The sequence below is a fragment of the Psychrobacter sp. NG27 genome (genome assembly GCF_016106655.1).
Lineage (GTDB): Bacteria > Pseudomonadota > Gammaproteobacteria > Pseudomonadales > Moraxellaceae > Psychrobacter.
Window position 1 is genome coordinate 57,672 of the sequence record NZ_JADGIN010000001.1, and the last position, 461,373, is coordinate 519,044.

At 43.4% G+C, this 461,373-nt stretch carries 362 protein-coding genes, 1 tRNA gene, 7 pseudogenes and 1 other annotated feature (2 of these 371 running past the window's edge); of the genes and pseudogenes, 164 read left to right on the top strand and 206 right to left on the bottom strand.

All coding sequences use genetic code 11. From position 1 onward, the window contains the following. Window positions 1–3,905, bottom strand: the 5' portion of a protein-coding gene (locus tag IP485_RS00225; protein ID WP_198325487.1) for an exodeoxyribonuclease V subunit gamma. 616 nt of this gene lie to the left of the window's left edge; only the first 3,905 of its 4,521 coding nucleotides appear in the window; the start codon lies at window positions 3,903–3,905; its stop codon lies off the left edge, out of view. A gap of 533 nt (window positions 3,906–4,438) precedes the next feature. On the opposite strand from IP485_RS00225, the gene IP485_RS00230 reads away from it, so the two are divergent. The 4 genes from IP485_RS00230 to IP485_RS00245 all read left to right on the top strand — a co-directional run bounded on the left by IP485_RS00230 (window position 4,439) and on the right by IP485_RS00245 (window position 7,187). Further along, entirely contained in the window at window positions 4,439–4,969 is a 531-nt protein-coding gene (locus tag IP485_RS00230) for a hypothetical protein (protein WP_198325488.1), read from the top strand. A 63-nt stretch (window positions 4,970–5,032) separates the two neighbouring features. Next, on the top strand, window positions 5,033–5,827 hold the full coding sequence (locus IP485_RS00235) for a hypothetical protein (protein ID WP_198325489.1): 795 nt from the start codon (window positions 5,033–5,035) through the stop codon (window positions 5,825–5,827). A gap of 73 nt (window positions 5,828–5,900) precedes the next feature. Continuing rightward, window positions 5,901–5,976 (top strand) — tRNA-Arg (locus IP485_RS00240). Window positions 5,977–6,203: 227 nt separating this feature from the next. After that, window positions 6,204–7,187, top strand: coding sequence for an MBL fold metallo-hydrolase (locus tag IP485_RS00245; protein WP_198325490.1), 984 nt, complete (start codon window positions 6,204–6,206; stop codon window positions 7,185–7,187). 187 nt (window positions 7,188–7,374) lie between these two features. On the opposite strand, the gene IP485_RS00250 is transcribed toward IP485_RS00245, so the two are convergent. Continuing rightward, window positions 7,375–8,301: a DMT family transporter gene (locus IP485_RS00250; protein WP_198325491.1), complete on the bottom strand. Its 927-nt coding sequence runs from the start codon at window positions 8,299–8,301 to the stop codon at window positions 7,375–7,377. Between the two features lie 83 nt (window positions 8,302–8,384). On the opposite strand from IP485_RS00250, the gene IP485_RS00255 reads away from it, so the two are divergent. Beyond that, the gene (locus tag IP485_RS00255) at window positions 8,385–9,275 is read left to right on the top strand and encodes a LysR family transcriptional regulator (RefSeq protein WP_198325492.1); all 891 of its coding nucleotides are present in this window, start codon (window positions 8,385–8,387) and stop codon (window positions 9,273–9,275) included. A gap of 401 nt (window positions 9,276–9,676) precedes the next feature. Here IP485_RS00255 and IP485_RS00260 read toward each other — a convergent pair whose 3' ends face one another. The 3 genes from IP485_RS00260 to IP485_RS00270 form a co-directional block, all read right to left on the bottom strand. Further along, complete coding sequence (locus IP485_RS00260) at window positions 9,677–11,272, bottom strand: BCCT family transporter (protein ID WP_198325493.1); 1,596 nt, start codon at window positions 11,270–11,272, stop codon at window positions 9,677–9,679. A 67-nt stretch (window positions 11,273–11,339) separates the two neighbouring features. Then, window positions 11,340–12,464 (bottom strand): mandelate racemase/muconate lactonizing enzyme family protein, encoded by a 1,125-nt coding sequence (locus tag IP485_RS00265; RefSeq protein WP_198325494.1) that lies wholly within the window; start codon window positions 12,462–12,464, stop codon window positions 11,340–11,342. A 30-nt stretch (window positions 12,465–12,494) separates the two neighbouring features. Further along, window positions 12,495–13,856 (bottom strand): FAD-dependent oxidoreductase, encoded by a 1,362-nt coding sequence (locus tag IP485_RS00270; protein ID WP_198325495.1) that lies wholly within the window; start codon window positions 13,854–13,856, stop codon window positions 12,495–12,497. 138 nt (window positions 13,857–13,994) lie between these two features. On the opposite strand from IP485_RS00270, the gene IP485_RS00275 reads away from it, so the two are divergent. After that, window positions 13,995–14,642, top strand: coding sequence for a GntR family transcriptional regulator (locus IP485_RS00275; protein ID WP_198325496.1), 648 nt, complete (start codon window positions 13,995–13,997; stop codon window positions 14,640–14,642). Between the two features lie 148 nt (window positions 14,643–14,790). On the opposite strand, the pseudogene IP485_RS00280 reads toward IP485_RS00275, so the two are convergent. Continuing rightward, window positions 14,791–15,215, bottom strand: a pseudogene (locus tag IP485_RS00280) (DDE-type integrase/transposase/recombinase); the annotation flags it as partial. 699 nt (window positions 15,216–15,914) lie between these two features. After that, window positions 15,915–17,096 (bottom strand): MFS transporter, encoded by a 1,182-nt coding sequence (locus IP485_RS00285; protein ID WP_198325498.1) that lies wholly within the window; start codon window positions 17,094–17,096, stop codon window positions 15,915–15,917. A 264-nt stretch (window positions 17,097–17,360) separates the two neighbouring features. Between IP485_RS00285 and IP485_RS00290 the strand changes: the two genes are divergently transcribed. Continuing rightward, entirely contained in the window at window positions 17,361–18,740 is a 1,380-nt protein-coding gene (locus IP485_RS00290; RefSeq protein WP_198325499.1) for a PLP-dependent aminotransferase family protein, read from the top strand. A 264-nt stretch (window positions 18,741–19,004) separates the two neighbouring features. Here the strand turns inward: IP485_RS00290 and IP485_RS00295 are convergent, their stop codons facing one another. The 6 genes from IP485_RS00295 to IP485_RS00320 form a co-directional block, all read right to left on the bottom strand. Next, window positions 19,005–19,562 carry an IS630 family transposase gene (locus IP485_RS00295; RefSeq protein ID WP_198325981.1) on the bottom strand — a complete coding sequence of 186 codons (558 nt, stop codon included), beginning with the start codon at window positions 19,560–19,562 and terminating at the stop codon, window positions 19,005–19,007. Then, a complete protein-coding gene (locus IP485_RS00300; protein WP_198325500.1) occupies window positions 19,492–19,845 on the bottom strand; it encodes an IS630 transposase-related protein in 354 nt (117 codons plus the stop codon). Before IP485_RS00300 ends, IP485_RS00295 begins: the two co-directional genes overlap by 71 nt. A gap of 358 nt (window positions 19,846–20,203) precedes the next feature. Then, window positions 20,204–20,641: a hypothetical protein gene (locus IP485_RS00305; RefSeq protein ID WP_198325501.1), complete on the bottom strand. Its 438-nt coding sequence runs from the start codon at window positions 20,639–20,641 to the stop codon at window positions 20,204–20,206. Between the two features lie 516 nt (window positions 20,642–21,157). Then, window positions 21,158–21,850 (bottom strand): hypothetical protein, encoded by a 693-nt coding sequence (locus IP485_RS00310; RefSeq protein WP_198325502.1) that lies wholly within the window; start codon window positions 21,848–21,850, stop codon window positions 21,158–21,160. A 12-nt stretch (window positions 21,851–21,862) separates the two neighbouring features. Continuing rightward, the gene (locus IP485_RS00315) at window positions 21,863–23,884 is read right to left on the bottom strand and encodes a hypothetical protein (RefSeq protein WP_227686348.1); all 2,022 of its coding nucleotides are present in this window, start codon (window positions 23,882–23,884) and stop codon (window positions 21,863–21,865) included. Between the two features lie 29 nt (window positions 23,885–23,913). Continuing rightward, a complete protein-coding gene (locus IP485_RS00320) occupies window positions 23,914–25,419 on the bottom strand; it encodes a hypothetical protein (protein ID WP_198325503.1) in 1,506 nt (501 codons plus the stop codon). Between the two features lie 1,136 nt (window positions 25,420–26,555). Here IP485_RS00320 and arcD point away from each other — a divergent pair. The 5 genes from arcD (at window position 26,556) to IP485_RS00345 (ending at window position 33,150) form a co-directional block, all read left to right on the top strand. Further along, on the top strand, window positions 26,556–27,992 hold the full coding sequence (arcD, locus tag IP485_RS00325) for an arginine-ornithine antiporter (protein ID WP_198325504.1): 1,437 nt from the start codon (window positions 26,556–26,558) through the stop codon (window positions 27,990–27,992). Between the two features lie 144 nt (window positions 27,993–28,136). Further along, entirely contained in the window at window positions 28,137–29,381 is a 1,245-nt protein-coding gene (arcA, locus tag IP485_RS00330; RefSeq protein ID WP_198325505.1) for an arginine deiminase, read from the top strand. Between the two features lie 89 nt (window positions 29,382–29,470). Beyond that, complete coding sequence (locus tag IP485_RS00335; protein ID WP_198325506.1) at window positions 29,471–30,481, top strand: ornithine carbamoyltransferase; 1,011 nt, start codon at window positions 29,471–29,473, stop codon at window positions 30,479–30,481. A 238-nt stretch (window positions 30,482–30,719) separates the two neighbouring features. Beyond that, window positions 30,720–31,673 (top strand): carbamate kinase, encoded by a 954-nt coding sequence (gene arcC, locus IP485_RS00340; protein WP_198325507.1) that lies wholly within the window; start codon window positions 30,720–30,722, stop codon window positions 31,671–31,673. A 655-nt stretch (window positions 31,674–32,328) separates the two neighbouring features. Continuing rightward, window positions 32,329–33,150 (top strand): alpha/beta fold hydrolase, encoded by an 822-nt coding sequence (locus IP485_RS00345; protein ID WP_198325508.1) that lies wholly within the window; start codon window positions 32,329–32,331, stop codon window positions 33,148–33,150. Between the two features lie 439 nt (window positions 33,151–33,589). Here IP485_RS00345 and IP485_RS00350 read toward each other — a convergent pair whose 3' ends face one another. Both IP485_RS00350 and IP485_RS00355 read right to left on the bottom strand, forming a co-directional pair. Then, window positions 33,590–35,206 (bottom strand): NAD(P)/FAD-dependent oxidoreductase, encoded by a 1,617-nt coding sequence (locus tag IP485_RS00350; RefSeq protein ID WP_198325509.1) that lies wholly within the window; start codon window positions 35,204–35,206, stop codon window positions 33,590–33,592. Window positions 35,207–35,370: 164 nt separating this feature from the next. Continuing rightward, the gene (locus tag IP485_RS00355; protein ID WP_227686349.1) at window positions 35,371–36,294 is read right to left on the bottom strand and encodes a LysR family transcriptional regulator; all 924 of its coding nucleotides are present in this window, start codon (window positions 36,292–36,294) and stop codon (window positions 35,371–35,373) included. Between the two features lie 114 nt (window positions 36,295–36,408). Here IP485_RS00355 and IP485_RS00360 point away from each other — a divergent pair, with 114 nt between their 5' ends. Then, entirely contained in the window at window positions 36,409–36,792 is a 384-nt protein-coding gene (locus tag IP485_RS00360) for a YybH family protein (RefSeq protein ID WP_198325511.1), read from the top strand. A gap of 237 nt (window positions 36,793–37,029) precedes the next feature. On the opposite strand, the gene IP485_RS00365 is transcribed toward IP485_RS00360, so the two are convergent. Continuing rightward, window positions 37,030–37,848: an SDR family oxidoreductase gene (locus tag IP485_RS00365; protein WP_198325512.1), complete on the bottom strand. Its 819-nt coding sequence runs from the start codon at window positions 37,846–37,848 to the stop codon at window positions 37,030–37,032. 41 nt (window positions 37,849–37,889) lie between these two features. Further along, window positions 37,890–38,279, bottom strand: a complete 390-nt coding sequence (locus IP485_RS00370; RefSeq protein ID WP_198325513.1) for an ester cyclase — start codon at window positions 38,277–38,279, stop codon at window positions 37,890–37,892. A 497-nt stretch (window positions 38,280–38,776) separates the two neighbouring features. Between IP485_RS00370 and IP485_RS00375 the strand changes: the two genes are divergently transcribed. Beyond that, complete coding sequence (locus IP485_RS00375; protein ID WP_198325514.1) at window positions 38,777–39,499, top strand: 3'-5' exonuclease; 723 nt, start codon at window positions 38,777–38,779, stop codon at window positions 39,497–39,499. 218 nt (window positions 39,500–39,717) lie between these two features. Then, window positions 39,718–40,614 carry a 3-hydroxyacyl-CoA dehydrogenase gene (locus IP485_RS00380; protein WP_198325515.1) on the top strand — a complete coding sequence of 299 codons (897 nt, stop codon included), beginning with the start codon at window positions 39,718–39,720 and terminating at the stop codon, window positions 40,612–40,614. 213 nt (window positions 40,615–40,827) lie between these two features. On the opposite strand, the gene IP485_RS00385 is transcribed toward IP485_RS00380, so the two are convergent. The 3 genes from IP485_RS00385 to IP485_RS00395 form a co-directional block, all read right to left on the bottom strand. Then, window positions 40,828–42,234, bottom strand: a complete 1,407-nt coding sequence (locus tag IP485_RS00385; protein WP_413787010.1) for an aspartate ammonia-lyase — start codon at window positions 42,232–42,234, stop codon at window positions 40,828–40,830. Window positions 42,235–42,802: 568 nt separating this feature from the next. Continuing rightward, the gene (locus tag IP485_RS00390; protein WP_197177027.1) at window positions 42,803–43,666 is read right to left on the bottom strand and encodes a LysR substrate-binding domain-containing protein; all 864 of its coding nucleotides are present in this window, start codon (window positions 43,664–43,666) and stop codon (window positions 42,803–42,805) included. A 200-nt stretch (window positions 43,667–43,866) separates the two neighbouring features. Beyond that, window positions 43,867–44,760 carry a LysR family transcriptional regulator gene (locus tag IP485_RS00395; RefSeq protein WP_198325517.1) on the bottom strand — a complete coding sequence of 298 codons (894 nt, stop codon included), beginning with the start codon at window positions 44,758–44,760 and terminating at the stop codon, window positions 43,867–43,869. Window positions 44,761–44,907: 147 nt separating this feature from the next. On the opposite strand from IP485_RS00395, the gene IP485_RS00400 reads away from it, so the two are divergent. Both IP485_RS00400 and IP485_RS00405 read left to right on the top strand, forming a co-directional pair. Beyond that, complete coding sequence (locus tag IP485_RS00400) at window positions 44,908–45,783, top strand: MBL fold metallo-hydrolase (RefSeq protein ID WP_198325518.1); 876 nt, start codon at window positions 44,908–44,910, stop codon at window positions 45,781–45,783. A 138-nt stretch (window positions 45,784–45,921) separates the two neighbouring features. Then, a complete protein-coding gene (locus tag IP485_RS00405; RefSeq protein ID WP_198325519.1) occupies window positions 45,922–46,536 on the top strand; it encodes a GNAT family N-acetyltransferase in 615 nt (204 codons plus the stop codon). A 54-nt stretch (window positions 46,537–46,590) separates the two neighbouring features. Here IP485_RS00405 and IP485_RS00410 read toward each other — a convergent pair whose 3' ends face one another. Continuing rightward, window positions 46,591–47,460 carry a DMT family transporter gene (locus tag IP485_RS00410; RefSeq protein WP_265090925.1) on the bottom strand — a complete coding sequence of 290 codons (870 nt, stop codon included), beginning with the start codon at window positions 47,458–47,460 and terminating at the stop codon, window positions 46,591–46,593. Between the two features lie 131 nt (window positions 47,461–47,591). Here IP485_RS00410 and IP485_RS00415 point away from each other — a divergent pair, with 131 nt between their 5' ends. The 8 genes from IP485_RS00415 (at window position 47,592) to IP485_RS00450 (ending at window position 53,881) form a co-directional block, all read left to right on the top strand. Further along, complete coding sequence (locus IP485_RS00415; protein WP_198325520.1) at window positions 47,592–48,503, top strand: LysR family transcriptional regulator; 912 nt, start codon at window positions 47,592–47,594, stop codon at window positions 48,501–48,503. Continuing rightward, the gene (locus tag IP485_RS00420) at window positions 48,500–49,246 is read left to right on the top strand and encodes a carbon-nitrogen hydrolase family protein (protein ID WP_198325521.1); all 747 of its coding nucleotides are present in this window, start codon (window positions 48,500–48,502) and stop codon (window positions 49,244–49,246) included. Before IP485_RS00415 ends, IP485_RS00420 begins: the two co-directional genes overlap by 4 nt. Window positions 49,247–49,514: 268 nt before the next feature. After that, window positions 49,515–49,589 carry a pyrroloquinoline quinone precursor peptide PqqA gene (gene pqqA / locus IP485_RS00425; protein WP_075107140.1) on the top strand — a complete coding sequence of 25 codons (75 nt, stop codon included), beginning with the start codon at window positions 49,515–49,517 and terminating at the stop codon, window positions 49,587–49,589. A gap of 71 nt (window positions 49,590–49,660) precedes the next feature. Further along, entirely contained in the window at window positions 49,661–50,572 is a 912-nt protein-coding gene (pqqB, locus tag IP485_RS00430) for a pyrroloquinoline quinone biosynthesis protein PqqB (protein WP_198325522.1), read from the top strand. A gap of 42 nt (window positions 50,573–50,614) precedes the next feature. Further along, on the top strand, window positions 50,615–51,373 hold the full coding sequence (gene pqqC / locus IP485_RS00435) for a pyrroloquinoline-quinone synthase PqqC (RefSeq protein ID WP_198325523.1): 759 nt from the start codon (window positions 50,615–50,617) through the stop codon (window positions 51,371–51,373). Then, the gene (gene pqqD, locus IP485_RS00440) at window positions 51,370–51,666 is read left to right on the top strand and encodes a pyrroloquinoline quinone biosynthesis peptide chaperone PqqD (protein WP_057760106.1); all 297 of its coding nucleotides are present in this window, start codon (window positions 51,370–51,372) and stop codon (window positions 51,664–51,666) included. Before pqqC ends, pqqD begins: the two co-directional genes overlap by 4 nt. Further along, window positions 51,663–52,835 (top strand): pyrroloquinoline quinone biosynthesis protein PqqE, encoded by a 1,173-nt coding sequence (gene pqqE / locus IP485_RS00445; protein ID WP_198325524.1) that lies wholly within the window; start codon window positions 51,663–51,665, stop codon window positions 52,833–52,835. Before pqqD ends, pqqE begins: the two co-directional genes overlap by 4 nt. Further along, complete coding sequence (locus tag IP485_RS00450; RefSeq protein WP_198325525.1) at window positions 52,832–53,881, top strand: dipeptidase; 1,050 nt, start codon at window positions 52,832–52,834, stop codon at window positions 53,879–53,881. Before pqqE ends, IP485_RS00450 begins: the two co-directional genes overlap by 4 nt. 131 nt (window positions 53,882–54,012) lie before the next feature. On the opposite strand, the gene IP485_RS00455 is transcribed toward IP485_RS00450, so the two are convergent. Next, entirely contained in the window at window positions 54,013–54,927 is a 915-nt protein-coding gene (locus IP485_RS00455; protein ID WP_198325526.1) for a LysR family transcriptional regulator, read from the bottom strand. A 175-nt stretch (window positions 54,928–55,102) separates the two neighbouring features. Here IP485_RS00455 and IP485_RS00460 point away from each other — a divergent pair, with 175 nt between their 5' ends. Both IP485_RS00460 and nfsB read left to right on the top strand, forming a co-directional pair. Beyond that, window positions 55,103–56,077: a hypothetical protein gene (locus tag IP485_RS00460; protein ID WP_198325527.1), complete on the top strand. Its 975-nt coding sequence runs from the start codon at window positions 55,103–55,105 to the stop codon at window positions 56,075–56,077. A gap of 268 nt (window positions 56,078–56,345) precedes the next feature. Continuing rightward, window positions 56,346–57,002, top strand: coding sequence for an oxygen-insensitive NAD(P)H nitroreductase (gene nfsB / locus IP485_RS00465; protein ID WP_198325528.1), 657 nt, complete (start codon window positions 56,346–56,348; stop codon window positions 57,000–57,002). Window positions 57,003–57,404: 402 nt separating this feature from the next. Here the strand turns inward: nfsB and IP485_RS00470 are convergent, their stop codons facing one another. Beyond that, on the bottom strand, window positions 57,405–58,175 hold the full coding sequence (locus tag IP485_RS00470; RefSeq protein WP_198325529.1) for an IclR family transcriptional regulator: 771 nt from the start codon (window positions 58,173–58,175) through the stop codon (window positions 57,405–57,407). 241 nt (window positions 58,176–58,416) lie between these two features. Here IP485_RS00470 and IP485_RS00475 point away from each other — a divergent pair, with 241 nt between their 5' ends. From IP485_RS00475 to IP485_RS00490, 4 genes are all read left to right on the top strand, one after another. Then, window positions 58,417–59,607: an iron-containing alcohol dehydrogenase gene (locus tag IP485_RS00475; protein WP_198325530.1), complete on the top strand. Its 1,191-nt coding sequence runs from the start codon at window positions 58,417–58,419 to the stop codon at window positions 59,605–59,607. 59 nt (window positions 59,608–59,666) lie between these two features. Beyond that, complete coding sequence (locus IP485_RS00480; RefSeq protein ID WP_197177067.1) at window positions 59,667–61,157, top strand: CoA-acylating methylmalonate-semialdehyde dehydrogenase; 1,491 nt, start codon at window positions 59,667–59,669, stop codon at window positions 61,155–61,157. Between the two features lie 234 nt (window positions 61,158–61,391). Then, complete coding sequence (locus tag IP485_RS00485) at window positions 61,392–63,899, top strand: CoA transferase (protein ID WP_198325531.1); 2,508 nt, start codon at window positions 61,392–61,394, stop codon at window positions 63,897–63,899. Between the two features lie 159 nt (window positions 63,900–64,058). Continuing rightward, window positions 64,059–65,705: a BCCT family transporter gene (locus IP485_RS00490; RefSeq protein ID WP_198325532.1), complete on the top strand. Its 1,647-nt coding sequence runs from the start codon at window positions 64,059–64,061 to the stop codon at window positions 65,703–65,705. 255 nt (window positions 65,706–65,960) lie between these two features. Here the strand turns inward: IP485_RS00490 and dld are convergent, their stop codons facing one another. Then, complete coding sequence (gene dld, locus IP485_RS00495) at window positions 65,961–67,712, bottom strand: D-lactate dehydrogenase (protein ID WP_198325533.1); 1,752 nt, start codon at window positions 67,710–67,712, stop codon at window positions 65,961–65,963. Between the two features lie 308 nt (window positions 67,713–68,020). On the opposite strand from dld, the gene IP485_RS00500 reads away from it, so the two are divergent. After that, complete coding sequence (locus IP485_RS00500; RefSeq protein ID WP_198325534.1) at window positions 68,021–68,926, top strand: LysR family transcriptional regulator; 906 nt, start codon at window positions 68,021–68,023, stop codon at window positions 68,924–68,926. A gap of 166 nt (window positions 68,927–69,092) precedes the next feature. On the opposite strand, the gene IP485_RS00505 is transcribed toward IP485_RS00500, so the two are convergent. Together IP485_RS00505 and IP485_RS00510 are read right to left on the bottom strand one after the other, a co-directional pair. Further along, window positions 69,093–69,911 (bottom strand): DODA-type extradiol aromatic ring-opening family dioxygenase, encoded by an 819-nt coding sequence (locus IP485_RS00505; RefSeq protein ID WP_198325535.1) that lies wholly within the window; start codon window positions 69,909–69,911, stop codon window positions 69,093–69,095. A gap of 26 nt (window positions 69,912–69,937) precedes the next feature. After that, the gene (locus IP485_RS00510) at window positions 69,938–70,390 is read right to left on the bottom strand and encodes a DoxX family protein (protein WP_198325536.1); all 453 of its coding nucleotides are present in this window, start codon (window positions 70,388–70,390) and stop codon (window positions 69,938–69,940) included. A gap of 196 nt (window positions 70,391–70,586) precedes the next feature. Between IP485_RS00510 and IP485_RS00515 the strand changes: the two genes are divergently transcribed. Then, window positions 70,587–71,507: a LysR family transcriptional regulator gene (locus IP485_RS00515; protein WP_198325537.1), complete on the top strand. Its 921-nt coding sequence runs from the start codon at window positions 70,587–70,589 to the stop codon at window positions 71,505–71,507. A gap of 90 nt (window positions 71,508–71,597) precedes the next feature. Here IP485_RS00515 and IP485_RS00520 read toward each other — a convergent pair whose 3' ends face one another. From IP485_RS00520 to IP485_RS00530, 3 genes are all read right to left on the bottom strand, one after another. Next, on the bottom strand, window positions 71,598–72,473 hold the full coding sequence (locus IP485_RS00520; RefSeq protein WP_198325538.1) for an NAD(P)H-binding protein: 876 nt from the start codon (window positions 72,471–72,473) through the stop codon (window positions 71,598–71,600). Window positions 72,474–72,627: 154 nt separating this feature from the next. Then, window positions 72,628–73,065, bottom strand: a complete 438-nt coding sequence (locus IP485_RS00525) for an antibiotic biosynthesis monooxygenase family protein (RefSeq protein ID WP_198325539.1) — start codon at window positions 73,063–73,065, stop codon at window positions 72,628–72,630. Window positions 73,066–73,175: 110 nt separating this feature from the next. After that, on the bottom strand, window positions 73,176–73,856 hold the full coding sequence (locus IP485_RS00530) for an outer membrane protein (protein WP_413787008.1): 681 nt from the start codon (window positions 73,854–73,856) through the stop codon (window positions 73,176–73,178). Between the two features lie 260 nt (window positions 73,857–74,116). On the opposite strand from IP485_RS00530, the gene IP485_RS00535 reads away from it, so the two are divergent. Next, entirely contained in the window at window positions 74,117–75,019 is a 903-nt protein-coding gene (locus tag IP485_RS00535; RefSeq protein WP_227686351.1) for a LysR family transcriptional regulator, read from the top strand. 301 nt (window positions 75,020–75,320) lie between these two features. Here IP485_RS00535 and IP485_RS00540 read toward each other — a convergent pair whose 3' ends face one another. Together IP485_RS00540 and cadR are read right to left on the bottom strand one after the other, a co-directional pair. Beyond that, complete coding sequence (locus IP485_RS00540; protein ID WP_198325542.1) at window positions 75,321–75,623, bottom strand: putative quinol monooxygenase; 303 nt, start codon at window positions 75,621–75,623, stop codon at window positions 75,321–75,323. 386 nt (window positions 75,624–76,009) lie between these two features. Beyond that, window positions 76,010–76,423, bottom strand: a complete 414-nt coding sequence (gene cadR / locus IP485_RS00545; protein ID WP_227686352.1) for a Cd(II)/Pb(II)-responsive transcriptional regulator — start codon at window positions 76,421–76,423, stop codon at window positions 76,010–76,012. 199 nt (window positions 76,424–76,622) lie between these two features. Here cadR and IP485_RS00550 point away from each other — a divergent pair, with 199 nt between their 5' ends. Then, entirely contained in the window at window positions 76,623–78,788 is a 2,166-nt protein-coding gene (locus IP485_RS00550; protein ID WP_198325543.1) for a heavy metal translocating P-type ATPase, read from the top strand. 432 nt (window positions 78,789–79,220) lie between these two features. Here IP485_RS00550 and IP485_RS00555 read toward each other — a convergent pair whose 3' ends face one another. After that, window positions 79,221–80,126 carry a LysR family transcriptional regulator gene (locus IP485_RS00555; protein ID WP_320159105.1) on the bottom strand — a complete coding sequence of 302 codons (906 nt, stop codon included), beginning with the start codon at window positions 80,124–80,126 and terminating at the stop codon, window positions 79,221–79,223. Between the two features lie 116 nt (window positions 80,127–80,242). Between IP485_RS00555 and IP485_RS00560 the strand changes: the two genes are divergently transcribed. From IP485_RS00560 to IP485_RS00570, 3 genes are read left to right on the top strand one after another with little or no spacing between them, the layout of a single operon-like run. Then, the gene (locus IP485_RS00560) at window positions 80,243–81,142 is read left to right on the top strand and encodes an SDR family NAD(P)-dependent oxidoreductase (RefSeq protein WP_198325545.1); all 900 of its coding nucleotides are present in this window, start codon (window positions 80,243–80,245) and stop codon (window positions 81,140–81,142) included. A gap of 44 nt (window positions 81,143–81,186) precedes the next feature. Continuing rightward, complete coding sequence (locus IP485_RS00565; protein WP_198325546.1) at window positions 81,187–82,239, top strand: zinc-binding alcohol dehydrogenase family protein; 1,053 nt, start codon at window positions 81,187–81,189, stop codon at window positions 82,237–82,239. Then, a complete protein-coding gene (locus IP485_RS00570) occupies window positions 82,214–82,414 on the top strand; it encodes a hypothetical protein (protein WP_198325547.1) in 201 nt (66 codons plus the stop codon). The genes IP485_RS00565 and IP485_RS00570 overlap by 26 nt, the downstream gene beginning before the upstream one ends. 237 nt (window positions 82,415–82,651) lie before the next feature. Here the strand turns inward: IP485_RS00570 and IP485_RS00575 are convergent, their stop codons facing one another. Then, window positions 82,652–83,788 carry a M14-type cytosolic carboxypeptidase gene (locus IP485_RS00575; RefSeq protein WP_198325548.1) on the bottom strand — a complete coding sequence of 379 codons (1,137 nt, stop codon included), beginning with the start codon at window positions 83,786–83,788 and terminating at the stop codon, window positions 82,652–82,654. Between the two features lie 195 nt (window positions 83,789–83,983). Next, a complete protein-coding gene (gene ampC / locus IP485_RS00580; protein WP_198325549.1) occupies window positions 83,984–85,204 on the bottom strand; it encodes a class C beta-lactamase in 1,221 nt (406 codons plus the stop codon). A 465-nt stretch (window positions 85,205–85,669) separates the two neighbouring features. Between ampC and IP485_RS00585 the strand changes: the two genes are divergently transcribed. Together IP485_RS00585 and IP485_RS00590 are read left to right on the top strand one after the other, a co-directional pair. Continuing rightward, window positions 85,670–86,665 carry a phosphatase PAP2 family protein gene (locus tag IP485_RS00585; protein ID WP_198325550.1) on the top strand — a complete coding sequence of 332 codons (996 nt, stop codon included), beginning with the start codon at window positions 85,670–85,672 and terminating at the stop codon, window positions 86,663–86,665. Window positions 86,666–87,323: 658 nt separating this feature from the next. Then, window positions 87,324–87,641, top strand: coding sequence for a hypothetical protein (locus IP485_RS00590; protein WP_198325551.1), 318 nt, complete (start codon window positions 87,324–87,326; stop codon window positions 87,639–87,641). 13 nt (window positions 87,642–87,654) lie between these two features. Here IP485_RS00590 and IP485_RS00595 read toward each other — a convergent pair whose 3' ends face one another. From IP485_RS00595 to IP485_RS00625, 7 genes are all read right to left on the bottom strand, one after another. Next, window positions 87,655–88,305, bottom strand: a complete 651-nt coding sequence (locus IP485_RS00595; RefSeq protein WP_198325552.1) for a glutathione S-transferase — start codon at window positions 88,303–88,305, stop codon at window positions 87,655–87,657. A 92-nt stretch (window positions 88,306–88,397) separates the two neighbouring features. Next, window positions 88,398–90,044 carry a phosphatase PAP2/dual specificity phosphatase family protein gene (locus IP485_RS00600; protein WP_320159106.1) on the bottom strand — a complete coding sequence of 549 codons (1,647 nt, stop codon included), beginning with the start codon at window positions 90,042–90,044 and terminating at the stop codon, window positions 88,398–88,400. A gap of 98 nt (window positions 90,045–90,142) precedes the next feature. Next, on the bottom strand, window positions 90,143–90,973 hold the full coding sequence (locus IP485_RS00605) for a hypothetical protein (protein WP_198325554.1): 831 nt from the start codon (window positions 90,971–90,973) through the stop codon (window positions 90,143–90,145). Next, window positions 90,960–91,976, bottom strand: a complete 1,017-nt coding sequence (locus IP485_RS00610; protein ID WP_198325555.1) for a YHYH protein — start codon at window positions 91,974–91,976, stop codon at window positions 90,960–90,962. Before IP485_RS00610 ends, IP485_RS00605 begins: the two co-directional genes overlap by 14 nt. Window positions 91,977–92,201: 225 nt before the next feature. After that, the gene (locus IP485_RS00615; RefSeq protein ID WP_198325556.1) at window positions 92,202–93,416 is read right to left on the bottom strand and encodes a YHYH protein; all 1,215 of its coding nucleotides are present in this window, start codon (window positions 93,414–93,416) and stop codon (window positions 92,202–92,204) included. Window positions 93,417–93,593: 177 nt separating this feature from the next. Further along, on the bottom strand, window positions 93,594–94,127 hold the full coding sequence (locus tag IP485_RS00620; protein ID WP_198325557.1) for a hypothetical protein: 534 nt from the start codon (window positions 94,125–94,127) through the stop codon (window positions 93,594–93,596). A 77-nt stretch (window positions 94,128–94,204) separates the two neighbouring features. After that, a complete protein-coding gene (locus IP485_RS00625; RefSeq protein ID WP_198325558.1) occupies window positions 94,205–94,675 on the bottom strand; it encodes a MarR family winged helix-turn-helix transcriptional regulator in 471 nt (156 codons plus the stop codon). A 367-nt stretch (window positions 94,676–95,042) separates the two neighbouring features. Between IP485_RS00625 and IP485_RS00630 the strand changes: the two genes are divergently transcribed. After that, entirely contained in the window at window positions 95,043–96,059 is a 1,017-nt protein-coding gene (locus IP485_RS00630) for a bile acid:sodium symporter family protein (protein ID WP_198325559.1), read from the top strand. Between the two features lie 176 nt (window positions 96,060–96,235). Here the strand turns inward: IP485_RS00630 and IP485_RS00635 are convergent, their stop codons facing one another. The 14 genes from IP485_RS00635 to IP485_RS00700 form a co-directional block, all read right to left on the bottom strand. Further along, the gene (locus IP485_RS00635; RefSeq protein ID WP_198325560.1) at window positions 96,236–96,661 is read right to left on the bottom strand and encodes an acetyl-CoA carboxylase biotin carboxyl carrier protein; all 426 of its coding nucleotides are present in this window, start codon (window positions 96,659–96,661) and stop codon (window positions 96,236–96,238) included. A gap of 23 nt (window positions 96,662–96,684) precedes the next feature. Beyond that, window positions 96,685–97,872 carry an NRAMP family divalent metal transporter gene (locus IP485_RS00640; RefSeq protein ID WP_198325561.1) on the bottom strand — a complete coding sequence of 396 codons (1,188 nt, stop codon included), beginning with the start codon at window positions 97,870–97,872 and terminating at the stop codon, window positions 96,685–96,687. 229 nt (window positions 97,873–98,101) lie between these two features. Continuing rightward, the gene (gene pxpA / locus IP485_RS00645; protein WP_198325562.1) at window positions 98,102–98,836 is read right to left on the bottom strand and encodes a 5-oxoprolinase subunit PxpA; all 735 of its coding nucleotides are present in this window, start codon (window positions 98,834–98,836) and stop codon (window positions 98,102–98,104) included. Further along, window positions 98,826–99,749, bottom strand: a complete 924-nt coding sequence (locus tag IP485_RS00650; protein ID WP_198325563.1) for a biotin-dependent carboxyltransferase family protein — start codon at window positions 99,747–99,749, stop codon at window positions 98,826–98,828. The genes pxpA and IP485_RS00650 overlap by 11 nt, the downstream gene beginning before the upstream one ends. 52 nt (window positions 99,750–99,801) lie before the next feature. Continuing rightward, window positions 99,802–100,455 carry a 5-oxoprolinase subunit PxpB gene (gene pxpB / locus IP485_RS00655; RefSeq protein ID WP_198325564.1) on the bottom strand — a complete coding sequence of 218 codons (654 nt, stop codon included), beginning with the start codon at window positions 100,453–100,455 and terminating at the stop codon, window positions 99,802–99,804. Window positions 100,456–100,536: 81 nt separating this feature from the next. Further along, complete coding sequence (gene accC, locus IP485_RS00660) at window positions 100,537–101,883, bottom strand: acetyl-CoA carboxylase biotin carboxylase subunit (protein ID WP_198325565.1); 1,347 nt, start codon at window positions 101,881–101,883, stop codon at window positions 100,537–100,539. Between the two features lie 79 nt (window positions 101,884–101,962). After that, complete coding sequence (locus IP485_RS00665; RefSeq protein WP_198325566.1) at window positions 101,963–102,493, bottom strand: acetyl-CoA carboxylase biotin carboxyl carrier protein; 531 nt, start codon at window positions 102,491–102,493, stop codon at window positions 101,963–101,965. 190 nt (window positions 102,494–102,683) lie between these two features. Continuing rightward, on the bottom strand, window positions 102,684–103,475 hold the full coding sequence (locus IP485_RS00670; RefSeq protein WP_198325567.1) for a putative hydro-lyase: 792 nt from the start codon (window positions 103,473–103,475) through the stop codon (window positions 102,684–102,686). Window positions 103,476–103,948: 473 nt separating this feature from the next. Then, the gene (locus tag IP485_RS00675) at window positions 103,949–104,674 is read right to left on the bottom strand and encodes a DUF3726 domain-containing protein (RefSeq protein ID WP_198325568.1); all 726 of its coding nucleotides are present in this window, start codon (window positions 104,672–104,674) and stop codon (window positions 103,949–103,951) included. Then, window positions 104,671–106,398: a hypothetical protein gene (locus IP485_RS00680; RefSeq protein ID WP_198325569.1), complete on the bottom strand. Its 1,728-nt coding sequence runs from the start codon at window positions 106,396–106,398 to the stop codon at window positions 104,671–104,673. The genes IP485_RS00675 and IP485_RS00680 overlap by 4 nt, the downstream gene beginning before the upstream one ends. A gap of 134 nt (window positions 106,399–106,532) precedes the next feature. Continuing rightward, a complete protein-coding gene (locus IP485_RS00685) occupies window positions 106,533–108,221 on the bottom strand; it encodes a BCCT family transporter (protein ID WP_198325570.1) in 1,689 nt (562 codons plus the stop codon). A gap of 198 nt (window positions 108,222–108,419) precedes the next feature. Continuing rightward, a complete protein-coding gene (locus IP485_RS00690; protein ID WP_198325571.1) occupies window positions 108,420–109,409 on the bottom strand; it encodes a membrane dipeptidase in 990 nt (329 codons plus the stop codon). 107 nt (window positions 109,410–109,516) lie between these two features. After that, window positions 109,517–110,992 carry an aldehyde dehydrogenase family protein gene (locus IP485_RS00695; protein ID WP_198325572.1) on the bottom strand — a complete coding sequence of 492 codons (1,476 nt, stop codon included), beginning with the start codon at window positions 110,990–110,992 and terminating at the stop codon, window positions 109,517–109,519. 59 nt (window positions 110,993–111,051) lie between these two features. Then, on the bottom strand, window positions 111,052–111,441 hold the full coding sequence (locus IP485_RS00700; RefSeq protein WP_198325573.1) for a RidA family protein: 390 nt from the start codon (window positions 111,439–111,441) through the stop codon (window positions 111,052–111,054). 189 nt (window positions 111,442–111,630) lie between these two features. Between IP485_RS00700 and IP485_RS00705 the strand changes: the two genes are divergently transcribed. Beyond that, window positions 111,631–112,521 carry a LysR family transcriptional regulator gene (locus tag IP485_RS00705; RefSeq protein WP_198325574.1) on the top strand — a complete coding sequence of 297 codons (891 nt, stop codon included), beginning with the start codon at window positions 111,631–111,633 and terminating at the stop codon, window positions 112,519–112,521. Between the two features lie 99 nt (window positions 112,522–112,620). Here the strand turns inward: IP485_RS00705 and IP485_RS00710 are convergent, their stop codons facing one another. The 6 genes from IP485_RS00710 to IP485_RS00735 form a co-directional block, all read right to left on the bottom strand. After that, a complete protein-coding gene (locus IP485_RS00710; protein WP_198325575.1) occupies window positions 112,621–113,652 on the bottom strand; it encodes a porin in 1,032 nt (343 codons plus the stop codon). 255 nt (window positions 113,653–113,907) lie between these two features. Then, window positions 113,908–114,384: an acyl-CoA thioesterase gene (locus tag IP485_RS00715; protein ID WP_198325576.1), complete on the bottom strand. Its 477-nt coding sequence runs from the start codon at window positions 114,382–114,384 to the stop codon at window positions 113,908–113,910. 108 nt (window positions 114,385–114,492) lie between these two features. Next, window positions 114,493–116,166, bottom strand: a complete 1,674-nt coding sequence (locus IP485_RS00720; protein ID WP_198325577.1) for a long-chain-fatty-acid--CoA ligase — start codon at window positions 116,164–116,166, stop codon at window positions 114,493–114,495. 169 nt (window positions 116,167–116,335) lie between these two features. Further along, window positions 116,336–117,538, bottom strand: a complete 1,203-nt coding sequence (locus IP485_RS00725) for a 3-oxoadipyl-CoA thiolase (protein ID WP_198325578.1) — start codon at window positions 117,536–117,538, stop codon at window positions 116,336–116,338. 81 nt (window positions 117,539–117,619) lie between these two features. Beyond that, window positions 117,620–119,233, bottom strand: a complete 1,614-nt coding sequence (locus tag IP485_RS00730; protein ID WP_198325985.1) for a 3-hydroxyacyl-CoA dehydrogenase — start codon at window positions 119,231–119,233, stop codon at window positions 117,620–117,622. Between the two features lie 81 nt (window positions 119,234–119,314). Next, window positions 119,315–120,091 carry an enoyl-CoA hydratase gene (locus tag IP485_RS00735; RefSeq protein WP_198325579.1) on the bottom strand — a complete coding sequence of 259 codons (777 nt, stop codon included), beginning with the start codon at window positions 120,089–120,091 and terminating at the stop codon, window positions 119,315–119,317. Window positions 120,092–120,507: 416 nt separating this feature from the next. Between IP485_RS00735 and IP485_RS00740 the strand changes: the two genes are divergently transcribed. The 3 genes from IP485_RS00740 (at window position 120,508) to IP485_RS00750 (ending at window position 124,157) form a co-directional block, all read left to right on the top strand. Further along, window positions 120,508–121,662, top strand: a complete 1,155-nt coding sequence (locus IP485_RS00740) for an acyl-CoA dehydrogenase family protein (protein WP_194365346.1) — start codon at window positions 120,508–120,510, stop codon at window positions 121,660–121,662. Window positions 121,663–121,770: 108 nt separating this feature from the next. Then, the gene (locus IP485_RS00745; RefSeq protein WP_198325580.1) at window positions 121,771–123,036 is read left to right on the top strand and encodes an MFS transporter; all 1,266 of its coding nucleotides are present in this window, start codon (window positions 121,771–121,773) and stop codon (window positions 123,034–123,036) included. Between the two features lie 275 nt (window positions 123,037–123,311). Continuing rightward, window positions 123,312–124,157, top strand: coding sequence for an IclR family transcriptional regulator (locus IP485_RS00750; protein ID WP_198325581.1), 846 nt, complete (start codon window positions 123,312–123,314; stop codon window positions 124,155–124,157). Between the two features lie 178 nt (window positions 124,158–124,335). Here the strand turns inward: IP485_RS00750 and IP485_RS00755 are convergent, their stop codons facing one another. The 4 genes from IP485_RS00755 to IP485_RS00770 all read right to left on the bottom strand — a co-directional run bounded on the left by IP485_RS00755 (window position 124,336) and on the right by IP485_RS00770 (window position 133,817). Further along, a complete protein-coding gene (locus IP485_RS00755; protein WP_198325582.1) occupies window positions 124,336–124,986 on the bottom strand; it encodes a glutathione S-transferase in 651 nt (216 codons plus the stop codon). A 359-nt stretch (window positions 124,987–125,345) separates the two neighbouring features. Further along, window positions 125,346–130,496 carry an Ig-like domain-containing protein gene (locus tag IP485_RS00760; protein ID WP_198325583.1) on the bottom strand — a complete coding sequence of 1,717 codons (5,151 nt, stop codon included), beginning with the start codon at window positions 130,494–130,496 and terminating at the stop codon, window positions 125,346–125,348. Between the two features lie 86 nt (window positions 130,497–130,582). Next, window positions 130,583–131,545, bottom strand: a complete 963-nt coding sequence (locus IP485_RS00765) for an OmpA family protein (RefSeq protein ID WP_198325584.1) — start codon at window positions 131,543–131,545, stop codon at window positions 130,583–130,585. Between the two features lie 784 nt (window positions 131,546–132,329). Next, complete coding sequence (locus IP485_RS00770; protein ID WP_198325585.1) at window positions 132,330–133,817, bottom strand: PepSY-associated TM helix domain-containing protein; 1,488 nt, start codon at window positions 133,815–133,817, stop codon at window positions 132,330–132,332. 433 nt (window positions 133,818–134,250) lie between these two features. Here IP485_RS00770 and IP485_RS00775 point away from each other — a divergent pair, with 433 nt between their 5' ends. After that, the gene (locus tag IP485_RS00775) at window positions 134,251–136,431 is read left to right on the top strand and encodes a TonB-dependent siderophore receptor (protein ID WP_198325586.1); all 2,181 of its coding nucleotides are present in this window, start codon (window positions 134,251–134,253) and stop codon (window positions 136,429–136,431) included. Window positions 136,432–136,497: 66 nt separating this feature from the next. Then, window positions 136,498–137,244, top strand: a complete 747-nt coding sequence (locus tag IP485_RS00780; RefSeq protein WP_198325587.1) for a siderophore-interacting protein — start codon at window positions 136,498–136,500, stop codon at window positions 137,242–137,244. A gap of 68 nt (window positions 137,245–137,312) precedes the next feature. Here IP485_RS00780 and nhaC read toward each other — a convergent pair whose 3' ends face one another. The 4 genes from nhaC to hppD form a co-directional block, all read right to left on the bottom strand. Beyond that, on the bottom strand, window positions 137,313–138,716 hold the full coding sequence (gene nhaC, locus IP485_RS00785; protein WP_198325588.1) for a Na+/H+ antiporter NhaC: 1,404 nt from the start codon (window positions 138,714–138,716) through the stop codon (window positions 137,313–137,315). Between the two features lie 197 nt (window positions 138,717–138,913). Beyond that, window positions 138,914–139,255 (bottom strand): 4a-hydroxytetrahydrobiopterin dehydratase, encoded by a 342-nt coding sequence (locus IP485_RS00790; protein WP_194363230.1) that lies wholly within the window; start codon window positions 139,253–139,255, stop codon window positions 138,914–138,916. Window positions 139,256–139,385: 130 nt separating this feature from the next. After that, complete coding sequence (gene phhA / locus IP485_RS00795) at window positions 139,386–140,288, bottom strand: phenylalanine 4-monooxygenase (RefSeq protein WP_198325589.1); 903 nt, start codon at window positions 140,286–140,288, stop codon at window positions 139,386–139,388. A gap of 131 nt (window positions 140,289–140,419) precedes the next feature. Further along, on the bottom strand, window positions 140,420–141,520 hold the full coding sequence (hppD, locus tag IP485_RS00800) for a 4-hydroxyphenylpyruvate dioxygenase (protein WP_198325590.1): 1,101 nt from the start codon (window positions 141,518–141,520) through the stop codon (window positions 140,420–140,422). A 161-nt stretch (window positions 141,521–141,681) separates the two neighbouring features. On the opposite strand from hppD, the gene IP485_RS00805 reads away from it, so the two are divergent. From IP485_RS00805 to IP485_RS00825, 5 genes are all read left to right on the top strand, one after another. After that, the gene (locus tag IP485_RS00805; RefSeq protein ID WP_198325591.1) at window positions 141,682–142,614 is read left to right on the top strand and encodes a LysR family transcriptional regulator; all 933 of its coding nucleotides are present in this window, start codon (window positions 141,682–141,684) and stop codon (window positions 142,612–142,614) included. A gap of 172 nt (window positions 142,615–142,786) precedes the next feature. Continuing rightward, complete coding sequence (locus IP485_RS00810) at window positions 142,787–143,983, top strand: aromatic amino acid transaminase (RefSeq protein WP_198325592.1); 1,197 nt, start codon at window positions 142,787–142,789, stop codon at window positions 143,981–143,983. 297 nt (window positions 143,984–144,280) lie between these two features. Next, window positions 144,281–145,582 (top strand): fumarylacetoacetase, encoded by a 1,302-nt coding sequence (fahA, locus tag IP485_RS00815; protein WP_198325593.1) that lies wholly within the window; start codon window positions 144,281–144,283, stop codon window positions 145,580–145,582. Between the two features lie 160 nt (window positions 145,583–145,742). Then, a complete protein-coding gene (locus IP485_RS00820) occupies window positions 145,743–146,318 on the top strand; it encodes a VOC family protein (protein ID WP_198325594.1) in 576 nt (191 codons plus the stop codon). Window positions 146,319–146,471: 153 nt separating this feature from the next. Continuing rightward, on the top strand, window positions 146,472–147,524 hold the full coding sequence (locus IP485_RS00825; RefSeq protein ID WP_198325595.1) for a TRAP transporter substrate-binding protein: 1,053 nt from the start codon (window positions 146,472–146,474) through the stop codon (window positions 147,522–147,524). A gap of 45 nt (window positions 147,525–147,569) precedes the next feature. Here IP485_RS00825 and IP485_RS00830 read toward each other — a convergent pair whose 3' ends face one another. Further along, entirely contained in the window at window positions 147,570–148,427 is an 858-nt protein-coding gene (locus IP485_RS00830; protein ID WP_198325596.1) for an IclR family transcriptional regulator, read from the bottom strand. Between the two features lie 162 nt (window positions 148,428–148,589). Here IP485_RS00830 and maiA point away from each other — a divergent pair, with 162 nt between their 5' ends. From maiA to IP485_RS00855, 5 genes are all read left to right on the top strand, one after another. Then, a complete protein-coding gene (maiA, locus tag IP485_RS00835; RefSeq protein ID WP_198325986.1) occupies window positions 148,590–149,237 on the top strand; it encodes a maleylacetoacetate isomerase in 648 nt (215 codons plus the stop codon). A 160-nt stretch (window positions 149,238–149,397) separates the two neighbouring features. Further along, entirely contained in the window at window positions 149,398–150,894 is a 1,497-nt protein-coding gene (locus IP485_RS00840; RefSeq protein ID WP_198325597.1) for a DUF4331 domain-containing protein, read from the top strand. Between the two features lie 27 nt (window positions 150,895–150,921). Then, on the top strand, window positions 150,922–151,191 hold the full coding sequence (locus tag IP485_RS00845; protein ID WP_198325598.1) for a hypothetical protein: 270 nt from the start codon (window positions 150,922–150,924) through the stop codon (window positions 151,189–151,191). Window positions 151,192–151,267: 76 nt separating this feature from the next. Continuing rightward, window positions 151,268–152,497: a tetratricopeptide repeat protein gene (locus IP485_RS00850; protein ID WP_198325599.1), complete on the top strand. Its 1,230-nt coding sequence runs from the start codon at window positions 151,268–151,270 to the stop codon at window positions 152,495–152,497. Continuing rightward, the gene (locus IP485_RS00855) at window positions 152,494–153,639 is read left to right on the top strand and encodes a HupE/UreJ family protein (RefSeq protein WP_198325600.1); all 1,146 of its coding nucleotides are present in this window, start codon (window positions 152,494–152,496) and stop codon (window positions 153,637–153,639) included. Before IP485_RS00850 ends, IP485_RS00855 begins: the two co-directional genes overlap by 4 nt. Before the next feature lie 71 nt (window positions 153,640–153,710). Here IP485_RS00855 and IP485_RS00860 read toward each other — a convergent pair whose 3' ends face one another. Continuing rightward, entirely contained in the window at window positions 153,711–154,841 is a 1,131-nt protein-coding gene (locus IP485_RS00860; RefSeq protein WP_198325601.1) for an energy transducer TonB, read from the bottom strand. 266 nt (window positions 154,842–155,107) lie between these two features. Here IP485_RS00860 and IP485_RS00865 point away from each other — a divergent pair, with 266 nt between their 5' ends. Together IP485_RS00865 and IP485_RS00870 are read left to right on the top strand one after the other, a co-directional pair. Beyond that, window positions 155,108–155,710 (top strand): acyl-CoA dehydrogenase family protein, encoded by a 603-nt coding sequence (locus tag IP485_RS00865; protein WP_198325602.1) that lies wholly within the window; start codon window positions 155,108–155,110, stop codon window positions 155,708–155,710. Further along, a complete protein-coding gene (locus IP485_RS00870; protein ID WP_198325603.1) occupies window positions 155,679–156,290 on the top strand; it encodes a hypothetical protein in 612 nt (203 codons plus the stop codon). Before IP485_RS00865 ends, IP485_RS00870 begins: the two co-directional genes overlap by 32 nt. Before the next feature lie 511 nt (window positions 156,291–156,801). Here the strand turns inward: IP485_RS00870 and IP485_RS13925 are convergent. The 6 genes and pseudogenes from IP485_RS13925 to IP485_RS00885 all read right to left on the bottom strand — a co-directional run bounded on the left by IP485_RS13925 (window position 156,802) and on the right by IP485_RS00885 (window position 165,066). After that, window positions 156,802–160,155, bottom strand: a complete 3,354-nt coding sequence (locus tag IP485_RS13925; protein ID WP_413787011.1) for a YadA-like family protein — start codon at window positions 160,153–160,155, stop codon at window positions 156,802–156,804. A gap of 309 nt (window positions 160,156–160,464) precedes the next feature. Next, window positions 160,465–160,518 (bottom strand): annotated as a pseudogene (locus tag IP485_RS13930) (hypothetical protein); the annotation flags it as partial. 399 nt (window positions 160,519–160,917) lie between these two features. Beyond that, window positions 160,918–161,607 (bottom strand): annotated as a pseudogene (locus tag IP485_RS13935) (hypothetical protein); the annotation flags it as partial. 54 nt (window positions 161,608–161,661) lie between these two features. Continuing rightward, window positions 161,662–162,300, bottom strand: a pseudogene (locus tag IP485_RS13940) (ESPR-type extended signal peptide-containing protein); the annotation flags it as partial. A 430-nt stretch (window positions 162,301–162,730) separates the two neighbouring features. Further along, the gene (locus tag IP485_RS00880; protein ID WP_198325605.1) at window positions 162,731–164,365 is read right to left on the bottom strand and encodes a sensor histidine kinase; all 1,635 of its coding nucleotides are present in this window, start codon (window positions 164,363–164,365) and stop codon (window positions 162,731–162,733) included. A gap of 14 nt (window positions 164,366–164,379) precedes the next feature. Beyond that, the gene (locus IP485_RS00885) at window positions 164,380–165,066 is read right to left on the bottom strand and encodes a response regulator transcription factor (RefSeq protein WP_194363212.1); all 687 of its coding nucleotides are present in this window, start codon (window positions 165,064–165,066) and stop codon (window positions 164,380–164,382) included. Between the two features lie 211 nt (window positions 165,067–165,277). On the opposite strand from IP485_RS00885, the gene IP485_RS00890 reads away from it, so the two are divergent. Next, window positions 165,278–165,811, top strand: coding sequence for a Spy/CpxP family protein refolding chaperone (locus tag IP485_RS00890; RefSeq protein ID WP_197175873.1), 534 nt, complete (start codon window positions 165,278–165,280; stop codon window positions 165,809–165,811). Window positions 165,812–165,960: 149 nt separating this feature from the next. Here the strand turns inward: IP485_RS00890 and IP485_RS00895 are convergent, their stop codons facing one another. Both IP485_RS00895 and IP485_RS00900 read right to left on the bottom strand, forming a co-directional pair. Beyond that, window positions 165,961–167,556 carry a hypothetical protein gene (locus tag IP485_RS00895; protein WP_198325606.1) on the bottom strand — a complete coding sequence of 532 codons (1,596 nt, stop codon included), beginning with the start codon at window positions 167,554–167,556 and terminating at the stop codon, window positions 165,961–165,963. A 54-nt stretch (window positions 167,557–167,610) separates the two neighbouring features. Next, complete coding sequence (locus tag IP485_RS00900) at window positions 167,611–169,653, bottom strand: hypothetical protein (RefSeq protein WP_198325607.1); 2,043 nt, start codon at window positions 169,651–169,653, stop codon at window positions 167,611–167,613. 317 nt (window positions 169,654–169,970) lie between these two features. Between IP485_RS00900 and ggt the strand changes: the two genes are divergently transcribed. Next, window positions 169,971–171,920, top strand: a complete 1,950-nt coding sequence (gene ggt / locus IP485_RS00905) for a gamma-glutamyltransferase (protein WP_198325608.1) — start codon at window positions 169,971–169,973, stop codon at window positions 171,918–171,920. 105 nt (window positions 171,921–172,025) lie between these two features. On the opposite strand, the gene IP485_RS00910 is transcribed toward ggt, so the two are convergent. Then, window positions 172,026–173,156 (bottom strand): restriction endonuclease, encoded by a 1,131-nt coding sequence (locus IP485_RS00910; RefSeq protein ID WP_198325609.1) that lies wholly within the window; start codon window positions 173,154–173,156, stop codon window positions 172,026–172,028. A gap of 337 nt (window positions 173,157–173,493) precedes the next feature. On the opposite strand from IP485_RS00910, the gene dnaE reads away from it, so the two are divergent. The 4 genes from dnaE to cysE all read left to right on the top strand — a co-directional run bounded on the left by dnaE (window position 173,494) and on the right by cysE (window position 179,567). After that, window positions 173,494–177,198, top strand: a complete 3,705-nt coding sequence (gene dnaE / locus IP485_RS00915) for a DNA polymerase III subunit alpha (RefSeq protein ID WP_198325610.1) — start codon at window positions 173,494–173,496, stop codon at window positions 177,196–177,198. A gap of 72 nt (window positions 177,199–177,270) precedes the next feature. Further along, the gene (locus tag IP485_RS00920; RefSeq protein ID WP_198325611.1) at window positions 177,271–177,645 is read left to right on the top strand and encodes an Hpt domain-containing protein; all 375 of its coding nucleotides are present in this window, start codon (window positions 177,271–177,273) and stop codon (window positions 177,643–177,645) included. Beyond that, window positions 177,645–178,526 carry an RNA methyltransferase gene (locus tag IP485_RS00925; RefSeq protein ID WP_198325612.1) on the top strand — a complete coding sequence of 294 codons (882 nt, stop codon included), beginning with the start codon at window positions 177,645–177,647 and terminating at the stop codon, window positions 178,524–178,526. Before IP485_RS00920 ends, IP485_RS00925 begins: the two co-directional genes overlap by 1 nt. A 132-nt stretch (window positions 178,527–178,658) precedes the next feature. Beyond that, on the top strand, window positions 178,659–179,567 hold the full coding sequence (gene cysE / locus IP485_RS00930) for a serine O-acetyltransferase (protein WP_198325613.1): 909 nt from the start codon (window positions 178,659–178,661) through the stop codon (window positions 179,565–179,567). Between the two features lie 153 nt (window positions 179,568–179,720). Here the strand turns inward: cysE and IP485_RS00935 are convergent, their stop codons facing one another. From IP485_RS00935 to pheA, 6 genes are all read right to left on the bottom strand, one after another. Continuing rightward, window positions 179,721–180,269: a 2-amino-4-hydroxy-6-hydroxymethyldihydropteridine diphosphokinase gene (locus tag IP485_RS00935; protein ID WP_227686356.1), complete on the bottom strand. Its 549-nt coding sequence runs from the start codon at window positions 180,267–180,269 to the stop codon at window positions 179,721–179,723. Continuing rightward, entirely contained in the window at window positions 180,259–180,696 is a 438-nt protein-coding gene (gene folB / locus IP485_RS00940; RefSeq protein ID WP_198325614.1) for a dihydroneopterin aldolase, read from the bottom strand. Before folB ends, IP485_RS00935 begins: the two co-directional genes overlap by 11 nt. Window positions 180,697–180,759: 63 nt before the next feature. Continuing rightward, window positions 180,760–181,722: an EamA family transporter RarD gene (gene rarD / locus IP485_RS00945; protein WP_198325615.1), complete on the bottom strand. Its 963-nt coding sequence runs from the start codon at window positions 181,720–181,722 to the stop codon at window positions 180,760–180,762. A gap of 266 nt (window positions 181,723–181,988) precedes the next feature. Continuing rightward, window positions 181,989–184,322, bottom strand: coding sequence for a bifunctional prephenate dehydrogenase/3-phosphoshikimate 1-carboxyvinyltransferase (locus IP485_RS00950; RefSeq protein ID WP_198325616.1), 2,334 nt, complete (start codon window positions 184,320–184,322; stop codon window positions 181,989–181,991). A gap of 109 nt (window positions 184,323–184,431) precedes the next feature. After that, the gene (gene hisC / locus IP485_RS00955; RefSeq protein ID WP_198325617.1) at window positions 184,432–185,574 is read right to left on the bottom strand and encodes a histidinol-phosphate transaminase; all 1,143 of its coding nucleotides are present in this window, start codon (window positions 185,572–185,574) and stop codon (window positions 184,432–184,434) included. 104 nt (window positions 185,575–185,678) lie between these two features. Beyond that, a complete protein-coding gene (pheA, locus tag IP485_RS00960) occupies window positions 185,679–186,860 on the bottom strand; it encodes a prephenate dehydratase (RefSeq protein WP_194363198.1) in 1,182 nt (393 codons plus the stop codon). Between the two features lie 423 nt (window positions 186,861–187,283). Here pheA and IP485_RS00965 point away from each other — a divergent pair, with 423 nt between their 5' ends. Further along, window positions 187,284–188,225: a transaldolase gene (locus IP485_RS00965; RefSeq protein ID WP_198325618.1), complete on the top strand. Its 942-nt coding sequence runs from the start codon at window positions 187,284–187,286 to the stop codon at window positions 188,223–188,225. A gap of 123 nt (window positions 188,226–188,348) precedes the next feature. After that, entirely contained in the window at window positions 188,349–188,858 is a 510-nt protein-coding gene (locus tag IP485_RS00970; protein WP_198325619.1) for a hypothetical protein, read from the top strand. A gap of 366 nt (window positions 188,859–189,224) precedes the next feature. Here IP485_RS00970 and IP485_RS00975 read toward each other — a convergent pair whose 3' ends face one another. Beyond that, complete coding sequence (locus IP485_RS00975; protein WP_198325620.1) at window positions 189,225–189,791, bottom strand: adenine phosphoribosyltransferase; 567 nt, start codon at window positions 189,789–189,791, stop codon at window positions 189,225–189,227. A 515-nt stretch (window positions 189,792–190,306) separates the two neighbouring features. Between IP485_RS00975 and IP485_RS00980 the strand changes: the two genes are divergently transcribed. Then, window positions 190,307–190,471 carry a rubredoxin gene (locus IP485_RS00980; RefSeq protein ID WP_011280463.1) on the top strand — a complete coding sequence of 55 codons (165 nt, stop codon included), beginning with the start codon at window positions 190,307–190,309 and terminating at the stop codon, window positions 190,469–190,471. 27 nt (window positions 190,472–190,498) lie between these two features. Next, complete coding sequence (locus IP485_RS00985) at window positions 190,499–191,533, top strand: alpha/beta fold hydrolase (protein WP_194363194.1); 1,035 nt, start codon at window positions 190,499–190,501, stop codon at window positions 191,531–191,533. A 135-nt stretch (window positions 191,534–191,668) separates the two neighbouring features. On the opposite strand, the gene IP485_RS00990 is transcribed toward IP485_RS00985, so the two are convergent. After that, complete coding sequence (locus IP485_RS00990) at window positions 191,669–192,703, bottom strand: WG repeat-containing protein (protein ID WP_198325621.1); 1,035 nt, start codon at window positions 192,701–192,703, stop codon at window positions 191,669–191,671. 437 nt (window positions 192,704–193,140) lie between these two features. Between IP485_RS00990 and IP485_RS00995 the strand changes: the two genes are divergently transcribed. Then, window positions 193,141–194,073: a DMT family transporter gene (locus IP485_RS00995; RefSeq protein ID WP_198325622.1), complete on the top strand. Its 933-nt coding sequence runs from the start codon at window positions 193,141–193,143 to the stop codon at window positions 194,071–194,073. A gap of 133 nt (window positions 194,074–194,206) precedes the next feature. Here IP485_RS00995 and IP485_RS01000 read toward each other — a convergent pair whose 3' ends face one another. Then, a complete protein-coding gene (locus IP485_RS01000; RefSeq protein ID WP_227686357.1) occupies window positions 194,207–195,655 on the bottom strand; it encodes a solute carrier family 23 protein in 1,449 nt (482 codons plus the stop codon). A 533-nt stretch (window positions 195,656–196,188) separates the two neighbouring features. On the opposite strand from IP485_RS01000, the gene IP485_RS01005 reads away from it, so the two are divergent. Then, complete coding sequence (locus tag IP485_RS01005) at window positions 196,189–197,625, top strand: L-serine ammonia-lyase (protein WP_198325989.1); 1,437 nt, start codon at window positions 196,189–196,191, stop codon at window positions 197,623–197,625. A 143-nt stretch (window positions 197,626–197,768) separates the two neighbouring features. Here IP485_RS01005 and IP485_RS01010 read toward each other — a convergent pair whose 3' ends face one another. From IP485_RS01010 to xthA, 3 genes are all read right to left on the bottom strand, one after another. Further along, entirely contained in the window at window positions 197,769–198,167 is a 399-nt protein-coding gene (locus IP485_RS01010; protein ID WP_194363190.1) for a DUF4377 domain-containing protein, read from the bottom strand. Window positions 198,168–198,493: 326 nt separating this feature from the next. Next, a complete protein-coding gene (argJ, locus tag IP485_RS01015; protein WP_198325623.1) occupies window positions 198,494–199,717 on the bottom strand; it encodes a bifunctional glutamate N-acetyltransferase/amino-acid acetyltransferase ArgJ in 1,224 nt (407 codons plus the stop codon). A gap of 83 nt (window positions 199,718–199,800) precedes the next feature. Further along, window positions 199,801–200,625, bottom strand: a complete 825-nt coding sequence (xthA, locus tag IP485_RS01020) for an exodeoxyribonuclease III (protein ID WP_197175836.1) — start codon at window positions 200,623–200,625, stop codon at window positions 199,801–199,803. Between the two features lie 231 nt (window positions 200,626–200,856). Here xthA and IP485_RS01025 point away from each other — a divergent pair, with 231 nt between their 5' ends. The 5 genes from IP485_RS01025 (at window position 200,857) to IP485_RS01045 (ending at window position 207,772) form a co-directional block, all read left to right on the top strand. Beyond that, complete coding sequence (locus IP485_RS01025; protein WP_198325624.1) at window positions 200,857–201,444, top strand: hotdog domain-containing protein; 588 nt, start codon at window positions 200,857–200,859, stop codon at window positions 201,442–201,444. Between the two features lie 5 nt (window positions 201,445–201,449). Then, complete coding sequence (locus tag IP485_RS01030; protein ID WP_198325625.1) at window positions 201,450–202,328, top strand: ATP-binding cassette domain-containing protein; 879 nt, start codon at window positions 201,450–201,452, stop codon at window positions 202,326–202,328. Window positions 202,329–202,416: 88 nt separating this feature from the next. Continuing rightward, a complete protein-coding gene (locus IP485_RS01035) occupies window positions 202,417–203,211 on the top strand; it encodes an ABC transporter permease (RefSeq protein WP_198325626.1) in 795 nt (264 codons plus the stop codon). Window positions 203,212–203,662: 451 nt separating this feature from the next. Then, the gene (locus tag IP485_RS01040) at window positions 203,663–205,360 is read left to right on the top strand and encodes an AMP-binding protein (RefSeq protein ID WP_194363184.1); all 1,698 of its coding nucleotides are present in this window, start codon (window positions 203,663–203,665) and stop codon (window positions 205,358–205,360) included. A 711-nt stretch (window positions 205,361–206,071) separates the two neighbouring features. Beyond that, window positions 206,072–207,772 (top strand): AMP-binding protein, encoded by a 1,701-nt coding sequence (locus IP485_RS01045; protein WP_198325627.1) that lies wholly within the window; start codon window positions 206,072–206,074, stop codon window positions 207,770–207,772. A 231-nt stretch (window positions 207,773–208,003) separates the two neighbouring features. Here IP485_RS01045 and IP485_RS01050 read toward each other — a convergent pair whose 3' ends face one another. The 5 genes from IP485_RS01050 to sohB form a co-directional block, all read right to left on the bottom strand. After that, the gene (locus tag IP485_RS01050; RefSeq protein WP_194363182.1) at window positions 208,004–208,873 is read right to left on the bottom strand and encodes an SDR family oxidoreductase; all 870 of its coding nucleotides are present in this window, start codon (window positions 208,871–208,873) and stop codon (window positions 208,004–208,006) included. A gap of 171 nt (window positions 208,874–209,044) precedes the next feature. Next, entirely contained in the window at window positions 209,045–209,800 is a 756-nt protein-coding gene (locus IP485_RS01055) for a histidine phosphatase family protein (protein WP_198325628.1), read from the bottom strand. Between the two features lie 47 nt (window positions 209,801–209,847). After that, window positions 209,848–211,155 carry a phosphotransferase family protein gene (locus tag IP485_RS01060; protein ID WP_198325629.1) on the bottom strand — a complete coding sequence of 436 codons (1,308 nt, stop codon included), beginning with the start codon at window positions 211,153–211,155 and terminating at the stop codon, window positions 209,848–209,850. Between the two features lie 361 nt (window positions 211,156–211,516). Further along, window positions 211,517–212,767 carry an acyl-CoA dehydrogenase family protein gene (locus tag IP485_RS01065; protein WP_227686392.1) on the bottom strand — a complete coding sequence of 417 codons (1,251 nt, stop codon included), beginning with the start codon at window positions 212,765–212,767 and terminating at the stop codon, window positions 211,517–211,519. A gap of 257 nt (window positions 212,768–213,024) precedes the next feature. Then, entirely contained in the window at window positions 213,025–214,005 is a 981-nt protein-coding gene (sohB, locus tag IP485_RS01070; protein WP_198325631.1) for a protease SohB, read from the bottom strand. Between the two features lie 372 nt (window positions 214,006–214,377). Here sohB and aspS point away from each other — a divergent pair, with 372 nt between their 5' ends. The 4 genes from aspS to IP485_RS01090 all read left to right on the top strand — a co-directional run bounded on the left by aspS (window position 214,378) and on the right by IP485_RS01090 (window position 218,960). Further along, window positions 214,378–216,204: an aspartate--tRNA ligase gene (aspS, locus tag IP485_RS01075; protein ID WP_198325990.1), complete on the top strand. Its 1,827-nt coding sequence runs from the start codon at window positions 214,378–214,380 to the stop codon at window positions 216,202–216,204. Window positions 216,205–216,271: 67 nt separating this feature from the next. Further along, window positions 216,272–217,186 carry a lysophospholipid acyltransferase family protein gene (locus tag IP485_RS01080; RefSeq protein ID WP_198325632.1) on the top strand — a complete coding sequence of 305 codons (915 nt, stop codon included), beginning with the start codon at window positions 216,272–216,274 and terminating at the stop codon, window positions 217,184–217,186. 29 nt (window positions 217,187–217,215) lie between these two features. Continuing rightward, window positions 217,216–217,992: a glycosyltransferase gene (locus tag IP485_RS01085; RefSeq protein WP_198325633.1), complete on the top strand. Its 777-nt coding sequence runs from the start codon at window positions 217,216–217,218 to the stop codon at window positions 217,990–217,992. Window positions 217,993–218,102: 110 nt separating this feature from the next. Further along, the gene (locus IP485_RS01090) at window positions 218,103–218,960 is read left to right on the top strand and encodes a hypothetical protein (protein ID WP_198325634.1); all 858 of its coding nucleotides are present in this window, start codon (window positions 218,103–218,105) and stop codon (window positions 218,958–218,960) included. Between the two features lie 2 nt (window positions 218,961–218,962). Here the strand turns inward: IP485_RS01090 and IP485_RS01095 are convergent, their stop codons facing one another. Beyond that, complete coding sequence (locus IP485_RS01095; RefSeq protein ID WP_198325635.1) at window positions 218,963–220,084, bottom strand: glycosyltransferase; 1,122 nt, start codon at window positions 220,082–220,084, stop codon at window positions 218,963–218,965. Between the two features lie 253 nt (window positions 220,085–220,337). Here IP485_RS01095 and IP485_RS01100 point away from each other — a divergent pair, with 253 nt between their 5' ends. The 4 genes from IP485_RS01100 (at window position 220,338) to IP485_RS01115 (ending at window position 224,479) form a co-directional block, all read left to right on the top strand. After that, a complete protein-coding gene (locus IP485_RS01100) occupies window positions 220,338–221,339 on the top strand; it encodes a Stealth CR1 domain-containing protein (protein WP_198325636.1) in 1,002 nt (333 codons plus the stop codon). A 99-nt stretch (window positions 221,340–221,438) separates the two neighbouring features. Further along, the gene (locus IP485_RS01105) at window positions 221,439–222,605 is read left to right on the top strand and encodes a nucleotide sugar dehydrogenase (RefSeq protein WP_198325637.1); all 1,167 of its coding nucleotides are present in this window, start codon (window positions 221,439–221,441) and stop codon (window positions 222,603–222,605) included. Next, on the top strand, window positions 222,605–223,618 hold the full coding sequence (locus IP485_RS01110; RefSeq protein WP_198325638.1) for an NAD-dependent epimerase/dehydratase family protein: 1,014 nt from the start codon (window positions 222,605–222,607) through the stop codon (window positions 223,616–223,618). Before IP485_RS01105 ends, IP485_RS01110 begins: the two co-directional genes overlap by 1 nt. Before the next feature lie 93 nt (window positions 223,619–223,711). Then, window positions 223,712–224,479 (top strand): hypothetical protein, encoded by a 768-nt coding sequence (locus tag IP485_RS01115; protein ID WP_198325639.1) that lies wholly within the window; start codon window positions 223,712–223,714, stop codon window positions 224,477–224,479. Here the strand turns inward: IP485_RS01115 and IP485_RS01120 are convergent. From IP485_RS01120 to glnE, 5 genes are all read right to left on the bottom strand, one after another. Continuing rightward, window positions 224,476–225,576, bottom strand: a complete 1,101-nt coding sequence (locus IP485_RS01120; RefSeq protein WP_198325640.1) for a glycosyltransferase — start codon at window positions 225,574–225,576, stop codon at window positions 224,476–224,478. The two genes, IP485_RS01115 and IP485_RS01120, sit on opposite strands and share 4 nt — an antisense overlap. A 64-nt stretch (window positions 225,577–225,640) precedes the next feature. After that, complete coding sequence (locus tag IP485_RS01125; RefSeq protein WP_198325641.1) at window positions 225,641–226,507, bottom strand: glycosyltransferase; 867 nt, start codon at window positions 226,505–226,507, stop codon at window positions 225,641–225,643. 124 nt (window positions 226,508–226,631) lie between these two features. Beyond that, a complete protein-coding gene (locus tag IP485_RS01130) occupies window positions 226,632–227,468 on the bottom strand; it encodes a hypothetical protein (RefSeq protein ID WP_010202049.1) in 837 nt (278 codons plus the stop codon). Between the two features lie 106 nt (window positions 227,469–227,574). Further along, window positions 227,575–228,504 (bottom strand): branched-chain amino acid transaminase, encoded by a 930-nt coding sequence (locus IP485_RS01135; protein ID WP_194363167.1) that lies wholly within the window; start codon window positions 228,502–228,504, stop codon window positions 227,575–227,577. Between the two features lie 294 nt (window positions 228,505–228,798). Further along, window positions 228,799–231,663: a bifunctional [glutamate--ammonia ligase]-adenylyl-L-tyrosine phosphorylase/[glutamate--ammonia-ligase] adenylyltransferase gene (glnE, locus tag IP485_RS01140; RefSeq protein WP_198325642.1), complete on the bottom strand. Its 2,865-nt coding sequence runs from the start codon at window positions 231,661–231,663 to the stop codon at window positions 228,799–228,801. Between the two features lie 499 nt (window positions 231,664–232,162). Between glnE and tusD the strand changes: the two genes are divergently transcribed. From tusD to IP485_RS01160, 4 genes are all read left to right on the top strand, one after another. Further along, window positions 232,163–232,576, top strand: a complete 414-nt coding sequence (gene tusD / locus IP485_RS01145) for a sulfurtransferase complex subunit TusD (protein WP_198325643.1) — start codon at window positions 232,163–232,165, stop codon at window positions 232,574–232,576. 69 nt (window positions 232,577–232,645) lie between these two features. Further along, entirely contained in the window at window positions 232,646–232,969 is a 324-nt protein-coding gene (locus IP485_RS01150) for a hypothetical protein (RefSeq protein WP_197175794.1), read from the top strand. An 82-nt stretch (window positions 232,970–233,051) separates the two neighbouring features. Further along, window positions 233,052–233,381: a hypothetical protein gene (locus tag IP485_RS01155; RefSeq protein ID WP_198325644.1), complete on the top strand. Its 330-nt coding sequence runs from the start codon at window positions 233,052–233,054 to the stop codon at window positions 233,379–233,381. A gap of 2 nt (window positions 233,382–233,383) precedes the next feature. Next, entirely contained in the window at window positions 233,384–233,725 is a 342-nt protein-coding gene (locus tag IP485_RS01160; RefSeq protein WP_198325991.1) for a TusE/DsrC/DsvC family sulfur relay protein, read from the top strand. A 243-nt stretch (window positions 233,726–233,968) separates the two neighbouring features. On the opposite strand, the gene IP485_RS01165 is transcribed toward IP485_RS01160, so the two are convergent. After that, window positions 233,969–234,550: a tRNA (cytidine(34)-2'-O)-methyltransferase gene (locus IP485_RS01165; protein WP_198325645.1), complete on the bottom strand. Its 582-nt coding sequence runs from the start codon at window positions 234,548–234,550 to the stop codon at window positions 233,969–233,971. A gap of 261 nt (window positions 234,551–234,811) precedes the next feature. Here IP485_RS01165 and IP485_RS01170 point away from each other — a divergent pair, with 261 nt between their 5' ends. Continuing rightward, a complete protein-coding gene (locus IP485_RS01170; protein ID WP_194363160.1) occupies window positions 234,812–234,952 on the top strand; it encodes an entericidin A/B family lipoprotein in 141 nt (46 codons plus the stop codon). A 105-nt stretch (window positions 234,953–235,057) separates the two neighbouring features. Here IP485_RS01170 and hemW read toward each other — a convergent pair whose 3' ends face one another. Then, entirely contained in the window at window positions 235,058–236,311 is a 1,254-nt protein-coding gene (gene hemW / locus IP485_RS01175; protein WP_227686393.1) for a radical SAM family heme chaperone HemW, read from the bottom strand. Window positions 236,312–236,658: 347 nt separating this feature from the next. Between hemW and IP485_RS01180 the strand changes: the two genes are divergently transcribed. The 5 genes from IP485_RS01180 to accC (IP485_RS01200) all read left to right on the top strand — a co-directional run bounded on the left by IP485_RS01180 (window position 236,659) and on the right by accC (IP485_RS01200) (window position 242,490). Continuing rightward, on the top strand, window positions 236,659–237,156 hold the full coding sequence (locus IP485_RS01180; protein WP_198325646.1) for an EVE domain-containing protein: 498 nt from the start codon (window positions 236,659–236,661) through the stop codon (window positions 237,154–237,156). A 164-nt stretch (window positions 237,157–237,320) separates the two neighbouring features. Continuing rightward, window positions 237,321–238,361: a hypothetical protein gene (locus IP485_RS01185; RefSeq protein WP_198325647.1), complete on the top strand. Its 1,041-nt coding sequence runs from the start codon at window positions 237,321–237,323 to the stop codon at window positions 238,359–238,361. 542 nt (window positions 238,362–238,903) lie between these two features. Beyond that, window positions 238,904–240,271, top strand: a complete 1,368-nt coding sequence (locus IP485_RS01190; protein WP_194363157.1) for an MATE family efflux transporter — start codon at window positions 238,904–238,906, stop codon at window positions 240,269–240,271. A gap of 303 nt (window positions 240,272–240,574) precedes the next feature. After that, a complete protein-coding gene (gene accB / locus IP485_RS01195) occupies window positions 240,575–241,003 on the top strand; it encodes an acetyl-CoA carboxylase biotin carboxyl carrier protein (protein WP_198325648.1) in 429 nt (142 codons plus the stop codon). A gap of 125 nt (window positions 241,004–241,128) precedes the next feature. After that, a complete protein-coding gene (gene accC, locus IP485_RS01200; RefSeq protein ID WP_194363155.1) occupies window positions 241,129–242,490 on the top strand; it encodes an acetyl-CoA carboxylase biotin carboxylase subunit in 1,362 nt (453 codons plus the stop codon). 127 nt (window positions 242,491–242,617) lie between these two features. On the opposite strand, the gene IP485_RS01205 is transcribed toward accC (IP485_RS01200), so the two are convergent. Both IP485_RS01205 and leuA read right to left on the bottom strand, forming a co-directional pair. Beyond that, window positions 242,618–243,253, bottom strand: coding sequence for a hypothetical protein (locus tag IP485_RS01205; RefSeq protein WP_198325649.1), 636 nt, complete (start codon window positions 243,251–243,253; stop codon window positions 242,618–242,620). Between the two features lie 219 nt (window positions 243,254–243,472). Continuing rightward, a complete protein-coding gene (leuA, locus tag IP485_RS01210; protein WP_198325650.1) occupies window positions 243,473–245,257 on the bottom strand; it encodes a 2-isopropylmalate synthase in 1,785 nt (594 codons plus the stop codon). A gap of 221 nt (window positions 245,258–245,478) precedes the next feature. On the opposite strand from leuA, the gene IP485_RS01215 reads away from it, so the two are divergent. Continuing rightward, the gene (locus tag IP485_RS01215) at window positions 245,479–245,967 is read left to right on the top strand and encodes an Lrp/AsnC family transcriptional regulator (RefSeq protein WP_198325651.1); all 489 of its coding nucleotides are present in this window, start codon (window positions 245,479–245,481) and stop codon (window positions 245,965–245,967) included. Between the two features lie 5 nt (window positions 245,968–245,972). Here the strand turns inward: IP485_RS01215 and IP485_RS01220 are convergent, their stop codons facing one another. The 5 genes from IP485_RS01220 to IP485_RS01240 form a co-directional block, all read right to left on the bottom strand. Further along, the gene (locus IP485_RS01220; RefSeq protein ID WP_198325652.1) at window positions 245,973–247,229 is read right to left on the bottom strand and encodes a YbfB/YjiJ family MFS transporter; all 1,257 of its coding nucleotides are present in this window, start codon (window positions 247,227–247,229) and stop codon (window positions 245,973–245,975) included. A 124-nt stretch (window positions 247,230–247,353) separates the two neighbouring features. Further along, window positions 247,354–248,697 carry an ABC1 kinase family protein gene (locus IP485_RS01225; RefSeq protein WP_198325653.1) on the bottom strand — a complete coding sequence of 448 codons (1,344 nt, stop codon included), beginning with the start codon at window positions 248,695–248,697 and terminating at the stop codon, window positions 247,354–247,356. A 170-nt stretch (window positions 248,698–248,867) separates the two neighbouring features. Then, window positions 248,868–249,671, bottom strand: coding sequence for a HesA/MoeB/ThiF family protein (locus IP485_RS01230; protein WP_413787012.1), 804 nt, complete (start codon window positions 249,669–249,671; stop codon window positions 248,868–248,870). 49 nt (window positions 249,672–249,720) lie between these two features. Beyond that, window positions 249,721–250,593 carry a peptide chain release factor N(5)-glutamine methyltransferase gene (prmC, locus tag IP485_RS01235; protein ID WP_198325655.1) on the bottom strand — a complete coding sequence of 291 codons (873 nt, stop codon included), beginning with the start codon at window positions 250,591–250,593 and terminating at the stop codon, window positions 249,721–249,723. Window positions 250,594–250,644: 51 nt separating this feature from the next. Then, the gene (locus IP485_RS01240; RefSeq protein ID WP_198325656.1) at window positions 250,645–252,591 is read right to left on the bottom strand and encodes an AmpG family muropeptide MFS transporter; all 1,947 of its coding nucleotides are present in this window, start codon (window positions 252,589–252,591) and stop codon (window positions 250,645–250,647) included. Window positions 252,592–253,367: 776 nt separating this feature from the next. On the opposite strand from IP485_RS01240, the gene katG reads away from it, so the two are divergent. The 5 genes from katG to IP485_RS01265 all read left to right on the top strand — a co-directional run bounded on the left by katG (window position 253,368) and on the right by IP485_RS01265 (window position 261,164). Beyond that, window positions 253,368–255,545, top strand: coding sequence for a catalase/peroxidase HPI (katG, locus tag IP485_RS01245; RefSeq protein WP_198325993.1), 2,178 nt, complete (start codon window positions 253,368–253,370; stop codon window positions 255,543–255,545). A 338-nt stretch (window positions 255,546–255,883) separates the two neighbouring features. Next, window positions 255,884–256,813 (top strand): LysR substrate-binding domain-containing protein, encoded by a 930-nt coding sequence (locus IP485_RS01250; protein WP_198325657.1) that lies wholly within the window; start codon window positions 255,884–255,886, stop codon window positions 256,811–256,813. 220 nt (window positions 256,814–257,033) lie between these two features. Next, window positions 257,034–259,592 carry a membrane-bound PQQ-dependent dehydrogenase, glucose/quinate/shikimate family gene (locus tag IP485_RS01255; protein WP_198325658.1) on the top strand — a complete coding sequence of 853 codons (2,559 nt, stop codon included), beginning with the start codon at window positions 257,034–257,036 and terminating at the stop codon, window positions 259,590–259,592. Between the two features lie 357 nt (window positions 259,593–259,949). Continuing rightward, a complete protein-coding gene (locus IP485_RS01260) occupies window positions 259,950–260,951 on the top strand; it encodes an LLM class flavin-dependent oxidoreductase (RefSeq protein ID WP_198325659.1) in 1,002 nt (333 codons plus the stop codon). 48 nt (window positions 260,952–260,999) lie between these two features. Beyond that, entirely contained in the window at window positions 261,000–261,164 is a 165-nt protein-coding gene (locus IP485_RS01265) for a hypothetical protein (RefSeq protein ID WP_197175774.1), read from the top strand. Window positions 261,165–261,262: 98 nt separating this feature from the next. On the opposite strand, the gene IP485_RS01270 is transcribed toward IP485_RS01265, so the two are convergent. The 6 genes from IP485_RS01270 to ispF form a co-directional block, all read right to left on the bottom strand. Further along, window positions 261,263–262,294, bottom strand: a complete 1,032-nt coding sequence (locus IP485_RS01270; protein ID WP_198325660.1) for an ornithine cyclodeaminase family protein — start codon at window positions 262,292–262,294, stop codon at window positions 261,263–261,265. A 67-nt stretch (window positions 262,295–262,361) separates the two neighbouring features. Further along, window positions 262,362–263,321 carry an AEC family transporter gene (locus tag IP485_RS01275; RefSeq protein WP_198325661.1) on the bottom strand — a complete coding sequence of 320 codons (960 nt, stop codon included), beginning with the start codon at window positions 263,319–263,321 and terminating at the stop codon, window positions 262,362–262,364. A 238-nt stretch (window positions 263,322–263,559) separates the two neighbouring features. Then, window positions 263,560–265,455 (bottom strand): tRNA uridine-5-carboxymethylaminomethyl(34) synthesis enzyme MnmG, encoded by a 1,896-nt coding sequence (mnmG, locus tag IP485_RS01280; RefSeq protein WP_198325662.1) that lies wholly within the window; start codon window positions 265,453–265,455, stop codon window positions 263,560–263,562. A 307-nt stretch (window positions 265,456–265,762) separates the two neighbouring features. Beyond that, entirely contained in the window at window positions 265,763–266,311 is a 549-nt protein-coding gene (locus IP485_RS01285; RefSeq protein ID WP_198325663.1) for a hypothetical protein, read from the bottom strand. A gap of 287 nt (window positions 266,312–266,598) precedes the next feature. After that, on the bottom strand, window positions 266,599–266,949 hold the full coding sequence (grxD, locus tag IP485_RS01290) for a Grx4 family monothiol glutaredoxin (protein ID WP_194363139.1): 351 nt from the start codon (window positions 266,947–266,949) through the stop codon (window positions 266,599–266,601). Between the two features lie 117 nt (window positions 266,950–267,066). Then, window positions 267,067–267,570: a 2-C-methyl-D-erythritol 2,4-cyclodiphosphate synthase gene (gene ispF / locus IP485_RS01295; protein WP_198325664.1), complete on the bottom strand. Its 504-nt coding sequence runs from the start codon at window positions 267,568–267,570 to the stop codon at window positions 267,067–267,069. Window positions 267,571–267,830: 260 nt separating this feature from the next. Here ispF and mnmA point away from each other — a divergent pair, with 260 nt between their 5' ends. Beyond that, entirely contained in the window at window positions 267,831–269,057 is a 1,227-nt protein-coding gene (mnmA, locus tag IP485_RS01300; RefSeq protein WP_198325665.1) for a tRNA 2-thiouridine(34) synthase MnmA, read from the top strand. 7 nt (window positions 269,058–269,064) lie between these two features. Here mnmA and IP485_RS01305 read toward each other — a convergent pair whose 3' ends face one another. Beyond that, a complete protein-coding gene (locus tag IP485_RS01305; RefSeq protein WP_198325666.1) occupies window positions 269,065–269,889 on the bottom strand; it encodes a hypothetical protein in 825 nt (274 codons plus the stop codon). Window positions 269,890–270,005: 116 nt separating this feature from the next. Then, window positions 270,006–270,350 (bottom strand): hypothetical protein, encoded by a 345-nt coding sequence (locus IP485_RS01310; protein WP_198325667.1) that lies wholly within the window; start codon window positions 270,348–270,350, stop codon window positions 270,006–270,008. 345 nt (window positions 270,351–270,695) lie between these two features. Between IP485_RS01310 and purB the strand changes: the two genes are divergently transcribed. After that, on the top strand, window positions 270,696–272,087 hold the full coding sequence (gene purB / locus IP485_RS01315) for an adenylosuccinate lyase (RefSeq protein WP_198325668.1): 1,392 nt from the start codon (window positions 270,696–270,698) through the stop codon (window positions 272,085–272,087). Between the two features lie 166 nt (window positions 272,088–272,253). Here the strand turns inward: purB and IP485_RS01320 are convergent, their stop codons facing one another. Further along, window positions 272,254–272,442: an NF038104 family lipoprotein gene (locus IP485_RS01320; protein ID WP_194363133.1), complete on the bottom strand. Its 189-nt coding sequence runs from the start codon at window positions 272,440–272,442 to the stop codon at window positions 272,254–272,256. Window positions 272,443–272,621: 179 nt separating this feature from the next. Here IP485_RS01320 and IP485_RS01325 point away from each other — a divergent pair, with 179 nt between their 5' ends. Beyond that, complete coding sequence (locus IP485_RS01325) at window positions 272,622–273,794, top strand: cupin domain-containing protein (RefSeq protein WP_198325669.1); 1,173 nt, start codon at window positions 272,622–272,624, stop codon at window positions 273,792–273,794. Between the two features lie 266 nt (window positions 273,795–274,060). On the opposite strand, the gene IP485_RS01330 is transcribed toward IP485_RS01325, so the two are convergent. From IP485_RS01330 to IP485_RS01340, 3 genes are all read right to left on the bottom strand, one after another. Continuing rightward, window positions 274,061–274,750, bottom strand: a complete 690-nt coding sequence (locus IP485_RS01330) for a 1-pyrroline-5-carboxylate dehydrogenase (RefSeq protein ID WP_194363131.1) — start codon at window positions 274,748–274,750, stop codon at window positions 274,061–274,063. Window positions 274,751–274,761: 11 nt separating this feature from the next. Further along, window positions 274,762–278,013, bottom strand: coding sequence for a bifunctional proline dehydrogenase/L-glutamate gamma-semialdehyde dehydrogenase PutA (gene putA, locus IP485_RS01335; RefSeq protein WP_198325670.1), 3,252 nt, complete (start codon window positions 278,011–278,013; stop codon window positions 274,762–274,764). Between the two features lie 889 nt (window positions 278,014–278,902). Next, the gene (locus tag IP485_RS01340) at window positions 278,903–280,198 is read right to left on the bottom strand and encodes an NCS2 family permease (RefSeq protein ID WP_194363129.1); all 1,296 of its coding nucleotides are present in this window, start codon (window positions 280,196–280,198) and stop codon (window positions 278,903–278,905) included. A 588-nt stretch (window positions 280,199–280,786) separates the two neighbouring features. Here IP485_RS01340 and tolQ point away from each other — a divergent pair. The 5 genes from tolQ (at window position 280,787) to IP485_RS01365 (ending at window position 286,428) form a co-directional block, all read left to right on the top strand. Beyond that, complete coding sequence (tolQ, locus tag IP485_RS01345; RefSeq protein ID WP_198325671.1) at window positions 280,787–281,503, top strand: protein TolQ; 717 nt, start codon at window positions 280,787–280,789, stop codon at window positions 281,501–281,503. Next, entirely contained in the window at window positions 281,500–281,961 is a 462-nt protein-coding gene (gene tolR, locus IP485_RS01350) for a protein TolR (protein WP_198325672.1), read from the top strand. Before tolQ ends, tolR begins: the two co-directional genes overlap by 4 nt. Window positions 281,962–282,050: 89 nt before the next feature. After that, window positions 282,051–283,067, top strand: a complete 1,017-nt coding sequence (locus IP485_RS01355) for a cell envelope integrity protein TolA (RefSeq protein WP_227686359.1) — start codon at window positions 282,051–282,053, stop codon at window positions 283,065–283,067. A gap of 150 nt (window positions 283,068–283,217) precedes the next feature. Further along, window positions 283,218–284,510, top strand: coding sequence for a PD40 domain-containing protein (locus tag IP485_RS01360; RefSeq protein ID WP_198325673.1), 1,293 nt, complete (start codon window positions 283,218–283,220; stop codon window positions 284,508–284,510). A 511-nt stretch (window positions 284,511–285,021) separates the two neighbouring features. Then, window positions 285,022–286,428: a nucleobase:cation symporter-2 family protein gene (locus IP485_RS01365; protein WP_198325674.1), complete on the top strand. Its 1,407-nt coding sequence runs from the start codon at window positions 285,022–285,024 to the stop codon at window positions 286,426–286,428. Between the two features lie 202 nt (window positions 286,429–286,630). Here IP485_RS01365 and IP485_RS01370 read toward each other — a convergent pair whose 3' ends face one another. Further along, window positions 286,631–287,296, bottom strand: a complete 666-nt coding sequence (locus IP485_RS01370; RefSeq protein ID WP_198325675.1) for a TetR/AcrR family transcriptional regulator — start codon at window positions 287,294–287,296, stop codon at window positions 286,631–286,633. 479 nt (window positions 287,297–287,775) lie between these two features. On the opposite strand from IP485_RS01370, the gene uraD reads away from it, so the two are divergent. The 7 genes from uraD (at window position 287,776) to IP485_RS01405 (ending at window position 294,446) form a co-directional block, all read left to right on the top strand. Further along, the gene (gene uraD, locus IP485_RS01375) at window positions 287,776–288,297 is read left to right on the top strand and encodes a 2-oxo-4-hydroxy-4-carboxy-5-ureidoimidazoline decarboxylase (RefSeq protein WP_198325676.1); all 522 of its coding nucleotides are present in this window, start codon (window positions 287,776–287,778) and stop codon (window positions 288,295–288,297) included. A 78-nt stretch (window positions 288,298–288,375) separates the two neighbouring features. Further along, entirely contained in the window at window positions 288,376–288,744 is a 369-nt protein-coding gene (uraH, locus tag IP485_RS01380; protein WP_198325677.1) for a hydroxyisourate hydrolase, read from the top strand. 196 nt (window positions 288,745–288,940) lie between these two features. After that, a complete protein-coding gene (locus IP485_RS01385) occupies window positions 288,941–290,287 on the top strand; it encodes a urate hydroxylase PuuD (protein WP_198325678.1) in 1,347 nt (448 codons plus the stop codon). A gap of 45 nt (window positions 290,288–290,332) precedes the next feature. Further along, on the top strand, window positions 290,333–291,328 hold the full coding sequence (gene puuE / locus IP485_RS01390) for an allantoinase PuuE (RefSeq protein WP_198325995.1): 996 nt from the start codon (window positions 290,333–290,335) through the stop codon (window positions 291,326–291,328). A gap of 118 nt (window positions 291,329–291,446) precedes the next feature. Beyond that, entirely contained in the window at window positions 291,447–292,577 is a 1,131-nt protein-coding gene (gene alc / locus IP485_RS01395) for an allantoicase (protein ID WP_198325679.1), read from the top strand. Continuing rightward, the gene (locus tag IP485_RS01400) at window positions 292,577–293,107 is read left to right on the top strand and encodes an ureidoglycolate lyase (RefSeq protein WP_198325680.1); all 531 of its coding nucleotides are present in this window, start codon (window positions 292,577–292,579) and stop codon (window positions 293,105–293,107) included. Before alc ends, IP485_RS01400 begins: the two co-directional genes overlap by 1 nt. Before the next feature lie 544 nt (window positions 293,108–293,651). Continuing rightward, window positions 293,652–294,446: a DUF5020 family protein gene (locus IP485_RS01405; RefSeq protein WP_227686360.1), complete on the top strand. Its 795-nt coding sequence runs from the start codon at window positions 293,652–293,654 to the stop codon at window positions 294,444–294,446. Between the two features lie 137 nt (window positions 294,447–294,583). Here IP485_RS01405 and guaD read toward each other — a convergent pair whose 3' ends face one another. From guaD to IP485_RS01425, 4 genes are all read right to left on the bottom strand, one after another. Beyond that, window positions 294,584–295,990 carry a guanine deaminase gene (gene guaD, locus IP485_RS01410; RefSeq protein ID WP_198325681.1) on the bottom strand — a complete coding sequence of 469 codons (1,407 nt, stop codon included), beginning with the start codon at window positions 295,988–295,990 and terminating at the stop codon, window positions 294,584–294,586. An 85-nt stretch (window positions 295,991–296,075) separates the two neighbouring features. Then, complete coding sequence (locus IP485_RS01415) at window positions 296,076–297,125, bottom strand: XdhC family protein (RefSeq protein ID WP_198325682.1); 1,050 nt, start codon at window positions 297,123–297,125, stop codon at window positions 296,076–296,078. After that, entirely contained in the window at window positions 297,118–299,691 is a 2,574-nt protein-coding gene (xdhB, locus tag IP485_RS01420; RefSeq protein ID WP_198325683.1) for a xanthine dehydrogenase molybdopterin binding subunit, read from the bottom strand. The genes IP485_RS01415 and xdhB overlap by 8 nt, the downstream gene beginning before the upstream one ends. Before the next feature lie 94 nt (window positions 299,692–299,785). Next, window positions 299,786–301,504, bottom strand: coding sequence for a xanthine dehydrogenase small subunit (locus IP485_RS01425; protein WP_198325684.1), 1,719 nt, complete (start codon window positions 301,502–301,504; stop codon window positions 299,786–299,788). A gap of 646 nt (window positions 301,505–302,150) precedes the next feature. Here IP485_RS01425 and IP485_RS13830 point away from each other — a divergent pair. Beyond that, window positions 302,151–302,276, top strand: a complete 126-nt coding sequence (locus IP485_RS13830; protein WP_265090927.1) for a hypothetical protein — start codon at window positions 302,151–302,153, stop codon at window positions 302,274–302,276. 74 nt (window positions 302,277–302,350) lie between these two features. On the opposite strand, the gene IP485_RS01430 is transcribed toward IP485_RS13830, so the two are convergent. Beyond that, window positions 302,351–302,968: a flavodoxin family protein gene (locus tag IP485_RS01430; protein WP_198325685.1), complete on the bottom strand. Its 618-nt coding sequence runs from the start codon at window positions 302,966–302,968 to the stop codon at window positions 302,351–302,353. A 556-nt stretch (window positions 302,969–303,524) separates the two neighbouring features. On the opposite strand from IP485_RS01430, the gene IP485_RS01435 reads away from it, so the two are divergent. After that, window positions 303,525–304,778, top strand: a complete 1,254-nt coding sequence (locus tag IP485_RS01435; RefSeq protein ID WP_198325686.1) for a YeeE/YedE family protein — start codon at window positions 303,525–303,527, stop codon at window positions 304,776–304,778. A 109-nt stretch (window positions 304,779–304,887) separates the two neighbouring features. Here IP485_RS01435 and IP485_RS01440 read toward each other — a convergent pair whose 3' ends face one another. Together IP485_RS01440 and IP485_RS01445 are read right to left on the bottom strand one after the other, a co-directional pair. Continuing rightward, the gene (locus IP485_RS01440) at window positions 304,888–305,769 is read right to left on the bottom strand and encodes a polyphenol oxidase family protein (protein WP_227686361.1); all 882 of its coding nucleotides are present in this window, start codon (window positions 305,767–305,769) and stop codon (window positions 304,888–304,890) included. 124 nt (window positions 305,770–305,893) lie between these two features. Continuing rightward, complete coding sequence (locus tag IP485_RS01445) at window positions 305,894–307,129, bottom strand: RluA family pseudouridine synthase (RefSeq protein WP_198325687.1); 1,236 nt, start codon at window positions 307,127–307,129, stop codon at window positions 305,894–305,896. A gap of 846 nt (window positions 307,130–307,975) precedes the next feature. Between IP485_RS01445 and IP485_RS01450 the strand changes: the two genes are divergently transcribed. From IP485_RS01450 to map, 5 genes are all read left to right on the top strand, one after another. Then, window positions 307,976–309,148: an outer membrane protein assembly factor BamD gene (locus IP485_RS01450; protein ID WP_198325688.1), complete on the top strand. Its 1,173-nt coding sequence runs from the start codon at window positions 307,976–307,978 to the stop codon at window positions 309,146–309,148. 139 nt (window positions 309,149–309,287) lie between these two features. After that, a complete protein-coding gene (locus IP485_RS01455) occupies window positions 309,288–311,501 on the top strand; it encodes a DNA primase (RefSeq protein WP_198325689.1) in 2,214 nt (737 codons plus the stop codon). A gap of 755 nt (window positions 311,502–312,256) precedes the next feature. Then, window positions 312,257–314,173, top strand: coding sequence for an RNA polymerase sigma factor RpoD (rpoD, locus tag IP485_RS01460; RefSeq protein WP_194363109.1), 1,917 nt, complete (start codon window positions 312,257–312,259; stop codon window positions 314,171–314,173). 175 nt (window positions 314,174–314,348) lie between these two features. After that, window positions 314,349–314,555: a ParD-like family protein gene (locus IP485_RS01465; RefSeq protein ID WP_194363108.1), complete on the top strand. Its 207-nt coding sequence runs from the start codon at window positions 314,349–314,351 to the stop codon at window positions 314,553–314,555. Continuing rightward, a complete protein-coding gene (map, locus tag IP485_RS01470; protein ID WP_198325690.1) occupies window positions 314,548–315,321 on the top strand; it encodes a type I methionyl aminopeptidase in 774 nt (257 codons plus the stop codon). Before IP485_RS01465 ends, map begins: the two co-directional genes overlap by 8 nt. A 37-nt stretch (window positions 315,322–315,358) precedes the next feature. Here the strand turns inward: map and IP485_RS01475 are convergent, their stop codons facing one another. Further along, window positions 315,359–315,589, bottom strand: a complete 231-nt coding sequence (locus tag IP485_RS01475) for a hypothetical protein (protein ID WP_198325691.1) — start codon at window positions 315,587–315,589, stop codon at window positions 315,359–315,361. Between the two features lie 166 nt (window positions 315,590–315,755). Here IP485_RS01475 and IP485_RS01480 point away from each other — a divergent pair, with 166 nt between their 5' ends. The 9 genes from IP485_RS01480 to yfaE all read left to right on the top strand — a co-directional run bounded on the left by IP485_RS01480 (window position 315,756) and on the right by yfaE (window position 324,628). Further along, the gene (locus IP485_RS01480; protein ID WP_198325692.1) at window positions 315,756–316,682 is read left to right on the top strand and encodes a bestrophin family protein; all 927 of its coding nucleotides are present in this window, start codon (window positions 315,756–315,758) and stop codon (window positions 316,680–316,682) included. A 426-nt stretch (window positions 316,683–317,108) separates the two neighbouring features. After that, entirely contained in the window at window positions 317,109–317,492 is a 384-nt protein-coding gene (locus IP485_RS01485) for a YbeD family protein (RefSeq protein WP_413787009.1), read from the top strand. 528 nt (window positions 317,493–318,020) lie between these two features. Further along, complete coding sequence (gene nrdA / locus IP485_RS01490) at window positions 318,021–320,297, top strand: class 1a ribonucleoside-diphosphate reductase subunit alpha (RefSeq protein WP_197175723.1); 2,277 nt, start codon at window positions 318,021–318,023, stop codon at window positions 320,295–320,297. A 663-nt stretch (window positions 320,298–320,960) separates the two neighbouring features. Next, a complete protein-coding gene (locus IP485_RS01495) occupies window positions 320,961–321,848 on the top strand; it encodes a hypothetical protein (protein WP_198325693.1) in 888 nt (295 codons plus the stop codon). Between the two features lie 171 nt (window positions 321,849–322,019). After that, window positions 322,020–322,271: a type II toxin-antitoxin system Phd/YefM family antitoxin gene (locus IP485_RS01500; RefSeq protein ID WP_020443322.1), complete on the top strand. Its 252-nt coding sequence runs from the start codon at window positions 322,020–322,022 to the stop codon at window positions 322,269–322,271. After that, complete coding sequence (locus IP485_RS01505; protein WP_010198775.1) at window positions 322,261–322,548, top strand: type II toxin-antitoxin system RelE family toxin; 288 nt, start codon at window positions 322,261–322,263, stop codon at window positions 322,546–322,548. Before IP485_RS01500 ends, IP485_RS01505 begins: the two co-directional genes overlap by 11 nt. Before the next feature lie 94 nt (window positions 322,549–322,642). Then, the gene (locus IP485_RS01510) at window positions 322,643–323,035 is read left to right on the top strand and encodes a hypothetical protein (RefSeq protein ID WP_198325694.1); all 393 of its coding nucleotides are present in this window, start codon (window positions 322,643–322,645) and stop codon (window positions 323,033–323,035) included. 88 nt (window positions 323,036–323,123) lie between these two features. Beyond that, a complete protein-coding gene (gene nrdB / locus IP485_RS01515) occupies window positions 323,124–324,257 on the top strand; it encodes a class Ia ribonucleoside-diphosphate reductase subunit beta (RefSeq protein WP_198325695.1) in 1,134 nt (377 codons plus the stop codon). A gap of 101 nt (window positions 324,258–324,358) precedes the next feature. Continuing rightward, window positions 324,359–324,628, top strand: coding sequence for a class I ribonucleotide reductase maintenance protein YfaE (yfaE, locus tag IP485_RS01520; RefSeq protein ID WP_198325696.1), 270 nt, complete (start codon window positions 324,359–324,361; stop codon window positions 324,626–324,628). Between the two features lie 164 nt (window positions 324,629–324,792). Here yfaE and IP485_RS01525 read toward each other — a convergent pair whose 3' ends face one another. Continuing rightward, window positions 324,793–326,133: a S1C family serine protease gene (locus IP485_RS01525; protein ID WP_198325697.1), complete on the bottom strand. Its 1,341-nt coding sequence runs from the start codon at window positions 326,131–326,133 to the stop codon at window positions 324,793–324,795. A 316-nt stretch (window positions 326,134–326,449) separates the two neighbouring features. Between IP485_RS01525 and IP485_RS01530 the strand changes: the two genes are divergently transcribed. Beyond that, the gene (locus tag IP485_RS01530; RefSeq protein ID WP_227686362.1) at window positions 326,450–327,259 is read left to right on the top strand and encodes a Nif3-like dinuclear metal center hexameric protein; all 810 of its coding nucleotides are present in this window, start codon (window positions 326,450–326,452) and stop codon (window positions 327,257–327,259) included. 1,074 nt (window positions 327,260–328,333) lie between these two features. Next, window positions 328,334–329,542 (top strand): transglycosylase SLT domain-containing protein, encoded by a 1,209-nt coding sequence (locus tag IP485_RS01535; protein WP_198325699.1) that lies wholly within the window; start codon window positions 328,334–328,336, stop codon window positions 329,540–329,542. Window positions 329,543–329,712: 170 nt separating this feature from the next. Here IP485_RS01535 and IP485_RS01540 read toward each other — a convergent pair whose 3' ends face one another. The 3 genes from IP485_RS01540 to IP485_RS01550 all read right to left on the bottom strand — a co-directional run bounded on the left by IP485_RS01540 (window position 329,713) and on the right by IP485_RS01550 (window position 334,953). Next, complete coding sequence (locus IP485_RS01540) at window positions 329,713–332,682, bottom strand: LysM peptidoglycan-binding domain-containing protein (protein WP_198325700.1); 2,970 nt, start codon at window positions 332,680–332,682, stop codon at window positions 329,713–329,715. 250 nt (window positions 332,683–332,932) lie between these two features. After that, window positions 332,933–333,427: a nuclear transport factor 2 family protein gene (locus tag IP485_RS01545; protein WP_198325701.1), complete on the bottom strand. Its 495-nt coding sequence runs from the start codon at window positions 333,425–333,427 to the stop codon at window positions 332,933–332,935. Between the two features lie 359 nt (window positions 333,428–333,786). Further along, window positions 333,787–334,953, bottom strand: coding sequence for a hemolysin family protein (locus IP485_RS01550; protein ID WP_413786441.1), 1,167 nt, complete (start codon window positions 334,951–334,953; stop codon window positions 333,787–333,789). Between the two features lie 700 nt (window positions 334,954–335,653). Here IP485_RS01550 and yajC point away from each other — a divergent pair. The 6 genes from yajC (at window position 335,654) to IP485_RS01580 (ending at window position 342,386) form a co-directional block, all read left to right on the top strand. Next, window positions 335,654–335,980, top strand: a complete 327-nt coding sequence (yajC, locus tag IP485_RS01555; RefSeq protein ID WP_194363092.1) for a preprotein translocase subunit YajC — start codon at window positions 335,654–335,656, stop codon at window positions 335,978–335,980. A gap of 354 nt (window positions 335,981–336,334) precedes the next feature. Next, on the top strand, window positions 336,335–338,212 hold the full coding sequence (gene secD / locus IP485_RS01560) for a protein translocase subunit SecD (RefSeq protein WP_194363091.1): 1,878 nt from the start codon (window positions 336,335–336,337) through the stop codon (window positions 338,210–338,212). Window positions 338,213–338,221: 9 nt separating this feature from the next. Continuing rightward, entirely contained in the window at window positions 338,222–339,493 is a 1,272-nt protein-coding gene (secF, locus tag IP485_RS01565; RefSeq protein ID WP_198325702.1) for a protein translocase subunit SecF, read from the top strand. Window positions 339,494–339,823: 330 nt separating this feature from the next. Then, on the top strand, window positions 339,824–341,218 hold the full coding sequence (locus tag IP485_RS01570; protein WP_198325703.1) for an MATE family efflux transporter: 1,395 nt from the start codon (window positions 339,824–339,826) through the stop codon (window positions 341,216–341,218). Between the two features lie 87 nt (window positions 341,219–341,305). Then, complete coding sequence (locus tag IP485_RS01575; protein ID WP_198325704.1) at window positions 341,306–342,034, top strand: AzlC family ABC transporter permease; 729 nt, start codon at window positions 341,306–341,308, stop codon at window positions 342,032–342,034. Then, a complete protein-coding gene (locus IP485_RS01580) occupies window positions 342,027–342,386 on the top strand; it encodes an AzlD domain-containing protein (RefSeq protein WP_198325705.1) in 360 nt (119 codons plus the stop codon). The genes IP485_RS01575 and IP485_RS01580 overlap by 8 nt, the downstream gene beginning before the upstream one ends. 121 nt (window positions 342,387–342,507) lie before the next feature. Here the strand turns inward: IP485_RS01580 and purF are convergent, their stop codons facing one another. The 11 genes from purF to IP485_RS01635 form a co-directional block, all read right to left on the bottom strand. Beyond that, the gene (gene purF / locus IP485_RS01585; protein WP_194363086.1) at window positions 342,508–344,043 is read right to left on the bottom strand and encodes an amidophosphoribosyltransferase; all 1,536 of its coding nucleotides are present in this window, start codon (window positions 344,041–344,043) and stop codon (window positions 342,508–342,510) included. A gap of 208 nt (window positions 344,044–344,251) precedes the next feature. Further along, window positions 344,252–344,749: a CvpA family protein gene (locus tag IP485_RS01590; RefSeq protein WP_194363085.1), complete on the bottom strand. Its 498-nt coding sequence runs from the start codon at window positions 344,747–344,749 to the stop codon at window positions 344,252–344,254. A gap of 30 nt (window positions 344,750–344,779) precedes the next feature. Continuing rightward, entirely contained in the window at window positions 344,780–345,814 is a 1,035-nt protein-coding gene (locus IP485_RS01595) for a quinone-dependent dihydroorotate dehydrogenase (RefSeq protein WP_198325706.1), read from the bottom strand. A gap of 148 nt (window positions 345,815–345,962) precedes the next feature. Continuing rightward, the gene (locus IP485_RS01600; protein WP_198325707.1) at window positions 345,963–346,376 is read right to left on the bottom strand and encodes a DUF4870 family protein; all 414 of its coding nucleotides are present in this window, start codon (window positions 346,374–346,376) and stop codon (window positions 345,963–345,965) included. Between the two features lie 427 nt (window positions 346,377–346,803). After that, window positions 346,804–347,373 (bottom strand): type II secretion system protein GspM, encoded by a 570-nt coding sequence (gene gspM / locus IP485_RS01605; protein WP_198325708.1) that lies wholly within the window; start codon window positions 347,371–347,373, stop codon window positions 346,804–346,806. A gap of 32 nt (window positions 347,374–347,405) precedes the next feature. Next, window positions 347,406–348,659, bottom strand: coding sequence for a type II secretion system protein GspL (gene gspL / locus IP485_RS01610; RefSeq protein ID WP_198325709.1), 1,254 nt, complete (start codon window positions 348,657–348,659; stop codon window positions 347,406–347,408). 174 nt (window positions 348,660–348,833) lie between these two features. Further along, window positions 348,834–349,292, bottom strand: a complete 459-nt coding sequence (locus tag IP485_RS01615; protein WP_198325710.1) for a SixA phosphatase family protein — start codon at window positions 349,290–349,292, stop codon at window positions 348,834–348,836. Window positions 349,293–349,351: 59 nt separating this feature from the next. Further along, window positions 349,352–350,644 (bottom strand): NAD(P)H-dependent glycerol-3-phosphate dehydrogenase, encoded by a 1,293-nt coding sequence (locus IP485_RS01620; RefSeq protein WP_198325711.1) that lies wholly within the window; start codon window positions 350,642–350,644, stop codon window positions 349,352–349,354. Between the two features lie 150 nt (window positions 350,645–350,794). Further along, window positions 350,795–351,454, bottom strand: coding sequence for a nitroreductase (locus tag IP485_RS01625; RefSeq protein WP_198325712.1), 660 nt, complete (start codon window positions 351,452–351,454; stop codon window positions 350,795–350,797). Window positions 351,455–351,516: 62 nt separating this feature from the next. Continuing rightward, a complete protein-coding gene (zapE, locus tag IP485_RS01630; protein WP_194363077.1) occupies window positions 351,517–352,617 on the bottom strand; it encodes a cell division protein ZapE in 1,101 nt (366 codons plus the stop codon). 133 nt (window positions 352,618–352,750) lie between these two features. Beyond that, window positions 352,751–353,410, bottom strand: a complete 660-nt coding sequence (locus tag IP485_RS01635; RefSeq protein ID WP_198325713.1) for an alpha/beta hydrolase — start codon at window positions 353,408–353,410, stop codon at window positions 352,751–352,753. Between the two features lie 341 nt (window positions 353,411–353,751). Between IP485_RS01635 and IP485_RS01640 the strand changes: the two genes are divergently transcribed. The 3 genes from IP485_RS01640 to xseB all read left to right on the top strand — a co-directional run bounded on the left by IP485_RS01640 (window position 353,752) and on the right by xseB (window position 356,225). Next, entirely contained in the window at window positions 353,752–354,120 is a 369-nt protein-coding gene (locus tag IP485_RS01640; protein ID WP_198325714.1) for a hypothetical protein, read from the top strand. A 256-nt stretch (window positions 354,121–354,376) separates the two neighbouring features. Next, on the top strand, window positions 354,377–355,921 hold the full coding sequence (xseA, locus tag IP485_RS01645) for an exodeoxyribonuclease VII large subunit (protein ID WP_198325715.1): 1,545 nt from the start codon (window positions 354,377–354,379) through the stop codon (window positions 355,919–355,921). 58 nt (window positions 355,922–355,979) lie between these two features. Next, window positions 355,980–356,225, top strand: coding sequence for an exodeoxyribonuclease VII small subunit (gene xseB, locus IP485_RS01650; protein WP_194363073.1), 246 nt, complete (start codon window positions 355,980–355,982; stop codon window positions 356,223–356,225). Window positions 356,226–356,291: 66 nt separating this feature from the next. Here xseB and pncB read toward each other — a convergent pair whose 3' ends face one another. The 4 genes from pncB to IP485_RS01670 form a co-directional block, all read right to left on the bottom strand. Beyond that, on the bottom strand, window positions 356,292–357,518 hold the full coding sequence (gene pncB, locus IP485_RS01655; RefSeq protein ID WP_198325716.1) for a nicotinate phosphoribosyltransferase: 1,227 nt from the start codon (window positions 357,516–357,518) through the stop codon (window positions 356,292–356,294). A 276-nt stretch (window positions 357,519–357,794) separates the two neighbouring features. Continuing rightward, the gene (locus IP485_RS01660; protein WP_198325717.1) at window positions 357,795–358,727 is read right to left on the bottom strand and encodes an ATP-binding cassette domain-containing protein; all 933 of its coding nucleotides are present in this window, start codon (window positions 358,725–358,727) and stop codon (window positions 357,795–357,797) included. A gap of 65 nt (window positions 358,728–358,792) precedes the next feature. After that, window positions 358,793–360,721 carry a glycine betaine ABC transporter substrate-binding protein gene (locus tag IP485_RS01665; protein WP_198325718.1) on the bottom strand — a complete coding sequence of 643 codons (1,929 nt, stop codon included), beginning with the start codon at window positions 360,719–360,721 and terminating at the stop codon, window positions 358,793–358,795. 414 nt (window positions 360,722–361,135) lie between these two features. Beyond that, complete coding sequence (locus tag IP485_RS01670; RefSeq protein ID WP_198325719.1) at window positions 361,136–362,614, bottom strand: coniferyl aldehyde dehydrogenase; 1,479 nt, start codon at window positions 362,612–362,614, stop codon at window positions 361,136–361,138. Window positions 362,615–363,023: 409 nt separating this feature from the next. Between IP485_RS01670 and lipB the strand changes: the two genes are divergently transcribed. The 5 genes and pseudogenes from lipB to IP485_RS13950 all read left to right on the top strand — a co-directional run. Beyond that, window positions 363,024–363,857, top strand: a complete 834-nt coding sequence (gene lipB, locus IP485_RS01675; protein WP_198325720.1) for a lipoyl(octanoyl) transferase LipB — start codon at window positions 363,024–363,026, stop codon at window positions 363,855–363,857. A gap of 193 nt (window positions 363,858–364,050) precedes the next feature. After that, window positions 364,051–364,581, top strand: coding sequence for an inorganic diphosphatase (locus IP485_RS01680; RefSeq protein ID WP_110923013.1), 531 nt, complete (start codon window positions 364,051–364,053; stop codon window positions 364,579–364,581). A 181-nt stretch (window positions 364,582–364,762) separates the two neighbouring features. Beyond that, a complete protein-coding gene (locus IP485_RS01685; protein WP_198325721.1) occupies window positions 364,763–365,227 on the top strand; it encodes a hypothetical protein in 465 nt (154 codons plus the stop codon). Between the two features lie 144 nt (window positions 365,228–365,371). Then, window positions 365,372–365,557: pseudogene (locus IP485_RS13945) on the top strand (transposase); the annotation flags it as partial. Between the two features lie 132 nt (window positions 365,558–365,689). Then, window positions 365,690–365,806: pseudogene (locus IP485_RS13950) on the top strand (IS3 family transposase); the annotation flags it as partial. Between the two features lie 171 nt (window positions 365,807–365,977). Here IP485_RS13950 and IP485_RS01695 read toward each other — a convergent pair. From IP485_RS01695 to IP485_RS01840, 30 genes are all read right to left on the bottom strand, one after another. Then, on the bottom strand, window positions 365,978–366,166 hold the full coding sequence (locus tag IP485_RS01695) for a transposase (protein ID WP_198326000.1): 189 nt from the start codon (window positions 366,164–366,166) through the stop codon (window positions 365,978–365,980). 428 nt (window positions 366,167–366,594) lie between these two features. Then, window positions 366,595–367,284: a sugar transferase gene (locus IP485_RS01700; RefSeq protein WP_198325722.1), complete on the bottom strand. Its 690-nt coding sequence runs from the start codon at window positions 367,282–367,284 to the stop codon at window positions 366,595–366,597. Between the two features lie 189 nt (window positions 367,285–367,473). Continuing rightward, a complete protein-coding gene (locus tag IP485_RS01705; protein ID WP_198325723.1) occupies window positions 367,474–368,628 on the bottom strand; it encodes a glycosyltransferase family 4 protein in 1,155 nt (384 codons plus the stop codon). Window positions 368,629–368,809: 181 nt separating this feature from the next. After that, complete coding sequence (locus tag IP485_RS01710) at window positions 368,810–369,793, bottom strand: hypothetical protein (protein WP_227686364.1); 984 nt, start codon at window positions 369,791–369,793, stop codon at window positions 368,810–368,812. Between the two features lie 412 nt (window positions 369,794–370,205). After that, the gene (gene asnB, locus IP485_RS01715) at window positions 370,206–372,164 is read right to left on the bottom strand and encodes an asparagine synthase (glutamine-hydrolyzing) (protein WP_198325725.1); all 1,959 of its coding nucleotides are present in this window, start codon (window positions 372,162–372,164) and stop codon (window positions 370,206–370,208) included. Window positions 372,165–372,166: 2 nt separating this feature from the next. Further along, window positions 372,167–373,297 carry a glycosyltransferase gene (locus IP485_RS01720; protein WP_198325726.1) on the bottom strand — a complete coding sequence of 377 codons (1,131 nt, stop codon included), beginning with the start codon at window positions 373,295–373,297 and terminating at the stop codon, window positions 372,167–372,169. 372 nt (window positions 373,298–373,669) lie between these two features. Beyond that, window positions 373,670–374,485, bottom strand: a complete 816-nt coding sequence (locus IP485_RS01725; protein WP_198325727.1) for a glycosyltransferase family 2 protein — start codon at window positions 374,483–374,485, stop codon at window positions 373,670–373,672. A gap of 155 nt (window positions 374,486–374,640) precedes the next feature. After that, window positions 374,641–375,696 carry a glycosyltransferase family 4 protein gene (locus tag IP485_RS01730; RefSeq protein WP_198325728.1) on the bottom strand — a complete coding sequence of 352 codons (1,056 nt, stop codon included), beginning with the start codon at window positions 375,694–375,696 and terminating at the stop codon, window positions 374,641–374,643. Between the two features lie 159 nt (window positions 375,697–375,855). After that, window positions 375,856–376,794, bottom strand: coding sequence for a glycosyltransferase family 52 (locus IP485_RS01735; RefSeq protein WP_198325729.1), 939 nt, complete (start codon window positions 376,792–376,794; stop codon window positions 375,856–375,858). Window positions 376,795–376,821: 27 nt separating this feature from the next. Continuing rightward, the gene (gene pseI, locus IP485_RS01740) at window positions 376,822–377,868 is read right to left on the bottom strand and encodes a pseudaminic acid synthase (protein ID WP_198325730.1); all 1,047 of its coding nucleotides are present in this window, start codon (window positions 377,866–377,868) and stop codon (window positions 376,822–376,824) included. After that, on the bottom strand, window positions 377,858–378,505 hold the full coding sequence (locus tag IP485_RS01745; RefSeq protein ID WP_198325731.1) for a UDP-glucuronic acid dehydrogenase: 648 nt from the start codon (window positions 378,503–378,505) through the stop codon (window positions 377,858–377,860). Before IP485_RS01745 ends, pseI begins: the two co-directional genes overlap by 11 nt. 16 nt (window positions 378,506–378,521) lie before the next feature. Then, on the bottom strand, window positions 378,522–379,625 hold the full coding sequence (pseG, locus tag IP485_RS01750) for a UDP-2,4-diacetamido-2,4,6-trideoxy-beta-L-altropyranose hydrolase (protein ID WP_198325732.1): 1,104 nt from the start codon (window positions 379,623–379,625) through the stop codon (window positions 378,522–378,524). Beyond that, entirely contained in the window at window positions 379,622–380,326 is a 705-nt protein-coding gene (locus tag IP485_RS01755; RefSeq protein WP_198325733.1) for a cytidylyltransferase domain-containing protein, read from the bottom strand. The genes pseG and IP485_RS01755 overlap by 4 nt, the downstream gene beginning before the upstream one ends. Then, complete coding sequence (locus IP485_RS01760) at window positions 380,320–381,075, bottom strand: SDR family oxidoreductase (RefSeq protein ID WP_198325734.1); 756 nt, start codon at window positions 381,073–381,075, stop codon at window positions 380,320–380,322. The genes IP485_RS01755 and IP485_RS01760 overlap by 7 nt, the downstream gene beginning before the upstream one ends. After that, window positions 381,072–381,971 (bottom strand): Gfo/Idh/MocA family oxidoreductase, encoded by a 900-nt coding sequence (locus tag IP485_RS01765; RefSeq protein WP_198325735.1) that lies wholly within the window; start codon window positions 381,969–381,971, stop codon window positions 381,072–381,074. The genes IP485_RS01760 and IP485_RS01765 overlap by 4 nt, the downstream gene beginning before the upstream one ends. After that, a complete protein-coding gene (locus tag IP485_RS01770) occupies window positions 381,968–382,852 on the bottom strand; it encodes an aldo/keto reductase (protein ID WP_198325736.1) in 885 nt (294 codons plus the stop codon). Before IP485_RS01770 ends, IP485_RS01765 begins: the two co-directional genes overlap by 4 nt. Further along, a complete protein-coding gene (gene pseC / locus IP485_RS01775) occupies window positions 382,849–384,015 on the bottom strand; it encodes a UDP-4-amino-4,6-dideoxy-N-acetyl-beta-L-altrosamine transaminase (protein WP_198325737.1) in 1,167 nt (388 codons plus the stop codon). The genes IP485_RS01770 and pseC overlap by 4 nt, the downstream gene beginning before the upstream one ends. Then, complete coding sequence (pseB, locus tag IP485_RS01780) at window positions 384,016–385,014, bottom strand: UDP-N-acetylglucosamine 4,6-dehydratase (inverting) (protein ID WP_198325738.1); 999 nt, start codon at window positions 385,012–385,014, stop codon at window positions 384,016–384,018. It lies immediately after the preceding gene. Window positions 385,015–385,371: 357 nt separating this feature from the next. Further along, window positions 385,372–386,709, bottom strand: a complete 1,338-nt coding sequence (locus IP485_RS01785) for a DUF4910 domain-containing protein (RefSeq protein WP_198325739.1) — start codon at window positions 386,707–386,709, stop codon at window positions 385,372–385,374. A 439-nt stretch (window positions 386,710–387,148) separates the two neighbouring features. Next, window positions 387,149–388,120, bottom strand: a complete 972-nt coding sequence (locus IP485_RS01790; protein ID WP_198325740.1) for a glycosyltransferase family 2 protein — start codon at window positions 388,118–388,120, stop codon at window positions 387,149–387,151. 16 nt (window positions 388,121–388,136) lie between these two features. Then, window positions 388,137–389,060, bottom strand: coding sequence for a glycosyltransferase family 52 (locus IP485_RS01795; protein ID WP_198325741.1), 924 nt, complete (start codon window positions 389,058–389,060; stop codon window positions 388,137–388,139). 53 nt (window positions 389,061–389,113) lie between these two features. Next, complete coding sequence (gene pseF / locus IP485_RS01800; RefSeq protein WP_198325742.1) at window positions 389,114–389,797, bottom strand: pseudaminic acid cytidylyltransferase; 684 nt, start codon at window positions 389,795–389,797, stop codon at window positions 389,114–389,116. Next, the gene (locus tag IP485_RS01805; RefSeq protein ID WP_198325743.1) at window positions 389,797–390,846 is read right to left on the bottom strand and encodes a nucleotidyltransferase family protein; all 1,050 of its coding nucleotides are present in this window, start codon (window positions 390,844–390,846) and stop codon (window positions 389,797–389,799) included. Before IP485_RS01805 ends, pseF begins: the two co-directional genes overlap by 1 nt. Before the next feature lie 12 nt (window positions 390,847–390,858). Continuing rightward, entirely contained in the window at window positions 390,859–391,497 is a 639-nt protein-coding gene (locus tag IP485_RS01810) for an acetyltransferase (protein WP_198325744.1), read from the bottom strand. Beyond that, window positions 391,490–392,563 (bottom strand): N-acetylneuraminate synthase, encoded by a 1,074-nt coding sequence (neuB, locus tag IP485_RS01815; protein ID WP_198325745.1) that lies wholly within the window; start codon window positions 392,561–392,563, stop codon window positions 391,490–391,492. Before neuB ends, IP485_RS01810 begins: the two co-directional genes overlap by 8 nt. Window positions 392,564–392,577: 14 nt before the next feature. Then, window positions 392,578–393,714 (bottom strand): UDP-N-acetylglucosamine 2-epimerase, encoded by a 1,137-nt coding sequence (gene neuC / locus IP485_RS01820; RefSeq protein ID WP_198325746.1) that lies wholly within the window; start codon window positions 393,712–393,714, stop codon window positions 392,578–392,580. Between the two features lie 118 nt (window positions 393,715–393,832). After that, on the bottom strand, window positions 393,833–395,023 hold the full coding sequence (locus IP485_RS01825; RefSeq protein ID WP_198325747.1) for a UDP-N-acetylglucosamine 4,6-dehydratase: 1,191 nt from the start codon (window positions 395,021–395,023) through the stop codon (window positions 393,833–393,835). Window positions 395,024–395,060: 37 nt separating this feature from the next. Beyond that, on the bottom strand, window positions 395,061–396,860 hold the full coding sequence (locus tag IP485_RS01830; RefSeq protein WP_198325748.1) for an ABC transporter ATP-binding protein: 1,800 nt from the start codon (window positions 396,858–396,860) through the stop codon (window positions 395,061–395,063). Between the two features lie 182 nt (window positions 396,861–397,042). After that, entirely contained in the window at window positions 397,043–399,301 is a 2,259-nt protein-coding gene (locus IP485_RS01835; RefSeq protein ID WP_198325749.1) for a polysaccharide biosynthesis tyrosine autokinase, read from the bottom strand. Between the two features lie 115 nt (window positions 399,302–399,416). After that, entirely contained in the window at window positions 399,417–400,490 is a 1,074-nt protein-coding gene (locus IP485_RS01840; RefSeq protein ID WP_198325750.1) for a polysaccharide biosynthesis/export family protein, read from the bottom strand. Between the two features lie 528 nt (window positions 400,491–401,018). Here IP485_RS01840 and IP485_RS01845 point away from each other — a divergent pair. Next, a pseudogene (locus tag IP485_RS01845) lies at window positions 401,019–402,217 on the top strand (IS3 family transposase). Next, window positions 401,273–401,389, top strand: a sequence feature (AL1L pseudoknot). Its footprint overlaps the pseudogene before it by 117 nt. 65 nt (window positions 402,218–402,282) lie before the next feature. Here IP485_RS01845 and IP485_RS01850 read toward each other — a convergent pair. Both IP485_RS01850 and IP485_RS01855 read right to left on the bottom strand, forming a co-directional pair. After that, on the bottom strand, window positions 402,283–402,648 hold the full coding sequence (locus tag IP485_RS01850) for a glutaredoxin family protein (protein ID WP_198325751.1): 366 nt from the start codon (window positions 402,646–402,648) through the stop codon (window positions 402,283–402,285). A 490-nt stretch (window positions 402,649–403,138) separates the two neighbouring features. Further along, entirely contained in the window at window positions 403,139–404,026 is an 888-nt protein-coding gene (locus IP485_RS01855) for an SDR family NAD(P)-dependent oxidoreductase (protein ID WP_198325752.1), read from the bottom strand. Between the two features lie 197 nt (window positions 404,027–404,223). Between IP485_RS01855 and IP485_RS01860 the strand changes: the two genes are divergently transcribed. Then, window positions 404,224–404,607, top strand: coding sequence for a DUF1622 domain-containing protein (locus tag IP485_RS01860; protein WP_198325753.1), 384 nt, complete (start codon window positions 404,224–404,226; stop codon window positions 404,605–404,607). A gap of 123 nt (window positions 404,608–404,730) precedes the next feature. Here the strand turns inward: IP485_RS01860 and dusB are convergent, their stop codons facing one another. The 3 genes from dusB to IP485_RS01875 all read right to left on the bottom strand — a co-directional run bounded on the left by dusB (window position 404,731) and on the right by IP485_RS01875 (window position 408,849). Beyond that, a complete protein-coding gene (gene dusB / locus IP485_RS01865) occupies window positions 404,731–405,762 on the bottom strand; it encodes a tRNA dihydrouridine synthase DusB (RefSeq protein WP_198325754.1) in 1,032 nt (343 codons plus the stop codon). Between the two features lie 122 nt (window positions 405,763–405,884). Then, window positions 405,885–407,930 (bottom strand): BCCT family transporter, encoded by a 2,046-nt coding sequence (locus IP485_RS01870; protein ID WP_198325755.1) that lies wholly within the window; start codon window positions 407,928–407,930, stop codon window positions 405,885–405,887. Window positions 407,931–408,405: 475 nt separating this feature from the next. Further along, entirely contained in the window at window positions 408,406–408,849 is a 444-nt protein-coding gene (locus IP485_RS01875) for an HIT family protein (RefSeq protein ID WP_198325756.1), read from the bottom strand. 351 nt (window positions 408,850–409,200) lie between these two features. On the opposite strand from IP485_RS01875, the gene IP485_RS01880 reads away from it, so the two are divergent. The 3 genes from IP485_RS01880 to IP485_RS01890 all read left to right on the top strand — a co-directional run bounded on the left by IP485_RS01880 (window position 409,201) and on the right by IP485_RS01890 (window position 413,491). After that, window positions 409,201–409,962 (top strand): hypothetical protein, encoded by a 762-nt coding sequence (locus IP485_RS01880; RefSeq protein ID WP_198325757.1) that lies wholly within the window; start codon window positions 409,201–409,203, stop codon window positions 409,960–409,962. A gap of 180 nt (window positions 409,963–410,142) precedes the next feature. Beyond that, window positions 410,143–412,029 (top strand): dihydroxy-acid dehydratase, encoded by a 1,887-nt coding sequence (ilvD, locus tag IP485_RS01885; RefSeq protein ID WP_198325758.1) that lies wholly within the window; start codon window positions 410,143–410,145, stop codon window positions 412,027–412,029. 214 nt (window positions 412,030–412,243) lie between these two features. Beyond that, a complete protein-coding gene (locus IP485_RS01890) occupies window positions 412,244–413,491 on the top strand; it encodes a cation:proton antiporter (RefSeq protein ID WP_198325759.1) in 1,248 nt (415 codons plus the stop codon). Between the two features lie 69 nt (window positions 413,492–413,560). Here IP485_RS01890 and IP485_RS01895 read toward each other — a convergent pair whose 3' ends face one another. The 4 genes from IP485_RS01895 to IP485_RS01910 form a co-directional block, all read right to left on the bottom strand. Then, window positions 413,561–415,045 (bottom strand): serine hydrolase, encoded by a 1,485-nt coding sequence (locus IP485_RS01895; RefSeq protein WP_198325760.1) that lies wholly within the window; start codon window positions 415,043–415,045, stop codon window positions 413,561–413,563. A 197-nt stretch (window positions 415,046–415,242) separates the two neighbouring features. Then, a complete protein-coding gene (locus tag IP485_RS01900; RefSeq protein WP_227686365.1) occupies window positions 415,243–415,854 on the bottom strand; it encodes a beta-lactamase hydrolase domain-containing protein in 612 nt (203 codons plus the stop codon). 49 nt (window positions 415,855–415,903) lie between these two features. Continuing rightward, the gene (locus tag IP485_RS01905; RefSeq protein WP_198325761.1) at window positions 415,904–416,821 is read right to left on the bottom strand and encodes a MaoC family dehydratase; all 918 of its coding nucleotides are present in this window, start codon (window positions 416,819–416,821) and stop codon (window positions 415,904–415,906) included. Window positions 416,822–417,100: 279 nt separating this feature from the next. Further along, entirely contained in the window at window positions 417,101–418,501 is a 1,401-nt protein-coding gene (locus IP485_RS01910; RefSeq protein WP_198325762.1) for a 3-oxoacyl-ACP reductase, read from the bottom strand. Between the two features lie 534 nt (window positions 418,502–419,035). On the opposite strand from IP485_RS01910, the gene IP485_RS01915 reads away from it, so the two are divergent. Together IP485_RS01915 and ppk2 are read left to right on the top strand one after the other, a co-directional pair. Next, window positions 419,036–420,532, top strand: a complete 1,497-nt coding sequence (locus IP485_RS01915; RefSeq protein ID WP_198325763.1) for an acetyl-CoA C-acetyltransferase — start codon at window positions 419,036–419,038, stop codon at window positions 420,530–420,532. Window positions 420,533–420,716: 184 nt separating this feature from the next. Then, window positions 420,717–421,796, top strand: a complete 1,080-nt coding sequence (gene ppk2 / locus IP485_RS01920) for a polyphosphate kinase 2 (RefSeq protein ID WP_265090928.1) — start codon at window positions 420,717–420,719, stop codon at window positions 421,794–421,796. Window positions 421,797–422,146: 350 nt separating this feature from the next. On the opposite strand, the gene IP485_RS01925 is transcribed toward ppk2, so the two are convergent. The 10 genes from IP485_RS01925 to rsmG all read right to left on the bottom strand — a co-directional run bounded on the left by IP485_RS01925 (window position 422,147) and on the right by rsmG (window position 432,206). Continuing rightward, window positions 422,147–422,494, bottom strand: coding sequence for a PilZ domain-containing protein (locus IP485_RS01925; protein ID WP_198325764.1), 348 nt, complete (start codon window positions 422,492–422,494; stop codon window positions 422,147–422,149). Between the two features lie 230 nt (window positions 422,495–422,724). After that, window positions 422,725–423,861 carry a DNA polymerase III subunit delta' gene (locus IP485_RS01930; RefSeq protein WP_198325765.1) on the bottom strand — a complete coding sequence of 379 codons (1,137 nt, stop codon included), beginning with the start codon at window positions 423,859–423,861 and terminating at the stop codon, window positions 422,725–422,727. 97 nt (window positions 423,862–423,958) lie between these two features. Next, the gene (gene kdsB / locus IP485_RS01935) at window positions 423,959–424,765 is read right to left on the bottom strand and encodes a 3-deoxy-manno-octulosonate cytidylyltransferase (protein ID WP_198325766.1); all 807 of its coding nucleotides are present in this window, start codon (window positions 424,763–424,765) and stop codon (window positions 423,959–423,961) included. 50 nt (window positions 424,766–424,815) lie between these two features. Beyond that, window positions 424,816–425,961: a tetraacyldisaccharide 4'-kinase gene (gene lpxK / locus IP485_RS01940; protein ID WP_198325767.1), complete on the bottom strand. Its 1,146-nt coding sequence runs from the start codon at window positions 425,959–425,961 to the stop codon at window positions 424,816–424,818. A gap of 75 nt (window positions 425,962–426,036) precedes the next feature. Continuing rightward, the gene (gene msbA / locus IP485_RS01945) at window positions 426,037–427,821 is read right to left on the bottom strand and encodes a lipid A export permease/ATP-binding protein MsbA (protein ID WP_198325768.1); all 1,785 of its coding nucleotides are present in this window, start codon (window positions 427,819–427,821) and stop codon (window positions 426,037–426,039) included. A gap of 116 nt (window positions 427,822–427,937) precedes the next feature. After that, window positions 427,938–428,369 (bottom strand): ExbD/TolR family protein, encoded by a 432-nt coding sequence (locus IP485_RS01950; RefSeq protein ID WP_198325769.1) that lies wholly within the window; start codon window positions 428,367–428,369, stop codon window positions 427,938–427,940. 75 nt (window positions 428,370–428,444) lie between these two features. After that, the gene (locus IP485_RS01955; protein ID WP_227686366.1) at window positions 428,445–429,170 is read right to left on the bottom strand and encodes a MotA/TolQ/ExbB proton channel family protein; all 726 of its coding nucleotides are present in this window, start codon (window positions 429,168–429,170) and stop codon (window positions 428,445–428,447) included. Between the two features lie 94 nt (window positions 429,171–429,264). Further along, window positions 429,265–430,425 (bottom strand): ParB/RepB/Spo0J family partition protein, encoded by a 1,161-nt coding sequence (locus IP485_RS01960; protein WP_198325770.1) that lies wholly within the window; start codon window positions 430,423–430,425, stop codon window positions 429,265–429,267. Between the two features lie 113 nt (window positions 430,426–430,538). Further along, window positions 430,539–431,318: a ParA family protein gene (locus IP485_RS01965; protein WP_198325771.1), complete on the bottom strand. Its 780-nt coding sequence runs from the start codon at window positions 431,316–431,318 to the stop codon at window positions 430,539–430,541. 174 nt (window positions 431,319–431,492) lie between these two features. Further along, on the bottom strand, window positions 431,493–432,206 hold the full coding sequence (gene rsmG, locus IP485_RS01970) for a 16S rRNA (guanine(527)-N(7))-methyltransferase RsmG (protein WP_198325772.1): 714 nt from the start codon (window positions 432,204–432,206) through the stop codon (window positions 431,493–431,495). Between the two features lie 359 nt (window positions 432,207–432,565). On the opposite strand from rsmG, the gene IP485_RS01975 reads away from it, so the two are divergent. From IP485_RS01975 to IP485_RS01985, 3 genes are all read left to right on the top strand, one after another. After that, window positions 432,566–435,427, top strand: coding sequence for an ATP-binding protein (locus IP485_RS01975; protein ID WP_198325773.1), 2,862 nt, complete (start codon window positions 432,566–432,568; stop codon window positions 435,425–435,427). Window positions 435,428–435,715: 288 nt separating this feature from the next. Beyond that, window positions 435,716–436,843 (top strand): helix-turn-helix transcriptional regulator, encoded by a 1,128-nt coding sequence (locus IP485_RS01980; RefSeq protein ID WP_198325774.1) that lies wholly within the window; start codon window positions 435,716–435,718, stop codon window positions 436,841–436,843. Between the two features lie 73 nt (window positions 436,844–436,916). Continuing rightward, window positions 436,917–437,564, top strand: a complete 648-nt coding sequence (locus IP485_RS01985) for a TerD family protein (RefSeq protein ID WP_198325775.1) — start codon at window positions 436,917–436,919, stop codon at window positions 437,562–437,564. Window positions 437,565–437,724: 160 nt separating this feature from the next. Here IP485_RS01985 and IP485_RS01990 read toward each other — a convergent pair whose 3' ends face one another. After that, window positions 437,725–438,708 (bottom strand): ion transporter, encoded by a 984-nt coding sequence (locus tag IP485_RS01990; protein ID WP_194363038.1) that lies wholly within the window; start codon window positions 438,706–438,708, stop codon window positions 437,725–437,727. Between the two features lie 656 nt (window positions 438,709–439,364). Between IP485_RS01990 and IP485_RS01995 the strand changes: the two genes are divergently transcribed. Continuing rightward, window positions 439,365–440,006, top strand: a complete 642-nt coding sequence (locus IP485_RS01995; RefSeq protein ID WP_198325776.1) for an OmpW/AlkL family protein — start codon at window positions 439,365–439,367, stop codon at window positions 440,004–440,006. Window positions 440,007–440,255: 249 nt separating this feature from the next. Here the strand turns inward: IP485_RS01995 and IP485_RS02000 are convergent, their stop codons facing one another. Both IP485_RS02000 and aceE read right to left on the bottom strand, forming a co-directional pair. Continuing rightward, window positions 440,256–441,965: a 2-oxo acid dehydrogenase subunit E2 gene (locus IP485_RS02000; RefSeq protein ID WP_198325777.1), complete on the bottom strand. Its 1,710-nt coding sequence runs from the start codon at window positions 441,963–441,965 to the stop codon at window positions 440,256–440,258. A 25-nt stretch (window positions 441,966–441,990) separates the two neighbouring features. Then, a complete protein-coding gene (gene aceE / locus IP485_RS02005) occupies window positions 441,991–444,804 on the bottom strand; it encodes a pyruvate dehydrogenase (acetyl-transferring), homodimeric type (RefSeq protein WP_198325778.1) in 2,814 nt (937 codons plus the stop codon). A gap of 571 nt (window positions 444,805–445,375) precedes the next feature. On the opposite strand from aceE, the gene IP485_RS02010 reads away from it, so the two are divergent. The 6 genes from IP485_RS02010 to IP485_RS02035 all read left to right on the top strand — a co-directional run bounded on the left by IP485_RS02010 (window position 445,376) and on the right by IP485_RS02035 (window position 459,422). Continuing rightward, a complete protein-coding gene (locus tag IP485_RS02010; protein WP_198325779.1) occupies window positions 445,376–447,343 on the top strand; it encodes a hypothetical protein in 1,968 nt (655 codons plus the stop codon). Between the two features lie 433 nt (window positions 447,344–447,776). Continuing rightward, a complete protein-coding gene (locus IP485_RS02015; RefSeq protein WP_198325780.1) occupies window positions 447,777–449,834 on the top strand; it encodes a hypothetical protein in 2,058 nt (685 codons plus the stop codon). Window positions 449,835–450,351: 517 nt separating this feature from the next. Further along, window positions 450,352–450,816, top strand: a complete 465-nt coding sequence (locus IP485_RS02020; RefSeq protein ID WP_198325781.1) for a hypothetical protein — start codon at window positions 450,352–450,354, stop codon at window positions 450,814–450,816. Between the two features lie 79 nt (window positions 450,817–450,895). Next, a complete protein-coding gene (locus IP485_RS02025) occupies window positions 450,896–453,046 on the top strand; it encodes a beta strand repeat-containing protein (protein WP_198325782.1) in 2,151 nt (716 codons plus the stop codon). 131 nt (window positions 453,047–453,177) lie between these two features. Further along, window positions 453,178–458,496: an SdrD B-like domain-containing protein gene (locus IP485_RS02030; protein ID WP_198325783.1), complete on the top strand. Its 5,319-nt coding sequence runs from the start codon at window positions 453,178–453,180 to the stop codon at window positions 458,494–458,496. A 143-nt stretch (window positions 458,497–458,639) separates the two neighbouring features. Next, complete coding sequence (locus IP485_RS02035) at window positions 458,640–459,422, top strand: hypothetical protein (RefSeq protein ID WP_198325784.1); 783 nt, start codon at window positions 458,640–458,642, stop codon at window positions 459,420–459,422. Window positions 459,423–459,551: 129 nt separating this feature from the next. Here the strand turns inward: IP485_RS02035 and IP485_RS02040 are convergent, their stop codons facing one another. Together IP485_RS02040 and IP485_RS02045 are read right to left on the bottom strand one after the other, a co-directional pair. Then, window positions 459,552–460,244: a TetR/AcrR family transcriptional regulator gene (locus IP485_RS02040; protein ID WP_198325785.1), complete on the bottom strand. Its 693-nt coding sequence runs from the start codon at window positions 460,242–460,244 to the stop codon at window positions 459,552–459,554. Window positions 460,245–460,458: 214 nt separating this feature from the next. After that, a protein-coding gene (locus IP485_RS02045; protein WP_198325786.1) for an endonuclease/exonuclease/phosphatase family protein crosses the window boundary here: on the bottom strand, window positions 460,459–461,373 show its 3' portion. The gene runs 108 nt beyond the window's last position; only the last 915 of its 1,023 coding nucleotides appear in the window; its start codon lies off the right edge, out of view; the stop codon is at window positions 460,459–460,461.

The window sequence follows — 461,373 nt, forward strand, 5'->3', positions numbered from 1 at the left end:
GGCATTGATGATGGTGCTGATATCGGTACTGGTATTGGCACTGAGCCTTTCATCTTAATCATGTTGGGCAGTAGCTTGTACAGCATCTCGTGATCAGCATCATTTAAGACTGCCGCCAGTTCTATCTGAACAGGATGCTCGGTGGTGGGCGTCAATAGCTGTAAACCAGTGGTATTCTGTTCTGCCTCATCAAAACCACTGGCTATTAACTGCTCTTTAAACGCCAAACATTGCTGTTGTAGTTTCTGTTGTTGGTTGGGAATCGTGGTTTGACGAGCAACACCTGCTGGTATGATCTTTTGATACATCAGAATTTGGCTGTCTTGCATGGCAGCACTGTTGATATCCGTCGCACTTTCTTCATCGATGCTATTATTAGTATTAGAGGCCAGGCCATTGATCAGATGCGCTTTAATTTGGTAGGTCGTTAAATTGTCTAAAAACAATGGCTCTTGATGCGCCATCGCCTCCTCGCCTTGCACCACATGTACTTTTTGAGTCCGCAGAAAAGCTTTGGCAGGATGGCGCACCTGATAAACCAATGCTCCTTCAATATCTATTTCATGTATATCAAATACAGATTGAGTGAGCATCTCAGTCAGATGCTTGATATCGCCAGTGTCATTTTTACTGACACTACCTGTGTCTAGCGATAGAAGCTCGACCAATACGGGCAGCGTTTGTGCATCTATTTGACCCAGCTTACCCAATCCTTGACCCAGTACCTGAGCGACTGCCTCGTATTGCGCTTTTGTAGGTAAACCAACCAGCTGCGCGTGCTCACTGGCAACTCGACCTTTTAAGGTATCAAACACAGCCTGCCAAAGCGGCGCGGGCGGGAACTGCTTTTTTTGTGCGAGTTTGGTTTTGCGCATGGCTGTATTTAGCATAGCGTCTAGCTCGTCAATCATATCAACAGGGCTTTCACCCTGAGCATTGACACCGACATTGGCACTGGCATCAACCTCAGTAGACGCTTGGTCAAACACATCAGCAGCTTCAATCTCTGTTTCAAACAGACTTTTATGAAAGGGTAACGCAGGATGCTCTGTCACGAGCCACTGTTTAATCAATTTAGGCAAATAGCGCTTCAGACTGTCGGTGGTTGAGTCAATATTATCAGGCAAGGTGTCGAGCGAGTTGACTTGCCACTGCACCTCACCCTGCAAAAACTGTAATAACTCACTGACAGGGTTGGCTGGCAAATGCTCATGCGTGTCCGTCAAGCTTTGGCCATTGTAGAATATCCAGCAAGCACTACGCGCGCACAGTAACGCATCCAAAAACGCCCCATTATCATCATCCTCACTCACTCTATCACCGCGACGAGCATTGGTAGCTTTCATCAAATCATATCGGTTGTCACGGTCGCGTGCAGGAAACTCAGACAGATTCATATTAAGCATCACCACCAAGTTAAAGGGTACGTTTCTCAGTGCACCAAACCGCCCAAAAGTAATCACACCCGTCGGCTCAGCACTGACCTGTTGACTCTCAAGCTCCGCCTCAATACTGTCTAGCATAAAGCTCAGTTTAAGCGGTAACTGCTCCACGCCTGCCAGCCTCTGCTCGACCTCGCTGTTGGCGATATCGCCACTAGAGTACTGTTTATAATGACGGTTGGCACGTAAGCTAGATTTAAAGCCGTTCATGGCATTATAGATAGCGCGCATGGTACGCGTTTGATCCACATCGCCAAAGTAACGATGGATGACTTGGGTCTCAATCTGATCGAGCCAGTCCTCAGCTTTCATCTTTTGGGTATGATCATCACGGCGGGCAGTCAAGCCAGTATAAATACGGCAAAGGGCTTCAACAATAATCGCATCATTTAGGCTCACTTGAGGCAGCGGTATGGTTTTCTCTGGCAGTGCAGTGCTTGGCCACTCATCTGGTGTTAAAGGATACAAACAATCGCTCAAACCAGCCTCTGGCATCACCAAACCCAAGGTCAATGTATCCAGTGCCTGTGCAAAGCTAAAACGATAGTCAAAGTCATTAGCGTCTAAGGTTTGTTTAAGATGTTGCTCATCAAAACCGCGGATAAAACCTGCCTCTATCAACAAATCACATCCACGGCTCATTTGCTCGCGGGTTAGACCAAAGCTTTCAAACAATGGCGGCAGCATCAGCCAATCTAAAACCTCTGCCGCCTCAAAACGGGCGCTGTGGCTGCCCAGCAGCTTATAAAATCCAATAATGGCTTCCCATAATTGACGAATATCCGCATCGACGACCCCAGTTACCTTGGCAGGCAATGTCAAACCATCTTGACCCTTACCATTGACAAAAATAGAGCTAATGAGTGCATGATGACGCTCTACGTCGGGTAGCAGCACAACAATGTCAGATATATGGCGCTTTTTTTCACCGCGTTTGATAGGTTCATTGAGCCAGCGCCCAATCATAATACGCAGCACTTCGAGCTGACGCTGCAGACTATGACACGAATGTATGCTTAGGCTATTGTCTTGTGAAGACATTGCCCAAAAACGGTCTATCTCAAAGCGCTTATTCTCTAACGCCTCATCTTCATACCAAGCAGCGGCTTGCGATTTTTCATCATCACTTGACTCTAGTTGCTGACTCACTGCTTGAGAGACCTTTGCTGCCGTTGCTTGCTGAGTGGCTGTCTCATCAAGCATCAGCACATCATTTTGCAAGCGCCTTAACAAACTTGGGCTATGTTGCATATTTTGAGTACTGTTAGTCTGATCAGCATCAGTAGGATCACTATTCAAGCCAACGCTCAGCGTATCATCAAAATCATCTTGCCATTCTACCAGCGCATCGTCGTATTGCTCATTACCCGACAAGTTAGCAAGCATGGCGAAAGCATCCCGCGATTGCTTGCCCAGACGCGATAGCAAGCTGTGCCCATAATCGCGCAAAAACACGCTTTCAGGATTGATAATCTGCTGGCGCTGCAACCAGGACTTATCGACAATATCTGCCCAAAACAGCTTTGATGGGTTGTAGTGCAGCAGTGTGATATTCATGTATTTTGATAGCTGCTGCAAGAAATCCAGCTCGGTCTGTGGCAATTGCTGAATGGTAAAAATGCGCAGGACAGTAGGCAGCTGCGCACGTTCATTTGCTTGGTTACTGTCTAAGGCTGACCAAAAGGTTTTTTCTAGCGCCACACGGTGCTGATGCACATCGGCAAACAACTGCAACCATAGAAACCGCTGAGCAATCTCGAGCTCCGCGTAATGCGCCACCAACCAATCAGGCGTGCCGCGCGCATACTTATCAAAGCGCAGTGACAAAGCATCTTTCTCGGCTATCATCTCATCCACATTGAGCGGCCTGTCATCCGACCACTTTGCCAACCAATCTTCACGGTGGGTTAAATAGCGGTTAAACACTCGTGCCAAATCACTTGCCAGCTGCCAAATGCGGGCATCTTGTTGTGCCTTATCCTGTCGCACATTGTCTTGCTGTAAATTATCTTGCTGTGCATTGCCTTGTTGCGCCTCTGCATCCGGCTCATCAATTAAAGAGGCCAGCAGTGGGTTTACTGGATGTTTTTCATCTGCAACAATGGCTGCTTGATAGTAGGTCAAATATCCAAATAACCGCCATTGCATCACCGTTGGTGACAACACAGCCACTTCTGGCACATTCAATGTAATCGCTGTTGGGTCTGTCTGTAGCAAATGCGCATTATGGCGACTTAGCACATCCTGCATCAGCGTCCATTGATACTGACCCCAAAACTTGGTGCGCACCAATGTACTGATGCCTGCACGACTGGCAATAGTCTTATCCAACCAATCCCCAAGTACCATTGAAGGCACAATCACAATAAAAGGTGCAAAGACCGACTGGTTCTTTGACTGATATTGTTCAAGCAATTTATCGACGAGGTTTTCGGTACGGTGCGACTGAATAATGGTAAACATAGACAATTATCTGATTAAAATAGGAATAAAATACTGTGGCTTATAAAGGTGGCGTAGATACGGTATCGTTGACACTTTTGAAGGCGCTAAAACTAGAAGCGCTAAAAAACCCGAGCAACCATTGATATAGTCAGTTCAATATAATTTCGATACAAGGAAACCGAGTGCAAGTTATACATTAGTATGCTTAGCGAGGATGACGATGTAGCGGACTTATATAGACTTGACTATACTCACCAATGCATACTTGGTTGTCGTTACGATGATGCATTTCTGCTAGCATGTTTGTCTTAAACCATACATAACCACTCAAAGATGGCCAAACAAAGCCGGCTATCAGTGTGCCATTGATGGTAATCGTTTACTAGTGTAGTTACGGGTATTGTAATACTTTACGACATTCAGTGTCGCTCTATAGTACTATTTATATGTGTGTCTATAGAAGAGAATCTCGCTTTCTGTCTCTTTAAGACAGATCAGCGCTGACGATTTATTTTAACCAACAAGTCTAATTAACGAGAGCATGTAATATTATGCCATTGCGCCCCATTGATGCCATCTTCGTTCACCCAAAGCAACGCCTATATGTTGTCTATTATCGCGGCGAGCTGTGGCGATTGCCACGTATGAAGATCGATGACAGATCGTGGCAAAACAGAAAACCCTACACAGATGACAATAGCTCACTCTACCTAAGTATTCATCAGTCTATTAGCGACCCCGTACTCGCGCAGAAATTACGAACATTAGACTTGCCTGCTGCCGTACGGGGTAGTACATTAGCGCGTTTTGAGGCATGGTGGGAAGCACAGGGTTTTAGCTGGCTAAAAGACAGGCTGAGCACTGGTGAATCGCCGTTAGCGGCGCACCACACAAACCCACTGTCAAAAATGTTTGACAGCCCACCTACCTTACCTTCAGACTCTCATCCTTCTCTACCCAGCGATGATAAAAATTTTAGTCACAGGGGTAGCGTACAAGCCTCAACACCTGCCATAGAAGAAGATGTGTTTGCAGATATGTTGGCTGCATTGACAGATGAAGTGCTCGATCAAAAGCTTTGATATCTCAATACAAAATATCGCGTAACTATTAAAATGAATCCATTAATAAAAGAGCAGTAATATATGAAAGACTACAAGCTGCTACTGGCTGGACTGATTTTGCTGTTATTGACCGCTTTTATTGCCATCTTTACTTGGTTATGGACCAACAACCGCAAAAATACAGACCCGTTACCTGTCATGGTAAGCACAAACGAATCTGCGACTGTAGAGGATGCTGGCGATGAAGCTTTGAATCAAACACTCTATATCCGAGCAGAAAAAAACCTACAAGCCCCTTTAGATGACATTATTGCTAGTTTTAAGTCTCGCTATCCTCGAATACAGGTCTCGGCAAGCTATGTACCTGCCAATGTACTTTTGGCTGTATCAAAAAACGAGGCGACGAAAGACAGTCAGCTCCATTCTGTCTTTGATACAGATATAATTATCGCTAATGAGGATCTATCTATAGAACGTATTGCACCACTACAAGCAAACATAGAATCGACTCTCCAAAAAGAAAATCAGCAGCAGACAACTGTCAATACAGCTGATGTCTCTGACGCTGAAAATAAAGACATAGATACTAGCGAAAACAATCGTAAAAAAATACAAACCATTAGTGCTTTTGACTATGCGATTGAAGATGAGAAAGCGCTGCAAGGGATTATTTTGACAGACAGTACGACTGCTATTAGCTTTCGAAACTTCCTACTTTCAAGTACGGGTCAAGAAATATTAGAAAAATATAATTATCATAATATTAATGGTTATGAAAACAGTGTGAATGACTTGTTCAAACCAACGTCACGTGCTAAAAAAGCAACAGGTGATAATCCCGTAGATGTGGCTGATGCCCTTAGCAATGGTGAGTAATGATAAATTGTCTCTATTTGTCTTTTGTTGATTGCTTTTACGACTGCTTTTTCCTACAATGTCACTCCATAATGCGCCTATAGCTCAACAGGATAGAGCAGTTGCCTCCTAAGCGATCGATCCGAGTTCGAGTCTTGGTGGGCGCACCAATTATTGTATTTTTAGTTTATTTTAGAACCCCATAGCCTTATGCTGAGGGGTTTTTTCTTGCTTAAACGTTTTTAGTCAGTTTTTTCTGTAGGTGTTATTCTATAGCTTCGTTAGTTTTAGAGAGTAAACAATGAGCTACATAAGAAATTTTATTAGTATAATTTTAATCTTAGTCACATTAGTTGCTTGTTCCTCAACCTCATCTAAATACTCGCGGGATATTTCATTGGATAATAAACCAGAACATCATACGATTAGCGGATATCAGAACCACCCCTTTGTGGAAACTGCTGCACCTAAAGGGATATCTTTCTATATGCGAAGAGCATGGGATTCGTTGTTTGTTCCTGATATCCCTGATAAGCATCAACTCACCGAGTTAGAGTCGATTCAACTGTTAAACTCAATTGACAGCGATCGTGTGACTTGGTTGGGTCATGCTAGTTTTTTGATTACAACCTCCGGAATAACAGTCTTGACAGACCCTTTTTTGTCAAAATTTGCTAGCCCTGTTTCGTGGGCGGGGCCAAAAAGATTTGTTGATTTACCCATACCGATAAATAAATTGCCTCCTATCAATATAGTGCTTGTTTCACATAACCATTATGATCATCTGGATGATAAAACGGTTAGACAATTAGAAAACAAAAATGACATTCATGTGGTAGTCCCTTTAGGGCTTAAGCCTTTTTTTACCGAGCGAGGATATAGCAAGGTTACGGAGTTAGATTGGGGGCAGTCAGTAACTATTGAAGGCGTTGAGATTACAGCGGAACCTTCAGTTCATGATTCTGCACGAAGTACATCTGATCGTAATAAAACACTATGGGCTTCTTGGGTTATTGAAAGCTTCGAAAATCGTATTCTTTTTATTGGCGATACTGCTTACTCAGACACTATCTTCAACCTTCTCGGTGATAAGTATGGCTCTTTTAACTTCGCTATTTTGCCTATTGGAGCATATGAACCTAGAGAGTTATTGTGGATGTCGCATACCACTCCCGAAGAAGCGGTCTCTATAGGCAAAGATGTTCGCGCAAAGACACTGATCGCCTCTCACTGGGGTACACTTAGCAGTTTGTCAGATGAGCCAATGTTTGAACCTCCGGTACGTTTTAAGAAAGCGGGGCATGATAGTGGATTTTCTGATAAAGATCTGTGGACAATGAAAGTTGGTGAAACCAGATCTATTGCACCAATAAAAAACTAACAGACAAGAGCGTGTTAAAAATCTTAGGCTCCCTGATACCAAGCCAAACATCCTATTCGGCTTTATTAAAATTAATTAACTGATTGGGAAAGCCCAAGGGTAGAAATAGTGGTAGCGGCATTGAATAAGGTATTATCGTTACTGGTTGATATGTATTATTTCAATATGCGGGTATCCACCACTTTTCTTAACGCCGATTTGTCAAAACCACTCCAGTGATCACCAGCGCGCCACCAAGTAACATCGAAGAGGATATATGCTCATTAAGTAGCAAAGCGCCGAGCAACACACCAAATAACGGAACAAAGTTAGTAAAAACTGACGTTTGTGCTGCGCCAATTGTTTTGATCCCTTGGTAATACCAAATAAAAGGAATAACGGTGCCAAATATCGCCAAATAGCCAATAGCTGCACCAATCTTCCAGTTTAACTCTGGTAGCACCTGTACGTTTGGATTAAAAAACCATACCATTAACAGCAGTAGCAGTCCCCAGATAGCAGCATAAGTCGTTGACACTAAAGGTGATAAACCAAGCAGCGCTTTCCGTCCCACGACGGTATAGATGGCCCAACTAATTACCGCGCAGAGCATTGAAAATTCACCATGGCCAAAAGCCTGACCACTGTCTTGGATCAAGGTAAGTAGGTGACCATTGCTGATCACGGTTAGTGCGCCCAATACCGCCACAGATATCCCAAGCAACATCTGCAATGAAATTTTTTCTCGGTATAAGAGGGAAACTAGTACCGCCGTCGCGATAGGATTAAACGCGACAAATAGAGCCGTTCGGGAGGCTGGCATTTCAGAGAGCGCAGTAAAAAAGAACAGATTGTAGGTAAATATCCCAGTAAGACCGAGAGCGAAGGTGATCGCAACCTGTCTGAGCGATAGCGTTGGTAGCCTACCTTCTAGTTTTATAGTGAGTAAAATGAGTATAAATACCGCCAGACCAAAACGGCCTATCGCTGACATTAACGGTGAAAGCGATTCGGCAAGTAAACGCCCTGCGATAAAAGTCCCTCCCCACAGTAAGGCGACTAGGACAAGTTTGAAATATATTGGCCAGATAGAGGGTAAAGCCAAGTCGTTAGATGTACTGGTAGTTGGTTGCATGATGTCGCTCAATATAAGAGTTAACCTGATATGTGCTATAGTATTTCACTAATGTTAAGTCATAGTAAAATGAGCAAAAGGTCATGACATTTAGCCAACTTGAAATATTTGTGGTCGTTGCAGAGCTGTGTGGATTTACCTTGGCAGCCCAACAGTTAGGTATTAGTCAGTCAGCTGTTTCGCACACACTGAAAAAACTCGAAGAAGATTTAGGAGTAAGCCTTATAGAGCGCAATAAGTCACAAGCTGAACTGACTGTTGCTGGCGTTCGACTGCTTCCCCGCGCTCGAGAAATACTGGGGTTGGCTGAGACCATACGCCAAGAAGCTGCTGATATTAAGGGATTGCAACTAGGTAGCCTGCGTATTGGTTCTTTCGGCCCTACTTCTTCTTTGCGCTTACTTCCTGAGATTCTAGAGAATTACCGTAAGCAATTTCCCAATATCGAGGTGCGTATTGATGAAGGAAATGATCAGCAGGTCGTACAGTGGTTACAAGAGCGGCGTGTTGATGTTGGCTTTGTGGTACTTCCTGATGAGCATTTTGATACCTTTGCATTGATTGAAGATCAAATGGTTGCTCTTATTCCTAAAACACATTCATTGGCGAATAAAGATGAAATTGTACTTCAAGATTTATGTCATGTTCCTTTTATTCTGACTGAAGCTGGTTCAGCACAACTCATTTCCAAGCTATTTGCATCCGAGGATCTGATCCCTGATATTCGCTACAGAACGACCCAATTGATGACGACAATTGCCTTGGTTGCAAAAGGAGAAGGTGTTGCACTTGTTGCTGAATTAGCACTCCCTCAAGCTTTGCCAACTGATGGCTATGTGGTTCGACAAGTAGCGCCGCAATACAAACGAACGATTGGTTTAGCACTGCACAGTACCCGGCAAGCTTCTCCTGCGGCACAGGCATTTATAAAAATGGCCGTACAATTATTAAAAAAGGGAAACTTGGCACGTTAAGACGAGAATACAGCGGCTATATGAAAATCGGAGTTTTAGTTGATTTTAATTTAATATTTTTCATTATTTAAATTATTATAGTCAATAAAATTCATGTTTTTGCATAACATGTTGGGAGCCAAAGCTTTTGATTTTCAAGCGCTTAGAACCTCAAAGCCCATTGAAAATACAAAGGCAATTCATCATTCTCAACACACAAAAAAGCCTTCCAAGCTTTATATTTAATAGCTTGAAAGGCTTTTTCGCTCGCATGTCTTTATCTAGGTAAGGGTTTTAAAATTGGAGTCTGAAAAGCAGCCGTTAAACAAACAATATAATATCTGTGAAAATCTGGTCGATTCAATATTCGATTATATTGAGGTCTTTTATAATCGAGCCAAACATTACACATATAAGAAAAATCAGCCCTGTACCTCATTAAGAGTAGATCGCTCAACAGACTCAGGTTCAACCTTATACATTTCTTTAATTTCAGTTGCGCTTAGATGTCCGTAATCTTCTCCCATATACTTAAATGTCTTAAATAACATATAGCTTATGAGAACAAGTATTGGCGCGGCAAAAATCAAAATAGCAGACTGCATTGAACCAATAGGTGCTTCTACAATAATAAATACTGTTGGAATAGCAATAATCACTAGGCACCAGAATATTTTTAACACTCTTGACGGATTTTTATCTTTATCTAGTACACGCTGAGTTTGACAAGCAACTGTGAATACAGAACCGTCTAGAGTCGTTACCAATAGCAGAAAAGTCGATATAATAAACACAACCAGCAGCAAAGAAGAGAATGGCAGTGTATTCAGCGCTTCTACGATAGACTGACTTGCTTGACCATCAGTGACCATCTGACCGATGTCTACCTTCTTGTCTAGCTGGGTTTTCATCATAAACGAACCAACTATCGAGAACAGAATAGTTGTGCCGGCAGTACCACCACCAACCATGCAAATAATGACTTCACGTAGTGTGCGACCTTTCGATACTTTAGTGATAAAGACACACATCAGAGGGATAAAAATCATCCAGTAGGCCCAGAAGTATGCGGTCCAGTTCTGCGGGAACTTAGCTTGATTGATAGCATCAGTATATAAGCTCATATGAATGAAGTTTGATGCCCATAAACCGATTGAAGTACTGGTATTCTCAAGAATAAATAGTGTAGGTCCAAACACTAGGATGTATAGAGCCAGGGCAATAAGGAAGTAAGTACCGGAGCTGGAAATATTTTTCATGCCTTTTTCGATACCAACAAACGAGCTGACGATAAGTAGTATCGCTACAATTGCTAACATACCAAGCTTCAATGCTAAATTATCTTCTAGACCGGTTAGCTGAGCAAAAGCGGCAGATACAATCGGAACACCCAAAGCGATTACGATGATCAGGCCAAATACCAGAGCAATAGGATAAGTGATGTCAATGATACGCCCAACAATTTTGCCTAGGATGTCATTTTTGATCATACTTTGCACTATTTCGCTGATCTTTAAAGAAGGATTTTTACGTACATAGTAGGAGTACATGATTGGTACCGCACTAACCGCATAAAGCGCCCAGGCTGTAACACCCCAATGATGTAGAGAGTAAGTAACCGCCCACTCATGTGCGGTCACCGAACCTGCTTCAATAGCAAAAGGTGGCGTCTTAATATAATAAGACCACTCAAGAAATGCCCAGTATACGGTACCAGAACCCACACCGGCTAACGCCATCATGGTGATATAGGCGAAGTTAGTGTATTCCGGCTTCCCTTCACCCATACGAATATTACCGTACTTACTGACAACCAGATAGCCAGAGATCACTACCATCGCAAAGCCAAACCATAAAATTGGTGTGCCAAGGTTATAAGCGATCATCGTAAATATATCACCAGCGATAGCGATAGCCCGCTCGGTATCAGTTAAAAAGAACGCAGATAACGCACTTATTAATATCAAAGATATTAATATCGTAGTGCGGTCAAAATTACCTCGATTACTATCTTCCATGACGTACTCCTTAATACTCCTGCCACATTAAAGGGCGTGAGTATCATATCCTTGTTGAGTAATTTAATTAGTCAAATACATAGTGTGCAATTGATTTTTCGCGTACGACTTCCCAGTCCATTTCCACACCAAGACCATTCCCTTCTGGCGCATGGACAAAGCCTTCTTTATCGGTACGGATTTGAGTCTTAGAGCCCAACTCGAAGCTTTCGTAGGGGTAGAATTGTTCGAAGAATTTACAATTGTGATGAGCCAATGCTACGTGTAAATTTGCAGCTTGAGTGATGGTGTAACCCATGCTCTGAATTTCCACATTTTTGGAGTGTCCTTCCGCAATAGCAAAGCATTTATTGAGTTGGGTTATACCTCCACATACAGTGGCATCCTGACGAACATCTGACCAGAAACCGTTGCCCAAAGCATAAGTCACTTCTTGCAATGTGAGCAGACAGTTACCATGACTTGAGATTTCTAAATCAGTCTTGTCAACGAGACGTTGGTAAGTTTTGTAATCATAGTCGGAGACTGGCGCTTCAAGCCATTCCCAATCATAGCTTTCCATTAGTTTGGCCATTTTCATCGCTTCTGCTGGCGTGTAAAAGGTTGCTGTATCCAACATAAATCGTATATCGGTATCTCCATATCGTTCTTGGATTGCTTCTACCAGAGCAATATCTTTTGCAAAAATGCAGTAACAATGCAGTTTTATCGCCGTAAAACCATGCTCAATACAGTTATCAACATACGGAAAATATTCTTCAACTGTGTCAAACATAGGAGAAGATGCATAAGAACGTATTTTGTGACGCGCCCCACCAAGAAGCATATAAAGTGGCATGTTTGCTTTCTTCGCTTTAATGTCCCAGGCAGCAATATCAATGGGTGATTTTGCTGGCAGACCACCCCAAGTACAACGAGCGCCTAACCACGTGTTTAACTCTTCAGTCATCAAAGGATTCTTACCAATTAATCCCGGCACAATGGTACGCATTGCTTCGATAATGCAACGGTCAAAATCATTTTCGGTATAACTGATCGTCGCCCCGACACCTTCTGTGCCATCATCACAAATAATTCGAACGATGTTATTGGTATATAGAAGAGGTTCTTGATTATCAGCCCAAGGAATGGGCGGTGCATCACGGTCAGCAACGGCATACAACTCGACTCTTTTAATCACTGGATTTTTCATATTTACTTCCTTGTTTTTATATCTATCTTCTTAAAGTGCACTGCCGTTGTTAATCATGGTAGTACGAATACTGGCGACGTCTAAGTCACGGATAGGTGTGTTTTCATCAATCGCCTTTACCACTGCGACTCCAGCAGCGTGCCCATATTCAAAACATTGCGCGGTAACCCTCGCAGAGGCGAGCGCTTCATGCTCAGCACTTAAACAGCGACCTGCAACAATAATATTTTCTCCCACAATGGGGACTAATGTGTTGTAAGGAACGTCATAATAATCATCAAGTAACCAATGAAGTTTTGGTTTATTACCTGAGTGAAGTTCGATAGGCCAAGGAGTACGACAAATACTGTCTGAACGTTTACGACAATTTAAGACATCTTCATTCGTTAATGTTTCGACACCAACAATAGAGCGCGTTTGACGAATGCCGACCTCGACCCCTGTATCAACGACATAAGCATTCTCACATCCAGGCACAAATTGAGTTAAAAACTTGGTGTAATCGCGTACCTGGCGACGACCAAATATCTCAGCTTCAGTAAAATCTTTTGGGTCAATAACGTTGAGCATGCGTCCGTCTTGGCCAGCAAGCCGAGTCGCATTAACCATTAACTCGTTAGGGCGCGTCGTTGGGAACATCCAAATTTTATGGCGTGGAAGATCGAATTCACCACTCGCATTTGCAGCTAAAATACTCTCAGTAACCTTTGCAGGGCAGATAGTGTCATTACCGTAGTAATCGAGGTATCGTTCCATATCGATCCCACCGACGCGAAAAAACATCGTTGGATTTTGAATACGCCCATTATCACCAAAGAAATAGCCCATACCCGCGCGAGCAATAAGTGCCGCATCACCGGAGGCATCAACAATCATCTTGGCTAAGATGATGCTTTGTCCGGCATTAGATTCAATAACGACACCTTTGAACGTGTCGTTATCCATAATGACGCCTGTTACGGCGGTGTGAAATAAAGTGGTCACATTTGCTTGTTCTAATATATCGTCGGCTACTTCTCGCCAAACTAATGGATCATGTGTCACCGTGAAGGTTTTGCCGTATATTTGTGGACCCGTGACCCCTCCTTTTGCAGCAAGTGCTTGGCGAAAACGTTCAGTAAAGCCAAATACAACCTGCTTAGGTTTTGCATTTTTATCATCGGTTGCTATAAATATGCCACAGATGGTGCCAGATAGGCCGGCAACCGCGGCGCCACCACAAAATCCATACTTTTCAACAAGCCAAGTATTTTTACCTGAACGCCCCGCCGTTTCTGCCGCAGCAACTCCAGCTGCACCGCCTCCAATGACCAATACATCAACACTGTCCAATACAGGTAGGTCCGGCTGTTCTTCGAAACGACATACCGTTTTCCACGATTTAACATCCATAATGAACTCCATTTCTTTGTTGTGATATATCAGTTGAATATCAATCATATTCAATAGGGATGGTCAGTGTCAAGTTGTTTTGGTATTATATGGTTTCATCTACTTGCCAAACATCACTGCTTGAGACAAACACCTCTTATGAAGAACAAAAGCGAACTTGCCCACGACAGCCTCGAACAAATGATTACATTCAGGGATTTAGCGCCAGGTAGCATGGTTTCAGAAAGCCATTTGATGGTATTAACAGAGTTAGGAAGGACGCCTATTAGGGAAGCGTTGCAAAAACTAGCTGCAGAAAAAATGGTAGAAATCCACCCTCGCAAAGGTATTTTGATTCCACTCATGTCAGTGGAAGTTCAACTAAAATTACTTGAGGTACGCCGTACACTAGAGGAACAAGCGGTTAGATTTGCAGCGCATCGTTCAACCGTGTCCCATAAAAACGAGATGCTACAATTAGCCGAACAATTACTGTCCTGCCAGGATTACAAAGAGCCAAGAAATTTTGGTGCAATCCTCAAACAAGTGCACCGCGTTATTGCCGATTCGACTCAAAACGAATATCTAACAATGGCTATACTCCCACTACAAGGACTATCACGCCGCTTCTGGTTTGCCCATGTTCAGTCTTTTGAAAAAGAGTTTTCGATAGCCGGACAGTTGCATGCCACTACGTTAAAAGCGATCTGTCATTCCGACGAAACTGCCGCCTCTGAAGCCTCGCTTGCCCTCAATGATTACCTGATAGAATTCGCATATCGTTCTATCCGACGCACCCCAAACTAAATGAAAAGCTCGTGAATATCTGAATAGATTGTCTACCTTAGAATAGGCCTGTGTTAAGTATTTAAGCTCTCATCAGTGGGGGAATTTGGAACCTGACCCCTGTCATCAAATCCGTAAAGTTAAACTTGGGATATTTTAGTTACGCAGCCTAACGATAAAAGTCAAACCACACCTTCCTTGGTGATCTATAGCCTAAACCCTTTTGAATTCTCGTTTCACTGCGAGCACAGCTCTTGTCTTGCGTCGTTGCAAAGCAATATAGCAGGTGATATCGTTAATGGCTGCAAACCTTGTTCTATAGTCTTGGTGATACACTAGCTCATTTTTTAATACGCCCCACAAGCTTTCTATTGGAGCGTTGTCGAAACAGTTGCATTTACCACTTATTGAGCCTGTAAACTGATGCTGCTTGATAATTTTGTGATAGGCATGACTACAGTACTGACTGCTTCTGTCAGAATGACAAATCAGCTTTTGGTTGGGTCGTCTATTTTTAATTGCCATATTGAGTGCACGACAGACTAAGTCTACTATCATATGCTTATTGATAGCGTAGCCAATCAGCTCTATAGTGTCGTTATTGTATGGGATATTAAAACTATCAAATGGATGGCATGGCTAGCAAGGTGGTTTTGAAATAATGAGCTTTTGCAGAATTACCTTATATATTTAAAAATTATTAGATATGACTACCTATAATATTACGGGTATATAAATAGTATTTATAGATATACTGATCACTAAAAAAATATGAATACACTATATTGACAATCTCTCCAAGCCTATCTATACAAGGCTTACACCCCAAATTACTACTAATAATATTTGTCAGGTGTCTTTGTAAAAATCGAGGTTTGAATTGAGCTATGCTTTCAATTTTTTAGTCATTAAGTTCATATTTAGCACTAGTAGTTCGATGCCTGTATAGCGCACCGAACACCATTTACTGTATATCATTACTAGATTTGAATAAAAAAAAGATAGAGTGAACCCAGTAGCTATAAATAGCCAAATCATGAATAAAAACAACCTTTTAGACTTAAACAGAAAATAGGCTATCAACATAGGTATGGCTAAAGCTGTAATGAGAGGAAGAATGACTATGATTAACAAAGTGCATCCTTATAAATGCATAATTAAGTCTGAATATACTAAACTTTTTAAGCTATTGCTAACAACACTAAAACCTCGATTATTCCGATAACGGACGTTATAGCAAATAACTTGGATAAAAGAAGTAAATCATCCTCCGATATAGTCGGGTAATTCACTTTAAGTAACACTACGCATATTATTGTTCGAACGACGTCTAATTCTCAACATAGGCTGGCTGGCAAATAAGACAATCACACCAACTAATGAAAACACACCAAAGGCGTAGAATGCAGTAGCAGCACCATACCGATCCACAATCAAACCAGTAAAGATGACAGGCACACTAAGCCCTATATATGCCATCAAAAAATAGCCTGCACTCGCACGTGCTTGCTCATTGCCAGCTGAGCGTGCGACTCCTAGCATACCTCCTAGATAGACAAAGCCATAACAACTACTGCTAGCTAAGAAAGCAGCCAAAAGAATCACTGGTAGGTTGGCGTTCAACGTCCCCCAAGCCAACAAAGTATATGCTGGTAGTAAGATTAAAAGACCTAGCTTACTTGAGACTTGAGGGTCAAGTTTTCGGGCGATTGGCTGAACGATCAATCCACAACTGATGGCTAACATAGAGGATATTCCTGCATACTTAGCGAGTCCATGCGTGGCCAGTACTGAGGGAATAACTGACAACACCAATCCGGTCGTCGCCCAACAAATCAAAATACCGCTGCCATACCAGATGACTTCACGGTTAAAATAAGGTAGCCGTAGCATAGATGTGGGCAAGTTAGTGCGTTTAGGTGCTGTCTCTGGTAATTGATATAACAAAAACATAGCGAACAGCCCACCCGCTAGTAGTAAGAAAAAACTGGCTGGCTGATCAGTTTCATAAAACATCAAAGAAACCGTCGTCAATACAGGACCAAGACCAAAACCTATCGTTGTACTGGCCGTCACCCACGCTGTCGCACGCATCGTATCTGATGAGCCAAGCAGCTCAATCATATAGGCAGTCGCCGTAGCAGCCATCAGAGCCGTTCCCACACCCAGTATGAATCGTGCTACTGCTAACGCTCGTGTGTAAGGATAAAATAGCATGAGAGCCGTCGCTGTTATTGATAACGCTAAAGCTATTAAAATTGTCTTGCGCCGTCCAATCCGATCAGACAATCCGCCAAAAGCCAACAATACAGGTATGACGCCTAATACATAAAAGGAAAACGCTATCGTAGTTGCTAGTACGCCATAGCCATCATTGTGTGCGTAAACGGCATAAAGCGGCCCTTGGATATTGACGCTTGTCGTTATCACGCATAAGGCAAAGGCCAGATATTTATTATATTTTTTAGTGGTCATATGTTGCTACTTTTTGAAGAATGATCATTGAATTGGCTAGGGTTAGTGCGATTCACAATAGAATCATACCTACCTCTACATCGTTTACGTTCAATGATTAAAACAAAAGCGCAGTAGGTTATCTATATACAATCCAGTACAATTAGACAGAACTGTTTGGTCTATAGAACCCATACAGTTCGAACATAAAATCAATATATTGTCCCACCTGCAATTTTGAGACAAGACATCCATAGAAGCTGACCTATTAAAAACAGTAAAAATATGAATAATAAATTCACACGCATCGAAATTGTCATGGCTGACATAAAAGAGAAAATAGCGACTGTCATCTACATGCCAGAGTCACGGTTACCATCCATCCGTGCCGCGGCCAAAGACTATGGGTTTTCACCTTCTACCGTGGTTGAAGCCTATGAGCGCCTGCAAACTGAGGGGGTTATCTACTCTCGGCCGGGTGCAGGATTCTATGTGGCAGAGACGACAGCGCCGCTATCATTGACAGATATAGCGCCAAAAATTGATCGAGTGGTAGATCCGTTGTGGGTATCAAGACAGTCACTGGAGCCACCCGATGGCGCGCTAAAGCCAGGCTGCGGCTGGTTACCAGCGGATTGGCTATTTGAAGCAGGTATACGCCGTGGTCTGCGAAATGTGGCCAAGGCTGACGCATCCATTATCAGTGAGTATGCAACGCCGTTAGGGCTGTTAGCATTGCGCAAATTACTCACACGGCGTATGGCAGGATTGAGTATCAATGCAGAACCGTCACAGGTCATATTGACGGATTCAGGCACTCAGGCGATAGATTTGATTTTTCGATTTTTGCTGACGCCAGGTGACACGGTCATCGTCGATGATCCTGGTTATTTTAACTTTCGAGCACAGCTGCTTGCCCATCGAGTCAAAGTGGTTGGCGTCCCTTATACGCCAAACGGGCCAGATGTAGATGCCTTTGCAGCGATTTTAGATGAGCATAAGCCGCGCCTATACATTACTAATGCTGCCATTCACAATCCTACTGGTGCAACGTTATCACCTGCCATGGCATACCGTGTACTACAATTGGCCCAAGCGGCTGGTTTGTACATTATCGAAGACGATATTTTTGCAGACTTTGAAGTTAAGCCTGCAGCGAGATTGGCGGCTTTAGATGGTTTATCACGAGTATTCTATATCGGCAGTTTTTCTAAAACGTTATCCGCATCCCTACGCTGTGGTTATATTGCAGCACCTATAGAATGGATCGAGAGTTTGGTAGATTTAAAGATAGCCACTGGCTTTGGTGGCAGTCAGTTAGCAGCAGCCGTTGTGTTCTCCGCATTGACCGATAGCGGCTACCGTAAGCATATGAATGATATCCATACTCGGCTGGCAAACGCACGTACTCATACGCTACCACGATTGGCTAAATTAGGCATCGTACCGTGGCTGCTCCCACAAGCAGGTATGTTCCTATGGTGCCGATTACCTGAGAATAATAATGCGACCGAATTGGCCAATCGCTGTTTATCACAGGGTGTGGTATTGGCGCCGGGCAATGTTTTTAGCCAATCGGACAATGCTAAGAACTTTATGCGGTTCAATGTGGCGCAAATGAGTCATTCAAAAGTTTTTGAGGTGTTGGCTCAATCGTTAGACTGACCAATCAGAGACTTGTAATGCTAATACTGTTTTATTATATGGCAACCTTTCGACTATAATTCTAAGCCTAAATATCAGCCAAGCATAAGCCAAACACAATCAAATCAAATCACTTCCGAAAATGAATAACAATACTCTGAGCTATGCTGAAGAAACCGTACAAGTACACTTGGAAGATTATCGTTTTAAAAAAGTCTAGGTCACTGTTTATTTTTATTAAGGTATAATTTTTTATACACCATGGGCACTTCTACAGGACTATAGTCAGTCTAGAATAAAAGAGATACATCCCATATCCTGAAACAGTTTAGGCAGATTATTCTCCATCCAGCCTTGGCGTAGAAACTTAGCTTGTGCCCATTTCTTTTCAATAGGATTTAAGTCAGGACTGTAGGGTGGTAGAAATAAAAGCCTGTGACCATGTCTATTTAATAGCCTCTTCACACGTTTGTGAAAACTGGCGTTATCCATAACGACCACGCATTTGGTCTTAAGATTTGGAATTAGCGTGTATTTGCACCAGTCATAGAATACATCGCCATTGATGTTTGTCTCAAAGTAATCAAGTGCAAATAGCATTTTTTTATACAGAGCACCGATGACATTGGTACGTTTTTTAGCTTGCCAATTGTAGCTATCGATACAGGGTTTACCTATCGGTGCATAGCCATAAGGACGAATAGTTTCAGCTTCAAAGCCACTCTCATCCATATAGACAATGGGATAGCCTTGTTGCTTAAAATGATCAAGCTTATTCTGATATATCGCTCTTTTTATTGGACTCGCTTTTGGATGTGCTGAGGTCTTTTTTTTGGCTAATATTTAATCTTTTTAAAGCATAGCCAATACCTGATTTACTACAGTTTAAACGACGAGCTCGCTCATACAAATAGTCATCTGGGTATTGATTAACGTCTTTTAGAAGGGCTTCATTAGGTATACTGGTTGGCGTTTTGACTCTAGTCGTTCGGATGCTTGGGTCTATAAGCCAGCGCTGTAGTGTACTCTTGCTGATATTGTAAAAAGTACAGGCCTGACGGATGCTCATGTCTTTTTGCTCAATGTTTTTGATAACTTGTGCTCGAAAATCTGCTGAGTAGGTCATCTTTTATATTTCACTTTGTTTGGTTTAAAAGTATTGCACCTTTTCTATTTTGGACTGACTATAGAAGCTATTCATATCGGTATTGCTGAAGAATAAATGGCAATAATCGCCGCTACTACGGTTTTTCGTGCATATGATGCTTATCACTGATGAAAAGCTATCTATTACAGATAATCAATTATAGATATTTTATTGATTTGAGGATTATGCTTAGTAGTTATATTTTAAAATACCTATAGCATTGGCTTTTTTTGGCTATAAATCTATTTACGATAACATCCGTTATGAGGATAAGGCTTTTTAGTGGTGTATTTGCAAGTATCAAACTTACTGACATAGGTTAGATTCTAATCACTATTCAAACAGACCAGTTAATATTAGAAAGGTAGAAAAGCTTAGAAAACATAAGTTTCTCATCCTTGATTCCTGACTGTATAGAACTTTCAATTAACTTTTCATCAATATTATCACCTTCGTGAACTCTACTAATTATAGTTCGAACTCTACTTTCAGTATCAAAATAGATAGCTAAGATATTTTGTTTGTTCTCAATAAAAATATCTGGAAATGTATTGGTTGATATCATATTTCTTATACTACCCATAATATCTATTAATTCAAAAGTATACTCCGGATATTGTATCCAGACCTCACAGCAGTCTTCTAGCATAGGATAGCCTTGCTCATAATTTATACCCTGGACATGCTTATAATCAAAATCAGACATATAACATTCGCCAAGCTCATGGAAGTTCTCGGTAGACAATAGAAATTTTATTAACTCTTCTTTAAACATAATTCAGTCTCTAAACCCATTTTCGAAGTGGTATATTTACTCAATGAGTTATCAGTATATGTTCGGTGCGCTATACAGGCATAAAACTGTTAATTTTAGATATGAACTTAATTACTATAAAACTCAAAGTACAGTACAAGATATGATTATCGAGCTGTATTATTAAAATTTCCCAAGTTAATTTCTACGGGATTGACGGCAGAAGTCACATATTTTAGTACTTGAAATTCCCTAAAATACTAAAGAAATAAGAGAGCCCTTTAGGGGGCTCTCTTATTTCTTTAAATGATTTAATTATCGTTTACAATTTTTACTGTATTTAAGGTTTAGGGCGTGCCCTCATTTTAAAAATAGTAATAAAAATGAGATAAATTGCCGTCAAACAAGGAAAATAGCGCAGATAATATCGAGATATTAGTCAGCTATTTGACGCCGTTCGGCAAGATCTGGCCATCTTTAACCCATTTAGATGATTATCGATTGAATTGAGGACACGCCCTAACCTAAATTAATATTTTAAATATCATTCAGTACTGTTGGTTTATCTGATGAACTTGTCGGCATTTTGAATTCAATACCAGCCTTTTTAAACAGTTTTGGATATTCCACCAAAGCCATCGTTGAATTTTTAGCAATACCAGTGATATCTCCGACCACACCTTTAGCCTCAACTAAAGACATTCCTGTATTGGTCAAGCTTCTTGGATTTGCTATTAAACTAGTCCCTACTTGTTTAGCGCCTACCGCCAATTCACGAGCAGTTAAACTTGCGATTACAAAGTTTCTTGCAGAGTCCAACAAATGCTGCTTCTGCTCCACATTCAATGCTGACAGCTTAGCGACTGTTCCTTCTTCATCTTTTTGAGAGGCTTCTAAAACAGTATTAGACAACGCTACAATTTGTTTTTGAATTGCTGCTTGTTCTTTTGGATCAGAGGTTGTGTTCAGACTTTTCTGTTTTGCTTTTAATTCATCTGAATCTTGTTTACTTGCGAGTAATGACGCTAAAGCAGTACGACTCTGAGTAAACATTGCATTGGTTGCTTTCGCCTGCGTGAAGAAACCATTGATATCCATATTTGAAGAAGATACGCCGGTAACAGATTCAGATAATGACGACGCCATACTACTCAGCGACCCAAAACCTGCATAGACGCTTGATGCTCCCATTGACGCAGCTACTGCTAAAACAATTGCAATTTTTTTCATACCTTGTTGTCCCTATTGTGAAGAATCGGCTTTTTGCACGATTTGATTTAAAATTTTTGGTAAAGCCTCAAGCATCTGAATTTTATACATCTCATTACGATGCTGATAATCTATACCCTTTAATTCGATTTCTTGTTGCAAACCAGAAGCCCCTATTTTTTCAGACTTTTGGTTAAATATGCGTACACCGCTGGCCATAACCAATGTGGCATCACAATTACTCTTGTCCGCATTACATTTAACGCTGTCTTGTTTCACTTCAATCTTGAGTACTGGCTGTAAACATTCATTTTTTGGAATATAAAAGTTAACTTTCATATCTTTTTTGAATCCAGCATTTTCAGTCATAGCAACGACTGAATCTTTCAGTAGAGTCTGTCCTTTAAAGCCTGAACCTGTCGCATAAAATGGTCGTTTCGACTGACTGGCAAAAGCGTGGTAAGTCAAAGGACCAAAACCATCAAATGGAATGTCACCGACTTGTTCGGTAGGTAAGCTTGGACATAAAACATGCGATTGCTTCGAGTCACCCACTGGAGCAGAACTATCAAGCAAAATACTGTCTCCAGAACGCACGGGTAAACGATCACTGCTGTTGACAGGGAAATCTAATTGCGCTGTCACTTTCGCACCTTGGCGTTCCAAAACAGTTGCCTCCCATGTTGGAATCAGAATATGACGTCCTGCTGCCTTATCTGAATGATAAACATGGACTTTCATGCCGGTACTTAAGCGTTCCCCCGCATCATCAATGGTAATGCGTTGACCACTTGAACTTGAGACTTTCAAATCAGAACGAGTAAATTGAATTCCTTTTTGAAATTGTTGACCTAATTTCAAAAGTGCGTTTTTCAATACAACTTCTTTACGTGCCTCTAGAGAAAAACCCATTCCTTCTGAAATCACGTCTTTAATGTCATCTGTTGCATGTGCTGAATAGATCACACGACCAGAACGATCTATCATTTCAGCAAAAACTTCACTATGCAAAATCTGTTGTTGAGTCATTTTCCCAATCTGCTGTTGATAAGCAACGACAGGAATGACATTAATTCGAATAAAAAATTCGGGTAACTCACGTTGGTTAATGTCTTCACTCTGCGCTAGTGCAGTCTGTTCACTAATACTTTGTGCCATCGCACTATAACGTCGATTGACTGGAGTCAACGTAAATGACGCTTGCTCACCGACTGCATCAGAAAAGATTTGCTCAATTAAATCTTCTGATTCGTCTTGATAAGTCAGTACATCAACCACTAATGCTTTAGGTTTATTCATAGCCTGACGTGTATTGGTCGATACTTTGCTAAAGCGCTTACTACTACCCTGCATCAATACTGGTACAGCCACGGCATAATCACTGTCCGCATGTACCACACGAATCAAATCGCCCTCTATTGAACTCAGCTCATCTTGTACAGCGATCCCTTGTTTAAAGCCTTTATCTAGCACCAAATAAGATTTCCATTTATCAACCACTTGGGTCTCAGTTTCAGAAATTTTAAGTTTGGATTTTAATTCTTCAGTCACTTGCTTAGTTAATGTCAACAAAGTACTTTGAAATTTCTGTTTAATGACTGTTTTTGTTGTAGCGGAATTAATTTCAGTAGTCAGCACCTGAATCGGTTGTGACAACGTCGCACTGTCACTATAAATGACCTCGCCCGACAACACGTTAGTGAGCTTTAGACTTAAGGTGACTGGCAGAAAAATTTCTGCTGTCGAATCTTTCTTTACAATGTATTCACTCGCGCGTAAAACTTCTAGAGAGGCTATATAAGTACGATTTTTAGTTTTTTGCGAAATAGTATCGACAACTTGTTCACCGAAACCTTGTTTTAAACCTTGTACAAATAGTTGCTCGGCTTGTTTACGAATAATGTCATTGTCAATCGCTTGACTGAAATCACACACAATAGAAGAACCATTTGCTTCATATTTGCTAGGATCGGTACGACAACCTTGCTCCAATCCAAAAATACCTTTCGATGGGTAGATTTGAACATTCGCATTTGCCCATGCTGAAACAAGCATAGGCATCGCCAAACATAACGCTTTAAATTTTATTTGCACTGAATACCACCCATGCAAAGTGTGATGGTATTTCCAGCTTGTAGACGCTCGGCGCTCGATAGCATTGGGCTTACTTTACGTAGCGCTTTGGCCAATTCTCCACTAATTGGCTTTTCACTCTTATAGGTCAGGGTCATCTCGACCAACTTGCCATTTTGAGTGCGAATATCGATATTTTCAGCGCCATCCATTTCATCTAGGGCAACATACAAATCATCCCCGAGACGTGAAGTTACAATGCCAGAAGCACTTTTTAAGAAAATGGTAATCTCTTTACCGTACATAGTGCGATTTTTTGCGTAACCTAAAATCTGTGGTCCAACTTGGCTAACGGCTAATTCACCCAGTTTCTTTGCTACATTGGTACGGCATGAATCTGTGGTCGCGCCTGTCGATGACTCTGTACGAGTTTCCCCGCCCATTAAAGTTGAATCATCTACTGAATAGATTTTAAAACTTACCGCACCATCACAGACAAATTGACCCGTGGCACTCGAACGACCACGATCATAAATATAAGAGCTACCAGCCATAAACCAGTCCGCTTTTTCTTCACGTGCCGCGATTACTAGCTTATTGAGCTCTGCATCACTCATGAGTTGTTGAATGGTCATACTGCGACCATTTAAGTACTGACTTCTAAAACGGTCAGAATCGAGCAACCGCAAATCATAACGAGAGGCAGAACTTGCAATTGAATTTAAGGTTTGATTGTTACGCTCAGCTTTAGTACTTGGTGTTTGATATTCCACATATTTCACAAAATTTTGAATATCATTTTGACGTTCAGATTGGCTATATTTTGCTGACTCACTGGCATTGTAGTTACTTGAGGATGCTGATTTACCTGAATTATTATGGCTTGATGAACGGGCAGCAACACCTACACCAGCCCCATAATAGTTATCATAGGCATAACCTGCGGCAGCAGCTGAACGTCCTTTTGAAGAGTACGAATCTGACGCACTGGCTTTAGCACTTTCACTAGCGTTGTAACTTGCATCTTCATCATAGCTATAGCTGCGATCTGAAAAATAAGAAGTAAACTCTTTAACTGGCTTAGAATTATCTTTTGGTACGCCGAAGTATTCATCCATCACAATCATAATCGGACTGGTTCGACTATTTTTCTGCGCCAATCCTAAATCATTAAGAATTGAACGAAATTCTTGGTCATCCATTTCCAGACTAACTTGAGTGACCAATTCATTGTTGCTGTTGGTACTACTGCCTCGGTTTAGCACATAACTACTGTCAACTTGTTTTACAATGTCATTTAGATACTGAGTCGCTTCATTCATCGCTTGGGGACCATTGATACGCTTAATGAGAGCAATGACAGCATCAGTTTTTGCATTGTTGTATGCTTGGTTACGTGTGCCATTCAGATCTTTTTTTATAATAGGTGTAGCACCCTCACCATTCACTTTAATAATTTCAGCATTACTAACTTGAACAGCCAACAAGCACAAAAGTGTCAATATAGCCTTCTTCATAACTTACCCTCTTAATTAGAATTTCTAGTTATCTTTATAATTTTTTATTAAATTTTAAACTCAGGGCTTACTTGATAAATATCTCTATCAACAATGAAGATTACCCTCTTTGAATTTTTCGCAAGTCATAAAATCAGAGCATTATATACAAAAAACAAACATTCAGCAAACAAATGTTAGTATTAGGCCTAAAAAATAACTTTACCCTTATTGCTTTCTAAGAAAATAATTGTTCGGGAAATCTGATTCAGCTTATTAACTGTATAAGGTTTAAGCCATAGTGAAGTAACCATGAACCTAAATTTGTTAAACTAAATATATTGACAAGAGTTTGTTCATGTATCTCGTTTTGACGCCATAGATTTGAACACATTACAAAACCTCTCTAAAGCTTGTAATTTTATTGTGAAGCTAGCTCATATTACGCCCTGAAGCCTCAGATTTTTTCAGCACGGTTCCTATATATTATTTATATGCGGAAATAAAACAGAAAATAACCAGCCCATACGTCTTTTAACCATATTAGGGCATGTCCTCAATTTGAAATTTTAATGATTTTTTAGTATAGGGCGTGTTGAATATAAGAAATCAGATCAAGCACATTTCGTGTTGATCACGATGACTGGCAATATTGGCGCTGTGTAAGCACAAGACAATTCCTACGCCAAGGCGGAATGGTGAGTGATTTATATAGGATGTTCGGCATACAGTTGATTCATCGGATATTGGGCCGATTAGGACACGACCTAGTAAGAAATAACAATAAATCCATAGTTATATTGTGGTTATGGTATTCGATACCACAACCACAATACACCATCAGAAACTGCATTTATTTTGAGCATCCTATGATTCATCCCATATAACCCTGCAAGTTTTTTGACCGACTCAACAGACTGATTGTACAAAAACGGCTGCCATAGCAAACATTTTTATCATGAGTTATCACCGTTATTTAACTGGTATAGATACATAAATATTTTTAATGATGGCCATTGAGCTAACAAAACTATGATATTCCATGTTAATATTGTGGAGTTTTAATATACTAAAAACTATTTTTAAATATTCTTCAAGACCAAATCTATTTTGTTGCCTTCATATATTTCTCTATCAGAGAATAAAAGGTCTTCAACATGTCTGAAACAACGCATAATCCATCCGAGAAAAATCTAAACTTTACCGCACTTATTGCCCTTGTCGTAGGCTCTATGATAGGCGGTGGTATCTTTTCATTGCCGCAAAACATCGCTGAAACCGCAAGCCCTGGTGCCTCATTGATTGGCTGGGTAATCACTGGCGTTGGCATGCTGATGCTTGCCTTCGTGTTCCAAAATTTAGCACATCGCAAACCTGAACTTGACAGTGGGGTCTATGCCTACGCACAGGCAGGTTTTGGTAACTATATGGGTTTCAACTCTGCATGGGGCTACTGGCTCTCTGCTTGGTTGGGTAACGTCAGTTACTATGTGCTGATATTTAGTACGCTGGGTTATTTTTTTAATGTGTTTGGAGATGGTAATACTCTGACTGCATTAGTGGGTGCCTCTGTATTATTGTGGGCATATAACTTCATGATTACTAAAGGTATCCAGACGGCTACCTCAGTCAATACGTTGATCACCATCGCCAAAGTGATACCGCTGTTCACCTTTATTGTCATTATTTTTACGGTCTTTAATATGGATATTTTTAATAGCGACTTTTGGGGCAGAGAGACGGATCTAGGGTCAGTCCCTGATCAAGTTAAAAACATGATGATGGTGACGGTATGGGTATTTATTGGTATTGAAGGGGCCAGTGTGTATTCTGCACGCGCCAAAAAACGCTCTGATATTGGTAAAGCCACCGTATTGGGGTTCATTTTTACGTTAGTGCTATTAATGCTGGTTAACTTTTTAGCGATGGGTGTTAGGTCACTCCCTGAGCTGGCAGCGATGAAAAATCCTTCGATGGCTTATTTACTGGAGTATGCCGTTGGCCCGTGGGGCGCGACCTTTATATCAGTCGGTTTGGTCGTCTCGCTGCTCGGTGGTTTATTGGCTTGGACGCTATTCTGCGCCGAAGTTTTATTCGTTGCCGCCAAGGACGAAACCATGCCGACGTTCTTTTATAAAACAAATGCTGTTGATGTGCCAGTAAATGCACTATTGGTGTCTTCTGCAGCAACACAGTTATTCTTAGTCATCACCTACTTTAGTAAAAGCACTTATAACAATATCTTTTATCTGTCCACTTCCATGATTTTGATTCCCTATTTCTTCTCTGCCGCTTATGGATTTTTGGTGGCCTATCGCAAAGAGGGTTACAAAGCATCCGAGAGCGCCAAAAAAGACATTGTTATTGGGGTAACCGCACTGTTTTATAGTATTTGGCTGTTGTATGCAGCCGGTATTCAGTACTTTTTACTATCCGCTTTATTGTACCTTCCTGGTGTGGTTCTCTATATAAAAGCACGCAGAGAGCACAGCTATCAGCTCTTCAATACAGCTGAAAAAGTGGTGCTGGTAGTCATTACTGTCAGTGCCATCTATGCAGCCTATGGCCTGTACAGCGGTACGTTAAGCTTGTAGTGACCCTATTCAATAAAATGCCTTACCGTTGTAATCACCAGAAAAATCCGTTCGTCGTAATTGTCACATCAGTTGCTTTTTTAGATTGTTCGTCCTATAAACAGTGCTGAGATACTTGCACCCAAACCGCATAAGGATACAAAAATGTCTGACAAATCTTTAGGTGTTCATTCAGAAGTCGGTAAATTACATAAAGTTATGGTGTGTTCTCCAGGTCTCGCCCATCAAAGACTGACACCGCAAAACTGTGATGACTTATTGTTTGATGATGTCATGTGGGTGAGCAAGGCCAAAAGTGATCATTATGATATGGTCACAAAAATGCGAGATCGCGATATTGAGGTGGTTGAGATGCATCAACTGCTCGCACAAACCCTTGATAATAATGATGCCATGCAGTGGATTATGGATCATAAAATCACTGATAATCACGTCGGTACTTTATTGGCTGGCGAAGTGAGAGATTGGTTGACCAAACTTGAGCACAAGAAACTGTCCTCATTTTTAATTGGCGGCGTCACCACTGAAGAGTTACCGAATGATATTGGGGCATCACTCAAAAAATTATCCGCACTTTCAGGTACGACTGAGTTTGTATTGCCACCACTGCCCAATACTCAGTTTCCTCGCGATTCTTCGAATTGGATATACGGCGGTGTGACGCTCAACCCGATGTACTGGCCCGCTCGCCAGCAAGAAACGCTCCTTATTTCTGCTATTTATAAATTTCATCCAGACTTTAAAGGTGCTGATTTCAAAATTTGGATGGATGACACTGAAGAAGATTTAAAGGGAAGTAGTTTAGAAGGTGGTGATGTTATGCCTATTGGCAACAAAACCGTGCTGATTGGTATGGGTGAAAGAACATCACAACAAGCGATTACCAGACTGGCCAAGACTTTATTCATCGATGGTTCGGTTGACCATATCATCATAGCGGCCTTACCTAAGCAACGTTCTGCAATGCATTTGGACACCGTGTTTACGTTTTGCGATATTGATTTGGTCAACGTATTTCCAGCAGTGACAGATCATATTACGACCTTTCATATTCGTCCTGATGAAAGCAAGCCACACGGTATAGATGTGCGCGAAGATGACAGACATTTTTTGAAAGTGGTAGAAGAAGCCGCAAGGGTCGATAAATTAAGAGTGGTCGAAACAGGCGGCAATAGCTACGAAGTTGAGCGTGAGCAATGGGATGATGGTAATAATGTCCTTGCCCTTGAGCCAGGCGTTGTCATCTCTTATGACCGCAATACTTATACCAACACGTTACTGCGCAAACAAGGCATTGAAGTGATTACGATTCCAAGCTCCGAGCTGGGCCGTGGACGTGGTGGTGGCCACTGCATGACTTGCCCTATCATTCGCGATCCAACAGATTAGGGCGTATTGAACCCTACCTGCTCATAGCGGCGCCAAATACAGTGATAGTCCAGCCAAAATAAACAAACACTAAAAATTAAGGAATTATCATGAGTTTCAATCTTCACAACCGTGATCTACTGAGCCTTATGCATCATAGTGAACGCGAGCTTACGTATCTTTTGGATATGGCTTGTGACTTAAAAAGAGCAAAATACTCGGGCACAGAACAAAAGCATCTTTTGGGCAAAAACATTGCGCTAATCTTTGAGAAGACCTCAACCCGCACTCGTTGTGCTTTTGAAGTAGCGGCATATGATCAGGGTGCCAATGTGACGTTTATTGGCCCGAACTCATCACAGATCGGCTACAAAGAGAGCATGAAAGACACCGCTCGTGTGTTGAGCCGTATGTATGATGCCATCGAGTATCGCGGATTCGGTCAAGAGATTGTCAATGAGTTAGCAGAATATGCGGATATTCCTGTCTTTAATGGCCTAACGAATGAATTTCATCCCACACAAATGCTTGCAGACGTAATGACCATGCGTGAGCATACCGACAAATCAACCCATCAGATTAAGTATGCTTATTTTGGTGACACGCGTAATAACATGGGCCGCTCATTGTATTTAATGGGCGCTAAGATGGGTATGGACGTACGCCTTTGTGCCCCTAAAGACTTATGGCCTGAAGCAGACTTTTTGGCCACCTGTGCAGACTTTGCCAAAGAATCAGGTGCGCGTCTTACCATCACCGAAGATGTAACAACGGCGGCAAAAGACGTTGATTTCATTCATACCGACGTATGGGTATCGATGGGTGAGCCTATTGAGAGCTGGGCGGAGCGAATCGATGCGCTAATGGCTTATCAAGTCAATATGGATCTGATAAAAGCCACTGGCAATCCAAAAGTGAAGTTTATGCATTGTTTACCCGCTTTTCATAATTCAGATACCGAGGTTGGTAAAAAAATCACTGAAAAATACCCACAGCTCGCAGATGGTATCGAAGTGACCGAAGAGGTATTTGAATCACCTTACAACATCGCATTTGAACAAGCCGAAAACCGTATGCATACGATTAAAGCCGTTCTGGTCTCGGCGCTTGGTAATATCTAATTTATAGCATTAACAGCGTGGGCTACCGGGGCGTGCCCTCAATTCAATCGATAGTCATCTAAATAGGTTAAAAGTGGCTAAATCTTGCCAAACGGCGTCAAATAGCTGACTAATATCTCGATATTATCTGCGCTATTTTTCTTGTTTGACTGCCATTTATCTCATTTTTATCACTATTTTTGAAATGAAGACACGCCCTGATATGACGTTAACTGAAGATAATGCGTAGGAAAATATCATGAGGTTACTAATTGCCTTAGGTGGTAATGCTTTATTAAAACGTGGAGAGCCGTTATCTGCTCAAAACCAACGCCAAAACATCAAGACTGCCGTTGAACAAATCAGCAAGGTTACGGAGGGTAACGAGTTAGTTATTGCTCACGGTAATGGCCCCCAAGTCGGTTTGCTTGCTTTGCAAGGCGCGGCTTACACTGAAGTCGATACTTACCCATTAGACGTTTTGGGCGCAGAAACGGAAGGTATGATTGGCTACATCATCGAGCAAGAGCTTGGGAATGTCCTGCCGAGAGACTCATCCATTGCTACCCTACTCACTCAAGTAGAAGTCGACCGTAAAGACCCTGCTTTTAACAATCCAACCAAGCCTATTGGCCCTGTATACTCAAAAAAGGAAGCAGAAAAGCTAAGTGCGCAAAAAGGCTGGGTTGTTAAAGCCGATGGTCAATATTTTAGGCGAGTGGTTGCAAGCCCTAAGCCCAAAAAAATATTTGAGCTAAAACCCATACAGTGGCTACTTGAAAAAGGTGCGATTGTTATCTGTGCAGGCGGAGGTGGTATCCCAACGGCATTTGATGAAGATGGCTGTTTGCAAGGGGTCGAGGCAGTAATCGATAAAGATTTGTGCGCATCCTTACTTGCCCGTAGCCTTGAATGTGAGTTATTGGTGATTGCCACGGATGTGGCGTATGTTTATACAGACTTTGGAACTGACAAACAACGAAGCATCTTGCAGGCACACCCAGACGCTTTAAGTGAGTTTGATCTTCCTGCGGGCTCTATGGGGCCAAAAGTTGCAGCAGCTTGCGAGTTTGCGCGTGCGACTGGAAACACCGCCATCATCGGCTCACTGACCAATATTGGTCAGACACTTGAGGGAGGTGGCGGTACTCGTGTTTCAATGGAGTACGAAGGCCTCACATATGCCGCTGTATCTCCGAAGAACACAGAGTAAACCCTCGATTGCATCTGTAGTTTTACGATATACAATATTTTTTGAGTCGTTCCAAAAATAACCGGCTCATCAGTCTGCTATTGGCTTGCTCAGATTTGACGGTATCTCTAATTTTCTCTTCTCAATATCAAGGTTTTTAATTTCGATATCTATTGCCGTTGCAGGGACTGGATATCGTTTTCTAAATCTAAGCTAGGCCATAACACTATATCTCTCTCACACCTTTCAACAAACTACCAACGGTTGAGGTACAAACCTATAACGGCTGAAGCCATAATACCTTTGCTATTAATGTATGATTAAATCACTTTCATCAGGTTGGTTTATCTCACTTCAGTACAACTTTCAGTACGACAGTCTTCGGCACAGTCGCGTTATTTCAATAAAGCCATTGCATTAGGCTTTTGACTAATCCAGAAGAAGAAATAGTGGGATGAGTCTAAGCTTCTTATAAATAAAGGTCCGTACACAGTTGGTGCTATTTTTGATAGCCGTGTTGCCGTTGATCACTGAGACTGCATACTTCCTGAAGAATTCCTTCACATTGCTATTGTAACGTTTGGGCAGTTATTGGCTTATCTTAGCCGACAAAAACTGTCTCTCTTTTCCATAGAATGATTTCACGATTATTAACATTCATCTTTAGGAGGATGCTATGAGCACTCAAATAACAGAAAACCATGCCTACATTGATGGGCATAAGATTGCATTTTTGGAACAAGGTTCAGGTAGTCCAATAATCCTGCTGCACGGGATTCCAACCAATAGCCTCATGTGGCGAAATATTATTCCACAACTTGCAAAAACACATCGGGTCATCGCCCCCGACCTTCTCAATTATGGGAAATCTGCAAAACCAAAAAGCGCAGATGTGTCCATTAATGCGCAAAGCAACATGATTGTAAAACTCATGGATGTCCTAGGTGCGCGTCAAGCAGATATTGTTGGGCATGATATTGGTGGAGGTGTTGCTCAGTTGATAGCTGTCAATTATCCAGAGAAAGTTCGAAAGCTTGTTTTGATAGATAGCATCTGCTTCGATTCATGGCCTATCCCAGACTTTGAGCCGTTACAGGAACCTGGTGCTGAGTCGGAGATGAGTCTAGAGGACTTTTTAAGCATGATGCGAGGTTTCCTGCCAAAAGGTGTATATGATAAGAGCGTCATGACTGATGAGCTTATTGAGATGTATCTCGAACCTTGGTCAACTGAAGATGGCAAGCATGCCTTTTTTCGCAACCTCAGACGGTTGAATAAAGAGTATACTCAGGCCATTACTGACGAACTTAGTAACCTTCCGCATCAGACATTCATCATGTGGGGTGATAAAGACCCTTTCCAGAAACCGGAATATGCACCAAAGCTAGCAGAAGCGATTCCAAATGCAGAGCTTGTCTGGATTAAAGATGTTGCTCATTGGTTGATTGATGAGAAGCCTGATGAAATTGGTGAGCATATCAACCAGTTTCTAAGCTAAAGTACGAGTGGTACGGAGACACATAACACGTCGCTGCATCGAACAGAAACGCTATATTACTGTTCGATGCAGCGTTTTTATTGTGCCGTTCGCCATTACAGAGAATTAACCGTAGACATGTATACGAAACGGACTTTCAACACTTCCGCAAAATATAGCTTGGTATTAAAGACCATTAAGCCCATCGCTTACTCTGAGTAAGCGCACCAGTTAAGATATGAATAGTAATCATTTAAACCCTTGTAAGCCTCTCACAAGGATTCTTTATTGCCTCTTAACAACTATAACCATTAATTAATTGCTTACCATCTTAATTGCCATATTGCCCAAAATCAAAAAAGCCTTTCAAGCTTTATACTTCATAGCTTAAAAGGCTTTTTCGCTTGCATGTTTTTATCTAGGTAAGAGGTTTGATATTGGGGAATGCCCAAATCTGCTCTTACTCTATGTTCAACATCGATTTTGCCACAGCTTCGGCCACTTTAATACCATCAATCCCTGCTGATAATATGCCACCTGCGTAGCCCGCGCCTTCGCCTGCAGGGAATAAGCCTTTGGTATTAATGCTCTGGAATTCTTTATTGCGTTTAATGCTAATTGGTGACGATGTTCTGGTTTCTACGCCAGTGAGTAAACCATCATCAGATGAAAATCCTTTGATTTTTCTATTAAACGCTGGAATAGCTTCACGTATCGCATCTACGGCAAAATCAGGTAACGCTTTGCTTAAATCAGTTAAGGTAATGCCTGGTGTATAAGAAGGTTTTACATCACCTAACTCTGAGTCTGGCTTACCTTTTAAGAAATCGCCAATGGTTTGCGCTGGTGCACTGTAATCTTTGCCGCCTAATTCAAACGCTAAGGTTTCTAGTTGTCTTTGTAGGTCGATACCGGCAAGAGGATGGTTTGGGTAATCTCGCTCTGGGTCTATGCCTACAACAATAGCACTGTTGGCGTTACGCTCGTTCCTTGAATATTGGCTCATGCCGTTAGTGACCACACGGCCTTCTTCTGATGCTGCAGCAACCACGGTTCCGCCTGGACACATACAGAAGCTATAAACAGAACGACCATTTTTACAATGATGAACCAGTTTGTAATCCGCAGCGCCCAGTATTTCGTTTCCAGCATTGTCACCAAAGCGCGCTTGGTCTATGGTTGACTGTTTATGTTCAATTCTAAAGCCAATTGAGAAAGGCTTTGCTTCAACATACACGCCTTTATCATGGATCATTTGGAAGGTATCACGGGCGCTATGACCAACAGCAAGAACAACATGGTTGGTTTTTAAGGTTTCGCCAGTATTAAGTGTCACTCCAGTTACTTTTGAGTCAGTGATGTGCAAGTCGTCTACGCGAGTCGCAAAACGGACTTCCCCACCAAGCGCTATGATCTCAGCACGCATTTTTTCTACCATAGTGACTAACTTATAAGTACCTATGTGCGGCTTACTGACAAATAAAATCTCATCTGGTGCGCCAGCTTTTACAAATTCTGTCATTACTTTACGGCCGTAATGATTGGGATCTTTCACTTGGCTATATAGTTTACCGTCAGAAAAAGTACCCGCTCCGCCTTCACCGAACTGTACATTTGATTCTGTGTTTAATTTGCGCTGACGCCAAAAACCAAAGGTGTCTTTGGTGCGTTGTCTGACTTCATTACCACGTTCAATGATAATAGGTTTAAAACCCATTTGAGCAAGGGTCAGTGCTGCTAATAAACCACAAGGTCCAAAACCAATAACAACAGGACGCTCAGTTAACTCTTTTGGCGCTGCGCCTACATATTTGTAGCTGGTGTCTGGTGTTGCTTTAACATGGTTGTCTGAATCAAATTGAACCAGTAAATCATGGGTTAAATCCGAGTCGGTCAGTGTGATGTCTAGCGTATAAATTAATTGGATATTTCTTTTATTACGAGCATCATAGCCACGTTTAAACATTACAAATGACGCCATTTGCTCAGCAGAAATTTTAAGTTTTGTCGTTATAGCCGTCGTTAGATCTTCAGGTGCATGATTTAATGGCAATTTAATTTCAGTTAAACGTATCATTGGTTACTCATAAACTCGTGTAGAAAACAGTCTCGCATTTTACTGGTACTGGTGCAAATAAGCGAATAAATATTTTACGTACGCAGGGTAATTTTACGGATTTGATGGCAGGGGTCAAACCTATAAAACAGTGGCCAGTTTCACTCAACCATAACAGGTGTATATTATGCTGTCGTGGTTATATTTAATTGGGTCATAATAGCTTGTAAACACACGTTAACACTCAGCGGTGTTTGATCACCAAAAGGATGTAATGCATAGATAGTGTTCAATGGTAATTGATACTCAGGGAAAACCTCAACAAGCTCTGATGATAAGCTTCTCAAATGAAAATCAGGAATAATACCTATCCCTGATGCTGATTTAATTAATGACAAGCAAGTATGAAAAGAATTAGTAATGCAATGCGCATTAGCTGCATAAATCAACTCACCAGTGGTTTGACCTGTTTGGTTATCTACTTGTTTTTTAGAAAGAGGCGCAGGCTTTACTTGAGTATGAAACTGGTGGCAGATCTCATGCCCTTGCCAAGTATTAGCAATATACGCTAAGCCTTGCCAAGAACTCGATGCGATATACTCTGGTTTTCCACAAAGTACATCTCTAAACTCACCAATGCGTTTTTGCTTTAAAGTACTCTCTTTTGATTGACCAACTCTTATCGCTAAATCAATATTTTCCGACATTAGGCTCAAGTGGTGGTCATGACTAATTAACTCCGGTTTTAGAAGAGGATATTGTGGTAATAATCGAGCAATTGCAGGAGCTACTAAGGTTTCCATTAATGCGTTAGGAGCTGTAATTCTAATTTTTCCTTGAGGAACTGCTTTAGATTGTTGAGCTTCGAGCCACGCGTCATTAGCCACTTGATTCAGTATTTTACATTGTTGATAAAACTGTTTTCCAGCAACGGTTAAAGTCTGCTTACGCGTAGTACGCTTCAATAACACAATACCTAATTCATTTTCTAAAGATTTGAGGTGCTGACTTACCACAGATTTTGATAACTCCAATAATTCTGAAGCGGCTGTAATTGAACCCGTTTCGACTATATGAGCAAAAACTGACATCTGGCGTAATCTAATCATAGTAATTGTTCGCTTTTATTAAACAGTTCTTTCTAATGTAGCTGTTTTTCTATCCTAATTACAGTGCTATTCTCTACTCCTATCACTAAATAACACTTTATAAAGGATGATTTCATGACGAATACAGCGACAGATAACGCTATCTTAAACGCATGCAAAAAAGGCATCTCAGATTGGCAAACCGCTTTTAATAAACAAGATGCAAAAGGGTGTGCTGCACAATATCAAGAGAATTGTGTTATGACAGCAAAGCCCTTTGGCGTATTTGAAGGACGCCAAGCAATCGAGGATTTCTGGCAAGGGATTATGAATCAAGGTTTTAAAGAGGTGGACTATACCCAAGTAAACTGGGAAGCTGAAGGAGAAGGTTATATTTTAACGTCACATTGGACTATGAATAAAGCCTTCGGTATTGTGCATAAAGAACTTTGGGTAGTAGAAGAAGACGGACATGCACGACTTGCTAGTGATGAATTTGAAGTACAAGGCGAACGTTAAGAAGACCATAAATAATAAGCCAATCCTCTATAAAAGACTGACAGCGTTAACCTCGTTTGAACTATCACATATATAGTCAAAGAAATCTAAAACAGCTACAAGGCAGCTGACCGCAGATTATACAACTAGTACCTCTAGGGAGGGTAACATCGTAGCGGTTTAGTAGTTCGCTGACTATACATCTACGAATAGTTGCCTTGTAGCGACTCTAAAATTCCTTGACTATATTAATCGCCATCAAAGATTAAAATGAGCCACAGACCATTCTATGTACTCTTCATCCGACATCTTAGACCGATTATCAGACATGGCTAATGCGTCCTCACCTGCCAGATAACGCAATCTATTGGTGCCATCCGTTGCTGCATGATAGATTATTTCAGCTATATCACTTGCTTCAGAGTAGTCATTACCCCGATCAGCAGAAGAAAAAACAGCCATTGCCCCTTGAATGGACTTGTCGTAAGCGTGAAGGTCAGGTTTTTGCATAAACTCGAGAGAACGCCCTACAAAATCAGTTCTAACACCGCCTGGTTCAACAATTTTTACACCAATACCTTGCGGTGCAAGCTCTTGTGCTAAGGATTCAGAAATCCCTTCAATCGCAAATTTTGTACCATGGTACAAAGAGTTGAATGGTAAGGTAAGCCGACCGCCAATCGATGACACATTAATTATCAAGCCAGCTGATTTCATACGAAAATGTGGAAGACAAGCCTGTATCATATAGATTGGACCATATACATTGGTCGCGAACTGGCGTTCGAGTTGTACTGGATCTACTGCTTCTAATGGACCTGCCAGTCCATATCCTGCGTTGTTAAGTAAGACGTCAATCTGTCCAAATTCTTTAATCACTTGTTCAACGGCTAAGTTGATACTATTTTGATCCGTTACATCTAATGGAAAGACAACAACGTTGTTGAGCGCTTGCAGTTCCGTTTCTTTTTCAGGATGACGCATCGTCGCCGCCACGTTCCAACCTGCACGTTGAAATCGCATAACAGCTGCTCGTCCAATTCCCGAAGACGTTCCAGTAATTAATATGGTTTTCATTTATTCTCTCCTATTAGGGTCTGTTGAACATTAAAAATGCTCTAATACATCTTATTGCTATTGGCTGATATTTTTGGTATGAGCTGAATAGAATCCCAATGCTCAACTATCTTACCTAGCTCGTCAAATCGAAAAAAATCCATTGTGACGTACTCATCCACCGTTTGATCTGCATTGTGCCAAACTTGATGGGTATGCAAGGCAACCAAGTCATCTTCTATAATACAGCGTTTAAATTCGATTGATTTATTCGGATATTCTGCTTGCATACGCTCAAAATACTCAATAAAACCCGACTTACCTCCTGCGACGATAGGATTATGCTGGATATACTCTTCTCCGACATAGTCCGCAACTGCTTGTCTGGGATTGCCTTCAAAAGCTGTCTTATAGTATGCAATTGCATTGTTTTTATTGGCAGATAAAATCATAAATGGCCTGCTTGGTTGTTTGATCAGTGATGCTTCGTCATAGCGCCTATTGTAATAAAAGCATGCTTAAGCAAACAGTAGCCATAACTGGAAACACTTTCAATATTATTTTGAAAACAGCTGACTGCCTAAGTGCTTATTTATTATATTTAAGAGGATAAAGACCGTCGGATATTAGGGCGTGTTTGAGATTCAAATGTGGTGCTGGCAGTACCTACGTTGCATGCATATGTTGACCCAATCACAAATTGCTGTAGAATCCGCTTGTGAAATTTGTTGTTAACAATAATAAAATCAAGCACAAGACCCTGATTAAAAAAGCGTTCACTAAGCTCATCTTAGATGTTTATCGATTGAATTGAAGACACGCCCTAGTATGACATAATACCAAATATAACCCCGAAAACTTTATGCTGCGGGGTTTTTTCATGTCTACTTATCACCTTACCCTATATCAATTATAATTATCAAAAACTCACTGTTGCACAAGGCCTATTATGACCACTTATATACTCGATACCGAAACCACAGGGCTTGTTGAGCCGCACATGACTGAAGCCGCCTACTCTATTATTGATATCATTGATGGCAAGGTAGAAGTACTACAGGAGCCGAGAGCCAAGCGTTTTAATCCCCTTAAAGAAATCAGTCTAGGCTCGATGGCAGTGTCACATATATGTGAAGAAGATATTGCGAATGAGCCGCCGCATACAGATTTTAGACTGCCTAACAGTGTGGCGTATTTGATTGGTCATAATATTGATTTTGATATGGCCGTTCTTAAAAATGCTGGTGTGACCCATACCCCTAAGCTGATATGCACCAATGCCATGTCCAATTATCTACTTCCTACGCTAGAGAGCCATAAGCTAGTCTCTCTGCTTTATCACTTTCATCGCGATGTCGCACGGGCACAAGCCAAACATGCACATGCTGCTGTTTATGATATTTACTTCACTCAGCTGGTGCTGGGTAGCCTAATTGATTTGGCGAATAGTCAAGGTCATGTCATCACTGATGTAGATAGCTTATATGAGTTTAGCCAAATGGCACGTATACCCACTCATTTCAGTTTCGGTAAGCATAAGGGTAAAGCTATTGCAGAGTTGGCGACTGATTCGGATGGGGCTGGATATCTAAAATGGATGCTCAAACAAGACAGTATTGATCCTTATTTGGCTGAGGCCTGTCAGCAGGCATTGGATACGGCTGGCTTATAGATTTAACGCCTATTTGCTATGTCAAAACTTTGACTTGAATATGCAATTAATGCTTAATAGTTTGGTCAATATTGGGATTTGATGACACGCCCTAATACATTTAACGTTTTTATAAAAATGAAGGTTGAATAATAGAGTAAAACAGTCTAATAATAGGGTTATAAGTTCTAAACATTTATCTAGCGACTTATAACCACTATTTTTAAGGGATTAATATTATGACGTACAAGAATGTAACTGTCGCAGGAAGCGGCGTTTTAGGCTATCAAATTGCCTTTCAAGCCGCCTTCCACGGTTTTAATGTCAGTGTTTACGATGTCAACGATGATGTATTAGAAAAAGCAAAGGCAAAATTTCAATTGATGTGCAAGGCTTTTCGAAAAGATTTGAGAGCAACGCAGGAGCAGCTAGATAAGGCCTTTGAAAACCTTAGCTATACCTCAGACTTAGCAGAATCAGTCAAAGATGCGGATCTCATGATTGAAGCCATTCCCGAAATTCCTGAACTTAAAATTGAATTTTATGCAAAACTTGCCAAACTGGCACCAGAGAAAACCATATTTGCGACCAATACCTCAACCCTGCTCCCTAGCCAGTTTGCGGAATCAACGGGACGCCCTGCTCAGTTTTTAGCCCTACATTTTGCCAATAAAATTTGGATGCATAATGTCGCTGAAATCATGGGGCACCCAGGCACAGATCCTAAAGTATTTGATGATGTCGTTGCTTTTGCTACCGCCATTGGTATGGTGGCAACGCCGCTTGATAAAGAGCAACCCGGCTACATCATGAATAGTTTGTTAGCGCCTTTTATAGATGCAGCTTTGCAATTAGTGGCAAAAGAGGTTGCCGATCCGCATACGATAGATAAGACATGGATGATAGTAACTGGCGCGCCGTCAGGCCCATTTGCCATATTGGATACCATCGGTATCAACACGGCCTACAACATCACTAGGCTTGCCGCTGAAACGACTAAAAACCCTGCAAGACTAAAGGCCGCTAAGTATCTGAAAGAGCAGATGATCGATAAAAATAAAATGGGAGCTGCGACTGGCGAAGGATTTTATACTTATCCAAACCCTGCCTTTATGAATCCTGATTTTTTGAAATGAAAAACCGCTATTTATTCATGAAAATTTGTTAGCATGACTCTTATGTTAAATGCTTAAAAAGCTAACATTACTGATAAAACTAAAAAGACCTTCAAGCGATTGAAGGTCTTTTTTAATGTACAGAATAGCGCATCTATCAATGTGCCAATATCAATGCATCAATGCGCTAATGGATGACACGCCCTAAGTCAGACTTTGAATATTGGGCTACCTCTATATGCTACTGACCATTCTATCGGGTGATAAAATCGCGGCCAGTTCTTCGTCACTCAGCAATTTTTCTTGTTTTACTAGCTCAGCGACGCCTGAACCGCTTAACAAAGCATGTCCTGCGATACGACTGGCGTTTTCGTAGCCTATATGAGGCACCAGTGCCGTCACAATACCGATGCTGTTTTCGACATGCTGTGCGCAGCGGGTCTCATTGGCTGTAATGCCTTGAATGCATCGCTCATCTAGCATACGAATCGCCTTTTCTAACATACGCGCATTGTTCAGTAGATTATAAACGATCAGCGGCTCCATCGCATTGAGTTGTAGTTGCCCTGCTTCTGCCGCCATAGTAATCGTCATATCCGTACCCATTACCTGAAATGCGGTTTGGTTCATGGCCTCAGGAATTACAGGATTGACTTTACCGGGCATAATGGATGAGCCGGGCTGCATAGCCGGTAGATTTATTTCACCCAGACCGGTACGTGGCCCGCTTGATAGTAAGCGTAAATCGTTGCTCAATTTAGACAGTTTAATTGACAAACGCTTGAGCGAACCAGAAAAGGTAATAAAAGCGCCCATATCAGCGCTGGCTGCTATCAGGTCTTTGGCAAGGGTCACTGGTAGACCACTGATGTCGGCTAACTCACGAATCGCCAAGCTGGCATACCCTTTGGGTGCATTGATAGCGGTACCAATCGCCGTACCGCCCAAATTCAATTCGCATAACTGTAGGCAGGCGTCTTCGATTCGAGCCGTTTCGCTGCCTATATCACTGGCGAAGGCATTAAATTCTTGACCCAACGTCATCGGTACCGCATCTTGTAACTGGGTGCGGCCCATTTTTAGAATATGGCTAAATTCTTGTCCTTTGGCGGCCAAGCTATTTTGCAACTTGATGATGGCCTCTTGAAGCGGTTTTGCCGCAAACACAATCGCTAAGCGTGCTGCACTAGGATAGACATCATTGGTAGACTGAGATCGGTTGACATCATTATTAGGATGTAGATGGCCATATTGACCATACTCAAATCCCATCTTTTTTAAGCCAATATTAGCAATCACTTCATTGGCATTCATGTTGGTCGACGTGCCTGCCCCGCCTTGGATGAGATCAACAATAAACTGATCATGATGCGCGCCTTGTATAAGATCAGCGCACGCTTCAGTAATAGCACTGAGCTTATCTTGACTGAGTAGGCCATGCTGATAATTGGCCTTAGCCGCGGCCGCTTTTACCATTGCCAGTGCTTTAATCAAATCGGGGAAGTGACTGATTGGCATACCGGTAATATTAAAATTCTGCGAGGCGCGTTGCGTTTGAATACCATATAAAGCGGCAGTAGGAACGGCTTGTTCGCCCAATAGATCTTTTTCGATACGAGTCAATGCTTGGTCATGGTTCAGATTATCTGTATGTTTCATATTTTTATGGCTTATTAGAGATAAGGTAAATTGAAGAAGTAAACAGACAATGCTTAGTTATTTAGAGTCATTGTCTTGGCGTTACTAAAAATTAGAGCCATCGTAACTGAGAATGTAGAGCAAGAAAAACGTAAATATTCTGCTCTCAGCCCCAAAAATTTTGGTGCTCAGCAAAAAATATTATAGATAAGGTTGGTCTATAGTCAGTCCAATATTAAAAAGATACAGCGGGACTCGGATGAATTTTTCACAGCCTCTGTCGGCATAGGCACAGCAAGCCAGAAAAATTTATACCAGTTTCGCGTTATTAAATGCTATATCCGTTTTATTGAGTATCGACTCTATCGAAAGAGGTTAATACTTTTAGGGCAGGTTTTTTGAAGGATGTTTATTCAATAGCAGAGATTTTTTATGAAAGGTTGCACTGATTGAAAAAGGTTAACGGGTTAAAGAGGCTAATTAATTGTCAAATTTGAGTAGCACAAGCAGACGCCTAGTCCGAGTGAGAACGCGAACTAGGCTGCTAGGCGTTGTAAGATTGCAGACTAACTTACAGTCCCAATACCTGCTTTAAGGCATTTATTTGCGGCTGCTGACGATCGGTATAACGATATGCCAATACGACCTCTCGAACCAAACTGTTATCACCTAAATGGTGAATTTGGACAGGCGGCGTACTTCTAATCCATAGTCCAGCATAAGGAATCAAAGCCACTCCCAAGCCCGACTCAACCATCCTAACGATGGCATCCAGATCATTAATCTCCATGATCGTATTCACCTTGATGTCTTGTTGTTTAAAGAATTTGCTTAACTTTGCACCAGCTGAGGACTGTAAGGTGTAATGAATGAAGGGGTGCTGCTCGAGCGTTTGTCTAAGACTATGAAAAGGCCATTTTTTGGGGCTTATGAGCACATAAGGCTCCGTCATAATAGACTGGGTAACGATGTCTTTCGGTAAGGCAAATGCTGGCTGGATAGTAATAGCCGCATCTATCTCCCCGACTTCCAGTTTCTCAAATAACTCTATAGCACGCCCAGGGACAATTTCCGTCTGCATTAATGGGGCGAGCAAAGTAATTGCCTTTAACGCCTCTGGTAAGATACCCACCTGCACTGAGTTTATCGAGCCAATCTTCAGCTGCCCGTAATAGCTAGCAATATCAGTATCTGAGGACAGTTGCATTGTCGAATAGAGCGCCAAAATTTCTTTGGCTATCGGTAAAACGCGTGTGCCTTGCGGATTTAGCGTAATGGCTCTGGCAGAGCGCGTAAATAATGACAATCCTAAATTGTCTTCTAAGGTTTTGATTTGCGCACTAACCGCAGATTGGGTCAGGTTTATATGCCGAGCGGCAGCGGCAAAACTGTCTAACTCGCAAACGGCGACGAACGTTTTAAGCTCTCTTATCATTTATCCCACCACATTTGTTATCAAGATAGCCATCGTTAGCCTGTTATAACCCATTTAGATAACCATCGATTGAATTGAGGACACGCCCTAATATGGCCACAGCAATCTAAATTTGGCAGCCCAATACGGTGAGTAATGGATAACAGTATCCATTCAAAAGCTGCCCAACAAAGAAAGAATGATCATAAACATAGCTAATGCTACCAGTAGTGTGAACGCTTTATTTCTTCAGCGAGAAAATCAATAAACTTTCTTTGTAGTGGTGTCACCTGCTTTCGATTGGCATAAACCACATAAACACCCAAAGTTTTAGGTTTCCATTCAGGCAATAACTCAATAAGTTGTCCAGATGCAATCAAAGATTTGACTGCGCCAGATGGCTGTAAACTAATCCCATGTCCACGTAACGTGGCAGAGAGCAAGACTTCAGAGATATTGGCGCTGATATTGCCAGAGATAGGAACAGACTCTGGACCATTTGGCCCATCAAACACCCATGCCGACCGTCCAAAATACGCAAACGATAGACAGTTGTGATGTACAAGCGACTGTACATCTGTAGGTCTGCCACGCCTTTGTAAATAATCAGGTGCAGCGCATACGATAGAGTGGCACTCACCGATACGTCTGGCAACGACATTTGGCTCTAAGTCATTGGTGATACGAATCGCCAAGTCAATACGGGCATCAACTAAATTGACCGAATCATCAGTGGTAAGAATATCAATTGCTGTTTGCGGCCAGTGAGAAACAAAGCGACCAACCACATCCATCAAAAGGCTATCAATCAGCGAAAAGCTGGCAGTGATTCGCAACTGACCTTTTAGCTCCAAAGTATTTTGATTGCGTATCTGATCCAACGAGTCGGTCAATCCAAGTAACTGATACGCCACCTCAAGGGTCTGCTCACCAGGTGCAGTGAGGCTTAGACTTCTGGTTGTGCGATGTAATAAGCGCATATCCATCCAGCTCTCAAGCTCTGTCAGATAGCGCGTTACCTTAGCTCTAGACATGTCTAAATTGTCCGCGGCACGGCTCAAGCTACCTTGTTCAACGATCGTGACAAACACCTGTAACGCGGTCAGTCTATCCATCTCTTCATCCTTATTTGCGCGAAAACTGAAACAGTAAATGCCGAATTATAGCGTATTTAAACGAAATACAATCGAATAGAATAGCCACTAACAACGAATACCGCCATTAACGCGGTCTATTTACTCAAATGAAAATACAGGTAGATTATGAAAAAATTAATGACAGCTTCTATGGCGGCAAGCGCCCTACTGCTTGCAACCCAAGTAAACGCAGCCGATCTACAACTACAAGCATATAAACCTGATCAAAATGCTATTTTCCCAGTGACTTCTGTGCTGGCAAGTGGCGAGAAAGATGCTATTTTGTTCGATGCACAGTTTAGTGTCAAAGATGGTGAAGCTTTGGTTGATATGATCAAAAAAAGCAATAAAGACCTAAAAATGATTTATATCACGGCAGGCGATCCAGATTACTATTTCGGTCTTCAGCCTTTAGTCAAAGCCTTCCCTGATGTAAAGGTTATGTCTAGCCCTTCTATTATTGAACACATTGAGGCGACTAAAGATGCAAAATTAAAGCATTGGGGTCCAATCCTTGGTAAACATGCGCCTACCAAGATCACAGTACCGCAAACACTTGATCAGTCTACACTGACCTTAGAAGGTCACAAAATTGAAATCAAGGAGATGGGAACCCATCAAGCATACATGTGGGTACCAGAATCAAAAACCGTTTTCGGCGGTGTGTCAGTAACATCAGGCATGCATGTATGGACTGCTGATACCCAAACTAAAGAAGCTCGTAGCGATTGGATGCAATCATTAGAACAAATGAAGCAATTAAAGCCAAACGTTGTTATTCCAGGCCACTATTCAGGCAATCTACTCAAAAAAGACTACGCTGTTGATTTCACACTCAATTATCTAAAAACTTTTGAGCAAGCACTGGGCGAGGCAAAAAAACAAGATTCTAAGCAATCAGAAAAAGTAATTTCAATCATGAAGTCAGCTTATCCAGCGTTGCCCGGAGGAAGTGATTTAGAGTTGAGCAGTCAAGTCAATACAGGTGAAATAGAGTGGTAAATATAGGACAACTATTAAGTAAAAAACACTAATACTTTACTAAACCCACTAACCAGATATTAGTGTCAAAGTGCTGGCGTATGAATGCTTGGTCAAGAAGCATATGCTAGCACTTTTAATGATAAAAGAGAGCAACTTATGACAATGCAATATCGTCGTGCTACGCCTGAAGACTTTGCAGCCATTGTTGACCTTTTTGTCGTCAATATGAATTTAAGTGTATTTACTACTGCTACAGATAAGCAGATTCTAAAGCAACTGGCTACCCTATTTCTAGCTAAAGACTGTCATCGTGCTACTTTTATACAAGTTGCAGAATATGATGACATTATTTGTGGTGTGGTGATAGGAGTCACTAAACAAGACCCACATAAAGCTTTGTCATTCGATGAAAAGCCCATTATTGATCAGATAGAAAACAAGCTGCGTTTATCTGATCAAGGTCGACAGGTATTAAGTGATTTACAGAAAAAAGAAACGACTGGTGCGAAACGAGAGACAGTCAATTTTGATAGCGAGCTACAGTTCTTCTGTGTAGATCCAAACTATCGTCGTCACCGTATTGGAGCGACGTTGATTCAAGCATTTGAGGCTTATCTCGTGGCACAGGGTGCAGACACGTATGCACTACATACAGACACCCTATGCACTTATCAGTACTACGATAATAATGGCTATCAGCGTGTTGATGAGTATCCCAACCATCTAAACCCGCACATAATGCACTATACCTATAGCAAAGTATTGTTTTGACAAGTTTGTAGAGACGACGATCAATTATGTCTAAAAAAATACAATCCAAAAGCTCTATAAGGCTGTTCTTTTGTATTTAATAGACTCTCGTGTGGCGAGCCAGATAAGAGGGATGATAATCAATGCTGACCCTATCAATAAGCTGATATCCGGTATCTCATGAAACCATACGATGCCGATAAACACGGCACCTAACAGCCCTGTATATTCTGCACTAGATATTTTATGGGCTTCCACTGCTCGGTAGACCAGTACGCAGATACCCGCATAGATCAAAATAAACAAATTTGAACCGGCTGCTATCCATAGCGCATACCAACTCAAAGGGGCATTTTCCCAAATGGCCAAACTAAGCCCAAATGGTATTCCGACTAAATTGGTCAAGAACAGTGTTTGTGCAACGGTGTGATTTGAAGGCAGTTTGCGAACCAATAGATTGTTCGTCGCCATGGTTAAGGCAACTATCAGCGCAAAGATAGCACCCATATTAATTTGGGTGGGCTTTACAATGATAAGAATGCCAACGAAACCTAGCATTGCCACAACGATGCTTGGCGCTGTAAGCCGATCTTTATAAAACAAAAACCCTAACGGTAACATGAGCAGAGGAGCGGTATAAAAAATAGCATTCACCGTTGCTAGCGGCAACGCCTGAATAGATAACACCATAAATACCGCACCAAATAACCAAATATGGCCTCTGACAAAGTGCCATTTTAGGTTGCTAATCAACTTGGTTTTTTTGTTCAAAAAGCAAAAGGGCAGTAGCATCAGAACAGCTGTCAGCTGACGCAATAGCACAAATTGATAGACCGCTGCGCCATCTGGCAACTCTTTTATCAACGCATCTGATAGGACGGCAATCATGTTTCCCACAACCAATAGAATCATGGCAAACCCAACACTCATCTTTGGCATTATCATTCTCACACCTATCTCAAAATACATGAAACTTTAAATTAAGCCATTTAGTCTAATGGTCAGGTAAGCAGTATATTCATATATTTGCATGACGTATAATGATATAAAGTCCTTTAGTATTAGCTGAGATAATAATGAAATTGCCACCATTACGCGCGATACAATGTTTTGAATCCGTTGCAAGACTGAATAGTTTTTCAAAAGCAGCAGAAAGCCTCAACGTGACGCAAAGCGCTGTGAGTCATCAAGTCCGAACGCTTGAGGAGTACCTTGGCGAAGCGTTGTTTTATAGGCAGGGTCGGACACTTTCGTTGACAGAAATAGGGTCGCGTTATTTCACAGAGGTGAATCAATCATTGGCTGCTATTTCTAATACCAGTCAAGCCATTCGGAATGACCAACCTGGGCATATTCGCCTAGCACTGTATAGCTCGGTGGCTGTCAATTGGCTGATTCCTCGATTAGAAGACTTCCATACACAACACCCAGAGATTGAGCTCACCTTAAACATGGTGACAGACCAAGACGATTATAATGAGCAATGTTCTGACTGTTTTATAACCGTCCATCCGCCAAAGCGTAACGTGGTCAGTACGTTTTTATTCGCTGAAAAGTTATTTCCTGTCTGTGGTCAAAAACTCTGGGAAGAAATAAAAGACCAACCGTTGCCTGAGGCATTATGGCAACACCCCATACTGTCGGTCAGATATTCTGGAAAAAGTGAAAATGCGGCCAATGATTGGCTAAAGTGGTGCAAAGCAGGTGGGTTTGAGCTGCCGAGTGATGTAAAAATAAATCAGTTTAGCCACGTACTTCTTGCCGCACAGGCCGCACGTTATAACTTAGGTATTACGCTTATCGACAACTATATGATGCTAGAACAAACCCATCAGCAAAATCTTGTTAGAATCCCAATGCATGAATTACTCACTGGCGACAGCTTCTATTTCTTTTATAACGACTTAAAATCAAATCAAGCTGACATTATTAAATTGAGTCGTTGGTTGGAGTCCCAGTGCTATATTAATGAGAATAAAATTCTATGAAAATCGTCATCAACCAGATTGATATCACTGATTATCAAGTGTCGGTAAATGCCGCCTTGATATTGAAATCCATCAATGAGCACAAAGACTGTCAAGGCTTTATGATTTTTCCAGAGCTCACTTTTACAGGATTTCCGACAGCAGATAATATTGACTCTTTATGCAGTCAGTCACAATCATATTTTGAAGAGTTACTGATAGCCAGCAAAAATACCGATTCAACCATCATTATTGGGCACATTGAAAAACACGATCAACAGTTCTACAACGCATGCTTTTTTATAAAAAACGGCGAAATCATTCATAAGCACCGAAAGTCAAAACTTTGGCTTGATGATGTTGGCGTCTTTACCAGCGGAGATGAGTTTTCCGTCGTTGAAATTGATAATGTAGTTTGCGGTGCTCAAATTTTTTTTGAGCTAGAGTTTCCAGAAGGTTCTAGAGCACTGGCAAAAAAAGGCGCCAAAATTATTTTTATGCCGAATGGCAACATGTCTCCCTATGCGAATGTCCATTATGTACTGACTCAAGCACGTGCCATTGAAAACCAATGTTTTGTGATTACCTGCAACAGTGTGGGCGTCGGTCATGGCGGTGAGTTTGTAGGAGAGAGTCTGGTCGTCTCTCCTACAGGAAGCATCATTAAAAAACTTGGTTCGACGCAAGAAATAGCAGTGATGGATATCGATTTAACAGACATAGAACACTCTAAGAAAAACTACCGCTATATAGACTTAGCTTGATTCAACCATAAGACTTAACGATTAAATTGAATGGCAAGGTGGGAGGATTTATTGTGGTGGCGTGTTGAACATTCACAAATGGGCATTGTTGGAGGTCATTAATGCGATAGTGAATACAGGTATGAATCAATGATTTGCTAGCACCTCATACGTTAGTACCTTGTTAACATCTAAGAAATTGACAGCAAGGGTCAGCTTGTACTACCATTGATAATTACTTTCATTCATCTTACTGATGTACCAATAATATTCATTCAGGAGCAATCCCATGCAGTGGACTAAACCAGCTTTTCAAGACATCCGTATTGGTTTCGAAATCACGATGTATTTCGAAGCCCGTTAAAATTTACGAGCACTAAACCCATTAAAAGCCCTAGATGACTAGGGCTTTTATTTTTTTGGAAATATTGATTTATGTATATTCACGTTTTAGGCTCAGCTGCTGGTGGTGGTTTTCCACAGTGGAATTGCAATTGCGATAACTGCCACGGTGTGCGTCAAGGCACGATTCAGGCAAAGACCCGTACCCAATCATCAATCGCCATATCAGAAAATGGTATAGATTGGATCTTATTCAATGCATCCCCTGATATTCGCCAACAGTTATTTGAGTTTAAGGCAGCTCAACCAGCACGTAACTTAAGAGACACAGGTATCACAGATGTGGTGTTGATGGACAGTCAACTTGACCATACGACCGGCCTGTTGACCCTACGTGAAGGCTGTCCAATGCCTGTTTGGTGTACGGACATGGTGCATCAAGACCTCAGTACAGGTTTTCCACTGTTTACTATGTTAAAGCACTGGAATGGGGGTCTACAATACAATCAAATCGATCCAAAACAGAGCTTTCAAATTGACGGCTATAGCAATTTAGAGTTGACGCCTCTGGTGATTAGAAGCTCAGCACCGCCCTACTCCCCGCACCGTAATGATCCGCATGATGGCGATAATATTGCTCTAATTGTGAAAGATTTAAAAACACAAAAACAACTCTTTTATGCGCCAGGTTTGGGCAAAATTGATGATGACGTTATGCAGATCATGAAAAGCTCTGATTGCGTGATGATTGACGGTACGCTATGGACGGACAATGAAATGCAAGAATGCGGCGTCGGTACAAAAACTGGTCAAGACATGGGCCATTTGCATATTAGTGGTGAAGATGGCTCGTTGCATTATCTAGATCAGCTCGATAACGCTCGTAAGGTGCTGATCCATATCAATAACACCAATCCGATATTGAATGAACAATCTGAACAGGCTGCGATATTAAAAAAACATGGTGTTGAAGTGGCGTTTGATGGTATGCAGATTGAGCTTTAAGACAAACGGTAAGGCGACGACAGCAATCGTAAGGTGAATGCAATGCAAAAAGAAAACACAGCACTTAGCCCAGAAGCGTTTGAACAAGCGATTATGGATAAAGGTCAGTATTATCATATTTATCACCCTTTTCATGTCATGATGCATGAAGGCAAAGCGACACAGCAGCAAATCCAAGCGTGGGTCGCCAACCGATTTTATTATCAGATAAATATTCCATTGAAAGACGCGGCCATTATGGCAAATTGCCCCGATCAGCGCGTACGTCAAGAGTGGATCCAGCGCATGATTGATCAAGATGGCGTCTATCCTGATGGCGGCGGGCGTGAGGCATGGTTAGGTTTGGCAGAAGCGGTTGGGCTGACTCGTGAGCAAGTGATCTCTGAAGAGCTGGTACTACCAGGTGTGCGTTTTGCCGTCGATGCTTACGTGAATTTTGCGCGTCGTACCTCATGGCGAGAAGCTGCCAGTAGCTCACTGACAGAGTTGTTTGCCCCGCAGATTCACCAGTCACGTTTAGAGTCCTGGCCCAAGCACTACCCTTGGATAAAGGAGCAAGGCTATACCTATTTCCGCTCACGCTTGAGTCAAGCGCGCCGCGATGTTGAGCATGGTCTGACCATTACACTTGACTCGTTCAAAACAGCTGAGCAACAAGAGCGTATGTTAGAAATTCTGCAATTTAAACTGGATATCTTATGGACGATATTGGATGCCTTGAGCTTGGCCTATGTGCATAATCAAGCTCCTTATCAAAGCGTTACCACTGACAATGTCTGGCATAAAGGATTGTTTAAATGAGTATACCTGCTAGTTTACCTGAGCTGGATCAATCCATCGTCCCGGTATGGCGTCACGGTTATCGCTTTCAGTTTGAGCCAGCGCAAAATGCGTATGTCTTGCTCTACCCTGAAGGTATGATCAAATTAAATGACAGTGCCAGCATCATCGGACAACATATAGATGGTCAAGCGTCCATTGCTGATATTATCCAAAAGGTACAGGCTATGTTTGGCGATATTCCCGAGATCGAACAAGACATTATTGAATATATGCTGGTCGCCCAGCGTGAACATTGGATTGATTTAGTATGACTGCGCCAGTCGGGCTACCGCTATGGCTGCTTGCTGAGCTGACCTATCGCTGCCCCTTACAATGCCCTTATTGCTCAAACCCTATTGATTATGCTCAGTATAAAGAGGAGCTAACGACGCAAGAATGGTTTGATGTGTTTGATCAGGCGCGGCAAATGGGCGCGGTCCAGCTTGGCTTTTCTGGCGGCGAACCACTGGTTCGTCAAGACCTAGAAGAACTGGTCGCTTATGCGCACAATCAAGGTTTTTATACTAACTTAATTACGTCAGGTATGGGATTGACTGAAGCTAGGATTGCGCGTTTAAAAGAAGCAGGTCTTCAGCATATTCAAATTAGCTTTCAAGCCAGTGATCCAACGGTCAACAATGCTTTGGCAGGTTCAAAACATGCCTTTGAGCAAAAGTATGAGATGTCACGTCTGGTTAAGCAATACGACTATCCGATGGTACTTAACTTTGTAATTCATCGGCAAAACATCGATCAGATTGACCAGATTATTGATCTCTGCTTAGAGCTGGAAGCCGACACGGTTGAGCTGGCTATTTGCCAGTTTTACGGCTGGGCATTTGAAAATATAGAGGGTTTGCTACCAACCAAAGCGCAAGTGGTCCGAGCCGAACGCATTACCAATGAATACCGCAAGAAGATTGAAGAACGTGGTATTAAGTGCAAACTTATTTTCGTGGTGCCTGACTATTACGAAGAACGTCCGAAACCTTGTATGGATGGTTGGGGCAAGATTTTCTTAACAGTCGCACCAGACGGTACGGCCCTACCTTGCCATGCTGCCAGACAAATGCCAATACAGTTTCCTAATGTACGACATACACCACTGTCAGATATTTGGTATCAGTCTGCGAGCTTTAATCAGTTTCGCGGTGATGACTGGATGCCTGACATCTGCCAAAGCTGCCCAGATAAAGAACGTGATTACGGCGGCTGCCGTTGCCAAGCGTTTATGCTGACTGGCGATGCCAAAAACGCCGATCCTGTCTGTGGAAAATCGCCATACCACTACTTGATTGAGGAGGCACGTATCAACAGCGAGACGCCTGTACCTTTTGAAGAACTACGCTTTCGCAATCCAAAGAATTCTAAGTCACTGAGTAACAAACAGCTGAATAAAGACCAATTGATTCCTACTCGTATGGTAACAGGTGAAATATGAATACCCAGCCTGTGATATTTGATGGACATAATGATCTGTTGACTCGCCTTTGGCTAAGTTCAGCTGCCGATCCAGTACATGATTTTATTTATGGCACGTTACCGGGACATTTAGATTTACAACGTTGCCGACAAGCGAACTGGATGGGCGGATTATTTTCTATTTTCCTGCCGCCCTACGCTTATGTGAAAAACAACCATCCTGAAAAACTATCTAATCCTACGAACTCAGATTTCACTTCGCAAGAAATCGTCGATATCTGCTGTGCGCAATTAGCACTTGCACAGCAATTACAGGCAAGATCTAACGGTCAGATTCAGATTTGCACCTCGTTAGAACAAATTCAGGCCTGTCAGCAGAATAAGCAACTGGCCATTGTATTGCATTTGGAAGGTGCTGAGTTTTTAGCCATACAGCCTGACCTGCTGGATGTGTTTTATGAGGCAGGACTCAGAAGCATTGGCCCACTATGGAATAGAAAGAGCCTCTTCGGTGATGGCTTAAATGCGTCTTTTCCGCATTCTCCAGATACGGGAGCTGGGCTCACGACTCAAGGCAAAGACCTCATTCTTAAGTGCAGTGAAAAGCATATGCTGATAGATGTGTCACATATGAATGAACGCGCTTTTTGGGATACGCTAGAGATTGCCTGCCAGCCTATTGTTGCGACACACTCCAATGCACATGCTTTATGTCAGCAAGCCCGGAACTTGACCGATCAGCAGCTGGCTGCTATTAAACAAAGCGATGGTTTGGTTGGGGTGAATTTCGATGTGGCGTTTCTTCGTACAGATGGGCAACGTAATACGCAAACTTCGCTTGATGTGATTGTCGATCATCTTGATTATTTAATTGACCATCTAGGCGAAGATCATGTTGGTTTTGGCTCTGATTTTGATGGTTGTCTACTACCTGATGAGCTATCTGATATCAGTCAAATCTCCATGTTGATTGAGCGGATGCAACAACGCCATTTTTCTGATCCATTGATTGAAAAGGTGACGTCAAAAAACTGGTTTACAGTGCTTGATAAGATATGGCAATAGTTAAAAGAGTCATCAAGCAATCACCGTATAGGGATTGCTGTTTTTATTGTCTGATTAAACATATTTCATGCAAAGAACTGGAATATGAACTCTATAAAACTGATCAAACAGGGTAATCATTAGTTTTCATTTTACCTTAATACCTGCTCTACCCGTTCAATCAAGTATTCTTTGACCGCATTAAACAATGGATCGATTAAGCGCCGTTCTGGACAAATCAAATACAGTGGATAGTTGGCCACTTGCCAGCCATCCAACTCTACCTCGACAAGTCTCCCTGCCTTTAAGTCACCGGCTATATCTAACTGAGACTTTAATGCGATGCCTTTGCCCGCCACTGCCCAGCGGTGCACAACGTCACCATCTTTACTTCTACGATTGCCATCCACTGCCACACGTTGAGTCTTGCCCTCTTTTTCAAAGGTCCACTCGCTCAAATACTTCTCATCATGACCCAAACGTAAGCAGTTATGCTGCGATAAATCTTCTGGCATTTTTGGGATACCTATACCCTTATCAATTTTGCTCAAATACTCCTTTGACGCACACAGTATAGGGCGATTATTCAATACAATAGGTAGTGCGACCAGTGATGAATCTTTGGGTGCGCCATAACGTAGTGCCAAATCAATCTGCTGACCGTACAAGTCCACATAGCTGTCAGACATATGTAGCTGCACCGTCACTTTTGGGTGAATGTCTATAAAATCGTCCAACCAAGGCAAAATTAGGTTTCGTCCCAAATCTGATGATGCCGACAGCCGAATTGTACCCGTCAGCTCAGCATCATTGTCATGTAGTCCTGCGTAAGCATTGTCTAAAATAGCCACCGCATCTCGGCAATGCTTTAAGTACTGCTCACCCTTGCTAGTCAAACGCAGCCTACGAGTAGAGCGAACAAACAATACCGTCTCAATTTCCACTTCTAATCGCTTGACCGCTGCACTCACAACTGCAGGCGACAGATCTAAGTGCCGAGCACAGGCAGATAGGCTACCTAAGCGAGCGGTCTCAATAAAAATACGTAAATCCTGCAAATTTTTCATCATCATGCCTTCGTTCAATTAGCGTCTAACTTAGCAACCACCATCGCTTGCTGCTGCTAGCCTCATCATTATATAAAAATTATTGAAACTGTTTCTTTAAACCTACTGATTATCAAAATCATTAATTATAGTAGCATGCACCTACAAGGTTTACTCACACATTTGGAGATACACGATGGATACTATAATACGGCCTACGAGCACACAGGATACTCAACACCATAGCCACCATGATGGAGATAATCAACAGAGTGCACTACAGCAAGCACGCAACTTACCACTACCTTCAAAATCAGACATGCTTAGACGTGCACCATCGGTAGAGCATTTCTGGCATCAAAACAGCCAGTTACTAGAGCAAGCATGGGCAGAGTGGGAAACCACTGAGCATGACTTGCCTGTACTTGATGATTCATTATTTGATCCAACTCTACATGATGCAGTGACGCAAGCATGGCGCACTCCTTCTACGGAGATGGCTGTTAAAAATTTATGGCAAGAGATACTACCTGACGTACACCAAGGACAACTCTTTGACCCAGCACAACTATCAACGCTGCGCCGTTATCTGCAAGCAATCGCAGACGCTAATATCCCAATACGTCCTCCTTATGGTATCGCATTGAACAGTAATGGAGCCATGCTAGATGCGCGCTCGCTAGGTTATCTGGCCACCCCTAATTTTCAGGCGTTTTATCATAAAGTCATGAATCAATATATGCGCCCTATCGCTCGGTTATTATTTGCCAATATTTATGGCTATGACACTCAGACCTTTGGGTTCTCGATTCAATACCAGCCGGCAGGCGACACATCGCTACAACTTCATACTGATGCTTCAGCGGTGACTATGAATATTAACCTAAATCTGCCAGGCGAAGACTTTACTGGATCAGAAGTTGACTTTGTCGATCGCCATTTAGGGCAAACCAAACGTGCCATTTTTAAACCTGGCATGGCGATTATTCATAGAGGCTCAGTGCCTCACGCCGCACATCCAATCACTAGTGGCAAACGTACCAATATAGTGCTTTGGCTGTATGGCGATAATATGCAAGTACCTCGAGGAGTTGGGCTTAATAGTCATATTGATGCCAATCAACGTTGGACTGCTACGCACAGTCAGCCTGATAATTTCGCACCGTTTTAAGATCAGTTTATGCGTTTAATGGATTTATCAATTGATAAATAACCTTTAGATAGACTAAAAACGTCATATTATCAAAATAATATTGAAAGTGTTTTCTCTTGTAGCTAGTGGTTCTAATGTATGAACTTTACTATTATGAGCCATCGCTAGGACGGGCTAATCAGTTAACTTAACGATGAACGATAAGGATTGAGTAATACCGTTTGTTAAATCCGTTTGTATTACCAGCTGACTAAAAAACTGAAACTTACTTTACTTAAGGACAATCATGAAAACCATTAATGAAGCACTAAACTGGCGTTACAGCACCAAAGTATTTGATGCTAGCAAAAAAATATCTGCTGAAGATTTTGAGCAGATCAAAGACATGCTACAAATGAGTCCATCAAGCACCAATATTCAACCATGGAGCTTTGTCATTGCAGATGATGACGCAGGCAAAGCACGCATTGCCAAAAGCACGCAAGGTGCCTTTCATTTTAATACACCTAAAGTAATAGATGCCTCACACGTGGTGGTTTTCTGTACTCGTATCCATGCCGACGATGAATACATGCAGGCGGTGTTAGAAAAAGAAGACCAAGACGGTCGTTATGCGCAGCCAGAATTCAAAGCACAGATGCATCAAGGTCGCCAATTATTCTTAGATATGCATCGCTTCGATGCCAAAGATGAGCCACATTGGCTTGCCAAACAGGTATATCTCAACATGGGCGGGGTATTATTGGGCAGCGCGCTTTTGGGTATTGATACCGTCCCTATGGAAGGGGTTGATTTACAGGCGCTTGATATGGAGTTCGACTTACGTAGTAAAGGATATTCTGCTGTGGCAGTGGTATCGTTTGGCTACCGCAGTGATGAAGACTTTAATGCCAAAATACCTAAATCGCGCTTGAGTGAAGAGACTATTTTTATTAAGGCTTAGTCATTAGCAAAAGTAAGCGTAAACATTATAAGCCAATACGTTTTTCATCGTATTGACTACCTATAAACCGAGTACTATCAAACGGCTAATAAGTATAATTTTAGAATGAATTGATATAGTCGGTTCAATATAATTTGGATACAAGGAAGCCGAGTGAAAGTACTACAAGTAGTAGTCTGAACGAGACTGACACCGTACCCAATTTATAGAGGATTGACTATAGTAGCGGCAAAAGGTTGCTAGCACTATATTATGTAGTCTTAGCAACCTTTTTTAATTCTATACCTTTATTAGCTAAGGTTATCAGTTTCAGCGCCAACTTAGTGCTAACTGGTACTCATAGTAGCCCACTACCAATAGCTCACCGCTGATCGTCCATTAACCTATTTTGCTCACACTTCTCTATTCATGATTTTGATTGAAAATAACAGACAGCTCATTTGCTGCCTCTTGCATAAGAGGCACATAGCTGAGCAGCTCCTCTAGACTTTTTCTCACGGTCGGCCCATGGGTAAACACCGTCGCAAATGCCTGTTGATCCCCATTAGGAATCATGACCGCACACGCGACCATACCTGGAATAAACTCCTCATTATCCACGCCTACTCCCGTCTCACGCGTTGCAGTTATCGTTTGCATCAGTTGCTTTTTATCGGTCTGAGTTTTGGTCGTTAGTGCGTGTAACGACATTTTCTCAACGATGCGTGTACATTTCTCATCTGTTAGCTGCGATAACAACAATTTACCACTAGCACTGGCCCAAACAGGCACGTGAGTACCAGAAGGTAAAAATATTTGTAGGGGCCAATCCGACATAACGCGATCGATATAAACCACATCTAAGTCTTGTAAAATCGAAATACCCACCGTCTCCCCTATTTGCGCTGACAGCTCGTTCAGTATCGCTAGCCTTTCATTTTTAAAGTCACTGTTTTGCAATAAGTTCATGGCAAGCTTATAGGTGCGTTTTCCACAGGTTACCTTCCCCGGCAAATCTAACTGCACAAACCCAAGACCCTGCAGTTGATCCAATAGCCGATACATACTCGGCACTGGCACATCCAATGTTTCTGCTAGATCGCTGACACTCATTGGCCGTTGCGAGCTGGCCAGTACCTCTACTATCTGTAAGACACGCTCAACGCTTGAGCCCTTCTTTTTAGTATTACTCATTGTTTGATTTAAACCTTTGGCTGACTCGCAGCAAATAAATTTATTTATTATAACGATAAAATTTACGCTTTTGCGTCTTGCTATTACAAAAACATTCTGTTACCTTTCACATATCGATAAGATATTTATCGTTATGTGAATTTAATATTTAAATACTATACACTTTTGTGAATAGTCCGTACGACGATTGAGCTGCCTAATACGCTCATATCTGAAGTCATTAATTCAAGGATGAGTCACTATGTCACACAGTATCCTGCTGCCAAGAACGATGGAAATTGGACGCGATGCCTGCCAAAAGTTGCCAGTAATATTGGCCAGCTTAGGGGTGAAAAAACCCCTTATTATCACTGACGAGATGATGGTTAAACTCGGCTATGTCGATAACATTCAAACCATTTTGAAAGCAGCACAAATCAATGCCGATGTGTTTTCAGATACGGTGCCAGAGCCTACTGAAAGCTCTATTGAGGCCGGCGTGTCTCAAGTAAAAGCGCAAGATTACGATGGTCTGATTGCCTTAGGTGGCGGAAGCCCTATCGATAGTGCAAAGGCCATTGCGATTTTAGGAAAATTTGGCGGCGTGATTCGTGATTATAAGTTTCCTCGTCAAGTTGATGAAGCAGGTTTACCTATTATTGCCATACCGACGACGGCAGGCACAGGATCAGAAGTGACACGCTTTACCATCATTACTGATGAGGCTAATAACGAAAAGCTGTTGTGCGTGGGTATGGGATTTATGCCCGTCGCAGCCATTATCGACTATAGCCTCACGCTCAGCGTACCGCCTCGTACCACAGCAGATACGGGTATCGATGCGATGACCCATGCTATTGAAGCCTATATCAGCCCTAAACGTAATGCCTATAGTGACCAACAGGCGCTCGCCGCCCTACGCTTAATCGGACCTAATATCCAAACGGCTTATCACGACGGCAAAGATGAAACCGCCCGTGAAGCAATGATGCTGGGCTCTACCTTAGCAGGTATTGCATTCTGTAACTCTTCGGTGGCGCTGGTACATGGCATGAGTCGTCCGATTGGTGCCTTTTTTCATGTGCCACATGGCCTATCAAACGCGATGCTATTGCCAACCATTACAGAATTCGGCATCTCTAGTGCGCCTGATCGTTATGCGGACTGCGCGCGTGCATTAGGAATAGCGGACCACAGCGAGACAGATGATCAGGCCAACGTCAGTTTGGTCCATTATCTAAAAAGCTTAAATGATGAGCTTCACGTGCCCACATTGGCACAGTTTGGTGTACAAAAAGCAGATTTTGATGCGCTAATAAACACAATGTGCGAGCAAGCATTTGCATCAGGTTCACCCAACAACAACCCTCGAATACCTACGCTAGAAGAAATGGTTCAACTTTATACCTTGCTATGGAATGACAACACTGTTGCTGAGCGTTCAGTCAGTTAAAAAAGCCCTCATTTACTATTAACCTATTAATTATTCACATGTTTAAAGGAATTAAACCTATGCAAACAATCGGACATTTTATTAATGGCAGCCTGTCAAACAATGATAGCCAAACTCAAGATGTTTACAACCCATCAACGGGTGAAGTCAGCAAGCAAGTCGCTTTGGGTGGTGAAAAAACAATTGGCGAAGCAGTCGCTGCGGCCAAAGCGGCTTTTCCAGCATGGAGCAAAACCTCGCCACTAAAACGCGCGCGCGTCATGTTCAAATTCAAAGAGCTGTTAGAGCAAAATGCGGATGAAATCTGCAGACTGGTTGGCGAAGAGCACGGGAAAATCGTACACGATGCGGCAGGCGAGCTACAGCGCGGTATTGAAAACGTCGAATATGCATGCGGCGCACCTGAACTGCTCAAAGGTGAGCACAGTCGCAATGTGAGTACCGATATAGACTCTTGGAGTGAGTTTCATCCACTAGGCGTGGTTGCTGGTATCACACCGTTTAACTTCCCTGTGATGGTGCCACTATGGATGTTCCCGATGGCCATCGTTTGCGGTAATACCTTTGTATTAAAACCATCTGAGCGTGACCCAAGTGCCACACTTTTCATCGCGCAGCTTTTACAGCAAGCGGGCCTACCAGATGGTGTCATCAATGTCGTAAATGGTGGCAAAGAAGCCGTTGATGCTATTTTGCATCATCCAGATGTTAAAGCCGTTAGCTTTGTGGGCTCAACCCCTATCGCTGAATACATCTATACCACAGCCGCTGCACAAGGCAAGCGTTGCCAAGCATTAGGCGGTGCAAAAAACCATGCGATTGTCATGCCAGACGCAGACTTAGACAATGTCGTCACCTCACTATTGGGTGCTGCTTTTGGCTCATCAGGCGAGCGTTGTATGGCACTATCTGTCGCCGTTGCTGTCGGTGATGAAACGGCTGACAAGATGATTGCGGCCCTACAGCCTGCTATTAAAGAGCTAAAACTGGGGCTTCATTCAGATAAAAGCAACGACTTTGGCCCTGTCATTACAGCGGCACACAAATCTAAAATTTTAGATTATATAAAAAGTGCTGCAGAGCAAGGTGCAGAGCTCATCATCGATGGCTCTGATGCTGCACCAGAAGGCAATGAAAATGGATTTTTTGTAGGTCCTACTCTGATTGATCATGTCACCAAAGAGATGCACAGCTACGAGGCAGAGATTTTCGGTCCCGTGTTACAGGTGATGCGTGTACAGACCATGGCCGAAGCTGTGCAACTCATAAACGATCATGAATATGGTAACGGCACCTGTATTTATACGAGAGATGGAGAAGCGGCGCGTTACTTTATTGACAACATTCAAGTCGGTATGGTTGGTGTCAATATTCCACTACCAGTACCTGTAGCGTCTCAAAGCTTTGGTGGCTGGAAGCGTTCATTATTTGGTGACTTGGCCATGTACGGACCAGACGGCGTGAGATTCTTCACTCGTCGTAAGACCATTACGCAGCGCTGGCCTAGTGCGGCATTGAGAGAAGAAAAACAGTTCTCTATGCCAACTTAATAGCACTGCCTTTTCAAGACGCTAGCCTTTAAGAACACTACAGTATAAAGGCGCTACATTATAAAGCCCTTACCTTTTAAGCGCACTGCATAATCAGTGCGCTTAAAAGCAGTCGTTTGTATTCAAAAAATGCTGCTTGCTTCTGACTCTCTCCATTAGTGGACGACTGGCAAGTGCTCTGACTGAATTCTAATTTTTCACAGTCGTACCATAAAATTCTAAGGATAGATAACTATGCGAGAAACTTTTGAATTGCCATTACTGGGTGTCAAAGTCATCGATTTTGGTCAATATATTGCCGGTCCCGCTGTCGGTATGATGCTTGGCGACTTAGGCGCAACCGTGGTTCATATAGACCCACCATCAGGCCCAAAGTGGCACAGTCCAGCCAATGCGGTATTGAATCGCAACAAATTGATGTTAACACTCGATCTTAAGACGGATGAAGGCTTGGCACAGGCTAAGCAACTAATTTTAGAAAGTGACATCGTTATCGAAGGCTTTCGCCCTGGAAAAATGGCAGAAATGGGATTAGATCTGGTCGCGCTACGAGAAGAGCGTCCGCAGCTGATCACACTGTCCATCCCTGGATTTGCATCGAATGACGAAAATCGCCGTGAGTTACGTGCCTATGAAAGCATTGTGGCAGCGAGCTCGGGCGTGTTTACTGACATGGGTTTAAACCGTGTGCTCATGGGCATAAACCCATCGTTCTCACCCCTACCACTACCCTCTGCTTATGGCGCAATGCTGGCAGGTTCTTCAGTTGTTTTTGCACTACAAGCACGTGAAAACACAGGACTTGGCGATGCTATCGAAGTTCCACTTGCTGCGGCTGTGATGGAAGGGCTTTGTTACAACTCAATAGATATCGAAAACCTACCTGAACGCTATTTGACCCAACGCGAAGTTGAGATTCAACGTCGCCGCGTTGAAGGTATTCCCATGAATATGGACTACGAAGCGTTGCAAGAACTGCTAGATCCTTTTTACCGCAGTTACATGTGTAAAGATGGCCGTATGTTTTACGTGGTATGCCCCAGCCACAAACATCACGCCAAGCGTTGTTTGCAAGTACTCGGGTTATACGACGAATTACTTGAGGAAGGATTGACTGAGGAGGAAGACACTTATTTGCCTTCTAGTCAGTGGACATCTGATACATCGCTTGGGGTTTATCCCATGCCAAAACATTGGGCAGATCGTATTGCCGAAAAAATGAAAGTGGCGTTTTTATTACGTACGTCAAAAGAGTGGCAGAAGATTTTTGGGAAACGTGGCATACCTGGTGCACCGCAGCGTTGGCTACAAGAGTGGATTCATGATGATCACGCAGAAACAACAGGACTCATGATTGAAGTTGATGATCCCACTTATGGCAAGATGATTCAGCCAGGCCCAATTGTGTGGTTAGAAGAATGTGGCGAGTTGATGTTACAACCGAAAGCACCGCAGCCTATCGACTTTGAAGGTGCATTGAAAAAATTAAAGGCAATCAAAACCAAGTTGCCTTCAATCAATAATGTTGATGAAAAAAGCGGTTGGTTAGACGGTATTAAGGTACTTGATCTTTGTAATGTCATTGCAGGTCCTCACTCGGCCTGTTATTTGGCACGTTTTGGTGCAGAAGTTATCAAGCTTGATTCGGCTTCTCCACTGTACGACAGCTGGAATACCGTCATTTATGGTATGTCTCAAATGGTCGGCAAACGCTCCATACTTGCTGATATCAGTAAAGGCACAGGACGAGAAGTGTTTGAGAAGTTGGTTCGTTCCGTTGACGTTATTGTGTGGAATGCGACAGACACCCAAATCAAAAAAATGGGCTTGGATGCTGAAGGCTTAAAAGCCTTAAATCCTGACGCTATATTCTGCAAGCTTGATTGTTTTAGCGGTGTCCGTAAGGGTCCGAGTAGTGATTTTATAGGCTATGACGATGTGGTGCAGGCATCTACTGGCATCATGTTGCGTTGCGGCGGTGCGATGGACACGCCTGAAGAACACGCACACGTTGGTACTATTGATGTCATGTGCGGCTTTGGCGGCGCTATGAGTATCGGTGTGGCGCTCTATCAAAAATATCGTACAGGCCGCATTGGACGTGGTCGTACTTCATTGGTCGCCAATAGCGCCCTGCTACAGATCCCTTACTGTTATGACTTTGAAAAACGTGGGTTATTCAATGAGCCCTCAGGTCGCGAAACCAATGGTCATGATGAATTAACACGCTTTTACTATACTTCTTCAGGGAACTACTTGTTACTAAACGCGTATGAAATTGATGTAAAAAACTTCGAAAACGTTGAAGACTTACAAGGTTTCAGTGAGTTGGATAAAACTGAACGTGCGGCATTCTTATCTAATACCTTTCAAAAAGCGCCTGCTCATGACTGGGTAGAACGTCTGCAAGCTGCCGATATTGCGGCTGTCGTCTGTGCGGATATCAATGCATTACGTGCTGAATACAGCCGCACAGCAGATGGCACACCAGGTACTGACAATGGTAGTTATTCTTTCTCAATTTATGAAGATCATCCAAGTGGCCATACAGTGACTCAGCTTGATCCTTATGCTATTCGTCCATCGAATAGTGTTATATACGCACTGCCTCGACCTGAAAAATTTGGACAATCTACCCGTCAGATCATGTTAGAGCTTGGCTATAGCGAGACAGACATTGATGCCAGTATTGCCAGTGGCGATTTGAGTGATAGTTGGAGTCAAGAGTTTTTACCAAGTTAAATAGGCAGTGTCATCAGTTGGCGTGTCCTGCTAACCATGATGCAAGTTGGTTTGTATCTGGCTGATGACACACCCTAAATGATAGGAATTAAGCTGCTCGAAGGACAGTGCAGCTTGATGCTCATTTGAACAAAAGGAAAACCATCTAAAGGATTAGATATGAAAAATAGCAGCAGAAAACCTTTAACCAAATTGCCGATTAAAGTGGCCACAAAAGGTTTTTATGAAGGGTTTAATAAAGATGTTACGATTACCGCTAAAATCTTACTGGGTCTGCTCATTGTTTGGGCTGTCATCTTTCCTGATAATTCAACGATGATATTAGGGTCGCTCAATACTTTCTTACTCAATCACTTTTCGACATGGTATATCTTGTGTGTCGCCTTTTTCTTGATTTTGGCGTTGATTCTGGCCGTTGTGCCGCGCTATGGGAGGTTGATTTTAGGGGACACCGGAGATAAACCTGAGTTCTCCAACTTTTCATGGTTTTCGATGATTTTTGGCGCAGGTATTGGTGTTGGTATGTTGACTTTTGCGACCGCAGAGCCTATGTATCACTTTGCCAATAACCCTGAAGTCATTCAAGGGTTGGCAACAGCCTCTGGTGCCGACAATGTACGCTATGCCTATAAATGGGCCTTTCTACATTGGGGATTCAGCGCATGGATTTGCTATTCCTTAGTCGGATTATCGATGGCCTATTTTTCGTTTCGACGTAAATTACCTCTAACCATTCGCTCAGGTCTTGCGCCATTATTCGGCCAAAAACTATCAGGTAAGCTCGGTAATACCATTGACATCGTTGCCGTTATTGCAACTATCTTGGGCGTTGCACAGACATTAGGGTTTGGGGTTGAGCAATTCGTTTCTAGTATGTACCGTGTTGGTTTGGGCGAATGGTTGATGAATGCTGATGGCACGTCGTCAACAGCAGCTATTATCGTTGCACTGGTCGTTATCGTTGGCATAGCAACCCTATCTGCGCTTTCTGGGCTAGGTAAAGGGGTGAAGTGGCTGTCGAATATCAACATGGGATTGAGTCTGGTTCTGTTTGCCTTTTTCTTAATATTCGGTTCGACCTTCTTTGGTTTACAATCTTTCTTCTTAGGTGTGTTTGACTATGTCGTCGCGCTTCCTCAATTGCTGTTTACGGTTTGGCAGCCAGATGGTACGGTGGTCGGTGACACGCTTGCTACATGGCAAAAAGACTGGTCAGTGTTTTATTGGGCATGGTGGATTGCTTTTGGTCCCTTTGTTGGTGTTTTCTTTGCTCGCATTTCACGTGGTCGTAGCATCCGTACTTACCTATTCGGCACCGTTATCCTACCTGCTCTGATGTGTTTTATTTGGTTTTCAATGGTGGGTGGTACCGCGATTGACTTAACACTAGGTGGCACTGATGCCATCTCAAGCGTGGGTCAAGAATCTCAATTATTGGCAATGCTTGATGTGATGTTGTCCCCAGGTTTTGCTTGGGTAATGGCAATTTTAGTTCTAGTCTTACTACTGACCTACTTAGTCACGACGTTAGATTCGGCAATTTTAGTTATCAACACTATCAACTCAGGTGGTAACGAGGGTCCAAAAGGCCGCCCACATATTATCTTTTGGGGCGTAATACTGGCCTTGGTTGTTGGCGTACTGCTGATAAGCGGAGGACTGGGTGCGATTAAAACGGCGATGGTTATTGGTGCCTTGCCCTTTAGTTTTGTGATGGTACTCATGGGGATATCGCTGGTCAAAGCCATTCTTTATGATACCAGTCCGGCTAGGCTAGAGACGATAGATCCGGTTGACGAACCATAATTTAGACATACATACTTAGGAATATGCTAAGGACACACAGCAAGGAGATACAGCAAGCGCAACGCTAAATGATAGAGTGCTCGATTAGCTTCCGCTAAAAGCCAATTGAGCACGCTTGGTGTGTTGTGAGATTTATATTCAATCGTTTGTATTCCAATATCAAATACCTGTCTAAAGCTACAGCCTTTAGGCAGGTATTCTCTAATCAAGTCCTTAGGGCATGTCATCAATTAGCATATGAATACATTTATTGGGCTATAAACAACACGAGCAATTACGTTTGGTTTTCGACATCTTTCCAATACCCGGATTAAAGGTATTGGTTGGGTCTAGGATTTTATAGAAGTTTTGCAAATCAGGCTCTGCTTCGTATAGATGCCCTACATTATGCTCAGCAGGGTATTTGGCTCCGCGGGCGCTCAGCAGTTCTAACATCATCTTTTTGACAAGGTGTGCATCACTACCCTTCTTCAAGATATAGTCTTGATGAAACACATAACAAAAGAAGTGCCCGTAATAGAGTTTCTTTTCCAAATGTTGTTCAATTTCTTCAGGTAGGGTTTCAAGCCATTCTAATTCATTACGCGGTATGGCAATATCTAATGCCAATATCTCACCGACTTCTTTTTCGTGTATGACTTCATATCTCAATGCAGCACCTGCCGCAGCAAAACGATGTAAAAAGGCACTTTCTGATTCTTCCTGACTACATTCAAAATAGTTGCCCGTGTCTGAAGCGTCAAAAAATGACTTCAGAAAATTTTGCGCTTCTTCTATACCTTCATCACTCATTTTTAAGATTAAATGATGCTCATATTGGTCGCGGTACTCAATCATGCGCTTCGGTAAATGCTTGGGGAACATATTGGCGATGAACTGCATGACTTTGTCAGTAAAATGCTTTGGCATCCATGACCATTTATGGAACTTTGCGTCCATAGCGCCTTTGATAGAAAACAATCTAGGTAAGGCATTTGTCCCAAGATGCTTAATACTCAGGAACGTGTCCTTGCCATACTTAGCAGATACATCAAATATATCACGATGCATGTACTCACCTACTTCCGGAATATTATCGAAGCTCGATAATATCTGCCTTCTGAGCTGTGCAAGCTCACTTACACTGTTGGTACCTATATAAAAGGTTTTCTCTTTTGCCGCTATTGGATAAGTGTCAAGACGTACTGCAAACACGGCAAGCTTGCCAGCGCAGCCACTGGCCTCATAAAGTCTTCGCTTATCCGCATTAAAGCGGCTTGGTGTGCTTGCATCAACATCTTTTACTCTAGCGATGTACTCTTTGTCAGATGCGAGCTTGCCAGTGTCAGGTAATTCTCTTTTATCAAAATTACCTGTTTGTAAGTTAGTGAGTATTTCTTCTGGAGTATCTCCCAATTCTACGTCTAGATGATTAACCAATACTAGCTGACCGTGTTGGTTAATTTGGGCAAACAGTGCAAGCTCGGTATAAGCAGGCCCTCTTTTAACCAGCGCACCGCCGGAGTTGTTAGAAATACCACCAATAATAGACGCACCCAATGTCGAAGAACCGATAACGGAGTGAGGCGCTCTATTTACGGCCTTAAGCTGACTCTGCAATTGATGCAATGTCGCCCCAGGCAAGCTAATCACTTGCTCATTGTCATTCACCAAATACAACTGGTTCATTGCAAGCGTGTTAATCACAACCACCGGTCTATCGTAGTCATTACCGCTCGGGGTTGAGCCTTCCGTCAGGCCTGTTTTTGCCGCTTGCATAATAATAATGCAGTCGCCTTCCACACATACTTCTAAGCTACGCCAAATCTCAAGCAGTGTTTGCGGAAACAAAACAGCCAAAGCATTGCCGCCGCCAGAGCGCCACCCCATTCTATAGTGCTCGTTTTTCTCTGGATCAGCCTGTACATTACTGGCTCCCAGTAAATGCGTTAGCTTCTCTAACACTAGATCAGGACGGAGTGTGTCTTGATACGTTACATTTGATGAGAAAAGGTTCGATGAAGCCATATGATGCTCCTTAACTTGTGATTGTGTGTCACTCATTATGCTAAAGGCCCTTGAAAACCAAAGAGGTAAATGGCAGCCATGACGATGATGCTATATAACAACACATAGTAGATGGTAAGTAAAAATGGTGATTAGAACCTTTTAAACCGTCATACACAGTAATTGCTCATCAGTGTATCGACTAAATATTCAAAATTCCTTAAAGTATTCTACGCCTTGTCAATTCATTGATATATTATCTCAAAAGACAATGTTATTTTCCTTTTTTGGTATAATAGAAAACGCATTACACCAATTGGAGCATAAGTATGGTCAAAGCTGATGACATGGTTTTATTCGTCCAAGTTGTTGATGAAGGATCATTCTCTCGGGTCGCTGAAAAGCTGTCTTTAACAAATTCAGTCGTCAGCAAACGTATTGCAAGGCTAGAAGAAAATGTCAATGCTCAGCTGCTTTATAGAACTACCAGAAAACTACGCTTAACCGACGCGGGTAGAACGCTGTATAACAAAGCCAAAATTGCCAAAATCGCTTTTCAAGAAGCCGAAAATGCCATAACCGGTTACGGTGAGGACATGAAAGGCAACATACGTATCACTCTACCAGTGGTATCTGCTAATTTGATATTGAGTGACTCGATTGCCAAATTTTGTAAAAAACACTCTCAAATATCGGTGGATTTGCAAATCACCAATCGGTTGGTTGATCTGATAGAAGAAGGCTTTGATCTCGCCATAAGAACCGCAGAGCTTGAAGACTCATCACTCATAGCAAAGCGTTTGATAGATAGCCAGTGGGTGATATGTGCGACCCCAGAATATTTAGCACAGTATGGTACACCTCAAACCCCTGAACAATTACAGGATCATAAATGCTTGGTCTATAAGTTTGATAATGCGGCTAACGATATATGGCCACTATATATAGATGGCACAGAGCAATTGCTTCCTATCGAGGGCCGATTTCATAGCAATCACCTTGATGCGATTAAACGCTCCACGCTGAACGGTTTGGGGGTTGCTTTTTTGCCACAAGCGCTTGTGTACGAAGAAATGCAGCAAAATACGCTCACGCAGATTTTGCAACGCTTTACCCGAAAAAAACTGGGCATGTATGCGGTGTACCCTAAAGCGAGGCAGCCTGATCAAAAACTGAAACTGCTGGTTGCCCATTTACAAGAGTCATTACATGAAAAACAGGCTTATTACTGCTAAGTAATATGCCTGTTTTTGCTGCGTGCTATAGTCAATCAATGTTAAAAATGATACAAGGCAGACGAACGCAAGTACTACAGTAGTAGGCTAAGCGAGTCTAACGCCGTAACACTTTAATAGTGGTTCGACTATATTATGTCTGAATGAGTGACTTAACCTCTGTTTATCAGCCAAACTGAAATGCTGAAATTTGAGTGCTCATTACTTGTTCAGAATATATTTTTTTCCCTCGATCTGTTTCTGCCGCGCCAACGGCAACCATAAGAGGTAGTAGATGCTCCTCTGCCCCTAACATATGAGACTCAAGAGCATGAGGCGCTTGCGACCAGTCACTAAGCGCCGTCCATCGATTATCAGTATTATCTGCAACCGCTTCAGTCAGCCATTCATCAAACACCTCTGACGGGCCCGTAAAGTTTGAATCGCCATAGCCGCGCATATTATGAAAGCTCATGCCGCTGCATACAATCAATACGCCTTCATTACGTAATGAAGCAATAGCCGCGCCTACTGCTAAATGTGCTTTAGGGTCTAAATCACTGCGTAGCGACAGTTGCACCACTGGAATATCTGCGTCAGGAAACATCAGCTTTAGCGGGATAAACATACCATGATCAAAGCCTCTTGACGCATCCTGATGATTATTTAATCCTACATCAGTGAGTAACTGACCAATTTGTCTAGCCAATATCGGCGCACCAACGGCGGGGTACGTAAGCTGATAAGTATGCTCAGGAAAGCCATAGTAATCATAAATCAATGCAGGTTGCACGCCAGCAGTCACACTGAAATCTGATGTTTGCCAATGGGCGCTGACCACCAAAATAGCTTTGGGACGCTGCGGCAATCGACTTGGGAGTCTGATTAAAAAATCAGTCATTAAATCCCAAGTATCAGTGGGTTTCCAGTCCATAAAAAAGCAAGGCCCTGCACCATGAGGTATAAAAAATACCGGCTGCTTGACTGTTTCTGACTTAATGTTCATGAGCGTCACTCCTTCATGTATAACGGTTAAACGCGATCGAACTTTTCTGACAATGCTTTATCCATACTAAAAGAGCCACCGCCTTGTATCACCAAAGCAATCAAAGCCACCATCAGTACCAACGCATACTCATAACCGCCGTTATCAGCAAACAGTCCATTACTGATATGAACCGAGAAAATAGCGACGAGCATGGTGAATGCAGCGACGAGCGCAGCAGGTCGTGTGAGTAGCCCTAGTACCAAAGCAAGGCCACCAAAGAACTCAGCGCCGCCTGCCAATATCGCCATGAGCAAACCGGGTTCCATGCCGATGCTGCTTAGCCATTGCGCCGTTCCTGCCAAGCCATTACCACCAAACCAACCAAATAACTTTTGTGCGCCATGTGCGGCCAAAATTAAACCTACTGGCACACGAAGGATTAATGCGGCCGTTCCTGCTTTAGACGTTAGAACTTTATTAACGATTGAGGTTTTCATGTTTGATGACTCCATAATGTTCATTTTAAAAGGGATGTTTAATCTGTTGGAATAACCATACTTTACTATCAACATAACGAAAGAGTAAGATAGCTAATATTGAATGATTAACAACACAGCGTTTATAATCATGTTAATAGTAAAATACTGATACACACTCAATAAAACAACGAATCAATAAAATCGGGTCAATAAAATGGACAGAATCGATGCAATGCGCGCTTTTGTGGCGGTGGTGATCGACGGCAGCTTTAGTAATGCGGCAAACACCTTAAACCTGTCGCCACAATTGGTCAGTAAATATGTCTCTAAATTGGAAGAGCAGCTTAATATACGTCTGTTGAACCGTACCACTCGTAAAGTAAGCCTGACAGAAGCGGGTAGCCATTACTTTGGTCATGCCCAGCAGGTTTTATTAAGTATTGATGATATGGAGTCACAACTGGGCGGCTTACAACAGCTTCCTAAGGGTGTCTTGCGTATCAGCGCACCCGTCTCTTTTGCTTTAAAGCACATGGCCAAGTTAATCACTGACTTTCAGGCACGCTACCCTTCCGTCACTGTTGATCTACAGCTGAGCGACCGAAAAGTAGATATTGTTGAAGAGGGGTTTGACATTGCACTGCGTATTGGACAGCTTAAAAGCTCATCGCTGATTGCTAAAAAAATTACACCCATTCGAGTGGTGTTATGCGCATCGCCTGACTATCTAAAAATTCACGGGACACCCGAGCGACTGGAGGATTTAGAGATGCATCGCTATCTGCATTACAGTTATGTGAATGTAGACACCAAAGGACAAATCTTTAAATATCTAAAGGCAAAACAGCTCAAGGAGAGCAGTGTTTTTCGTAGTAACAACGGCGACGTACTGGTAGAGGCCGCTATTGAAGGGGCTGGCTTGGTGTTGCAACCGACTTTTATTGCCAGCCATGCCCTAAATGCTGGCAAATTGGTCATCGTTCTCCCTGAGCACGAACCCGACTCTATCGGCTTATATGCTGTTTATGCCCATAGAAAGCTGCTGACTCATAAGGTTAGGTGTTTTATTGATTTTATGGAAGACTACTATGGCACGCCGCCCTATTGGGATAAATATATAACCACAACCCACTGATGTGTTTTATACGATACAGAACAATGGCTTTACAGTATGCAGGGCGTTGCCAAAACACACACATGATTAATATCATTTGCACATAGTCATTTACTGGTCTGTTAGTTTTGAGTTTTTAAGTTGGTCAAAGTAATCAGCCCAGCCAATATGTTCACGACCCGCTGCTTTGGCAAAGTCACTGTCGTTATCCATCGCACCTATCGATATCTGCTCATAAATGCCCGCAACAACTGTACCCATAAACTGGCCTAACTCGTTGATCCGGTCTTGCCTATACGCGTCTACAGTCATACTGCGATAGGTCAGCGCCGTATCAAAGGCTTCGTTTAAATACTGCGTGAGTTGTTGCTGGGTAATGGGATTGCCATTTAGGTTGTAAATGTTGGCATGATGTGTGGCGTCGGTGAGCATTTGACCATATGCGATGGCCAATTCTTTGTGAGTGGTATAACCACATCTGCCCTCGCCTGCACAATTAACAATCACGCCCTGCGCTTTATAGCTGTCAATATAGTCCACATCAGGCTCGATATAGATGCCATTACGCCCTATAACCCAGTCAAGCCCGCTGTCTTTTATATCCTGCTCAGTCTGCAAATTGCTTTGTACAATGGGGGCAAATGCTGCTTGGGTACTAGACCCTTGGATACTGGTATACACTATTTTTGTCACGCCGCTTTTCTTTGCAGACGCAATCACATTACGGTGTTGCCCGATACGCTTGTCAGGCTCATCCATACTAGACACCAATAAAACCGCATCCACACCCTGTAATGATACCTCAAGCTGTCGGGCGTCATCATAATCACCTGCTCTGACCTCCACACCATATTGCTCGATCAGAAACTGGGCTTTGATAGGGCTACGTGCCAGCGCAATGATATTGTTTACTGGGTGCGTCTTTATCAAAGACTCAATAATGGCAGAACCCAACTTTCCGTTCGCTGCTGTAACTGCTATTTTCATCATGATTCCTTAATACGAGTGATTGGGGTCTGTTAAATAGACCCCTCCTAAATCCGGCAATAATAATGATAGTGATGAAGTGGCCCGTTGCTAGCCTTGAAGTAAAGCAACCCAATGTACTGAGTGTTTACTGACCATACGAAGCAATGAAAGTTTACTTATCCACCAATGTATAACGGTTCATTTTCATCGTGTCTAGATCCAAACTGCCCATAAACTCGGCAGCAATAGGGGTTTTAGTAAAGCTTTCCATTGATGCATCCGCATCTGCCAAACTCGCCCAATTCACCACCACCATCCATTCACCGTTTTTGCCCATTGCTGACTCACGAGAGACAAAGCCCTTTTGCTTTGCCACATGGTCGACTTCGACAGTGTGGTCTAATTTGGCAAAATCAGTATATGATACGTTTGGTTTGAGCGTGAACGATGCAATCTCAATCACTTTGGCAGTTGACTCAGTGGCAGTCCCGCTATGATGAATGTCATGGTGCTGAGCTTGATGAGCAGGTTTTATGTTATTACACGCAGTGAGCGCCAGAGCGCCAATAACAGCGATCGTCAGTAATTTGGTTTGATGAATAAATGTCATAAGATTGTCCTTTAATTAAGTGATAAAGCGATACTGTAAAGTACCATTGGGTAGCAAGTGAGGTATGCTATCAACGCTGCATACGGTGGATGTTGCACACTGCAAAAGTATTAAAACTGATAGCGTAAGCCTAAGTTGATTTCGTGAGCTGATGCATTATCAACCTCAAACCCATCGCTGAAACTGTCTTGTCCTGTTTGCACGTCACCAAAGTTGATGTATTGATACTCACCATATAGACGAGTACTTGGTGTTAAGGCATAACTGGCACCTGCCCCAACATTCCACGAAAACTCGTTTGAATCGCCATCAGCATAATTATCATAATAGCCATCAGCTTTGCCATCATACGCATCAAAACCTGCGACACCCGTACCACCTAACCGAGCATCATACTCATTATTTGAGAGTCCAATACCTTCTTTTACATAGGGCGTCAGTGATGCGTTCATTGGAAAATCATAGAATCCTTCAACGGTCATGGTCACGCTTTGCATCTCACCGTCTAGCAGGTATTGCTCTCCTTCACGGGCACCCGTCCCATATCGAGTGTCATTAATATCAAATTTTCGTGTTGCTAAGCGACCCTCTATACGTAGGTTTTGATTGATAGCATATCCAAGGCCAATACCGCCAACCACGCTATCATCTGCGTCAAACGAGCTTGGAAAGTCTTTATCATTGGCGATATTATTGCCGTATGCTTGTGAGTCTCCATCAGCCACGCTATAGCCCAGTTGGGCAGTGCTATAAAAGTGGTTTGATACATTTGCCATTGCAATAGAAGGCACTGCAAATGCACATCACAGGGTAAAGATAGAGCGTGTTTTTACTCGGGTTAGATTGACTAGCGTTGTCATCAGAGTTCCTTTATACGATGAGTAGTAGGTGCTAAGTAGCGTGAGCTGACGATGTTAAAACCTTTAAACATAAGTAACAGAATGGATCTATAAGGCTGATTACATATTCAAAAATTAACCATTGCCATAGCATGACGACTACTTTATGCTAAAAACTCATGCATAAAAACAGGGGTTTACCCATACTAATTATGAAAGATTTCGATTATTTGTCACTAAGTGGTCAGCACTTGCTAATATTTACTACCTTACATGAGGTTGGCACAGTGACAAAAACGGCCGAGCAGCTTAAGCTGACACAATCTACCATCAGTCATAGCTTACAAAAGCTGAGGCAAATATTTGATGATGAACTGTTTGTGCGCTCCGGTAGAAGCGTCAAGCCGACCCAGCGTAGTGAGTATCTGTACAAAGAAATCAAACCGCTACTAGTACGGCTTAATGAATTAACTGAACAGCAAGCGTTTGAGCCAGCACTGGCACATTTTGATTACACGGTATTGGCAAATGACTACCAAGTCGGCGTGTTTTTGCCGCAGTTGTCGCAGCTTGTTGCCTCGCAAGTGGCGTCGTTTCACTTAAACATATTACCCTCTAGCAAGCCTGAGATTCAGCAACTTCGTCAAAACGATATCGATGTGGTGTTTTCACCATTTGCACCCGACCACAATGACATCATGAGCGTGCGTTTGTTTGATGATGTGGCAAGGTGCTATTACGACCCTGCGTATCGCTCACCTCCATTGACCCAGCAAGATTTTGATGATGCCCGTTATGTAGGGCTGAGTTTTACCAAAGGTGAATCCGCCAGCCAAACACGCAAAAGTATTATTCATGCGATAGATGATAAAACAGTGATACGTACCAGCAGCTTTGCGACTGTTGCCCTGTTCGTTGAAGGATCGGAGTTGATGGCGATTGCGCCAAGCAAATTGAATGCACTATGGTTTGCGCATTTAGACAGTGTGGCATTGCCGCATCAACCTACTCCTATGACCATGCGTATGCTGTGGCATAAAAAGTATCAAAATGATCCAAAGCACAAATGGTTCAGAGAGCAAGTGATGGCTTGCACCAAGGCTTTTAGAGAGTGATTGTTAGAGAGTACTTTTTAACCATCTACTTTTAGCAAACACCTTTTAGGAAACTTTCTTTAAAAAGACAAGCGAGAGCATATTAGACAACATGCATCAATGATCGGCGTCTTTAACTCAGTATTAGACTCAGTGATAAGTCCAAGGTTTGAATCAGTACTTAACTAGATGCTTAATGGCGCATCAATAGCGCTTAAATACAAAAAAGCCTCTCAAGCGATGATATATTTCGCTTGAAAGGCTTTTTCAATGACCCACCTTTATCTCCGTGAGCCTCTACATACTTGCGGTCTAATACTGTTTAGAGCGCGGTCATCTCAGTGATGACAAACTCATCAACCATGCCCTCTGACACTTTGGCATAGTGTTGAAAATGCGAGCTTTGTACATGCTGCTGCAAAGCTTCGTTATTTTCCCAAATCTCATAAAATATAAAGCCATTAGGATTGGCGTTATCTTGATGCAAGGTATACTGGATACAGCCTTGATCCGTTTGCGATGCGGCTGTGAGCTTAAGTAGCTCAGATTTGATCTGCTCGGCATGCTCAGGCTTGGCTTTAATAGTGGCAACAACGGTTAGAGGTTTATTTGCTTGCGTGTTCATAACTGCTTCCTATGTTCAAATATTATACTTATTTAAAATACACTCATTTAGCCCTTTTATAGCGTATTGATTGTCTGTCATCACGCTACGTATGGTTGACTATATACCTCGTCATTCAATCCATTGTAATAAAAATGTTGTGATTCAAACAGTGGTTAAAGCCCGAAACACCTTGAATGTTTTTTTGAAAATACTTCAGTATTCATGACTCAGTATTGACAAGGCAGTTTTGATAAGTCCTAGCAACAAACGCTTTACGCCAACACGCCCTCTGCCCGTTCAATCAAATATGCTTTAACAGCATTGAATAGCGGATCAATCTACTGCCTATATGAATGCACATAGCTATTTGGCGATATCGCTGGTATTCACGACTATTATCCATACTATTCGTTATGGCAGGAGTTATCGGCAAGCGCATTTAATATGCCACATGACTTCGCGGGCGCCCTACTGACGCATTTCTGCCGCAAAACATTTAGATGTTGCTTTAACTGTTTTAATTCCTCTATACGCACTTCCACCGCATGAATATGTTCATCTAACAAGGTATCGACATCGCCGCAGTCTCTGTTAGGTTCTTCCCAATACTGCAGTAAGGTGCGTACTTCATCCAATGTCATGTCGAGTGTGCGACAGTGCAGGATAAACTGTAGACGTTCAATATGGCTTTCACGATATAAGCGATAATTCCCCTCACTACGGGAAGGCTCTGGTAATAGTTTTTCTTTTTCGTAATAGCGAATGGTCTCCACGGTGGCACCAGTGCACTTAGCGAGCTCTCCAATTTTTATTAGCATAGTTATTCCAAAGTTATCTCACAGTTCTCTTGAAGTTATTTCAAAGTCATCTCAAAACCCGAAACATTAAAGTAACTATAAGGTTTAGCACTGAGAAAATCAAGTTTGTACAGTTACCTAAAAACAGCCTTGACTCTGAAGCCACTAGAGGGTTCACAATAGCGTTATCAAAAGAACGCTTATAGTAGGACGAATTATTATGCAATATCGTATTGAAGGTATGGACTGTGCCAGTTGCGTCAGAAAGATTGAAACTGCATTAGCACGTATGCCCGGTGTCTCTGACATACAACTTAATTTTGCGACTGAAAAGTTAGAGCTAACGTTGGCCTCTGATTCAGAAACTCAGTTCAGTGATGTCGAAAAAACAATCAAGCGCCTTGGTTTTGGTATATTTGCCACTACTGATCCAGCAATCGCAGCAGACGGCATTGGTGACAATCCATTAGATACGCAGCAACAGCGTTGGTGGCAAACCCTAAAAGGCAAGCAAGTGGTTGGTCTCGGTATCCTGATGAGCGTCGCCTACGCGTTAGCACTAATTTTTCCTGATTATGGAATGTGGGCATTCGCTATTGCCGTCATTATGGGCGTTTTTCCCTTTGTCCGAAAATCTATGACCTTGGCAATGACAGGCACCCCGTTTTCAATTGAAATGTTGATGTCTATCGCGGCAATTGGTGCGCTTATCATTGGTGAAGCTGAAGAAGCTGCGGCCGTTGTCTTCTTGTTTTCAGTCGGTGAATTACTAGAGAGTGTGGCGGCTGATCGTGCCCGTGCTGGTATCAGAGCATTGGCGTCATTGGTCCCAAAGACTGCGATTTTACTTGATGCACAAGGCGGACAGCGTGATGTTCCTGCAGTCTCATTGCAGGTCAATGATTTGGTACTGGTACGCCCAGGTGATAAAGTGTCTGCTGATGGTGTCATTGTTCAAGGTCATTCTAGCCTTGATGATTCCCCCATCACTGGCGAATCCATACCCGTTGCCAAAGCGATAGGCGATGCAGTATTTGCAGGCTCCATCAACATGGAAGGAGCGCTGCAAGTCCGCGTAGAAAAGACCGCTGCTGACAACACTATTGCACGCATTATTACTCTAGTAGAGCAAGCGCAAGCCTCTAAAGCCCCTACTGCCCGTTTCATTGAAAAATTCAGTCGTTACTACACCCCAGCGGTGATGGCGATTGCCGCACTGGTTATTATCATACCGCCGCTAGCGATGGGAGGAGAATGGGCGACTTGGTTATATCGGGGTTTTGCACTGTTGCTAATTGCCTGTCCTTGCGCACTCGTCCTATCTACTCCGGCCGCCATCGCGTCAGGGTTGGCTGTTGGTACACGTCGCGGCTTACTCATCAAAGGCGGTAGTGCTTTAGAAACTATTGGTCGCGTGAATGTCGTGGCTTTTGATAAGACGGGTACGTTAACTGAAGGCAAGCCTCGCGTTACCGATGTTATTGCCTTTACACAGAAGCGAATAATGCAAGAAAGTATGAAATCTGAAGGTCAGAATGAGATACTGGCGCTGTTTGCCAGTGTCGAGTCTGCCTCTAGTCATCCACTGGCAAAAGCGATCATTGATCATGCCAAAGCTACTAATATTTCTATACCAGTAGCTTCCAAGGCTTACGCTACTGCAGGCAAAGCAGTACATGCGACGGTAGCTGATTGTCCTCTAGCCATCGGCTCACCGGTTTATGCTGCCACTGAAACATCGATATCACTAGAACAAAATGCACAAATTGAAGCACTACAAAACGAGGGTAAGACGGTCTCCGTTCTGTTCGATGAGCAAAGCCGTGAAGTGCTTGGGTTGGTAGCGCTACGAGACGAGTTACGAGATGATGCTCAGGCAGGAGTGGCACAGCTCAAAGCGATGGGTGTGCGCTCTGTGATGCTTACAGGGGACAACCGTCTGACCGCTCAGGCGCTTGCTAGTCATTTAGAGATAGAATGGCAAGCTGAGCTGTTGCCCGAAGACAAACTACGCTTGTTGAATGAGATGAAAGGTAATAGCAAAGTAGCGATGATTGGTGATGGTATTAACGATGCGCCATCACTAGCAACCGCAGATGTGGGCATCGCCATGGGCGGCGGTACGGATGTCGCCATCGAAACGGCCGATATCGCCCTATTAAAAAGTCGCGTCACGGACGTCGCTCATCTCATTGCCCTGTCACGTGCCACCATGTCCAATATTCATCAAAATGTGATGTTTGCACTTGGTCTAAAATCCATATTTCTGATTACTACTGTACTGGGTATTACTGGGCTATGGATCGCCGTATTGGCTGATACTGGCGCTACCGTATTGGTCACGTTGAATGCATTACGCTTACTGCGCTTTAAAGGGGCTAGATGATTGGTAACTTGCTCTAAAAATAACTAGATAGCCCAAAGAATATATCGGGTATAGTCAGGCGTAGCTATATCCGATATACCTTAAAAATGTATTCTTTCGCCAAATACTGTAGCTCTACACTTGTACCAAGTACAAGTGGTTCATCAGTTCAAAATAAAGCACCTTCAGAGTAAATGCCACTTATTTTGACTATGTGTACTTCATAAATTTCACCCAAATGATTTAACTCTGCCAACATTGCAGTACAGCTTATAATGCTGATCTTTAGATGACTAAAGCTATCTAATAGAGCATGCCTTTATGAACTGCCCAATTCTATTAAGCTCTAAACTAAAGAGTATTCATATTGAATGTTAATATTTGGGAATACAATTGATTGGTTTCGAAGAAAGCAACTAATCTCCATTGGTCATTGGTTGCGTTGACTAAAACCTACGCCAACACGCCCTCTACCCGCTCAATCAGATATTCTTTAACCGCATTAAATAGCGGATCTATCAATCGCCGTTCTGGACAGATCAAATATAGCGGATAGTTGGCCACTTGCCAGCCATCTACCGGTACTTCAACCAATCGCCCTGCTTTTAAATCTGCTGCTATATCTAACTTTGATTTCAAGGCAATACCGCGACCGGCCACAGCCCAGCGCCGAACCACATCGCCATCTTTACTTCGCCGATTGCCCGCTACTGCCACACGCTTTACTTTGCCCTCTTTCTCAAAAGTCCATTCGCTCAAGTACTTTTCATCATGCCCCAAACACAAGCAGTTGTGCTGACTCAAATCCTCAGGGATTTTCGGTATGTCCATACCACTATCCAACTTATCTAGATATTCTGGCGAGGCACACAATACAGGACTATTTTTCAACGCAATGGGGAGTGCCACCAGTGATGAGTCTTTGGGCTCCATAGCGTAGCGCCATATCAATTTGCTGACCGTATAAATCCACATAGCTGTCTGACATATGAGCTGCACCATCACTTTTGGATAGATGTCTATGAAGTCATCTAGCCAAGACAAAATCAAGTTTCGACCCAAATCTGACGATGCAGACAACCGAATCGTACCTGTCAGCTCGGCATCATTATCATGCAATCCTGCATAAGCGTTGTCTAAAATAGCCACGGCATCTTGGCAATGCTTTAAATATTGCTCACCTTTACTGGTCAAACGCAGTCTACGGGTTGAGCGAACAAACAATACCGTTTCAATTTCGGCTTCCAACCGTTTTACGGCTGCACTCACCACTGCTGGCGACAGATCTAAGTGGCGCGCACAGGCAGACAAACTGCCCAAATGAGCAGCCAAGCATAATATATATAGACTTTCAAAAATATATTGAAAGTGTTTTCTCTGACGGCTACTGTTTAATGTTAATCAAACGCATTACTATGAGTCATCATTAAGAACAACAGATGGATAAGAATTCTTAAAATACATAAGGACAAAAAATGAAAAAAAATATTTTAATCACAGGCAGTACCGATGGTATTGGTAAATTAGCCGCTATAAAACTTGCACAACTGGGTCACAATATCTATCTGCATGGTAGAGATGCCAATAAGCTTGCCGATGTGATTGCAGAAGCCAAAGCCGCTGCGACCCAAGCCAATCAACAAATAAACATTAATGGCTTCGTGGCTGATTTTGCGTCATTAACCGACGTTCAACATATGGCTGATGCAGTAATAAGCAAGTTTACTGCCGCAGGCTTGCATTTAGATGTACTAATTAACAATGCGGGCGTGTTCAAAGTAGCAAGAGCTCAGACCGATGCAGGATTGGACGTGCGCTTTATGGTGAACTACTTTGCGCCTTACTTACTGACCCAAGCGTTGCTACCATTAATGAATGCATCAGACGTTAAAGAATCTAATGACACACTTAGCGGCAGCATACCTGCTCGCATTATTAATCTAAGCTCGGCGGCGCAGCAAGCCGTGTCACTAGCTGCCATGGCAGGAGATACAAAGCTGAGCGATAAAGACGCTTATGCACAGAGCAAACTGGCATTGACCATGTGGAGCATGGTACTGGCCGATCAGGTAGCGAGCGATAACATCAACGTGATTGCCATCAACCCCGGCTCATTGCTCAATACTCGCATGGTCAGTGAAGCTTACGGCCAGTACTGGTCTCCAGCAGATAAAGGAGCCAATATTTTGGTCGCCTTGGCAGCGGACGATGAGTTTACCCATCAAACTGGTCAGTATTTTGATAATGACATTAAAGACGGTGAACATGGCGATGAGAGAGGCGAATTTGGCACACCTCATAACGATGCCTTGAACCAAACGGCTATTAATACGCTAATACAACATACCCAACAGATATTAACGCCTGCACTATAATTTTTATTATATACCCACAAACACATATATTTAGGACTATGACTATGAAAGCAATCGGCTATCAAGACAACTTACCCATCGATAATGAGATGGCGCTACAAGACATCACTCTAGACACACCGGTGGCATCAGGTCGTGACGTTTTGGTAGAAGTAAAAGCCATCTCAGTCAACCCTGTCGATTACAAAATCCGTGAAGCAAGACCTGCAGCAGAAGGTGAGTTTGCCGTTATTGGCTGGGATGCTGCGGGTGTGGTCACCGCCGTTGGCGAGGATGTTAGCTTGTTTTCAATAGGCGACCGCGTCTATTACGCTGGTGATTTGACCCGCTCAGGCAGCAATGCCGAGTACCAATTGGTTGATGAGCGTATTGTAGGACGTATGCCAGAATCACTGTCATTTTCTGAAGCCGCCGCCCTACCTTTAACCACCATCACAGCGTGGGAGATGTTGTTTGATCGTTTGCAAGTGCCCGTTGCTCCTAGCGAAAATTCTGATGATACAAAAACGACTGAAAGCCGCCCGACTATTTTAGTGGTGGGCGCAGCAGGCGGCGTGGGTTCAATTATGACGCAGTTATTAAAAACCAAAACGCAAGCGGTGATTATTGGCACAGCATCACGAGATGATAGTGTCAAATGGTTAAAAACGCTAGGCGCAGACTATGTGATTAATCATCGCAATCCATTGTCAGACGAGCTGAAAAATACAGGCATTACCGAAGTAGATTATGTGGTGAGCCTCAACAATACCGAAGAGCATTATGCTGAAATCATCAAATGCCTAAAGCCACAAGGCAAGTTAGGACTCATTGATGACCCTAAAGCATTAGATATCAACGCATTGAAACCAAAAAGCTTGAGTCTGCATTGGGAATTCATGTTTGCCCGTTCAATGTTTAACACGCCCGACATGATTGAGCAGCATCGCCTGTTAAATCAAGTGGCCACCATGATTGATGCTAGCCAACTAAAAACCACAGTGGCTCATGAGCTGGGTGCCATTACTGCTAGTAACTTACGCCGCGCTCATCAAATGCTAGAGAATAGAGAAGCTCACGGTAAAATCGTACTTGAAGGCTGGTCTGTTAAGTATTGATATCGTGCCGATGGAAGGGGTTGTTTTAAAAGCAATTGATGACGAGTTTGACCTGCATAGCAAAGGCTATTCTACGATGTCCGTCATCTCATTTGACTACCATCATGAGGATGACTTTAATTCAAAAATATCCAAGTCACGCTTGAGTGAAGAAGCTATTTTTACTAAGGCATAGTGCCTGTTAAACATTCAAACCATTACTGCTGTTCCTGCATAATAGTTAAAGGGTTGTTCTGCCGATATATTGGCAGAACAACCCCTTTTTTTAGTCTCTAACGTAACCGCTACAGCCTTACGCTTCTTAGAAGTGCTGAATGTACAATCTGCAGTCGGCTGCCTCATACCTATTTTAGGGTTCTTTGACCCTAGCTTGTAAGGCTTAAAATGAGATTATTTGCCAATCGTGTCTTCATTAGCGTAAGTCATCAACCACAGCCAGCATAGCAATTAGTGAGGCCTCACCTAATTTAATAGAACGCTCTGGCGACCAACCCATCTCATCATCGGGCAGATTGTCATTGTCTTTGAACGGCATCTCCAAGGTATTGGCAAGGCAGTCAAAATACTCCGCCACCCAGTTGGTTGCAACCGTCATATTGGCAGCACTCGGTGCATCAATCTCATAGCCCACTTCAGACTGAAAGTCGGCACTGGCTAACTTTAATACGTCTGAAAATTTATCACGTAAATGTGCGAGACGGTCACTATAACTGGGTGTCCCTTGAGAGCCTGCAAGGAACACGTACGGCAGCGCTTCATCACCATGCACGTCATAAAAGAGATCAACGCCGGTTTCTTTCATTTTATTAATCACATGAAATACTTCAGGGCTTTTCTCTAAACTTGGGCTTTCCCATTCACGGTTTAGATTGGTTCCTACTGCATTAGTACGCAAATGCCCGCGCACGCTACCGTCAGGATTCATATTGGGCACGATATAAATATTCGCTTTATCCAGTAACGATTTAGCCGTGGCATTATCGCTATCTAATAAGGCATATAACAAACCTTCGACCAACCATTCAGCCATAGTCTCACCTGGGTGCTGACGCGCCGTGATCCAGATATTGCGCTTACTCACATCACTATTGCTATCATCACCGATTTTAACCAAGGTTAAATCACGCTTATCAAGCGTTTCCCCTAAATGCTCTAAAGTAACGAGCGGATGGGTCTGTACAGCCGCAAGCAGATCTTGGTGACGCTCATAACTGTACGGAGCAAAATAAGCAATTTGAATGGTGTCACATTCTAATTCAACCGCTATGGCTAGCGTGCCATCTGTATAAGAGGTTGGCACACGGAACCATTCCTGACGGTCATAAGACGCAACTGCTTGGTAATTCTCCCATCCTTCAAGGTAGGATGCCTCCCCTGCATTCATGATATTGAGAATATACTGCTCTCCAATCTGACCTGATAGGCGAAAGTTGAACCATTGGAAAAACTCGCCGCCGACGTCTGGACGAATGGCCAATTGGATATTATTTTTATCTTCTACATTAATGACGTCAATATTACCTGCGTCGAAGTTGGCAGTGATACGCATTGTTGTTCCTTATTGTTGTTGATGAGCCATGCTGAGCATAAATGATTCCCAATACACAGGATAGAGACGGTAACAAATAACCTTAAAAACCGTCCAAGCATCCATACCTATCTGATTCTTTGTCTGCTATAACGATACTTAACCGCCTATTAGCGTTGCTTTAGGACACATGAGCAATGGCTTAATGGCTATACATCACTTGCTTAACGCACTATCATTTAGCGCACGGTCTAAAATCGTATATGCAGCCTTAACCCGTTCCGTATTGGGATAGTTTTTATTTGCCAAAATAACAATCCCTGTTCTTTTAGTAGGGATATAAGCGACATAAGCGCCAAAGCCATTGGTTGCCCCTGTTTTGTTGACCCACACATCATCTAACATAGGGGTTGGCGGTTCATTCACTTGTATCTGCTGAGGTTGTAAGATAGTTTCTGTGGAATTACCCTCAACAAGCCGTTCTAATGTCGTCGGTAATGGATACATCTCCCAAGCCAGCCCTTGCGTAAAATGCTTGGTTCGATAGTAGCCCTTTCTATTGTTCTCAAGTGCTTGCTGCATCTGACTGTCTACCGTTACCAGCCCCATATTCGCCGCCATAAAGCGCGTCATATCAGCACTGGTTGATTTGATACCGTAAGCTTCTGCATCAAGTATTCCAGGATTGACCCTGATTGGCTCACCTGCCGTGTTATAACCAAAAGCATAATTCTCCATTTTGTCCGCAGGGACATCGACAAAGGTATTTGTCATCTTGAGTGATGGCAGCACTGTGTTTTCTATGAGCTTGGTATAGTCACCATGCATACTTAAAGCAGAGATATAACCAAACAGTCCGATACTGGCATTGGAATATAAGCGGGTTGAGTCGACAGAAAATTTGGGTTGCCAAGATTTATAATATCGCAACAGCTCTTTACTATTCTCAATCTCTTCAGGCACCTGTAACGGTAACCCACCTGCGCTGTAAGTACCCAAGCTGATGAGTTTTGTACTGCCGATGGCACTATTCTTTAGATAGGGAATGTATTTGTCCGCCGTATCATCGAGTGATAAGGTGCCATTTAATTCCGAATAACTGGCCAGTGTAGCAGCAAAGGTCTTACTCACAGAACCCAGCTCAAAGATTGTGTTCTCTGACACAGGCTGGTTGCGCTGCTTGTTAGATAAGCCATAATTATAAAAGTGTGACTGGCCATCTATGATAATTCCAAAGGCCATACCAGGGATCTGATATTCCGCCATTAACTGCTTTGCTTGCTTATCAACTTCCTGTTCTAAGCGATCATTAGCGCTTGCCGCTTGTGCAGTTTCAGATATCAGTAGTGTCGCAATCAGTACGCTAAACGCTAGGCTAATGAGGGGTTTTTGAGTAGAGGGTTTTTGAGCCGTCAATTTTAATGTAAATAAGTTCATGAGTTATTTATTGATGCCGTCTATTTGGTTACAGAAGAGATGATTGCTAAAGGTAACAGCTTTGACAGTCATTTATCATCATATTTTTTATACCTTATATTTTTAGATCTAATGTCTTATAAAAGCTTACGCAAAAACAGTAATAAATGGCGCAAAACTCTCAAATAACGACATACTGTAAAAAGTCAGACAATAGTCACAGTAAGGTTTGATATAGTCAGTTCAATATAATTTCGATACAAGGAAACCGAGTGCAAGTTATACATTAGTATGCTTAGCGAGGATGACGATGTAGCGGATTTATATAGACTTGACTAACAGTATCAGCCGATTGGTTGTACTAGGCGTTGTCGAATAAATCACCTATATCTTCGATCGCTGTATCTCTTCAATCACTGTACTAAGCGCGGTGATAAGCATACTATTCAGTGCAGTATTAGACACGATAAAAGGAATAAGCTATTGATGATTGCTCTCATTGAACAATACCCTCAGCTAATCAGTTTGGGCATGGTGCTTATTTTAATGATGTCGTTATTATGGCTGATACAGCATTTGCTGATTCGCTATGGCAAGCGCCTATTGGGTTTCATTTCTCGTGGTGAGCTTTGGCTGCGCGAACATATTGCACGCCTGCCACTGATGATACGCTTACAGCATAAATACCCAGCGCTATTTGGTTTTATAGCACAGCGCTTTGCCCGTGGTCACTTTTCTGGCTTGATACTCACCGTTTTGACACTCTTGAATATATATATTTTGGCGTTGTTTGCAGGCTTGGTAGAGGATGTGGTGAACGCTGATTCTATCGTCACCACCGATCTGTTTGTGTCGCAGCATATGAGCGTGCTACAAGACTCAAGCATAGTACCTGCATTTATTTTTATCACGAGCTTAGGCTCTACACCGATTACCTGCTTAATCATTCTACTGACGGCTATACTCTGCGCGGTCGTGCGCCAGCCATATGTTTTGGTCGGTCTACTGATCTCAACCATCGGCAGTACCGCCTTTGCATTTTTGAGCAAAATGGCCTTTCATCGGGCACGACCGATAGACATTTTGCTGATGGAGCACACTTACTCTTTTCCCAGCGGTCATGCCACCGTCAGCATTGCGCTGTATGGGTTTTTCGCTTATATAGCGATTCGTTTTAGCACTCATTTTGTCCGCCAAGTGCGGATATTATCGCTTACTATTTTATTGTGCCTACTGATTGGCCTCAGCAGAATTGTGCTAAATGAGCATTATCTGAGCGATGTGATGGGTGGGTTTTTGGTGGGAACATTATGGCTGACCATCGCCATTAGTATGATGGAATGGCTGACTGCGCAGGGCAAAATAAATTGGCGCATCGCATGGTCAGCGCCTCAGCGGTATATGGTGTGGTGCAGTATCATCACAGTACTGATCACGACCTTTGTATATGCCACTGTTTATCAGTTTCCGCTGCTTGGGTAGCAATGTAGGCTGGGATAATGAAAGCTGTATATTAAGTACCATCCTCCGCTCTTGACACAGCAAGCGCTTGAGCCAACACTTAAGAGATGCGTGGGTCGGTCGCTTGGGCAATATTAAAGTGCCTAAAACGCTCAGCGATTTACGACTGACTAAATATGTTAAAACAAATTTAAGTACCATCAGTTAGCACTCTTCTAAAACTTGTAGAAAACCTTGCCTCGTTATCGAGACTCTGTCTGAGTTACCTCTAGATGATAATCCCAATACGTATTAGATAGCGTATGGTCAGTCAGTTACCTTGTTGCCCTAACAACATACTCCATTCATATCATAGCCCTTCAATAATTCAGTCGCTCAATATAGCTCCTAATAAGCTTCCCAAAATGTATTAATACTCTATCGGATAGATGAATTGATGGTGTTGAGTAAGTATCGTCTCTAGAGTATTGCTAGCTTGCCTGCCGTTAGCACAAAACCCTCACGATGGCGGTGATGGTTAAGTATCTGCTAGAAAAAGTCACCTTTCTTTAACTTTCATAAAAGTACGTAACACCGCAATCTATTATTATTTACTTATTCAATAGAGCGACGTTCTACTCATATATCTTCAATCAATCACCAAATACTCTTACTTATAATGAAACTAAAGGACCTTACTATGAAAAACTTCAACTTGAAAAATATCGCCATCAGTTCACTAATTGCTGTATCTACTTGCTTTGCTGCGATTGGTCCAGCGAATGCTGCTCCTCAACCAGACACACATCATTTAACGCAAAAACAGAAAAATACAATAGAAGCTAAGCAAAAAGCAAAACATAACGCCGAACTCAAAGCAAAACAACAAGCAGCACTAAAGGCTAAACAAAAAGCAGCTCAGCAGAAAGCAGCATTAAAGGCTAAGCAAAAAGCTCAGCACGATAGTAAAACAAAACACAAAGATAGCAAGTTTGAACAGAACAGAAAAAATAGCTAAGTAACGCCTACAGCTATTGAATAGGGAAAACCACTACCGCATCTCCCTCTTGCCATGGCTGAAACTTCGTTATGGCTTGTACAAATAGCGGGTGTTCCAACCAATGCTGTAGCCATAGTTGCAGCTTTGGATACGGCAAGCTATAAAAAACCTCACGATCTACATGGGCAAACTGGCGCACAAATGGCATGATACCTATATCAGCAACCGTCACGCTATTACCTAGTAGATACGTATTCTGAGTCAGCAACTCCTCCAAAACCTGTAAAAAAACTTCACCCTGTTGTCGATATTCTGTTTGAGTCATCTCTACGTGGCGATCGGCATACTTGTAGCGATCAAGCCACTGTTTAAACTCATTGTCGTTTTGTGCTATCAAAGTATTAGCCTGAGATAAAACGCTTTCATTGAGCAGTCCCTGCGGGTCTTTTTGCGTAAGCGCCCAAATCATGATCTCTGCGCTCTCTTCAATCACAGAACCATCTAAAAGCTGCAATACTGGCACCGTACCTTTTGGACTAATCGCTAGCATTTGCTCTGGCTTGTTCTTTAGTGTGATTTCTCGCAGCTCTACTGGTAACTCGGCGAATAATAGACCGAGACGAGCACGCATAGCATAGGGACAGCGACGAAAAGAGTACAAGTAAGGCAATGCAGCGTTCATAGATATTTCCATAGTTGAATAGACATTAAACAGTAGGTAAAGACCAAATAAAGAGAAACCAGTAGACGTAAACCTACTGATATTAATATCTATTAATGAGTTGTTAAATGTTCAGTAGACTTATAGTTAGCCATCGTTTCTACCAATGACTGTGGCAGATAAGTATCTGTCAGGTGCGCGTGCGGATAATGCTGCTCAATCCACGATTGATAGCTATGAATGGTTAGCGTACCACAATATAATAAATATAAAACCTGCACGCCGATGCTACGCGATAGTCCCATCACACAATGGAAATTAATAAGCGTGGTGAGGCTATTCTTTACCTGATCATCTTTTATTTGACTCCCCTCTACCCGACTCTCATTATTAGCGTTTACTGCTCGCGTTTCTGCTGATTGTGTCAACGCTTCAAGTCGCTTAAATAGATCAATATAATCTTTAAGCAATACATCACTTAATGGCTGCAAGTCTAGTAAAGGTAGATATAAATAATGGACAGGCGTACTCGTCATGTTTTTAGCAGCTACTTCGAGATGATCAGCGTGGCTAGATATCTCAGCGGCTAAATCAACAACGATAATCTGATAGTGAACTGAGGGAAGCAATTTTTCCAATGAGCGCGACCGCTCTAGTAAATCACAGCCAAACAACCAATACGTTAAGTGATTATTTATATCCGTCTGCATCAATCGAGGGGAAGCAATCACTTTGACCATGTCATTGATAGAATATGGTGTGAGTGGATATTTTTGGTTTTTAGAGCAAACTTTAAAATACCACTGTCCCAAAAACGACATACCGTTATAAATGATAATGATCGGCGCAAACTTCATCCAAGTATATAAGGTGAGTCGTCCACTATTGGACTTTTGAAACCAACGTGCATCCCGCATTGGTTTGGCCTGTTGATAGGCATAAGCCAACGTTGTAAAGCTTATTAACCAATATAGAGCGATAATAATAGCTAAGGTTTCTATAGACTCAAACGCTATCATACTCATATTAGCAAAGCAAAACCCTGCAATCGCTATTAACAAAAACCCGATACTACCCACTGCCAAATACTTGATTACCAGTGCATTACGGATTCGATTCGACAGCATAAGCACCAAAATGGCCAGCACTGCCCCGCCTAGCATGTCTAGCAAATGATGTTGATACGTCAACACCGTGGAAAGAGCAATCAATGTACATATGCCCGTCAGCAATAACCGATAAGCCCCTGAAACCCATGATTTTCTAGACCCTGCAATATCCCATAATGACACGCCAAGCAATATGGCATAACTGACATGCAATGATGGCAATTGATTAAATGGCTTGTCTACCAATTGCAAAAACTGATAGCCGAACTGCGTCCAATCATCAGGTATCGGCCGACTGAATGAAAAACGAGCAGGATAAAAATAGAAGATTAAACAGGCAAAGATGGTCGCTAAGATTAGGCGATAACTCAATAAAGATAATTGCGTGGATGTCCGTACTAAAAAAAAGCTGACAACAAATAAAATCAACGACCAGCTATAAGGAACAATCATAGCTGGAATGAAAGGAATGGCGCTATCGAACGCCGTGGCGAGATTATGAATTGTCGATGGGTAGAGTTTATATAATGAAACACTATACAAAGTCGTCACGTTATAGAGCAGATAAAATATGGATAATGCAAGAGCCAGATGTCTAAAACGTGTTGATTTCGATGGCGCACGAGTCGTAGACAAAAGATGCGTAGACACAGTGTTCAATTAAATAGCCTTGAAATATGCTGACCTGTTTATATTGTTTGGGAAAAGCTCTGGGCGTGATGTCTAGATTAACACCACGCGCCATGCTCCTACTGTTTTTTCTTAAAAAACCACCTTGCACCTATCAGCAATGCTATTACAGCACCAATACCCAATACATAGATAGAACCAAACAAGCTCTTGTCTGCTGCAGCCAATGTCGGCGTGCTTGCTAATTTTATTTTATCATCATTTAAAACACTATCTAGTGCTAGATCATCAGCAGATTCATGCGAATGATTATCTACGTCATGGCCGTCTTCGTCATGATGATGTACCACCTCTTGACCACTTCCATCATGAGTATGCGGTTGAGCACCATCAGCTGTCATAGGCAGTGCATCGCTGTTATTTTGTTGCCACTGACCGTCAACCAACTGTAAACTTAAATGATGCTCATTGCTATCACTAAGCGTATATTGCGTCTTTGGAAATTGGTCAGACAGCAATACGACCGTCATTCGGTTGCCATGCAAGTCTTTAAAGAACGTATTGGTCAAATCAATAGATTCGACCGTATCGCCAATACCCTGCGCCTCGGCAGAGAACTGTGTGCCGTGGCCCAGCTGTACATTGGGGTTCACTACTTTAATGGGCTGGTCATTGATAGATAAAGTCAATGACTTAACAAAGTGCTCATTGGCTAACTGCTGAAACTCCTCCGCCGTTTTATACGCGTCGGTCGAGTACGTTTCGTTAATTTGCGCCTCTACTCCAGTCAAAGCACCATCTAGACGCACCAAATATTTGCCATCAGCCGCTTTCGACAGTATAAAAGTCGAGGTGTTGGGGTTGTGGGCAGTCGCATTGACGCTCACGATACTCAGTCCAAATGCAGCTAAGCACGCAACCGTCGTTGATGACAAACTAGTCTTCAGCATACACACCACGCAGTCCGTTGATAAAGTTGTTATTGCCTGCTTTGTCCACATGATAATGATATCCTCTCACGTCATCATAATGACCACGTGCTTCATCCAGATCGGTATATTCATTACCCTCTGCATCAGTATTAGCATATATGCCATAACCATCAAGCGCATAGCCAATCATTGGTGCATGACCGTCGTCTTGTTCAATCTTAGTCGTTAGTCCAGTGGCAGCATGATAATGGTAGCCGGCGTGAGGATTAATATGACCGCCTGCATCATCGAACGGCGCAAGCGTATAAGCGCCTAAGATATTACTGACAGGTGCTGGCGCATCAAAACGTACACCATTAAAGGCAATACCGCGTACCGATGGACCTCTCGATTGAGGGCCTGGGCCACCGAACTCAGTGATACTTGCTGAGGTTTTTGGCGTCACTGGTATATAGAAAGTATCGGTCAAATCTGCGGCGTACTCTGGCAGGCACTCCACACAATAGTTACGATACTCTGCACCGACGTTGGGGTTGGCCGCAGCGACACAGTCCTCAAGCGTTGATGTTTTTATAATCTTCCCAGTGGTTTTGTTATACATATTCCAATTACTGTCGCCATAGAACTCTGCTAAGTTTTTAACGAATTCGCCATCAACATCATGGACTTCGCCGCCTTCTAGCCAAATCCCACCTTTTGAGGCATCATCTGCAATATTGCTCGGACACCATGGACCCATACCAACGTCACTTGGCTTATTTTCGGTAACGATTTTATAACATTCACCAGTGCTGCCATCTGACAATGAGCATGACACCTTACTAATAGGCTCAACCAAGCCATCACTCAAAAAATAAGACGGTTGTACCGAAGGCATAACGGTATCTGCATTTTTGCTAGACACACTGGTCGTGGCGCTTGCATTTGTATTCGACACCTCGCTACTACAAGCGAACAGTCCGCCCGATGCGAGTGTCAAGGCTAAGCAGCTTAAGCCAAATTTAGCAGTAGAAAGTTGCATGAATAGTATACTCTTTATATAAATAGTTGATTAATTCCGTATAGAAATAATATAAATTGATTGTTAATAATTAGTAAATTTTAATGAGTCTGATAAAGAATTAAGACGACTAGAATTTTACCCAACCTACAAGCTCCACAAATCATTGTTGTCGCTTGTAGGTTTTATAAAACGAGACCCACATAAAAAAGCTTAGCCGGTCTGAAAGGGTCAACGAGATCAATCTTAGTTGGGTAAGGCCGCTTTCAAAGCCGCTTCGGTCACACCAAGATCTTTGGCAGCCGCAGCAGTATCGAGCTCTCTTCCACCATTTTTCATAATCGCGCTTAACAACTCAGTTTCTGAAACACCAAGTGTTGTCGCTGCTGTATCAAAACCTGGGGGCAAACCTTGGCCTGGGCCACCTGCTCCTGGACCTTGAGCGCCAATGCCTTGTTTGGCAGTGGTCGTGAAGTTATCCTTAGCGACTACACCGCTCAAGCAACTTGGCAAGTTTGGAAATTCTGTCGATGCGTGGTAGTGGTAACCACCTTTAGGGTTTTCAAGGGTTGCGCCAGTATGTCCGTTGCAGGCATCCAGATCGGTCGGTATCTTGCCATCACTGTCCACGCTACCGTAGATAGGATAACCGTCAAATGCATAGGCGAACAGGGCATCAGCCTTTTGCTCTAAGGCACAACTAGCATCAACATGTTCATGCTCAAACACTGAGTTGATGTCTGTTGATGTGGCATGCCAGTGGTACCAGCCACCCGGATCAATATGGCCACCGCAAGTGTCGAGCGCCGGCATGTGTCCGGTTTGTAGCACTGAAGGCGCGTCCGCAAAAATAGGCACGCCATCAAGAGCCAACCCAACTTTGGCTACAGTGCCTAGACTGGTTGCTTGGTCAGCTTTGACTGGTGATAATGGCAATAAAATGGTCATCTCGACCGATTCGTCAGATGAGGCAGACAGGCAGGCATTATTTTCCGTTGGCTGGGTCGTACGCACGTCAACGATATTCACCTTGCCGTCAGCGTCATAGAATTGATAACCCTGCGTCTCTAACATCGTCAAAAACTTTTCATCGATACGGTAGAGCCCCGATTCTTCGCCATCCCAGTTCCAGACACCACCTTTGTCATCTAGCGTCTCTGGGCAAAACGGACCAATTTTTAAGTTATCAGGTTGGTGCTTGACTACTATCTTTGCACACTTGGCAGCAGCGCCATTTTCTAATGTACAATCGACAGTTTCAGGGGCTTTTACAAGGGCATCTTGGCTGATGCGTGTCATATCAACACTACCATTAGCAATGCGATCAGCTTCTGAAACTGATAGCGTTTGACTAGTCTCGTTAGCAGCTGCTACCGAATATTGCTCAGCAAGTTGACTACAAGCGGTTAGCGTTACTGCCATACTGATCAGTATGCTATCGTAAAGTAACCTTGTTTTCATAAACCCTCTATTATGAGTAGTAATTATCATAAATTATTAAAAAAACCTCAATCTTGCCATTGATATTCGGCCATGGCACTAATGACATTGACACTTATAACCCTGACAATAATTATTTTTTAGTCGATTCGCAGGTAAAAATGATAATGTTTTTTATAACGAATACCACGTTGCCGATTAAAACTTACCTAGCTCTAACACGGTTTCAGCAGTGACCGTATTGCCTTTATACGTTTGAACCGTGACGTAATACTCATGTCCACTACCACCAGAACAAGGTGGCATATAAGCCCCTTCCTTGTCCCAGCCAGCGCCGCGATGCTCTGCTATCATCTCAAAACCTTTTGGCATCTCATAAGTATGTCCAGCCACAATCGGTAATTGCACCTTATTGGCGCCTTTTGCCAAGGTGTAACTCATGATGCCATGCCCGCCATTATTCATCTTTTTTGAATCGCGGTCGCTATATACCAACACGACACTGTCTGACCCTGCTGGAATACCAGACACGCTCAGCTTGGGCGTACCTGGATTGACCCCATCGAATTTTTGACACTGTTGTCCTTCAGGAATGGTCTTACCATCCCATTTACTGTCCACAAAATTAACATCAAGCGCGAAGGCATAAGAAGATGTGGACAGTAACGCCAATAAAGATAGGTGTTTGATAATATTTTTTGATCGAACAAGTGATTGAATAGAAGTCGACATTGTAAATTTCCTGATAGCTGGTTAGACTGAATGGGTGAAAAATCTCTTATAAAAATACTAGGGCGTGTTGAACTTAACTAACTATGCGTTTGTTCTTCTAAATTCGAGCTATTCTCACCTGGTGTAAAACCACCAAACGCATTGCGTAGCTCATGAGTAATCCTTGCAAGTTGCGTCGCATTTTCAGACCCTATCGCCTCATATATTTCTTGATCTAATTCGTGCCATACCTCATAAATCTGCGTTAATAGACCTTTCCCGTGCTTGGAGAGCTTGAGGATATTGCTACGCAGCTCATGCTCATCGACACGTCTTTCGATTAAACCCGCTGTCAATAAGCGTGATGTCATCGTGCTCATGCTTGCCGCAGACAATCCAAACTCGTCAGCCAACTGCACTTGTGATGCTTGCCCCATTCTTCCGAGCGCATCTAACACACGTGCTTGACGCGGCATAACATCCAAAGGTGTCAGCTTAGTACGCAGACGCTCTTCGATGAGATGACCACAATGCAAAAAAAAGTGAAACTGATAAGGTTGATTAGGCATATTAGATATTATTTAGTTAGTATATTAATTGTTAGTATACTAACTATATAACACTATTGCAAAGAATGGCGTTAATCTACATAGCACTTTATACATATGCTTCATAAATAAAGTGTTATGTAGATTACATAAACTAAATCATAAGGAATTATAACGGCATCTAAAATTGTGGAATTTAAAGAAAGGTAACGATATGGTAGCTATCCGTAATTTTTACCAAATAATCCCCTCTGTATCAGAAATGGAAAAATATCTAAAGTTGTCATAATAGCAACTTATTGTTGGCTAAAAATAGCTCGAACCTGTTGGAAATATAGTGATTTTGAACTTATACTTGACTATTTTTAGCCTTAGAAGGATTTGAGAAATGCAGTTTTTAGGGATGATAAGTCAGCAGTTAAGTCGGTTTACTGCATTGGTTATTATTTTGGCAGCGGCGGTAACCTTTATAGAGCCCGCAACTTTTTCTTGGGTGACAGGTGACACTCAGGTCATTGTATTAGGGATTATCATGCTTGCTATGGGCATGACATTGGGTAAAGAAGATTACAAAGTATTGGCCAAGCGCCCACTAGATATTTTTATTGGTTCTATCATTCAATATACCGTCATGCCGCTATTGGCAATTGGCGTGGCTCGCCTTTTTGATCTCTCACCTGGCTTAACACTAGGTTTGGTTTTAGTCGGCACTTGTCCAGGTGGTGTGTCTTCTAACATCATGAGCTATCTGGCTAAAGGCGACGTGGCGTTTTCAGTAGGCATGACCACTGTATCGACCATCATTGCACCTTTGATGACGCCGCTGTGGTTGAATTATTTGGTGGGTCAATCAGTTGAAATGGATGGTTGGGGCATGTTCCGCTTCATGCTACTAGTGACATTATTACCAGTCGCTATCGGATCTATGTTAAACATTTTATTTCACAACAAGCATTGGTTTAACGATGTGCGTGCTATTATGCCAGGCGTTGCTGTATTGGCTTTTGCCGCGATCGTGGGCGGCGTTGCAGCCGTATTTGGCAGTCAGTTTTTACAATCAGGATTGGTCGTCGTCTTAGCTATTGCGGTACACAATATCGTCGGTTACGTATTGGGCTACTACTCAGGTGCACTCTTTGGTATGAATAAGGCCAAAAAACGTACCATATCTATTGAGGTTGGGGTGCAAAATGCAGGCTTGGCAACGGGTTTAAGTACCAAATTTTTCCCTGGTAATGCAGAGTCTGCCATCGCAGCAGCCGTGGCTTGTATCTGGCATTCTGTATCCGGATCTGTACTAGCGAACCTTTTTGCTTGGTGGGATAAGCGCAAACAAGCAAAATCCCCCACTACTATCGATGCGGAAGAAATCCTAGACCTTGGTAAACCAATCAAAAATAATTAAGCTGTATTTGGTATACGACCATGGCACTACATGTGTTATTTGCGATGACATCATTAGAAACAGCTTAATAACAGCAGCAGTAAAAAAAGAGGGCTAGTGTCATATAACGCTAGCCCTCTTGCTGTATTCAATATTGACTTTGGATAATGTTATAAAAACGGGTCATTTACCCAATACTAAGGCGTAGCTTTTATCTCTAAAATAGGCTGTCCGTATTCAACGTTCTGGCCACTTTCAACCAAAACTGCCGTGACCACACCTTCTTTATTACTAATTACTGGCTGCAAACGGGTCAACTCGTCAATGAAGCAAACGGTCTGACCTTTTTGAATGTGGTCGCCTTCTTTGACCAAGTTGTCTGTTGCATCGTCTTCACTTAAGTAGACCTGCCCTACGTAAGTGGCACCTACTTGCAATACGTCACTACCCTGCTGTTCAGGCTCATGAGTAGTCGTGTCATCTATAGGATTAGCGCTCACATTATTCTGCGCACCTAGATTGTTAACCACCGTAATAGACTGCCCGTTGTCTGCAATCGTGACTTCATGCAGCTGACTGCTTTCAACCAGTTTGACCACACGTTCTATTTGCTCTATATCCATAATACATTCCTTATCTTAATTTTTTAGCTCATGCCCAGATATTTAGCAATGGTCATGACACTTAGGATACTCATAACGATGGCGATTAACCAACCAAATACCGCAATCCAAATCGGATGCTTATAATTGCCAACGATATTTTTTCTGTAGGCGGCAATCAAAATGATAACCATGGCGATAGGCAATACCAAACCATTTAACGTACCGACCAATACTAGTACTTGGGCTGGTTTACCGATAGTAGCAAACACCATTGTCGAGATCACGATGAAACCAATAATGAAGTAGCGTTTGTGCTTTTCAATAAATGGATGGAAGTTGGTCATAAAAGACACAGAGGTATAAGCAGCACCAATCACCGAGGTCACAGAAGCCGCCCAAATCACCATACCAAAAATAACTTTACCCGCATTTCCTAAAATGTACTGAAACGGTGACATGGCTGGGTTGGCGGGATCCAATGCAAAGCCTTGAGATACCACGCCTAATACTGCAAGGAATAAAAACACGCGAATCACAGAGGCAATCAAAATGCCAGAGACCGAGCTTCTGGTCACTGATTTTAAATTCTCTTCTCCGCTGACGCCTGCTTCTAATAAGCGATGCGCACCTGAGAAAGTAATATAACCGCCAACCGTACCGCCGACTAGCGTCACGATAGCCACTGCATCGATTTTGTCAGGCATGATGGTTTTGCTGACGGCTTCTGCTAATGGCGGATCAGATTTAAAGACCACATAAATGACCAATACAATCAGGATAAAGCCCATTAACTGAGCGAACTTATCCATCATAGGCCCCGTTTCTCGGCCTAGAAATATGGCTACGGCAATCACACCACTGATCAGAGCGCCTGTGATAGGCGACATGTTGAACATGGACTGCATACCAAGCCCTGCACCGCCAATATTACCAATATTGAAAGCCAGACCACCCGCAATGATTAAAAAAGCGAGCAAGTAACCGACACCAGGAAACACCAAGTTGGCGATTTCCTGTGCACGTTTTTTAGAGACAGCAACTACTCGCCAAACGTTAAGCTGGACGCCGATGTCCATAACAATAGATATTAAGATAACGAAACCAAAACTTGCCATTAGGCTTTCAGTAAATGTGGCAGTTTGGGTCAAAAATCCTGGCCCTACGGCTGATGTGGCCATCAGAAAGGCCGCGCCTAAAATGGCGGTATTGTGTTTTTTTAGGGTACTCATAAACATCCTTGTGCTGTATGGGATTATTTAATCAAATGATCAGGGTGTGTCCTCATTTTAAAAATGGTGGTAAGAATGAGATAAGTGGCAGTCAAACAAAGAAAATAGCGCAGATAATATCGAGATATTAGTAAGCTATTTGACACCGTTTGGCAAGATTTAGCCATTTTTAACCCATTCAGATTACCCTCGATTAAATTGAGGACACGCCCTAGGAGGCGGATATTTATTAGGCAGAGATAGTGATACCTTTGAGCTCTAGTTGTTTCTTTATTTCTTGTGCAAATAAAATAGCGTGTTCACCATCACCATGTAGGCAAATACTTTGCGCTTCTACGGGGACAGTTTGGCCACAAACGCTGGTGACTGTTCCTTCAGTGATCATCTGCAACACATGCTTAACCGCATCATCTGTGTCAGTTATCAGAGCGTTGTCTTTGCTACGAGAGACCAGCGAGCCGTCTTTTTCATAGTTTCTATCGGCAAACACTTCTGATATGGCTTCTAAACCATGCTTCTTAGCTGATTTGACCAAATAGCCGCCGGACAAACCCATGACCTTTAGGCTTGGATCAAATCGTTTGATTTGACTTACCAAGATATCTGATAAGTCTTCATCAATAGCAGCTTGGTTGTACAATGCACCATGCGGTTTTACGTAGTCTAATGACACACCAACCAAGTCACAGAGCGCTTTGGTTGCACCCAACTGATACACCAATAAAGCACGATAATCGGCTTCGCTTAACGGCTCATGAATACGGCCAAAGTTTTCTCTATCGTTTAGACCAGGATGTGCGCCTACGCTCACGTTGTTTGCTTTTGCCAATTGCAACGTGGCTAGCATCTCGCTGTAAGAACCAGCATGAAGACCGCAGCAGACATTCGCTGAGCTGACTATCGTTAGTAATTTATCGTCTTGCCCGCAGCCTTCCGCCACATCAGCATTTAAATCAATTTTCATTGGCATACTCCTTTATTTGATCGATATAGTGTTGTCTGTTTTGCTGTTCCTTTAACGCTTGCTCTAATGACACAACGACGAACTGACAGGTTTTGCCAAATCTAATCTGTGCCATCAGACCTATGTCTGCTTGAATCACGGTTGCAATTTTTGGATAGCCACCCGTCGTTTGCCCATCCGCCATCAAAATAATCGGTTGCCCTTGTGGTGGTACCTGAATCATACCAATATCAACACCATGTGAGCTCATTTCTACAGGCTTACTAAATTCAAGCGATGTTGCTCCCTCAAGGCGGTAACCCATACGGTTGCTACTGGTTTGTAGTTTCCAAGGCTGATTTTCAAAAGCTTGTTGAGACGACTCAGTGAAGCAATCATACTCACTGCTTTTTATCACTCTAATGACATCGGTTGGCGCAAGCCGAGCCACCCCAATGACAGGCAGGTTTGATTCAGTTTTTACCGTTAAGCTGTCATCGGCTTTTAGGTATCTGCCTTCAAATCCGCCAAATCCTGCTTTGAGATTGGTGCTAACCGACTGCAATACTGGCTCAATATCGAAGCCACCGTGCACACATAAATAGCTATACATACCTTGTAGCGGGCGCAAAAGCTTGAGCGTCTGCCCAGCTGTCGCATTGATACGCCAATAGCAAGGAACACGCTTGTCGTCTAAATATGCCTCGTATAAAGCGCCTGTTAAGCAAAAACTGACACTTTCTTCAAACTGTATGGTTAGTTCACCGAGCGCTATTTCAATAGCAGGTTCGTTGGCCTCATTTTTCATCAAAGCGTTACCAGCTTGTAGCGCCCAGCTGTCCATTACGCCATTTCTACCCACACCCATACTGCGGTAACCCAGTCGTCCCGAATCTTGAATACTGGCAAGGGCACTTGCGGTTAAAATCTTCATTGATACCACCTGTTTATTTGTCTTTTTGATTCATGCATCTTTTATTTATCGCTTATTGATGAATATCAATCGCTTTAAATGTCAAAGTATCGCCTGCGTTAAGCAACGTCGGAGAGGTCTTGGTTAAATCAAATAAAGCAGTATCCGTCTGGCCGAGTAGCTGCCAACCGCCTGGAGAATCAAAAGGATAAACCCCTGTCTGCTCGCCACCGATACCCACTGATCCTGCGGGTACTTGGGTTCTAGGTACGGCATGCCTTGGGAAGTATAAGGACTCAGACAAGCCGCCAAGATAAGGAAATCCTGGCTGAAAACCGATAAAGTAAACGGTATAAGTGGCTTTAGTATGTAGATCGACAACCGCTTCAACTGAGAGGTTTAGGTCATTCGCCATGGCCGCTAGATCGGGGCCATATTTTCCACCGTAATGCACTGGTATCTCGACGTGCTTACCTTGGATGGTTTTTGAAGGGATATCATTGAGTAGATCTGAAAGCTTATCTTTAAAAGTATTCAGCTCAGCCCACGTTAATGGCACGATGAATACACTGAGCGTATTCATGCCAATCACTACTTCGATGACTTCTGGCATTTTCTGGATGCTATCTGATAAAGCCCAGCATTTTTGTTGTTTTTCTAAGGTGGTTGGTTTAGGGAAAAACAACGCTAGATTGGTTTCACTGCATATTTGCCATTGTAGTTCCATCAGTATGGGCTCCATTATCTGTTGTCTTTATTCTGACGCTAATGTCAGATTAGTTTTTCATTTTTGCGGGCAAGACTGGATTTATATATTGTCTTGTATCCATTCTTCTAGATAATGAATGCTCATTTGACCCTGACAAAACACCTCATCTTCAAACAGACGTTGATGCAAACCAATATTGGTATCAATACCCGTGATTTGCGCTTCTGATAAGGCCGCACGCATTTTTTCTATCGCTTTTTCTCTTGAACGATCTTGTACACATATCTTGGCAATCAAACTGTCATAAGATGGCGGCACGGTGTAGTTCGACTCAGCATGACTGTCTACTCTGATACCAAACCCTGCTGGCATGTGGCAGTAGTCTATGCGTCCAGCATTTGGTAAAAATGTCTGCGCGTTTTCAGCATTGATACGGCACTCAAAAGCGTGTCCGGTAATGGCGATATCACTTTGCTTGTATGCCAATGGAAGCCCTGCAGCTACTCTTATTTGCTCTTGCACAATATCGACGCCCGTCACCATCTCAGTGATGGTGTGCTCAACTTGCACACGGGTGTTCATCTCGATAAAGAAGAACTCGCCGTTTTCATATAAAAACTCAAACGTGCCTGCACCTCTATACTGCATTTGCTCACAAGCCGTGACACATGCTTGGCCGATTTTTTGGCGCTGCTCTTCGGTGATACCGGGTGCTGGCGCTTCTTCAATGACTTTTTGATGACGACGCTGCATAGAGCAATCACGCTCGCCTAAATAAATAGCATTGCCGTGAGTATCAGACATGACTTGCACTTCGATATGACGAGGTGCTTGTAAGTATTTTTCAAGATAGACGATAGCGCTACCAAAATTGGCTTTGGCTTCTGTTTGCGTCATAGAGATCGCAGAGAGTAAGTCGGCTTCTTTTTCGACCACGCGCATCCCACGACCGCCGCCACCGCTTGCCGCTTTGATAATGACTGGATAGCCAACGTCATTGGCAATCTTGATAACTTGCTCTGAATCAGCAGGCAATGCGCCATCAGAACCAGGCACACAGGGCACGCCAGCCATTGTCATTTGTTTTTTGGCTTCAACCTTGTCGCCCATGTTTCTGATATTGTCAGCCGTTGGGCCAATAAACGTGAGACCTGAGTCTTCAATCAAAGCAGCAAAGTCTGCGTTTTCAGACAAAAAGCCATAGCCTGGATGAATGGCTTGTGCGTTGGTGATTTTTGCTGCAGAAACGAGTGCTCTTTGATTGAGGTAGCTGTGCGTGGCATTGGCAGGCCCGATACAGATTTTTTCATCGGCTAGGCGTACGGGTAACGAGTCTTTGTCTGATTCAGAGTGCGCAATGACGGATTTAATACCCAGCTGCTTACAAGCTCGGATAATACGTAGAGCAATCTCGCCACGGTTGGCAATTAAGATTTTTGTGAACATATTTATTCCCTTAAAAATATAGTGTCAAATACAGTGTTTGTGCAGCGTCTATACAATATTGAGTAGCTATTGAGTGACTTTAACTGTCTGGCGCTATAATAAATAAAGGCTGTGCATATTCTACGACATCACCTTCATCGATCAGAATCTCTTGAATCGTACCATCAGCTTCTGCTTTTACTTCATGCATCATTTTCATGGCTTCAATGATACATAGGGTCTGCCCTGCTACTACCTGATCACCCACTTTAAAGAACGCCTCAGCTGTCGGCTCAGAGCGAAGATAAAAAGTACCGAGCATAGGTGCCAATACTTGAGATGAAGATGAAGAGGCAGATGAATTGGCGACCTCAGTAGTCACCGTTTCATCCATAGAACTGTTATCTGCACTGGTATTATTAGAAGTGTTATTGTGGGAGGTTACTGTACGTGATTCTGAATGAGCAGTTTTTGAGTGGCGAGTATTACCAATATGATTGCTGCTTTCATTGACATTAGCCTGACAAATGATAGAGATACGTGCATCACCATCGGTTACTTCTAATGATTGTATGTCAGCGCTTTCTGCGATTTTGATCAGCCTTTCTAGATCTGTAAAGTTAATATTCATATTATTAGCTATTCCATTAGAGTAAAAGTGAATAATTGTTTTTTATAGAAAATTTATGCGATGTAACTGATGTAAATAGGGCCCTACTTTTAAACCATACGCTTTTATTTACCGAGAGCTTTGTGGACAAACAAGATTAGATACCATTACATTTTAAAATGGCGTTTTAAAATAGCGTTGTCATCCAAAATTACAGAACTGCCAAGTCTTCATCTTTTGGGTCGCAGATAAACATATGCCCTGGTGCGTGCGTGATCATCAGTTCAGGTTTGCTGGTCATGGCTATGCTTTGAGGCGTCACACCACAAGCCCAAAATACAGGCACTTCGCCTTCTTTTATGAGTGATGCATCACCAAAATCGGGAGAATGGATATCTGTGATACCGATGACACTAGGATCTCCAATATGGATAGGCGCGCCATGTACTTGCGGAAACCGAGAGGTGGCTTGTACGGCTCTGGTGATTAACGGATAAGGTATCGGTCGCATGCTGACCACCATTTTTCCATGAAACTGTCCTGCAGGCTCAGTTTCTATATTCGTGATATACATCGGCACATTGTGATTGTCTTCGATGTGTCTGACAGGAATAGACGCATTGAGCATGGCAGACTCAAAGGAAAAGCTACATCCTAAAAGAAAGCAGACCAAGTCCTCTCTCCAATAGTCTGTTAAGTCTGACACCTCAGCTACTAGCTCGCCGAACTCGTATATTCGATACTTTGGCACATCAGACTTTAAGTCTGCGCCCTTCGCCATCAGCCGTGGTTCCGAACTACCAACATCTGTTACGTCTAAAATAGGACAAGATTTTGGGTTTCTTTGTGCAAACAATAAAAAATCATAGGCCAATTTCTTGGGTACTATGACTAAGTTTGCTTGTATGTGACCTTTGCACATGCCAGAAGTCGGCTTGTTGATTTCGTTCTTACCGATTAATGCTCTGACCTCTTGTGGCGTCATATTTGCTAAATCTAACATGATTACAACCTCTTACGTTGTGTCATTTCTGGCAGATAAAAAATTATCTAATAAAACCCGTATAAAGTTGGTGCTTTGTAACAGTATTTTATATATAGATAACTATATTATCGTTATATAACCTAGCAGAACATTTTTAAAATGACAAGACATAAGTGTTGTAAATAAACGCATGCGATACATAAGTGAGAAAAGGCAAGGAAGGGTTGATTACAAATGTAGCCATATGTTCATTTATTTTTATAGTTATTGACCGACAAGTATTTTTTATTGGCATTTATTGACGTTACTTATCTGGGCAAGTAGCAATAAGCTATTACTGTTAAATCATTTCTCTATAGCAAGAAAATTTTTAGATCAGCTGTTGAGTTGTATACCTGTAATGCGAAAAGCAGCTAGTAAACTGGCCGCTTTTTTTAATTTAAAGTATGAATAAAATTTTTAGACCTTTCAAAATGGTTGGGCTTTATACTCTATGCCCCGCCCGCACCGCGACTGGATATTTCACTGTTCTCTACCAATATAGCAGCGGCGGTTTTTTTGAGTGTTTCCCATTGCATATCATCGACATAGATGCCTTCTTTCCATGCGCGCTGATGGGTTTCAAACAATGCATCTGTCGATATTTTACGATCGAAATTCTGGATATCGTGTTCAATCTCAAAGTTTTGCGTGGCAATTTCAATGACCATATCATTGGTATTATAGTTAGCTTGCGGTTTGTCAAAAAAGTAAAGGTCAGGATAGACAAAGCCTTGATTCAATGTAAACAATGTATGTTTAGGTACAGAGCCGTTGTCCCATTTGGCCAAGCAAGCAAAGCCTTTGGCAGCCAGTCCCACCAACTCGCTATAAGCCAACCAGCGATTATGACAGTTCTGCAAATAAATATAAAAATGCGCTGAGTCGCCCATTTTTTCAAGCGCATAGTCAATGATAGTCGGCAAATGACAGGCTAAGCTACTACCATGCAGATCTAAACGGATAGCACCATCCTCTTGATGAACGATATCGATTGGCGTATCAATCTCGGTCAAGATATATGGAGTGGCATTATTAAAATGTTTGATACCATCCAATCCTGCCATCTGTAGTTCGGCGACCATAGTGGCTATCACATCAGCTTCCCCCACCTCTCGGTGCAGCCCAGTAAAAGCTTTGTATACCATCGTGACGATTTCATTGTGCGATACCATCATAAGTCAGAGCCTCCTTGCTCTATTGAGACATCAGGCAATAAAGGAAACAACCATTCATCACTATGCACTTCTGAAAATAAAGGCGCACCTTGAAACAAGGTGATTCGCACCCAGCGATCTGATCTCGGATCAAACTTGGTTGCCCCAAACATCGATAATTTACACCGTAATAGATGCATGGGTAATGCGTCTTTGTGTAAGACATTCATCTGAATATCACCCAGCTGCTTATCGCCCATTGTCCAGACGCGGCGCGCAATTGAGCGATATTTGGGTTTATTCAAGATGAACTCGGATATTAGCTGCTGTGGATTGGCTTGTTTTAAAGCCAAATATAAATGATTGGCTTGGCGGGCAATATCCAAGGACAGCTCACGATCAGCACCCGGCTCCTGACCACGTATACCCATACGTGGCTCTTCCTTATCGATGGAACGATACCAAAACCAATGGCTATTCTCAGGCTGACTAAAATCAATATCAATGGCCCAGCGATAATGCTGCTCTAAGACGTCAATTAGATCCTGAATGACTTTACCTTTTGGTAACGATAAGGCTTCATCAGCATTGACGCTTTCGAGCAATGCATCGACACGTTCAGGATACAGCTCTATTAAGCAAGAAATGATGACTTCTTGGCTCTCAAAGCTCAAATGGTCATGTGCCTGTAAAAAATCCGCCCATGTCGCATGATTATTAATGGTTGTCATCAAGTTGTTTTGTAAAATAATTAATTCACTAACAACCGTTTCATTGCGTTTGATTTGCTGCTCGTTGATGGTGACAATTTCGTTAAAATGCTGAATAGCACGTTTGATTAGACTTGCAAAATGTGCGGTTTCTTTGGGCTCAATCTGGCAAACCAATGTCGCCTGTAATGCCTCTTCACGGGTGGTCAGCCATTGGTCAACGACGCATGGATGATTGATTAAATAAGGCGCCATACCCAAACCGGTGGCATTACCAATACCCAAATAACGCTTGATTTCTGGATGCAGAACGGCGGCCTTGCTACCGCCTTTTTGTTTTGCCAAATAATCGACCCAATCAAGGCTGAATTCACGCAGCAGGTAGACAGCACACATCTGCGCTCGGAACGACTGATTAAAATCCTCGCTATGATCTAACGGCTTAAAATCATAAATACCGAACTTACCATTGCCATAGACCGCCGTGGTACGCAGGATGTAGCCCACTTGTGCGAGTACGTCAACCTCAGGCTGCTTGCCAGCCGCAAGGGAGCTGACGATATGATCAAAGACACGCACGCTTTTGTTTGCTCGTGCCAGCACCATCATCATGTTGGAGTTACGACCGGCTTCTTGTAGCGGTACGTTGGCTTGTAGATTATTCAGTAATTCTTCGCTTATCTCACCAAATACCAGCCCAAAGGTGACATCCCATTTTTGGGCAATCACTCTATCATTACGCTCGTCATCAGCCAGCTCGTTGCAGAACACCACCAAATGATACAGATGCTCTAGGGTATGTAGACGATAGATAACCTTGCCATAGCCTTGCTCATCCAAATCCCACAAATGAGTGCTGAGCGTCCATTTTTCTCTATCAATCTTACGCAATAACGTACGCACAAAGCTAACGCGGGTTTGATGCATGGCGCCCAGTCTTTGCGCATCCATAATCACATCACGAGTACGGAAACCTGTACTAAGTAAAGGCGATTTGACGTCGATACTTTTATCATTTGCATAAACCATATTCATAATGTCACTACCTTACCTAATATACTGAGCCAGCAGCTTCGTTAATTATCTCAATGAGGGTGTCTATTGGTAAATATGAAATTAGCGGCGCATGTAATGGCTGTCTCATATTTACCGTTTGGTGATCTAGAACCTTAATCAGTTTTTTGCGTCATGCTTTCTCTAGACGTTTGAGCGTTTTCGGCTTCACTGATTTTGTGTCTCACCTCTACCTGATTAGGGCGATACAAATCCTGCTCTCGTGCCATTTTCTGAGCAATCTGTGGTCCATTCCATAATGAAGGCAATAATACAAAAGAGACGGGCACGGCAGTAATAACGATAAAGGACTGCAATGCTGTCACGCCGCCCGAACCAAGCGAGATTAAAACAATCGCCGTCACACCCATCATGATGCCCCAAAAGGTGCGAATCATGGCGTTCGGCTCACGCTCGCCACTGATGACCACACTGATGGTATAAGTCATCGAATCGCCAGTGGTCACGATAAACACTGTGGTTAAAATTAAGAACAATATCGAGGTAATCAAAGGAAATGGCAGTTGCTGCGTGACGGCCAATAGCGCACCAGGTAAGTTAAAGCCTTCAAAGGCGCTACTGACACTACCGGGGTTGGCAATCTCGAATGCTAAACCAGAGCCGCCAACGACGGTGAACCAAAAGCAAGTCACAAGCGGTGCAATGATACAGACTGTGGTAATCAGTTGGCGGATAGTACGACCGCGTGAAATACGAGCGATAAATATCGCCATCATCGGGCCATAGCCTAAAAACCAACCCCAGAAGAATACCGTCCACCAGCTCAGCCAACCCTCATCACCGCGAAAGGTTGCCATTGGAACGAAGTTGTCAATCATCGTACCCACACCCTGAATGTAGCCGTTGACAATAAAATTGGTCGGTCCAAATATCAAAATAAAGACCATCAGCGCAAAAGCCAAAATGACGTTAAAGCGGCTGAGTAGCTGCATACCACGAGTCAGACCACTGATCGCAGACAACGTATAGAGTACGATGGCAAAGACAATGATGATTAGCTGAGTCGTAAACGTATCGGGAATACCGAACAATTCATTCAGCGCATAGCTGGTTTGCAACCCCAAGAAACCAATGGGACCGATAGTACCGGCAGCCACTGCCACGATACAGCAAGCATCGATGATTGCGCCCGTTTGGCCAGTGAGTACACGCTCACCAAACATAGGATATAAGAGAGTACGAGGCTTCAACGGTAAGCCTTTGTCATAATGCAGATGCATAATCACAATCGCGGTTAAACTACCTACAATCGCCCACGCCAAAAACCCCCAATGCATAAATGATTGAGACAATGCGTTAAAAGCGCGTTGCTGTAGATCGGCTGACTCACCGTATAAAGGAGGTGCTGACACGAAATGCGCGATGGGTTCAGCGGCAGCCCAAAAAACTCCGCCCCCAGCCAATAGTGTGCAGAAAAGAATAGCCATCCATTTGAAACTGTCTATCTCAGGTACGGGTAAGTTACCCAATATCACGCGACCTGTACGGCCAGCACCGACGGCCAATGCAATAACAAAGGTCGCTAATAGCAAAATCTGCCAAAAAGGTCCAAATATCTTGACGGACCATGCGAAGCCCATTTCAACTATTTTTGCTAAGCGTGCTTCTGCAAAAATAGCCATCAAAACAAAGGCTACAATGAATCCGCCACTATACCAAAACGCGGGATTTTTGAGACCTAACGTATCGGTAGAAATAGCGGCGGCTTTGCTGTCATTTGCTCCTTGATTAACAGGCGCTGAGCGTCCTTGCTCATCTTGATTAAATCCCTTTAAATCGGCCATGATGTGGCTCCATATACTAATGCTAACGTTGCGTTTTAGATCAGAGTGGTAGCAATGAGGGTATAATCAGACGACCTCACTATACATACGATCTAATTCAAAATTACCTACTTCAAATGGCTATGCGCTATAAAACGTCTGTCGCTTTATAGCAATGTCGATCGCCCATTTACTACAATTAGTTTTCAAAATAGTTGGTCAAGCCAAAGGTTTTAATCCTTGCTCTAAAAAATCGAACCAGTTTTGACCGATGACTTTTCCAGCATCGCTTTCGTTAAAACCATGCTTGAGCAGACCGTTATAGATATTTTCCATACCGTCTTTGCCAGCGAACCATGGCAAAGTATCTGGCCAACCTGAATTATTGGCGTTGCCTTCGCCATAATCCATCGCTTTTGACCAGCGACCATTACGCATCCACTCAAGCACGGCTTGCGGTTGATTGAGACATAAATCACTGCCAATCGCTAAATGCTCCACGCCATACTTATCAGCGCAATTAGCAATCATGGTGCAGAAATCATCAAGCGTACATGCGCTACCATTTGGCAAATGGAACGGATATAAACTAAACCCTAACAACCCGCCTGCTTGAGTCAAGGCGCTAATGACCGTGTCCGATTTATTACGCAGGGCCTCATGAGCCGTGGCGGGATTGGCATGGCTGATACATATCGGACGCGATGAAACTTCTATCGCCTCAAGCGTTGAACGCTCAGCACTGTGTGACATGTCGATAATCATACCAACACGATTCATCTCAGCGATGGCTTGCTGACCAAATCGAGTAATGCCACTGTCATTCTGCTCATAGCAACCTGTCGCTAGTAAGCTCTGGTTATTGTAAGTCAGCTGCATAATCAATAGACCCAGACGACGCATCACGCTAATCAAACCAATTTCATCGTCGATTGGTGAGCAATTTTGCGCGCCAAACAAGATGCCAACTTTGCCTTGCTCTTTTGCCGTTTTAATATCAGCCACTGAGTACACAGGCAAGATAAGATCTGAATTTTGCTCAAAGCGTGCATGCCATTCAGCAAAGCGAGTCGTGGTTTGGCGAGCGTCTTCGTGATAGACCAAGGTCGCGTGTACTGCATTGATACCACTGGCTTGCAGCATCTTAAAATAATCGCGATCCCAATGGCTATACTGTAATCCGTCAATGACGATATGATCTTGGTACATATCAATTCCCTTTAATACTTTTATAAGTGACCGCTATCATTTGCTATTCAGTGCGTGTTTACACCCTGTCACCTCGATAGCGGCTAACATGCTTATCAATAAGGTTTCTAATACGCTTTTTGATAAGCGGTCTTGACGATGGTATAAAACTCTTTGGCATATTGACCTTGCTCACGCGGGCCAAAGCTTGACTGTTTACGGCCACCAAACGGTACATGATAGTCCGTACCTGCAGTTGCTAGATTGACCATGACACAGCCTGCTTGTACTTGCTCTTTGAACATCGCACTGCTACGTAAGCTCTGGGTGATGATGCCGCCCGTCAGACCAAATCGCGTATCATTGGTCATCGCAATCGCTTCTTCTAGATTTTTGACACGCAAGACACATGCCAGCGGGGCAAACACTTCTTCTTGGTTAATATCCCAGCTGTTATCCGTCTCAGTAAACAACGTGGGCGACATATAGTAGCCGTCATGCGGCATCTCTAAACGCTCACCACCAAACACTAAATTAGCACCAGATTGCTTGGCTTTTTCGATCCAGTCCATATTGGATGCCAGCTGCTTGTCATCGACAACAGGGCCCATAAATATGCCGTCTTCAAGCGCATGGCCAACTTTTAGGGTTTTCATTTTGGCAATCACACCGTCTACAAACGCATCATGAATACCGTCCATCACAATAAGACGTGAAGAAGCCGTACATTTCTGACCCGAACCGCCAAACGCACCAGCCACTGCCGCATCGATAGCGACTTGCAAATCGGCATCGTCAGCGATAACCAAGGCGTTTTTGCTGCCCATCTCAAGCTGACAACGGATAAAGTTTGGTGCCGTCGCAGCAGCAACTTTGCGACCTGTTGGTACAGAGCCCGTAAAGCTAACCGCGTCGATGTCTGTAGAATTAATGAGCGCATCACCGACTGACGAGCCGCCACCCAACAGTAAGTTAAACGTACCTTCTGGCAGGCCTTGACGGTGAATAATTTCAGCCAATGCCACTGCGCTGGCAGGTGTTAAATTGGCAGGCTTCCAAATGACGCTGTTACCAAACGCTAGTGCTGGTGCGATTTTCCACACAGCGGTGGCCGTTGGGAAGTTCCAAGGTGAGATAATCGCGACCACACCGACTGCTTCACGGGTGACTTCGACTTTAACCCCAGGGCGCACTGAATCAGCCGTATCACCCATTTGGCGCAATACTTCAGCGGCATAATAATGAAAGAACTGACCTGCGCGGTAAATCTCACCGCGACCTTCCGCAAACGGCTTACCTTCTTCAAGAGACAACAGCGTACCTAGCTCATCACAGCGAGCAATCATTTCATCGCCAATCGCTTGTAGGATAGACTGCTTTTTTTCTAAAGGAGTCGCTTCCCACTTTGGCTGGGCTTGACGCGCCGCCGCGATGGCATCTTTGACTTGGTCGCCACTGGCTTGTGCGAACTCGCCGATAGTGTCAGTGATATCAGATGGATTGATATTGGCAAGTGTGTCCACGCCTGCCTGCCATTCACCATTGATGTAAAGTGATTTGGTTGGGTCTTGCTGCAATATCTGTTGGGCGGTGTGAGCTGACATAAGAGCTTCCTTGATAAAGTATTAAATATTTGATTTATTGACTAGAGTACATTCAAAATTTAGGGCACAGCGGCATATACGACCAGCTCAACCAGCATCTCCTCTCGTGCCAATCCGGCTATCACCAGTGCCGCACGATTAGGATATGGTGCTTCAAAGTATTCGGCGTAGACTTGATTGACCGTTTTTAGATAGTCGCGATCGGTCACATAGATCATGACCTGTAGTACCGAACCCATGCCAACATTGGCACATTCTAATGTGTGCTTAAGATTGTCTAGCGTTTGACGGGTTTGCGCTTCGATACCACCTGCAACCACATCACCATTCTCATCGATAGGAATCTGCGCAGTGTACAGCGTACCATTGCTGGTGATCGCCCATTCTAAAGGGGCTTTAGACGCATAAAGTGAGGTTTTGATGGCTTGTTTGGTTGAGTGAGTCGTCATGTCGTCAGATCCTTTGATAAGTGGTTTCAGCAGTAAGCAATCTGAAATTTATTTAATCATTGCCAGCTGCTATATAACTTATCCTACTTAATTAACAACGATAAATCTAACTAATTAAATTTGAGTTTTGATAGATTTAATCTATCATTTAAGATAAATTATGGAAAAACAGTCTTGGATGGTCTGAATATGAAGCTACAGCAATTACGTCATTTTTTATTTGTGGTAGAAGAAGGCGGCTTTCGTGCGGCGGCTGATCGCGCTAACCGTTCGCAAGCCGCTTTATCAGCCTCGATAAAGGAATTAGAAAAAACGTTAGGTCAGCGTTTATTTGAAGTGGGAAACAAAGCCATATTGACGCCCTTTGGTGAAACCTGTTTACCAAAAATCAAGCAATTTATAAATATATATCAAGCATTTGAAGACGATTTAAAAGCATCCGCAGCTGGCGACAAAGGTAAAATAAGAATTGCAAGCGTGCCATCATTAGTGACCAAGTTACTGCCCAGTGTATTGGTCGAATACTCAAAAAAATATCCTGATATTGAGATTGTACTGATAGATGATAACTCTGTCGGTGTGGCCAATCGATTGTTAGCCAGAGAAATTGATTTAGCATTGGGCAATTGCACCAGTATTGATCAAACGAATATAGATTTTACGCTACTAATATCAGATCCCATTGGCGTGGTTTGTCTTAAAGCCAATGCGCTGAACAACGAGTTAAATCAGTCGCAAGGGCTAAGCTGGCAACAACTCATGACCCAGCCTTTTATCTATAATGGCACTTGCAGATTGCTCGAAAATACGCCAGCTGAGGCGCTCAATCGTAGGGCAAGGTACACGGTAGAAAACATTACATCGCTGTTTTCTTTATTGCGTAATGATCTAGGTATCACTACTTTACCCAAGCTTGCCTTCCCTGCGAATGAGCCGGAACTAGTTTGGATAAATTTAGTTGACCCGTCTTTGAACCGACAGATCGGTATCTTTAAACTCGCTGACAAGTCGATCTCCCCGCCCGCTCAAGCGTTTTATGATCTGTGTGTGACGTATGTGCAAGAGCATTACTGGCTATAAGTGATCAAAATAAGAGGACTTCCAAATAAGAAAACGGCTCGTGAATATTTTGATATTCACCAGCCGTTTTCTTATTTTATGGCAGAAATTCAATATGCTCTAAAAAGTATATTTGGCCATGACTTCGATTTGTTGACCTGCTGGCATCCATGGGAGTGTGGTTTTATTTTGTTCTCGCCATTCAATACCAACATCTAGATCTGGTAAATACTCATAGATAAGGTTCGCGCTTTTTACAGTGGCAGAAGTGTCTGCCGCATCGTCTACATTTACCTCACCATAACGCAAGTTACCTCGCAGCTTCTGGGTAAATTGATGCTTATATCCTACGCTATAACCAGTTTGCGATATCAGCTTTCCATCTTCCGCATCGCAATCTGCACCGCCCGTCCTGCCCAAAGGCCCACCCACACATATCGCTGAATAAGCACCCATCCCATCACCGCTGTATACGTTTGCATGTAATGAGTCATCGCCTACCTTGAGCTTGCCAGCCAACGAGACACCCACACCCGTATCTGAGTCCTCTCCGTTTTTGACGTCACGAGCAGTGATCGCTACATTGTAGTCAAAGTTAGACAGACTGTTTTTATAACTCACGACCAAATCAGGCAGGTTAGCGTTATCATAGGCAGGCTCTTGGGCGCTGAATCGAAATCCTTTATGAGTATAGTGCAAGGTCAAATCTGGTCGAATATAAGAGCCGCCGCCGGATATCGTCCCCACACCCGTACCCCAAAAATCTATTTGCTCCGTTAATAGCGGCGCGACTGCTAAGAACTGCCCATTCCAAGTCTTACCGACTGTCAAATCATCCAGCTGAATATAAGCATGACGTAAGCGCAGGTTTGAGCCGCCTGTGGCATAGTCACCATAAAAATCGCCTTCAATAAACCCAGTCAGCTTTTTATCTTCAACAGTTTTAGTGGTTTTAACATTGATACGAGACTGACGCAGATTGCCTTTGAACTCCGACTCACCATCATCTGGACTGTTAAACAGCCCTTCTGCCTTGATATAACCGCCGATACTTAGACTGGTATCACCTTTAGTCACAATCTCTATCGCTTGCGCGGAGGCAGCACTTGCCAAAATCGCCACACCTAACGACAGTCTTTTTATATAAAGCATTATCCATACACTCCGTGTTTTGTTTTGATATCCGTATCAATCACAATGGCTATATTTTTATAAATCTCAGTACCTTCTTGCTCGTTATCAGTAAGCTTCTCTCCTAATAATTACTTTAAAAAATTGTCTTTTAAACAAACGGTCTTTTAAGAATTCGACCCTCTGCTTTTTGCTCGTACTTACTCCGTGGTCTTTGTCATATAAAGACCACCCCTTTGATACTCTAAAATTGATAAACTGAATGCTTGAGTGTTATCAGTCTTGGCTGATATTCTCTAGCGCAGCAATGGCCAATTTTTGCGACTCACTAATAGGCTTTTTCTGTCCACTCAGTTTATCCAGATAGACCAAAACTGACTCACCGATGGCAACGATTTGCTTTTGTACGGTGCTATAGTATGTATATTCATGAACTAAGCTTGAGTTACCAATCTTTTTGGCTTTCACCCCGATCCATAGCTGGTCAGGATACGTTACTGACTTGAGATATTGGCATGATGAGGCTGCCATCACCGAAGAAGTCTGTTCATTGAATAAGTTCAATTTTCGGTTGTAATAGATACGGGCATTTTGGGCATACTCATAATAAACGACGTTATTAACATGACCAAAGGTATCCATGTCACCCCATTCAACTTGCTGAGAATAAACCACTGCAAAGTCATGTAATGGATGGCTCTCATCTGCGCTGAGCGCTTCTTTTATTTCTGGGAATATAGCGACCGCTTCCATAGTGCTCTCTTTTATTGATAATCCATTGGTTGTAGCAAAAGTAACTAGCTTCGACAGCAATCAGCGGCAATAGTAATTGTTACACTGACTCAAATCCCTATGTCCTAATTAAAGTGATTGCTCTGCATACATCAAACGCATTCTTTTTTTATCGAGTTTGCCAACGCTGGTCTTTGGCATATCTGACAAAAACCTAATCTCACTTGGTACGCCATACTTTGGCAGATGGCCTCTCTCTACTGCTTGATGACCCAACGCCAAGATATCTTCCATTTTTGTTTCGACATAGTCTGGTTTTAACACAATCAATGCCAAAGGACGCTCGCCCCAGCGCTCATCTGGCACACCAATGACCGCAATATCAGCGACACTCGGGTGAAAGGACAAAATAGTTTCGACCTCAAGCGAGGACACCCATTCGCCGCCAGATTTTATGACATCTTTGAGCCTATCCGTGATGCTGAGCGTACCATCAGCGGTCATGCAGGCAATATCTTGAGTATGCATCCAGCCACCTTTCCACAGCGTATTGCCTGCTTCTGTGTTTTTAAAATAACTTTGGGTCAACCACGGCGCTCGTATCACAAGCTCGCCCGTTGATTTGCCATCCATTGGTTGTGGCTTGCCGTTTTCATCCCAAATTTCCATCGATACCAGCATAATGGGAGAGCCTGATAGACAGCGATAATTGAGATTGTCCTCCAGCGCCATGGACGCTGTTTTGTCGTCGAATACCGCGCGGGACAGCACAGGGCAGGATTCTGACATACCAAAACCCGACATAAATTCTATACCACATTCTATAGCTGCTTTGGCCAAGCCTTCGTTTAACTTTGAGCCACCTAGTAGCAGTTTAAGACCATCGAATTTGCGGCCACGCTCAGCCATCTCTTTGAGTAGCATCTGTAATATTGCGGGGACGCCGTGAGACAGCGTGACTTTGTGCTGCTCAATTAGATCAACTAACTTTGGTGCCAGATACCGTCCCGGATAGACCTGCTTGAGCCCTATCATGGTTGCCCCATATGGCCAGCACCATGCATGAACATGGAATAAAGGCGTCATTGGCATATAGACATCGTTATAGCGCGCGCCTTGACCTTCGGCATTGAGTGCAGATGCCAAAGTACTCGCCATCGTCTGTAGTACGATCTGTCGATGGGTAAAGAACACCCCTTTTGGGTCACCTGTGGTGCCACTTGTATAGAATGTGGTAGCAATAGTATTTTCATCAAAGTCAGGGAAATCAAAGTCATCGCTCACCGCTGCGAGCAATCCCTCATACTCACCATCGACATAGTCTGGCAGCTCGGCTTTATCACCCTCTGCATCATCAGCCCACAGTACATGCTCAATAGAAGGCGCATCATCACGATAGTCCTTGACCATTGGTGCAAATTCAGCATTCAATATCAGTGCTTTTGGCGCAGCATGGTTGACGGTATATAGCACTTTATCTTCAGATAGGCGCACATTAACCGTCTGCAAAATCATGCCAGACATCGGCACTGCAAAGTACGCCTCAAGGTAACGATGACTGTCCCAATCCATGACAGCCACCACATCACCTGCTTGTAGACCCATATTTTTTAGCACATTGGCCAAGCGATTGATGCGCTGAAAAAACTCAGCATAGGTATACGTCATTTTGTCGGCATAGCTGATGGTTTGGTTGGTAGAGGCAATCTTGGCGCGGTTGAGTAGCTGCTTAATGATCAAAGGGAAATCATATGCACCTTCGGCCTGCTGGTAGTTTTCGTGTTGGTTGAGTACGGTTGTCATGGTATCTTCCTTGATAATAAATCGTCCTTGATATAGTCAATCCTCTATAAAAGAGTGACAGCGTTAACCTCACTTGAAGTATCACATATACATCTGCGCTCGGTTGCCTTGTCTCTCTTTTAAACTGAATCAACTATAATCAGTAATGTGGCGAGATCGCTTTTGAGAATTAGACTCGCTCTATCACCATGGCAAGTCCTTGGCCAATGCCAATGCATAGACTGACCACGGCATATTTACCGCCGGTACGTTGTAGCTCGCGCGCCGTGCTCAAGGCGATTCTCGCACCTGACGCCCCAAGCGGATGTCCGACAGCGATAGCACCGCCATTAGGATTCACTCGCTCATCATCAAACTCAATATCCAAACCCTTAAGGCAGCCAAGTACTTGTGAGGCAAACGCTTCATTAATCTCAATGACGGACATATCATCTAGGGTTAAATCAGACCGTTTTAGCGCCAGTTTGATGGCTTCGACAGGGCCCACACCCATTATATTTGGCTCAATGCCCATCGCACCCGATGATAAGATCTTGGCGATTGGCTTAAAGCCTAGCTTTTCCTCTGCTTGTTTTGAGCCGATGATTAACGCTGCTGCACCATCGTTAATGCCAGATGCATTGCCTGCCGTGACCACACCGTCTTTATTTAAGGGCTTGAGGTTTTTCAATGCGTCAACCGTTGAGCTGGCACGAGGATGCTCGTCCTCTGTGACGGTTTTGTCTGGTTGTTTTTTACCTTGTGGGACAGTGATAGGTGTTATTTCATCGTCAAAAAACCCAGCTTGTTTGGCAGCTTGGTACTTCGCTTGCGATGCTGCGGCAAACCTATCAGCCTCTTCACGAGTGATACCGTATTTGTGGGCGACATTATCACCAGTTTGCGGCATGCTATCACTACCGAACTGCTCTGCAATGAGCGGATTGGGGAATCGACTGCCAATGGTCGTATCAAACACTTTGAAATCACGGCTAAAAGGCTGTGCAGTCTTGGCAAAGACGAATGGTGCACGCGTCATTGATTCGACACCGCCTGCTAGTATGATGTCTCCTTCGTTACAGGTAATACTGCGAGCAGCATCGACCACAGTCGATAGCCCTGATGCACATAGACGGTTGATAGTTTGACCAGGCGTTGTAACGTCTAACCCTGCCAGCAACGCAGCGTTGCGAGCGATGTTGCGAGAGTCTTCACCTGCTTGATTGGCGCTGCCTAGCAGCACTTCATCAAAAATATCGCTTGGCAACTGGTGTTTGTCGACTAATGCCTTGATCACCGTGGCGACCAAATCGTCAGGACGTACGGTGGCAAGTGCCCCAACGTATCGACCGAATGGGCTTCTTAATCCGTCATAAATATAGGCGTTTAACATAACGATTCCTTGTTTTTAAATTTATTACTTTTTAAATTGTTTTTAAAGTCTGTATGACAGTCTGCTCAAATGACTCAATTATTAAAGCGAGCAATTGGTTTGCTGCGTAAGTAGTGAGATACCAAGTGTCGCACGGCGCTGTAGCCATGGACTTGGGCGATAACGCGGGTCACCTGTCAACTTATAAATGCGTGTCAGAATAAGCAGAATACGCTGAGCGCCTAACTTATCGCCCCAAGAGATGGGGCCAGATGGGTAACCTAACCCCAGCTTGACAGCATTATCAATATCCTCAGGCGTCGCAATGCCTTGCATGGCAATATCACAGCCCAAATTAATCACCATAGCCACCACACGCTGCGCCACAAACCCTGTGCTTTCGCCAATCAATGTGGCCATTGGATCTATCTGCTTTTCTGCTTGGTTCTCGGTAGCGTGACTTTCAGTCGCCTGATGCTCTGCACCTTTAGCAAACAACGCATAAGCCTGTGCCACAAATTTGGTCTGCGTCACTACACTTGGCATTAAGGTGCGGTGTTTTGATAAATCAGTTAACATATCGATGGCTACGGTTTGAGCGGGGTCAACCTGATACCGGATAGCCGCATGAGTCGTGTCCTCGCCATAAGTTGCTAACAATACTAAACTGTCCGCTGCGGGCTGCTCATTGGTATCGATAGCGATGCCTTGCATATTTAGATAATCGACCAGCTGATTTCTATCCTCTACCAAATCAGCACCGATCCACACTGAGGTGATGGCAGTCTCAGATATTGATGTGACATGTGGCGCTATGCTATTGATGGTAGATTTTTGGCCATCTTGTTTTTTATTTTCTGTGTAGTGATAAAAACCTTCACCCACTTTACGACCCAGCTTTTTGCCAGTCAGCATTTGATGGGTCAATGGGTGCGGACGATAGCGCGGTTCTTGATAGTACTGATGATAAATGGACTCCATGACTGGATGCGACACATCAATTCCTGTGAGATCCATTAGCTCAAATGGCCCCATGCGAAAACCTGCCCCGTCACGCAAGATACGGTCAATCTCCTCAAAACTGGCGACCCCTTCACCCACTATTTTTAATGACTCTGTCCCATACGCGCGTCCTGCATGATTGACAATAAAGCCCGGTGTGTCTTTTGCCACCACACCCAAGTGCCCCATGCGTATAGCCAAATCGTTAAGTACTTGCGTGGTTGCAGGGTGAGTTGAGATACCAGGGATCACCTCTACAATTTTCATCAACGGCACTGGGTTAAAAAAGTGAAACCCTGCGACTCGCTCTGGGTAATTACAGTCAGCAGCGATTGCCGTCACTGATAAAGAAGAAGTATTCGTTGCCAAAATTGTCTCGGTAGTGACGATCGTCTCTAACTGTTTAAACAGCTGCTTTTTGATAGCCAGATCTTCGATGATGGCTTCGATTACCACATCTGCTTGCGCAATTTCGGACAGCTCAGAGATGACGACCAGCTTTTGTAACGTACTAGCAAGCTGCGCATCGGTAAACTTGCCCTTGGCAGTTAGCTTTTCAAGCATCGCTTGTAACGACTGGCGGCCTTGCTCAGCAGCGCCTGCTTTTGCATCAAATAAAAGCACGGTAATACCTGCTTGCACGGCGATTTGGGCAATACCCATACCCATAATACCGGTGCCAATAATGGCGATTGTGTTCACGGTCATAATGATTCTCTATTCTGTATTAAGGAAGTATTGATTGGTTGGATAGTGAATGATTGGATAGAGCATCATCAAACACATGCCAATCACTTAGCAGCCTTTATAGACAGGGCTACGTTTTTCCAAAAAGGCGCGAGCACCCTCTTTTTGGTCATCGGTATCAAACAACATCTGAAACGCTTTGCGCTCCAACGCCAATGCACCCTGCAAAGGCATATCCGCACCTAACATTGACACCTCTTTGATTTGTGCCAATGCAATAGGAGAGTAAGCTGCCAACTGCGTGGCCATCTCGATAGCGCGCGTGATAGTCACCGCATCCTCCACCACTTCAGACACTAGGCCCATTTGATCGGCCTCATCAGCACTGATCATATCGCCAGTCAGCACCATCTTCATGGCCTTGTGCTTACCAATCGCGCGAAACAGTCGCTGCGTGCCCCCTGCTCCTGGCATTAGTCCTATTTTGATCTCTGGTTGTCCGAACTTGGCTGACCTACCCGCGATAATGATGTCTGCATGCATGGCCAGCTCACAGCCACCGCCCAGCGCATAACCATTGACTGCGGCAATGATCGGCTTCTGGCAATTACTAATAGCGTCCCAATAACGCTCACTATGACGCAGATACATATCGGCTGTTTTGGCAGTCAAGAACGCATTGATATCGGCACCAGCAGCAAATACCTTCTCGCCGCCTGTCAGCACAATGGCTCTGGTGTCTAGGTCATCATTAAGTTGAATGAATAGATCTGCCAGCTGCTGACGTAGCTCAGCATTTAAAGCGTTACGAACGTTAGGTCGATTGAGTGTGATAACACTGACGCCATCTCCTTTTTGCTCACAAATAACGAGTTGCTCTTCCATGATCACTCCCTTAGACATCTCTTTTCGATAAGTATAGAAATCTTTTTAAAAAATTTTATGTATGTGAATTTATGAATTAAATACCGCATAGCGATATCAAAAACCAATATATACTGTTTATTTTCATTTGTGAAGTATAAAAAACTCTTAAATTGAAATTTATATTGGCATTAAAAGACTATTAATTTATAAAAATACCGCAATGCGGTTTTTTAAACCAAAAGTATTGTAATTTGATAATTCATCGATTATGCTGTTTATCCAAGGGCATTCGCTTTCTTTAAAAAGTTATTTTAAACGGCTCCTTTAGACAGTCGAATTTGGAACAGCCAAATATAAAACAGTCCTATTTGCAAGTTATAAGCGTCATAACGCTACGATCCATATTGGATATTCATCAAACAAGGAAGTTTCACATGATTAGAGATAAAGAGACACTCGACCACATCACTCAGACCATCCGTCAGTTTGTAAACGATCAGCTGGTGCCTATGGAGCACTGGGTGGCAGAGAACGACCGCCTACCAGAAGATATCATTCAGCAGATGCGTGACTTGGGGCTATTTGGATTAACCATTCCTGAAGCCTATGGTGGGCTTGGTGTGACCATGGAAGAAGAAGTCACATTGGCATTTGAGTTGGGGCGTACCTCTCCCGCCTTTCGCTCGCTAATCGGTACCAATAATGGTATTGGCTCATCAGGTTTGGTCATTGATGGCACCGAGGCGCAAAAACAAAAATACTTGCCAAGGCTTGCCAGTGGTGAAATTATTGGCTCGTTTTGTTTGACGGAGCCTGAATCTGGCTCAGATGCGGCCTCTCTCAGAACCACTGCTATCAAAGACGGTGACACTTATATCATAAATGGCACCAAGCGCTATATTACCAATGCACCGCAAGCTGGCATCTTTACCGTCATGGCGCGCACCGACCCACAAAACAAACGTTCTGGTGGTATTTCAGCGTTTATCGTGGAGAGCGACACCCCAGGTATCACCTTGGGTAAAATCGATAAAAAAATGGGGCAAAAAGGCGCGCATACCTGTGATGTCATCTTTGATAACTGTGTCGTACCTGCAGATGCATTGATTGGCGGCGTTGAAGGAGTTGGTTTTAAAACTGCCATGAAAGTTCTTGATAAAGGTCGATTGCATATTGCGGCAGCAAGTACAGGGGCTGCCACTCGCATGCTGGATGATGCCCTAAAGTATGCCGTCGAGCGTAAGCAGTTCGGTCAACCGATTGCCAGTTTTCAGCTCATTCAAGGCATGCTTGCAGATTCAAAAGCGGAAATCTATGCTGCCAAATCGATGGTACTCGATGCCTCACGTCTGCGTGATGAGGGCAAAGATGTGGTCACAGAATCCTCATGCGCAAAAATGTTTGCCACTGAGATGTGTGGCCGTGTGGCTGACAGAGCTGTACAGATTCATGGTGGTGCCGGTTATATCGCAGACTATGGTATTGAGCGTTTCTACCGTGATGTCCGCTTATATCGTTTGTATGAAGGCACGACCCAAATCCAGCAAGTCATTATCGCCCGCAATATGATTAAAGAAGTCAGCGAGTAAACATCTCTTAACCGTCAACGTGTATCACGGTATTTGCTAGGATGCAGATACCGTCTCTCCCCTCTTATTAGATTATTTCTCATATTCACAACGATAAGGATATACATTGTGAAAAGTGTCGCTATAACGTCAAACCCAGAGGCCATCTCGGTACGCAATCAACCTTGGAAACTGGCCTTTGTATGCTGTTTTTTGGTTCTATTGTGTGATGGGGCTGACATCGGTATTCTTGCCTTTACGCTGTCAAGTCTCAAGTTAGAGTTTGGTTTGACCAACGTACAAGCGGGTGCCTTAGGTAGCTGGTCATTATTTGGTATGGCCATTGGTGGATTTTTTGGTGGTTGGGCCTGTGATCGATTTGGTCGCGTACGGGTGATTGTGATTGCGACGGCTATGTTTTCGGTGTTGTCTGGATTTAGTGGATTTGTACAGAGTTATGAGCAGTTTATAGCCCTTCGAGTGATCGCTTGTTTGGGTCTTGGCAGTTTGTACATTGCCACCAACACGCTGATGTCTGAGATGGTACCGACCCAGCACCGAACCACCGTACTGGCTGCACTGATGACTGGGTTTACGCTAGGGTCTTTAGTTATTACCAGCATTTCGGCTTGGATTATTCCCAGTTATGGCTGGCGCACTCTATATCTGTTGACATTTTTACCCCTTATTCTCGCCGCCTCAATGTATTTTTTGGTGCCCGAACCCCAGTCTTGGAAAGAATCACGTGCGCTTAAACTCAGCGGTGCAAAAGATCCAAATCAAAAAGCAGAAAATGCGTATAAAGCCATCTTTGAAAACCCAAAGCATCGCATCATGTTCATTCTATGGTCGATGAGCTCAGGGCTTTTATTGTTTGGATATTTTGGCGTGAGCAATTGGCTGCCGTCTTATTTAGAGACTGAACTGGGTATTAAGTTTAAAGAGATGGCACTATATATGGCGGGCACTTACCTGACCATGATGTTCGCTAAGGTCGTGGCGGGGCTTGTCGCTGATAGAATCGGACGCAAAATAGTATTTGCCTTTGGTACGATGGGTACAGCATTGTTTATTCCTATATTAGTATATATGCACACGCCAGAAAACATCGGTTGGTTGATGATTACCTTTGGTTTTTTATATGGCATCCCTTATGCCATCAACGCCACCTACTTAACCGAAAGCTTCCCAACTGCCATTAGAGGCACTGCGATTGGCGGTGCATTCAATATCGGACGGCTGGGTTCTGTGATTGCGCCTGTTGCCATTGGCTATATGGCGATGCACAATTCTATTGGTGCAGGCTTGCTACTCATGGCAGGTGCTTATTTCTTATGCGGTCTGATTCCAACGCTGTTTATCAAAGAAAAACAGTATGATCCGCAAGAGGCTTAGCCTTGTCCTGTTTGATATTCATCATATAAGAGATATCGAGCTATATTCACTACTGAACATATCATGGCGATACTGAAAGTTTAGAGGTAAATTGATATAATAAGGCAAAAGTAATAAGCGACGAGCAGTGCGTGATGGCACACTGCTACCGTCTTATAGAGCATTCTTGATAGCAGCATTGAGTCGCGATAATTAGCAACCATACTGAGTAGCAAAACTCAGCAACGACACTTTATGATACTTGTACCAACTTAATTGGGGATAATAGACGACCTATGACTAATGATACCCTGACTGACGAAGACGCTAACAGTGAGATGCATATCGAACTGTTAGAGCCAATTGCAGAGATGAAAGACAAAAACGACAGACAATTTGTCACTGCATTGGCGCGCGGGCTTGAGCTGCTTCGTTGTTTTACGCCGCAGCGGCCCTATTTGGGCAACCAAGACTTAAGTCAACTGACAGGTCTGCCTAAAGGCACGATTACGCGTCTGACCTATACGTTGGTGAAGTTGGGCTATCTAAAACAATCAACCAATAGCAGTAAGTATCAGTTGTCTACTGGTGTGCTGGGTTTTGGCTATACCATGATGACCAATATCTCGATAAACAATCTCGCAACGCCCTATATGGAAGAATTGGCAGATTATGCCAATAGTGCGGTTGCAATGGCGACTCGTGATCGGCTGATGATGGTCTATCTGAATGTCGTACAGGGCGCTGGCACCACCACCATGCAGCGCAATATCGGCTCCTATTTGCCAATTCATCTAAGCTCGATGGGCAGAGCTTGTTTGGCAAGCATGCCCCCTGCTGAGCAAGAATTTATCCTCAATGCCATTCGTACCAAATACAAAGATGACTGGATAAAGATTAGACGGGGATTGGATAAAGCGTTCCAAGACTATGAGGATTATGGCTACTGTTTTTCGATAAGTGAGTGGCAAAAGGACGTCAATGCGGTTGCCATTGCTCTCATGCACCCTACCGAAGGCTTGCTCACCTTTAACTGCGGTGCGCCTAGCTTTGTGCTTAGCCGTACCAAACTTGAAGAAGACATTGCCCCGCGTCTATTGCATATGAAAAATATGCTAGAGAGCAAGCTGTATATCAGCTAGCAGGTGATATCAATTTTAGTGGTAGCCTATTGTTTATGGTCAATCCCACATAAATCAGATACATCGTCAGATTCGCTCAGCCTGCTTTGCTTGTCTCTGCATTGTCTGGAACCGACTATACAAGCTTATCAGCATAGAGGCATCTCTGCACTCAAATGCTGATAAAGCAACTAGCATATTAAGAAGGAAAAACCACCACCTCATCGCCTTCCTGCCATGGTTGGAACTTGGTCATCACTTGTATAAATGAGGGATGCGCTAGCCAGGTTTTTAGCCATAGCTGCAGCTTTGGATAAGGCAAATCATAAAAAACACCACGATCCACATGCGCAAATTGGCGAACAAACGGCATGATACCAATATCAGCAATAGTGATATTATTTCCTAATAGATACGTATTCTGCGTCAATAACGTTTCTAACTCCTGCAAAAACACTTCGCCTCGCTGTCGATACTCTGTCTGAGTCATGTCTAAATGACGATCAGCGTACTTATAGCGATCGAGCCACTGTTTAAACTCATTGTCATTCTTTTTTATCAAAGCATTGGCCTGATGCAAAACATCTGCATCGAGTAGTGTGTGCGGATCTTTGTGCTCAAGTGCCCACATCATAATATCGAAACTCTCTTCAATCACTGTGCCATCTGAGGTTTGTAGGACCGGCACTGTCCCTTTCGGGCTAATCGCTAGCATTGGCTCTGGTTTGTTCTTTAATGTAATCTCTCTCAGCGCCACTGGCATCTCTGCAAACAAGAGTCCTAGACGAGCGCGCATCGCATAGGGACAGCGGCGAAAAGAGTATAAGCAATGAAGTAAAGAAGAGGACATCATCATGCTCCATAGTTGGTTGGAATCAACAACGTTCGTTTTGTTAATTTCATATTTGATAGATTTATAGATGTGGGTTTATTTTATAGTAAAGGTAGGACGGTTTGTAAATACGCATGATTACGCTCATTCATTCTGAGTCATTTGGACTTTCAGCTATAGTTAGAGAACTACTGAACTGCTACGGTGTTAGCCTTCCTAGATGTACTACTTGTACAATATGCAGTCGGCTGCCTTATAGCAATTTTAGACTTCTTTGACTATATATTGGCATCACCATTATACTTTCATATCTCTTCCTACCTATATCAAAAAGCGCCCCCTTTTGGGAGCGCTTTTTTACTGTCTATTCAATAATATTAGATGATATTGTCATCTATAGCAGTTTGAATGTATAGACTCGCCGTATTACCACTGTCCTGATACAGATCATAACCCGCCTGATCAGAAGTAGCTAACTTGGCCATACCAGATATATTGACGGTATCGAGGCTATCACCTTTAATGAACAGCTGATTACTACTATCCGTCATACTAATAACATCACTCAGCCCTAAGTTAAGCGTTTGCGCAGTGTCATTAACCATATTGATCGTTTCAAAATTAGTAACGTTACTCAAATCGATACTAGACACGGCAGTCGTATCAGTAATCACTAAGGTATCATTATCTCGACTAACATCTGAGTTTTCGCCGCCATCGATTACATCATCATTTCTATCAAATATGATAATGTCGCTACCATCGCCACCTAACAAAGTATCTACGCCGCTCAGGCCAATTAACGTATCATCTCCTTTTCCGCCACTCAGTGTCTCAGCTTGGTTGGTACCGACCAAATAGTCATTATTATCAGTAGTGCGTGATGGAATACTATTTATTGAGTCTGGGTTTTGCGGTGTTGCATACTCATTGTAGTTTAAGGTAACGGTTGATTCAGCTGTGTCACCATCAGAATCTGTAAATTTAAATTTAAACACATCAACATCATCTACACCAGCTGTTACGATATCAGCAATATTGTCTACTGTCTTGAACTTATAACTGCCATCGGCATAGCCAATAAACAATCCATAATCCGTTTGGAACTCATAATTACTAGCATCGCCATCGGTATCAACCGTTGTTATGGTTCTATCACTATCTGTGGTAGAGACATCTGCCCAAGTGATAATATTCGTCGTCGAAGTGAGAAAATCAACCGCATCACCACCAACCGCTACTTTTCCTTCGATAACAACGTTGTTATCTAGTACAGGCACCGGGTTCAAGGGAGTCAACTTACCTATAAGATTATAGTTGTTTGTACCCTGTTCTTTACTGTCAACTACATAGGTAGTATCCTCATTCAAAGCAGGGTCATAGTCATAATCTAGGATTAGCTTAGTATCAACAATGCCATCACCATCAGTATCTACCGTATCAATAACGCCATCGCCATCTGTATCCTCACGGCGCTGACCGGTTGTACTGTATTCAACGTAGTCGATAACGCCGTCATTATCACTATCTATCGCATCGTTTATATTATCGCTATCAAAGTCAATAATATATGACACAGCATCTGTAAGTGAGCCAATATAAGATATACTTGGATCACCTATAACTTCAAACTTAAAACCTTCCGTAATTTGCTCAATGTATATCGCATCCCCTGTATCTCCTAAAATACCATTACCATTTAAATCATAATAAAAATCACCATTTGATCCTGTGGCACTGTTAGCCAAATTCTTACCAACAATTGAAAACGGTCTTTCATCAACTGTACCATCACCATCGTTATCAATACCATCATAGCCTTGGTAAGCTTTTAGGAAAGTCTTATTTTCATCAGAATCAATAATAGAATTCGTATCTTTATTGACCAATCTTAAGTCGAGACGATACTGTTGACCTGCAATGTCTATGATCTGAGTCGCATTTGGTATGACAATGAAATCACTTCGAACATAGTCATTTTCATAAGTCCCAGCGTTTAAGCCATATGTGACATCCGTTGCAGCATTATTCGTTTCAGTATGCTGCATCTCGTACTGAACAGCGACTGACTGAGGGTTACCATTGACCGTGACTTTAAAATTAAGATCTAGTTCCGTCTCTTGTAGTACGCCAGCATTTAAGTAAACACTATAGTTTGAGTGTGAAAAATCACCTAAATCAATATCGGTCTCGAACTTAATCTGTTTGCCTGCACCTTGGTAATCAGGGTCTTCATAAGTGGTATACCCTGCAGGAGGTTTAGTTGTATCTACCCGTTGACCCCAATAGATACCTTCATCTAGGTTATCTGCGTCTTGTTGAGCAGATAATATACCGACATCACCACCGTAATTACGACTATCAACTATAGTGCCAGAGTTTCCAGCGGCAACATTTTTCGCCACACGATAGTTCACACCATCCGTGTTTGTTGCTGTGGTAAACAATGTATTAGTAAAGCCTGTTTCTAAGTTACTGATGATGACCGTTTCTTGCTGAACATCGATGTTCCAAACTACAGGCTGAGGCGCAGGAGAGTCATCTTCGATAATGGCTAGCAACTCATCAGATTTTACCAACGAATCTATAGCAGTGTCGTTTTCAAATACTTCAATACCAAAATTGACAGCAAGTATGCCTTCGATATTATCGCCTTGCGTATGATCCATAGGCGCACTCAACGTGACATCGTAGCCAAATTGATAACCATTAGTGATTGCTTCTTTATCACCATTTAAGCTTATGGTCAGTACATTTTGAGTTTGAGTAGCACCCAAGCTGTCAATATATTCATACTCACCAATAATGTCACCTGTGGCTGAATCAATTTTGAAAACCACGGGATTGGTCTGACTGGTAATACCATTATCAGCAGTTGGTAAGACAAATTTCACAACGGCAGATGCAAGGTCTGTGTCTGTATCGGTTACCCGAACCCAATTGCCAACGGTATCTGTTGCTGAGTCAGTAGTATCAAGCGTCGAGTCTGGGTCGCTATCTGGATTTCCTCCGACCAATCCTTCTTCAGACACTCGGCCTGGTGGCGCCACTTCAATTTTGGTTGGTTGTTCATAGTCAATAGTGACGGTGGCAGGATCAGAGGTCAAACCTGTGATGTCTTTCACAGTGTAGCTGATTGGTGTTGGGTTACCTACAAATCCGTTTTCTGGATCAAACGTAATGGCACCTGTGTTCTCATTGACGCTCCACGTGCCTTCGCCTGAGACTACAACCGATTTGCCATCATCAGCAATGGTGCTGCCGTCTGGCGCTTGGGTGATCACCACGCTGGTTGGGTCGAGGTCACCCTCATCGTCATCATCGTTATTTAATACATCAAGAGTCACGTCAGAACCAAACATTTGATCTAACTTTTCGTCATTGACCGCCACTGGGGCAGTTTGCGGATAATCGATGGTGACGGTCGCTTCGTTTGAGGTTTCACCCGTCAGGTTGTCAACGGTGTAGCTGATTGGCGTTGGGTCAGCGGTAAAGCCATCCACTGGGACAAAGCTGATGGCGCCTGTGTCTGCATTAACGCTCCACGTGCCTTCGCCGGCCACGGTGACCGATTTGCCATCATCAGCAATAATGCTGCCGACTGGCGCTTGGGTGATCACCACGCTGGTTGGGTCTAAGTTGGCGTCAGCGGCGCTGTCGTTAGCGAACACATCGACCACCACGGTACTGCCTGAGGCACCCGTTTGCAGGTCATTGATCGCTTGCGGATAATCGATGGTGACGGTCGCTTCGTTTGAGGTTTCACCCGTCAGGTTGTCAACGGTGTAGCTGATTGGCGTTGGGTCAGCGGTAAAGCCATCCACTGGGACAAAGCTGATGGCGCCTGTGTCTGCATTAACGCTCCACGTGCCTTCGCCATCGACCACGACCGATTTGCCGTCAGCGGCAATGGTGCTGCCTGCTGGTGACACGGTGATGAGGACGCTGGTTGGGTCAATATCATTTTCAGGGTCGGTGTCGTTACCCACTACGGCAACGTCAACCGTGGCGCCGGAAGCACCTGATTTTGCATCATTCACGGCCACTGGCGCGGTTTGCGGGTAGTCAATCGTCACGGTGGCGGCATTTGATACCAAACCATTGATGTCTTTTACGGTGTAGCTGATCGGGGTTGGGTCTGCGGTAAAACCATCCACTGGGGCAAAGCTGATGGTGCCAGTCGCTGGATTGACCGTCCACGTGCCTTCGCCATCGACCACGACCGATTTGCCGTCAGCGGCAATGGTGCTGCCTGCTGGTGACACGGTGATGAGGACGCTGGTTGGGTCAATGTCATTTTCAGGGTCGGTGTCGTTACCCACTACGGCAACGTCAACCGTGGCGCCGGAAGCACCTGATTTTGCATCATTCACGGCCACTGGCGCGGTTTGTGGATAATCAATGGTGACAGTCGCAGGCTCAGACGTTAGGCCTGTGGTGTCAGAGACCACATACTCAACTGGTGTTGGATCACCTGTGAAGTCTGCTTCTGGGGTAAAGGTGACTGCGCCAGTGGTTGGGTCAACACTCCATACGCCTTCGCCGGCAACGGTCAAGCTGGTGACTTCAAGACCTGTGTCTGGGTTGATGAGCTTCACGGTGGTCGGGTCGATGTCGCCTTCAAGATCGGTGTCATTGCTGAGCACGTCGATGACCACTGGTTGACCAAGTGTGCCAGTTTGGATTTCGTCTTCGGCATTCGGTGCGGTTGGTGGGTAGTCTACGGTAATGGTGGCTTGGTTTGACTTGTTGCCAGTGAGGTCAGAGACCACATAGTTCACCGGCGTTGGATCATTGGTGAAGCCTGCTTCTGGGGTAAAGGTGACTGCGCCAGTGGTTGGGTCAACACTCCATACGCCTTCGCCGGCAACGGTCAAGCTGGTGACTTCAAGACCTGTGTCTGGGTTGATGAGCTTCACGGTGGTCGGGTCGATGTCGCCTTCAAGATCGGTGTCATTGCTGAGCACGTCGATGACCACTGGTTGACCAAGTGTGCCGGTTTGACGATCATCTGTTACGAGTGGCGCAGTACCCTCTTCCGTATTGCTATCATCGTCTCTGCTGTTACTACTTCTGCTCGCCAGTAATCCGACCAGTCCAATCCCAGCTGCAGCAGGTATCCACCATGGTATCGCAGCGGCTACATATTCTTCACCACCTAGCGCTTGTCCTTCTACATCACCTGCTTCTAACTGCGTGACATAATCATAAGTTTCACCAGTATCTGGAATATAATAGTAATACTCACCATCTTCAGCAATACCAATCAGAGCACTATCTGCATGATCATAGAACCCTTCAATGATAAGGTCACTATTCTCACCTTCCTCTTCAAATGACACATGGAGGTCGTTCTTGATGCGTTTAGTAATGATATGATTGGGTGCACGGTTTATCGCATTGTCATGAAATTCGTAATTTACTTTTTCTGTAGATTTAATAACGGTAGGTATACCATCTTTGGTAACGACTTCCGTCTCTTTTATAGTCTGAGTCGCATTGTTTGTTTTTATAATAATAGTATTCATGTATTTATCCTACATTCTCTAATAATGGCAGTATCAATTTTGATGGTTTATGACACGATTCTGGTAATAGCAGCATCTAATAGATATCAGTTATTTGGACGCTCTTCGACAATAGCGATTACGCGACGATTAAGCTGACGGCCCGCTGCCGTATCATTGGTTGCTCTTGGCTGCGCTTCACCATAACCAATCGCACTCAGACGCTCAGGAGCGACATCAAATTGAGTAATCAACACCTCTTTTACAGCGTCCACTCTTCGCTGTGATAAAGCTTGGTTATAGCTATCACTTGCGCGGCTATCAGTATGCCCTTCAATAGTCACTAGGGTATTCGGATATTGCGTCATAAACTCTGCCACTTCAGAAATTTTAGAGTAGTACTCAGGCTTCACAATAGATTTGTCTGTGTCAAATAGCACTTCAAGTTCGATAGTCACTTTTTCGGCCAATACAGGTATGACTGGTGCCACAACTGGAGGTGTTGTTACAACAGGTACTGAGCAATTGGGCACGACTCGACTGATTTGATGAGACTGGTAGCGTTTGGACTCTAATAAAGGCAATGCGCTATCAGTAGTGATTTGCTCAAGGGTACTTTTACCTGTATCGTCCATGTCCACATAGAAGAAGTAGGTTTGACCACCTACCAATTGGAAGTCTTTCTTGTCTGCTAATAAGTTGTTATCTTTAAAGCCAGTCGCATGCGCACTCAACTGGTTATTGCCAACACACGAGTTAACAGCCGTATAATTCCCAGGATGCAGACTCACTTGATATCTATTATTAACAGAGATGTTGGCACTGGTTTGTTCTAAGTCGTCATCGTTTTTACGTATAAATATCAATCGTGTTTCGTCATCACTGACTTCTGCTGAGAGTAATTTTCGGAAATCCGTATCGACTTGGTTGTTCCATACCACGTTACTTACACGGCGGCTGTCACCTTCATTATCAATACTACTGTTGCCTGTCATACTACAGCCTGCTATACCAAAAAACATGGTAGGTAGGACAAGCGTAGCGATAGCAGTTTTCAATATCTTTTCCATGATAATTCCCTGAATAATAGTTTTTTCGAAATAATGTTTATACGTAATTTAAAATAATGCTTAAGTTTATTGGTTAAAAGCTGACCCATATTCGTATATAGAGCAGGCTATATATGCTTAGACTGATAAAAAGTAGACAAATAATAAGAATTTTTTTTATTACTTTAATAGTAATTGTTTTGTTACTCAAAACCAACCAATTTTACATAAAAATAAATGCACTGGGCGTTAATTTGATAGGTATCACCAAGCCCTTTCAAAAATATTACAACTTAAATTAACCGACTTATTATTGTTATAGATACCCATAACTTCCTAGGGCGTGTCCTCATTTTGAAAAGAGTGATGAAAATGAGACAAGTCGCAGCCAAGCAAGGAAAATAGCGCAGATAATATCGAGATATTGACCAACTATTTGACGATGTTTAGCAAGATGTAGCCATTGTTAACCCAGTCAGATGGCTGTCGTTTGAATTAAGCACATGCCCTAATAGCGATATATTATACAACTGGTGCAAATGCACTTCCCTCCCCAGTTCTAAAACCAAATACATGATGGTTATAACTATGAGTGAGGACAAAGAAAAGCCTTTCATGAGTCTAAGACGAGAACTACGCTCAAGTGATAAGCTTTCATAAACGAGTACATAGGTTACTGATAAGCATGAAGCATGGTTGCCACCTTATAGCCCTTGCAAAAATAAATAAAAAAATGGGCGACCTCTTACGAGACACCCATTTCTAATATACGATATAGCAAGTTACCTTTGTCTGAATAACTTACCTACTTTAGTAGCTTCTGCAAAAGACCCACGCGAGAAATCACTAAAAAGTCTAACAATGCAATAGCGACAATCGCGATAATCGCAGTCGGGAATATGATAGCCACAATTAACAAAGGAATGGCAAGCGGCCACCAAACCGAAAAATCCTGACCACGAGCTGGCGGATTCAAGCCACTGCTTTGAGCCGCTTGACGCGGACGACGCTGCCACCACATCACATAACCACTCACGCAGATCGCGATGACAGACAGACAAAACAGCACATTGGCCAGTACGCTCCACCACCCAAGCGTACCCATATGTAGCGCAAGACCTGCCGCCATAAATTTGCCAAACGCGTTATAATCATCAAAATAAATATCAGCCAAGACATTACCTGAGTAGCGGTCGATATGTACCGTACGATCTGCCGTCGGACTTTTCATATCGTAGCTCATCGAGTCTTGACTAAGTGTCCAAACGCCTGTGCTGCCTTGTGGTAGGTTCAATTGATAGCGCCCTACAAAACCGATTTCACGAGCGTAGCGATCCACCGTATCGATCATGATCGGTATATTGGGCGCAATACCGTCTTTACCCATGGTCGTCCCTGACACAGGCATCGGTGTTAGCTCTAACACCCAAGGAACCTCTTTAGCACTGCCTGAATTAAGGACACTGCCATGCGTAGGCGCAGTAGTGGGCGTCGAGCCATGAACATGAGGGGCTGGTGCAGCCTCATTCATGCCAGCATGTTGGCTATGGTCAGTCGATACCGGCACGGGTGCCACGCCCCATTTACCAGCAGGAAACTGGCTCCATGCCTGCACCATGCGCTCACCCCAGACGCCCGCCCATGCCATTCCTGAAATACAAAAAAACAGCAGTAAAATAGAGATCCAACTGCCCAATGTCGCATGAATTGTACGAAACAACGAGCGTTTTTGCATGGTCTGTATACCCTGATCGGGTACTAGCATCGACTTGATAGATCTGCGTTTATGCCACCACAGATACCAACCCGTTAATATCATCAAAATCGTCACTGAGGCGGCGGTTTCAAGCAGATAGTCTCCTACTTTTCCCAACAGCAGATCACTGTGAATATCATTGAACGTATAGTACAAACCACTGTTGCTAGGCGTACTATCGACCACTTTTGCAGTATAAGGATCAACGGCGACCATGTTGTTAGCCGTATCGGAGGTCACTCGAAACAGTGCCACCGTCTCATCACTGCGCGGAGCGATGTATTTGATCAAGGTGCTATCAGGCATACTATCGACGGCGCTTTGCGCTTGCGCAGACAGGGGTGCCTGCACGCTTGATTGTGCTACCGTCATACGCTCAGCATCGCGACCTACCGTATTGGACATAAACAGCATACCGAGCGCGGTAACTGCTAAAACAATTAGCAAAGGTGCAATGATAATGCCAGAGTAAAAATGCCAACGCCACACCATGAAATAGCGCTGGTTGTTGGTGGATTGGTTGGAGGGTGTGTCCATAAATGTGACCTTAAACAATCTTTGGTTGCTCAATGAACAACGTAAACCTATCGATAATAGTGATATATCTGCTTGCAAGACCAATCTTAAAAGGTCTCGCAGAAAGCTAGAATAACGCTATACAGTAACGCCGATACAGCGATGTAAAAACTCTACTGTAAATAATTGTATTCAGAATGCTGCTGCATAATACGAGAAAAGTCTGACAAAAACCATCGTTTAGAACACATCGTTCAAAACAGTAGTTCTGCGTGACTCTATTCGCAATACTCTATCTTTAGCCTCTTATTAACAGTGCAAATACTTCTCAAAACTGTCTCGTTGTAATTTTTTAATGATAATAGTTATCATTAGTGTTATCATTAGCGTCGTTATAATTTTGCTTTAACTGTTACCAATAATATTTAATCATTTTAGTCCAAGAGGAAATCTGATGCGGTCTCATCTAACCACTAACGTCATTCGCAAAAAATATCTCACCACAGCAGTACAAATTGGCCTGATCATAGGTATGAGTCACGCCGCTTACGCTGTAGAGACGACAAACAATACTGAGAACGATGAGGCTGCTACACCATCAGCCACCTTAGATGCTATTACCGTCTACTCAGATGGCTATCGTAGTACTGGCACCAAAACTGCATTGGATCCAAACGATGCGCCAATGAGCTATACCAGAATCGATCAAGACCTGTTGCAAAAGCGTCAGGCAGATAGCGTCAATGCTGCTCTACGTTATGAGCCAGGCGTGAGCTCTGAGAGCCGCGGTACGGTATCTGTCTTTGATGAGTACAATATCCGCGGGTTTAAAACCTACTCAAACTTTTATGACGGACTAAGACTGCCCTACGATGGTGCTTGGAACCTAATGCCACAAGTCGATGTCTATGCGACTGAAGCAGTCGAAGTCGTGAAAGGTCCTGCATCCTCCCTCTATGGCTATGCAGCACCCGGTGGCATGGTGAACCAAATAGCCAAAGCCCCTAAGAGCACTCAAGAAAACGAAGTACAGCTACGACTTGGCAATCAAAACCTAAAAGAAGTGGCCGTCGATAGCACGGGGCCTATCACAGACACCTTGAACTATCGCTTAGTCGCGCTAAAACGCCAAAAAGATGGTCAAATGCAAACCACAGAAGAAGAGCGATTGCTGATTAATCCATCCCTTGAATGGCAAGCGACTGATGATGTCTCAGTACTTGCCAATCTGTTTTATCAAGATGATCCAGAGATGGTACCTTCTACCCCATTGCCTGCTGTTGGCACCGTTTATAAGGCAAGCTATGGCAAGCTCGACAGTGATGCCTATGCAGGCGATAAATGGAATAAGTTTAGTAAAGAAGTATTTATGCCAAGCGTTACTGTGAACTGGGATATCAATGACCAGTTAACTTTTAAACATATCACGCGCTATACCGATGCCGAGGCGCAGCAACGCAATATGTATAACAGTGGAGGATTTGTAGAGGGCAGTGACACGATTCTCAATCGCGTAGCATATACTACGGATGAGAGCATGAATAACTGGACTACGGACAACCAGCTTGCCTATAAATTCAATACAGCTAACACCTCACACAATCTACTGTTCGGTGTTGAGTATCAAGAGACAGATAGCAGCGCGACTTACTATGATGCTGGAGCAGATGGCACGCCAAATCTTGATTTATCTAATCCAGATTACTCACAAATCAATGCTGACACTCTGCCATTGGATGCTTATCGTCAAGAGGAAGATATCGAACAAAGCCAGCTTGGTTTTTATGTACAAGATGAAATGAAGTGGAAAGACTGGACTGTAGTGGCAGGCTTACGTCACGATAATTTTGACAGTATCACTGAGCAAACCAAAGCCACTGAAGGCGTCATCTATAGCGATAAAACAATTGACAATGATGCCTCAGAAACCAGTGGTCGTTTCGCTGCCATTTATGATTTTGGTAATGGTTTCTCCCCTTATGCCAGCTACTCGCAATCGTTCCAGCCTGTGGTCGGTAGTAACTTTATTACTAATGAACCATTTAAGCCAACCACTGCCGATCAAGTAGAAACTGGGGTGAAGTACTTGTCAAAAGATCGTGCCACTCAAGGAACGCTTGCCGTATTTGATATCACACAAAAAAACGTCGTAGTAGCGGATGAAATCAACTACAGAAGCCAAACGCAAACTGGTGAAATTGAATCAAAAGGCTTTGAGATATCAGGCAGTCGCATGCTCAATGACTGGGTAGATCTCGCGGCAAGCTATAGCTACACCGATGCTGAGATCACAGAAGATGAGTTCAACCCTGATGTAGTCGGTAACACCCCTGCTCAAACTGCCAAACATAAAGCCACGCTATGGGCAGACTACTATGCTACGGACAAACTCACTCTAAATGCTGGCATTCGCTACGAAGACGGCATGCAGATTGACAAGCAAAACTCCGATGACTTACCAAGTGTGACGCTGGTAGATGTCGGCGGCAGCTATCAGATCAACCCTATGCTGGCTGTGGGTGCGAGTATCAACAATCTGTTCGATAAGACCTATGTTGGTGCTTGTTACGACATCAATAACTGCTGGATGGGACCTGAACGTCAAATGTCAGTCAGCCTAAAAGCCAATTTTTAATAAATACTACAGACAGCGGGTTGGTTATATTATTAAGCTAACCCGTTGTTAGAAGGAAAGCACAATATGGCAAAACCTACTCCAAGAGTACTAGAAGTTATTGGCACTAGATACATTACGCCAAATATGTGCCGTGTCACGCTTGGCGGTGCTGGCATGGTTGATTTTCCTATCAATCAAGAAAGTGCTTATATCAAACTGATATTCCCTCAAGATGCAGATAGTCGCCCATTGATGCGTACTTATACGGTGAGCGTGCAACGTGATGACGCAATAGATGTTGATTTTGCTTTACATGAGACGGAAGGACCTGCATCGGCATGGGCACGAAATGCGCAAGTCGGCGATCAAATTCTGATAGGTGGTCCAGGTCCAAAAAAACTCATTAACAATGAAGCAGATTGGTTTTTATTAGTCGGTGATATGACCGCGCTACCAGCGATTACGGTCAACTTAGCCCAGTTGCCTACTGAGGCTCGTGGTTACGCAGTACTTGAAGTGACGACTGAAGCAGACCGTCAGACGCTCAAAAAACCAGAGAACGTCGAGATACATTGGGTGATTAATGCGCATCCAAATGCAGACGATAGCCCTTTACTGAACTGTGTTAAATCATTGAACTGGCTTGATGGTCAACCTGCTGTATGGGCTGCGTGTGAGTTCCATAGTATGCGTGCACTGCGCCAGTACTTCAAAGTTGAGCGCGCGATACCAAAGACGCATTTATATGTTTCTAGCTACTGGAAAGTCGATAGCACAGAGGATCAGCATAAAATCGTCAAAAGTCAGGATGCGCAAACGGAAGATCAGTAGTTACGTATTTCGAAACAAAAAAGGTGGGGCTAATATTAGCCCCACCTTTTTTTATCAATCATTATCTATCACGCTTCGACCACCTTCCCCTCTTTCACCCGACTAATCGTCAGCCCCGTAAACCCGAATAGCAGCGTCAATAGCAGTGACAAATAACAGAAGAATGCATAAGGTAGATAATCCAATACCGGCACCCCTAACGCCTGACTGATAAACACCCCACACACGCTCCAAGGCACCAGCGGATTAATCACCGTTCCCGCATCCTCAATCGTCCGCGACAAATTCTTTGGATGCAGGTGTAAGCGCTCAAACGTCGACCGAAAGGCCGTACCTGATAATAGAATACTCAAATACTGCTCACCGATCAGCACGTTAATGCTTAGTGCCGACATCGCTGCCGCAAAGATAGCTCGGCCTGATGTCGTCAATGTATCTTTAATACCAGATAGCAGTGCTGGCAGAATACCCAGTGCCGTTAATAACCCACCTAAGCTTAATGCCAATATCACAATCGCCTGGGTAAAGAACATACTCTGCACACCGCCACGCGACAGCATACCACCTACCTCACCTAACTCTAATGACTCAGCAGGGGCATAGCCTGCAAACAGATAACCGCCTAATTGACCAAAGCTTGGTGAGCTATGTACATAAGTAATGATCAATGCCGCAGCAATAGTACAGATAATCGTATAGATCGCATTGACCCGAAACAGTGCCAATCCAACCAATATCACAAATGGTAGTATGGTATAACCGTGAACCAAGCCACTGTCTATCAGCTGTCCTTGCAATATCGTCACTTGACTGAGATCAGCGCTGGTCGTCTGTCCTGAAAACATCCAAAACAAGATAACCGTTAGTATCCATGCAGGCACTGTCGTATACATCATATTGCGAATGTGCTCAAACAAATCAATACCAACGACAGAAGAGGCAATGGTACAAGTATCAGACAAGGGCGACATCTTATCGCCGAAGAACGCGCCTGACACGACCGCACCAGCCGCTATCGCTACATTGGCATCAAAGGCATTACTCATGCCAATAAACGCCACACCGAGCGTTGCAGCGGTAGTCAAGCTACTGCCTAAGGCAATACCAATAATAGAGGTTAGGACAAAGGCGGAGATATAATAATACTCAGGTGAGATCAGCTGAAAGCCAAAATACATGAGGGTAGGAATCGCCCCTGACATCATCAAAACCGCAACCATCAGTCCGATAAAGAAGAACAGATAGATGGCACCAATACCGCGCATGACACCTGAGGCCATTTGTGCTTGCATGTCATCAAAGCTGAGACCTTTAAATATACCAATAGCCAGTAGCACACAGATAGCGAGTATCAATGACAGATGAGGCACCCAGCCAAAGCCAATCATGGTAATACCCATGATAGCGATGACAATGCCTGATATGACAAATGCCAATTTTGCACTGATTTGGGTGAGAGGTTTTGGGGGCATTAGTCGTCCTTAAATGACCAGTGGATGCTGGCATCAGATTGGGTTTGAATTTGGAAGTATGAGTAAGCGGGTTTGGCAATATGATCAGTTCAAGACAAACCGGATAAGCAAAAAGCCTGCCATGATACTACAGATGGCAGTCTGAGCAAGTGTGATACCCTATCCAATTTATCTAGAACTTATCATCACTAGCCAAATCAAGTATCAAGCAAGTTATCGGTTTTGGCTGCCATGACAAAATCATTGCGATGTAAACCTTTGATACTATGCGACCACCACGTGACGGTGGCCTTGCCCCACTCTACCAAGATACCCGGATGATGCCCTTCTGCTTCAGCGATATCTGCCAGTTGATTGGCAAATGCCATGGCTTTGACGAAGTTTTTGAACTTGTACTGGCGCTGCAATTGCTCAATGCCGTCCACCTCGATCAACGACCAATCGGGAATTTGCTGTAGCAGCTCGCGTGCCTCAGACTCATCGACCTTCGGTGCGCCAATACGGCAGGCTTCACAGCTAGATTGTGATAATGTTGTCATAATAAAATCCTTTTATAATGTCTGTTTTGTTAGCTATTTTTTAATACTTATACGTCCATGTTGAGATAGCTTTATCGCTATCTCAATACTCCGTACTGAAGTGACTGTATTTACTTTTTAATTGACGTTCTTAACGAGTTTTTTCTGTATAAGTCGGCTCAAATACTCCAAGTGACATTGCCTGCTTGACCGCTCCCATGATGTCACTATTGACGATATCAAATAAGGTATCTAATTCATCAATGACATAGTAAATCGGCTGTATCTGATCAATACGATAAGGCGTACGCAACACATCAAGCAAATCAAACGCTCGATGTTCAGGTTGCGGTTTAGGCTGATGCTGTGTTGTATATTGAAGGTTTGATTGCTCTTGTGCTGTATGATCAAGTGCATAAACCGTTTCAGAAGGTGAGCTTAATATACCGCCACCATAGATTCTACGATTTTCCATTCGACTGCCGACCAATCCAAACTCAATAGTAAACCAATAAAGCCTTGCTAAAAACCAGCGCTCCTCTTTTGTTGCGCTAAGACCAAGCTTACCATACGTCTCATTGAAAGCTGCAAACGCAGGATGGGTCAATAGCGGACAATGCCCAACGATTTCGTGAAAGATATCAGGCTCTTCAATATAGTCCATATCATCGAATCGACGAATAAACGTCGCGACAGGAAAAGATTTATTGGCTAATAATTTAAAGAATTTACCAAAGCTAATTAATGCCGGCACAGCGGCGGTCTGCCAACCTGTGGTCGCTTGCAATACCTCATCGATATCGTGCAACTGCGGGATATGCGTCGTCGGTAAATTTAACTTAGTCAAACCCTCTAGATATGCAGTACACGCACGATTGGGCGTTTGTTCCGCTTGACGTGCCAGCAGCGCTTGCCACATCGCATTTTCATCGGCACTGTAGTGAATATGACCATTGCTATCTGGCTGGTGTGAGATATAGGGCTGTTTTTTGTCAGTCGAAGGATGAGCGCCGACAGTAGTATTTAGAGAGTTAATATGTGAAAGGCGTTCCATGCCTGTATTCCTTTTATCGCAATGAGAGCATTACCTTTGCAGTATGCTTTTAGGTAATGCACTTATTAAGGACAATACAAAGTCCTTTTGTCTTGTCCGTTTGTTAAATGTGGTCTAAGCGTTAGGTAGTTTTATAGCGTTTCAGTCTCTGGCTGACCGACTGTGCCACGACGCACTTGGTCGCGCTCTATCGATTCAAACAACGCTTTAAAGTTACCTTCACCAAAACCGTCTGCATAATCGCCTTTACGCTGAATGAACTCAAAGAACACTGGGCTACCCAAAATGGTTTCAGAGAAAATCTGTAGCAGCAGACGCGGTGCGCCGCCCTCTGTTGTGCCATCTAATAAGATACCGCGCATTTGCAATTCAGCCACATTTTCACCGTGGTTTGGCAAACGCTCGCTCAGCATGTCATAGTAAGCAGCATTTGGTGCAGTCATCAACGGAATACCAGCTGCTTTTAGTTTATCGATACTGGCAAACAAATCATCACTGGCTAGAGCAATATGCTGAATACCTTCACCATTGAAATGCATTAGGTACTCTTCGATCTGTCCACCGCCCTGTTTGGCTTCTTCATTTAATGGAATGCGGATTTTGCCATCAGGTGCGGTCATGGCTTTACTGGTTAGTCCCGTGTACTCACCTTTGATGTCAAAGTAACGAATCTCGCGGAAATTAAAGATACGCTCATAAAATTTTGCCCAGTACGCCATGCGTCCACGATAGACGTTGTGCGTTAAATGGTCGATGACTTTGAAGCCATAGCCGACAGGGTTTCTATCGATATCTGCAAAGAACTCAAAGTCGACATCATAGATAGATTCACCATCTTTATAACGGTCAATCAAATAGATTAGTGAGCCGCCGATGCCTTTGATAGCAGGCAATCTGAGCTCCATTACCCCTGTTGGCACATCTACTGGCTGCGCACCCGTTTCTACCGCACGCTCGTACGCTTTTTTGGCGTCTTTTACGCGAAAGCCCATGCTACAAGCACCAGCGCCATGCTCTTCAACAAAGTAACTGGCTGGGCTTTTTGGCTCGCGGTTTAGGATAAGGTTGATATCACCTTGGCGGTATAGCGCCACGTCTTTTGATCTGTGGTTGGCAACATGGGCAAAACCAAGCTGCTTAAACAATGCGTCGACCGCATCAGGTTGCGGAGAGGCGAACTCAACAAAATCAAATCCATTTAGTCCCATTGGGTTGTCAAATAAATCTGCCATTGTAATTATCCTTAATTTCAATTGGTGGTAAAAAGTCGGTTAGTAATAAAAATCCATAAAACGATTGATAATCAATCTTTATTGTTGACGTTGTATTTATATTAGATTAGCTTTATTTATAAGACTAATTGTTTTTTATTATTTATTTATCAGGTTTACTTATGAATATCAGCATTCGCCAATTGACCGCCTTTATCAAAGTCGCTGACAACGGCAGTTTCACTCGTGCTAGCGAACAGATGTATTTGACTCAATCTGCTGTCAGCGGATTGATTAAAGAATTAGAATCTGGCCTCGGTATCGTGCTGTTTGATCGCACCACTCGTCAGTTGTCTTTGTCAGCAGTCGGACGGCATCTACTCCCACAAGCGCGGCGCATCTTGAACGAGATGCAGCTATTTGAAAATGAAGCGAGTAGCTTGACCAGCTTAGCCCAAGGTCAGGTGCGCTTGGCTGTTTCTCAGTTCGCGGCGTCCTCCCTGCCTGCCGTCATCGCCCAGTTCGCCAAAAAATATCCAAATATTGGCGTCTCACTACTGGACTGCTCAGCAGAAAATTTACTCAAGCATATTCAAGATATCGAAGTCGATTTAGGCGTTGGCACCGAGCTTGGTTTTATAGAAGCTGATGATGATATCGGTGCTGACTTGTTATATCAGCTACCATTTTGCGTGGTTATGCCAGACAATCATGCGCTGGCAGAAAGAGATGAAATTACTTGGCAAGATTTATTAGAGACGCCGCTGATTACCTTACAAGGCCCGTTCCTTGAGCAAGTAACCGCAGAGCTCGATGATTCTATTTCCGCTCATATCGAACAAGCCCGCTACAAGGTGAATTTTATGTCCACCGCGCTTGAGATGACGCGCCAAGGTTTCGGCATTACCTTATGCTTACCCTATATGCCTGAGGTCATTGATTGGGTCAGTGCCAATGGTCTGCTGATGCGCCCACTCACACAACCGGTCAAAATGCGACAGTTTTTTATCTATCAGCGAGCCTCACGGGCGTTGTCTCCGGCGACGATTGCCTTTAAACAGTTTCTGCAAACGTATTTTGCGACTCATTATAACGACTTACATCACTCTGAATAATCGTCTACCAAATGACGTATAGCACCTCAAATGCGCTTGATAGACGGATAAACAAACTATTTGGACATTTATTTTATTAATTGCCTCATATAACTCACTCTCGTGTTGAGTTCAGCTGCGATTTGCTCTATGATTTTCGGCTGCTCGATTTATATTTTTATAAGGAAATGGCATGTTTGAACGTATCGATTATTACGCTGGTGATCCAATCTTAGGTCTTATGGAAAAGTACTCAGCAGATAGCAATCCTAACAAGGTCAATTTAGGTATTGGTATTTATTATGATGAGAATGGCGTATTGCCTGTACTCGACTGTGTCAAAACAGCCGAAGAGCGTATTGCTGATCCTATCGCACCGCGTCCATACTTACCGATGGCAGGCTTGCCTGGACACCGTAAAGGCTGTCAGGAGCTATTATTTGGTAAAGACGCACAAGTATTAAAAGACGGCCTAGTCGCGACTATCGCGACCATCGGTGGGTCTGGCGCACTAAAAATCGGCGCTGAATTTATCAATGAATGGTTTCCGCACGCCAAATGTTATGTGAGCGATCCAACATGGGGCAATCACATTGCCATCTTTGAAGGCTCTGATGTCGAAGTGGGCAAATACCCGTACTACGACAAAGCCAATGGCGGCATCAAATTCGATGAGATGATTGCGTTTTTTGAGACCCTAAACAAAGATGACGTGGTTCTGTTGCACCCTTGCTGTCACAATCCAACCGGTATGGATTTGACCCAAGCCCAATGGGATACTGTGTTAAACGTCGTGCAAGCGCGTGAGCTGATTCCATTCATGGATATCGCCTATCAAGGTTTTGGCGAAGACATGGACAGCGACGCTTATGCTATCCGTAAAGCGGTTGATATGGGCTTACCACTGTTTGTCAGTAACTCCTTCTCTAAAAACTTATCGCTATATGGCGAGCGTGTCGGCGGCCTGTCTGTCGTATGCCCAACCGCAGACGAAACCGATCGTGTGTTTGGTCAGCTAAATGCAGCCGTACGCCGTATCTATTCAAGCCCGCCATCACATGGTGGACGTGTCGTCGATATCGTCATGAACGATGAAGCGCTGCATGAGCAGTGGGTTGGCGAAGTTTATGCCATGCGCGACCGTATCAAAGCGATGCGTCTAAAGCTAAAGTCTGTGTTAGAAGCTAAAATCCCTAACCGCAACTTTGACTACATCACTCGCCAAAACGGTATGTTTAGCTTCACAGGTCTCACACCTGAGCAAGTCGAGCGCTTACAAAGTGAGTTTGGTGTTTATATGGTCTCTAACTCACGTATGTGTGTGGCTGGCCTGAACACCAGTAACATCGACTATGTGGCCAATGCCATGGCAGATGTCCTAAAAGACTGATTGAGCCAACTTACTTAATAGGTTACTTGATATGTAACTTGATAAGAGATAAACGTGAATGAAGAAGGCTGAGCGATTGCTTGGCCTTTTTTTGTGCATGGCATTTAATCAAAACTATTTCGTCAAAACCATCTAGTCAGAACCATTTAGTCAGAACACCGACAGTAACTTTTCAAAATATCCCTTTGACGGAAGACATTGCACAAAAAACTTGCAATCGATATATCAATAAATTACATTATACGTAAGTAGTTAATTATAACGTAATTCACAATTTATATTAGCAAGGAGCAAATCATGTCAACGATTGACAGTACCCTCACCTCTTTTATCGATATCGCCACGGATTCTGACTTTTCAATCCACAATCTCCCTTACGGTATTTTTAGCGAAAACGAAGATGCTGCTGCTAATAACAAGCGCCGTGCAGGCATTGCCATTGGTGAGCACGTGCTTGATTTGTCTGTACTAGAGACAGAAGGGTTATTAAGTATGGAAGGTGGCCCTTATTTTGATCAGCCTACTCTAAATGCTTTTATTGACTCAGGTCGAGACAATTGGACACAGGCACGCACCACCATTCAGACACTACTATCTAGCGACAATGCTACCTTACGTGACAATGCAGACTTGCAGAAAAAGGTACTGTTTAAGCAAGCAGATGTCACGATGTATTTGCCTGTGCAAGTGCCTGGCTTTACCGACTTTTACTCGTCTAAAGAGCACGCGACCAACGTCGGTACCATGTTCCGCGATCCAAACAACGCTCTACTACCCAACTGGACTGAAATGCCTGTCGGCTACAACGGACGCGCCAGCACCGTCATCGTCAGCGGTACCGATGTGATACGCCCATCCGGTCAGCTAAAACCCAATGCAGAAGACCGCCCTATCTTCTCAGCCTGTAAGCGTTTAGATTTTGAGTTAGAGACTGCATTTGTCGTTGGAAAAGGCAATCATATCGGTCAACCAATCGCCGTAGATGAGGCCTCTGATCATATCTTTGGTATGGTGCTACTCAATGACTGGTCAGCACGAGATATCCAAAAGTGGGAATACGTACCTTTAGGTCCATTCAATGCCAAGACTTTTGCCTCTGAGGTTTCCCCTTGGATTGTCACGATGGATGCATTGGCACCGTTTAAAACAGCTTGTCCAGCACAAGAACCCAAGCCCCTTGCTTATTTAAATGAAAAATCGAGCGACAACAGCTTTGATATCAATCTGTCAGTTGAGCTACTACCTAAAGATGCAGAAACAGCGACAGTCATTTGCGAGACCAATTTTAAATACATGTACTGGTCGATGGCACAGCAGCTTACCCACCACACCATCACTGGCTGTAAGGTAGAAGTCGGTGACATGATGGGCTCAGGTACGATTTCAGGCCCAACACCAGAGTCGTATGGCTCGATGCTAGAGATTGCTTGGAATGCGACCAAACCTGTCACGCTAAAAAGTGGCGAGACACGCAGCTTCATCGAAGATGGCGACACCGTCATCATGAAAGGCTATAGCGAAAAAGACGGCATCCGTGTTGGCTTTGGTGAAGTACGCGGCAAAGTATTACCAGCGCTTAGCTTTGATTTTGATAAATAGCATTTGAAAAATAATATACATCAAATAATACAGACAAAGAAATAGCAAAATAGGCGTGAAAATTCTCATGCGGGCTAATAGAAAGACAAGCGTATTCACCTACTCATAATTATGTGAATAAAGCCAAATGAGTGACACGCCTTATCAAAAGGATATTGATATGAGCTTTACCATTGAAAAGATTCATCATGTGGCTTATCGCTGCAAAGATGCCAAAGAAACGGTCGAATGGTACAAAAAGCATTTGAACATGGATTTTATTTTGGCATTCGCAGAAGACCATGTGCCCTCGACCAAAGCCTTTGATCCCTATATGCATGTCTTCTTGAATGCAGGCAGCGGCAATGTTTTAGCTTTCTTTGAAGTACCCAATCAACCTGAAATGGGCTTTGATCCAAACACCCCAAGCTGGGTGCAGCATTTAGCGCTAAAGGTTAAGGACCGCGACGAATTAATCGTTGCCAAAGAGCATTTGGAGAAAGGCGGCATCGATGTCATTGGCGTGACCAATCATGGCATCTTTCACTCGATTTACTTCTTTGATCCTAATGGTCATCGTTTAGAGCTGACCTATGATGACCCGACCTCAGAAGATAAAGTCTCGATGATTACAGACGCCATCAAGCAAGACATGCTAGATGAATGGTCTCGTACCAAACGCGCCCCAGCACATACGCAGTTTTTGCATAGTGATGAGTTAGCTGAAGCGCGCGAAATTGCGCCCGTCGGCGAGTAAATTCCCCTATCTTTCTGTTTGCTACCTTTTCTCCCTATGGTCAATAAATCATCGCTTTAAGCCTAAATGACCTAGGGCGTGTCTTCATTGAAGACACGCCCTAGGTCACAAAAGATAGCAAATTATACCCAACCATCATGAAAGGACTCTATGATGAAAGTAAAAACCCCTCTAGGAATATTTCTAGCTGCCACGATGGCAATGACTGGCTGCTCCAATAACGACCAAGCAGCTGGCGCGTCTACAGATGCAGCTAAAGTGACGACATTGCGGTTCTCGCATTTCATGACTGCTACTGACAATATAAACACCGAAGCATTGGAGCCATGGGCAAAGAAAATTGAAGCCGATTCGAAAGGCCGCTTAAAGGTTGAGATATACCCTTCTGCAACGCTTAGCAAACCAGGAGCTACCTATGACGCTACGGCTAAAGGTAGTGTGGATATTGGTATGCAAGCACAAGGATATACGGCAGGACGTTTTCCTTTGACTCAAATTGTAGAGTTGCCAGGCATCACCAATACCGCACAGCAGCAGAGCTGTATACTTCATAAACTATATGACGAGGGTGTCATTAAAGACGAGTACGAAGACACTCACTTGTTAGCGCTGATAGGGACTGGACAAGGTGCGCTTCATACCGTTGATAAACCGATTCGCACGCCAGCCGATATGAAAGGTCTGCGTATTCGTCAACCTTCTGCCGTTGCTAGCCACATTATTGAGGCGACGGGTGCTGCACCTGTCGGCATGCCTGCCAGTGATACCTATACCTCTCTTCAGCGCGGTGTCATTGACGGGCTTAGCTTTACTTGGCAGCCGATTCAAGCATTTCGCCTTGACGAGTTAATCAATACGCACACCAACATTCCTTTTTATAACTCCACCTTCGTTATCAGTATGAATAAAGAGAAATATAACAGTTTGCCTGATGACCTAAAGAAAGTAATTGATGATAATTCAGGCGCAGCGCTGGCAGCGCATATATCGGAGGTGTTTGATGTGAGTAATGCCAAAGCGATGGCCGCTGCCAAAGCAAAAGGCGATATCATGATCGATATCCCTGATCCACTTAATGACCCAGATTGGAGAGGTCCATTAATGAAAGGCTCTCAGCATTACCTTGATGAGGTAAATGCGACTGGTCTAGACGCTGACAATGTATACAAAAAAGCAAAAGCGGCCAGTAGCGCCTGTATGGTTTAAAGGATGAATTGAAGACACACCCTAGCTTATAGCACCACATACTGGCTAGGCAATTTGATAACGCCTCGCTATCGTTAGTATTAGCTCTACCACATTATGTTGCTCGCTCATTGGCAATTGCTCTGTGGTTCCAATAATAGTGATGGCGTATTCTAGTGGTAGCGCTTCGCTAATAGTTTTGTCGCTACTTGTGGATGGCTTAACAGCACTATTGGCAAGCTGCGGCAATACGACAGGTATCGTAATAGCGTTAATCCCCATGAGCATATCACCCGCCACTGTCGCATAGCCTTGAGTACGTATTTTGGCTTGTAGCTGGGTAAAATCCTGCCACTTCTTGGCCATATCTGCAGCGGTATTACTCGTATGCCATTCAGCTGTGACCAATGGCTGAATGACGGTATCAGGTTGATAACTGGCAAATAATTGCCCTGTGGCCGATGTCGTCAGAGGCATACGCGAGCCGATGCGAGTGATGATACTAATCGGACTGTCTGGCTCAACGGACTGAATAATAATAGGGCCTTCGCTAAACCATTTGGCAATTTGTACACCGCAGTTTAAGGTGTCCTTGATTTCATTAGCCACTTGCGTGAGACGTGCCAATATATCATTTTGATTAAACCCAGTATGTCGCAGCGCAGCCAATGCATTGACTCTATCACCCACTCCATATCGACCATCATCAAGTTTACGCGCATAGTTTTTGCGGATGAGACTGACCAAGTAACGATGGGATTTTGCTGGATGCATTTGCATGGCTTCAGCGATATCCTTTAGCATCATGGGCTCATTGCGGTCGATCAGCACATCGAGTATCGATAGCCCAATCTCAAGCGACTGAACCCCACTTTGGTTTTTACTAGTGATAGAACTGTCTACAAGGGTTTTGTCTGCTGGCATGATTTGCTCGATTCTGGTGTGCTTGGTTATTTTTTAATGATGGTTTTCTTGCTAATGGTTTGTTCAATAATGGCTTGCCCGATTAAATATCATTGAGATATAGACCTTACTTCATAATATTTATCTTTATAAAAACACATTTACATAAGGACATGAATAATGATGACACTTTATGGCTACTTTCGTAGTAGCACTTCTTACCGTACTCGTATCGCTATGAACCTAAAAGGCTTAGATTACGATGATATCACGATCAATCTGGCACAGGATGAACAGTTAGAATCTGCCTTCAAAGCAATTAATCCGCAAGGATTAGTGCCTGTCCTACAAGCTGACGATTTATTATTATATCAAAGTCCAGCTATCTTGGAGTGGTTAGAAGAGGCTTACCCTGAACATGCACTATTGCCCAACGATGCTGCTGGGCGCATGCATGTACGTGCACTGAGCGCCATGGTTGGTTGCGACATCCATCCACTTAATAATCGCCGCATTTTACAATACCTGCGTAATGAGCTGTTAGTAGACGAGGAAGATGTCATTGTATGGTGCAATCGTTGGATCAGTGAAGGATTTGTGGCGTTAGAGACACGCTTATCGGCAGATAAAGGTCGTGGAAAATTTTGCTATGGTGACAGTCCTACGTTCGCAGATTGCTATTTGATTCCGCAAGTATCTTCTGCACGGCGCTTTAAAGTAGACCTTAGTGATTATCCCAATATCGTCGCTATTGATACGCACTGCCGTACCCTAAAAGCCTTTGCAGATGCCGATCCTATGATGCAATCTGATGCACCAAAAAAACCATAATTATCAATCTATTAAATTCGATAAAAACGTAGACACAATATAGTAAACAAGTGTATATTTAAAAACAACTTAACAAGCCTCTTATTAAGTTAACCAGTATTTAAAGGAAGCACTGAACCACAGACGCATTATTACTCAAAGTTTATATACAAGGATTCGTATGAAATACACCACAAAGGCTCTAATAGCAGCGGTAACACTGTGCATGAGTGCAAGTGCTATCGCCTCAAGTCACCGTGAAGCCCCTTCCATCACCAAAACTCCAAAAGTCGATGCCTCTGACTTTTATATGTTCAATAGTTATGAAGCCAATCGAGCAGATTATGTCACGATTATTGCTAACTATTTACCGCTGCAGGACGCTTACGGTGGACCGAATTATTTTGCCTTAGATTCAGATGCCCTTTATGAGATTCATGTTGATAACAACGGCGATGCTGTCGAAGACATCACCTTTCAGTTTGATTTTACTCAAGAGCTAAACAGCATTGAGATTGACTCAGATGGTGATCCATCGACGCCAAACATTGCCATTCCATTGTCTAATGCAGGTGATGCATCCAACCCTACTAACGTGCAAACGAACGAAAGCTACAACGTAACGATGGTTAAGGGCGATCGCCGTAGTGGCTCGCGCACCTCATTAGGCAATTTTGACAAGCCATTTGACTATATTGGTACTAAATCGTTTACAGACTATCCTACCTATGCGCGCAGCTTTATTAAGCCACTAAATCTAGGCAGCTGTGGTACAGGTCGAGTGTTTGTCGGTCAGCGTGCTGAAGGTTTTGCTATTGATCTAGGTAAAGTGTTTGACTTGGTCAACCTAAACCCACTAGGTGCACGTGATGGCGGCACCAACACTCTAGCGGACAAAAACGTCACCTCAATCGCGATGGAAGTGCCAAAAGCGTGTCTCGTCAATAGCACGAGCAAAGACCCTGTAATTGGCGCTTGGACAACAGCCAGCGTGCGTCAAGCGACCTTGGTCAATGGCAATCCTGCTTCTGGTATCAGCACTACTGCCAAAAAAGGTGGGGCATGGACTCAGGTTTCAAGACTCGGTATGCCACTGGTTAACGAAGTGGTCATCGGTCTTAAAGACAAAGACAAGTTCAATGCCTCAGAGCCAAAAGATGACGTCGCAAAATTTGCGCCTTATGTCTTTTATCCAACGCTTCCTGCTCTAATTCAGACGCTATACCCACAAGCACCAGCACCAACGAACTTCCCGCGTCAAGATTTGGTCACCGCATTTTTGACAGGCGTTCCTACTGTCAACAAACCAGCTAACGAAAATATGGTGCCATCAGACATGCTGCGTCTAAACACCAGTATAGCGGCGGTCGCTGCTGCCAATCAGAACGATTTGGGCGTGATTAGTATTATTGATGCTCAAAACGATGGCCGTCCAAGTACTGCTAACGATGTCGCAGGTTTCCCGAATGGTAGACGTCCGGGTGATGATGTGACCGATATCGCACTAAGAGTATCAATGGGCGCCCTATGTCATGCAGGCTTACCGGCCGCTGTCACTTGTGTCCCTGCTGATGCCAAAGCTGGCAAGGCACTATTCACTGATGGTGCACTTAAACCTGCAACCGAATTTGACTCAGTATTTCCTTATCTAACCACCCCAACCCCAGGTAGCCGATAAGCTGAATCTAACCCAAGGAGAAATACTATGCGCTATATAATGTTAGCCGTATTGATCACTGGATCAGCTGCGCTTTCTGGTTGTTTCAATGATAATGATAGCTCGTCAAATCTGGGCAAGAGCGATGTTGCCGTAGACCAAGCCAAGGCTGAATTGGCTGTCAACAGAGCCAATGACGTAATTGATGCCAGCAACAATGTGGACACCGATGAACCTCAGGATATCGATCGGATTGTACTGCCCGAGGCCAATTTGGCAGAGCCTGTTGTAGTGACAGGCGCCAACGCCTCGCTATAGTGTCGTGTGAGATAAATCCAGCACCTAATCAGTTTACTGATTGGGTGTTTCTTTATGTTCTAAGCTGAGGTATTTTATGCACTGGATTCAATTTCCTATCAAATTACTACTGTTAATATTCGTCAGCATACCGCTTATTCATGCGGCCCCTTTTATCCCGACAGACGACCAACAGATTCTCGCAGTATTGCCCGAAGACTCCCCCCCAGCGCGTTACCTAACCTCAGCTGATTTTGCCTCTGACACCAGCAAAAACTCTCTGGAGCAAACCAGTCAATTATTAGAGCGTGCTTATCTGCAAGGTGATCCACGCGCGTTAGGACAAGCTCGCGCGCAATTGGATCAGAGCACCGATCAAAGTACCGATACGCTTATGTTACAAGCAAGGGCACTTCAGTCCGATCATAAGTTTGATCAAGCAAAAGATCTATTAAAACAAATACTCAGTCGCGATGCCGCTCATCCAGATGCCTTATTGACACTGTCATCTCTACTGGTGGTTCAAGGTCAGTTCACAGAGGCCATGAGCTATTGCAAAAGACTCAATAACCCAGAACTGCGTGTTTATGCACTGGCCTGCGCCGCTCAAATACAAAGCATGACAGGACAGCTTGACTCCGTAAAACAAACCCTCGCTGGACTGGCTGCCCTAGCACCTGGCCTAGATGCATCGACAGCACGCTGGATCTATTTGATTCAAGCAGATGCAGCACTGCGTAGTCAGGATACTGCCCTGTCCAATCAAGTGTTTGATGCAATGGATGATCAGACCGTACCTGCATTGATGGCTCAGGCAGATTGGTTGTTGAGCATTGGTGAGTACCAGCGCGTGCGTACGCTATTACAAATGCATACCGATAAAGATGCCCTACTGCTACGCCTTATTAGCGCGCAAATAAAATTAAAAGATACTAACGCTCAGAAAAACTTAACCTTAATGAAAGAGCGCATCGATGTCTGGCGGATACGTCAAGAAAACGCTCATATGCGAGAACAAGCGGCTTATGCTTTGCTCGCAAATGACACAGACTCAGCCCTGAAATTGGCCATTGATAACTGGAAAAATCAACGTGAAACAGCCGATATCGTGCTATATGCAACAGCCGCTATCAAAGCTAGCAGCCAAAAGGATATTCAGCTACTACGTCAGTTTATGACAGACACGCAGTTTGAATACCCAGCACTTGAGCGTGCATTACTTTTAGGTAAGATTGATGATTGCCTACATTGCCATGCTAACAACATACCAAACTCAACCGCCAAAACATCAGGTACGCCAGTGACGAGCAAGGATAACCCCTTATGAGCGCACCAAATAAAAGCATATGGCATCACACCTATCGTTATATCGCACTGGTTTTCTTATTGCTAATAGGCACTGTCGCGCAAGCACACGAATCTAGTACCGCGTATCTAAACCTAGCGGTAGAGGACTCAAACAATGCAGCAGGCGTGATATACGAGGCTGAGTACGAGCTATCACTTCGCGATTTGGCATTACTCATAAACATCGATCCAAACCAAGACCAGCAGGTCAGTTGGGCGGAGGTAAAAGCGCAGACATCGCTGATAGAGCAGCTTGTAACGTCTAAGATAAAGCTAGCAAGCGCTGATCAATTGTGCCAAATAACAAGCTTTTCACCACTGGCTATCAACACGCGTGGCGGTTTTAACTATCTGTATAACAATTTTGCATTACGCTGTGAGCAGCCTATCGATAATCTTGATTATCAGATATTGGCCGGTATCGATGCCAATCATCGTCTGATTCTAACGGAATCTGGTGATGACGCAGCATTGCAAGTATTGGCCGTGGGATCAACACCTTTAGGCTCAGAGGCAAACTCAGGATGGCTGTCTATTGCCACCAACTTCCTCAAAAGCGGTGTTCATCATTTGCTTATTGGCCTCGATCATCTGCTGTTTTTATTCGTGCTGCTTATACCTGCTGTATACATGCGCAAACAGAAACAACTGGTCGCAGTTGCTAAACCAAAAGCGGCGCTACTTGAGATTTTTTGGATCGCAACCTCATTCACGCTCGCCCACTCCATTACCTTGACCTTGGCAGCATTACAAATCGTCAGCGTGCCTGCCCGCTTTATTGAGTCGGTCATCGCGCTGTCTATTGCCTTTGCTGCGCTCAATAATTTAGTGCCCATGCTGCGAGTACGAGCCATTTATCTGGCGTTCGTTTTTGGTCTGATTCATGGATTTGGTTTTGCCAACGTACTGGTAGACTTACCACTTGCCACAAGCGCGCGGGTACTAGCGTTACTCAGCTTCAATGTCGGTATCGAATTGGGACAGTTGGTATTTATCGCTGTGGTTTTCCCTATCGCCTTACTACTGCGTCATACCCAATTTTATAAATGGGGCATATTTTATACGGGTTCGCTGATCAGTATTTTGATAGCGCTGTGGTGGTTTTTTGAGCGAGCCTTTTAAATGGCTCATTGACGGACAACTTGACTCAAAACAGTAAAAGCTTGTGAGGCATTTTTTGCTAGTAGCAAATACTAAGACCGCTCATAAACCAGCGACATAGGGACAATGGCATCGACGACGATGCCATTGTCTTTTAGCGGATTGAGTTGCCCTGCTCTGACTTGAGTCGTGGCGATGGCATCAATGATCGGACTGCCTGATGACTCAAGTACCTGCACCTCTGTCACATAGCCTTCTTTATTGACATGCAGCTCTAGCATGACGATAAAGACATCCCCTAACCCAGTACTGACGTTGCGCCATACCAGCGATGGCACACCAGTGGTCGGCTCGCTCCCCTCAATCCACCTACCATCATCTGCAGCAAAAAGTATTGCTTTGTTTTTGTCTGTCTGATTGTTCAATTCAGATTGGTCACTATCTTGCTGTGCGGCCTGATCAGCGGCCAATGCCAGCATGTTTGCAATGGCTTCATTAGCAGCTTGCACTCGCCACTGCTCCCTTTCAGCTTCTTTTCTACCAGCTTGATTTTTAGCTGATCGTTTCTGTATCGCTTGCTCACGATTAAACTGAGCCGTCACTGCTCGAATCATGGCAGACAAGTCATCATCTGTTTCAGAGTTGTCATTAGATAGGCGGACGATTTTTCTTGACTCTACGGTTGTCAGACTTTGTATTGATGACGTGGCATCTGTCTTGGGTTCTTTATCTTTAGAAGAGGTTTTATTTAATGATGTCTTATCAGGTAGTGGTTTCTTTTCTACTTTCGTTTTACGCCGTTTGATTGGCTCTGATACGGCCAAAGTTTCAGGAGACTTAGTACGCTCACTATCTTGTATTGGCTCATCTTGTATTGGCTCATCTTGTATTGGCTTATCTTGTATTGGCTTATCTGTTTGCTGCTTGAGTGTTCCAGTTTTGGTTATCTCAGTTTTGGTAAGTACCGTTTTGGGAAGCGCTGTGTTAGCTTGAGGCTCTGCACTGGGATTTTCTGTAGATGATTTGGTAGAGAGAGTGGCCTCTTTTATTAACTCTATCTGAATGGCTTTTGGTGTATTGGCTGGCTCTGAAGGTCTTGAGCTATCTACAGACATCATCGCCCATACAGTCATCCCATGCAGTATGACAACTGCAATGGTAACCCAAGTAGTGATAAGACGAGTAAAGGGGCTTGGTATCATGATAGCTACTAGAATACTCATTAAAAACAACCCTGTATACGGGTTTATTTAATAAATATTAGAGAGCTAAATGCAGCGTTTGCATTGCTGATAACGACCATAACACAGCATCATTTTTTATTATATTCTTTTATATAAATATTATTTTTAATATATTTAAATTATTGGTTGTATGGTTGTAAACAGTTGGTTACTCTTACTCTAGGCATTGTCATATCTAAAGCCCATAACTCACTGACTTAAGACATGGATGCCGTTTATTCCTCATAATAATAAGGTTGAGCAATATGAACGATATACCTTTAGGACAGACAACTATTACCTTACCCTCCGATGCGGCACATCATGTATATGAGTCGGCAATCTTATCTAGAGAAGACACAGAAAACGACAGAAAAATTGCCCCAGACGTCGTCAAAAAACTTGCAGAACAATCGTTATTTAGGCTCGGTCTACCGGCATATTTAGGAGGATGGGATGGTAACCCTGTAGAAACGTTGAAAGTTTATGAGATACTGGCCAGTGCTGAGGCCTCAGCGGCGTGGATCGTTTGGAACAACCATTTGGCCTGTACATTTGGTAGATTTTTAGACGAGTCGAGCATGCATGAGATATATAGTGACCCGTCTCATGTTTATGCCAATTCAGCACGTCCTGAGGGGGTGGCTAACACAGTTGATGGAGGCTACCTAGTCTCTGGTCAATGGACATTGGTCTCTGGATCTGAGTTGGCAGACTGGTTTGTGCTACGTTGTCTCGTTATTTCTGAAGGCTCTCCAACCACACTAGGTCCGGGTGCCAATCTAAAGCTGTTTTTTTATTCCGAAAAAAGACGTAGAGGTTATAGATACTTGGCATGTGGGCGGATTAAAGGGTACAGGCAGTCATGATATTATCGTCAAAGATGCCTTTGTCAAATCAGAATATGCCGTTGATTTTGATAGTCCTGTCACGATAGACAGTGCCTATAGCCGTCTACCTATTGGCTGTATGAATGCCGCTGGCTGTGCAGCCATGTCGCTAGGCGTCTTAAAGGCAACCATGGATGATTTAATCGATATGTGTCTTGAAAGAGTGACACCTGGTAAAAACCCAGATCTGCGCGACCGTACGACGGTGCAAGACACTATTGCAAAGAGTAAAACACTATTGGCCTCTAGACGCATACAGCTTCATCAAAGTGTAGAGATACTGTGGGAAGCGGCGCAGCAAAAACAGACCTTTACGGATATACAGCTTGCAGATATCTGGGCAGCATCTTGTGAAGCGGCAAGAGAGTCTAGAGCCATGGTATCTGAGATTTATGCTGTGGCTGGCACTGCTTCACTATACAAAAAACATAGAATAGAGCGAGCACATAGAGACATTCATGCGATCTTACAACATGGCATTATCCAGCCGCACTGGATGAGTCAAGCAGGCATAGCCTATGTTGGATTGACACCTCATGCAGCCATGTTCAGAATATAAAGGCAGTGATACCGAGGAGCGCCTTCAATGCACTCGATACTCATCTCAATGGGCTAAAAACGGCTAGATCTTGCCAAGCATTGTCAAAAAACTGGTTAATATCTCGATGTTAACCGGCTATTTTCTTGTTTGATGGCAATTTATCTCATTTTTATCACCATTTTTAAAATGAAGACACATTCTATAGCCGATACTAAATAAAATGGGTACAGTATTTAATAACGTGAAACTGGTATAAATTTTTCTGGCTTGCTGTGCCTATGCCGACAGAGGCTGTAAAAAATTCATCCCAGTCCCGCTGTATCTTTTTCATATTGGACTGACTATATTAATAATAATCACTGGCATCTGAATGGCATCGCATATATTGCCAGCATCTCTGGCTGTGCAACTGAGCGTCGCTATCGTTGACTGATTGCGTACTAATTATTGTTATATTCACACATAAAAAAGCAAGACATCTGATGTCTTGCTTTTTTTATCTCATCATAATCGTTATAACAAAATCGCTTTAATCAAAATGGAAGCCTGCACCTACTGCGCCGCCTACATTGCCTTGAGTATCGGCAGTACCATTTACTTTGATGACCCAGCGACCGTCATTAGACAGTTTGGAGAAACCAACCGCAACGGCACTTTCGCCATTATAGGTACTGACACCGCCACCGATCAATGACTTGCCTGATATATAGGCTTGAGGTAAAGCAGACATTGCCATCGCAGCCGATATACCTGCATTCGCATCGTCTTCTACTTCATTGATCTTGTAGCCTAGATCACTCATATTACTATTGAGTCTACTATCAAGTGCACTCAGCTGGCTGTAGTTGACGGCATCGGTTGCCTCGATACCATCAGCGACACCAGTGATACGTTGACTGCCTGCATTTATTCCTTGAGCGGTCATACTTGGGCCGCCTTGCATGCTGATACCATTACTATTGATGACTGTCGTGCCAGTCGTGACACTATCAACGTTGATGTTGCCGTTGAGATCAAACTTGATGCTACTGCCTTCTGCTGTGGTCGTTATGTTGTTACCACCCGTGAAACTTAAAACACTCTCATCTCCGACTGGTTTGTTGATATTATCACCACTGTCTGCACCGAAGTTAAGACCCGCATCAATTTTATCCGTATTGGACTGAATGTTTGTCGTATTAGTGGCGATGTTGATTGTGTTGGTCTCGATATTGCTGGTATTCGTTGAAATCGCGGTGGTATTGATCTGTACGTTTTCATTGATTTCGATCGTGCCTTGTCTAATAGAAGCAATTGCGCCGTCTATGTTGCTCTGACCTGTTCCGCCAATATCGCTATTGGTGAAAGTACCACTCTCAGCATTGTAGACAGTATCGCCGCCAATAATGCTACTGATACCACTTCCTTGGGCGTAGAGCTGGCTACCGTTCATAGCATCCCGACTTGTCGCTGAAACTTCACCATTTTGAACATTGGTGACTTTATTATTAGCAGCATCAATACCACTTTTCGTGATACTTGGACCATCGGTTATGGTCAGTCCATTATCACTGATAGTGGTATCACCGGTGTTGACACTATCCAAAGTAATATCTGGGTTTAGATCAAAACTGATGTCATTAGGATTGCCAGGTAGAGCTGCTGCACGTAAACCTGTGCTAGCATCAAAGGCAGCCACATCATTAACTAACGTTCTAGATACTTTGATATTACCATCTCTACTATTTAGGTCGATAGCATCTCCTTGTCTTACCTGAGTAGCAATATCACCTTGAGCAGTGATATCCCAACCTCGATCCAAGGCAATGGTCACTTCTCTCAATTGCCCAACGTTTACGGCATCAGAGTTCAGCTCACCTCTACCAACATTGCGAATGATGTTGCCACCATTGTCTAGACCAGTGCTACTTAGTCTGACCGTTCTACCTAAGCCACTATCCACAAAGGTAAAGCCTGCGTTGTTCATGATGCTATTGCCTATTTGCATACTGCCCTCATCTCCCAAGTCCAACTGGTTGTTGAGTTTAACTTGAACGCCAGTCACAGAAGCAATAGTAGTAAGGTTACTATCACCTGTGACATTGATCGTATCACCTAATCCAAATTGCTGATCATTATCGCTATTACCATCACCAATTTTGATACCTTTGGCAATTTCATTATTGGTCGTTGTGAGCTGTGCGAAGTTTACAGCATCACTTGGGGCAATCCCTTCACCAACTTTGATAATTCTATTATTGCCATTATCAAGACCTTCATTGCTTAACGTAATGGTCTGTTTAGGGCCATCAGTGATGGTGATACCTGCATTGTTGAGAACCGTGTTTTCCATTCTCACGCTACCGTTTGTACCAAGCATTACATCTTCAGCCAATTTAACGTTTAGATTGCCATCTTGATCAGCAATCACACCGATATTGTTCTCTGTTAAGTTCGTTGCGCCTCCTTGGATTGTTAAGGTTTGACCTAACTTACGATTGACAACAATAGTCGTGTCGTCTCCTGTAAAGTCCAGTCCCAAGTCGACTGTACTATTGGTTGCATTTAACTGTCTAACATTGACAGCATCTGTATCCTCATCACCATCAGCTACCTCAGTGATTCTGTTGCCACCATTATTAAGACCGTTACTGCTGAGTCTGACCGTACTGCCACCAAGGAAGTTAACGCCGCCAGTGTTCAGTACCGTATCGCCTGTGGTTACTTCAGTGAAAGCCACCTCATCCGTAGTAGAAACCTTAATGCCACCATCATCAGTAAGAATAATGTTCTTACCACTGATGAAATTAGCAATGTTGTCCGTTTTGGTCAGTGTCTGAACGCTCTCACCATCTATTTGAGCAACAATAGTCTGCATGGCACTATCAGCTTTTACCAAGCTGGCTTTGCTATCGGCACTTAAGTCAACGGCATAGTCAGTTATATTAGTCGTCTCGTCTTTTTCACCTGCTGTTACGGTGACGGCATCAGAGCCTTTTGATACGGTAGCGCCATCTGCATTGACCGTGTAGACATCTTGACCATTGTCACCAGTAGACTTCACCACACCAGCAACGTTAGTACCGGCGGCAACTTCAGTTCTAGCAGCGGCAGCAGAATTAACAAGCTGACTAACATTGACAGCATCATTTGGGTTTTCACCATCATCAACATTGATAACTTTCTTATTGCCAGCGTTGACACCACCAGACTTAGTGATGCTTGGGCCATTGACCATGCTTAGACCATCGCTGGTCAACGTTGCATTAGACAATGGGTTTGTACCCGTCACTGTCACACCAGCGCCACTAACCGTAGTCACACCACCTGTTAGAAAACCACCAGTGACAATACCCAAACGATTCACACTAGTGCCATTAAATAAGTTACCTGTGCTGACGCTACCGTTGCTACCTAAATCCAAGTTGTTGTTGAGCTTGACTTCGATTTTCCCATTTCTCACTCTTGTGTCGATATTGTCGTTAGAACCAACTACTTCAACTTGTTCTCCTAGCTGTTTCATTACAGTTTGACCATCGGCAGCTTTTAAGCCAAAGCCTTGGTTAATAGTAGTCGTGTTACTTTCGACCGCTTCATTGGTGGCATGCAATTGACTGCCATTCACCGCATCCGTGCTGGTTGCATTCACCGCACCACCAGCAACGTGTTTGATCTGACGCTCAGCGCCTGCCGAACCAACAGAGACTTGATCACCAACTCGCATCGCAGGACCTGCGATGGTGTGTGTGACCCCGCCAACTGTCATGGTCGATTCAGTGGTTGCGTTTGTGGCAGTGGTTGACCCTGCGCCTAAAGCAACCGAACCATCTAAGCTTGCTGACGATCCCATGCCAAAGGCTGAGGATGCGACACCCGCTGAGGAAGACTGTACGCCAATAGCCATAGACAGTGCCCCTTTAGACAGTGCTTTTGAGCCAATCGCAATAGAGGCTTCGCCATCAGATTCGGTAGTTCTAGCATAATATGTTGGTTCAACAAGGTCGCGACCCGTATAAGCTTTGAATGTGGCATTGACACTGCCATTATTGACACCAGAGGCTGAGGTGCCATCAAGGTTTGCTGCAGAGGCGGCATTTAGATCGTCGCCACCAATGGCGATAGAAGATCCACCTCTGGATACCACGTTGCCACCGATCGCGATGGACTGTTCGCCTAGTGCGGCAGTGGGCTGTACACTCCCTCCAGTACCAATAGCAATCGCTTGACCACCAGAAGCGACTGCACTTCCGCCCAGAGCCATGGCATTATAGCCCGTTGCCCCATCATTATTAGCATTGCCAGTAGCCATTGAATTGACGCTATAATACTTGGTTTTGTTGGTCGCAACGGCAGTGTTTAGATCACCGATGTTGGCTGCGTTGTTGTTATCACCAACACCACTGGCCACATTTGTGATTTGGGTACTGTTGGCATCGATGCCTGTTGATGAGAGCTTTATACCACCAATGTTGGCACTATCAAGACCGGTTAGGTTTTTAGCCAACTGAATGTTTAAGGTGTCGCTGCCATCAGCAACCACCCCTATGTTACCCGTCGTTAGCGTTCCCGTTGCACCACCTTTGACGTTAAGTGCCTGACCAAGTGTGCGGTTAACCGTTCCACCGGTGTCACCGTCAAAGTCGAGGCCTAAGCCAATGGCTGTGCTGTTATTGGTCACTTCTGTGTTTGTGGCATGCAATTGACTGCCATTTATGGCATCCGTGCTGGTTGCATTCACCGCACCACCAGCGACGTGTTTGATTTGACGCTCAGCGCCTGCTGAACCAACAGAGACTTGATCACCAACTCGCATCGCAGGACCTGCGATGGTGTGTGTGACCCCGCCAACTGTCATGGTCGATTCAGTGGTTGCGTTTGTGGCAGTGGTTGACCCTGCGCCTAAAGCAACCGAACCATCTAAGCTTGCTGACGATCCCATGCCAAAGGCTGAGGATGCGACACCCGCTGAGGAAGACTGTACGCCAATAGCCATAGACAGTGCCCCTTTAGACAGTGCTTTTGAGCCAATCGCAATAGAGGCTTCGCCATCAGATTCGGTAGTTCTAGCATAATATGTTGGTTCAACAAGGTCGCGACCCGTATAAGCTTTGAATGTGGCATTGACACTGCCATTATTGACACCAGAGGCTGAGGTGCCATCAAGGTTTGCTGCAGAGGCGGCATTTAGATCGTCGCCACCAATGGCGATAGAAGATCCACCTCTGGATACCACGTTGCCACCGATCGCGATGGACTGTTCGCCTAGTGCGGCAGTGGGCTGTACACTCCCTCCAGTACCAATAGCAATCGCTTGACCACCAGAAGCGACTGCACTTCCGCCCAGAGCCATGGCATTATAGCCCGTTGCCCCATCATTATTAGCATTGCCAGTAGCCATTGAATTGACGCTATAATACTTGGTTTTATTAGTGGCAACCGTGGTCGCTAGGCTAGATAATTGCCCTCCATTGATCGCGTCCTTACTACCAAGAGCAATCAAACCATCCGCAACGCCTGTAATCTGGTTGTTACCATTATTCAGACCGTTATTACCTAGCACCACATTATTTAACGGATCACTTACTGTAATCTTAATACCAGAGTTATCGACCAAGGTATCGCCCGTTTTCAGACTGCCATCAGCCCCTAAGTCGACATTTTCATCAAGCTTTATCGTCAATGATTTATCACGTCTATCAGCCGTGACGCTAATATTTTTGGTACTAGAATCGCCCATTACTGTTTCACCACCTTGGACCGTTAATGTCTGGTGGTAGAATGGATTTGTATAGATTTTAGGCGCTGAATCATCTCCAGCAAAGTAAGTGCCCACTGCATTTGCCTGCATGCCAAATCCAGCAGCCAATAGCCCAAGCCCTATAGCGCTTAAGCGTAATGTCTTGATAGTGGACAGATTAGAGGTTGTGTTGATAGTCGCGTTAGAGCTAACACTAGATTTGGAAGACTTGCCACGTCCCTTCGCATATTCACCAACGGCGGTAAAACAACTTAAGGCTTCATTCCAGATGACTTTATAGATGCGGTTCATGATGCGTACTCCCTTACAGACTTGTCAGATTTAAAAAATCAGAGATAAAATCCATCTTGCAAGAGAGTTGATATCGTAAAATAAAACAAATTATGAACTTATGATAATTTAGTTTTTTCAAAAATTTCTGGTATCGAAGTTTAAAAAATAGGACGTTTTGTTTTGTAAGTTATGTATCACTCTCTTTATATATTAGTATTACCGAATATATAAAGAGAGACAATACCGTCCATCTGTATTTTAATACCGTTCATGCAATTATATTCATAAAAACGCATATATTTATTTATATTTATGAATATTTGTATTAAATTATGACCATTTTTAAAAAAATCAGTATTTTACATAGGTCAGGTATACGTTTATATGCACCATCATTGCTCATAAACGCATACCATTTACATGAAATATTTATCAGTAATGTATCTTACTATTTAGTAGGTAATACAATCTCTACAACCAAGCCTTGAACGTCATCACGGCGATTGTGTGCATTGATATATCCTTTGTGTGCCATTACTACGGCATGGACGATAGCCAGTCCAAGTCCGTAACCGCCAGTATCACGGTGTCGAGCAGAATCGAGCCGTACAAAGGGATGGAAAATACGTTCTAAGTCCTTGTCTGCCACACCGCCACCTTCGTCTGTTATGGCAATTTGAACAGCAGTGGTCTTATTTTCCATTTGTATTGCTTTGATTTGGGCAATCACTGTCGAACCCGCTGCCGTGTGCATAAAAGCGTTGCGAATGACATTTTCAAGTGCGCTATACAGCTGTTCTGCATTGCCTTGTACTGTCCAAAAACCCTCCAAGTCATCTAGCGCTGAGGCTTCAGGCATTTGCCATTGCCAATGCACGTCTTTATGCTGAAACTCAAAGCAGACATCCTCTCCGATACTACTGATAATGTCAGATATATCGACTGCTTCACTCTCCAAGTTATCAACAGTATATTGCTGCATTTGCAGGGATTGAATGTGAATGATCTGCTCAATCAGCTCATTCATCCGTGTAGACTCTTTATCGATGCGATCTAGATAGCGATTAGCATTGGGCGCAAAGTCTCGAGTCAACTCAGTCGCTACATCCAGACGAGCAAGCGGCGAACGCAGCTCATGTGAGATATCACTGAGCATTTGCTTGCGTGCCAGCTCACTGTCAATCAGTCTCGTCGATAGATGGGCGACATCTTTGGCAAGTAGCCCCAACTCATCATCGCCCATCTTAGACAGTTCTGGGTTGGCTTGGTAATTACCATCAATCATACGGTGTACTGTATTTTGTACACGGCCAATTCGCTGGGTTAGCGTACGACTGAGCCATATGCAGACCAATACACTAAAGATAACGATTAATAGCAAACGTATTGGAAAATTACCATGCTGTATCTCTACCACGTCTGAAAAACGCAAATGCGGACGCAACTGTATGATGATTGACTGACCATCAGGTAACTCAACAGACATATCGGCCAGTTCAGGACGAGTATCAATATCAGCTACTGCTGCGCTACTTGCCGTTCTTGGCTTTAGGAGTTTTTGCCAAAAAGACGGCTCATTTTTCGGTATATCATTGTCGTGTTCACGCAATCTGTCGTCAGCATTACGACCTTCTACACCATAAGCATTATTATCTACTCTAGGCGGTCTAGACGGTATTTGCTGCAACGGTTGTATCGCACGATCCATTGTTTGCCGATCATTTTGAAGCTGCCCTTGCCGACCGTCTTTATCACGGTAACGCGGAAATATAATAGCCCCCTGCTCATCATAAACCCTGATTTGATTCATCAACTGTCGATCTTGACGATACATCTGCCTGACAGACTCTACATCACCAATCCGTAGCGCTGCGACCATCTCTTCACGCTTTATCAATAGACTCTCGATTTGGACGTCCATACGAGAGGTCAGCTCTTTTTCAGCCAGCCAGCGCTCTACTACGATGGACAGTACAGAAGTGATCAAAATTGTCAGTAATAGGCTCAAAAATAGACGCCAAAATAAGGTGATGCGTACCTTAAATTTAGGTGCCTTTTTGAGATTCTGTTCAGAAGCTTTCATCGATGTATCCGTCATTACAGCACCAGTTGATAACCTTTGCCACGCACCGCTTTTATTGGCTCATCGTGAAAAGGTTGAAGTTTTTTGCGTAAGCGAGATACATGTACGTCGAGACTACGGTCGAAGGGCTGCAATTCGCGTTGCAAGACATTTTCTGACAGCCATGCTTTACTCACCACCTCCCCTTTTTGTTTGAGCAGAGCCACGAGCAGATCAAACTCTGTACCAGTGACTTGTAGCGCCACGCCATCTATCTCACAAATGCGCTGGTTCTGATCCAGATGCAAGCGACTCTCTGGTAGCGGCGTGTGTTCAGAGGCCGTCGTATTAGTCCGTTTAATCACCGCATTGATACGCGCCAGCAGCTCCCGAGGGTTACAAGGCTTGGTGATATAATCATCCGCACCTAACTCTAAACCGATAATCCGATCAATCTCTTCCCCTTTTGCGGTCAGCATAATGACAGGGATATCAATGATATTTGGTAATTGGCGCAGCACACTCAATCCATCTAGTTTCGGCATCATAATGTCGAGCACGAGCAGATCATAGACCGTATCTTCATGTGCCACTGCCTTGAGTCTTTGTATGACTGCGGCGCCATCATGGACACAATCACACTGAATGCCATGATTGTGCAAATACTCTTGTAATAACTGGGTTAACTCTTCGTCATCATCGCCTATCAATATATTTGGCACACTTATCTCCTTTCACTTTCGATAGCATTCATTGGTTTAATTCCTTTAGTTACCCATATTATCAGGCAAGCGCGTAGCAATTCGCTAAAAACGTTACCTTTCTTAATACTTCATAAATGTTCGTAACCTTTAACTGTCGTAATATAGCTCCTATCAACCCATTACTACCACATTCAATGTAATTACACTCAATACAATCAAGGATATCGTTATGAAAAAATTATTATTAGCTTCAGTATTAGCAGCGTCTAGCGTATTTACTGTCACTGCATGTACCAGCGTCAACGCGACTACTGATACAACGCCTACAACCAAAATGCAAAAGCAGCATAAAGCTGGCATGAAAAAAGGTGAGATGAGAGGCCCACTATCTAAACTAGACCTCACAGCAGCGCAGCAAACACAAATCAAAGCCATCATGGAAGCGAAACATAGCAATAACAAAGCGGATCGCACAAAGCATCAAGCAGAGCGTGCGCAAATGGATCAACAGATGCAAGCCTTGACCAATGCAAGCACATTGAATAGTGCTGCAGTAAACCGTTTGGCCGATCAGCAAGCAGCTAAAACCAAGCAGCGCTTTATTGAGCGTGTACAAACACAACACGCCATTGCTCAAGTATTGACTGCTGAGCAACGCGCAAAACTTGCACAAATGAAAGAAGATAGAAAAGGTGACGACGAAGGCCGTCGTGGTCCAGACCATCGTGAGCAACGTGGTGATCGTGCACAGCAAGGTATGTAATAAACCACTCCGGAAAAGTGTTATTTTACCCAGCTGTATACGTATAAAATAAAAAAGCGCGCCGTTAATAGGTGCGCTTTTTTTAATGCAAAATTATCCTGCTTAAAAGCCAATAATGCTTTCTATTCACTCATTAATACCTTAATCAATTACTCAATCACACCGAAACGCTCTTTTGCCATCGGTAGCATATTAAACATCATCTTGCCCATCGCCGTTCCATTACCATCTTGGTAGTATTGCAACAATTCAGGGCCGTATTGCCGTAAATCGATACTATTGCTAGCACTCGGTGATTGAACATTACTCGGCAGGTTCGGAAACGCCAACGCTGTGGTATTGATAGCAGAATACTGCTGCAAGACATCCATCGTCAGGCTTTTATCTGTATTAGGTTTACTGGTGTTATCCAGCTGTCGATGCATCTGCTGCCATTTCAGCTGACCTCGTTTATCGAAACCATATAATTCTTGGACATCTGTATTTGCAGTGGCGTTTGTGTCTATGGTTGCATCATCAGCCATTTGTTCTTTTATCATCGCCAGTACTTTTTTTACCATTGCCTTACTGGTCAGATCTGGTGAACTCTGAATGGTCTCAAACGCTGTCATTGGCTCAGCTTCTTTTACCAGCTCTGGATATTGCTTACTAATACGACTGTAGAAAATCTGCATATAGTTTTGATAAGAGGCTTGATAGCTATCAAAGCTTTGCACTCGGCGAATGATTTGGTCTGTTGGTAACATCACTGATAGCTGATGCGCTGGTAATTTGGGCGTCAATGATGCCAGCGTATTAGGAGCCACATAATCGAACTGGCCAATAGGAGCTGCGTCATAAGTCGCATCTAACGCGGCGAAGTGGCTTTTGATCAGCTCGCTACCAAACCCCTTGGGCAGCGTACCATCATCAATGGCTATTTTTAACCACTTATTTCGCCATGTTGTACCTAGCTTATCGTCTAGCAGCTCGGAATTAAGCAGTGCAAAGTTATCTGCCCATAAATAGACATCACCGTTTTTAAAATCTACATAGATCGGCTGATTGATACTGCTGTGATGATTGCGCGCTTGGTACTGTACACTGGCGAGCATAGTGGCCTTACCCGCCATTGGCTGGTAGATACCTTGAGCATTGATAGACAATGGCTTTAACAAATACGCATCGAGCAATTGTGCCTTTTTGGCATCTATCGGTTTGGGTTTGTCTTCATAATTGTCAAATAACGCCTGATAATCTGCTGCTACCTTCACATCGCTATCATATTGATGATCATCCCATGCATGATAGGCATCTACGCACTCAAAGTACGACTGCCTGATGGTGTCACGTTTGACATCATAATCGGTGGCTAGAATATCTGTATTCTGCTTTTCTGCTTGCAGGATCAACGCCGCATACGCTTGATCATGCGTTTCTTCGCAGTGCTCGTTTACATAGTCTGATGCGACCAGTTGCTTGGAAGACTCGCCTGTAACTTGCTGGTCGTTGCTAGTTTCGTTGCCAATCTCAAGGTTACTATGATAGCTGAACGATTGGCGGCGCTGTTTTTGTAACGCGGCGGCTAAAGTCTTTTTTGCAGTGCTAGGTGATTGCTTCGCGGCCACCATGTTAGATTGGCCTAGATTAGTAGACTGGCAACCTGTTAATAACAGTGCCCCTGATAGCAATATACTAGTCAGTAGTTGGTTGCTTTTAATCCCAAATGGCAGACGTAAGCCAATATTTTGATGTACTGTTTTCATTTTTTATCCTTAATAGACATGAGCGTAGATGTGACAAGATGATGCGACTGAAAACTATTGCTCAGCTGCATCGGTGGCCTCGTCAACATCGCTCTCATCGACTGCCTCTTCGCTATGATTACGGTCATATTCGTCATTACTATAATCATCTATTGAGCTGCCATCCTCATAGTCGTAACGCACATAACGTGCCGTTTGAAGCCTGTCTTTTTGTTGGCGCTGCTCTGCAATCCACGCATTGCCATCAATAGAAGGCACAGCATTAGCACCAAACGACTCTGTCAGTAGGGGCGTTAAAGCATGGCGATTAAAACTGGCTTTGTCATAACGCACTTGATTGAGCATGGTCGTGGTAGAGCCCATTAAGTCACCACCGATATTGACACGCTGCTGCTTGGCAAGTAGGCGATCTGAGCTATCTAAATAGTAGTAATTAATCTGATTAAACGAGATGGGCCCGATCGCTTCGATAAGTTGTAACAGCGACCCCACATCTGCGCTTTGATAGCCCTTATTGTATAGCTGTATCTTGGCAAGCGCGGCTTTTAGCACAGCACTATCAGGATATTTGTTTGGATTGGCATCGACATACTCTTGCAGTGACTGCGTCACATATTTCAGCGTCTTGCCGATCATCTCACCGCTTTGCTGACTGCCAAAATAAACTTTTACCGCGCGTGTCGCACCAACTTCTTTGGCAAACGCATCACCACTGATATCTACCGCGCTAAAATGCTCAGGCGCGAGCTCAGCCATGCTGCTTTGGATGGCATTAAGTACCGCATCGTAAAGCACCGCTGGCGGTAACTGTGCCGTGATGCTTTCAGGCAGCCCAAATCTCACGGTATGTGAGGCCATCTGCGTAGGCAATGGCGTGTGTTCAGGATTAGCGAGCGCGACAATTGGCATGATGGCCGATGGGTCGACGGTGACATTGCTGTTGTTAAAATCAAATGCCAACGGTATCTGTATCGATGCGCTAATCGTTGGGGTGACATAGTCGTAGCTATAGACGCTTTGTAGCTGACGCTGCTTTGGATGATATTGACTGACACTATTAAATGTCAAGTTCTGATATTGATACGCATTGGTTGCCGCTATCTGTTCAGGGGTGCGGTGGAACATACTCAGCAGATTACCAATCAAGCCAGTAGAGGAAGCTGACAGGTTGTTCGTAGCGCTCGGCTCTGTCTCAGCGCGCTGTTTTGCCAATTGCATGGCTTCGTATTTTGCGGCCATTGTCTTGGGATTCATGCCTGAGAGCAGGCCGCCACGGCTTTCTCTTTCGTTGCCGTACTCATTGTAGCCATCGTGATCATAGCCGTCACGGTCATAGCCATATTCATCATAGCCATCAACATCGTAACCGTCTTCATCTAAAATCGTGTCATCGTTAGCGCCACTACTATAATAGCTATCTCTTGCCGGCTCATTTTCACCGGCTTCCGCCAATATCGCAGCGATGGCTCTTCTTTCTACATCGTCCGCGTTACTCTCATCATAATCACTATTGTCATAGCCACTATTATCGCTCTCATCATTGTCGTTAGAGCCACTCTCATTGTAGTCGTCAATGTAAGCACTTTCAGGCTGATAAGCATAGGTTTCTATAATCGTTCTGAGTAAGCTACTCGCTCCTGTATCGATACTATCTGCGTCTATAAAAGGCACTGATTGATAATTCGCTTGAGTAACGGCCACATGCTCTGTGGCTAAATGCTGACGAATCGCTGTCAATAAATGCGACTTGGCTTGGTTTTCGGTACTGGGGTATTTATCTTGATCAAACAGTTGCGCGTAACGCTCAGCTTGGGCGTTTTGGCTAGCCGTAAAAGCACGGCCCTGACGTTGACTCTGCCCAGCATCTGCGACACTAAAGTCCATGAGCGTGCTAGATACACTCGCATTAGACGAGACAGCTGGGCTTGATTGACACCCTGCGAGTACAAGCGATGCACTGCTCACTAGCAAGGCGATAGAAGTCAATTTACACGTCTGATATACAGGACCATTATTATTGTGATGGATAGTCGAGTGATGATGCGCCACCTCAGAGTAGCATTGTCGATTACGGTTATTCATATGGTCTGATGGCATAGTAGTCCCTTGGTATAAACAGTCGATAACGAGTGTACATTAGTACCGTTATTTATATCACAAGAGCTTACACTTTAGTAATACTAGCGCAAATTTTTAAAGAAAAACTTCATTGATAAATAACCTAGCCTGCATGAAGGTATGAGGATACTTAGGGAGAGCCTCATTTTAAAGGTATAGCCCGTATGACCAAGCCTGATAACAAGCTGGACAATAAAAGATAATAAACAACTTTCTACTATTCTATATTTTCGTTACTATTTAAGCTTATTTAACGGATAGCCTACTATTTCCACTCGCGTAAAAAGGACTTTGCGATGTCTCAGCCATTTTCTCATCACAATCATAGTAATCAGCAGCACACATCAAAAACGAACAATAAGCTGAAATCCAGTATCTTACTCATTACAAGTGCATTACTACTGTCTGTCTCTGCACAGGCATTAGAACCAACATCCTCAGCAAATAACAATACGATCAATACCACTTCAATCAATACCAATGCGATAAATTTGGCCATCATGGCTGATAATCCAACGGTACTGTCTGAAACCAAGCGCATCACACGAGCAAAAACCAGTACACTCAATACCACATCCAGCAACGCCAATAGTGACCAAGCTATTTACTCTGAAGATGCCATTCATCACCCAGTCTGGGCAAAGAACGGCATGGTCGCCACCCAAGAAGCGCTTGCATCTGACATCGGTTTACAGATTTTAAAGGATGGTGGTAATGCGGTAGATGCTGGGGTCGCAGTGGGCTTTGCCCTAGCCGTTACCTTACCTCGTGCTGGCAACATCGGTGGTGGCGGTTTTATGATGATTTATGATGCCAAGCAAGGCAAAACAGTGGCGCTTGATTACCGTGAAAAAGCACCGAGTAGCGCCTCGCGCGATATGTATCTCGATGAAGCAGGCGACGCTGTCAGTGACTTATCTCGCTATCATGGCTTAGCCGTTGGCGTGCCAGGGACAGTAGCAGGACTATTAAAAGCGCTAGAAGATCACGGTACCATGAGCCGCGGGCAAGTCATGGCACCCGCGATAGCACTGGCTGAGGACGGCATAGAAGTGACGGCTGGATTGTCCGAATCACTCACCGCAATGAGCGATCGTTTGCAGAAATGGCCGAGCACCAAAAAAGTATTTTTTAAACCTGATGGCAGTGCTTATCAGCCGGGTGAACGTCTAAAACAGCCAGAGCTTGCCCGCTCGCTAAAGCTAATTGCCGCACAAGGAGCTGATGGATTTTATAAGGGTGAGACCGCTCAAAAACTGGTCAAAGCGGTCAATGAAGCTGGCGGTAGCATGAGCCTGCAGGATTTGAGCGACTATGAAGCGATTGCTCGCGAACCTGTCAAAGGCGACTACCGTGGCTATGAGATTGTCTCTATGCCGCCGCCCTCCTCTGGTGGTATTCACATCATCGAGATTTTGAATATCTTAGAAGGCTATCCGCTTAAAGACTATGGTCAAAACAGCGCACAGACCATTCATTTAATGGCGGAAGCGATGCAGTTGGCTTATGCAGATCGCGCTGAGTATCTAGGTGACTCTGACTTTATTGATGTACCTGCCAGCGGCTTAACCTCACAAGCCTATGCGGACAAACTGCGTACGTTGATTGATCCAAATAAAGCCACACCAGCAGCTACTATCAAAGCCAATAACCCACTCCCATACGAGAGCGACCAAACCACGCATTTTTCTATCGTGGATAAAGACGGCAATGCGATAGCCAATACGTATACGCTTAATTTCTCTTACGGCACTGGGCTGGTTGCGGATGGGACAGGGATTTTACTCAACAATGAGATGGATGATTTTTCTGCCAAACCTGGTGTACCAAATGGCTATGGATTATTAGGCGGCGAGGCCAATGCTGTGGAAGCCAATAAGCGTCCGCTGTCGTCTATGAGTCCGACGCTCGTATTCAAAGACAGTAAGCCCTATATCGTCACAGGCAGCCCAGGTGGTAGCCGGATCATCACGACTGTCACTCAAATTATCTCCAACGTCATCGATCATGATATGAATATTGCTGAGGCAACACATGCCCCGCGTATTCATGATCAATGGCTACCTGATGAAATCAGAGTTGAAAAAGCACTGAATATCGACACAGTGAAAAAACTTGAATCAATGGGACATACCGTCAGTCCAAAATCCGCGATGGGCTCTACACAGTCGATTATGCTCACACCAAATGGCGTTTATGGATCGTCTGATCCTCGTATCGTTGATGCGGCAGTGGTTGGGTATTGAGTGATTAGAATCTGTATTTAATCATTATAAAGAGGCTCTATGTGTTGCTATAACGCCTAGAGCATCTTTTATAGAGAAAGCTCAATAAGTGCATATTGAGCTGTCTTAATACAACTTTATCTTGTCAAAGAAATCGTTGTCTAATAATAGTTTTGGTCTGGCATTCACCTCTTTTAAACCGACCTTATGTTGCATCATCAATTCAATCAAGTTCATTTGATCAATTAGGATGAGGCTATGCGAATCAGTCGAATTAGCATAGTCTTGCGCCGGCTTAGTAAAACTGGTAGTGGTAATAAATATCCCATGATGATTGGTTTTTTGTGGTGGATAAGCACCTACAAAATTTCTCAAATCTCCATTTGAAATATTATTACCTGTGCTATACAGCTTGGCTTGAATATAATAATTATGTACCTCACCATCAGGAAAATCCTGAATAATCAGTCCATCAATACCATTATCGTTAGATCGTCCTGTATGACGAGAGGTTAAATTACTCTCAGGACTTTCTATCTCCAATGATCTCTCAATTAATTTCAAACAAAACCATTCAAACTGTAAAGGTGATAAGCTTTCAAGTTGAGACATAATCATGTCAGGCGTCACTTTGACAAAATCGCTGCCAACTGTAGCATCTGCATAATTATTCATAAATATAGAAGTTCGACGTTTAGTTTCATCGATTAAATGACTAATAAGCGCATCACCGTTTTTACCATAGGCTGCCGTATTTACTTTTTGTAAATCAGAAAATGATTTACTGTCAAAGCGCTGAAAGTTAGCAATATAGTCATTATTTCGTATGCCCTCACCGACATATTGACCGAAGTTATTACCTGCTAACCAAAAATAGACTTTACCGAAAGGGTCTAAACGTATGATGTTTTTAGGCGTTACTTTTTCATCAAAGGTAATAAAGTTAGCAAAATTCTGATTTAGATTAGGGACCAAACTAAATTTATCCTCCTTAACCAAGCCCATCGCTGATAAACACAGCAAAATCAAATCAATGATTTCGTCATAGCAAGGAGAGCCATCATGACACTCATGACGTATGTCATGATTACTTATATAATTAATATCTTTATGATCACTCACGATTTGTGCTAGTTTTTCAAACTCTCTATAAAACACAGTGCGACCAATTGTGTTTCGCGTACTCAAGTTTTTTATAGTTTGTATTCCAGCATTTAGCATATCGCCAAATGCAGGCAGCTTAGTAATATTACTCATAGTATTATCGTCTTTTTTTTATTGCGTGAATAATATAGTAGAATTGACATCTTATGACAATTTTTAGAAACAAATGTTTATTTTATCAATAATTGAGATGAAACGTAGCAAAATTTCATACTAATAAATAAGAAAAACGAATTCCCTCACTCAGATTAAACCCTTTGAATCAGTGGCTGTCTGCGGCAAATAATGCTATTATTGACGACCCCATTTAAAACGTATCAAGATGGCTACCGAGGTCTTATTTGCCTCTATGTCTTAATATAAATGATTGATAAACATCATTTATATTATCGGTAGCTTGTTTTTTTGATCGTACTAGTAAGAGTCTTCTATGGCATTTGTACACCTTGGCATCCACAGCGAATATTCCATCACCGATTCTATCGTGCGTATTAAGCCGCTGGTAAAAGCTGCTGCGGCTGACAATCAGCGCGCGTTGGCATTGACCGATTTGTCCAATTTATATGCCACGGTGAAGTTCTATCGTGCCTGCTTGGGTGCTGGCATCAAGCCCATCATCGGTAGCGAAGTCATCGTGGATAATGAAGACACGCGCCTCACCTTACTTGCGATGAATAACGAAGGCTATCAAAACATTACCCGTATCGTATCGCTTGGGTTTACTGAAGGTCGTGCTGATCCTGTCAATCATGGCACGCCTGTCATTAAGCGCAGTCATATCCTAGAGCATGCAGCAGGTGTCATTATACTGCTCACGGAAAAGTCAGATGTGGGTCAAGCATTGGTCGGCTCGATGCCAGAAAAAGCCGATGAACTACTCACTGAGTGGCAGGAAAAGTTTGACGATCGATTATATTTTGCCATCAAGCGCACCAATCGCTCAGGCGAAGATGCCTTTATGAGAGCCGCTATTCAGTCAGGGGCCAAATACAGCATACCCATCATTGCCCATAACGACGTCCGTTTCTTAGCACAAGATGATTTTGATGCTCATGAAGCCCGTGTGTGTATCGCAGGCTCTTACGTGCTTGCAGATTCAAGCCGTCCGCAAACCTACTCAGATGAGCAATATCTAAAGACACAGACGCAAATGGAGCAACTGTTTGCTGATATTCCACAGGTCATTGATAATACCTTACGCTTAGCCACGCGCTGCAATGTGACCTTGACACTGGGTATTAATGTATTGCCCGACTTTCCTGTCCCTGAGGGTGAGACGACTGAATCGTTCTTTCGTGCAGAGTCGCAGCGTGGTCTGGAACAGCGCCTAGACAAGCTATTCCCAGTAGAAGCACGTACTGACCACTGGGGTGATTTTCGTCAAAGATACGACGAACGCCTAGAGTATGAGCTGGGCATCATCCTATCAATGGGGTTTCCGGGTTACTTCCTCATCGTTATGGACTTTATCCGCTGGGCAAAAGCCAATGGCGTGCCAGTTGGACCAGGCCGTGGTTCCGGTGCTGGCTCGCTGGTCGCTTATGCGCTAAACATTACCGACCTTGATCCGATTCATTACGATCTACTGTTCGAGCGCTTCTTGAATCCTGAGCGGGTATCGATGCCCGATTTCGATATTGACTTCTGTATTGAAGGGCGTGATCGTGTCATTGATTATGTGGCGCAAACTTATGGTCGTGATGCCGTCTCACAGATTATTACCTTTGGTACCATGGCAGCGAAAGCGGTTGTGCGTGATGTGGCGCGCGTACAAAGCAAGTCGTACTTTTTGGCTAATAAAATATCCAAACTGATTCCAAAAACACCCGGTATCACACTCAGCCAAGCACTCGAGCAAGAACCACAGCTGAAAGACTTAATCTCTAACCCCGATAATATGGATTATGAAGATGCCATTGAAGTTTGGGAGATGGCCATTAAGCTTGAAGGCGTCTGCCGAAATGTCGGTAAACATGCGGGCGGCGTGCTGATCGCCCCGCATAAAATCACCGACTTTAGCGCCATTTATTGTGATGACGAAGGTCACCGTGTCAGCCAATTTGATAAAGATGACGTCGAGGCTGTTGGACTGGTGAAGTTTGACTTTTTGGGTCTACGTAACTTAACCGTCATTAATGCAGCGGTTGAAAACATCAATTTGCGCCGTGCGAAAGAAAACGTGCCAGCATTGGTCTTAGAAGATTTGCCACTTGATGACAGTAAAGCCTATAAGCTACTGCAAGATGCCAAGACCACGGCCGTCTTTCAGCTAGAAAGTATGGGTATGAAAAAGTATCTCGCCAAACTGCAACCGACCAACATCGAAGACGTCATTGCCATGTGTGCGCTATATCGTCCCGGTCCGCTCGATGCAGGCATGGTAGAGATGTATATCGACCGTAAACATGGTCGTGAGGAAGTCATCTACGATCATCCCAATCTTGAGCCGATATTAGAAAACACCAACGGCGTTATTGTCTATCAAGAACAGGTCATGCAAATATCACAGGTCATGGCAGGCTATAGCTTAGGCGGGGCTGATATGCTACGCCGTGCCATGGGTAAGAAAAAACCTGAAGAGATGGCCAAACAGCGCGATATCTTTGTCACTGGTGCAACCTCACAAGGTATTGATGAAGTCACTTCAGGCGGCGTTTTTGATCTGATGGAAAAGTTCGCCGGTTACGGTTTTAACCGCTCGCATTCTGCGGCATATGGTGTACTGGCCTATCAAACAGCTTATCTAAAACAGTACTATCCTGCGGAATTTATGGCAGCAGTATTGACCTCAGATATGAACAACACGGACAACGTTGTATTTTTTATCAATGACTGCCGCGAGAACTTTGAATTGACCGTGGTGAATCCGTCGGTGAATCGCAGTGAATGGCATTTCGTCGCCGATACACCGACCAATATTATTTATGGTCTTGGCGCAATTAAAGGCGTGGGTGAAGGTGCGGTAGAATCTATCGTAGATGCACGTCGCCGTGAAGGGCCGTTTAAAGACTTATATGATTTTTGCCGCCGTGTTGATATCAAAAAGGTTAATAAGCGTACCCTTGAAGCCTTGGTCAGTGCGGGCTGTTTTGATGACTTTGCCGCGACTCTGCGCCCTGATTTGCCAAGCGACGAAGCATACGAGATTCGCGGTGCGCTAATGAGTCAATTGCCAAGTGCCGTACAAGCCGCTGAGCAAGACCGTCAAAACCGCGAAATCGGTATGATGGATCTGTTTGGTGAAATGGACGGTGTTGTGGCAGCGCCGCCACTTGTGATGACACCAGAGCTGATCTGGGGTGACAAACATCGCCTAAAAGCGGAAAAGAACACATTAGGATTGTACTTAACAGGTCATCCAATCAATGAATATTTAGAAGAGCTCAAACGCTATACCTCTGGTGCACGCCTCGATAAATTAACCGATACTGGCTATAACGGCAGCTGCTATTTCTCAGGACTCATTATAGACATCGCTAACTTTGGCAATCGTAACGTGATTACGTTAGATGATGGCACATCGAGGCTAGAGGTTAGCTGCTATGCTGAGCGTTTCAATCGCGTCAAAGAGCAGTTGAAAATCGATGAGGTTGTCATCATCAGAGGCAGCATCCGTGAACGTGATGGACGCCTGTTTGCACGCCTAGATAGTGCCATGAGCATGGTCGATGCACGCTTGCGTTGGCTCAAAAAAATCAGTATCAAGGTTCATGGTAGTGATGTTAATTTGCTCACACGTCTACAACCATTGCTTAAGTCAGCACAGGCGGATATCATTCCTGAGCCGCGTCTGGCTTATAACCAAGATCAAGACGAGCAAGGCAATGGTAGCAACAGTGGTAATGGTGCCTATGACCCTGCGATGGGTGGCAGTTTATATGATGAAAATGGCAATGACTTGCTGGCATTAGACAATGGTAGCGCTGGCAATCAAGACTATGCCAACAATGCCTTGAGCAATACCGACGCCTCTATCAATGATAACTGTCTACCGCTTGGGCTGAGCGTTTATGAAATGTACGGTATCGCAAATGTGGGACTGTCTGAGCACTGGCGCGTTTATCCAAACGATGATAATTTGCAACAGCTAAAAATGCTAGTAAGTGAAGATAACTTACATTTCCATTACAGCTAAGACGTACATTACTTTTAAAAAATTCATTATAGTAACATTACTGCTTTAACTTTTAACAATTGGATAAAAACCATGGATGACATGCCAAATAATAATACTCAGACCAGTGAAGAGATTGTCAATCACGAACAGTTCGAAGACATGCGTGATTTGCTAGAAGAAGACTTTGTTGATCTGATACAAGTGTATTTTAAAGACAGTCAACAGCGAATAGATACACTCCGAGTCGCTCAGCAAGCAGATGATAATGCCAATGGGTTTGAGACAGCCCATGCACTAAAAGGGGCAAGCGCTAATTTAGGTACTACTCAACTGGTTCGTCTTAGCAGTCAGTTGCAAGAGCACTGCCGTGGGCGCCGTATCAGCGAGCACGCAGATCTGGTTGAAGAAATCGCCATCGCATTACAACGTGCTGAACAAGAAATCAATATAAGACTGGGACAATAATGAGTAACGATTCTTCATTAGCACAATCTGCCCACACGGTGAGCGACTACCTTGATTGCCTGCAAGTAGTCATGGTCAATACAACTTTGCCTGCTAATATTGGCTCAGCGGCACGTGCGATGCATACCATGGGTTTGTCTCGTTTGACCGTGGTCGATCCCAAATTACCGATTGATGAGACCAGTGTGTCTCATGCAGCGGGTGGTGGTGAGCTGTTGTCCTCTGCATTGATAGCGCCTACCCTAGAATCTGCTATCTCTAACTGTCAGCTGGTGTTTGCTGCTAGCAGTCGTAGCCGTCACTTACCTCGCCCTGTCGTGACACCCACGCAGGCAGCTAAGATCATGTTTGACTTTATCGATACACAGTCAGCTTTAAGTGCAAATGATAGTACCGTTGATACCTCATCAGCTGCTCTTTCTAGCAAACCAAATATTGCTATCTTATTTGGACGTGAAGATCGTGGATTGACCAATGAAGAGTTGGCTTACGCAGATTATCATATTCAAATTGATGCCAATCCTGCTTATCCTGTACTAAATGTTGCATCAGCCGTGCAGGTAATCGCCAGCTTTATCTTTGCTTACGCCCAGACGCACATTCAGACAGCAGATAATGTAGATACTGATTTGAGCGCTCCTGTTCAGCCAACGCTTAATGTGCATCTACGTCAGCAATGGGATGAGCCTGCTATTACCCAGCAGCAGCTACAACAGCTTACTCAGCGTACCACTGACCTGATGGTGAATCGTGGTCTTGCAAATAGTGAGCATCTAAAATCGTTGCCATCACGATTGTCTAGACTTGGGTCACGTTTGCAGCTTGATCAAAAAGAGTATCAGCTACTCAGTGCTTTGATTGCCAAACTTTCAAAGGACTAAGACACGTTTAAACGTATAAAGTTGCCATACTTAAAATAGCTTTGTGTAAATACGATTATTATAAAACGACGACAACTTAGCGGTATTGTCGCTTTAGCAACATACTTTACTGACGAATAGACAGGACGCCTTATGTCATTGCCATCCAAGTTTTTTAAATCATTGGTCAATATTAAAAAAGACCTAAAAGAAGATGTCGATGCGGTATTTACCCGTGACCCTGCAGCACGCAATAGCTTAGAAGTCATTCTGACCTATCCCGGTATTCATGCGCTCATTTTGCATCGCGGTGCGCACTGTCTGTGGAACAATGAACAGAAACTGGCGGCTCGTGTTATCTCATACGGCTCACGTATTATCACAGGTATCGAGATTCACCCTGCTGCCAAGATCGGCAGACGCTTTTTTATCGATCATGGTGTGGGCGTCGTGATTGGAGAAACCGCTGAAATTGGCAATGATGTGACCCTGTATCACGGCGTTACTCTTGGCGGTGTATCTTGGAACAATGGCAAACGACATCCAACATTAGAAGATGGTGTGACCGTTGGTGCTGGTGCAAAAGTATTGGGGCCATTTACGGTCGGTAAAAATGCCAAAATCGGCTCAAATGCAGTGGTAGTCAAACCAGTACCAGCAGGCGCTACGATGATCGGCAGTGCCGCGCGTATGATCTCAGATCATCATGATGAAAAAGGCAATCCACTGACTACCAAAGTACAGGATGCTAAGCAGCAAGAAAAAGTTGCCCAAGCTGGTGAGAGCGACGATCAAACTAAAGATACGACCCCTACTGCCAAACGTACCAATACTTTCCGTGCTTATGGTATCGACCCTTATTCACAAGACCCTGTTGCAGAAGCCTTTGCTAAAATGCTTGAGCATATCCAGCAATCAGAAAATCGCCTCGATCAACTGCAGTCAGCGATGTGTGATATTGATCCAAGCTTTTGTAAAAAGAAATATGACAAGCTGTGTTTAGAGGATTTGGATGTGATTGGTCGTGCTGATGTAGATGCAGTAGATACCGAGCAGAAATAATATTCATGCACCTACCTATACATCACTCACTGATAGATGCGCAAAAAGATTCAAAATCTATAAACTTCATCAAATGACGCGTCAGGTAATATCATAAAAGCCCTGCTAGGTAAAATAGCGGGGCTTTTTATGGATAGCAATAAACGTCAATGATTAATAACTGACCTTTACTAGTTCATTTATCCCTGCATTTTCATGCGCTTTAAATGGATAACGATCCGCCATTACAATCCAATTAGATGCAATCCAATTAGGCATTGGTTCAGATATTGATTCTTTGCTTAGGCTATTTTCTTTATTAGCTGGTTTGATTAACAGAATATCAATATCCATTGTCACCAGTCTTACTTGATTAGGTTCAATCTGTCGACACCGATTACAGTCACCTTCAAGCGTTTTGAAGGTTTGCTGTAATTGCTGCAGGCTCATCGGTGTGGTCAGTGCTAGATGGACACATTGATTAGTATAGTCAGGTTTTGGTAATTGGGTAGTCGCAGTAAAATCAGGGTTTTGAAATGCTGTAGACAATCGTATCTCACCTAGCGCTGCCAAGCTCTCTCGAGCAAGCGGCAGATACTTTTCGGCTTGATAGTTACTACCCAGCGCTAACACGACCTCTGCCACAGACTGCGCTTGTACAGTCTCAGGTGCACATTGTGTTAGCGATGCTAAATTCAAATCCATTGACGTTTTATGCATCATCAGATTGGCTATTATTGACTTCTTTAGCAGCTTCTTTATCAGCTAGCTCATTTGCTGACGCTGGCGCATAGCGTGTTATCTGTACCCCAACCGCATCGGCGGCTGTAATGGCTGTGGGCTTGGCAATGCTTAGTGTGATTTTCTGACAGGCATACTTTGCAAATAGCTTATCAGAGATTTGCCCAGCCAAATGCTCAAGCAGTTTTGCTTTGATCTCTATACACCACTCGCTCACATCATCACAGACTTCTTTATAGCTCAGTGCATCGCTGACATCATCTGACACAGCAGCACGGCTAATGTCCGTCTCAAGCGCAATATCAATGAGTAATGGCTGAGTGATAGCGCGCTCCCAGTCAAAAACACCAATCACTGCTTCTACTTTTAAGCCTTTGACAAATACCACATCAGATTCGGTATAAAACATGCTCTCATCCTTGCTTGCTAAATTTTTAATTAGAATGTTAAATTCAGTGTTCAAATGAAACGACTACTTGGCTTGCTGCAATGTCTCTTCACGCAGGCGTGCCGCCTTGAGCATTTTGCTTGGTCGATGTCGCCACAAATCAATACTGAACAGCAGCAGGCCAAACCAAATCAGGCCAAATACCGCCAAGCGTTTTACATCAAAGGCTTCATTATAATAAAACACGGCCAAGAAGAAAATAAAGGTCGGTGTTAAATAGTTCATAAAGCTCAAGATACTATAAGCCACCAGTTTGGTCGATTTATTGAATAACAGGAGCGGTATTAATGTGATTGGCCCCGCTATCATCAACAGCCAAATATTTGAGCTGAACCAAAAACTTAATTGGTGGCTTGCCACATCAGACTGCCAAAACCACCATAGACAAATCGGTACTAACATGGTCGTTTCAACAAACATCGCATCAATCGCAGTCAACGGCGTTTGACGCTGAATCGTACCATAAGTGCTAAAACTGAACGCCAGTATCAATGAGATCCATGGCAAGTTACCTATCATAATCACCTGAATGGCCACCGACAATAAAGCAAAGCCAATCGCCACCCATTGCAGGGTACGTAAGCGCTCTTTGAACAGTATCATTGAGAGCGCCACACCCACCAGCGGGCCAATAAAGTAACCCAAACTGGCCTCGAGAATACGGTCTTGGTTAACCGCCCAGACATAGGTCAACCAATTGGTCGCAATAATTAAACCAGACAAAAAGGTGAATACAATCCATCTTGGATTTTGCTTTAAGGTGTCAATCCACTGCCAGCGCTTGGTCACGACCAGCAGCACCAGCAAACATAAAAATGTCCAAATAATGCGATGGCCAATAATTTCAGTGGCATCGTATTCAGACAACTGCTTGAAATATAATGGAAACCCGCCCCATATAAAAAAGGCAATGAGCGCAGTGATAATACCGCGTCTGGTGGTTTTTATGGGGGTCACAGGTTTTTTGACGACGTTTTGGGTAGTCATAATATAGGACAACTTGTTAGAGCAAAGCGTACTCTCACCCAATTCTGAGTATTATTATCATTTTGATGGTGAGAGCACAGGGTTACTACAGTAAGATTAAAAGGTAAAAAGCAATGTACTCATGCCAATAGTGACATGAGTACATTGCTAACGATTTTAAACTGAATGATTAAGGACTTTTATTTATAAGAGTCAGTATTTGGCTTAGGCTATTTTACTCGGTAAGTCGTATAGAAGTATTAAGCCAGTATTCCGTACGCAACGACTTATTCAGCGCCCGTATCCACTTGGATAGACATACCAATGTGATTGGCAAGTTCTGCAAATCCTGGGAAGCTGGTATTAACCGTTTCGACCCCTTCAATGGTGATTTGCTTGGATGCACGCAGACTGGCCACAGAAAAGCTCATCGCAATACGGTGGTCATGGTGCGAGACGATATGACCGCCACCAAAGACTGGCTGGCTATTATTTATGTCGCCGTTCTCAGTAGCAGCGCCTTTACCTTCAATAATCAGACCATCATCAGTAACAGTACAATCAATACCAAGCGTATGTAGCCCTTCTGCCATCACAGCAATACGGTCAGATTCTTTGACACGTAGCTCTTTGGCACCCGTCAATACCGTACGGCCTTGCGCACAGCTGGCTGCGATAAACAGTACAGGAAATTCATCAATCGCTAGCGGTACGAGGTGCTCTGGTATTTCAATACCGACCAAGTTTGAGCTGCGAATCGTAATATCAGCAACAGGTTCGCCGCCCACATGTGTCTCATTGCTCAGGCTAATATCCGCTTGCATTAATTTTAAGATATCGATAATGCCCGTACGTGTCGGGTTGATGCCTACTTGCGTTAGGGTCAACTCGCTATTTTGGCTAATGGCAGCAGCCACCATAAAGAAAGCTGATGATGAGATATCCGCAGGCACTGCGATATCGCCACCTGTTAATGTACCACCGCCTGTGACGCTGATACGGTTGCCGTCTACGGTTACCGGATACCCAAAGGCCGATAGCATACGCTCGGTATGATCGCGACTGATCTCAGGCTGAATGACAGTTGTCGTACCCTCGGCCCACAGTCCTGCCAATAGCAAACAAGACTTGACCTGTGCGGAAGCAACTGGCATGTCATACTCAGCGCCTTGGAGGGGCTCACCAACATTCTCACGACCAGTGATGCTGAGTGGTGCAGTACCGCTATGCCCAGTGCTCTGAATCACGGCACCCATAGACCGTAATGGCGCTGCCACACGCTCCATCGGGCGTTTATTAAGACTGGTATCACCTGTCAACACGCTATCAAACGACTGCGCGGCCAAGATACCAGACAGCAGGCGCATACTGGTGCCAGAGTTACCCATGTACAGTGGTGTTTTGCTAGGTTTTAAACCATTCATACCGACACCATGAATGGTCAAGTTACCATTATCAGGGCCTTCGATAGTCACGCCCATATCACGGAATGCTTGTAGCGTTGCTAGCGCATCCTCCCCTTCCAAAAACCCAGTAACATTTGTCACGCCTGTGGCAAGACTGCCCAGCATAATACTGCGATGTGAGATAGATTTGTCACCAGGAATGGCAATAGTGCCAGAAACAGTATTGCTAGGCGTAATATTATAAGAAGCTGACATGGCAGAAGTATCCGTATAAGGGGTGCTGGCTAACATATGGCCGAAATGTCGCCGTGCGGCTTGCGCGCGGCCCAAAAGTCCCATCAGGGCGGTTGAATCTTTATCAATGATAAGCTGGCGCATGGTCTGTAAATAGACACCATACTCATCAAGGGCGCTCACAATCGCGCTTTGATTGGCAAAAAATATATCATGCCACATTTTAGGGTCACTGGCAGCGATACGGCTAAAGTCACGAAATCCGCCAGCAGCATAACGAAACATATCTAAATTGTCATCGTGGCTCGCCAATTGCTCAACCAAATTGAAGGCAAGCAGATGTGGCAAATGGCTGGTGTGCGCCAGTATGCGATCATGATGCTCAGCGTCCATTGACATGACATTTGCACCCACTGATTCCCATAATAGTCGCAACTTAGCAATAGCGGTTGCACTGGTCGTCGGTAGCTCACAGATAATGACACTATGATTGATAAATAAACTGGCGCGGCGCGCATGATACCCTGAATTTTCAGCCCCAGCAATTGGATGCGCGGGTACCAGTCCTGTCGGCAGCGAGCCGAACACCGCTTTAGCAGCATCAATGATATTGACCTTAGTACTACAGACATCCGTCATGATGCAATCACTGGCAAGCTGACCACCATCCGTTGCCTGTTTAATATCAACAAACACGGCTTGGACGGCCTGTACTGGCACTGCAATGATGATCAAATCACTGCCAGCGATGACGTCTTGTAGGGTTGCACTACCAGCGTCTAGCAGACCATGCTCAATCGCTTCTGTAATACTTGGCGTATGCCTATCGACCGCTACCAGACGCGCGCTTAAGCCATTGTCTCTAATCGCTTGCGCAAAGCTTGCACCAATCAGCCCAAGTCCAATCACACAAACTTGTTTAAATATAGGTAGTTGAGTATTTAGAGACGATTGAAGTTTATTATTTTTCTGACTACTCACGGCATTTCTCGTTGAACACACTCAGACATAGATAAAGCCAGTCTTAGTATTATAAAATTTAATGGCTGGTTCATGTCACTGATTTGATTCAGCGCACCTATTGATGCACTTAATCTTCAGTCAAAATAGAGCGCAAGGTATCAATCAAACGCAGATTTTCTTCGGCCATTCCTACTGTGATGCGCAGCCAATTCGGCAATCCATAAGCCGTTAATGGACGCACGATAACGCCTTGCTCGAGCAGTGCTTGATGGATTGAAGCCGCTGATATGTCTTCCATCTCAACTTGCACCTCGACCATAATAAAATTGGCATGCGACTTCACAAACCCCAATCCCAATGCATCGAACTGCTTTTCTAGCCAGCGCATTTGCTCATCATTCGTTAGACGGGTTTTTTCGATAAAGTCCTGATCGGCCAGTGCCGCAGCCGCAGCCGCCAGACCGATACGACTGACATTAAACGGCTGACGAATACGGTTTAATAAGTCGGCCACTGGCACTGAGCTTAGGGCATAGCCGACACGCAAACCTGCCAGCCCATACGCTTTGGAAAAAGTACGAACGATAACGACATTATCAAACTCATCCAGTAGCGCGCGATTATTACTCTCAGGACTATACTCGATATAAGCTTCATCCAATACCACCAAGACTGAGCTTGGCACACTGGCAACAAACTGATGCAGCTCTTTATGTCCAAGCTGCGTACCAGTCGGATTGTTGGGATTGGCAATAAAGACGACTTTGGTATTAGGGTTATCTTGTACCGCCTGACTCATCGCTTTTAAGTCGTGACCAAAGCGGTGCGCAGGCACCTCTATATCCATCGCACCTTGCATTTTTGCGAGCATCGAGTACACGACAAAAGCATATTGGCTGTAAACAATAGCGTCATCGATACCCACAAAACTGCGCGCCAAAATATCAAGCAAATCATCAGAGCCATTACCTAAGGTAATCTGCTCGACATTGACATCATTAAAATCTGCCAATGCTTGCTTGAGATAGTAACCATTGCCATCAGGATAACGCGATAGCTGACCCAATTGCTCAGTGACGGCTAGCGTCACTTGCGGTGAGCAGCCCATTGGGTTCTCATTGCTGGCAAGCTTCACCACATCTGAGATACCGTATTCGCGGGTCAACTCTTCAATTGGCTTGCCCGTTTGATAAGGCGCCAATGCCAAAATACTGTCATAAGCTGGCACGAGTGGCAATAAGCTTGATTCGGTTAATTGAGTCGTCTGCATGGTTTATCCTTAGATACGGTCTTTAAATGTGGTCTTTACATGCTGTCTTTTAATACTTAGACCCATCTATTATGTATGAATACCAATGAGTGAAGCCGTATGTTTTATAGCACAGCCTTTGGATATGAGCCGAGTACGCGTAAGTCTTTGACCAATGGACGAATATCATTGATAGCCGCACTGACATTTGGATCATTAACATGACCGTCCATGTCAATAAAGAACACATATGCCCATTTGTTAGGACGTTCAGGACGGGTCTCGATACTGGTCATCGACACGCCATGATAGGACAATGGCTTTAATATTTCGATCAACGCGCCGGCTTTGTCATGTGCTGAAACCACGATAGAGGTTTTGTCTTGACCTGATGGTGCGACTGCTTCGTGACCGATGATCAAAAAGCGCGTAGTATTGCTTGGATTATCTTCGATATTTGAATAAAGCTTATGTAAGCCATACTCTGCTACAGCAACATCACCTGCAATCGCTGCTGAATGCCATTCGTTTTTAAGACGACGCGCCGCTTCACCGTTGCTAGATACCGCCACACGCTCTACATTGGGGTAGTTCACATCGAGCCAGTGACGACACTGAGCCAATGACTGCTGATGCGAATAAATACGGCTTAGACCATCTAGTTTGGTGTGTTCTGCGACCAGAAAGTTCTGATGAATAGGCAGCTCAACTTCGCCAATGATTTTTAGGGTAGAAGATAAGAATCCGTCTAATGTGTGATTGACCACGCCTTCTGAAGAGTTCTCAACCGGTACCACACCATACATGGCTGTACCCGCTTCAACTTCACGGAACACATCAGTAATGGTCGTCATCGGCACAGTATCAGCGGCCTTGCCAAAGTGCTTGAGCGCGGCGGCATGCGTAAAGGTACCAACAGGGCCCAAAAAGGCAATGCGCTGCGGCGCTTCTAAGTCTAAGCATACCGACATGATTTCGCGGAACAGACGCGCCATTTTTTCGTCAGCGATTGGGCCCGTATTACGCGCCATGACTGCTTTTAATACTTGTGCTTCGCGCTCAGGACGATAAAAAATCGGGTTGCTATTATCAGCCGCCGGGTTATTGGCAATATGGTTTTTCTTTACCGTGGCCACTTGCTGAGCCAATTTGGCACGGTTATTGATCAACGTTTGGATTTCGCAGTCTACTGCATCAATATTTTGACGAATATTGTCTAAAAAATCTTTTTCATTTGCGGTATCGCTAGCGTTTCCGGTGATTTGATTTAGATTATCCATGGTTTGATCTGGTGACTGCTCGCTCATTACCGCCCATCCTTTTTAGATTTTGTCACTGTTAAGTATGACTATATTTGTTACTACGATTGCATGTTTTATTATTGCGATTGGATACTTTATCCTGATTAGATAAGCTGCTCTGATTAAAGACCATGCGCTATCTGACATCGCCATCAGCGACGACATTGATGAGTCAATATAACAGACCAATAAGTCGCGGGCTCTACTATAACAAAAACTTGGGTCAGTGCCCATTCGTAAATACGTATAAACGGCACAACGGCTATAAATGTTATCACAGTTAGCGCTCATAACAGCGATGCATGCCTTAACTCTGCAAAAACACACGCTCAAAACTGTGTTACAGTTCCCTTTCCACCCCTACTCAAATTATAAATAAAAAAGCATCCTGTCATTAATATCGATGTGATTACTATAGAAGGCTATCTGATGAGCGTATTACAACAATTAAAAACCATGACCACCATTGTCGCTGATACGGGCGATTTGACCGACATTGCACGTCTAAAACCTATCGATGCGACCACCAACCCAAGCCTCATTACCAAAGCGCTCATCCATTCTGACAATCAAGCTGTCCTATCAGAAACGATGAGCCGTCATAACGGTGACATCGATGCCGTTATTGATACACTGACTATCAAAGTTGGCTGCGATATTTTGGCGCTGATCGAAGGCCGTGTATCTACTGAAGTGGATGCTCGTCTCTCTTATGATACTCAGGCCACGATAGACAAAGCCTTGGCATTTATGGAAGCCTACCAAAAAGCAGGTATCGACTCAGAACGCGTCCTGATAAAAATGGCAGCGACTTGGCAAGGCATCGAGGCGGCGCGTTATCTTGAAACCCAAGGCGTTCATTGCAACTTGACGCTCCTATTCGGTCAACACCAAGCCATCGCTTGTGCAGACGCTGGTGTGACCTTGATATCGCCATTCGTTGGCCGTATCTTGGATTGGCAAAAACGCCAACAAAGCCGTCAGAACGTCCCTGCATCTGACGACATGGGCATCCAATCCGTCAAACTTATTTATCAATACTACAAGCAGCACGGCTACCAGACACAAGTCATGGGTGCAAGTTTTCGCTCAGTTGAGCAAATCTTGGCACTAGCAGGGTGCGACCTGTTGACCATAGCTCCCAATCTCATTGACGAGCTGGCGGCGATGGATACAGAGGTTACCCGTCAATTATCCCCTAGTATGTCGATGGATATGAAAGCGATGACTCAAGTGAGTTTGACGCATGAAGAATTTAGCGCCGCTTATCAGCAAGATAGGGTCACACAAGACTTACTACCTAAAGGCATTGATGGTTTTATTGGCGCACGTGACGAGCTTGCTAAGATGCTATCGACCATGCGCGGGTAACAAGGGCAACAGGATCATCACTGATAACACGATAATCACTGACCTCTCACAAAAGATATTTGCCTGTTAATGGCAAGTTGGCTATCATTACTTACTTTAAACAACCAGCAGCAAGGCTCAAGTATGAAACGGCTATCAATGTTATTGGCCAGTAGTGCACTAATGATTAGTGCCCATGGTGTCAACTGGGTAGAGGTGTCTGAGAGCAGTTCTGGATCGACTTTTAGTATAGATTTGGACTCTATTGAAAGCTCTGACATCAATATCATAGACGAAAAAGACGTCGAAAACATCACAGTGTCGATGCTCAGAACATACCCCGCGCAAAAGCAGATCAAGAAAGAGAAGACTGCCGTAAAGGACAAAGGCGCTGCAAAAGAGAAGAGCGATATAAAAGAAAATAGCATTCAGCGTAGTGATCAGCAATTACTGATTTCCTGCAAAGATGCCAGTTACTATAAGAGAGCCTACGTCAACTACGATGCTGATGATAAAGTCCTCAAGTCATGGCAATCAGAAAAACCGATACTGACCACAAAAGACTTTAAGGTGACTGCCCCGAAAACCGTTGGACGCCGACTGATTGAGCACGCTTGTGACAGTTATGAGCAAACCAAACAGCAGTCAGTGTAAGTCTATTATAGTATTCAACCTAAACCAGACAAAAAAGCGCCCTGATATTATTCAGGGCGCTTTTATTTTGCATTTTCACAGCTTATAGTCAGTTCAGTGCAAACCAATGCAAAAAACAAAAACAGCTAGGGCATGTCATCAATTAGATTGTGAAGCTTAAAATGAGAAAAATGGTAGATAAACAAGGAAGAAATTGCCGTTAATATGAACATATTGACAAAATTTCTGACGATGTTTAGCAAAATTTAGCCATTTTAGGGCCACTAAATGCATTAATGTGCTAATTGATGACACGCCCTAGATCATGCCTTAGCTTTATTTATAATTAACTAGACTGACGGTCAACTAGGTTATCAATTGACCCTATTAAGCTTTTAGTACGGTATAGACAGGCACTGGGAACTCACCATGCAAATCAACCAAGTCTAATAATACCAATGCACCCACCACCGTATGATCGGCTGATTGACACAGCTCATAAGCCGTGGTCAATGTACCACCAGTCGCCAAAATATCATCGACCAGTAGTACGCGCTCAGGTGGCAAGTTGTTTTGCATCTCAAGCGTGTCTTTGCCATACTCTAGCGCGTATGCTTTGTTGGCTACCGGTGGTGGCAGTTTACCCGGTTTACGTAGTAGTATCATACCCTTACCTAAACGGCCTGCCAGCATACTGGCAAATACAAATCCGCGTGCTTCAACAGCACCCAAGCAGTCGATGTCATCCATCAGGCCTGCTGGCAATGCAGTAAGCAGTGCATCGATGACTTCATTGATGTGACTACGCAGTAACGGGGTAATATCATAAAAATCAATGCCGACTTTTGGAAAGTCTGGTACTGTGCGAATAACCTGCCAAAACGGATGGTCAGTATTACGTGTAGGAGATGACGCGCGTTCGGTGGTAGCGGATGTGGCGGCATTGATACTCATGATAACCCTTAGCTTATATGGCTTAAATAACTGACATGACTTGAATAGCTGATGTGAATGAGACGAAAGCTTACAATCACTCTCATGACATATCAGCGGTAAATAGTAGATATAGTCAATCCATGTTAAAAATGATATAAGGCAGACGAGCGCGAGTACTACAGTAGTAGGCTAAGCGAGTCTAACGCCGTAACACTTTAAGAATGGTTCGACTATAACACTATAAATTTAACGGCGACTATTATAGCATAACTGACCTGCACATGGCGGATGCGCGTCTGTTGTTGCAGCCAATCACTGCAATATAGCGTCAGTACAGACTTGATAAAAGACAACTTATCTCAATATACAAGTGTAAACTTAACTATGAAAATCACGGTTATATGCTAAACTACGTGCGCTTTTGCAGTCTCATATCATTGTCATAAAGGTAGTGGCTGAATGAATGACTGCAATCCTAAACATAAGCGTATATAACGCACTGTAACACTGGTAATGATCGATAGGACTTATTTATGAAACGTTATGAATGTATCGTCTGTGGCTGGATATATGATGAAGCACTGGGCTGCCCTGAAGAAGGCATTGCCCCTGGCACAAAATGGGATGACATCCCTGATGACTGGACTTGCCCTGAGTGCGGCGTCGGCAAGCTTGATTTTGAGATGCTTGAGCTGTAGTAGATGACCCTCTAATTAGGACACTTCATGATAAAATCAGATGACATCAATAGTGCCAAATTGACTGAACCCTTAGACAATCTAGACACCTACCCCACGCCTGAATGGCAACGATTTGGGGCACACCAATGGCGCGACTCCGATTTGAGTCAGCATCTTCAGCAAGCGATGATCGATATCGGTGATGGTATTGAGCTGTGTGTCGAGGCAGGAGGCAACCCTAATCATCCGCCGCTACTCATGATTATGGGGCTAGGGTCACAGATGATATTTTGGCCTGACAATTTCATCAAACGCTTTATTGATGCTGGTTTCTTTGTGATTCGTTTTGACAATCGTGATATTGGCCTGTCCTCTAAAGTGCAGATTGAGGGATTGCCACGCATCAGTCAGCTCAAAATGATGGTGCGATTGCAAACTGGCCTGTCTAATAAAAGCACGCAAGTTGCCTATAATCTGACAGATATGGCCGAAGACACCGCGCGTTTGATTAAGGCCCTCAAGCTTGGCAAGACCCATTTGCTTGGCGCTTCGATGGGCGGCATGATCGCACAGATCGTAGCGGCACGTTATCCCAGCTTGGTACAGCGTATGGCGCTGATGTTCACGACGACCAATCGTGCGTTTTTAAAGCCGCCAAAGCCCAAGCAGCTATACACCCTTATTAATCGTCCAGAGAGTCATTCTGAACGTGATATCGTGCGTCATAGCGTGTGGTTTATGAAGACCGTTGGTACACCAGGGCATGTCAATGTACGGATGGTGCGTGAGATTGCCAAGATTCGCTATCAGCGCAACTTTCATCCGCTAGGTACGGTTCAGCAGCTTAATGCTATCTTGGCATCAGGTTCTATCAGTCGCTTTAGTAAGCAAGTCAAAGCACCAACCATTGTACTACATGGTAGCGCTGATGGCTTAATTCCTGCCTCACAGGGCCGCGTGGTTGCCAAAACCATCCCTAATGCTAAGTTTCACCTGATTGAAGGCATGGCACATGATATTCCAGAGTATTATCAGCCTTATATGGTCGATTTAATCAGCCATCATTTATCGGATAAATAGCCACTTCCTGCCATGTCCATACTCATTTTTATAAGTACAAGGCACGTATAGTGTGCGCAATAAAAAAGAGTGCCAGCCTATGATAAATAGGTTGGCACTCTTTTTTTTATTGCGTATTAAGTTTTGAGAGTCGCGCTAATCGCACGCGACCCCAGTACCCTCTTTGTCAACACACATTTTATTGCCATTCTTTAAATTGCCAATCCATGCCTTACCACCGGTAAAGGTAAATGACGGCTTACCTTTATAGTCGTCAGCCAACACCCCATCGCTTGCAAAGCGAAAAGGAATCACCAACTCTCCGCCCAGATTGATAAATCCCCATTCTTTGCTGATACGCACGCCCGCCAGCGACTCAGAGAATGGGCGTACCTCATCAAACGAATAAGTAATCATAGTAATACTATTGTCATCAACAAAGCCCCATTTGCCATCCTGTTGACGTGATTGCAGCGTGGTAAAACCGCTAGATACAGGCGGCTTAGGCCCTGACGATGATTTAGATACTGACGATGGCTTAGCGCTGTCAGTAGCAGGTGCAGACTCTTTGGCGGATGATGCATTGGGGTCACGAGCCGTATTGCCATTTTTATCGACCCAACTGGTCGCACTATTTTTTTGGACTCGCGCCACGCCATTACGGTAGTTATCAATATCATCAATGGCTGCTGAGAATGAAACAACGGTGCTATTGGCCGTGTTGATCACGCCATAGTTACCGTCTTTTTTTACTACGATACGTCCGTCTGATACAGGCCGCGCCCATCCTCCACTTTCTGTGAGCATGTCATACATTGCAGGCACGACTTCACGGCCTTGCATATTGAGATAGCCGACACGACTGTTACGCAATACAGGTAGCAGATCGCTCGATATTTTATCAGCATCGACCTTTTGATAGCGTGATAAATCAACGACTCTTTTACCTTTTTTGTCAATCAATGCCACAGGCGCACCAAAATCCTTGGTCGCTAAAAAATACTTGCTACTTGCGGTACAAGCGACATTTTTGTAGTAGCTTTTGGGTAGTTTGCAACTGGCCGCTTGGGCGCTGGGCATCATAAACAGCGCACCCAAAGAGACACTGATAAACAAACCATAGCGCGACACCGTTCTAGATGTACCAGATACTACGTGTGAGTGTTTGTTTGAAAAAAAGTATCGAAGCATAAGTAAACCTAGGCAAATAATATACAGAGTGTTTGAGATAATGGACGAACCATTCAATATAGAGTAAAGCATTAGACTAACAAATTGTTGTATCAGCGCCAATGTCATTACTGTAAGGGCGTCACTCGACTATAAAGACGTTGCTGTACTGTGCTACGATTTATACTGACAAGTCTCACTATGTCGGCACCATCATGTAGCAACACTACGACCAAGATTGCTGTCGCTATTAGTCATCACTATCAGTGACTTTAGTCTTGTATGTGTAGCCTGTACACACAGTAGGATTAGCTATAGCGACAGCCTATCTAAAAAACCAGAATAAATTTTGGTTTTACCATTTCATTTTATGTATAAAACCACGACAATATGGCCTTGGTGAAACGTCACATGAGCAGCGTGACATCACAATAAGAATATTAACATAAGGACATTATATGGCTATCGCTTCATCACGCTCTGCACCTATAGGCTTAGTCATTGGTTGTATCATTTTTGGTTTGGGCAGTTTGATCGTGGCTCACGTTGATATCGGCGGCTGGGCCATGTCGTTTTGGCGATTGGCTATTTCAGGTATCGTCTTTGCGGTCTTAGCAAAAACCATGGGGCAGCATCTACCCCGATCAAGGCGAGCGATCGTTTATAGCTTACTGTCAGGGGCTTTTTTGGGATTGGATTTGGCACTTTGGCACGAGAGCATTTATGCCGTCGGCCCTGGCATCTCAACCTTGCTCAATAGCTTGCAGATTTTTTTCTTAGCAGCTATTGGCTTTTTATATTTTAATGAACGTCAATCTATCGTGCAGCTGATCAGTTTATTTCTAGCGATGCTGGGCGTGGCCATGATCGGCAGTCCTGAGTTTGCTCACAACAGCGCTGCCACTTGGGGCTTTGTCACAGGTATTGTGTCAGGCGCGATGCTGGCCGCATCGATGACTTTTATCCGTAAGACACACGATACCGAGCCTGTACCTATATTTATGCTGATGCAATTGATCAGTATCGGTGGTGTGCTTGCCATGGTTGTACCGATGTTGGCTTTCGATATGGGTAACATTTTGCCCAATACCTGGTCTGAGCTTGGTTGGGTACTGATTTATGGTACGGTGATGCAGTGCTTGGCTTGGGGCCTGATTGCCTATTCTATCCCTAAGCTATCACTGGCATTGACAGGACTATTACTACTAACCGAGCCTGTTGCCGCCCTCATTATCGACTATAGCTGGCTGGACAAACCCATCAACAGCTTACAATGGGGCGGCGCTTTGCTTACTATGTTTGCCATTTATTTGGGATCGTTAAAACCAAAACTACGGGCACTACGCCGTTATCGGTTTTTTTCAAAGTTCTATAAGCGAGATTATAAATAAGCATGACGCTATTGTTCGATTTTTTCGGACGATATAAATCAATACTATTCAATAAAAAGCGCCCATGCTATCAGTAGCATGGGCGCTTTTTAGTTACTGCATTTACTGCACGCTTAGACATTGTAGAGACTGATTATTTAACCAATGCTTTATTCGCCGCTTTCGTCTCGGCACTTTGGTTAAACAAGGCATTTAACACTATAGCGGCTAAAGTAGCAGTACCAATACCGCCCAAATCAAAGCCCCCTAGGTGCAAGCTAAAGTTACCTGTACCCATGATGATGGTCACAGCAGCGATGATCAAATTGCTGTTTTTGCTAAAATCAATATGGCTGTCTATCCAAATTTTTATCCCAGCAACCGTAATGAGACCGAAGACGACGATAGAAGCGCCGCCCAATAGAGCCGCTGGTATCGTCTGAATAATCGCACCAAACTTGGGTGACAGTCCCAATATGATAGCGACCACACCTGCCACGACAAATATCGTGGTGCTATATACTTTGGTGACAGCCATAACGCCGATGTTCTCAGCGTAAGTGGTCACGCCTGTACCACCGAAGCCTGCTGAAAAAGTCGTGGCCAAACCATCTGCCAAAAACGCTCGGCCCATATAAGGGGTCACGCGAGCCTTGGTCATGCCCTCTACCGCTTTAAAGTGACCCAAGTTTTCGGCCACTAAGATAAAGGCCACAGGCGCAATGAGAATAATAGCACTTAGCTCAAAACGAGGTGTATGAATGCTCGGTAACCCAAACCATGAAGCTGCAGCGACCGTACTAAAGTCAATCGCAGTCCCAAAACCTAAGATATTGGTCATCACAAAATAAGCCACGTACGACAATACCAGACCGACGAGTAGCAATAGACGACGTAGCATACCGCGCGTAAATACCGCCACCCCACTAATGAGCAGTACGGTCAAAGTTGCCATCCAAGCATCAAACTGATTGGCAGACACGCCTTGAATGGTCACTGGTGCTAAGTTAAGACCGATAATCATCACGATAGCGCCGGTGACGATAGGCGGCATTAAGCGCTCAATCCAGCCTGTTCCTGTCTTCATCACGAGCAAACCAATCAATGCATAAATAATACCGCAGGCCATGATACCGCCTAGCGCAACATTCAAATTGTCATTGAACCCTGCGCCTGCATATGCCGTCACCGCAATGACTGGACCAATAAAAGCAAAGCTTGATCCCAAGTAACTTGGCATACGTCCACCAGTGATCATAAAGAACATCACCGTACAGATACCAGACATCAAAATAGCTAAGTTAGGATCAAACCCCATCAATAGTGGTGCCAGCACCGTCGCACCAAACATGGCAAACGTATGCTGTATCCCTAGTAATACACTTTTTGATGGTGGCAAATAGTCATTGATACCCACTGGATCACGATCCAAGTTGCCCTTGTAAGGTCGCCATGTCGGAAACCAACGGCCATTTTCAAAGTCTGGATTGTGTGGGTAGTTGATGGCGGCTGAATCAATGCCTGCAGCCTCTAATGCGTTTTGAGCTGACTGATCTGGAGCGCTGTTGTCTGACGCTGATAAAGGGTCTTTTTGAGATGGCATGCGCGCTTGTCCTATGTGAGCTGAACTAAGGTAATAAGCTAAAATAACTGCTAAAATGAAAACTGAGCGAAATTGAGAGACTGATAAATAGCGCTGTGTGGCTAACTTATATAGATAAAAGAGCACTATATGTTTCTATCTATAATATGTCATCCCAATTCATTCGTTTATGTTGTAATATGACAAACCAAAAGTATTATTTGGTATGATTGTCAATTCTGGCTAATGGCACAAGAATAATGTGTGCTATCCAAAGTACTTTGGTCATTTACAAGCTGGCCTACTTAATAGCGATATTGACTTACAGGATGTTACATAGTCGTTGACTCCGAGCATGATAGCGGAGTTTCAAAATAAATAAAAGTTATTATTCAGTCACCACTTGTACTCTTTTATAGCAATCCTTTCATAGATAGCACCTCACACGCACCGAACTACGGTGCCTGTAAGCTATGGCTGTCTATTATATTTTTAATAAAAGTGCTCAATGCAATTGTTGCAATCACTAGAGCTCTTAAACTTTTCGGTAACTCATTATGATTAGTGTTTTTGATTTATTTAAAATTGGCATTGGCCCATCAAGCTCACATACAGTAGGTCCGATGGTGGCCTCTAATCTGTTCTTGGCCTCATTAACCAAGCAAATGGCATTGACAGCCGTTGCTAATATCGAAATTGAGCTTTATGGTTCTTTGGCTGCGACCGGAAAAGGCCACGCAACAGATACGGCTATCTTATTGGGATTACTTGGTCATACGCCTAGTACCATTGACACACGCATGACCAGTAGCTATCTGTCTCCTATTTTTTCTGACAAAGTATTAAACGTGTCCGGTACGCATACCATTGCCTTTGATACAGAACAAGATATCTATTGGTACGATGATACTGTGCTGCCCTACCATCCTAATGCATTGACACTCCGTGCCATCTCAACGGAAGGCGTTCGCTATCAGCAGACCTACTATTCGATTGGTGGTGGATTTGTGATCAATGAAGAAGATGCCACTGACCCAAATGAGGATCATGCCAGCCCAACGATCGATCGTGTTCCTTACCCTTTTAATAATGCCGCAGAACTACTAGAGCAATGTCGTCAGCATGACTTAAGTATCAGCGAATTGGTACTGGAAAATGAGCTTTATTTTCATAGCGAAGAAGAGGTGTTTGCCTATTTAGACAATATCTGGGAAGTCATGCAAGACTGTGTCACACAAGGCTGTGAAAACGGTGGTATTTTGCCCGGTGGTTTAGATGTCAAACGCCGTGCAAAGGACTTGTACCTACAGTTGTGTGCTGAAAAAGATCAACCCATCACTAAGAATGACAAACTGGCTGCGATGGACTGGGTTGACTTGTATGCACTGGCCGTCAATGAAGAAAATGCCAATGGCGGTAAAGTGGTCACAGCACCAACCAATGGCGCGGCAGGTATTATTCCAGCTGTACTGCATTACTATCGTGACTTTTTGCCTAACTATAGCCAAGACGGTGTCCGCAAGTTTTTGTTGAATGCCACCGCTATCGGTAGCCTCATCAAGCAAAATGCCTCGATCTCTGGTGCTGAAGTAGGCTGTCAGGGTGAAGTAGGATCGGCCTGTGCCATGGCAGGATCTGCCCTAGCAGAACTCATGAATGGCTCACCCGCTAAATGTTTAAATGCAGCAGAAATCGGTATTGAGCATAATCTAGGTCTCACTTGCGATCCTATTGGCGGTCTAGTCCAAGTGCCTTGTATCGAGCGTAACGCCATGGGTGCGGTCAAAGCGATCAATGGGGCACGTCTGGCCTGTAGAGGTAATGGTCAGCACTTCGTTTCTTTGGATAAAGCCATAGAGACCATGAAGCAGACAGGTGCTGATATGTCTGATAAATACAAAGAGACGGCACGTGGTGGCCTTGCGGTATATGCTGACAATAGAATCCCTACCGTCACTCGCGGCGTCAGTGTTAACTATAGCCAATGTTAATCTGACTTATTGACTGCATGATTAGCAATAAGATGTCGTCATAGAAGTAGATATTGTAGAAACAAAAAAAGACCTCTAAGAAATTAGAGGTCTTTTTTTATGATGAATGTAACGAAGTCCGCTCACATTCATTGATATTGGTATTACTCAGCTGTTTTAGATACTACTTTGTTGAGAATCCAAACTGGCTTAACCACGTTAGACCCTTCTGCTGTCATTGCTTCTTGACGTACATCTAAGACATAACGGTAGTTCGGCTCATAGGTAAAGCCCTGAATGTTACCATTTAGCGTGGTATAGTTTTTCTGATAAGTCTGACGATATTGCAAGCACTGCGATTCAACCATCGTGCCATCTGTTGCTGTTAAGTCACACACGGCTTTGCGCGGAGCAACTTCTACCTCAAAACTGGGAATATTGATTACTTTTACATTCATGGTCTGTCCTTCGACTACCATGGTACGCTCATTGTCCATACCCATAGTAGAACAACCAGAAAGGGCAAAAGTCGTCATCAATGCTGCAAGTGCTAATTTTTTCATTATATAATCCTCAGATAGTGTTATTAGTTTTCAATTGCTGGCTTATACTAAATTATTATTTCGAACACCTTACTTTGCCCTAGTAAAACCCAATAAGGCTATTTGCCGTTTACTGAGCTTAGTATAGGTCGCCCGTCGTCTTACCCTCTATGACTGCTTTGTAAAGTAACGTCAGCTTTTGCAACTGATGTTAATGCATCGTATGAAATAACAAGGTAAATTAATACTGGCTAAGCCAAATCTTAGATAATAGACAATAAAAAGCCAGAGTAGACTCTACTCTGGCTTCATGGTTAGGCTATCTAAAGATAATTTAAAACTATTGCCTAACTGCGATAATCAGCATTTATCTTCACATAATCATATGACAAATCGCAGGTATAAACCGTGTCATGGGCATCACCGCGTGCAAGACTGATACGAATGGTAATCTCAGACTGGCTCATAACCGCTTTGCCAGCTTCCTCTGTATAGCTGGCGGCGACACCGCCGTTCTGGCAAATCATAACGTCATCTAGATAGACATCAACTTGCTCGGTGTCTAGGTCTTCAATACCTGCATAGCCCACTGCTGCTAGAATGCGTCCCCAGTTTGCATCACTGGCAAAAAACGCTGTCTTTACCAATGGTGAATGCGCGACGGCATAAGCCACATCACAGCATTCCTGAGTGGTTTGACCGCCAGTTACTTTAACGGTCATAAACTTGGTCGCACCTTCGCCATCACGCACAATCAATTGTGCCAGACGTATAAACACCTCACTCAAAGCATCGAACACTACTTGATAATGAGGATGCGCTGGACCATCAATCATATCCGAGCTGGCAGCGCCTGTGGCAATCAAGACACAGCAGTCATTGGTTGAGGTATCGCCATCGACCGTGATGCGATTAAAAGACTGCTCATTGATGGCGCTGAGCATCTCTTGTAATACGTCAGCAGCGATATTGGCATCTGTCGCCACGTAACCGAGCATAGTGGCCATATTCGGGCGTATCATCCCTGAGCCTTTTGACATGCCCGTAATATGATAATGAGTTCCTGCTACTTCGATTTTTTGGCTGGCAAGTTTCGGAATGGTGTCCGTCGTGCGGATACCATTGGCCGCAGCCAGCCAACTATCAGCAGCTAAATTAGACAATGCGGCATCCAGACCTGCGATGACTGCGTCGCTATTCAATGGCTCGCCAATCACCCCGGTTGAGAATGGCAATACAGTGGCGACATCCACACCTGCTTTGTCTGCCAATGCAGCACAGATATCGATAGCACGGCGCTTGCCATCAGCACCCGTGCCTGCATTCGCATTACCCGTATTGGTCACCAAATAGCGCGGACTGACTTTAGCAAAATGCTCTCGCAATACCCGTACAGGCGCCGCACAAAACGTATTCTTAGTCGTAACAACCGCCGTCGTTGCCTGCTCATTGATTTCTATCACTACCAAATCGTCACGATTTTTATAACGTACGCCCGCGGCAGTTGCACTGAGCTTAATGCCATCAATGGGATAAATAGTATCAGGTACTGCTACATTGCCAACTGCCATAATAAAGTCCTTATTTGTGATATTTATCATTATTTGTAAAGTAAAAATTTATCGAATATAAAGTCATACTTGCTATCTGAGTATTACACTTTTTTTAAGTCGAATGCTGACCAAATCGGAGCATGGTCAGACGGTTTTTCCATTGCACGTAATTCGTAGCTGATACCAGCATCGACACAAGCATCAACCAAATCTGGTGTGCATAAGATATGATCGATACGCATTCCGCGCTTAGGCTCATCGTTAAAGCCGCGACTGCGATAATCAAACCAGCTATAAAGCTCTGTACTCTCTGGATAATGCAAACGATACGTATCGGTCAGCTCACGTGACATTAGATCGCTATACCATTCGCGCTCTTCTGGCAAAAACGAGGTTTTTCTATTTTTTAACCAACGTTTTGCATTGACTTCACCAATACCGATATCGATATCTTCTGGGGCAATGTTCATGTCACCCATGACAATAATCGAACGACCCTCAGCTTTTAATGTATCAATATAAGCCATTAAATCTGCATAATACGCCCGTTTCATTGGAAATTTGGTCGGGTGATCTTGGCTCTCTCCTTGCGGAAAATAACCATTAAGCACATCTACCTCACGTCCATCAAATTCATAGCGTGCGTGAATAAAACGCTTTTGCGCGTCTACCTCTTCGCCAGGAAAGCCCTTTTGTACAAATATAGGGGCAACCTTGGACAGTAATGCCACGCCATAATGCCCCTTTTGTCCAAAGTATTCTACGTGATACCCTATTCCTTCTACATCCCCTAGCGGAAACTGGTCGTCATGTACTTTTGTCTCTTGTAGACCCATGACATCAGGATCAATCACCTCCCGAACGGCCTCAAGCTGGTGCTGACGAGCACGAATACCATTGATATTAAAACTGACAAAACGGGTCATAAACTATCCTATACTAATTGATAAAATACAGTGCTGATACGAGCGAATGAGTTGCAAGCACCTATGATAGCAGACATAGGCTGAGCTAGCTGTTGCGCCGTCTTATATCTTCGGCTAGAGTAACGCTTGTGACAACGATAATAAACGCTATTCTTATAAATTCGCTAACTCACATCCTTATCATGAGGGCATGTCCTCAACCTTACTTATTAAAAAATACTGAGTATGATTATGACAACAACGATGCAAAAAAACACCCATACAGTTGGCAACGATGAAGTTGCCCCATTATTTGCCAAAGATTATAACGTCTATATTAATCATACTGATGCTGGCGGCATAGTCTACCATGCCAATCATTTGGTTTTTTTTGAAAACTGCCGCCGTGATTGGTTCACTGAACTTGGCTTGAACGGCTACTTTTTGCAGACCGATACGGGCGATGTGCAGCATTTTGTGGTCAGTCAGGCAGACTTGCGCTATACCAACGCCATTCTCTTAGATGAGATCATCAGTGTACGTGTCGATAAAGTAGAGCTAAAGCCTGCCAGCATGGTATTTTATCAAAGCATTCGTCGCACAGCACCTAATAATAATGTGATGGGAAATACAGCTGTCAGCAGTCAGATTTTGAGCAGCGCCAAGATTGTCATTGCTTGTGTACAAAATCAAGTCAAACCAAAGCCTATGGCAAATGATGAAAACGACAAATCTGACACTGTATCTACTGATGCACCGATGCGCCCTATTCGTGTACCCAAAAAACTGCGCGAGGCTATTGAACAGGCTATGAGCCAGCAACTGGTTGAGCATCAATAGACGCTATGAGCACTAATAGCGACAGTCCTATCATTGAGTTTAACCACCTTTGGTTTTACAGCAGGCCGACCACCAGCCTTGCTAAGGATACAGATACTAATATCGCTCAAATACAAGATAGCACTCAAAAAAAAGGTAATGCTCTCAGCACACGCTATCAGAAATGGACAAGTAAACGAGAGAAAGATACTGCATCTAGCAAGGCGCTGCCAGCTAACCCGCCAGCATTAATCAGCGATGTGAGTGGTATGCTGTTTTCAGGGCAAGTGACCGTCTTGACCGGTGCCTCTGGCAGTGGCAAGTCTGTACTACTACGACTGCTGGCTGGATTGCTTCCTATAAGTGCTGGTGACGTCCGTTTACGTAGCAAGGCTGAATTACTTAACACTGCCAAACCAAACAGTGATGTATATTACAGTATTCACGAAACAAGCTATATAGAGTGGCGTCAGCAAGTTGCGTTACTCTCGCAGCATCCACAACTGATAGAAGGCTCTGTCCTTGACAACCTAAAAATGCCTTATGATCTGCAAGCACATGAGTCTCAGACCTTTGATATTGATTGGCACATTGCTCAGCTTGTACATTTGGGTAAAAGCGCAGCGTTTTTGCAGCAAAATTCCAACTATCTATCTGGTGGCGAGCGGCAGCTGGTCAATACGTTGCGCTTACTACAACTCAACCCTCGAGTACTATTGCTGGATGAACCAACCGCTGCCTTAGATGTCGATACATCCGCGCAGTTGGTCAGCCTACTTATTCGTTGGTTACAAGCCGATAGGCAGCGTACATTGCTATGGGTCACTCACGATACCAAGGACATTATGCCATTGGCTGATAGACACTGGCATATGCAAGCAGGCGTATTGACTACCCTAGTCTAAATCGGCTGCTAAACTATGATATAAATCTTAAAATACAATATTCTGATTGTACGCCAACCTTCTCTTTACACCCTTATAATGAGCACATATGAGCGGGACAAATGATATGCAAGTGTTTTTAACATATGGTGATATCGCACTTGCTGGGAGCCTAATCCTCATCGTCCTTGTCGTATCATGGCAATTGCGTTTAAGGCTGACAAAGACACTACTAACGGCTGCTATCAGAACCATCGTACAACTGAGCTTTATTGGCCTGATATTGGCATGGGTGTTCGCACGCGAGCAATGGTACGAAGTACTGATCATTCTGACCATTATGACCTTGATTGCCGCAAGTGCTGCAAAAAACCGTGTCAAACGCAGTTATAAAGGTTTATTGGTAGACACACTACTGGCCGTTAGTACCTCAGCCGTATTGGTCACTGCGATAGCCATCCTAGCTATTTTGAGAGTCACTCCTTGGTACACGCCTCAATTTATTATCCCTATCTTAGGGCTAATACTTGGCAATTCTTTAACCGCCATTTCTTTGACCAGCAACCAATTGGTTGAGTCTTTTCATCAGCAGCAATCACGTATCGAGATGATGCTTAGCCTATCTGCCAAGCCATTTGAGGCCGTACATGAGCAAATACGAGCAGCGATTATTAATGGGATGACCCCGACCTTAAACTCTATGTTAGTCGTAGGTATTGTGAGCTTACCCGGTATGATGACAGGGCAAATACTGGCAGGTGCAGATCCTACCCAAGCCGTTCGTTATCAGATCATAACGATGTTTTTGATATGTGTGAGTAGCACACTTGGCTGTACCATCAGCGCTTTACTTATTTACCGACGATTTTTCAATAAAAACAGTCAGTTCATCCTACCTGAATGATCAAAATATTTACTGGCCCTCACCTCACTCAGCGATTACCTTTTCGGCTTCCCTTCCTTATATTCATTATTAAGCATATGATTTAATTCAGTTTATGTACTGAACAGTTTTGTAAATCCATATTGCTATCTGTTTTATTCATGCTAATGTATTGCTGAAATGTATCATTTTTTTGATACTCTAGCTGCTAACAATAGATGACCCTTATTGGGATATTTACTGTTTGTGTTATTTGTTTATACAATGATTTGGTTATTTATCTAAGGCATTTCTTAGTACTGGCTGATTGGTATTGTACCGTACTAACAAGCGCTAGCAGTCTGTCAATATACAAGGACGTTATTGCACCCAGTAACCTATAAACCCTATCAATACTGGTTAATAATACTGATATATGTATGGCTGATTTCTTATAAACCTTAACCCATATTACATTGCAAGGACGCTCACTATGTCGCCGAACAAACCTTGGCTCTCCCAATATCCTACAAGTGTGCCAAAAACCATTGACCCTGATAGATATATCAGCATCATGGAGCTTTACGAAGAATGCTTCGATCGTTTCCGTGGACACCCGATGAGTATTTGTATGGGCGTGACTCATACTTATGGCGACATTGATAAGGCCTCACTCGCAGTTGCATCCTGGTTACAAGCGCAAGGGCTTCCTAAAGGTAGCGTCGTCGCGCTTATGATGCCAAACGTCCCGCAATATCTGCCAACTATGATCGGGATTTTGCGGGCGGGCTACGTGTGCACCCCTGTCAACCCGTTGTATACAGGTCGTGAGCTGCGTCATCAATTAAATGACTCTGGTGCACAAGCTATTTTTGTGGTGGATAACTTTGCCCAAGCCTTAGAGCAAGTAATCGACGAGACGGCCATCAAACGCGTTATCCTATCAAAGATGGGCGATATGATGGGACTAAAAGGTATCTTGGTCAATACTATCATTCGCCAAGTCAAACGTTTGGTGCCTAAATACAATCTTAACGATCCCAAATACCATGTCACTAAGTTTCCTGAAGTATTGAAAAAAGGCAAAAACCTACCTTTTCAAAAACCAAAACTGTTACTGGATCAAAAAGCATTTTTACAATATACCGGTGGTACAACAGGCCTCTCTAAAGGTGCTATTTTGTCACAACGCAATATCGTAGCAGCAGCCATGCAATCAGAAGCATGGACACGGCCTATCACATCAGAGATCAATGAAGTATATATCAATATGGTCATGGCGCTACCGCTGTATCATATTTTTGCTTTTATGCTAAGCCTACTGGGCATGCGCTCAGGCTATACCTTTATATTGGTACCCAATCCGCGCGATATGCCCGGATTTGTCAAAACGTTATCAAAACAGCCTTTCCATATCTTTCCTGCCGTTAATACCCTATTTAAAGGACTGCTTGATACACCAAGCTTCACACAGCTGGACTTCAGCTCTCTGCGTATCTCCCAAGCTGGTGGTATGGCAGCGACTGAGCAGACAGCTGCACGCTGGCTTGAGGTGACTGGTTGTCCTATGGTCGAGGGTTGGGGTATGACCGAAGGCGTGGCAGCAGGCACCGCCAACATCGTGACGGATCACAAATTCAATGGCACCATCGGTTTGCCACTGCCTAGTGTCGATATGATTGTGATTGATGATGAAGGCCGGCGTGTTGACACTAATGAAGCGGGCGAGATGTGTATTAAAGGCCCTAACGTAACCTCTGGATACCTGAACAGAGACAGTAGTGATGACTTTACTAGTGATGGCTATTTCCGTACTGGTGATATTGTCAGTATGGATGAAAAAGGCTATTTCACCTTACTAGATCGTAAAAAAGACATGATTTTAGTCTCAGGTTTCAATGTATTCCCGAATGAGATTGAATCTGTCATGCTTGACTGCCCAGGCATTATTGACTGTGCGGTGATTGGTATTCCGGATGATCGCCAAGGTGAGGCTGTCAAGATATACATAGTGCCTGAAGACAATAACGTCACCAAAGAAGTGGTGACAGAATTTGCTCTAGACAATCTCACTGGCTATAAGTGTCCACGTCATATTGAGTTTGTCAGTGAATTACCAAAAAGTAATGTCGGTAAAGTATTGCGTCAAAAGTTGCGTGAAAAGCATGATGCAGATCGTCCACAGCGATAGACAGTCATTATCCTTTTGATAAAAGAAACGCTATTTTCTATTAATGCCTATGTTTATAGAACTTGAGTAATATCCAATTTAAATCATGGCTTACTCTTATTAAAAAGCATCTTATATTAGATATAGGATGCTTTTCGTACTGATCGAATATAAATGGGTGCTGATTATCATTATCTAATGAACGACTTTATCTTTTTTATCAACCATTTGTCTTGTTTATCTTGCAACATATATTTTTATACATATCAAATCTAATTGTAAACTAAGCAGTTCTTTTATGAGAATAACGAGAACGGTTGTCTTTATGTTAATGTAACGTCAAAATATTTCACTATAGTTTCTGCCAGTTAATTTGTTTGATTTTAAGATAAGTGAGCTGACGGAGTATAACTAGAGACAATATTTTCGATATGGGATCAATAATTGGCTTCTTAATCCAATTAAGGGGTTAGATTAAAATTTATAAGGATCTCTTTATTTCAGCAGTATGTGAACAAAATGGGATAGCACTCGACATTTTATTATGTTGTCAGTAATAAAAAGTTGACATGGATGTGACTACTTTTTTATCGAGCCTTAACTTATATCACTCAAAAATGAGGATAGTGAAAAAAACGCGTGTAAATGTTCTGCATTGTAGATTATACGAGTTTGACATCTCTATTCATATTTTTGGGTTTGATATTATATCAATACTTAAGGACGTCACTCATGACAATAGATAAGCCTTGGCTTGCCCAATATCCAGCAAATGTACCTAAAACGATTAACCCTGATCAGTATGAAAGCCTCATAGAGCTTTATGAAGAATGCTTTAATCGTTTTCGTATGCATCCGATGACTATTTGTATGGGTGTGACTCATACGTATGGTGATGTTGATAATGCGTCTCTTGCGGTAGCAGCATGGTTACAAGCGCAAGGCCTTCCTAAAGGCAGTGTTGTGGCACTTATGATGCCGAATGTCCCGCAATATCTACCAATCATGATTGGCATCTTGCGTGCAGGCTATGTTTGCACCCCTATCAATCCACTATATACAGGCCGTGAGCTGCGTCATCAATTGAATGATTCAGGTGCTCAGGTTATTTTTGTGGTGGATAACTTTGCTCAAGCGCTCGAGCAAGTGATTGAAGAGACAAACATCAAGCGTATCGTCCTATCGAAAATGGGCGATATGATGGGCTTGAAAGGTATTTTGGTCAACACGGTTATCCGTCAAGTCAAACGTCTGGTGCCCAAGTACAATCTGAATGACCCTAAATACAATGTGACCAAGTTTCCTGAAGTGCTCAAAAAAGGTAAAAACCTACCGATACAAGCACCCAAGACCACATTGCAACAAAAGGCTATCTTGCAATATACCGGTGGTACGACTGGTCTATCCAAAGGCGCCGTTTTGACGCAGCGCAATGTCGTCGCTGCAGCCATGCAGTCAGAAGCTTGGTACCGTCCTGTTACCTCAGATATCAATGAAGTCTACATCAATATGGTCATGGCGTTACCGCTGTATCATATTTTTGCTTTTATGCTGAGCCTACTTGGTATGCGCTCAGGTTATACCTTTATATTGATACCCAATCCACGTGATATGCCTGGGTTTATTAAGACTTTGTCAAAGCAGCCCTTTCATATATTCCCTGCGGTCAATACCCTATTTAAAGGCTTGCTAGATCAGCCAAACTTTAAAAATCTTGACTTTAGCGCACTACGTATCACTCAGGCTGGCGGTATGGCGGCCACTGAACAGACCGCTGCAAAATGGCTTGAGATTACTGGCTGCCCGATGGTTGAAGGTTGGGGTATGACAGAAGGGGTTGCCGGCGGCACGGCCAATGTTATTACTGAGCGTAAGTTCAACGGGACTATTGGTGTACCAGTGCCTAGTGTCGATATCATCGTAATCGATGACAATGGCCAGCGTGTTGGTATGAATCAAGCGGGTGAGATGTGTATTAAGGGCCCGAATGTCATGTCAGGCTACTTTAATTCAGATATTACCAATGACTTCACCAGTGATGGCTATTTCCGTACTGGTGATATTGTTAGCATGGATGAAAAAGGCTATTTTACCTTGCTTGATCGCAAAAAAGACATGATTTTGGTGTCAGGTTTTAACGTGTTTCCGAATGAGATTGAATCTGTTATGCTCGATTGCAACGGTATCGTTGAGTGTGCGGTTATTGGCATCCCTGATGAAAACCAAGGTGAAGCCGTTAAAATATATATCGTCCCTGCAGACAACAATGTGACCAAAGAGACTATCAAAGAGTTTGCCTTAGAGAATTTGACGGGCTATAAATGCCCACGTCACATTGAGTTTGTGAGCGAGCTGCCAAAGAGTAATGTCGGTAAGGTGCTGCGTCAAAAGCTACGCGAACAACATATATCGGACAACCCGAGGACATTATAGTATTTACGTTATGTCTTGAGATGTTGTACATCTAACTAAAAAAGGCCTTCCACATCACAATGTAGAAGGCCTTTTCATATAGTATCGATAGGTATTAACAGCGTATCTGACTTTCTAGGTTTGGTATAGTTGAGTTCAAATAATTCCGATACAAGGAAACCGAGTGCAAGCGATACATTAGTATGGTTAGCGAGGATGACGATGTAGCGGATTTACATGGATTTGACTATATTAGCTTAAACGACTCATCACTGGTAATGGTAAGTGTTTCATCGCTTGACCAACTACCGACCATGGCATACTTGGCACACAAGCCTCATCTACCTCTGCTTCAATCGCCGCGACAATTGCTCTGGTTCCGGTATCTGTGTCCACTTCAAATGGCAAGGGTTTGGCATTTTCATTGATTTCGGTACGAATATAGCCTGGATAGATAGTAGAAACCTTGATCGGCAGTTTGGTCAAGAGCATATCAGAACGAATGCCTTCTGCAAGATGAGCCAAGCCCGCTTTACTCGCGCCATAGGCAGTCAAATGCTTAGGCAAACCGCGCATTGCTGACATGCTAGAGATAACGACTAGATGACCGCTGTTCTGCGCTCGAAAAATATTCATGGCCGCTTCACATTGAGCCAATGCCGAGATGAAATTGATCTCAACCGTATGGCGGTTGGTATCAAAGCGCCCTTTCCCAATGCGGCGACTGTCACCAACGCCAGCATTGACCACAACTCGATCAATACGTCCAAAGTCAGCAGCGAATGCATCAAACACCTCAAAAATCGTGTCATAGTCACTGACATCCAGTACACGATACTCAACACGAATATTCGGATACTGGGCGGTTAGCTCTGATTTTAGCTGCTCCAAACGATCAGTACGGCGTGCACATATCGCAAGATTATAACCGAGCTCAGCAAAAATCTTAGCCATCCCCTCACCAAGACCCGAACTTGCGCCTGTAACGAGTACCGTTTTACCTTTGCCTATTTGTTGCTTATGTAAGCCTTTTAAATAACGTGATGGCTGAATCGCACTGGCAATCTTATTTTTGCGTGCACGAGCGCTGCTTGTGACCAAACTTATTAGCTTATTTTTCATAGACAATCCTTGGTGTACCAATATTGAGCAGAATCAACTTTTTGACGCTCATACTTATAAAACACAAGCGTATGTAATGCCTACCCTGTGGCCCATAATTGTCATCAATTCTGACGATAACAATAATTATAGACCTTAGCGACTGGCATTATTAATATAGCATGCTCAAGATTACCGCCATGTCACAAAGCGTTTGCCTTCAGAAAACAAATGGCTGTATTCATTCAAGGATAATAAGCGGCTACTTTGATCTTTTAGAGTAATAGATGTCACGCCAGTATTTACCAAGCTTTTATTTAACTGATAAGCGGTCTGACTGCCTTGTTTTAATAACTGTGCAGTAATCGCGGCGATGACACCGCCTGAAGTAAAGACCAGCACGGTACTGTCATGACCCAAACCCAAACTGGTTATTTTGGTACGTATTTGTTCAAGTGCTTGCTGAGTGCGGTTATGGAACTGTGGCCAGCTCTCAATATAATCCTGATCATTGTCCCCTGCATGCCAACGCTGCATCGCTTGGTCAAATAGCTCTGCCAGACGGGTGGCTGGCATTGCTGATTTAGCCATATCAGTCGATATCTCAGCACGGTTGCCAGCAGCATTTGCAGACTTTACAAACACGTCTTTATGATTGAATTCATCAAACTGCGGTAATACATAACCAGAAGGCTCATCCAGATTGATTGCTGGTACAACAGAGTCGCCATTGGCCGTCATAGAAGGCTCATAGCGTTTCCAAAAATGGTGAGCAGAGTCCTGTTGCCTCACCAAGCTACCAGTAAATATTGCATCGATACGGCGCTGTGTGGTGGCATAATGCTGACCCAACATTTGCGCCTGAATCGTACCAAGCTCTGAGAGCTGATCGTAATTTTCTTGTCCAAAAGATGCTTGACCATGACGTGCTAAAAGTATGGTTGTCATAAAATAATGCCCTTTATCATATTTTCCAGCGTGTTTACTTTGGATGTTTACGCGTCAGGTGACTGAGAGGATTTGGCAAGATAACCTTTTGGTAAAATACCCTTAATCACTTTTTGTACAGGGCTTGGTAGCTGTTCGATGGTAGCGGCGTCAATGCCCATATCTTCTAAATGCGGCTGAACGTGTGCACTGAATAGTGCTTCACCCTCGTACTGAGCAATAAGTTTGAGGCACTTAGCATGCATGACATGAATGGCAAGCCAAGCATTTTTAAAAGCAGGGTTGGTGGTTTGTTTATGATAATAGCGATAGTAAATCTGCTGAATAATGCCTGAGAGACGGAATAAACCGAATACCTCATAGAAAGTCCAGTTGTCTATCTCTAAGCCTGATTGCTCAAGATAGTAAGCAACTACTTCATCGCGTGTCATCATACCTTCTAAATGGGTTGGCTGTCGACGGAACTGCTGCATCACAATATTGTCATCTTCTTCAATCCAATAAGCCAATGCACTACCCAAATCCATCAATGGATCACCAAGGGTGGCCATTTCCCAGTCAAGAACGCCAATGACTTTGGTGGGATCAGCCACATCGAGTATCACATTATCAAAGCGCCAATCGTTATGAATAATACAGGTTTTGCTATCGGCAGGAGTATGTTTGTTAAGCCACTGTCTGACCAATGCAAAGCTTGGCACATTAGGTGTTTTTGCTTTGACATAGCGCTTATCCCAACCACTTACCTGACGCGCGCAATAGCCGTCACCGCGACCCAAATCAACCAAATCAGGATGCTCGGTATAGTCTATTTGATGCAGCTCAACCAAAGCGTCTAAAACATTGGTACAAAGCAGACGAATTTGTTCAGGGTCTAAATCGACACCTTTTGGCAGGTTAGCACGAGGAATAATGCCTTCCATGCGCTCCATCACATAGAAGTCCGCGCCAATGACTGATTCGTCTGTACATAGCGCTATCATCTCTGGCACATAAGGATAGGCGTCTTTTAATGCTTTTTGAACCGTATGTTCGCGTACCATATCATGGGCAGACTTGGCTTTGGTGCCTTTTGGTGGACGGCGTAATATCAGATCTTGACCTTTTTCATCGCCTGCGCGCTCGTACTGTAAGCGATACGTCCAGTTCGATGCACCACCTGAAAACTGCGTGACGGTAGGTTCACCTACCACATCGATGCCTTGGCTACGAAGCCATTCGCTAACGGCTTTGGCATCTAGCTCTTCGCCATCACGTACTTCGCCGCCTGTGTCTAGTACTTTATTATTCGTTGAGGTATCTTTAATGCCAGTATTATCGGCAGGATTATTATCAGCAGGGTTATCAATTGCCATGAGACAGTCCTTATCATGTGGTCATTTATTTTTATAATATGTGTTAGGCGGGTCTTTAATTCACTCAATAGTCATCTAGATGAGATAAAAAGGGCCAAATCTTGCCAAACATCGTCAAATAGTTGATTAATATTCCGATATTATCTACGCTACTTTTCTTGTTTGACGACAATTTATCACCATTTTTAAAATGAAGACACGCCCTAGTGATAAAACATCAGTAGTGATGAAAAATTCACCACTAAATGATTAGTAGTGAACTTTCAATTACCGCATTACCATCCTAATTTTGATGGCATTTTGGCGGTGAATAGGCAGCGAAATTGTAGTCATTCTGCCTAGCCCCTTATCCATATAAATATTAAGATTTTTCAGACTTAGCAGAACGGCTGAAGCCTTGACGTTTCAACTCTAGTTTGGCAATCATGGTTTTATGTACTTCATCAGGACCATCTGCCAAACGTAGTACACGTGCTTGAGCATAGAAGTTTGGTAGTAATGTGTCTTGGCAGACTCCCATACCCCCATGAATCTGAATAGCCATATCGACTACTTCTTGTAATACAGTTGGCGCCACGACTTTGATAGCAGAGATTTCAGTCAATGCTGCTTTGGTACCGTGAGCATCCATCTTCTGTGCAGCATATAAGGTCATCAAACGAGCTTGATCAATCTTGATGCGTGCTTCAGCGATACGCTCAAAGTTACCACCCAATTGTAGTAATGGCTTACCAAAGGCAGTACGTGACATACCGCGCTTAACAGCCAATTCAAGAGACTTTTCGGCAGCGCCAATACAGCGCATGCAATGATGGATACGGCCTGGCCCTAAACGACCTTGCGCAATTTCAAAGCCTTTACCTGGTCCACCAATAAAGTGACTGACTGGCACACGCACATTCTCAAAGCTAATCTCGCCATGTCCGTGCGGTGCGTCATAATCACCAAATACTTTGAGCATACGTTTGATGTTCACACCTGGTGTGTTGACCGGTACAAGCACCATTGAATGTTGATGATGACGATCTGCGCTTTCATCAGCGGTGTATGCCATGACAATTAGAATATCAACCGCAGGATCGCCAAGACCAGATGACCACCATTTGCTACCGTTTATGACAATCTCATCGCCATCGACTACAGCGGTTGCTTCCATATTGGTTGCATCACTTGATGCGACATCAGGCTCAGTCATACAAAACACAGAGCGCGTCTTACCTTCTAGGATTGGTGTGAGCCACTTGTCTTGCTGCTCTTGAGTACCGTAGCGCCACAACAGCTCCATATTGCCACTATCAGGCGCATTACAGTTGAATACATGAGGCGCAAGCAAACTGCGACCAGTTAGCTCTGCGATAGGTGCATAATCAGTGACTGAAAGCCCTGCTCCTAGGGTGTCATCAGGCAAGAATAAATTCCATAAACCTTCTTCACGTGCTTGCTTACGCAGGTTTTCGTAGGCTTCTGGCCACTCCCAGTTTTCCCAATTACCATCAGGATTTTTCTTATGACATTCTTCCCAGAATTGCGCTTCGATTGGCTCAATGTGCATTTCAATGAACGCTTTGACTTTGGCATGCATGGCTTGACCATGTTCTGTTGCGGTAAACATTAAATTGTCGTTAGACATAAATGACTTCCTTTTCTTTATTGATTGTCTAAATCAAGTGTTGATAAAAAGCTCTACTAGAGCTTTAGTGCACGTACGTATACTGTTTTCTGTATGCTACATTTATAACACAGCAATTATCAATAAACAGCAAAAAGGCGCGACCAGCTAGGCCACGCCTTTTACAAAATACAAACAATGTACAAATATTTATTTATCCTGAAAAAATCATCTATCGAATATCATGATGATATTTAACATTATTTTAGGATATTCAAACGGCTGTTAAGATCGAAACGCGCGAGCGCATCAGGCAGTTTATCGACTGCCATACTCAACGTTGCTTCAGCTGCTTGAGCCAAACCTAGCTTTTCAGCGAGTGTTGGCTTTTGACGTGAATGTAGTGCATACACTTCACTGTCTTCCATACGCTCTAGAATATAGCTATCTGACGTTTGCAAGCTATCCACCAGTTTAAGTTTTAGTGCATCTTCACCATACCAATGCTCGCCAGTGGCCACTTTTGCCACATCTAGTGTTGGACGGTAGTTATTGACAAAGTGTTTGAATAGCTCGTGAGTCTGCTCTAGTTCTTCTTGATACTTGGCGCGATCTTCTGCATCGTTCTCACCGAACACAGTGACTGTGCGCTTGTAATCACCCGCAGTAAACATCTCATAATCTACATCATGGTTTTTTAGCCACTTATGGAAGTTTGGCAATTGTGAGACCACGCCAATTGAGCCAATAATAGCAAATGGTGCGGCCACCACTTTATCTGCGACGCAAGCCATCATATAGCCACCGCTCGCGGCAACTTTATCCACACAGACAGTCAGTTTTAGACCTGCATCTTTTAAGCGAACCAATTGCGCAGCGGCCAAACCATAACCATGCACCACACCACCGCCTGACTCAAGACGTACAATGACTTCATCACCCTTATTCGCGCTACTGATCAACGTACTAATTTCCTCACGCAAGTGCTTGACTGCGGTGGCTTTGATATCACCATCAAAATCAAGGACGAAGACTTGTGCTTTGTCATCAGTATGTTTTTTCTTATTCTTGGTTTTTACTTTTAGCGCCTGTTTGGCTTTCTTAGCCATCGTTTTTCTAAACTGCTTAAGCGCCGCTTTACCTTGAGTGGCTTCCATTAAGTCTTCACGGCGGTGCTCTTGATTTTTATTTAGATGGATAACTCGCAGTTCAACAGGGTTTTTGGTTGGATGAAATAGCATGATTACAAATCCTCAAGTCAGTAGATATATCAGTATGGCTGTTTTTATTAGCGTGCGGTTGATATAGGCACGACTCGCTCTATTTTCAAGCGAGACAGTTATCTTTTGCTCAATATAAAGAGGGATAGATACATACATCAGATACTTGTGCATGGCTTTACGTTGATTGGACTCAGCAGGTTGTATAAAAAGGGCAGATTAGGCATAATATGCCTTTATAATAAATTTTGTGTAGCCAACGTGATGACCCATTGTCATAATCGCGTTGTTTGTGTGTTTTTCACAATTATCTTGAAACACACAACTATGGCTGCATTATTGTATTTCGAATTGGGCTGATAACTGGATAATTATATTATGACGCAAAGCACTATGACGCATAGCGAATACCGAGACGAATATTGCGGAGCCGTAACTGAGAGCTTCATTGATCAAACCATTAGCATCGTAGGCTGGGTACATCGTCGTCGCGATCACGGTGGCGTGATCTTCTTAGACATGCGTGACCGCGCTGGTATATTACAGGTGGTGGTTGACCCTGATACTCCAGAAGCATTTGCGACTGCTGATGCAGTACGTCCTGAATATGTGCTAAAAATAACTGGCCGTGTACGTCGCCGTTATGAAGGTACTGAAAACAATAATATGACCAGTGGTCAGATTGAGCTGCTAGGCAAAGAAATTGAAGTACTGGCGAAATCTGAAACGCCGCCTTTCCCATTAAATGACGAAAAAACGACGGTATCTGAAGACTTGCGTCTCAAGTATCGCTATCTAGACATGCGTCGTCCGCAAATGCAAGAGCGTATGGTGTTCCGTGCAAAAGCCACGTCAACGATTCGTCGTTATTTGGATGACCATGGCTTCTTGGACGTTGAAACGCCTATCTTGACTCGTGCGACGCCAGAAGGTGCGCGTGACTATCTCGTACCATCACGTACCCGTCCAGGTAACTTCTTTGCATTACCGCAGTCCCCACAGCTATTTAAACAGCTATTGATGGTCTCAGGTTTTGACCGTTATTATCAAATCGCTAAATGTTTCCGTGATGAAGATTTACGTGCTGATCGTCAGCCTGAATTTACTCAGGTGGATATTGAGACTTCTTTCTTAAACGAAGAAGAAATCATGAACATCAACGAAGGCCTTATCAAGCATTTGTTTAAGACCATGATGGATGTTGAGTTTGAACAGTTCCCTCGTATGACTTACGCAGAAGCCATGCGTGACTATGCATCAGACAAGCCTGACTTGCGTATTCCACTAAAATTGGTCGACGTTGCAGATTTGATGAAAGATGTCGACTTCAAAGTGTTCGCAGGTCCTGCTAACGATCCTAAAGGTCGTGTGGCTGCCTTACGTATCCCTGGTGGCGCGTCATTAAGCCGTAAGCAAATCGATGCCTACACCAAGTTCGTTGGTATCTATGGTGCACGTGGTTTGGCTTATATCAAAGTCAATGATGCTAGCAGCATCAACAATGGTGTGGACAAAGAGTCTGGCCTACAGTCTCCAATCATCAAAAACATGACTGATGATGTACTGGTTAGCCTAATCGAGCGTACTGCTGCAGAAGATGGCGATATTATCTTCTTTGGTGCAGATAAAGCCAGTGTCGTGAACGATGCAATTGGTGCACTACGTCAAAAAATCGGTCTAGACCTTGAGATGACGACCTGCCAGTGGGCACCACTTTGGGTCACTGACTTCCCAATGTTTGAGCAGACTGACGATGGTCGCTGGACCTCAATGCATCATCCATTTACTAAGCCTAAAGGCTCAGTCGATGAGCTGAAAAACAACCCAGAAGCTGCTCTATCTATCGCTTATGATATGGTGTTAAATGGTACAGAAGTTGGCGGTGGTAGCTTACGTATCAATACGTACGATATGCAGCAAGCGGTGCTTGATGCACTAGGTATCGGTGAGCAAGAAGCTGAAGACAAGTTTGGTTTCCTACTGGATGCATTGAAGTTCGGTGCGCCTCCGCATGGTGGCTTAGCATTTGGTTTGGATCGTCTGATTATGCTCATGGTAGGCGCAGACTCTATCCGTGATGTCATTGCGTTCCCAAAAACCAAAACTGCTGAGTGTCCACTTACTCAAGCACCTGCTGAAGTTGATAGCAAGCAGCTACGTGATCTTGGTATCCGTGTGCGCGAAAAAGCACAAGCCGATGCCAACAAGCCTGCCCAATAAGCAGCTTGATGATGCAACGTTATTATCTGCTGTATGTGTTATGTGATTCATCACCATGCGAGTGGCTATGAATCCATACCATCTTTTCAAATTCGTGCCACTGTCTGTAATGCAGACGTTGGCACGTTTTGTCGCTTGGGTGATCATAAAGATTCCGAGCCTTAGCATCATGCGTACTGTGCATATTAACATGGCACTCATCGCTCAAGCTCTCCCTGAACACCAAAAGCACCAGTTGGTTAAAGACATTATTTATCATCAATGTTTGACCAGTATTGAGTCTATCAAGAGCTGGGCAATGCCACCTGAGTGGAGCATTGCTCAGATTCGTGATGTTCACAACAAAGATATTTTGTTAGAGGGGCTTGCCAATCCTAACGGCATGCTGGCGATCGTTCCACATCTGGGTACGTGGGAGATGATGAACGCTTGGCTCAATCAGTTTGGTGCGCCAACCATCATGTATAAGCCAGTCAAAGGTGATATTACCAATAACTTTGTACTGCAAGGACGTTCACGCCTCAATGCGACTTTGGTACCGACAGATGGCAGCGGTGTCAAAGCAGTGTTTAAGACGCTCAAGCAAGGTGGTTTTAGTATCGTACTACCAGATCATGTCCCAGAGCCGTCAGGCGGCGTGGTAGTGCCTTTTTTTGGTGTGCATACTTTGACCAGTACGCTCGCCTCAAAACTGGCTAGCAAAACCAAATGTGCACTGGTCGGCTTATCCTGTATTCGCCGAGATGATGGACAAGGTTTTGATATCTACTGTTATAAACTGGATAATCCCGCACTTTATGATCGCCATGCCGAAACGGCAACGCATGCGCTCAATCAAGCCATGGAGCATATGATTAGCGACCACTATAGTCATTATATGTGGGGCTATCGACGTTTTAAGCGCATACCAACACTAGGCAACCCTTATCGAACCGATGAAGCAACCTTAAAAGCCTTTATTCAAGCTCATCGTTCTTATTAGTCCTTCATTTATCTCAATAAGAGTGCATTATGACAACTGACCCAACCAAAACAGAAATTAATGCTACCGATCAGCGTTATGTTATTTGTATGAAATGGGGTACTAAGTACGGTCCTGAGTACGTCAATCGTTTATACAATATGGTCAGCCGTCATCTGAGCTTAGACTTTCAAATGATCTGCTTGACCGATGACAGTACGGGCATTGATCCTGCTATTACTTGTCACCCTATACCAGAAATGGATCTGCCTGCGGGTCCTGAGCGTGGCTGGAAAAAGCTAACAACATTCAAGCCTGAACTATACGGCCTAAAAGGTGTGGCACTGTTTTTGGATATCGATATTGTCATTGTCGATAGTATCAATGCTTTTTTTACTTATAAAGCTGAATATAAGGACAGTGTTGTCATCATTCGTGACTGGAAAAAACCGTGGCGCATGATTGGTAACAGCTCCGTCTATCGTTTTAATATCGGTATGAATACCTACCCCGATTTGTTATCTAACTTTGAGCGTAACTTTGACACCATTCGCACTCAAGTACGTCATGAACAAGCTTATCTATCAAACTATCTCCGTGAACACCATCATTTAGAATACTGGGATAAAACCTGGTGCGTGAGCTTTAAATACCAGTGTATCGCTCCTATTCCCTTCAATTTTGTGCGCACGCCCAGTTTGCCAGACAACGCAAAAATCGTTATTTTTCATGGTGAAATCAATCCGCCAGATGCCATTGCTGGTAGCGGAGGCAAGTGGTATCGCCATGTCAAACCAAGCCCATGGTTAAAAGATCATTGGCAGTAACGGTCTGAAAAGCAACAATATTTATATACTTAGCGGTCTTATAAACAGTTTAAAGGCAATCGATAACGGTATAGAATAGGCGCAGTGACAGTCAACTACTGGAAAATAGTATGGCGCTATATTTAAGGTTACCAGCTACCGTCAGGTTTAGTATTGATGGTGAATCTGTCGTTATCAATGCTTTCAATGCCAATGACCCAACACAAAGCCTGCATGGCAAAAGTGTCAATGTTATTGCCTCAGGCCCATCCGTACATGATCTATCATTATCAACATTGCTAGACACCCCTACTATTTTTGTCAATGGCAGTATTAGCCTTGCAGATCAGCATGATTTTACCGATATCGTCGGTTATGTCATCAGTGACGCGCGCTTTATCAGTCATAATCCTGAAGTTTTACGGCAGTATTATACAGGGCAACCTCTATATGCCACCCTAGCCGTCTTTGAAGCGATGGCGACAACACATCCTGATATCATGCGTGACCACCATCATGCCATGCGGGTGTTATATCCGGTAGATAGACCTTGGGGTGTCAAATCAAATAAGCTGTTATTCAACAAGCTGATTTTTAAGAAAAAACGTCTGAATAAAAAAATGCCGTTGTCATACTTTATCAATCATCCAAATTTTATTATTGATAAGCGTCATAACACTGCCGAGATTGGCGTCTCTTTGAACATCACTCATGGATTTGTAGAAGCAGGTACGGTCGCTTATGTGGCTGCTCAGCTGGCTTTTTCTCGTCAGGCGGCAGCTATTCACCTATACGGCATCGACTTACTCAACAGTGAGCAGCCACGTTTTTACGAAAATAACAGCAACCGCGCCCCAACTACGCTAGGTAAAGTCATGAGCGAACGTATCGTACCTTCTTTCAATTTACTAGGTGAAACCTATAAAGCGCACGGTGTACCTGTCATTAATCACTCTCCTGTCTCTAGAACATTATTTGACAGTCTCTAATATCAGTCAATTTTTCCCTCTATTACTGACCCAAACGCCAAGTACTGCTGTGAGATGTGCTTAGGTAATAGCTGCGGATTTAGCGGTACTATAAAGTGCGTCAGGTTGTCTATTGCCTGATCGATGAGTGTGGCCAGTCCAGTGATATCCCCTACTGGTATCAAGTTTTTAGCTGGTAGCAGCTCCCTTGGGCCAAACGGACAGTCTGTACTAACCACTGGTACTCCTAACGCTTGCGCCTCGACGATGACATAGCCAAAACCTTCAAACTTGGATGTCATGACCATCAGTGCTGCTGAGGCAATCAGTGGATAAGGGTTGGCTTGAAATCCTAAAAACCTGACACAGTCGCTAATACCAAGCGTGGCGGCGAGCTGCTTAATCTCATCTTCAAGCTTGCCCTTGCCTACCAATACTAATGGCAACTTTCGCGCTGTTTTGGCATAAGCCTGTAGCAACTCTTTATGACCTTTCATGGTGTCAAATGACGCAACATGAATCATATACTGCTTATCTATTAGGCCAAACGGTTCGAGACATGATAGCTCCATTGACTTAACCTTGATATCTGTCGCATCGCAAGGGTTATAAATAGTCGTGGTTTTGGTAATCTGCCCGATTAGAGAGATTAAATCTTGCCGCGCCCCTTCACTCACACAGCTACAAGGATGCACGCCATAAACCATTTTTAGATGATGAATCGTTTGGGTTGGTGTCTCTGATAGCTGACTTTGAAACTGCTTGGATAATGCCGTGTGCAGGACATTCACGATGTTGGGTAATTGACTATAAGCCATGATCCAGTTTATTTTATAGATATTGGCCAGTATTAAATCTGGCACGCCTATTTGACTAAGTACATAAGTATCGACACGCCTAGCAACGGCCTCATAGGCTTGTGCTTGCGTAGATTGCGGGTCGAGATTCTGCTCAGCAAAAACCTCATCATAAGACACTATATGATACCGAACGCGGCCATCTAATGGCATATCCTGTGTCTGCTCTAAACATAAGATATGAACACGATATCCCATGTCCACATAAGCACTTGCTAATGTGGTGACCATACGCTCAGCGCCGCGGCCTTCAAGCGCTTTTAAAATAAACAAAATAATGGGGCGCATTCATATCTCACTTTTTTGTCAGTACGGATGATCATTGGTAGTCATAGTGATTGCAGCTTTCTGGCTTTATATGCTAGTCTCATCTACTTTTATACCCATACAGGTATTCGCTAGAGTATAAGCCTGACTGGTATAATTGCCCTCACGTATAGTCATATCAGTCAGTAATAACTACCACACAAGCGCTTGCCTTGCTGATATAACTTTTAATCTTACAAGCATTGAGATGCTAATAAAAATAATAGGATCTGTCATGAAGCAGCCTAATGATAAAAAACTAGATGTGGTCATTGCTTGGGTAGATGGTACAGACCCTATCCTGGAGCAAAAAAGAGAACAGTACAAATCAGGCAAAACAGTGGCTTCAGATGCGGTAACGGCAACACGTTTCGCCAGTGACGATGAGATATATTATAATATTGCCTCGATTATCAAGTATGTCCCTTTTGTGCGTCATATCTATATCGTCACAGACCAGCAGCAGCCAGCATTCATCGATGAGTTTGCCAAGCAAAATATCTGTTCAGCAGATACCATACGAGTGGTTGATCACAAAGATATTTTTTCAGGCTATGAGCAGTTTTTGCCGACGTTCAATACCAGATCAATTGAGACTATGATATGGAATATACAAGGCTTGTCTGATTATTTTATCTATATGAATGATGATTTCTTTTTTAATCAGCCAGTAGTGATAGATGACTTTTTAGACAATGAAAAATTGATGATTCATGGTCATTGGCGCAAAAATGCGGCTCTAAATGCCAAGCTCAACTTTCGAAAATCTCGCTTGAAATTATTCGGTACGCTCATACAGCCAAGGCATACGATAGCGCAGATGCTAAGTGCTAAAATACTTGGTATGGATCAGTTTTTTGAGATTCATCACTATCCTCATATTGTCGATAAAACAATTTTAAAAGACCATTTGTTAACACATCCTCAATTACTAATAGAGCAGATAAAGTATAAATTCAGGGATGTGGCGCAAGTGAATCCTATAACACTGATGAATCATCTGAAAATTCAAAAAGATGAAGCACACTTAAAACCTGAGACGTCTATCAACTATCTAAAAAACAAAGACAGCGTAGAAAATTTTGTCCTTGATTTAGAAGATAAAACCATAAAGTATGGCTGCATTCAAAGTTTGGATTTGCTTGAACCAGATTTATACCAAAAAGTCAGTCAGGCGATGAGAGATAAATTCTCAGAATATCTACCCAATTCGGTCGCAGGCCATACTAGCGATTAAACTTAGATAAATACGTTAGCCATGGTTGAATAACTACTATCATTACTTAACTTTAGATTGACTCTTCTCATCAATGCTTGAATATTATTTGGATATATTATGAAAATAGCAGTAGTAGGCACAGGCTATGTGGGACTATCAAATGCCATGTTATTGGCACAGCACAATGAAGTGGTCGCTGTCGATGTCATCGCTAAAAAGATTGACCTGCTAAATGCAAAGCAGTCGCCAATCGAAGACAAAGATATCGAAGACTTCTTATCACATAAGGAACTTAATTTTTCTGCCACACTCAATGCCGAGCAGGCTTACCAAAACGCAGATTTTATCATTGTCGCCACACCGACCGATTATGATGCAAAGACCAATTACTTTAATACTTCAACGGTAGAATCTGTGATTGAACAAGTATTATTGGTCAATCAACAAGCAACCATTATCATAAAATCTACTGTGCCCGTTGGCTATACCGCTAGTATCAGAGAGCGATACGAAACGGATCGTATTATTTTCTCACCTGAGTTTTTACGAGAAGGCCAAGCCCTACACGACAACCTTTACCCCTCTCGAATCATTGTGGGCGCACAATCTGAACAGGCACAGCAGTTTGCTGAGTTATTGCTTGAAGGCGCTATCAAAAAAGACGTGCCGCTACTGTTTGTGAAGTCGACTGAAGCTGAAGCAATCAAACTGTTTTCTAACACTTATCTAGCAATGCGCGTGGCTTATTTTAATGAGCTAGATACCTATGCTCAGACATTCGGGCTCGAAACCAAACAAATCATAGAAGGTATTGGCTTAGATCCGCGTATTGGCGATCATTATAATAACCCGTCATTTGGGTATGGTGGCTACTGCCTACCCAAAGATACCAAGCAGCTATTGGCAAACTATGATGAAGTACCCAGTAACTTGATCAGGGCCATTGTCGACTCTAATAGAACTCGTAAAGATTTTATTGCTGATAAAGTGATTGAAAGACAACCAAAAATCGTCGGTATACACCGACTGGTGATGAAGAGTGGATCAGACAACTTTAGAGCGTCCGCGATACAAGGCATTATGAAGCGTATTAAAGCAAAAGGTATCGAAGTCGTGGTTTATGAACCCGTACTAAAAGAGGATAATTTTTTCAATTCGCGAGTGATTACAGACTTAGATGCGTTTAAAGCAATGAGTGATGTCATTGTGGCAAATCGCTTGTCTGCTGATATAGCAGATGTGGCGGATAAGGTATTTACTCGAGACTTGTTTGGGAGCGATTGATGAAAGTATTAGTAACTGGCGCAGCGGGTTTTATTGGCTTTCATTTAATCAAAGCATTGTTAGAGACGCACCTATCTGATGAAGCATTGCTGATCGTTGGTATTGACAATATCAACGACTATTACGATGTCGGTCTAAAACAAGACCGCTTGAATATCTTAAACGAGCTATCAACACCAGAAAATTTTACATTCATTAAGTTAGATCTGGCTGATCGCGAAGCAATGTCTGCTCTTTTTTCTACCTATCGGTTTGATACGGTTATCAATCTAGGCGCGCAAGCAGGCGTACGCTACTCTATCGAAAACCCAAATGCATACATTGACTCAAATGTGGTCGGGTTTGTAAATATTCTTGAGGGCTGTCGCCACCATAATATCAAGCATCTGATCTATGCCAGCTCTAGCTCTGTCTATGGTATGAATATAAAGCAGCCGTTTACAACTGCTGACTGTGTTGATTTTCCTATCAGCCTATACGCCGCTACCAAAAAATCCAATGAGCTCATGGCACACAGTTATAGCCACTTGTATAACATTCCTACGACAGGACTGCGGTTTTTTACCGTTTACGGCCCTTATGGCAGACCAGACATGGCTTATTTTTCTTTTACCAAAAAAATCCTAGCTGGTGAACCGATTGATGTGTTTAATAATGGTGATATGCAGCGTGACTTTACCTACATCGATGATATTATTAAAGGCATCATAGGAGTAATGAAAAAAGTACCGGCTAACCAACACTCTGGTATTACGACAGCATCAGCCCCTTATAAAATTTATAATATCGGTAACAATCAACCTATTACGCTGCGTCGTTTCATTACCGCTATCGAGGATGCTTGTGGCATAAAAGCCAACGAAAACCTGCTACCCATGCAGGCAGGCGATGTGCCGATTACTTATGCAGATATAGATGAATTGGTAGATGATATTGGATTTAAGCCTGAAACCAATATCGAAGATGGAATCGCAAAATTTGTCGAATGGTATAAGCGATATTATTCAGTTTGAGTAAAAATATTTCATAAACCACTTTAGTATCAATTTTTTAGATAGACGTTTAAGCTCTAATCACATCATATTTGTTCAAAGGATTTTAGTGACATGACTACACCTTCAAACTGGCAAAGAAAACTGCTATTAGTCTTTCGAAGTGAAAAAAGATTGAATGCGGGCAAGGTTATCAAAAACTATGATGGCAAAAGCTTTGACGACATGAAAGCAACAACGATTACAGAGTCAATGTGCGATATTGAGACGCTGACAGACGAACGTAAGAGCAAGGCGTTAGAAAGTCATTTAAATAACTTAAAGCATCAATCCTTGGGTGAGTCTGAACTCTGCTTTTATCACAATACACTCATCATATTGATGCGCCGTAAATACAAAATAGACAAAATATTTGCAGAATTCGAAAGGCTGTGGGTGGCAGAGAACCATTATTTATTAGAAAACCTGTCACTACGCTGGATAGTTTCAGCCTGTGATACTTTCATCGATCACTCAGATAACGTCAATAGAGCCGCTATTTTGATGAATGTCATTACACTAATGAATACTGTCCGCGCTTATGAGACCAAAAACTTTTTACAAGCCTCTCCTGATGCTGAATCCATAGCATTATTAGATGAAAAAACCGACATACTGTATGCCGGCGACTTGTCTCTATATGATGGTCTCACTTATTTTCGTATCGGCACCGATGACAGTCTGAGAAATATGCGCAAGCGCTATCACAAATTCCACAAAGTCGACAAATTAGCTACTACTATACTGCTTGCTGTATTCGAAAAACTACAGAATAACCAGAGTGCTTTTGCCACGCTACGGCAATTGCATAGAGATGATTGGTCCAAATGGTGGTTAGATTAAGATCTCTTATCTGTATTCTCAAAATCCGATGCGAATTCAATATATTTCTTTGCTATTGTGACAGGAAGGAGCGTTTCACTAAATTCAGACTGAAATTGCTCTGGATTCTTCATTGCTAAGCTTAATTTGGCTGCAATAGCATCTATGTCTCTCATAGGCATTAGGTTTTTCTGAGGCAATAACTCACTTGGCCCAGACTGGCAGTCAGTACTGATAACTGGTGTTCCTAAAACTAAAGACTCTGCAATCACCAAAGCAAAACCTTCCCAGTCAGAAGTTAGTACTTTAAATTGCGCATGCTTTATATAAGGAAAAGGGTTTTCATGGAAGCCTAAAAAAACCACCTTATCTTCTAGGTTGAGCTCTACGACCAACTCCTCTATCTTACTTTGAAGCTTGCCTTTACCCAACAGAAGCAACGGCAAAGACTGATCTGTCTTTGCATAAGCTCTCAACAGCACATCGTGACGTTTCGCTTCTTTAAAACTGCCAACGTGAATAATATAATTTTGATATTCTGGAATAAAGGCATCAGCTAATTTTTGAATACCGTCTCTATCAATTGGGTTATGTATTGCCGTTGTTGAAGTAACATGACCAAAGTTTTCTACAAAATCCTTTTCTACGCCATTACTGACACAGGCACAAGGATTTTTGGAATAAATTCTCGTAAAGTTTTCTTTTCTCTGATGACCCACATCTGTTTTTGCAAACTTATAAAGTAGTGACAAAGTATTATGAATCACATAAATGATATTCGGCAGGCTACTGTAGCTAAAGATACTATCTGAACGATCAAGGTTCGACAAAATAATATCAGGCTGTCCAATATTTTTTTTGACATAACGATCTACCGCATAAGCAAAAAACTTATCGCGACGCTGTGCTCCTGGTATCATCTTATAAGGTTTGAATTTGAGCACATGATAAATAAGGTTTGGATTAAGATCGTATTCGACCCGCGGCTTAAACCTTAAAATATGTACTTCGTATCCTAATTCGTAAAATCCCTGTCCTAAAGTAAGAACGACTCGCTCTGCCCCTCCACCTTGTAGACAATTAATAGCGAGCAATGCTATTTTTTTATGCTGCTTCATAAACGATAACCTATGGATGAATTTCTATTCATTTAGTGTGTGAAATATTATTATGTTAAATGAATCAACGCTTGAATAATTTTGCAAATAGAGATTTGGAGGCTTTTGGACGAGTCACCTTATTTCCAATATAGCCTTGCTGGGATTTCTTTGGAAAAACACCAAAATGCTCAATTCGATAGCTCTCTAGATGATATCCAGCAGTAAGCGCTTCATTATAATAATTATCAAAAAGGTCAACCAAATCTTGTCTTGGATGTGGCAATACTTCTCCGTCAAACCAATGCTCGATTCCTTCCTCATTCACTCTAGGTAACGAGTACTTATGACTGAATTGCGTTCCCATATCTGAGTAATGCAAAATTTTGATTTCTTCTATTGCTAAGTTTTCACCATCTATACAGTTATAACTGTCCTGATAAGACTCAATCAATTGCGTGTTTTTCTTGAATAAAGCCATCATTTCTTTATGACTTTTGGGATCTTTTCTAAGTTTTTCGATAGGCAAAACAACGTTTTTTGCAGCATCGCAATCCCATATACAAGTACATAGACGAGTCATATCAGCATTCGTTTTAGCCGCCACTATGGATTGCCCTTCAATAGGATGCTGCCATAGCTTTGCTAGATCATCTAAAATAATGACATCGGCATCCATATAAATGGCTCGTCCAGAATAATTGCAGTATTCTGGAATTGCCCAACGGAATCCTGAGAAAGGTGTCGACCATTTAGTAGTATTCCAGCCCTCGCCAGCCTCGGGATTAGAATACCAATAGCTATTAGGATCGCGCGATAGCTGCATCCATACTATTTCAACGGGTACACTGGTGTGTTTGTGAATACTATAATCTAGAACCATCATTTGCTCTAGATCACAGTTATTTGGGTCGCAGCCCACAAAGACTCTAATAGCATCGTTTGTTTTCATAATTTTATCCATTCACTAAATAATGCTTTCTACGTTCATATTTATGAGCATAGAAAGCATCAACACTCACTGCTACTAATGTAATAACACTTAAATGCTTGAATACTCCAATATAAAATTAAGCCTATTCTTTCCAGTACTTTTCAATCCATCCTACTGGTAAGATAAAATGACGAAGATGACGCAGCGGTCTCTTCATATTTTTGGGTTCAGCCAGTTGCTTCAAATGATCTTTGGCGTTATTAGCAGCATTCTTGTTATATCTACCTTCGATCGCATGCGTTGGATACAAATCACCAGGGAAGATAACCAAACGAGCGCCTTTAGGAATCTTTGGTTCTTTAAAATAGTTGAATGGAAACGGTTGACGACACTTGCGTCTAAAATGTGCGACCCACGCCTTTGGAAATAGCTTCACACCGCCTGGTGCATTACGAGTGACAAAACGCTGCTCAAAACGGTACTCATCAGCGATACCTTGCGGATCTGCTTTGAATTTTTCTTGCAGTGAGACAAGCGCCCCTATCTGAAATCTAAAGCAAGATGTCTGTCCCAAGCGCTCTAGCGGATTACTAGGATTATAAGACAAAATAACATCGTCTGGCTTGCCGTATTCAAAGAAAGGATCGAGACTATCTACGATAATCACATCCAAATCTACAAACAGTACTGTCCCTGTCAAATCACCTAGCTTTTCACCCCACAAGCGAGACTTTGGCCACTTACCGAGTGTATTGGTTGGCATAGTGACATCTAATGGTGGTAGCGCTTGGCATTCAATTTCTGGACGGACATCTGTTGTATCATCAGTAAAGCAGACAAATCTAAATGGTGGTGTAATGTTGCGAGATACCATGCCATATAGTTTGTTGGCATAATCGGCACCATATTTTGTGCCCCATTTAATACAGATGATTTGTTTGATATTTTGAGTATCTGCTGTACTAGAATCTATTGGCATTGACTGCTCACTTTAATATTATGAATAAATATGATGGCTATATTAGCATAAAAAAAAGACTGAACAATTATGTTCAGCCTTTTTGGTCTTCAAAGTAACCGCTTTATCAGTCAATAAAGCTTAACCAATCCATATACTGCTCATTGCGGCCATGTACCACATCAAAGTATAAGGTTTGCAGTTTCTCAGTCAAAGGTCCGCGGCCGCCATTACCGACCGTGCGATCATCGTATTCACGGATAGGTGTGACTTCAGCAGCCGTACCGGTCATAAAGATTTCATCTGCTAAGTAAAACTCATCACGAGTGATACGACGCTCAACGACTTTAATACCTAGATCATCAGCGAACTGAATGATGGTACGACGCGTAATACCGTCAAGTGCCCCGCCTGCTAAGTCTGGGGTGTGTAATACACCATCTTTTACCAAGAACAAGTTCTCGCCTGCGCCTTGGCATACATAGCCTTGCGGATCCATCAAGATAGCTTCGTCATAGCCGTTGCGAGTCACTTCTTGGTTGGCCATGATAGACACAGGATAGTTACTAGACGCCTTAGCCTTACACATGGTCACATTGGTCATGTGATGGGTAAATGAAGAGGTTTTTACACGGATACCGTTTTTGATACCCTCTTCACCCAGATAAGCGCCCCAATGCCATGCCGCGACCATTGCATTGATGCTGTTGTCACGTGATGACAAACCAAGCTTTTCTGCACCGACCCAGATAAGCGGACGAATATAGGCTTCTGCCAAGTTGTTTTGCTTGACCACATCCTTATGTGCTTGCTCTAAAGTGGCTGCATCAAAAGGCACATCCATTTGAAAGATTTTCGCTGAGCCAAGTAGACGCTCGGTGTGTTCTTTTAGGCGAAAAATAGCGGTGCGATTGTCAGCCGTCTGATACGCGCGCACCCCTTCAAAAACCGCCATACCATAATGCAGGCTATGTGTAAGCACATGTACCTTAGCATCTGGCTGCTCAATCATCGTGCCATTCATCCAAAGCTTACCATCTTGTGTTGCCATGTTCATTTTATAGTCCTTATGTTAGCACTGACGTCTAACTTTTTTTAGATAGGTTGTATTTAACAGTATTGATCAACATCGTATGATAACACCGCAGCGCCACTTTTTATTGCCTAAAATACAGCGTTATTATGACCAACGACTGAAGGTTTAATGACGATGTGCGATCGATTATATCACTGGCCGTATGGGCAAATGAACTCTTTTGGTTTGTTATCATAGGCTTATTAATTATGATAAAGCATTACAGTGTAAGCGTCTCTTTGACGGTCGGCAAGACTCCAGTAAAAATTTTGGATATTATTTTTCGGTAGGTGCTACGCCCATGAGATGCTGCCACTGCGATTGTACTAAGGCTCGCGTTTCTTGCCACAGAGACTCGTCAACGAGTAGTGACTGCTCTGACAAGGCAAGCTGGTGAGTGGCTGCACGTATCCTTAGATAGGCATCTGTCAAATCTTGACAGACTTGCGCCTCCCAAATACCAAGTAACGCAACTTCCTCAAAAATACGCACGTTGTCACTCCACTTAGTCAAGCTTGGGTATTCATGCGAATAAGCCAATACCGCAAATTGCGCTAGGAACTCAATATCGACAATACCGCCTGCATCTTGCTTAAGATGAAACTTACCGGCTTGTTGCTGCCATTGATTGGTGCCCAAATGCTTTTGCATTTTTATACGCATGCTAGTGACTTCACTACGCACCTGATCTAACGTGCGCGGCAGTGCCAATACCTCTCGGCGAATGTCACAAAAGCGTGCCGTCACGCGCCTGTCGCCGCAAATCGCTCGAGCACGCACCAGTGCTTGATGCTCCCACGACCATGCTTTATCCATCTGATAGGTTTCAAAGGCGTGATACGACACCACCATCATGCCAGCATTACCTGACGGCCGCAGGCGCATGTCAATCTCATATGCTCTGCCATCTCGCGTTTGCGTGTTCAGATAGTTCATGAGCTTTTGCACCAGACGCGCAGCAAACTTCATCCCACTCACGGATTTTTCACCTGTGGTCATGCCTTGTTCTTTTATCTTATGCAAAAACACCAAGTCTAGGTCCGATGAGTAGGACAGCTCAAGCCCACCAAGCTTGCCATAGCCGATAATGGCAAAACCGCAATCTGCTTCAGTGACCGGATCGCCATCTTGGCCAATGGGATAGCCATAGCGGTTCACAATCTCCGCAAAAGCACGCTCCAGCGCGGCCTCCAGTACCACTTCAGCAATATACGTGAGCGAGTCTGATACTTTCATGATCGGACGCTCAGCCAACACATCACTGGCAGCAACGGCCAACACTTGGTTTTTCTTAAATAGGCGTAGCACGCTTAGCAGCTCTTCTTCATCATCAGGCTCGACGCGCAGTAGTTGCTGACGCAGAATATCACGTAGTTCACGCTTGTCTGGCAAATGGCGATAGCGCTGCTGCAAAAAAGTATCTAACAATACAGGATACTGTGCCAGCTCTTTTGCAATCCATGGACTAGCAGATAGCATCGGAATCAGCTCAATGGTGGCATTGGGATTTTCTGCAATCATGACCAAGTAGATAGAACGACGACAAATGGCCTCAAGCAATGAAATCAGTCGTGGCAAGGCAGTATTGGCCAGTTTTTGCTGTTCTTGATGGGCAAGTAGCGCATGTACGATGACAGGATAGGCATCATCCAAGCGCTCGCGGGCTTCCTCACTTAAATTGGCCACCATTTTTGATTGCCAAAAATTCTGTAATAGCTCACGGTTGTCTGCGGTGAGCACTTCATTCAAACGGGCGATTTGCTCGTCTAAGTCTTCTGGCTCCAGATCAGTGTCTTCATTATCTGGTACTTGACGCTCAGTCACCATACGCTCAAACGGATCATTGACATTATTTCGATGGTGGTTGAGCTGGCTGAGTAAAGCACTCCAGTCAGCAAACCCCAGCGTTATTGCTAGATTATGCTGCCACTGAGTATCATGTGGTAGTCGCTGAGTCTGTTGATCATTGATCGCTTGAATACCGTGTTCCAAGCGGCGCAAGAACCGATACGCGGCTTGTAACCCATCATAGGTTGATTGCTCTAGATAACCAATCTCACGTAATACTTGCATGGCTTGTAGGCAAGGTTTTATTTGTAGCTGCGGATGCCTGCCGCCATAGATCAACTGAAAGGCCTGCACAATGAATTCAATATCTCTGATACCGCCCGCACCCAACTTAATATTATCCAAGTCTTCACGCTGTGCCACTTGGTTTTGGATAAGCGACTTCATCTCCCTCAATGCCGAAAAAGCACTGTAGTCTACATAATAGCGAAAGACAAAGGGCTTAATTAATGCTTGTATCTCATCATAGAATGGCTGATCTATTTGACCTACCACACGCGCTTTCAGCCAAGCAAAGCGCTCCCAAGCTCTCCCATGTAAAGCAAAATACTTCTGCAATGCTGAGAGGTGAATGGCCAAGTCGCTACCATCACCCCAGGGTCGCAGGCGCATATCTACCCGAAAGACGAACCCATCTGCTGTTTTATTATCAAGCAGTTTGATAATACCTTGACCTAATCGAGTCATAAAACGCTTATTGTCTATACTGCGCGTGCCTTTTTCTTTACTGCCATTGGTTTCGCCGCGGGCCTGATGCACAAAGATCAGGTCAATATCACTCGATAGATTCAGCTCATGAGCACCAAGCTTGCCCATGGCCATGATGGCCATGTCATCAATTTGCACGTTGCCTTGGGCATTGATGAAAGTCGGTTCACCATATTGAGCCGTCAGATTTTTATAGGTATATTCTTTTGCAAAGGAGATACAGCCGCCTGCAAACTCAGACAACTCATCCGTCAACTGCTCAAGGCTGATCATCTGTAGTGCATCTTGCCAAATCCAGCGCATCATTAGTAGCGTACGCAAATTACGTAAGCCGCTCATGACTTTGGTTTCATCAGCGAGTTGGTAATCCTCATCTAGCGTATAATCTTGGATCAAATCATCGATTTGCTGGCGTGTTAGCGTACTGTTTAGAGGATAGCTACGCAAAAACGTTTGGCATGAGACCGTCCGGCTCTCCCAAATCTGATAAGCAAACTCACTCGCCGTTTGCAGGACTTGTAGCTGCTCTATTGTAGGCTGATAATCTATACCGTTGTTCATACGTGAGGGCATAACAGATGACATAGTGAAAAAAATTCCTTGCATAGAATGGTAAGACTACGTGAACCCAGCTCATAAGTTTATTATTTTTTCTTACGAGGCAGTCACAGCGCCATTAATACTCAAAAATCGTGTTTGATGACCATTTTGATGAATATGCCGCTGTTTGGTTTGAGCCGCTTTATGGTAGCATAAACACTTTTGGTAGAAACGGTTGATAAAAGTGATAAACAGAATCTACAAAAAAGCTTATCCTGCGTCATTGTTTTTATGTGTATTGAACGTATTATAAGCACAATTTTATACCACGATATTGTTGTAAAATAATAGTATGAACGGCTATATTTTGTATCATCTACCAAACTTCTTGTCACAGGCATCCCCAATACGCCTTGTGATAGTATCGGCAATGATAGCATTGGCTTTTTTTATGACTGCTAGTAGCTTGATATTGACATTCATATTAGCAGCAACTTGATTACGCTCTCTACACTCTTATCTATAATAGGTGATACCGCGCCCTATGACGACCACTACCCCATTATTATTGATTACTGCTGATCCTAGCCATCCATTAGCTCACTTAGCGTTACGTTATGCACGTGCTTACCTCCAAAGCCTTTCAAATAAACAGGACACAGACAATGAAAAATTAAATGTGTTCTTTTATGGTGATGCGGCAAATACTGCTAACTGTCTGCGTTGGCAACCAGCAGATCAGAGTGATGTGACCAAAAAATGGCAGGCATTGGCTGAACAGTATCAGTTAGCGCTGCCCGTGTGCGTCAGTACTGCACTTAGTCGCGGCATTAGTGATGACGATAACAGCACACGCCATCAGCTTGAAGGGAACAATCTTGCGACAGGATTTACATTGGTGGGACTCAGTGAGCTTGCAATGATGATGCAAGAGGACAGTCATTTAATACAGTTTTGATCATATTAAAGTATTTATCGCTTGTTTGTTATGGCGCTTATCAGTGGTCAATACGTTTAGGAATACATTATGAGATTATTAATTCAGCTGAATACGCCTACTGAATCGGCCAGCTATGAAGGCTGTGCGCTGGCACTAACGCTGGCAACTTTTGGCCATGAGGTGCAGCTGTATTTGGATGCTCCTGTCTTTGGGCTACTGATGCAGTCTGAGTCGCGTTTGCACGGTATGATTCAGTCACTTGAGCTTTATGACTTGCCAGCGGCTTGGTTACCCAATGACGTCTTTAGTGGTTGGGTGATTGGCATGTTGCCAGCCGACTTGGCCTCACAGCTAACCCTAGTTCCAGAGATCATTAACTCTCAAGACTTTGAGCAGATTCTGACTTTTTAGGTAGCGCTGCCACCAGACTATTGGTAAAAACCCCCGTATCAGCTCACATATAAAATAATAAAGCACGCAATTGGATACCTTTATGGCCACTTTATATCAATTACATAGCACAATGGATACCCTCAGACGCAGCACTGAGGAGATGTCTCGCACTTGGCGCAAAGGCGATAGTATTATGTTGCTCGGCACCACAGCTGCTTTTATTGATTGGCTCAATGCGTATCTAAATGAGCATGATATCGAACACATTGCGGGTATATATGCCTTGGGCGACGATGTCGCACAGCTTACGACAAGCGCCACTGACAAGCTCAGTTTGGAGACCAAGCTGACCCGTATATTGACAGATGCAGAGTGGGTGACTCTCACTCAAGACAGCCAATTTGACAAAGTGGTGATGATTACCTTATGACTATGCATATGCCTACTACGATAGCAGCAACTGATATCGCCTTAGATCAAGACGGCCATTTGTGTGACCATGCAATATGGACACCTGATGTTGCGCAGCGACTGGCAGACACCCTAGATGTCACTTTAACTGACGAGCATTTACAGATTTTGCAGCAAGTACGAGCATTTTTTGAGAAATTCAATCACGCGCCTGCGACGCGCCCATTGATTAAATGGCTGCAAAAGACCTTACCAGAGCAAGACATTAGTAATCAGAAACTACAGCAGCTGTTTAATACAGGATTGGTCGCGCGCCATGTGAATCGTTTGGCTGGATTACCCAAGCCGCCCAACTGTCTATAGTCAAGTCTATATAAATCCGCTACATCGTCATCCTCGCTAAGCATACTAATGTATAACTTGCACTCGGTTTCCTTGTATCGAAATTATATTGAACTGACTATATAGGATGCTGATACGAGTGCATCTTATCTACCATTCATGATTGATGCTTGATAGTGACTGGCTTTTAGTGACTATCCACTAAAAGCCAGTCACTATTCTTGATTATTCATATTTGACTCGCTATGTTTGATAGTAGTCATTTTACTTTGGGTCATATACCGTCAAGGTGTCATAACCAATGCTGCGTCCTTCATCACCTGAAAATCCTTGCTGTCGCCATATCTCATACAGACATATCGCCACACTATTGGATAAATTCAAACTGCGTGAGTCTGCTAGCATCGGTAACCTAAGCCAGTTATCAGCACCGATATCTTCACGTATATCATCAGCCAGACCTGCTGTTTCAGAGCCAAATACTAGCGCGATATGAGGCGATTGATAGGATGCTTGTTCGCTATCAATAGCGTCAGCGTTTTCAGTGGCTGACAGCCTACCAAAATCGTAGTCATAAAACGGCTTGCTTAGCTTGGTGGTCAAAGCAGTGACTACATGACAGTCAGCTGCTTGTAGCGCTTTGCGGGCTGCTACCCAATCATCATGTACTTGCAAATTGGCATACTCATGATAATCGAGGCCTGCACGGCGAAGCTTTTTGTCATCGAGCTCAAACCCTAATGGTCTGACTAAATGCAACTGCGCCCCCGTATTGGCACACAAGCGGATAATATTGCCAGTATTACTTGGCATTTTTGGGGCGACCAGCACGATATGAACGGCCATATTTATTTACTCCAGAAACGTTCAACGCTCTATTATTGAAATTTATGAGCGATAGGTAATTAAAAGTTACAGTTTACTGCCAATAATTACATTTTGATACTGTGCAGGGTTTTTAACTTTCACTATGATGTCTGTGACGGATAACGAGATGGTATTTACATATGATCGTCTCATCCTGCACCTCTTCAGTGAGGCTTTAGTATATTGCTTGGTATCACTGTTGTTATTTATAACCACCCATTTATCTTTGAGGATACTATTATGAAAAAATTAATCATCGCATCTTTGACTGCTATGTTTGTTCTAACTGGTTGCAACACTTTTAAAGGTTTTGGCCAAGACGTGTCAAGCGCTGGCGATGCTGTTTCTGGTAGCGCTCAAGAAGTACAAAACAAAATCTAAGTTTGTATTTTTAGATTGAGTAAAGGGCTTACCAAATTGGTAAGCCTTTTTTTGTATTCGGTTATTTGTTCTAAGTCACAGCAAAAAACGTGCTGTTGCAAGGTTTTATAAAAACGCATGTAATATCTGATTGAGATAACGCTGACCTAAGACTGTCGGTTGCAGCTGTTTATCACTATCTACCAATAACCCTTGCTCTATTAGCTTAACGACCTGTCCAGCGATATGAGCATATTTCAGACCCGTTCTACCTTCAAACAATGACCAAGCAACGCCGCCATGCAAGCGTAATACGTTTAGCATAAACTCGCTCACCAGCTCATCACTATCAATCGCTTGCCAGCCCACCATTTTTGGGACGTTTTGACTTATAACAAGTGATGCATCGATTGGCTTTGCCGTATCAGGCTCTCCCACATAGTCTTTTGGCAATCGTGATTTACTAAAACGATAAATGCCAGTTTCAGCTAGGAAATCATTCTGTGACGCTTTTTCTGTTGGCTCTAATGCGCTAGGATTACCTGCATTACGATCAACAGTGACTTTGCCATGTGCCCCAGCTCCTATCGCAAGGTAATCACCAAATTGCCAATAGTTGACGTTATGACGACAAGGCTTGTCTGACGCCCCCGACCATGCGGATACTTCATAGTTGCTATAGCCAAGTTGATCTAATAGTGCTTGTCCTGCTTGTTCAATATCAGCCAAATTATCTTCATCTGGTAAAATAGGCTGACTGCGATAAAACACCGTATTGGGTTCAATAGTGAGCTGATACCAAGAGATATGGGTTGCGCCAGCATCATGTGCCATCTGAATGTCATCGAGCGCCTCATTCATGGTTTGCTGCGGTAAACCATGCATCAGATCGACATTGATCCGTGTAAAGCCCGCAGCACTAGCCGCTTGAATTGCTGATAATGCTTGAGCAGGGTCATGGATACGGCCTAGTACTGTGAGCTTATCAGCGGCGAAGCTCTGCACCCCGATAGACAATCGATTGATACCAACCTCTAGATACTGCGCAAATGGTGCATGCTCAAGCGTCCCAGGATTGGCCTCCATCGTGACTTCGATATCATCTGCAAATCTAAAGATATTGCGCAGAGCCGTAAATAGTCGTTGATACTGTGCGATTGGCAATAGTGAAGGTGTGCCACCGCCGATAAATATCGATTCGATAGTGCGCCCTTGTGCCAATGACTGCTGCAGACTTGCATCTAATAGCAACGTATCCACATACTCATCGTACATGGAGGTCTGACTGTCTACAGGCAGTTCATGCGAATTAAAATCACAATAAGGGCACTTTTTGACACACCACGGAACGTGTATATAGAGTGATAACGGAATATTCATCACGTTGATAACACCATCATTTACGGTCTTTTCAGTGAGATTCAATGTGGCACGGTCGCTTGGCATACTGTCAGCCTTCATTTGGGGCATTAATCAACTTATCATGTGATAAGCATGGTGTAATATTCAATGACGATTGTCATTAAAAATATCGCTAGGATAACGGCTAGATGGCTGAAAGAAAAGCTGATATAGCATAAAACTATTAACAAAATGACGTATAAGGCTTCTATTAACCATGGCAAATGATAGGCAGTATATAGAAAATTTATGAGAAGAACACTTGCGAGTTGGTTAATAAAAAGTAGACCATGACAATATTAAAAATTAAGTAAAGGATAAAACATATGGCGTATTGGTTAATGAAATCAAATCCCAAATTCTTTGGTATAGATGACTTACAACGATTAGGCACAGACAGCTGGGATGGTGTCCGTAACTACCGTGCCCGTAATTTTATGCGTGATGATATGAAAGTGGATGATAAAGTGTTCTTTTATCATTCTAGCGCCAAACCCTCTGGCATCGCTGGTATTATGAGCGTCAGTAAAGCAGGCTACCCTGATCCGACCCAGTTTCACCCTGAGCATCGTCACTATGACCCTATCGCAACTGAAGACGCGCCGCGTTGGTATATGGTTGACCTTACTTTTGAGCAAGCATTTACTGACGTTTTGCCATTATCAGAGCTAAAGTTTTTGCCAGCGCTTGAGGACTCACTACTGCTCAGAAAAGGCTGTCAGCAATTGACCGTGATCCCTTTAGCACCCAAACACTGGCAGACGATTATGGATATGGCAGAGACCCTTGATCTATTGGGCGATGAAACTCAGTTTTTACCATGATGATTGAATAATATCAGTGGCTATCAAGAGCTATCAAGGGCTGCTTATTGATACGTTCACTGCTTAACACTTACTATATTAATGCCCAGAGATGTGTTGCTCTATAGGTAACCATCACCCGCTATTTTTTATTATCTCTTTATAACCATTATCAGGACTCATGTATGAGCGCATCCAAGCTATTATTATCTGTATTATCGATCAGCATTCTCAGTGTCACCCTCAGCGCTTGCGGTAGCGATGGTGACAAGGTAAAGGAAGAGTACGACCGTATAGAGGATCAGGTAAAAGATGAATACGATCGCGTGGAAGATAAAGTTAAAGAAAAATACAAAGAAGTCGAAGACAAGCTCAGCGATGATGAAAAATCTATGGCAGAGATTTTGGAATCCGTATTTTTACCAGAGGAATCACTGGATAAATTCTTGGATAAATTAACACCAGAAGGTGGCCGAGGTGGTCTTTATGTCGGTCATTTCGTTGAGGTTGACGATGGCGACAGTAATGATATCGATATTGGCGCTGTCTACTTCGACATTAGTAAAGATGGTGCAGGCAGTGTCGATGGTAGCTTTAGTTATCAGCAGCAGGCCTGTCAAGAAAACAATGTATTGGGTATAAATTCAGCGATTAAAGTAGACAATTATATCGCTGGTAAAATAACCGGTAGCCTCGATACTTTAGAATTTTTAGATATTAAATACGTAAGTGATTTAGGGTTAGAGACCCCAAATATATTGACCACGTTTGCGGGTAGTTTTGAGGAAAAAGAAGCGGGATCGCCTTGGAAAGGTAGCTTTGAATATCAAGATGGTTTAGGCGGCAAGAAACTGTCAAGTGGCGAAGACAATTGTAACGTGACGTACACCATCAGTGATCGCTCTAATTTTAGAACGTATCCACTTGATTATACTGCTGGCAACTTGAATCTCGATATCATCGGTAATGGCAGTCAAAAAACTGTCACATGGCAAAACCCTGCCAATACCAAGCATCTACTGGTCAGCCAAATCGATGTCAATAAAGCCGAGTCTGGTGCGAACGGTTATGTACAGAACCTAGTATTGAGTAATCTGGAAACGCAGTTTGCACCGATCATTCCAGACAATTCCACCAATTATGCAATCGTCGTACAAGCATTTGATGAGAATAATACCTTAATCGGTTATCAAGCCGTGGTACAAGATTTGCCTGAATCGTTGTAGGTGAACAGGCGCTACTCTATTTTCAAGTAGAGTGCGCTTGCAGGGTGTATGAGGTCTCTTGAACGTTGACATTGTATCTTTGCTTCTTTACCATCTAGTCTATATATAACCTGTCAATCTAGTTTTTGGATTGACGGGTTATTTTTATTTTAGTGCCTGTTTTAGTGTTTGTTTTAGTGCCTATTTTAGTGCATGGGCTTTTATTTTCGTACGCGGCCGATATAGGCTTGCTCATATTATTTATCAGCGTATCATCGTCGGCACTAGGGCGTGTCCTCATTTCAAAAGTGGAGATAAAAATGAGATAAATTGCCGTCAAACGAGAAAAATAGTGTAGATAATATCGAGATATTGACTAGCTATTTGACGATGTCTGGCAAAATTTAGCCATTTTTAGCCCAGTTAGAGGACTATCGTTTTAATTAAGGACATGCCCTAACCTTCTCATGCTGCCTCAGTTTTGATTTGCTGATGACAGTGTTTGCTGATTAATAATCACTATCTTAATAACAATTACTGTAAAGAATAAAAAGTTGCTCACCATGGTTTTTCCATTATCTTTTAAAGACTTCAAAAGTTACAGCCTACGCCTAGGCATACTTGCACTACCTATCTTGATTACTCAGTTTTGCCAAGCCGCACTCGGTGTGGTCGATGCTATTATGGCCGGTCAAGTTTCTGCGCTTGATTTGGCAGCGGTGGCTGTTGGATCTGGCATTTGGCTCCCGCTTTTTTTATTGGCCACAGGTATATTGATCGCGACCACCCCGCTTATTGGTGAGGCCATCGGTCAAGACCAGCACAATCAGGTGCCACATATCACTCAGCAGTCCTTGTGGACCGCAAGCGTCATTGGGGTTATTGGTTTTATCATCGTAAACTTGGCACCCAATGTGCTAGGAGTTATGGGTGTTCCTGAGAATATTCAACCTATCGCCACACAGTACTTGCATGGTGTTTCATTCGGTTTTCCGGCCTTGGCTATTTATGCCGTACTGCGCAGTTATTGTGAAGCACTGGGTCGTCCTGAGCCTGTGACCGTCATTAGTATTATTGGCTTGCTTGCAGACATCCCTCTGAACTACATTTTTATTCATGGTTTGTTTGGTATGCCTGAGATGGGCGGTGCAGGCTGCGGCGTGGCAACCGCACTGGTCTTATGGATAAATGTCTTACTATTAGCGGCTTATACTAGCTTTACCAAGCGTCGTGAGTTTGCTAGCACGCGCTTCTTTTATGGCTTTACCAGTCCCAATCGCGCGCAAATCAAAAAACTTTTGAAACTTGGCATTCCTATTGGTATCTCTATCTTCTTTGAAGCCAGTCTATTCAGTTTGGGTGCACTGGTGATTAGCCCATTGGGTGAGCTCGCAACCGCCTCGCATCAAGTGGCACTAGCGGTCACCTCACAGCTGTTTATGATACCGATATCTGTTGCTATGGCACTCACCATAATGGTATCAAATCGCTTTGGCCAAAAAAATCTCATGGCATTGCGTCAAGTACAAGCCACTGGACTTGTTTGGACGGTGGTTATCGCCATCGTGTGTATGCTTGGCATTTGGCTGTTTAGGCCAGAGCTCGCAGCTGCCTTTACTGACAATCCAGAGGTCAGGGCTCAATCTATGCATTTGCTGATATTTGCCCTAGCTTATCAGTTGTTTGATGGCTGGCAGGTTAATGTCGCTGGCATATTGCGCGGTATGCAAGACACCACCATCCCGATGTGGGTCACGCTTTTTTGTTATTGGCTAGTAGCATTGCCATTAGGTGTTTACTTGGTACGCTTCACTGATATCGGCGCACAAGGGTTCTGGATGGCGTTGATCACAGGTCTGTTTTTGTCATCGATTTTGTTGACATTGCGCCTGCTCTATCAGCAAAAACGCTTAACAGCATTATGGGGCTAAACAGGTTAAGCCTGTTTTATACTGTTATCGCTCATCACTACTCAATCATCGCTGTTTAACATTGATTGGACTGTACACGTGTAGATGTAACCTTGCTCTATTGGGTAATGTTCACACAGACGATGGTTGATAACAGTGAATTTCTTACTAAAAGAGATGGCTTACGTCAAAATATGTAAAAATCCTCAGTTAACAACTGTACATTGATTGCTCATTGCCTTGAATCTAGGTATCATTAGCAATTAATTAGACAATATTTAGTTACACTATTTCTTGAATTTAGTATAAGGTCAGATAAAAACTATGGATATTGAAAAAATACGCACCCTCATCGCCCTTATGGAAGAAAGTGAACTGGTGAATTTAGAGATCAGTTCTGACGACGAACATATTAGTTTGACTCGTCACTATGATACGCCTGCGCCTACTATGATGGCAGCCCCTACTGCTGGTGCAGCTCCTATCGCTGCTGAAGCAACACCTGCAGCAAAAGCGGGTAACGTTGAGTCCTCACCAATGGTTGGTGTCTTTTATTCAGCGTCAAGCCCTAATGATCCACCGTTTGTAAAGGTCGGACAAAAAGTTCAAGCGGGTGATACCTTAGGTATCATCGAAGCCATGAAAATTATGAATCCTCTTGAAGCGACTCAAAGTGGTATTGTTGACGAAATCTTGGTAGACAACTCTGAAGTCGTACAGTTCGGCCAACCTGTCATACGCTATAAAGCGTAACGATATTTGCCATACTTTACTTCACTACGACTGATTTTTGATAGCTATATTGTACGGGGCTTAACCAATACAACATTATATTTCAAGAGTCAGTCAATGACTGATGTTTCGACAAGGATGAACCCATGATAAAAAAATTGCTCATTGCCAATAGAGGTGAGATTGCCCTGCGTATCGTTCGAGCCTGTAAAGCCTTAGGTATCGAAACCGTAGGGGTCTACTCTACTGCTGATGCCAACTTGATGCACCTACGCTTTGTTGATGAGGCAATTTGTATTGGCAAACCCAATGCTAACCAAAGCTACCTGGATATCAACACTATCCTAACAGCCGCTGAAATAACTGGCGCGGATGCTATCCATCCGGGTTATGGTTTTTTGTCTGAAAATGCAGAATTTGCCGAACGCGTAGAAGAAGCCGGTTTGACCTTTGTGGGTCCTAACGCTGATCATATTCGCTTGATGGGCAACAAAGTCTCTGCTATCAATGCCATGAAAAAAGCAGGCGTACCAACGGTACCTGGTTCTGTTGGTGCTGTCACCCTACATAATGCCGAAGAACAAGCCCGTAATATTGGTTTTCCGCTAATAATTAAAGCAGCTTCTGGCGGCGGCGGACGCGGTATGCGTGTCGTTGAGCGTTTTGAAGAAATTGTCGGTCAAGTTCAAGCAGCCAAGCAAGAAGCTGAGCTGTGGTTTGGTGACGATACCGTCTATATGGAACGCTATTTACAAAACCCGCGCCACGTAGAAGTACAAGTACTAGGCGATGGTAATGGTAACGCGATTCATCTGTATGATCGTGACTGCTCATTGCAGCGTCGCCATCAAAAAGTACTAGAAGAAGCCCCTGCGCCTGACATCCCAGATGATATACGTGAGCCCATCTTAAGAGCCTGCGTAAAAGCCTGTGAGCTTGTCAAATACCGAGGTGCCGGTACGTTTGAGTTTTTATTTGAAAATAACGAGTTTTTCTTTATTGAGATGAATACTCGTGTACAGGTTGAGCATCCAGTGACTGAGATGATCACTGGTATCGATGTCGTCGTCGAACAGCTCAAAATCGCAGCCGGTTATGGTCTGTCTTATCGTCAAAGTGAGATTGAGATCCAAGGCCATGCGATTGAATGTCGTATAAATGCTGAAGATCCGGTAACCTTTATGCCTTGCCCTGGTACGGTCAATCAGTTGTTTGCGCCAAGTGGCTCAGGCGTTCGATTTGATTCGCATTTGTACCCTGGGTACGAGATACCGACCTATTATGATTCCTTGATTGGCAAGCTTATTTGTCATGGTCAGACACGTCAACAAGCCATTGCAAAGACAGTACACGCTCTTGATGAATTAATCATCGAAGGAATCAAAACCAATATACCATTGCATCGTGATGTGATTTTGGCAGATGATGACTTTACTCGTGAAGCTCAGAATATTCATTATCTCGAAAGAGAGCTGTTGGTCGCTAACAAAGACAAAAAAGCGTTATAGTATAAAAAATCTCAGCATATAATTAACGCCATAAAAAAACCGCTATATCGATAGCGGTTTTTTTATGGTCTTTGGATTGTGTTCTCAGGTCAGTCGATCGATATCTAAATGAACGCAATCTCAGCAGTTATGGCAAAACTCTATTAAAGTTCATAAAGCACTCGTTGCCATCAGGGTCAGCACACCACTGCATTTGATTGCCATCATGGTACAAAAATGCAATCAATGCTTCATCAGTTTGGTCAACCTGGTTGCCTGAGCAATCAATTTCATTATTGTCATAAACGGTCTTTATGGCGATAATAGGCAGCCCCTCTTCACGATGCGTGACTAGGTAACGACCATAGGTCCACTCTTTACCACTAGAAGCTCGCATCTCGTTATCAGCGCCAAAATTATACAACTCGCGGCACTGAGTAGACTTATTGACTGAGGCAATCAGATTTTTGCTCATAGTCGGCTGAATATTTAAGACGCGCGCCTCGCTTTGCGTGAGTATGCCACCATCTGTACCTGCTTCTATCATTGGCTCTTCATTACTCGATTGTATGCCGTCTAAACTCTCTACAGCGCTCGATGCCGCTTGCCGAGCTTTCGCTTCTTTGGTCATCGTAATATTGCTATCTAAATCAATCTCCCATTGTCCGACAATGGCTGGACTGATATGAGTCGTAATGGTTGGCTGGGTGGTGACCCCGCCATTTACTGGCAACGATGCTAGGATAGATGCGAGAGAAAAGGAAGCAAATGAGAGAGGTTCCATGATTAACCTTTTATTTATAATATTTTAATATATACATTAGCGTAAGTCTTAGACACCCAAAACACAAGTAACATTATGCTATCGCTCATAAATCCATAATCGAAACGTCATAGGCTTTTACCGCAAAAAAACGCCGTCGCTTTACTTGCTAGAGACAAGAAGCGATGACGTTATTAGCATACAGAACTTTGCGTAATATTATTTGCTACTTAACCAACACTAAGCAGCTTCTGTATTTAGTGCTTGAGCAAAGGCTGATAACGCCCCTTTTAACATGGCTGATACTGTGCTACTACAAGTACCGATGCCAGAATAAACCTCACCATCGACATTTAGTTGAATGTAGGCTGCCGCATTCGCATTGGTTTTGTTATCACTATTGGTATCATCATCGATACCATTACCGCTGTTGTGATGCGGGTTAATCGCATGTTCAGCATAGTTGATGATATGTAGTGATTTGCCTGTATGCTGAGCCAATCCATCGATAAACGATGACAGCGGCCCATTACCAGTACCATCGATATTAATCGTATCACTATTCATCTGTACTTGACCGCTAAAATAAGCCTCGCCACCTTTATTACTGACACTATAATCGAGTAGCTCAAACTTGCCTTGCTGCAGATACGTGTCTTCAAAGGTCTGTAGGATTTCATCATTTTGCAACTCGCGAGCAGCCGCTTCCGCTTGTTTTTGTACCACACGGCTAAAGTCAATCTGCATCCAACGTGGCAAGTTAAAGCCGTAGTTACGCTGCAAGATATAGGCGACGCCGCCTTTTCCCGACTGGCTATTGATACGTACCACATCTTGGTAGCTACGCCCAATATGCGCAGGATCGATAGGTAGATAAGCCACGTCCCAGACATTGTCTGTTTCGCTCTGATTGCTTTCATTGTAGTCGAGAGATTTTTTGATAGCATCTTGATGTGAGCCACTAAATGCCGTGAACACCAATTCGCCTACATAAGGATGACGAGGGTGCAATGGTAAGTTATTACATACGCTCACAACCTGTACGATTTCACTCATGTTGCTAAAATCGAGCTCAGGATCGATACCTTGACTAAACAAGTTCATGGCCATGACCATGATATCCATGTTACCCGTACGCTCACCGTTACCAAGCAATGTACCTTCGATACGATCCGCACCTGCAAGCACGCCCAATTCAGCTGCCGCTACCGCACAGCCACGGTCATTATGAGTATGCAAGCTCACAATCACATGCTCACGCTGCGCTAGATTACGGCAGAAATATTCTACTTGATCAGCAAAGACATTGGGCATAGATGCCTCAACGGTCGCTGGCAAGTTAAAAATAACTTCCTGACCCTGCTGTGGCTGCCACACGTCACATACTGCATCGCAAACCTCTACGGCATATTCAGTCTCTGTCTGACTGAAGCTCTCTGGCGAGTACTGAAAGACCCAATCTGTCTCAGGGTACTTTGCCGCATACTCTTGCAATAGCTTGGCGCCTGCGATAGCAATCTCTTTGATTTCAGCCTTGTCTTTGCCATAGACTTTTTCGCGTTGTACACGGCTAGTTGAGTTATAGACATGGACGACCGCACGTTTAGCGCCTTTTAACGATTCAAAAGTACGGGCAATTAAATGCTCGCGCGCTTGTACCAATACTTGTAACGTCACATCTTCAGGTACATGATTCTCTTCGATAAGCTTACGTGCAAAGTCAAACTCTACCTGCGCCGCTGACGGAAAACCAATCTCGATCTCTTTGAAACCAACATCTACTAAGGTCTTAAAGAAGCGCATTTTTTGTTCAATCGTCATCGGATCAATCAGTGCTTGGTTACCATCACGCAGATCTACACTTGCCCATATCGGTGACTTCTCAATCGTTTTACTTGGCCAAGTACGATCTGGCAGCGATGGCGCAAATGCAAATGGACGGTATTTACGGAAGTCAAAAGCAGCACTTTTTGGTGTGATCTTTGCAGTCCCTGTGGCTGCAGTGTGCGTGGCTTGGTCAGACATAATCAATCCTTAGATGACTTGGTTGTTTATATATTTAGCTAGGCGATTAGCTGTTGATTAGATCAATGTTTATCATACGAGATAATTAAATTTTATACCATAATAATAGCAAAGTTTAACAGAGAGAAACCTGCTTTCTTTCGTTCTATTTGTTATTATTTTAGTGGAAAAACCTAAATTACCCATTATAATCGAGTTAATTCACTATCAAGGTCATAAAGATGCCAGATAATCAGGTTGAAAATACATTAGCAGCAGATATAGATGAGATTGATAGACAATTATTACGCTTGTTGCAAACGCAAGCGCGTATGAGTATTACTGAACTTGCCGAGCGCGTCAACCTATCTGCCACGCCTTGCGCACGCCGTATTAAACGCTTAGAAGATGCGAATATTATCACCGGCTACCAGACCAAGACCGATGCACAAAAGCTTGGCTATCCGCTAGCTGTGTTTATTGCTATTAGCATGGATCGTCATACAGCAGAGCGTTTTGAACAGTTTGAACGTAAAATCCAGAGCTTTGAGGAAGTCATTAGCTGTAGTATTGTCACAGGGCGTACAGAAGACTATCTTATTAAGGTAAGGGTACGTGACATGACACATTACGAAGAGTTTTTATTGCATCGGCTTAATCGTATCGAAGGCGTGGCGCAAGTTCATACCAGTTTTGAATTACGGGAAGTATTTAGCCGTAGTGTGGTTTAGACGCTCTAAGCAATCGTTGGCGACTGCCGACGGAACAATATTAATAACACCAATCCAATCATCAATCCAACAGCAGCAACAAGTAACCCTGCATTGAAATTACCTTCCTGCCCTGCCAGCGCTACCGTGACCAAAGGTCCCAAGAACTGCCCTAATGCATAAGCCAGCGTTGCCAAAGCAATCAGCAAATTAGAATAGGCAGGGTTGATGTTTTTAAATAAAGTGAGTGTCATCGCTACCATACCGACGAAGGTCAATCCTAAAATTGCAGCATTACCATACAACCCAAGCGCACCATCAAACCATATCGGCAAGCACATACCAAATGCTTGCAATACCGTCAGCCCCATCAAGGTGTTTATTTCACCGATATGCTTGGCAAGCGCGCCCCATAGGGGGTTTGACAACATTGCAAAAATACCAACGACCAACCAAATCATCAATCCAGCATACGTCTGTGTTGTTAGACGTTGTGCTGCCATAACGGGCAAAAAAGTCGCTGAGCTAATATAACCAAACCCTGCCAGTACGTAGCTGACGAAAAGTAAAGCAAGCGCTTTATGGTGTCCAGAGATGGCTTCATATAAGGCGCGTTTAAAGTTTAAATAGGTCTGGTGCACTGACACGTGCTGTTTGACATCAATCTGCTGTGAATCAACAGTCTGTATTCGTCTTGGTTTTATCGCATACAGTAACCATACAAGTGGCAAACTGGTGACGCCTGCGACTAGCCAAATTACATCAAAGTGATAACCTAACTTTAATAGCCACCACGTCACTATGGCAGAGGCGCTAATGCCGACACCGATGCCTGCATAGTGGACTGCTGATAGGACTGAACGGCGCTCAGGGCTAAGGCTTTGAATGACAAATGATGAGCTCAATATCATCGCTAACCCACTTGCAATACCTGCGATTAAGCGAATGATATACCATAGAGTTAACGACATATCAGGCACAACAAGTAGCATCGTTGTGACGACACTGATAATAGCCCACAGCGTCATCGCCTGCCATGTCGAGCGCTGAGGCACAAACATAGCAATAAGCGCACCAATAAAGTAGCCGATATAATTGATTGATGCCAGCCAGCCTGCAATGGTCGTTGATAGCGACAATTGCACCATAATATCAGGTAAGGTGGCGGTAAAGAGGAAGCGGCCATAACCCATAACGACTGCCATGCAGTACATACCGACACAGGCAATGGCAGCTTCATTGGTAATCGTCGGGACCATACGGCTTTTAAAAGCAGTCATCATGACAGCGCCATTTTTGCGGCAATTAGCACACAATCCTTTGTGTTAGACAGTCAAAAGCAGTAGTAAAAAAGCAGGAATAAACAGTTATGAGATATGTTGGGTCGAGATAGAATATCAGCAAAAACTATGATACGTCTAACGTTGGCGTCTCTAGCGTATCCTGTCCTAGCATCTGTACCCGTTGATCACTAAACATGTCCATATCTGGAGCTAGCGTACGCATAAACCGATCAAAATACAACATCTGTTTGGTCAGTAAAGCAAAGTCGCGTGGAAAGTGAATACCATGACGTTTGCCAACTTCAACAATCTCCAGCATCATTTTATTAAGCTCATCGGCTTGCTCTTTACTATTAAAAGGTACACCACTGGTAAAGGTTTTATCTTCTGCCATGATGGTTGTCATCATACGCTGTAAGTCATTCCCCAGTGCGGTCACATCGACCTGATTGCCACCATGCGTCATCTCCATATCAATCATATGGCGCGCCATTGCTTGATAGTCACTGTCTTGCATGGCTTGCATCATGCCCATACATGCCCGCCAGCTTTCCGCTTTTAGCTTACCCACGATACCAAAGTCTAAAAATCCAATGCGGCCATCAGTCAATAGCATCAAATTGCCCGCATGCAAATCCGCATGAAAACTATTGCACAGCATCAGACTAGCAAACCATGTGTTCAACGTATCTGCCATGACTTGTGCAGGATCAGCACAGTACTGACGCATGAGCGACTCATCGACCATAGAGACGCCATATAGACGGCTCATCGTTAATACACGCTTGGTGGTCAGATCCTCATATACAGTTGGTGCCACCACGCGAGTATTGCCTGATACGGCTAAGAACTGCTGAAAATCGCGAATATTCTGTGCTTCAGCGATAAAATCAGTCTCGGCAAGCATACGCAGACGAATCTCATCGATAATTGGTGCAATACTCGCAAACTTCATTGAGGGCATTAGTATTTCAAGCAGCTTAGTCACGCCATGCAATACGCCCAAATCAGTCTGCATGATAGTCTCGACGCCAGGCTTTTGTACCTTTAGCACCACTTCATCGCCATTGTGCAGACGAGCTGCATGAACTTGAGCGATAGAGGCAGAAGCCAGTGGCTCTGAGTCAATATGGGCAAACTTATCAGAGAGCGTCATGCCATCAATCGCCAGCTCCTCTGTCAGCACCTGCTCGATATAAGCATAAGACAATGGCGTGGTTTGATCCAAACAGCTCTGGAATGCCTTGACATAATCACGTGGAAACAGTGACGGTGTACTGGCAATAAACTGACCAATTTTGATATAAGTGGTGCCCAACTGCTCAAAGGTTTCTTTGAGTAGCATCGCGTCAGGTTTTTCACCTTTTGCCACTCTTAGCGCAGACAGACCTGCCACACTCGCTGTTTGGCGAACACGGTTCATGACATTAAAAGTATGTTTCAATAAATGCGGACGATGAATTTTCATAAAAAACAACTATGGTAATAAGAAGGATGTTTGAAGATAGGCAATACAATATAAAAATGCGTTAAAATCATATTACTCAGTTATAGTAGGTTCAATATAATTTGGATACAAGAAAGGCGAATGGAAGTGCTACAAGTCGTAGACTAAGCAAGCCTGACACCGTATCCAATTTATAGAGGATTGACTACAGGACTGCTACAGACAGGACACTGCGGGTCTTTTCGATAGCCCATCAGCCGTTGCTGCATTTGACTACCATCCCATATAAGCAGCTTGTTTGTCAGTAGATTTTTGGTTAATCCCAAATACTGTAAGGCGGCATTGGCTTGTAGGTTCCCCATGACAGCAGTGGTACTGGCTAGCACACCAGAGTTGGCACACGTACGTTCGTCAGCGGCTTCGTCAAACACCACTGAGCCAAATACGCAGTGATAGCAACCAGTATCGAGCTGAGGTTCGAACAGTGCTAGCTGACCTTGCATCGCAATCGCTGAGGCGGATAGTAGCGGGATTTGATAGCACACGCTGATACGATTGATAATATCACGCGTGGCAAAATTATCCGTACAGTCCAGTAGCAAGTCAGGCTTTCCTGCTGCCACATCGAGCAATTCATAGGCATTATCTTCATCTAACCGCGCCACTGTCGCGCACGCCTTTATCAAAGGATTGATGCGCTCTAACATGGCTGCTGCGGTCAATGCTTTGGGCTGACCGATATCGTCAGGTAAAAACAGCGTTTGCCGTTGTAAGTTGCTCGCCTCAATTTCATCATCATCAATCAGATGGACATGGCCTACTCCAGCACGTACCAATGTTTCAGACGCAGGACAACCAAGGCCGCCTGCGCCTATTATGACCACGCGTGCTGATTTCAATCGCAGCTGAGCATCCATATCCCAACCGTCTAATAATACTTGCCGTGCATAACGGAGTAGCTCGTCATCTGATAGCTGTACCAGTGCTTCTACCATAGTCATTCAAAGCCTATAATCAAATAAGTTTACTAATAAAAAAACCTGTCTACTGAACTTGCCCTAGCGTGACGCGATCATTACCACCGTAATCTTTTACGGTATGCACTGACTCAAAATTACTATTCAAAAATAACTGTCGAACAGCATCCCCTTGATCATGGCCATGTTCGATAGCCAGTAGCCCACCTATGCGTAAATACTTTGTTGCTTGCTGAATAATATGTTCGATATCAGCTAAACCCTGATTGGGCGAACTTAGCGCACTGATCGGTTCAGCTGTTAGATGGGCTAAATGCTCATCTGTCTCGTCAATATAAGGAGGGTTAGAAACAATCACGTCAAACCGCTGCTCATCGCCAGTAGATAGCGCTTGATACCAACTACTTTGAATAAATTCAACATTGGCAACGTTGTTACTCACCGCATTGTGCTGAGCCACTTTCAGCGCCTCTGATGATAAATCAACCGCCACGACTTGCCAGTTGGCTTGCTTAAGTTCATGAGCGAGACTGATCGCGATACAACCTGACCCTGTACCCAAATCTAGCAATCGCTTATTACCGAGTTGCGTTGGCTGAGCATTTATCCAATTTAATACTTGCTCGACCAATACCTCGGTATCAGGCCTAGGAATCAAGGTATGCTCGTTCACCCTAAAGCTCAGCGACCAAAACTCCTGCTGACCAGTCAGATACGCAAGCGGTATGCCTTGCTGCATTTTCACCACACCAGCGTTGAACTGAGCAAGCTCACTATCAGTTAGCTGATAATCTTCATCCATCATCAACGCTATCGCAGGCTTGTCAATGACATGTAGCAACCAGTCAGTGAACCAAAACGGGGGTAGCTGATTATTTGACTCATCATTCGCCAGTTGCTGTATGTGCTGCTTGATGTGACGAATGGTCGATACGGTCATAGATAGCTCTTAAAAAACGGTGAATAAATAAAGGTGAAAATACTGCTTGGCCTACTCTGATGCGCGCGGTGGTTCTTTGGTGTCGGTCAGGTTAGGATTGGTTTTGCTTAGCTTGTCACCTATGCCATTACCGCCGTTTCCATCATTACTGTCATCATTATTGCCATCGCCATCGCCATCGCCATCGCCATAAATATCATCGTTGTCACCAATGACGATGTGTTTATCGACAAAGTAAATCAGTGCCAAAATTGGAATACCAATAGCAAAGGTAAAGATAAAGAAAAATGGGTAACCCATATTATCAACGATGGCACCAGAATAACCACCCATCACTTTGGGTATCAGGGTCATCAGTGAGGAAAAAATAGCGTACTGTACCGCGGTAAAACGAATGGATGTCAATGCCGATAAAAAGGCAATAAATACGGCGCTCGCAAGGCCTGCTGCCAAGTTATCAAAAATAACCGCCAAATACATGAATGGCAAACTGCCTGGATTGTATGTCAATAATACAAACAGTAAGTTGGTCGCACAGGCTAAAATAGCGCCAATCATCATGGCTTGCATAATACGGAAACGCTGAGCCAATAGCCCACCTAAGAAACCACCTGCAATCGCCATGATCACACCGACCAGTTTCACGGCATTGGCGATATCCGTTTTGCTAAAGCCCATATCCTGATAAAAGACGTTTGAGATAACTCCTGCCACGATATCTGAGATACGGTATAGACCAATCAACAACAATAGTAATAGCGCTTTTTTGCCATAGCGTCGAAAGAAATCTAAAATTGGCTCAATCCAAGTTGCCATGGCTACTTCTTTTTTGACCAGACCTACTTGGACCAACACATAGCCTGCCGCCATTGCCGCACCTAAGCTCACTAGCAGATGCAAGGTTTCTACAAAGAAGCTAACAAACGCCCCTTCAAACTCTGGAAGGACTTGTCCCATCACAATATAAGCGGCAATAAATGCAATCACTGAAAATACAAACAACGCTACTAATCTGACGTAGTCTTCACGAGTCTCAGCGACCAATGGGGCTTTATTAATAATTTTGGGCTGATTGATAATGAAGTAGAACAGGAGCAACGGTGCGCACGCGACCAATGCCAAAAAATAAAACTTAATAGCTGGCATCAGCATTAGTGGTATCAACGCCACTGTGCTATCAAACACAGTATTGATCAAAATATTGATCAGGTAGATAACACCAAACAGCACACCAGGTACGAGCAGTAAACCAGAGTACACAAGGAATATTTTTAAATTACTTTTTTGCTTTTGGGTTTGTACTGTCTCAGCGGTTGGCTCATAGCTGGCAAACGTCGTTAGCACCCCTAATGTCATGACTCCTGCCATGATGTAGTAAGTATTACGCCATGCCTCATAACTATAAAAAGTCTCATTTGAGCCGAAATAATCTGCCAAATACAATGCGCCCGCCCCAGCCACAATCATGCCGATACGGTAGCCTGACACATAGATAGAAGACAAAATCGACTGCATAGAGGGCGGTGCCAGCTCAATACGATAAGCGTCAATCACGATATCTTGTGTGGCAGAAGAGAAGCCAAGCAGCACGGCAGCGCCTGCCATATAGACCAGTACATCCTCACTGACAGGGTTCACTTTTGCCATCAAAATGATCGCCAGTACAATGAGTAGCTGCGACACGACCATCCAACTGCGGCGACGCCCAAGCCATTTGGTCAAAAACGGCACAGGGAGCGCGTCAATCAATGGCGCCCAAATAAATTTAAACGAATACCCTAATGCTGCCCAACTAAACATGGTCACAACATTTCGGTCGATGCCTGCTTCTCGAAGCCATAATGACAGACTTGAGAAGATAAGTAAGATGGGAATACCTGCCGAAAAACCCAAAAACAACATAATGATAACGCGAGGATCTAGGTAGGCTTTTGCAGCTTCACCCCATGATTTTTTGACAATGGTTTGATGGGGTGGCACAGATTTGACGGCAGACATAATAACTCACCAATACTTAAGACAAAGAACACAACTGCGCACAATTTTTATCAATCTTTAGAATCGGTTATCGATAAAGGGATCGATAAAAATTGCTCAACGTTGCACAAATATAAGAACCACGACAAAACCAGTTATGGTACTTGAGAACCTCTACCTTGACTAGATATTTTTGCATTAACTTATTGATAGCATGCGTCATGCGATGGCTTATATTTCTTGATAGTCACGCAAACAATTGCATTGTCCCAACAAGGTTACCTTAGCTCTCTTATTTCTTACTAAACGCTCTCTTGAAAGATGTCTGACAATCACAGTATTTATAGGTAATATAAAGGTAGCAATAAAATTGACGCAAGCTTAATTAGTTGAGCGTACTCTATTGATTTAACCTTAACTGGCGATGATGAACTCAGGCATTAATAAAGGTTTAGATAAACAAAACATCAAGCTTTTTATGATTGGTAATTTAAAACTTATAATTCTTATATATTAGTTTTATAAATACATAGACCTTCGCTATGCTCTATGTATAAACAATGATTATCTCGATTAACTATTTTTTCTTTTTATTATCACAGCCTAGGAGCTCTATTATGTCTGACTCTACCAACACCCCAGCTGACAAAAACACAGCGCATACTACTACCGGTTGTCCCGTGAACCACGGAGATAACACTGCACCCACTAATACAACTTATAACCAAGGTGACGATAAAGGCCCAACGATTCATAGTGAGAACGTCGATCATACGCATGCACCGCAGCGTCCTAGCATGGGCGGCTGTCCTGTCATGCACCAAGCGCATACCACAAGTGCTTCTGCTGCGACAGATTGGTGGCCAAATGCTCTAAACTTAGACATATTGCATCAGCAAGATAAAAAGACTGACCCAATGGATGAAGATTTTGATTACGCTGAAGCATTTAAACAACTAGACTTAGAAGCAGTCAAAACTGATCTGAAAAACCTAATGACAGAATCACAAGAGTGGTGGCCAGCAGATTGGGGACACTATGGTGGATTGATGATTCGTATGGCTTGGCATTCGGCTGGTACGTATCGCCGTGCTGATGGCCGTGGTGGTTCTAACACTGGTAATCAACGCTTTGCCCCTCTAAACAGCTGGCCGGACAACGTTAACTTGGACAAAGCACGTCGTCTGTTGTGGCCAGTCAAGAAAAAATACGGCAACAAACTGTCTTGGGCTGACCTTATAATATTAGCGGGTAACATGGCTTATGAGTCTATGGGCTTTAAGACCTTAGGTTTCGCTGGTGGACGCGCTGATATCTGGCATCCAGAAAAAGATATCTACTGGGGTTCTGAGCGTGAATGGCTAGCTGAAACCAAGAACCGCTACGATAGCGACGAAGATCGTGCGTCACTCGAAAACCCGTTAGCCGCTGTGCAAATGGGCTTGATCTATGTCAATCCAGAAGGCGTCGATGGTAATCCTGACCCAATCAAAACGGCACAAGACATCCGTACTACGTTTGGTCGTATGTCGATGAATGATGAAGAGACGGTTGCTTTGACAGCTGGTGGTCACACCGTTGGTAAATGCCACGGTAATGGGGATGCAACGATACTAGAAGATGAGCCAGAAGGTGCTGACATCAAAGAGCAAGGCCTAGGCTGGCGCAACCCTAAAGGTACAGGCAATGCAGGTGATACCGTCTCAAGTGGTATCGAGGGCGCATGGACCACCAATCCAACCGAATGGAACTATGAGTACTTTGACCTACTGCTCAATCATGAGTGGGCATTAACGAAAAGCCCAGCAGGTGCGTGGCAATGGGAGCCTGTGGACATCAAAGAAGAAGACCGTCCTTTAGATGCGCATGACCCAAGTGTACGCCGTAATCCAATCATGACTGATGCTGATATGGCGATGATTAAAGACCCTATCTATCGTGAAATTTCAGAGAACTTCCACAACAACCCAGAATACTTCGACGAAGTGTTTGCAAGAGCTTGGTTTAAGCTAACCCATCGTGATTTGGGACCAAAATCTCGCTACTTAGGGGCTGATGTACCAAGCGAAGATTTCACTTGGCAGGATCCAATTCCAGAAGGTAACGCTGATCTAAGTGCTGATGATATCGATCGCCTAAAAGCACAGATATTGGACAGTGGTATTGATCATCGCGAGCTTATTATTACCGCATGGGACAGCGCTCGCACCTTCCGTGCTTCAGACTATCGCGGCGGTGCCAATGGTGCTCGTATCCGTTTAGCACCGCAAAAAGACTGGGCAGGTAATGAGCCTGAGCAATTAAATCGCGTACTTGCAGCGCTTACGACTATCCAAACGAACTTTGATAAAGAAGTAAGCATAGCGGATCTAATCGTATTGGCTGGTAATACTGCCATTGAAAAAGCCGCAGCTAACGCAGGTGTTGAGATTGAAGTGCCATTCGATGCTGGTCGCGGTGATGCTAGCGATGAGATGACTGAAGCCGAAAGCTTCTCTGATCTTGAACCGTTACATGACGGCTATCGCAACTGGATCAAAGGCAGCTATGTGGTCTCTCCTGAAGAGATGCTATTAGACCGTACGCAGCTAATGGGTTTGACGGCTCCTGAAATGGTGGTATTGATCGGTGGCATGCGTGTACTTGATACCAACTATGCTCAAAGCCAACAAGGTGTCTTCACTGAGCGTGCTGGTACACTTAGCAATGACTTCTTTGTGAACTTGACTGACATGAGCTACACTTGGAATCCTGTTAAGACAGATAATAATGATGCCCCTGCACTATATGAGCTGCGCGAACGCGGTACAGGAAACGTCAAATGGCAAGCCAGCCGTGTCGATTTAGTATTTGGCTCAAACTCTATCTTGCGCGCATATGCTGAGTTATATGCACAGGATGATAATCTAGAGAAATTCGTTCGTGACTTCGTTCGTGCTTGGAGCAAGGTTATGACTGCAGATCGTTTTAGCTAAGACTAACTGAAGGTAACATCATTATTTAAGTTGTAAACTAAGACAGTCATCTAAAGGTGGCTGTTTTTTTATGTTTGTAGCATATTGTCTTAGGGTATGCCCTCATTTCAAGGGTCAACAACTCGCTGACAAAAGACGGTATAAATACTTTTAGAGACTCTAAAAAATCTCCAATACACCTTGTTTATATTTATATTCCAAAAAAACATAAATAGATAACTATTTATTATATACAAGAATAACCACTTTGTTTTACACTGTTCTCTTACTATATATTGATACATTTTTATTTTATGTATACGGACAGGGTTTGTATATTTATATAACAGGACTAAGTTATGGCAATTGATGTAGTGGTCAATCAGCGACATTTACAGATTCAGCTCAAGCAGCTGGAAACAGTATGGCATACAGTGATTAATGGCTATAATTTAAGTCAAGCAGCGACCGTGCTACATACCAGCCAATCCAGTCTGTCGAAGCATATTGCAGCGCTTGAAAATCAGCTAAAGACTGAGGTTTTTGTGCGTCAAGGCAAACGCCTGACAGGTCTTACGACTATGGGCACAGCGCTCATGCCGCATATTGAGTCTATCTTCGCTGAAATTCGTACCATTGAAAATCTTAGTCTTGATTTTAATAACCCAAATATCGGCACATTGACCATTGCCACCACTCACACGCAGGCTCGCTATGTATTGCCGCAAGTGGTAAAAGAGTTCAAGGATCGCTTCCCTAAAGTAAATCTAATCTTGCAGCAGGCAGATCCTGAGACCATCGCACAGATGGTTATTCGTGGGCAGGCCGATATCGGTATTGCTACTGAGTCCTTATTACATAATAATTATCTTAGATGCTACCGTTACTATGACTGGACGCATCGCGTCATCGTACCTAGCGATCATGAGCTTGCTAGCCTAGAGTCTATTGATCTGCCTACCCTTGCCAGCTATCCGATTGTGACCTATCACGGCGGCTTTACTGGACGCGGCGCAATCGATAAGACCTTTGAAGAGGCAGGTTTAGAGCCGGATATCGTACTAGCAGCGCTCGATGCTGACGTGATTAGTACTTATGTAGGTCTTGGCTTAGGCATTGGGATTATCGCAGAAATGGCCTTTGAGCCAAGCCATTATCAAAACTTAACTGCTATCCCAGTGGATCACTTCGGACGTTTTACCAGTTGGATGGCAGTACGTGATGATGCAGAAATCCGTCAGTATGGTCGCGCCTTTATGGAGCTATGTCAGAAACAATTTAACAACTAAAACCACCCTACCAAACCGTTACTCCTAGCTTACCCCACCTTTACCGAACTTATGCATAAATGATAAAATAGAGTCTAGAACGTCATCTAGCGTTTGATTTATTTTTTCTTTATGCATGTATTGCTGGACGCCTAGACATTCAATGACTTAAACATTTGATGACTACTGGGTGTCGACCACTGCATGTCCATTTGCTTCTATGTAACAGGTGATACCGCTCATGGAAAAACTCGTAGCGATCATTATGGCAATTTTCGCCGCCCCTCTACTTATCGGCGGCGCTTATCTGCTCTCTTTAGGCGGTAGTCCTTACTATCTTTTTGCTGGCGTTATCATGCTAACGACAGCATTTTTATTGTTCAAAAAACATTGGAGTGCTTACGGGCTATACGCTCTCTTTATAGTCGCGACCATTGTCTGGGCACTTTGGGAGTCTGGATTTTATTGGTGGGCGCTAGCGCCTCGTGTCGGCTTCCCGCTCATATTTGGTTTGCTCATGCTATTGCCGTGGGTATCTAATAAGATGCATGGGCAAAAGACGCCAGTATCGACGAGCGCTGCTAGCACGCCAACGACCACAGACACGACTAAGAAAAGCCCTCTATACTATTGGGGACTACTTGCCAGTGTCGGCGTAGGCGCGCTGCTCTCTTTTGGTAGCTTAGCAAACAACGCCACTGATAAATTAGGCGAACTTGATTTAAGCGCCACAGATGATGGCGAGCAAAACGCAACATCAACCGATACTGCTGCAAACCTTGGTGATCCCCTAGCAAACGGCCAGCAAACGCCAGATGGTGAATGGAGCGCGTATGGTCGTACTGACTATGGACAACGCTACTCGCCTCTGACTCAAATCAACACTGATAATGTCAAAGATTTAGAATTGGCTTGGCAAATCCAAACAGGTGACGTCAAAGGTCCTGACGATGTTGGTGAAACCACTTATCAAGCAACGCCATTAAAAATTGGCAATGCGCTGTACCTATGTACGCCTCACAACTGGGTAATGGCACTAGATGCTGACTCTGGTGAGTCACTATGGACATTCGATCCAAAAGTAGAGAAAAACCTACAACGCCAGCATCAAACTTGCCGTGGTGTGTCTTATTATGCTGGTCAATCGGGCTCTAATACGACGCCTGCCATTGCTAATGACGAGACAAGCGATAACAGCGCCATTGCTAATGAAGCTGCGGCCACCAGCAATGTGATGGTGCAAAAAATCACTGGTAATACTTTTGAAAACGCGTCTAAACAGTGCGATGCCAAGATATTTATTCCAACCTCTGACGCTAAATTATATGCACTTGATCCAAACACTGGGCAACGCTGCCAAGATTTTGGTGATAATGGTGCACTAGATTTGATGCATAACATGCCATTTAATCAAGCAGGATATTATTATTCGACGTCACCACCAGTAATCGCCGGTGATACCATCATCGTAGCTGGTGCTGTCAACGATAACTATGATGTCAACTCACCTTCTGGTGTGATCCGTGCTTATAATGTCAATACCGGTGAGCTGCTTTGGAACTGGGACTCAGGCGATCCTGAAAACACAGCACCTTTCGATGTCAATGACCCAACCCAAACATATAAGACCAGCTCGCCAAACTCATGGTCAATCGCCACTGCTGATGAAGAGCTTGGATTGGCCTATTTCCCAATGGGCAATCGTACGCCTGATCAGCTCGGCAGTTATCGAAATGCCGCTGAAGAAAAATATGCAACGTCTGTGGTCGCGTTAGATCTCAAAACAGGTGAAGCACGCTGGGTTCAGCAGTTTGTCCATCATGACCTTTGGGATATGGATACCCCTGCTCAGCCAACACTGCTTGACTTAGATACCGCTGATGGTGTTCAGCCTGCGTTGGTCGTACCGACCAAACAAGGTGACGTATACGTCTTGAACCGCGCAACAGGCGAGCCGATTGTACCGATTAAAGAACGTGATGCGCCGCAAGGGTATCTAGTAGCAGGAGAGCATGCAGCACCGACTCAGCCTTACTCTGGATTGAGCTTTGAGCCTGAACCATTGACTGAAAAAGACATGTGGGGTGCCAGTCTCATTGATCAAATGATGTGCCGTATTGAGTTCAACCAGCTCAATTATGATGGTCGCTATACGCCGCCATCAACCAATGGCAGCTTGGTCTACCCTGGTAACTTCGGTACCTTTAACTGGGGCGGCATCGCGGTCGATCCTGAGAATGGCGTAATGTTTGGTATGCCGACATATTTGGCATTTACCTCAAAACTCATTCCTAGAGACACATTGGGCGATGCAGAGACCAACAAAGGTGAGCAAGGAGTCAATGGGAACGAAGGCGCCGATTATGCAGTCGAGCTTGGGCCTTTCTTATCGCCGCTAGGTGTTCCTTGTCAGCAGCCACCATGGGGCACGATAGCAGGTGCAGATCTGGCCACAGGTGATATCGCCTATCAGCGTAAAAACGGTACCGTACAAGACTTGTCTCCTATTCCTATCAAACTGGAATTGGGTGTCCCTGGTATCGGTGGTCCTATCATCACTAAGGGCGGCGTAGCGTTCTTATCAGCGGCGACGGAAAACAACTTCCGAGCTTATGATCTGAAAAATGGCGATGTACTATGGAATGTTCGTATTCCAGCAGGCGGTCAAGCCACACCAATGACTTACTTAAATTCTAAAGGTGAGCAAATGGTGCTATTGGTTGCTGGTGGACATGGTTCAGTTGGTACAACCATTGGTGATTACGTCTTGGCTTATAAACTTGGTGAACAATCTAAATAGCACTACATTAGATAGACATTAAGATAAATAACGTCATGTTGATAAAGCGCTAATGATTTGATTCATTGTTGCTTTATCACTAGCCAATCAAGAAAGCAGGTAACTTAGGTTGCCTGCTTTTTTTAATGCCAAAACATAATGCCGTTAAGGCCTCTTATGACCTTACTTGTGGTTTATTTATAGCTTATTTTGACAAACGACAACTTTTACAAATACATATTAATAATTGTTAAGTGAGATTAAATACAGAGTTAGTCTACTTTGTTATGATTGATTAACAGTGTCTAGAGGTACTTGAAACTGTCACCGACCATAAGCATATCAGTAGAAAATAATTAATACACTACTGGAACATTTATGAGTAATAAAATCCCTTTGTCTTTCCTAGATCTTGCACCCGTCCCTCAAGGCAAAACCATCGCTGAAGGCATCGCCCAAACGGTTGAAACCGCGCAGCAAGCAGAAAAATCAGGATTAAACCGTTATTGGATGGCAGAACATCACAATATGCCGGGTATCGCCAGTGCAGCCACGTCAGTACTACTATCGCATATCGGCAGTCAAACCAAGCGTATCCGTATTGGTGCTGGTGGTGTGATGCTACCGAACCATGCACCTCTAGTCATTGCCGAGCAGTTTGGCACCTTGCAGGCGCTTTATGGCGACCGTGTAGACTTAGGTTTGGGCCGTGCACCTGGTACTGATGGTGCAACGTTTCAGGCATTACGTCGACAAATGAAAGATGCCGAGCGCTTCCCGCAAGATGTACAAGAGCTCATGTATTTTTTAGGTAATGATACAGATGGCAGCCCTGTACAGGCATTTCCTGGTGCAAAATCAGGCATACCTATTTGGATATTAGGCTCTTCTTTGTTTGGCGCGACCTTAGCTGCACATTTAGGACTACCCTATGTATTTGCCTCTCACTTTGCACCGCAAATGCTAGGGCAAGCAATTGAGGCTTACCGTGAACAGTTCAAACCGTCTATCTACCTAGATAAGCCGTATGTGATGCTGGCTGCAAACTTGTTACTGGCTGATGATGATGCGACGGCTAAGTATCACTTTACCTCAGCACAGCAGAGCTTTGTACGTTTGCGCCGTGGTGAGACAGGTCAAATGCCCAAGCCTACTCACGATATGGACAGTACCTGGAGTCAAGCAGAAAAAATGATGGTAGATAATGCTCTGTCAGTATCATTTATTGGCTCTGTCGAAACCGTCAAACCAAGACTCGAAGCATTTTTGGCAACCTATCAGCCAGATGAGCTGATTGTGACGGCTAATATCTATGACCAAGCCGCCCGTATCCGTTCACTTGAACTTACACCGGCGCTAAACTTATTTACTTTACAATGAAATGAGACACTTGCATAATTATTGTTGAACCTTAACTGGATTTTTGACATGGAAGCAACTCCCATTATCGGTGCCTCATTACTCATTGGCTCATCAATATTTATATATATTATGGCCTTTCTTGCGGTGATGGCTGTCGGTGGTTATCTGACCTATCGTACTAGCCCAAAGCAGAAACAGCGCCGCGAAGACAAGCGTAATAGCGAACGCTAAATCAACATCAAAAGCCCCCTTCTCTTATTTGAAAAGGGGGCTTATTTAATTTCACTAATCATCACAGAATAATTTACTATTTTCAATGATAAGCAGTTCTACCAATCTATTGAAGAACCAAGACTCTGTTGTTCGGCTTGTTTTGCCACGTATAAGGCAACTGCCGCATCAAAACTGGCTGCACCGACCGATTTAAATAGTGTAATACCTTTATTACTTTTAACACTTTCTTGTTTTAATGTGGCGGTAACCAGCGCTTGCAAATCCCCGCTCAGGTCATCCCATACCCACGTACAATCATCGCTATCATGCGCCTGAATTAAGTCACCCGCTTCGTGATGGCTGCCAGCCAAATCATCCACGATGACCATCTTACTATTGGCAATAACATCATTGCTTATCTCTTTCATTGAAGGCTGATAGGCCCCGACTGCATTAATATGTACTTCAGATTTGATTTGATCAATACTGAATAAACCTTCAGTGGCTCGGGTTGCTACGTTAATAATATCGGCATCACGAATGGCATCGTCTAACGCTTCACAGACTTGAATGTCTACATTCCATTGGGCATAATCACGGGCAAAACGTGTTTTAAATTGCTGTGCACCTTCATGATTTCTATTCCATAAATATACCGTCTTAATCTCTGGACGTACCGTTAGCACTGCATGCAATTGCTCATACGCCATGCCGCCGCACCCAACCACTGCTACGCTCTGGCAATCGGCTTTTGCCATATACTTGGTCGCAATACCTGACAATGCGGCGGTACGTACCTGCGTAATATAGATGCCGTCCATAACTGCGAGTATAGCGCCAGTATCGTTATTTGATACGGTAACAATAGCTGTGGTCGTTGGCATATCGCGACTGGGATTATCAGGACAGATAGTCACTAATTTTACGACCGTGTATTCGTTCTCACCATCATACATCGTGGCTGGCATCGATAGATGTGAGCCTGAACGATGATTATCAGAATCAGCAAAGGTGCTTATCACCAAACGCTCAGGGGATTTAATCCAATTAGGATGTACTGCTTGCTGATGTAATAACGTCTCAATCGCATCAATAGCTGCCTGCATATTAAGGTGTTCGGTCACGACTGCTTTATTTAACAATTGCAAGATTAGTGCTCCTACTTATGAATTTATTATTTCACTTATGTGTCATCTTATAGCGCCAAAACAGAGCTTACATCATACCCAATCCGCGTAAAGTTGCCGCGCCAATTGCCATGCCAAACATACCGACGACGGTGGTAAACGCTAAAATATTGGCAGCAAGTATGTCATTGCCACCCATCGCTTTTGCCATCACGTAGCTGGCGGCGGCGGTTGGCGATGCCACCATCAAAAACAGCACGCCCATGTGTACGCTAGATAGACCAAATGCCAAGCCAACGGCGATTGCAACAATTGGTGCAATGACGATTCGACCAATGCTGGCTTGCATGGATAAGCCTGAGGGATGCAACATAGATTTCAAATTGATACTGGCACCAGCGCAAATGAGTGCTAGTGGCAGAGCCACCGCTGCCAGTAAGTCACCAGTCGTATGAATCACCCCTGTGAGTGGCGGTAATGGCAGTGCTTTATATACAAATGCGCCAACCAATGCCAAAATCAGTGGATTGGTAAATAGCTTTTTGACAATCATAGTGCTACGACTGACCCATGTATCATCTGCACTTTTGGATACGCGGCTTAAGGTGATAACTGCTAAAATATTAAACAGTATTGTCACCACACCCATATAGACAGCGCCGATACTTAGACCTTGCGTGCCATAAGCGTTAGCCACGGTTGCAAGGCCAATGATGGCCATGTTACTACGGAACACCCCTTGTACAAACACCCCTTGATCCTCAGGACGTTTAACAAAGCGTTTGGCATAAATTTCTGCCCCAATAAACAATATAAACGTCACCAAGATACCAACTAGAATCAGCGTGATTTGCTTGGCATAATCGACGTCACTATCGACCACACTAAAGAACAGCAAGCATGGCAGGCAATAGTTAAAGACAAAACTTGATGACTGATCGATAAATGTCTGGCTTGCCTCACCGCGTCGTTGCATAAAAAAACCCAACCACATCAAGGCAAGGTTGGGTAGGACAATAGTAATCGCAAAGACAATAGCATCAATCATAAATAGGCTCAATTCGATGACCTGCCCATCATGAGATGAGCATCAACGAGATAAGTTAATAGATAGTAGTAAGGTTTTTTGACCTAGTATAGAGACAAAGTAGACAATAAGACAAGGTCACCTGCTCCTTTCTTTCAATGAAGACTGTATTTTTGACAAACAAAAGCCCGTAATGATATCTCGTTACGGGCTTTTTATACTATAAGTACTTTGTTATAAAGGCTTTACTGTACTGCTATTACGAGTTCAAAGCAGCTTTCACTTTTTTGTGCTTTTTGATCGTCATCGCTAAAAGCTGTATCGCAGCAGGTGTGACACCGCTCACACGCCCCGCTTGCGCTAGCGTGGCAGGACGAATATGTGTAAGTTTCTGTACTATCTCATTTGAGAGACCAGAGACGATACTATAATCAAAATCTAGCGGTAATGCTGTGTTCTCTAGACGTTTCATCTGATCAATCTCTTCTTGCTGACGATCGATGTAACCTGCATATTTGACAGAAATCTCTATCTGCTCCCCCACTTGTGTATCCACTGTTGAATCAGTGATGGCAGCGATATCAGCAAAGTGAATCTGCGGACGTTTTAGCAAATCAAAGACAGTCGATTCTTTAGAGAGCACCTCACCTGTTTGCTCAGCGACTTGCTTGCCCAGCACGTTAGCAGGGGTTGCCCACATGTCTTTGAGGCGTGAGGTTTCTGTGGCGATGGCTTCCATTTTTTCTTGATAAGCATGCCAGCGCACATCGTCAACCAGACCAAGCTTGCGGCCTGTTTCAGTCAAGCGTTGATCCGCATTGTCTTCACGTAGCAATAGACGATACTCTGCACGGCTCGTAAACATACGATACGGTTCAGTAGTACCATGCGTAATCAAATCATCGACAAGCACGCCAAGATACGCTTCATCGCGGCGCGGTGTCCACACGTCAAACTCACTGTTATTAGTGGTCACCAATGCTGCGTTTGTACCTGCCAATAAACCCTGTACGCCCGCTTCTTCATAACCTGTCGTACCATTGATCTGACCAGCAAAGTACAAGCGATCGATAGACTTGGTTTCTAGCGTTGGCTTTAGGTTTTGTGGATCAAAGTAATCATATTCAATGGCATAACCTGGACGAGTAATATGAGCGTTCTCTAACCCTTTCATACTATGAATAAACTCTAACTGCACATCAAACGGCAAACTGGTTGAGATACCATTCGGGTACAGCTCATGCGTGGTCAGACCTTCTGGCTCGATAAATATCTGATGGCTGTCTTTATCTGCAAAGCGGTGAATCTTGTCTTCGATAGATGGGCAATAACGTGGACCCACGCCTTCGATTTTCCCAGAGAACATCGGAGAACGGTCTAAATTCTCACGGATGATGTCATGGGTACGCGCATTGGTGTGCGTGATATAGCAATTGACCTGTTCTGGATGCATGGACACATCACCCATATAGCTCATGACTGGTAGCGGAGTATCACCCGGCTGTACGGTCATCACACTAAAGTCAACGCTACGAGCATCGATACGTGCTGGCGTACCTGTCTTTAGACGACCGACTGGCAGCTTAAGCTCACGCAAACGATCAGCAAGCTTGATAGACGGCTGATCTCCTGCACGACCACCATTTGAATTCTCTAAACCGATATGAATCACACCGCCCAAGAAAGTCCCTGAGGTCAGTACCACTGTTTCAGTCTTAAAGATAATACCTGTTGAGGTAACCACCGCTGTCGCGCGGCCGTTCTCTACCAAGATATCATCAGCAGCTTGCTGAAATAAGTCTAGGTTTGGCTGGTTCTCTAAGGTATGGCGAATAGAAGCCTTATAAAGAATACGATCCGCTTGCGCACGAGTAGCACGAACGGCAGCACCTTTACGGCTGTTTAGCACGCGAAACTGGATACCGGCTTTGTCTGTTGCTAGCGCCATCGCACCGCCTAATGCATCAATCTCACGTACCAGATGCGATTTACCGATACCACCAATCGCAGGGTTACAGCTCATCTGCCCGAGCGTCTCGATATTATGCGTCAACAGCAAGGTCTGCGCGCCCATACGTGCAGCCGCCAAAGCAGCTTCTGTGCCAGCATGACCACCACCGATCACTATCACGTCGTAATGTTTTGGGTATTGCATGTGTGCCTCACTTGACTCATAACGCTGCCGACGGCCCTATTCTATTATCAAACAGTATGGCAATCGGCAAATAAACGTCAGTCGAATTTAAAAAAGTTAACGACTCAGATAAGTCGTTCGTAGTTGGTTAGATAACCTGTCATTATAACAATTTTTTGATGCTTAAAAAACGTTACCGTCAAAACTATTAAAATTAAGCAATAAGATATTTATCCTTGTAGCGATAGATACAATTGAACCTCAACGATATCGTTGATGCTATATCGCGCTCTACGCTATTCAAGCCATCATTGTCTTAGCTAATACTTTAATCGTTGTCAGTGTTATTATTGCCAGGACTCAGCGGTACGATTTGATCGAATTGACCACTAGACAGCATATGATGGCTACCATAGCCTTCTGGATTGATCTGTAGATATGCATTCATCTGACCAATCGCATCGCCATCATCGCTCGCTAAAATCTGCGCTTTGATTAACTCAACAGGCGGTAATAGTAAATTTTTGAGCAACGCCAAGCGCTGCTGATTGTCGCCTTTATTGGCCACCAACTCTATCAGCTGGCGCGCATCAATTGGTAGATCTGGTGTGTTTTGCGCCAGTAATGCCAAATGATAAGCACCTGCCGTATCTTGATCGGCGACGATACGTTGCTCGATAGCAATATACGTCGCTTCTGTCGCGCCGCCTGCCACACTGAGCTGATGAATACATTTCAGGGCTGAGTTGGACTCACTATTAGCAATCTCGATGATACGTGTCGATTCGTTTTTTAAATGCTCGCGGCGTTTCTCTATTGCCGCTTGCTCAGCAGATACGGGTTCGGCCGTTTGTTGTTCTATTGGTTGATTGCTCATAATGCTCTCTTATCATTTGTATTTTTATAATGTTTAACACACCTTGGTCTTGAGCCATATATGGGGTCAACATTGACAAAAACAATAAAAGCCCGAGCGACCAATTAAGGACTGACTCGAGCTTTTATTGTTAAAACTTATCAGCTTGATATAGTCGATTCAATTTAAAAGTAGTACAAGGCAACCGAGTATAGATGTATATGTGATACTTCAAGCGAGGTTAACGCTGTAAGACTTTTATAGTGGAATGGCTATAATAAAAAAAGCTTAGATAAGTGTTTTTAGCGTTATGCAGCAGGGCTGTTTGCTTCAACCAATGGCTTTAGCTCGCCTGATTGATACATTTGCAAGATGATGTCTGATCCACCCATCAACTCGCCATCAACCCATAATTGCGGGAACGTTGGCCAGTTAGCGATTTTTGGCAACGTTGCACGGATTTCTGGGTTTTCTAAAATATTGACAAACGCAAATGGGCGACCGATCTGAGTAAGAACTTCAATCGATTTAGCAGAAAAGCCACACTGTGGAAACTGCGGTGTGCCTTTCATATAAAGGATAACTTTATTGTCACGGATTTGATCACGGATCAATTGTTCAACATCATTTGCAGCAGTGTTTGGGGTTTGCTCACTCATAAAAGCTCCTATTGATAAAGCGGTTCATTAAAATGATTATTTATATAAAAATAATTGTGTAAATACGTGGCTGATACATGGGGCGGTTGCCACTGTATTGCAAGCACGAATTTCGACCTATATAGGTTCGAAAGCATTAGGGACTAATAATACCACGGCATTGGCCATGATGCCCTCTTGACGACCAGTAAATCCCAATTTTTCAGTCGTGGTGGCTTTCACACTGATATTGCTAATGTCCGTTTGCAAATCACTGGCGATATTATCGCGCATGGCTTGGCTGTGTGGCGCCAGCTTCGGACGTTCGCACATGACGGTGATATCCGCATTGCCTAACCGATACCCTGCCTCTTGTACTTTGCCATAGACGTAGCGTAACAAGACTCGCGAATCTAAACCTGCGTGAGCAGCATCAGTATCAGGGAAATGCTGACCAATATCGCCAAGTGCTAAGGCACCAAGCAGCGCATCAGCGAGCGCATGTAATACTACATCACCGTCAGAGTGTGCCAGCAAACTATGGCTATACTCAATGGGCACGCCTGCTAGTATGACGTATTGCTGCTGCTGACCATTGTTGTGAAAAGCGTGAACATCGATACCTTGACCAATTTTTATCATTGTTGTTCCAAGATGAGTTAAACATGATTAAAATAATTCAAAACCACTATATGGATTTTCAAAGGGGTTTTACCGTTAGCGAGACGCCATCGGTCGCCACCCGTTTCAATTAACTGGTATAATATGTTGTTTATTTTATCATAATACCAGATCCAAAAGACAAGCTGACGTTGTGGTGTTAAGACTACGTATTGTAGTAAACGCATAATTTTTGGCGTCACTGTTTGCTTTGGATAACGTATAAATAGTTGAGCCGCTTTATGTCAGCCATACAAAATACCTCAAGCACAATCATTTCTGAGTCTTTCAATACTCATCGCCCCTTAACACTTGCCGATGTCGAAAATCCTAGCACCAAACATGTGATTGTTGGGATGTCAGGCGGCGTGGATTCGTCTGTGTCTGCCGTTCTACTTCAGCAGGCAGGCTTTAGGGTCGAAGGCCTGTTTATGAAGAACTGGGAAGAAGATGATGGCACCGAATACTGTACGGCGATGGATGATTTGGCAGACGCGCAAGCCGTATGTGACAAAATCGGTATGAAGCTGCACACGGCCAATTTTTCCATGGAATATTGGGATCGTGTTTTTGAGCATTTTTTAGCGGAATACAAAGCAGGACGCACCCCAAACCCTGATATCTTGTGTAATAAAGAAATTAAATTTAAAGCATTCTTAGACTATGCGTTAACGCTTGGTGCTGACTACATCGCTACTGGTCACTATACGCGGCGCAGTATGAATTACACCAACGCTAATGGTGATGAGGTCGCTCAGCTCTTACGTGGTTTAGATAATAACAAAGATCAGAGCTACTTCTTGCATGCGGTCGGTGGCGACAAAATTGCCAAGACATTATTCCCAGTCGGTGAGCTCGAAAAACCTGTAGTGCGCCAGATTGCAGAAGAGCATGACTTAGCGACGGCCAAAAAGAAAGACTCTACGGGTATCTGCTTCATTGGTGAGCGCCGTTTTAAGGACTTTTTACAACAATACCTGCCTGCCCAAAAAGGCGACATCGTGACTGACGACGGTCATACTATCGGCACTCATGATGGCTTGATGTATTACACCTTGGGGCAGCGCGGCGGTATTGGTATTGGCGGTGTCAAAGATCGCCCAGAAGAGCCTTGGTTTGTATTGGCAAAAGACCTAGATAAAAACCGTTTGATCGTTGGTCAAGGTCATGAACATTCAATGATGCTCAGTAATGAGCTGACCGCTTATAAAATGGATTGGGTCGACGGCCTACCACCTGCAGATGTATTCAGCGATGAGGGTTTACGCTGTATGGCAAAGTCTCGCTATCGTCAGCCAGACCAAGCGTGTCGTGTATTTGCAACAAGTGCTGACGGAAGCGATGTCCGCGTGGTGTTTGATGAGCCACAACGTGCCGTCACTCCGGGTCAGTCAGCCGTTTTTTATATCGATGAAGTGTGTCTGGGCGGCGGCGTGATTGCCACGATTGATGCGCCTTGTGGATTTTAGATATAATTTAGTTTTGGGCGGTCGCTGTTACTGCCCCGCTATTGTTTGTACTTAGATTACTATCTTCGACGTTATATATCTGATATGTCAATTGTGCGATTGGCTGTAGCTCTGAGGTGAATTGATAAAAGCGAATATCATACCTGCCTTGCAGCCATCCATCATCTGGCTTAAAGCTGACCCAATTTTGATTACTGTTGGTCACAATGTCTTTTTTCTCAAATAATAATACTTGTCCTGTCTGATTATTTACCCATTTGACAAATACGAATGGGCTGGCAGGTACTTTCCCCCCTGTATCAAGATGCGCAAACACAGTAGCATTTTTGTCGATGTTTGAGGTATCCATGGACGATGATGGCATTGAAGACGTGAGTGATAATTTAACCTCACCGACAAGTGGTTGATTATCATTTTCTTTATACAACTCCTCAACCGCACGCTGGGCAAATTGTCGCTTATCCGCAAGCGCCTCGCCTGCACCTTGTGACATAAACCGATCAATGTACTGTCCTAGCATATAGTCTGGCATTTTATTGACAATATCTATCGCTTGCTCTTGTGAGTAATCATGCATAGAGCTTACGTGCTGTGACCCTGCCGCTGGCATGTTGTTACCATTCTGATGTTCAAGCGCTTGGCGCTCTTCTGGTAGCTTGCTTTCTTCTTGTCCAAAGCTTGAATCAGTATCGTCCTGCAATGACTTTACTGCCTGCTGGCGGCCTAGCATAACCTGATCCATCTGCTGCTTGGTCATAAGCAAATAAGTGCCTAGACTACCGAAAATAAAGGCAGTAATTATGGATACTAAGTATAGGGTTTTGTCTTTCATAAGATATCAATAGTTTAGTACTTTGATGGTTTTTCATTATAACTTTGACGTCTTAAAAAAAGCATTCACTATGGGCGGTGAATGCTTATCAGAATAACTAAAGTGCATAATTAAATTTATTTAGCACAGCTGATAGTAACGCCACCAAGTGTGATACCGTTGCCCGCAGTTATACCTCCTGTAGAGACCGCACCATTATTACAAGTAGCGGTATTAATAGCACCATCATTTAATACCGGAATTGAAAAAGTACAACTACTGTTGTTAGGTACCGTTATATTAGTACCTGATGTCTTACAAGTAGTGCTAGTAGGAGCTGTTGGTTTAGGATTGGCTGGCGCTGTAGGGATGGTTGGCTTGGCTGGCGTATTGTTATCACTACCACTGCTATCACTGTCACCACCGCAAGCGCTAAGCGCTAATGCTGAGCCTAACACTAAAACGCTAAGAAATTTATTCATACATTGATTCCCATTTAGTAAACTATTGACTGCCAAAAAAAGCTATTAAATCATTTCTATACCTAAAAAAACAATATAGTTCAAACTTTAGTTTGCTTTTTTAGTTGTAGGTTTAATAGTCATAGAATTACTCAATAATGCTCAATCATTTATCATTCTGTTTTTACCGGTTCAACCAGCTAACAAATGACTCATTTTTTTCCTATAACGGCTTTTTAAATCACTAATAATCAGTCTACAGTGTGCTAACACGCCCTTTTTTATGTCAACTTTTGCTATAATTACGCGACCAAAATTTTCCTGCTGTAGTATTCATTCACTTCCTGTTAATTCAAAGGCGATACCATGACCCCACTTACCGCTCTCTCTCCAATTGATGGTCGTTACGCATCAAAGGCTGACAGTTTACGTCCTTATTTGTCTGAATTCGGTCTAATCAAAGCCCGCGTGACAGTAGAAATCCGCTGGTTACAATCTCTAGCTGACAACAGCGCAATTGGTGAATTAGCAGCATTTGATGACCAGACCAATGCTTTCTTGAATGCAATTGTTGATGACTTTAGTGAAGCAGATGCGCAAGCCATCAAAGACATCGAAGCCACGACCAATCACGATGTAAAAGCGGTTGAGTACTTCATCAAAGACAAATTCCGTGGTCAGGACGCACTCATTGGTTCGCTAGAATTCATTCACTTTGCTTGTACCAGTGAAGATATCAATAATCTATCATATGCCTTGATGCTCAAAGACAGCCGCGAGATTGTGGTTGCTAAAATGCAGCAAGTGACTGATAGCATCGTTGATTTGGCCATTACTCACGCCGAGCAGCCTATGTTGTCGCGTACACATGGTCAGACAGCCAGCCCAACGACCCTTGGTAAAGAAATGGCAAACGTGGCCTATCGCCTAGCCCGCCAAATCAAACAAATTGGTCAAGTTGAGCTATTGGGTAAAATCAATGGTGCGGTTGGTAACTATAACGCTCATTTTTCAGCCTATCCTGATGTTGATTGGCAGACACACGCCGAAACCTTCATCGGTGAGCGTCTTGAGCTAACGTTCAACCCTTACACCACTCAGATTGAGCCACATGATTATATCGCTGAGCTATTTGATGCCGTCAAACGCTTCAATACAATCTTGATCGACTTTAACCGTGATATTTGGCAATATATCAGCTTAGGCTATTTCAAACAGCGTCTAAAAGACGGCGAAGTGGGCTCTTCTACCATGCCACATAAAGTCAACCCAATTGACTTTGAAAACTCAGAAGGTAACTTAGGCGTTGCAAATGCAATGCTTGCACATTTGGGCGAAAAACTGCCTATCTCACGTATGCAACGTGACTTATCAGATTCTACCGTATTGCGTAATATCGGTGTTGGTTTGGCACAAAGCATGATTGCTTTTGACGCTTGCTTGAAAGGTGTTGGTAAACTTGAATTGAATGCGCAGCGTTTAAATGATGATTTGAACAATGCACAAGAAGTATTGGCTGAGCCGATTCAAACCGTTATGCGTCGCTACCGTGTGGAAAACCCATATGAGAAGCTTAAAGCATTGACCCGTGGTAACGCCATGACTCGCGAAGCCATGCTAACGTTTGTCGAAAGTGATGAGTTGTCTGCCGTGAGCGACGCTGACAAAGCACGCCTACGTGACATGACACCAGCGACTTATATTGGTAATGCTACTGAGCAAGCCCTTACCATTAAAGACTGGATTGCCAAGCTTTAATCGCTGATAAGGTCAAATTAAAAAGGTAGGAGCGCATAAAATTACTTACGCACTCCTACCTTGCTAGTGTTTTATCTTATAAAATTGTTGTCTTGCTAAATAAACAACCTTACTTTGAGCACTATGATTGATTTTAATTCAAAATCCATAGTCGAGAAGTAAGGTTTTATTTTTTATCGTCTTTATCATCATCGCTGTCGCCTGGTATGATGGCTTTACCCACAGCAACCGTGCCTTTAACCACGCCTTTAGTGGTTTTATAAGCGATTTTGGCGGGTACTGTGACGAGTTTATGAACACAGGCTTGTAGCAAAAACACGCTAGCAATGATGACAATAAAATGCAGCTTTTTCATAACGTTCCTACGATTGGGTGAATGCTCTGATAACCACTATTATTTTGATAGCCATGATTGTATAAACGTCATCGCACAAACGGTAGTCATCAGATAGGTGATTATCATAAACTATTAAACCCTTCCTTTAAAGCATCCCTTTTATTAATCTCATACCTATTTAAAACATGGATTTATCAATGACTTCTATACCACTATGTCTGCCTGACTCTATCACTGCTGAACAATTCTTGACTGAGTACTGGCAAAAAAAACCACTCCTTATCAAACAAGGTTTGCCACAGCTAATCGATATGTTTGAGCCAGATGACATGATTGGTCTTGCGCTTGAAGAAGATGCTAGCGCTCGTCTACTGACTCAAGCAGCAACCAAGACCGAAGGCCAAGCACAGTGGCAACTCAAAAAAAGCCCGTTGACTGAAGCTGATTTTGATGGTGTGCCTGAACAATGGACGGTACTGGTACAGAATTTGGAACAGTGGTCACCAGAGCTGGGTCAATTATGGCAAGCATTTGACTTTGTACCGCAGTGGCAGCGTGACGATATCATGGTCTCTTATGCGCCAAAAGGCGGTTCAGTCGGCAAGCATTATGATGACTATGATGTGTTTTTGGCACAAGGCTATGGCTCTAGACGTTGGCAGTTGGGCAAGTTCTGTGATGACCAGACAGAATTCGTCGCTGATGAGCCGCTGCGCTTGTTTGATGATATGGGCGAGATTATATTTGATGAGATATTAGAAGCGGGCGATGTGCTGTACGTACCACCAAAATTATCGCATTTCGGTGTCGCACAGGATGATTGTCTGACGTTCTCATTTGGCTGTCGTCGTCCCAACTTGATGCAAATCATCGATAATATGGCTGATATCGCAACCAATGACAGTAGTTTATTTATCCCAATGCTACTACCGCAACCGCTACAGAACTCAGGTGAATTGCAAGCGGATAGTATCCAAGCGATCAAAGCGCAGCTACTACAAATGCTACAATCTGATCGCGGTGATGACATGATTCACCAAGCAGTATCAGAAGTCGTAAGCAAGCGCCAATATGATGCGCTGATGCCAGAAGAGACTTTAGATACAAATGAGCTAATGCAAGCCTTATCAGAAGGCGCAACACTGCAAGCCGATTATAGTAATCGCTTACTCTATAGCCAGACCAGTGATGGCACCGTGCTATATGCCAATGGCCAACGTATCGATGGGCTAGATGATGCGTCGATAGCGGTATTGGTACGCTTGGCCAATGGAGAGCAATTACAACATCATGATGTCACGGATATCGATGCAGATGATTTAAGCGAATGGTTAGAGAATGGCTGGATATGGGTTGATATTGCTGAATAACCCTCCGCCATCAAATCTCAATTGGAAAACATAAAAAACCGCTATCTGATTTATCATCAGATAGCGGTTTTTCTTAAGTATTTTTGCTGGACTTGGTAGTGATTTAAACACCATTTATTTCGAATAAAATGAAACAGCACATAAATCACCTATAGCTAAGAGCGTATAAGATTGATACGAGCAACCAATTTCTTGGTTTAACCTCTTACCAATCCATACAAGCATTCACTATATAATCGGCATAAAACCGATACTAGTTACCAAGCCTAAGTACCAAGCTCAAGTAAGCTTGCATTACCACCGATAGCCGTGGTATTGATGGTTTTAACACGCTCGGTGACAAAACGATGCAGATAATCAGGCGTTAGCATCTCTGACAAGCCTTCCATATCCGTCACGCTAATAACCTGCGTCAAAATACCATCAGTCTTAGCCAGTTCTTGACTGATTGTCTGTGCATCAGCTCGGCTACCAGACACAGCCACTTGTGCAAGACGATCGATATGCAACAAAGTAATGGTCTGTGAGTCATTAGCAACGCTCAGTACATCTTCGCTGATACCAGTGTCATAAAGCACCTTTGCTGCTTCAACACACATCTCATCTTGGCTTGGGCAATGCAATATGACTTCATTGCCTGTCAATAATGCTGCCACCAGCTGGCCTAGTACGGCCATTGCACGGGCAGACTCACCGCCCACCACCATCGTCTTACCGCGACCAGTGACGTACAAGTCGTTTGACTCGCCAGTGGCACCAACCATACGATGCATCTCATCCAAGCTTGGTGCTGCACTCAATAGATGATTGAATAAGCGCTTGGCCTTGTTGGCATCACCCGTTAGCAGCGCCAGCTTTGGAATGGCTGCTTGTAGATAGGTGGCACGGTTTACCGCGCCCAGTAATCTCCAAGACTCACAGACCTGTGCATGATTTTTTTTGAATTCAGTCGCCATGATGCTACTCCTTATGCAAGTTCTGTTTGAATGGTGGTTTGGGCTTGGCTATTGCTAGCCTCGATATCAGTCGCTGGTTCTGAGACTAGCTGCATGAGGCGCGATACATAGTGCGGGCCACCCGCTTTAGGACCAGTACCAGACAGACCACAGCCACCAAATGGCTGGACGTTGACCACAGCACCAATCTGGTTACGGTTAATATAGGTATTACCGACAAATGCGCGGCGCTCGATGTTTTCAGTGGTGGTTTCGATACGACTGTGGATACCCAAAGTCAAACCAAAACCTGTCGCATTAATCGCATCAATTAGCTTGTTCAAATCACGAGCTTGGTAACGCAGTACATGCAAAATCGGGCCAAAGTGCTCACCACCGATGACATCGATGCTTTTGACTTCGATCGCCGTTGGCAATACAAACGTAGACTGATCTTGGCTCACGACCGAGGTTGAGCTCATTGGCGTTTGTGCCAGAATCGTCGCGGTTGGCTCGGCTTCCATACGCGCGATATGTGCCTCTAGACCTTGCTTGGCATCCGCATCAATCACTGGGCCCACATCGGTGGCAGCATAAAGAGGATTACCAACAGACAATTCTGCCATGTTACCTTGTAGTAGCTCGATCAAATCATCTGCCATCTCTTCCTGCACACACAAGATACGGCAAGCTGAACAACGTTGACCTGCTGACCCAAACGCTGATAATACGGCGTCTCTAACAACCTGCTCTGGCAATGCCGTTGAATCAACGATCATCGCGTTCTGACCACCCGTTTCTGCGATAAATACTGGCAGCTCACCACTGGTTTGGGCATGGTCGTTTAGGCTTTGATTGATACGCTGCGCGGTTTGAGTAGAACCTGTAAAGATCACACCTGCGATGTTGTCAGCTGCCGTCAATGCGCCGCCTACGTCACCTGCACCAGTGACTAATTGCAGGGCCGCTGCTGGAATACCCGCTTGATACATTAATTGTGCACCAAAATGAGCGATCAAACTGGTTTGTTCAGCAGGTTTGGCCACTACCGTATTACCTGCAGCCAGTGCCGCCACGATTTGACCAGTGTAGATTGCCAATGGGAAGTTCCATGGACTGATACAGACAAAAGTACCACGTGCTTTATAGACTTGACGGGCTTGTTTACCAGATAAATCAGTAAACTCATAAGCAGTCGCCTCTAAACGCTCAGCTTCGTCTGCATAAAAACGACAGAAATCAACCGCTTCTTTGATCTCATCAATACCATCTTGCAGAGTCTTACCCGCTTCGACTTGGCACAATGCCATCAATTCAGCATAGTTCTCTTCGTATAAATCTGCAATCTTGCGCAATATCTCAGCACGCTTCGCAGCTGATACATTTTGCCACTCATTTTGACCGGCAACAGCAGCATCGATAGCTTGGCGAGCCAATTGAGCGTTGGCGTATTTGACTTCACCAGCGCTGACTTCATGGTTCCAAGGTGCACGTACTGTCTGAGCATCCAGCTGATGCGTTGTGCCATCTACTTCGTAATCATTAACAGCTTTGCCATTGATGATAGGTGTCGCTGACCAAGACTTGTCTAAGTAGCTATCGATAGCTGCTGTAAACGGAGCCCACTGCGAGTCAATAAAGATATTAGGACCAAAGCTGGCACGACGTTCACCATAGATTTCCGATGGTAATGGGATATCTGGGTTGTTCAACGTGGCATTGGCTAGTAGCTTGTCATATGGATGCACAGTCAGCTTATCGATTGGATAAGACTTGTCTAATAACTGATGGACAAACGAGCTGTTTGCGCCGTTCTCAAGCAAACGACGTACCAAGTACGGTAGCAAGTCTTTATGCGCGCCTACTGGTGCATAGATACGTACTGGAATCTGATAAGCATCTAAAATATGGTCGTAAAGTGCATCACCCATACCATGCAAACGCTGGAACTCAAAGTCTCTATGCGCGCTCATCGTAATGATTGAGGCAAGTGTGTGAGCATTATGCGTCGCAAACTGTGGCCAGATTAGCCCGCGCAAATGATCTGATAATAAGAAACGCGCGCAAGCAAGATAAGCGGTATCCGTGCCTTCTTTACGAGTCCACACAGGATAACCTGATAGACCTTTTTGCTGAGCAAGCTTGATCTCTGTATCCCAATAAGCGCCTTTTACCAAGCGTACTGGGATGCGATCGCCCACTTCAGTTGAGAGACGAGCCAACCAAGCGAGGACTGCGATAGCGCGCTTAGAGTAACCCTGTACAACGATACCCAAACCATCCCAGCCAGCCGTCAAGTTATCACGGTATAAAGACTCAAACAGTTTTAGAGAAATCTCAAGACGATCCGCTTCTTCTGCATCAATACTCAGATCAACATTGACCTCACGTGCCGCTTCAATGAGCAACATGCAGCGTTGACGCAGCAGTCCCATGACTTGCGTTTCTTGCGTGGCTTCATAGCGAGGATGCAGTGCTGATAATTTGATAGATACTGATGGCTTTGGCATGCCGTCTTTGACTTTAATGCTCGCAGTGGCTTTGATGGCATGCAGATAGTCGTTGAAGTATTTTTCAGCATCTCTGTGCGTGATGGCCGCTTCACCTAGCATATCAAATGAGTAGGTGTAACCTCTGTTACGATACGGCTGGCTGTTCTTATTGGCGTCTTCAATGGTTTCGCCCAATACGAACTGATGACCCATGATGCGCATGGCTTTTTGCATCGCACTACGAATGACAGGCTCGCCCATCTTTTTGGTCATACGGTCTAAGAAGCCTGACGCTGTCGTGCTGCTATCAATGCTCACGACGCGGCCCGTCATCATCATGCCCCAAGTAGAAGCATTGACCATAAAGCCATTGTCATTTTTGATGTGCTTTTTCCAATCAGCCACACTCATTTTGTCATGAATCAAGGCATCAGCCGTATAGTTGTCTGGCACACGAATCAAGGCTTCTGCCAAGCTCATGAGCAAGATACCTTCTTGGGTATCAAGGCTATACTCAAGCAACAATGAATCGACCATTTTGACGGCTTTGCCATCATTACGCACGTGCTCGACCAATTTACGCGTTTGCTCAGCAGCAGCATCGCGCTCTTCATCGCTAGGTTTGGCAAGTGGTAACAGCTCAGACAACCAACGCACTTCATCCACACTATATAGCGGTGAAATACGGGTATGTAGCGCTTCTAATGACTGAGTAAGATATGCCGGCTTCAGCAAATCAACAGCGGAAAACAAGATAGGCTCTTGCGGGGTAAACTGATCTACTGGGTTCATAATAACTCCATAACTATCGTTTAAAAACCATAATAAATGGTGCTTTAGGAAGTCTGATCGTCCTGTATAACTGCTCATAACCGCTATTAGATAATAGGGGTTATTAACGGATATTCACAGCAATAATCAAAAGACCAAACGGCGCCATCACAAAACTAAAAATCCAGCAGAGGCTGGAGACGGTTAAGTAGGTCGTTCGACTGTTAAACGGGCTACGTTAACAATACAAAGGCAACAACATAAAGCTAAGCGGCATTAGTGCCTTCTTCTTGTCAGTAGTGAAAGGAGTATGATGGTCAGATACCAGTTTATCGAAACGACATACGGTCGCTTTAATAAGCACAAATCTATCATCTTAGGTGACGCTAATTCACTGTAAGAAAAACCTCTACGGCGTTGATTGAGGTGATGCGCTTAACTCGGCTATAATATCATGAAAAAAAATTTCAAACTAACGATTTTTCTCATTTTTATCAATAAATAACTCTTTAAATAACAATAGCTTATGCCGTAATTAATGATCATGACGCTTTGGTTACGTTTTTTTGTTTACTATTGCCGATTGATTGTAATGCCAGTACGCAGCTCTAATGTCAAAATATTAGTCTACATAACTGAGGTCAAGCACCTGCAATTGATGTCAGTGAGAGGGGACACAGGGCTGTTTGACGTGGGTCTAAGAACATGACGTAGGGCTGGCACCCTGTCACTTTGTAGATGGGGTTAGCGTCCTGCTGTCTGCCAAGTGCTTTATCTATAGTGCATCATTTTTAGCAAACGATGCACTATCAAAGAAAACCCCCCTTTATCAATCAATGATAAAGGGGGGTTTTCGTTAATACATCAGCATTCAGGCACGACTAAGTAAATCGAGACCGTTGTCAGTATGCTATAAGAAGACAATCTTAACCAATAAGATAATCGTCAAAAGCCACACAGCAATGCTGATATCAGCAAACTTGCCCGCAACGACTTTTACGGCAGTGAAGGTGATAAAACCCAATGCAATGCCATCAGCGATAGAGTATGTGAGCGGTGTGAATAGCAATACGACGACTACGGGTGCCGCTTCTGTTAGATCGCTCCATTCGATGTCTTTTAGCGTGCCCATCATCAGTACGGCCACATAAAAAATCGCGCCTGCTGTCGCATAAGCTGGAATCATACCTGCCAATGGAGAGAAGAAAATACTGAGTAAGAATAACACCCCAACCGTCACTGCCATGAGGCCTGTACGGCCGCCTGAGGCGATTCCAGAGATACTTTCGATATAACTGGTTGTCGATGACGTACCGAGCAATGAACCTGCGACCGTTGCAGTAGAATCTGCCAATAGCGCCTTGCCCATGTTAGGAATGTTGCCATCTTTGTCGATCAATTTGGCTTGGCTAGTAGTGGCAATCAATGTACCCGCAGTATCGAATAAATCCACAAACAAGAACGCAAAGATCACACTGATCATACCCACATCGAATGCGCCCGCGATATCAAGCTGCATCAGCGTCGGTGCGATAGAAGGCGGTGCCGATACGATACCAGTGAACTGTGTATAGCCCATAAGTAAGCTAATCAAAGCGACAAGCAGAATACCAATAGTGACGGCACCTGGGACTCTTTTGTAAGACAAGCCGATAATGACCACAAATCCCAATGAAGCCATGGCAGGACCAAACGAGGTCATGTCACCAAGGCCAACTAAGGTTGCATCATGATTGACGATAATACCGGCGCTTTGTAGCGCGATAAACGCCAAAAATGCACCAATACCAGCCACCACGCCATGTTTGAGAGAGGTTGGAATGGCATTGATGATGGCTTCACGAATCTTGAACAGGCTCAATAATACAAAGATACAACCAGACAGAAATACCGCACCGAGCGCGGTCTGCCAAGCATAGCCCATACCTAAAACGACGCCATAGGTAAAAAAGGCGTTGAGCCCCATTCCTGGTGCTAACGCCACTGGTAGTCGGGCATAAATACCCATAATAAAACACCCTACCGCGGCCGCAAGACAAGTTGCAACAAACACAGCACCTTTGTCCATACCTGCGTCTGCTAAGACGTTAGGGTTAACAAAGATAATATAAGCCATCGTTAAGAACGTGGTTATACCAGCGATTATTTCTGTTTTGATCGTGGTGTTTTCACCATTAATCCCAAAATAGCGTTCAATTGCATTCATAAGTGTCGCCCCCGACGGCTAATAAAAAGTCGCCACTACTTAAAATCAACTATCATTTCAACAAGAAAAAGGCCCTGTTAAAACAAGAATAATGTAGTAACAAAGCGTAACATATTAGACGAGTTATCTTACAAACTCAATCGCTGATAATGCCTCATTCATACAAAATTACAATTCGAGAGGACACTGGCATGACCAGTAAAGGTCTATACAAATCTACCTTTACTTGCCTTATTCTGGGTAAATGCACTCATGGGCAGCACTGATGTAACGCATGCTTGCTGTCATTACATTAGGCCATTAATATTTAGGCGGTCATACTTTCTATTGGTTTGTCACATTAATAATGACCTTTGCTTCATTTAGAAGTAAACTAGGGGGTTATTATGTCGATGATTCACTGAGCGTCTTTGTTATCAAATGGCCTTTTATGAGACAGGGCTTTGATTATAAGACAAGGCATTGAGTTTTTGATAAAGCGCCTCTGGTAAGCATTGATACTGGTAGCGAGTGAGTTTTTTTGAGATTTGTCTGATTTGGATGTCATGGTGTCATCCAGCTGTTGTCAATTATCCGTGAGTCTATTACATGCCTGAATCATTAAATATTGTCGATCTTATTACCCAAGCCAGCCTATTGGTACAAATCGTCATGGCACTATTGCTACTGGCCTCCTTACTCAGTTGGGTGATTATCTTCCGTATGAGTGCGCGTCTCGGTACGGCCAAAAACTTTGATCAGCAATTTGAGACGTGGTTTTGGTCAGGTGAAGACTTGGCAAAACTCTACCAAGGCATTCAAGGCTCACCTGATCGTCAGGGGCTGGAGCAGATATTTTATGTGGGGTTTTCAGAATACCTCAGAATGCATAAGAAACGTCAACCAAAAGATGACATCATCGATGGTGTTGAGCGTAAGTTGCGTGTTGGGCTTGGGCGTCAGCAGCAGTTACTAGAGTCAGGACTGACGACGCTGGCGAGTATCGGTTCAGTCGCGCCTTATGTCGGATTGTTTGGTACGGTCTGGGGCATTATGAATGCGTTTTTGGGACTGTCACAAACTGAGCAAGCCACCCTCGCCTCGGTCGCACCTGGTATTGCGGAGGCGCTGATTGCCACTGCCATGGGTCTGTTTGCCGCCATTCCTGCTGTATTGGCGTATAACCATTTCACCGCAAAATCAAGCAGCCTCTATGATTCACGTGCTCTGTTCTGTGATGAGATGACAGGCATGCTACAGCGTGAAACCAGTGTACAAGCGCCTGTTAGCCCTCAGTCTACTGTCAATCAGGTGAATGGGCTATGAAACCAAACCCCTATCGCCGTGAGAAAAAAGCACTAAATGCTGAGATGAATGTCGTGCCTTACATTGACGTCATGCTGGTGCTATTGGTGATATTTATGGTAACCGCGCCGATGCTGATTACAGGCGTCGATGTGGATTTGCCAAAAGAGCAAACCAACACCATGAATCAAAATCAGCTGCCGGTGATTGTCTCGTTGACAGAAAAAGGGGAGACTTTTATCAGTTATGAAGACAATGTCGATGTGCCAGTTAGTGAGCCTGAGCTGATTAACACGTTGTCTAATCTACAGTCTCAAAGCAGTAATACAGGCTCAGAACCCGTACAAGTGATGATCAATGCGGACCAAAACAATCAATACGGTGCCATCATGACTCTTATGGCAACCTTGCAGCAAGCAGGTATTGAAAAAGTAGGATTATTGACGGGTGCGCCGCTACCTACGCCATCACGTCCATAGTCATACGCTTAGCAAGCAGGTCATACCCTATTGTTCAATGCGACAAATTAGCCAAACCGACGAACCAGTCAGTTCGATAAATCACGTTCATGAGTGTCCATACCATGCATAATGCGCCCGCCGTCTATATACCCACTGAACCTGAGAGCAACGGGCTGACATGGCCTACGTTACTCAGTCTGCTGGCACACGGTCTGATAATTGGGCTACTGGTTTATAACTACCAAACCACAGACACCGAGATGACTGGTAGCATCGAGACGGTCATGGTCTCCCCCGAACAGCTCGCTGACATGCAAGGGCAGATACTGGCGAATCAGGCAGCTGCTAGTGCCATGCAAGCAGAGAGTAGCAGCGAATCGTCTAGTACCATGCCATCAGAGACCTCTGGCAGTAGCAGCGGTGAAAGCTCAACTCAGCCCAACTCTCAGCGTGTCCCAGTGTTTACGAAATCCAATGAGGTGGCCAGTGAGCCTGTGCTCATGAGCAAAGATCATCATCAGCGGTTACAAGAGCAAAACCAAGAATATGAGAATAAAATGGCTGAATGGGCAGCCCAGTTAGATGAGTCTGCCATGGATGAACTTGATCAAGTCGATCAAAGCAAAAGAGAGCAACTCATAGAAGAACAAAAACGTCTCGGTGAGTTTCGCCAAAAACAAAACAACCCACCTAAAATAAAGCGCCCCACAGCCAACGATCGCAATATAGAGATTGATACCAGTGGCGCGGGCAATGCAGGCAAAACCTTCAGCCTATCAGATGGACAGTCAACTATCTCTGGTGATACGTCAACCTCTAGTACGTCCAAGGGCAGTAGCCGTTCGGCATCAAGTGGTAGCCGCGGTGCCAGCAATAATGAGATCATCAGCTTGGTCAAACGTAACTATACACCGCCAACCGCAGCGAAAGGCTCGACCCAGCGCACGACATTGACGATCACAGTCAATGCCAATGGTGATGTGGTGAATGTGACGGCCTCTGGATCTGACAGCGCCGTCAATGAAGCGGCAAGACAAGCGGTATTGAACACAGGCAGCCTGCCCATTGATGCTGATGACCCTAAATACCCTACTTTTACCATACAGTTTAAGGGCAGCAATTAATCAGTTGCTAGCGCCTTGTATTATTGATAACGTGGCGTTAAGCGGCTTGTATCACATCGGTTTTTCTCCTTTACATGCCAGCCTCATCGACTATAAAAACGATCAAATACTAACATGCATATATACTAATTTTAGGAGCTCCATTCACTCATGCGCACTCATAAGAAACTCCTGGTCTCTCTACTTGCTAGCACCGCCGCATTACTCGTATCCCCAAACTTGCTCGCGGCCCCTGTCGTTTTAGAGCTGGACTACGATATTCCAGTCCAAAAGAACCAAGTCGCGTTTGTCGCGTTTGCTGGTGATACTGTGTTGTCACCTGTGATATTAAATGATTTGAGCAAAACAGAGTTAACAGTGACCAATACCGACTTGCCGCAGCAGCCGCACAGTAGTAATGAGCTGGCAGGCACATTACCAGTGTGGCAAAGCATGGGTATCCCTTATTTGGTTGTCGGTAGTACGCGTACCAATCGTGGTAAAATAGTCACCGATTATGAAGTCATTGACGTAAAATCTGGTCGCGTGATACAGGGCAAACAAAGCCTAACTGCTGATAACAACCGCGAAAGCATGCGTTATGCCGGTCACGTCATCGCTGACAAAGTCTACGAGCTGATTACTGGGATTCCAGGTGATTTCTCAGGGCGTATTGCTTATATCGAGGAAACGGGTACTGGCAAACAAAAAGTATCTCGTCTAAAAGTGATGGATGCTGATGGCGAAAACGCAAAAACCATCACTGAAGTAGCAGGCTCTATTTTCTCACCAGCATGGTCACCAGACGGCAACCGTATCGCCTATTCGGTACAACGTGAACAATCTTATCCTATCATCTATGTTCAAAACGTCAGTGGTGGCGGTGCAACCGTATTGACCCCTTTTGCGGGCAGTAACTTAAGTCCCTCATTCTCTCCTGATGGTAGCAAAATACTGTTCTCCAGTAGCTATGAAGGCAGTGCCGATATCTATGAGATGAGTGCCAGCGGCGGCACACCTAGAAGACTCACCAATTTACCAAGCAGTGAAGTGCAGCCAAGCTATGCGCCCGATGGTAAGTCGTTTGTGTACGTCAGTGATAGAACGGGATTTAACAAACCACAAGTCTATCGCTATGAGTTCGGCTCAGGACGCACGACTAAAGTATCAAACGGTGGCTATGCGACCAGTCCGCAGTTCAGTAGTGACGGCACACAAATCGCCTTTTTGAGTGGACGCTCAGCCGCCATTATGAACAGTAACGGCGCTGTGACGACCAACCTTGGCAATACTGGTATCGATGAAGCACCAAGCTTTTCACCCAATGGTAAGCGTGTGGTCTATGCGTCAACCCAAGGCGGTAAAGGCATACTGACCATCAAATCACTCAATGGTGGCGAGGCATTCGGTAAATCAGGACAAGGTATTATTCGCTCACCTGTCTGGTCATCAAGCCCAAAATAACGCTTTAAGTTTATTCAAAGCAACTTGTCTGTCTTTGGACAAATGGTCAATTTATTCTTGATAACTTAAAAATCAGAAACACAAAAAAGCCCCAACCATAACGACTATGGTTGGGGCTTTTTTGTGTTGGTAGATCATCACCGTAGAAGCGATGACGCCTGCTTTTGACAAACGATATCTACCCTCTTAAACGTGGTTTACTTGTGCTCTGTCATTCTTTTTATTGCGCAACAAACCCGTAAACTTACTAGTACCAAAAAAAACATTGCAATAACTTGCATTTTACCTATACCCTAAATAGAGCTGACTAATTGGTCAGGTTATTTAGATGTTAACCAACAAAGATAGATTATTTTATTGGCCAGTATCCAGTCAGATGCGCACCCCCTATTGTTTACATCGATAAAAAAAAATCAAGGATTGGGTTTTACCCACTATCGCGTGATTTACGACGTTGTCTGATCGTGACAGTTGAGCGGGTGCTAAGCAGTTAGCTTAGGAGGAGACCACCATGAGTGAAAACGTTCCAGCAAATACCGATTTATTGTATAGACTACATGACCGCCCCACCCCTATCAAAGCATTTTTAGGTGCCATACAGCACGTATTGGCAGCTTTCGTTGGCATTATTACCCCTTCATTAATCATAGGCGGCACATTAGGTCTGGGAGAGCACATACCTTACCTTCTCAGCATGTCATTGATTGTATCTGGCGTTGCAACCTTTATTCAAACTCGAAAAATAGGGCCTGTCGGCTCTGGCCTTATGGCACTACAAGGGACCAGTTTCGGGTTTTTAGCGGCCGTACTGGCGGCTGGATTTGTGGTAAAAAACCGTGGCGGCGGTCCTGAAGAGATTTTATCGGTTATCTTTGGGGTCTCATTTCTCGGCGCATTTGTTGAGATATTTTTGAGTCAATTTATCACCAAACTCAAATCATTTATGAGCCCTATTGTGACAGGCTGCGTGATTGTCACGATTGGTTTGTCCTTAACAAAGGTAGGCCTCACTGACTTGGCAGGCGGGTTTGGTGCGGAAGATTTTGGTAGTATTCCAAACTTACTGTTGGGCGGTGGCGTACTAGTGAGCGTGGTGCTGATTAGTATTATTAATAATAAAGTCATTCGCTCAAGCGCCATCTTTATCGGTTTGATGCTCGGGCTTATCGCTGCGGTATTTATGGGTCGCATTGATTTTTCACTGGTTTCTGAGGCGGCTTTTTTTACGGTGCCAACCCCGTTTAAATACGGTTTTGGTTTTGATTGGCAGGCTTTTATCCCCATTGCTTTTATGTACATCATTACCAGTATTGAAACCTCAGGTGATTTGACGGCCACTTCCATGATTTCGGGGGAACCTATCAAAGGCCCTCTCTATGAAAAACGCATCAAAGGCGGCGTGTTGGGCGATGGTGTCAATTCTCTGATTGCAGCCGTATTCAATACTTTCCCTGTGACGACTTTTAGCCAAAATAATGGCGTGATTCAAATGACGGGTATTGCCAGCCGCTATGTTGGTTTCTATGTTGGTGGCATCCTGTGCCTGATGGGGCTGTTTCCTGTCCTTGGTGCTATTTTCACGCAATTACCTAAGCCTGTCGTTGGTGGCGTCACGCTACTCATGTTTGCAACTGTGGCAACTGCCGGTATTCGTATCCTATCTACCGTCGATTTCACCCATCGTAATGTCTTGATCATTGCCACCTCATTGGGTCTGGCGACAGGTATTGCATTCGTTCCTAATGTACTCTCACAAACGCCGCAGTTTTTCCAAAACATCTTTGGTTCAGCAGTAACGATGTCAGGGATCGTAGCGATCACGCTTGATATGGTTTTACCCAAAAACTACGGTGCTGAATTTGATACTGCAGAACAGCACGCTGAAGATGACTTGACGCCAGCCCGTGAAGTCGCTTAACACTGAATATCTAGCAGCGTTTATCAGTATTTAAAAGCAAGCGAGGCGCAATAGCATCAACCTATGCGCCGCGCTTATTATAGTCAATCCTCTATAAAAGAATGACAGCGTTAACCTCATTTGAGGTATCACAGTTACATCTGCGTTCGGTTGCCTTGACTATCTTTTAAACTGAATCAACTATAGCACGTAGATTCTGTCATCATTCAAGGCCACAGCCTTTTAGAATAAAAGGCACTAGAAAGTCTGCCGCACGTGCTTCATCTTCTGCGTCATACGCTGTCTTATCCATTAATCCAACGATTTCAATCTCAAATTCAGCATAACGTTGGGTAGTCGCCCAAATCAAAATCAGTAGTTGGAGAGGGTCAGTAATCCCAATTTTGCCTTGCTTGTGCCACTCTTTCATTACTTGCGCTTTATCGTTGACCCAATCTTTCATGGTCGTCGACATAAACTCATGCAAGTGCGGCGCGCCGCCAATCACTTCAATAGCAAACAGCTTATGACGACTAGGGTTAACGAAGGCTTGATGAAGCTTGGTACGGACAAATTTCTCAATGACTGTTCTTGGATCGCTATCCACTGTCATGGTCACCAAGCCTTCATTCCATTCTTGAATGATCGAGCGCAACACAGCCATATAGAGATTCTTTTTGTTTTTAAAATAATAGTGAACATTGGCTTTGGGCAACCCTGCTCTATCGGCAATGCCCTGCATCGTCGCGCCGCGATAGCTTTGGAGCACAAATTCCTCTTCGGCCGCGGCCAGTATCAACGCTTGATTATATGCACGCGTGTCTTGTTGACTACGGTGCGAGGGCGTCTCAGCCGTAAGCATGTCTTCTTTCTGATTATTTTGTGTCATAGCAGTGGTATCTCACTCCGAGTGGCAGGGTCGACAACATAGTCGCTACATTCCTTGGTCCATTCATGGTTAAGTAAACAGATTTTCGCAACATACTGTACCCAATAAAAATATTTCTTATAAAACAGTTGACCAATTAGTCAGGTTTTAGCAGAATGGTAGCTATAAAGCAATCACATTACCATTCAAACGAGATTGGTCTGTCAGTTTTGTCGCTAAAATATCAGTGTTTCCTCAGCCAGTCTGTTTTGTATTGTCAGGTCATTATCAGCAGAAAGCTTACCAGTCGACGTCGAGTACCACTGACATTGTTACGTTGACCAAAGAAATATAAGACAAAAGACGAAAACCCTATGCAGCTATTAACACCTGTGATGCTGCTGTCAAGTTTATGCGAATAACCGCAAGGTATAAACCACTACTAACGATTTATTTCCCAATACACATAATGGGTTGTCATATTAAAAAAGGAGGTCATCGTGAGCTTAACCTTAGCGCAATTTAATGATTTATCTCAGGAAGTAGCTGTTGCCCAGCTTTTAATCTGCTGTACCAGTAGTGCTTGGGCTGACAAACTGGCTAACGCTCGTCCTTTTATAGACATTGATGCCCTCTTAGCAAGTAGCGATGCTATCTGGCATGAGCTGCAAACTGATGATGCCAATTTACTAGAAGCGTTTGATGGACATCCGCAAATCGGCAATGTGGCATCTCTAAAAGAAAAATATCGCAACACGCAAAGTAGCGCCACACACGAGCAATCTGGCGCTAACGATGCAGCAGATGACGTACTCGAAGCACTTGCCAAAGGCAATCAAGACTACCTTGATAAATTTGGTTTTATTTTCATTGTTTTTGCGACAGGCAAAAGCGCACAGCAAATGCTTGATCTGCTGCTAGCACGCCTGCCAAATGATCGTACTACAGAGCTTGCCAATGCAGCTGCTGAACAGAATAAAATTACGCGTTTACGTTTAGATAAACTATTGAGTAATGTTTGATTCTTACGATGCTCGACTTACAGAACGCGCGAGCAGCGTCACCCTATTTACGTCTTTACTGAATACAAAGGAAGCCTCATGTCTGCCACCCTATCATCACATATCTTAGACACTCATCTTGGCAAACCTGCCGCTGATGTCGCCGTTACCTTACACCGCGTACAAGACAACGGTGCCGCCACATTACTAGCGCATGGTACAACCAATAGCGATGGCCGTGTCACACCAGACGCTTGGCAGTTTGATACAGCCATCGATAGCACAGAGCGTCAGCTAGATACCGGACGCTATACCGTAACGTTCGATACTCAGTCTTATTTTGATGCTCAGCAGCTGACAGCATTTTATCCGCAAGTGGTCATCGACTTTGTGGTAAACGATGCCAGTCATTATCACGTGCCGCTCCTACTTAGTGCACACGGTTATAGTACTTATCGCGGCTCGTAACATGCTGTATTTTTAGTGCGCATTTTTATCATAAAAATACAAATATAACCGTGCTGACGTCACGAGCATATCGAGTACTTGAATGATACTCAGCAAAAATCGTTGCCCGTTATCAGCACAGCTTATCAATACATCCCATTAAAGACATTACCAAGATATTCTATTAAGACATCGTATATTAAAGGACATTTACCGCATGGGCGCCTATCTTCTTGAATGGTTAAGTTTGTTTTTCCGCTGGTTCCATGTTATCGCTGGAGTCGCATGGATTGGTGCATCGTTTTATTTTGTGTGGCTAGATTTAAGCCTACGCAAACCGCCCCAGTGGAAAACAGACAAAGGTATCTCAGGTGATCTTTGGGCGGTACATGGCGGCGGGTTTTATGAGATTGCCAAATACAAACTCGAACCAGAAGAGATGCCAAAGACGCTACATTGGTTTAAATGGGAAGCTTATACCACTTGGCTGACGGGTGCGGCGATGATGTCTATCGTCTATTATGCCAATGCAACTGCCTACCTGATCGACCCAAGCAAAGTACCTTTTACTAGTATCGGTGCCATCGCCACCAGCTTGCTTTTCTTGTTTGGTAGTTACTTCATTTATGAAGTTATCGTGCGCAGTCATTTGGGTAAAAACGCGTTTATCTTTAGTACGCTGATCTTTATCTTACTGGTCATCGCAAGCTGGGGTTCTTATCAGCTGTTTAGTGATCGTGCTTCATTTATACATATCGGTGCTATCTTGGGCACGGTGATGGTAGGTAATGTATTCTTCGGTATTATGCCAGCTCAGCGTGCACTCGTTGACTGTGTGCGGCGTGGCGAAAAACCGGGTAAAGAAGTGGCTGAATTGGCATTACAAGCTAAGAACCGCTCACTGATGAATAACTACTTTACCCTACCGCTCATCTTTACCATGATCAGCAACCATTACCCAATGATGTATGCTCATGAGCAAGGCTGGTTGGTATTGGTCTTCGTCGGCATCATTACCGCAACTGCCCGTCATTACTTTAACCAAAAGCATTTGGGTCATAAAAAACCACGTTTCTTGGTCATCCCAGCCATAATGACAGTACTATTGATTATCTGGATGCGACCTGAGCCGATTGAGCCAGCACCTGCAATGCCAGCTACTGCCGCAGTAATGCCTACAACGACTGATAGCACGCCGCCAGCTACAAGCGCAACTACTGATAAAGGCACCACTGATACTGTGACTAATGCTAATACCAATTCTAATAACAGTGTGAATAATGATGCAGCTACTGCTGAAGCGGTACCCGTGAGCGCGTCAGCAGATGACACCATGATGGATGTCGTACATACGCGCTGTAGCACCTGTCATGCGGTGCAGCCAACGCAACAAGGCTTTGTCGCGCCGCCAGCCGGTATCATTTTGCAGACACCAGAAGACCTAAAAATACATAAAGCGAAAATCGTCACTGCGGTACAAACTGGCTATATGCCGCTTGGTAATATTACTCAGCTAACTGATGCAGAGCGTCAGCAGCTCGTGGCATACGCATCGTCACTGTAATTATAACTGGTGAACAGACCGCGCTACTTTATAGGAACATGAATGATGACTCGAAAAATTACCAGTGATTTTGATCAAAGCACGTACCCCCGCGATCTAAAAGGCTATGCTGGCAACCCACCAAAAGCAAACTGGCTAGGCGGGGCAAAGATTGCGGTACAGTTTGTGCTAAACATCGAAGAAGGGGCAGAAAACAGCGTCATGCATGGCGATGGACAATCAGAGCGCTTTTTATCAGATATCTTAGGCACGCCCTCGTTTAACAACCGCCACCAGTCTATTGAATCTGCATTCGAATACGGTAGCCGTGTCGGCGTGTGGCGTGTGTTGGATGTATTCAAAGAGTATGGCGTGCCAATCACCACGTTTACCTGTGCTGCCGCTGCTGAAAAAACGCCACATATCATCGAGCGTGTGTTAGAAGATGGTCATGAGATTGCCAGTCATGGTCTACGCTGGATTACCTATCAGGACATGTACCGTGAGACTGAGCGCGAACACATTCGCTGTGCCACCCAAATATTTGAACGTATGCTCGGCAGACAGCCTCTAGGCTGGTACACAGGACGTGATAGCCCAAATACTCGTGAACTGGTTGCCGAGCAAGGCGGCTATACTTATGACTCTGACTCGTACGGTGATGAGCTGCCCTACTGGCTCAATGTAAAGGTTCAAGAGGGCAATGTTCAAGAGAGCAAAGTCATCACGCGTAAGCCGCATTTGGTCATACCTTATAGCCTCGAGACCAACGATATGCGTTTTTCTTCAAGTCCAGGGTTTACTCATGCAGAGCCGTTTTATCAGTATCTCAAAGACAGCTTTGACACCTTGTATGAAGAAGGCGCGCACACCCCGAAAATGCTGACGATTGGTTTGCACTGCCGCATTATCGGACGTGCAGGACGCATCAAAGCGTTAAAGCAGTTTTTGCAATATATCACCAATAAACCTGACGTATGGATATGCCGCCGCGATGATATCGCCAAACACTGGTACGAAAATCATCCTGCCACGCCAGACAATACTGCTAACTGGATGTAAGTTAGGCTATCGTCCTAGTATCCGTTCTACTTAGCTGAGCGAATGCGAATTATCAAAGATGAATAAATAAGATAGCCACCACACTATAAACACACACTATTATTAAAAAGGAATCATTGTGAGTCAAAATACTTCAGAAGTTGGACAAATTATCTCCGCAAACAATCTACCTGATACCCTGCCAGCTTTCACCAAAAAATCAAACGTCGCCGACAGTCGTTTGGGCGCAAAATCGCTATTCGCCACCGATGATTTCTTTGCGGATAAAAGCCGTATTCTAAATCCTGATACGCCTATCTTTGTGGTTGGTAAGTTCGATGACAACGGTAAGTGGATGGATGGATGGGAAACTCGTCGTAAGCGCCACCTAGGATATGACTATTTAGTGATTCAACTGGCGCGCCCAACCAAAATTGCTGGTCTTGATATTGATACCAGCCACTTTACAGGTAACTTCCCATCTTCTGCCAGTGTCGATGCCTTGTACGCGCCAGAGCTGCTACAGCAAGATGAAACTGAGCTTGCCAGTCTAAGCAAAGAGGACTGGGACGGTAAAAATTGGCAGGCACTAGTAGGTATGACCCCATTGCAAGGTCACAATCATGAGCTTATCGAGATTGATCATGGGCAAACCGTGACCCATATTCGTTTAAACATTTATCCAGATGGTGGCGTTGCCCGACTACGTGTCTATGGTGATATTCAACTTGATGCCAGCCTAAATACACAAGGCGAGACGCTTGACTTGGCAGGCGCATTAAATGGTGGTCGTGCGATTGCCAGTAACGACGCACACTTTGGTGCTGCTAGTAACTTACTACTACCAACTAAAGCGCCTAACATGGGTGATGGTTGGGAGACTCGTCGTCGCCGTGAGCCAGGCAATGACTGGTGCATCATCGCGCTAGGTCAAGCAGGTATCGTTGACGCTATCGAGATAGATACTGCTCACTTTAAAGGTAATTATCCTGATAAAGTCTCGATCCAAGCCGTCTACTCACCGAATACACCAGAGCAAACTTTAGTGACTCAGAGTATGTTTTGGGAGACCTTGCTTGAGCCGCAAAAAACCAATGCTGACGACGTTCATCACTTTGGCAAAGACAAGCTTCAACTTAATAAACCCATTACTCATATTCGGGTCAATATCTTCCCAGATGGCGGCATCAGCCGTGTACGCGTGTATGGCAAAATTGCTGAGGCTAATACTGGTACTGGTACTAACACTGATAGCAAAGAGGCAAAATAATGAGTGTCACTCTAACGGCTAAGCCTTTAACCAAAGCAAATTTTGCACCTTATGGCTCGGTCATCGAGCGCTATAATCTTGATGAGCAAACCGCTAACAATACTTATGAGATCAATAACGGCTATGCGGTTCGCCATCATGCGCTTGCTGAAAGCAAGCTTGATGGTGGTGCAGTTGGCATGAGTATCTTTCGAGCTAAGAAACGTGAGAACCCTATTGTGCTTTCGGTCATGGAATATCATCCGCTTGGGACGCAGGCATTTGTATCTATGGAGGGTCAAGATTATATTGTCGTCGTCGCTAAAGCTGGCGTACCGCCACAGTCAGCTAATGATCTAGCAGTGTTTTATGCAAAATCTAATCAAGGCGTACAGTACGATGCCAATGTCTGGCATCACCCTCTACTCGCTCTTGGGCGTGAAAGTGATTTTTTGGTCGTTGACCGTATCAATGGTGAGGGTAACAACTGTCATGAGATGGATATCACGGACTGGCAAGTGTCTATCGCGTTAGAACACGAACGCAGTTAACTGAATAGAAAATAGTAGCATCCAATACGTACGAACTTAAAGCCAGCTAACCTCTATTAGCTGGCTTTTTTATATCCATTTGTTTTCCAAATAATATGCCTATCAATTGATTAAAACCAGTCAGACGACCCAATTTGGGGCATACAGATACCTATTTTGGTGCCTCTATAGCACCTCTGACGCTTGAAAAAGCGTTGTTCTCTATATCCATTTACATATACGAAAGTTGGCTTTCGCATTTGAGAAGTATCAAGGGCTATTTTGCTTACTTTGTACCAAAATCAATAGATAACTGCCCTAAAATTCAAGAAACGCTGAGGTTGATAGCAGCACAAATGGTTTGTGGCATGGTTCTTGAATACTCTTTAGTAGTGGGCACTCAAATACTATTAACCAACCATTATTCAGAAAAACACGCATTAAGAGTATGTTTACTAACCAGCAATCATAATTTTTGGTAAAAGATAAAATCCCATTGTTATAAATGATCGATGATGCAGTTTTAGGATAACCAACAATCAATTTTATATGAAGGAGTCATATTTTGCATTCTAATTTACTCACGAGCCTCCCTAGTCATACCAACCCATCCAACCAAAAGCTGTCTTATCTTAGACCACTGTCTATGGCGGCCGTTGCTATCGCGGCTTTAGGGAGTATGTCTAGCATTCAGGCGAAGACCTTTTTTACCGATACGAGTGTCTCCGTACTTTACGGCGGTGATTATGACCTCGTAGAAGATGGAGAGCTGACGACTGTTACATTAGAACATGTCTCTGCGCACGACTGGGGTGGCGTGTTTTTCTTTGTCGATCGAAATCAAGGTGCTGATGATATTGAAAATAATAGATTTAGAGAAACTTATGGCGAGCTGTCTCCTACATTCAAAATAGCTACTTTCGATGACAGTTTTATCAAACAGGTTAATTTAGCCGCCACCTATGAATTTGGTTCAAACAGTACTGGCTTTGACCAAGATAACTATCTGGTTGGTATTGGTGCAGATTTAAATGTCCCTATTCCAGGGACGACGTTTGCTTCCGCGACGCTATATCATGCCTTTAATGACAATACGGACGATGATCAACAAATCACCTTAACCTATGGTTGGGAGCGCAATAATTTTGTCGTGGATGGCTTTATCGATTATTCATTCAATAACGATGACATTGAAGACAATATTCATATCAATCCTCAAATTAAGTACAATATACAAGACGTACTCGGTATTGATAATCGCTTAGAGGTCGGTATGGAGTATAGCTATTGGAAAAATAAATACGGTGTTGATGGCGTAAATCAAAGTGCCCCTAGTGCATTGGTAAAATTCCATTTTTAATATCTAATAGAAACTCTATTGGCAGCAAAAAACCCTTGTTCCTATATAGTAGGAACAAGGGTTTATTTTTTTATATCTGAAAGAAATCTAACGCGTTATTGATTGAGGTACAGCACTGATATGCTTGTATCTCAATCCTATGAGACATTGCTGCGATATCGACTCACGCCTGCGATTATGGTCTCCTCAATCACTCTATCATCACCCAGCATCATCAGCACAAACAGCTGCTCTTCAAGTGTCTTAGTCTGCGCCATACGCCGCTCAAGCAATGCCGTTGCATTCATATCGATGACTACAAAATCCGCTTCTTTATTTGGCATAAAGTTACCAATCTTATTGTCCAACAATATCGACTGGGCATTACCCAAAGTAATTTGATATAACCCTTGATGAGCGGATAGTTGATTACTTTGTAGTTGTTGGATTTTATACGCTTCTGACAGAGTCGTCAGCATCGACAGACTTGTCCCTGCTCCAACGTCAGTGGCGATACTGACACCGGTATAACTTAACGTCTTGGGTAAATCAAATAGTCCACTACCCAAAAACAGATTCGACGTTGGACAATGTGATATTTGTGTGCCAGTCGCGCGAAGACGCTCATACTCCGATGTTTCAAGATGAATACCATGCGCCAAAGTCGTACGTCGACCCAGTAATCCCATCGTATCATAGACATCGAGATAGCCTTTATGATTGGGATACAATTGTTTTACAAAGGCAATTTCATCATGATTTTCTGCTAGATGCGTCTGCAGATAAACTCTCTCGTAACTGGCATACAGCTCACCTGCCATTTGTAGTTGCTTGGGTGTCGAAGTAATAGCAAAGCGCGGGGTAATCGCCACATGTTGGCGGCCGCGCTCATGCCAATTATCAATGATGTTTTGGGTATCTCGAATGCCCTGCTCAGCAGGTACACACAAATTATCAGGCGCATTTTGATCCATCAAGACATTACCCGTGATCATACGAGTGTTGAGCTTGTGACTTTCCGTAAAAAATGCGTTCACTGATTCAGGATGACTGGTAGAAAACACCATGGCGCTCGTTGTACCATTAGCAAGCAATTGGTTTAAGAAGAACTGCGCCGTATCATGTGCTACTTTTGGATCGCCAAAATTGGCCTCAGTGACGAAAGTATAATTGTTAAGCCAGTCAAGTAATTGCTCACCGTAAGCAGCAATCATATCTATTTGCGGATAATGTACATGAGTGTCAATAAAGCCTGGCATGATAAGTTTGTCGCGATAATCATGTACTTTAACTACTAACTGCTCTACTTGCTCAGAGGTATTAGTATATTTCGCTAATATTGTCTCGTTATGCCCATACTCTACAATGCACCCTGTCACATCATCTACGACAAGCGCACCATCAGCGATATATTCAGGATAAACCTGTACACCTTCAATCACTGGTAGCAACGTAATGTCTCGTTCCACAGCTAATGTCTGTGAATGATCAGAGGTTGTACGCTCAGTACGATCGCTTTCGGTCAAGTAGTGCAGCAGTCGAGCTTGATAAATATGTAGGGTCATTTGAGGGTCTCACATGGCTTGATGTTACTGAGCGTTTTAATAATTTAATGGAAAGTGACAAGTTTGTATTGAGTCCATAGAAATTTCAGAGAGCAGCCTGATGATACTGCTGCAACAGTTGTGCCACGATAGAAACTGCCACCGCCATCGGCTCTTTCCCACCAACTTGCAATCCAATTGGCATAACCAACTGATTGACCAGTTGCTCACTATAGCCACGCTGAATCAAACGATCTCTAAAACGCTTAGCCTTAGTTGCCGAGCTAATACAGCCTATGTAAGGTTCTGAGATATCTGAGCATTTATCACGAGATGAGCTAGTGTCAGAAATAGTATCTAATGCTGCCCGCACTAGCTCAAAATCAACACTATGGTCATGAGTCATAACCAGAATAAAACGCTGTCCACCCTGTTCGATAAATGGGCGTACAAAATCTACAGGCTCATCATCGATATGCGGACGGATATGCGCTGGTAAGTTATAAAGTTTGGATTTGCTTAATGCTGATTGTGGTTCTGCAGTTTGATTGTGTAGTTCTGAATTTTGATAACTAGTATCTATTTGACCAAGTTTATGAATGCTTGTTTTATCAACTAAATAACGCTCAAACATCTCTGGGCGACTGTCTACCCAATCTACCTGACAAGGCAACTCAGCGAGGATGGTCATTAGCGCTGATGCTACATGCCCTGCCCCAAACACTAGCACTGACATCGGCGGCGTTACGTTGAAGCATTCGAACATAACGGTGACACTACCCCCGCAACACTGCGCCAACTTTGCACCCAATGGGTAGTGCTTGGTATAGACAGCATCACGGCGCACTGCTTTAGAAGGTACTGACGCGCTTTCACTGTCAGTTTCAGAAACCTTTGGTTTGACTTCTTTTGATACCGTTGCCGCTATTTCACCATTCAATAGCTGCCGTGCCGTATTGACAACGTCGTGTTCTAGCCCGCCGCCACCCAAGGTGTCTACGATGCCATCTTGCGTGATGATCATCTTTGCCTGTAGCGCTCGAGGAGCAGATCCATTTACGGCTACGACTGTCGCCAACACGTGAGCGATGCCGCGCTGCTGATATCGCGCTAGACCTTCGTACCAAACGACTGGCAGTGTTAACGACTCATTCACTGTGCGCAGGACCTCTTGCCCCTGCTACATTTGGATGCTCTATCGCATTAGGCTGGTCATCAATTTTTTTACCTTCGACTTCCGCTGGGTTAATATCTTTAGCATGACGCACGTCTTGCGGCATTACCTTATCGTTGTAAAGGTCGCTATTTTCTTCTGCGCCTTTGACTAAACTATCAACCGTATCTGTATCTGCTTCAGTTGTTAAATCCCATGGCGTGCCTTGCATGCGCATCACTGCTTTTAAAACCGCTTCTGGCGTCGCAGGCATGGTCAGCTCTGGATTCTTCTTATATTCACCAAGGCTTGCGACTGCATTATTGAGTGCACACCACACGCTGGCTGCCAACATAAATGGCGGCTCACCAACGGCTTTAGAGTTATAAATAGTTTGTTCTTCGTTTTTGCGATCGTACAATTTGACATTCCACTGCTTAGGCAAATCATGCGCGGTTGGAATTTTATAGTTGGCAGGACTGTCAGATGCGAGCTTACCTTTGTCATTCCAGATCAGCTCTTCTGCTGTGAGCCAACCCATACCTTGCACAAAGCCACCTTCAATCTGACCAATGTCAATGGCAGGGTTAATCGACTGTCCTGCATCATGTAATACATCACAGCGCAGCACTTTGTACTCACCTGTCAGCGTATCAATCTCAACCTCAGCACAGGCAGCACCTAATGCAAAGTAGAAGAACGGACGACCCCATGCTTTAGAGCGATCATAAAATATCTTAGGCGTTTTATAGTAGCCAGTAGACGATAGACTGATGCGATTCTGATATGACAGTTGGATCATCTCAGCAAAAGTCAGCGTTTCTTTATCACCGATATAAACATGGTTCTTTTCAAAACGTATGTCTTCTTGCGCTACTTCGAAATGCTCAGCAGCAAATTCAAGTATACGCGCTTTTATACTTAAACAAGCATTTTGCGCTGCCTTACCATTAATATCTGTCCCTGATGATGCTGCAGTTGGTGAAGTATTAGGCACTTTATCCGTACGTGTCGCTGATACTTTGACTGTATCCAAATCAACGTCAAATTCATTGGCAACAATCTGGGCGATTTTGATATACAGCCCCTGCCCCATCTCCGTCCCACCATGATTGAGATGGATACTGCCATCGGTATAGATATGTACCAATGCACCCGCCTGATTGAGCGTTTGCACCGTAAATGAGATGCCAAACTTCACTGGCGTTAGAGCAAGACCCAAACGTTTATCACTGCCTTCAGCAGCAGCTTGTTTATTGGCTTGTATGATTTGCTGACGGCGATTGTCATAATCGCAATCATCTGCCAGTTTGGTCATGATGGTGGCCAAATCGAAATGCTCAATAGTCTGACCGTAATGAGTGCTTTGACCATCTTGATATAAGTTCGCTAAGCGCACTTGCAGCGGATCTTGCCCCAATGTATAGGCAATATGATCCATCATATATTCAGCCGTCATCAGACCTTGTGGTCCGCCAAACCCTCGATAGGCAGTGTTAGATACCGTATGCGTCTTGCAGCGATGCCCTGCCACATGAGCAGCTGGATAATAATAGGCATTATCACAATGGAACATCGCTCTATCGACGATGGCATCAGACAAATCTGGTGCATAACCACACAAGCCAGCCAATTGCATATCGACGCCCAATATACGCCCAGACTCATCTAAACCAACTTCGTAACGATTGGCAAACTCATGGCGCTTACCAGTTACTACCATGTCATCTTGGCGATCTAGACGCATACTGACAGGAACGTTATGACGCTTGGCGATGATACCGCATAGGCATGCCCATGCAGCAGCTTGCGTTTCTTTACCACCAAAGCCGCCGCCCATACGGCGCACGACAGTGTTGACCGCATTGAAAGGCAGATCCGTCACTTCGGCAACGAGCTGCTGCACTTCGCTTGGATGCTGTGAAGACGTGTACACTTCTAGCCCGCCATCATCACAAGGCACTACATAAGACACTTGTCCTTCAAGATAAAAGTGCTCTTGCCCGCGCATATGAATATGACCTTCAATGCGAATTGGTGCGTTCTCAAGCGCAGTCGCCGCGTCACCACGCTTCATAAAATGACTCGGACGTACAAAAAATTCTTGCTCTAGTGCTTTATCAATACTAAGCACCGCTGGCAATGGCTCATATTCTACCACTGCCTTGGTGGCAGCTTTTTTGGCAGCGCGATGACTGGTCGCCACCACCACAAATAGCGTCTGACCCACATACTCTGTAATTTCGTCCACCATCAGTGGCTCACCATCAAATACCGCACCGATATCTGTCTGCGCAGGCAAATCTTTGAAGCTTAAAACGTCTACAACCCCATTAGCCTCTCTGACAGCACTCAAATCCATGCTCAATACACGTGCATGAGCGTGACTACTTTTGCCCACTGCCAGATGGAATGTGCCTTGTGGTTTTGCAATATCATCCACATAGGTCGCCGTCCCCATGACATGGCTGATCGCACTATCATGCTTGGCCGAGGTGCCGATTTTGTTTTTTGGCGGACGCACGCGACGGATACTATAACTGTCAAATAAGGACGAATGATGGCTCATAGTGGGTCTCTTTTATTAATACGCTTTTATTAATGCTCTTTGTTATTTTTGGCAAATATAACTATTAGATAGCGCTGATAAATGGCTCTGACAATCAGGCGCTCTCAGTCTGCATGTTTTTTACCAACTGCTTACCGCACTTCACCACCAAACGCTGTACTACATGTGAGCGATATTCACGGCTCGCTCTGACATCAGTCAGTGGAGTAACATCGGCAGACAAGGTTTGTACTGCCTGCTCAAAGCTGGCGACCGAGGCCGTTTGCCCGATAAGCGCTTGCTGACACTTTGTAGCTAATAGTGGTATTGCAGCCATTCCGCCGAGCCCAAGCTTGGCATTCTTTATAGTCTTACCATCTGCTGATACATCAATTCGCGCCGCCAATAGGCACGCTGAAATATCATCCTCATAACGTTTGCTAATCTTATGAATAAATAAGTGCTGATTGCCCTTCATTAGAGGAATGTGGATGGCGACAACATAACTGCCTGCTTGCAGTTTGGTCTTTTTATAATCTAAGAAAAATTCTGATAACGGTATGATTTCATCCGTATAAATAGTGTCGCTATTATCTGAATCATTACCTGACTTTTCAAAATTAGACGCGCAATGACGCAGATGAATAGACGCATCTAACGCCAATAAAATCGGTGGCAAGTCACCAATCGGCGACGCGTTGGCTATATTGCCGCCGATGGTGCCCATATTACGGATTTGCGGAGAGGCAATACGCTCAAATACTTGCGCAAAGCTTGGAAAATATTGCTCAAGCACAGGCAACATCTGTTGATAGCTCATGCCAGCACCTAGTACTAGTGTTTGGCTAGGAGCTTGCTCGTTATTCGAGTCTTTATTGCTTGAGTCAGACTTTGCGTCAAGTAGTGACCATGACTTTAAGGCCTCAACACCTGAAAGCTGGATAATGACCTCGTGATCAACCAAATTCTGGGTTACACTCAATCCCAAATCCGTACCGCCTGCCCAAATCGTTGCCTGTGGATTGGCTGCTAATACTTGATTAAGCTCATCTAGTGACTTGGGCATATATAACTGTCGCCCAGCATCACTGATTGCAGGTGCAATATCATTCGACTCTGCATTTTTTAATTTAGTTTCAGCTGGCGCATTTGTAGATACTGCTGACTCTTTTGTACTTGCCATAGCATCTGTTGCGAGACTGATCGTCAGGTCTTTCACCGCTGACTGCTCTGCTTCTCTCTGCTGACCGATATCGCTCATCAGTAGACCAGCTTCGATAATTGGCCTGTAGCCTGTGCAGCGACATAGGTTGCCAGATATTGACGCAACCACTTCATCATAGCTCAACTGCTTAGCATCGCTCTGACTTGAAGCCTCTTGACTTGTCTGCATACGATTGTTTTCGTAAACGCAAGCAAGCGACATCACAAACCCAGGTGTACAAAAACCGCACTGTGATCCGTGACATTCAACCATGGCTTGCTGTGCTGGATGCAGCAGAGCACGTTCTGGATGATGCTCAGGATTATCCGCTAGATAAGAGGCCGTCATCAGATGATGGCCATCCATGAGCGACACCAACGTAATGCAAGAGTTAATCGTATAGAACGGTGGTGTCACATTTTTTTCGTCGCCATTTCCATCATTAAGCACTTGCTGGCTAGCGTTAGGCAAGCGCTGAACCATCACAGTACAGGCACCGCAATCACCACTGCCGCAGCCTTCCTTGGTATCCGTTTGGCCTTCATGCAATCGTAGATACTCAAGCACCGTCGTATTAGGGTTAAGCTGGGTTAGCTCGTGGCGTTTCCCATTTAAGTAAAAACTAATCATAGCAAGACTCGGCTAAAATAAAATAATGAAGATAAGCATTAAGCTTAAGGACTTTGACGGCTTAGAGACTGAACGTAAGTATGTGATTGACATCATACTGTAACCGTTCACGTATTTTGCACGCTCTAAAGTGTTTGTGGTTTTATTCTCTCCCACACTCTCAGTATGCAAGAGAACATAAAGCAGTGCACTTCTTTATATAAGATAAATAGGTTACCAATAGCAATAATCGTCAGATGTTTTTGTTAGAAAACCACTACCAGATAATACTTGACTATTTGGTCAGCTTTCAACATATTATCACTATTCTTATTTACAATACAACCCACTAAAGTGCATGCCGATATCAATAAATAATGGACACTTGGTCAAGAATTCGCTAATAGTAGGAAATTAGACAAACCTCGATAGTGATAGTAAAGACACAGACATGAGGAATATCTTTTATCATGACATATACGTTCAATAAATTTGAATCAAATTTATCAATAGTAAAAAGGTATATGCCACTTTTTGAAAAACCAATCGCATATCCACTCTCATATATAGTTTATCAATGAAAAATTTATATATAATAGCAAAGGCTTGTCGTCTACTAGCACGGGCACATATATAATGTTTTTAAAATCGCTTTTGAGAGTCTACTATGAAGTCATTAGCCTTGGGCTATCTACTAGCAATGATGCTTCTGCTGACAGGTTGCCAATCCTTTCAGTTCGTTGACAACCCTATACCAGTCACCTCCGCTCCTGCAAAACTTGTGGCTCAATAAAAACGGCACAAAAAAAAGCAGACATCGACGATGTCTGCTTTCCTGTTTTATTGACCTGTGAGCTTTAGCTGTTTTTAGCGTTTAGTGTCCGCTGGCTGATGCTTGATAATCGTCTTCGCCAGATGATCACCGAACCAAATAGCAGTATCGATATCTCCTACCCCTGGCGTCTCTTCAGGCGGGCCATCGAGTGATTGAGTCATCAACCCCAAGAAGCTCGATAAGCGGTTCAAATCATGGGGTTCATGACCTGTCGGCATGAGCGGCAGACCAATCCAGTTCATACCGTGTTGCATGGCATAGAGAGAAATCTGTTGTAACACGGCAAGCTTATCACCACTCAATCCCCCTGAGTTAGCAAACGCAGCTGCCCACTTGCCTTCCCATTTACGATGGTACCAGCGCTTAGATGTCTCATCCATAAATGTCTTAAATTCAGCAGTCACGCTACCCATATATACTGCACTACCAAATACCAGCAAATCCGCCTGATCCAAATAATCCCAATCAACATCATGAACATCGACTGCCTTAGCTTGCACTTCTGGCAATTGCTGATGCGCACCTTGTACAATCGCTTCAGCAACACGTTTTGTATGACCATAATTACTATGAAAAATGACCGCAATTGATACATTAGGCACGTTATCAGTAAAGGTGGATGTGTCTGGTGATTTAGCAGGTGTATTCATACATACTCTAATAATGGATAATTGGTTGGATAATAAATCTATAACAGGTTTGATGACTCACGAGGGGCCACAGCATACAAACGAATAAATATACGCGTTGGTTTATATGCGATGAACTTTATTAAATTCAAGCCTATTGTATCAGACGTCCGTTTCTTTTTAAGCTATTTGTTAAAGTCTGCCTAATAAGCTTCCATAGACTCTTAATCTATATTACATAAAAAAGCAGGCCATACTAGCGGATAAAGCGGTGTAAACAATACTCTAGTAATTTATATATTTATAACTATCAACTATCTAGGCAGTTATCAACATCAATAATATGAATAGCAGATCTTTTATTCCATATTTTCATATACTAATTCTAATTTTTCTAATATTTGTAGGTTTACATTAATGGCAATAGGATTAAGATATCACCCTTCCTACTCCTCAACCAAATGAATAGAATTAATCAAAACACCGTTTTCAATTCTGGAAATCTGCGCAAACATACCAACATAAATTCTTATAAAAATGATATCTGATAACATCATCGGATAAGGAAGCTATTACCTTGACTACTCTCGTCCAACCTGTAAACGATACAAAAGATCCTATCATTAGAGATGATCTCGTTTTAAATGCGCCTCAGAAACCTTTGATTATGGGAGGCGGCATCGTCGGATTGATTGTGCTTATGTATCTACTAGCCACTCAACATATCTCTCAATCACTATTACTTGGGATTGGTCTATTATTAGGCTACACCCTTTTCCATGCCCGCTTTGGCTTTACGTCTGCTTTTAGACGTATGATGGCAGTAGGTAACGGTCAGGCAATGCGATCACACATGCTGATGCTCGCAGTTGCTGTCACGTTATTTGCGCCAATCCTTGCTTATGGCACGACGCTGTTTGGTGGTCCTGTCGCAGGCTATGTCGCACCATTAGGAGTCAGTTTGGTCGTCGGTGCGTTTGTATTTGGCATCGGCATGCAACTTGGTGGCGGCTGCGCCTCTGGTACGCTCTATGCGGTAGGCGGTGGACGTTCTGTTATGTTCATTACCTTTATTTTCTTCATAGTGGGCGCCACAATTGGCGCTTATCACCTACCATTCTGGACGGAAGAAATGCCCGCTTATGCGCCTTTCTCTTTAGCAACTTCTACAGGTCTCGGTTATACAGGTGCATGGCTACTGTCGCTTGCGATATTTGGTATTATCGCATGGGTGACGTTAGTCGTTGAGAAAAAAAGAAACGCACCTAAAATGGCGCCTGTACCTTCTGAGTCTGGTTGGAAACGAATCTTTCGTGGTTCTTGGCCGCTATTTGCTGCCGCAATCGTCTTGGCTTTACTTAACGGTCTGACATTACTCACACGTGGACAACCATGGGGCATTACATCGGCATTTACATTATGGGGCTCTAAAATTGCGAGCGGCTTTGGCATGGATGTGGCCAGCTGGGGCTACTGGCAAGGGGCTAATGCAGCAGCGCTTGAGGCATCTATATTTGCAGATTCAACCACTGTATTGAATATCGGCATCATCATTGGCGCATTTATCGCCTCTGCTGCTGGTGGCTTGTTCAAATTCACTAAGATTACTGCAGGTAACTTTGCCGCATCAGTTATCGGCGGATTGATGATGGGATATGGTGCTCGTCTAGCGTTCGGCTGTAATATCGGGGCTTACTTTGGTGGCATCGCTTCTTTTAGCTTACATGGTTATATTTGGGGCATACTAGCAATGGCAGGAACTTTCTTGGCACTGTATTTACGTCCTTTATTTGGCTTATCAGTGCCAAAGTCTAGCGACTCCGTGTGTTAATACAGACCTCATGTTAATGCAGATTTAGCACTCAAATAAAAAAACAGCAGAATAATCTACTGTTTTTTTATTGTGAACAGCTTTTTTATCAATAATCATTAGAAATTTTTTAGCGACGTACGATAACCAGCGCCATTCGACCTGTTGCCGGCTGCTGCATATGGGTTTGACGGCGATACGAGTAATAGTGAGCATCTGCGTAACTACAGACTACCGGCAAGTCTTTCATAACGGTAACCCCAGCAGCTTCTAACTGCATACCAGCAAGCTTTGGTAAATCCAACTTTATCTTGTCATCATTAGACGATATAGAAAATAGCGACACAAAATCATCGATATGTTTATCTGACAACGTTTGGTTCGTTATACACCCAGCCAACAACTTATCGCGAACGTCTGTATTTACTTCATAATTTTCCTGACTAATACAAACTCCTATCCAAGCTTGAATAGGGCTTGAATCGGTAAAGCGATTAACAGTCTCTTTTATCACACCACAGGCCAATCCTTGCCAGCCTGCATGAATCGCTGCAATCTTACCACTGGTTGGCTGATATAAGACGATCGGCACACAGTCTGCCGTCATGATTGCCAATCCGCGACCATTTTGCTGACTGACTATCGCATCGGCGGCCATGGGTGCCATATTCAGCGCTGTCGCATCGACATCATGAATTTGCTTACCATGCACTTGACTGACCCAATGCAAGCTATTGATGGCGTGACGCTGATCAGTGAGATCATCTGCCAGCTGCTCATTGAGAGCCGTCAGCAGACGCATACGATTGTCTAGTACTTTTGTGGCATTATCATGGACATGTAGACCCAGATTTAGCTCACCGTAGTTTGACTGACCTTCGTAACCTGTACGTTGGTTTTGGGCAGCAGGTTCGTCGACATCATTATGGGCAAAGGCAGCCGTTTGAAAAATCGCCACCTCATCAAGTTGTGCCAGCATGGTCATAGGAACGCGATTTGTCATGTTTATCATGGCTGATTTACCCTTTTAGCGCACTGTCGCTCATATACTGTCACGTAGCGCACTGTCGCTTAACATATTGTCACTTAGTATATGTTTACCCTCAAAACAGTACGACTGTATCAGCAGTATTTATTTATTCGTCATCATAGCCGTCACTGAGCACGGCTATCAATTGCTCCATGTCTTCAGGTAGCGGCGTGGTCACCTCAACATCTTCTCCGGTCATTGGATGCACAAAACCCAAGGTATAAGCATGCAATGCCTGACGCGGAAAATTATTAATCGCTTGGCGCTGCGCCTCTGTCAGTCCTGCACGCAATTGACGACGACCACCATAGACACGATCACCCACCAATGGATAAGTAATATGACTCAGATGCACACGAATCTGATGTGTACGACCCGTCTCTAACCCTACATCGAGTAGACAGTAGTTGCCATTGAGCGGTGTGACATTCAATAGATGCGTGACCGCCTCGCGCCCTGCTGTCATGACTGTCATTTTGGTACGCTGAGTACGATGTCGGCCGATTGGTGCATCGATGCGGCGATGGCGCATTAAGCTTGCTTTGTCACCTGCCACCACACATTTATAATGACGGTAAACAGATTTGTCTTTTAGCTGCTCCATCAATGCCATTTGTGCAGGTTTGGTTTTACCAATGAGTAGTAATCCAGAGGTGTCTTTGTCAATACGGTGTACCAAACCTGCACGCGGCAAATGATGCTGCTGCGGATAATGGTAAAGCAAGGCATTGACCAAAGTACCGGTCTGATTACCAGCGCCAGGGTGCACGACCATACCAACAGGCTTGTTGATGACCAGAACTTCATCATCTTCATAGACCACATCGATGTCTATATTCTCTGGTTGATCTTCGCTATGCTGCTGCAAGGTCGTCGATAGCTGCAACACATCCTCTGCTTTAACACGGACTTTGGGCTTTTGCACACTGCCGTTATAGAGCAAGCTACCGTCCGTGATCCAGCCTTGTAGCTGTACTCGGGAAAAATCTGCAAACGCCAGTGAAGCAACCTTATCAATGCGCAGACCAGACTGATCTTCTGTGACAATGTGCGTCATATCCACAATCACCGGTACGGCTTGACCAGCTACCGAGGGTTCATCATCGTCGTCGCTGTCATCATCATCGTCAATACTGTCATCATCAATGTCGCCATCGTCAATACCATGACTGTCTTCATCGAGCATGTCATCATTATCCTGCACATCATCGTGCAGTTGCTCATCAGTCATTGTCTGGTTATCAGGTAATTCATTATCATTTAAAACGTTATTTGGCATTGGTGGCTCTTGTGCTGATGAATCAGTATCTCGCGATTGATTCAGTGATAAGTTGATGGTCATGGCATTATTATTTATAACAAATGTATCTATGGCAAATCTATGTCTTACAGTCTATATCTTATAAAGTCACGACACGGTTGGTGAAATGACGGTAGAGATAACAGTATAAAATCGGCTGGCTATTTTTTGAGAGATTGCTAGTAGCTATAGGCAATTAAAAGCAAAAAGGCAGAGGCCGTACCGCTATAGTGTACCATGCCCCGCGTCCAAGCCCTATAGAAGCTGTTCGCTATCTACTAGATTTCGGATGTCGCCTACCTTACTGAGCGGTGCAGGTTAACTCTCTAGAACATGACATTGCTGTAATTTACTGTATATTTGTCCATGCTGATGACATTCTATATCGCTCACGCGAAATGCTCATGTTAAACTGCCTACACAATCAACACCTATCAAATGAATCTAGCCATCGAAACAACGTAGATAGAGAATAGATGGTGAAAAAATAGACGGCGGCACTGTTATTCTATAAAGTATAGCCATGTTTTGCTGTATGCTATGCCACTATATTTATATTGCAGCATCGCGGCGTTATATTTTACTATTGTTGTTATTTATCGACAATATAAATCATCTAAACTCTTTGATGACGATTGCATACGATGTGTTGCAAGCTTTTATATAAGCCCTATTTATATAACACTCATGTATCAGACACAGAGGTGTCCGTCACATGCGTTATAACAAGAACTGCATTCAATAAAAGCTGTATTGATTAAAAGATCGCTTTATTAGCATGCTCAATAACACGCTCATGGCTGGTGTCATGATATCATTTTTACCATTAACCTTTTATATAGCATGATAGCGCTGCTGCTATTATGCCTCTTGTGTCGGAGAAGAAGTATGCAAGCTGTTGGCAATACGTTTATCAAACTGTCCTCAATCACGTTACTGGCGCTTAGTGTCAACTTAGTTGGTTGTCAGACTTTTAAAAACCTGACAGGCGCTAAAGATGTTGAGGCAGTAGAAACTGCTGAAAAGTCAGAGCAGGCTTACTATACAGATGCGATTACTCAGATTGACAAAGGTCGCTATATTCAAAGTGTGGAAGAGTTGACCAATCTGCGTACCTTTTATCCGACTGGACAATACGCTGAGCAAGCATTGCTTGATATGATGTATGCACAGTATCAGATCGACAAGTACGAAGCTGCAGCAGCAAGTGCTGAACAATTTATTCGTCTGTACCCATCTAACCCACAAGTCAGCTACGCCTACTATGTGCGCGGTGTGGCCAATATGGAAGGCTCATCTGAGGGCTTAAAACTATTTAAATTAAACCAAGCAGAGCGTGATACCGCTTACTTGCGTATTGCCTTTGCCAATTTCCAAGAGCTGGTAAACAAATATCCAAACAGCCCTTATACACCAGATGCGGCTCAGCGCATGACCTTTATCTATAATCAGTTCGCTGAGAGCGAGATGAGTGCCGCCAACTGGTACATCGAGCGTGAAGCGTATGTCGCTGCTGTGAACCGTGCCAAATGGGTATTTCAGTATTACCCACTGAGTGAGTCTATTCCAGATGCCATCGCTGTCCTAGCCTATAGCAACGAAAAACTTGGCCTGACAGATTTGGCGAATGAATATAAGACCCTGCTGCAAATCAACTATCCAAAAATGCTAACCAGCAATGGCAGCGTGAAGCTTAGCACCAAACGTGATCGCACTTGGCTCAACAAACTTACCTTTGGCAAGCTTGGTCGCTCAGGTATGGAAGACACATCTGTTGCGACAGGCGAGTATAATGGCGCGACCAAGACACAGCTGATTCGTAACGCCAATCAATTGAGATTGCCTAGCGCTAACGCGCCAGTAGCTAATACATCGCCTGCACGTAATGATACAGGTCTCAATATCGGTCTAGGGTTGCCTGAAGCATCCGCTGAACGTATCGATAGTCAGTCAAGCACTGGTTCTGCTGCACGAGAAGCCAACGTCGATCCACAAAATACCAATCCAACGCGCCGTACCACATTGCCTATCGAAAACGCTATTGATATCGATAACAACTGATCCACTTAAGCGACGAGATGTCCGCTAACACCGTCTATAGATATCAAAAATAAGGCCAACGCTACGTTGGCCTTATTTTTCTAGCGGTACGCGTTAACGCTGCCACACTATAATCGACCTATGGTAAACTGTTTTTTGTATGAGCATTCCTAACCATATCCTTGAACAACTTAATAGCCAAGCTGATCTTGTCAGCATCATTGGCAAACATACGACGCTCAAAAGAGCAGGGAGCGAGTTTAAAGGCTGCTGTCCTTTTCATGGTGAAAAATCGCCCTCTTTTTATGTCAATCCACAAAAAAATATCTACCACTGCTTCGGCTGTAGTGTGGGCGGCAATGCCATCAGTTTTCTGCGTGATTATGAAAGTCTGACTTTTATAGAAGCGGTCAATGAGCTATCGAACCAAACTGGCATTGAGGTGCCAAAAGAAGAACGTCAAAACGTCAGCTATCAGCGCAGTGCGCCTAAACCTATTGCACCGCCGATGGCAGCCAAACCCGCTATCAGTGTTAAACCTCCTACCCAAACCCGTCGAGAGCCGAGCGCTGGCACAGCATCAGATAGTCAAGTTCCTCATTACAACACTGATCACAGCTCCGATCAAAGCACCGATCAGAGCGTTAATGGCTATGCTGATAGCTACGACAGTCAGCCGCACTATGATGACAGCAGCAATAGCTATGACGATTATCCACCACTAGATGCCTACGACTCCGCCCCTTATCCCACTAATGGTTATGATGCAGAGTATCAAAGCGATACGAGTTATCCTCCAACGTGGATAACGGATGGCAATGAGAGCACCAGTCTACAAGGCATAGACAGCAGCGCAGATACAGATGGCAACCTATACGAGCTGCTAGAACAAATTCAGCAGTTTTATCAGCACAGTTTGACGACCCATCCTCATGCTATGCAGTACTTTTTATCGCGCGGTATCACAGAAGACATTTTTGATACCTTTGGCCTTGGCTATGCGCCATTCGGGTGGCAGCATCTTGAGCATCAATTTCCTCAAGATATCGAAGGTCTAAAGGCATTAGGTCTGGTGCGGCAGTCAGAGTCTGGACGCGATTATGACCTATTACGGGATCGAGTTATTTTTCCGATTCGAGACAACCAAGGCCGTACGATTGGTTTTGGTGGTCGAGCGCTTGATGACGAGGTAAAGCCCAAGTACATCAACTCCTCAGATTCTCCCGTTTTTCACAAGCAGCATGTGCTCTATGGCTACTATGAATCCCGCCAGCAACGTGCCAACGACTGGCTAGTGGTCGAAGGCTACATGGATGTCATCGCGCTTTATCAAGCGGGTATCTATGGGGCCATTGCCTCGATGGGCACCGCCATCAATGAGAGCCAAATTTCACGATTGCTCACTCTCAATCCGACGCTCACATTGAGTTTCGATGGTGATAGTGCCGGACAAAAAGCCGCTTGGCGTACCCTAGAAGTAGCGCTACCCGTGCTGGCCGATGACAAAGAGCTGCGGTTTCTGACCCTACCCAATAATCATGACCCTGACACTTTTATCAAGAGTCAGGGCAGCGATGCTATGCGTGAGCAAATCACCAATGCCATGCCATTGTCACAGTATATTTTTGCATACTTAAGTGAGCGTTATGATTTGAGCCTGGCTGAGGGTAAAGCCAAGCTCATGTCGCAAGTGCGCTCATTGACCACGGCCTTACCTAAAGGCAGTAGCTTTCGCTATTTGCTGAACAATGATGTGTATCAAAAGCTTGGCGGCAAACGCAGCCAAAACGTCGAAGCCAAAGATGCGTTGCTAGATTTTGATGGTGACATGACCATTAGCCAGCAGTTACAGCTGTGCTTTTTGTTTCAGCCGCGGGCATTGATTGATGATCCTATTGATTATATTTGGCGACAATCAGGTCTTACCAGCTTAAAATTGCCTGCTCATATCCAGAAAAAAGCCGCAAGCGATGCATTGCGAGCCGTTGCATGGGAAGATTTGCAAGATGTGGCACTATTGGACGTCGTCACTACTATTAAGCGGTGCATAAAACATCTGCCAACAGACGCCAATGCAGCCGCACATTTTGTATTATCAAACCTTAATCCAACGAACCAAGCGACCTTAAGTAACAGTTGGGGTGGATTCTATAGGGCATTAACGGCGAGAAATGTTTTAAGCCTTGATGATTTAATAGAAGAATTGGTCAGCTCTCTGCTCGAACGTAATATAAAAAAGAAGATGCAAGAGTTGATAAAAAACCCTGACCATATCAAACAAGCAATCGTGCGTATGCAAGCGCAGCATTTAAGTAACTGGCTACGGGCACAACATGCCGAACGCTCATCGCAGATGGTCACTGTTCAGTCTTAGGGTCTGTTTGATATTCAAATATTAGGGCTGCTGATCGCTAAAATTGCACTAAACTAGGCGCAAGTCGACGATAATGTCGAGACCTTAGTTAGGCTTGCAACAACGTTTGGGGTGATTTTAGCATCAGCCTTTCAGGGCAGTGCTATTTTTTGCCAATATATGGCGAAATTGTCTAACCTAGAATGACTAGGCATCGAAAATTTCACTGCATATTGTCTAAAAAATAGTGACTGCCAGCACCACATTTGAATATTAAACAGACCCTGGTTTCTAGTGTTATAAGTAACAATAAAGTAGCGACCCTTTAAAAGTATGGCGACTGCCCCCACTACTAGTGATTATGCCCAGTAGCACGAGCATTATCAAAACCTACCGTACTAACAAGAATGTCAAACATTCCACTGATAGAAAATAATCAGTAAAAAATGGTCGGTAGATAGGACTGCCTCGTGCTTGACGACTGTGGTCTGTGTTAAACTGTGTCGCTGTATATTGACAGCACTGCTTGGTGAATGATTGTGAGCATGCATCGTTAAGCACAAATTTGACGTATTATTTTTATGGTTTTTTAATTTTTAGCTGTTTTTCAGCATTGTTATTGTAGTGTTTTGAGCCTTTATTCATATCCACTCATTTTTGATATTACTGACGACCTCTACGCCACATTTTGATCAATCGATTGATAAGATCAACGCACCCAGCCAGCGATAGCGAGTCACGATATAAAAATGTCCGATGCAAGTAAGCGAGTATTTATGAACGATAAGTCAGTTTCTAAGTCCACATCTCAACTGGCCACCTTAATCCAAATGGGCAAAGAGCAAGGGTATTTAACCTATGCTGAGGTGAATGACCAGCTGCCCGACTCTATTACCGAAAGCGATCAGATCGAAGATATTGTGCAAATGCTGACCGACGTCGGTATCAAAATCTTTGAATCAGCGCCAGATGCCGATGACATCTTGATGAACGATGATTCAAGTGATGATGACATGGCAGCAGACGAGGCAGCGGCAGTACTTGCCTCTGTTGAGACTGAGCCTGGCCGCACCACTGACCCTGTGCGTATGTATATGCGTGAGATGGGTACGGTTGATCTACTGACCCGTGAGGGTGAGATTGCCATTGCCAAGCGTATCGAAGAAGGTATTCGTGACGTACAGCATGCGATGTCTTACTGGCCCGGTACGGTACAGTTCGTCTTGGACGAATACCAAAAAGTACAAGATGGCGAAAAAAAGCTGTCTGATGTCATCACAGGTTTCTTAGACCCTGAAACCGAAGCGGACAAAATCGCGGCCCAAGAAGCAAAAGAAGCAGCGAAAGAAGAGCGTGAGCGCATTAAAGAAGAAAAAGAAAACCCACCGGTCATCAAGCAAAAAGCCAAAGCTGCTGCATTAGATGATGATGACGAAGACGACGAAAATGATGATGAAGAGGCTGAAGAAGAAACCAGCGGTCTCGATCCAGAAGAAGTACGTCTGCGTCTAGAAGAGATTGAGAACCTGTTTATCAAAGCCAAACAAGCCTTGATCGACTATGGCCGTGGTAGTGTACAAGCGGATACTGCTTATGCCCTACTCGCTGAACGCTTTATGATGCTGAAGCTAAACAATCGCCTATCAGACCAAGTCATGGCCATCATGCATGACGTCTATGACGATGTGCGTAAGCAAGAGCGTCAAATCATGCGTTTGGTCATTCGCCGTGGTCGCATGCCGCGCGAAGAGTTCCGTAAGACCTTCCCTAGTAATGAAACCAACGTTGATTGGTTGATTGAGCGTATCAAAGGCAAGCCCGCCTTTGCTGGCACGCTAGAAAAAGTCACTGATGATGTTATTTTACTTCAACGTCGCATCCGTGATTATGAGCAGCAGCTCGACATGAAAATCCACGATATGAAAGACGTGGCACGTCGTATGGCCATTGGTGAAGCAAAAGCTCGCCGTGCTAAGAAAGAGATGGTTGAGGCTAACTTACGTCTGGTTATCTCTATTGCTAAAAAGTATACCAACCGTGGCCTACAGTTCTTGGATCTGATCCAAGAAGGTAACATTGGTCTGATGAAAGCAGTTGATAAGTTTGAATATCGCCGTGGTTATAAATTCTCGACTTATGCCACTTGGTGGATTCGTCAGGCGATTACCCGCTCTATCGCTGACCAAGCACGTACCATCCGTATCCCTGTGCATATGATTGAGACGATCAACAAGATCAACCGTGTCTCACGTCAGTTGCTACAAGAGATGGGCCGTGAGCCAACGCCTGAGGAATTAGGCGAACGCTTAGAGATGGACGAAGTCAAAGTCCGTAAAGTGCTTAAGATTGCCAAAGAGCCTATCTCTATGGAAACCCCGATCGGTGATGATGAAGACTCACACCTAGGAGATTTCATCGAAGATGGTACGATCTCAAGCCCTGTTGATGATGCGACGGCTGCTGGTCTACAAGAAGCTACTCGTGATGTACTAGGCAACCTGACTGAGCGTGAAGCACGTGTCCTAAAAATGCGTTTCGGTATCGATATGCCGACGGATCATACGCTAGAAGAAGTCGGTAAGCAGTTCGATGTAACGCGTGAGCGTATTCGTCAGATTGAGGCAAAAGCCCTACGTAAATTGCGTCATCCATCACGTTCTGAGCACTTGCGCTCTTTCCTTGAAAATGACTAATATCAAAGTAAGTTAAGTACTAATAAAAGAGCCGAGTTTATCTCGGCTTTTTTGTGCCTGTGATTTTGTGCAGTTGATAACACAGATGAGACTTGGAGCATAATGTTAATCATCAGACTTGAAACAACACTATAAAACATATATGATTCGTATACACTTCATATACTGGATAAAAATGGGTATCGTAAAAATAGATGACACGCTGCATGAAGAAATTCGTAAAGCCAGTACCGTCATGGTGCGCTCAATCAATGCACAAGCGGAATACTGGATAAAGATAGGTATGTTGGCTGAAGCCAATCCGCACCTATCTTACACCGATATCATTAGCGAACAGTTGAAACAAGCCGATGTCAATATAAGGAATCTCGTTGATGGCTGATATCACGTTAAAAACACTTGAAGAAATAGCCATCATGCGCGAGTCTGGTAGACTTTTGGCATCGGTCTTCGCTTACCTAGATACACGTATTATCGCGGGTATCTCCACCATGACTATCAATGACTTGGCAGAGCGCTATATCATTGATGTGCTCGAATCACGACCTGCTAGCAAAGGTCAATACGGCTACCAATACGTACTCAACACATCGGTAAACCAAGTGGTGTGTCATGGTGTGCCCTCACCCACGCAAATGCTAAAATCGGGCGATATCATCAACGTAGACATCACGTTAGAAAAAGACGGCTTTATTGCCGACTCCAGTAAAATGTATATGATTGGCGACGTTATGCCTTTAGCGAAACGACTTGTTGATGCCACTTATGAGGCCATGTGGGCAGGCATCCGCACGGTCAAGCCAGGAGCCACGCTTGGTGATGTCGGACACGCTATTCAAAGTCACGCCGAGCAGCAGGGCTATTCTGTCGTTCGCGAGTACTGCGGGCATGGTATCGGCCGTGAGATGCATGAGCAGCCTGAAGTGTTACATTATGGTCGCGCAGGTACAGGCTTGGTGTTAGAAGCAGGCATGACCTTTACCATCGAGCCAATGATTAACCAAGGTAAGGCCAAAGTAAAAACGAAAAAAGATGGCTGGACGGTAGTGACTGCGGACAAAAAACTCTCTGCTCAATGGGAACACACTATTGCGGTGACCAATGATGGTTATGAAGTGTTGACGCTACGTGAAGAAGAGATTGTATAAGAAAATTTAGGAATGCTCCTTGATGGTACTTCAAAAGTTAAATAGAGTGTCCTATAGTCCTCATTGTCATACCAACATGGGTTTGTAAGTCACTATTTCTTTGAACCCTATTTTCTTTGACCTCTATAAAGCCATTTGAGCACCCACTTAACTCATCATATACCGCGTCAAAAACATCTTTTTCTATTGCCCCTGTTTGATATTCTACATCGTCAAGCAGCTTATCCGCAGGTGTAGATGCTATCCGATACTTGGCTATCAATTCCATAACCTCCTTCCTTGAGATGTTTTTTATCATAATTCCCCTTTTTTGCACTTAATTACAGACTCTGCTTTTGCTAGCGAAAAAACAATCTTTACAGATCTCGATTTTATATTAGAATCACACCCTACATATCGTCGTGTATTGACATACTTTAGCGCTAGGAAAACCCATGATTGTCCGGCAAACCCCAAACGCACTGAAAATATTTTTTACCCTGCGCGGCTCAATCATTCCAAAAATCTATCCGCAAATTTTAATGATTACTCTGCTGAGCACCTTGATCACGATTATTCAGCACTGGGTTCCTGACTCCTTTCCTTACTATGGGATGGCGACTTTTACCTTGCTTGGGATTGCTTTATCATTGTTTCTTGGATTTCGGAATAATGCCAGCTATCAGCGTTGGTGGGAGGCTCGAGGGATTTGGGGTCAATTGGTCTATGATTCTCGTAGCCTAACGCGCCAAATGCTGTCTTTTGTAGAGGATGACACTGCGACTGGGCGTGATACTCAGCGAACGATGGTATATCTCACCATTGCTTTTGCACATGCTGTGCGCCATAGGCTACGTGGGTCGTCACCTTGGGAGGATATTGAGCCTTTTATCGCCCCCACACATCATGACCGTATGCGCCAAGCGAAAAACGTACCTGACTATATCATGCGCCTTATGGGCAAGCATCTCGGCGACATTCGGCGGCAGCGGCTGGTGTCGGAGCAAGTCATACAAAACATGGACGAGCGCCTGACCTCTATGACCATTGTATTGGCTGCCTGCGAGCGCATTCACAATACACCGCTGCCGTTTGCTTATATGCTGCTGGTACATCGCACCACCTACCTGTATTGCCTCATGTTGCCTTTTGGCTTGGTGGCATCGCTCGGTTGGGCGACTCCGTTGATTTGTGCCGTGATTGCTTATACCTTTTTTGGATTGGATGCGCTTAGCGAAGAGCTAGAAGAGCCTTTTGGCTTGGCAGCGAATCAGTTGCCACTGACCGCACTGTCACGCACTATCGAGATCAATCTACGAGAGGCGCTAGGAGAGACAGATATTCCACCTGATATCTCACCTACCAATGGCTATTTGCCGTAATGGTTTATGTGGCTTTTGGACATGCAGCCATGATGTAATAAAGATACAGTAGTGCGATAGGACAGACTAAATACAGACCTAACTTGAATAATCACCCATAGACCACTATAAACAGTGCATATATTCTCTACTTAATATAGCCATTCCACTATAAAAGTATGACAGCGTTAACCTCGTTTGAAGTATCACAGTTACATCTACATTCGGTTGCCTTGTACTACTTTTAAATTGAATCGACTATAGCTTGACTGATTTAAATGCCACTTACGACCATACTGAGCCTGTCTCAGATTTTTGCGTTATGATTTTGGCATTATTCAAGCGCATGTTTTACTGATTTAATGTCTAACCAGAGATTTCTTAATTATTTATTGCTTATTACTTATTAACTTTTTCTTATTTATCTATAAAAGCGAGGCACACATCATGAGTGATGATTCAAAAGACACTGATAATCAAAACACTAATCAAAGCGCCAAAGAAGTTACCATGACGGACATGACACCTAATGAAGGCGTCTTAAAAGGTAAAAGAACAGACATCCAAAATCCAGATCTTTGGGATTTTCCGATGAACTATCCGCTCAGCATCATTGGTCACGAAGGCGAGCATGAGGGCTTGCTTAATGAAGTAAAGCTGATCCTCGGTAGTCAGTTCCCTGATTTTGATTTGGCCTCTATAGAAGTTAAGCCATCTAAAACGGGTCGCTTTCATTCAGTACGCGTCAATTTATACCTCACAGACGCCGAACAAGTGAATACACTTTACGCGTCACTAGACAATGCCAAAACAGTTCGCATGGTCGTATAAACAGGTAATGAGTGTTTAGAAAAAAACAAGCCCTTTTCCGTCCAAATCGTCACTCATATGGGTGGCGATTTTTTGTGGTTTGGTGTACAATCTGCGCCCGCATTATTGCCGGTATGTTCCCTATTATCTGCCAACAATAACCGACAAAATAAAAATCAAACCGTCACGATATTTTTACAAAAAATTTATGATGAGCGCATTTGCGTCTAACCCTTATCCCATCGTCCTTTGCCAAAATTTGGACTGTCTACAACCTTGTAGCAACATAGTTTTATTCTAAAATCAATATAGTATTTTGAAAATTTTCCCGCTATATTGTGCCTACCAATTAACAAACACGCTATATGTAGTACTCAGTGATTTTAATCATCACTACGAGTATCGGGTATTTTTTGCCTAAAAAAAGAGCAGCTAACGCCAGCAGTTACTATGTTTAGATAGCGTGTTTAGATAAGCAGTACGATAAAAAACGTTGAGCGGGCTTTACCGCTCTACGAATAATATAAGCAACCAAAAATAGAGGCCAGCATGACACATATCGACAAAATCAAAGTGACCAAACGTGACGGACGATTAGAACTTATTGATTTGGATAAAATTCATAAGGTAATCGAATGGGCCGCTCACGGCTTGGACAATGTGTCTGTGTCACAAGTTGAGCTAAAATCGCACATCCAGTTTTATGAAGGCATCAAAACTCGTGATATCCACGAGACGATCATCAAGTCTGCTGCTGATCTTATCTCTGAAACCACGCCTGATTATCAATATCTAGCGGCGCGTTTGGCTATTTTCCATCTACGTAAGATTGCTTACAACAAATTCACGCCTCCGCATCTGTATGATCATGTCAAAACGCTAACTGATGCTGGCAAATATGATGAGCATATCCTAGCTGACTATAGCCGTGCTGAATTTGACGAGTTAGAAGAGTACCTTGATCACTGGCGCGATATGAATCTTGCGTATGCCGCTGTTGAGCAAATGGCAGGCAAATACCTCGTCCAAGACCGCGTCAGCAAAACCGTCTTTGAAAGCCCTCAGTTCTTGTACATGCTGGTTGGTATGTGCTTGTTCAGCCGTTATGAGAAGTCAGAGCGTATGAACTATGTGAAGCGCTTCTATGATGCGACCTCACAATTCAAAATCTCACTACCAACGCCTATCATGTCTGGTGTGCGTACGCCATCGCGTCAGTTTAGCTCGTGCGTATTGATTGAATGTGGTGATAGCCTAGACTCAATCAACGCGACCACCAGCGCCATCGTACGCTATGTGTCACAGCGTGCTGGTATCGGCATCAACGCAGGTCGTATCCGCGCCCTTGGTAGCCCTATCCGTGGCGGCGAAGCACAGCACACTGGTTGTATCCCATTCTATAAATTGTTCCAAACTGCTGTTAAATGCTGCTCACAAGGCGGCGTCCGTGGCGGTGCAGCGACTCTATTTTACCCACTGTGGCATTTAGAAGTTGAGTCGTTACTGGTACTGAAAAACAACCGCGGCGTCGAAGACAACCGTGTCCGTCATATGGATTACGGCGTACAGTTAAATAAAACGATGTACACTCGCCTCATCAAAGGTCAAGACATCTCGCTATTCTCACCAGGTGATACGCCTGGCTTGTATGATGCGTTCTTTGAAGATCAAGACAAATTCGAAGAGTTATACACCAAGTACGAAAATGACCCTGCTATTCGTAGCCGTCAAATCCCAGCAGCAGACTTGTTCAGTCTAATGATGCAAGAGCGCGCCAGTACGGGTCGTATCTATATCCAAAACGTCGATCATTGCAACACGCATAGCCCATTTGACGCGACGGTTGCGCCGATTCGCCAGTCAAACCTATGCATGGAAATTGCGCTACCGACCAAGCCACTTGATAACATCAATGACGAAGAGGGCGAAATCGCCCTATGTACGCTATCAGCGGTCAACTTGGGTAAAGTCGAAAACGTCAGCGACATCGAAGAGCCAGCCGAGCTAATCGTCCGTGCGCTTGATGCCCTGCTCGATTATCAAGACTATCCAGTAAAAGCCGCTCAAAACGGCAGCATGCGTCGCCGTACGCTCGGTGTGGGCGTGATTAACTATGCTTATTACCTTGCCAAGAATGGCGTACGCTATTCAGACGACAGCGCGCTTGGTCTAACCCATCAAACGTTTGAAGCATTGCAATTCTATCTCTTGAAAGCGTCAAACAAATTGGCAAAAGAGCAAGGCGCGTGCCCTGCGTTCAATGAGACGACGTACTCACAAGGTATCTTGCCGATTGATACGTACAAAGCTGACTTGGATAAAATCTGCCAAGAGCCGCTACATCTCGATTGGGAGACGCTACGTGGCGAGATCACGGAGCACGGTCTACGCAACTCTACCCTAACCGCCTTGATGCCGTCTGAGACTTCTAGTCAGATCGCCAACGCGACCAACGGTATCGAGCCACCGCGCGGTCTGGTCTCTATCAAAGCGTCAAAAGACGGTATCTTAAAACAGGTCGTGCCTGAGATTACGACGCTAAAGGATCAGTACGAGCTACTGTGGCAAATGCCAAACAATGACGGTTACCTAAAGCTGGTCGCCGTCATGCAGAAGTTCGTCGATCAAAGTATCTCTGCCAACACCAATTACGATCCAGTTCGTTATGCTGGTGGCCGTGTGCCGATGAAGATATTGCTAAAAGACTTGCTAAACGCTTATAAAATGGGTGTGAAGACGTTGTACTACCATAACACTCGTGATGGTGCGAACGATGCCCAAGCGGATATGGAAGATGATTGTGCTGGCGGTGCGTGTAAGATCTAGGTTTGCAAGAGATATTCTTTAAATAGAATTTCTGGTGGATGGCGTGTTTGGCTTTTGGGTTAAGCTCGTCATCTACCACTAATATATAGTTGAAAGGTTTTAAAATTTGTTTGGTACTACAAGTAATAGGCAATAAAAATGGCAAAGACGATTTCTCATCTTTGCCATTGGAGATATTAAATATTGGCGTATTTAATATCAGGGAGTTAAGACTATTGACTTCCACAAGTGGTAAGAAAATAAAGTAGTACTCCACATACAGGCTGCTATTCTAATTTAAAACTTATCCCTTGTCCAAAGAAACCGTGAAGTGATAGTCACAAATGTTTCAGCTCAGGAGTAATGAGCATGGAAAAATATCGTGATATCGATGGTAACTCTGGTATAAGCACATATGAGGTCGGTGACGATTTCATAATTGTGTGTTTTAAGAAAGGTGGTATGTATCTGTATAACTATTCTATAACTGGTTCTAATCATGTTAACGAAATGATAGAGCTAGCTAGGATGGGAGATGGACTTAACAGATACATAAACTTAAACATTGAACACGCTAGTGCTAGAAAAATAGCATAGGTGTTTAGTCTGACCTCCATGGTTTAGTGTTAGGGTGTTTCGACACCTTGGCACTATTAAGTATAAGTTGCTAAGAGGGATAGGAATTTGAATATTTCAGTTAGTAAAAAGCATTTTTTGAGAATTACTACTTGGGATGATATTTATAAAATGAGTGGATATACTGACTCATTAGATCCTAAGAAGGAGAAATTAAAGCAAGTTATTAATAAATATGAACTTCCAAACAAGGGTAGATGCGGTTTATCAAATTGTCGCACACCTCATAATATCGGATGTATTGTTGAAACTGAATCTGGTAGGTTGACTAATTTAGGAAATGACTGTGGCAAGAAGTATTTTGGAGAAAACTTTACGTCCTTGAGTAACAAACTTAGTAAAGAGATTGATTACTCAAACAAAATCGAGAATATAAAATTAGCTAAATTGAATATTGCTGAAAACTATAGAAAGTTAAATGAAATAGAAGCTGATTGGAAAAAGATTGAAAGCCTTTATAGAACTATAAAATCTGAAGGTCTTGATGGGCTATATGACAAGTTAGAACAAATGAAGCATAGTAAGAGTTCCATTATTGCAATACAGCGTAGAGCTACAAAAACTGAGATTGAACTTGAAGAGGTTAGAACAGGAAAAAATGTTCAAAGTCCTTTTTATGTTGCTGAGGGTTTAGGTAATTTGAAGGGTCTAAGCTATCTTATTGATAGAGTTAAAATTAAGGCTATTCTTCAAAGCAACGATGTAATTCTTGAAAGCTTAAATAAGTTTGATGAAAGTAATACGACCTTTAAAGATCTCAATAAAATGATCAAAGATATTGAAAGTTTACAAGATAGTATTCGTGAAGCTTATAGTATTATATTAGAAGGTTTCAAATTATTTGAATCAGATAATATGAAACAATTTACGCCTTTGATAAGTAGTAAAAGGCATAGAAAATTAAAAAGGTTTTTAAATTGTTGCTTTAAGAGCTAACAAGCTTAAGTTGGATGGAGCCTGCAACACCTAACGATTAGATAGATATTAGTTGTAAGGTGCGCGAGGCACACCCTACAAATTACATGTGAAGAGATTAAATAATAAGACCTAATTTTTGTGCTAAAATTAGCCCTATATTTAGAGCATAATATTAGCGGAGAATGAGTCATGCAACCCATATTTGCCACACAGACAGCCAGTATCTCAGAATTAAAGGCCAACCCATCGGCACTGATCAAACAGTCAGACGGTGAGTCCATTGCTATCTTAAACCACAATAAACCCGTGGCTTACTTAGTCTCGACAGACGTCTTTGAGCGCATGATGGAAGCGATGGACGACATGGCATTAAGCCAAACCGTTAGCGCACGATTGAATGATGGGCAGATACCGATAAAGGTAACGTTGGATGACTTATAATCTTGAGTTTCATCCTTTGGCATTAAAAGAGTGGAAAAAGATAGCACCAAATATTCAGCAGCAGTTTAAGAAAAAATTACAGCAGCGATTGTCAAACCCTCATGTACCTGCGTCAAAACTATCGGGACATACCGATACTTATAAAATCAAACTACGCACCGTAGGCTATCGTCTGGTATATACCGTAAAAGATGATGTGGTGGTGGTTTATGTATTGGCAGTTGGCAAAAGAGAAAACAATAAAGTATATGACAATCTTGCGACGCGCCAGCCATGATGAAGCTAAGACATTGACACAGTTATCATAAAAGGCGTCCAGCGCTATCAAAGAAATATAGAAACACACAAACAATAAAAACGACGGAGGTCATGTGCAATATACCGCAATCATCAAAGACGGTGGTTTGTTTATCCCAAACGTATTTTCAGACCTAAACGATGGTGGCTCGCATATCGTACAAGTGGAAGTCGACATGGCAGATGTCCGTGAGCAATTGGACATAAGTGCCGACGCCAAGACAGACACCGTAACATCAGTCAAAAAACCACTGAAAAGACAGCTAAAAAAAGACACGCAAAAGCCATCGGCTAAGCAAACCCCTAAGCCCTCATCGAAGCAACCACTCGATATGGATTTGGACACGCTGCGCCAGAGTGCAGTCGATGAACTAGAAGGACTGGACGATAGTGAGCTGAGTGAAATATTCAAAGCTTATATGAACGATGGACAAGCATCGTCACAGATATCACTAGAGAACTTATAGCAAAATCCACCACACCGTTTTGCAAACACGTTTAAAGCAATATTATCCCTATTTAAATAATAACCGTATCCATTATAAAGGCAGTCTCATGACTTACTCGATTTTTTCTCAAACGCCAAACAATGCGCTAACAGAGCCGATGTTCTTTGGTCAGCCCGTCAACGTGGCACGCTATGACCAACAAAAGCACCCTATCTTTGAGCAATTGATAGAAAAGCAGCTGTCGTTCTTTTGGCGTCCAGAAGAAGTCGATGTGTCAAAAGACCGCATCGATTTTAGCAACCTATCATCGCATGAGCAGCACATATTTTTGAGTAACCTCAAATACCAGACCCTACTCGACTCTATCCAAGGTCGTAGCCCAAACGTGGTGCTATTGCCATTGGTGTCTATCCCTGAGCTAGAGACATGGATTGAGACATGGTCGTTCTCTGAGACCATTCACTCGCGCAGCTATACGCATATCATTCGTAACATCGTCAATGATCCAAACATTATCTTTGATGACATTATGCAAAACGAGCATATCTTAGGCCGTGCCTCTGATATCGCCCAGTACTATGATGAGCTGTACCGCAACTCACAGCTATATAGCTTGTATGGTCCGGGTACGCACAACATCAATGGCACACAAGTCACTGTTGACCTAAAATCTCTCAAAAAGCAGATGTATCTGTGCATCATGGCGGTCAACGTCTTAGAAGCCATTCGTTTCTATGTGTCGTTTGCTTGCTCATTCGCCTTTGCTGAGCGTAAATTGATGGAAGGTAATGCCAAAATCATCAAGCTAATCGCTCGTGATGAAGCGCTGCATTTGACTGGTACGCAGCACATGCTTAACCTCATGCGCAATGGTCGTGACGATCCTGAAATGGTCGAGATTGCTGCAGAGTGTTTCGATGAAAGCGTTGAGATCTTCCGCAAGGCTGCCGAGCAAGAAAAAGAATGGGCAGGCTATCTGTTCAAAGATGGTTCGATGATTGGTCTGAACAAAGACATTCTGTGCCAATATATCGAATTCATCACCAACTTGCGTATGGAAGCGGTGGGCTTACCGTCAGTATTCCCGAAATCGAAATCAAATCCGATTCCGTGGATCAATACGTGGTTGTCATCTGATAATGTGCAAGTCGCGCCGCAAGAGACCGAAATCAGCTCGTACTTGGTCGGTCAGATTGATTCTGATTTGTCAGACAGCGACTTTGATGACTTTGAACTGTAATAATTTTACGCTTTAATAGTACTTTAGGCGTTAGTAGTGTTTTACGTTTCAATGGCGGTAGGATATAGCAGCAGGATAGCCAAATCCAAATAGGATGAATTATGACGTGGGTAATGACCAGTAAGCAGCAGTTTTACTTGCATGACGATGAGAGTCTGCTCGATGGACTGCTGCGCACCGGACATGAGGTTAATTATCAATGCCGCGAGGGTTACTGCGGCAGTTGCCGAGTCAAGCGGATTGCCAGCTCACACACCATTGATTATCCGTTTGAGCCACTCGCGATGATTGACGAGGATGAGATACTGCCCTGCTGTTGCCGTGTGCGAGGGGTCGTTTATATCAATCATGAGCCAATCGCTAAGTCGTAGCAGATTTATGAATAGAAGATACTAACTGCCCGATAAACCAGCCCCAATAAAAAGCGCGCCCCTTTATGTAAAGGGGCGCGCTTTTTTATGCTATAAGCTAAATGAATGTGCTGTCCTATAAATACATTATAAGTCAGCACATAGTTGTAAGAATAACCTACGACTTACTGCGTTGCAGCATCTTGTTCAAACAGTTTCATAAGCTCCTCACGCATACGGTCACGCTCTGCCTTTGACATCATGGGCGTCTCTTCATCACCGTGAATGTTTGGCTGCTCTATTCCACCTTCTTCCATGCCACCCATGTTGTCATCTTGCAACACCACTGGTTGCACAATCGGCTCTTGGGCTGGACGCTCCTCAAGTAAAATACTGACTTGAGCATTCTTACCTTTGCGCAGTATTTGAGCATTAAGCGTGGTATCTGGTGCCTTACGAGCGACATATTGAATCAAGGTGTTGGCATCTGTCATCTCGACATCATCGATGGTCAAAATAATATCACCAACGCGTAAACCACTCTTGGCCGCAGGGCTTTGATCGATGACGTTTAGCACTTCTACGCCTGTTGAGGTCTCAAGCTGAGTAGGATCACGTAGCTGCGACTGAATCTCGATACCTAGCCAGCCTCGACTGACACGGCCATCTTTGATCAAGGCGTTCATAACTTGCTCTACGATAGCCGTAGGAATGGCAAAGCCAATACCCATCGAGCCACCAGAGCGCGAGAATATAACGGTGTTGATACCGACCAATTCACCACGAGCATCCACAAGCGCCCCGCCTGAGTTACCGGGGTTGATCGCAGCATCTGTTTGAATGAAGTCTTCAAATTTATTGACCCCAAGTCCCGTACGGCCTGTCGCTGAGATAATCCCTTGGGTCACTGTTTGACCGACACCAAATGGATTGCCAATCGCTAGCGCCAAGTCTCCGACACGAATAGGATTTTCGCGGAAGCCAAGTGGCGTTAGTCCTGTCATATCAACCTTAATAACGGCTAGATCGCTATCAGGGTCAGTACCGATGACTTTAGCGCGGCTTTTGCGGCCATCGTTAAATGCGACGGTAATCTCAGCTGCTTTTTCGATCACATGGGCATTGGTCACGATGTAACCGTCTTCTGAGACGATGACACCAGACCCTAAGTTGGTTGAGTCTTGATCTTGTGCAGGCCCGCTATGATTTTCAAAAAACCGGCGCAGCACAGGGTCATCCATATAAGGATGCTCTGCCATAGTCTGCGTGGTATAGATATTCACCACCGACTGTGATGCCCGTGCCACCGCATTATGATAAGAAGAGATCGGTGCTGGCGTATCTGCCACCGGCTCTGACGCTTGTTGATCAGCTGCTGAGGTTCTCGGCGGCTCCCATGTGGCCTGCGATGTCGACTTCATACTCGTGAACAACCAGATAAACGCTGCCAATACTAATAGCAGTAAGACCCATGGCAACCATTTTAATAAAGACGCCTTGTTATTGGTGTTCTGGGATGACGACATATAAAACCTCTATAAATTTAATGCAAACGGACAGTAGAAAACAGAGTGAGATGCCTACAATTTCTCAGATATTATTGCTTGGTTAGCGATTGATGACCCGCTAGGCAGACTCACATGTATAAATTATAACCGCAATGCCGTGAAATAGTAACGTATCGTGTACCATTTCAGTTATCCATCTTCTCTACTCTTTTACAGCAGCATGTTAAAATAACTGCTATAAAAATATGCCTTAAAGAGCGATTGATTATTTTTTCTCTTAAGTGACTGTACAGACCTCTCATAATAATAAGGAAATCTAATGAATGAGAACCCTATGACATCTGCATCTTCGAACAAAAGCATCAGCACGCAAGCATTGACGCAATTTTGTGATGACTACTTATCAGCCAGTGCCTTTAAAGACTATGCACCAAATGGCCTACAAGTTGATGGTGGACGACCTATCCAACGTATCGTGACAGGGGTAACAGCTTGTGAGGCATTGATTGATGCCGCCATCGCTGACAATGCCGATGTGATTATGGTACATCATGGGTATTTTTGGAAAGGTGAGCCTGCCCCGCTGACTGGTATGAAAGGTCAGCGTGTCCGCAAATTGATGCAACATGGTATCTCGATGATTGGCTATCACTTACCGCTGGATGCACATCCTGTCGTTGGCAACAATGCCATGCTCGCTGAGATGCTAGATCTGACCGTCACTGGTGCACTCTATCCTAATGAGTCACATCCTGTTGGCAATATTGCTACTTGCACACCGCAAAGCGCAGATGCTCTGATAGCAAAAATCAGCCAAGCGCTAGGGCGCACGCCACTCCATATCTCAGCTGAGTATCATGAGGATGCTCGTACCAAAACAAGCGATAGATTGATAGAACGTGTTGGCATCTGTACGGGCGGCGCGCAAGACATGATTGAGCAGGCAGCCATCATGGGCTGTGATGCGTTTATCTCTGGTGAGATATCTGAGCGCACCACCCATATCGCGCGTGAGCTTGGTATTGATTATTTTGCTTGTGGACATCACGCGACCGAGCGTGGCGGTATTCAAGCGCTCGGTGAGATAGTTGCCAGTGAATTTGGACTGCCTGTGACATTTATTGATATTCATAATCCAGCGTAAAACAGTCGAGCTGTCTCGGTTTTACAGCATCGGTTTTAAAGGAAACATGCTGCGGCAGGAGGACTGAACAAGCCAATAGCAACGATTGCCATAAACTCATAATGATTCAAATCTGACTTGGCTCTTATTTAGAGTCATATAGTATAGGTTGTAATATCACATATAAAACGGTCAAACAATTCACCGTTCGTATCTCTATTGTTAAGTTTTATCGATTTTTTCTTAACTATACTTGAATAATACAAACAGTGACCTCATATTGATAGTTGTAAGAATGAATGTTTTGTCATGAAACTTCCCATTATTATAGCTTCCGGTTATGTCTCCAAAACACTGTTGGTAGATGATTAGATTTTTATCGTGCTAAATAAACGATGAATTTTAAGCGTCTGCTGTCTTAATACTGTGTCTGCACGCTATATATTGCAGACAGAGTGTTGTGTATTTTAGAGTCGCAGTGATGATCTTGTATCGCTCAATTGATAAATAAATTTGTTATCTAACAATTGTGATTATGATACTCGACCTCATTGCTGGACAAAGAATGTTGATACTGAGTTTTCTATTATCAGTAATACAGAGTATTGCTTTTTATCAATGTTAGCAAAGTGACAGCATCTGATTATATTTGCCTGAGTGGCAAATATGATACCAGTGCTTTATGCTATGTTTTTGTCTCAATAACTTACTCATGACCTTACCTATGTTTAATATATAGGTTTTTTCTACTTGCCATATTGAGTCATCGATGAGGGAATCATCCGATCCATATCCTTCATGTTGTCGTGTGTGTATTTTTTAGGATGCTGTCCTAAAGGATGCTTTGAGCCATCGCTTTTGACATTCGCATGCTTCACTTATGATTGGCTAGTAGATTAAACATACCACTAACTCTTTGAGCTAACCCTTAGAGAGAGTACCCTAGTGGCCCTATCATTAAACAAGATAAAATGGCACTTATCCTATTAAGAAGTGTCGTTTTATCTGAAATGCAATATCACTATATGTCCTATGATTGGCATATATTCGTATGCGTTTTGCGGTAAGAAGGATGGCTAAAATCAGGAGACATCCATGCAGCGTATTACTTATCGTGTAAAAGTATCTGCGCAAGGGGCCAAACGCCGTATTTCTTATTTACTGCGTCCATCTAAACGCCTACTGAACACCAAAAGTAACATCGTTTCATCCGTTACCCCTATTGCGTCTAATCGTTTTGCCAGAACCAAGAAGCTGGCACAAATATCTAGTATTGCCCTACTCTCTTTGCCCGCTGAGAGTCTGACGACCGTTAACACTTCAATACCAGCCTATGACAATGTCATGCTGGAGAATACCTTGACCATCGCTGCGGTGCCTGGCGATAGCACTTACTTTGCGACTGATGGTTTCCAGCATGGGTTTGGCTTTGATTTGGTACGTACTTATGCCGACGAGCTGGGTGTCGATATCAATCTAAAAGCTTATGCTAGTGAAGAAGCGGCGCTAAAAGCACTGAGATCAGGCAATGCTGACATGGCGTTGACCACTGCCAGCACCAAGCTAAAAAGCCAGCTGAATTTATCTTCCGTCAACGTCAGCTGCGGCTATGATGCCAGCCTGACCAAAAATGGCCTGCATCCAAAGGTTAGCTGGACGTTTAGCTCGTCAAATGACCCACTATCAAAAAAAGCCAGTTACTTCTTGTGTGATAGCATTAAATTGCAGAACACACAAAAGCTAGCCGCGTTCTACAATCAAAACTTGCTAAAAGATGCCTATAGTCAGGACCACTTCCAAAAAACACTAACAGAAAAACTGCCAGACTATCAGTCATCCTTTGAAGAGCAAGCACGCAATTACAATCATGATTGGGAGCTGTTGGTTGCTATGGGCTATCAAGAATCTCATCTTGATGCAGATGCCGTGTCTCCAACAGGTGTACGTGGCCTCATGATGCTGACCAACAATACCGCCAAAGCCATGGGCGTCTCAGACCGTGTCGATCCGTATCAAAGCATCGGAGGCGGTGCACGTTATCTAGAGCAGATGAAAGCAGATTTTGCTGATGTACCTAAAACTGATCGTATTTGGTTTGCGCTTGCTGGTTATAATATGGGCCCAAATGCGGTCAAAAGTATCCAGCGCAAATTACGCGCCCAAGGCATCGATGATAAAAGCTGGGCAAATATCTATGCCTATCTCGCTGATAACAGAGCGTCTAATAGTCGCTATGGACAAGCGATGCATTATGTGAGTAATATCAGAAGCTATCTTGAGACGATTAAAACCCAGACTGTCTAATCTACAGCTATTATTAGATTTTTGAGAACTGAGTTTTTAGACACAAAAAAGCTGCTCTTAATAAGAGCAGCTTTTTTGTGTGGTACGATTTTATTAAACACGTTTAAAACCATGTGTTAAAACATTGGAACGATATCTAGTTAGATATTATTCCAGTAATTCACTTCTTATTAGCGATTAGGGACAGTCAGACGCTGACCACGTTGCAGCATAGTATTAGCAGCGATATCATTCATGTCAGCCAACTCTTGCGTCGATACGCCATATTTACGTGCGAGACCAATTAAGCTATCACCTGAACCAACCGTATAACTTACCGTTGCTTTTGGTACTTTAAGGGTCTGTCCACGCTGCAATTGCGCATTGGTCGCCAAGTCATTTGTCGCAGCCAAGTCCTCTACAGAGACCCCAAATTGACGAGCCAGCGCAATCAAACCATCGCCGGATTTGACTTTATAGCTCTCAGTGTTGCCAAGCTTGGTACCACTACTCGCTGTGCTACTAGTTTTACTACTGCTAGTAGAGCCGCTGCTCTGATTACTAGGGGCACTTGTAGCGCTACCATTAGCAGGAATGGTAATGGTACGGCCCAGTATTAGATTGGAATTGGTATTCAAGTTATTTGCTGATGCCAAATCACTTAGTCCGATATTGTAACGTTTGGCCACACCAGTGAGCGTATCGCCTGATTGGACTTTATAGCTGACTGCCTTATCATTCAACTGACGATCGACCAGCTCTTTAGAAGCAGGCACTTTGATCGTCTGTCCACGTTGCAAGCGAGCTTTAGCATCAAAGTTACTGTTTACAGCAGCCAATTCGGCGGCGCTAACACCCACACTATTAGCAATACCAATCAAGGTATCGCCTGATTGGACTTTATAATTGGTGGTTGCCACTGAGCTTGAGCTACTACTAGAGCTAGAGCTGCTGCTTGGCGCAGAAAAGTCTGCGGTCGCAGGCACTTTAAGCGTTTGACCCACATATAACGAGCCTGTGGTACTCATGTTATTAAGACTGGCTAACGTATCCGTCGACACGCCGAACTGACGAGCAAGCGCAATCAGTCCATCACCTGCCTTCACTTTATAGTTTTTAGTCGCCGTTGATGATTTTTTTGGCTTAGTAGCAGGTGCAGCAGGTGTCGTCGCTGGCGCAGTCACTTTACCTGGTACTAGCCATAGCTTCTGACCTCTCAGCAAGTCAGCGCGGCTACTGAGATTGTTATAAGTAGCAAGCTGTGTGACCGATAAGCCAAAGCGATTGGCAGTACCGATAAGCGTATCACCACCTTGTACCACATAGCTCTCAGGCTGCGTGGCCGCGGTGTTACTAGCCGTACTTAACGGCTCAATATTTTTTGCATTATATAGATACAATGTGCTACCTGATAGCAGATTTGCACTGGCGTCTATTTGGTTCCATTCTGCAATATCGCGCCAATTCACACCAGCACGACTGGCGATGTTTGATAGCGTGTCACCACGATTGACCGTATAAGTCGTACGCGCGCCCTGTGGTTTTGGTTTACTGACTGAGGTTTTTGCAAAGCTGAGTTTTTTCTCAGCACCACTGGCTTCTAGGATTGACTGCTGTGTCTGCACGGCTGACAAGTTGATGTTACCATCCGCATTAATGACATTGGTCTCAGACGTACTGGTACGAATTTGATTGGCAATAAAGTCGCGCTCTTCTTTGCTCAGTGGTGGCTCTTGAACGATGGTGTTGTTCTGAGTAATCTGAGCGGAAGTCGTCGGCAGACTGTTACTACTCTTGAACTCAGCATTGATCTTTTTGGTCTCTGCAGCGCTCAATGGTGGCTCAGTACGCGTCGTCGTATTGCCATATGATGAACTGCTGGTTAATGTAACTGACGGCGAGATATAGCTGGTCGTCTGCTGAGGTACGCTTGCACTGGCCGCATAATCCGCCAATGCACTACCATTAGATGGGAGTGACGACGAGGTATATGGCTTATTGTTGTAGCTTGGGGTCGTTGTCGCTGGAGTGCTTGTATTACTAGCTGCCAATACATTACCTGTGCCATTGCCTCTTAGTAAGCTCAGTTTGGCATCGGTATTGACACTGACATCGTTAGGAATAATGACACGCTGCGGGCCTGATGAGTCGATACGGCCTGAGGTGAGAGCAGTATTGAGTCTTTGAAGCTCATCATACTCCACTCCTGTGAGCTGAGACACTTCAGATAAGCTAACGCCGTAATTGACCGGCACACTACGGAAATGCTGACGGTTGGCGATGGCTGGCAAGTACACACCGTACTGTTCTGGCTTGGCCACGATCTCAGCCACTGCCAAGAAACGTGGCACATAGTTCATCGTTTCAGTAGGCAATTGCAACGACCAATAATCTGTCGGCAAGCCACGTGCTGCATTGGCATCGATAGCTTTTTGCACACGTCCAGGACCAGCATTATAAGCGGCTAGAGCCAGCTCCCAGCTTCCAAACTGATTGTGTAATGCCGTCAAAAAATCATAAGCGGCACGTGTTGACTCGATAACATCGCGGCGACCATCATAGGTACTGCTTTGGTTCAGACCATATATGCGTCCCGTACTTGGAATAAACTGCCACAAACCTGCTGCTGCCGCACTACTCGTGCCACTTGGATCGTACGAGCTCTCAATCACTGGCAACAATGCCAGCTCCGTTGGAATATTACGGCGCTCTGCCTCTCGTACCGTATGGTATATATAACGACTGGCACGTGCAGTCAGGCGATTCAAATAGTCCTGTCTGCTGGTGAACCAGCTCTTTTGACCTTCAATACGCTGATTATAAACTGGCTGGCCGCCATTCATACGATAGCCAGCACGTAAACGATTCCATAAGTCACCATACTGCTGGATGGCGAGCTGGTTGCCCTCCACCATTGCCATATCACTGGCTTCTAGCAAATCTGCCAACTCATCCAAACTTTCTGCATCCAAATACGCAGTAGAATAATCTGTGCTAGTGGCTGGCGCAGCGGAAGGTTTGGTAACGACAGCTGAGCTAGTCTTCGCACCAGTATTTTTTACCGTTGACGTATTACTACACGCACTAATGAGCAAAGTTGAGACCGCAAGCGTCAATGGCAACGCAATAAATGAACGAGAGTGTGATAGCACAGTAGACATGATATGGAAAGTTTCCTAACGACGAAAGTTGATAAGATAAAACTGACAGCTAGTATAGTATGCAATGTGAAACAAAAACTAGCCTAACCTAAAAGATAATGCCAATAAATCAGAGAGTCATGGATATAAGTATCAACGTATTGATAAAACCTCTGACTACAATCAGCAAAATTGAGCCACGCTAACATCAGTATTAGCCATCTTAAGATAATTAAATCGTGTCAATGTACTCACTGATGATAAGCCGTCGCTAATTTATCGCCACTTGTGACACAGCTCGTAACAGAACCGCATTACCCGTAGACAAGGTGAGCGTTACTCGAGAGGTCGTCACAAATGAGACTTGCTGACCGTTTTTGACCCAGCTCTCATTTGTCGTGACACTGGCCTTTGCCTGTGAACCCGTAATAACGATATTGTCCACAGAGATATCATAGCGGTAGTTAGACGTATCATTCCAGCTGTTTTGAAGCAACTTTAAGTAAGCGTCTTTATCCAAGCTAGTAGACTTGCCCTTTCGAGACAATGAAATAAGTGCATCATCGGACACCAAGCGCGAGACTTGATTGACATTTTGGCTATTCGCTGATGACTTCATCGCAGCTGCGTAATTTTGCACCAGAGCTTCGGTCATGTCGGCCGCTTGTGCACTGATACTAACGGTGCTGGCCACTGCTATTATGGCAGTGATGCTGGCGCCTTTTATCAATAGAGCTAATAACCCATTTTCCCATAATCGTTTCATAATGATCCTTAGCGATGCTATTTTCGTCACTGTCATATATAAACAGTGAACGACTTTATATCATTGTGTGACTTGTCGCGTTAAGTTTAGAGCCTGTCCTGATTTAATAGTAAGAATAAAAATCAGAGCACACCCTAATTGTTTATCAAAATAAAGGTATTCATATAATAGGCTGAGCCTATCATCCAATTCTCACAGCCATGTGACACCCTGTGTGATTATTGCGAACATCAACACGACAGAATCCAATCCAGTTTATGCTCGATTAATCACTATATCATTGATTGAAGAGTAGAATATGTTCACTACAGTCAGTATTAGCCATCGATAAGTTTGATGCCACTTTAGCTTGTATCGCCTTACTTGAATCGTTCTGTCTTAGTATCAGCATCTTCGGGCAGCTCATCATCACTGAGCTTCATACCCAAACGCTCAACTCTTCTGTCCATCATTTGCCTTGCCAGTGCCTGCATGTCTTCGACGCGATCTATCTCATCGACAATTTCTAGACCTAATAACGTTTCGAACACATCTTCTAAAGTGACTAAGCCTTTGACTTCGCCATACTCCCCCACAGTCACTGCAATATGAATGCGGTTTTTTAGCATAAGCTCCAACAAGTCAAACAGCTTCATTTTGGAGAATACAAAGGTAATGTCCCGTTTGAACTGTGTCAAAGGCTTGTGCATCGCATGGTTGACTTTGGCCAGCAGCATATCGGTCTTTAGAACAAACCCCGTAATGTTGTCCAAATCGCCATCATAGATTGGTAATCGAGAGAACGTCAGTTTTGGACGATCAACCAATAACTCAGCAACGGTTTTGTTTTCTTCGAACGCCAATATCACTGAACGCGGCGTCATGATGTCTTCGACTTTTATGGCGCCAAATGCCAATAAATTACGAATGATACGTGACTCTAATGGATCGATTTGCCCTGACTCTTCACCGATACTCGCCAATGCTGCAAACTCGCGACGACTAAAGGCCTGTGGCTCTTTGCCGCGTACTAGCAACTTGGTTAACTTTTCTGATACCCAAATCAATGGATATAGCAGTAAAATAATACCTCGCACAAAATAGGCGACCATGCCACCTAGTTGGCGCCAGTATATGGTTCCGAGCGTTTTTGGCATGATTTCTGACAAAAACAAAATAGCCAGTGTCATAATCGCAGAAAAGAGTCCAAACCATGCACTACCAAATACAATCGTCGCCTGTGCACCAGCACCGATAGACCCTAGCGTATGCGCCACCGTATTCAACGTTAAAATCGCGGCTAACGACTGATCGATATTATCGACCTTTAATCGTTTAAGCATACTGGCTTTTTTGGGATTGGTTTCTTGGATATCAGCAATATAAGACGGTGTCATGCTAAGTAGTGCAGCTTCTGCCAACGAACAAATAAATGAGATACCAATGGCTATCAATACAAAAAAGATAAGCAGTAAAATGCTACTTGCACTTGGATCAGCCAATGCTTCAGCGGCAAAAGCTGGATATGGCAATAACAGCATCACCATCAGCGCTGATAATCCAGCCATTGGCTTAGCATCATTAAGACGCTCTAAATAGCGCGGTGTCGGAGGAGGTTTAGCAGACGCGTCGTTACTATGAGCGCGCGGACGACGTAAACGAGGTACAAACATAAAAGAGGTGGACAAGTTAGGTAACCTAAAAAGATAAGAGGGAAATAGTATAATAATCAAACCCTAATGATAGCAATACCATATATAGTATTTACTCGCTGTCATTAATAGTTATTCAAAGCCAATTTAGTAGTGCCGCAAAGCGATACCAAGCCTTTGCAGACTGCTTACTAAGTATAGGCAATTATTGCCATTTGATAGTAGCATTGATGATGCCTTTTCACAATAAGTCCCTGTTTTTAAGTCTTTATCTTTTGGTGTGCCTTATTTTTACAAACCTGTTCCGCCGTATTAAAATGTATATGACAGTTGATTACGGCGCTGATAGGGTATCCGTATAACGTAATCTGAGACTGACAGCACGTATTTTTTCACTCTACCATCCATTCTATGATAACGACGTATCCTTAAAATAGGATGATGACAGGCATTAGCTGATAGATAGTCTTGCCCAATAGTGCATCACTCCATCAAGAAAAACACGCTCGGCCTATGATTAACAGTTACCAAGTCTGGGATTTTTTGTTACTATGCGTCTAATTTTATTATTATCCATGACTTACTGAGAGATATTATGTTCTTATTCATTCAAGCAGCTCATGCTGCCGAAACTGCTGGTGCTGCCTCATTATTCGGTCAGATTTTACTGCCTGTTGCCTTTTTTGCGATTTTTTACTTTTTGGTTATTCGCCCGCAATCTAAGCGTACCAAAGAGCATCGTGCGATGGTCAACGCTTTAAAAGTTGGCAGCGAGATTATTTTTGCTGGTGGCTTAATGGGTCGTATTAAAGACATCGAAGGCGACTATGCAGTTGTGAGCCTAAACAACAATACTGATGTAAAAGTACAACGTGCGTCTGTTATCTCAGTATTGCCTGCTGGCACGATCGAAAGCGTATAATTATTACTGGTTTTTGATAGGTAATGATTTGATGGTCGTATCACTAAAGAGTGTCACGATTAAAAAATGACCGTATATTGCTTACGGTCATTTTTCGCTATTAAAGCAATGACGTCGAGCTACCACACTATTGAATATGCTATTTTTGTTAGGTGTGTTGATAATATTTTTGGTGACTCAATAAAGAGACATCTGTATTATTTGCTTTACTGCTCTACCTACTATCATCGCGGATGATCGCAATGGTGCATGATAACGACTGCCAAACTGGCACTCGACCGTTGCTATCGCTAACTTCCCATCTGCTAACTTGTGGCCTATTCGCCAGTCGTTTATCAACTTAAAGAAGTGATTATGCAATATCCCGCTTGGAAATACTTACTGATTGCCGCCGTGCTCATCATTGCCGGTCTATATGCTGCCCCTAACCTCTATCCTGACGAACCTGCCGTACAGATTACCAGTGCAGCAGCAGGTACGCAGTTGTCTGAAAGCATCCTGACCCAATCTCAGGATTTGCTCAAAGAGGCAGGTCTAGACAATCATGATGGGACGTTTGAGGGCAACAGTGCCCTAGTACGTCTTGACAATCCAGTCGATCAGCTAAAAGCGCAAGAAGTGCTACGTAAAAATTTGGGTGAGGACTATGTGGTCGCACTCAACTTAGCACAGACCACCCCGCAATGGCTACGTGATATCGGTGCAAGACCGATGAAACTGGGTCTGGATTTGCGCGGCGGTGTCCGTTTTGTACTCGAAGTCGATATGGACAAGGCGCTCGAACAGCGTTTGACCAGTGCCAGTCGTGATATGCGACGTGAGCTACGCGCTGAACGAGTAGCAATTAAAGGTATCAAGACCGAAAATCAAGGTGTGGTGTTGCATTTTGCGGATACTGATACTCGTAACCGTGCACAAAATATTTTGCAAGGTACGATGAGTGCTACCTTTAATTTGCAATCGTCTATTGACGATCAAGGTCCTGCTCTGGTTTTAGCGTACAACGATGCAACCATTGATGAAATCAACAGCTACGCGGTCAATCAGAACTTGACCACGTTACGCAATCGTATTGCAGAGCTGGGTGTGACTGAGGCACTCGTACAGTCGCAAGGCGCTAGCCGTATCGTGGTCGAGCTGCCTGGTGTACAAGATACTGCTGAAGCCAAACGTGTCCTTGGGCGTACTGCAAACCTTGAGTTTCGTATGGTGGCAGAAGACGCCGATAGCTATACAGGCGGCATACCTCCTGCAGGTACTGAAGCGTTCCCATTTGAAACGCTTGATGGTGCACCAGTCTTACTAGAGCGCCAAGCAATCGTCACAGGTGATAAAGTCACCAATGCACAGACCGGCGTTGATGAAAGCGGTATGCCAGAAGTCAGCATTACGCTAGATAGTGCTGGTGGTAAACTCATGCAAAACGCCACTCGTACCGCAGTTGGCAAACAGATGGCCGTACTGTTCATCGAAAACAAGCAAAGAATCACTTATGAAGAAGATGCAGCCACTGGCGAGACGACCGAAGTGCGTACGCCTTATGCTGAGACAAAAGTGATCAACCGCGCTAACATTCAAGCGGTACTGGGCTCATCATTCCGTATTACGGGTCTAGACAGCAGTGCTGAAGCCGCTGAGCTTGCTCTGCTGTTACGTTCAGGCGCGCTTGCTGCACCGATGTATTTTGTAGAAGAGCGTACCATTGGCCCATCACTAGGCCAAGAAAACATCGATAAAGGCTTATTCTCTACACAGGTCGGGTATCTTTTAGTCTTTGCGTTTATGATTATCTTCTATCGCCTGTTTGGTGTCATTGCCAACATCGCCCTAGCGGTTAACGTGATCATCATCATCTCTATTATGTCGATTTTGGGTTCATCACTTACCTTGCCAGGTATTGCTGGTATTGTATTGACCATCGGTATGGCAGTTGATGCCAACGTTCTAATCTTTGAGCGAATACGAGAAGAGATTGCAAATGGTGTCCGGCCAAAGTCCGCCATCGTGGCAGGTTTTGATCGAGCATTTAGTAGTATTTTCGATGCCAACATCACAACTCTATTGGTCGCATTTATCTTATTTGCGATTGGTACAGGTCCGATTAAAGGCTTTGCGATTACGCTAGCTATTGGTATTGTCAGCTCATTGTTCACCGCTATTTTGGTGACACGTGCACTGATACAAATTGCTTATGGTAAGCGTAAATCCATCAAACGTCTGAGCATCGGTTAGGAGAACACTATGGCAATCGATAAAAACAAGCCTTTAGAACAGCAAAACACCCCAGATCGAAATGGTTCAGGTGGCTCAAACAGTGACACGGCAAGTACAAGCACGCGTCGCCGCAATAAACCACGCCGTGATGGTAAAGGTAGCAATACCAAGACCAATAACCCAACGACCGCAAACTCTGCTAAAAGCAGCAGTCGTCGCGGTGGTAAGGACCAAGCTAATAAAGACAGCCAAGCATTATCGACTGCGGTAAATCCTGAGATAGTGTCAAGTGATGCTACCGATGATGCTGCAGCCATTGCTGAGGGCGGTATCAAAGCCCTTGGCGATAAGCGTATCATTCCGTTTATGAAGATAGAAAAGCCGATGGCATTACTATCTTTATTTATGGTCATTGCTAGTATCATTGCTATCGCTGTCAACGGCTTGAACTTAGGTCTTGATTTTACGGGTGGTGTGTCTGCAGATGTGCGCTATGAGCAGCCTGTCGAACAAGTGGCTGTGGTACAAGCACTTGCTGACAATGGATTCGATGATGCAGTAGTACAGTATTTAGGAACACGAGAAGAGCTGTTGGTACGTCTGCCACCGCAGTCAGACAATGTCGATGGCCTCAGCACTAGCCTGACTCAGGCACTTGCCTTACCAAGTAACACTGCTGCGATCAGTAACGTCAATATCATTGGTAGTCAGGTTGGTAACGAAGTTTACCTAAACTCTGTCATGTCGCTGGTATTGGCATTGGTCTGTATGCTTGGCTATGTTGCCCTGCGTTTCCAGTTCAAATTGTCCCTTGGCGCCGTATTGTCGCTCTTTCATGATGCTATCGTGACCATTGGTATCTTTGCCTTATTTGGCTTCCCTTTCGACTTAACCGTCTTGGCCGCTATTTTGGCACTGGTTGGTTATTCTATCAATGATACCATTGTTGTTTATGACCGTATCCGCGAAAACTTTCGCCGTGTTCGTGGTATTACACCAGAACAGACGATTGATTTGTCGCTGACCGAAACCCTACGCCGTACCATTATGACCATCTCAACCGTGTTATTGGTTGTGTTGGCTATGCTATTCTTAGGCGGTGATGGATTATACTGGTTCTCAGTGGCACTATTTATTGGCTTAATTGCGGGTACTTACTCATCGACTTATATCGCAAGCTCGATTCCATTACGTATGGGTCTATCGCGCGATGACTTTATTGTCAAAGTAAAACCAGAGTTCGAAGAAGAAATCGTTACCTTTAATGACCCAAAAATGTTTGAGCAAGATAACGTCTAATAGGTTAGATGATGCACTGATATAGCGCATTACGATGCTTAGAATATTTATTTAGCAAGTTTAGTTGATTCAGTTTAAAAGAGGTACGAGGCAACCGAACGCAGATGTATATGTGATACTTCAAATAAGGTTAACGCGGTAACTCTTTTATAGAGGATTGACTATAGTAATGATGTTTGAATAAAGGCACCTGACTCATGCATAGTGAGTCTAGGTGCTTTTGTCTTTATAGCTATTTTGTCTCATATATTCGATGGGTTGCAGCTCGGCTTTACCTACACTCAAAAAACAGACTGCCCCCTTTATCGCCTACGTATCAACGAGCCCCCAATGTCAGCTAACACGTCAACGTCTAACGCCATGCCACCTATTAACACAAGCTATAAGCGTATTGTTGCGATTGCGCTGCCTGTATTATTGGCTAATTTGGCCATGCCATTACAAAGCGTCATTGATACAGCGATTGTGGGCAATATGAATGAGACGGCCAAACTGGCTGGCATGGGTTTGGCCATACAATTGCTGTCATTATTACTGGTTAGCTTTAACTTCTTGCAGTATGCCTCATCTGGACTTGCTGCACAGGCATTAGGACAGCTAGCTGGTAATACTGACGGTACATCAGTAGTATCAGCGCCCACGCCTTTATTGTCTATTTTACAACGCGCCTTATTATTGGCATTTATCATTGGGACAGTGCTACTACTAGCAAAGCCGTGGTTGATTGACATTGGCCTGCAAGCATTGTCAGCCAATCCCGACAGTGGCACCGCTGCAAAGACTTATTTGGATGTACGCTTTTGGGGCGTGATCGCTGAGCTAATGAACTTTGCGTTTATTGGCTGGTTTGCCGGACAAGGCAAGACGCGTTACATGCTCTATCAACAGGGCTTTATCGCTGTACTCAATATCGTGTTGACCCTGTTTTTTGTCTTTGGTATGCAAATGGATTTGGTGGGTGTGGCACTGGGTACAACCCTAGCCTTTTGGGCAGGTGTACTACTGGCACTCTGGTTAAGCCGTCAGCATTTAGGCCTATCTTGGACAGCATTGTTTAAAGCCGATCGACAGTATTTCACGAAAGATAAAATGCTTAGGCTATTCTCTTTAAACAAAGACATCTTTGTTCGTACGCTTATATTGACTGTGAGCTTTGCTTGGATCACTCGACTCGCGGCACAAAGTGGCGATGTCATATTGGCCGCCAACGCAATTTTACTGCAAGTATTAAGCATCTCTGCCTTTGCCCTTGATGGTGTTGCTGTGTCTGCTGAAACCTTAAGTGGTCAGGCAGCAGGACGACGTGATTGGCCGCGCTTTCGTACTATTGTAAGGCGTACTGGCGTCGTCAGTTACGGCCTTGCCATCATGTTGAGCATTATCTGGTGGCTTGCAATGCCAACTTATCTAGCATTTATGACCAATATCGAGCCGGTCTTTACTCTCGCCTATGAGTATCATCTTTATGCAGTGCTGTTACCTATTGTCGGCGTTGGCGCGTATTGGCTCGATGGTGTGTTTTTTGGTCTGACGGCTGGCAGCGTGATTAGAAATGCGGCGCTGATACTGGCTACTATCTTCTTCCCGCTGAGCTGGCTGCTGTATCAGCAATGGGATATGACGGGTATTTGGCTCAGTGTCTGGTGTCTATTGCTATTAAGGCTCATCATTTTGGGCGGGTTTTTATATCGCGGTCATCGATCAGGTAGCTATCAAAGACTATAACCAAAAGCATCATTTTTTATGATTATTAGAGCGTGTCCTCATTAAACCCATATCTTTATAAAATATCGCAAAAATATAGGATGTCCTGTGACAACTCATTCAAATGAAATAGGCACTCAGCCAGCATTTAGCTATCGCTGGGCTGAGGGCTTTAAAAAAAGCCTACCCGTAGCGATGGGCTATTTACCTGCTGGTATTGCCTTTGGTGTACTGGCTCAAGTCGCCGGCATCCCTATATGGGCCACGATTATGCTTAGTATCGTGTTATATGCTGGCGCGGCGCAATATGCTTGTCTGCCGATGCTGAGTGCGGGCTTACCAATCGGCAATATCGCAACCAATATTGCAGCGATTAATTTGCGTCACGTATTTTATGGTATGCCGCTGTTGCAATACTTACCAAAAAATAAACTGGCCAAAACGTATTGTCTGTTTGCCCTGACTGATGAGACATTCTCGGTAATGACCAGCTTGCCTAATGAGTCACGACGAGCACTGATACTCCCTATCAGCTTGTTTAACCAAAGCTGGTGGGTCATTGCGAGTACGGTGGGCGTAATCATCGGTAGTACGCTCAGTGACTTAGTACCAAATTTAGATTTTGCATTGGTCTGTTTGTTTGCGATATTGGCTTATGAGCAGTTTCAAAGTATCAAACGCTATTTCCCAATTGGCATCGCTATCATTGGCTTAGTCGTCGCCTCTTTATTTACCAGCGATTGGTTGCTATTGGTCGCCATTACCATCTGCATGCTGATGATATTGGCACGTGGGTTGTGGGTAGAACGGTATAAGGCAGGAGCAAATCATGAGTAGCAGTTATCTTATTTTCGCCACTTTTTCGATGGCCGCAGTGACTTTTATCACACGTGCCTTGCCTTCCTTGATACCTAGAAAGGTGCTAGATACGCCGTGGCTGCACCGATTGAATGAGAGCTTGCCGTTATCGGTCATGGTATTGCTCATTTTTACGAGCCTAACCTATTCAGGTGTATCGACAGATATTGCCCTAAATAATACAGAGCTACATTTATTAATGGCACAAGTTGGGGCGCTTTGCTTGGTACTATTGGTATACCATGTCAGCCGTCAGCTCTTGGTCAGTATGATTGTGGGCATTGCCGCCATCAATGGGCTGTTTTGGTTATTTAGCCAGCTGTTGGGTTAAGAATATTTTGAGCTGATACTATTTTTTAGCGGTAGTTTAAGCACAAAAAAGCTGGATTCTATAAAGAATCCAGCTTTTTTTATACTTAAGGCCTAGCTAAAAATAATGGCTTAAGTTCAGCTTAAAGCTCCTCAACACCCATCATGTCAACTGGGGTATCGGCCACTATTTGTACGCCTTTTTTACCTGTTTTGGCAGTGTCGTTACGCTGCTCTTGCAAGTGATCAAGATACGCTTCATTGATCTGTCCGGTGATATAACAACCATTGAATACCGCACAATCAAAGCCTTCAACTTTGCTGTGCTTGGTGTCTTTTACCGCATCGATCAAATCATCCAAGTCTTGGAAGATCAAACGATCAGCACCGATAATCTCACGCACTTCTTCGACACTGTTGCCTGACGCAATCAGCTCAGTACGTACAGGCATATCAATGCCATATACATTCGGGAACTTGACAGGTGGCGATGCACTTGCAAAGAATACTTTGTTTGCGCCAGCATCACGCGCCATCTGAATGATTTCATGACACGTCGTACCACGGACGATTGAGTCATCAACCAACAGTACATTTTTGCCTTTGAACTCTAGTGGAACGGCGCTGAGCTTTTGGCGAACCGACTTTTTGCGCTGCTGCTGACCTGGCATAATAAACGTACGACCGATGTAGCGGTTTTTCATAAATCCTTCACGGTACTTGACATTCATTTTGAGCGCCAGCTCCATCGCTGAGGTACGTGAGGTATCTGGAATCGGAATAACCACATCGATATCATGATCCTCACCCCATTCAGCAAGGATTTTATCTGCCAGTTTTTCACCCATGCGGAGGCGTGATTTATAGACTGAGATATTGTCCATAATAGAGTCTGGACGAGCAAAATACACATACTCAAAGATACAAGGCGTATATTCTTTTTGCTCGACACACTGATGCGTGTGCAGCTTATGGTTCAAATCAATAAAGATTGCTTCACCTGGTCTGACATCACGAACGATAGTGAAGCCTGACCCTGTCAATGCCACTGACTCTGATGCCACCATATATTCAGTGCCGCCATTCGGTGCCATACGCTTACCAAAGATAAGGGGACGGATACCGTTTGGATCACGGAATGCTAGCAGGCCATGGCCAGTAATCAAAGCAACTACGCCATAAGCGCCTTCACAACGTTTATACACGGCTTTGACCGCTTCAAAGATATCATCAGCCGTTGGATGCGTCTTGCCCAGATTCTGCATCTCATGTGCCAGTACGTTCAATAGTACTTCAGAATCTGAATCTGTATTTAGATGGCGACGATCTTCGATATACAAAGACTTGGCCAAGCTCTCAGCATTGGTCAAGTTACCATTATGTGCAAGGGTAATGCCATAAGGCGAGTTGACATAAAATGGTTGAGCTTCAGCGCTGCTTGAAGTACCCGCTGTTGGATAACGAACGTGACCGATACCGAATTTACCAACCAGTTTCATCATATGACGATTCATAAACACGTCACGCACCATGCCATTTTCTTTACGTAGATAGAGTCGTCCATCTTGCAAAGTGACAATACCCGCTGCATCTTGCCCGCGATGCTGTAGCATCGTCAAACCGTCATAAAGTATCTGATTGACTGGCTCGTGAGCTGCAACTCCAATGACTCCACACATAATAGCTATATCCTATTTTGACTCATACATTAGTACGACAATAACGGCAAACTTAACGGCAGTATATTACTAAAACCACTCGTCATCGCCCGCCGCTAACCTGATGATTTTGTAAAAAATTTAACGAGAATTTTTGGTAATCTGTTTTGGATAATTAATGACACACGCAAATATTTAGAAGTATTAAAAGAATTAAAAATAGGGAGAACTACGATTGATTGACTTGATTCCAAGCCATACCCAATACATCTGATACCAAGGCCTTGCCCATCGGTGCATAAGGAAGCAGCTCAGGTGCTAGTACTGAGGTCTGCCACTGTGGCATCTGTACCAATAATGGCGCACTAACACTCAGCACAACCAAGACCATAAGTACGTTTTTGGCAGCACCCAGTACGCCGCCAGCCATTTTATCTAAGACGCCCAAACGTAGCGTCTTGAGTACACCTGAAAACACAAAAGCCACTAGGTGCATGATAGCCAATATGGCAATCACCACTAATAAGAACGCCATGGCCATTTGTAATACAGGGTTTTGTACGATACCAGTCAGTTGCGGTGACACCACGCCTGCGAGCCTAGTAGCCGCAATGAGGGCTATAAACCACCCTACCAAGCCTATCGCTGTTTTAATCAGTCCGACCTGAAAGCCGCGCCACAAGCCAATCAAGACCACAATAGCAATCACAATATCTAAACCACTCATATGCTATGACCCATCATTTTATTCATATGGTTAGCTCTCCATGGCGTCATAATAGCCACCGATTGCTTGGATACAAGACTGTACCAGCCCAGGGCCTCTGTATATGAGCCCTGTATAAAGCTGTACCATGTCCGCGCCTGCTTCGATTTTTTTGACCGCTTTGGCACCGCTATCGATACCGCCCACACCTATCAAAGCAACTTTACCATCTAGCTGATCAGAGAACTGTTGTAAAATTTGGGTACTAATATGGCTCACTGGTCGACCTGATAGACCGCCCATCTGATCGCCATCACGTAAATCTTCAACGCCCACACGGCTCAAGGTTGTATTGGTCGCAATCAAACCATCAATCTCAAAATCTATCAGCTGCTGTGAGATATAATCCACTTGCAGAGGCTCTAAATCAGGAGCAACTTTAAGCACCAGTGGCACATAAAAACCATATTCAGTGGCCAGTTGACTGTGACGGTTTTTGATGGTGTCCATCAAACGAGTTAGGGCCTCGCCGCTTTGCAAATCACGTAAATTCTTAGTATTCGGCGATGAGATATTGACCGTAATATATGAGGCATGCGGATAGGCGCGCTCTAAACAATAGACGTAATCATCGGCAGCTTGCTCGACTGGCGTATCGGCGTTTTTGCCAATATTGATACCGATATTGCCTTTATACTTGCAGCGTTTGACATTGTCGATCAGATAATCGATGCCTTCATTATTAAATCCCATACGATTGATAATCGCATCTGCTTGTTTGATTCTGAACAATCTTGGCTTATCGTTGCCTACTTGCGGTCTTGGTGTCACTGTCCCTACTTCGATAAAACCAAAGCCTAGCTCTGCGAGTGCATCGATATAGTCACCGTTTTTGTCCAACCCTGCCGCCAAACCAACGGGATTAGCAAACTGCAATCCCATGCAATCCGTGGGTTGCATCGACTGACCATATGCCAAGCCTAGCACACGCGCTTTGTGCGCTTTATCCAATAAAGACAGCGTCATCTCATGGGCGTGCTCGGGATCCAGATTAAACAAAAAAGGACGAAGTAAGGCATAAGACATAGTAATGACAGACCCTGCTCGAAAAAAGTGAATGAATAATGCGAATGAAATCAGGCGCAGCGATTATATCAGCTTAACAGAAATAAGAGCAAAGTTTCATGCGGTAAATTTCTATATTCGCACTGTAGTAAATACAGATTAACCGCTATCAGGGCACAGGACGACCATCGGTCAGCGCAATCCAACCACGTATGATGCGGTATAAGTGCCAGATAAAGGTAAAGGTCATAATAAGTAAACCCACCCCTGCCAACAATACCGAACCGATAGCAATATTACCACTATCAGCCAGCATGCCAACGCCAAAGCCACCAAATGCAAAGGTAATGATAATAATACCAACGATGAACCAAACAATACTGTACCAAAAAGTCTTAATCTGCCAATCAAAGTGCGTGGCCAGCCAGGTTCCATCAGCATCGTGACGTTTGGCATAGTTCATGACAATCGGCACAATCCACAGTAGACCTGCCGTAAAGTAACTGATCACATATAAGAAATAAGTGATGTGATTATAAGTAGTCAAAGAACGCTGCGTATCGTTTCTCAGTCTGTCACTCATTGTATGGGTTTTTCCTTACAGGTAAGTATTTGTGCTCATTAATCACTATAGGTAGAGGCAGTTTAGTGATGTGACTGCTGGTCGGATTGGCTATCGAGCGATTGTTTATGGTTTTATGTATTTGGCTAATACACATTTAATGGTGCTAGATGAGTTGCTTTTCAATGATACCAAGGATAAAGCCCTAGGGCGTGTCATCAATTAGCACATTAATGCATTTAGTGGCCTTAAAATGGCTAAATTTTGCTAAACATCGTCAGTAATTTTGTCAATATGTTCATATTAACGGCAATTTCTTCCTTGTTTATCTACAATTTTTCTCATTTTAAGACTCACAATCTAATTGATGACACGCCCTAGTTTGAAATCAAACACAAAATGCGATGGCATAAAAATGACTGAGAGTTAAGCATCTGTCTGACGCATTCTATAAAGCGACTGTCGCCTGTACCTGAATAGATTTGTTGGTTGCATCCTGCTGCATAGACAATTGCGTGAACTGCCAACCTTGTTGCTCAAGTTTGCCAAGTGCCGTACTGACCACTGCTTGGCTCGGATGCGTAAAGCTCAATTGTACTGAATCACCAGCTGCAACCACTTGAGCATTTGCAATGCCAGAACCACTCAACAACGCGTTAATACGACTGGCAGGTGGCATATCAGCCTCTCCATCAACCGTAGTAGCCGCACTCGATATCTTATTATCGATATTACCTGCTTGAGCACGTAACCAGAAATAATCTGCTACTTGTTCCTGATAGTCGCGTTTACTGTCAGTGGCTGCTTGATGAACACTATAACCACCGTAGCCACCGATAAACAATAGTAAAAATACTGACAATACAGCCAACGCCAACTGATCACGTGCAGGCAGCCGATGCCAACGCGTCGCCAATCCATTTTGATAACTGCTCACACGCTCTGAAAATGCATGCGCTTTAATACTGGTTGTAGAGACAGCTGCACTGCGTTTGGGTCGGCGCTGTAATCGTTTCATGTTTTGACCTTTATTACCAATACCTTGATGAATTATGACGCATTGTTTGTCACAGCATTGCTTGTCACAACATTGTTTTCTACAACATTGACAGTAACTTGACCGCTAAATTGACCTTGCTCAGTGCTATTAACTTGCTCTAATTTGGTACTTAATCCTTGCTCGACAAGCGCACTTGCAAACTTATCAAGACTGTCACGATCTGGCGCAGTTAACGTAAAGCTGAGCGCTGAGGGCTGCATGACTAATGCTTGCGCACGCAACGAAGACTGTTTAATCAGTGGTGATATCCGTGATAGTACTGCCATATGTGCAGCCGCTGCTTGGCTATCACTGCGCAATTTTGGTTGCAGCTGTACTTGCAGCTTGGTGCGTGTGCTCAGTGGCTCGTCTGCAAACCAAGATTGATACTGCGCTGCAATTTCAGTCTTAGTCGCAGCACTCGCTGCGTTGTATTGATACCACTGTACGCCATCGGTTGCCATTTGTAGCACTAAGGCAGATAGCGCCACCATCATCGCAACCCGCAGATACGGTGACAGTTGTGAGTCAGTTGATTTAACAAAGAAATTGAGCGCATGACGTTCGGGATTGTCGACTGGCTTGGGCGTCGTGGCCAATGTCGTGAGTAAAAGCTGATGATCTGCAACAAGTGCGGCTGTTTGCGCCACAAAACTTATTGGCATTGATGGGTTTAAAGGATCCTCTGCAGCCTCAATAGCTGGCAATATCAGCACTTCACTCAAGTAAGAAAACCGCTCGAATATCAATGGCAAATAACTAACGGCCATACCCTGACGCCATGATTGGCGCAATAGTATGGTGTACTCATCTTGATAAAGGGTTACTTGCTGACCTGCACCCTCTTCTGGCGGCGGCAGCAATAAAAAGTCTGGAAGCAGCGCAGCGATATGTAAGCCAACCAGCTCGGCACTTTGCTGCCATGCCTCAATGTCACTTTGCGCCAGTGCATATAGTTGCGTATCATCCGCATGATTCAATTGACGAATAGACAGCTGCTCAACAGGCGTCAATGACGTCTCTTCAAACAAATACTGCTTACCAGTATTACCCAATTGTTTGAGTTGGGCAATATTGAGCTCAGTATCCACTTGCAGTCCGTGGCTTGAAGGAAAATACAAACAAAGCGTTTTTTGGCCATTGGATTTATAGTTACCATAAATGGTTTGCAGCTGTTGCCACCCATCAACCGTTTGCCATTGCTGTATATCTTCGTGCCAGACAGCTAGTGGACTATGCTGCGCTCTTAACCAAACATGTAACACTAAGCGTGTCCTCAATTATTGCGGCGGTTATAAAATATGTTATGAAGCAATACTGTCGTCAAGAAATAATTAGAAAATTTTGCATACTCAGCAAAGCGCTCAGTTTTTATAACTGCTTTTCAGATCAGTCACTTCCGAATCGCTCAAATCTAATCAGTAAACCTATCAACCAGTCTAGTAAGGCTGATCAGGCACAAAACGATCAACTTCAGTTGCCATGCCAGTCATCACAAAATCCATCTCAAACACTCTCGCTTCTGCCAGCGAGAACGACTCGGGATAATCACCTGTGAGCAGTCCGGCGATATAAGCCACGATAGACATATGACAGACCACGACCAGACACTCAGCTTCAATATTGCCAATATCTATCAGCGCTTGACGGGCATCATCAGAGGGTGTGATATTGTCTTGTATTGATGAAGGCACGGTTGGTACAAGCGATTGCAGCACAGCTAGGGTTTGCTGTGCCCGAGTATAAGGGCTGACCACAAAATAATCCGGACTATAATGAGTGGTGAGATACGCTGCCGTTTGCGCGGCTTGCTGCTGACCAAAACTTGTCAACTGACGCGCACTATCTGGTCGCGTCTCATCTTCTGCTTGACCATGACGTACTAATATAATTTTCATAACCTTCCTTGGCACGCTGAGTTAGACGGTCTCTGAATACTATCTCTTACTAATATGTTTTACTTATCAGCATCACTGTTCTTATTCTTGGCACCACTATTAGAGGTTTTCATGTGAGCCGTCAGCGCCGCATTGCTATGATCGTGCGCCATCACAAACTCAACATCACTACGGAAACCGGCTTCCATCAGATGTAATGCAACGCCCAGTGCGGCCTTGTCTTCATAAATCACGGCATAAAGCGCATGGGTGATCGGCATATAGATACCAGCCTTGGTCGCTTTTTCATGTACTTGCTGAATAGTATTGACCCCTTCAGCAGTTTGGCCAAGCTTTTTGACCGCTGCATCAATACTCATACCGCGACCGAGCATGTTGCCGATACGATAGTTACGACTCAACTCTGAGCTACAAGTAGCGTATAAATCTCCTACGCCAGACAGGCCTAAGAACGTGAGCGGGTTGGCTCCCTCTTCAACGCCGAAACGACTCATTTCTGCCAACGCACGTGTCAGTATCATCGCTTTGGTATTTTCGCCTACTTCATAAGCTGCTGCCATACCCATAGCAATTGCATAGATATTTTTGAGAGCGCCACCAAGCTCGACACCTTTGACGTCGTCGCTCGCAAATACTCTAAAGAAGGCACTGTGCAGTGCTGCTTGCACCGCGTGACGCAGAGGCTCAGACTCACTAGCAATCACGGTCGCAGATGGCATATTTTTCATGATTTCAATGGCCAAGTTTGGCCCTGACATGACACCGAAATTCACTTCTGGCAACACTTCTTTGATAATATCACTCATCATCGCAAAGGTGTCTTTTTCCATACCTTTAGTTAATGAGACAATAGACTGCCCACTGATAAAAGGGGCAATATTTTTTAGGGTCTCTCGGAATGCCAGACCTGGTACAGCAATGAAGATGATGTCTTTGTCTTTGACTGATGCGGCCAAATCGTGGCTGTATTTCAAGCGATCATCCAGCTTGTAGCCAGGCAAATACTTCTTATTGGTTTGGGTTTTTGCCATCGCCTTAACGGTACGCTTGTTTCGTACCCACAGCGTGGTATCACAGCCATTACGAGCGGCCAAGTTTGCCATTGCCGTACCGAAGCTGCCGCCGCCCAAAAATACCAAACGCAGCTTAGTAGGGTTACTATGAATCTCTGCCATACCTTTCGCCACTGCTGACTCTACTGCACTAGGGTTCAGTTTTTTGCGGCCGATACCTGATTTTGTTGCCCGCTCAAGGATACCTGCCAGCATACCGTTTTGTTTTTCAGATGTGTTTTTGACCACTTCCTTGTTATCGCTGTCATTGTCTTTTTTACTATTGTTAGGACTTGTCATGTTCTTTTATCCATGTTGACTGACGTATTATCAATAAAACCCATCGTAACCAATATTTGGTGCTAAATGCTTAATTCTATCGTATCCAGCCTACTCGTATAGGCAAAATTATTTTAAAAGCTTTTGACCAAAAGACTGGGCTTGGTCAAATCATGACTCGAAGCGTACCAATGGCTCGATATCTATAGGTTTGCGTTTGGATTCATCTTTTGGACTGGTGCCAGTATAAACAAAAGCGGTCACATAATCATCTGGGCCCACATTGAAATAATCTTTTACTGCAGGCTCATTACAGAGCAATCCAGTACGCCATACGGTACTGAATCCTTGAGCCTTCAAAGCCAAGATTAGATTTTGTACTGCAGCGCCCGCACTTAGCATTTGCTCAAAAGGCGGCACTTTTTTGTGTTCCTGCATTTGAGTCACAACTGTTATGATTAGAGGCGCTCGTAACGGCATATTTTGAGTTTTCTGTATGGTTTTCTCAGACAACTCCTCTCCATCCCTTACTGCTTGCTCCTGAGCTGCTTTGAGCAATGCTTGACCTAACTCATGACGTGCCGCGCCTTGCGTCACAATAAAACGCCATGGGGTCAGTTTTTTATGATCTGGCGCAGTCGTCGCACATTCAATAGCAGATTCAATTTGTGCACGTGTGGGCGCAGGCATATCCAGATTACCCATACTGCGTCTTGAGTTAATCCAGCCAATCAGCTCATCACTGGTAGAGGATATGTCATTTGCTGCTACGTTTTTAACTGAGAGTTTTTTGTCATCTATTTCTTGGTTGTTTTCGTCTATGACTGTCATTCTCTATCCTTATTTATCGTTATCTCTTACTATTTTTTGCTAATAACTTTTAACATTGTCAGCTACGCTGCATCTTCAACGCGGTGATCAGATCGCAGATAGTCCTCTGATTGCATCTCAAGCAAACGTGAGCGAGTACGCTCAATCTCAAAGGCCAGTTTTTCTCCTTGATACAAGTCCAAAATCGACTGCTCTGCTCGCACAAGCAGTTTGACACGGCGATCGTAAAACTCATCAACCAGATAAATAAAACGGCGCGTTGGATCACGTAGGTCATCATCTAGCGCTGGTACTGAATCCACTAACACCGTACTGAACTGCTTGGCAAGTTCGATAAAATCAGCAGCTGAGCGCGGTGCCATACATAGATGACGGAAATCGCAAAACAAGATATCTTCGGTACGAGCGTTAATTTTGACCTCACGGCCGTTGATAGTAATGGGCTCTTTACTGATTTTTTGGTTATTTGATAGGCTAGCAAAACGGTTGGCCAACCAATGGTAGTTGGCTTTAGTCAGGGGCGATTCATATAACTCTGCTTGCTGCAAGACACGCAGACGATAATCAATACCAGAGTCAATATTCATCACGGCAGTGTGACTTTCAACTTCCGCAATAGCTGGCATAAAACGGTCACGATGCAGGCCGTCTTTGTACAGCCCAGATGGCTCAATGTTTGATGTGGCGACCAAAGTAATACCGCGCTCAAACAACATGGTAAACAGATCACCCAGTATCATGGCATCAGAGACGTTAGAGACAAAAAACTCATCAAAGCAGATAATAACCGCTTCTTTATAGATGATATCAGCCACTTTTTCAAGCGGATTACTTTCGCCTTGTAGCTTGTTTAGCTCTTTATGAACGCGCTGCATAAAGTGATGAAAGTGCAGACGCATCTTACGCTCAATGGTCAATGAGTCATAGAACATGTCCATCATCCACGTTTTGCCGCGCCCTACGCCGCCCCACATATATAAACCCATTGGTGCCACCGGTTTAGACTTTAAAAAGCCAAAAAAGCCTTTCTTTTGCGGTGCGCTATTAATGAGCTGATGATATATCTCATCAAGACAACTCATGGCCTGAAATTGCTGCTCATCTCGAGTAAATTCATCGGTACTGACGGCTTTCTCGTAACGTTGCAATGGAGATAAACTCATAATACGACTCATCGTTGGATTAAATAAATGTCAAAATAGTGGAACAATTTAGCACGGTGCTGGTGCTACCAAGCAAGCCATGCTAAACCATATCAAAACGAAAACTATGAAGCTGAGCTAGGTAACAAACAAATTAGCTGTCTTGTCCAAAGCTATGCTTTTCCAATAAACCTTTCAGCTCTGATAGACGGCCATGAAAAAAGTGACCCGCGCCATCCACAACGCTTACCTCAATACCTAAGCGATCAGCAAATGCTTGCATATTGTCAGGTTCGATCACCTCATCCGCATTGCCATAAATCTCAAAGGTCTTATCAACGGGCAAGCTGATATCACTGCTGTCATTTTTTTCGACTGACGGGGCGATAAGGGCGATTTTTGATATCTCAAAATCACTCACTCCCCATATATGTGAGGCCTCCAGCACTTGCTCAGCCACGCGTGCCGTGACATAACCACCAAAAGAAAAACCACCAAGCCAGAGCTTGCGGGCATTGGTTTGCTCGGTGATCCATTGTAGCACGGTCATTGCGTCGACCACTTCACCTTCGGCATAGTCATGCTCGCCTGTCGACTGGCCAACACCGCGAAAGTTAAAGCGTACCACATGCATGCCATTATCACGGGCAAAACGATACATGGTCGTGACCACTTTATTATTCATCGTCCCATCAAACAACGGATTGGGATGACACAGCAGCGCTACTGTATCTGTATTTAGGTCGTTAGGATTGTCTTGTTGCCATAGTGCGTCGACCTCGAGCACACCAGCAGGAGCAGGAATCAATTGCATAAAATTACTTATTAATAAAAATGGAAGTTAGTAAAAAACGAATGGCTCAATTATCCTAGATATGAGGTATATTTCAAGTAGTTTGCTGTGTACGGCTGCGACTTGTTTTATTTTAGACTCATACTATTTATCGATAGATGTGCGATGTTACTTGTTTTGGAATGTATCATGCAGAAATGTGTCATGCATAATAGCATTCACTGGCAATGCCACTGTAATACAGCACACAATAACCGTCTAGACACTTAATACGTAGATAGGCTATCTTCATGAGACTTGCTTATCACTGCTATCGTTTTGCGTGAGAAATAGGTTCTGTTTATAAACTTTAGGAATTATTTATGAATATTTTCAATAAAACTGTTGGTTTGACCACCACGTTAGCGGCTGTACTCGTATTGAGTGCCTGCCAGAGCACACCTTCATCACCAGTGATTCAACGTGCCAACTCTATCTATGAGACAACAGGCATCGCCGAGACTAAAGTTAAAGCGCAGCAAAATGCGATAGATAGCGCGCAAAAAACTTGTCGAAGTAAGCAAGTGATCATCGTCGATGACAATGTCAAGTATAATGGCATCTTAAATGAAAGTACTGGCCGTATGGTTGGTCAAGTAGGTGCTGTCGTTGGCTCGATATTTGGCACGGGAACACCAGACTTATCACGCGATGATGATTATGAATATACCATTAACTTCCGCTGCCAATAGGCCGATAAATAGCGAACTGATTTTCCCTATACGCTAACTGTCTATAGATAAAACCAAGCTTAAGATCCAATCACTAATATCAAATGACATACAATATCCACTAAGCAAGTAGCCAACAAACTGCGATATAGATAATATATCAATCAAAGCTTGTTGGCATCGCTTTTTGTGTGCTCTCTTTTACGTTAAACTACTTCTATTGTATTTAACATGCTCTCATCAGCCTTTACGTCTTACTTATCTTTGGTCTTTTATCATGCGCAAACCCAATCTTTCAAGCACCAAACAAGCCAAAGTATTAACGCCTGCCAAAGATTTGGCGACTTTAGAGGCCGAACTCGCTGAGCAAGAAAACAATCTTGAAGTGAATTTAGAGGATACCGTCCTACGCCTGAGTGACTATCTCTCAGCAGTTGAGATGGTCATTAAACAAACCTTTGATCATAGAGTATGGGTCAAAGCAGAAATCCGTAATCTATCGAGTAAAGGCGGTCACTACTATTTTGAGTTGGCCGAAAAAGACGATGATGGCAAAGTGGTCGCCAGCTGCCGTGGTAATCTATGGCGCTTTAAAGCGGCCCGTGTCTTAGCCAAGTTCGAGCGGGCAACGGGTATGCCACTTGAGCGTGACTTGACCGTACTACTCAAAGTATCGGCAGGATTTCATGCTCAGTATGGTTTCTCCATTACGATTGAAGACATCGATCCGAGCTATACGCTAGGCGACTTGGCACGGCAATATGCAGAAATGGTCGACCGCTTAACAGGCGAAGGCCTATTACATCTCAATCAGCAGCTACCTGCGCCATTTGACATCGAGCATGTGCTGGTTATCGCTCCCGAAAAGGCGGCTGGATTGGGAGATTTTCAAGCGGATGCGGATCGCTTAGCCAGTATAGGTGCATGTCACTTCCACTACCATCATGCGACTTTTCAAGGCAATCATGCACCAAGCGAAATCCGCCAAGCCATCGTCAGTGCTCAGCAGCAGTTTTATGAGACGTATCAGCACCTGCCGGATCTATTGGTCATTATTCGCGGTGGCGGTGCGGTTGGGGACTTGGCTTATCTTAATGATTATGAGCTGGCAGCGTTGGTTGCTGAGCAGCCTATTCCTGTCTGGGTAGGTGTGGGTCATGAGCGTGACAAAGTGATTTTAGACGAGGTGGCACATACAAGTTTTGATACGCCATCAAAAGTAATCGCCGCCATTAGCAGCCACTTAGCCCAGCTCATCGCTCAGACGCTGCAATACCAAGCGCAAATCAAGCAAGCGGCTCAGCGCCAATTAAATACTGCCGAGCAACAAACTGCGCGCCAGTTGAGTCAAATACAATCACAAACTATCGGGCAACTGACTGCTCTACAAAAAGACAGTGATTATGCATGGCGTAGTATTCAGCAAAGCGCCCAGCGACAAGTCAAACAAGCAGCCAGAGTGACCACTGAGCACTATCAGCAAACGCAAACCTTGGCTCAGCGGCAATTAACGGTAGCCTCTATAGCTGGCAAAAATAACCAAACAACCATCATGCATAGCGCGCAGCAGCAGCTGATACAAGCGCAGCGCGATAGCGAACATCTACGCGATATCGTGCTATTACATCGCCCTTCCCGCGTGCTCAAGCAAGGCTACACCATGCTAACGGATGCCAAGGACAAGCAAACGCTCACTAGTAGTACCCAACTCTATCCCGAGCAAACTGTTCACATCATTTTAAAAGATGGGAATGCAACAGCACAGATTGTTAATGTCAATACGGATAAGAAAGCGACGGAAACCTCAGATATTCCAACTTAACCACATAATAATATCTAACGATTACTGATTTACTTACCTTTAAAAATTAGGAAATTCTATGACTACCACAACTCGCCGACGCAAAAAAGCCGCCCCAAAAACCTTTAAGGCGGCTTACGATATTCTAAAAACCAATGCCGCTGAATTGCAGCAACAAGACGAGCCTGATATCGACAACCTAATGACCACGGTCGAAGAGTCTATTGCCGCTTATCGAGTTTGCGAGACCCGTATCAACGCCGTACAACAAGCATTAGACGCCGCCTTTGCCGAAGAAAAATCTACTAGCAGCATTGATAGTTAAATAAAAACCTGCCACTAGATAGCAGCTAATTAGTCAAACCAAGCTCATTTGGGCTCTGCCTTTCGTTTAATCAGGCTCATCCACCTCAAACACTTGGCGAAGATAGGCAAGATAGGTGTCGTTATTGATCATGGTCTTGCCGGGGCTATCAGACAGCTTAGCCACTGGCTGACCATTACACTCCACCAATTTCAGCACGATATTGATCGGCGTGATACCCATATCGTTGGTGAGGTTGGTACCAATACCGAAACTGGTTCTGATTCGATCCTTAAAGTACTGATGCAGCTCCCATGCTTTTTCTAGATTTAGCCCATCGCTAAAGGTCAGAATCTTGGTCTTTGGGTCTATCTTGAGCTTTTCATAATGAGCAATCGCCTTATCACCCCAAACATAGGGGTCACCGCTGTCATGGCGCAATCCATCAAAGAGCTTGGCAAAATATAAATCAAAATCACGTAAGAACGCATCCATCCCAACCACATCTGTCAGCGCAATGCCCAAGTCGCCGCGGTACTCATGCACCCATGACTCCAGCGCGGCCTTTTGTGAGTCACGCAAACGCACATCTAGCGCCTGAAATGCCTGCATAAACTCATGCGCCATCGTGCCTATCGGTGTCATTCCAAGCTGCTTAGCCAAATAGACGTTGGATGTGCCACTCACAATTTTTGGTTCGGCTTTATATAATGTCTCGACCACATGGGCCTGCCAGCGTCTGCTAAATCGTCTACGCGTACCAAAATCTGCCACGATAAATGGCGGTTTGTCTTGGCCATTTTTTTTCTGCTCGCCAGCATATTGATGCAGCAACGCCACTTTTTCATCAAGGCGATGCTGACCTTCAGCAATCACGCTCTCACTGGAGAGTGCATTAAAATAAAGCTCGTTAACGATGGCCAGTACAAATACTTCAAAGAACATCGCCTGAATCATCGGTCCTTCGATATCGATAGATAAGCGGCCTTTGTCATCCGTACTGACCGTGATAAAACGGCGCTTTAGCTTAAACAGTTCCAGATAGTCGACAAAATCTGAGCGAATAAAACGTAAACTGCGCAGGTATTCTAGCTCATCTGGCAAAAATCGTAGCTCGCACAGGCTGTCTATTTGCTGCTCTAAATCCTGCTGAATATCCGCCAGTGGGTATGATGTGTCCTTATTATTACGGCAGCGAAAACGATAGACGCCATGTGTTTGCGGGAACTGGTGTAGCATGGCTTGTAGCATGGTAAATTTGTACAAATCATTATCAAGCAATGAGGTAATAATAGGTGCATAGGTAACGGTCATGCTATGGCCTTAAAAAGTGCAAAAGTAAAAAATAGATGTCACCTGATAGACTAAGCGACTTTATATATGGATAACAAATAAGACAAACCCAAAAATAATAAGGCGTCGATAAACCGTTAAGTATAACGAAGTTTGAGGTTTATTTCAGAGTTCGCACGTGATTGACACAAAATAGCATCTCAATAAGAACAGCAAATAGTCTATACCTAGTAGGGCTTAACCTCATTCAGTAAAACATGATCTACTCATCGGTTTCCCACTACTGAACAATGCCAATTATGCCTTTATGCTCATAAACTGCTCGACATAATGGTCTGCAGGCTGATGACGCAGCTCATGTGCCGTACCTGTTTGGATCAAACGACCGCCATTTAAAATACTAATGCGCTGACCTACTTTGACTGCTTCATCAATATCATGAGTGATGAAAACAATGGTTTTGTTTAGACGCTCTTGTAGTGCTAACAGTTGCTCTTGTAGTTGGGTGCGAATGAGCGGATCAAGGGCGGAGAATGCTTCATCCATCAATAATATCGGGTTGTCTGTTGCTAGTGCACGCGCCAGCCCAACACGTTGCTGCATACCACCAGACAGCTCATCCGGATAACTACCCTCTACATTTGATAGCCCCACCTCATTCAGCCAATGTCTTGCCGTTTCATGACGCTCGCTAACACTCATTTTACGCACACGTAGACCATAGGCGACATTTTGTATGACGGTCATATGCGGCACCAAACCAAAATGCTGAAAGACCATACTGATCGATTGCTGACGATAGTGCTGCAACTGTTTGTCATTCAGCGCTAAAATATTGATAGCATTGGTGGCAGTAGTCATGGCTGGCTTATCAGTGGATATATGGGGAGAATCATTCGCGTCGATGTCTGTCTTATTACCAGATTTATTGCCAGCTTTGACGTTAGTATTGTTAGCGGTATCTACCCATATCTCTCCACTGGTTGGATCAATCAAACGATTAATATGGCGTACTAGCGTAGATTTTCCAGAGCCTGACAGCCCCATTATACAATGTACTTCACCCGCCTCGATGTCCAGATTGATGTCATAAAGACCCACCGAATAACCCGTTTTTGCTTTTACCTCGATGCTATCCATACCGTCAGCCAATAGTGCCAATGCAGACTGCGCTTGCGTGCGAGTGGCATTATAAATCTTACTGATATTTTTTAGCTGGATATGGCTCATTATGACTCTCACTGTTTAGGTGGATTTTATTATTATAACTTTACGTGGTCACCGCTAAACAAATCTTACCCAATCGGATGTTTGCCCGCTTGAATGGTTTTTTGACGAGCACGCTTGCCTTGACCAAACGCTTGAGTGATACGGTCAATAATAATGGCAACGATGACGATGGCTGTACCCGCTTGTAGTCCTTGACCGATATTGAGGGTTTGAATGGATTGCAACACATCTTCACCCAGACCGGGGGCACCAATCATCGAGGCCAGTACCACCATAGAGAGCGACATCATTACCGCTTGATTAACACCCGCCATGATACTGGGCAATGCCTGTGGCAATTTAATCCAGATAAGCAGCTGCATATGAGTGCTACCAAATGAGCGACCCGCCTCTACCATCTCATGATTGACTTGCGTGATTCCCAACATCGTGAGGCGAATCAGTGGTGGCAAGGCATAAATAATCGTGGCAAATAGCGCAGGCACTTTGCCAATGCCAAACAGCATGAGCACGGGTATCAGATATACAAAGCTTGGCATGGTCTGCATGACATCCAGTACAGGCGTCACCACTTTGCGCAGCAGCTGGCTACTTGACATCGCAATACCAATAGGAATACCCATCACGATGGTGACCAGCACCGAGACGATGAGCAATGCCAATGTATCAATCAATGCGCCCCATAAGCCAAATGCTCCAATCAAAAACAATCCTGCACCGCATGCCAGCGCAAACCAAATCTTGCGGACACCAAACCAGCCAAGCACAGTTACAAATGCAATAATCAGCCAAGGCGGGATAGCGGTTAACAACCGCTCAATAGGTAGTAATAAATACGTGAGTGCCATGGTACTAATTGCCCGAAACACCCCTCCATAATTCTGAACAACACTTGATAAGGCGTTATTGAGTGGAGTCTCAAGTGACCATAAAGGAAAGCTTGATGAGCGCGCTGATGGATCAAGGCGCGAGGTGGCGGCATCAGCTGTCATAGTACCTGCCGAGTCCAGACCCAATTTAGCGGCAAGATTGATAGCCGCTTCATCGGTCAACCATCCTTGCCAAACGTTTGGATTCTCACGCAAGAATACCAACGCTTGCTCATCACCGCTACGTTTGCTCTCACTCATATCTAAGATAGCGCCGTTCAGCTCATCAGAGGTGAATTGCACCTTTTCAAAAACATCGACCAGCTCGGGATTGGTGTCAATAAATGGCGTAGAGACTGCGATACCTAAGGGTGATACCGGAAAACCTGATACACAATCCATTGTACCATCAGCAAGCAGTAGGTCTTGCCAACACGCATCTTTATGCGCCGGAAACTCTAAGGCGGCAAAGTCATACTTCGCCATCAGACCCGTGGGCTGCCAGTAGTAAAACAACAGTGGTTTATGCTGTTCAAAAGCGGAGGCGATTTCGGCGTCGAGCGCAGCACCCGTACCAGGATGGGCGTTATTAAAGATACTGTCCAGACCTGTGGTTTTGAGCAACCGCGTGTTAAAAATCTCACACGTCCAACCAGAGGGACAGTTCATGAAACGTGATCTATTTGGATCTTCAGGGTCTTTAAACAGCTCAGCATATTTTGGCAAATCTTGATAGCGACGCAGACCTGGGTTTTCCTCTAGCACATAACGGGGGACATACCACCCTTGGGTCGCCCCGCCTTTTAGCGTATCTCCAATGACAGCCACTTTGTTTTGTTCAATCGCTTGCTCCATGATAGGAGAACGCCCGATCCACTGCTCGCCAATCACCTGAATGTCATTTTGTGACAGCGCAGTATCCAATGCAGGCCCTGCTCCGGGTACCTCCTCAATCGTACAGCCATAGCCATCTTCAACGATATATTTGAGCACGCCCGAGATGAACTGACCACTCTCCCATGTCAGTGCCCCAAATTTGATGGGTGAGTCACAAGCCGCTGATGCCGATACAGGCAGCAGCAACGCACTCATGCACAGTAAACTTAAAGCAATCCATTGGCGCATGCGCTGTCCTATTTTTTGTTTTATATCGCATAAGAGGCTGGTTCACACAGTAAGTTTCAACATAGATCCTACGATGTCATATCCATCGATGATATCTCTAGCTTATTCAAAGATTACTTACTGTTGTTTAGACTTACTACAAAGTGTAGCGATTTATCAGAGTCATGACAAATGCTTATTTGTCAGTTATGACAGTAGATAACAGCCTTATCATGAGAATAAAAAACTGACCATAATAACGTCTCACTTTGACATAGCATCCGATACGCAATATCGTAGGCAAAAAAATAGCACTTATAGGCATAAGTGCTATCGATTACGTTATTGCTGATACTAACTTAGTGACTAATCCTAGAACTGTTGACAGTCATATGCTCATAAACCGCTGATTGTAAGTCCGATATCGTTCAACAGCTATTTTAAAAACAGCGCCATGGCCTTTTTAAACAGTCCACCATAAGGCGGTAATAAGAGGTTCAGGCCGTTTAGCTTAGACTGGACAAACACTGGCTTCATATGACTTAAACGCTCAAATCCATCCTTACCATGGTAAACACCGGTACCTGATTCACCGACACCACCAAACGGTAAATCATGCTGAGCCACATGTATCAAAACCTCATTGATACATAGACCACCCGAGACCGTGTTGTTACGCACTTTTTCGATACCACCATAGTTATCACCGAAAATGTATAAAGCTAATGGTCGTGGACGTGCATTCACAAACGCAATCGCGTCATCAAGTGTCTCATAATGCATGAGCGGCAAAATCGGTGCAAAAATCTCGTTTTGCATTACATCGCTATCAGGAGCAGGATCACGTACAATCACTGGCGGCATCAGGCGTGTCTCTATGTCTGATTCAACCGCTGTGAGGGCATGTACTTCCTCAGCTGATAATGCATCTAGGTAGCCTTTGACCCGTTTGAACTGCTCACCATTAATGATGCGCGAGTAATCAGGGTTGCTTTCAATATTAGGATAGTGCTTTGTCATCCACTCTGTTGCTAAGTGAATAAACTGCTCGTGATATTGGCGCGGAATTAATACATAGTCAGGGGCAATACAGGTTTGACCAGCATTCAGTGTTTTGCCCATCATCACACGATTGACCACAGACTCTAGATTGGCGTCGTCTAATACGATCACTGGTGACTTACCACCTAACTCTAGCGTCACGGGTGTTAGGTTCGGCGCAGCAGCTGCCATGACTTTCTTGCCTACCGCAGTAGAGCCTGTATATAATAAGTGGTCAAACGGCAACTCACTAAAGGCGGCCGCAATATCGACCTCGCCCAATACCACACATATCATATCTGGCGAAAAATAACGCGCTATCGCATCAGCGAATGTTTGAGCAAACTGCGGCGCGGCTTCACTCATTTTTACCATGATGCGGTTGCCTGCGGTGAGTGCATCAATCATCGGTCCAATGGCCAAAAACAGTGGATAGTTCCAAGGAACCATGATACCGACTACCCCTAGTGGCTGTGGTTGAATCTCATTATGGGCTGGCATGTATAAGGCAGAAATAGGCGCACGGTGCGGCTTCATCCATTTTTTGCCGTGTTTTTTGGCATGACTGATGCCTGTAAAACTAGGAAACAGCTCAGCAAACTGAGTCTCTGACTGGCTACGATAGCCAAAATCTGCGCTGATCGCTGTGGCAAAACTCTCTTGGTTATCGCTGAGCATGATCTCTAAGTTATCGAGCTGGTTTTCACGCGTTTGCCAATCGTTTATCGGCTGCGTACGGCTCAGTGCTTGCAAGCGCGAGAACTGCGCTTTCATCTCATCAATCGTCGTGGCGGTACTTAGGGCTTCGGGCAAACGTGCAAGGCTTGTACCGGTTAACGCCTGATCATGGATCTGTTGATTGCTGTCTGTCATTTGTTCTTCCTTGTCGTATTTATTGGCATCAATTGGGTATATTAGAGTGTGCGATTTTTTGGCATATCCTGACCCTAGAGTAGGAGCCTATCTTAAAAGGTCGCGTCCTACTCAGATTCCATTCATCATACTTTAATGTAGCGCATCACCCGCGCAATGAACAGCATCTTTGGTCGACTGCTGCGTCTGTGCTCGTGAAGGCTTCACCAGTTATATCAGGTCATTATATATTAGGGCGTGTTATAGGATATGTACTACCCACTATATAGCTTTGGCCAGTAAACCGAACGATGCTTTAGGCCATAATTTGAGCAATAGTTTTGAGTGATAGGCGTCAAAACTGCTACACTGCCTATTAGTAGTATTTATCTTTATCTCTATATTTAATAACAATAAGACAGACACCCTTATGCAAAATGCCACACAGCCGCTTAATGATATGCTGATCAGTAAATCCCTATCAGCAGCCGACTATAACCCGACTCACGATGCAATGCTTGAGCGTACGCTTGAGCGTATTGCCTTAAAAAAAGAGCAAGGTGTACGCACACCTGATGAATTATGGATTGTCGATCATAATGACGTTTACACACTTGGGCAAGCAGGCAAAGAAGAGCACATATTACAGCGCACTAATACCCCTATTATCAAGACTGATCGCGGTGGTCAAGTCACATGGCATGGACACGGGCAACTGGTGCTTTACTGGTTGTTTGATTTGAATAGTCTCAAATGGAGCGTGCGCAATCTAGTCTCTCATGCCGAACAAGCCATCGAGGATGTCATTAACGAGTGCTTATATAGCAAGCCTCTATCTGACAGTGCTCATTTCAGTGCCCATGCTCGTCGTGATGCGCCAGGGGTTTACTTGTATGCAGATATCCCTGAATCAGATAGCAATACCGATACACAAACCAACGACACACCTGTTGATGATAAAATCATGCTAGGCAAGATGGCCTCTCTAGGCTTTAAGATCAAGCATGGCTTTAGCTATCATGGTATTGCAATCAATCTAAATTGTGATTTGGCCGCTTTTAACGCCATCAATCCTTGCGGTTATGCAGGGATGCAAATGCTGCGCTTGTCTGATTTTGTGGCGATGCAAAAAGCGCCAAGTAAACAAAACACTCAACAGATAAGCAACGCGTTAAGCTATGAGCAAGTGACTCAGAAGCTGATTGATAATATTGCCAAACGTCATGCTGGACTGATTGAGTTACGAGCACTCGCACCCCAATAAATGCTCTGAGTCCATTTTTGCATAATCTCTTGCGCGCTTAGACTAAGCATTATGAGAAAATTTGCATCAAACTTGCTATAATCGCATGCAGTACAAATCGGGTGCTACAGTTCTTTTGCTAGTCTCCCAGCTCAACACTTTTACTATCATTTATTATTCAAACACTTAAAACAAAAGAAAATTGGAGTATTTTATGGCAGATTTTAATAAAATTCTAGACGCAGGCGACGTAGATGGCGGCATCATCAACGTAGTAGTAGAAATTCCAGCTGGTAGCAGTCACAAAATCGAATGGAATCGTGAGCTTGCAGTATTTGAGCTTGATCGTATTGATCCACAGATTTTTGCTAAGCCTTGTAACTATGGCTTTATCCCACAAACACTTGACGAAGATGGTGATGAGCTAGATGTGTTGTTGCTTACTGAGCAACCATTACCGACAGGCATTTTCTTAAAAGCCAAAGTAATCGGCGTCATGAAGTTCGTTGATGACGGCGAAGTAGATGACAAAATCGTTGTCGTACCTGCTGATGACCGTGACACAGGCAATGCTTACAACAGCCTAGCTGATCTACCAAAGCAGCTCATCAACCAATTAGAGTACCATTTTAGCCATTACAAAGACCTGAAAAAACCAGGTAGCACAGTGGTTGAGTCTTGGGATGATGTTGCAGAAGCTAAAGAAGTGATTAAAAAATCTATCCAACGTTGGAAAGATCTATAATTTATCAAAGGTTGGCAGAAATGCTGATAAGATAGATATTAAAATACCGCAGTCATGATTATGATTGCGGTATTTTTTTGCTTGAATTTTTCTGATATAAAACAGTTATAATGAATAACCATACTATCTAGCTAATAGGCTAATTATCTACTCACACCTTTATGCTGTCATAAGGACAATCATGTTTAACTCTGACTCCAGCTCAAAACCAGTCAATGCAAAGCTGCCAAAAGCGGTCATGATGATGATCGAAAAAAACAACTTGGTCATGGCGATCAAAACATTGGCTGAAGATGAAAACATCAGCATGGATGATGCCAAAGATAGGATCGATGCTTATGAGACGGCGCTAAAAGTAAAACAACAGCAGAAGCTTACGACTATCGCCAACAAACAGGGGATTCCTAACGAAGCCATCAGTTTTGATAGAGCGCCTACGGCAGAGCCGCCACAGCCACTGGTCAAGAACCGTGTCAAAACCACCGAGCAGAGCCAAGGATTTAAGCGCTTACAAGCTGGGGTTGACAGTCAGCTCAACGACTTGGGTTATAAAAAGCCACTGCTCCCTTTTTGGCTCAAACGATTGCTCGTCATCGCTGTCGTAATGATAGGGTTATTTTTCATACTACGCAGTGTGTTTGGCTAAATGACAGAGGTGAAATCGATGTATCTACTGCAAAATTTCACCCACATTATTATTAGCCGTCGAGCGTGACTATTCAAATTGAGCTATGCTGAAGAAACCGTAGAGATGAATTTGGTAAACTAACCACTCGATGATGAGTATACCATGACTAAGAAAATCAGAACTTATAGTACAGAGTTCAAAGCAGAAGCCGTTAAGAATATAGCGGACAATAACGGCAACATCTCAGCTGCTGCAAGGCAACTTGGCATTGCGATGCAAACGTTATCCAACTGGCAGAACAAGGCCAATCAAGGCAAGCTTTTGGGAACTGAGCTTATGGCAGCTATTTAGGAAATAAAGCAGCTCAAGCGGCAGCTTAAAGTAGCTGAAGAGCAACGAGAGATCCTAAATCCTAAATGAGGAGGAATAAAGCGATGTACTACTTGGCCCCGACGCAAGATGAGAGCTATGCGCGAATGAGGCCACGGCGTACTTTGCAAAGCACAGTTAGTCAGGTACGCCTTTATGGAAGCTAACCAGCATCTTTTTGGTATTACCTGCATGTGCCGTGTATTAAACGTAAAACCCTTAAGCTATAGTAAGTCCTTTATAAATAAGATACAGTGCTTTTAAAATAAATGACACGGCAGAATAATACATGACCTATTCAGCAGACTTTCGAGCTTATGAGATGAAATGATAGATATGGGAGTAACCTATAGCCCTCAAAATAGAACCATAAATTGTCTATTAGACTATGGCGTGTCATCAATTAAGCCAAACAATAGAAGAAACCAGATGAATCGCACTCAGGAAGTGACTGGCTAAATTATCATAGCAAGTAGCAATCGCACGGTACTGCTTAAACTTAGCAAAGCAGCTCTCGATCAGATTCCATGCTTTATAAAGCTCTTTATCAAAGTCTCTTGGCTGTATTCGTTCATACTTAGATGCTATGAAGGCATTGCTTTATACCGCTTTAATTCGTTCAATGACGCGGGCATCAACATCATAATAAGCTCTATCGGCCAAGTTTGACTAATACTGACATTGAGTAATTCATCTGAGCCATACAGATCATGAGCTGCGCCACTTGTTAGATAAAAGCCAGTAGGATTTCCTAATGCATCTGTTCGAGTATCTATTTTAGTTGTCAGTCTACTTTTGCTGAGTCCAATGGCTTGATCCCTTTTTTTCCAGCACTATGCTGATGGACTTTAACAAGGCATATTCATCATCTGATTGTTCGGATAGCTGATTAAAAACCTGCTCCCATTTGTCATCACGTAGGGCATGTCGTCTTGTCAAAGGAGTTGAACTCAGGCTGCTATATATAGAATTAGTATAGCTTATCCTAAAACAACTGTTCTGATGGGTGCCACGCCCTAAATATCGGTATCACGCTCTGAAAAATGCCTATTAAGACGTCGATATCTTAGCAAGCTTCTTCTAAAGTTAGCGTTTATAACTTTATATCTTCGCTGCTTATTACCAGTAAATCGACTCATTGTAGCTTCTCCCTCTGCACAAATACCATGCTTTGTAATAACTAGCCTCACAGTTTTAAATAATATTTGAACATCTAACCACATCGATTGATTATAAACGTACCAAATATCAAGTTTAAAGCGTTTTTCCCAACTGATGTTATTACGACCATTGATTTGAGCATAACCAGTGATTCCTGGTTTAACTAAGTGCCTCTTAAACTGCTCTTTATTATATAATGGTAAATACTCCATCAGCTGAGGTCGCGGGCCTACTATACTCATTTCACCTCTGAGTACATTCCATAGTTGAGGTAATTCATCAAGACTACTCGCTCGAAGTTGCTTACCAAAATCTGTAAGACGATACTCATCAGGCAAGAGATTACCTTCAGAATCTCTATCATCACTCATTGTCCGAAATTTAATAATCTCAAATGTTTTACCATCAAGACCAGACCGAGCTTGACGAAATAACACAGGTGCTCGAAAATTCTTCCTAACTTTGTATGCCACCAATATACAAATAGGCAACATTAAAATTAAGGCCATTAGAGCAACACTAACATCGAATATCCTCTTAAGCATTTTTAAACCTCCTATGTAGAGCAGTTCACGATATACCAAGACCCATAATGCTTTTCTTATATATAATAAATTTTAAATATATAAATTCTTATAAACGAATATATTAGATAAAGTAGCGTCCAAGATAAAAATAATTAGACTTTGTATTTCCTGAAACGATGATTAAGAGATATATTTCGATATAAAAAACTAACCTAAACCCATCTCCACTATCATATGAGCGTTTACCTTTTTAACGTCATACTTATCTACCGCAATACCTCTAGAGGCCGACCCCATTTGCTCATAAAGATTGGGATGCTCTATGAAATGACGCATAGCATCTGCTAACTCATCAACAGATTGAACAGGAACTAAATAACCATTTATACCATTGGTCACCGGCTCCTTACACCCAGGAGCATCCGTCGTAATAATAGCTCGTCCCATTGACATGGCCTCTAACACAGAACGTGATGTGCCCTCGCGATAAGACGGCAATACATAGACTGAACTAGCCGCTATGGCAGGACGAACGTCTCTAAGCTGACCCCAATAGATGATGTCGCCATCTGCTATCCATTGATCTAACTGTGCTTGCTCAATGGCTGCTGGGTTTTCATCTATCGAACCTACTAGATGAAATTCGGCATCAGAGTATTCTCTCTTTATCTGTTTGGCTGCTTCAACATATTCCACTATTCCTTTATCTTTGAGCAGTCTAGCAATCAACAAAAAGGATGGCTTGACGCCCCCTGACGCATTCCTAGGTAATGGAAACACATTAAAGTCATTTAAATCCACCCCTGAGCCGTTCACCACTACTGTTGGAATAATTGGCTGAACTATATTTAGTTTTTTTAATAAATTTAAGTCATCGTTATTTTGAAAAAACACCTTAGAAGACTTTGCTAATGCTTGTTGGTAAAGCGCATGTACAAATTTTTGAAAAGTATTACGCTTGTTGGTTTCTTCTACTTGCTGGAAGGTATAACCTAGTCCTGATATCAACACAAAACGATAGGGTACTCTGGCCAGCCATGCTGCTAATGTTCCATACACCACAGGCTTGACAGTGTAAGAGAGTACATATTCTGGTTTAATTCTATTTAATATCTGATAACTATGAAAAAAGGTTTTTATATCTTTAACTGGGTTGGTTCCGGTTCTTTGCATAGCAATCTGATGAACATGATATCCACGATCTATAAGCTCTTTATAGTCTGCGATATATTTCTCTAAATCAGGAGAAACGACATGTATCTCATATCCTAATTGAGCAATGGACTCCAAAAGCTTGCCTCTAAAATTCAATACATGAGGCAAATAATTAGAAAATATTAGAAACCTTTTTCTCTTAGGCATAATTTTTCAGCTTAGTTATTTAAATCGTATAAAGAGGATACCTATGAATAAACTAAAACCACCTATAGTATATTTATATATTCACATATATAAATATACTATAGGTGGTTTTCATAACAATTACAATAGAAAGACATAAATAATTTATATTTACACTTTTGAGAGATGTGGTTAAGAGTTTTTACTGATTGATTTTAGGAAGTGAGTTCAGCTTTGGAAGTTCTTTATCAGGCAATAATGTGCGAATTTCGCAGTCAGCACATACGAACAGTACATATATCATAACGAATGGATATCTATAACGAACAGCTGTCCCATAGTTAAATACAACTAAGCCATATACAGACATGGATAAAGCCATAAATAATAACCAAAATGCAAGCTTGTCAGGACTTTTCATCAAAGCTTTACGTGTTATCAGAAACAAAATAACAAGTACGAATAAGTTTTCAAATGACTGAATCAAAGGTAAGAAGCCGCTCGCTTCCCATACAAATGGTTTAGATAAAAAGTAAAGGCCTGATGTCAAACCTTCAACAACAAAATCTCCCACTCCAGAAATAAGACTAATCTTATCAGCCTCTCCTCCATCCTCTGCAAACATTGCCAATCTAAACTCATTAATGATAGGAATAGCTATAGGAGCAGACAGAAGCAATCCAGCTAGGCTTATCAGGCTAATTGTCACGGCTTTAGCTAGTCCCATACCTTTTTTGGCCACATTGAAAGTAAAATACATCAATACAATAGGACCTAAAATAAAAAAGTTCTGGAATTTAATTAAGTACAAAGGAATAATAAATAAAATACTTTTGAAGATCTTCGACTCACGTGCATAGACAACAGTTAGCACCATAAAAAATAGAATTAGAGTTTCTCGCAAGCTTAGAGCCGTGTATAGAGCCACGCTTGGAAACAACAGATAAAACCATATTGATACTTTTGTAAAAATGTTTTTGACATACAAAATGAAGAACAAAACGATATAGAGAAAAGTATTATAGAATCCTAAACTAATAGGAGAAACAGGAGCTGGAAATGGTAATAATGAGAGCAGAGCACTAGATTGAAATACGTTGTCGCCACCTGTGAATGCTTCAATAAAACCCATTTCTCCAGATCTGATTGCATTGACTCCGAGCCAGTATCTAAACTGGTCTGGCATATAAGACGTACTGAACAAAAAATCATTTAAGAAAAATGGAATTAGACAATGTAACCCCAATACTATTTGATAGTTAGATGGAACTCTAAACTTGTAGCCGACAGTAACAATTAGCAACAAGCATATCAGCAGACTAGGTAACTCAAAAAGTCTGATACCCAAAAATCCATACGTATAAATCCAACTTAGGTCTGACATTAGTTTGTCTCTATATTTTTAATAAAAATCAAAATTACATGTCTGTTTTGGCTACTATCAAGGGACTATTATGATTGGCATCTTGGGCCATTATTCTAATTTAACCTACTGGCTTTGTACGGCTATGTTTTGAAAAGTGTCTTGCTGATTGTAGTCTAATATTTGTATATATCCAAAAAAGAAAATATAATTATACTTTTGTTGTCCATATACATCATTGTGTCTCAAGCCAGGCTTGGAACATTAATATATTCCATAGTTGATCTTGATGATTATATTTACCACTCAGGTGTTCTGTCCACATCATACGTATGGGTGCTGGATAAAAATAACCTTGCTCTAATAACAGCTTTTTATCTAATAATGCTTCAGCCCAATCCCGTAATGAACCACGTAACCAATCGTGTAAAGGTAGGCTAAACCCCATTTTAGGCCGTTCAATTAATTGGCGAGGAACATGACGAAATAGTACCTGCTTCAGCAACCATTTACCTTCCCCATTACGTATTTTGTAATCCAATGGCATTTTCCAGGCTAATTCAACAATACGATGATCTAGCATCGGCACTCGCGTTTCTAGACTATTAGCCATAGCAGCGCGATCAACCTTTACCAAAATATCATCAGCCATATAAGTCTGTGCATCCATAGCCATCATCGCATGTTGGAAGCTATCTGTTTTCGGCCAACAATTTATGTCACTTATCAAAGTACTAGGTTCTTTTGCACCTATGACTAACTTCTCAGGCTGCTGCCAATGACTCGTCAATGACTGGTAAAACTCCTGCTCACTATCAATATTTAGCACACTTGCTAGCTTGTGAGCCTTATCACCAGGAGCACTCAACCTTAAGCGCTCAGGAATAATAGGATTGAATTTTTTAAAAATATTATCCCAACTATTTGGCGCTAAAGTAGTCAGCATACCCGAGGCGAAGCGCCTCATTGGTCTAGGCAATTTACGATTTTTATTCCAAACTTGCTGAGCCATCAGGTAACGATTGTAGCCTCCAAATAGCTCATCACCCCCATCACCACTTAAGGCAACCGTCACATGCTCACTTGCTAACTGACTAACTAAAAAGGTCGGGATTTGTGAGCTATCTGAAAATGGCTCACAGTATATAGACGATAATTTCGGTATCACTGATAAAGCATCTTTAGGGGTTATATAAAGCTCAGTATGTTCGGTACCGATGTGCTTAGCCACAGCTTTTGCATGCGTTGCCTCGTTATATGCCTCATTCTCAAAACCAATAGTAAAAGTTTTAATTGGCCGCTCGCGCTGTGCTTGCATTAATGCAACTACTGTACTGCTATCTATACCACCGCTTAGAAAAGCACCAAGTGGAACGTCTGATTGCATTTGACTGCCAATACTCTCTACAAGTGCTGACTCTAAAATATCAACTGCTTGCTCTGGACTGCCAGTAAAAGGATCCTCTAGCCCTGTTTCAACTACGGTATTAAAACTCCAATAGGCCTTGGGTATCGCTATTTTAGCTGTTTCCAATTCTGCTAAAGGTAATTGCAACCAATAACCAGGTCGCAACTTTTTAATGCCTTGATAAATACTATAAGGAGCAGGGATACAGTTGTGACGCAAAAGTAAAGTAATTGAATCACGATCAATGTCTGCTTTGAACATAGGGTGTGCTTTCAAAGCTTTTAATTCAGAACTAAAGAATAAACTATCCTCTTGCCAACCCCAATATAAAGGTTTTTCACCCATCCTATCCTTAGCTAGAGTCAGTAGTTTTGTTTGCTTATCCCATAGAGCAATGGCAAACATACCTACCATAGCTTGTAGTGTTTTCTCGATACCCCAAGCTACGAAACAAGCGAGCATGGTTTCGGTATCTGAATGACCTTTCCATTCGAGTAAGAAACCTTCTTGATTAAGCTGTTGACGTAGTTGCAGATGGTTATATATCTCACCATTAAATACAACCACGTATCGTCCACAATTAGAATGCATAGGCTGTGCACCTGCAGGCGACAGCTCTAGAATGGCTAAACGTCTATGACCAAGCGCCAATCCCATAGTCTCATCTAACCAACTATCACCAGCATCCGGACCTCTATGATAAAGAGCATCATTCATCTTTAGTATTGCAGTAGTAGCAGAGTAACTACTAGCATGTACATTAAAAAAACCATTTAAACCACACATAGCTACCTCTGTATTTCGCTTGAGAAAGGAGTTTTCAAATCATGTATAGGTGCTGAATACAAATGTATCCACTTTTGTACAGCGGCCGGTAATGAGTAGTGCTTTATGACTCTCTGACGAGCCTTAGCACCTATTTGTAAACATTCATCATCACTTAAGTTCAAAGCCAGTTCAAGTGTAGCAGCAAGCTTACGAGAGTCTTTGGGAGGAACCAAAAAACCTGCATCACCTACTACCTCTTTTACGCCACCACAATCGGTAGCAACCACGACTCGATTACAAGCCATCGCTTCAGCGACTACTAACCCAAAACCTTCCCAAGCTGAAGATAGCGTAAAAACATCTGCCGCAGACATTAACGATGGAATGTCTGTCCTAAGTCCAAGAAAGGCGACTTTATTATTCAGGCCAAGTGAGTTCGCATATTCCTTTAGCTCACTAAGTGGAGGCCCGTCTCCAACTATTGCTAGCTTAATATTTCGAAATTTAGGAGAAATATGTGATATGGCTGATAAAAGATTAGGATAATCTTTGGAATTATCTAGCCTACCAACCGCTAAAATCAGTTTTTCATAATTATAAATGCCCAACTCTTTACGAATCTTAATTCTTTCACTCTTTAAATAAGTAAATTCAGTGGTAGATATACCATTATGTATTGTCAGTATACGTCCAGGCTTCATAGCTCTATACTTAAGGAATGTGTCAACTGCTTCATAACTAACGTTGGTAGACATATCCGTTAGCGTATCAGTTAAGCGATAAGCTAACATTCTAAAATGGCCTTCTTCATTAGAGTTATGGGCACTGCTAATTAGTCTAGGTATATTTGTTGATAGGCGCATGGTACGACAAAGTATATTGGCATGTACTAAATGACTGTGTACTACATCAGGCTTGAATTGATCAATCAATTTACGCAACTTCAGGTAGCCACCTGTTAGACTAAGGAACGATTTGACTTCTAAATTTATTATTCTTACGCTTTTGTTTTTTGGAACAACCAATGCCTCACCTGTCAAATAAGCGATATTTACCTCGTGGCCCATATCCATAAGTTGGTCCGCTAGCGTTGTCACTACCTTTTCGGCACCTCCCATACCTAAGCTGGTTATAACCATCAAAATTTTCATTTCGCTTACCTTATAGAGCTATTTATTTAGAGTTTTCACATCTATGTTGGCATTACTTAGGAATGTACTCTTACTGATTATCTCAATATTTAGTATAAAAAAAGTACATACTCAATTAAAAAACGCTTACTCGTTTTGATACATTTTTTATTATATAAATAATCCGAAATTCGTGAGAATACAAGCTTCATGACATTAGAAATTCATATCAGTATTTTTACTCATTAATCAACGAATCAATTATTTAATATTATCTATATGCTAATAACCACGTAATACTGATATGAATTTTTTCGCGCGTGCCGCTCTTACAGATTATGCTAAAAGCCCATCGCAGTAGCACTGTCATAATTTTAAATTAAATTGACTACACTATCGTAATTTCAAAACGTACAATAACTTTTGCATCCACATACTGGTATGTTGCTTCCGAGTCGAATAATGATTAACAGCGGAATGCCCAAAACAAACTCCGTCAGAAACGGGCCGACGCAGGTTAACTTTATAGTCCACCAATAATTGCTCAGCGTCCAAAAAATCTGAATTTGACCATGCAATATTTGCAGCTTTCCTGCTCTCATTACGATCACTTATCCTCTGCTCAATCTGTGCAACTGCTCTAAAAGGAAAGTGATATAATTTAATACGCTCATAAAAACTAGGTCTCACTCCTGAGAAACCATTATCATTGAAGCTCTTCCACTTTATATGACTTGTGTTGCGAAAGAATCTGGTTTCTGCCCAATCTAAAGGAATATAATATTTATAGCTTTTAGGATCAATCAAAGATACATCCGAACTAAGTCCTATAAACTCAGTCGCATTCGTACTAACTCGGCCATAAGATGCTGGAATATTTTTCAAGAAATTTCGTGGGTCTTCAATATATACCTCATCAGCATCTACAACTGCCCACCAATCTGGATCTTTGAAGTTTTTAGAGGTTTTAGCGTAATGATAACCAATACTTTTGAAGCCTTCTTGATATGGAACTCTTAATGTTCCAAGGATAACCACATTAGGCCCAAAGCTACCTAGAATTTTTTGAGTTTCGTCTGTGCTATTGTTATCGATTACAAAAAGAACACTGCACCACTCAAGAATTTTAGGAAGAGTCTCTATAAGAATGTCAGCCTCATTTTTAACACACATTAATCCATATATTGTAGGGATAGGTAAAGATTTCATAGCTTCTCCAAATTAAAGGTTGGAATGCAGTTATTCCTTATATACGTCAAACAATAAACCTGATTTATATTCTTCTGAGTTTTTTGCTAGATTCTATCTAGCAAAGAGTGAGCTATATGACCCGACAATACTATAAAAACAATTTAATGGATTTACTAATTAAAAAGCTGTTTCATTCCACTAAGAATACCACCAAGCACTTTTTCTTCGCTGAATATTTTAGCCTTATTAATACACGCTGATGAGTAAGTATCAGCACTGTCAATTACAGAAAGAATGGTTTTTCTAAATTCAACTGATTCTATCTGTTCTGGTTCAAAAGAGATTCCTGTAGGGTCACCGAATCCATCTACAAACTCAGCGCAAAACCCCGCACTTTTGGTGGTGATGGCAGGTACACCACGAGCGTGAGCCTCAAGAAGTGTAGTAGCAAATCCTTCATGATGACTAGTAATGGCAAAACATTTGATACTGTCATAGATGCTGGGTAGATCTTTTCTATCTGCCCAATCACGTAGTTCAATAGATTGCTGCAGACCCGCTATTTCAATTGCTTTGACTATATCAGTATACTCTTCCCCTCGGCCTAGTATTAGTGCTTTGAGAGGTTCAGTCCTATCCTCATTTAGCAGTCCAACAAGTTTTATGAATAAAGGTATGTTTTTTTGCTTAGAAAGCCTAGATATGATTGCTAAATCATATTCTTTTCCCGTTTGGGATTCATCAAAGAACCATGGTGATATAAAATTACCGACGAACTCCACATTAACGGGAAAAACATCTATATTTTCTTTATTAACGCTAAATATTTTATTACAAAAGTAACTAGACAGCCTTAGTGAATGATACTCTGACGCACTATGACCGAGTCCAGCCTCATTCTTTTTCTGTAAATATAAATGTAGAAGAGATACTACTTTAAAGCCTTGTAGCCTATATATTGGCGCCAACCAGAGTGAAGACAAATCATTAAGAACAATTATTTTAACCCCAAGACTCTTCATTTTCTTTGCAAAACTCAAGGAGTTGAAAAGTCGTCTGTTTTTTGAAGCTACCGAACTCATAGCGATAGTAGGACAGTTAAACGTATCTGGTTCCGAGGTAGCGATAGCAGTAGAGAAACCTTTTTCATTCATATATCGGCAAAGGTTCTCTATATAAATTTGGCCTCCCCCCCAAATATTTTCGCTTGGAGAATATATACATATCATAATACATTCCTTTTAACGTGAAACGCTAGAATTCATAGGTAGCTGATAAGGTTAACCTAAATAGATAATTCAAATAAAAAATCGAAATTTTTAGAAAGTCATGCTTTTAATTGCGTGTTTTTTCATTGAGCAATATTATAGCTGTAAGGTGCTTCTATACTAAACAAGAGTAACTTTAAATCCAGACTCTATACTCATCTCAGATATATTGGGTGTTATCTTTGATTCCTGTGGCAGGATAACTGTCACTTCCTGACAAATATGTCCAATATTTAGCATTACTGAACTTAAGTTACCACCAATTAATATAATAGAGCTATCTTTTGCATCTTCTAGAATAGCCTCTTCAGCTATTTGCCCCTTTTTATCTAGGGTTTTGGCTCCGATTTTAAGTAATCTTGTTTCTCGTGGATGAGCAACGTACGCACTAAACTTCCAGTTTTTTAAAAAACACTCTAGTTTCATTATTTCGTTATCGCTCATAATCTCTTCAAAAGGCGTTCCTATAAAATAAGTTTTGGTTGCATTATTTTTTTTATAGGAAGATCTTTTTAGCTTATCTAAAAAAACTAATTTACTAGAGTCGACTATATTTTCATAACCATCGTACATAGTATAATGTCTATCAATCAAACTCTTGACCTGACTTAATGATAGCGCATTCAATAGAAATCTATAGAAACTATCCCTTATGCTTTTACTCTCTTGAAAATATGAATAAGAGCTTTTAGTATCTATATTACTAGTACCGTCATCAAATGTTATTAATCTACAGTTACGATTTGACCTTATCAAAGAAGTAATATAAAAACTATCGATACTTGCACAAAGAATAATGTCGTATTGACAGTACTTATACCAAGATCTAGAACGGAGCTTAAAAGTAATAAGTGATAGAATATTAATCCTCTGCGGTAAAACAAAGATATATTCAGACTTGTTAGCCTTAAGAGCTAATTTTTTGTAGTAATGAATATCTTCTATAGAGTTATTGTGCGTAAAATAAATCAAGTCAAAATTATCAATTTCTTCTTTTTCTAGCACTCTTTCTGCTAGCCATGCCTGAAATGGAGTTCTTATAATCAGTAAATTATTCATATTATTCTAATTTTTATATTTTTTGATCTAAATGTGACTAGTAGTTACAGGGTGATTCATTAACGCTTTTTTAGTAAGCTTTTTACCTATAACTTCATGTAGATATTTTGGTGCCAATCCAAATCCAGGACGTACACTGCGTATAGAATCTTCAGTGATGGTGTCGCCTTCTTCCATATCTTTTACAAAATACAATGAGCGCCGAAACTTAGTGTTGGTTTTTTCACTGGCTTTTCGGCCGTAATCTATCTGCCCAAGCGCCTGCCAAGCTGTTTTGGTATCACGGCATAAGGCGGCCAAATCTGTAGGCTCTAATGAAAAACTGTCATCAGGTCCGCCACCATTACGATCGAGGGTAAAGTGCTTCTCTATAATAGAGGCCCCAAGGGCAACACCAGTAATTGCTGTAGTGTTATCAAGAGTGTGATCAGATAAACCTGTGACCAACCCAAACCGCTCTATCATATCTGCAATAGTACGCAGGTTATAATCTGCAGCAGGCGCTGGGTAACCACTGACACAGTGCAAAATAGCAAGCTCCTTGCAGCCGCCTACACGCGCAGCATCTATCGCTTCTTCTATCTCCTCAGCACTGGCCATACCAGTAGATATAATCATCGGTTTGCCAGTGCTAGCAACATACTTAATCAATGCTAAATCAATGGCTTCAAAAGAAGCTATTTTATACGCAGGTGCCCCTAGATCCTCGAGTAGATCTACAGCGGTGCTGTCAAAAGGGGAGCTAAATATTGTAATACCTAACTGACGAGCATAATCGAACAGTGGCTTATGCCAGTCCCAAGGTGTATGAGCCCACTCATACAAATCGTATAATGTGCGCCCAGCCCATAAACCATCTGAAATTTGAAAATCCGGTAAGTCTGACTTTAAAGTAATTGTATCAGGCCTGTACGTTTGCATTTTAATGGCGTTAGCACCGGCGCGTTTGGCCTCTTCTATAATACGCATAGCTACATCAAGTTGGCCATTATGGTTTGCTGACATCTCGGCGATGATATAAGGAGGTTGGTTACAACCTATGATACGACCATCAATATGAATGTTATTTGTCATTTTCCTTCTCCAGAATAATCTTATATCTCTTTCCATACAGCTCTATATATGCAGGAAATCGTTCAGGATCACAGATTCGAATTTTATCAAACTGACTCTCAATACTTTTAAATGGATTAATTGCACTATCATTTGGTGTCCGCCTTGGATAATACGTCGGTTCTATATTTGGATCTTGTGGCTTAGGTGAGACAATCTTGAAGTTACTAACCGCAAAATCTATCAACTCAATTTCTTTTTCAAATAACTGAACATTAATTTCATTCCATAATGCATGTTTGGGCACTTGAAAATTTAATTTTTTCCATATTTTGCCGCTATCGACTTTATTACTAGCTTCTAACAGTGTCAGAACCACCTCTTCCTTACCCTCTATAATGCTCCATATATGAGGGCTCCAGCCCCTACCTTTAGGTAAATCACTGGCATGAAGTACTAGGCAGCTAATATAACCCTTACGATCTTGGCTATTTATAATCTCTGTACAGGAAATGAGAAATAATATGTCACCTCCGGACAGATCCTTTTTCTGACGCACTAGCTCTATCTCATGTTTGCAATTGTTCTTTTTTATCCATGCACATAGATAGTCATTAACGGGGTGTCTAGGATTACTACATAAGAAGCTGATTTTCATAGCCTTTCCTTTAGAGCTATTGGAGTAAAATCTGAGATAACCGTGTTGCTCCTACTCCATAAGTAACCGCGCTCGCTACCCTACTAATCTCTCTCATTTCAGGTACGACTGAAGCTATACATTGTCCAAGCGCTAATGGCTCAGCTTCTAGCTTATTTACATTAAAGATCAGTGCAGCTCCTACATCTTCTAATACGTTAGCAATATCCCGTTGGTTATCTGCTAAAACCAATATAATGGTCGGCAGTCCCAAACAGCATCGCTCCCATGATGTTGCCCCTGCGGCTCCGATAGCCAAATCACTATTGGCCATTATCTCAGCCATATTATCTACCCCTACCTTTACTACCGTAAGCCACTGCATTATTGCGGCTTGTTGTTTTACCAATTCGATCCATGGTGATGTCGAACCCATAACGATGGTAATTGAACAGTGATCAGGTAGAGATTTAGTTTGCAGTACTTTCAGGATTTTGGTTGTAATATTATCCTTATCAACCCCACCTAAATTAATCAAAATACTTGCCAATTTATTATGCTGACGCTGCTTTAAGCTGTAGCTCCGCCACTCTGCAAATTCAGGCCTGAGTAACGCATAGTTAGATCCGCATAGTAATTCACAATCTTCATTAATATAGGCAGCATAGTCTTGCGGATTACGACCAAAGTTTTGGTCAAGTAAGAGGTCACAATCATGCTTTCGATCTGCCAAATCATCGATAACCATTAACTTTTTGCAATATAGATGCAGTCTTTTTTCCCAGCTCTCATCTAACGCGTAATGGTCAACGATTAACCAATCAGGTTGTATTGCCTGTACTATTGAACAGCTTAGCTCCGCATCTCTATGTTGTGTAGTAGCCAACCAATCAGCATGAACAAGTTGAGTATCTTGTAGTTCATTCGTTGAATAACTCTCTAAAGGGAGGACATAAACTTGATAGCCACGCTGCCGTAAAACCTCGATTAAATTCCCATCATGCTGACGACATATAAAAAAACTCTCAGCTCCTTGCCTAGATAGCTCATCAGCTAAAGTCAAGCAACGCATCACGTGACCGGTACCTATCTGAATAGAAGCATCACAACGAAAGACGATTTTGTATAATTTTGATGTCATAACGAATAGTCACTGGCTAGTAGTAATGCATTTGCAATTTTTAAATCCTCATAGTTGTCTATATCCATTGCACTCTTTAAAGATATAGGCTCAAACGTATGATTTGGTGAGTAAAATGTTTGATGAGTTACTAAGGCTTTCACTGTAGATATCCAGATAGCACCCGTTGGACAGTAAAGCTTGGGCAAATCTTGTGAGCGCTTAGTCAATGTTTCAGAGAAAAGCTGTGTAGGTCTACCTATGTCATTAATAGTCGCCGCCCACCACGGATTCATCCATCCATATTCAAAGCAACTGATCTGAGCGGTGCGACCCTCTGTTTCAAATACCGACACCAATTTTTTTATGTCGTCACTGGTACGCAATGGACAGTTGGCCATCAGTTGAACCACCACGTTGTACTCTTCTTGCCAATAGTCTATAGCCTGATGCAAAGCACATATAGTTGCTGCGCTTACCGTAGAATAATCATCAGTGCAATTAGTGCGCAGAAAAGGTACTTCAGCACCAGCGTTTATGGCTACCTCAGCTATCATTGAATCATCGGTAGACACCAAGATTCGATCAAACAATTTAGATTCTTTCGCCGCTTTAATCGTCCATGCAATCATCGGCAGACCATTAAAATCGGTTATGTTTTTTTTCGGGATTCGCTTCGAACCGCCGCGAGCAGGAATAATGGCTATTCTACGTTTCACCATAATGTCCACCCGCCATCAGCCTGAATGGTTTGACCATTGATTGCTTTACAGTTCTCCGAAACTAGAAAATCTAGAGGCCCTATGAGATCAGACTCGGATAGCATACGACCACTTGGAGTAAGCTTTGCATATCTGGCTTCAAAACTATCATTGACGCGCCCTTTGACACCGCCATAGGCAATACAATTAACCCTTATATTGAAATCAGAAAAACGTACAGCCAGCTCCTTTGTTAAATGTATCAATGCTGCTTTGGCAACACTGTATTGAATAGGCGACTGTCTTGGATAATCCTCATATAAAGCAGGGTTGGCAGCGACGACCCCATACTGAGAGCCTATATTAGTGATTGTCCTTATCTCATTTGGCTGAGTATTGAATAGCCCTATTGATAGCTCATAAGGTACGATGACATCCATCAAATACTCTGCTAAAAAATCTTTACGGCTTGTCTGCCCTAATGAGTCTGTTTGCAAAAAATCCAAACTACGCGCATTATTTACCAAGTGATTAATGGTATAGCCAGAGTTTTGAATTTGCTTAATGATGTCGTGTATTGCTTGTGGCTTAGTAAAATCAACTATCAGCGGAATCAAACGATGGTCACTACCCATCTTTTTTATCAGCTTATCGGCATTATCTTGAGAGGTCGTCGTAAATAACACCTGCCAGCCCTTAATTGCAAAGTGCTTGACAAATTGCCTGCCAAATTTACCTGTACCACCAGTAATCAAGATAGTCTCTTTCATTGGCAACCTCTTTCAAGCAACTGAACGACCCTTGTATTAAACGCTTTGTCTGACATTACCTTTTTTTCTTGTATACCGTATATAAAAGCCTGCAAAGCAGTCTTAAAAGCTGAGAATGAATCTGTAAATGTAAAGTCTTTCCAGCTATTCGTACCACATACTCTAATCGAGATTGAAGACTGCCCATTACCAAGCGCAAAAAAGTTAGTCTGTATACCACTTTCCCAGCGAACCATTAGGCTACCCGAGCCATCACTTCCATGAGAGGCAGGAGCAGTCATTTCGACTAGCTTGTCACCCTCAGAGAGCATGTTTAGCACAGGCTCAATAATATGAACGGCATATTTACACCATGATTTTGGGGTAAATGCGGTGATCTGTTTAATAGGTCCCAGACTTTGCCTATCCGCCGTATTCAGGGCTAACTGCTTGCTATATCTGAGCGCTGAACAGGTGAAAATCTGACCTGAATATTGTTCTAGTGCATATAATCTATCTAAATCACTAATTGATAGTGCAATAGGTTTGTCTATATAAATAGGAATGCCTTGACGTAAGAATGGTTCGGCATACTGCAAATGATTATAAGCATCATCACGCGCCAACAGAACGGCATCTACTTGCCCAATCATATCTGTATAACAGGTCACGACGTGCTCGATTTTTGTGGCTTTAGCAATGTGCCGAGAAAGTACTATATCTTGCGTCCAAATAGCAGTAACTCTTGCCTCTTTGATTTGACTCGCGGGCCATCGTTGCTGCTCTAAATAACGTGGTATGACAGGATAGCCACATTTTTCCATTTCTACCGAATCATAACCATTGAAGATAGCGCTCCATGAATAAGGATGCCCATTACCTTCAGATGAGCCAATTACTCCCAATTTTAATGTCATAGCTGCCACCTCGACGGATTAATCAAACCTTCATCTACTGATTGCAAAAAGTCAGGCATGTCAGCGGTAGGCGTATCAATTGCAACCATTATTTGTTTCAGCTGCCAAATATCATCTACTCCGACTATGACCTTATCGATATCACTATGTTGGTTAAGATAGCTTAGGCAGGCTTGCAAAGGAGAGAGGCTTTGTTGATTTAACCACTGATGGTACTGTTTAATTAATGGTGCCCATGGAGCAAAATATACTGGTATCTTTTCACTTGGCATCAGCAAAAGACCTTGCAAAAATGCTGATCTAATATGAATAGTTACGCCTTTTTTCTTCAAATTTTTAAGCATTCCTGTACTCTCCATGCGCCTATCAAATATATTCATAGGCGCTTGAATAACATCAAAATCAAACCTCTTAATAAGCTCGGATAATTCATCAGGGCCATAAACAGAAACTCCAATCTGATTCACCATGCCTTGCTCTTTGAGTTTTAATATCGACTTATATATCTTTTCTCCGTTTGCCTCTAGCAACTGGGCCGGTCTATGTAATAACAAGTCGTTCAATTTGTCAGTTTTTAAGCGCTTTAATGAAGATACTATTTGTTCTAGTACCCATTCTTCTACGTTTAGACACTCAGATGGCACTGCCGGTAACTTACTTACTATCTCGAATTTTGCAAGGTCATGCAGACCTAAGACTTGTTCGCTGTCACCATAAGCAATAGCGGTATCGAGCATCGTTATGTTAAATGCGCTGGCTATTTTAAGTAATTGCTCAACCATGTCGCCTGGCACTTTATCTGCCACATTGGCTAGACCATATTTCAGTCCGAATTGCGCCGTTCCTAGCGCAAGCTTGTGACTATGCGCTAGGATATTCATGATTTTTTACTCAATATGTTTCTCAGCGTTGCGCATACCGTGTCTTGCTGCTCCTCAGTCATCGCTGGATACATAGGTATACTTATTGCTTCTTTGTAATACTGTTCTGCTTGGGGAAATTGACCAGACTCAAACCCCATCTGTTGGTAATAAGGCTGCATATGTACAGGAATGTAATGCAAATTTACTAAAATCCCTGCAGCGCGCATAGCGTTAAATACATCGAGATGGGTCTTATGGATTTTTTCTAATTGAAGACGAATAACATATAAATGCCTAGCTGAATAACTCTCGGGGTGTCGCCAGGGTAAGGTGATTGGTAGATCGTGAAGTAGATTGTCATAGCGAGACGCTAGCTCGTTACGCTTGATAACAAACTTTTCTAACCGTTGCATTTGTGATAGCCCAAGAGCGGCTTGCAACTCTGTCATTCGATAGTTAAAGCCCAATGCAATTTGCTGATAATACCAAGGGCCATCCATAGTTTGCGTCATCAACTTTTCATCACGCGTAATACCATGACTGCGCAGTAGCAACATTTTGTCTGCTAGATCTGCCCTATTAGTCACGGCAGCGCCACCTTCAGCACTAGTAACTATCTTGACCGGATGAAAACTAAATATAGTGATGTCGCTATAGCGGCTATTACCGATAGATGCATCTTGATATTTACCACCGATAGCATGTGAGGCATCTTCAATAATTTTAAAACCATACTTTTTAGCCAACTCATGGATCGCTTGCATATCACATGACTGACCACTGAAATGCACAGGGATCACTATTTTGGGTAGCTTTCCTACCTTTTCGGCTGCAATAAGCTTTTTCTCTAATTGTTTCGCGCAAAGATTATAAGTGCGAGGATCGATATCAACAAAATCAACGTTGGCACCGCAATACAGAGCACAATTTGCTGAAGCGACAAAAGTATTTGGTGTTGTCCAAAGCCAATCATCATTGCCTAACCCTAAAGCCAAACAAGCGATATGTAATGCCGATGTCGCACTATTAACAGCAACAGCATACTTAGCATCACACGCATCTATAATGGCCTCTTCAAATGCAGGAACTTGAGGGCCCTGGGTCAAAAAATCTGATTTAAGAACCTCAACAACAGCATTAATATCTTGCTGATTGATGTCTTGGCGGCCATAGGGAATCATTTAGACGCTCCCTATTTTTTCGTAGTTTCTCTCCAGCCAATCTTGTAGATCGTCATCAGACATCCACTCTGAATTGCTGTCACTGGCATAAACAAAACCTTGAGGTACTTTTTTGCCATTTTTGATTCGTTTTGGACATGCTGCCCAGTTATTGATCATCGGCAAGATTTTGAAATGCTCAGGATACTCATAGGTATAACAAGCGTCTTCGCTACTGATCATTTGTTCATGCAGCTTCTCACCTGGACGAATACCTATAATTTTCTGCTTGGCTTCTGGGGCAAGCACTCTGGCTAGATCTGTCATCTTAATAGAAGGTATTTTTTTGACGTAAATTTCACCACCGATCATATCTTCGAACGCATGCCAAACTAACTTAACGCCATCTTCTAGTGAAATCATAAAGCGCGTCATACGGTCATCGGTGATTGGCAATACGCCCGTATCTTTGATAGATATGAAAAAAGGAATGACTGATCCACGCGAGCCCATGACATTTCCGTAACGTACTACTGAAAACTTAGTTCCTTGCTCTCCAGAATAAGAGTTACTAGCCACAAATAGTTTATCAGAAGCAAGTTTAGTAGCACCATATAGATTGATTGGACTACTGGCTTTATCAGTAGATAGCGCCACTACACCCTTTACGCCTTTATCAATACAAGCATCTATTAGGTTCATTGCTCCATTAATATTGGTTTTTATACATTCAAAAGGGTTATATTCAGCGGTAGGCACAATTTTAGTGGCGGCAGCATGAACAACATAGTCAACTCCGTCCAGTGCGCGATATAAACGTTCTTTGTCACGGACATTACCGATGAAGAAGCGAACTCTATCATCCCCTACGAATTTTTTCGCCATGTCCCATTGCTTCATCTCATCACGTGAAAAGATGATAATTTTTTTAGGGTTATATTTCTCTAAGGTCATCGGTACGAAAGTATTGCCGAATGAACCTGTACCGCCAGTGATAAGAATAGTGCTATCTTTCAACATGTAAAGTCCCTCTACCAGTTGCAAGCCAACCTAAATATTGTTCAGTAATATACACTGCAACAAACTTAACAAAACTATAGCACATCTTAATATAGTAAATACAGTATATATATATTTAAAAAACAAAATATTTAAAAACAACTACCAGAAAGTTTATTCTAAAGTTGGATAAATACTATAGCTCAATTAAAAAAAAGCAGTATTGCGCTAAATATATTTACTATCATATACTTAGCGCAATACTGCTTTTTTACCTATAAGAATTTATAACTTTACCTATTTCAAAAATACATAGAATGAGATATAAAAAATACGAAGTCTAGTATAGATTAAACACTATCTGGATTAGCATAGACGTCAGAAGAGTAAGGCTGAATAGTCATAGCTTTCCTCATTACTCAAAATCAAGTCAACACTTATCAATAATTCTTCAGATTTCAGCTTGTTTATAGTATCTTGAAGCTCCCATAATGGGGCATTTATTCTTTCTGCTATTTCTAAAGTTGTACTTATTCCATCACAGTAAGCTAGAAAGTTCATCATATTCTTAATCACGGAGCTACTGTCTTTGGTACCTATTGTTGGGTGCAAGCCTCTCTTTCCAAGTTGTGGTTCACATAAAACATTCGTGGTAAGCGTTTCATTTGCTTCAAGGCATTCAATCGATCTCTTTAATACCTCATAACTACCGCGCAGACCAGTAGAGGTTACTAGACTTAAGTCATCTAACGAAGTGTGATATTCTGGATAGCAACCATATTTCGTTCTCATGATTGAACATACAGGCAGATCTATGCCTTTACTACAATACTGCCTCTCATCACTCCCCCTGTCTAAAAAAGAATAACTGATAAACGCCGGATGAGTATGGGTTAAGACATGTACTGCCACTTGATCCGCTAGAGTATCGCCAATTCTGGAAGGCAAGTATGAATAAGCTCTATCATCACCTACACAGGTAATATTAAACCCGGCAATAATGTTTTGTTTCATCGCTTGATGATGACGACTGAGATAGGTTATTGAACCAATCGTTTCAGGGATTATGACAATCCGATAGGTATATTTTCTAGATGGCAAACTTAGAAGCCACTTTGCCAAAAATACCGTTACCACTGGACCTGATAGCTCATTATTTGCCATTGAGGGATGACATAAATAACTGGATAGAAAGACTTCCTCTTCTGTTTCACCTGGGATGATCAACTCACCATAGGTTAGGCTTCCTTCCTGTAAATCACTATCTATATATACCCTATAAGTACCTGGCTTGAGTGAGTCCCTTTCACTTTGAGTAATACAAAAACCCCATCTTTCTTGATAGTATGAGGTTATATAAGGTATAGCATTCGGTTGCTCTGGTAATGAATACAGGTGCTCTTGCAATTCTTCAAGCGATATTTCTTGATTTACGGGTATAGAGTAGCCAACCACATGAAGGTTGGAAGTTTGAAAATCACATATCTTCTTGCCATCAGGAGTAATGATATAAGCGTCTCTAATATTCCATTCTTCTGGGACTTCCCAATCAAAACACTTGGTACCAGTTGCAACCTCAAAAACATTCAAATCATTCAATTGCATATCGTTTTTTAGAATACTTAAGGACTCTCGAAAACCTATTCCAGTGATACTACGACATATGGGAAAAAGCTTTTCGCAAAGCTTGTGCATTGCTATACCAATATCTTCCATTACTTGGTTCTCCTTTGGTCTAAACGAGAATCTCCCTTACTTTATCTGAACTTTAAACCGCTTGTGTGAAGTACTGGAGCTCTAACTCATAAAAGCTTACTTACTACGATTATGCTGTACGGTATTTTTTTTGTAAAGAAATAAATTCATTATTTCGCATATATGCAATAATGGTAGTTACAAGGTAATGAACCGACCAAGAACTGGAATTGTGGGAACCGTAATATTTAGAGACAATATTACAGTAAAATGAAAAACTCATATTTTCGAAATTAAAGAACGCGTGGCTGGCATCCTGACTGAAGCATTAAACTACTATCTTTCTACGTGGCCAGACATCTAAGCCTTCACTACCAAGTTTGATTCTAAAGTTTTTTTAGAATAGCTCAGTGCTTTAGATTTATGACTAACATGTTTAGACTCATGTCATATCTAATGTTTATTCAGGTTGCTTATTTATCAATCTTTTAAATTTCAATGAAACATGACGAGCTGATAATAATACAGCTGGATGTAATCTAGCAGCAGAGCCTAAAAGATGCATGTTTAAACTACTAGGTTTTAAACGTAAAGCATAAAGGCTCCTAATTTCTTCTATATTTTTATCATATACGGACTGCCGCATTGCAGAATACAACCTGGAATTAATATATGTTACAACATCCTGTCTTTTAAGAATATGAGACTGCTGATTTGCAACTGCGAGTAAATAGCTGACTGAAGGTGAAAGGTCCTTGAGTCTTTGAATCATAGGTCCTGCAGGTTGGCTAACCCTTGAGAGCTCTTCCATAACTCCACCAGTATCTCTGTAGTAACAGCAAGTGATACGATTAGACTTTGCGACAGAATATCTCAATGCTACTCTAGCCCAATACTCCAAATCTGTACCCGCTCTAAAATTACTGAAACCTCCAACCTCTTCAAAAACCTCTTTCTTGATGGCTACAGATGTAGAGTTAATAATACCTATATCTTTGGCCGCTTCTATAAAGTAGTTAATGACTCTGATGTTAGCATCCAGATTATTATCTATATTTACTTTCTTAGAACTATCACTAGTCTCAATGCAACTAGTAGAAACCATTGCTACTTTATCAAACCTATTAATGATATTACTTATTTCTCTTAAATGATCAGGTAGCCATGCATCATCAGCATCGAGGAAGGCTACCCAATGGTTACTTGCAGCCAAAACGCCAGAGTTCCTAGCCGGCCCCTCACCTTGATTGTCTTGTCTAATAACGCGAACTCTATCATCTTCTATATTTTCGACTAATTCTGCGCTTCTATCAGTAGACCCATCATCAACTACTATCAGCTCAAACTGCTCATATGTTTGATTTAGCACACTATCGACAGCACGACATATATATTTTTCTTTATTGTATAGGGGTATGACCACACTAAACATATCGATATCCTTATCGCTAAATTAAGATTGGTGTGCATCCTGATTTTTTGCTAAGCTCGTAAAGCTCATTACTTCCTACACCGTCTCTAGGAAACAAGACAATTCTGCTCTCACAAAAAGACTCTAGGTTGAGCATCACGCTACTGAACCAGCCTACAAGCCTGATACGTTTGTCCCCGGCATCTGCAATAATAGCATCCTCTGCGATACGTCCATGTTTACTTAAGATTGGCACACCAATATCAAGCATATTGCGCTCTCTGGGATGAGCCACATAAGCATCTATATATTGTGTTTTAACAAAATTTTCTAGCCTTAAGATTTGCGCTGCACTCATCACCTCTTCAAAAGGAGCTCCTATAAAATAGGTCTTGATATCATCTGATTTATTGTTTGTGGTATTTTCCCAGCCTTTTAGAAAAAACAGCCTTTCATTTTCTACAATATTTTTATTTTTAGCATAAACAGTATAGTGACGAGTTATTCTTTTCTTTATAGTCTTAAGAGTAGGAGAACCAATTAGAATCCTATAAATATTAGATCGCCTTGAGACTTCATTAGAAAATATTCCATTAGTCACAATGTTAGCTAAACCATCATCAAATGTAATCAATTTTGCTTTTTTGTGTTTATTGATTAAAAAATTTGGTACAAGTGCATTTATACTTGCATACATAACAGTATCGTAATATTTCGAAGAGTAACCTCTTGTTTTTAAGAGAAATATGATTTGCGAAAATATATCAAAACGTCGCGGACGAACGTAAATGTAATCTGATTTCTTAGAAATCAAAGATAATTGTTCATAGTAATATTGATCTTCTTCTGAGTCATTCTGTGTAAAATAAATAACATCCAGACTTTTAATCTGCTCTTTTTCTAAGACTTTTTGTGCCAACCAAGCTTGAAAAGGAGTCCTCACCATAAGTAGTGTACTCAACTTAAAATCTCCACAATAATAAGGTTTTATATGCTGTACTTACGAACCACTACTTATTGACTACTGATAAAATATTCTGCTAACTCAAAATCATCTTGAGTATCGATATCTATAGAGGCCTTTCTGTCCATTATATAAGCGTGCGTTCCACTACTATATATATTAGCTAAATGCCCCACATAACTTTTATCTAAAATATAGATAGCACCATTTAGTCTATAATATGCTTCTAACTCCTGCGTTCTCTTAGTGTCTTTGGGATCAATAAAGCCATCCATGCAACCATCTGCGCCTAATTTATTACAAAACTGAATAGGATGCTCTAAATCACAGACTGACACCACTGCTTTTGCAGACTTATCCATCATAAGCTCAAAGGCTTGTGCTATATCGGCGGCTGTCCTTAAAGGTGATGTTGGCTGAAGAATAGTGACGATTGAAACTGCTTGCTCATACTTATTTTCTATCCAATCTACCATGTGTGTTACTACATCGTTAGTCGTTGCATGATCAGTGGAAATCTCTGTTGGTCTCAAAAAAGGTACGCTCGCGCCGAACGCTTTAGATATATTTGCAATTTCTTCATCATCTGTACTTACTAATACATGATCAAATATATCGCTCTGGATAGCAGCCTCAATTGTCCAAGCAATCATAGGCTTTCCTGCTAAATCCTTTATATTTTTACCTGGCAGCCGTTTGCTGCCACCGCGAGCAGGGATAATGGCAATAATCATTATACCAACCCTTTAATATCATTCTGTGCCTTGTGATAATCGGCTAGCTGTCCGATATCTAGCCAATAGTCATAACTGGTATATATACCAACTCTATAGTCTTGTTCCATTCGATCTGCCAACAATGTTGGCAAGTCTAACTTTGAATTCTTTGCTACAGAAGACACACATTCGGGACTCAAAACATAAATACCCGTGTTGATATTATAATGATACGTTGGCTTCTCAATCATGCTAGTGATTAAGCTACCTTGGCTCTCCACCACACCAAAAGAAATTTTGTACTCTAGCTCACGTACGCACATAGTAGCGTCAAACTGGTGAGACTCATGATGCTCTAATAACTGCTTAAAATCTACTTTTGTTAATACATCACCATTCATCATGACTAAAGGCAGTTTAGGGAGTTCTTTTGGAAGTAAGCCTAAAGCTCCTCCAGTCCCTAATGGTGACTCCTCATGTATATAGGTGATACTGACATTCCACTTGCTTCCATCACCGAAGTGTTCATGAATGACTTCTGGCATATAGTGAGTAGAGATATAAAAATTATGAAAACCGAACATAATAAACCGATTGATAAGATGCTCGAGCATAGGCTTGTCGCCAACACTAAGCATTGGCTTGGGGCAATAATCTGTAAGAGGGCGTAATCGAGTACCAAAACCACCAGCCATAATAAACACAGGGTTATCAACTTTTCTAGGTTGTAGAAGCTGATGTAACGTCTCTAGACCTACTAGAATGTTATTATGGTCAACAATAGGAAGTGCTAATAAATCATATTTATCCATTAGCGCGATACGCTGCTGCCTGGTATGGGTTTGTTTTGCGACAAACGGATTCTTATTCATCACATGAGACACGGAATCAGTCATGTTACATGCCAATAGAAGCCCTCGACGAATATCACCATCTGTCAAAGTGCCCAGCAGTTTATTGTCATCATCGCACACAGTAGCAATACGTAATGCAGTTTCATCTAGTATACGCATTGCATCACGAATACTTGATTTAGACGTCAATATCACATCTGTCCAGTTACTCATTGGCCATTTCTCCTATCGTAAGATTCGATTGCGTGCAGGTACTATTACTTGTCTCTCCTCTATATTACGGATTACCGTACATCCCGCCCCTACAATAGCTTGATGACCAATTTTTATACTTTGTATGACGTTTGCTCCAGTGCCTATATGTACTCTGTCGCCTGTAACAACCCCACCGCTCAATGTTGCGTTTGGCGCAATATGATTATGCGGCCCAATCAGACAATCATGTTCTACAATTGCCCCACTATTAATCAAAGAATTAACTCCAATAATAGCGTTAGTCTGAATAACTACACCGTGCATAATTTGCACACTTTCTGCAATTTTAGCGCTTCTAGATATGATTGCATGGGGAGAAATTACTGATGCAAATCTATATCTACGACTCAAAAAGTAGTTGAATAGACTATAATGTATATCATTACCCGGTATCAAACCAATACCATTCACTAGCTCAACTTCATCAAACGAATAGGCCTCTAATAAGCTATCGTCACTAGTTAAATGACTCAAACCTTTCAAAGGGCTGCTCTCGTTAATAGGCTCTGGGGACACAACAGCTACAATCTCTCTACCTTCATTTAAAAGTATTTCGGCAAGAACAGATGCATGCCCACCTGAACCCAGAATAACTATAGGTTTAGGCATTTATTAGGTCTCCTTCCGCATAATCTTGCTGAGATACTCTACCCAACTGTGACCAATAAGATGAAGGAGACAAACCTGCACCGGGCCGTTTGATGGTCAAATTACTTTCATTAAATACATCACCTGCTTTAATGTGCTTAGCAGCTACTAAACTCTTGCGTGCAATCGATTTGTTCTTCATTTCAGAGGGCTGAGGGCCTTTGATACCATTACCCAATGCTCTCTCTACATCTCGGATTGCTCTTACCATAGCTCCTAACTCATCAGGTTCTAATGACGCTTTATGATCAGGGCCTTGCATCGACTTATCTAAAGTAAAGTGTTTCTCAATCAATTGAGCACCTAATGCAGTTGCCGCTATAGGAATAGTAATACCAGCACTGTGGTCAGAGTAGCCTGTGGTCAGCTTAAATGCGGACTCTAGTGTCGTCATAGCATTGAGATTTATTTCATCTATAGGCGCTGGGTACTCAGTAGTACAATGTAATAGGGTTACTTTGCGTTTAAGTGCGTTTTGTCCTGCTGCACTATTATATGCCTCTAAAAAAGCTTGTTCACTAGGTTCTGAATGATGCTTATTGGTAAGACCAAATGCAATAACTGCCAATGCGGACTCAATTTCAGCTAAACTTGCCATCCCTGTCGATACAATTAAGTCACAGCCTGTCGCCGCATGCTCTAACACAAAAGGAGCATTGGTCAACTCGCCTGATGGAATCTTCAGTGTTTTTAATTCTAAATCATTTACCAAGAACGCTAAGCTTTCTTTATCAAAAGCGGTAGATAAGAATTCGATACCAAGGTTCTGACAATATGCGACTAATAACTTATGTAAATCATAATTAAGCTCGAGGCGACTAAGCATGTCAAATTGTGATTCGGTCATACCAGAATTTTGCTTTTGATACTCAGCCTGCTGAGCATCTTTTGTTACTAAGTTTTTTGCTTTGAATGTTTGAAACTTTACAACATCAGCACCAGCAGCGTGAGCTGCATCAATTAGTTTGTATGCTAAGTCCTCACGACCATTGTGATTGACACCAGCTTCAGCTATTATTTTTACCATGGTCCAATACCTTTTTAAATGTCATGAAATCTTTTCATACTCGATAAATCGGTAGAAATGAGGATATCTAAGATAGCTTTGCTCGCTTGCCCTTTACCATAGGGATTCACCACTTGTCCATAGTCGCCTTTTATTGCTTCACTGATAGCCTTCGAGATGCTATCAGTGTTAGGAGCACAAGATATGACGCTTTCGGCAACTAACCGTCCAAGCTGTCGTTCACCTATATTAACTGTAGGGACTTTAAATGAAGGTACTTCTATAATCCCACTAGACGAGTTTCCTATTACAGCCACACTATGTTTCACTGCACTCAAATAACGCAATTGACCTAACGAGGGTATGGCTAAAGCTCGGCTCGGTTGGTTTGAAGCATAGCCTTCTAGCAAAGGTATTATCTCTCTACCACCATCATCAGCGTTTGGATAAGTCAATATAACCTGAAAATCTGGAAACTCATCAATGGCATCTAATAGACTTAAGAAAGTCTCTTTAGCTCGCTCTGAAGCCAACGTTACTGGATGATAAGTGACCAGAAAATACGGCTGCTTGAGTCTGAAATCCAAAGATTCACCTAATTCCTCAATGGACATTAATTCACTACGTTCCAAATGATCAAGTCCTACTGCTCCAACATTAAATACTCTTGCCGGCGACTCACCTAATTGAATAACACGACTTCTATGTGCTTCAGCGGAAGTAAAATGCAAGAAGCTAAGTTTGGTAATACAGTGTCGTATGGCATCATCGTAGGCACCTTCCGTGATTTCACCACCATGAATATGTGCTATAGGAATACGTAAAACCATGGCTGCTTGAGCTACTGCTAGTGCTTCAAAACGGTCACCTAAAACAACTAATACATCAGGCTGCATACGCTCTAAAGCATCTGCAAAACCTATAACACCTAATCCGATGCTCTTAGCTGTGCCTACACCGGTATTCGAGGAAAGCAACATTTCAACCTTCTCGGTAATAACAAAGCCGTCAGCCTCAATCTGCTGATACGTCATGCCAAACTCAGGTGACAAATGCATGGCTGACACAAGTAACTGTAACTCTAAATTAGGGTTTATTTGAATGTCTTTCAATAACCAATATAATAAGCCATATTCTGCTCGTGTTCCTGTAAATACGGCAACCTTTCTCATATCAAACTCCTACCGCCGAGCTAGGCAAATTAACCAGCCTAGCCTCAGCCCATTCAGACTTTATGGGCCTACCTCGTAACGAGTTAGGAAACATAGGCAACTGTATCTGCATTTTTTCTCACATTTTCCCATCGAGATACTTACCTGTTTCTTTGTGACCAAAATCAGGAATCATTTTAAAAAACAGCTCAACAATATCTTTTTTGTCCCAAGCAAGGCTGGCTTGCATTGATCGAATAGTATCCTCAAACTCTGACAGTAAGTCAGTATCAAAAACCGCATCGTTCTTAATAATACCCAAACTATTAAAACGCTGCAGATCAAGCGTTTCTGACTCCGTGAAAAACTCTTCAAAATCCTTTTCGCCCGTAGTGTCACTGTCTGTAAATAAGCACGGCCACTTACCCTGTTCAGGCAGAGTTTTTACCAACTCTCGGGCTTCGTCTTCACTACGGCATAAAACAGGCTTAAGCCCTTTCTGCTCCAGATATTTAACAGCAATATCAGCAAATGAAATCAGATGCAAACTCTCACTAAGCTTAGGAAAGAAAATATCGCGATTTTTACCAAATATACATGACATCAAACATAGCTCGCCTGATTCTTGAGGTGTAACAAAATACCGCTTAATATCATTGGGAGCTACGATGGGCTGACGTTTCTCTAAACGCTGATTAAAGCTGTGTAATAGTGAGCCATCAGAGAAAGCTACATTGGCAAAGCGAGCAGTAGATATATTGATATCTAAGCTACGACGCATCAAAAACATTTCCATAATACGCTTTGAAGCCCCCATCATATTTACTGGATTGGCGGCTTTATCTGTAGATACACAAAAGTATTTTTTTACGCCACTTTTGATAGACTGTTGTAGCGTTTTATCAGTGTTAAAAATATTAACATCGATCATCCGCATTAGGGTATAGGGATCTTTTTCGCTGCGCACGTGTTTTAAAGCGGACAGATTAAGCACATAATCAAAATAACCATCTGCTTTTATCAAAGCATCATATTCGGTAGAACCTATATCTAATGCGAAAGTTTGGAAGTCACCATTGATATAGCCAAATGAGCTACGGATATCACGAACCAGTTCTGCTAAGTTATTTTCACTGATATCTACTACATGTAGTTTTTTTGGATTGCGTTTAAATATTTCTCTGGTAACTGCTTGGCCAATTGAGCCTGCACCGCCTAGCACTAGAAATCTAGAGTTGGATACGATATCGTTTAGGGCTTGTTGTTTATTTTGAATGTCAGTAGTAAAAAGCTCTTTTTCTCTACCAATTAGTTTTAAGATTGAGTTCATAAATAACTACTCTTTATTGGTTGCAATACTAGTAGCGTTAGGCGTGTTTCGCCATTTCCTTAAATTTTAGATTACGTACTATTAGATCCTGATAAGTGCCACTATCTATGATTTTTCCGTGTTCCATGAAATAGATATGATCGCACTCCTCTACTGTCTTTAAACGGTGAGCAATCATGATAATAGTTTTTTTGCCACTGAACTCATGGATAGCGTCCATGACTATCTTTTCAGTAATACCATCTAGGGCACTGGTTGCTTCGTCGAATACTAACACCTCGGCCTCATTATAGAGTGCGCGTGCAATACCAATACGCTGACGTTGACCACCTGACAACTGTACACCGCGCTCACCTACTTTGGTATTGATACCCTCTGGTAATTGCTCGACCAACTCATTTAGGTTGGCTAAGGTCAACGCTTTATCTACTTGCTCTAAGCTGATGTCTCTTGCGGGGATGCCGAAAGCAATGTTTTCAGCGATGGAGCCTTCACTTAAAAAGATACTTTGCGGTACAAATCCCAATAAGTCTTGCCATGCGCGTTTGTTATTTGAATTGATTCGAACATCATCGACATATAGGCTACCCTGCTGCGGGGTCAGCAAACCAAGCAATAAGTCTATCAAGGTAGACTTGCCAGAGCCTGATGAGCCGACCAAACCAATAACGCTATTGACAGGAATACTCATACTGACACCGTCTACTGCCGCTCTATCTTTATTAGGATAACTAAATTCTATATCGTTTAGCACAATACTCTTATTAAGACTTATCACTGTAGGCATCAAAGCCTTAGTAGTCGCCTTTTGATTTTCAAATGAGCGTTCCAAGTCATCTTTTACAGCCTCAAAGGCAGAAATATTTCCTTTGATTTGAGAGACACTAGAATAAATTTGCTGTAAAGCGGGTAACAGTTTAAATGCTGCTAGCGCATAAACTGCTAAAATAGGCAGAACTTCTCCCAAATTACCTGAGTGCACCTTAATCAGCACTAGTACCAGTGAAATCATCGCGCCAAATGCTATTAACTCTATAAAATAGCGAGGCACTTGACTAATGGCTGTATTGGTTCCTAGAGCGCGGGCAAACAATTTACCACTATCATGAAACCGCTCTATAAAATCGTGGCTACGATTTAGCAGTAAGACGTCCTTTATACCACCAAAGCCTTCATTCATTAACCTAAAACGTCTAGTAGAAATATCAGAAAGTTGTCGACCGTTTTTTTCTAACTCTCTTCGTACTAATCTATATAACAAAAAGTACGCTAGCGAGAATATAAACAAACCTAATATTGCGATGAGTGGGTCGTAAATTACGATACTAATCGATATAAACAGCGCTAAGACAAGCTTTGCATTCATCTGTACTAATGGCTGTATAATTCCACCACTTATTCGTGCAGCTTCGGTTGAAACCTGCTTGGTCAGCTGTGCACTACTACCACTAGCATGAAACTGCCAGCTTTGCTGCATATAGTAGGCATAGAGGCGATCTGCAATCTCCGTGCCTATCTGAGCACCAAAGATAGATAGTTTCCAAATTGTAAACGTAGAAATAATGGTAGAAAATGTCAGCATCATTAAGACGATCACACCCGTATAAAACAGGAAATCCATCGGGTTGTCGATACCAGACAGCTGATACAATTGCGCAAAAACGCTATTGGTCTCTAGTATGCTAATATCACCAACTAAAGCCATAAAGGGCGCTATAGAAGCAATCCCTAATAGCTCTGTAAACGCCATAATAACAACCAGCACTTGCAATATATAAAACTGTTTTAACTGTTTGTCGGTCAGTAGCACAAAGAGCTGTTTGATTACTTTCAACATAACTTATTCAACTATATTAAGTTCAATATAAAAAGATACAGCGGGACTGGGATCAATTTTTTGCAGCCTCTGTCAGCTTAGGCATAGTACGACAGAAACATTTATACCAGTCTTGTATCATAACGTCACGTCTCTATTTTATTTCGTATCAACTATCATATTGATTTAATATCTGCACCATATTACCGATTGTCAGCATAGGCGTAGCGATAATGATAGCTATATTTACTCATGATACCTTGCTGTACATCGTTGAGAATAATGCCATCTACTTGGATATCAGATTCATACATTTGTTTAACGGCATAGATTAACTGTCTTTCCATTGAAGCATCGTATCTGGTTACCATGAATACTTTGTCTGCATACTGAGCTAACACCATCGCATCTGAAGCGGCCAATAATGGCGGTGAATCGATGATAATATAGTCGTACTGAGACTTTAATCCTGCTAACAAAGCAGCAAACTTTTCGCTGATTAGTAGTGATTCAGGATCACTTGGATGTTTTCCGCGTGGCATAAAATCAATATGCTCCATACCACTAGGGTAAATAAGATTTTCTATACTAAAATCGGAAACATCATTAATTATTTGAGTATCGGTACTATTGTTAAGTTGCAAACTGCTATCGTCTAGTAACAGATAATCTGCTAAGCCCTCATATTGACTCATACCAAAAACTTTGTGCAGCTCACCCATACGCATATCCGCATCTATAAGCAAAACTTTTTTGTTCAGCTGAGCAAAGACTTCTGCCAAGTTAGCAGAGATAAACGATTTGCCAACGCCTGGGCTTTCACCCGTTAACAAAAGCACTTTTGCTTTTTGGCTATCCGAAATCACCGTTGGCATACTCAATATAATTTTAGTTCGAAGACTTTTGATCGCTTCATAACTCAAACTACTATTATCAACATGGGCCAGCATACGAGGTGCTGCTTTTTTGTTAGTACTTAATCTTGATAATACAGCAGAGCGTGGAATTGTGGCGATGACTGGCACTCCTGTCTTAGACTCAATACGTTCAGGGTTTTTAACGAGATTTCTAAGTAGGTGCATAATGAATACTAATAAAATACCTAGTAGAGCACCTGCTAGGGTGGCCAACATCATTATCAATTGTTTTTTGGGGGTGATAGTTCTATTGGTGTTGATAGGCAAATCAATGATACGGGCGTCGCTGACCTCACCTGCTCTGACAATTTTTAGCTGTTCATAGTTTTTAAGGATATTGAGATAGATCTCTCTATCGATATTTACATCCCCAGAAAGTGTCAAAAACTCTCTCTGTACTTCTGGTAGCTCATTGATAGTATTATCAATTTGCTGCTTTCTAGTATTCAGTACTCTAAGTTGTTCGTTTATCTGGATGACCAAAGGATGATCATTGGTATAGTAAGTGGTTAGCTCTGCTCTTTTTAGCTTAAGCTCACTAATTTGTGTATCAATTCCCGCATTTTCACTAAGCAATATTGATGCTTCTTGTGCCACGTCAATGGTGCCAGAATTCTCACGAAATTTATTGAATATTGCTTCTGATGCTTTGAGTTTTTGTTTTAATTCTGGAATTTGCTTTTTCATAAACTCAATGGTTTTGATAGTTTGTTCCGAGCCACGTGTTTGGTTCTGTGCACTATAAGACAGTACAATATGTTCTAATATTAGGCTGACTTGCTTTTGATTTAGACCTAACAAAGACAGTTCGATGATACCAGTCTTTGCGCCTTTTTCCACTACTGATAAGGCACTATTAATAGAGTCCGTGGTAATTTGCAGTGATTGTTTGGTAATATCAATAGGATGTTCACCAGTAGGTAGATCATTGACCCTAATTTCAATGAGACCGCTCTTACCTGTGAAACGATGCGCTTTGTTCAACTGTCCGTTAAACTTCTCACTGCTAGTACTCAAGACAAAGCCTGTCTTAGTTCTTAATAAAACAAAGGGTTTATCTAGATACTCTTCTGACACATTAAACTGATTAACTTGTACTCGACCATCACTCGTCTCGAGTACAACGCCATCAGCAGTATTCATTTGCACGTTCGTTTGGTTGTTTTTTATTCTATCTATTTTATTAACTGCCGGATCATTCAATCTAATACCTAGATGAAGCAAATCCACCACTGGCTCTAAGACCATGCGGGATCTTATTAACTCAATCTGTGCCTGCACTGAACTATCCTCAGGTGGCAATAGCTCTGCTATATTCGATCCTAGACCTGATAAGTTTTGGGAGGTTTCGTCAATTTGAATCAGTGCATCTGATTTAAAGGTAGGATTTTCGTAGCGAACATATAACACACCTATTATTAAACCCAAAATTGCAAACAGAGCAATGATCTTCCAGCCGCGTAGTAATACTAAAAGCAGACCCAGTAGACCATTGTCTTTGTCATCAGTATTGTGTCTAGATAAATCCTTTGAATTGTTATCCATAACTATGTTATCCGTAACTATGTCTTCATCAATTAGTATTAGTCAGTCAGCTTATTTTTTTAGTCCATTATTCAAAGCTCGCGATAATATTATCAAACGCCATAATCATTATCGCTTAAAAATCTGAGATTGATCTGATCGCAGAAGTTGATGGTAAAAGAGCACTGATCACACGGTTCCAACGAGTTAAGCCCGTAGGATCAACGTAAATAATGTCATTGGCTTGCATCTCAAAGCGATTTGCCAATGCTAAGCCTGTAATAGTCTGCATATCGGCATAATAGATATTGGTATAATTATATTTTGAGTTATCACGGACAATATATACTTTGGCAGCATTGGCTGTGATCGCATTGAGACCACTTGATTCACCCAGTACGTGTGATAAGCTAAGACCCTGCTCAGGTATAGCGACTGGTGCAATTCGACCAAACTCTCCCAAGACGTAGACTTTATTACGGCTTTGACTATTAACATGAATGGAATCACCATCTTGTATATAGACTTGGTTGGCAGATAGACCCATCTGCCTTAATGATTGCAACCCTAAGTTATAATTTTTACCTCGGCGATTTAATACAATATTATTTGAATCTCCTGTCATAGTTGCTCCCCCTGCGATAGACAAAGCACTGTATAATGTGACCGGTGCATCAGCAATAGGGAACTCGCCAGACTTAGCAACCTCGCCATCGATAAAGAATTTTCTACTAAGATAATTGGTGATTTTGACTTGTGGGTCTGAGTATTTGAGGTAGCGTTGCAACCTACGTTGTAATACTGCAGTGAACTGCGGCACACTCATGCCACTCGCCTTCAGACGTCCTATCAATGGAAACTGAATAAAGCCTTGCTGATCAACAGTAATACTTGATGTTGATGCACTGATATTTGGATAGTCAGTGAGCACTATACTCATGATGTCTCCTGCTTCAATACGATAACTTATTGCTCTTGACGCTTTGACAAAGTTATATAGCTCATTGTCGAGTACTGGAGCTTGTTTAGCTGGCAAGGTCGATACATCTAATGGCTGAACATTAAAGGTAATACCATTTTCTGCGACAAAGGCACCACTAGGCGGTAGGTTGCCCGCCTGTAATCCAGAATTAATACTGCTGCAACCAGATGTAACCGTGAGGAGCACTAAGCACGCTATCGTCGATAATTGAGATGAATATTCGCCCATAGTAAACCCCTTGTAAGCTACATCTATAAGTAACAGCTGTTAGCGATACCGTAATTTTCATAATGTAGGTCTATTACGAACCCATTAAATAACTACATTACAAACAAGAAACGTCTTAGTAATAATACGAGTTATAATCTAGTGAACATTTATCAACGAGTTAACGATCATACATACGCTTAATCGAATTCAAATATTCGCATAAACTTATATATTTATATACTATCCAACAACAATTAGCAACAAAAGTTATGCATTACTTACATCAACTGATACGGTTGTATAAAAAGCGGCGTAGAGCAGTTATATGATCAACTTTTAGGTAATTAGCATGGTGGTTAATTTTGTGGCAGTGTAGGATTTGATGAAACAGTAATTGGCAGGATTGATTAGTAGCGATACTCAATCATTTTCTACAAATTTCTAGACAATATGGAGACCATCCTAGATTTGTATTGGTTAACTAACTTAGGACAGCTGAACCGCCCCGGGATTGTCGGAGACTCAACATTCTGAGAGAATACGACAATGAAAAGACAAACCTACACTCCTGAGATTAAAGAACGCGCCGTTCGTACGTTGATCGAAGCAGCAAACGACTATCCCTCCACAGGGTCAGCCATCCAAGCCATTGCCCCTAAGATTGGCCGTACGCCTGAAACCCTACGACCATGGCATAAAAAACACATCGATCAAACTATTCCTGCCTCAGTACAAGCGCAAAGCGACAAAGAACGCATCAAAGAGCTTAAGCAAGCTAATGAAATCATCAGAAAGGCTGCGGTTTTTTTCGCCCAGGCGGAGACGGGCCGTCCACCCAAGTAATGATCAGTTTTATTGACAATAACAGAGCTAAGTATGGGGTCGAGCTGATCTGTAGAGTCTTACCGATTGCCCCGTCAATTTATTATCGTGCTCAAGACTTAAGCGACAACCCACACAAGCGTTCACTACGCAGTCAGCATGACGACTCTTACATCGGTGAGATTAAACATATTTGGCAGGTCAGCAAATGCCGTTATGGTGTGCGTAAAGTGTAGCAGCAGATGAAAGCTGATGGGTTAAAGGTTGCTTGTTGTACCATAGAGCGCTTAATGAAACAGCATGGCCTACAAGGTGTCTGGCGCGGTAAGGGTAAAATAACAACTCACAGCCATGATGATCAAAAGCGTGCTGATGACTTGGTTAATCGTAACTTTAGCGCTCATCGCCCTAACCAGCTCTGGGTGGCAGACTTTACTTATATCAAGACGATAAGCGGCTGGGTGTATACCGCTTTTATTATTGATGTGTTTGCTCGCGCTATTGTGGGCTAGAAAGTCTCTAATCGCATGAACACCGATATGGTGATGGCAGCATTAAATCAGGCGATAACAGATAGGAATAATCCTAAAGATGTGATTCATCATAGCGATAGAGGCGTTCAGTATTTATCCATTCGTTATACTGATAAGATGGCTGATTCTGGTATCATTGCATCTGTTGGCACAACAGGCGATTCATACGACAATGCATTGGCTGAAACGGTCAATGGGCTTTACAAGTCTGAGGTGATTCATTATTTAAAGCAGAACTGGACTGGTGTGAACGATGTTGAACTGGCAACCCTTGAATTGGTAGATTGGTTCAATAAAACACGACTGCATAGTACGATTGGTTATGTGTCACCTTTTGATTTTGAAAAGCGGTATTATGATAATTTAACCCTGTCAGGCATCGCTGCCTGACTCAAGTAAATCACTCTCCGATAAAGTCGGGGCGGTTCAGTTGTTGTTCGAACTGAAGACATGCACTAGCCAAAACGCTGTTGCAAGTAAGCATTGATATCATTAGATTCATACATCCATTGGACGTCGTCGTCTTTTTGAATACGTAGACAAGGCACTTTTATCCGCCCACCGTTCTCAGCAAGCTCATTGCGAAACTGCTCATTGTTTTTTGCATCTCGAAGCTCAACAGGCACATTCAATTTATGAATTTGACGACGTACTTTGACGCAAAAAGGACACGATTGAAATTGATATAAGGATAGATCTTCACCAGCCTTATTAACAAGAGCTTGTTCTTCTTCAGTACGTTTCATGGCATTACCTTGTGTCATAAAACTGATACCCGCAATAATTCGTCCTAGACCTTCTCGTAGCAATTTAATTAACATTCTTACCTCTTCAAAATATCTTTTATGGATTCTTTAACACTCAGAGAATGAGTGCTTAGTGTATATTTGTATGGTGTTCAGATTTTTCGATATGCAAAGCTTAATTATTGATCTCGTTGAGCATAGAGGTCGAGATGATTAGGCCATGGCAAACTCATTCTACTATAGTTGATTCAGTTTAAAAGAGATATAAGGCAACCGAGTGCAGATGTATACGTGATACTTCAAGCGAGGTTAACGCTGTCACTCTTTTATAGAGGATTGACTATACACTCCCAGTCGCCTTGGTTAGCATCGTAAATGAGGCATCTATTTTAAGGTACTAAAAATATAATCCTAAAGCATCTAACAATCTGGTCGTTCTAGTCATCAGATAGCTACAAAGCATCGCTATTCTACCCATTCATATAAATATTAATACCTTAAGAGATAATAAAAAAGGATGCCGTAGCATCCTTTTTTATTACTCAAAGCGCATAAAACCCGAACTTTAGTGATGCTCACCCGGAAGGATTCTGGCGAAGGCACGCTGAGCAAGGTTTGGCTTCTTATCGGTAGTCAGTCCAGCGCGGGTACTTGGGAAAATACGATAGCCAATTGATTGGATACCGACGTTAAATGCTGGCACCAGTGAATACGTGGCCGATGCAAATTTACCCATATTACTGGCAATACTATTGGGCTTATCGACGATGGCTCTTGCGACCATCAACGCGGCTTCATCAGGCATTAACGCAGGCATGTAGCGGTATAGCTTGGTTGGGGCAATCATAGGCGTGCGAACCAATGGCATAAAGATATTGGTAATCGTCACATTGTCCCCTTTTACTTCGGCAGCTAAGCAACGACTAAAAGCATCCAACGCTGATTTCGATGCGACATAAGCCGCAAAGCGCGGACTGTTCGCTAATACACCAATCGAGGATATGTTGACAATTTGACCTGTCTGACGTTCAATCATCGTCGGCAAAAACCCAAGAACAATTTTAACAGCGCCAAAGTAATTGATATCCATCGTACGCTCAAAATCATGGAAACGATCAACCGACTCATGAACTGAACGACGAATCGAGCGACCAGCGTTATTAACCAAGACATCAACATGGCCAAAATCTGTCAAAATTTGCTTACTGACTTTTTCAATATCATCCATATTGGTCAAATCACAAGGGTAATAATTGGCTTTGCCACCAAGTATCTCAATGCTTTCTGTTACTGTTTTTAGCTTATCCTCAGTACGTGCCAATAAGATAACATGTGCACCGCACTCACTTAATAAAAAAGCCGTACGTTCTCCAATACCACTTGAAGCCCCTGTAATAATAATATTCTTACCTTTTACTGCTTTAGTTATTGCTTTTTTCGAGGGATTTGCCATAAAAGTTCCTTTTTTTTGTCCTATGCCAATGAATATTCGTTTATAGCATAGCAAAAAAATATCACACAAAGTGAACAAAACACCAGTAACTGGTAGTTAATTTGATGGCTTTAGAGGTTTGCAGCCGTATCTAATCATATAATAATAGTGATGCTACTTATGATGCTTTTGCTAGCTAATACCGAGGAGAATATACTTTGATAGAAACGTTGACCCACTATGTCGATTTAATTGCCAAGATAATTGAAGTAATTGGCGTACTGATTATGTTTTTTGGACTGTTCTTTGCTTTTTATAGGGCATTTCGGCTATCGGGTGGCCTCAATCATAATACGTACGTAGAAATCAGGCAGACCATTGGCAAGTCTATTCTATTAGGACTAGAGGTGCTAATCGCTGCTGATATTGTGGCTACTGTCGTGACAGAGCCGTCGCTACGCAGCGTATTAGTATTAGGTATTATCGTCCTTATTCGAACCTTTTTGAGCTTGTCACTACAGGTTGAGTTAGAAGGCCGATTCCCTTGGCAAAGTAAAAAAATTGCCTCTGAAACAGATACTGTAGCGGTAGAAAAAACCTAGCAATGGTCGAATAGGCTTTGGCGCATCAACTGAGCGTTCAGCTCGTATAGTCGAACCACTCTTAAAGTGTTACGGCGTTAGACTCGCTCAGCCTTGTACCATTTTTAACATTGATTGACTATACTACTCATGCGCCTGCAAAAAAGTCTCAACCACTCGGAACTGTCCTGCGGTACTCTCTTCTCCATACATCGCTTGCCTAAAGGCATTGGAGTTAGGAATACCTGTCGTATACCAAGCAATATGCTTGCGGGCGATGCGGCAGCCAGAGTATTCACCATAAAAGCCATATAACTCTTGCAAATGCGCCAGCACGATCTCTTTTATCTCGCTCACACTAGGTGCCTCTAGAGTCTCACCAGTACGCAAAAAGTGCTCAATATCACGAAATATCCAAGGCTGACCTTGGGCCGCTCGTCCAATCATTACTGCATCGCATCCCGTCAACTCATAGACACGCTGGGCTTTTTGCGCGCTATCGATATCACCATTGGCAATGACAGGAATACTGATGCTTTCTTTGACTTCGCGTATGAGCTCGTAACGCGCCTCGCCAGTATACATATCCTCACGCGTACGCCCATGAATGGCAATCGCGGCAATGCCTGCTTGCTCTGCCCGCTTGGCCACTCGCAAGATATTTTCACGGCCATTTTCAAAACCCAGTCGTGTCTTTAAGGTGACTGGTGCATTGACCGCATTGACGGTTACATCGAGCAAACGCGCGACTAAGTCTTCGTCTTGTAGCAATGCAGAGCCTGCCAGCTTACGGCAGACTTTTTTGGCGGGGCAGCCCATATTAATATCGATAATCTGTGCACCATTATCAATTTGATAACGAGCGGCTTGAGCCAATTTATCCGGTTCAGCCCCTGCTATCTGCGCAGAGATAGGCGCAATTTCATTATCAAAATTGGCACGGTATAAGGATTTTTTACGTGCATAAAGCGCCGTATCAGCGATGATCATCTCACTGACCGCATGACCTGCGCCAAATGACTTGCACAGTCGACGAAAAGGATTGTCTGTTACCCCTGCCATCGGAGCGACCATCAGACGGTTTTCAATTGTCAGACCACCGATGTTTAATGGTTGCAATAATGGATGATCAGACACTGGCGAATGCGCAGGTAAAATAGAAGAATCGATAGACATAAAAAAAACGGCTTGATTTGTAAGGAAAACAAGCCGTTATTCTAAGCATTCATGAATATATTGCAAGCTATTAAGGTGAATCGGTTGCATGATTAATACTCATTTTTAATACATTCACTGCATTATTTATCGAGCACACTGCCCTGCTCTAGCGTGATGTCTTCATCATGCTCTTGCATACGCCACGGTAGACTATCAGGCGACACATTGAGGAAATGCAGGTACTTTTCGAACTGATCAATGATATCGTTAATCACCGATTCAGACTGATAGCCATACAAGTCGTACGTCTGGCCACCACGGCGTAGATACACCTCAGCACGGTGATGGTGCTCTTGTGGCAAGGTATCTGCGCTGTCTTCTGTATAGTAATCGGGCGCATCATGCTCAGATAAGCGCACCTCATACCAAAACTCAACGTCGTCGCCACGTTGCAATTCAAGCACTGCACGGTTATTGACCGCGTCATAATTGACCTCAGTCGTCCAGCCAGTTTCTGCAAATTTAGATGATACTTCCATCATCGACGGCATAATCACTTCTTTAATATAACTAAGCACCTTGCCACGCGTCGGTTTATCGGTCATATAGTCGATACGCTCGCGCCAGGCTGATGGCTTGAGTAGATGTGGCGGCAGTTTGTTGTTTTGACCAAGGCTCTGATTACGATGCCCTTCGATACGCAACGCACGCCACATACCAAACATTGAAATAAGAATAATAACTGCAAACGGTAGCGCACTAACGATGGCTGCCGTTTGAAGCGCCGTTAGGCCGCCTGCAATCAATAGTACAGCGGCAACAGCACCTTCGGTCACCACCCAAAAGCTGCGCTGCCACCACGGCGTATCACTGCGACCACCAGCCGCTAGCGAATCAATCACTAATGAGCCAGAATCTGACGATGTCACAAAAAAGGTAATAATCAATAAAATGGTCAATGACGACACAAATTCAGTAAATGGTAGGTTTTCTAATAATTTAAACAAGGCAATCGCTTGGTTGTCCTGTACATCACCGATTAGCGAGGTATAACCATCAACCATAATCATATGTAGCGCGGTATCACCAAACACGGCAAACCAAAAGAACGTAAAGAAGGTTGGTACAAGCATCACACCCAATACAAACTCACGAATGGTGCGGCCACGGCTAATCTTAGCAATAAATAGACCTACAAAAGGTGCCCATGCAATCGTCCATGCAAAGATAAACAATGTCCAGCTACCGATCCAATCACTGTTCTCATACGCTTGCAAACTAAAGGTACGCTCGACAATATTACCCAAATAACTGCCCGTATTTTCCATAAAGGCATTCAGAATAAATATGGTCGGGCCCACAATAAACACAAACAACATCAGCGCTGTCGCCAATACCATATTTAAGATAGACAAGCGTTTTACGCCTTTATCCATTCCTGCCAATACCGATACCAGTGCCGCGGCTGTCACCAATGCAATGGCAATCACCTGTACGGTCGTATTCACTGGGATAATATCTGGCAACAGATAATTGAGTCCCGCATTGATTTGCGATACCGACAAACCTAGACTGGTGGCAATACCGAACATCGTACCTAATATGGCAAACACATCGACCGTATGCCCAATAGGGCCATAAATTCTGTCACCGATAATCGGATATAGCGTCGAACGTATGGATAGTGGCAGACCATGACGAAACGCAAAATAGGCTAGTGATAAACCAACTACTCCATAAATCGCCCAAATATGAAAACCCCAGTGGAAATACGCAATTTGCATCGCCTCTTTTGCGGCTGCAATGGTTTGCGGCTGGGAGAGTGGTGGACTGGCGAAATGCATGACTGGTTCTGCTACCCCAAAGAACAGTAGCGCAATCCCGTAACCTGCCGAGAACAGCATGGCAAACCATTCGAGGAACTTGTACTCCGCCTCCGCATGATCAGGGCCCAGCTTAATACTCCCATAGGACGAAAATGCCAGTACAATGATGAACATCAAAAACAATGCTACTGCTAGCATATAAAACCAACCGAACGTCTCGGTCGTGAAGGCAAGCACATCACTGAATAGCGCACCAGCTGCTTCAGGATTGATCGCAGTACCGATGACCAACAACAACATAATAACCGCTGCAGGTACAAAGACTGGCAATAAAATAGTAGAACGAGGTAACTTGCTCATGAAAAATGGTTTCCTCAGAAGTTAGCTCTGCCTTTTTTAGAATGATTTATTAGGGCGTGTCCTCATTTTAAAAATGGTGATAAAAATGAGATAAATCGCAGTCAAACAAGGAAAATAGCGCAGATAATATCGAGATATTAGTCAGCTATTTGACGACATTTGGCAAGATTTAGCCATTTCTAACCCATTTAGATAACTATCGATTGGATTGAGGACACGCCCTAGTAAAGACAAAGCTGGAATGTAAGATGGTTAGTAAATAAGCATCATATCTATCACACTCCTTTCAAAAACCCTAGGCAAGCGTTCAACTTGTAACATGACTTTAACGATTGTTACATGACTATTACCAAGAAAACGAAAAAGGCAGCTTGTTAGCTGCCTTCTTATCTTATATGTGCTATTAGGTTAACGATTTATGATCAAAATCTATAAATTGATATAGATGTCAAAACCATAAAGCATTGTACTCGCATTATTCAGCATCAATCACTGCCGCCAACTGCTTAGCCAAATTGGCCAACTGCTCTTGGTCAGCCATCACAGCGGCATGACGTCCTAGCTCATGGATACTGCTAGGAATCAGATGTATATGATAATGAAACACAGTCTGCCCTGCCTGCGCGCCATTCAATTGCATTTGAATAATTCCTTCTCGCGCAAACACTTGGCGCTGGGCTTGCATAATTTTCTTAGATGTCATCAAAACAGCAGCAGCATATTCAGGCGCAAGATCTGCCAAGTCAGCCGTCTTTTGCTTAGGTATGACCAATACATGGCCTTCTGCTTGCGGCATGATATCCATAAAGGCAAGCGTATGCTCGTCTTCATAGACTTTGTGATAAGGAATGTCACCATCTAGCATTTTGGCAAAAATATTATTATTGTCATAAGCAGTCTGTTGATTAATGTCAGTCATTATTTTTCCTTTAATAATTTTATTGTTAGTGAGCTTTTTAATTAGCATAGTTGATTCAGTTTAAAACAGAGTCAAGGCAACCAAGTGCAGAGGTAACTGTGATACTTCAAGCAAGATTAACGCTGTCACTCTTTTATAGAGGACTGACTATAGCTATCAAAGATAGATAAAAGCGTCTGTCATATAGTGGATGAAATGCAACGTTAGTACAAGTCACTATCACCATTATCGTTGAGAAAATCAAGCTGCATACTCACTATCGCAGCTCACCAATTTATTAGCGGGGCGCACCCTTAAAATGTTATATTAACCCTCTATTTTAATAACATGATGTTTATGGACTCGCCTACCTTGACGACTCAATCAGATGACAGTTACGCTCATTCCACACTCAATGACACGCCATCAATCTCTGTATCCGATGACACTGTGCCCATGAGCGATGCGCAGCAAACCAATGCGAATAATGGCGTGCAAACCCTTGCAGCCAATACCATTATTCTAGCAGACGCCTTAACTGACAAAACCATCGCTTGGCGGATTCATAACTGTAAAATCAGTAAAAAAACCATTACGCAAGACTTGCCGCTACTGTTTTTATATCACTACGACAGTCTAGATGAGGCCATTAAACAAACGCATCCACTGACACCTGCGCTATTAGCACAGTTCAATACCCCCATGACAGCACAAGCCGCTGCCAAGCTCATAGGAATTGATGCTGCACTACTCGCTAGTCCTTGGCATGTGAAAATTATCGGTTCATTGGTCGTCTTTAGTGAGGCTCTACAGCTAGCGGTACGTCTACATTGGACCAACACAGGCAAAGAGACACAGCAGATTTATACCAAAGATGAGGCAGATGCACTGACAAGCGCCTTAAAAGAGTGGCAGTTTTTTGGCCGTGTAGATATCCTCTATAAAAACAACAAACTGCCTTTGGTCAGTATTGATGAGCAGCGCACCAGTGCTAAGTCAATTCTACCGCTTGACGCGAGTAGCGACTATCAGCTTTTACCTGCAGCACATGCATTAATCGTTATCGCCAAACTAGAAGCCGACAAAACCACTCTGCCTTGGTTTGAAAATGCCATATTAGAGCGTTTAGAGTAGCACTTTGTCGCTCTATTCTTTATCATGGTTGGCGGCCGATTTTGGGGCACTCATAGCCAATGGTATGGTAGCCATTTAGTATTATTCACTAGTCCTCACGCATCATAAAAAGCACACTATCAATATCACAGCTGAGGCTAAACATTTTAACAAACCTCGCCTATTTGTAAGGAATATCACATGGATTATCGCTCAAAAACCTCTACTGGTGGTCGTAATATGGCAGGCGCTCGCGCATTATGGCGTGCAACTGGCATGACTGACGGCGACTTTGGCAAGCCAATTATTGCCATTGCCAACTCATTTACCCAGTTCGTACCCGGCCATGTGCATCTAAAAGACTTGGGACAACTGGTCGCTCGCGAGATTGAAAAATCGGGCGGCGTGGCCAAAGAGTTCAACACTATTGCGGTCGATGATGGTATTGCCATGGGTCATAGCGGTATGTTGTACTCGCTACCTAGCCGCGACCTCATTGCTGACTCTGTTGAATATATGGTCAATGCTCACTGCGCAGATGCGCTAGTGTGTATCTCTAACTGCGATAAAATCACGCCAGGTATGTTGATGGCTGCTATGCGCCTGAATATCCCAGTAGTGTTTATTTCAGGTGGCCCAATGGAAGCCGGTAAAATCTTAGCCAGTACCGTTGGTAAGAGCCACAATACCGATGGCAGTGATAGTAGTGCGATTCGTAAGCTTGATCTTGTCGATGCCATGATGGACGCTGCTGACGACAGCATTAGCGATGAAGATGTGGCCGCTATCGAAGCCTCAGCTTGTCCAACTTGTGGTTCATGTTCTGGTATGTTTACTGCCAACTCGATGAACTGCTTAACCGAAGCTTTAGGCTTGGCACTACCGGGTAATGGTTCACTACTAGCCACTCACTCACTACGCCGTGAGCTATTCTTAGAGGCAGGTCGCACCATTGTGTCATTGGCTAAACGTCGCTATGAGCAAGATGATGATTCAGTCTTACCACGCTCAATCGCGAGCAAAGCGGCTTTTGAAAACGCTATGACCTTAGATATCGCCATGGGCGGCTCGACCAATACTATTTTGCATCTGTTAGCCGCTGCTAATGAAGCAGAAATCGACTTTAAAATGCATGATATTGACCGCTTAAGCCGCGGTGTGCCATGCCTAGCAAAAGTGGCACCTGCATCACAGAAATACCATATGGAAGATGTGCATCGTGCTGGTGGTGTCTTTGCGTTATTGGCTGAGCTTGATCGTGCAGGCTTACTCAGCACTGACGTACCGACTATTCATAGCGCGACGATGAAAGAAGCGATTGATAAGTGGGATATCATGAACGCTGATAACCTTGAGGCGCGCGCACGCTTCCTTGCAGCACCTGGTGGCGTACGTACCACTGAAGCGTTTTCACAATCAAAAGAATGGTCAAATCTCGACGTCAACCGTGAATCAGGCTGTATCCGTAGTGCCCAACATGCCTATTCAGCAGATGGTGGCTTAGCCGTACTATATGGCAATATTGCCGAGCGTGGTTGTGTGGTCAAAACCGCAGGTGTGGATGACAGTATCTTAGTATTCACTGGTCGCGCGCGTCTATTTGAGTCACAAGATGACGCAGTTGCCGCAGTATTGGCTGATGAGATCGTGGCAGGTGATGTGGTCATCATCCGCTATGAAGGCCCTAAAGGTGGCCCTGGTATGCAAGAAATGCTTTACCCTACGACTTACCTCAAGTCTAAAGGCTTGGGTAAAGAATGTGCCCTACTCACTGATGGTCGTTTCTCTGGTGGTACCTCAGGCTTATCAATCGGTCATGCTAGCCCAGAAGCGGCTGAAGGCGGTGCAATTGGTCTGGTTGAAGAAGGCGATACCATCCATATCGACATTCCGAACCGCACTATCAACATGCAAGTCAGCGATGCCGATTTGGCGGCGCGCCGCGAAGCGATGGAAGCACGTGGACGTGATGCGTGGAAACCGGTCAGCCGTGAGCGTTATGTCACCCCTGCTCTACGTGCCTATGCTGCCATGACCACCAGTGCCGATACGGGTGCGATCCGTGATGTGAGCCAAGTAGAACGCTAAAACGTGTGCACTGTGATAAATAAACTATCTTAAAACACATCAATCTAAAGACCCATGAAAAGCCTGTATATCTTATGCAGGCTTTTTTTTCACCAAAAAACAACGCAGTAGACGTTTTGATAACGATTTTTTGCGGTAATTGATTTTTTTTGGCGTCATGATAAAGGCTAAAGCTAAATACCCTCTCAACCATACAAAAACGTGTATCAGCCCTATGATTGAAAACTACAACTTATTCTTATTAATTTGCGGGTTTGCCTTTTTATTAGGGGCACTGTTTCCTATTGTCTTTAAGCGCACCTCAATCTCACTGCCTATGCTGCAAGTCAGCTTTGGTTTGATGATGGGTTACTGGTGGACGTCATTGTCTTTTTTAGATCCCTTAAGTAATGGCTTAATCATCGAAAAGCTGACTGAGATTGTCGTATTGGTCTCACTCGTTGGTGCTGGTATAAAAATCGACACTGAGCTGTCTTGGAAATTATGGCGACCCACGGTCAGGCTACTACTCATCACCATGCCGATTGGTATCTTTGCGATGGCGGTTTTAGGCTATTATGCGTTTGGTTTGAGCTTGGGCGCTGCTATCTTACTGGGTGCGGTCTTAGCACCTACCGATCCCGTCTTAGCGTCTAGCATTCAAGTGGGCCCTCCTAATACAGGAGGCGAAGACACACCGCGCTTTACTCTCACATCAGAAGCAGGATTGAATGATGGTCTGGCTTTTCCATTCGTTTACTTAGCGATTAAAATTGCCGAGGCGTTTAGTGAGGGTAAAGTCTTTACCTATGAGATGCTCTGGTCATGGTTTACTCATGATGTCCTGTGGAAAATTGGCGCAGGTGTGGTGGTTGGTATTGTGGTTGGAAAGGTACTGGCCAAGCTGGTGTTTTCTAAATACACTCGTGATACCACCATCTCACAAGGCTACGTGGTTATCGCCTTAACCCTCTTGGCTTATGGGGTAGCGGAGTATGTACACAGTTATGGGTTCATCGCTGTTTTTGTCGCGGCTTTTGCGTTTCGACGCTCAGAATGTGAGCATACTTATCATGAAAAACTACATGACTTTGCCGAGCAATCTGAAGGCTTGCTAATGTCATTGGTATTGGTGATTTTTGGTATGTTTATCGGTCAAGGCTTGCAGTCTGATATTGAGCTGACATGGCGCGTCTATATCGTGAGTTTTACGTTTTTGTTACTCATCCGTCCGATTGGTGGGTTTATTGCGCTATCAGGGCTGAACCTTCCCCGTACCGAAAAATACGCCATCTCAGCACTGGGTATTCGCGGTATTGGGACGTTGTATTATTTATCTTACGCGCTAAACCAAGGATTCTTCGGTGATGAAGACGCACTCAAACTGTGGATTGTCTGCTCAATTGTGATTTTAACCTCAATCTTTATTCATGGTCTGAGTGCCACTAAGTTACTTAAAATGACGCCAAATAAGCCGCATTAACGAAAAATGCGGCTTATTTGTTGTAAATCAGCGCTATATCATAAAGTAAGAGTTTCCGTAAAACTCGATTTAGAGTACGTCATCTACCAATGATAAGACTGCTTCTGTCAGCGCAAACTGACGAACGTCGTTGAGCATGGTGGTGTCAAAGTTATGAATAAAAGCAAAGGACAATTGACGCTCAGGGTCACACCACGCGACCGAACCATTGTATCCCATATGGCCAAACCCTGATGAGATGGCACTTTCATTCTTTGTGCTTTCGTTCTTAGCGCTTTCATTATAAACGCTGTCGATCATATGGTTCTGATTATTATTCTGATTGTCACATACGCTAAATAATTTATGGTAACCCAATCGCCATTGCATCTGTGAAGGCATAACCGCATCCAAACCCACCACTTTCGATGTCAATAACTGCTCAAAGATTGCTTGATTAATCAGCGTTTGACCACGCCATTTACCGCCATTTGCCAGCATGGCATAGATAGTAGCCAAAGCTTGCGCTGATGCCACCCCGTTGGCCGCTGGAATGACCGCTTGCAATGTGTCGTCGCTATAATAATCAATTGGTGACGTGCCTGCGGGTATGAGTGCCGCTTTATAGTTTCTCAGATTTAACATACTCGTATCAAGATAGAGACGATTGATAGCAGCGGTGTCTAGCATTGGCTTTGAATCACCAGCATTTTCTCTATCGACACCACCATTAATACTATCAGCGTTCTCGACATTGGCGTCATTTCGATCATCTAACATCTTTTGTTGCCAGCTCGCATAGCTAGGGAGACTGGCGTAGGTGTGCAGCGTGTCTTTTGAGTCAGCTTTTAACGTAGGTTTATGACGTCTTTGACTGGGCTGTGAGGTAGGCTCATCTGCGCCTTCAAAGTTTTTGGTCAGCTGTGCCACTTGATCTACCTTGCTTTTCGGCACACCAAAGTAACAACTGTCTGCAATGCCCAAAGGCTCTGTCAAATAATGACGCAGTGCCTCAGCAAGTGATAGTTCAGTGGCCGCTTCTATAACACCGCCCAGTACCCAGCCGTAAACCAATGCGCTGTAAGCGCTAGCATACGAGGCTGCGTTTTCTGGCGGTGTGACAGGCATCGCGGCAACCTTATCTAACATCACATTCCAGTTCAGCAATGTGTCGCTGTCCGCATCAATGCTCTGAATAGAATATAAGTTAGCTTGATGCGACATCACATGGCGTAAGGTAATTTTCTCTTTGCCCTGTGCTGCAAATGCTGGCCAGTAATGAGCAATAGGCACATCATAGTCGAGCAATGCTTGAGAGGCTAGCACATGTACCAGCGTGGCCAATACCCCTTTACCGGTTGAGAAGTTAATCGCCAACGTATCAGGCTGCCACGACATATCAGGACGCGCCATGCCTGTGCTCGCTTGTGCAATACATGCTCCTGCCTGATACACGACCACCGCACCCCCTGCTGGCGCATCATCCAGTTGTAAGTCAGTCAGCAGTTGCTGCAAACGTGATTGTAAAATGCTATCCGTAGCAGTATTTACGTTTTTTTCACTGTGTCCCGTCATTATTATCTTACTCCCGTTTTAGATTATTTTAATTTTGAGACCTACCTGATATGCAAGCTTGATGCACCAATACAAATAAGCAGCTAGCCAATAAAAAAGGCCACCCATCGGTCGCCTTTTCCTTACTCAAGCATGACGATATCTTATCGTGATGCTAATATTTAGCTTAGTATTAACCTTTCATACAACGCAAATACTTAACGTGGTACGAGCAAACGATTATGAACTTCTTGTTCAAGTTTGGTCAGACCATGGCTACGACCGCGCTCCATAGCCGTATCCATCTTGCGTCCACGCAGCCATCCTGCTCGTAGCGCAATGGCAGCCCCTACTCGATTTCCAGACCCACAGTGCATAGCGATCTTTTTGCTATGGTGCTGACGCAAAATATTATCAAATGCCAATATTTTGAGCTGCTTTAACTCTGCCGCGCCATTGATAGGTAAATGCTCATAGTGCATACCTGCACGCGATACCGCTGCTGACTCATCAAAGCCCAGCTCATCATCAGGCTGTAAATTGATAATAATCTCAACCCCAGCCTGCGCCAGTGCCGACACTTTTTCATCATCTAGCGCACCGCATACAATGGTATTGGCATCAGGACGGAAATACGGCTCGAGAATCACAGCCAAATCAACACCATTGTCAGTATTAGTATCAGTGTCAACATCACTAGCACTGCTGACACTGCCTTCTTTACTGCTTGAGGTATCGTTGGCAGCTAGAGTATTCGTTGCGACTGATTGATCTGTCTGGTCTGTGTTTGTTTGATGGTCTGGTAAGGTCATAGGGCTTTGTGCAGTCATAATGATAAATACATTCGTTAGAAATGGTCATTGAATAAAAAGATAGCGGTTACTTGCTATCTGTCTCTAATTTCATAACACCAGCCAAATGCGGCTTATTATTCTTTGAGCTGTATAGCCCAAATTCACAGGTGTCTTCTGCATTGGTAAGCTGTGCGACTGGCTCAGCAATCAGCTCTACTTCAGCTGGTAAAAAGATAGGCAATTTGAATGAGACATCGACAGTATAAGCATCAGGTAGATCACCCATTAGGGCAAGACACTTGGCTTTTGACCACATACCATGCGCAATCGCTTTAGGGAAACCAAAAGCACGTGCTGATAATGGGTGCAAATGAATCAAGTTAAAATCCCCTGACACAAAAGCATAACGGCGACCGATGTCTTCTGGTACTTCAAAGATACTGTGTACCCCAGCTTCGTCAACTTCTGGTTTGACCACAGCTGGGCGCGGCGTGCTTTTTTTGTCTTTGCTACTGGCAGGCTTTTTGCTACGTGACAGATATGTCGATGTGCCTTCCCAAATCACCTCGTCTTCTGATTTGACGATGGTGATAAAATCAAATTGCTGACCTTGAGCGTGATCGCGCAAATTATCGAACGTGACCGACAATGCTACTGTTTCACGCTCTCCGATCGGACGGTACTGCGTCACGCTGTTGTCAACGTGTACCAAACCCAACATCGCAAACGGGAATGGTTCTTTGACCATCATATTCATCTGTAGCGTCTGTGACAATACTGAAAAGTAAGTCGCTGGTACTTTACCGTCATCAGCGAACCCACAGATCTTACGATAATCGTCTAAATTGTCTTGATCGATATGCAAATCGTCTACGTAATAAGTAGCTTGTGGCAACTCGTCTCTGCTGACCTTTCCACTGTTTCCGATAGGCAGCAAGCTTTTGACGATATTGGCATAAGTGGTGTGCGCTTTTGGCAACGCATCATAATGTTTGTCTGACATAAATAGATCCTAAGTGTGGCTTGAACAAGTTTTTAACGTATATAGAGACATTCTACAGTCATTGACTAAAGCCTACTATTAAATCATCCAATAAGCATCAAATTTCATCAACCTCATGAGTATATCTATCAGCAAAAAACCGTTTGGCTATTGATTCTTGTATTTTTATCATAAAAAAGCCACCCGTGGGCAGCTTTGTTACTCTTCATTAGCAATTATCTGGTGAGCATAGCTCTAGCCTCTATGTATCAGCCTTATATGCTCAACCGTAAATCAATATTATGCGCCAAGCAAGCTTTGACCACAAACACGTACTATATTGCCGTTTAGGCCACCAGAAGCAGGTGACGCAAGCCATGCGATGGTTTCAGCCACATCGACTGGTAAGCCGCCTTGGCTCATTGAGTTCATACGGCGGCCCGCTTCACGGATAGCAAACGGAATGGCTTCTGTCATTTGCGTTTCGATAAATCCTGGAGCAACTGCGTTGATGGTCATGCCTTTTGCATTATCTTCTAACTGCTTCGCAGTCGCATTAACCAAACCGATCACGCCTGCTTTAGACGTGGCATAGTTGGTTTGACCCATGTTGCCTGCAATACCTGAGATAGACGATACGCATACGATACGTGCGCTGTCTTTTAGCACGTCGTTGTCAAGCATATAACGGTTCAATCTGGCAATACTGCCCAAATTAATGTCGATAACCATGTCCCACTTTTTCTCATCCATGTTTGCCAATGTTTTGTCACGCGTCACGCCAGCATTATGAATCACAGCATCAAGGCCACCACGTTTTTCAGCCGCTTCTGCAACCTCTTTACCAGCATCAGCACTGGTGATATCAACGGTCAATACAGAACCGCTGATTTCACTGGCCACCTTTTGTAGGTCTGCTTGCTGCTGCGGTACATCAAGGCAAATCACATGCGCCCCTTCACGCGCCAATACGCGAGCGATTGCTTCACCAATACCGCGGCTAGCACCGGTTACTAGCATGGTTTTGCCGCCCAAAGGCTGGTTCCAATCTACGTCAACTGAATCGCCTTTGCTGACGCGAACGACCTGTCCTGAAACATAAGCTGAGCGTGCTGAGGTAAAAAAGCGCAACGTTGAATCTAGGTTTTGCTCAGCACCAGTCTCAACATAGACTAGCTGGGCGGTCACACCGCGCTTGAACTCTTTGCCAACTGACTTTACAAACCCTTCAAGCGAACGCTGAGCCATGGCAGTTTCGATATCAGTGATGCTCTCAGGCGTACGACCAACAATAATCACACGGCCAGACTTCTCGACACGGCGTGCAACCGTATGAAAGAATTCATAAACTTCTTTTAGTTGTTCGGCATTGACGATATTGCTGGCATCAAACAATAAAACCTTGAACTTGTCATCACCGCCTGTGTTGGCTTTTGCTTCAACGCCTGCATCCGCTAGGGCATCAGTCATATCATCGCCGCTGTTCACATACACTTCAGCATGGACATCTGACAAGATGCGCGCAATAGACTGGCTCACGCTGGCGTCATCACCATTAGCACGGCCAACCAACACGCTACCACGTACCAAACGCTCACCGCTTTCAAAACGATCAAGCGTGGTCGGCATTGGCAAACCTAGATTTTTAGCTACTTTTTTGCCAAGAGAAGACTGAACAAAATCACCATAACGGTCTGACATAATATAATCCTTATAATTAATGGTTAAAATAATAAATAGAAAATGCGATGGGCGTATTATATAGGCTCATCGTTATTATCATTATTGATATTTAGTAAATCGCTCTAAAACTTGCCTAACTATACACTGACCTCATAAACAAGTCCAAAAACAGACAATGTCTACAACAATCTGTAAACAACTCAGTATACAAGACGGCCACTTTTTCTCACGTTAAAGAACACTATAACATGTTAAAATCCGACTAATAAGTTATGACATATCCTATAATTGATAACAATATATTATCAAACATAGAATTGTGCAATGCTAATATTTCTTACTAGTCAGTCTATCAAAGCGATGAATAATGGTTATGAATTTATTATTGACCTGATACAAGCGTCACATCGTTTGCTAAAGATATACATTAACTGAATAAAAACACCTTATGATAAGCATCTATGTCACATAATAAATGATAATATTTATTGATTAAGACAAGTTGCCTATTTTTTAACTTTTTTTCTACACATACTTTTTAAGGATAATACTATGAGTAATAAAAACAATCATCCAGACAGTCCTGTTGTTGAAAGCACTGTTGTTAAAGCGACTAGTACCAAAGCGGACAATACCAAAAAAGAAACCGCTGCTAAAGAAAGCACTGTTAAAGAAACTGCCAGCAAAAAAGTAGCTGATGATAAAGTAGATGCGCCTGCTGCCAAAAAGCCTACCGCTAAAAAAGCCAGCCAAGCAAAGCCTGCATCAGGCCTAAACCGTGTGGCCATCATCGGTGGTAACCGTATTCCATTTGCACGCTCAAACGGTCCGTATGCTGACGTCAGCAACACAGACATGCTAACGGCTGCTTTAGATGGTTTGGTTGAGCGTTACAACCTACAAGGTGAGACACTAGGTGAAGTGGTATCTGGCGCTGTCATGAAACTGAGCCGCGATATCAACCTAACTCGTGAAGCAACATTGAACACAGCATTGAACCCGCACACGCCAACTTATGACATCTCACAAGCTTGTGGTACTGGCTTACAAGCGACCTTTGCCTCTGCAAACAAGATTGCACTTGGTCTTATCGATTCAGCCATCACTGGCGGTGTAGACACGACCTCTGATGCGCCTATCGCAGTTGGCGATGGCCTACGTAAAGTACTTATCAAACTGGGTGCCGCAAAAGACAACAAGCAACGCCTAAAAGCGTTGATGGGTCTAAACCCAAAAGACTTGATTGATTCACCGCAAAATGGCGAGCCACGCACGGGTTTATCAATGGGTGAGCACCAAGCGATCACGACGCTTGAGTGGAACATCAGCCGCGAAGCACAAGATGAGCTTGCGTTCAATAGTCATCAAAACCTAACACGTGCTTATGATGAAGGTTTCTTTGACGACTTAATCACGCCGTACAAAGGTCTGACTCGTGACAACAACTTGCGCCCAGACACAACCTTAGAAAAACTGGCTAAACTCAGACCTGTATTTGGCAAAAAGAATGCCAATCCAACGATGACTGCTGCCAACTCTACACCGCTAACTGACGGTGCTTCTTGTGTGCTATTGGGTACGGATGAGTGGGCAAAAGAGCATGGTCTAAAACCGCTTGCCTATATCGTGCATCAAGAAACGGCTGCGGTTGACTTCATTGGTAAATCTGGCACGACTGAAGGCCTGCTAATGGCACCAGCGTATGCCGTACCGCGTATGCTTGAACGTGCTGGTCTGACGCTACAAGATTTTGACTTTTATGAGATTCATGAAGCCTTTGCTTCACAAGTATTGTCAACACTTGCGTCGTGGGAAGATGAGAAATTCTGCGAAGAGCGCCTAGGATTAGAGGCACCACTAGGATCTATCGATCGTAGCAAACTAAACGTTAATGGCTCATCATTGGCTGCAGGTCATCCGTTTGCTGCTACTGGTGGTCGTATCTTAGCCACTGCTGCCAAACTACTCGATCAAAAAGGCTCAGGCCGTGCACTCATCTCTATCTGCGCAGCAGGTGGTCAAGGTGTGACTTGTATTCTAGAAAAATAATCTGGATTGTATGTAGTCTAAAAAGAGAGATACGCTGACTTATTATTTTAATCAGCATCTGTCTGTAAAAATGCCCTTTAATTAACTTAAAGGGCATTTTTTATTGCCCGTATTTTGTTATTATAAAAGTGAACGAGGGAGCACCATCTTACAAAATCCAATATGCCAAACAAAGGTAATATTTATGGGTAAGACAAAATATTTATTAGAAAAGCTGAGGGAAGTCATTTTTGGTTCTGAGAAATTTGTGATGACAGAACCGCGTACAACGGCTGACTTTGAATCTTTAGCGACTAAAGAGCATGTGGATCAATATAATCGAGAACAATCCATTCTTTTAGAGCGTATCGAAAAAGAAGTTCTGGATGATGAGTTACGTCGAAAAATGCACCAAGATTTAATCGATACCTATGATGAAGAGCTTGAGAATGAAATAGATGACTGTGCACGTGATTTTCGTTTTGATGGACGCGAGATGAGCGAACAAGAAAAACTAGACAGACGAACATATTTTCACGAATTGGTACGACTACAACGAGAGCTCATAAAGCTACAAGACTGGGTCGTTGATCGCGGTGAGCGCATTGTTGTTATCTTTGAGGGGCGTGATTCTGCTGGTAAGGGTGGCGCTATTAAACGCATCACTCAGCGTTTGAACCCCAGAGTTTGCCGTGTTGCCGCATTACCCGCTCCCACGGAACGTGAGCAGACGCAGTGGTATTTTCAGCGTTATGTCGCTCACTTGCCAGCAGCTGGCGAGATTGTATTGTTTGACCGCAGTTGGTATAACCGCGGCGGTGTTGAGCATGTGATGGGCTTCTGTACAGAAGCACAGTATGAAGAGTTTTTTCAATCGGTACCAGAGTTTGAGCGTATGCTGGTACGCTCAGGCATTCGCTTAGTAAAATACTGGTTTTCTATTACTGATGATGAGCAACATGCACGATTTATGAGCCGAATATATGATCCGCTTAAGCAGTGGAAACTCTCGCCAATGGACTTGCAGTCGCGCCGACGCTGGGAAGACTACACCAAAGCCAAAGAAACCATGTTTGAGCGCACTCATATTCCTGAAGCACCGTGGTGGGTGGTCGAGGGCAACAATAAAAAACGTGCTAGGCTGAACTGTATAGCCCATTTGCTCGAACAAATCCCGTATAAAGAAGTGCCTCGTGACGAGGTTGAATTACCCAATCGCAAACGCGATGATGAATATTACCGCGAACCTATCCCAAATGATATGTATGTGCCGCCGCGTTATTAGAACGCTTTCACATTCCGCCAGTTTGTTGATATAGTCAAAGAAATCTAAAACAGCTACAAGGTAGCCTACCGCAGATTGTACATATAGTACCTCTAGGGAGGGTAACACCGTAGCGGTTTAGTAGTTCACTGACTATACTTCTACTAAAAAGCAGCCTTATATCAAGTATAAGGCTGCTTTTTTATGGCGATATTTATTTAAAACTGATTATATAGTCGGTTCAATATAATCTGGATACAAGGAAGGCGAGTGAAAGTACTACAACTTGTAGACTAAGCAAGCCTGACACCGTATCCAATTTCTAGAGGATTGAATATAGCAGTGGGTAAAAATATCGATAGTTATACAGACTACATCGTATAAGTCGATTGTAAGCTATCAATTTTACCTGCCAGTAGCCGCTCAACCTCGTTCTTTATTCTGAGTCCCGCAATATCAGTGCCGATTTGGACGGCAAACCCTGCTGGTCGACCGCCCTGCGCTTTAGAGTTGATCCAAACCACCTTGCCGTTCATAGGTAGGCGTTCACTTGAGTTAGGAAGTGTGATCGCAATGAATACCTCATTGCCAAGTTTTTGCGGTTGGTCGGAAGGCACAAATAGAGCGCCATTAGTCACAAAAGACAAATAGCTGGCATACAGCATCTCGATATTTTCAATATGACAGGTCAAAATCCCGCCACGTCCTGGCATTGCCATAGTTAGCTTCCTTGATTAAGTGGGTCTACTATATTTTATGAATTATTAAGCTTGTCAGGCATTTATACCATGTAAATCAAAGCATTTACGAACAGCTACGCATGATTTATTATTATCATATAGTCAGTTCAATATAATTTCGATACAAGGAAACCGAGTGCAAGTTATACATTAGTATGCTTAGCGAGGATGACGATGTAGCGGATTTATATAGACTTGACTATACCACGCTATAAATAAGCCAACTCTTGCATTAGCTTATCATAGGCAAATTTTTCTTGCACATTTTGTTGTAGGGCAATTTTGGTCTGCTGTAAGCTAGTGGCAAACGTCTCAAGAGCACTGTTTATAGGTTGATAAGAAGCCAAAATTTCAGACAGACTCATGTCTTTTTGTAGTTCATCTAGCCCCAGACAAACGCGGCGTATATCCAATAGCATCAGCTCAGACAATTGAATAAATGCCTTGATATCTAACTGGTTTTGCCAATAGTCACTGGCTGCAATGCTGCTGCGCTTGCCGCTACGTAATGCTTGCCACGTCGTCAGCCAGAGTGCACGTTTACTGTACCATGGTGTCTGCGCTAAAGCGATTGCCGCCAGTGGTGCACCATTGCTCAGCTGTATAAGCTGATGGATCGCCGAATCGCCCACTGCTTCGCGATTGATTGTTGATCCAAGCGCCTGCGTCACATAATCAGCGGCGATAGATGACTCAATGCTCTGTAATGCCAACTGCTGTACCCGGCTTTTAATGGTTGGTAATAGCTGAGCTGGGCTATCACTAATCAGGAACAAATGTACTTGCGACTGCGGCTCTTCTAATGTTTTGAGTAGGGCATTAGCAGCAGCAATGGTCATTTGTTCTGCATGATCTAACACACAGATGCGCATGCCTTGCCCGCCTTGATAAATAAAAGGCTGTAAAGCGCGAATATCATCTATCTTAGTCTTTAGAGCCGTATTACTGGTTGTTTTGGCAGCCTTCTTGTCTTTTGTGGTGCTGCTTGGTTTTTCTTTAGTAGTGCTGTCTTCTGCACGCATGGGCATGCTGATGAGAGGCAATACCTGCAAGCTTGGATGCGTGCCTGATTTGAGCCATTGGCAGCTTTCACATATACCGCAAGCACCAGATAGATGCGCTTGACGCTCGCGGCACAGTAGCCACGCGACCAATCTCCATACAAAAGCGCGCTTACCCATACCTTGCATACCAGCCGCTAGTAACGCGTGGGGTATCGACTGCTGCGATGCCAACACTCGCTTTGTCATCTGTGACCACAATCCCTGCTGCCAAGGCAAAAGCGGAGCAAAATACACAGTATCAGAAATCTCTGGTGCGTGGGTACTTCCTGTCAGATCATTCATAGTGAGGGCTCTATCAGATGGGATTGGTTAAGACACAGCTCGAAAACGATGTGCTAGATAGCTATCAAACTTGATTAAAGCGAAGCCATATCGTCAATCAGCTAAGATCAAAGTCAGCCAAACTCATCGCATTTAAGCGATCCAAATCTTCTTGTGTGTCGACACCTGCAGGCAATTGGCAGGCCGCAACGGCAATGGCAATATGCTCAGCGTTTTCTAAAACACGCAGCTGCTCTAGACTTTCCATGATTTCTAGTGGCGTTTGTGGCCAATGCACAAACTGCTCCAACAGACTGACTCTATACGCGTATAACCCTAGATGACGATAGGCATTTTTTGGGGCTGATGTTTGCAGCTCGTTTGCCAATGCAACATCACGGTCACAAGGAATCGGCGCTCGGCTAAAATACAGCGCACGCTGCCGATTATTGGCCTGCTGACTGACCACTTTTACCACAGAAGGTCGCACGAATGTCTCATAGTCCTCGATAGGCTCACACAGCGTCGCCATCACACTGTCTTCGTCAGCTACCAACAGTGCCTGCACCTGTTCTAATAATAAAGGCGGTACGAGTGGTTCATCCCCTTGCATATTGACAACGATATCATTACTGGCCCAACCTTTGATGGCGGCAACTTCTGCCAAGCGATCTGTACCTGAAGCGTGCTCGCTACTGGTCATCACCACATCAAACCCCGCCTCTGTACATACTTTAGCAATACGTTCGTCATCGGTTGCAATACACAAGTCATCAGCGAAATCCGCAGCCTGTGCTTTTTCGGCCACCCACAGTATCATCGGCTTACCATGTATCTGTAGTAATGGTTTGCCAGGCAGACGAGTACTTTTAAAGCGTGCAGGAATAACAATATGGGTTTTGGCAGATGTGGTGACAGGCGACATGGTTTGTTCCTATAAATTTTTTGGCAATGTAAAGTATTAGTGGTTATCTATCACGTAGTTTTCATACGGATATCAGTATCAGACTGAATACCTAGTGTCTTGAGTTGCTCGTCTAAATTGTCATAACAGCTATCGGATAATATAGCTGTGACCGGCAACACCCACAGTCTACTGACCAGCTCTATATACTCATCACTTAGGACTTGCGCTGCTATATACGCTGATAGTAATGCTCTTATTTTGACCGCATCTTTACTCGTGACCACAATCGGATAGTCAGAGTACTGTAATAGCTCAGCCAAGCTAAAATCATAATGGTCAGGATAAGGATGACCGATTACCTCAAAGCCAATAGAACCCAAGGTATCAAAGAAACGCTGCGGATAACCAATCCCGCTGACGGCGTGTACCTGACTGCCCTTTTCAGGCATGCCAATATTGTTCACTTTGGCATTAGTTTTGTTAGTACCAGTTGGTTCAGGTTGCCACAAGTGATGCAATTTGTCAGGCATTAAATGCATAGTCGAATGATTGGCTAGAGGCAGCATATTATTGTCTTTATTATTACGAATTGCACCTGTCTCTAACTTTTCATGATAAATGACAGTGGTACCCTGCAGTCGTGACATTGGCTCACGTAAAAACCCTGTTGGCAGTAGCTGCTCATTGCCAAAACCGCGTGCCGAATCGACCACAATCCACTCGATATCACGTTGCAACGCATAATGCTGCAAGCCATCATCTGCAATAATTAATTGTAAATCTGGATAAGCATCTAATAAGGTGGTCACTGCTTGCTGACGATCGGGGCATACTGCCATCCCAGCCCCTGTCATATTGACAATTAAGCAAGGCTCATCCCCTACTACATTTGGCAAACTAATCGCGGTAACCAATGCTGGCATTTGACTCGAATCCCCACCGTAGCCGCGACTGATAATCCCGACTTCAACGCCTTTGTCTTGTAAATAATCAACCAATGCAATAATCAATGGCGTTTTTCCGCTACCGCCCACACTGATATTACCAATGACCATGATGGGAATAGGTGCACGATAACTAGATAGCAAACCAATTTTATAAGCTTGACGACGAAGCATCGTGATGAGTCCGTACAACCAGCTAATGGGTAGCAATAGCCACAACCAAAGGGCTTTGCGTTGCCATGCACGTGTCACTGTCGTTTCAATGCTCATGTTTATTGACCACTTAATCTATAAATTCAGTGCTGCTTTATCATAAAATACATATTGAAATAGAATCACATGACTCTATTCAAAATCACGGTCATACATCTGTGCATAATGGCCTTGCAACTGCATCAATTCTGTATGTGTGCCTAGCTCGACAATCTGCCCTGCATCCAACACAGCGATACGATCAGCAGACTCGATAGTGGTCAGTCTATGCGCAATCACCAATGTCGTGCGGTTTTTCATCACATTGTCTAGCGCTTGCTGAATATAATGCTCTGACTCGTTGTCCAGCGCACTGGTCGCTTCATCCAAAATAAGAATAGGCGCATCTTTTAGTAGTGCGCGCGCAATAGACAAGCGCTGACGCTGACCACCGGATAGTTGCAAACCTTCGGCACCGATTTCGCTTTGGTAGCCATTTGGCATTTTCATAATAAAATCATGAGCAAAAGCATCTTTTGCAGCGCGCTCAACGTCGGACTGACTCTTATTGGCTAAACTGCCATAAGCGATGTTGTTAAATACCGTCGTATTAAACAGAACCACTTGCTGATTGACCATCGCAATCTGAGCACGCAGGCTCTCAAGTTTTATGTCTTCAATAGGCATACCATCCAGTGTGATCTGTCCTGAAGTTGTGGTGAGCGTACGTGTTAACAAGTTTACCAAGGAGGATTTACCTGCCCCGCTACGCCCTACCAATGCAACGGTCTCTCCTGCACGGATATCTAACGTAAAGTCGCGCAGTGCCACTGTTGAATCTGGATAGATCAAACTGACATTATCGAGCTTCATCTCACCGGTTAAGGCTGAGCTGAGCACACCTGTATCTTGTTCTTCTGGCTCATCTAGTAGCGCAAAAATTGACTCGCCAGCTGCGATGCCTTTTTGCAATTTTTGGTTCACATCTGTCAGCGAACGAACGGGCTTACTTAGTAGACCAGCCGCCGCGATATAGGAGATGAACTCACCAGCCGAGATATTATTAATCACCGATGGACGCAGTGCGAGCCAAACCACAACTGACATCGCTATTGCCATCAATAGCTGTACTGCTGGCGTATTGATACTATTGGTAACAACCACCTTCATACCTTGGCGTAGATTCTTTTTTGATGTCTTATCAAAACGTTCGGCTTCGTATGCTTGTCCGCCATAGTTTTTGACCACTTGATAGCCGCCGATGACTTCATTGGTAATATGACTGACATCACCCATCGTCTCTTGAATGCCCTTAGACAATTTTAGGTAACGCTTAGATGCGATGCGAATAAGCCATAGTATTGGTGGTAGTACCAAAAATAAAATTAAGGTCAAACGCCAATTGCTATAGAGCAAAAATCCAAGCAAAGCCACTACTGTCAGGCCATCACGCAACACCGTCTTCATAGATTCTGTACTGGCTGCTGTGACCTGTTCCACATCAAATATAAGCTTTGATGAAATAGTACCTGCTGGATTGGCCAAATAAAATGAGCTTGGTAAACGCAGCAATTTATTAAAAACCTCTACTCGCAATTCATACACCAAGTTACGCGAGACCAAAGCAGAATAATAGTTACCCAAAAAACTACCCAAACCACGTACGAAGAACAATGCGATAATCAGTAATGGAAACAGGTTCTGCTTGCTTTGATCGCCTTGATTGATAGCGTCAGTAATGTACTGCAAAAGCTTAGCAATCCATATCTCTGTTCCAGCATTAATCGCAAAACCTAACACAGTCAGTGCCAATGCCCACCAATAAGGCTTTAAATACCTTAGTAGACGAAGTAGAGTCTGACGTTTAGGCGTCGTTGATGGCTCCGCTGACAGTTTATTAGCGGATGCTTTTGAGTCGGATTGATATATTTGGCTCATAAAAGCCTCGATTTGGGTATTATGATATGAATAAACTGTGCTAAAAGCACAGCTTCATAGGATTATTAGTGACACTAACGTAGCTATATAAAACAGCGATATAAAGCAACTATATACTATTGCGGTAATGGTTGACCCAGAGGTACAACCGTACTGATATTGAGGTTCAAAAACCCTAGCTTTCCTGCGACGTCCATTACCCGTACCACAGATTGATGAGTGGCATTAGCATCAGCAGCAATCACAAAGAGCATATCACGATTACTACCTGCCTCTTGCTGTAGCATGCTGATCAATTCAGCCTCATTACTATTGGCAAGGGTGATGCCATTCACTGAATAACTGCCGTCCTCTTGTACCGCGACTTCAATGCTGTTGCTTTGTTCGGTGAGCGCGACACCTTCAGCGTCAGGAAGAATAATATTTAGACGACTAAAGTGGTTAAAAGAAGTCGCTAATAGCAGAAATACAATCAAAAACAATAAGCAGTCAATCATCGGCGTTAGATTAATTTCAAGTGGCTCAACCGTCGGTTTTCTAAAGCGCATATCCGTCTCTTCAATTTAACTGCCAATCATAGGATTGAGCATGCTTGTCTATAGAACCTTACTGACTATAGCGCCCTATAGCGCAGCGATGCTGGCTTTGTCTGAGCCTAACCCATCAAATGACTGATCATCAGCCATACTGTCATCGACTGGCACATAATTAGCAGGCATCGCCACATGAGCATAATCAAGCAACTGATAATCATATAGCTCTTGCACCATCAGCCCTGCTTGGGTCTCAAACTGAGCATTGATGTCGATAATACGGCGCTGAAAATATCGATAAGCCACCAGTGCAGGAATCGCAACAACCATACCAGCAGCAGTTGTAATAAGCGCTTGTGAGACGCCAGCGGCTAACATCGTTGGGTCTTGCATGGCCCCATCAGTAATCGCCAAGAAGGATGAGATGATGCCTAGCACTGTCCCTAGCAAACCGAGCAATGGCGAAATCGCGCCAATCGTACCTAGCATATTGATGTTTTTTTCTAAATGATGTATTTGCACACTAGCACGGTTTTGCATATGCATGGTCATAGACTCTAGACCATACTGGCGATACAGCAAGCCGGTCGCTAGAATATCACCAAGCGCCGTTTTCTCTCGAACATTCATCAATTGCGTGCGGCCAATATCGCCATTTTCGCGCAGGCGAGTAATGAGCTGCTCACGTAATCTGCTGGGAACGATTTTATTGAACTGTAGGGTATGGCTCCGCTCGATGATGATCACCAGTGCGAGTATTGAGCACACAACAATAGGTGTCATCAGCCAGCCACCCGCTTTTACCAACTCCCACATATTCAGTTTCTTCCATGTTGTTGAAAAAATCGTTGCTATCGTTGCTATGCAGGCAAGTCAGTATATGAATAGACAATGCTAACTCGACCCTATATTAAGACTGTGCTTCTATATGCTTGATTAAAGCGGCTAGCTGATCCTGACTTTCAAAGAAAATCTCAACACTGCCCTGCCCATCTTTTTTATGTTTCAGCTTAACTTGTGCACCCAACATATCGGTCAGTCTTTGGGTCAGACGTTCAGCGTCACGAGACTGCGCTTGTTCGATACGATTGGCTTTGGGCGCAGGCTGCAGTATTGATTTGACCAGTTTTTCAGCCTCTCGCACCGTCATGCCGCCATCGATGATTTTTTGGGCAATAATAGGCTGCTGCTCAGAAGATAGCGCAAGCAGCGTGCGCGCATGACCCATATCTAATGCACTGCTGGCTAAATGATCTTTTACCGTATCATGCAGTTGGTTGAGGCGTAATAAGTTCGATACTGTCGTACGCGCCTTACCAACGACCTCAGCAATCATCGCATGACTCATGCCAAACTCTGTATGAAAGCGTTGTAATGCCGCCGCCTGTTCGATCACTGATAAATCTTCACGCTGAATGTTTTCAATCAGTGCTAGCGCGATCGCCAACTCATCTGACAAGGCACGCTCAATGGCTGGGATAACAGATTTTCCTGCCATTTTTGCCGCGCGCCAGCGACGCTCACCTGCAATAATCTCATGGGTGACAAATGCCTCGCTTTTGTCCTCGTTTGCCAGTAGCGGACGAATAACAATAGGCTGCATCACCCCATGCTGCTCAATAGAAGACGCCAATTCTGCAAGGGCAGTCTCACTCATATCACGGCGTGGCTGGTATTTACCTGCCTGTAGACGAGTGACGTCAATTTGTACCAAACTGATTTGATCTTCAGTGCTGGCATCAACGCCACTGACACGATTTTTGTTAGCGCCAGTTTTATGCATGCTGCTCTTACTTGTCGCACGCGGCGCACGAGTTTTTCGCTGACTGACGTCATTATCATCAGCAGCAATTGAACGAACCGTTGACTTATCATTGTCTGACGTGCGATCTGTGTTCGCTGATTGGCTAGCGTTTGGCATATCGGTATCTGGCGCATCAGTAAGCAAAGAATTGTCGCGCGCTGCCATGTCATCTTGCAATGCAGAGGCGGTAATTTGCTTTTCTTTTTTGATTGACCCAAGCAAGGCATCTAAACCTCGATTAGCCGCCAACCCTCTTTTCTTCGCCATGATTGCCTATCCTCTAACACTAAAATAAAAGCCAATTGATTACTGATACGGCTTACTGAATATGCTGTTAAATACTTTTTTATCGAATTCTTTTTATCAAAAAATTATTAAAACTAACTGCTTTGTTTCATCACTTCAGCGGCCAGCTTTTGATAAGCGCGTGCGCCTTTTGACCATCTCTCGTACGCGATGACTGGCAGCCCATGTGCGGGCGCTTCGGCTAAGCGGATATTTCTTGGAATATGCGTCTTATACATAATTTCCCCAAAATGTGCTTCTAACTCAGCAGAGACATCTCGAGCAAGTGTATTACGTGCATCAAATAAGGTTCTGACGACACCGCGAATATACAGCTTGGGGTTAAGCTCTGTTAAACGCTCAATCGTCTGTGACAAATCTGCCAATCCTTCAAGTGCATAGTATTCACACTGCATAGGGATAATCACACTATCAGTGGCGACCAAGGCATTGATAGTCAGCAAGTTTAAGCTTGGCGCACAATCTATAATCACATAATCATAGGCGGGTTTTTGCTGGGCAACTTGATCATTAACCAGTGCTGTCATCGCCGTTTTAAACAGCTCATGGCTGTCGGTCTTGCTCATCAAGGTGATATCCATGCCAGCCAAGTCGCGATTGGCACCAATGACATCAAACCCAGCAGGACTGGCCACGATAGCATCAGATAATGACACACCATCGAGTAGCACATCTGCTATCGTCAGCGCGAGCTCGTTTTTGTCGACACCAGTACCACTAGTCGCATTGCCTTGTGGGTCTAGGTCAATCAGCAGTACGTGCTTGCGCTTTGCAGCCAAACTGGCGGTCAGATTTACCGCTGTTGTGGTTTTACCCACGCCGCCTTTCTGATTCGCAATTGCGATGATTTCCATACACTCACTCGATTTCATTGGGGTCTATTACTGATTCTTTTCTTACGATCAACTCAGCTGCGATAAATGTTAATGCTGTTAGATACTATGTCATTTAGCCAGAGACGTAAACTGTGTTTCACAAAAAACTGTCTTTGTTTCATGACTACTCAATCACTTAAAAGCATTAATCGCTTAGGCAATTCGACTGGACATTTCAATTAAATGACGGCTGTCATGTAGACGCGGCACGCTCAGCTTGATGGTTTTGATATGCCAATCACCCTCTAACGCTTGCAGTTCTTCCTCGCTTGGCGCTTTACCTTTCATCGCACATAAGTACCCGCCATCCGCCAGTCTTGGTTGTGCCACTTCTACGAAGTCTATCAGACTGGCAAAGGCTCTAGATGTCACCACAGCATAGCTAGCCTCATGGGCTTCGATACGCGAAGCAATGGGCTGCATATTACTCAAACCAAGCTCACTACTGATCTGCTTGATAAAACGGATTTTCTTTTGGTTACTATCAAGCGCCGTACAAGGGCGCTCAGGCTGACAAATCGCAATAATTACTGCAGGCAATCCTGCGCCTGTGCCGATATCCAGCAGCGAGCCTGATGGTAAATGCGTTATAATAGACAAACAATCAATCACATGCTTGATCAGGGCTTCTTCTGGATCCGTGATGGCGGTCAGATTATACGCTTTATTCCACAACAAAAGCTGGTCTAAGTACAACAATAACGTGCGCTTCTGCATCTGGGTTAACGATAAACCCAGCTCATTGACGGCTTGTGCCAAGATATTGGCCAGCTTTGGCAATTGCGACCCAAGCTTTACAAAGCCGGTTGGATCAATGCGGATAGTACCTGTGCTAGCAGAAGATGTGGTTTTAGCGGAAGCTGACATACAACAAGTTATCCAGTTTTGACATGTGAACCGACTATTTTATCATGCAGTCTGCTCATTGAATAGTTGCAGATTGCGCCAATGTGCGACATCTTATACTATCTGCGCCTATCATGAGGCGTTATTCTGCTTTGATAGCATCGAATATCCTGATTAACGGGCTTGTTTGTACTGGCCATACTAGTGATTTTTATAGATATAATACAAAATACGTATAATAGTATGGTTAAAACATAACCATATCTTGTAGTATGTCTTGATTGATTCACTATATTATAGACACTTAGAATAAATACGAAACACCAAGCTCGATAGAATACCGACTCCTTTAATACCTTTAAGATGATGCCTCAACGCCTATGACCGAACATTTACACACACCCCTATCTGATGTATCAAAAGATGCTAACTATGTAGCATCACCTACTACTGACTCATCAGAGGCTAAGAAAGATGACGCTCAGACGCCGCATCCTATATTCGTCGAGGTTCAGCAAAACTGTGCCATTTCAGCTGAGCAACTAAAGCGTTATAGCGACCCTGATGATCTGCCAACAGATACCCGTACTGCGCCTGACTTAGATGTTGGCTTTGGTCAACAGCGTGCGCTTAAAGCCTTGCATACGGCTCTAGATATAAAAGCGAGTGGATACCATGTATTTGCTGCAGGCGAGAACGGTTTAGGCAAACGCACCATCATTAGCCGTTTACTGACCCGTATTGCTGCTGATGAGACGACACCTGACGACTGGGTCTATGTGCATAATTTTACCGATCCACGCACTCCATTGGCGTTGCGCCTGTCTGCCGGTCAAGCATCCCTGTTGCAACAGCAAGTCAACCACTTGTGGCAACACGCCAAAAAACGCCTAGGCCAACGCTTTCGAAGTGACCAGTACCAAAGCAAAATTGAAGCCATCAAAAACAACACGCATCAAAAAGAAAGTCAGGCTTATGAGGTGCTCAACGCTGAGGGTAAACAATACGATTTGGCCTTGACGTTCCGCCCTTTTGATAATAAAGCTGTGTTCGTTCATCCCAGTAAGCTTACGGTAGAGAATGAGGGTAACGATAATAAAGCTGCTATTAATAACCATGAGCGTACTTCAACAGCAGAAGACCGCCTTGAAGCTGATACTCTTGATCTGAATAACAATGCCAATATTGATAGCGATAATGCCTTTGGTGATAGCAACTATGGCAACAGTGACTATGAGGCAGAACTAAGTAACTTTGCACAAAAAAACCATATGCAAAAGCGGCTCAGTCAACTAACGATTGCACTTGAGCAGTTAGAAGATGAGGCCAATGATGCTATAGAGGCGTTACATCGTAGTATTGCCCAGCGCGCGCTAGAGCCATTATTTACACCTATTTATGAGCAGTTCACCGCGCATCCGCTGGTCATCGAGTATCTTAAAACGGTATTTTCTGACATGGTTACCCATGTCGAGCGTATCGTCAATGGTGATGATGAAGAGTTTGTGACTGCAGCCCTTGCCACAACACCCAGTCGCTATGCGGTCAATATTATTGTGAGTCATACGCCAGAAAGTGGCGCGCCTGTGGTGTTTGAAGACTTACCAACCCATCTCAACTTGCTGGGCCATGTCGAGCAAATCACGCAACTGGGTACAGTCACAACCGATGTCAGCATGATTCGAGCAGGGGCGCTGCACCGTGCCAATGGTGGTTATTTACTGTTAGAGGCCAGCCACTTGCTTGAACACCCTTATGCATGGCAAGGATTAAAGCGTGCGCTGCAATCTCGCAAAATAAAACTCTCTAGCCTTGAGCAGATGCTGACGTTAACTGGCAGTTTGTCGTTATCGCCTGCCCCGATTGAGCTAGATATCAAAGTTATTTTGTTGGGTGAAGCGGATCTTTACTATGAGCTGTTAGAGCTTGAGCCTGAGTTTGATGCTGTGTTCAAAGTCCGTGCTGACTTTCATGATGACGTGTCACGCACTAGCGAGCATGAACTGGCACTGGTCGCAAAAATGGCAGACATCATCGATTATGCCGACCTATATCCTTTTGACAGTAGCGCACAAGCCACTTTGCTTGAGCATTTAAGCTTACAAGCTGAAGAGCAAGACCGTTTGAGCTTGCATAGCGACTTACTGATTAAACTGCTGCATGAGTCAAACCGCCATGCCCGCTTGGATGATCAAAAGTTGGTGACAGCTGATCACGTTACTCAAGCAATCGATGATATGGATGAGCGCTCAGGATATCTTCGTGATCTGTACTGGGATGAGCTCAAAAATGGTCAGCAGCTTATCCAAACCAAAGGCGTTGCTGTTGGGCAGGTCAACGCCTTAACCGTCGTCAGTTATGCGGACAGTGAGTTTGGCATGCCCGCCCGTCTGACTGCTGTCATTCAACCCAATATCGGTGCTGGTGAAATTCTAGATATTGAGCGCGATGTGGATTTAGGTGGCAGCCTGCATGCCAAAGGCATGCTCATCATGACCAGCTACTTACGTGCGCTCTTTAGCCAGCACCACGCGCTGAACTTTAGTGCGTCGCTCGCGTTTGAGCAAAGTTATGCCCAAATCGATGGTGACAGCGCTACCGTCAGCGAAGGCTGTGCGCTACTATCTGCCTTGGCAAACGTGCCGATCAACCAATCTCTCGCCATTACGGGCTCAATGAATCAATTGGGTGAAGTGCAAGCGGTTGGCGGTATCAATGCCAAAATCGCAGGATTCTTTGATGCGTGCCGAGAGCAAGCCCTAACTGGTGAGCAAGGCGTGGTCATTCCAATGGCCAATGTTAAGCAGTTGATGCTGCGTGACGATATCATTGAAGAAGTGAAAGCTGGCAACTTTCACATCTATGGCGTCTATACACTCAGCGAAGCATTGACATTGATGACAGGTCTACCCATTGATACGACGAATAAAAAAGACCGCTATCGCAAAGACACATTATTTGGCAAAGTACTAAGTCGTCTGATGCTTTGGGATGAAAACCAAAATAGTGGTGATGACATCGACGATGAAAAAAAGAATAAGAAATCAAAGAAAAATCGCAAAGCAAAGCACCACAAAAAGGCACCTAAGCGCAAAAAAGACACGCTTAAAAAGACAAAAAAAGACCCTGACAAAACTGATGATAAGCAAATTTCTGATGCTGAACAGCACTCTGGTATTGAGAAAAGCATCGATTATCAAGAAAAAATCAGACCCGTTGACATAATAGTAGACGACACATAGTGACGTAACCTGCTCGCTTATGACATTAAAGTATTCAACATTTGATAGAATATAAACGCAGACGAACGTCCCTAAACGCGATGCGGCTGTTCTGCGATGATAAACGCTTCTATAGTCGATTCAATTTAAAAGTATTACATGGCAACCGAGCGTAGAGGTATATTGAATACTTCAAGCGAGGTTGGCACAGTCATACTTTTATAGTGGAATGACTATCCCGCATAAAAAACTGTTAGAACTATCAGAACTGCCAGAATCGACTTATGACTTTATAAAGGCTATCTCCCAATGACTGTAATCCCTACTGGCACCGATAATATTCAAACTCAAGCAGAATCTCATGAGCAAGCGGACACGCCAGTAACGACGGATAGCAGTGCCTCAAAGGACAGCAATGATAATCGCCACGGTGCAGCGACAACTGCTCGTCAGTGGCAAGTACTGTCTCAGTTACAACGCAACCGCTGGGTCGGCACCACGCATATCTATGACCAGCTAATGATGGCAGGCTTTGATATCAGTCTACGTACCGTACAGCGTGACTTAAACGCACTGGCCAAACGCTTTCCTATCGAAAAAAACAATGCCAACCCACAAGGATGGCGTTGGTGTGATGATGCACCGCTCCAGAGCTTGCCACATATGAACCTATCACAAGCCGTGGCTTTCAATATGGTTGAAGCCAATCTGACGCAGCTACTACCGCCTGTTATCTTAGATGAGCTGTTTCCTTGGTTTGATCTTGCACGGCGGCAGCTCAAAAACAGCAAGGTAACTCACTCGTGGATAGACAGAGTGAGTATCGAACCTGCCACGCAGCCTCTTATCGCCCCAGATATAGATTTGGACAGCAAAGACAATATCTATCATGCGCTGTTTTATCAATTACAAATCAGTGCCTGCTATACCCGTGGCAATCAATCACAAGCCAGCGAATATACCCTAAACCCCATTGCCATTATCCAGCGCGGGGTAATTATCTATCTGCTAGCCACTCGTACTGATGACCAAGAATCCATCATTCGCACCTTTGCACTGCATCGATTTGACAGCGTTGAGATTCTCGATAGCGCAGCGCAAACACCCAAAGACTTTCAACTAGATACTTATCTAGATGAAGGCAGCATGGGCTTTAGTCATCCTTTATTTGGTACAATGGCTGAACGTGGTAAAAACACAGCCGTTGAGCTACAATTTACCAAGCAAGCCGGCAAAAGCCTCACCGAAAGCAAGCTGAGTGACGATCAAATCGTCCTATCAAATGATGATAATACTCTAACGATAAAAGCGACGATCAATTTGACCTCACAGTTGGTCTGGTGGTTACGCGGTTTTGGTAGTGGTTTATTAGATGCTAAGCCTGCCCTGCTCTATGAAGCCGTATTGGACAAAGCGCCAACAGTGAATGATGGATAGCCTAATAGTGCTCGCGCTGATCAATGTTCATATGATGGCAGTTATTAAAAATTAAGAACTAAAAAGGAATATTATGCCGACCACCGCCCCATTACCATTGCTTTCAGACAGTCTCAGAGGGCTGGGCTTGGATGCGGGAACTTTGTTTTTTGCGCTCAATTATGAATTTACTAAAATTGAGCCAAAAGGGTTGTTTAAGCGTTTTAAGAAAAACAAAAGCGCAATGGATATTGATTTGGCTTGTGTCTTATATGATGACAATTGCGTCATTAGCGATATCGTTTGGTTCAAGCAATTGCGTGACAAAGCCGAATCAGTCAAGCATCAAGGGGACAGTCTAAACGGAAAGGATCGCGGCGAGCAAGCCATGTATCTTGCGCCGCTTGATCAAGAGCAGATCAGACTGGAGCTTGAAAAAATTCCACTGCACATCACTCACATTGCTTTGGTTGCCAACTCTTATTATGGTCATTCGTTTTCTAGAGTCATCAAAGGTGAGATTCATCTGAGTGATGATGAAGGCAATCGATGTTTTGAAGTCAATCTAAAGCAACTACCCCGTGATTGTACGACGCTTTGGGTAGCACACCTGCGCCGGGCTGTTGATGACTGGCATTTGACGCTACAGAATTTACCCCTGACGGCTGATGACCTATCAGAGGCCGCCAAAGAAGTGGCTCATGAGCTTGCACGTGCACTGCCTATCCCTCAGGGCATATAACGCTCATCAATAACAGTATATAAAAGAGATGCGGTTCAGCTTTATGACTGAACCGCATCTTTTTGTTTCTAGCATTCAAAACACAGGTTTTAAACCAGTCAAAAGCGTAGTCAATAGACTTAGCAAAAGCCCTACCTACTACAGACGACTATATCTGCCATCATAAACCCTCACCGCAATGCGGGCAAAAATTCTTTTGACGTACCTCAACTTCTCTCTCGCGCCGCTCAAGCTCTTGCTCACGCAGCACTTGTAGTACGATATTTTGTGCTTGCTCTTTATCCAGTCCCAGCTCACGGCGAATCTTATCAATCATCATCTGATTCTGTACCAGATCAAAATCACTATCAATCAGCTGCTCTCGAAAATGCTGTTCAAGCTCCTCACGGCGCTGGGCGAGCTCATTTGCCAACCCTGTTGCCAAAATACCAGCAGGCAGTGCTGCAAGACCCACACCCAATATCGTAATAACGGCACCCAGTATCTTGCCAGCGTTGGTGATCGGTGTAACATCACCATAACCCACGGTCGTCAAAGTCACCACAGCCCACCACATTGCCTTAGGTATCGACTCAAACTCCTCCGGCTGTGCATGGTTTTCAACCAAATAAATACCGCTAGAGGCGGTTACGATCATAATAATCAAAATAAAAATAACCGCTTGAAACGAGCCGCGCTCTTTACTAATCACCACGAGCAAAATACGCATAGAGGCAAAATAACGGGTCAGTTTAAGAATACGGAACAAGCGTAAGATACGTAAGAAACGCAAATCGATATTGACGAAGAAGTTTAAAAAAGCAGGGACAATTGCAATCAGATCAATCAGTGCAGATGGGCTTCTGAGCCAGTTCCAACGCTGTTTCCAAGTGGTGTGATCAGGCTTAGCCTCCCCAACACTCCATAAACGCAGCAGATATTCGATCGAGAATATAACGATGGAAAAGTTCTCAAACCAAGTAAAATAATTCTGATACGGGTAATACCATTGATCGACTGATTCGGCTATCACAGCGGCCACATTTGTCATGATCAGAAATATCAGAAAATAATCCACGTAACGACTGAACAAGGTGTCATGTTCTTCATTTTGCAAAATATCATAAACAAAATGACGTAAGCGCTGTATAGATTGCAGCAGCATGCTATCCCTATGCGGTGAAATACCGGCTTTATATGAATAAAATAATAAAGTGAACATAACCCTGACGAGGGTATGTCCTCAATTCAAACGGTGTCAGCAGATCATTATCAGCTATAACGTACTACATAGAAACTAAGTAATAGATGTTCACTGACAGCAACATGACAGACATAGCGATCAACATGGACAGTCTCAAAAACCGCTCATCAGCACGCAGTTGTTGACTGATGTCCTTAGCAGGTATTAAAAACAACCCACATTCATGACAACAAGAATCCACCTGATTCAATATCTTGGTAGCCCGTGCCTGCTCACAGCGTAGAGGAGAGTTACTACAATAACCCAGCATAATGTATTACGCCTTTTTTAGATTGTGAGTAAAAAACCCTAAATGATGCGGATAAAGTACCTCTAAGAATCTCTCAGTATTAAAAAACTTTTTAGTCTTAGTCGATGATAGTACGTATCCATACTATTTATTACGCAAGCATTGCTACTTTATGTTCAAAACCTTACCAAAAGCAGTGATTTTTGTATTACAATATCGTTATAATGTTACCATTTTGATTTTTATTATAGCATTATGTATCAGTTTCTAATGTCATCCCTCATTAAAAACTGATTAACCACTCCCTGTCATGTTAAGGAATTAAATAATGAAACTCCAATCCCTAGTTTTAGCTACTGCTGCTGCACTGACTATGACCACCGCATTTGCTGTACCTGCGGGTACTTGGTCTGTTGCTGCTGGCGCTCATATGGTTGATCCAAAGAGCAATAACGGTACATTGGCAGATGGCACTATTGGGGTCGACGTCGACAGCGATATTCAACCAACCGTTAGCGGCGAATATTTCGTTGCCAACAACATTGGTATTGAATTACTAGCCGCGACGCCATTCCATCATGACATTACTCTAACTGCTGGCGATACCACTATTGATGCTAAAACTCAGCATCTACCACCGACCTTATCTGTACAATACCACTTTGATGGCTATAACATGCCAATGAACGTTAAGCCGTTCGTAGGTGTTGGTGTGAACTATACGACTTTTTTCAAAGAAAAGATCTATAGCGATGCTTTTGAGAACTTAAAGCTTGATGACAGCGTGGGCGTTGCAGGCCATATTGGTCTTGATATCCCATTTGCCCCAACTGAATACTTCCGTATTGATGCTCGTTATATGGACATCAAAACAGACGCCAGTGTTGAGTCTAATGGTAATACTGTTGAGCTTGGCGAAGTCGATATCAGCCCTTGGGTATACGGCGTAGCATTTGTAAAACAGTTCTAAGACAGTAAAAATAGCATGAGTAACAGAAGCCAGCTTTATAGCTGGCTTCTTTGTGCGCTTTCGCTGCCTATGATATATAGTCACAGAAGTCTAAAATGGATACAAGGCAGCCGACCGAAGATTGTACAAGGAGTACATCTAGAGAGGGTAACGCTGTAGCCATTTAGCGGTTCTCTGACTATACACATAAAAAAAGACCACCCTTAGGCAGTCTTTTTCATTCAGGATTTTATCAACCCATAAATCAATCTAAATCAATATATGACGTGGGTCAGCCAATAAGGTTGTGATATAACGCGTGAACACAGCTGCGTCCGCGCCATTGATCACACGATGATCATAAGACAATGATAACGGCAACATCAGACGTGGTTCAAAACTTTGTGTTTTGGCATTCCAACGTGGCTGCATGCTTGCCTCAGATACACCCAAGATACCCACCTGTGGCCAGTTAACGAGTGGTGTAAAGGCTGTACCACCTAAGTTACCTTGGCTTGATATCGTAAAGCTCGCGCCTTGTAAATCTTTGGTACTGAGTTTCTTATCACGCGCTTTAACCGCAAGCTCGCCGATCTCAATAGCGATTTGCTTCAGACCTTTGTCTTGCACGTTTTTGATGACAGGTACAATAAGTCCATCATCAGTCGCCACTGCAATACCCATATTGACGCTCTTACGCAAGATAACTTGAGTATTATCATCGCTTAAGTGACTGTTAAAACGTGGATGCTGCGTCAAGGCATGAGCAGTTGCTTTGACCACGAAAGCTAGAATGGTAAAACCAATACCTTCCGCCTTCATGCTACCTTTTAGCTCACCGCGCAGTTTTTCCGTCTCGGTAATATCCGACAGATCAAACTGTGTGACTTGTGGCAGCAGCGTATTGTAGTTGAGCTGAGGTATAGAGACTTTCTGCAGACGGCTAAGGTCTTGTGTGTCTGTCTCACCCCAAATCTCAGTATTGCTCATATCTGGCAGTTTTGGCAGTCCTGAACTGATAGTACTACTACTTGCAGGTGCGGCTTTCTGTGTGGTCAGACTTTCTTTAACGTGAGCAAACAAGTCTTCCTTTAAGATACGATCATTCAATGCTGAGCCATTCACTTGAGTGATATCTACACCCAACTGACGTGCCAGCTTACGTACAGCTGGCCCTGCATAGACATCGACCAGCTTTTCATTAACCTGTGCTTCGGTCAATTTGTCAGCTTGTTTACTAGCGACCGCATTAGGCGTTGCAGATTTTTCTGCCTGTTTTGGCTCAGCAGTTGGTTTAGCAGCAGCTTTCTCTTCTGATTTGGCTGGTGCTGAAGGCTTTAGCTCAGCGCTATCTGATGTAGACTCACCTTCATCAGCAGCATCACTGACAATGATGATAAAGTCCTGACCATTGGCAACCATATCACCTGTTTCGACCAGTATTTTTTCAATCTTGCCAGCGACTGGTGCGGGTACTTCTACCGATGCTTTATCAGATTCAATCAATAGAATTGATTGATCCGCAGCCACGATATCACCAACACTGACCATAATCTCAGAAACTTGCGCTTCATCGACACCTAGATCAGGTAAGGCATGAGTCGTGGCTTTGCCAGCGTTAGACACAGGCGTTGCACTAGGCTTTGACTCAGTTGCAGCTGGCTCGACTTTTGCTTCTGACTTAGCAGCAGCTTCTGTATCACTCGCTTCTTGATTGTCCTCAGCAGCGCTATCATCACTTTCTGCGCTGTCTTCTGCACTCTCAAGCTCAATCAGTACCATACCTTCACTGACTTGATCACCGATCGCAACGCTGATTTTGGTGACTTTACCAGCAGCAGAGCTTGGTACTTCTACTGAGGCTTTGTCAGATTCTAACAAAATGATGTTGTCATCTTTTGCGATGACATCACCCACTTCTACCATAATCTCACTAACTTCGGCGCTATCAACACCCAAATCGGGGGCTTTAATGTCCATGATTTATTTCCTTGTCTTATGATTATTATTCTTTGACATCGCCGTCATCGAGTAAAGTCGCATCGGCTTGGTCTTCAGCGCGGCCTTCATTGCTGATTTCATCATCATCTTCAGCAACAAATTCAGGCACAGGAGTCGGATTGACGTTACCTGGTGCTGGCGCATCTGGAGAATGATCCGAATAAGACTGCTGTTGCCATGCAGGTGGCTGATCGACATCGATACCTAGGCTTGAAATCGCGTCTTTTACCAGACGCATCTCAACTTCACCTTCATCGGCAAGACGCTTGAGCGTGGCAACCACGATATGAGCCGCATCCACATTGAAGAAGCTGCGTAGGTTTTCACGAGTATCAGAACGACCATAGCCGTCAGTCCCTAGCGTGGTGTAAGGACGATTGTCTGGTAACCAAGCACGGATCTGCTCTGAATAGTTACGCATATAATCGGTCGCAGCGACGACGATACCTTCGTGCGGTGCCAATTGCTCAGTCACCCAAGGCACTCTCTCTTCATCCATTGGATGCAAGCGGTTGTAGTCATCACAGACCATGCCGTCACGAGTCAACTCATTGAAGCTGGTCACGCTCCAAACGTTAGAGGTGATGTTGAACTCATCTTTTAGGATTTTTGATGCTTTTTGTACTTCACGTAAAATCACACCAGAACCCAATAACTGTACTTGTGCTGAGCCATTGTCTTCTAACAAATACATACCGCGCTTGATACCTTCCTCGGCACCTTCTGGCATCGCAGGTTGTTCGTAGTTCTCGTTCATTAACGTTAGGTAATAATAAACGCGCTCGCCTTCACCATACATACGGCGTAGGCCATCATGCATGACAACCGCTAGCTCATAACCAAAGCAAGGATCATAAGTCACACAGTTAGGAACGACGTTAAATAGAATCTGTGAATGACCATCTTGATGCTGTAAGCCTTCGCCGTTAAGCGTCGTACGACCAGCCGTTGCACCCAACAAGAAGCCTTGCGCTTGACAATCGCCTGCCGCCCAAGCCAAATCACCGATGCGCTGGAAACCAAACATCGAGTAGTAGATATACATCGGAATCATCGGTAGCGCGTTCACAGAGTAACTGGTTGCAAGCGCAATCCATGTACTCATTGCACCTGCTTCGTTGATGCCTTCTTCTAACATATGACCGTCGATGGCTTCTTTATAGCCCATCAATGCTTCACTGTCTTCTGGCGTATATTTTTGACCAACCGCAGAGTAGATACCCAACTGACGGAACATACCTTCTAGACCGAAAGTACGTGCTTCATCAGGTACGATTGGTACGACACGGTCTTGAATGTCTTTGTTTTTTAGCATGGCTGATAGTAAGCGGACGAACACCATCGTCGTTGACTGCTCTTTACCATTGCTGCCTTTTAGCACTCGATCAAACATTGATAGTTCAGGGATGTTCAATGGAATATGTCCACTGCGGCGGTTTGGCAAATGACCACCTAACGCTTCACGACGACCTTTGAGATATTTCATCTCTGCCGACCCTTCTTCAGGGCGATAGAACGGTAGCGTCTCTAGCTGCTCATCGGTAAATGGCAAATCAAAACGATCACGGAAATACATCAATGCTTCTTGATCCAGCTTTTTCACTTGATGCGATTTATTAACTGCTTGGGTTTGGGCAGACAAACCATAACCTTTAACGGTTTTGACCAAAATAACCGTTGGCTGACCTTTGGTTTTCATGGCTTCGCTAAAGGCTGCATAAACCTTCATAGGATCATGACCACCACGGTTCAAGCGTGAAATCTCTTCATCCGTTAGCGCATCAGCCATCTCTTCTAGTTCTGGGTATTTACCAAAGAACTCTTTACGAGTAAATTCAGGCGTACGTGCTTCGTACAACTGATACTCGCCATCGACCACTTCTTCCATACGGTGTTTTAGCACGCCTGTTTTGTCATTGGCCAGTAGACTGTCCCAGTTACCGCCCCAAATGACTTTAATCACACGCCAGCCTGCGCCGCGGAATACTGACTCAAGCTCTTGAATGATTTTTCCGTTACCACGCACTGGACCATCAAGACGCTGCAAGTTACAGTTGACTACCCATATTAGGTTGTCCAGCTTCTCACGACCAGCGAGAGAAATAGCACCTAAGCTTTCTGGCTCATCCGTTTCACCATCACCTAAGAATGTCCAAATCTTACGACCTTCTTTTTCGAGCAAGCCACGGTTTTCCATATAACGATGCACGTGAGCATGATAGATCGACATGATCGGACCTAAGCCCATCGATACGGTAGGGAACTGCCAATAATCCGGCATTAGGTACGGATGCGGATAGCTTGATAAGCCTTTACCACCGACTTCACGGCGGAAATTGTCGAGCTGATCTTCGGTCAGACGACCTTCTAAATAAGAGCGAGCATAGATACCAGGCGCTGAGTGACCTTGGTAATAAATCATATCCCCACCGAAATGATCGCTAGCGGCACGGAAGAAATGGTTAAAACCAGTTTCATATAGCGTGGCACTAGACGCGAATGTCGCTAAGTGACCACCCAAATCGTCATCATTTTTATTGGCACGCATCACCATGGCAAGCGCATTGTAGCGAATCAAAGCACGAATCTTACGCTCCATGCCTAGATCGCCTGGGTACATTGGCTCGTCTTCTACTGCGATACTATTGATGTAGGCCGTATCTAGTCTGTTGAACGGCAGGCCTTCTTGCACCGCCATGTTGTACAACGCTTTTAATAGAAACTGCGCGCGGTCTTTATCGGCATGTTTAACCACTGACTCAAAAGCTTCTAACCATTCTTTGGTTTCGGTGCTGTCAGCATCCTTGTAGTAATTCATTATTGTGAATCCTTTTATATCAGTCATACCTGTCTATCAGGCAGAGCTTTGTTAAATAATATGTGATGAGGTATTGGTTTACTTGCCACGTCCCTGCTATGTCCAAGCATTCCTTTGATTTATGCGATGATATTGATATATAGCTCGATCATACGAAATAGTGCCACTGTGAATCAGCAAGTGCATCAAATCGACACCATTGCCACACAGCCCATAGTGTGTTCCCTATATCTTCCGTCAGTAGATAACTGCAACACTCTATTATAAGCGTTTATGGCGCGATTGTTTATGGCTGTAGAGAAATGGGGAAATAACAAGTATTTTTTAAATAAATAATGATTAGTTTTTAGGTAAATACAATTAAGCATACTACTTCTCGGTACAAGAGCAACACAATCGTATCTGGTCATAACAAAAGTACCTTTCATCTATTTAACATGACTTTCCTAGAATTATTAATTAGTATAGTAATTTACATAATGCATACATTAAGCTATTTAGAAACGATAATCACTGTATGGACAGAATCAAAATCTCCATACATCAAGCTCCGATTTATGAGGTAAGCAAAATGAGTCAGACTCAGCGCTTTTTAAATTCAACAATATCAAACTTATACGATAATTACGTATCTGGAGTATTGACTTTATTATTGCTTATTTTCATGCTTTTGAGCAGCAATTCAGCTTTTGCAGAGAGTGACCCTGTATGTCCAAGTGGACATGCTATGTACTATTTAGGCTCTAAAACTACTACGACAGCGCCTAAGGCCACTTTGAGTTGGTCAGCAGCAGGAAGTTCTAGTACCACCTATAGCTTTGATAGTGGTCTTAAACTTGTGTTATCTTTTTCTGATATTAATTTTGTTAGAACTGGCTATCCAGAAGTTAGTAGTTTTGCCGGTGTTACTACCAATGCCCTGAACATGCGTCATAGTAGTGAAAGAATCGACCTTAACCACAAGTTAACGGCCACTATTAACAAGCCTGTCACAAAATATGGATTTGTAGTTCAAGATTTAGATGCAAATGCTGCTGGGAGATATACTGAGTCAGTATCCATTGTTACTACAGGTGGTTCTTTCAGCAATTTCGGTAATAATTTTACTGTATCTAATTTGAGTAAAACAATTACCGCCAATCAATGGACCAATTGTAGTCCCACTCTTCCATGTAATTTTAATATTGAATGGGAAGCCCAATCAGCAAACACTCCATTTGTAACTACCCATGGTAATCCATACTCTGGTGCTTCTACGACAGCGTCAACTGGTGATCATTTAGTAGGCTATTCCGATTTTTACTTTTGTCTTGCACCTCCTAAACTCATCGTAAAAAAGGCATTAAGTGGTACACGTGTCAATACTAACGATCAGTTTGAGATCGCCGTTAGTGGTGGATCAGTAGCTGCCAATAGTTTTACCACTACTGGCACAGGCTCAACAATCACTAACGGAACCAGTGCAACGATCACCCTAGCAGAGAGCACAAATTACACTATTACTGAGCGTGTGATGAATGGTACGACCCTAGGTGATATAGCCAACTATAATGCGACTTACGTTTGTAGCAATGCTACGACAGGTAGCACAACGGTCATGCCTACCTCTGCAATGAACTATAGCGCCTCAGCCAAGACTCGTTCATTTGCGCTTAATAATGTCGCTAATGGGGATGAGATTACGTGTACGATTACCAATACTCCTTCAACCTATACGTTTTCAGGAATAGTTTTTGATGATAATGGTGGGATTACATCAGCTCAGGCAAGTGCAACTAATGCTGATATTACTAGCGGTGTTTATGCAAATAATTCAAACTATTTTAACGGCATATATAATCCTACTGCCTCAGAAACAGGTATTAGTGGTAGTACCGTCAAACTTGTAAATTGCACCAATACTTCTACCGTATATGGTTCACAAACAGTTACAGGGAGTGGTGCAACCATTGGTCAATACCAAATCAGTGTATCAAGTAATACTTTAAACGGTAATACTAGTAATCTTTGTCTTATAGAGGAGCGTACAGCCAGCACCTACCCTTTGCGCACTAACGATAGCAGTAAAACGATAGCTTTTTCGTCAAGTACTTACGACTATTCAAATAATAACTTCGGTAGAGTGATTGCTGAAAATGTTGCTTTAGTACTAAGAAAGTATCAATATTTGAACGACTGTCCTTCTACTCTAACCTATACCTCTATCAGTGAAACTAGTACACCTAATACAGGTTTTAGTACAGCAACTATAAGCAATATTGAACCTGGTCGATGTATTGCTTATAAAATTTCTGCTACCAATCGTGCCAATGTAAATATTGACAGTTTTATTATGCGCGACACCTTACAACAAAAAGGCACCAATGGAGCTACTGTAACATCTGTACTTGCTAATCCAGCACTTTCTACAGTTGATTATACTGCTGGTGATAATCCAGCAATTGGAGCCAGTGGTGAAATAAAAACTAAAACCTTCGTTCTAAGCCCAAGAACCAAACGTGATTTTTACTTCAATACCAAATACGGTACCACTCAATAAAACCGAATCAAGGAGCCTGTCTAGAACAATTACTAGGTAGGCCTCTTTTCATTCTAATTATTACTCTACAAATGTTTTACTCCTCTTTTTATACTCAATTACCAATTGAGACATATTACCACTTAGCTAGTCCAAATCACCTTTTATCGTTTTAATAGTGACTTTTTGTAGATGATTTGTGATTATGATTCTATAGAAAAACACTTTGTTTTCAACACCTATACAAAGAAAAGAATGTGAAGTGTTTCGGGTTTTATCCGTTGACTACGTCAATAGTTTTTGTGACATTAATTGCAAATACTTTCAAAGCATAAGCCACAAACTCAGTGACCGTTAAAAGACTAAAAATAACGATTAGAGGTCATGAAACTTTTACTGAAATCCCGATTTACTATATTAGCTTAGTAAAAATTACTTTATATTTGGAATCGCTATGAAATCAACATACTTTCACTATAGTTTACTAACTATCAGTATCGCTGCTTTTATGAGCTTGAATACAGCAAATGCTGCTACTGCCACTGCTGTCAGCGCTCCAGCTGCAGCGATTAACAACAAAGCGTCTGCAAGTTATAGTATCGGTACGGTAGCTCAGCCTGTCGTCGAATCTAATACTGTCACGGTAAATGTTACCGAGACAGCAAACTTTTCTTTAATAGCCACGCTTGCTGGTGGCAATGCTGATGCAAACATAAACCAAACAGCGACGCCCGGCAGTACCACTACCTTTACTCATACTCTAAGTAATACGGGTAACGTCAGAGATACCTATACGATTAAAACAACAGGGGATAATGACCCTAATATCGTAACAACCAATCAAGACTACCCTCTTGGTGTAGCAAGCATCAATTTTGTCATCAAACAGACAGGTAGTACTGTTTTAACAGATGCTCAAAAAACAGCTTTGTCTGAGTTTGGTCAAGCTACCACGACAGGTACGATCACGAATGGTGGCAGTATTAAGCTAATACCAGGGACAATCGCTGAACTTTCTTATGCTGCATTGACTCCTAGTACTCAAATAGGTAATCAAAAGGGTGTAGGTACATTAACTGCAACCAGTACTTTTTTTACTACCGCAAACTCTATTAAACCTACTTTAGTCAATGAAAACCAAAGCATCGTCAAGTTACCTGTGTTTAAGATAGAAAAGACAGCAACATGCCAAAGCTCTACAAATTGTAGCAGTCTCGATCTGAATGCTTCTAATACGGATATCACCTATAGTATTAAAGTAACTAACGCCACTACTGACTATAGTGTCGCTGCTGACAATTTTATCATTAGAGATGTACTTCCTGCTGGTATGACATTGTCTGGTAATGTGGCTGTGTCCACCACTGGTGCTACCATCAGTTCAACGGGTAAAGATAGCAGCAATAGACAGATCATCGATATCACTGTTCCAAGCTTGGCTGTTGGTTCTAACACCATAATTAGCTTCAAGGTGTCTGTTAATAAAACTATCCTATCTGCAGCAGGTTCAGCAACCAATCAGGCTACTGTCTATGACAGATTCAGCAACACTGTACCAGTACCTGGGACTGATACTAGTGGTTATGATATCGTTGATAGTACAGATACTGTAGCTGCTAATAACGTCACAAAAGTTCCTGACGAAGGCACAGGTACAGCTGGTGCCGATACTGCTACTACTATTACTTTCACTGATCGCAAACTCACCATTACGGCTGGTACGACTAAAGAGATTTCCATATTAGGTGGCGAGGTAAAATATACCCATACTCTTACCAATACTGGTAATGCATCAGAAGGTGGCATTAACCGTCCCATCGGTATTACGATCATAGATCCTGATACCGCAAAACCTCTTGAAGTCAAAAACCCTAAGTACAAACTCCCAAATGGCAACGAAATCGCGTTAGAGGTTATTGATGCTGCTACGGGTAAATATAAACTACCTGTAGGCGTTACTTTGGCTCCAAACGCCACTGTCGAGATTAGCTATACGGTAGCCTCTGACGGTACAAATGCAGACCTTGGTAAATCAGAAACCAATAGTCTACAAGTTGTCTTACCCCAAGGTGCTACTGCTGACTCAACCTTTCCGACTGTTTCTGCTGTTTCAAATACTACAACTATTAAAGGTCTAACATTACTAAAACAGTTGGCATTACAAGTTGGTTGTACTGGAGCGATTACCGCATATGAAGGAACGCTAGGTTCTAACTCAACAGCAACCTTCAAAAGTAACCCAGGTGATTGTGTTTACTATAAAATTACAGCAACTAACACCTTTACCACGTTGAGTTTAAACAATGTGGTCGTGTCTGACTCAACCAGTCAATGGAAGGACGCGAATGGTAGAATACAAGCAGTTTACCAAAATAATGCTGTTGGATCTGATGGTTCTAGTAATACTGGTTTGACAGGAACTGGTGATGTTCAAAAAGTTTCTACCACTTTTGCAACTCTTGCTAGCGGAGCATCAGGTACTTTAATTTTTTCTACCAAAGTAAGCTCATAGTTAGTACTTATTTTGACCTAAATATTTACAACTGTTTGATTACATAGCAAACATGCTCAGTTTTAGATACATCTAAAGCTGAGCATGTTTCATTTAGCTATTTTATTTTTCAAGCATCTCTTATCCTCAAAACACTTTGTACTTCTTTCCACTGCTCTTATTCAAGACCCTTTTTTATAGCTCTTATAAACATAGCTTTCTATGACTGATACAAATCAGTTTGTTGGATTGTGAGCATATCTATATAAATTGTCTACTCAGAAAATCTCTAAATCATTTAAGAACAGTATTTAAAATACTATCTTTGTGAATGTAAGCCATTAAGCGCTTTTAAACTACCATTTATCACATATCTGATGACTAACGGTAATTCGTTTGTAATAATGTAAATATAAAAGATTTATTTTGTCATTATGTAACTATATACCCTATCTAACGTTATTTTGGCACATTTATTGCTTAGCTAACAGTAGATAAAAATTTTACTAACAGTTTTGGTTTTAGCAAGGAATAGAATATGAAAATTTTTAATGCTTTACGCATCGGCCTATTAGCTACCGTAGCATCTAGCTGTCTACTAAATATAGCACACGCTGACGATGCTCTAAAAATGGAGTTAACGTCTAATCAAGTCGTAAAAAACTCGGAAGGTAAAACGATTTATACACCGGTACGTACCGCACCAGCAGGTACAGTAATCCAATATAAAGCAACTTATATCAATACCATCAACAAAGATATTAATGACTTGATGGTAACTCTGCCTATTCCTACTAACATGACATTTACTGGTGAAGCAGTCCCTGCAAGCGCACAAGCCAGCACGGATGGTAAGAACTACGCTGACATGCCGCTGATGCGTAAAGTAGACGGCAAAATGGTTAAGGTTCCATATTCTGAATACCGTACGCTACGCTGGAATATTAAGCTATTACCAGCTAAGAAATCTGCAGCCGTTGCTCTTAATACCACCGTCAATTAGTTCAGTAGCTATTAAGTCCCAACTCTTTCAAAACTCTAACTTTTAATCTAAGTCCTTACCATCTCTTGTGGAGCATTATATGAAATCAAATACTTTTAGCTACAGCGTGCTTGCTGTCGGTGTTGCGGCTGTTATGGGTCTATCTACTGGAGCGAATGCTGCAACCCCTACTGGCGGCACTTCAGGCTCTTTCAATGTTACTAACAAAGCGACAGCTTCTTATACAGTTGCAGGTAGTGATGCTTCACAAACTGCAGAGTCAAATGTAGTTACAGTGAATGTTACTGAAACAGGGTCATTCTCTTTAATCTCAACAGTAGTAGACGATGTAAAAGATGATGATTTTGGTAAAGACCGTACTATTAATGCGCAAGCGAGCTCAACAGTAGATTTTACTCATACACTAACTAACGGCGGTAACGTTAACGATACTTATAAGATCACTCTTGCTAATATAACTGGCGATAATTTTGACTACAACCTTGGCAACAGTGTTATTAAGTATCAAAAAACTAATGCAGCTGGCACTAACATTGGTGTTGAAGTCACTATTGCTAATAACGACTCAATTGCGTTGGCACCAGGTGAAAAAGCTCTAATCACAGTTACTGCTCAAGCTGATACTAAACGTGTTGCTGATACTAACGGTATCCTTACGGTTACTGCTGAAAGTACGTATTTGAAGTCTAAATCTGCAAACACAGCCCCTGCTACTTATACAGCAGTAAACACCGATAATGCGTTGACTAAGACACCTATCTACGCGATTACCAAGTCAGCTACGACCAACCTTGGTAACAAAAACTTTGACTTAAACAATACTGATGCTTTTGTTGACTACACTATTACTGTTAAAAACGAAGGTAATATCAGTGGTACTGCAATTAGCATCTCAGATGATCTACCATCAGGTTTAGTAGCGATCGCATCAGGACAGCAAAACTATAAAGCACCTTCTGTTGCAACATCTAATGGTAGTGCGGTGGGTACTGCTGTCATCTCGAACAGTAACAAAACAATCACTGTAGCTGGTCAAAACATCAAAGTGGGCGAAACTATTACAGTTACTTTCCGTGCGAAAAAGGCAACTGATGCAACATCTAGTAGCTTATTTACCAACTATGCAGTTGTTAGAGATAATACTAATAGTGATGTAAATGCTAACACCCCTGATATCATTGATAGATCTGATGATGGTGTGACGCCGGGTGGTCTAACAGAAAGCACTTATGAAAACCCTGCATCTCCTCTAACAGGTAAAGATGACAATACTAATGCAACAGTGACGACGACTAATCAGACTCGTGCTATTGCTATCACTCCAGGTGTAAACAAAGAAGTAGCTTTAATTACTCCTGAAACTAATAACAAGGCTGCTAATACTTATACTTATACCATTACAAACAATGGTACTGACATCACAGAAGCAGCAGGAACAGGTGATAATGACAGCTCTGTTAAACTGTCTATAAAACCGACTGCCACTAGAAATTCTGGCATTAGCGATGATCCTAATATCAGTATCACACGTGTATACGTAGATGCTAATAACAATGGTGTATTTGATATTGGTGAAACTGAACTCGTCGGTGTGAATGGTATTTATGAGCTGAACGCAGCTACTCCGTTTGTGACAGGCAGTACCACCAATCGCAAAGGCCTAGCTCCTGGCGAAAGTGTCAAAATTGGTGTGCAAGTTGCCACGTCAGGCGAAGGCAGCAATGATCCAAATTCGACAACAGATAACGTAAACAACATAGGTGATTTTGAGACTTTAACAATAGCTGTTCAGCCTAAGGGTCCAGTTAACGGCACTGCTGCACCTACTAGTACAGGCGATAATCCCTTGTCTACAACGTCTACTACGACTATGCAAGGCGTTAATCTGACGAAATACCAAATAGTAGATAGTTGTGGTGCAAGCCCTGCTTTTAACTCTGCTGCATGGGTAACTGGAAATCTAACAGCGACTGCTGCTCAATGTGTCTTCTATAAGTTAGAATCTAAGAACACTTTTACTGATAGCGCTAGAGTTATTAATAATCTTGTCGTATCAGATACTTTAGCACCTACGCTAACGTATCAAGCCAGCAGTTTTTCAGCTTCGCCGACGGCAACTGACCAGTCCCTTGGTCAGACAATAAAGGTTACATTTGCAACAGTAAATGCTGGTGCAACAGCCAACGTTGTATTCTCTGCAAAACCTTCACAAACTGGTACTAATCAATAAATAATTCAATCAATCTATGGGTAGTAAATACTACTCATAGAAAAACCCTCTAGCTTGACCTAATCGATTTTGATGAGCCAAGCTAGAGAGTTACTACCCTACCCTTTTATGTTTTATTGGATAAGCGACATATGACTCTATCTATCATGACACCGTCTAATCGTACTACGTTGCATACAGCGAAGATCTCTGCGCTGACGGCTGCAATGTTGCTTATGCAATCAAATATGGCTTTTGCTGCACCAAGTACTCTTGTACAAACTATCAATAACATTGCTAATGTAGGTTATGATGTTGAGTCTCTCAAACAAAGCGGCGTTTCAAATCAGGTAGAAGCCAAAGTATCAGATCTACCTGAGTACGGCATTAGCTTGACTCAGCAGCCTCTACGCACTGTCATGGCCAATACCGAAGTCAGCTGGACCAATGTACTGAGCAACACAAGCTACAGTGATCAAACGGTTGAACTCACGTTTGCGATATCACCAACTATCTCTAACTTAAAAGTCTATCAAGACCTTAATAAAAACGGCCAAATTGATTCAGCAGATAGACAAATCATGCTGGACAACTTGAGTACCCAAATCAAGCTTGGTCAGAGTGAAAGCATTCAGCTTATCGTGCAAGCTTTATCAGATATCAATGGCAGCGATGGTGATACTGCTGATGTAAAAATCGGTGCGGTTGTATTAGAAGATCCATCAGTCGCGGCAGTTGATGCCATCGACAGACTGGTAATTATTGAGCCGGAAATCAAATTTACCACGCCTCAGTTTGATGGAACCAAAGCCACTTCACAAATTGATGAAAACGTTTATATTGACGCAAGCTATGCTCAATGTAACGTGCAATCTGACAAGCCCGATCAAATATGGATCACGGTTAAGTCTCCGATGACAGGTGACACCTACTCTCTCAAAGGCATTGAGACTGGTAACAACACAGGCAAATATCGTCTGTCTGCACCGACCCAAAACAACGCCAATGCTATCGATGATAAGTTTATTCAGACATTGGTAAACGATACTTTGACGGCCAGTTTGGAGGCTTGTATTGATCCTTCTGTCGGCACGGGTACTGATCAGCTACCAACGGATAGCGACTTTACTGTCCTTATCGATGATCTAAATACGCAAATCAGTATCATTGATGATAGTGCAAGTTTGGTTGTCACCAAAGAGAGTGATGTCAAAAGTGCGGAACTCGGTGACTATGTCAGCTATACCATCAATGTCACTAACAGCGGCAACTCGACTGCTTACGATGTACAGCTAAAAGATGCTCTACCACGTGGTTTTGATTACGTCGAGAGCAGTGCGCGTGTTAGCCCAACCACTAACCTTGATATCAATCAAGCACAGACCACTGAGTTTAAAGCAGACGGTAAATATCAGGTACTAAACCTAGGTAATATGGCAATCGGCGAAAGTAAAAAGATTACTTATCGCGTGTTGATTGGTGCCTCATCATTAGGCGGTGATGGTATCAACCGTGCAACTGCGGTTGCTAATAACGACCAAGGTCAAAGCGTCGGCTCAAGAGAAGCACAGTGGAAGATTGATGTAGAGCGCGGCGTGATGAATACAGATGGTATCATCATCGGTAAGGTCTATCACGATATTAACCGTGACGGTATCCAGCAAAAAGAAGATGGCGAGCTGGGTGTCGCAGGCGTCCGTATCTATATGGAAAACGGTAACTTTGTGGTGACCGATCCTGAAGGTAAGTATAACTTTTATGGTGTTAGTGCAAAGACACACGTATTGAAAGTTGACCGCACCACTATCCCACATGCCACTGAGATGGTTACCCAAAGCAATCGAAATGCGGGCGATGCCGGCAGTCGTTTTGTTGACTTAAAATATGGTGAACTGCATCGTGCGGATTTTGCTATCGTTGCTGGCATGGCGGATAGTACTGAACGTCTAAATACTGAGCTGGTTGCTCGCAGCAAATCAGTAAGTGCTAAGAACGATACCTTAGAGCAAGCTATCAAAACTGAGCTGACACTAGAGCCTGACTACAATACTGACACGACTGATAATGTCGATGCCAGTGGCTGTAACATCAATGGCGACTTAGATTTGGGTAACAGTTGCGACTCTGCTATCGTTAATGACATGGTCAATGCCGCAACTAACCATGTCGATATGGCGGTTACAACCGTAGCGCCACCAGTAGAAAAAGAGCTAGAAGAATACCTAAAAGAAGTGGCTAATAATGATGTCGCTTTTATCAATCTAAATGAAGGCCAACAGCTTAGCTCTTATAAGCAAATGGTACAGGTACAAGCACCACTTGGATCGATATTCACGTTATATGCCAATGGCAAAGCGGTATCAGCGCAAAAGATCGGTAAAACGGCTGAGCAAGAAAAGCAGAATGTGACCGCTTTTGATTACTATGCCGTTGACTTACGACGTGGTAACAATACATTGCGCGGTGTGGCCACTGATATCAATGGTAAAGTCATCTCTGAACAAACCATCAAGGTATTGACACCAGATAGCTTACAAGCGATTGACTATCGTACTCAAACACAGCTAGTCGCTGCCGACGGTATCAGCGAATACCAAGTCGTCATCAGCCTAAAAGACCGTGATGGTCGTCCATACATCGCCTCGACCCCGATTACTATCGATACCAATATCGGTCGTATCAATCTAAAAGATGGCAGTAAAGACAAGGCCGGTACCCAAGTTATCGTATCAGGCGGCGAGCTATTGATACCTGTGACCGCCCCTAGCGCACCAGGTAAAGGCGAGCTGGTTATCGATACGGGCAGCAGCAAACAGATAATCCCTTTACAGTTTACCGCGCAATTACGTCCTCTCATTGCCGTCGGTATCGTAGAAGGCGCTATCTCGCTTAAAGACTTTGATGGCAGCAGCATCACTGATGCTCAAGGCGCATTTGAGCAAGAGCTCAATGAGATTTCTGGCGATGACAACTATTCAGCGACTGGTCGTGCTGCCATGTTCCTCAAGGGCAAAGTACGCGGCGACTATCTGCTGACATTAGCCTATGACAGTGATAAAAAAGGCGAGCGCCTGTTCCGCGATATCGATCCTGGCGAATATTATCCTGTCTATGGTGACTCATCAGCCAAAGGTTTTGATGCTCAGTCTACCAGCAAGCTGTATGTGCGCTTGGATAAAGGTCGCTCGTTCGCTATGTATGGCGATCTAAAGACACAGATTGATAATGATGAGGGCATCAAACTCGGTCAATACAACCGTACTTTGACAGGTTTAAAAGCCCAGTTTGAAGACAATAATACTCGTGTTACCGCCTTTTTGGCAGAGACCAGTACCAGTCAGCGTGTTAATGAGACTCGTGGTCTTGGCATCTCAGGCCCTTACCCATTGGCTGAAAATTTTGATGCGGTATTAGAAAATTCAGAAACCATCGAAGTCATCACTCGTGACGCAAATAACTCTGGATTGATTGTCAGCCGTGAGACACTGACACGTTTTGCTGATTATGAGATTGACCCGATTAGCCGTAGCCTATATCTAAAGAGTCCTATTGCCAGTCAAGACATCGAAGGCAATCCTGTCTATATCCGTGTCACGGTAGAAGTGGATGAAGGTGGTGAAGATTATCTGGTTGGTGGTATCGCAGCCAAACAGCAATTAAATGAGAAAGTCTCTATCGGTGGTAGCTATGTCAATAGTGATGACCCACTAAATAAAGAAGAGCTTGCTAGCTTAAATAGCGTCATTAAATTCAATGACAAGCTAAAGCTGGTCGCAGAATATGCGATGAACAAAGCTGAAAACCCAAATTTTCAAGCAAGTAATCAGATCAACACCACAGAGCTGAATGACAGTGACGTCGAAGGCAATGCACTTCGTATCGAGCTTGATTTTGACAACAAGAAAAACACGCGCGCCAAAGCTTATTACAATGATGCTGACGAAGGTTTTGTCACTGGTGCCTCACCACTTACTGCGGGACGCACCGAGTCTGGTTTAGAAGTTACTCACACTTTAAACAGTAAAAAAACAGCGTTAACCATAGAAGGCATACGTACAGAAGAACATAGCACCGAAGCCAGCCGTGAAGGCGTACAAGCCAGTATCGAGCATCGCTTGACTGAAAACGTCGTTGGTGAAATTGGTGTGCGCTACTACAAGCAGGATGCAACAGCGGCCTCACGCAACACCCAAGCTGTCACTGATGTTATAGACGTCACAGACGATACATTGTTCAACGATGACATCATCAATCAGTCAGCATTAAGCAGTATCAGCAGTGCGGATGAAGACATCGAGGGTACGACGGTTCGTGCTCGTATCACTTCTCGTTTGCCAAAGCTAAATGACTCTTTAGTATTTGCAGAATATGAGCAAGATATCGAAAACAGCTCACGTAACGCCACGTCTGTCGGTGGCGAAACACCACTCGGCAGCTTGGGCCGTTTATATGCCCGTCATGACTTGATCAACAGTTTATCTGGCACTTACGGCCTTGATGACACGGATGAACGTCAGCGTACTGTTTTTGGCTTTGATGCCACTTATATGAAAGACGGTAAAGTATATAGCGAATACCGCATGAATGATGCCATTAGCGCGCGCGAAGCTGAAGCGGCTATTGGTCTAAAGAACAAATGGTATGTCCAAGAAGGTCTGACCTTAAACACCTTGTTCGAACGTGTAGAATCGCTTGAAGGTGAAGAAAACAACACGGCAACCGCAGCAGGTATCGGTGTTGAATATCTTGCAAAAGAAAACTACAAAGCGTCAGGACGTTTTGAACAACGTTGGGGCGAGACAAGCGACACAGTACTTGGTAGCGCTGGTATCGCTTATCGTTATACTGATGAGATTACCTTACTTGCCAAAGACATCTATTCGCGTGTGGACTATGATGATGGTAACCGTACCATCAACCGTTTTCAGTTAGGCGCGGCGTATCGCGACTACGATAGCAATCAATTGGATATGCTAGCAAAGCTTGAGTATCGTTTAGACGACAACAATACGGGCGATGACACCTATCAAAAAGACACGACTATTTGGTCATGGAATGGCAACTATCATCCAACGCGTCCACTGACACTATCTGGGCGTTATGCTGGTAAATATACAGAATATACAGCAGATGGCATCTCTAGTGACAACACAGCACATGCTGTTTATGGTCGCGGACTCTACGATATTAGCGAGCGCTGGGATGTCGGCATGCAAGCAGGTACTTATTGGAACGAACAAGCCAATGACATGTCTTATATGCTTGGTGCCGAAGTAGGCTACAGTCCAATGACCAATCTATGGTTGTCTCTTGGCTATAACTTCATGGGCTTTGAAGATGAAGACATTGCTTATGATGACAGCACCCAAGAAGGCGCTTACTTTAGACTGCGCTTCAAGTTTGATGAAGATTTATTCAAACGTGAAGACCCACGCAAAAATAGCCGTCTAGCCAGTGCTTCTACCTTATAATTTGGCGACACTATATAAGCATTGTCATAAGCATTTTATGACAATGTATTCATGGCTGTATGGTGTTTCGATCAATCAGCCATGACGTCAGTCATAATGATAATAAACATAAATACTTATTACCTTAATATAAGGCTTGCCTCATGTTTACATCCGCCATTAGCGCCATTTCTGATAAATCGCCAATATATGCTGCACTGTCGGCAATAGCATTACTCAGTATGGTATCTCCTGTTTCTGCGAAAACGAGCGACGCTCAGATTGTCCATAAAACAAGCATTATGGATTACTGTCACGAAGACAATCAGGCTAAAGCACCTTCTTATAAACATCAAAGCACACAGCAACGTACTCTCAACTTCAACTGTATGGTCGAACAGTTACAGCCCTATCAACAAGCAGATAAGACAGCACAGCAGCGATATTTTGCTTATAAAGCACAAGCATGGCTCAACTATGCCATTCATCAAGACAGCATGAACAGTCGGTCATCGGCCGGTACTGTGGCGATAGAAAGGGCTGAGTCTCTATTGCAAGCGTTAGAGACGGATACAACGCAAGACATTGCCCTGCATCAAGATATTCCCTCTACCTCAGCTTTGATGCGCCCTGATCTGTGGGCTGTCTTGAGTGCACTCAAAGACAGTGACGGTATAGAGTCAGCACCGCGGGAAATGGCCTTTAGTGAAGTGGCGCTGATTTGGGCGGCGACCAACCAATGCATTCGTGGTTGGCGCGAGTCAGCCATGCACTTTCGCATGGCCGATCGCTGGCTGGAACAAGCACGCGAAGCTTATGTCAATACACACGACTCACAACCCAATGTTGATTTTGAAACATTGACAGTTAGCTACTATAAAAAATATGTACCTTTAGATCCAAATGATGATGTGTGCCGTGGGCAAGACTTAACGTCTAATAGCTAGGACAGCCGTCATCATACTGATAGCGAACGCACATAAATGCTCATTGACTGTTTGTTCAACACGCCCTAAACAGCAGACATAAAAAAGCCGACAGATTTGTCGGCTTTTTTATGTCTGCTATCGTAAAAACTAGCGGTTTTTACGCGGTAATTTTTCTGGCAGATAGCAACGTAAATAGGCGATAAACGCCGTGTTTGCTTCTTGAATGTAGTCTTCAGTGATGGTTTCATGACGACGATAAGACAAGGTAAATATCGCATTAACAATGCTATAAGCAATCAACAATGTGTTTTTAATGTCATCGAAGTTTGGCATCTCATAGCGCTCTGATAAACGCTTATATACCAGATTGATAATTTGATGATCCATATCTTCACCAAAACTATCACCTTCAAAATCAGGCGTATTGGTATCGTAGATCAGCTTGGCTTTGGTCGGATCGTTATGAAATATCGTGATGCAATGATCAATAAGCGCCGTTAGATACCCCTGCCATCTGTCATAATTACCAATATCGACCGTCTCTACCATTTCTAATATTTCAATCGCATTCAAAAAACGCAGTGCTAAGAATATTGCTTCAATATTAGGAAAGAAGTGATAAGCAGAAGCTCTTGGTATACCCGCCTCTTCACACACAGCTGCTAACGTAATGTCGTTAATCGCTTGTGTTTCACTCAACTTTTTGGCACCAGCCAAAAGCTTTTGACGACGAGCACGACCTTGTTGGCTAGTAAATTTAAACTTATTAGGTACAAGTTTTTTTGCCAATTCAGAATCTACCAACACGTCTTCAATTTTTTCGTCTTTGTTATCACTCATTGTAAGTCTCTTAATGTTGCGCCCTATGTTATAAATACAATCTTCACTGTATGGTGTCTATCCTAAGCCAAAATGTATCGCTTGGATAATGACCACCACCTTTACAGAAGAAGCATAATAAACGCTTGCACACTATCAAGCAAGGGGCATAAATGGGTTAAAAACACAGTATCGGGTCATAATTTCCGTCAACTAACACTCTATCAATAGACAGTTAGTCGTTGATTTTGATTTTCGCTCTTATAATACCATGATCAGTCACTCTATCTGCATAATCCCACTTCAGATGGTCATTAAAATAGTCTACTCTTTCAACTTGACCGAGCGAGAATTTACTATCAGGCAAAAATTCTTCTGATACAAACAGCTGATCGATAACTTCTGGTATACCTTGATAGATATGGGTATAAGCTACATCTTTCATCCAACCATAACGAGCCTGAATACGAGCTGCATCAAAAAGTGCGATATCACGCATACCTTTATCGTAGTTCACCTCACCCGTTTCAGTCATTAACTGGGTAGTCACACTGTTTGTGACATCATTCATATCGCCCAATAAGATCAGTGGCTCACGTGTGTGGTGCAACCGCTCCATGATAGACATCCGAATAGAAGCAGCTTCCGCAGCTCGCATACACAAGCTGCGGAGCTTGGCACGAACTCGTATATTTGGATCATCCATGTCTTCTAACAAGTGACCGTTTTCATCTCGTAAGAAAAAAGCACGCTTACTTTTCAGATGGGCTGTCACGATGGTGATTGGTTGACCATACGCATCTACACGTACTACTAGTGGCGGACGGTTGAAACGTTGATAAGGGCCGATATCAGGAATATCGATCACTGCTTTGGGCTCAATATCCTCTAGCAGGCTGGTCTCTAATCGCTCAAATCGGCTAATGATACCGACGGCTGGTGTATTCTGTGCGCCCTTTCCTTGCGTGTATGGACTTGCACTATCATTACTTGCCAGTGGAATCACAACATTTTCAGCTTTAAAACCTAAGGATATCGCCAAAGTTTCAAGTGCTTCGCTGTCCCACACTTCTTGCACTGCAATGATATCTGCATGTGCCTTAGATAACAATTCTGTCATACCCTGCAGCTTATGCTTATAAGCTTTGTC

What these genes read in the sequence shown, in the direction of transcription:
- IP485_RS01160 (WP_198325991.1), top strand. Translation starts at nt 233,384, where the DNA reads ATGCATATGCCTACTACGATAGCAGCAACTGATATCGCCTTAGATCAA.
- IP485_RS01135 (WP_194363167.1), bottom strand. Translation starts at nt 228,504, where the DNA reads ATGAACATGGCAACACAAGATGGTAAGCTTTGGATGAATGGCACGATG.
- IP485_RS01475 (WP_198325691.1), bottom strand. Translation starts at nt 315,589, where the DNA reads ATGGAATTGATAGCCAAGTATCGGATAGCATCTACACCTGCGGATAAG.
- xthA (WP_197175836.1), bottom strand. Translation starts at nt 200,625, where the DNA reads ATGACCCGTTTTGTCAGTTTTAATATCAATGGTATTCGTGCTCGTCAG.
- uraH (WP_198325677.1), top strand. Translation starts at nt 288,376, where the DNA reads ATGTCTGCCACCCTATCATCACATATCTTAGACACTCATCTTGGCAAA.
- cadR (WP_227686352.1), bottom strand. Translation starts at nt 76,423, where the DNA reads ATGCTAATAAAAATTGGAGAGCTCGCTAAGTGCACTGGTGCCACCGTG.
- glnE (WP_198325642.1), bottom strand. Translation starts at nt 231,663, where the DNA reads ATGTCATCTGTTATGCCCTCACGTATGAACAACGGTATAGATTATCAG.
- IP485_RS00910 (WP_198325609.1), bottom strand. Translation starts at nt 173,156, where the DNA reads ATGAGTAATATTACTAAGCTGCCTGCATTTGGCGATATGCTAAATGCT.
- pqqE (WP_198325524.1), top strand. Translation starts at nt 51,663, where the DNA reads ATGACTGCGCCAGTCGGGCTACCGCTATGGCTGCTTGCTGAGCTGACC.
- IP485_RS00395 (WP_198325517.1), bottom strand. Translation starts at nt 44,760, where the DNA reads ATGGATAGACTGACCGCGTTACAGGTGTTTGTCACGATCGTTGAACAA.
- IP485_RS00265 (WP_198325494.1), bottom strand. Translation starts at nt 12,464, where the DNA reads ATGAAAAATCCAGTGATTAAAAGAGTCGAGTTGTATGCCGTTGCTGAC.
- IP485_RS02015 (WP_198325780.1), top strand. Translation starts at nt 447,777, where the DNA reads ATGAAATCAACATACTTTCACTATAGTTTACTAACTATCAGTATCGCT.
- IP485_RS00675 (WP_198325568.1), bottom strand. Translation starts at nt 104,674, where the DNA reads ATGATGGTATCGCACAATGAAATCGTCACGATGGTATACAAAGCTTTT.
- IP485_RS01425 (WP_198325684.1), bottom strand. Translation starts at nt 301,504, where the DNA reads ATGATTAGTTTTTACTTAAATGGGAAACGCCACGAGCTAACCCAGCTT.
- IP485_RS01895 (WP_198325760.1), bottom strand. Translation starts at nt 415,045, where the DNA reads ATGACGGGACACAGTGAAAAAAACGTAAATACTGCTACGGATAGCATT.
- IP485_RS01950 (WP_198325769.1), bottom strand. Translation starts at nt 428,369, where the DNA reads ATGCGCTTTAGAAAACCGACGGTTGAGCCACTTGAAATTAATCTAACG.
- lpxK (WP_198325767.1), bottom strand. Translation starts at nt 425,961, where the DNA reads ATGAGCATTGAAACGACAGTGACACGTGCATGGCAACGCAAAGCCCTT.
- IP485_RS00710 (WP_198325575.1), bottom strand. Translation starts at nt 113,652, where the DNA reads ATGCTTTATATAAAAAGACTGTCGTTAGGTGTGGCGATTTTGGCAAGT.
- IP485_RS01685 (WP_198325721.1), top strand. Translation starts at nt 364,763, where the DNA reads ATGTTTAACTCTGACTCCAGCTCAAAACCAGTCAATGCAAAGCTGCCA.
- IP485_RS01440 (WP_227686361.1), bottom strand. Translation starts at nt 305,769, where the DNA reads ATGATAAACATGACAAATCGCGTTCCTATGACCATGCTGGCACAACTT.
- IP485_RS01640 (WP_198325714.1), top strand. Translation starts at nt 353,752, where the DNA reads ATGAATATTTTCAATAAAACTGTTGGTTTGACCACCACGTTAGCGGCT.
- IP485_RS00235 (WP_198325489.1), top strand. Translation starts at nt 5,033, where the DNA reads ATGAAAGACTACAAGCTGCTACTGGCTGGACTGATTTTGCTGTTATTG.
- IP485_RS01590 (WP_194363085.1), bottom strand. Translation starts at nt 344,749, where the DNA reads ATGAGTGGTTTAGATATTGTGATTGCTATTGTGGTCTTGATTGGCTTG.
- IP485_RS01130 (WP_010202049.1), bottom strand. Translation starts at nt 227,468, where the DNA reads ATGCCAATAGATTCTAGTACAGCAGATACTCAAAATATCAAACAAATC.
- gspM (WP_198325708.1), bottom strand. Translation starts at nt 347,373, where the DNA reads ATGAAACGATTACAGCGCCGACCCAAACGCAGTGCAGCTGTCTCTACA.
- IP485_RS00300 (WP_198325500.1), bottom strand. Translation starts at nt 19,845, where the DNA reads ATGACCTACTCAGCAGATTTTCGAGCACAAGTTATCAAAAACATTGAG.
- IP485_RS01275 (WP_198325661.1), bottom strand. Translation starts at nt 263,321, where the DNA reads ATGATTGATGCTATTGTCTTTGCGATTACTATTGTCCTACCCAACCTT.
- IP485_RS01965 (WP_198325771.1), bottom strand. Translation starts at nt 431,318, where the DNA reads ATGGAAATCATCGCAATTGCGAATCAGAAAGGCGGCGTGGGTAAAACC.
- IP485_RS02010 (WP_198325779.1), top strand. Translation starts at nt 445,376, where the DNA reads ATGAGTCAGACTCAGCGCTTTTTAAATTCAACAATATCAAACTTATAC.
- IP485_RS00595 (WP_198325552.1), bottom strand. Translation starts at nt 88,305, where the DNA reads ATGAACGCTGCATTGCCTTACTTGTACTCTTTTCGTCGCTGTCCCTAT.
- IP485_RS00855 (WP_198325600.1), top strand. Translation starts at nt 152,494, where the DNA reads ATGAGCGCACCAAATAAAAGCATATGGCATCACACCTATCGTTATATC.
- IP485_RS00305 (WP_198325501.1), bottom strand. Translation starts at nt 20,641, where the DNA reads ATGTTTAAAGAAGAGTTAATAAAATTTCTATTGTCTACCGAGAACTTC.
- IP485_RS00685 (WP_198325570.1), bottom strand. Translation starts at nt 108,221, where the DNA reads ATGGCCGATTTAAAGGGATTTAATCAAGATGAGCAAGGACGCTCAGCG.
- IP485_RS00375 (WP_198325514.1), top strand. Translation starts at nt 38,777, where the DNA reads ATGACCACTTATATACTCGATACCGAAACCACAGGGCTTGTTGAGCCG.
- fahA (WP_198325593.1), top strand. Translation starts at nt 144,281, where the DNA reads ATGTCAACGATTGACAGTACCCTCACCTCTTTTATCGATATCGCCACG.
- IP485_RS01090 (WP_198325634.1), top strand. Translation starts at nt 218,103, where the DNA reads ATGGCGCTATATTTAAGGTTACCAGCTACCGTCAGGTTTAGTATTGAT.
- pqqC (WP_198325523.1), top strand. Translation starts at nt 50,615, where the DNA reads ATGCAAAAAGAAAACACAGCACTTAGCCCAGAAGCGTTTGAACAAGCG.
- IP485_RS00565 (WP_198325546.1), top strand. Translation starts at nt 81,187, where the DNA reads ATGAAAGCAATCGGCTATCAAGACAACTTACCCATCGATAATGAGATG.
- IP485_RS00255 (WP_198325492.1), top strand. Translation starts at nt 8,385, where the DNA reads ATGACATTTAGCCAACTTGAAATATTTGTGGTCGTTGCAGAGCTGTGT.
- rarD (WP_198325615.1), bottom strand. Translation starts at nt 181,722, where the DNA reads ATGACTACCCAAAACGTCGTCAAAAAACCTGTGACCCCCATAAAAACC.
- hisC (WP_198325617.1), bottom strand. Translation starts at nt 185,574, where the DNA reads ATGCAGACGACTCAATTAACCGAATCAAGCTTATTGCCACTCGTGCCA.
- IP485_RS01995 (WP_198325776.1), top strand. Translation starts at nt 439,365, where the DNA reads ATGAAACTCCAATCCCTAGTTTTAGCTACTGCTGCTGCACTGACTATG.
- IP485_RS00610 (WP_198325555.1), bottom strand. Translation starts at nt 91,976, where the DNA reads ATGCAACTTTCTACTGCTAAATTTGGCTTAAGCTGCTTAGCCTTGACA.
- IP485_RS00665 (WP_198325566.1), bottom strand. Translation starts at nt 102,493, where the DNA reads ATGAATATTAACTTTACAGATCTAGAAAGGCTGATCAAAATCGCAGAA.
- IP485_RS00705 (WP_198325574.1), top strand. Translation starts at nt 111,631, where the DNA reads ATGAAGCTACAGCAATTACGTCATTTTTTATTTGTGGTAGAAGAAGGC.
- arcC (WP_198325507.1), top strand. Translation starts at nt 30,720, where the DNA reads ATGAGGTTACTAATTGCCTTAGGTGGTAATGCTTTATTAAAACGTGGA.
- hppD (WP_198325590.1), bottom strand. Translation starts at nt 141,520, where the DNA reads ATGGCAGATTTATTTGACAACCCAATGGGACTAAATGGATTTGATTTT.
- purB (WP_198325668.1), top strand. Translation starts at nt 270,696, where the DNA reads ATGACCCCACTTACCGCTCTCTCTCCAATTGATGGTCGTTACGCATCA.
- IP485_RS00500 (WP_198325534.1), top strand. Translation starts at nt 68,021, where the DNA reads ATGGTCAAAGCTGATGACATGGTTTTATTCGTCCAAGTTGTTGATGAA.
- IP485_RS00450 (WP_198325525.1), top strand. Translation starts at nt 52,832, where the DNA reads ATGAATACCCAGCCTGTGATATTTGATGGACATAATGATCTGTTGACT.
- IP485_RS00625 (WP_198325558.1), bottom strand. Translation starts at nt 94,675, where the DNA reads ATGCCTAATCAACCTTATCAGTTTCACTTTTTTTTGCATTGTGGTCAT.
- IP485_RS00365 (WP_198325512.1), bottom strand. Translation starts at nt 37,848, where the DNA reads ATGAAAACCATATTAATTACTGGAACGTCTTCGGGAATTGGACGAGCA.
- pqqB (WP_198325522.1), top strand. Translation starts at nt 49,661, where the DNA reads ATGTATATTCACGTTTTAGGCTCAGCTGCTGGTGGTGGTTTTCCACAG.
- accC (WP_194363155.1), top strand. Translation starts at nt 241,129, where the DNA reads ATGATAAAAAAATTGCTCATTGCCAATAGAGGTGAGATTGCCCTGCGT.
- IP485_RS00895 (WP_198325606.1), bottom strand. Translation starts at nt 167,556, where the DNA reads ATGAAAACAGTACATCAAAATATTGGCTTACGTCTGCCATTTGGGATT.
- IP485_RS01340 (WP_194363129.1), bottom strand. Translation starts at nt 280,198, where the DNA reads ATGAATGCAATTGAACGCTATTTTGGGATTAATGGTGAAAACACCACG.
- IP485_RS00920 (WP_198325611.1), top strand. Translation starts at nt 177,271, where the DNA reads ATGGATGACATGCCAAATAATAATACTCAGACCAGTGAAGAGATTGTC.
- IP485_RS00620 (WP_198325557.1), bottom strand. Translation starts at nt 94,127, where the DNA reads ATGTCGACTTCTATTCAATCACTTGTTCGATCAAAAAATATTATCAAA.
- tusD (WP_198325643.1), top strand. Translation starts at nt 232,163, where the DNA reads ATGACGACCACTACCCCATTATTATTGATTACTGCTGATCCTAGCCAT.
- IP485_RS01925 (WP_198325764.1), bottom strand. Translation starts at nt 422,494, where the DNA reads ATGGCAATGCCAGGACGTGGCGGGATTTTGACCTGTCATATTGAAAAT.
- neuC (WP_198325746.1), bottom strand. Translation starts at nt 393,714, where the DNA reads ATGAGAAAGGTTGCCGTATTTACAGGAACACGAGCAGAATATGGCTTA.
- rsmG (WP_198325772.1), bottom strand. Translation starts at nt 432,206, where the DNA reads ATGTCAGCTTCCGCTAAAACCACATCTTCTGCTAGCACAGGTACTATC.
- IP485_RS00715 (WP_198325576.1), bottom strand. Translation starts at nt 114,384, where the DNA reads ATGGAAGCGGTCGCTATATTCCCAGAAATAAAAGAAGCGCTCAGCGCA.
- IP485_RS01810 (WP_198325744.1), bottom strand. Translation starts at nt 391,497, where the DNA reads ATGCCTAAACCTATAGTTATTCTGGGTTCAGGTGGGCATGCATCTGTT.
- IP485_RS02040 (WP_198325785.1), bottom strand. Translation starts at nt 460,244, where the DNA reads ATGAGTGATAACAAAGACGAAAAAATTGAAGACGTGTTGGTAGATTCT.
- IP485_RS00750 (WP_198325581.1), top strand. Translation starts at nt 123,312, where the DNA reads ATGACTAATGATACCCTGACTGACGAAGACGCTAACAGTGAGATGCAT.
- IP485_RS01250 (WP_198325657.1), top strand. Translation starts at nt 255,884, where the DNA reads ATGGCAATTGATGTAGTGGTCAATCAGCGACATTTACAGATTCAGCTC.
- IP485_RS01665 (WP_198325718.1), bottom strand. Translation starts at nt 360,721, where the DNA reads ATGCGCCAATGGATTGCTTTAAGTTTACTGTGCATGAGTGCGTTGCTG.
- IP485_RS01225 (WP_198325653.1), bottom strand. Translation starts at nt 248,697, where the DNA reads ATGAAAATTCATCGTCCGCATTTATTGAAACATACTTTTAATGTCATG.
- ampC (WP_198325549.1), bottom strand. Translation starts at nt 85,204, where the DNA reads ATGAACTTATTTACATTAAAATTGACGGCTCAAAAACCCTCTACTCAA.
- IP485_RS01720 (WP_198325726.1), bottom strand. Translation starts at nt 373,297, where the DNA reads ATGAAAATTTTGATGGTTATAACCAGCTTAGGTATGGGAGGTGCCGAA.
- IP485_RS01430 (WP_198325685.1), bottom strand. Translation starts at nt 302,968, where the DNA reads ATGAATACACCTGCTAAATCACCAGACACATCCACCTTTACTGATAAC.
- IP485_RS02020 (WP_198325781.1), top strand. Translation starts at nt 450,352, where the DNA reads ATGAAAATTTTTAATGCTTTACGCATCGGCCTATTAGCTACCGTAGCA.
- aspS (WP_198325990.1), top strand. Translation starts at nt 214,378, where the DNA reads ATGACGCATAGCGAATACCGAGACGAATATTGCGGAGCCGTAACTGAG.
- IP485_RS01305 (WP_198325666.1), bottom strand. Translation starts at nt 269,889, where the DNA reads ATGAAAGACAAAACCCTATACTTAGTATCCATAATTACTGCCTTTATT.
- IP485_RS02025 (WP_198325782.1), top strand. Translation starts at nt 450,896, where the DNA reads ATGAAATCAAATACTTTTAGCTACAGCGTGCTTGCTGTCGGTGTTGCG.
- yajC (WP_194363092.1), top strand. Translation starts at nt 335,654, where the DNA reads ATGTTCTTATTCATTCAAGCAGCTCATGCTGCCGAAACTGCTGGTGCT.
- IP485_RS01035 (WP_198325626.1), top strand. Translation starts at nt 202,417, where the DNA reads ATGAGCGGGACAAATGATATGCAAGTGTTTTTAACATATGGTGATATC.
- map (WP_198325690.1), top strand. Translation starts at nt 314,548, where the DNA reads ATGGCTGATATCACGTTAAAAACACTTGAAGAAATAGCCATCATGCGC.
- cysE (WP_198325613.1), top strand. Translation starts at nt 178,659, where the DNA reads ATGTCATTGCCATCCAAGTTTTTTAAATCATTGGTCAATATTAAAAAA.
- IP485_RS00525 (WP_198325539.1), bottom strand. Translation starts at nt 73,065, where the DNA reads ATGACATTTATTCATCAAACCAAATTACTGACGATCGCTGTTATTGGC.
- katG (WP_198325993.1), top strand. Translation starts at nt 253,368, where the DNA reads ATGGGCGGCTGTCCTGTCATGCACCAAGCGCATACCACAAGTGCTTCT.
- IP485_RS00670 (WP_198325567.1), bottom strand. Translation starts at nt 103,475, where the DNA reads ATGTTAGATTTAGCAAATATGACGCCACAAGAGGTCAGAGCATTAATC.
- IP485_RS01115 (WP_198325639.1), top strand. Translation starts at nt 223,712, where the DNA reads ATGACTACACCTTCAAACTGGCAAAGAAAACTGCTATTAGTCTTTCGA.
- pseB (WP_198325738.1), bottom strand. Translation starts at nt 385,014, where the DNA reads ATGTTGAAAGATAGCACTATTCTTATCACTGGCGGTACAGGTTCATTC.
- sohB (WP_198325631.1), bottom strand. Translation starts at nt 214,005, where the DNA reads ATGCTATTTCATCCAACCAAAAACCCTGTTGAACTGCGAGTTATCCAT.
- IP485_RS01355 (WP_227686359.1), top strand. Translation starts at nt 282,051, where the DNA reads ATGAGTGTCCATACCATGCATAATGCGCCCGCCGTCTATATACCCACT.
- IP485_RS00720 (WP_198325577.1), bottom strand. Translation starts at nt 116,166, where the DNA reads ATGACAACCGTACTCAACCAACACGAAAACTACCAGCAGGCCGAAGGT.
- xseA (WP_198325715.1), top strand. Translation starts at nt 354,377, where the DNA reads ATGCGCAAACCCAATCTTTCAAGCACCAAACAAGCCAAAGTATTAACG.
- IP485_RS01110 (WP_198325638.1), top strand. Translation starts at nt 222,605, where the DNA reads ATGAAAGTATTAGTAACTGGCGCAGCGGGTTTTATTGGCTTTCATTTA.
- IP485_RS01240 (WP_198325656.1), bottom strand. Translation starts at nt 252,591, where the DNA reads ATGTCTGCCGTCAAATCTGTGCCACCCCATCAAACCATTGTCAAAAAA.
- hemW (WP_227686393.1), bottom strand. Translation starts at nt 236,311, where the DNA reads ATGAATATTCCGTTATCACTCTATATACACGTTCCGTGGTGTGTCAAA.
- IP485_RS00900 (WP_198325607.1), bottom strand. Translation starts at nt 169,653, where the DNA reads ATGCCATCAGACCATATGAATAACCGTAATCGACAATGCTACTCTGAG.
- IP485_RS00410 (WP_265090925.1), bottom strand. Translation starts at nt 47,460, where the DNA reads ATGATAATGCCAAAGATGAGTGTTGGGTTTGCCATGATTCTATTGGTT.
- IP485_RS01220 (WP_198325652.1), bottom strand. Translation starts at nt 247,229, where the DNA reads ATGATGACTGCTTTTAAAAGCCGTATGGTCCCGACGATTACCAATGAA.
- IP485_RS01540 (WP_198325700.1), bottom strand. Translation starts at nt 332,682, where the DNA reads ATGTCTACTGTGCTATCACACTCTCGTTCATTTATTGCGTTGCCATTG.
- IP485_RS01525 (WP_198325697.1), bottom strand. Translation starts at nt 326,133, where the DNA reads ATGTCGTCATCCCAGAACACCAATAACAAGGCGTCTTTATTAAAATGG.
- IP485_RS00995 (WP_198325622.1), top strand. Translation starts at nt 193,141, where the DNA reads ATGGCTATCGCTTCATCACGCTCTGCACCTATAGGCTTAGTCATTGGT.
- IP485_RS00520 (WP_198325538.1), bottom strand. Translation starts at nt 72,473, where the DNA reads ATGAAAATAGCAGTTACAGCAGCGAACGGAAAGTTGGGTTCTGCCATT.
- IP485_RS00460 (WP_198325527.1), top strand. Translation starts at nt 55,103, where the DNA reads ATGGATACTATAATACGGCCTACGAGCACACAGGATACTCAACACCAT.
- IP485_RS00965 (WP_198325618.1), top strand. Translation starts at nt 187,284, where the DNA reads ATGAGCGTATTACAACAATTAAAAACCATGACCACCATTGTCGCTGAT.
- IP485_RS01150 (WP_197175794.1), top strand. Translation starts at nt 232,646, where the DNA reads ATGAGATTATTAATTCAGCTGAATACGCCTACTGAATCGGCCAGCTAT.
- IP485_RS00690 (WP_198325571.1), bottom strand. Translation starts at nt 109,409, where the DNA reads ATGTACCAAGATCATATCGTCATTGACGGATTACAGTATAGCCATTGG.
- IP485_RS01835 (WP_198325749.1), bottom strand. Translation starts at nt 399,301, where the DNA reads ATGGATAACAATTCAAAGGATTTATCTAGACACAATACTGATGACAAA.
- IP485_RS01890 (WP_198325759.1), top strand. Translation starts at nt 412,244, where the DNA reads ATGATTGAAAACTACAACTTATTCTTATTAATTTGCGGGTTTGCCTTT.
- IP485_RS00480 (WP_197177067.1), top strand. Translation starts at nt 59,667, where the DNA reads ATGCAAACAATCGGACATTTTATTAATGGCAGCCTGTCAAACAATGAT.
- IP485_RS00345 (WP_198325508.1), top strand. Translation starts at nt 32,329, where the DNA reads ATGAGCACTCAAATAACAGAAAACCATGCCTACATTGATGGGCATAAG.
- pseG (WP_198325732.1), bottom strand. Translation starts at nt 379,625, where the DNA reads ATGACATCAAAATTATACAAAATCGTCTTTCGTTGTGATGCTTCTATT.
- IP485_RS01485 (WP_413787009.1), top strand. Translation starts at nt 317,109, where the DNA reads ATGAGTGATGATTCAAAAGACACTGATAATCAAAACACTAATCAAAGC.
- IP485_RS00615 (WP_198325556.1), bottom strand. Translation starts at nt 93,416, where the DNA reads ATGAAAACAAGGTTACTTTACGATAGCATACTGATCAGTATGGCAGTA.
- IP485_RS01600 (WP_198325707.1), bottom strand. Translation starts at nt 346,376, where the DNA reads ATGAGTGACAGACTGAGAAACGATACGCAGCGTTCTTTGACTACTTAT.
- dld (WP_198325533.1), bottom strand. Translation starts at nt 67,712, where the DNA reads ATGGCTTCATCGAACCTTTTCTCATCAAATGTAACGTATCAAGACACA.
- IP485_RS01960 (WP_198325770.1), bottom strand. Translation starts at nt 430,425, where the DNA reads ATGGCGAAGAAAAGAGGGTTGGCGGCTAATCGAGGTTTAGATGCCTTG.
- IP485_RS01595 (WP_198325706.1), bottom strand. Translation starts at nt 345,814, where the DNA reads ATGTCTTATGCCTTACTTCGTCCTTTTTTGTTTAATCTGGATCCCGAG.
- maiA (WP_198325986.1), top strand. Translation starts at nt 148,590, where the DNA reads ATGACACTTTATGGCTACTTTCGTAGTAGCACTTCTTACCGTACTCGT.
- IP485_RS00830 (WP_198325596.1), bottom strand. Translation starts at nt 148,427, where the DNA reads ATGCCAGCAGACAAAACCCTTGTAGACAGTTCTATCACTAGTAAAAAC.
- IP485_RS00780 (WP_198325587.1), top strand. Translation starts at nt 136,498, where the DNA reads ATGGCAAAACCTACTCCAAGAGTACTAGAAGTTATTGGCACTAGATAC.
- pseI (WP_198325730.1), bottom strand. Translation starts at nt 377,868, where the DNA reads ATGACAAATAACATTCATATTGATGGTCGTATCATAGGTTGTAACCAA.
- nhaC (WP_198325588.1), bottom strand. Translation starts at nt 138,716, where the DNA reads ATGCCCCCAAAACCTCTCACCCAAATCAGTGCAAAATTGGCATTTGTC.
- IP485_RS01955 (WP_227686366.1), bottom strand. Translation starts at nt 429,170, where the DNA reads ATGTGGGAGTTGGTAAAAGCGGGTGGCTGGCTGATGACACCTATTGTT.
- IP485_RS01025 (WP_198325624.1), top strand. Translation starts at nt 200,857, where the DNA reads ATGACAACAACGATGCAAAAAAACACCCATACAGTTGGCAACGATGAA.
- IP485_RS01125 (WP_198325641.1), bottom strand. Translation starts at nt 226,507, where the DNA reads ATGAAAACAAACGATGCTATTAGAGTCTTTGTGGGCTGCGACCCAAAT.
- yfaE (WP_198325696.1), top strand. Translation starts at nt 324,359, where the DNA reads ATGACGTGGGTAATGACCAGTAAGCAGCAGTTTTACTTGCATGACGAT.
- IP485_RS00335 (WP_198325506.1), top strand. Translation starts at nt 29,471, where the DNA reads ATGAGTTTCAATCTTCACAACCGTGATCTACTGAGCCTTATGCATCAT.
- IP485_RS00355 (WP_227686349.1), bottom strand. Translation starts at nt 36,294, where the DNA reads ATGATTAGATTACGCCAGATGTCAGTTTTTGCTCATATAGTCGAAACG.
- IP485_RS00635 (WP_198325560.1), bottom strand. Translation starts at nt 96,661, where the DNA reads ATGGATATAGAGCAAATAGAACGTGTGGTCAAACTGGTTGAAAGCAGT.
- IP485_RS01805 (WP_198325743.1), bottom strand. Translation starts at nt 390,846, where the DNA reads ATGAGTAACTGGACAGATGTGATATTGACGTCTAAATCAAGTATTCGT.
- tolR (WP_198325672.1), top strand. Translation starts at nt 281,500, where the DNA reads ATGAAACCAAACCCCTATCGCCGTGAGAAAAAAGCACTAAATGCTGAG.
- putA (WP_198325670.1), bottom strand. Translation starts at nt 278,013, where the DNA reads ATGAACCCAGTAGATCAGTTTACCCCGCAAGAGCCTATCTTGTTTTCC.
- argJ (WP_198325623.1), bottom strand. Translation starts at nt 199,717, where the DNA reads ATGGCAGTTGGCAATGTAGCAGTACCTGATACTATTTATCCCATTGAT.
- IP485_RS00290 (WP_198325499.1), top strand. Translation starts at nt 17,361, where the DNA reads ATGAATAATAAATTCACACGCATCGAAATTGTCATGGCTGACATAAAA.
- IP485_RS01045 (WP_198325627.1), top strand. Translation starts at nt 206,072, where the DNA reads ATGACAATAGATAAGCCTTGGCTTGCCCAATATCCAGCAAATGTACCT.
- arcA (WP_198325505.1), top strand. Translation starts at nt 28,137, where the DNA reads ATGTCTGACAAATCTTTAGGTGTTCATTCAGAAGTCGGTAAATTACAT.
- IP485_RS01040 (WP_194363184.1), top strand. Translation starts at nt 203,663, where the DNA reads ATGTCGCCGAACAAACCTTGGCTCTCCCAATATCCTACAAGTGTGCCA.
- IP485_RS01825 (WP_198325747.1), bottom strand. Translation starts at nt 395,023, where the DNA reads ATGAACTCAATCTTAAAACTAATTGGTAGAGAAAAAGAGCTTTTTACT.
- IP485_RS02030 (WP_198325783.1), top strand. Translation starts at nt 453,178, where the DNA reads ATGACTCTATCTATCATGACACCGTCTAATCGTACTACGTTGCATACA.
- mnmG (WP_198325662.1), bottom strand. Translation starts at nt 265,455, where the DNA reads ATGCAATACCCAAAACATTACGACGTGATAGTGATCGGTGGTGGTCAT.
- IP485_RS01180 (WP_198325646.1), top strand. Translation starts at nt 236,659, where the DNA reads ATGGCGTATTGGTTAATGAAATCAAATCCCAAATTCTTTGGTATAGAT.
- IP485_RS01535 (WP_198325699.1), top strand. Translation starts at nt 328,334, where the DNA reads ATGCAGCGTATTACTTATCGTGTAAAAGTATCTGCGCAAGGGGCCAAA.
- IP485_RS00740 (WP_194365346.1), top strand. Translation starts at nt 120,508, where the DNA reads ATGATTAGAGATAAAGAGACACTCGACCACATCACTCAGACCATCCGT.
- dusB (WP_198325754.1), bottom strand. Translation starts at nt 405,762, where the DNA reads ATGTCTATCGATTCTTCTATTTTACCTGCGCATTCGCCAGTGTCTGAT.
- IP485_RS13925 (WP_413787011.1), bottom strand. Translation starts at nt 160,155, where the DNA reads ATGGCTATTGGCGTACAGTCTTCCTCAGCGGGTGTCGCATCCTCAGCC.
- IP485_RS00560 (WP_198325545.1), top strand. Translation starts at nt 80,243, where the DNA reads ATGAAAAAAAATATTTTAATCACAGGCAGTACCGATGGTATTGGTAAA.
- IP485_RS00975 (WP_198325620.1), bottom strand. Translation starts at nt 189,791, where the DNA reads ATGAGTATCAATGCCGCCACATCCGCTACCACCGAACGCGCGTCATCT.
- IP485_RS01730 (WP_198325728.1), bottom strand. Translation starts at nt 375,696, where the DNA reads ATGATATGTATATATTCTCCAAGCGAAAATATTTGGGGGGGAGGCCAA.
- IP485_RS01635 (WP_198325713.1), bottom strand. Translation starts at nt 353,410, where the DNA reads ATGCAATTGATTCCTGCTCCTGCTGGTGTGCTCGAGGTCGACGCACTA.
- pxpB (WP_198325564.1), bottom strand. Translation starts at nt 100,455, where the DNA reads ATGGAACTACAATGGCAAATATGCAGTGAAACCAATCTAGCGTTGTTT.
- IP485_RS01570 (WP_198325703.1), top strand. Translation starts at nt 339,824, where the DNA reads ATGTCAGCTAACACGTCAACGTCTAACGCCATGCCACCTATTAACACA.
- IP485_RS00590 (WP_198325551.1), top strand. Translation starts at nt 87,324, where the DNA reads ATGAAAAACTTCAACTTGAAAAATATCGCCATCAGTTCACTAATTGCT.
- IP485_RS01785 (WP_198325739.1), bottom strand. Translation starts at nt 386,709, where the DNA reads ATGGAAGATATTGGTATAGCAATGCACAAGCTTTGCGAAAAGCTTTTT.
- IP485_RS01030 (WP_198325625.1), top strand. Translation starts at nt 201,450, where the DNA reads ATGAGCACTAATAGCGACAGTCCTATCATTGAGTTTAACCACCTTTGG.
- IP485_RS00380 (WP_198325515.1), top strand. Translation starts at nt 39,718, where the DNA reads ATGACGTACAAGAATGTAACTGTCGCAGGAAGCGGCGTTTTAGGCTAT.
- IP485_RS01975 (WP_198325773.1), top strand. Translation starts at nt 432,566, where the DNA reads ATGACCGAACATTTACACACACCCCTATCTGATGTATCAAAAGATGCT.
- IP485_RS00735 (WP_198325579.1), bottom strand. Translation starts at nt 120,091, where the DNA reads ATGGAAGAGCAACTCGTTATTTGTGAGCAAAAAGGAGATGGCGTCAGT.
- IP485_RS00880 (WP_198325605.1), bottom strand. Translation starts at nt 164,365, where the DNA reads ATGAAAGCTTCTGAACAGAATCTCAAAAAGGCACCTAAATTTAAGGTA.
- IP485_RS01310 (WP_198325667.1), bottom strand. Translation starts at nt 270,350, where the DNA reads ATGAATAAATTTCTTAGCGTTTTAGTGTTAGGCTCAGCATTAGCGCTT.
- IP485_RS01930 (WP_198325765.1), bottom strand. Translation starts at nt 423,861, where the DNA reads ATGAATGATCTGACAGGAAGTACCCACGCACCAGAGATTTCTGATACT.
- IP485_RS01840 (WP_198325750.1), bottom strand. Translation starts at nt 400,490, where the DNA reads ATGGGCGAATATTCATCTCAATTATCGACGATAGCGTGCTTAGTGCTC.
- xdhB (WP_198325683.1), bottom strand. Translation starts at nt 299,691, where the DNA reads ATGAGCCATCATTCGTCCTTATTTGACAGTTATAGTATCCGTCGCGTG.
- IP485_RS01055 (WP_198325628.1), bottom strand. Translation starts at nt 209,800, where the DNA reads ATGACAACCATACTTTTAGCACGTCATGGTCAAGCATCTTTTGGACAA.
- IP485_RS00490 (WP_198325532.1), top strand. Translation starts at nt 64,059, where the DNA reads ATGAAAAATAGCAGCAGAAAACCTTTAACCAAATTGCCGATTAAAGTG.
- IP485_RS01660 (WP_198325717.1), bottom strand. Translation starts at nt 358,727, where the DNA reads ATGAGCCATATCCAGCTAAAAAATATCAGTAAGATTTATAATGCCACT.
- pncB (WP_198325716.1), bottom strand. Translation starts at nt 357,518, where the DNA reads ATGACCGTTACCTATGCACCTATTATTACCTCATTGCTTGATAATGAT.
- IP485_RS01870 (WP_198325755.1), bottom strand. Translation starts at nt 407,930, where the DNA reads ATGAGCAAGTTACCTCGTTCTACTATTTTATTGCCAGTCTTTGTACCT.
- IP485_RS00865 (WP_198325602.1), top strand. Translation starts at nt 155,108, where the DNA reads ATGAACGATATACCTTTAGGACAGACAACTATTACCTTACCCTCCGAT.
- IP485_RS01450 (WP_198325688.1), top strand. Translation starts at nt 307,976, where the DNA reads ATGCAAGCTGTTGGCAATACGTTTATCAAACTGTCCTCAATCACGTTA.
- IP485_RS01285 (WP_198325663.1), bottom strand. Translation starts at nt 266,311, where the DNA reads ATGAGCAATCAACCAATAGAACAACAAACGGCCGAACCCGTATCTGCT.
- xseB (WP_194363073.1), top strand. Translation starts at nt 355,980, where the DNA reads ATGACTACCACAACTCGCCGACGCAAAAAAGCCGCCCCAAAAACCTTT.
- IP485_RS01445 (WP_198325687.1), bottom strand. Translation starts at nt 307,129, where the DNA reads ATGACCATCAACTTATCACTGAATCAATCGCGAGATACTGATTCATCA.
- IP485_RS00890 (WP_197175873.1), top strand. Translation starts at nt 165,278, where the DNA reads ATGAAAAAATTATTATTAGCTTCAGTATTAGCAGCGTCTAGCGTATTT.
- IP485_RS00550 (WP_198325543.1), top strand. Translation starts at nt 76,623, where the DNA reads ATGCAATATCGTATTGAAGGTATGGACTGTGCCAGTTGCGTCAGAAAG.
- IP485_RS01830 (WP_198325748.1), bottom strand. Translation starts at nt 396,860, where the DNA reads ATGTTGAAAGTAATCAAACAGCTCTTTGTGCTACTGACCGACAAACAG.
- IP485_RS01205 (WP_198325649.1), bottom strand. Translation starts at nt 243,253, where the DNA reads ATGGAACCTCTCTCATTTGCTTCCTTTTCTCTCGCATCTATCCTAGCA.
- IP485_RS00605 (WP_198325554.1), bottom strand. Translation starts at nt 90,973, where the DNA reads ATGCTGAAGACTAGTTTGTCATCAACGACGGTTGCGTGCTTAGCTGCA.
- leuA (WP_198325650.1), bottom strand. Translation starts at nt 245,257, where the DNA reads ATGTCTGACCAAGCCACGCACACTGCAGCCACAGGGACTGCAAAGATC.
- IP485_RS00820 (WP_198325594.1), top strand. Translation starts at nt 145,743, where the DNA reads ATGAGCTTTACCATTGAAAAGATTCATCATGTGGCTTATCGCTGCAAA.
- IP485_RS01580 (WP_198325705.1), top strand. Translation starts at nt 342,027, where the DNA reads ATGAGTAGCAGTTATCTTATTTTCGCCACTTTTTCGATGGCCGCAGTG.
- IP485_RS00575 (WP_198325548.1), bottom strand. Translation starts at nt 83,788, where the DNA reads ATGCGTATCACTGCCAACTTCGACGCAGGTAATATTGACGTCATTAAT.
- IP485_RS00760 (WP_198325583.1), bottom strand. Translation starts at nt 130,496, where the DNA reads ATGAATACTATTATTATAAAAACAAACAATGCGACTCAGACTATAAAA.
- IP485_RS01670 (WP_198325719.1), bottom strand. Translation starts at nt 362,614, where the DNA reads ATGACAGACAGCAATCAACAGATCCATGATCAGGCGTTAACCGGTACA.
- IP485_RS01230 (WP_413787012.1), bottom strand. Translation starts at nt 249,671, where the DNA reads ATGGTAGAAGCACTGGTACAGCTATCAGATGACGAGCTACTCCGTTAT.
- IP485_RS00420 (WP_198325521.1), top strand. Translation starts at nt 48,500, where the DNA reads ATGAAAATCGTCATCAACCAGATTGATATCACTGATTATCAAGTGTCG.
- IP485_RS01760 (WP_198325734.1), bottom strand. Translation starts at nt 381,075, where the DNA reads ATGAAAGAGACTATCTTGATTACTGGTGGTACAGGTAAATTTGGCAGG.
- IP485_RS01735 (WP_198325729.1), bottom strand. Translation starts at nt 376,794, where the DNA reads ATGAATAATTTACTGATTATAAGAACTCCATTTCAGGCATGGCTAGCA.
- IP485_RS00320 (WP_198325503.1), bottom strand. Translation starts at nt 25,419, where the DNA reads ATGAAGAAGGCTATATTGACACTTTTGTGCTTGTTGGCTGTTCAAGTT.
- IP485_RS00475 (WP_198325530.1), top strand. Translation starts at nt 58,417, where the DNA reads ATGTCACACAGTATCCTGCTGCCAAGAACGATGGAAATTGGACGCGAT.
- IP485_RS00765 (WP_198325584.1), bottom strand. Translation starts at nt 131,545, where the DNA reads ATGGAAAAGATATTGAAAACTGCTATCGCTACGCTTGTCCTACCTACC.
- IP485_RS01100 (WP_198325636.1), top strand. Translation starts at nt 220,338, where the DNA reads ATGAAGCAGCCTAATGATAAAAAACTAGATGTGGTCATTGCTTGGGTA.
- rpoD (WP_194363109.1), top strand. Translation starts at nt 312,257, where the DNA reads ATGAACGATAAGTCAGTTTCTAAGTCCACATCTCAACTGGCCACCTTA.
- IP485_RS00770 (WP_198325585.1), bottom strand. Translation starts at nt 133,817, where the DNA reads ATGGACACACCCTCCAACCAATCCACCAACAACCAGCGCTATTTCATG.
- puuE (WP_198325995.1), top strand. Translation starts at nt 290,333, where the DNA reads ATGACTCGAAAAATTACCAGTGATTTTGATCAAAGCACGTACCCCCGC.
- IP485_RS00270 (WP_198325495.1), bottom strand. Translation starts at nt 13,856, where the DNA reads ATGGATGTTAAATCGTGGAAAACGGTATGTCGTTTCGAAGAACAGCCG.
- IP485_RS01360 (WP_198325673.1), top strand. Translation starts at nt 283,218, where the DNA reads ATGCGCACTCATAAGAAACTCCTGGTCTCTCTACTTGCTAGCACCGCC.
- IP485_RS01155 (WP_198325644.1), top strand. Translation starts at nt 233,052, where the DNA reads ATGGCCACTTTATATCAATTACATAGCACAATGGATACCCTCAGACGC.
- IP485_RS01465 (WP_194363108.1), top strand. Translation starts at nt 314,349, where the DNA reads ATGGGTATCGTAAAAATAGATGACACGCTGCATGAAGAAATTCGTAAA.
- IP485_RS00860 (WP_198325601.1), bottom strand. Translation starts at nt 154,841, where the DNA reads ATGAGTATTCTAGTAGCTATCATGATACCAAGCCCCTTTACTCGTCTT.
- IP485_RS01080 (WP_198325632.1), top strand. Translation starts at nt 216,272, where the DNA reads ATGAATCCATACCATCTTTTCAAATTCGTGCCACTGTCTGTAATGCAG.
- IP485_RS00935 (WP_227686356.1), bottom strand. Translation starts at nt 180,269, where the DNA reads ATGATGCATAAAACGTCAATGGATTTGAATTTAGCATCGCTAACACAA.
- IP485_RS01990 (WP_194363038.1), bottom strand. Translation starts at nt 438,708, where the DNA reads ATGCTGCTGCAATCTATACAGCGCTTACGTCATTTTGTTTATGATATT.
- IP485_RS01980 (WP_198325774.1), top strand. Translation starts at nt 435,716, where the DNA reads ATGACTGTAATCCCTACTGGCACCGATAATATTCAAACTCAAGCAGAA.
- arcD (WP_198325504.1), top strand. Translation starts at nt 26,556, where the DNA reads ATGTCTGAAACAACGCATAATCCATCCGAGAAAAATCTAAACTTTACC.
- IP485_RS00540 (WP_198325542.1), bottom strand. Translation starts at nt 75,623, where the DNA reads ATGAACACGCAAGCAAATAAACCTCTAACCGTTGTTGCCACTATTAAA.
- IP485_RS01725 (WP_198325727.1), bottom strand. Translation starts at nt 374,485, where the DNA reads ATGAAATCTTTACCTATCCCTACAATATATGGATTAATGTGTGTTAAA.
- IP485_RS01215 (WP_198325651.1), top strand. Translation starts at nt 245,479, where the DNA reads ATGCCAGATAATCAGGTTGAAAATACATTAGCAGCAGATATAGATGAG.
- accB (WP_198325648.1), top strand. Translation starts at nt 240,575, where the DNA reads ATGGATATTGAAAAAATACGCACCCTCATCGCCCTTATGGAAGAAAGT.
- IP485_RS01790 (WP_198325740.1), bottom strand. Translation starts at nt 388,120, where the DNA reads ATGTTTAGTGTGGTCATACCCCTATACAATAAAGAAAAATATATATGT.
- IP485_RS01065 (WP_227686392.1), bottom strand. Translation starts at nt 212,767, where the DNA reads ATGTTTACCGCAACAGAACATGGTCAAGCCATGCATGCCAAAGTCAAA.
- IP485_RS01615 (WP_198325710.1), bottom strand. Translation starts at nt 349,292, where the DNA reads ATGAAAATTATATTAGTACGTCATGGTCAAGCAGAAGATGAGACGCGA.
- mnmA (WP_198325665.1), top strand. Translation starts at nt 267,831, where the DNA reads ATGTCAGCCATACAAAATACCTCAAGCACAATCATTTCTGAGTCTTTC.
- IP485_RS01875 (WP_198325756.1), bottom strand. Translation starts at nt 408,849, where the DNA reads ATGACTGACATTAATCAACAGACTGCTTATGACAATAATAATATTTTT.
- lipB (WP_198325720.1), top strand. Translation starts at nt 363,024, where the DNA reads ATGCAAAATGCCACACAGCCGCTTAATGATATGCTGATCAGTAAATCC.
- grxD (WP_194363139.1), bottom strand. Translation starts at nt 266,949, where the DNA reads ATGAGTGAGCAAACCCCAAACACTGCTGCAAATGATGTTGAACAATTG.
- aceE (WP_198325778.1), bottom strand. Translation starts at nt 444,804, where the DNA reads ATGAATTACTACAAGGATGCTGACAGCACCGAAACCAAAGAATGGTTA.
- IP485_RS01700 (WP_198325722.1), bottom strand. Translation starts at nt 367,284, where the DNA reads ATGCTTAAGAGGATATTCGATGTTAGTGTTGCTCTAATGGCCTTAATT.
- IP485_RS13830 (WP_265090927.1), top strand. Translation starts at nt 302,151, where the DNA reads ATGAAGTCATTAGCCTTGGGCTATCTACTAGCAATGATGCTTCTGCTG.
- IP485_RS01910 (WP_198325762.1), bottom strand. Translation starts at nt 418,501, where the DNA reads ATGTCAGACCGTTATGGTGATTTTGTTCAGTCTTCTCTTGGCAAAAAA.
- IP485_RS00980 (WP_011280463.1), top strand. Translation starts at nt 190,307, where the DNA reads ATGAAACGTTATGAATGTATCGTCTGTGGCTGGATATATGATGAAGCA.
- ilvD (WP_198325758.1), top strand. Translation starts at nt 410,143, where the DNA reads ATGGATTATCGCTCAAAAACCTCTACTGGTGGTCGTAATATGGCAGGC.
- IP485_RS00825 (WP_198325595.1), top strand. Translation starts at nt 146,472, where the DNA reads ATGAAAGTAAAAACCCCTCTAGGAATATTTCTAGCTGCCACGATGGCA.
- IP485_RS01500 (WP_020443322.1), top strand. Translation starts at nt 322,020, where the DNA reads ATGCAACCCATATTTGCCACACAGACAGCCAGTATCTCAGAATTAAAG.
- pseC (WP_198325737.1), bottom strand. Translation starts at nt 384,015, where the DNA reads ATGATTCCCTATGGCCGCCAAGACATCAATCAGCAAGATATTAATGCT.
- IP485_RS00695 (WP_198325572.1), bottom strand. Translation starts at nt 110,992, where the DNA reads ATGTCAGCTCACACCGCCCAACAGATATTGCAGCAAGACCCAACCAAA.
- IP485_RS00470 (WP_198325529.1), bottom strand. Translation starts at nt 58,175, where the DNA reads ATGAGTAATACTAAAAAGAAGGGCTCAAGCGTTGAGCGTGTCTTACAG.
- IP485_RS01755 (WP_198325733.1), bottom strand. Translation starts at nt 380,326, where the DNA reads ATGGTGAAACGTAGAATAGCCATTATTCCTGCTCGCGGCGGTTCGAAG.
- nrdA (WP_197175723.1), top strand. Translation starts at nt 318,021, where the DNA reads ATGACACATATCGACAAAATCAAAGTGACCAAACGTGACGGACGATTA.
- IP485_RS01120 (WP_198325640.1), bottom strand. Translation starts at nt 225,576, where the DNA reads ATGAAGCAGCATAAAAAAATAGCATTGCTCGCTATTAATTGTCTACAA.
- prmC (WP_198325655.1), bottom strand. Translation starts at nt 250,593, where the DNA reads ATGACCGTATCGACCATTCGTCACATCAAGCAGCACATACAGCAACTG.
- IP485_RS02035 (WP_198325784.1), top strand. Translation starts at nt 458,640, where the DNA reads ATGTTTACATCCGCCATTAGCGCCATTTCTGATAAATCGCCAATATAT.
- tolQ (WP_198325671.1), top strand. Translation starts at nt 280,787, where the DNA reads ATGCCTGAATCATTAAATATTGTCGATCTTATTACCCAAGCCAGCCTA.
- IP485_RS00640 (WP_198325561.1), bottom strand. Translation starts at nt 97,872, where the DNA reads ATGAGTACCCTAAAAAAACACAATACCGCCATTTTAGGCGCGGCCTTT.
- msbA (WP_198325768.1), bottom strand. Translation starts at nt 427,821, where the DNA reads ATGAGCCAAATATATCAATCCGACTCAAAAGCATCCGCTAATAAACTG.
- IP485_RS00805 (WP_198325591.1), top strand. Translation starts at nt 141,682, where the DNA reads ATGAATATCAGCATTCGCCAATTGACCGCCTTTATCAAAGTCGCTGAC.
- IP485_RS01060 (WP_198325629.1), bottom strand. Translation starts at nt 211,155, where the DNA reads ATGGCAATTGATAACCCTGCTGATAATAATCCTGCCGATAATACTGGC.
- IP485_RS01320 (WP_194363133.1), bottom strand. Translation starts at nt 272,442, where the DNA reads ATGAAAAAGCTGCATTTTATTGTCATCATTGCTAGCGTGTTTTTGCTA.
- IP485_RS00535 (WP_227686351.1), top strand. Translation starts at nt 74,117, where the DNA reads ATGAAAGATTTCGATTATTTGTCACTAAGTGGTCAGCACTTGCTAATA.
- IP485_RS00510 (WP_198325536.1), bottom strand. Translation starts at nt 70,390, where the DNA reads ATGAAAACCTCAATCGTTAATAAAGTTCTAACGTCTAAAGCAGGAACG.
- IP485_RS01085 (WP_198325633.1), top strand. Translation starts at nt 217,216, where the DNA reads ATGACAACTGACCCAACCAAAACAGAAATTAATGCTACCGATCAGCGT.
- IP485_RS01905 (WP_198325761.1), bottom strand. Translation starts at nt 416,821, where the DNA reads ATGTCAGACAAACATTATGATGCGTTGCCAAAAGCGCACACCACTTAT.
- IP485_RS00505 (WP_198325535.1), bottom strand. Translation starts at nt 69,911, where the DNA reads ATGAACATTAAGTCAGAAACAGTCAAGCAGCCGGTATTTTTTATACCT.
- IP485_RS01095 (WP_198325635.1), bottom strand. Translation starts at nt 220,084, where the DNA reads ATGCGCCCCATTATTTTGTTTATTTTAAAAGCGCTTGAAGGCCGCGGC.
- IP485_RS00925 (WP_198325612.1), top strand. Translation starts at nt 177,645, where the DNA reads ATGAGTAACGATTCTTCATTAGCACAATCTGCCCACACGGTGAGCGAC.
- IP485_RS01985 (WP_198325775.1), top strand. Translation starts at nt 436,917, where the DNA reads ATGCCGACCACCGCCCCATTACCATTGCTTTCAGACAGTCTCAGAGGG.
- IP485_RS00630 (WP_198325559.1), top strand. Translation starts at nt 95,043, where the DNA reads ATGCAGTTTTTAGGGATGATAAGTCAGCAGTTAAGTCGGTTTACTGCA.
- IP485_RS01265 (WP_197175774.1), top strand. Translation starts at nt 261,000, where the DNA reads ATGGAAGCAACTCCCATTATCGGTGCCTCATTACTCATTGGCTCATCA.
- dnaE (WP_198325610.1), top strand. Translation starts at nt 173,494, where the DNA reads ATGGCATTTGTACACCTTGGCATCCACAGCGAATATTCCATCACCGAT.
- IP485_RS00285 (WP_198325498.1), bottom strand. Translation starts at nt 17,096, where the DNA reads ATGACCACTAAAAAATATAATAAATATCTGGCCTTTGCCTTATGCGTG.
- IP485_RS00985 (WP_194363194.1), top strand. Translation starts at nt 190,499, where the DNA reads ATGATAAAATCAGATGACATCAATAGTGCCAAATTGACTGAACCCTTA.
- IP485_RS00360 (WP_198325511.1), top strand. Translation starts at nt 36,409, where the DNA reads ATGACGAATACAGCGACAGATAACGCTATCTTAAACGCATGCAAAAAA.
- IP485_RS01480 (WP_198325692.1), top strand. Translation starts at nt 315,756, where the DNA reads ATGATTGTCCGGCAAACCCCAAACGCACTGAAAATATTTTTTACCCTG.
- IP485_RS00400 (WP_198325518.1), top strand. Translation starts at nt 44,908, where the DNA reads ATGAAAAAATTAATGACAGCTTCTATGGCGGCAAGCGCCCTACTGCTT.
- IP485_RS01710 (WP_227686364.1), bottom strand. Translation starts at nt 369,793, where the DNA reads ATGCCAGACCAGTTTAGATACTGGCTCGGAGTCAATGCAATCAGATCT.
- IP485_RS01165 (WP_198325645.1), bottom strand. Translation starts at nt 234,550, where the DNA reads ATGGCCGTTCATATCGTGCTGGTCGCCCCAAAAATGCCAAGTAATACT.
- IP485_RS00790 (WP_194363230.1), bottom strand. Translation starts at nt 139,255, where the DNA reads ATGACAACATTATCACAATCTAGCTGTGAAGCCTGCCGTATTGGCGCA.
- IP485_RS01915 (WP_198325763.1), top strand. Translation starts at nt 419,036, where the DNA reads ATGAGTAATAAAAACAATCATCCAGACAGTCCTGTTGTTGAAAGCACT.
- neuB (WP_198325745.1), bottom strand. Translation starts at nt 392,563, where the DNA reads ATGGTAAAAATAATAGCTGAAGCTGGTGTCAATCACAATGGTCGTGAG.
- kdsB (WP_198325766.1), bottom strand. Translation starts at nt 424,765, where the DNA reads ATGTCGCCTGTCACCACATCTGCCAAAACCCATATTGTTATTCCTGCA.
- IP485_RS00370 (WP_198325513.1), bottom strand. Translation starts at nt 38,279, where the DNA reads ATGATTTTATCTGCCAATAAAAACAATGCAATTGCATACTATAAGACA.
- ggt (WP_198325608.1), top strand. Translation starts at nt 169,971, where the DNA reads ATGTCTCAGCCATTTTCTCATCACAATCATAGTAATCAGCAGCACACA.
- IP485_RS01190 (WP_194363157.1), top strand. Translation starts at nt 238,904, where the DNA reads ATGGTTTTTCCATTATCTTTTAAAGACTTCAAAAGTTACAGCCTACGC.
- IP485_RS00515 (WP_198325537.1), top strand. Translation starts at nt 70,587, where the DNA reads ATGGACAGAATCGATGCAATGCGCGCTTTTGTGGCGGTGGTGATCGAC.
- IP485_RS00990 (WP_198325621.1), bottom strand. Translation starts at nt 192,703, where the DNA reads ATGCTTCGATACTTTTTTTCAAACAAACACTCACACGTAGTATCTGGT.
- IP485_RS00810 (WP_198325592.1), top strand. Translation starts at nt 142,787, where the DNA reads ATGTTTGAACGTATCGATTATTACGCTGGTGATCCAATCTTAGGTCTT.
- IP485_RS01625 (WP_198325712.1), bottom strand. Translation starts at nt 351,454, where the DNA reads ATGACAGTCATAGACGAAAACAACCAAGAAATAGATGACAAAAAACTC.
- IP485_RS01745 (WP_198325731.1), bottom strand. Translation starts at nt 378,505, where the DNA reads ATGAAAATCAGCTTCTTATGTAGTAATCCTAGACACCCCGTTAATGAC.
- IP485_RS01765 (WP_198325735.1), bottom strand. Translation starts at nt 381,971, where the DNA reads ATGACATTAAAATTGGGAGTAATTGGCTCATCTGAAGGTAATGGGCAT.
- IP485_RS00840 (WP_198325597.1), top strand. Translation starts at nt 149,398, where the DNA reads ATGAAATACACCACAAAGGCTCTAATAGCAGCGGTAACACTGTGCATG.
- IP485_RS00650 (WP_198325563.1), bottom strand. Translation starts at nt 99,749, where the DNA reads ATGAAGATTTTAACCGCAAGTGCCCTTGCCAGTATTCAAGATTCGGGA.
- IP485_RS00970 (WP_198325619.1), top strand. Translation starts at nt 188,349, where the DNA reads ATGAAACGGCTATCAATGTTATTGGCCAGTAGTGCACTAATGATTAGT.
- IP485_RS00485 (WP_198325531.1), top strand. Translation starts at nt 61,392, where the DNA reads ATGCGAGAAACTTTTGAATTGCCATTACTGGGTGTCAAAGTCATCGAT.
- IP485_RS01545 (WP_198325701.1), bottom strand. Translation starts at nt 333,427, where the DNA reads ATGAAACGATTATGGGAAAATGGGTTATTAGCTCTATTGATAAAAGGC.
- IP485_RS00275 (WP_198325496.1), top strand. Translation starts at nt 13,995, where the DNA reads ATGAAGAACAAAAGCGAACTTGCCCACGACAGCCTCGAACAAATGATT.
- IP485_RS01855 (WP_198325752.1), bottom strand. Translation starts at nt 404,026, where the DNA reads ATGGCAAATCCCTCGAAAAAAGCAATAACTAAAGCAGTAAAAGGTAAG.
- IP485_RS00585 (WP_198325550.1), top strand. Translation starts at nt 85,670, where the DNA reads ATGATTGCTCTCATTGAACAATACCCTCAGCTAATCAGTTTGGGCATG.
- IP485_RS01050 (WP_194363182.1), bottom strand. Translation starts at nt 208,873, where the DNA reads ATGAAAAATAAGCTAATAAGTTTGGTCACAAGCAGCGCTCGTGCACGC.
- zapE (WP_194363077.1), bottom strand. Translation starts at nt 352,617, where the DNA reads ATGAGTTTATCTCCATTGCAACGTTACGAGAAAGCCGTCAGTACCGAT.
- IP485_RS01010 (WP_194363190.1), bottom strand. Translation starts at nt 198,167, where the DNA reads ATGAAAAAATTAGCACTTGCAGCATTGATGACGACTTTTGCCCTTTCT.
- IP485_RS00390 (WP_197177027.1), bottom strand. Translation starts at nt 43,666, where the DNA reads ATGATAAGAGAGCTTAAAACGTTCGTCGCCGTTTGCGAGTTAGACAGT.
- IP485_RS00755 (WP_198325582.1), bottom strand. Translation starts at nt 124,986, where the DNA reads ATGTCCTCTTCTTTACTTCATTGCTTATACTCTTTTCGCCGCTGTCCC.
- IP485_RS00230 (WP_198325488.1), top strand. Translation starts at nt 4,439, where the DNA reads ATGCCATTGCGCCCCATTGATGCCATCTTCGTTCACCCAAAGCAACGC.
- IP485_RS01255 (WP_198325658.1), top strand. Translation starts at nt 257,034, where the DNA reads ATGGAAAAACTCGTAGCGATCATTATGGCAATTTTCGCCGCCCCTCTA.
- IP485_RS01330 (WP_194363131.1), bottom strand. Translation starts at nt 274,750, where the DNA reads ATGGCGACTGAATTCAAAAAAAATCATGCACAGGTCTGTGAGTCTTGG.
- IP485_RS01620 (WP_198325711.1), bottom strand. Translation starts at nt 350,644, where the DNA reads ATGACAAGTCCTAACAATAGTAAAAAAGACAATGACAGCGATAACAAG.
- accC (WP_198325565.1), bottom strand. Translation starts at nt 101,883, where the DNA reads ATGTTCACAAAAATCTTAATTGCCAACCGTGGCGAGATTGCTCTACGT.
- IP485_RS01400 (WP_198325680.1), top strand. Translation starts at nt 292,577, where the DNA reads ATGAGTGTCACTCTAACGGCTAAGCCTTTAACCAAAGCAAATTTTGCA.
- IP485_RS01900 (WP_227686365.1), bottom strand. Translation starts at nt 415,854, where the DNA reads ATGACTGCACAAAGCCCTATGACCTTACCAGACCATCAAACAAACACA.
- IP485_RS01680 (WP_110923013.1), top strand. Translation starts at nt 364,051, where the DNA reads ATGGCAGATTTTAATAAAATTCTAGACGCAGGCGACGTAGATGGCGGC.
- IP485_RS01550 (WP_413786441.1), bottom strand. Translation starts at nt 334,953, where the DNA reads ATGGTGATGCTGTTATTGCCATATCCAGCTTTTGCCGCTGAAGCATTG.
- IP485_RS00315 (WP_227686348.1), bottom strand. Translation starts at nt 23,884, where the DNA reads ATGCTTGTTTCAGCATGGGCAAATGCGAATGTTCAAATCTACCCATCG.
- IP485_RS00845 (WP_198325598.1), top strand. Translation starts at nt 150,922, where the DNA reads ATGCGCTATATAATGTTAGCCGTATTGATCACTGGATCAGCTGCGCTT.
- IP485_RS00850 (WP_198325599.1), top strand. Translation starts at nt 151,268, where the DNA reads ATGCACTGGATTCAATTTCCTATCAAATTACTACTGTTAATATTCGTC.
- IP485_RS01185 (WP_198325647.1), top strand. Translation starts at nt 237,321, where the DNA reads ATGAGCGCATCCAAGCTATTATTATCTGTATTATCGATCAGCATTCTC.
- IP485_RS01325 (WP_198325669.1), top strand. Translation starts at nt 272,622, where the DNA reads ATGACTTCTATACCACTATGTCTGCCTGACTCTATCACTGCTGAACAA.
- IP485_RS02000 (WP_198325777.1), bottom strand. Translation starts at nt 441,965, where the DNA reads ATGGACATTAAAGCCCCCGATTTGGGTGTTGATAGCGCCGAAGTTAGT.
- IP485_RS00310 (WP_198325502.1), bottom strand. Translation starts at nt 21,850, where the DNA reads ATGAAAAAAATTGCAATTGTTTTAGCAGTAGCTGCGTCAATGGGAGCA.
- IP485_RS01385 (WP_198325678.1), top strand. Translation starts at nt 288,941, where the DNA reads ATGGGCGCCTATCTTCTTGAATGGTTAAGTTTGTTTTTCCGCTGGTTC.
- purF (WP_194363086.1), bottom strand. Translation starts at nt 344,043, where the DNA reads ATGTGTGGAGTCATTGGAGTTGCAGCTCACGAGCCAGTCAATCAGATA.
- secF (WP_198325702.1), top strand. Translation starts at nt 338,222, where the DNA reads ATGGCAATCGATAAAAACAAGCCTTTAGAACAGCAAAACACCCCAGAT.
- IP485_RS01365 (WP_198325674.1), top strand. Translation starts at nt 285,022, where the DNA reads ATGAGTGAAAACGTTCCAGCAAATACCGATTTATTGTATAGACTACAT.
- pqqD (WP_057760106.1), top strand. Translation starts at nt 51,370, where the DNA reads ATGAGTATACCTGCTAGTTTACCTGAGCTGGATCAATCCATCGTCCCG.
- IP485_RS00725 (WP_198325578.1), bottom strand. Translation starts at nt 117,538, where the DNA reads ATGTTAAACGCCTATATTTATGACGGATTAAGAAGCCCATTCGGTCGA.
- folB (WP_198325614.1), bottom strand. Translation starts at nt 180,696, where the DNA reads ATGTTTTATACCGAATCTGATGTGGTATTTGTCAAAGGCTTAAAAGTA.
- IP485_RS01770 (WP_198325736.1), bottom strand. Translation starts at nt 382,852, where the DNA reads ATGAATATCCTAGCGCATAGTCACAAGCTTGCGCTAGGAACGGCGCAA.
- guaD (WP_198325681.1), bottom strand. Translation starts at nt 295,990, where the DNA reads ATGACCCTACATATTTATCAAGCTCGACTGCTGCACTACTTGACCGAA.
- ppk2 (WP_265090928.1), top strand. Translation starts at nt 420,717, where the DNA reads ATGGGTAAGACAAAATATTTATTAGAAAAGCTGAGGGAAGTCATTTTT.
- IP485_RS01850 (WP_198325751.1), bottom strand. Translation starts at nt 402,648, where the DNA reads ATGTTAATTAAATTGCTACGAGAAGGTCTAGGACGAATTATTGCGGGT.
- IP485_RS01705 (WP_198325723.1), bottom strand. Translation starts at nt 368,628, where the DNA reads ATGCCTAAGAGAAAAAGGTTTCTAATATTTTCTAATTATTTGCCTCAT.
- IP485_RS00250 (WP_198325491.1), bottom strand. Translation starts at nt 8,301, where the DNA reads ATGCAACCAACTACCAGTACATCTAACGACTTGGCTTTACCCTCTATC.
- phhA (WP_198325589.1), bottom strand. Translation starts at nt 140,288, where the DNA reads ATGGAACGCCTTTCACATATTAACTCTCTAAATACTACTGTCGGCGCT.
- IP485_RS00455 (WP_198325526.1), bottom strand. Translation starts at nt 54,927, where the DNA reads ATGAAAAATTTGCAGGATTTACGTATTTTTATTGAGACCGCTCGCTTA.
- pseF (WP_198325742.1), bottom strand. Translation starts at nt 389,797, where the DNA reads ATGATTATTGCCATTATCCCTGCTCGCGGTGGCAGCAAACGGCTGCCA.
- pxpA (WP_198325562.1), bottom strand. Translation starts at nt 98,836, where the DNA reads ATGAAAATTGATTTAAATGCTGATGTGGCGGAAGGCTGCGGGCAAGAC.
- IP485_RS01530 (WP_227686362.1), top strand. Translation starts at nt 326,450, where the DNA reads ATGACATCTGCATCTTCGAACAAAAGCATCAGCACGCAAGCATTGACG.
- IP485_RS01170 (WP_194363160.1), top strand. Translation starts at nt 234,812, where the DNA reads ATGAAAAAATTAATCATCGCATCTTTGACTGCTATGTTTGTTCTAACT.
- asnB (WP_198325725.1), bottom strand. Translation starts at nt 372,164, where the DNA reads ATGTGTGGTTTAAATGGTTTTTTTAATGTACATGCTAGTAGTTACTCT.
- IP485_RS01105 (WP_198325637.1), top strand. Translation starts at nt 221,439, where the DNA reads ATGAAAATAGCAGTAGTAGGCACAGGCTATGTGGGACTATCAAATGCC.
- IP485_RS01260 (WP_198325659.1), top strand. Translation starts at nt 259,950, where the DNA reads ATGAGTAATAAAATCCCTTTGTCTTTCCTAGATCTTGCACCCGTCCCT.
- IP485_RS00680 (WP_198325569.1), bottom strand. Translation starts at nt 106,398, where the DNA reads ATGAATATGGTTTATGCAAATGATAAAAGTATCGACGTCAAATCGCCT.
- IP485_RS01370 (WP_198325675.1), bottom strand. Translation starts at nt 287,296, where the DNA reads ATGACACAAAATAATCAGAAAGAAGACATGCTTACGGCTGAGACGCCC.
- pheA (WP_194363198.1), bottom strand. Translation starts at nt 186,860, where the DNA reads ATGAGCGAGCAGTCACCAGATCAAACCATGGATAATCTAAATCAAATC.
- IP485_RS00700 (WP_198325573.1), bottom strand. Translation starts at nt 111,441, where the DNA reads ATGACGACTCACTCAACCAAACAAGCCATCAAAACCTCACTTTATGCG.
- IP485_RS01505 (WP_010198775.1), top strand. Translation starts at nt 322,261, where the DNA reads ATGACTTATAATCTTGAGTTTCATCCTTTGGCATTAAAAGAGTGGAAA.
- IP485_RS00350 (WP_198325509.1), bottom strand. Translation starts at nt 35,206, where the DNA reads ATGATACGTTTAACTGAAATTAAATTGCCATTAAATCATGCACCTGAA.
- ispF (WP_198325664.1), bottom strand. Translation starts at nt 267,570, where the DNA reads ATGATAAAAATTGGTCAAGGTATCGATGTTCACGCTTTTCACAACAAT.
- IP485_RS01455 (WP_198325689.1), top strand. Translation starts at nt 309,288, where the DNA reads ATGAGCATTCCTAACCATATCCTTGAACAACTTAATAGCCAAGCTGAT.
- IP485_RS01000 (WP_227686357.1), bottom strand. Translation starts at nt 195,655, where the DNA reads ATGCCATCTCAAAAAGACCCTTTATCAGCGTCAGACAACAGCGCTCCA.
- nrdB (WP_198325695.1), top strand. Translation starts at nt 323,124, where the DNA reads ATGACTTACTCGATTTTTTCTCAAACGCCAAACAATGCGCTAACAGAG.
- IP485_RS00775 (WP_198325586.1), top strand. Translation starts at nt 134,251, where the DNA reads ATGCGGTCTCATCTAACCACTAACGTCATTCGCAAAAAATATCTCACC.
- IP485_RS00415 (WP_198325520.1), top strand. Translation starts at nt 47,592, where the DNA reads ATGAAATTGCCACCATTACGCGCGATACAATGTTTTGAATCCGTTGCA.
- IP485_RS00260 (WP_198325493.1), bottom strand. Translation starts at nt 11,272, where the DNA reads ATGGAAGATAGTAATCGAGGTAATTTTGACCGCACTACGATATTAATA.
- nfsB (WP_198325528.1), top strand. Translation starts at nt 56,346, where the DNA reads ATGAAAACCATTAATGAAGCACTAAACTGGCGTTACAGCACCAAAGTA.
- secD (WP_194363091.1), top strand. Translation starts at nt 336,335, where the DNA reads ATGCAATATCCCGCTTGGAAATACTTACTGATTGCCGCCGTGCTCATC.
- IP485_RS00405 (WP_198325519.1), top strand. Translation starts at nt 45,922, where the DNA reads ATGACAATGCAATATCGTCGTGCTACGCCTGAAGACTTTGCAGCCATT.